The 361,243-nt window shown below is 66.4% G+C and carries 327 protein-coding genes, 2 tRNA genes, 3 pseudogenes and 1 riboswitch (1 of these 333 cut by a window edge); of the genes and pseudogenes, 144 read left to right on the top strand and 188 right to left on the bottom strand.

What is annotated here, in order from left to right; translation table 11 throughout:
• Positions 1-490 precede the first annotated feature (490 nt).
• The 4 genes from WFP78_RS02175 to WFP78_RS02160 are packed head-to-tail and all read right to left on the bottom strand — an operon-like array spanning position 491 to position 4,565.
• Complete coding sequence (locus WFP78_RS02175; RefSeq protein ID WP_336958178.1) at positions 491-1,378, bottom strand: amidohydrolase family protein; 888 nt, start codon at positions 1,376-1,378, stop codon at positions 491-493.
• A complete protein-coding gene (locus WFP78_RS02170; RefSeq protein WP_336958176.1) occupies positions 1,378-2,400 on the bottom strand; it encodes an amidohydrolase family protein in 1,023 nt (340 codons plus the stop codon). The genes WFP78_RS02175 and WFP78_RS02170 overlap by 1 nt, the downstream gene beginning before the upstream one ends.
• A complete protein-coding gene (locus WFP78_RS02165; protein ID WP_336958174.1) occupies positions 2,397-3,287 on the bottom strand; it encodes an NAD(P)-dependent oxidoreductase in 891 nt (296 codons plus the stop codon). Before WFP78_RS02165 ends, WFP78_RS02170 begins: the two co-directional genes overlap by 4 nt.
• Before the next feature lie 27 nt (positions 3,288-3,314).
• Positions 3,315-4,565, bottom strand: coding sequence for a LysR family transcriptional regulator (locus WFP78_RS02160; RefSeq protein WP_336958172.1), 1,251 nt, complete (start codon positions 4,563-4,565; stop codon positions 3,315-3,317).
• 109 nt (positions 4,566-4,674) lie between these two features.
• On the opposite strand from WFP78_RS02160, the gene WFP78_RS02155 reads away from it, so the two are divergent.
• The 4 genes from WFP78_RS02155 to WFP78_RS02140 all read left to right on the top strand — a co-directional run bounded on the left by WFP78_RS02155 (position 4,675) and on the right by WFP78_RS02140 (position 9,338).
• Positions 4,675-5,346, top strand: a complete 672-nt coding sequence (locus WFP78_RS02155) for a 4-carboxy-4-hydroxy-2-oxoadipate aldolase/oxaloacetate decarboxylase (protein ID WP_336958170.1) — start codon at positions 4,675-4,677, stop codon at positions 5,344-5,346.
• The gene (locus tag WFP78_RS02150) at positions 5,339-6,406 is read left to right on the top strand and encodes a 4-oxalomesaconate tautomerase (protein ID WP_336958168.1); all 1,068 of its coding nucleotides are present in this window, start codon (positions 5,339-5,341) and stop codon (positions 6,404-6,406) included. The genes WFP78_RS02155 and WFP78_RS02150 overlap by 8 nt, the downstream gene beginning before the upstream one ends.
• Positions 6,407-6,440: 34 nt before the next feature.
• A complete protein-coding gene (gene dctA, locus WFP78_RS02145) occupies positions 6,441-7,763 on the top strand; it encodes a C4-dicarboxylate transporter DctA (RefSeq protein ID WP_336958166.1) in 1,323 nt (440 codons plus the stop codon).
• Positions 7,764-7,826: 63 nt separating this feature from the next.
• On the top strand, positions 7,827-9,338 hold the full coding sequence (locus WFP78_RS02140) for a carbohydrate porin (RefSeq protein ID WP_336958164.1): 1,512 nt from the start codon (positions 7,827-7,829) through the stop codon (positions 9,336-9,338).
• Between the two features lie 226 nt (positions 9,339-9,564).
• On the opposite strand, the gene WFP78_RS02135 is transcribed toward WFP78_RS02140, so the two are convergent.
• The 3 genes from WFP78_RS02135 to WFP78_RS02125 all read right to left on the bottom strand — a co-directional run bounded on the left by WFP78_RS02135 (position 9,565) and on the right by WFP78_RS02125 (position 11,620).
• Positions 9,565-11,055 carry a GMC family oxidoreductase gene (locus tag WFP78_RS02135; protein WP_336958162.1) on the bottom strand — a complete coding sequence of 497 codons (1,491 nt, stop codon included), beginning with the start codon at positions 11,053-11,055 and terminating at the stop codon, positions 9,565-9,567.
• A gap of 189 nt (positions 11,056-11,244) precedes the next feature.
• Positions 11,245-11,442, bottom strand: a complete 198-nt coding sequence (locus tag WFP78_RS02130) for a DUF6538 domain-containing protein (RefSeq protein WP_336958160.1) — start codon at positions 11,440-11,442, stop codon at positions 11,245-11,247.
• A 91-nt stretch (positions 11,443-11,533) separates the two neighbouring features.
• A tRNA-Tyr gene (locus WFP78_RS02125) sits at positions 11,534-11,620 on the bottom strand.
• A 103-nt stretch (positions 11,621-11,723) separates the two neighbouring features.
• Between WFP78_RS02125 and rlmB the strand changes: the two genes are divergently transcribed.
• Both rlmB and WFP78_RS02115 read left to right on the top strand, forming a co-directional pair.
• Positions 11,724-12,464 (top strand): 23S rRNA (guanosine(2251)-2'-O)-methyltransferase RlmB, encoded by a 741-nt coding sequence (gene rlmB, locus WFP78_RS02120; protein ID WP_336958158.1) that lies wholly within the window; start codon positions 11,724-11,726, stop codon positions 12,462-12,464.
• Positions 12,465-12,594: 130 nt separating this feature from the next.
• On the top strand, positions 12,595-13,431 hold the full coding sequence (locus WFP78_RS02115; RefSeq protein WP_336958156.1) for a hypothetical protein: 837 nt from the start codon (positions 12,595-12,597) through the stop codon (positions 13,429-13,431).
• 198 nt (positions 13,432-13,629) lie between these two features.
• On the opposite strand, the gene WFP78_RS02110 is transcribed toward WFP78_RS02115, so the two are convergent.
• Complete coding sequence (locus WFP78_RS02110) at positions 13,630-13,947, bottom strand: 2Fe-2S iron-sulfur cluster-binding protein (RefSeq protein WP_336958153.1); 318 nt, start codon at positions 13,945-13,947, stop codon at positions 13,630-13,632.
• A gap of 72 nt (positions 13,948-14,019) precedes the next feature.
• Here WFP78_RS02110 and WFP78_RS02105 point away from each other — a divergent pair, with 72 nt between their 5' ends.
• On the top strand, positions 14,020-14,640 hold the full coding sequence (locus tag WFP78_RS02105) for a DNA-3-methyladenine glycosylase family protein (protein WP_336958151.1): 621 nt from the start codon (positions 14,020-14,022) through the stop codon (positions 14,638-14,640).
• Positions 14,641-14,665: 25 nt separating this feature from the next.
• Positions 14,666-14,896 carry a DUF2188 domain-containing protein gene (locus WFP78_RS02100; protein ID WP_336958149.1) on the top strand — a complete coding sequence of 77 codons (231 nt, stop codon included), beginning with the start codon at positions 14,666-14,668 and terminating at the stop codon, positions 14,894-14,896.
• 81 nt (positions 14,897-14,977) lie between these two features.
• Here WFP78_RS02100 and WFP78_RS02095 read toward each other — a convergent pair whose 3' ends face one another.
• From WFP78_RS02095 to WFP78_RS02075, 5 genes are all read right to left on the bottom strand, one after another.
• On the bottom strand, positions 14,978-17,470 hold the full coding sequence (locus WFP78_RS02095) for a glycoside hydrolase family 3 protein (RefSeq protein ID WP_336958147.1): 2,493 nt from the start codon (positions 17,468-17,470) through the stop codon (positions 14,978-14,980).
• A 129-nt stretch (positions 17,471-17,599) separates the two neighbouring features.
• The gene (locus WFP78_RS02090) at positions 17,600-18,922 is read right to left on the bottom strand and encodes a sugar MFS transporter (protein WP_336958145.1); all 1,323 of its coding nucleotides are present in this window, start codon (positions 18,920-18,922) and stop codon (positions 17,600-17,602) included.
• Between the two features lie 27 nt (positions 18,923-18,949).
• Positions 18,950-21,244, bottom strand: a complete 2,295-nt coding sequence (locus WFP78_RS02085) for a beta-glucosidase family protein (protein WP_336958143.1) — start codon at positions 21,242-21,244, stop codon at positions 18,950-18,952.
• Between the two features lie 8 nt (positions 21,245-21,252).
• A complete protein-coding gene (locus tag WFP78_RS02080; protein WP_336958141.1) occupies positions 21,253-21,672 on the bottom strand; it encodes a tryptophan 7-halogenase in 420 nt (139 codons plus the stop codon).
• Positions 21,673-21,696: 24 nt separating this feature from the next.
• On the bottom strand, positions 21,697-24,147 hold the full coding sequence (locus WFP78_RS02075) for a TonB-dependent receptor (protein ID WP_336958139.1): 2,451 nt from the start codon (positions 24,145-24,147) through the stop codon (positions 21,697-21,699).
• Between the two features lie 143 nt (positions 24,148-24,290).
• Between WFP78_RS02075 and WFP78_RS02070 the strand changes: the two genes are divergently transcribed.
• On the top strand, positions 24,291-25,547 hold the full coding sequence (locus tag WFP78_RS02070; protein ID WP_336958137.1) for an MFS transporter: 1,257 nt from the start codon (positions 24,291-24,293) through the stop codon (positions 25,545-25,547).
• Entirely contained in the window at positions 25,544-26,584 is a 1,041-nt protein-coding gene (locus tag WFP78_RS02065) for a LacI family DNA-binding transcriptional regulator (RefSeq protein WP_336958135.1), read from the top strand. Before WFP78_RS02070 ends, WFP78_RS02065 begins: the two co-directional genes overlap by 4 nt.
• A 59-nt stretch (positions 26,585-26,643) precedes the next feature.
• Here WFP78_RS02065 and WFP78_RS02060 read toward each other — a convergent pair.
• The 8 genes and pseudogenes from WFP78_RS02060 to WFP78_RS02025 all read right to left on the bottom strand — a co-directional run bounded on the left by WFP78_RS02060 (position 26,644) and on the right by WFP78_RS02025 (position 38,495).
• Positions 26,644-27,890 (bottom strand): annotated as a pseudogene (locus WFP78_RS02060) (SGNH/GDSL hydrolase family protein).
• Positions 27,891-27,919: 29 nt separating this feature from the next.
• Positions 27,920-28,246 (bottom strand): annotated as a pseudogene (locus WFP78_RS02055) (TonB-dependent receptor); the annotation flags it as partial.
• Positions 28,247-28,398: 152 nt separating this feature from the next.
• Entirely contained in the window at positions 28,399-29,871 is a 1,473-nt protein-coding gene (locus WFP78_RS02050) for a mannitol dehydrogenase family protein (protein WP_336958133.1), read from the bottom strand.
• Complete coding sequence (gene uxaC / locus WFP78_RS02045) at positions 29,868-31,283, bottom strand: glucuronate isomerase (RefSeq protein WP_336958131.1); 1,416 nt, start codon at positions 31,281-31,283, stop codon at positions 29,868-29,870. Before uxaC ends, WFP78_RS02050 begins: the two co-directional genes overlap by 4 nt.
• Positions 31,280-32,593: an MFS transporter gene (locus tag WFP78_RS02040; RefSeq protein ID WP_336958129.1), complete on the bottom strand. Its 1,314-nt coding sequence runs from the start codon at positions 32,591-32,593 to the stop codon at positions 31,280-31,282. Before WFP78_RS02040 ends, uxaC begins: the two co-directional genes overlap by 4 nt.
• Entirely contained in the window at positions 32,590-33,801 is a 1,212-nt protein-coding gene (gene manD / locus WFP78_RS02035; protein ID WP_336958127.1) for a D-mannonate dehydratase ManD, read from the bottom strand. The genes WFP78_RS02040 and manD overlap by 4 nt, the downstream gene beginning before the upstream one ends.
• A gap of 15 nt (positions 33,802-33,816) precedes the next feature.
• Positions 33,817-36,192, bottom strand: a complete 2,376-nt coding sequence (locus tag WFP78_RS02030) for a glycoside hydrolase family 3 N-terminal domain-containing protein (protein WP_336958125.1) — start codon at positions 36,190-36,192, stop codon at positions 33,817-33,819.
• Entirely contained in the window at positions 36,189-38,495 is a 2,307-nt protein-coding gene (locus WFP78_RS02025; protein ID WP_336958228.1) for a glycoside hydrolase family 3 N-terminal domain-containing protein, read from the bottom strand. Before WFP78_RS02025 ends, WFP78_RS02030 begins: the two co-directional genes overlap by 4 nt.
• Positions 38,496-38,697: 202 nt before the next feature.
• On the opposite strand from WFP78_RS02025, the pseudogene WFP78_RS02020 reads away from it, so the two are divergent.
• Positions 38,698-39,468: pseudogene (locus WFP78_RS02020) on the top strand (alpha-glucuronidase family glycosyl hydrolase); the annotation flags it as partial.
• 252 nt (positions 39,469-39,720) lie between these two features.
• On the top strand, positions 39,721-40,806 hold the full coding sequence (locus WFP78_RS02015; protein ID WP_336958121.1) for a LacI family DNA-binding transcriptional regulator: 1,086 nt from the start codon (positions 39,721-39,723) through the stop codon (positions 40,804-40,806).
• Between the two features lie 521 nt (positions 40,807-41,327).
• Here the strand turns inward: WFP78_RS02015 and WFP78_RS02010 are convergent.
• Genes WFP78_RS02010 through WFP78_RS01995 form a run of 4 tightly spaced genes read right to left on the bottom strand, consistent with a single transcriptional unit; the run spans position 41,328 to position 45,570 of the window.
• Positions 41,328-42,740 (bottom strand): sugar porter family MFS transporter, encoded by a 1,413-nt coding sequence (locus WFP78_RS02010; protein WP_336958118.1) that lies wholly within the window; start codon positions 42,738-42,740, stop codon positions 41,328-41,330.
• A gap of 34 nt (positions 42,741-42,774) precedes the next feature.
• Positions 42,775-43,623: an SMP-30/gluconolactonase/LRE family protein gene (locus tag WFP78_RS02005; RefSeq protein WP_336958226.1), complete on the bottom strand. Its 849-nt coding sequence runs from the start codon at positions 43,621-43,623 to the stop codon at positions 42,775-42,777.
• 43 nt (positions 43,624-43,666) lie between these two features.
• Positions 43,667-44,428: a D-xylose 1-dehydrogenase gene (xylB, locus tag WFP78_RS02000; protein ID WP_336958116.1), complete on the bottom strand. Its 762-nt coding sequence runs from the start codon at positions 44,426-44,428 to the stop codon at positions 43,667-43,669.
• A complete protein-coding gene (locus WFP78_RS01995; protein ID WP_419722892.1) occupies positions 44,425-45,570 on the bottom strand; it encodes a fumarylacetoacetate hydrolase family protein in 1,146 nt (381 codons plus the stop codon). The genes xylB and WFP78_RS01995 overlap by 4 nt, the downstream gene beginning before the upstream one ends.
• A 118-nt stretch (positions 45,571-45,688) precedes the next feature.
• On the opposite strand from WFP78_RS01995, the gene WFP78_RS01990 reads away from it, so the two are divergent.
• Genes WFP78_RS01990 through WFP78_RS01980 form a run of 3 tightly spaced genes read left to right on the top strand, consistent with a single transcriptional unit; the run spans position 45,689 to position 50,130 of the window.
• On the top strand, positions 45,689-46,705 hold the full coding sequence (locus WFP78_RS01990; protein WP_336958112.1) for a sugar kinase: 1,017 nt from the start codon (positions 45,689-45,691) through the stop codon (positions 46,703-46,705).
• A gap of 40 nt (positions 46,706-46,745) precedes the next feature.
• Entirely contained in the window at positions 46,746-48,323 is a 1,578-nt protein-coding gene (locus WFP78_RS01985) for an aldehyde dehydrogenase (NADP(+)) (protein ID WP_336958110.1), read from the top strand.
• Positions 48,324-48,351: 28 nt separating this feature from the next.
• The gene (locus tag WFP78_RS01980; protein ID WP_336958108.1) at positions 48,352-50,130 is read left to right on the top strand and encodes an IlvD/Edd family dehydratase; all 1,779 of its coding nucleotides are present in this window, start codon (positions 48,352-48,354) and stop codon (positions 50,128-50,130) included.
• 175 nt (positions 50,131-50,305) lie between these two features.
• Here WFP78_RS01980 and WFP78_RS01975 read toward each other — a convergent pair whose 3' ends face one another.
• On the bottom strand, positions 50,306-51,037 hold the full coding sequence (locus tag WFP78_RS01975) for a UTRA domain-containing protein (protein ID WP_336958106.1): 732 nt from the start codon (positions 51,035-51,037) through the stop codon (positions 50,306-50,308).
• Positions 51,034-52,023, bottom strand: coding sequence for a threonine ammonia-lyase (locus tag WFP78_RS01970; protein WP_336958104.1), 990 nt, complete (start codon positions 52,021-52,023; stop codon positions 51,034-51,036). Before WFP78_RS01970 ends, WFP78_RS01975 begins: the two co-directional genes overlap by 4 nt.
• Before the next feature lie 87 nt (positions 52,024-52,110).
• On the opposite strand from WFP78_RS01970, the gene WFP78_RS01965 reads away from it, so the two are divergent.
• Positions 52,111-52,500, top strand: a complete 390-nt coding sequence (locus WFP78_RS01965; RefSeq protein WP_336958102.1) for a RidA family protein — start codon at positions 52,111-52,113, stop codon at positions 52,498-52,500.
• A gap of 4 nt (positions 52,501-52,504) precedes the next feature.
• Here the strand turns inward: WFP78_RS01965 and WFP78_RS01960 are convergent, their stop codons facing one another.
• The gene (locus tag WFP78_RS01960; protein ID WP_336958100.1) at positions 52,505-52,933 is read right to left on the bottom strand and encodes an organic hydroperoxide resistance protein; all 429 of its coding nucleotides are present in this window, start codon (positions 52,931-52,933) and stop codon (positions 52,505-52,507) included.
• Positions 52,934-53,056: 123 nt separating this feature from the next.
• On the opposite strand from WFP78_RS01960, the gene WFP78_RS01955 reads away from it, so the two are divergent.
• From WFP78_RS01955 to WFP78_RS01945, 3 genes are all read left to right on the top strand, one after another.
• Entirely contained in the window at positions 53,057-53,536 is a 480-nt protein-coding gene (locus WFP78_RS01955; RefSeq protein WP_336958097.1) for a MarR family winged helix-turn-helix transcriptional regulator, read from the top strand.
• 265 nt (positions 53,537-53,801) lie between these two features.
• Positions 53,802-55,955, top strand: coding sequence for a TonB-dependent receptor (locus WFP78_RS01950; RefSeq protein ID WP_336958095.1), 2,154 nt, complete (start codon positions 53,802-53,804; stop codon positions 55,953-55,955).
• A complete protein-coding gene (locus WFP78_RS01945; RefSeq protein ID WP_336958093.1) occupies positions 55,952-57,043 on the top strand; it encodes a PepSY-associated TM helix domain-containing protein in 1,092 nt (363 codons plus the stop codon). The genes WFP78_RS01950 and WFP78_RS01945 overlap by 4 nt, the downstream gene beginning before the upstream one ends.
• 23 nt (positions 57,044-57,066) lie before the next feature.
• Here WFP78_RS01945 and WFP78_RS01940 read toward each other — a convergent pair whose 3' ends face one another.
• The 6 genes from WFP78_RS01940 to WFP78_RS01915 form a co-directional block, all read right to left on the bottom strand.
• Positions 57,067-58,005 carry a right-handed parallel beta-helix repeat-containing protein gene (locus tag WFP78_RS01940; RefSeq protein WP_336958091.1) on the bottom strand — a complete coding sequence of 313 codons (939 nt, stop codon included), beginning with the start codon at positions 58,003-58,005 and terminating at the stop codon, positions 57,067-57,069.
• 147 nt (positions 58,006-58,152) lie between these two features.
• Entirely contained in the window at positions 58,153-58,611 is a 459-nt protein-coding gene (locus WFP78_RS01935) for a lysozyme inhibitor LprI family protein (protein ID WP_336958089.1), read from the bottom strand.
• Positions 58,612-58,760: 149 nt separating this feature from the next.
• Complete coding sequence (gene metH, locus WFP78_RS01930) at positions 58,761-61,361, bottom strand: methionine synthase (RefSeq protein WP_336958086.1); 2,601 nt, start codon at positions 61,359-61,361, stop codon at positions 58,761-58,763.
• Between the two features lie 123 nt (positions 61,362-61,484).
• Entirely contained in the window at positions 61,485-62,531 is a 1,047-nt protein-coding gene (locus WFP78_RS01925; RefSeq protein ID WP_336958224.1) for a homocysteine S-methyltransferase family protein, read from the bottom strand.
• Positions 62,532-62,533: 2 nt separating this feature from the next.
• Positions 62,534-63,493 carry a methylenetetrahydrofolate reductase gene (gene metF / locus WFP78_RS01920; RefSeq protein WP_336958084.1) on the bottom strand — a complete coding sequence of 320 codons (960 nt, stop codon included), beginning with the start codon at positions 63,491-63,493 and terminating at the stop codon, positions 62,534-62,536.
• Entirely contained in the window at positions 63,490-64,461 is a 972-nt protein-coding gene (locus tag WFP78_RS01915) for an ArsR/SmtB family transcription factor (protein WP_336958083.1), read from the bottom strand. The genes metF and WFP78_RS01915 overlap by 4 nt, the downstream gene beginning before the upstream one ends.
• A gap of 226 nt (positions 64,462-64,687) precedes the next feature.
• Between WFP78_RS01915 and WFP78_RS01910 the strand changes: the two genes are divergently transcribed.
• Positions 64,688-64,906 carry a circumsporozoite protein gene (locus WFP78_RS01910; RefSeq protein WP_336958081.1) on the top strand — a complete coding sequence of 73 codons (219 nt, stop codon included), beginning with the start codon at positions 64,688-64,690 and terminating at the stop codon, positions 64,904-64,906.
• A 127-nt stretch (positions 64,907-65,033) separates the two neighbouring features.
• The gene (locus WFP78_RS01905; RefSeq protein ID WP_336958079.1) at positions 65,034-65,279 is read left to right on the top strand and encodes a hypothetical protein; all 246 of its coding nucleotides are present in this window, start codon (positions 65,034-65,036) and stop codon (positions 65,277-65,279) included.
• A gap of 92 nt (positions 65,280-65,371) precedes the next feature.
• Here the strand turns inward: WFP78_RS01905 and WFP78_RS01900 are convergent, their stop codons facing one another.
• Positions 65,372-65,779 (bottom strand): glycine zipper 2TM domain-containing protein, encoded by a 408-nt coding sequence (locus tag WFP78_RS01900; protein WP_336958078.1) that lies wholly within the window; start codon positions 65,777-65,779, stop codon positions 65,372-65,374.
• A gap of 206 nt (positions 65,780-65,985) precedes the next feature.
• On the opposite strand from WFP78_RS01900, the gene WFP78_RS01895 reads away from it, so the two are divergent.
• Complete coding sequence (locus WFP78_RS01895) at positions 65,986-66,966, top strand: esterase-like activity of phytase family protein (RefSeq protein ID WP_336958076.1); 981 nt, start codon at positions 65,986-65,988, stop codon at positions 66,964-66,966.
• A 148-nt stretch (positions 66,967-67,114) separates the two neighbouring features.
• Here the strand turns inward: WFP78_RS01895 and rpmB are convergent, their stop codons facing one another.
• Positions 67,115-67,408, bottom strand: coding sequence for a 50S ribosomal protein L28 (rpmB, locus tag WFP78_RS01890; RefSeq protein WP_336958074.1), 294 nt, complete (start codon positions 67,406-67,408; stop codon positions 67,115-67,117).
• A 210-nt stretch (positions 67,409-67,618) separates the two neighbouring features.
• Here rpmB and WFP78_RS01885 point away from each other — a divergent pair, with 210 nt between their 5' ends.
• Both WFP78_RS01885 and WFP78_RS01880 read left to right on the top strand, forming a co-directional pair.
• Positions 67,619-67,843 carry a hypothetical protein gene (locus tag WFP78_RS01885; protein ID WP_419722891.1) on the top strand — a complete coding sequence of 75 codons (225 nt, stop codon included), beginning with the start codon at positions 67,619-67,621 and terminating at the stop codon, positions 67,841-67,843.
• 68 nt (positions 67,844-67,911) lie between these two features.
• A complete protein-coding gene (locus tag WFP78_RS01880) occupies positions 67,912-68,370 on the top strand; it encodes a nucleoside deaminase (protein ID WP_336958222.1) in 459 nt (152 codons plus the stop codon).
• Here WFP78_RS01880 and WFP78_RS01875 read toward each other — a convergent pair.
• Positions 68,338-70,290 (bottom strand): hypothetical protein, encoded by a 1,953-nt coding sequence (locus tag WFP78_RS01875; RefSeq protein WP_336958070.1) that lies wholly within the window; start codon positions 70,288-70,290, stop codon positions 68,338-68,340. The genes WFP78_RS01880 and WFP78_RS01875 overlap by 33 nt on opposite strands.
• Before the next feature lie 51 nt (positions 70,291-70,341).
• On the opposite strand from WFP78_RS01875, the gene WFP78_RS01870 reads away from it, so the two are divergent.
• Positions 70,342-70,758, top strand: coding sequence for a GtrA family protein (locus tag WFP78_RS01870; RefSeq protein WP_336958068.1), 417 nt, complete (start codon positions 70,342-70,344; stop codon positions 70,756-70,758).
• Positions 70,759-70,890: 132 nt separating this feature from the next.
• On the opposite strand, the gene WFP78_RS01865 is transcribed toward WFP78_RS01870, so the two are convergent.
• The 3 genes from WFP78_RS01865 to WFP78_RS01855 are packed head-to-tail and all read right to left on the bottom strand — an operon-like array spanning position 70,891 to position 73,326.
• A complete protein-coding gene (locus tag WFP78_RS01865) occupies positions 70,891-71,697 on the bottom strand; it encodes a LytR/AlgR family response regulator transcription factor (RefSeq protein WP_336958066.1) in 807 nt (268 codons plus the stop codon).
• Positions 71,694-72,791, bottom strand: a complete 1,098-nt coding sequence (locus WFP78_RS01860) for a sensor histidine kinase (RefSeq protein WP_336958064.1) — start codon at positions 72,789-72,791, stop codon at positions 71,694-71,696. The genes WFP78_RS01865 and WFP78_RS01860 overlap by 4 nt, the downstream gene beginning before the upstream one ends.
• Before the next feature lie 40 nt (positions 72,792-72,831).
• Positions 72,832-73,326 carry a winged helix-turn-helix transcriptional regulator gene (locus WFP78_RS01855; protein ID WP_419722885.1) on the bottom strand — a complete coding sequence of 165 codons (495 nt, stop codon included), beginning with the start codon at positions 73,324-73,326 and terminating at the stop codon, positions 72,832-72,834.
• 200 nt (positions 73,327-73,526) lie between these two features.
• Between WFP78_RS01855 and WFP78_RS01850 the strand changes: the two genes are divergently transcribed.
• Entirely contained in the window at positions 73,527-75,620 is a 2,094-nt protein-coding gene (locus tag WFP78_RS01850) for a RelA/SpoT family protein (RefSeq protein WP_336958057.1), read from the top strand.
• A 10-nt stretch (positions 75,621-75,630) separates the two neighbouring features.
• Positions 75,631-76,260: an energy transducer TonB gene (locus tag WFP78_RS01845; RefSeq protein WP_336958055.1), complete on the top strand. Its 630-nt coding sequence runs from the start codon at positions 75,631-75,633 to the stop codon at positions 76,258-76,260.
• Positions 76,261-76,322: 62 nt separating this feature from the next.
• Here WFP78_RS01845 and gdhA read toward each other — a convergent pair whose 3' ends face one another.
• From gdhA to rpsL, 29 genes are all read right to left on the bottom strand, one after another.
• Positions 76,323-77,678, bottom strand: a complete 1,356-nt coding sequence (gene gdhA, locus WFP78_RS01840) for an NADP-specific glutamate dehydrogenase (protein ID WP_336958053.1) — start codon at positions 77,676-77,678, stop codon at positions 76,323-76,325.
• 116 nt (positions 77,679-77,794) lie between these two features.
• Positions 77,795-78,364: an SRPBCC family protein gene (locus WFP78_RS01835; RefSeq protein ID WP_336958051.1), complete on the bottom strand. Its 570-nt coding sequence runs from the start codon at positions 78,362-78,364 to the stop codon at positions 77,795-77,797.
• 44 nt (positions 78,365-78,408) lie between these two features.
• On the bottom strand, positions 78,409-79,059 hold the full coding sequence (locus WFP78_RS01830) for an adenylate kinase (protein WP_336958050.1): 651 nt from the start codon (positions 79,057-79,059) through the stop codon (positions 78,409-78,411).
• Between the two features lie 40 nt (positions 79,060-79,099).
• Positions 79,100-80,464, bottom strand: a complete 1,365-nt coding sequence (gene secY, locus WFP78_RS01825) for a preprotein translocase subunit SecY (protein WP_336958049.1) — start codon at positions 80,462-80,464, stop codon at positions 79,100-79,102.
• Positions 80,465-80,676: 212 nt separating this feature from the next.
• Positions 80,677-81,198, bottom strand: coding sequence for a 50S ribosomal protein L15 (gene rplO / locus WFP78_RS01820; protein WP_336958048.1), 522 nt, complete (start codon positions 81,196-81,198; stop codon positions 80,677-80,679).
• A gap of 135 nt (positions 81,199-81,333) precedes the next feature.
• On the bottom strand, positions 81,334-81,513 hold the full coding sequence (gene rpmD / locus WFP78_RS01815) for a 50S ribosomal protein L30 (protein ID WP_336958047.1): 180 nt from the start codon (positions 81,511-81,513) through the stop codon (positions 81,334-81,336).
• Between the two features lie 5 nt (positions 81,514-81,518).
• The gene (gene rpsE / locus WFP78_RS01810) at positions 81,519-82,232 is read right to left on the bottom strand and encodes a 30S ribosomal protein S5 (protein WP_336958046.1); all 714 of its coding nucleotides are present in this window, start codon (positions 82,230-82,232) and stop codon (positions 81,519-81,521) included.
• Positions 82,233-82,234: 2 nt separating this feature from the next.
• Positions 82,235-82,588, bottom strand: a complete 354-nt coding sequence (gene rplR / locus WFP78_RS01805; RefSeq protein ID WP_336958045.1) for a 50S ribosomal protein L18 — start codon at positions 82,586-82,588, stop codon at positions 82,235-82,237.
• A 3-nt stretch (positions 82,589-82,591) separates the two neighbouring features.
• The gene (gene rplF, locus WFP78_RS01800; protein WP_336958044.1) at positions 82,592-83,125 is read right to left on the bottom strand and encodes a 50S ribosomal protein L6; all 534 of its coding nucleotides are present in this window, start codon (positions 83,123-83,125) and stop codon (positions 82,592-82,594) included.
• Positions 83,125-83,520, bottom strand: a complete 396-nt coding sequence (gene rpsH / locus WFP78_RS01795; RefSeq protein ID WP_336958043.1) for a 30S ribosomal protein S8 — start codon at positions 83,518-83,520, stop codon at positions 83,125-83,127. Before rpsH ends, rplF begins: the two co-directional genes overlap by 1 nt.
• A 12-nt stretch (positions 83,521-83,532) precedes the next feature.
• Positions 83,533-83,838, bottom strand: coding sequence for a 30S ribosomal protein S14 (gene rpsN / locus WFP78_RS01790; protein WP_336958042.1), 306 nt, complete (start codon positions 83,836-83,838; stop codon positions 83,533-83,535).
• Between the two features lie 53 nt (positions 83,839-83,891).
• Positions 83,892-84,467, bottom strand: coding sequence for a 50S ribosomal protein L5 (rplE, locus tag WFP78_RS01785; RefSeq protein WP_336958041.1), 576 nt, complete (start codon positions 84,465-84,467; stop codon positions 83,892-83,894).
• Positions 84,467-84,778, bottom strand: a complete 312-nt coding sequence (gene rplX / locus WFP78_RS01780) for a 50S ribosomal protein L24 (protein ID WP_336958040.1) — start codon at positions 84,776-84,778, stop codon at positions 84,467-84,469. The genes rplE and rplX overlap by 1 nt, the downstream gene beginning before the upstream one ends.
• A complete protein-coding gene (gene rplN, locus WFP78_RS01775; protein ID WP_275485306.1) occupies positions 84,778-85,146 on the bottom strand; it encodes a 50S ribosomal protein L14 in 369 nt (122 codons plus the stop codon). The genes rplX and rplN overlap by 1 nt, the downstream gene beginning before the upstream one ends.
• A 76-nt stretch (positions 85,147-85,222) precedes the next feature.
• Positions 85,223-85,486, bottom strand: a complete 264-nt coding sequence (gene rpsQ / locus WFP78_RS01770) for a 30S ribosomal protein S17 (RefSeq protein WP_336958039.1) — start codon at positions 85,484-85,486, stop codon at positions 85,223-85,225.
• A gap of 13 nt (positions 85,487-85,499) precedes the next feature.
• Positions 85,500-85,700 carry a 50S ribosomal protein L29 gene (gene rpmC, locus WFP78_RS01765; RefSeq protein WP_336958038.1) on the bottom strand — a complete coding sequence of 67 codons (201 nt, stop codon included), beginning with the start codon at positions 85,698-85,700 and terminating at the stop codon, positions 85,500-85,502.
• Positions 85,701-85,704: 4 nt separating this feature from the next.
• Complete coding sequence (rplP, locus tag WFP78_RS01760; protein WP_336958037.1) at positions 85,705-86,136, bottom strand: 50S ribosomal protein L16; 432 nt, start codon at positions 86,134-86,136, stop codon at positions 85,705-85,707.
• 20 nt (positions 86,137-86,156) lie between these two features.
• Entirely contained in the window at positions 86,157-86,852 is a 696-nt protein-coding gene (gene rpsC / locus WFP78_RS01755) for a 30S ribosomal protein S3 (RefSeq protein WP_336958036.1), read from the bottom strand.
• A 4-nt stretch (positions 86,853-86,856) separates the two neighbouring features.
• Entirely contained in the window at positions 86,857-87,240 is a 384-nt protein-coding gene (gene rplV / locus WFP78_RS01750; protein ID WP_336958035.1) for a 50S ribosomal protein L22, read from the bottom strand.
• On the bottom strand, positions 87,240-87,515 hold the full coding sequence (gene rpsS, locus WFP78_RS01745; protein WP_336958034.1) for a 30S ribosomal protein S19: 276 nt from the start codon (positions 87,513-87,515) through the stop codon (positions 87,240-87,242). The genes rplV and rpsS overlap by 1 nt, the downstream gene beginning before the upstream one ends.
• Positions 87,516-87,521: 6 nt before the next feature.
• Entirely contained in the window at positions 87,522-88,358 is an 837-nt protein-coding gene (rplB, locus tag WFP78_RS01740) for a 50S ribosomal protein L2 (protein WP_336958033.1), read from the bottom strand.
• A 14-nt stretch (positions 88,359-88,372) separates the two neighbouring features.
• The gene (locus tag WFP78_RS01735; protein WP_275485314.1) at positions 88,373-88,687 is read right to left on the bottom strand and encodes a 50S ribosomal protein L23; all 315 of its coding nucleotides are present in this window, start codon (positions 88,685-88,687) and stop codon (positions 88,373-88,375) included.
• Positions 88,680-89,303 (bottom strand): 50S ribosomal protein L4, encoded by a 624-nt coding sequence (gene rplD / locus WFP78_RS01730; RefSeq protein WP_336958032.1) that lies wholly within the window; start codon positions 89,301-89,303, stop codon positions 88,680-88,682. The genes WFP78_RS01735 and rplD overlap by 8 nt, the downstream gene beginning before the upstream one ends.
• Positions 89,304-89,306: 3 nt before the next feature.
• Positions 89,307-90,065: a 50S ribosomal protein L3 gene (gene rplC, locus WFP78_RS01725; protein WP_336958031.1), complete on the bottom strand. Its 759-nt coding sequence runs from the start codon at positions 90,063-90,065 to the stop codon at positions 89,307-89,309.
• 246 nt (positions 90,066-90,311) lie between these two features.
• On the bottom strand, positions 90,312-90,623 hold the full coding sequence (rpsJ, locus tag WFP78_RS01720; protein ID WP_129403764.1) for a 30S ribosomal protein S10: 312 nt from the start codon (positions 90,621-90,623) through the stop codon (positions 90,312-90,314).
• Positions 90,624-90,765: 142 nt separating this feature from the next.
• Positions 90,766-91,956 carry an elongation factor Tu gene (gene tuf / locus WFP78_RS01715; RefSeq protein ID WP_336958030.1) on the bottom strand — a complete coding sequence of 397 codons (1,191 nt, stop codon included), beginning with the start codon at positions 91,954-91,956 and terminating at the stop codon, positions 90,766-90,768.
• Between the two features lie 134 nt (positions 91,957-92,090).
• Positions 92,091-94,166 (bottom strand): elongation factor G, encoded by a 2,076-nt coding sequence (gene fusA / locus WFP78_RS01710; RefSeq protein WP_336958029.1) that lies wholly within the window; start codon positions 94,164-94,166, stop codon positions 92,091-92,093.
• Positions 94,167-94,376: 210 nt separating this feature from the next.
• Positions 94,377-94,847 (bottom strand): 30S ribosomal protein S7, encoded by a 471-nt coding sequence (rpsG, locus tag WFP78_RS01705; protein ID WP_275485319.1) that lies wholly within the window; start codon positions 94,845-94,847, stop codon positions 94,377-94,379.
• A gap of 15 nt (positions 94,848-94,862) precedes the next feature.
• Positions 94,863-95,234, bottom strand: coding sequence for a 30S ribosomal protein S12 (gene rpsL / locus WFP78_RS01700; RefSeq protein WP_253339994.1), 372 nt, complete (start codon positions 95,232-95,234; stop codon positions 94,863-94,865).
• Positions 95,235-95,593: 359 nt separating this feature from the next.
• Between rpsL and WFP78_RS01695 the strand changes: the two genes are divergently transcribed.
• The 3 genes from WFP78_RS01695 (at position 95,594) to WFP78_RS01685 (ending at position 97,487) form a co-directional block, all read left to right on the top strand.
• Positions 95,594-95,740 carry a hypothetical protein gene (locus tag WFP78_RS01695; protein ID WP_336958028.1) on the top strand — a complete coding sequence of 49 codons (147 nt, stop codon included), beginning with the start codon at positions 95,594-95,596 and terminating at the stop codon, positions 95,738-95,740.
• A 204-nt stretch (positions 95,741-95,944) separates the two neighbouring features.
• Positions 95,945-97,126: a M23 family metallopeptidase gene (locus tag WFP78_RS01690; protein ID WP_336958027.1), complete on the top strand. Its 1,182-nt coding sequence runs from the start codon at positions 95,945-95,947 to the stop codon at positions 97,124-97,126.
• A complete protein-coding gene (locus tag WFP78_RS01685) occupies positions 97,065-97,487 on the top strand; it encodes a bactofilin family protein (RefSeq protein WP_336958026.1) in 423 nt (140 codons plus the stop codon). Before WFP78_RS01690 ends, WFP78_RS01685 begins: the two co-directional genes overlap by 62 nt.
• Positions 97,488-97,668: 181 nt before the next feature.
• Here the strand turns inward: WFP78_RS01685 and WFP78_RS01680 are convergent, their stop codons facing one another.
• From WFP78_RS01680 to WFP78_RS01635, 10 genes are all read right to left on the bottom strand, one after another.
• Entirely contained in the window at positions 97,669-98,460 is a 792-nt protein-coding gene (locus tag WFP78_RS01680) for a LysR family transcriptional regulator (protein WP_336958025.1), read from the bottom strand.
• Entirely contained in the window at positions 98,457-98,855 is a 399-nt protein-coding gene (apaG, locus tag WFP78_RS01675) for a Co2+/Mg2+ efflux protein ApaG (RefSeq protein ID WP_336958024.1), read from the bottom strand. Before apaG ends, WFP78_RS01680 begins: the two co-directional genes overlap by 4 nt.
• Positions 98,856-98,870: 15 nt before the next feature.
• A complete protein-coding gene (locus WFP78_RS01670; RefSeq protein WP_336958023.1) occupies positions 98,871-100,079 on the bottom strand; it encodes a trans-sulfuration enzyme family protein in 1,209 nt (402 codons plus the stop codon).
• The gene (locus WFP78_RS01665) at positions 100,076-101,095 is read right to left on the bottom strand and encodes a threonine dehydratase (RefSeq protein ID WP_336958022.1); all 1,020 of its coding nucleotides are present in this window, start codon (positions 101,093-101,095) and stop codon (positions 100,076-100,078) included. The genes WFP78_RS01670 and WFP78_RS01665 overlap by 4 nt, the downstream gene beginning before the upstream one ends.
• Positions 101,096-101,119: 24 nt before the next feature.
• Positions 101,120-102,166 carry a 3-isopropylmalate dehydrogenase gene (leuB, locus tag WFP78_RS01660; RefSeq protein WP_336958021.1) on the bottom strand — a complete coding sequence of 349 codons (1,047 nt, stop codon included), beginning with the start codon at positions 102,164-102,166 and terminating at the stop codon, positions 101,120-101,122.
• A 64-nt stretch (positions 102,167-102,230) separates the two neighbouring features.
• Entirely contained in the window at positions 102,231-102,968 is a 738-nt protein-coding gene (gene recO, locus WFP78_RS01655; RefSeq protein ID WP_336958020.1) for a DNA repair protein RecO, read from the bottom strand.
• Between the two features lie 87 nt (positions 102,969-103,055).
• Positions 103,056-104,567 (bottom strand): acetyl-CoA hydrolase/transferase family protein, encoded by a 1,512-nt coding sequence (locus WFP78_RS01650; protein ID WP_336958019.1) that lies wholly within the window; start codon positions 104,565-104,567, stop codon positions 103,056-103,058.
• 280 nt (positions 104,568-104,847) lie between these two features.
• On the bottom strand, positions 104,848-105,057 hold the full coding sequence (locus tag WFP78_RS01645) for a hypothetical protein (RefSeq protein WP_336958018.1): 210 nt from the start codon (positions 105,055-105,057) through the stop codon (positions 104,848-104,850).
• A 486-nt stretch (positions 105,058-105,543) separates the two neighbouring features.
• A complete protein-coding gene (gene uvrC, locus WFP78_RS01640) occupies positions 105,544-107,463 on the bottom strand; it encodes an excinuclease ABC subunit UvrC (RefSeq protein ID WP_336958017.1) in 1,920 nt (639 codons plus the stop codon).
• Positions 107,464-107,645: 182 nt separating this feature from the next.
• Positions 107,646-108,626 carry an L-threonylcarbamoyladenylate synthase gene (locus tag WFP78_RS01635; protein ID WP_336958015.1) on the bottom strand — a complete coding sequence of 327 codons (981 nt, stop codon included), beginning with the start codon at positions 108,624-108,626 and terminating at the stop codon, positions 107,646-107,648.
• A gap of 118 nt (positions 108,627-108,744) precedes the next feature.
• Between WFP78_RS01635 and WFP78_RS01630 the strand changes: the two genes are divergently transcribed.
• Positions 108,745-109,575 (top strand): ATP-binding protein, encoded by an 831-nt coding sequence (locus WFP78_RS01630; RefSeq protein WP_336958014.1) that lies wholly within the window; start codon positions 108,745-108,747, stop codon positions 109,573-109,575.
• 6 nt (positions 109,576-109,581) lie between these two features.
• Here WFP78_RS01630 and WFP78_RS01625 read toward each other — a convergent pair whose 3' ends face one another.
• Positions 109,582-110,094 (bottom strand): flavin reductase family protein, encoded by a 513-nt coding sequence (locus WFP78_RS01625; RefSeq protein WP_336958013.1) that lies wholly within the window; start codon positions 110,092-110,094, stop codon positions 109,582-109,584.
• A 159-nt stretch (positions 110,095-110,253) separates the two neighbouring features.
• On the opposite strand from WFP78_RS01625, the gene WFP78_RS01620 reads away from it, so the two are divergent.
• The 5 genes from WFP78_RS01620 to WFP78_RS01600 all read left to right on the top strand — a co-directional run bounded on the left by WFP78_RS01620 (position 110,254) and on the right by WFP78_RS01600 (position 117,113).
• Positions 110,254-111,012 carry an ATP-binding cassette domain-containing protein gene (locus WFP78_RS01620; RefSeq protein ID WP_336958012.1) on the top strand — a complete coding sequence of 253 codons (759 nt, stop codon included), beginning with the start codon at positions 110,254-110,256 and terminating at the stop codon, positions 111,010-111,012.
• Positions 111,009-112,523: an ABC transporter permease/substrate-binding protein gene (locus WFP78_RS01615; RefSeq protein WP_336958011.1), complete on the top strand. Its 1,515-nt coding sequence runs from the start codon at positions 111,009-111,011 to the stop codon at positions 112,521-112,523. Before WFP78_RS01620 ends, WFP78_RS01615 begins: the two co-directional genes overlap by 4 nt.
• Positions 112,524-112,643: 120 nt before the next feature.
• A complete protein-coding gene (locus WFP78_RS01610; protein ID WP_336958220.1) occupies positions 112,644-114,164 on the top strand; it encodes a fumarate hydratase in 1,521 nt (506 codons plus the stop codon).
• Between the two features lie 239 nt (positions 114,165-114,403).
• Positions 114,404-115,765: a methyl-accepting chemotaxis protein gene (locus WFP78_RS01605; RefSeq protein ID WP_336958218.1), complete on the top strand. Its 1,362-nt coding sequence runs from the start codon at positions 114,404-114,406 to the stop codon at positions 115,763-115,765.
• Positions 115,766-115,901: 136 nt separating this feature from the next.
• Positions 115,902-117,113 carry an MBL fold metallo-hydrolase gene (locus WFP78_RS01600; RefSeq protein WP_336958010.1) on the top strand — a complete coding sequence of 404 codons (1,212 nt, stop codon included), beginning with the start codon at positions 115,902-115,904 and terminating at the stop codon, positions 117,111-117,113.
• A 164-nt stretch (positions 117,114-117,277) separates the two neighbouring features.
• Here WFP78_RS01600 and WFP78_RS01595 read toward each other — a convergent pair whose 3' ends face one another.
• Entirely contained in the window at positions 117,278-117,787 is a 510-nt protein-coding gene (locus WFP78_RS01595) for a DUF3617 domain-containing protein (protein ID WP_336958009.1), read from the bottom strand.
• Between the two features lie 96 nt (positions 117,788-117,883).
• Positions 117,884-118,486 (bottom strand): DUF3617 domain-containing protein, encoded by a 603-nt coding sequence (locus WFP78_RS01590; protein WP_336958008.1) that lies wholly within the window; start codon positions 118,484-118,486, stop codon positions 117,884-117,886.
• A gap of 83 nt (positions 118,487-118,569) precedes the next feature.
• On the opposite strand from WFP78_RS01590, the gene uvrB reads away from it, so the two are divergent.
• From uvrB to WFP78_RS01560, 6 genes are all read left to right on the top strand, one after another.
• Complete coding sequence (uvrB, locus tag WFP78_RS01585) at positions 118,570-120,750, top strand: excinuclease ABC subunit UvrB (RefSeq protein WP_336958007.1); 2,181 nt, start codon at positions 118,570-118,572, stop codon at positions 120,748-120,750.
• A 68-nt stretch (positions 120,751-120,818) separates the two neighbouring features.
• Entirely contained in the window at positions 120,819-121,373 is a 555-nt protein-coding gene (locus WFP78_RS01580) for a hypothetical protein (protein ID WP_336958006.1), read from the top strand.
• A 10-nt stretch (positions 121,374-121,383) separates the two neighbouring features.
• Positions 121,384-121,671 (top strand): type II toxin-antitoxin system RelE/ParE family toxin, encoded by a 288-nt coding sequence (locus WFP78_RS01575; RefSeq protein ID WP_336958005.1) that lies wholly within the window; start codon positions 121,384-121,386, stop codon positions 121,669-121,671.
• Between the two features lie 7 nt (positions 121,672-121,678).
• Positions 121,679-121,960, top strand: coding sequence for a HigA family addiction module antitoxin (locus WFP78_RS01570; protein ID WP_336958004.1), 282 nt, complete (start codon positions 121,679-121,681; stop codon positions 121,958-121,960).
• A gap of 109 nt (positions 121,961-122,069) precedes the next feature.
• The gene (locus WFP78_RS01565; protein WP_336958003.1) at positions 122,070-122,738 is read left to right on the top strand and encodes a 2OG-Fe(II) oxygenase; all 669 of its coding nucleotides are present in this window, start codon (positions 122,070-122,072) and stop codon (positions 122,736-122,738) included.
• A gap of 72 nt (positions 122,739-122,810) precedes the next feature.
• A complete protein-coding gene (locus WFP78_RS01560) occupies positions 122,811-123,365 on the top strand; it encodes a hypothetical protein (RefSeq protein WP_336958002.1) in 555 nt (184 codons plus the stop codon).
• Between the two features lie 940 nt (positions 123,366-124,305).
• Here the strand turns inward: WFP78_RS01560 and WFP78_RS01555 are convergent.
• Positions 124,306-124,860 carry an opacity protein gene (locus WFP78_RS01555; protein WP_336958001.1) on the bottom strand — a complete coding sequence of 185 codons (555 nt, stop codon included), beginning with the start codon at positions 124,858-124,860 and terminating at the stop codon, positions 124,306-124,308.
• Between the two features lie 315 nt (positions 124,861-125,175).
• Here WFP78_RS01555 and WFP78_RS01550 point away from each other — a divergent pair, with 315 nt between their 5' ends.
• Together WFP78_RS01550 and WFP78_RS01545 are read left to right on the top strand one after the other, a co-directional pair.
• Positions 125,176-125,865: a peptidase gene (locus WFP78_RS01550; protein WP_336958000.1), complete on the top strand. Its 690-nt coding sequence runs from the start codon at positions 125,176-125,178 to the stop codon at positions 125,863-125,865.
• Positions 125,866-125,882: 17 nt separating this feature from the next.
• Positions 125,883-126,530 (top strand): hypothetical protein, encoded by a 648-nt coding sequence (locus WFP78_RS01545; protein WP_336957999.1) that lies wholly within the window; start codon positions 125,883-125,885, stop codon positions 126,528-126,530.
• Between the two features lie 95 nt (positions 126,531-126,625).
• On the opposite strand, the gene WFP78_RS01540 is transcribed toward WFP78_RS01545, so the two are convergent.
• Complete coding sequence (locus WFP78_RS01540; RefSeq protein WP_336957998.1) at positions 126,626-127,075, bottom strand: peptidylprolyl isomerase; 450 nt, start codon at positions 127,073-127,075, stop codon at positions 126,626-126,628.
• A gap of 157 nt (positions 127,076-127,232) precedes the next feature.
• Between WFP78_RS01540 and mgtE the strand changes: the two genes are divergently transcribed.
• On the top strand, positions 127,233-128,657 hold the full coding sequence (gene mgtE, locus WFP78_RS01535) for a magnesium transporter (RefSeq protein ID WP_336957997.1): 1,425 nt from the start codon (positions 127,233-127,235) through the stop codon (positions 128,655-128,657).
• A 56-nt stretch (positions 128,658-128,713) separates the two neighbouring features.
• Positions 128,714-129,124, top strand: coding sequence for a DUF1489 family protein (locus WFP78_RS01530; RefSeq protein ID WP_336957996.1), 411 nt, complete (start codon positions 128,714-128,716; stop codon positions 129,122-129,124).
• Between the two features lie 53 nt (positions 129,125-129,177).
• Here WFP78_RS01530 and WFP78_RS01525 read toward each other — a convergent pair whose 3' ends face one another.
• The 10 genes from WFP78_RS01525 to WFP78_RS01480 all read right to left on the bottom strand — a co-directional run bounded on the left by WFP78_RS01525 (position 129,178) and on the right by WFP78_RS01480 (position 136,408).
• On the bottom strand, positions 129,178-129,486 hold the full coding sequence (locus tag WFP78_RS01525; RefSeq protein WP_419722884.1) for a hypothetical protein: 309 nt from the start codon (positions 129,484-129,486) through the stop codon (positions 129,178-129,180).
• A gap of 225 nt (positions 129,487-129,711) precedes the next feature.
• Positions 129,712-130,137, bottom strand: coding sequence for a hypothetical protein (locus WFP78_RS01520; RefSeq protein WP_419722883.1), 426 nt, complete (start codon positions 130,135-130,137; stop codon positions 129,712-129,714).
• Between the two features lie 133 nt (positions 130,138-130,270).
• On the bottom strand, positions 130,271-130,873 hold the full coding sequence (locus WFP78_RS01515) for a hypothetical protein (RefSeq protein WP_419722890.1): 603 nt from the start codon (positions 130,871-130,873) through the stop codon (positions 130,271-130,273).
• Positions 130,874-130,930: 57 nt separating this feature from the next.
• On the bottom strand, positions 130,931-131,479 hold the full coding sequence (locus WFP78_RS01510; RefSeq protein WP_336957992.1) for a demethoxyubiquinone hydroxylase family protein: 549 nt from the start codon (positions 131,477-131,479) through the stop codon (positions 130,931-130,933).
• Positions 131,476-131,970 carry a disulfide bond formation protein B gene (locus tag WFP78_RS01505; protein WP_336957991.1) on the bottom strand — a complete coding sequence of 165 codons (495 nt, stop codon included), beginning with the start codon at positions 131,968-131,970 and terminating at the stop codon, positions 131,476-131,478. Before WFP78_RS01505 ends, WFP78_RS01510 begins: the two co-directional genes overlap by 4 nt.
• An 87-nt stretch (positions 131,971-132,057) precedes the next feature.
• Positions 132,058-133,413 (bottom strand): S41 family peptidase, encoded by a 1,356-nt coding sequence (locus WFP78_RS01500; RefSeq protein ID WP_336957990.1) that lies wholly within the window; start codon positions 133,411-133,413, stop codon positions 132,058-132,060.
• A 125-nt stretch (positions 133,414-133,538) separates the two neighbouring features.
• Entirely contained in the window at positions 133,539-134,813 is a 1,275-nt protein-coding gene (locus WFP78_RS01495) for a murein hydrolase activator EnvC family protein (protein WP_336957989.1), read from the bottom strand.
• Between the two features lie 5 nt (positions 134,814-134,818).
• The gene (locus WFP78_RS01490) at positions 134,819-135,241 is read right to left on the bottom strand and encodes a 23S rRNA (pseudouridine(1915)-N(3))-methyltransferase RlmH (RefSeq protein WP_336957988.1); all 423 of its coding nucleotides are present in this window, start codon (positions 135,239-135,241) and stop codon (positions 134,819-134,821) included.
• Positions 135,242-135,368: 127 nt separating this feature from the next.
• A complete protein-coding gene (gene rsfS, locus WFP78_RS01485; RefSeq protein WP_336957987.1) occupies positions 135,369-135,767 on the bottom strand; it encodes a ribosome silencing factor in 399 nt (132 codons plus the stop codon).
• Positions 135,764-136,408: a nicotinate-nucleotide adenylyltransferase gene (locus WFP78_RS01480; protein ID WP_336957986.1), complete on the bottom strand. Its 645-nt coding sequence runs from the start codon at positions 136,406-136,408 to the stop codon at positions 135,764-135,766. Before WFP78_RS01480 ends, rsfS begins: the two co-directional genes overlap by 4 nt.
• Before the next feature lie 90 nt (positions 136,409-136,498).
• Between WFP78_RS01480 and WFP78_RS01475 the strand changes: the two genes are divergently transcribed.
• Positions 136,499-137,734 carry an acyltransferase family protein gene (locus WFP78_RS01475; RefSeq protein ID WP_336957985.1) on the top strand — a complete coding sequence of 412 codons (1,236 nt, stop codon included), beginning with the start codon at positions 136,499-136,501 and terminating at the stop codon, positions 137,732-137,734.
• A 76-nt stretch (positions 137,735-137,810) separates the two neighbouring features.
• Here the strand turns inward: WFP78_RS01475 and WFP78_RS01470 are convergent, their stop codons facing one another.
• On the bottom strand, positions 137,811-138,854 hold the full coding sequence (locus WFP78_RS01470; RefSeq protein ID WP_336957984.1) for an aldo/keto reductase: 1,044 nt from the start codon (positions 138,852-138,854) through the stop codon (positions 137,811-137,813).
• Positions 138,855-138,973: 119 nt separating this feature from the next.
• Between WFP78_RS01470 and WFP78_RS01465 the strand changes: the two genes are divergently transcribed.
• Positions 138,974-140,098, top strand: coding sequence for a calcium:cation antiporter (locus WFP78_RS01465; RefSeq protein WP_336957983.1), 1,125 nt, complete (start codon positions 138,974-138,976; stop codon positions 140,096-140,098).
• A 166-nt stretch (positions 140,099-140,264) separates the two neighbouring features.
• On the opposite strand, the gene WFP78_RS01460 is transcribed toward WFP78_RS01465, so the two are convergent.
• Positions 140,265-141,530, bottom strand: a complete 1,266-nt coding sequence (locus tag WFP78_RS01460; protein ID WP_336957982.1) for a glutamate-5-semialdehyde dehydrogenase — start codon at positions 141,528-141,530, stop codon at positions 140,265-140,267.
• Positions 141,531-141,825: 295 nt separating this feature from the next.
• Here WFP78_RS01460 and WFP78_RS01455 point away from each other — a divergent pair, with 295 nt between their 5' ends.
• Together WFP78_RS01455 and rfbA are read left to right on the top strand one after the other, a co-directional pair.
• Positions 141,826-142,137 (top strand): alkylphosphonate utilization protein, encoded by a 312-nt coding sequence (locus tag WFP78_RS01455; RefSeq protein ID WP_336958214.1) that lies wholly within the window; start codon positions 141,826-141,828, stop codon positions 142,135-142,137.
• Positions 142,138-142,284: 147 nt separating this feature from the next.
• Positions 142,285-143,169 (top strand): glucose-1-phosphate thymidylyltransferase RfbA, encoded by an 885-nt coding sequence (rfbA, locus tag WFP78_RS01450; RefSeq protein ID WP_336957981.1) that lies wholly within the window; start codon positions 142,285-142,287, stop codon positions 143,167-143,169.
• A gap of 87 nt (positions 143,170-143,256) precedes the next feature.
• On the opposite strand, the gene polA is transcribed toward rfbA, so the two are convergent.
• The 3 genes from polA to WFP78_RS01435 form a co-directional block, all read right to left on the bottom strand.
• Positions 143,257-146,037: a DNA polymerase I gene (gene polA / locus WFP78_RS01445; protein WP_336957980.1), complete on the bottom strand. Its 2,781-nt coding sequence runs from the start codon at positions 146,035-146,037 to the stop codon at positions 143,257-143,259.
• A gap of 132 nt (positions 146,038-146,169) precedes the next feature.
• Positions 146,170-146,832, bottom strand: coding sequence for a hypothetical protein (locus WFP78_RS01440; protein WP_336957979.1), 663 nt, complete (start codon positions 146,830-146,832; stop codon positions 146,170-146,172).
• Positions 146,833-147,044: 212 nt separating this feature from the next.
• Positions 147,045-148,136: a serine hydrolase gene (locus tag WFP78_RS01435; protein ID WP_419722889.1), complete on the bottom strand. Its 1,092-nt coding sequence runs from the start codon at positions 148,134-148,136 to the stop codon at positions 147,045-147,047.
• 243 nt (positions 148,137-148,379) lie between these two features.
• Between WFP78_RS01435 and WFP78_RS01430 the strand changes: the two genes are divergently transcribed.
• Positions 148,380-149,237 carry an alpha/beta fold hydrolase gene (locus WFP78_RS01430; protein ID WP_336957977.1) on the top strand — a complete coding sequence of 286 codons (858 nt, stop codon included), beginning with the start codon at positions 148,380-148,382 and terminating at the stop codon, positions 149,235-149,237.
• A gap of 142 nt (positions 149,238-149,379) precedes the next feature.
• On the opposite strand, the gene nadB is transcribed toward WFP78_RS01430, so the two are convergent.
• From nadB to WFP78_RS01415, 3 genes are all read right to left on the bottom strand, one after another.
• Positions 149,380-150,984: an L-aspartate oxidase gene (gene nadB / locus WFP78_RS01425; RefSeq protein WP_336957976.1), complete on the bottom strand. Its 1,605-nt coding sequence runs from the start codon at positions 150,982-150,984 to the stop codon at positions 149,380-149,382.
• 53 nt (positions 150,985-151,037) lie between these two features.
• Positions 151,038-151,973: an ABC transporter ATP-binding protein gene (locus WFP78_RS01420; RefSeq protein ID WP_336957975.1), complete on the bottom strand. Its 936-nt coding sequence runs from the start codon at positions 151,971-151,973 to the stop codon at positions 151,038-151,040.
• A gap of 77 nt (positions 151,974-152,050) precedes the next feature.
• A complete protein-coding gene (locus WFP78_RS01415) occupies positions 152,051-152,491 on the bottom strand; it encodes a hemerythrin domain-containing protein (RefSeq protein WP_336957974.1) in 441 nt (146 codons plus the stop codon).
• A 177-nt stretch (positions 152,492-152,668) separates the two neighbouring features.
• Between WFP78_RS01415 and WFP78_RS01410 the strand changes: the two genes are divergently transcribed.
• From WFP78_RS01410 to WFP78_RS01390, 5 genes are all read left to right on the top strand, one after another.
• Complete coding sequence (locus tag WFP78_RS01410) at positions 152,669-152,896, top strand: zinc-finger domain-containing protein (protein ID WP_336957973.1); 228 nt, start codon at positions 152,669-152,671, stop codon at positions 152,894-152,896.
• Between the two features lie 96 nt (positions 152,897-152,992).
• Positions 152,993-154,450: a metalloprotease TldD gene (tldD, locus tag WFP78_RS01405; protein ID WP_336957972.1), complete on the top strand. Its 1,458-nt coding sequence runs from the start codon at positions 152,993-152,995 to the stop codon at positions 154,448-154,450.
• 68 nt (positions 154,451-154,518) lie between these two features.
• Entirely contained in the window at positions 154,519-155,094 is a 576-nt protein-coding gene (locus tag WFP78_RS01400) for a DUF924 family protein (protein WP_336957971.1), read from the top strand.
• Between the two features lie 184 nt (positions 155,095-155,278).
• Complete coding sequence (locus WFP78_RS01395; protein ID WP_070154342.1) at positions 155,279-155,617, top strand: P-II family nitrogen regulator; 339 nt, start codon at positions 155,279-155,281, stop codon at positions 155,615-155,617.
• Positions 155,618-155,630: 13 nt separating this feature from the next.
• Positions 155,631-156,968, top strand: a complete 1,338-nt coding sequence (locus WFP78_RS01390) for an ammonium transporter (RefSeq protein WP_336957970.1) — start codon at positions 155,631-155,633, stop codon at positions 156,966-156,968.
• A gap of 186 nt (positions 156,969-157,154) precedes the next feature.
• Here the strand turns inward: WFP78_RS01390 and WFP78_RS01385 are convergent, their stop codons facing one another.
• From WFP78_RS01385 to WFP78_RS01360, 6 genes are all read right to left on the bottom strand, one after another.
• Positions 157,155-158,108, bottom strand: coding sequence for a hypothetical protein (locus WFP78_RS01385; RefSeq protein WP_336957969.1), 954 nt, complete (start codon positions 158,106-158,108; stop codon positions 157,155-157,157).
• 129 nt (positions 158,109-158,237) lie between these two features.
• Positions 158,238-158,669 (bottom strand): protein tyrosine phosphatase family protein, encoded by a 432-nt coding sequence (locus tag WFP78_RS01380; RefSeq protein ID WP_336957968.1) that lies wholly within the window; start codon positions 158,667-158,669, stop codon positions 158,238-158,240.
• Between the two features lie 96 nt (positions 158,670-158,765).
• A complete protein-coding gene (gene recQ / locus WFP78_RS01375; RefSeq protein WP_336957967.1) occupies positions 158,766-160,541 on the bottom strand; it encodes a DNA helicase RecQ in 1,776 nt (591 codons plus the stop codon).
• A gap of 132 nt (positions 160,542-160,673) precedes the next feature.
• Positions 160,674-161,678, bottom strand: a complete 1,005-nt coding sequence (locus WFP78_RS01370) for an inorganic phosphate transporter (RefSeq protein WP_336957966.1) — start codon at positions 161,676-161,678, stop codon at positions 160,674-160,676.
• A 14-nt stretch (positions 161,679-161,692) separates the two neighbouring features.
• On the bottom strand, positions 161,693-162,808 hold the full coding sequence (locus tag WFP78_RS01365) for a DUF47 family protein (protein WP_336958212.1): 1,116 nt from the start codon (positions 162,806-162,808) through the stop codon (positions 161,693-161,695).
• 141 nt (positions 162,809-162,949) lie between these two features.
• The gene (locus tag WFP78_RS01360) at positions 162,950-164,794 is read right to left on the bottom strand and encodes an ABCB family ABC transporter ATP-binding protein/permease (protein ID WP_336957964.1); all 1,845 of its coding nucleotides are present in this window, start codon (positions 164,792-164,794) and stop codon (positions 162,950-162,952) included.
• A 132-nt stretch (positions 164,795-164,926) separates the two neighbouring features.
• Here WFP78_RS01360 and WFP78_RS01355 point away from each other — a divergent pair, with 132 nt between their 5' ends.
• The 12 genes from WFP78_RS01355 to WFP78_RS01300 all read left to right on the top strand — a co-directional run bounded on the left by WFP78_RS01355 (position 164,927) and on the right by WFP78_RS01300 (position 177,894).
• On the top strand, positions 164,927-165,508 hold the full coding sequence (locus WFP78_RS01355) for an ANTAR domain-containing response regulator (protein WP_336958210.1): 582 nt from the start codon (positions 164,927-164,929) through the stop codon (positions 165,506-165,508).
• Positions 165,505-166,710 carry an ABC transporter substrate-binding protein gene (locus WFP78_RS01350; protein ID WP_336957963.1) on the top strand — a complete coding sequence of 402 codons (1,206 nt, stop codon included), beginning with the start codon at positions 165,505-165,507 and terminating at the stop codon, positions 166,708-166,710. The genes WFP78_RS01355 and WFP78_RS01350 overlap by 4 nt, the downstream gene beginning before the upstream one ends.
• Positions 166,711-167,156: 446 nt before the next feature.
• The gene (locus WFP78_RS01345) at positions 167,157-168,365 is read left to right on the top strand and encodes a nitrate/nitrite transporter (RefSeq protein ID WP_336957962.1); all 1,209 of its coding nucleotides are present in this window, start codon (positions 167,157-167,159) and stop codon (positions 168,363-168,365) included.
• Complete coding sequence (locus tag WFP78_RS01340) at positions 168,365-169,564, top strand: alginate export family protein (RefSeq protein WP_336957961.1); 1,200 nt, start codon at positions 168,365-168,367, stop codon at positions 169,562-169,564. The genes WFP78_RS01345 and WFP78_RS01340 overlap by 1 nt, the downstream gene beginning before the upstream one ends.
• Before the next feature lie 14 nt (positions 169,565-169,578).
• Positions 169,579-172,059, top strand: a complete 2,481-nt coding sequence (gene nirB / locus WFP78_RS01335) for a nitrite reductase large subunit NirB (protein ID WP_336957960.1) — start codon at positions 169,579-169,581, stop codon at positions 172,057-172,059.
• The gene (gene nirD, locus WFP78_RS01330; RefSeq protein WP_336957959.1) at positions 172,056-172,424 is read left to right on the top strand and encodes a nitrite reductase small subunit NirD; all 369 of its coding nucleotides are present in this window, start codon (positions 172,056-172,058) and stop codon (positions 172,422-172,424) included. The genes nirB and nirD overlap by 4 nt, the downstream gene beginning before the upstream one ends.
• Before the next feature lies 1 nt (position 172,425).
• Positions 172,426-175,032 (top strand): molybdopterin-dependent oxidoreductase, encoded by a 2,607-nt coding sequence (locus WFP78_RS01325; protein WP_336957958.1) that lies wholly within the window; start codon positions 172,426-172,428, stop codon positions 175,030-175,032.
• On the top strand, positions 175,025-175,831 hold the full coding sequence (cobA, locus tag WFP78_RS01320) for a uroporphyrinogen-III C-methyltransferase (protein ID WP_336957957.1): 807 nt from the start codon (positions 175,025-175,027) through the stop codon (positions 175,829-175,831). Before WFP78_RS01325 ends, cobA begins: the two co-directional genes overlap by 8 nt.
• Positions 175,832-175,881: 50 nt before the next feature.
• Positions 175,882-176,067, top strand: coding sequence for a hypothetical protein (locus WFP78_RS01315; RefSeq protein ID WP_336957956.1), 186 nt, complete (start codon positions 175,882-175,884; stop codon positions 176,065-176,067).
• Positions 176,068-176,124: 57 nt separating this feature from the next.
• Positions 176,125-176,373 (top strand): HP1242/YdcH family protein, encoded by a 249-nt coding sequence (locus WFP78_RS01310; protein WP_336957955.1) that lies wholly within the window; start codon positions 176,125-176,127, stop codon positions 176,371-176,373.
• On the top strand, positions 176,373-176,693 hold the full coding sequence (locus WFP78_RS01305) for a TraR/DksA family transcriptional regulator (RefSeq protein ID WP_336957954.1): 321 nt from the start codon (positions 176,373-176,375) through the stop codon (positions 176,691-176,693). Before WFP78_RS01310 ends, WFP78_RS01305 begins: the two co-directional genes overlap by 1 nt.
• 133 nt (positions 176,694-176,826) lie before the next feature.
• Complete coding sequence (locus WFP78_RS01300; RefSeq protein ID WP_336957953.1) at positions 176,827-177,894, top strand: AI-2E family transporter; 1,068 nt, start codon at positions 176,827-176,829, stop codon at positions 177,892-177,894.
• Positions 177,895-177,898: 4 nt separating this feature from the next.
• Here WFP78_RS01300 and WFP78_RS01295 read toward each other — a convergent pair whose 3' ends face one another.
• Positions 177,899-180,469 (bottom strand): cation-translocating P-type ATPase, encoded by a 2,571-nt coding sequence (locus WFP78_RS01295; protein WP_336957952.1) that lies wholly within the window; start codon positions 180,467-180,469, stop codon positions 177,899-177,901.
• A gap of 204 nt (positions 180,470-180,673) precedes the next feature.
• Between WFP78_RS01295 and WFP78_RS01290 the strand changes: the two genes are divergently transcribed.
• A complete protein-coding gene (locus WFP78_RS01290; RefSeq protein WP_336957951.1) occupies positions 180,674-181,666 on the top strand; it encodes a hypothetical protein in 993 nt (330 codons plus the stop codon).
• A gap of 82 nt (positions 181,667-181,748) precedes the next feature.
• Here the strand turns inward: WFP78_RS01290 and WFP78_RS01285 are convergent, their stop codons facing one another.
• Positions 181,749-181,877 (bottom strand): hypothetical protein, encoded by a 129-nt coding sequence (locus tag WFP78_RS01285; protein WP_336957950.1) that lies wholly within the window; start codon positions 181,875-181,877, stop codon positions 181,749-181,751.
• 46 nt (positions 181,878-181,923) lie between these two features.
• Here WFP78_RS01285 and WFP78_RS01280 point away from each other — a divergent pair, with 46 nt between their 5' ends.
• The 6 genes from WFP78_RS01280 (at position 181,924) to WFP78_RS01255 (ending at position 189,704) form a co-directional block, all read left to right on the top strand.
• Positions 181,924-182,373, top strand: coding sequence for a MarR family transcriptional regulator (locus WFP78_RS01280; protein WP_336957949.1), 450 nt, complete (start codon positions 181,924-181,926; stop codon positions 182,371-182,373).
• Positions 182,370-184,418: an FUSC family protein gene (locus tag WFP78_RS01275; RefSeq protein ID WP_336957948.1), complete on the top strand. Its 2,049-nt coding sequence runs from the start codon at positions 182,370-182,372 to the stop codon at positions 184,416-184,418. The genes WFP78_RS01280 and WFP78_RS01275 overlap by 4 nt, the downstream gene beginning before the upstream one ends.
• Positions 184,415-184,630 carry a DUF1656 domain-containing protein gene (locus WFP78_RS01270; protein ID WP_336957947.1) on the top strand — a complete coding sequence of 72 codons (216 nt, stop codon included), beginning with the start codon at positions 184,415-184,417 and terminating at the stop codon, positions 184,628-184,630. Before WFP78_RS01275 ends, WFP78_RS01270 begins: the two co-directional genes overlap by 4 nt.
• Positions 184,627-185,535 (top strand): efflux RND transporter periplasmic adaptor subunit, encoded by a 909-nt coding sequence (locus tag WFP78_RS01265; RefSeq protein WP_336957946.1) that lies wholly within the window; start codon positions 184,627-184,629, stop codon positions 185,533-185,535. The genes WFP78_RS01270 and WFP78_RS01265 overlap by 4 nt, the downstream gene beginning before the upstream one ends.
• A complete protein-coding gene (locus WFP78_RS01260; protein WP_336957945.1) occupies positions 185,528-186,934 on the top strand; it encodes an efflux transporter outer membrane subunit in 1,407 nt (468 codons plus the stop codon). Before WFP78_RS01265 ends, WFP78_RS01260 begins: the two co-directional genes overlap by 8 nt.
• Before the next feature lie 364 nt (positions 186,935-187,298).
• Positions 187,299-189,704 (top strand): TonB-dependent receptor, encoded by a 2,406-nt coding sequence (locus tag WFP78_RS01255; protein WP_336957943.1) that lies wholly within the window; start codon positions 187,299-187,301, stop codon positions 189,702-189,704.
• An 84-nt stretch (positions 189,705-189,788) separates the two neighbouring features.
• Here WFP78_RS01255 and WFP78_RS01250 read toward each other — a convergent pair whose 3' ends face one another.
• The 4 genes from WFP78_RS01250 to WFP78_RS01235 form a co-directional block, all read right to left on the bottom strand.
• Entirely contained in the window at positions 189,789-191,126 is a 1,338-nt protein-coding gene (locus WFP78_RS01250; protein ID WP_336957942.1) for a sensor histidine kinase, read from the bottom strand.
• A 15-nt stretch (positions 191,127-191,141) separates the two neighbouring features.
• Positions 191,142-191,897 carry a response regulator transcription factor gene (locus WFP78_RS01245; protein ID WP_336957941.1) on the bottom strand — a complete coding sequence of 252 codons (756 nt, stop codon included), beginning with the start codon at positions 191,895-191,897 and terminating at the stop codon, positions 191,142-191,144.
• Between the two features lie 111 nt (positions 191,898-192,008).
• Positions 192,009-193,628, bottom strand: a complete 1,620-nt coding sequence (locus tag WFP78_RS01240) for an NAD(P)/FAD-dependent oxidoreductase (protein WP_336957940.1) — start codon at positions 193,626-193,628, stop codon at positions 192,009-192,011.
• Positions 193,629-193,679: 51 nt separating this feature from the next.
• Complete coding sequence (locus WFP78_RS01235) at positions 193,680-195,845, bottom strand: penicillin acylase family protein (RefSeq protein WP_419722882.1); 2,166 nt, start codon at positions 195,843-195,845, stop codon at positions 193,680-193,682.
• 456 nt (positions 195,846-196,301) lie between these two features.
• Here WFP78_RS01235 and WFP78_RS01230 point away from each other — a divergent pair, with 456 nt between their 5' ends.
• On the top strand, positions 196,302-197,366 hold the full coding sequence (locus WFP78_RS01230) for a LacI family DNA-binding transcriptional regulator (protein WP_336957939.1): 1,065 nt from the start codon (positions 196,302-196,304) through the stop codon (positions 197,364-197,366).
• 414 nt (positions 197,367-197,780) lie between these two features.
• Here the strand turns inward: WFP78_RS01230 and WFP78_RS01225 are convergent, their stop codons facing one another.
• The 16 genes from WFP78_RS01225 to hisG form a co-directional block, all read right to left on the bottom strand.
• A complete protein-coding gene (locus WFP78_RS01225; RefSeq protein WP_336957938.1) occupies positions 197,781-198,347 on the bottom strand; it encodes an OmpA family protein in 567 nt (188 codons plus the stop codon).
• A gap of 274 nt (positions 198,348-198,621) precedes the next feature.
• Positions 198,622-198,697, bottom strand: a tRNA-Phe gene (locus WFP78_RS01220).
• Positions 198,698-198,771: 74 nt separating this feature from the next.
• Positions 198,772-198,936 (bottom strand): DNA gyrase inhibitor YacG, encoded by a 165-nt coding sequence (locus WFP78_RS01215; protein WP_336957937.1) that lies wholly within the window; start codon positions 198,934-198,936, stop codon positions 198,772-198,774.
• A gap of 1 nt (position 198,937) precedes the next feature.
• Positions 198,938-199,948, bottom strand: coding sequence for a ribonuclease (locus WFP78_RS01210; protein WP_336957936.1), 1,011 nt, complete (start codon positions 199,946-199,948; stop codon positions 198,938-198,940).
• Positions 199,941-200,540 carry a Maf family protein gene (locus tag WFP78_RS01205; protein WP_336957935.1) on the bottom strand — a complete coding sequence of 200 codons (600 nt, stop codon included), beginning with the start codon at positions 200,538-200,540 and terminating at the stop codon, positions 199,941-199,943. Before WFP78_RS01205 ends, WFP78_RS01210 begins: the two co-directional genes overlap by 8 nt.
• 15 nt (positions 200,541-200,555) lie before the next feature.
• On the bottom strand, positions 200,556-200,774 hold the full coding sequence (infA, locus tag WFP78_RS01200) for a translation initiation factor IF-1 (RefSeq protein ID WP_010162480.1): 219 nt from the start codon (positions 200,772-200,774) through the stop codon (positions 200,556-200,558).
• Between the two features lie 71 nt (positions 200,775-200,845).
• Positions 200,846-202,099, bottom strand: a complete 1,254-nt coding sequence (locus WFP78_RS01195) for an adenosylmethionine--8-amino-7-oxononanoate transaminase (protein WP_336957934.1) — start codon at positions 202,097-202,099, stop codon at positions 200,846-200,848.
• Positions 202,096-202,731, bottom strand: coding sequence for a dethiobiotin synthase (gene bioD, locus WFP78_RS01190; RefSeq protein WP_336957933.1), 636 nt, complete (start codon positions 202,729-202,731; stop codon positions 202,096-202,098). Before bioD ends, WFP78_RS01195 begins: the two co-directional genes overlap by 4 nt.
• Positions 202,728-203,855, bottom strand: a complete 1,128-nt coding sequence (locus WFP78_RS01185; RefSeq protein WP_336957932.1) for an 8-amino-7-oxononanoate synthase — start codon at positions 203,853-203,855, stop codon at positions 202,728-202,730. The genes bioD and WFP78_RS01185 overlap by 4 nt, the downstream gene beginning before the upstream one ends.
• 48 nt (positions 203,856-203,903) lie before the next feature.
• On the bottom strand, positions 203,904-205,166 hold the full coding sequence (locus tag WFP78_RS01180; protein WP_419722888.1) for an aminotransferase class V-fold PLP-dependent enzyme: 1,263 nt from the start codon (positions 205,164-205,166) through the stop codon (positions 203,904-203,906).
• Between the two features lie 173 nt (positions 205,167-205,339).
• Entirely contained in the window at positions 205,340-207,463 is a 2,124-nt protein-coding gene (locus WFP78_RS01175; RefSeq protein ID WP_336957930.1) for a sodium-translocating pyrophosphatase, read from the bottom strand.
• Between the two features lie 294 nt (positions 207,464-207,757).
• Positions 207,758-208,108 carry a DUF3147 family protein gene (locus tag WFP78_RS01170; RefSeq protein WP_336958205.1) on the bottom strand — a complete coding sequence of 117 codons (351 nt, stop codon included), beginning with the start codon at positions 208,106-208,108 and terminating at the stop codon, positions 207,758-207,760.
• A gap of 259 nt (positions 208,109-208,367) precedes the next feature.
• Positions 208,368-209,291: a thiamine-phosphate kinase gene (thiL, locus tag WFP78_RS01165; protein ID WP_336957929.1), complete on the bottom strand. Its 924-nt coding sequence runs from the start codon at positions 209,289-209,291 to the stop codon at positions 208,368-208,370.
• A gap of 1 nt (position 209,292) precedes the next feature.
• On the bottom strand, positions 209,293-209,739 hold the full coding sequence (nusB, locus tag WFP78_RS01160; protein WP_336957928.1) for a transcription antitermination factor NusB: 447 nt from the start codon (positions 209,737-209,739) through the stop codon (positions 209,293-209,295).
• Positions 209,740-209,835: 96 nt separating this feature from the next.
• The gene (hisD, locus tag WFP78_RS01155) at positions 209,836-211,125 is read right to left on the bottom strand and encodes a histidinol dehydrogenase (protein ID WP_336957927.1); all 1,290 of its coding nucleotides are present in this window, start codon (positions 211,123-211,125) and stop codon (positions 209,836-209,838) included.
• A gap of 57 nt (positions 211,126-211,182) precedes the next feature.
• Entirely contained in the window at positions 211,183-211,845 is a 663-nt protein-coding gene (gene hisG / locus WFP78_RS01150; protein WP_336957926.1) for an ATP phosphoribosyltransferase, read from the bottom strand.
• A gap of 66 nt (positions 211,846-211,911) precedes the next feature.
• Between hisG and WFP78_RS01145 the strand changes: the two genes are divergently transcribed.
• On the top strand, positions 211,912-212,997 hold the full coding sequence (locus tag WFP78_RS01145; protein WP_336957925.1) for a DUF2332 domain-containing protein: 1,086 nt from the start codon (positions 211,912-211,914) through the stop codon (positions 212,995-212,997).
• 26 nt (positions 212,998-213,023) lie between these two features.
• Positions 213,024-213,728 carry a glutathione S-transferase N-terminal domain-containing protein gene (locus WFP78_RS01140; protein WP_336957924.1) on the top strand — a complete coding sequence of 235 codons (705 nt, stop codon included), beginning with the start codon at positions 213,024-213,026 and terminating at the stop codon, positions 213,726-213,728.
• Positions 213,729-213,842: 114 nt separating this feature from the next.
• Here WFP78_RS01140 and WFP78_RS01135 read toward each other — a convergent pair whose 3' ends face one another.
• Genes WFP78_RS01135 through WFP78_RS01125 form a run of 3 tightly spaced genes read right to left on the bottom strand, consistent with a single transcriptional unit; the run spans position 213,843 to position 215,812 of the window.
• Positions 213,843-214,745: a pirin family protein gene (locus tag WFP78_RS01135; protein ID WP_336957923.1), complete on the bottom strand. Its 903-nt coding sequence runs from the start codon at positions 214,743-214,745 to the stop codon at positions 213,843-213,845.
• A complete protein-coding gene (locus WFP78_RS01130) occupies positions 214,742-215,461 on the bottom strand; it encodes a glutathione S-transferase (RefSeq protein ID WP_336957922.1) in 720 nt (239 codons plus the stop codon). Before WFP78_RS01130 ends, WFP78_RS01135 begins: the two co-directional genes overlap by 4 nt.
• 51 nt (positions 215,462-215,512) lie before the next feature.
• The gene (locus WFP78_RS01125; RefSeq protein ID WP_336957921.1) at positions 215,513-215,812 is read right to left on the bottom strand and encodes a BolA family protein; all 300 of its coding nucleotides are present in this window, start codon (positions 215,810-215,812) and stop codon (positions 215,513-215,515) included.
• A 49-nt stretch (positions 215,813-215,861) separates the two neighbouring features.
• On the opposite strand from WFP78_RS01125, the gene WFP78_RS01120 reads away from it, so the two are divergent.
• Positions 215,862-216,491: a J domain-containing protein gene (locus tag WFP78_RS01120; RefSeq protein ID WP_336957920.1), complete on the top strand. Its 630-nt coding sequence runs from the start codon at positions 215,862-215,864 to the stop codon at positions 216,489-216,491.
• Between the two features lie 7 nt (positions 216,492-216,498).
• On the opposite strand, the gene WFP78_RS01115 is transcribed toward WFP78_RS01120, so the two are convergent.
• Complete coding sequence (locus tag WFP78_RS01115; protein ID WP_336957919.1) at positions 216,499-216,783, bottom strand: DUF1294 domain-containing protein; 285 nt, start codon at positions 216,781-216,783, stop codon at positions 216,499-216,501.
• Between the two features lie 124 nt (positions 216,784-216,907).
• On the opposite strand from WFP78_RS01115, the gene WFP78_RS01110 reads away from it, so the two are divergent.
• The 5 genes from WFP78_RS01110 to WFP78_RS01090 all read left to right on the top strand — a co-directional run bounded on the left by WFP78_RS01110 (position 216,908) and on the right by WFP78_RS01090 (position 222,506).
• A complete protein-coding gene (locus WFP78_RS01110) occupies positions 216,908-218,263 on the top strand; it encodes an Hsp70 family protein (protein ID WP_336957918.1) in 1,356 nt (451 codons plus the stop codon).
• Between the two features lie 84 nt (positions 218,264-218,347).
• Entirely contained in the window at positions 218,348-219,355 is a 1,008-nt protein-coding gene (gene cobS, locus WFP78_RS01105) for a cobaltochelatase subunit CobS (RefSeq protein WP_336957917.1), read from the top strand.
• Entirely contained in the window at positions 219,355-220,140 is a 786-nt protein-coding gene (locus tag WFP78_RS01100) for a tyrosine-protein phosphatase (protein ID WP_336957916.1), read from the top strand. Before cobS ends, WFP78_RS01100 begins: the two co-directional genes overlap by 1 nt.
• Positions 220,137-221,963: a cobaltochelatase subunit CobT gene (gene cobT / locus WFP78_RS01095; RefSeq protein ID WP_336957915.1), complete on the top strand. Its 1,827-nt coding sequence runs from the start codon at positions 220,137-220,139 to the stop codon at positions 221,961-221,963. The genes WFP78_RS01100 and cobT overlap by 4 nt, the downstream gene beginning before the upstream one ends.
• Before the next feature lie 60 nt (positions 221,964-222,023).
• A complete protein-coding gene (locus WFP78_RS01090; RefSeq protein ID WP_336957914.1) occupies positions 222,024-222,506 on the top strand; it encodes a GreA/GreB family elongation factor in 483 nt (160 codons plus the stop codon).
• An 84-nt stretch (positions 222,507-222,590) separates the two neighbouring features.
• On the opposite strand, the gene WFP78_RS01085 is transcribed toward WFP78_RS01090, so the two are convergent.
• Positions 222,591-223,208: a hypothetical protein gene (locus tag WFP78_RS01085; RefSeq protein ID WP_336957913.1), complete on the bottom strand. Its 618-nt coding sequence runs from the start codon at positions 223,206-223,208 to the stop codon at positions 222,591-222,593.
• 190 nt (positions 223,209-223,398) lie between these two features.
• On the opposite strand from WFP78_RS01085, the gene cysS reads away from it, so the two are divergent.
• The 3 genes from cysS to WFP78_RS01070 all read left to right on the top strand — a co-directional run bounded on the left by cysS (position 223,399) and on the right by WFP78_RS01070 (position 227,131).
• A complete protein-coding gene (gene cysS, locus WFP78_RS01080) occupies positions 223,399-224,901 on the top strand; it encodes a cysteine--tRNA ligase (protein ID WP_336957912.1) in 1,503 nt (500 codons plus the stop codon).
• Positions 224,902-224,958: 57 nt separating this feature from the next.
• Positions 224,959-225,606, top strand: a complete 648-nt coding sequence (locus tag WFP78_RS01075) for a YoaK family protein (protein ID WP_336957911.1) — start codon at positions 224,959-224,961, stop codon at positions 225,604-225,606.
• A gap of 151 nt (positions 225,607-225,757) precedes the next feature.
• Positions 225,758-227,131 carry a class II 3-deoxy-7-phosphoheptulonate synthase gene (locus WFP78_RS01070; RefSeq protein WP_336957910.1) on the top strand — a complete coding sequence of 458 codons (1,374 nt, stop codon included), beginning with the start codon at positions 225,758-225,760 and terminating at the stop codon, positions 227,129-227,131.
• A gap of 190 nt (positions 227,132-227,321) precedes the next feature.
• Here the strand turns inward: WFP78_RS01070 and WFP78_RS01065 are convergent, their stop codons facing one another.
• Positions 227,322-227,948: a hypothetical protein gene (locus WFP78_RS01065; RefSeq protein ID WP_336957909.1), complete on the bottom strand. Its 627-nt coding sequence runs from the start codon at positions 227,946-227,948 to the stop codon at positions 227,322-227,324.
• Between the two features lie 95 nt (positions 227,949-228,043).
• On the bottom strand, positions 228,044-229,297 hold the full coding sequence (locus WFP78_RS01060) for a S8 family serine peptidase (protein WP_336957908.1): 1,254 nt from the start codon (positions 229,295-229,297) through the stop codon (positions 228,044-228,046).
• A 117-nt stretch (positions 229,298-229,414) separates the two neighbouring features.
• On the opposite strand from WFP78_RS01060, the gene WFP78_RS01055 reads away from it, so the two are divergent.
• Both WFP78_RS01055 and WFP78_RS01050 read left to right on the top strand, forming a co-directional pair.
• On the top strand, positions 229,415-229,903 hold the full coding sequence (locus WFP78_RS01055) for a sigma-70 family RNA polymerase sigma factor (RefSeq protein WP_336957907.1): 489 nt from the start codon (positions 229,415-229,417) through the stop codon (positions 229,901-229,903).
• 20 nt (positions 229,904-229,923) lie between these two features.
• A complete protein-coding gene (locus WFP78_RS01050; protein ID WP_336957906.1) occupies positions 229,924-230,643 on the top strand; it encodes an anti-sigma factor in 720 nt (239 codons plus the stop codon).
• Positions 230,644-230,662: 19 nt separating this feature from the next.
• Here WFP78_RS01050 and aqpZ read toward each other — a convergent pair whose 3' ends face one another.
• Positions 230,663-231,358, bottom strand: coding sequence for an aquaporin Z (gene aqpZ, locus WFP78_RS01045; protein ID WP_336957905.1), 696 nt, complete (start codon positions 231,356-231,358; stop codon positions 230,663-230,665).
• 108 nt (positions 231,359-231,466) lie between these two features.
• On the opposite strand from aqpZ, the gene WFP78_RS01040 reads away from it, so the two are divergent.
• Positions 231,467-231,730, top strand: coding sequence for a hypothetical protein (locus WFP78_RS01040; protein ID WP_336957904.1), 264 nt, complete (start codon positions 231,467-231,469; stop codon positions 231,728-231,730).
• 78 nt (positions 231,731-231,808) lie between these two features.
• Here the strand turns inward: WFP78_RS01040 and WFP78_RS01035 are convergent, their stop codons facing one another.
• The 9 genes from WFP78_RS01035 to WFP78_RS00995 all read right to left on the bottom strand — a co-directional run bounded on the left by WFP78_RS01035 (position 231,809) and on the right by WFP78_RS00995 (position 240,343).
• The gene (locus WFP78_RS01035) at positions 231,809-232,321 is read right to left on the bottom strand and encodes a hypothetical protein (protein WP_336957903.1); all 513 of its coding nucleotides are present in this window, start codon (positions 232,319-232,321) and stop codon (positions 231,809-231,811) included.
• Positions 232,322-232,352: 31 nt separating this feature from the next.
• A complete protein-coding gene (locus WFP78_RS01030; protein ID WP_336957902.1) occupies positions 232,353-232,631 on the bottom strand; it encodes a hypothetical protein in 279 nt (92 codons plus the stop codon).
• An 89-nt stretch (positions 232,632-232,720) separates the two neighbouring features.
• On the bottom strand, positions 232,721-234,526 hold the full coding sequence (lepA, locus tag WFP78_RS01025) for a translation elongation factor 4 (protein WP_336957901.1): 1,806 nt from the start codon (positions 234,524-234,526) through the stop codon (positions 232,721-232,723).
• Positions 234,527-234,557: 31 nt separating this feature from the next.
• Entirely contained in the window at positions 234,558-235,085 is a 528-nt protein-coding gene (locus WFP78_RS01020) for an ATP-binding protein (RefSeq protein ID WP_336957900.1), read from the bottom strand.
• Positions 235,082-235,669, bottom strand: coding sequence for a nicotinamide riboside transporter PnuC (gene pnuC / locus WFP78_RS01015; protein WP_336957899.1), 588 nt, complete (start codon positions 235,667-235,669; stop codon positions 235,082-235,084). Before pnuC ends, WFP78_RS01020 begins: the two co-directional genes overlap by 4 nt.
• A gap of 207 nt (positions 235,670-235,876) precedes the next feature.
• Positions 235,877-236,149 carry a hypothetical protein gene (locus tag WFP78_RS01010; protein WP_336957898.1) on the bottom strand — a complete coding sequence of 91 codons (273 nt, stop codon included), beginning with the start codon at positions 236,147-236,149 and terminating at the stop codon, positions 235,877-235,879.
• Positions 236,150-236,329: 180 nt separating this feature from the next.
• On the bottom strand, positions 236,330-237,046 hold the full coding sequence (locus tag WFP78_RS01005; RefSeq protein WP_336957897.1) for a hypothetical protein: 717 nt from the start codon (positions 237,044-237,046) through the stop codon (positions 236,330-236,332).
• 3 nt (positions 237,047-237,049) lie between these two features.
• Complete coding sequence (locus tag WFP78_RS01000; RefSeq protein WP_336957896.1) at positions 237,050-237,607, bottom strand: hypothetical protein; 558 nt, start codon at positions 237,605-237,607, stop codon at positions 237,050-237,052.
• A 111-nt stretch (positions 237,608-237,718) separates the two neighbouring features.
• Positions 237,719-240,343, bottom strand: coding sequence for an EAL domain-containing protein (locus WFP78_RS00995; protein WP_336957895.1), 2,625 nt, complete (start codon positions 240,341-240,343; stop codon positions 237,719-237,721).
• Between the two features lie 103 nt (positions 240,344-240,446).
• Here WFP78_RS00995 and WFP78_RS00990 point away from each other — a divergent pair, with 103 nt between their 5' ends.
• A complete protein-coding gene (locus WFP78_RS00990; protein ID WP_336957894.1) occupies positions 240,447-241,745 on the top strand; it encodes an FAD-dependent oxidoreductase in 1,299 nt (432 codons plus the stop codon).
• 47 nt (positions 241,746-241,792) lie between these two features.
• Here WFP78_RS00990 and dnaN read toward each other — a convergent pair whose 3' ends face one another.
• On the bottom strand, positions 241,793-242,905 hold the full coding sequence (gene dnaN, locus WFP78_RS00985) for a DNA polymerase III subunit beta (RefSeq protein WP_336957893.1): 1,113 nt from the start codon (positions 242,903-242,905) through the stop codon (positions 241,793-241,795).
• A 196-nt stretch (positions 242,906-243,101) separates the two neighbouring features.
• On the opposite strand from dnaN, the gene WFP78_RS00980 reads away from it, so the two are divergent.
• The 3 genes from WFP78_RS00980 (at position 243,102) to WFP78_RS00970 (ending at position 245,728) form a co-directional block, all read left to right on the top strand.
• Complete coding sequence (locus tag WFP78_RS00980) at positions 243,102-243,626, top strand: hypothetical protein (protein ID WP_419722887.1); 525 nt, start codon at positions 243,102-243,104, stop codon at positions 243,624-243,626.
• An 80-nt stretch (positions 243,627-243,706) separates the two neighbouring features.
• Entirely contained in the window at positions 243,707-244,978 is a 1,272-nt protein-coding gene (rlmN, locus tag WFP78_RS00975) for a dual-specificity RNA methyltransferase RlmN (protein WP_336957891.1), read from the top strand.
• Between the two features lie 273 nt (positions 244,979-245,251).
• On the top strand, positions 245,252-245,728 hold the full coding sequence (locus WFP78_RS00970; RefSeq protein WP_336958203.1) for a hypothetical protein: 477 nt from the start codon (positions 245,252-245,254) through the stop codon (positions 245,726-245,728).
• An 86-nt stretch (positions 245,729-245,814) separates the two neighbouring features.
• On the opposite strand, the gene WFP78_RS00965 is transcribed toward WFP78_RS00970, so the two are convergent.
• Complete coding sequence (locus WFP78_RS00965) at positions 245,815-246,321, bottom strand: porin family protein (RefSeq protein ID WP_336957890.1); 507 nt, start codon at positions 246,319-246,321, stop codon at positions 245,815-245,817.
• Positions 246,322-246,659: 338 nt separating this feature from the next.
• Between WFP78_RS00965 and WFP78_RS00960 the strand changes: the two genes are divergently transcribed.
• The 3 genes from WFP78_RS00960 to WFP78_RS00950 are packed head-to-tail and all read left to right on the top strand — an operon-like array spanning position 246,660 to position 249,431.
• On the top strand, positions 246,660-247,388 hold the full coding sequence (locus WFP78_RS00960) for a cytochrome b/b6 domain-containing protein (RefSeq protein ID WP_336957889.1): 729 nt from the start codon (positions 246,660-246,662) through the stop codon (positions 247,386-247,388).
• Positions 247,385-248,149: a molybdopterin-dependent oxidoreductase gene (locus WFP78_RS00955; protein WP_336957888.1), complete on the top strand. Its 765-nt coding sequence runs from the start codon at positions 247,385-247,387 to the stop codon at positions 248,147-248,149. Before WFP78_RS00960 ends, WFP78_RS00955 begins: the two co-directional genes overlap by 4 nt.
• Before the next feature lie 31 nt (positions 248,150-248,180).
• The gene (locus WFP78_RS00950) at positions 248,181-249,431 is read left to right on the top strand and encodes a cyclopropane-fatty-acyl-phospholipid synthase family protein (RefSeq protein ID WP_336957887.1); all 1,251 of its coding nucleotides are present in this window, start codon (positions 248,181-248,183) and stop codon (positions 249,429-249,431) included.
• Between the two features lie 111 nt (positions 249,432-249,542).
• Here the strand turns inward: WFP78_RS00950 and WFP78_RS00945 are convergent, their stop codons facing one another.
• Both WFP78_RS00945 and WFP78_RS00940 read right to left on the bottom strand, forming a co-directional pair.
• Positions 249,543-250,478, bottom strand: a complete 936-nt coding sequence (locus WFP78_RS00945) for a DUF808 domain-containing protein (protein ID WP_336957886.1) — start codon at positions 250,476-250,478, stop codon at positions 249,543-249,545.
• A gap of 200 nt (positions 250,479-250,678) precedes the next feature.
• A complete protein-coding gene (locus tag WFP78_RS00940) occupies positions 250,679-252,178 on the bottom strand; it encodes a catalase (protein ID WP_336957885.1) in 1,500 nt (499 codons plus the stop codon).
• A gap of 148 nt (positions 252,179-252,326) precedes the next feature.
• A riboswitch (yybP-ykoY riboswitch) is annotated at positions 252,327-252,515 on the top strand.
• 13 nt (positions 252,516-252,528) lie between these two features.
• Between WFP78_RS00940 and WFP78_RS00935 the strand changes: the two genes are divergently transcribed.
• From WFP78_RS00935 to WFP78_RS00910, 6 genes are all read left to right on the top strand, one after another.
• Entirely contained in the window at positions 252,529-253,104 is a 576-nt protein-coding gene (locus WFP78_RS00935; protein ID WP_336957884.1) for a TMEM165/GDT1 family protein, read from the top strand.
• Positions 253,105-253,214: 110 nt separating this feature from the next.
• Complete coding sequence (locus WFP78_RS00930; protein WP_336957883.1) at positions 253,215-254,432, top strand: argininosuccinate synthase; 1,218 nt, start codon at positions 253,215-253,217, stop codon at positions 254,430-254,432.
• 76 nt (positions 254,433-254,508) lie between these two features.
• The gene (locus WFP78_RS00925) at positions 254,509-255,162 is read left to right on the top strand and encodes a methyl-accepting chemotaxis protein (RefSeq protein WP_336957882.1); all 654 of its coding nucleotides are present in this window, start codon (positions 254,509-254,511) and stop codon (positions 255,160-255,162) included.
• 90 nt (positions 255,163-255,252) lie between these two features.
• Positions 255,253-255,843, top strand: coding sequence for a DUF1345 domain-containing protein (locus tag WFP78_RS00920; protein WP_336957881.1), 591 nt, complete (start codon positions 255,253-255,255; stop codon positions 255,841-255,843).
• 128 nt (positions 255,844-255,971) lie between these two features.
• Positions 255,972-256,952: a CorA family divalent cation transporter gene (locus WFP78_RS00915; protein WP_336957880.1), complete on the top strand. Its 981-nt coding sequence runs from the start codon at positions 255,972-255,974 to the stop codon at positions 256,950-256,952.
• Positions 256,953-257,040: 88 nt separating this feature from the next.
• A complete protein-coding gene (locus tag WFP78_RS00910) occupies positions 257,041-258,339 on the top strand; it encodes a methyltransferase family protein (RefSeq protein ID WP_336957879.1) in 1,299 nt (432 codons plus the stop codon).
• Positions 258,340-258,369: 30 nt separating this feature from the next.
• On the opposite strand, the gene WFP78_RS00905 is transcribed toward WFP78_RS00910, so the two are convergent.
• Together WFP78_RS00905 and WFP78_RS00900 are read right to left on the bottom strand one after the other, a co-directional pair.
• Positions 258,370-259,743 carry a glutamate--cysteine ligase gene (locus tag WFP78_RS00905; RefSeq protein WP_336957878.1) on the bottom strand — a complete coding sequence of 458 codons (1,374 nt, stop codon included), beginning with the start codon at positions 259,741-259,743 and terminating at the stop codon, positions 258,370-258,372.
• Between the two features lie 104 nt (positions 259,744-259,847).
• Positions 259,848-260,603: a 16S rRNA (uracil(1498)-N(3))-methyltransferase gene (locus WFP78_RS00900; RefSeq protein WP_336957877.1), complete on the bottom strand. Its 756-nt coding sequence runs from the start codon at positions 260,601-260,603 to the stop codon at positions 259,848-259,850.
• Positions 260,604-260,704: 101 nt separating this feature from the next.
• Between WFP78_RS00900 and ubiA the strand changes: the two genes are divergently transcribed.
• Positions 260,705-261,610: a 4-hydroxybenzoate octaprenyltransferase gene (gene ubiA, locus WFP78_RS00895; RefSeq protein WP_336958201.1), complete on the top strand. Its 906-nt coding sequence runs from the start codon at positions 260,705-260,707 to the stop codon at positions 261,608-261,610.
• A gap of 60 nt (positions 261,611-261,670) precedes the next feature.
• Here ubiA and WFP78_RS00890 read toward each other — a convergent pair whose 3' ends face one another.
• The 4 genes from WFP78_RS00890 to WFP78_RS00875 form a co-directional block, all read right to left on the bottom strand.
• Positions 261,671-265,114 carry a chromosome segregation SMC family protein gene (locus WFP78_RS00890; RefSeq protein ID WP_336957876.1) on the bottom strand — a complete coding sequence of 1,148 codons (3,444 nt, stop codon included), beginning with the start codon at positions 265,112-265,114 and terminating at the stop codon, positions 261,671-261,673.
• A 95-nt stretch (positions 265,115-265,209) separates the two neighbouring features.
• Positions 265,210-265,956 carry a thioredoxin domain-containing protein gene (locus WFP78_RS00885; RefSeq protein WP_336957875.1) on the bottom strand — a complete coding sequence of 249 codons (747 nt, stop codon included), beginning with the start codon at positions 265,954-265,956 and terminating at the stop codon, positions 265,210-265,212.
• A gap of 86 nt (positions 265,957-266,042) precedes the next feature.
• Positions 266,043-266,744: a thioredoxin domain-containing protein gene (locus WFP78_RS00880; RefSeq protein ID WP_336957874.1), complete on the bottom strand. Its 702-nt coding sequence runs from the start codon at positions 266,742-266,744 to the stop codon at positions 266,043-266,045.
• A gap of 23 nt (positions 266,745-266,767) precedes the next feature.
• Positions 266,768-267,331 (bottom strand): DUF721 domain-containing protein, encoded by a 564-nt coding sequence (locus WFP78_RS00875; RefSeq protein ID WP_336957873.1) that lies wholly within the window; start codon positions 267,329-267,331, stop codon positions 266,768-266,770.
• A 26-nt stretch (positions 267,332-267,357) separates the two neighbouring features.
• On the opposite strand from WFP78_RS00875, the gene WFP78_RS00870 reads away from it, so the two are divergent.
• The 16 genes from WFP78_RS00870 (at position 267,358) to WFP78_RS00795 (ending at position 304,218) form a co-directional block, all read left to right on the top strand.
• Complete coding sequence (locus tag WFP78_RS00870; protein ID WP_336957872.1) at positions 267,358-268,431, top strand: A/G-specific adenine glycosylase; 1,074 nt, start codon at positions 267,358-267,360, stop codon at positions 268,429-268,431.
• A 13-nt stretch (positions 268,432-268,444) separates the two neighbouring features.
• Positions 268,445-269,353: an NAD(+) diphosphatase gene (nudC, locus tag WFP78_RS00865; RefSeq protein ID WP_336957871.1), complete on the top strand. Its 909-nt coding sequence runs from the start codon at positions 268,445-268,447 to the stop codon at positions 269,351-269,353.
• A gap of 88 nt (positions 269,354-269,441) precedes the next feature.
• Positions 269,442-270,791 (top strand): TldD/PmbA family protein, encoded by a 1,350-nt coding sequence (locus WFP78_RS00860; protein WP_336957870.1) that lies wholly within the window; start codon positions 269,442-269,444, stop codon positions 270,789-270,791.
• On the top strand, positions 270,778-271,575 hold the full coding sequence (locus tag WFP78_RS00855; protein ID WP_336957869.1) for a 3'(2'),5'-bisphosphate nucleotidase CysQ: 798 nt from the start codon (positions 270,778-270,780) through the stop codon (positions 271,573-271,575). The genes WFP78_RS00860 and WFP78_RS00855 overlap by 14 nt, the downstream gene beginning before the upstream one ends.
• A gap of 273 nt (positions 271,576-271,848) precedes the next feature.
• A complete protein-coding gene (locus WFP78_RS00850; protein WP_336957868.1) occupies positions 271,849-274,983 on the top strand; it encodes a CHAT domain-containing protein in 3,135 nt (1,044 codons plus the stop codon).
• An 8-nt stretch (positions 274,984-274,991) separates the two neighbouring features.
• On the top strand, positions 274,992-277,067 hold the full coding sequence (locus WFP78_RS00845; RefSeq protein WP_336957867.1) for an adenylate/guanylate cyclase domain-containing protein: 2,076 nt from the start codon (positions 274,992-274,994) through the stop codon (positions 277,065-277,067).
• Entirely contained in the window at positions 277,054-277,845 is a 792-nt protein-coding gene (locus WFP78_RS00840) for a hypothetical protein (protein ID WP_336957866.1), read from the top strand. Before WFP78_RS00845 ends, WFP78_RS00840 begins: the two co-directional genes overlap by 14 nt.
• 247 nt (positions 277,846-278,092) lie before the next feature.
• Positions 278,093-279,925: a ShlB/FhaC/HecB family hemolysin secretion/activation protein gene (locus WFP78_RS00835; protein WP_336957865.1), complete on the top strand. Its 1,833-nt coding sequence runs from the start codon at positions 278,093-278,095 to the stop codon at positions 279,923-279,925.
• A 5-nt stretch (positions 279,926-279,930) separates the two neighbouring features.
• Positions 279,931-289,458: a beta strand repeat-containing protein gene (locus WFP78_RS00830; protein WP_336957864.1), complete on the top strand. Its 9,528-nt coding sequence runs from the start codon at positions 279,931-279,933 to the stop codon at positions 289,456-289,458.
• Between the two features lie 68 nt (positions 289,459-289,526).
• Entirely contained in the window at positions 289,527-291,167 is a 1,641-nt protein-coding gene (locus tag WFP78_RS00825; RefSeq protein ID WP_336957863.1) for an acetolactate synthase large subunit, read from the top strand.
• Between the two features lie 86 nt (positions 291,168-291,253).
• The gene (locus tag WFP78_RS00820; RefSeq protein ID WP_336957862.1) at positions 291,254-292,687 is read left to right on the top strand and encodes an aldehyde dehydrogenase family protein; all 1,434 of its coding nucleotides are present in this window, start codon (positions 291,254-291,256) and stop codon (positions 292,685-292,687) included.
• A 262-nt stretch (positions 292,688-292,949) separates the two neighbouring features.
• Positions 292,950-294,293: a multiheme c-type cytochrome gene (locus tag WFP78_RS00815; protein WP_336957861.1), complete on the top strand. Its 1,344-nt coding sequence runs from the start codon at positions 292,950-292,952 to the stop codon at positions 294,291-294,293.
• Entirely contained in the window at positions 294,293-296,278 is a 1,986-nt protein-coding gene (locus tag WFP78_RS00810) for a heme-binding protein (RefSeq protein WP_336957860.1), read from the top strand. The genes WFP78_RS00815 and WFP78_RS00810 overlap by 1 nt, the downstream gene beginning before the upstream one ends.
• 3 nt (positions 296,279-296,281) lie before the next feature.
• Positions 296,282-298,141, top strand: coding sequence for a hypothetical protein (locus WFP78_RS00805; RefSeq protein WP_336957859.1), 1,860 nt, complete (start codon positions 296,282-296,284; stop codon positions 298,139-298,141).
• Positions 298,141-302,202 (top strand): LVIVD repeat-containing protein, encoded by a 4,062-nt coding sequence (locus WFP78_RS00800; RefSeq protein WP_336957858.1) that lies wholly within the window; start codon positions 298,141-298,143, stop codon positions 302,200-302,202. Before WFP78_RS00805 ends, WFP78_RS00800 begins: the two co-directional genes overlap by 1 nt.
• A 123-nt stretch (positions 302,203-302,325) precedes the next feature.
• Entirely contained in the window at positions 302,326-304,218 is a 1,893-nt protein-coding gene (locus tag WFP78_RS00795) for a CHASE3 domain-containing protein (RefSeq protein WP_336957857.1), read from the top strand.
• A 360-nt stretch (positions 304,219-304,578) separates the two neighbouring features.
• Here the strand turns inward: WFP78_RS00795 and WFP78_RS00790 are convergent, their stop codons facing one another.
• The 4 genes from WFP78_RS00790 to WFP78_RS00775 are packed head-to-tail and all read right to left on the bottom strand — an operon-like array spanning position 304,579 to position 310,734.
• Entirely contained in the window at positions 304,579-305,445 is an 867-nt protein-coding gene (locus WFP78_RS00790) for a phosphodiesterase (RefSeq protein ID WP_336957856.1), read from the bottom strand.
• 27 nt (positions 305,446-305,472) lie between these two features.
• Entirely contained in the window at positions 305,473-307,320 is a 1,848-nt protein-coding gene (locus WFP78_RS00785; protein ID WP_336957855.1) for a cytochrome c3 family protein, read from the bottom strand.
• 10 nt (positions 307,321-307,330) lie between these two features.
• Positions 307,331-308,212 carry a hypothetical protein gene (locus WFP78_RS00780; protein ID WP_336958199.1) on the bottom strand — a complete coding sequence of 294 codons (882 nt, stop codon included), beginning with the start codon at positions 308,210-308,212 and terminating at the stop codon, positions 307,331-307,333.
• Positions 308,212-310,734, bottom strand: a complete 2,523-nt coding sequence (locus tag WFP78_RS00775; protein WP_336957854.1) for a cyclic nucleotide-binding domain-containing protein — start codon at positions 310,732-310,734, stop codon at positions 308,212-308,214. The genes WFP78_RS00780 and WFP78_RS00775 overlap by 1 nt, the downstream gene beginning before the upstream one ends.
• Positions 310,735-310,989: 255 nt before the next feature.
• Here WFP78_RS00775 and WFP78_RS00770 point away from each other — a divergent pair, with 255 nt between their 5' ends.
• Entirely contained in the window at positions 310,990-311,964 is a 975-nt protein-coding gene (locus WFP78_RS00770) for a tetratricopeptide repeat protein (protein WP_336957853.1), read from the top strand.
• Between the two features lie 129 nt (positions 311,965-312,093).
• Here WFP78_RS00770 and WFP78_RS00765 read toward each other — a convergent pair whose 3' ends face one another.
• Entirely contained in the window at positions 312,094-313,116 is a 1,023-nt protein-coding gene (locus WFP78_RS00765) for a 2-oxoadipate dioxygenase/decarboxylase family protein (RefSeq protein WP_419722886.1), read from the bottom strand.
• A gap of 135 nt (positions 313,117-313,251) precedes the next feature.
• Here WFP78_RS00765 and WFP78_RS00760 point away from each other — a divergent pair, with 135 nt between their 5' ends.
• Positions 313,252-313,734: an Lrp/AsnC family transcriptional regulator gene (locus WFP78_RS00760; protein ID WP_336957851.1), complete on the top strand. Its 483-nt coding sequence runs from the start codon at positions 313,252-313,254 to the stop codon at positions 313,732-313,734.
• Here WFP78_RS00760 and WFP78_RS00755 read toward each other — a convergent pair.
• The 7 genes from WFP78_RS00755 to phhA are packed head-to-tail and all read right to left on the bottom strand — an operon-like array spanning position 313,731 to position 320,569.
• Complete coding sequence (locus WFP78_RS00755) at positions 313,731-314,075, bottom strand: Rieske (2Fe-2S) protein (protein WP_419722881.1); 345 nt, start codon at positions 314,073-314,075, stop codon at positions 313,731-313,733. The two genes, WFP78_RS00760 and WFP78_RS00755, sit on opposite strands and share 4 nt — an antisense overlap.
• Positions 314,076-314,085: 10 nt before the next feature.
• Positions 314,086-314,730: a maleylacetoacetate isomerase gene (gene maiA / locus WFP78_RS00750; protein WP_336957849.1), complete on the bottom strand. Its 645-nt coding sequence runs from the start codon at positions 314,728-314,730 to the stop codon at positions 314,086-314,088.
• Entirely contained in the window at positions 314,727-316,052 is a 1,326-nt protein-coding gene (fahA, locus tag WFP78_RS00745; protein ID WP_336957848.1) for a fumarylacetoacetase, read from the bottom strand. Before fahA ends, maiA begins: the two co-directional genes overlap by 4 nt.
• A gap of 5 nt (positions 316,053-316,057) precedes the next feature.
• A complete protein-coding gene (gene hmgA, locus WFP78_RS00740; RefSeq protein WP_336958197.1) occupies positions 316,058-317,410 on the bottom strand; it encodes a homogentisate 1,2-dioxygenase in 1,353 nt (450 codons plus the stop codon).
• Positions 317,411-317,427: 17 nt separating this feature from the next.
• Complete coding sequence (gene hppD / locus WFP78_RS00735) at positions 317,428-318,471, bottom strand: 4-hydroxyphenylpyruvate dioxygenase (protein ID WP_336957847.1); 1,044 nt, start codon at positions 318,469-318,471, stop codon at positions 317,428-317,430.
• 23 nt (positions 318,472-318,494) lie between these two features.
• Positions 318,495-319,709 (bottom strand): amino acid aminotransferase, encoded by a 1,215-nt coding sequence (locus WFP78_RS00730; protein ID WP_336957846.1) that lies wholly within the window; start codon positions 319,707-319,709, stop codon positions 318,495-318,497.
• Positions 319,706-320,569 carry a phenylalanine 4-monooxygenase gene (phhA, locus tag WFP78_RS00725; RefSeq protein WP_336957845.1) on the bottom strand — a complete coding sequence of 288 codons (864 nt, stop codon included), beginning with the start codon at positions 320,567-320,569 and terminating at the stop codon, positions 319,706-319,708. Before phhA ends, WFP78_RS00730 begins: the two co-directional genes overlap by 4 nt.
• Positions 320,570-320,967: 398 nt before the next feature.
• On the opposite strand from phhA, the gene WFP78_RS00720 reads away from it, so the two are divergent.
• The 5 genes from WFP78_RS00720 (at position 320,968) to WFP78_RS00700 (ending at position 325,667) form a co-directional block, all read left to right on the top strand.
• Positions 320,968-322,308, top strand: a complete 1,341-nt coding sequence (locus WFP78_RS00720) for a dicarboxylate/amino acid:cation symporter (RefSeq protein WP_336957844.1) — start codon at positions 320,968-320,970, stop codon at positions 322,306-322,308.
• A 58-nt stretch (positions 322,309-322,366) separates the two neighbouring features.
• Complete coding sequence (locus WFP78_RS00715) at positions 322,367-322,825, top strand: Fur family transcriptional regulator (RefSeq protein ID WP_336957843.1); 459 nt, start codon at positions 322,367-322,369, stop codon at positions 322,823-322,825.
• Positions 322,826-322,867: 42 nt separating this feature from the next.
• Positions 322,868-324,793: a 1-deoxy-D-xylulose-5-phosphate synthase gene (dxs, locus tag WFP78_RS00710; RefSeq protein WP_336957842.1), complete on the top strand. Its 1,926-nt coding sequence runs from the start codon at positions 322,868-322,870 to the stop codon at positions 324,791-324,793.
• Positions 324,794-324,856: 63 nt separating this feature from the next.
• Positions 324,857-325,315 (top strand): SRPBCC family protein, encoded by a 459-nt coding sequence (locus WFP78_RS00705; protein WP_336957841.1) that lies wholly within the window; start codon positions 324,857-324,859, stop codon positions 325,313-325,315.
• Positions 325,302-325,667: an ArsR/SmtB family transcription factor gene (locus WFP78_RS00700; protein WP_336957840.1), complete on the top strand. Its 366-nt coding sequence runs from the start codon at positions 325,302-325,304 to the stop codon at positions 325,665-325,667. The genes WFP78_RS00705 and WFP78_RS00700 overlap by 14 nt, the downstream gene beginning before the upstream one ends.
• Positions 325,668-325,838: 171 nt before the next feature.
• Here the strand turns inward: WFP78_RS00700 and WFP78_RS00695 are convergent, their stop codons facing one another.
• From WFP78_RS00695 to gpmA, 8 genes are all read right to left on the bottom strand, one after another.
• Positions 325,839-326,261, bottom strand: coding sequence for a DUF3035 domain-containing protein (locus tag WFP78_RS00695; protein WP_336957839.1), 423 nt, complete (start codon positions 326,259-326,261; stop codon positions 325,839-325,841).
• A 5-nt stretch (positions 326,262-326,266) separates the two neighbouring features.
• Complete coding sequence (gene lspA, locus WFP78_RS00690; protein WP_336957838.1) at positions 326,267-326,770, bottom strand: signal peptidase II; 504 nt, start codon at positions 326,768-326,770, stop codon at positions 326,267-326,269.
• A gap of 155 nt (positions 326,771-326,925) precedes the next feature.
• Positions 326,926-329,760, bottom strand: coding sequence for an isoleucine--tRNA ligase (gene ileS, locus WFP78_RS00685; RefSeq protein ID WP_336957837.1), 2,835 nt, complete (start codon positions 329,758-329,760; stop codon positions 326,926-326,928).
• 125 nt (positions 329,761-329,885) lie between these two features.
• Positions 329,886-330,827 (bottom strand): bifunctional riboflavin kinase/FAD synthetase, encoded by a 942-nt coding sequence (locus tag WFP78_RS00680; RefSeq protein ID WP_336957836.1) that lies wholly within the window; start codon positions 330,825-330,827, stop codon positions 329,886-329,888.
• A 73-nt stretch (positions 330,828-330,900) separates the two neighbouring features.
• Positions 330,901-331,392 carry a dihydrofolate reductase gene (locus WFP78_RS00675; RefSeq protein WP_336957835.1) on the bottom strand — a complete coding sequence of 164 codons (492 nt, stop codon included), beginning with the start codon at positions 331,390-331,392 and terminating at the stop codon, positions 330,901-330,903.
• 60 nt (positions 331,393-331,452) lie between these two features.
• Positions 331,453-332,523, bottom strand: a complete 1,071-nt coding sequence (locus tag WFP78_RS00670) for a 5-(carboxyamino)imidazole ribonucleotide synthase (RefSeq protein WP_336957834.1) — start codon at positions 332,521-332,523, stop codon at positions 331,453-331,455.
• On the bottom strand, positions 332,523-333,056 hold the full coding sequence (gene purE / locus WFP78_RS00665; RefSeq protein ID WP_336957833.1) for a 5-(carboxyamino)imidazole ribonucleotide mutase: 534 nt from the start codon (positions 333,054-333,056) through the stop codon (positions 332,523-332,525). Before purE ends, WFP78_RS00670 begins: the two co-directional genes overlap by 1 nt.
• Positions 333,057-333,135: 79 nt before the next feature.
• Positions 333,136-333,822 (bottom strand): 2,3-diphosphoglycerate-dependent phosphoglycerate mutase, encoded by a 687-nt coding sequence (gpmA, locus tag WFP78_RS00660; protein ID WP_336957832.1) that lies wholly within the window; start codon positions 333,820-333,822, stop codon positions 333,136-333,138.
• A gap of 103 nt (positions 333,823-333,925) precedes the next feature.
• On the opposite strand from gpmA, the gene WFP78_RS00655 reads away from it, so the two are divergent.
• The 3 genes from WFP78_RS00655 (at position 333,926) to WFP78_RS00645 (ending at position 336,067) form a co-directional block, all read left to right on the top strand.
• Complete coding sequence (locus WFP78_RS00655) at positions 333,926-334,645, top strand: dienelactone hydrolase family protein (RefSeq protein ID WP_336957831.1); 720 nt, start codon at positions 333,926-333,928, stop codon at positions 334,643-334,645.
• 91 nt (positions 334,646-334,736) lie between these two features.
• Positions 334,737-335,186, top strand: a complete 450-nt coding sequence (locus WFP78_RS00650; RefSeq protein WP_336957830.1) for a carboxymuconolactone decarboxylase family protein — start codon at positions 334,737-334,739, stop codon at positions 335,184-335,186.
• Complete coding sequence (locus WFP78_RS00645) at positions 335,183-336,067, top strand: sigma-70 family RNA polymerase sigma factor (RefSeq protein WP_336957829.1); 885 nt, start codon at positions 335,183-335,185, stop codon at positions 336,065-336,067. The genes WFP78_RS00650 and WFP78_RS00645 overlap by 4 nt, the downstream gene beginning before the upstream one ends.
• Positions 336,068-336,100: 33 nt before the next feature.
• On the opposite strand, the gene WFP78_RS00640 is transcribed toward WFP78_RS00645, so the two are convergent.
• Positions 336,101-337,219, bottom strand: coding sequence for a M14 family metallopeptidase (locus WFP78_RS00640; protein ID WP_336957828.1), 1,119 nt, complete (start codon positions 337,217-337,219; stop codon positions 336,101-336,103).
• On the bottom strand, positions 337,216-337,830 hold the full coding sequence (locus WFP78_RS00635) for a DUF4136 domain-containing protein (RefSeq protein ID WP_336957827.1): 615 nt from the start codon (positions 337,828-337,830) through the stop codon (positions 337,216-337,218). Before WFP78_RS00635 ends, WFP78_RS00640 begins: the two co-directional genes overlap by 4 nt.
• Positions 337,831-338,102: 272 nt before the next feature.
• On the opposite strand from WFP78_RS00635, the gene ykgO reads away from it, so the two are divergent.
• Positions 338,103-338,228, top strand: coding sequence for a type B 50S ribosomal protein L36 (gene ykgO, locus WFP78_RS00630; RefSeq protein ID WP_003046794.1), 126 nt, complete (start codon positions 338,103-338,105; stop codon positions 338,226-338,228).
• A 156-nt stretch (positions 338,229-338,384) separates the two neighbouring features.
• Here the strand turns inward: ykgO and WFP78_RS00625 are convergent, their stop codons facing one another.
• The gene (locus WFP78_RS00625; protein ID WP_336957826.1) at positions 338,385-339,137 is read right to left on the bottom strand and encodes a glutaminyl-peptide cyclotransferase; all 753 of its coding nucleotides are present in this window, start codon (positions 339,135-339,137) and stop codon (positions 338,385-338,387) included.
• Between the two features lie 5 nt (positions 339,138-339,142).
• Positions 339,143-339,919 (bottom strand): CAF17-like 4Fe-4S cluster assembly/insertion protein YgfZ, encoded by a 777-nt coding sequence (gene ygfZ / locus WFP78_RS00620; protein ID WP_336957825.1) that lies wholly within the window; start codon positions 339,917-339,919, stop codon positions 339,143-339,145.
• A gap of 81 nt (positions 339,920-340,000) precedes the next feature.
• On the opposite strand from ygfZ, the gene WFP78_RS00615 reads away from it, so the two are divergent.
• Positions 340,001-341,332 (top strand): dihydroorotase, encoded by a 1,332-nt coding sequence (locus tag WFP78_RS00615; protein ID WP_336957824.1) that lies wholly within the window; start codon positions 340,001-340,003, stop codon positions 341,330-341,332.
• A 77-nt stretch (positions 341,333-341,409) separates the two neighbouring features.
• Here the strand turns inward: WFP78_RS00615 and pyk are convergent, their stop codons facing one another.
• Complete coding sequence (pyk, locus tag WFP78_RS00610; protein ID WP_336957823.1) at positions 341,410-342,867, bottom strand: pyruvate kinase; 1,458 nt, start codon at positions 342,865-342,867, stop codon at positions 341,410-341,412.
• Positions 342,868-342,967: 100 nt separating this feature from the next.
• Here pyk and WFP78_RS00605 point away from each other — a divergent pair, with 100 nt between their 5' ends.
• The 8 genes from WFP78_RS00605 (at position 342,968) to ruvC (ending at position 347,784) form a co-directional block, all read left to right on the top strand.
• Positions 342,968-343,279: a DUF1244 domain-containing protein gene (locus WFP78_RS00605; RefSeq protein WP_336957822.1), complete on the top strand. Its 312-nt coding sequence runs from the start codon at positions 342,968-342,970 to the stop codon at positions 343,277-343,279.
• Positions 343,280-343,372: 93 nt separating this feature from the next.
• Positions 343,373-344,080 carry a ferritin-like domain-containing protein gene (locus WFP78_RS00600; RefSeq protein ID WP_336957821.1) on the top strand — a complete coding sequence of 236 codons (708 nt, stop codon included), beginning with the start codon at positions 343,373-343,375 and terminating at the stop codon, positions 344,078-344,080.
• Positions 344,081-344,557, top strand: coding sequence for a GtrA family protein (locus WFP78_RS00595; protein WP_336957820.1), 477 nt, complete (start codon positions 344,081-344,083; stop codon positions 344,555-344,557).
• A gap of 6 nt (positions 344,558-344,563) precedes the next feature.
• Entirely contained in the window at positions 344,564-345,709 is a 1,146-nt protein-coding gene (locus WFP78_RS00590; RefSeq protein WP_336957819.1) for a glycosyltransferase family 4 protein, read from the top strand.
• Positions 345,710-345,799: 90 nt separating this feature from the next.
• Positions 345,800-346,042, top strand: coding sequence for a DUF2312 domain-containing protein (locus tag WFP78_RS00585; RefSeq protein ID WP_336957818.1), 243 nt, complete (start codon positions 345,800-345,802; stop codon positions 346,040-346,042).
• A 28-nt stretch (positions 346,043-346,070) separates the two neighbouring features.
• Complete coding sequence (locus WFP78_RS00580; RefSeq protein ID WP_336957817.1) at positions 346,071-346,397, top strand: heavy metal-binding domain-containing protein; 327 nt, start codon at positions 346,071-346,073, stop codon at positions 346,395-346,397.
• A 158-nt stretch (positions 346,398-346,555) separates the two neighbouring features.
• The gene (locus WFP78_RS00575) at positions 346,556-347,299 is read left to right on the top strand and encodes a YebC/PmpR family DNA-binding transcriptional regulator (RefSeq protein WP_336957816.1); all 744 of its coding nucleotides are present in this window, start codon (positions 346,556-346,558) and stop codon (positions 347,297-347,299) included.
• Positions 347,296-347,784, top strand: a complete 489-nt coding sequence (gene ruvC, locus WFP78_RS00570; protein ID WP_336958195.1) for a crossover junction endodeoxyribonuclease RuvC — start codon at positions 347,296-347,298, stop codon at positions 347,782-347,784. The genes WFP78_RS00575 and ruvC overlap by 4 nt, the downstream gene beginning before the upstream one ends.
• A gap of 35 nt (positions 347,785-347,819) precedes the next feature.
• Here the strand turns inward: ruvC and WFP78_RS00565 are convergent, their stop codons facing one another.
• On the bottom strand, positions 347,820-348,155 hold the full coding sequence (locus WFP78_RS00565) for a DMT family protein (protein ID WP_336957815.1): 336 nt from the start codon (positions 348,153-348,155) through the stop codon (positions 347,820-347,822).
• 121 nt (positions 348,156-348,276) lie between these two features.
• On the opposite strand from WFP78_RS00565, the gene ruvA reads away from it, so the two are divergent.
• Entirely contained in the window at positions 348,277-348,882 is a 606-nt protein-coding gene (gene ruvA, locus WFP78_RS00560; protein WP_336957814.1) for a Holliday junction branch migration protein RuvA, read from the top strand.
• Positions 348,883-348,944: 62 nt separating this feature from the next.
• Here ruvA and WFP78_RS00555 read toward each other — a convergent pair whose 3' ends face one another.
• Complete coding sequence (locus WFP78_RS00555) at positions 348,945-349,256, bottom strand: GIY-YIG nuclease family protein (RefSeq protein ID WP_336957813.1); 312 nt, start codon at positions 349,254-349,256, stop codon at positions 348,945-348,947.
• Between the two features lie 122 nt (positions 349,257-349,378).
• Here WFP78_RS00555 and ruvB point away from each other — a divergent pair, with 122 nt between their 5' ends.
• Positions 349,379-350,401, top strand: a complete 1,023-nt coding sequence (gene ruvB / locus WFP78_RS00550) for a Holliday junction branch migration DNA helicase RuvB (RefSeq protein WP_336957812.1) — start codon at positions 349,379-349,381, stop codon at positions 350,399-350,401.
• Positions 350,402-351,410: 1,009 nt separating this feature from the next.
• Here the strand turns inward: ruvB and clpB are convergent.
• The gene (gene clpB, locus WFP78_RS00545; protein ID WP_336957811.1) at positions 351,411-353,990 is read right to left on the bottom strand and encodes an ATP-dependent chaperone ClpB; all 2,580 of its coding nucleotides are present in this window, start codon (positions 353,988-353,990) and stop codon (positions 351,411-351,413) included.
• 239 nt (positions 353,991-354,229) lie between these two features.
• The gene (locus tag WFP78_RS00540; protein ID WP_336957810.1) at positions 354,230-355,897 is read right to left on the bottom strand and encodes a M28 family metallopeptidase; all 1,668 of its coding nucleotides are present in this window, start codon (positions 355,895-355,897) and stop codon (positions 354,230-354,232) included.
• A gap of 163 nt (positions 355,898-356,060) precedes the next feature.
• Here WFP78_RS00540 and WFP78_RS00535 point away from each other — a divergent pair, with 163 nt between their 5' ends.
• Positions 356,061-358,949 carry a M16 family metallopeptidase gene (locus WFP78_RS00535; protein WP_419722880.1) on the top strand — a complete coding sequence of 963 codons (2,889 nt, stop codon included), beginning with the start codon at positions 356,061-356,063 and terminating at the stop codon, positions 358,947-358,949.
• A gap of 30 nt (positions 358,950-358,979) precedes the next feature.
• Positions 358,980-359,282 (top strand): hypothetical protein, encoded by a 303-nt coding sequence (locus WFP78_RS00530; RefSeq protein ID WP_336957808.1) that lies wholly within the window; start codon positions 358,980-358,982, stop codon positions 359,280-359,282.
• 116 nt (positions 359,283-359,398) lie between these two features.
• Here WFP78_RS00530 and pal read toward each other — a convergent pair whose 3' ends face one another.
• Positions 359,399-359,911 carry a peptidoglycan-associated lipoprotein Pal gene (gene pal / locus WFP78_RS00525; RefSeq protein ID WP_336957807.1) on the bottom strand — a complete coding sequence of 171 codons (513 nt, stop codon included), beginning with the start codon at positions 359,909-359,911 and terminating at the stop codon, positions 359,399-359,401.
• Positions 359,912-360,055: 144 nt separating this feature from the next.
• Positions 360,056-361,243, bottom strand: partial view of a Tol-Pal system beta propeller repeat protein TolB gene (gene tolB / locus WFP78_RS00520; protein WP_336957806.1) — the 3' portion only. The gene runs 141 nt beyond the window's last position; only the last 1,188 of its 1,329 coding nucleotides appear in the window; its start codon lies beyond the right edge, outside the window; it ends in the stop codon at positions 360,056-360,058.

The raw sequence follows: 361,243 nt of genomic DNA, 5'->3' as shown, positions 1-361,243 counted from the left end.
ACATCAACGTTCCGCCATCCTGACAGGGGGTCCCTTTTGCGCGCCGATAAGGGGTCCCGTTTGCACGCCGATTGACAGTCAGGAGAGTGAAGTGCCCGTTACTGCTCCTCGACAGCGGCGCAGCCGCGTCTTGCGCGCGAGGATGCCGGAAATCCCGCGCGGCAAACGGTATCTTGGGAACGGGCGGCAGGCCACTTGAGCGTTGCCGGAAGCCATTCATGCAAGCACCAGCGGCAGAGAAAAGGACATGAGCGCGCCGTCCGAAACATTGGCCGCCGTCAACATGCCGCCCATCTCGCTGATGATGCCATAGCTGGCTGCGATCCCGCAGCGCGGATCGAGCCGGAACGGATCGCTGTCGCGGCAGCCATGGCCATGCCCATCACCCGAAACCGGACTGGATGCGCATCGACAAAGAGGCACCGTCACGATCTCAGAGGCAGACCCGCCCCGTCGCACATTTCCGGCATGGTCGCATGTCCCGGAAACACTATGCCCAATAAAGACGCATCGGGTTGTCCACGAGCAGCTTGCGCTGCAGTTCCGACGTCGGTGCGATGTGCGGGATGATGTCCACGAGGGTGCCGTCATCGGGCATGTGGGTTTTCATGTTCGGGTGCGGCCAGTCCGTGCCCCACAGGACGCGGTCGGGAAAGCGCTCCACCAGAGTGCGGGCGAAGGGGATGACATCGCGATAGTCCGGCGGGCCCGACCGGGAGAGACGCTCCGGGCAGCTCACCTTGCTGACGATATTCTCATGCTCGGTCATGAGCTGGATGAACCGACCGAATTCGGGGCCGTCGACCGGCCGGGTGACATCGGGGCGCCCCATATGATCGACCACCACTGTCGTCGGGAGCGAGGTGAAGAAATCCCAGCGCTCTTCCAGGTCGGCAGCTTCGAAATAGACCACGACCTGCCAGCCCAGCGGCGCGATGCGATCGATGATTGCGCGGTAATAGGCGTCCGGCCTGGGGTCGACCAGGCGGCGGACGAAGTTGAAGCGCACCCCCCGCACCCCGGCCGCGTCGAGTTCGGCCAATGCCTCGTCCGTCACCGTGTCGCGCACCGTCGCGATCCCGCGGGCGCGGTCCCCGGCGGCGCGCAGCGCATCGAGCAGCGCCCGATTGTCGGCGCCGTGGCAGGTCGCCTGGACGATGACATTGCGTTCGAAGCCCAGGAAGTCGCGCAATGAGAACAGCTGCGCCTTGCCGGCATCGCACGGGGTATATTTGCGTTCGGGGGCATAGGGGAAAACATCGCCGGGCCCGAAGACATGGCAATGCGCATCCACAGCGCCCGCCGGCAGTGTGAAGCCCGGCCTGGTCGGGGCGGGATGATAGCAGAGCCAGTCGGCATCCATCTGAAAGTCCGTCATCACAGGCCCCGTGCCTTCAATTGCGCATCAAGGCGCGGATAGACGCGGCGGGCATTGCCTTCGAACACCTTGCGCTTGTCCGCCTCGGGGATTGCGAGCGCGTCGACATAGCGTTTGGTGTCATCGAAATACTGGCCCGTTTCCGGGTCGATGCCGCGCACCGCGCCGACCATTTCCGATCCGAAGAGGATGTTGTCCACGTCGATCACCTCGAACAGCAGGTCGATGCCCGGCTGATGATAGACGCAGGTGTCGAAGAACACATTCTTCATCACATGCTCGGCCAGCGGCGGCCGCTTCAACATGTCGGACAGGCCGCGATACCGGCCCCAATGATAGGGCACCGCGCCACCGCCATGGGGGATGATGAAACGCAATGTCGGAAAGTCGCGGAACAGGTCGCCTTCGATGAACTGCATGAAGGCGATCGTGTCGGCCGCGAGATAATAGGCGCCGGTCGCATGCATCGCCGGGTTGCAGCTCCCCGAGACGTGGATCATCGCCGGAACGTCCAGCTCCACCATCTTCTCGAAGAAGGGATACCAGGCACGATCGGTCAGCGGCGGGGAATCGAACCTGCCGCCCGACGGGTCCGGATTGAGGTTGCAACCGATAAAGCCCAGCTCGGTGACGCAGCGCTCCAGCTCGCCGATCGCATGGGCGATCACGATGCCGGGCGATTGCGGGAGCTGGCACACGCCGGCGAAGCTTTCGGGATAAAGGTCGATCACCCGCTTGATGAGATCGTTGGAGCGGCGGGCCCACACCTGCGCGACCGCTTCGTCGCCGATATGCGGCGCCATGGCGGAGGCGCGGGGCGAAAAGATCGTCATGTCCGCGCCCCGCTCGCGCAACAGGCGCAGCTGGTTCGCCTCGATCGTCTCGCGGATGTCGTCGTCGGAAATGGCGGGGTAGTGCGGATCGACATCGCCGCCAGCCTTGAAAGCCGCGACCTGCTGCTCGCGCCATGCGCTGTGGGGGGCGGGGGCTGTGGTATAATGGCCGTGGCAATCGATAATCATGGGCGTGAACTTTCTGCAATGGCAAGGATTGTGTCGGCCTTGGCGGCCAGGCCATCGGGAGGAGGAGAAAGGCCGAGCGCCCCGAGGCGCTGCTGCCAGTCGGCGGTGGCGCTCGCCATCGCACCGGTCTGGCCCAGGCTGGCGGCGGTGATGGCGGATTCGCGCATCTCCGCGGCACGGCGCTGGCCATGGACGAGCATGCGGTCGAGATTATAATTCCCGCGCGCACGCCAGTTCCAGCCGGGGAAGCTGGCGTCCAGCGAAGCGATCACCTCATCATCGACACCGGCCGCGCGTGCGGAGAGCAGGCATTCGGCGGTCAGCGCCTCCAGCCCCTTGATCATGATCGAGCGGATCATCTTGATCGCGCTGGCGGCACCGATGCCACCCGCGACGATCCGGCCGCCAAAGCCAAGTCGCGCCAGAAGCGCGAGGCCCTCGCCAGCAGATGGTCCTGCCAGCAATAACGGGACGGCCAGCAGCGCCGGCCTGACCGGGGCCATCACCGCGACATCGACATATCTTCCGCCGGCAGCGGCGATGGCTTCGGCCGCGACCTGCTTGGTGACGGGGGCGACGCTGTTGCAATCGAAGAAGAAGGCGCCGGGCGCCATGACCGCCGCCGCCGATTGCGCCGCCACGACCGCCTGATCGGCGGTCACGACACTGATGACGGCGCCTGCGTCCTGGATGGCCGCCCGAAGCGAGTCGCAGCCCGCAACTCCATGACGCCGATAGTCGGCGCGTTTGGCGTCGGCACTGGCCTCCGACTCCGTCTTCACGTCATAAGCCTTTATGGCAGCAGGCGGCGTGGCGCCCCATCCTTCGCAAAAGGCCTGCGCCGCCTCTCCGAAACCGATGAACGACAATATGGGGCAAGATGTCATGCGTTCCAGCTAGTGACGGCTTGCCGATCACGCATATCGGAACGGTTCACGCTCCATTGCTTTTCCTGAAGTCCAATCCGCGCATACGGAACGGAACGTCGCCACGAATGCCGCCTGCAGCTGCGTCGGCCGCCAGTCGTCGCGCATCGTGAGCCCGATCTGGCGCCGCAGGGAAGCGCCGGCGTCGGCGATCTCGGCGAGCAGGCCGGCACGCTGTTCGAAGAGGAACTGGTCGCGTGACATCAGCGTCAGCCAATCATCCTCGAGCATGAGCCCGCGGACGACAAGGACCGATCCGCATTCGATCCGCAGCCGCGGCGGCAATAGCCCATGCTCCTCGAACATCTGTTCCCAGCGGCGTCGCACCGGCGCCCCGGTCGCCGCGATAACCCATGGAAATTCCAATAGCCGCACAAAGGGAAAGCCGGGCTCGTCCAGCAAGGGGTGGCCCGCGCGCCCTACGATCACCGGGTCATCGAAGAACAGCGGTTCCTGCGCGACATCCCTGACCGGAAGCGGATCGCGCATGGCGCCGACCAGCAGGTCCAGCTCCCCTTCCCGCAGGCTGGCGAGCAATTCCATATACGGCCCCTCGACCACATTGACCGACGCGCCAGGATGCATGCGGGCAAAGCGGGCCAGGGCCTGGGGCAGCAGGATCGCCCGCGCCAGCGGCATGGTGCCGACGGTCAGCCGCCCCGCCCCTTCGTTGCGCAGCGCCTCAAGCTCATCCAGCCCGGCCTGCAATTCCGCATAGGCCAGGCGGGCGAAGCGCAGCAACCGGGTCGCCGCTGGCGTGGGTTGCACGGTGCGCCCCTGGCGCGTCAGCAGCGCAAGGCCGAGCAACTGCTCAAGATCGCGCGTGGCCCGGTGCAGCGCGGGTTCCGAAAGGCCGGTTTGCCGGGAGGCGAGCGCAAAGCTCCCGGCATGGTCGACCGCCATCAATGCCCGCAACTGCCCCAGGGTGATGCGGCGTTCGATATGCGGGAGGGGCGGCAAACGGGCGCCGCGCCGCACCCCCTGCCCGCCGCGCGCGACATAGGCCAGCGCGCGATCGATCCGCGCCGTCATCAACAGCCCGGCCTCCGTCGGCGCGACGCCGCCGGGCTGGCGATCGAACAGCTTATGGCCCAGCTGCGCCTCCACCTTCGCCACGGCCTGGGTCAGTGCGGGCTGGGAGAGGTTCATGGCCTGCGATGCGCCGCTGATGCTGCCCACACGGCCGGCGGTCGCGACCGCATCGAGATGGCGGAGATTGAGTTCGCGAATCTGATTCATGATCGACACTTCAGCACAGCTTATGGCCCGTGCGCAAATCCACCTTGCCTTGCCCGCCCCCCTCGGCCCTAGGAAGGCGCAGCAAAAGGACAGGATCAAGGATTGAAGGATGCATAGCGTCATCACGCATATCGAACGCGCGGACGCCGCCACCATCGCGGGGCTGGCGCAGGCGGGCGTCGCCACCATCCATGAAGCGCAGGGGCGGATCGGCCTGCTCGGCAGCCGGCTCCGGCCGATCTATGCCGGCGCCCGCATCGCCGGCACCGCAGTGACGGTATCGGTCCCGCCGGGCGACAACTGGATGATGCATGTCGCCATTGAACAATTGCAAGATGGCGACATCCTGGTGGTGGCACCGACATCGCCGTGCGAAGATGGCTATTTCGGCGATCTGCTCGCAACCTCGGCGATGGCGCGCGGCTGTCCCGGCCTGGTCATCGATGCCGGCGTGCGCGACGTGCGCGACCTGACGGCCATGGGCTTCCCGGTCTGGTCGAGGGCGATCTCCGCGCAGGGAACGGTGAAGGAAACGCTGGGATCGGTGAACGTCCCGATCGTGTGCGCGGGCGAACTGATCCAGGCCGGGGACGTCGTCGTCGCCGACGACGATGGCGTGTGCGTGGTCCGCCGGGCGGATGCCGCGCGCATCCTGGTCGAAGCGCAGGCGCGCGAAGCACGGGAAGCCGAGAAGCGCGCGCGGTTGGCCAAGGGCGAACTGGGCCTCGACATCTATGCCATGCGTGAGCGCCTGGCGGCCAAGGGGCTGCATTATGCCTGATGTCGGGCCTGATGCCGTGCGCGCCATGTGGATGCGCGGGGGGACGTCGAAGGGCGGGTTCTTCCTGGCGGACGATGTGCCCGCCGACACCGCCGCGCGCGATGCCTTCCTGCTCCGCGCGTTCGGTTCGCCCGACATCCGCCAGATCGACGGGATGGGCGGCGGCGACCCGCTGACGTCCAAGGTCGCCATCGTCTCCCGCTCCGCCCATGAAGGCGCGGATGTCGACTATCTGTTCCTTCAGGTCTTCGTCGACCGGGCGATCGTGACGGACGCCCAGAATTGCGGCAATATGCTGGCCGGCGTGGGGCCTTTCGCGATCGAAAGAGGATTGGTTGCAGCGCAGGATGGCGAAACCCGCGTCACCATATTCATGGTCAACACCGGCAAGATGGCGACGGCGACCGTTGCGACGCCCGGTGGCGCGGTGACTTATGAAGGCGACGCGCGGATCGATGGCGTGCCGGGCAGCGCGGCCGCGATCCCGCTCGCCTTTGCGGACATTGCGGGATCGAGCACCGGGGCGCTGCTGCCCACCGGCAATGCGGTGGACATCATCGAAGGCATCGAGACGACGCTGATCGACAATGGCATGCCCTGCGTGGTGCTGCGTGCCCGCGATGTCGGGATCAGCGGCTATGAGGATCGCGAGACGCTCGACGCCGACGACGCCTTGAAGACCCGGATCGAGGCGATCCGCCTCAAGGCCGGGCCGATGATGAACCTGGGCGACGTGGCCGGCCAATCGGTGCCCAAGATGATGCTGATCGCCGCGCCCAGAAATGGCGGCGCGATCAGCGTCCGTTCCTTCATCCCGCACCGGTGCCACGCCTCGGTCGGCGTGCTGGGCGCCATCAGCGTCGCCAGCGCCTGCCTCGTCCAGGGCTCGCCTGCGCAGGCACTGGCTGTCGTGCCCGAAGGACGTTCCCTGATGCTCGGCGTGGAACATCCCAGCGGCACCACCGGCTGCGTGATCGACCTGGACGAACAAGGGGCGATCGCAGGCGCGGCCATGCTGCGCACTGCACGCAAATTGTTCGACGGGACCTTGTTTGGCTGACGGCCGGTCGGGCCGCCACAATGAAAGATAAAAAATGACCGATCTAGGAGAAAAGCGCGCGCGCACGGGCCGGTTCGGCATCCTTGGGCAGCTCTGGTTCCAGGTGCTGGCAGGAACGCTGATCGGCATCCTGCTCGGCCACTTCGCGCCGTCGACAGCGGTAGCGATGAAGCCGCTTGGCGACGCGTTCATCAAGCTGATCCGCATGATGATCGGCCCGGTCGTCTTCGTGACCGTCGTGCATGGCATCGCCGGCATGAGCGACATGAAGAGCGTCGGCCGTGTCGCCCTGAAGTCGATCGTCTATTTCGAAATCATCACGATTCTTGCGCTGATCTTCGGGCTGGTCGCGGTCGACCTGTGGCAGCCGGGCGTGGGCATGAACATCGACGCCTCGGCCATCGACACGTCATCCATCGAGACCTATGTCGCCACGGCCCACGACCAGTCGATCTCCGGCTATTTCCTCAACATCATTCCGGACACGTTCGGCAGCGCATTGACCCAGGGACCCGTCCTGCAGGTGCTGTTCATCGCCGTGCTGTTCGGCATCGCCATCGCGGCGATCGGCCCGCGCGGCCGCCCGGTGGTGGAGGTGATCGAAAGCGCGTCGCAGGGCTTTTTCCGGATCATCGGCTACATCATGTATTTCGCCCCGCTGGGTGCCTTCGGCGCGATCGCCTTCACCGTCGGGCAGTTCGGCACGGCCTCGCTCCTGTCGCTGGGCGAGCTGGTCATCGAATTCTTCGTCGTCTGCGCCGTATTCACGGCCATCGTGCTGGGCGGTGTTGCCCATTGGTGCGGGGTCAGCCTGTGGCGTCTGCTGGGCTATCTGTGGGACGAGATCGTCATCGTTGCCGCCACGACATCCACGGAAACGGTCCTTCCGCGCCTCATCCAGAAGATGTGCAAGGCAGGCTGCGAGGAAAGCGTGGTCGGCTTCGTCATCCCGGCGGGCTATTCGTTCAACCTTGACGGGACATGCCTGTATCTCACCACCGTCACGGTGTTCCTGGCCCAGGCGACGAACACGCATCTGACGGTCTGGCACGAACTTGGCCTGATTGCCGTGCTGCTGCTCACATCCAAGGGGGCGGCCGGCGTTGCGGGCGCGGCCTTTGTCGTGCTCGCAGCGACACTCAACGCCACCGGCACGATACCGGTCGCGAGCATCGCGCTGATCCTGGGCATCCATCGTATCCTGGCCGAGGGCCTGACCTTCGTGAACCTGATCGGCAATGCACTCGCGACGTTCGTCATCGCGAAGTGGGAAGGCAAGCTGGACGAGAAGCTGATGGCGCAGGTGGTGGGCAATGCCCGCGTCCGCGCCAAGCATCAGGTCCTTTTGCCCGCCTGACCGCCGCCACATCCCAAAGCATAAGACCGGCCGCGCGCGCACGCGGCCGGAGAGGAGATCTTCATGTCTGCCGCCACCACCCTTGCCAGTTCCCTGATGCTGTTCACGGCCCAGACCCCGAGCCCGGCGCCCCTGCAACAGCCGCAACCACCGGCCGGATCGGCCGTGCGGCCGTTGGAAGGTGGCGTCGAAGCCGCCACGGACGCCGCCAGATTATCGGCGGACGGCAGCGGGAGCACCCCTGCCGCTTCGCCGCCAGCGCATGGGCCGACAGGCCCCGGCCAGCAGGAGGGCGCAACAGCACCGGGTGCGATCGCACGGTTCCAGCGCGACAACGCCGTCGGCAAGGTGCTGCGGCAATTGAAGCGGGGCGGGGTCGATCTGGCCCTGGACGTGGTCAGCAACATCGCCGCCAATCCGGTCGGCGGCGCGCGCCAGGGCAGCGCGGAATCCCACTGGGTCATGGGCGCGGCCGACCTCGATCTGGAAAAGCTTGTCGGCCTTGCCGATACGAAGGTCCATGTCCAGGCTGCCTGGTTCACCGGCACCAATCTGGGCCGCGAGTCGATCGGCAACTCGATCAGCTTCCAGCAGACCTGGCGCCCGGTCTCCGGGCCGCGCCTCACGCAATTGAACATCGAACATGATTTCGGCCGCGTGAACGTGATGGTTGGCCGGGCGGCCATGAACAGCTATTTCAACAGCTCCCCCTTCAACTGCGTTTTCATGAGCAATACCAGCTGCCTGACCGCCTATGGCGGCATCAGCAACATCGGCGTCACGGCCTATCCGAACTCCTCCTGGACCGCCAAGGTGCGCTATGCGCCCAGCGATCGCTGGTATGTGCAGGCCGGCCTGTTCGAATATAACAACGATCTCAACCTGAAGGGGAAAGGCGGGCTCGACTTCTCGCTCGGCAAGGGAACGGGCGCGCTCGTCGCCGGTGAAATCGGCTATCAGACGACCTTCGCCCAGGAGCGGTTGCCGCGTCGGTACAAGCTGGGCTTCTACCTCAACACAGATGGCGGGCAGAGCCTGTTCTACGATCGCAACGGCGACTCCGCGGCCCTCACCGGGCTTCCCCGGATCATGCAGGATGGCGACCGGACCGGCCTGTACGCGATGGTGGACCAGACGATCCAGCGCGCGCCCGGCAACAGCCGCCGCAATCTTGCGCTTTTCGGTCGTCTCTTCGTCAACACCGGCAATGCCGCCCAGCTCGACTGGTTCGCCTCGGGCGGGTTCGTGAAGACGGGCACCTTCAAGGGCCGGGACGACGACACGATCGGCTTCCTGATCACGGACACCCATTTGAGCGACCAGCAACTGGGCTATTTGCGAGACCTGCGCGCCAAGGCAGGCGGCACAGGCTCACCAAAGGCGGATGAGATCGTCGGCGAGATCAACTATGGCTTTGCCGCCATGCCGGGGGTCCGCATCCTCCCCAACATCCAGTGGGTGATCAATCCGGACCCGATTTACGTTCCCCAGCGCAAGACCAACGTCCCCAGCGCCCTGGTGCTCGGCCTGCGCATCGACGTGAAGTTCGCGCAACTGTTCGAGGGCGCATCCTGAAGCCATACTGGACGATGACCGATGTCGCCGGGATATCTATTGGGAGCATCCCGGTCATCGACGGCCTTGTCGGCGAGCCAGATGGTGGCCATCGGCATGCGGGACTTGTCGCTGCCCACTTCCGCCCGAATATCGCGACGGCGAGCATAATCCACTCACACAACAACTGACCCGTTCGGTGGGGGCGGATCGGCCGCCAGCGGGCTATGATGAGTGTCGATCCGCTCTAATATTGCGCCACCTCTTGCTCCACGCGTTCTGCAATCCGATGGGCCAGCGCGACGATCGTCATGGTCGGCATATCGTTGCCGCCACAGGGGAAGACGGAACTTCCCGCCACGAACACATTGGGAGCGTCGAAGAGGCGACAGTCGCTGTCCACGACACCCTGGCGCGCATTTTGCGCCATCCGGGTCGTCCCCATATGATGACGCACCCACCGGATGGGGCCTGACGGGGCGGCGTCGTCGCACGCATAGCCCAGCCGTCGCAGGTCCTGCATGATGAGTTGGCGCGTCTTGGCAAAACTGTCATGGACCAGCGAACTGAGCCGCCATTCCAGTCGGATCATCGGCAGCCCATGAAAATCATGCTGCTCATCCAGCCGGACACGGCTGTTGTAATCGGGTTCCTGCTCCATGATGGTGTCGAAGGAATAGCTGACGGGGCCGTGCCGGCCACGCTTGAGGCGATCGAAGAGCGTGGTGGCGGCTTCGGGAGCATGGCGCAGCAGAACGCGGATGTCGCGCCGGATGTGCGGCGGGCGGCGGCCCTTTCTAAGCCAGAAACTCAGATCGTTGAGCGCCCGCGCGCCTTCGCCATGACCGATCGCGGGGGTCCGCTTCAGCCAGCTGCGCGATTTGAGCAGGTGCAGCCGTTCTTCGAGCGCTGCATCAACGGTCAGTCCGGCGAAATTGGCGGTCGCGGGCGCGTTCTGTTGTACTTGGCCATTGGGGACGAGGCGGTGCAGCCGGTCGAGCGGTGCGTCGGCGGTCAGTCGACCCCATCGAATGCGCGGATGTTCCATGAAATAGCGTCCGACCAGGTCATGGCCATTGCCGATATCGGACAGCAAAAGCAGTCGTGGATTTTCAAGCCCACCCGCTGCCAGGATGAAAATGCGGGCGCGAACGCGGCGGCGCTGCCGATTTCCCGTAACGACCTCTGCACTGTCGATCCTTGCTGAACCTGGCACGCGGATCAGTCGCGCAACGGTGGCGTGGTGCAGCACATGAATATTCGGGCTGGCGCTCAAGGACGGCAGGGCGTTGCGGCCAAGATCGGGCGCGGGCGAAAGAGCGCACGGCTCAAGCCGCAAACTTTCTGCCTCCCCATGCAGCGCTTCGCTCTCCCAATCTATTCCGTCATCCAGAGCAAGGCTTTGCCGGGCCTTGTCATAATAAGGCGCCAATGCGGCGGGCGTGAGCGGCCAACCGCTCAGGGGCACCCAGGGGCGCGGTTCAAAGTCTCCGGTGGACAGGGGCTTGCACCATCCGCCCCAGCCGGCCTTTCCAGTGCTGCCCCCGAATTGCCGGACCCGCGACAGATCGAGAGGATCATAGGCTTCCCCGGCGATCACCCCACGCGACAGGCGTTGTGATCCATATTCGAAATGCAGCCCGCCGCTTTCGATCAGCAGCAGGCGGTGACGCGATCCCGTGAAATGGCGGGCAATCGTGATTCCGGCCGCACCCGCGCCGATGACGCAGATGTCCACATCCAGGGCGTCCCTTTCGGCAGACCTGCGCGCATCCTCTATCATCGTCCGGTATGACCACCCCAAGTCCGCACCCGAGCACAGGATATCCACGAGCACGGGCCGCCGAAACTGGCAAGGGAGACTAGTCCGGAATCGCAACGCTCCCGATTGGGCGGTTCATTCTGGAAAGTCGCCGGACAGGAAGGCTCAGACCCGCGTCCTGGTGCAGAACGTCTGGTCGCAAATCGTCATAACCGCCGCGTGGTGTAGTTCGCTAGCTTCGTCCCGATCCTTCGTCTCAAGCGAATAGGTGAACTCGGTCACGCCGACGAACGGCACCAGTTTTGCCGGTACGCGACGGCGGAATGCGTAGGTTGATCCGCGTTTTATGAGATAGGTACACATGGCCCTTGTCCTTGCTACTTGTGTAGCAAACACGGGTGAAAAAGCCTATAATTCCAGCATTTCGTAGCATTCCCAATAGGTTGCTACATGATGGTGGACAGGGCTGGATTCGAACCAGCGTACGGGAAACCCGGGCAGATTTACAGTCTGCTGCCTTTAACCACTCGGCCACCTGTCCACGTCCGCCGCCGCCGTCCCGAAGGACAAGGTCAGCGCCGGAGGGGGGCTCAATGACGAAAGGAGGCTTGCCTGTCAATGCTTCCCGTGAAAAGAGCGTCCTCATGAAAAGAGGTCATCGCACCGGCAAGCCCAAGGGCGGGTTTCCCCGCTTCTATGGGCGGCATGCCGTTACCGCCGCGCTCGCCAACCCCGACCGGGTCGTGCGCAAGATCTGGGGCACACGTGAGGCATTGGGGGCGCTCGATCTGCCGCCCGTTTTGCCGATCGTCTATGCCGATGGCGCGGATCTGGGCCGCATGGTGCCCGGTGACGCGCCGCATCAGGGCATCGTGGCGGAGGTCGAGCCATTGGACGACATCTGGCTGGACGACGTGCTGGAGGAGGGACGCGACGACCAGCGCCCGATCCTGGTCCTCGATCAGGTGACGGACCCGCATAATGTCGGCGCGATCCTCCGGTCCGCCGCCGCCTTCGATGCGCTCGCCATCGTCACGCAGGACAGGCACGCCCCACCCGAATCGGGCGTGCTTGCCCGTGCCGCCTCCGGCGCGCTGGAAATCGTGCCCTGGGTGCGGGTGGTGAACCTGGCCCGCGCGCTCGACGAGATCGCCGAGGCGGGATATTGGCGCATCGGCCTGGATGGCGAGGCGGACCAGACGCTGGCCGCGGCGATGGGCACCGCCCGCGTCGCGTTGGTGCTGGGCGCGGAGGGCGAAGGGCTGCGCCACAACAGCATGGCGCATTGCGACATCCTGGCCAAATTGCCGATCAGCGCGCGCATGGAATCGCTCAACGTCTCCAACGCGGCGGCGATCGCGCTTTATGCGGCGGCCTGCCGTTAGGATATTTTCCGGCCGGGCGCCTTTATCGGGCGGCCCGGACAGGGGAAAACAGCAGGGCGGAACGCAAAAGACAAACAGGGCCTGATCCGCGAACAGCCGCAGGGGTGCGGCGCAAAGGGGGGGGGGAAGAATGACGAAAGCTGGCATCGGGCGCATCGCACTGGCCCTGGGCGCAGTTCTGCTGCTGGCGGGCTGCCTCGTCACCCCCGGCAAGTTCGCCTCCACGCTGGATATCCGCGCCGACCGCAGCTTCACCTTCACCTATAAGGGGGAGGTGATCGCGCTCGACATGGACAAGGCGATGAAGGGCGGCGATGCGCCGGACGCGGGCCCGGACCTAGGCAATGACGCAGGGGCGAAGGACATGCCCAGCGCGCTCATGCAACCCATCGCCCTTGCCGGCGCGCAGGAGAGCAAAGGCGGGCAAGGCAAGCCGGAACCCAAGGGCGGATCGGATCAGGCCGCCGCCAATGCCCCCGCCGATAGCGACGCCGATTTCTCCGACATGCAGGACGAAACGACCAAGATGAACGCCATCGCCACGGCGCTTTCGAAGGAAAAGGGGTTCAAGCTCGCCCGCTATCTTGGCAACCACAAGTTCGAGATCGACTATGCCATCACCGGCACGCTCGACCACGGCTTCGTCTTTCCGTTCAATATCGACGCGCAGCTGGTCTTCCCGTTCATCGCGATCGAACTGCGCGGCGATGACAGGATAAGGGTGAAGGCGCCCGGCTATGCCAATGAAGCGAACAAGAGCCAAGGCGCGATGGCCGGCATGGGCAAGGCGCCGGACGCGGCCGCCCAGCTGGACGGCATCTTCACGCTGACCAGCGCCGCGCCGATCGTCAGCCAGAATCAGGAAGACGGCGCCAGGACGCTGCCCGATGGCCGGCGACAGATCGTCTGGAAGGTGAACAACCTGACCACGGACGCGCCGATGGCGGTCATCCGTTTCGGGCAATAGGGCATTTGCCAGTCAGCTGGGCTCACCCGACGGCCCGGAAAATGCGTCACATCAAAAGCATGGAGCGGCTGATCCGATGCGATCGGATCGCAAACCGCTCCAGCCGGCAGGCAAGGGATGTCCCGCCGGCATGTGGGCCATGCCATGGAACACACGTGCCATGAAAAGGGCAGGCGCGATCGGGCGCCTTCCCGGCGCTCAGTCTTCCGGTGCGATCTCGACCTTCAGGCCGTCCAGCGCATCGCTCATCACCAGTTGGCACGACAGGCGGCTGCGTTCATTCCGATGATCGGAACTGTCGAGCAGGTCGTTCTCATCCTCGCCGATCGCCGGCAGCGTGCCCGCAAAATCCGCGTCGACATAGACATGACAGGTCGCGCAGGAGCAGCAACCGCCACAGAGTGCCAGCAATTCGTCGAAACCGCTGTCGCGGATGGCCTCCATCACCGACAGCCCGTTTTCAGCGTCGACGGTCGTTTCCGCACCCGCACGGTTGACCACGATCAGCTTCGGCATATAGCAACTCTCCCTCTATCGCGGCCGGACATAGCCGGGCGACGCGAAAATGCAAGGATATGAGGCAATGCGGTGGTAGCAACGGCGGCGGCCCTGCGCGCAAGCCTGGATGCACTGGCGGCGATGGAACCGCGCTTTGCCGATGCGATCGGCCGGGTCGGCTATCCCGGCCCGCGCGTGCGCCAGCCGGGCTATGAGACATTGCTGCGGACGATCGTGGGGCAACAGGTCAGCATCGCGGCGGCCGCTTCGGTCTGGGCGAAGCTGGAGGCGCTGCTGGGCGCGGGCTGCGCGCCCGGTGCGTTGCTGGCGCAGGATTTCGATGCGTTGCGGGCCTGTGGCCTGTCCCGCCAGAAACAGGGCTATGCCCGCAGCCTCGCCGAACTGGTGATCTCCGGCGAACTCGACCTGCATGCCCTGCCCGCCGATGACGAGGACGCCATCGCCCATCTGGTCAGGGTGAAAGGCATCGGGCGCTGGTCGGCGGAGATCTACCTGCTGTTCGCCGAGGGGCGGCCGGATATCTGGCCCGCCGGCGACCTGGCCGTGCAGATCGAGGTCGGACGGATCATGGGCCTGTCCGATCGCCCGGACGAGAAGACCGTCCGCGCCATCGCCGATCCATGGCGCCCGCATCGCGGCGCGGCGGCGATCATGGCATGGCACCATTACAACGCGAAAATGCCGCTCTGAGGGGCGCGCCGGAGGACTTCATATCATGACCACCAAAGCCCCTGCCCGCTACATCGTCATCCATCATGGCGGCGAGTGGAAGATCAACCTCGACAACCGCTATTTCGGCCCCTTCGCAACGCAGGAGGCCGCCGTCGCCATGGCGACGGACACGGCTAGGCAGGCGGTCGAGGCCGGCCATCCCGCGTCCGTCCTGCTGATGGAGGGCGAACGCTTCACGCCGCTGTGGACCAGCACGGAACAAGACCCGCGATAGTCGGCAGGGCGATGATGGTGCGGTCGCCATCATCGCCCTCCCCCCGGATGGTTCCCGACGCGTTCAGGCGCGGGCGTCTCGTCAGCCGCCGCACGTCGTCATGGGCATGCTGACATAGTCCAGCTTCACATCGGAAATGGCGAGATCGAGGCTGCCCGCCGTTTCGATCACCAGCGGCGCCGTGATCGCCCGCATATCCGCACCGCGCGCGGCAAAGCATTGGAGCGGGATGGCGAGCTTCGTCCACTGCCCCTGCGGTGCGCGCGCCAGCACGCCGCCAATGGGCACCGTCGCCATCCTGCCCGCGCTTTCGATGCCGGCGGTGACAGTGCCCGTGACCGGCGCGGCTACCCGATATTCGATCACCAGGCTGATTTCGCCATTGCTCTCACGGGAAAGGTCGATGGCTTTGGGCGCCGCGATGGCGACGTGGCCAACACCGCCGCCGGACCATGTGAAGCGGCGCGAATCTTCCTGCGCCCGCCGGTCGACGCCCGACTGCCTGACCAGCTCGGTATCGATCGACCAGCCCGGCGGCACCCTGCCCTGCCCGTAGAAGATGCCCGGCGTGACCTCCGCCATGCCTGCCGGACGGCTCTCGTCCAGCGTGCCGACCGTGCCAGGCGCGGCATAGCTCAGGCCATAGCCGAAGGCGAACAGCGGATCATAGCCCGGATCGCGGCGATTGAGCACATATTGGTCCGGGCGGCGGGGCCATGAGAAGCTCAGCCTGCCGCGGAAATCATGATCGACCGAACCGTCGGCCCTGGCGAACAGCACGTCGGCAATGCCGCCGCCCTCGCTCCCCGGCAGGAAGGCGGCGACGAAGGCGTCCGATGCGTTCAGCTCCGCATTCACCCAGAGCGGACGGCCGGACAGGAATATCGCGACCACCGGGATGCCCGCCGCCTTCAATGCCCTGAGCATCGCCAGATCGCTCTTGTCGCCGGGACTATAGTCCAGATTGGGGATGTCGCCCTTGAATTCGGCATAGGGCTTTTCGCCGAACACGACGATGGCGGCATCGGGCCGGGTCGTGAACGTGCCATCGGGCGCATAGGTCGCGGTGCCCCCGCCCGCCTTCACGGTTTCCTCTATCCCCTTCCAGATCGACTGGGCATTGGGGAAGGCGCTGTTGGGCAGGTCGGCGCCCTGCCATGTGATCGACCAGCCGCCCGCCTGCTGGCCGATGCTGTCGGCGGCCGATCCCGCGACCAGGATATGCGCATCGGGTTTGAGCGGCAGCACGCCCTGGTTTTTGAGAAGCACCAGCGATTCCCGCACGGCCTGACGGGCGATCGCCCGGTGCGCGGGCGAGGCGATGACATCGAACTTGCCGGCAAAGGCGCGCGACGACGGACGCCCCCGATCGAAGGTGCCGGCCCGCAGCTTGACGCGCAGGATGCGGCGAACCGCATCGTCCAGCCGCGCCATGGGGATGACACCCGATTTCGCCTCGGCCAGCGTGTTGGCATAGAGCTGCTTCCAGCCCGGCCCGGAATACATGAACATATCCAGCCCGGCATTGATCGCCTGCGGGCAATCCTCGTTGGAACAGCCCTTCACCTGGCCGTGACTGTTCCAGTCGCCGATGACGAAGCCGTCAAAGCCCATGCGATCCTTCAGCACATCGGTCAGCAGGCTTTTGTTGCCGCTCATCTTCTCGCCATTCCAGCTGGAGAAGCTGGCCATGACCGATTGCGTGCCGGCCTCGATCGCGGCCGGATAGCCGCCCAGATGCACGTCGCGCAGCAGTTCTTCGGACAGGTGCGTATCGCCCTGGTCGCGGCCGCCGGTGCCGCCGTCGCCAAGGAAATGCTTGGTCGTCGCGATCAGATGGGCGGGCGCCAGGAAATCCCCGGTCCCGACCCTGCCCTGCACGCCCTCGATCATCGCGCCGGCATATTCGGCGGCGATCTGCGGCTCTTCGCCATAGCTTTCATAGGTCCGCCCCCAGCGGTCGTCCTGCACCACGGCCAGCGTCGGCGCGAAGGTCCAGTCGAGGCCGGCGGCGGCGGTTTCCAGCGCGGTCACTTCGCCGATCTTGCGGATGAGGTCGCGGTCGTGCGCCGCGCCCAGGCCGATATTGTGCGGAAACAGCGTGGCGCCGACGATGTTGTTGTTGCCATGCACCGAATCCGTGCCCCAGATGATCGGGATTTTCGGCCCGTTGTCGGCACGGCGCATCGATGCGTCATAATATTCGTCGGCCAGCTTGAGCCACTTCGCCGGGGACGCATATTCATCGTCATAGGGGCCGGAATTGCCGCCATTGAGCACCGATCCGATCTTGTAGGTGACGACGTCGGCCGGCGTAATGGAGCCGATATCCACCTGGATGATCTGGCCCACCTTGTCCTCAAGCGACATGGCCCGCATCAGCGCATCGATGCGCCGCTCCACCGCCGGGTCGCGCCCCGGCTGCGCCTTCACCTGCGGCCAGAGCGCCGGATGGGCGACCGCCGAAAGGGGCTGAGGTTCCGGCCGCGACTGGGGCTGGGACTGGGCGCCGAGCGGCCCGGCCATCAGCGTGACGATAGCGGCGATCGAGACGCGCGACAGGATGATCTTCATGTCTTCTCCCTTGCGCGTGAGGGCCTGTGCCCGGGCGCGCTTGATGGCCTGACGGCGAACGGATGCGAGAGGGGCCGCGCCGACGCCCCGGTCATGACCACCCGAAGGGAAGGCGCGGTCATGCGCGGATCACAGCATGGCGGGGGCCGCCTCGCTGCCCGACGCCGCGTCCACGCTGGCGACCGGCTTCGTGGCGAACAGGCCGAATAGCAGGATCAGGGCATAGGCGATGGCGGGCACGATCAACGCGGCCCGCAGCGACGTCAGGTCCGATATCCAGCCGGCAAGCGGCGGAAGGATGGCGCCACCGACGATCGCCATGCAGATGACGCCCGAGCCATCGGCCGCGCGGCGGCCAAGGCCCTCGCTCGCCAGCGTGAAGATCGTCGGGAACATGATCGAGTTGAACAGGCCGATGGCGATCAGCGACCAGCCGGACAGCGCGCCATGGGTGCTGGCGGACAGGGTGAGCAGCGCGATCGCCGTTCCCGCCACGACCGCCAGCACCTTGCCCGGCGCGAACATGCGCAGCACCGCCGAGCCGATGAACCGGCCGACCATCGCGCCGCCCCAATAATAGGCGACCAGCTTGCCCGCGGCCTCCTGGCTGATGCCCAGCGTGTCCGGCTGCACCAGATACAGCACCATCAGGCTGCCGATGGTCACTTCCGCCCCGACATACAGGAAGATGCCGAGCGTGCCGAAACCGAAACGGGCGCGCCTGAGCAGGCCGAAGGCCGCCGCGACGTTCATCGCTTCGGTCGGGGCTTCCTTCAGCTTGTTGCGTTGCGACCAGACAACCAGCGCGACGATGACCAGCGCGATGGCCAGGCCGATATAGGTGTGGACGACGACGCGCGATTCCGTGGCCCGGAACGCATCCAGCGCCGCGCCGGACAGCGTCGACGGATCGACCTTCGCCAGCGCGCCCAGGATCAGCATCGACCCGACATAGGGAAAGATCGTCGTGCCGAGCGAATTGAACGCCTGCGCGAAGGTGAGCCGGCTGGAGGCCGTTTCCGGCCTGCCCAGCATCGAGATCAGCGGATTGGCGACGACCTGCACGATGGTGATGCCGCTGGCCAGCACGAACAGCGCGAACAGGAAGGCCCCGAACAGGCTGGACGCGGCCGCCGGGATGAACAGCAGGCAGCCCGCCGTCATCGTCAGCAAGCCGACCACGGCGCTGCGCATGTAGCCAAGCCGGTGGACGATGGCGGAGGCCGGAATGGAGATGAGGAAATAGGCCGCGAAGAAGGCAGACTGAACCAGCAGCACCTGCGCATTCGACAGGATGAAGAGATCCTTGAGCTTGGGGATCAGCACATCGTTCAGGCTGGTGATGCCGCCAAAGACGAAGAAGAGCGCAAAGACGAAGCCGGTGAGGCCGCCGCCCGCCTGACTGCCGCCGGAAGAGGATGTCGCGCCGTTAGCGCCGGGTGCCAATGCCATGCCATGAACTCCGCTGAATGTTTCCGATCACGGCCTTATCGACAGTGCGTCGAGCGTGGCGGTGCCGCTGAGCACGGTATCGCCGGCAAAGCGGCCCACGACAATCGGATAGGCGCCCGCGTCGACCTTCCAGCCCGATGCGGCCCGGTCCGGGGCGGCATCCTCAAAACGGGCAATGATACGCGGATCGACGGTGATGGAGACGCGGCGGGTCTCGCCGGGCGCCAACTGCACCTTGTCGAAACCGGCGAGCCGATAGGCGCGGGTGCCGGCAGCGCTCTTCGCCTGCACATAGACCTGCGGCACATCGGCCCCGGCGCGCGCGCCGCTGTTGGTGACATCGAAACTGACCCTCAGCCCCGCGCCGCCGCTGATCGACAGGTTGGCGTAGCGGAAACTGGTGTAGGTCAGGCCGTGGCCGAAGGGGAAAAGCGGCTGCACTTTCCGGCCGGCATACCAGCGATAACCGACCTCCGCGCCCTCGGGATAATCGACGGGGAACGACGCGACGCCGCCGCTCATCCCGTAATTGGTCTTGTCGCCCGCATCCCGGCGGGCCTCGGCAGCGTGCAGTCTGTCGAGGCCCACCGGCTCCGGACGAGGCGCCTGTGCGGCGCTCGCGGGAAAGGTGATGGGAAGGCGGCCGGACGGCGCGACATCGCCGAAAAGGATACGCGCAATAGCCTCGCCCCCACGCTGGCCGGGATACCATGCCTGCAGCACGGCCGGCACCTTCTCCAGCCATGGCATCAGCACGGGGCCGCCAGTCTCCAGCACTAGGACCGTCCTGGCATTCGCCCGCGCCACCGCCGCGATCAGCCCGTCCTGATTGTCGGGCAGCGCCATGGTTTCGGGGTCCTGCGCCTCGGTCTGCCACTGCCAGGCGAACAGGATAGCGATGTCGGCATTGCGCGCGGCGGCCGCCGCCGCCTTCGGATCGCTGCCGTCGACATAGGTCACTTGCGCATCGGGGGCGAGCGCGCGGATCGCCTGCAACGGCGAAGAAGCATGCCATGTCATCCGGGCGAAGGATGCGGCCGCGCCCTTTGTCAGCGGGATTTCGACCGGCGCGCCGCCGACCGAACGGACCTGGGACGAGCCGCCGCCTGACAACACACCGACATCGGCATGGCCACCGATCAGCAGGATCTTGCGTGCCGTCTTCGCCAGCGGCAGCAGGTCGCCCTTGTTCTTGAGCAGGACGATGCCCTCTTCCGCCGCGCGCTGGGCGACATCGGCATGCGCGGCATAATCGATGGACGCAGCCGCGTCCGGCACCGGATCGTCCATCAGGCCGCTGGCGATCACGCCATGCAGGATGCGGCGCACCATGTCGTCGAGCCGCGCCATGGGAATGCGGCCGGCCTTGATCGCATCCGCGAACGGCGTGCCGAAATAGATGGCGTCGTCCAACTCCTGCCCGGATTCCTGGTCGAGGCCGTTGATCGCCGCCTTTTCCGTCGAATGGACCGCGCCCCAATCGGACATGACCCAGCCCTTATAGCCCCAGTCCTGCTTGAGGACGCTGTTGAGCAGCCAGTCATTCTCGCAGGCATAATCGCCATTGACCTTGTTATAGGCGCACATGACGGAGGCGGGCTGGCCGATTTCGGTCGCGATCTCGAAGGCGAGCAGATCGCTTTCCCGCAGGGCCGCCTTGTCGATGCGGGCATCGAGCACATTGCGCCCCGTTTCCTGCGCGTTGAGGGCGAAATGCTTGATCGTGGAGACGATGTGGTTGCTCTGGACGCCGCGGATATGCTCGCCCGCCATCACGCCGGCCAGCAGCGGGTCTTCGCCCAGATATTCGAAATTGCGGCCGTTCCAGGGATCGCGGGTCAGGTTGACGCCGCCGGCCAGCAGGATGTTGAAGGTCTTCGACCGCGCCTCCGCCCCGATCATCGCCCCGCCTTCATAGGCGATGCGCGGATTGAAGGTCGCGGCGGTGGCAAGGCTGGCGGGCAGCGCGGTGGCGACGTCGCCCTTGCGCTGCTCGACCTGGTTGGCCACGCCCAGGCTGGCGTCGCTTTCCCGCAGGGTCGGGATGCCAAGGCGCGGAATGCCGGGGAGATGCCCCGCCGAAGGGAGCATCGCGATCGGCTCCGCCGGTTTCGCCAGCGGCGGGAAATAGGCGTGGATGATCGCGAGCTTTTCCTGAAGCGTCATCGCGGACACCAGCGCGGCGGCGCGCGCCTCCACCGACAAGGCGCGATCGCTCGCCGCCGGCCTGACCGCGGCCTGCGGCGCTACATCCTGCGCCACCGTCACGGTCGGCAGGCAGACACCCATCATCAGGCTGGAGAGCAACAGGCGCTTGATCATGGGAGTCATCAGTTGACCTTCGTGGACAGGGATGGGGATGCCGCCGCAGCGCGGCAATGGGTCAGCGGCGCACGACGACCGGGCAGGTTGGCGAAGCCATCCCTTGCCACATGCGCTCCGGGGTAGCGCACCTGCTCCTTGGCAGTCACGGCGGCGGCCCATGACGGGCGCACCGGCCCCTCATCCTCGCCACCGATCGGCAGGTTGAAGGGCAGGACATCTCCTTCGCCGATACCCGGATCGGCAAGGAGCGAGCGGATGGGCGGGAAAGCTCCCTCCCCCACGCCGACGATGCCGATCTCACCGGATTCGGCCAGCGTCACCGACGGCAGCATCGACATGCGGGAGAGATAGGCGGCGGCCAGCCATCCGGCCGTGCCGCCGCCAGGGATGACGACACGACCGGGGGGGAGGGCGTCGGTCGTCATGGTCTTCTTCCTGTCAACCCGGCCCTAGAAATTGGCCCGGGCGCGGACGCCCCAGGTCCGGGGCGGCTGAAGGTTGGAGAGGAACACCGGATCGTAGCGCGGCGCGCCAAAGGCACCGGCGCCCGTGCGGATATGCCCGTTCTCGATATTCTGGACGAAAGCCTCGACCGAATATTTCTCATCCGCCGGTGTGAAGCGGATCGACGCATCCGACCGGAAATAGGCCTTCTGCTGGTCCCAGGCCGTGCCGTTGGTGCCGCGATCGGGCATATTGTCGGCCGGGTCGTTGACGTTCACGAACGGGTTGGCATCGCCGTTGAAATAGCTCAGCCAGCTCTTCGTCTCATAATGGGTGGTGACGCGCGGGGTGATCTTCGCCCCACTGGCCAGCTCGAAATCATGCTCATAGCTGGCCGTGGCGGAAAAGCGCGGCGCGTGCGCCAGTTCATTGCCCTGGAGCTGCGCGATCGAGGATGCCTTGCCCCCGTCATAAAGGCGGCCGTCCACGCTCTCCAGATCGTCCAGCTTGGTCTTCTGGACGGTAGCGGAGAATTGCAGCCGGTCGCTGTCGGTGATGTTGGCGTTCAGTTCCGCCTCCAGGCCGTAAGCCTTCGCGCCCTTGGCATTCTGGGTCACGATCTGGCTGCGCACGACATTGCCCTGGTCGTCGCGGAAGGTGACGGCCTGGTTGACCTGATAGCCCTTGAAGTCGGAATAATAGGCGGCGAGGTTCAAGGTCACACGGCGGTCGAGGAAGCGGGTCTTGAGGCCCACTTCATAGTTGGTCAGCGTTTCCGGATCGGTCAGGCCCGCATTGTCCTGGATATTGCCCGACTTGAAGCCGGTCGACAGGCTGGCATAGGCCAAGGTGTCGGGCGCGATGTCCGCATCGACGCGGGCGAGATAGGTCAGCTTGTCCCACTTGCCCTTCACGTCGTTGTTGGAGATCGCGAAACCCGGCAGCAGCGCCACCAGTTCCTCGGCCGTGGCGCCCGGATAGGCGCCGAAGATGCCGCCCTGGCAGGCGTCGGCGGGCAAGGTGGCGGGGCAGTGGTCGAAGGTGACGTTGCGGCCGCCGATATCCTCCTTCTTGTCGGATGTGTAGCGCAGGCCGCCGGTCACGCGCAGCCAGTCGGTGGCGTGCCACACGGCCTGGCCGAACACCGCCCGGCTGTCGATCTGGCGGTTCGCCTGGATGAAGCTGCCCGCCCAGCTGAACGTGCCGTCGCGATAGCCGTTGCGCTGGTCGATATCGAAGCGGATGCGGTTCTTCTCATGGCTGTAATAGGCGCCCAGAATCCAGTCGACCGCCTGGTCGCCGGTCGATTTCAGCTGGATTTCATGGCTCTGGAAATCATAGCGCGACGACAAGGTGCGGTTCTCGCCGAACGCGCCCAGCGGCAGGTCGTTGCCGTTGGCGTCGACCTGGCCGGTCGGCGGCAGCGCGCCCGCGTCGGCATCCGTCTGGGTGCTGCCGCCGATGCGCGACCAGCCGGCGATGTAGCTCAGCTGGATGCCGTCGGTGATATCATAGTTCATCGTGCTGCGCACCGCGACCGAGTAGCGGTCGGTATCGGGCGCGGTATCGCTGAGCGTCGACCAGCGCTTGGTGCCGGCGCGCGGCGTCTGGAGCAGGCCGATCACCGGCGCGCCATTGTCCAGGAAACCCTCGGCCGACAGGTTCCAGCTGAACCGGTCGCTGGGTTCCCACAGCATGGAAACGCGGCCCGACTGCTGGTCGGCGGCATAATATTTCTTGCCGGTGGTGACGAAGGCCGATTTGTTGATGCCCGCGATATCGGGCGCCGGCTGGTAGCTGGCATAGCCGTCATGCCGGTCCGAGACGAAGGCCACGCGGAAGGCCAGCGTGTCGGTGACGGGAATGTTGATCGCGCCGCGCACGCCCAGGCGATCGTAATTGCCGGCCGTCACCTCGACATTGCCGCTGAACACGCCCAGCTTCGGCTTGGCGGAGATGAGGCTCAGCGCGCCCACGGTTGCGTTGCGGCCGAACAGCGTGCCCTGCGGCCCGCGCAGCACCTCGACACGCTCCATGTCGTACATCAGCACCGAGGCGCCCTGCGAGCGCGGCGAATAGATGCCGTCGATGTAGATCGCGACCTCGGGGTCGGCGACCTCGGTATAGGCGCTGTCATTGCCGATGCCGCGCAGCGTCAGCAGCACGGCCGACTGGTCGCCCTGCTGGTTGAACTGGAGCGACGGCACGAACCGGGCAAGGTCGGTCACGTCCTTCACCTGATTCTTGTTCAGCGTATCCTGGCTGAAGGCCGAAACGGCGATCGGCGTGGATTGCAGGCTGGTTTCCCGCCGCGTCGCGGTGACGACGATGTCGCCCGGATCGCTTTGCGCGGATTCGGCCGATTGCGGGACGGCGGCGTCCTGCGCATGGGCCACGGAAACGGAAAATAGGCAGGCCGCGAGCGCTGTGCTCGCGACGAGTGCGTGCCTCGTCATCATCATCCTCCCGGAAGATTTGTTGCTTGTGTCGCGTTTATGACCAGAGTCTGACAACGATGTCAACACGAATTTGACATCGTTGTCAGACTCTGGTTTCGCGGCTGTTTTCCTGACCGGTAAGAGGCTATAGCCTGTCGGCAATGTCCGCTTCCGTGATTTCCCCCGCGTCACCGGGCCTTTCCAGCAAGGGCGAAACCCTGGCAAGGCGGCTGTTCTGGCTGTCGATCGGGGTGTTCTTCATCGGCGGATTCCTTACCTCCAGCGTCAGCCTGCTGGTGCCGCAGCTCAAGGCGATGCTGTCGCTCGACTACAAGGGCGCGCTGCTGATCCAGCTCGCCTTCCATTCAAGCTATCTGCTCTTCGCCCTGCCCGCCGCGCTGGCGGTCGTCAGGGCCGGCTATATGCGCGCGATCACCGCCGGGCTTTGCGTGATGGCCGCCGGCTGCATCGCGCTGGCGGTGGCGCAGGGCATGCGCGATTTCCTTGTCGTGCTGTGTGCGCTGCTGTTGCTCTCGGCGGGCCAGACGGTGCTGCAGATCGCATCGAACACGGTCGTCACCGTCATCGGCCCCTCGCGCGGGGCGGCGGCGCGCCTGACGCTGCTCCAGGGGTTCAACTCCCTGGGCACGGTGCTGGGACCATTGCTGAGCGCGCCGTTCCTGCTTGCCGATATCGCGCCGGGCGACAGGGCTTCGGTCACGGCATCGCTGCCCTTCATGGCATCGGGCGCCATCCTGTCCGCCCTCTCGATCGCCTATTTCACCCAGCGCGCCATGCTGAACGGGGGCGAGGACCGCGACGACGGGCCGGTCTTGACCACCAGGATCTTCGCGGTGATCGAGGATCGGCGCCTGCTCTGGGGCACCGCCGCCATATTCGTCTATGTGGGTGCGGAAGTCACCATCGGAACCTTGATGACGAACATCCTGATGCTGCCGGAAAGGCTGGCGGTCACGCCGGTCACGGCCGGGCGACTGGTCAGCCTGTATTGGGCCGGCGCGATGATCGGCCGCTTCGCCGGGGCATGGGCGATCCGCCATGTGCCCGAAACCCGGCTGCTGTTCCATGTCTCGCTGGCGGCCGTCATCCTGACGGGCGCGGCGATCGTCCTGCCGGGACCGGCGGGGGCATGCGCACTGATCGCCATCGGTCTGTGCAACGCCATCATGTACCCGACCATCTACGCCCTCGCGATGCCGCGGGATGCCCGGCTGGCGCCTTTGGCATCCATGTGGCTGTGCATGGCGGTGGTCGGCGGCGCCATCGTGCCGATGATGACGGGCGCGGCCGCCGATGCCATCGGGCTGCTGCCCTCCTTGCTGCTGCCGGCGCTGTGCTATGCCGGCATCGCGCTGTTTGCCAGGACATGCGGCACGCAGCGGGGGGCACAGGCATGAAGGCGGTCACGATCAAGGATGTGGCGGCGCGCGCGGGCGTATCGCCCAAGACCGTGTCGCGCGTGATCAACGGCGAGGATCATGTGCGCCCGGAAGTCCGCGATGCCGTGGAAAAGGTGGTCGCGGAACTGAACTACCGCCCCAATGCCTTTGCGCGCAGCCTGTCGGGTTCGCGTTCCTATCTGCTCGGGCTCTTCATCGACGATCCGGTTTCCGGCTATGCCGCGGACCTGCAGCATGGCGCGCTCTTGCGCTGCCGTGAACGCAGCTACCATCTTGTCGTTGAGCCGGTGGACCTCAGCAGCCCGAAATGGGCGCAACAGGTGCGGGACAGCATTGCGGCGCTGCGGTTTGACGGCGCGATCGTCGCGCCGCCGATCTGCGACGAAAAGGCGCTGACCGATCTGTTCGCCGAAGCGGCGCTGCCGACGGTGCTGGTCGCGCCCAGCACGCCCCGCGACATCGCGGGCGACATATGGGGCTCCGTGCGGATGGACGACCACCGGGCGGCGCGGGAGATGACGGAATATCTCATCGCCCTTGGCCATCGCCATATCGGCTTCGTGCGGGGGCCGCTGGCGCACAGCGCATCGGCGCGGCGCGAAGAGGGTTTTCTCGAAGCGATGGCGCAAACCCATATCGTGGTCGATGCGCAGGCGCTGACACGGGGCGACTTTTCCTTCCGCACCGGCCTGGAACAGGGGGAACGGATGCTCCGCCGGCCGGACCGGCCGACCGCGATCTTCGCGAGCAATGACGACATGGCGCTGGGCGTGCTGATCACGGCGATGAAGCTGGGCATTGCGGTGCCCGAGCAGCTTTCGATCTGCGGCTTCGACGACGCCGCATCCTCCCGCGCCGCCTGGCCGCAACTGACGACCATCCGCCAGCCCAAATCGGAAATGGCGGCGGCGGCCGTCGACATCCTGGTGAACCCGCATGTCCGCAAGGACATTGCCAGCCCCGACTCGCACCTGATGCTGGCGCATGCGCTGATCGTGCGGGGGAGCACGGGGCCTGCGCCCGAGGTGTCATAGACGTCCCGCGCGATTTCCAGGCGGTCGGGATTGATCGACTCACCCTCGCCGGCGCGGAATCAATCGAACAATGTCAGGGGAATGCTGTCCGCCATCGCCCGATAGCCTGCCGAGGAGGGGTGCAACGCGTCGCCCGAACATAGGCGGGCAGCAGCCGGTCCGGTTTTGCCGGATCGCGCACCGCCTTGTCGAAATCGACAATCGCGTCGAAATTGCCCTTCTCCCGAATCCAGCGATTCACGGCCTGCCGGTCCGCTTCATTCTTCGCGTCCGGATGGTAATAATCATTGCCCATGAACGGCAGGATCGTGGCGCCGATGGCCTTGACGCCCCGCGCCCGTGCCCGCGCGACGATCTGGCGATAGGCGCCGATGATCCGCGCCACCAGTTGCCGGTGCGCGGCATCCGTCGCCGGCGCTTCGCGGGTCAGCGTGCCGATGTCGTTGATGCCTTCCAGCAGGATCAGAGTGCGGACGCCCGGCTGGGCCAGGACATCGCGGTCCAACCGCGCCAGCGCATTGGGGCCGAGCCCGTCGTTCAGCAGCCGGTTGCCGCCGATCCCCTGATTGAGGACCGCGAGACGGCGATATGCCCCGCCCGCCTGGAACCGCTCGATCAGCCGGTCGGTCCAACGATCATTGCCATTGGTCGTGGCGCCGCGTCCATCGGTGATGGAATCACCCAGCGCGACCACCACGCCGGCCGACGTGCATGTCTCCACGTCCATCGCGGCAAGGGTGAACCAGTGATCGAAGCGGGTGGCCCCGGCCATGCTCGCGTCATCCAGATGATCGCCCGGCAGCAGATAGGATGTCGCGCGGGCGCCGGGATGCGACGTCTGCCGGGACGGTTCCTCGTCATAATGGATGCTGATGGAAAGGCTGCCCATGGCCTGCATGCCCAGCGCGACGGGATCGGACAGATAGTCCGCACCCGCCGGCACGATGACATCCGCCTGCCCGTCGAAGCGCACCGGCTGCAACGTCGCCTTGTCGATCGCGGAGGATGCGGGATCGGGCGCGCGGGCAATCGTCACGCCGGCGATATGCAGCGGCTGCGTGCCGGCAAGGTTGGACAGGCGCACCCGCACCCGCGTTCCGGCCAGCGACGCGCGCACCACCTGCCGCAAAGTCGTGCCGCCCAGCGTTCCGTCCGGCAGCGCATTCTCGCCCGTCGGCAGCATCTGGGACGAGGCCCATGCGGGCACCCAGGCCGGCGAACAGACGCGCGCCGAGGCGGGCATGGCGATACCCGACAGAAGGGGAAGAAGAAGGGAGCAGCAGGCAATCCGCATATGGCGCTTCATCGCTGGGACTTTCGATGCAGGGAGGCCGGAATGCCGAAGATATGGCTGGCGACAATGGCGCCGCGCGGGCTCACCCTTTCATTGCTGTCGGTATACTGGCCCTGGGCCACCGCCATGATGTGCGTGCCGGGCTTGTCGAACGGGCGGGCGTTGCGCAGGTTGACCGTGCCGGCGATGCCGCCCTCCACTGTCGAGGGGACGGGCGTCTTTGCCAGATCGAGCCGGGTGAACAGCGCCGACGGGAAGAAATCGAGATCGACCTCGCGGTTGGAACTGCCGCCGTTGGTGCCGCCATCGGAAGCGACCTGGATCTGCGAACCGTTCAGCAGTATCTTCGAGAAGCTGGGACCAAGCTCGCCGGCGATCAGCAGCATCGGCTTGCCCTGCACCTGCAATTGCATCGCCGTGCCCTGCTTCACGAGGCGCGGCGCCTCTGCAACGGCGGGGACGGCGGCAAGGAGCGTCAGCGCCGCCCCAAGCAGGCCGGCCGACTTGGCTGAAGCTCTCATCATTTCTCCGAAGCGAATGTCTCTAGCGCGCCCTGCGCACCCTTTTCGTCCAAGATGCGCAGCCAGCGCGTCAGCGACTGGCGCAGCCTTTCATCGTCCCGAAGCGCGACGGGGAACACCGCCTCAAGTCCCATGATGGCGTCCACCCGCGCTGCGGCATCGGACAGCCCCTCAAGCCGCGCCGCAATCGCGCCGGCAAGCGGATCGTCCACCACATAGGCTTCGCCCCGATCGTCGCGCGCGCCCTGCCAGCGGACCCAGGCAGCGACGGCAAGCGACAGCGCGTCGATGCTGCCGCCGGCCTGCAACCGCGCCGCAATCGGCGCGAGCAGCCGCTGGGGCAGCTTCTGCGATCCATCCATGGCGATCTGCCGCGTCCCGTGCTGCAATGCCGGATTGTCGAACCGCGCCATCAGCGCGCGGCGATAGGCGGCGACATCCAGTTCCGGGGGCGGAGACAGCGTCGCCTGCGCCTCGTCCCAAAGCTGCTCCACAAAGGCCCGCGCGGCGGGCAGCGCCAGCACCTCATGCACATAGTCGATCGCGGCGAGCCCGCCCAGATAGGCTATGCCGCTATGCGCGCCGTTGAGCAGGCGCAGCTTGGCTTCTTCCCATGGCGCGACCGATCGGGTGATCTGCACGGCATCGCCGAAATCGGGCCGGGGACCGCAGAAGCTGTCTTCGATCACCCATTGGCAGAAGGGTTCGGTCTTCACCATCGCCCGGTCTTCGACACCCAGGCTTTGCGCCATGGCGGCAATGTCCGCCTGGGTCGTCGCGGGGACGATCCTGTCCACCATGGTTTCGGGAAAACTGCCCCATGAGGCGATCCAGTCCGCAAGCGCGGCGTCATGCCGCCGCGCAAGGGCGATCACCGCCGCGCGCAGGCGCGAACCGTTATGCGGCAGGTTGTCGCAGGAAATCGCCGTGAACGGCGGCACGCCGGCCGCCCGGCGCATGGCCAGCGCCGCCACCAGAAAACCGGGCGCCGTCTGCGGCACGGCAAGGCCGGCGAGGTCGGCCGCCATCTGCGGATCGTCCTCGATCAGCGCGCCGGTCGCCGGATCGAGCTTGTAGCCCTTTTCGGTGATGGTCAGCGTCACGATATGCGTGTCGGGATGGGCCAGTGCGGCGAGCAGCGCCTGCGGCTGCTCGGGCGCCACCAGCACGTCGCGCACCGCGCCGACGATGCGGCAGCTCTCGCTCTGCCCATCGCGCACGAGCACGCTGTAGAGGCCATCCTGCGGCACCATCTGCTCGCGGACCGTGGGCGAGCGCAGCGATGCGGCGACGATGCCCCAGCGCGGGTCGCCCCGGTTCAGCACATCGTCGAAGATGACGGCCTGATGCGCGCGGTGAAAGGCGCCGATGCCAAGATGCACGACACCGCAGGTCATGGCGGCGCGATCGTAAAGCGGCTGTTCGACAGCGGCGGGCAACTGGCCCGATGTGGCGGCGGACAAGCGGCTCACAGCTTATACGCCTGCTTCACCAGATCATAGGAAAGCGCCTTTGCGACCGCGAAGGCTTCATCCTCCTCCAGCCGGTGCTCGGCGACCAGGCGGGCGAGGAAGGCGCAGTCCATGCGCCGCGCCACATCGTGCCGGGCGGGGATGGACAGGAAGGCGCGGGTGTCGTCGTTGAAGCCGACGGTATTGTAGAAGCCGCCCGTCTCCGTCACGCGCTCGCGGAAACGGCGCATCCCCTCCGGGCTGTCGTGGAACCACCAGGGCGGGCCAAGGCGCAGCGCCGGATAATGGCCGGCCAGCGGCGCCAACTCGCGCGAATAGACATCCTCGTCCAGGGTGAAGAGGATCAGCGTCAGGCGCGGATCATTGCCATGGCGGTCGAGCAGGGGCTTGAGGCACCGCACGAATTCGCCGGGGGTCGGGATGTCGCCGCCCTTGTCCCGGCCGAAGCGGGCGAGCACGGCGGCATTGTGGCTGCGATGGACGCCGGGATGCAGTTGCAGCACCATCCCGTCCTCGATCGACATGCGCGCCATTTCGACAAGCATATGGCCGCGGAACAGCTCGGCATCCTCCGGCGTCGCCGGCGCGGACAAGACCTTCCGGTACAGCGCCTCGATCTCCGCCGGCTCCAGCCATGCGGTAAAGGCGGAAGGGTGGCCATGGTCGGTCGAGGTCGCGCCCGCCTCCCGGAAATCCGCCCGGCGCTTTTCATGCGCGCGCAGATAGCCCGCGAAGCTGGACACATCCTCACCCGTCATTTCGCCAAAGCGCCGGACATTGTCGGCAAAGCCCGCCGCTTCGGGGTCCATCACGGGATCGGGCCGATAGGCCGTGACCACCCTGCCCTGCCAGCCGCTGGCCCGGATGGCGCGATGATGGTCGAGCGGATCGAGCGGCCCCTCGGTGGTCGCCAGCAGCTCGATGTTGAAGCGCTCGTAAAGGGCGCGCGGACGGAAGGCGGGGGTCTTCAGCGCCGCGTCGATCACATCGTAATAATGGTCGGCAGTCGCCGGCTCCAGCCGCACGTCCAGCCCGAACACCTCGGCGAAGACCCAGTCCAGCCACATGCGCGACGGCGTGCCGCGCAGCAGATAATAATGCGCGGCGAACAGGTGCCAGATCTTGCGCGGGTCCTGCTCCGTTGCACTGCCGTCCACCGTGGGGATGCCCAGCCGGTCCAGGGTCACGCCCTGGCTCATCAGCATGCGGAAGACATAATGATCCGGGATGATGAGCAATTCGGCCGGATTGGCGAAAGGCTGGTCATAGGCGAACCAGGCGGGATCGGTGTGGCCGTGCGGGCTGACGATCGGCAGGTCCTTGACCGTCGCATAAAGCGCGCGGGCAACGTCCCGTGTACGCGGATCGGAAGGAAACAGGCGGTCAGGGTGAAGGTGCAGAGGATATGTCATGACTGATTCCCATTGATACCGGTATCAACGCCTTCATAACGCGGCAGGATGAGATGAATAGTCATCAGCGCGACCAGATAGGCACAGGCGGCCACAGCGAAGATCGGGCCATAGCTGCCCACCGTCTCCAATATGGTGCCGGCAAATTTCGCCATCAGCATGCCGCCCAGCGCACCGGACAAGCCCCCCAGGCCGACGACCGATCCCGCCATCCAGCGCGGGAACACGTCGCCCGGCAGGGCATAGAGATTGGCGGAAAAGCCCTGATGCCCGGCGCAGGCAAGGCCGATGAGGCCAACCGCGATCCACATGCTGGGCGCATGGATCGCAAAGGCGATCGGCACGGCGCAGAGTGCGGACAGCAGCATCGCCGTCTTGCGCGCGCGATTGACGCTCCAGCCGCGCCCCATCAGGCGCGAAGACGTCCACCCGCCCGTGACCGACCCGATGTCGGCAAGCAGGTAGACGGCAACCAGCGGCGGGCCGAAATCCAGCATCTTCACGCCATATTGCTTGTTGAAGAAATCCGGCAGCCAGAACAGGAAGGTCCACCAGACCGGATCGATCAGGAAGCGCCCCAGCATATAGGCCCATGTCTGGCGATAGCGGAACAGCGTCGCCCATTTGACCGGGCGCTGCGGTTCGACCGGATCGGCCTCGATCCAGGTCAGTTCTTCCGCCGTAACCGTGCTTTTCTGGCGCGGGCTGCGATAGAAGCCGAGCCATGCCGCCAGCCAGACGACGGTGAGCAGGCCCGTGAGGATGAACGCCCAGCGCCACCCCAGGGTCACGGCGATGATCGGCACGACCAGCGGCGTGACGATGGCGCCGACATTCGACCCGGCGTTGAAGATGCCGATGGCCAGCGCCCGCTCCCGCTTGGGGAACCATTCGTTGGTCGCGGCGATCGCGGCGGGAAAGGTGCCCGCCTCGCCGATCGCCAGCGGGATGCGGGCCAGCAGCATGCCCGCCGTGGAAGTGAAGGCGATATGGGCGATATGCCCGATCGTCCACAGGGCGACGGCCAGCGCATAGCCCGCCCGCGCGCCGACCCGGTCGATGATCCGGCCGAAGACGACATAGGCGATGCCATAGCCCGCCTGGAACCAGATGGCGAGGCTGGCATAGCCGCTCTCGCTCCAACCGTAGCGCGCCTGGAGATCGGGCTTCAATGTGGGCAGCACCAGCCGGTCGATATAGCTGAGCACCACCGCCGCGAACAGCAGGCCGCAGACGATCCAGCGGACGCGTCCCGCAGGTTTTTTGGGCCCCGAGGGCTTGCCGGGTGCTGCGACCTCCACAGGGCTCACCAGTTGAACATGGTGCCGTCTTCCAGCCGGTTCACCGGCAGGAAGGCGCGTTTATAGTCATATGTCGCGGCGAGTGCTTCATCGATGTCGACGCCAAGGCCCGGCGCATCGCCCGGATGCATCATGCCGTCCGCAAAGCTGTAGGCATGGGGGAAGACCGCATCCGTCTCCGGCGTGTGGCGCATATATTCCTGGATGCCGAAATTGGGCAGGCTGAGGTCGAAATGCAGCGCCGCCGCCATGGACACGGGCGAAAGATCGGTGGCGCCATGGCAGCCGGTGCGGACATTGTGGATGTCGGCAAAGGAGGCCAGCCGCCGCAGATGGGTGATGCCGCCGGCATGGACCACGGTCGCGCGGATATAGTCGATCAGCTGCTCTTCGATCAGCTGCTTGGCGTCCCACAGCGAATTGAAGATCTCCCCCACGGCCAGCGGCGCGGTGGTGTGCTGGCGGATGAGGCGGAAATTCGCCTGGTTCTCGGCCGGGGTCGCATCCTCCAGCCAGAAGGGGCGATAGGGTTCCAGATCCTTGCCCAGCCGCCCGGCCTCGATCGGTGTCAGGCGATGGTGGATGTCGTGCAGCAGATGCACGTCCCAGCCCAGCGCCTCGCGCGCGGCCCTGAACAGCTCCGGCACGATGCGCATATATTTGGGCGTGTTCCAGACATTCTCGGTCGGCAGGTCGGCGTCGGCCGGCTCGTAGAAATAGCGGTCCTTCGACACGCCATAGGTCGATGCCATGCCGGGCACGCCGCACTGGATGCGGATCGCCTTGTAACCCTGTTTCTGATAGTCGAGCGCGGCCTCGATCGTGTCCTCGATGGTCGTGCCATTGGCATGGCCATAGACCATCACGCCCTCGCGGCTGGCGCCGCCCAGCAGCTGATAGAGCGGCAGGCCGGCGATCTTGCCCTTGATGTCCCACAGCGCCATGTCGACCGCGGCGATGGCCGTCATCGTCACCGGACCACGCCGCCAATAGGCGCCCTTGTAGAGATACTGCCAGATATCCTCGATCCGATGCGCGTCCCGCCCGATCAGGCAGGGGATGACATGGTCCTGGAGATAGCTCGCCACGGACAGTTCCCGGCCGTTGAGGGTCGCGTCGCCAAGGCCGTACACACCCTCATCGGTCTCTATCTTCAGCGTGATGAAATTGCGGCCAGGGCAGGTGACGATAACCTTGGCGCCGGTGATCCTGGGCATGGGCAGATCCTGTTTCTAGATGATTTCGAGCGTGACGGATTTAAGGTCGCGGCTGTTGGGCCCGGCCATGATGTCGAACAGGCCCGGTTCGACCACTTCCTCCATGTCGAGGTTCCACAGCGTGAAGGCGTCCGGGCCGAGGGCGATGCGCACCGTGCGGCTCTCCCCCGGCGCGAGCGTCACGCGCTCGAAACCCTTCAGCTCCTTGATCGGCCGGGTGACGGACGCGACTTGATCGTGGACATAGAGCTGGACGACCTCGTCCCCAGCCCTGTCGCCGACATTGCGGACGTCCACCTCCACGGTCACGTCGCCGCCGACACCGATCTTCGGCGCGGACAGGCGCGGCGCGCCCATCTCGAACCGGGTGTAGCTGAGGCCATAGCCGAAGGGGAAAAGCGGCTCGATCTCCTCGAACACATAACCGCGCCGGGCACTGGGCTTGCGGTTGTAGAAGACCGGGATCTGCCCAGCATCGCGCGCCACCGTCACGGGCAGCTTCGCGCCCGGATTGACATCACCGAACAGGATGTCGGCCATCGCCGTGCCGCCCTCCTGCCCCGGATACCAGCATTCCAGCAGCGCATTGGCCTGTGCCGCGACCGTGACATAGCTGGGCGGACGGCCGTTGATCGCGCAGACGACCACCGGCTTGCCCGTCGCCTTCATGGCCAGGAACAGGTCATTCTGCTCGCCGACCAGGTCCAGGCTGGTGCGGTCGCCCAGATGGTTGGCGGCAAAGCCTTCGCGGCTGGTCTGCTCGGTATCGCCGATGGCGAGGATGATGACATCCGCCCCCTTCGCGACCTCCACCGCCTCGGCGATCAGCTGGCGGTTCCTGGCGGGATCGGCGAGCAGCACCTCATCGACGGAGCGGTCCTCGCTCCGGGTGATGAACACGCCCTGCGCGTGCAGCACCTGCGCCTTGCCGGCAAGCTTCGCCTGGATGCCCTCAAGCAGCGACACGTCCTGCCGCGGGATGCTGGAATAGCCGCCCAGCCGCGCGATCGCCGCATTGGGGCCGATCACCGCGACCCTGGCATGGGCACCCGGCTTCAGCGGCAGGACGCCGTCATTGCCGAGCAGCGCAATGGATCTGTGCGCGGCCTTCAGCGCCAGCGCGCGCGCCTCCACATTGCCGGTCAGCCGGTCATAATCCTTTTGCGGCCACGGATTTTCGAACAGGCCCGCGCGGAACTTCAGCGTCAGCATCCGCGTGCAGGCGGTGTCGACGGCCTCGATCGGGACCGTGCCCGCGCGGACCTGTTCGACGAGCGTCCGATAGGCAAGGCCATCGGGCAGCTCGCAATCCACGCCGGCGCGCAGCGCGGCGCGGCCGGCGGCCTGCAGGTCGGGCTGGACATGATGGATGGTGTCGAGTTCGTTGACCGCGCCATAATCGCTGACGATGGCGCCATCGAAACCCCATTCGCCGCGCAGCACGTCGCCCAGCAGCCAGCGGTTCATATGGCTGGGAACGCCGTCGATCTCATTATAGGAGGGCATCACCGCGCCGATGCCGGTGCGCTTCACCACGGCGCGGAAGGGCGGGAAGAAATTCTCGCGCAGTTCGCGTTCGGAAATGGGCGCGGGGCCGATATTCTCGCCGCTCTGCGGCTGGCCGTGGCCGGTCATGTGCTTGAGCGTCGCAAAGACATGGCCGGGCGCCAGCGTCTTGCCCTCGCCCTGCAGGCCATGCACCGCCGCAACGCCCATCTCGCCGCACAGATAGGGGTCTTCGCCAAAGGTCTCCTCGATCCGGCCCCAGCGCGGATCGCGCGCGATGTCGACCACCGGGGAGAGCGCGAGATGCACGCCGCGCGCGCGCACTTCGCGGGCGATGACGGATTGCACCTCCTGCATCAGCGCCCGGTCGAAACTGCCGGCAAGGCCGATCGCCATCGGGAACATGGTGGCGTCGGTCGCCATATAGCCGTGCAGCGATTCCTCGTGGAACAGCACGGGAATGCCAAGGCGCGTCTCGTTCACCGCCCATGTCTGGACGGCGGCGATGAAGGCCACGGTATCGGCCGGGGTGCGCCAGCGCGCGCCCACGCCGCCCGCCTGGGTCGATCCGTTGGGCGCGCCGCGCCGGTCGGACGGGCGGGTGATCTGGCCGAAACTATTGGGATAGGCCTTGCTCGCCTTGGCGGCCGAGAAGGTCAGGTCGTCCATGATCTCCGCCTTGGTCGACCAGAGCGCGATGATCTGCCCGACCTTTTCCTCCAGCGTCATGCGGCCGAGAAGGTCGCGCACGCGCAGGTCAATCGGCGCGGTCGCATCCTTGTAGAGCGGGCCGCCGGCCTTCGCGAACGCCGGCGTCGTCGCCGCCAGCGACGTTGAGGCGAACAGGCCGAGCGCCTGCCGCCGCGCAAAGCGGGGGCCGGTCATTGCGACACCGTCAGCGTGACGGATTTGAGGTCGACCGAGTCCGGCCCGGTCATGATCTCGAAATCGCCCGGCTCGACCACGCGTTCCATATGGTCATTCCACATCTGCAGGCTTTCCGGGCCGACGGCGAACTGCACCGTGCGGCGCTCTCCCGGTTTCAGGCTGATCCGCTGAAACCCCTTCAACTCCTTGATCGGCCGGGTGACGGAACTCACCTTGTCGTGGATGTAGAGCTGTACCGTCTCGTCGCCCGCGCGCTGGCCGGTATTGCGCACATCGACCGACACTGTGACGCTGCCGCCCGTGCCGATCTTCGCGGCCGACAGGCGCGGCGCGCCCAGATCGAAGCTGGTGTAGCTCAGGCCATAGCCGAAGGGATAAAGCGGCGCCGCGGTGTCGAACAGATAGCCGCGCCGCGCGCTGGGCTTCATATTGTAGAACATCGGCAGCTGGCCGACCGAGCGCGGGATGGTGACGGGCAGCTTGCCGCCCGGATTGACGTCGCCGAACAGCACGTCCGCCATGGCGTTGCCGCCCTGCTCGCCCAGATACCAGCCTTCGACCAGCGCATCGGCCTGTTCGGAAATCCTGACCGTGGAGGCCGGGCGGCCGTTGATGAGGACAACGGTGATCGGCTTGCCCAATGCCTTGAGCGCATCGAACAGCTCCTGCTGCTCGCCGACCAGATCCAGGCTCGGCCGGTCGCCAAGATGATTGTTCGCCCAGCCCTCGCGGCTCGACTGCTCGGTATCGCCCAGGGTCAGGACGATGCGATCCACGCCCTTCGCAGCCTCCACCGCCTGCGCGATCAGCCTGCGGTTCTCCGCCGGGTCGGCCTTCACCACCTTGTCTTCCCACCAGTCGTCATTCTCGGTGATCTTGACGCCCTGGGCGAAGACGATGCTGGCGCGGTTGCCGACCTTCGCCTTGATGCCGTCGAGGATGGAGACCGTGTGCGGCGGCTGGCCATAATAGCCGCCCAGCCGCGCGACCGCCGCGCTGGGGCCGATCACCGCGATCGTGCCCTCGGGCTTGAGCGGCAGCATGCCGTCATTCTTGAGCAGGGTGATGGAGCGTTGCGCGGCTTTCAGCGCCAGCGCGCGCGCCTCCGCATTGTTGGTGATCGCTTCGGAGGCCGCTGCGTCGGCATAGGGATTTTCGAACAGGCCGGCGCGGAACTTGAGTTCGAGCATCCGGCGCACCGCCAGGTCGACCTTCGCCTGCGCGACCCGGCCCTCACGCACCGCCTTGGTCAGCGTCGCATAGGAAAGGCCGTCGGGCAGGTCCGCGTCCACGCCCGCATCCAGCGCGCGCACCGCCGCGCCTTCCAGGTCGCCGGCGATATGGTGGATGCTCATCAACTGGTCGACGGCCGAATAATCGCTGACGACCGCGCCACGGAAGCCCCATTCGCCGCGCAGCACATGGTCCAGCAGCCAGCGATTGGCGTGGCTCGGCACGCCGTCGATCTCATTATAGCTGGCCATCACCGCCTCGATGCCGGTGCGCTTCACCACCTGTTCGAAGGGCGGGAAGAAATTCTCGCGCAGTTCGCGTTCGGAGACGGGCGCGGGGCCGACATTGGTGCCGCTTTCGGGCTGGCCATGGCCGGTCAGATGCTTGAGCGTCGCAAACACATGGCCGGGCGTCAGCAGCCGGCTGCGCCCCTTGCCCTGCAGCCCCTCGACCGCCGCGACGCCCATTTCGCCGACCAGATAGGGGTCTTCGCCAAAGGTCTCCTCGATCCGGCCCCAGCGCGGGTCGCGCGCGATGTCGACCACCGGCGACAGGGCGAGGCTGACGCCGCGCGAGCGGATTTCCCGCGCGATGACCATGTTCACCTCCCGCAGCATGTCGGGATCGAAGGACGACGCCATGGCGATCGCCTGCGGGAAGCTGGTGGCGCCGACGGCGGCATAGCCGTGCAGCCCCTCTTCATGGAACAGGATGGGAATGCCCAGCCGCGTCTGCGTGGTCGCCCAGCGCTGCAGCGCGTTGACGAGGGCGACGGTCTGTTGGGGATTGCGTCCCGGTGCGACCCGAGGACTGACCGCGCCTTTGGCGTCGGACGGACGAGCGAAATGGCCAAGGCCATCGGGGAATTTCGCCTTCAGCTTGGCGGGATCGAGCTGCAGCCTGTCGTCGAAGATCGCGACCTTGCCTTCCCAGACCGTGGTGATCTGCGCGATCTTTTCCTCCAGCGTCATGCGCGAGAGGAGGTCTTCGACGCGCGCCTCGATCGGCTGGGAGGCATCCTTGTAGATCGGCTGCGCGCTGGCGGTCGCCGTGCGCGGCGCCGCCATTGCCGGCGCGCCCGCAACCAGCAGTGCCAGGATCGAAACCGCGCCGAGAATGTGACGAGATGGCAAAACAGGAACCCCCTCTTGGTGCCAGGCGACTTTTCAGTTGCTGCCGCTCAATTGATAGCGTTAACATTGCGCAGAGAAGATGAGGTTGTCAATGCCTTCCCAAAGCGGCGACGACATCACGAGGGAGAGGACGGAAATGCTCACGCGCCTGTTTTGCTGCATCATTGCCATGGTCTTTCTGACCCTGTCGCCACATGCACGGGCCGATGACGGCTATGCCCTCTGGCTGCATTATCCCAAGGCCGAGGGCACCCGGCTTTCCGCATTTTCGCAGCATGCCGGCACCATCCTGGCCCCCGGCACGTCCCCGACCGCTACGGTAGCCCGTGCCGAGCTGGCGCGCGGACTTCTGGGCATGACCGGCCGCACGCCCGCGGCTGTTACCACGCCGCAGGATGGCACGCTCTGGCTCGCGACGCCCGCCGAATCACCCGAACTGGCAAAGCTGCCGCTGGACCTCGGCGCGCTGGGGCAGGAAGGCTATGCGATCCGCAGCCTGCAGCTGGGCGGCAAGGCGGTGACGGTCATCGCCGCGAACAGCGACCAGGGGCTGCTCTACGGCGCGTTCCACTTCCTGCGGCTGGCGCAGACGGCCTCCTCCCTCGACACGCTCGACATCCGCAGCGCGCCGCGCACCGGCCTGCGCATGCTCAACCATTGGGACAATCTGGATGGATCGGTGGAGCGCGGCTATGCCGGGCAGTCCATCTGGGACTGGTGGCGCGGGGCCGACTGGAAGGGCCCGCGCTATACCGACTATGCCCGCGCCAACGCCTCCATCGGCATCAACGGCACCGTCCTCAACAATGTGAACGCCAAGGCCGACAGCCTGACCGCGCCCTATATCGCCAAGGCGGCGGCGCTGGCGGACGTGTTCCGCCCCTATGGCATCCGCGTCTATCTCTCCGCCTGCTGCATCGCCTATTTCCAGTCGATCACGAAACGCCCCCTGCCCGCCGGATCGCGCGCGCCCGAGCATCCGCTGGACTGGTACAAGACGCTGCGCTTTCCCTACGCCCCCGGCCACCCATGAGAAGGAGCGACCGGAAATGCCCGAAAATCAGTGCCTCGCTCTTTTTTCTCTAGTGTTCGTGGACGTTGTCGTTACCATTTCGGTGATGAAACATGACCTGACGATCGCGACTGTCGGTGCGGTCCAATGACGGAAGCCAGAACATCCCGCCGGCAACGCAATGTGCCGACCATCAACGATGTGGCCCGACAGGCCGGCGTTTCGCCGATGACGGTTTCGCGGGTCATCAACGGCGAGCAGATCGTGCGGCCCGCCACCAAGGAGAAGGTGGAGGCCGCCATCGCGGCGCTCAACTATGCGCCGAGCGCCGCGGCGCGCAGCCTTGCCGGGGGCGAGGAAATACGGATCGGGCTGCTCTACAGCAACCCGTCCTCCTCCTATCTCAGCGAATTTCTGGTCGGCAGCCTCGACCAGGCGAGCCGGACCAACGTGCATCTGGTGGTCGAGAAATGCGACGACGACATCGCCGTGCAGACCGTGGTCGATCATCTGCTGCGCGGCCGGATCGACGGCATCATCCTGCCGCCGCCGCTGTGCGATTCAGCCGAGATGATCGCGGCGCTGGCAGCGGCGAAAATCCCCGCCGTCGCCGTCGCCACGGGGCGCATGCCCAAGGACATGGCCGCCGTCAGCATCGACGATCTTCATGCAGCATATGAAATGACCCGTCACCTGATTGCACTGGGCCATAGCCGGATCGGCTTCATCAAGGGCAATCCCAACCAGAGCGCAAGCAGCCGAAGGTTCGAAGGCTATCGGCAAGCGCTGAACGAGGCCGGCATCCCGCTGGACGACACGCTGGTCGCGCAGGGCTTCTTCACCTATCGTTCGGGCCTCGATGCGGCCGACCATATCCTGGACCTGCCCTTGCCGCCGACGGCGATCTTTGCCAGCAACGACGATATGGCGGCGGCGGCTGTCGCCATTGCGCACCGGCGCGGGCTGGACGTGCCCGGCGACCTGACGGTCTGCGGCTTCGACGACACGCCGCTCGCCACGACGATCTGGCCCGAGCTGACCACGATAAGGCAACCCATCAGCGATATGTCGCGCGCGGCCGTCGACCTGCTCGTGCGGGAAATCAGGGCACGCAAGGCGCACAAACTTGGCAGCGCCAGCCATATCCTGCTGGACTACACCCTGATCCGGCGACAATCGGACGCGGCGCCACGCCGGCGTCCCCGCAATCGCTCGGAAGAGGCTGCGCGTTAGGGCGGATCGTCATTCAACTCTCTTGAATGATTGAGCTATGTTTATTCCAATTCGTCATGCTGAACGTGTTTCAGGATCTATCGCACCTCCTGAAGCCATCGCGCATGTGGAGGAATGGATGCTGAAACACGTTCAGGATGACGATGGTCCTGGCTGTAACCAACCTGCCCTCTTCTGAATGTCGATCCGCCCTAGAGCGGTGTGCGATCCGATGGCATCGGATCGGCCGCCTTATGCTTTCGATGTGACGCATTTTCCGAGCCATCGGATGATGCCATCCGGCTGAGAAATGCTGCGGGACAGTCGATGGTCCGGCCCTGTGCCTTGATGCGCGGACATCGCATCTTTTCCTACGGTCGTCCGCGGCGCCGAAGAGCGCTTGGCGCCGGATCACGTCCGGGGACAGGCTCTAAGCGTCCCGACCCGGTTCGGGATGCGGCCCGTCATCGCCCCGGCTGCATGAAAAAACGGCGCCCGGCGATGATGGTCGCGGGCGCCGTTCGATCTTCAGGAGAACAGGTTCAGCCGACCATGGCCTCAAGCTCGCGGCCCTTGGTCTCCCGCACCATGACGCGGACGAAGAAGAAGGAGATCGCCGCGAACAGGGCGTAGCCGGTGTAGGTGATGGCCAGGCCAGGCGACACGGCCAGCGCCGGAAAGCTGACCGAGATCGCCGCATTGGCGATCCATTGCGCAAAGCCCGATACCGCAAGGCCCGATCCGCGGATCTGGTTCGGGAACATCTCGCCCAGCATCACCCACATGATCGGCCCCCAGGAGAGGTTGAAGAAGACCACATAGAGATTGGCGGCGATCAGCGCGATCAGGCCATTGCTGCCCGGCAGGCTGACGGCGCCGTCCGCGCCGGTGATCGCGGTCGAGAAGGCATAGGCGACGGTGGCGAGCGTCACGGCCATGCCCGCCGATCCGATCAGCAGCAACGGCTTGCGGCCGATGCGGTCGACCAGCAGGATGGTGGCAAGGCAGGCGCCGATCGACAGCACCCCCGACAGGATGTTCGTCTGCAGCGCATAATCCTCCGAAAAGCCGACGGCTTCCCACAGGGTCGCGCCATAATAGAAGACCACATTGATGCCGACGAGCTGCTGGAAGACGGCAAGCCCGATCCCCGTCCAGACAATCGGGCGGATGCGGCCGCTGGCCTTGTCCAGCAGATCGGACAATTTGGGGCGATGATGGTCGGCGGCAAGGCTGTCGCGGATTTCCGCGACCTTGCGGCTGGCCTCTTGCGGCCCGAACAGCCGGGTCAGCACGACCTTCGCATCGGCATCGCGGCCACGCGCGACGAGGTAGCGGGGGCTTTCGGGAATCACGAGCAGGGCGAGGAAATAGACGGACGCCGGGATCGCCTGCAGCCAGAACATCCAGCGCCATGCCGGAAAGCCCAGCCAGAATTCCGCCGTCGAGCCGCCGGCATAGCGGGCAAGCGCGAAATTGGCGACGAAGGCGCCGGTGAGGCCGGAGATGATCATCACCTGCTGGATGCTGGCGAGCCGTCCGCGCACGGCCGCGGGCGTCACTTCGGAAATATAGACGGGCGAGATCACGCTGGCCGCGCCCACACCCAGGCCGCCGACGATGCGCGCAAAGATGAAGATGGCGGAAGAGCCCGCCGCGCCGGCCAGCAGGGCGCTGCCGAGGAAAAGGACGGCCGCGAGCATCATCACGCTGCGCCGGCCGATCCGGTCGGCCAGCCGCCCGGCCATGAAGGCCCCCATGGACGAGCCCACGAGAATGGCGCCGACATTGATGCCGATACCCAGCTTGCCAAGGGCAAAGGCGCTTTCCAGCCCCTTCTGCGTGCCGTTGATGACGCCGGAATCATAACCGAACATGAAACCGCCGATCGTCGCCACCACGACGATCGCGGCAATGAACCGCATGTTCACCCGCTCTGGGGAGGCATCTGTCATTGCTTGTCCTCTCTCTGCCCGATTATTCGCCCGATTATTCGGTTTTCGCCCCTATGGCGGCGACCGTTCCTGGAACGCCCCGCACGCCGGGATCAAATGCAAAAAGATCGCCCGCAAGCGGCTGCGCCTTCAACGCCGCCTCGCTCAACCCCTTGCGCGCGGTCGTCGCATAAGCCGTCGACAGATCGTCCCCGCCAAAGGCGATCTTGGTGACATTGGCCACCGGAAAGGCGACCTTGCCCATCAGCGCGCCGTCGGGATCATAGCGGCGCACGCCCCAGCCCGCGAACAGGCCGACCCACAGGCAGCCTTCCGCGTCGACGGTCGGCCCATCGGGATAGCCCGCGCCGTCCTCGATCTGCGCGAACAGCCTGGTCTCCACCACCTGCCCGTCGCCCTCCAGCCGGCTGCGCCAGATGCGGCGCCCAAGCGTGTCGTGATGATAGAGGGTGCCGCCATCGGGCGACACGGCCGGACCATTGGTGATCGGCACGGGCGCAAGCCCGGCATCGACACAGTGCCCGTGGAACAGGCGATAGATGCGGCCGCTGTCTTCCCTCTCGGCGTCGTCCATCGAGCCGAACCACAGCCGGCCCCGCGCATCGACGGTCGCATCGTTCAGCCGGTTGCCCGGCAGATGCGCTTCGGGCGCCTGCAACAGCGTGAAGAGCCCGCGATCGGGATCGAAACGGTGAACCCCGGTCTGCAGACCGACAGCGAACAGCCCGTCGTCGGTCGGGACGACCCAGCCCACCTGCGCCGGCGCGGTCCAGCTTTTCGCCACGCCCAGGGCAGGATCGAAGCGGTGGATCTTGTGCGCCTTGATATCGACGAACCACAGCGCCGCATCGCGCATCACCCACAACGGGCCTTCGCCCAGCATGGCGCCGACACCCAGGACATCTTCCGGCCGGATGTCCACGGGCTTAGCGCCAGCCGGCGTCGACGAAATAGTCGTGCCCGGTACACATGCGCGCATCGTCCGAGGCCAGGAACATCGTGAGCGCGGCGACATCCACCGGCTCGATCCGCCCGTCCAGGCATTGCGCCGCGACGATCTCCGCCTCGCCTTCGGGCGTGTACCATTTCAGCTGGCGCGGCGTCCGCACATTGCCCGGCACGATGGTGTTCACGCGAATATTCTCTCGCCCCAGATCGCGCGCGAGGCTGCGCGTCAGCCCCTCGATCGCGGCCTTCGCCGTCTGATAAAGGACGAGATCGGGCAGGGCCAGATGCCAGCTGATCGACCCGAAATTGACGATGACGCCGCCGCCCGCCCGGCGCATGGCCGGCGCGACCGCCTGTGCGGCGAAGAACTGATGGCGCAGGTTCACCGCCATGCGTTCGTCCCAATAGTCCGTCGTCACCTGTTCGATCGTGTGGCGATCGTCGCTCGCGGCATTGTTGATCAGGATATCGATGCCGCCGAAATCCGCTTCCACGCTGGCGAGGACCGTCTGGAGCGCCGGGATGTCGCGCAGGTCGCAGGCATGGAAGACGGGCGCCACCGGCGCACCGGCCAGGCGCTCCACAAGGGCGCGGCTACCCTCCTCAAGGATGTCGCAGAAGGCAACCCGGGCGCCCTGCGCCACAAAGCCTTCGACCAGCCCTTCGCCAATACCGCTCCCGCCGCCGGTGATGAAAATCTTTTTACCGGCAAGGCTGGGGTAGATTGCGCGCATGCTCATGCGGTCATTTCCTCCGCACGCGCGGCGAGCAGACCACGCGCGGCAAGGTTGGCCATCAATGCGCCGACACCGAAGGTCCAGGGCGTCGCCGCCTTCGACGTCACCACCCGGTTGACCAGACGGCCCAGCTTCGGGGTCGAGATCGCCACCACATCGCCGACCTTGTGGGTGAAGCCGCGGCCGGGCTCGTCACGGTCCTGGACGGGCGCGAACAGCGTGCCCAGGAACAGGGCGAAGCCGTCGGGATATTGATGCTCGCTCAGCGTCTGGCGGACGAGGTCGAGCGGATCGCGGCTGATCTGCGTCATGTTGCTGACGCCTTCCAGACGATAGCCTTCCGGCCCGTCGATGGTCAGCGCGACATCGGCGGCGCGCACGTCGTCCATGGTGAAACCGTCGCCGAACAGGCGGATCAGCGGCCCCAGCGCGCAGGAGGCGTTGTTGTCCTTCGCCTTGCCCAGCAGCAGCGCCGAGCGCCCTTCGAAATCGCGCAGGTTGACGTCATTGCCCAGGGTCGCGCCGACGGGGTTGCCGCGCGAATCGACGATCAGCACGATCTCCGGCTCTGGATTGTTCCAGGTCGAATCGGAGCGCACGCCGATGTCGGCGCCCGCGCCGACGGTCGAGAGCAGCGGCGACTTTGTGAACACCTCCGCATCCGGGCCGATCGCGACCTCCAGATATTGCGACCACAGGCCATCCTCGATCAGCGCCTGCTTGAGCGCCGCGGCTTCGGGAGAGCCGGGCACAACGGCCCGGATCGAGCCGCCCACGCGCTCTTCCAGCCGTGTGCGAATACCGGCGGCGGCAGCGGCGTCGCCGCGCGCGCGCTCTTCGATCACGCGCTCGATCGCCGAAAGGGCGAAGGTGACGCCGCAAGCCTTCACGCACTGAAGGTCCACCGGGCTGAGCAGCGGCAGGTCGAGAGCATCGAGCGCGCCAAGCGCCAGACCATCGGCCGGATCGACAGGCAGGCTGTCGATCAGGTGCGACACCGTGGGCGCCACACGGGCCATGTCATAGGCCATGCCGTTGCTGACCAGCACGGGGCTCGGCCCGTCCTTCGTCATGACACGGCCAACAAACTGCCCCGATCGCCAATCCACCGGCAGATTGTCGCGCAGGGAAAAATCCTCTGGCATCATCAACTCCCACTCGACACTTGTAATTGATAGCGCTACCAACATGGATACGCCCCAAGTGTCAAGGGGGTTCGGCAAAAGATCATCTACGCCGATAATGGAGGATGCAAGGACAATCATGGCCAATGCGCGCAAGGGCACAATCGTCTGCCTGGGCGAAATGTTGCTTCGCCTGTCGGGCGGCAAAGACGGCCGCCTGTTCGAATCCGCGTCGCTTCAAGCGCATTTCGGCGGGGCGGAGGCCAATGTCGCGATCACGCTGGCGCATCTTGGCCTGGACAGCCGGATGGCGACCGTGCTGCCGGAAGGCGTGGCGGGGGACGGCGCGATCGAGCATCTGCGTCGCCATGGCGTGGATGTGTCCCACATCGCGCGCGCTTCCGGCCGACTCGGCCTCTATTATCTGAGCCCCGGCGCCGGCATCCGTCCCTCCTCTATCCTCTACGACCGGGCCGGCTCCACCTTTGCCCATGCCCATGCCGATGCGTTCGACTGGCCCCGCCTGCTGGACGGGGCGGACTGGCTGCATCTGTCCGGCATCACCCCCGCGCTTGGCGCCGACAGCGCCCGGCTGGGGCTTGCGGCAGCGCAAGCCGCCAGGGCATTGGGCGTGCGCGTGTCGTTCGACGGCAATTATCGCGCGACGCTGTGGGAACAGTGGGATTGCGATCCGCGCGCCATCCTGAGCGACTATGTGGCGCTCGCCGACCTGTTCATCGGCAACCATCGCGACATCGGCCTGCTTCTGGGCAGCCATTTCGACGGCGAGGGCGCCGATCGTCGCCGCGCGGCGGCCGAAGCGCTGCTGGAAGCCTTCCCCAATATCACCCATATCGCCTCCACGGCACGCGAGACGCTGGACGCGGATCATTACCGCCTGTCCGCCCGCGTCGACGGGCGCGGCGCCGCGTTCCAGACGGAGGCGGTGCCGCTCAACGCGGTCATCGACAGGATCGGCACGGGCGACGCCTTTGCCGCCGGCGTGCTCGCCGCGCTGGACAAGGATGTGGAAGACGCCGCCCGAAATGGGTTAGCGCTCGCCTGTCTCAAACATTTCACCAGCGGCGATGCCAGCGTGGCCAGCGCCGCCGATATCGCGACTTTCCGGCAGGGCCATTTCGACGTCCGGCGCTGACGGTTCCCCCATTTCCCATTCGATCAATAAAGGTGACGACATGATCCACGGAACGATGCTCATCGGTGCTGCCGAAGAAACCGGCGAAACGACCTTCCTGGCCGTCAATCCGGCAACCGGGCAGATGCTGGAGCCGCCGTTCGGCAATGCCGGCCCGGCCGAAGTCGCGCGCGCCTGCGCCCTTGCCGACGCCGCCGCCATCCCCTTTGCCGACCTGGCGCCCACCGATCGCGCGACCTTCCTGGAGACGATCGCCGACGAGATCGTGGAGATCGGCGACCTGCTGATCAGCCGCGCCATGGAGGAAACCGGCCTGCCCCGCGCCCGGCTCGAAGGCGAGCGGGGCCGCACCACCGGCCAGTTGAAGCTGTTCGCCAGCATCCTGCGCGAAGGCAGCTGGGCGCAGCTGACCATCGACCCGGCCCTGCCCGATCGCCAGCCGCTGCCCCGCCCCGACCTGCGCCGCCGCCATATCGCGGTCGGCCCGGTCGCAGTGTTCGGCGCCAGCAACTTCCCGCTCGCTTTCTCGGTAGCCGGCGGCGACACCGCCTCCGCGCTCGCCGCCGGGTGCCCGGTGGTGGTGAAGGGCCACCCCGCCCATCCCGGCATCGGCGAACTGGTCGCCCGCGCCATCCAGAAGGCGGTCGCGGCCTGCGGCCTGCCCGAGGGTGTCTTCTCCTTCCTGCCCGGCGTCAGCAATGAACTGGGCGGCGCGCTGGTCGCCGATCCGCGGATCAAGGCGGTGGGCTTCACCGGATCGCGCGCCGGCGGCCTTGCCCTGCTGCGGATCGCCGCCGCGCGCGCCGAGCCGATCCCGGTCTATGCCGAGATGAGTTCGATCAATCCGGTCATCCTGTTCCCGCACGCGCTCAAGGCACGCGGGGCCGATCTGGCGCCGGCCTTCATCCAGTCGCTCACCATGGGCGCGGGCCAGTTCTGCACCAATCCCGGCCTCGTGATCGCCATCGACGGGCCGGATCTCGACGCGTTCCTGGCCGCCGCCGGCGAAGCCATGGCCGGCAGCCAGCCGCAGCAGATGCTGACACCCGGCATCCATGCCAGCTTCGAAAGCGGTGTCGACGCGCTGGCTTCGCATGAGGCGGTGACGTCCGTCGCGCGCGGCTGCGTGGGCGAAGGCGTGAACCAGGCGCGCGGCGCCCTGTTCCGCACCACCGCCGCCCAGTTCCTGTCGGACGTGGCGCTTTCGCACGAGGTGTTCGGATCATCCTCGATCGTCGTCACCGTCGCCGACATGGCAGAGGCCGCCAGCGTCATCACCGCGCTGGAAGGCCAGCTCACCGCCACGCTGATCCTCGACGCGGCGGACGAGCCGCTGGCCGCCCCGCTGATGCCGCTGCTGGAACGCAAGGTCGGCCGCATCCTCGTGAACGGCTGGCCGACCGGCGTGGAGGTGTGCCACGCGATGGTCCATGGCGGCCCCTTCCCCTCCACTTCCGACGGCCGCACCACATCGGTCGGCACGCTCGCCATCGACCGTTATCTGCGCCCGGTCTGCTACCAGAATCTGCCGGCATCCTTGATCCCCGGCGGCCTTGCGGACGGCAATCCCTGGGGTGTAGCACAGCGCATCGACGGCGTATTGACGCTGCCCGCCTGACACCCAAGACGCGCTCCAGGAGACATAAATGACAACTTCCGGCACCCCGCGCTTTCGGTCGCAGGACTGGTTTGCCGACCCCGCCCGGTCGGACATGGTAGCGCTCTATCTTGAGCGCTTCATGAACTATGGCATCACCCCGGCGGAGCTGCGGTCCGGGCGCCCGATCATCGGGATCGCCCAGACCGGCAGCGATCTCAGCCCCTGCAACCGCATCCATCTCGACCTCGCCAAGCGGGTGCGCGACGGCATCCGGGACGCGGGCGGCATTGCCATGGAATTTCCGGTCCACCCGATCTTCGAGAATTGCCGGCGGCCGACCGCCGCGCTGGACCGGAACCTGGCCTATCTGGGCCTGGTCGAGATCCTCTACGGCTATCCGATCGACGCGGTGGTGCTGACCACCGGCTGCGACAAGACGACGCCTTCGGGCATCATGGCCGCGAGCACGGTGGACATTCCCGCCATCGTGCTGTCGGGCGGGCCGATGCTGGACGGCTGGCATGAAGGCGAGCTGGTCGGCTCCGGCACGGTGATCTGGCGCAGCCGCCGCAAGCTCGCCGCGGGCGAGATCGACGAGGAGGAATTCCTGCAGCGCGCCTGCGACAGCGCGCCGTCCGCCGGCCATTGCAACACCATGGGCACGGCATCGACCATGAATGCGGTCGCCGAGGCGCTGGGGCTTTCGCTGCCCGGATGCGCCGCCATTCCCGCGCCCTATCGCGAGCGCGGGCAGATGGCCTATGAGACCGGCAAGCGCATCGTAGAGATGGCCTATGAAGAGCTGCGCCCCTCGCAGTTGCTCACCCGCGACAGCTTCCTCAACGCGATCCGCGTCGTCAGCGCACTCGGTGGCTCCAGCAATGCGCAGCCGCATGTGATGGCGATGGCGCGCCATGCCGGGGTAGAAATCCACCCCAGCGACTGGACCGAGCATGGCTATGACCTGCCGCTGCTGCTGGACATGCAGCCGGCCGGGCGCTTTCTGGGCGAGCGGTTCCATCGTGCCGGCGGTGTCCCCTCCGTCATGTGGGAGCTGATGCAGGCGGACAAGCTCGCCGCCGATTGCCTGACCGTGACGGGCCGCACGCTGCGCGACAATCTGGAGGGCCGCGAGGCGCGCGACCGCGAAGTCATCCGGCCCTTTGCCGAGCCGCTGCGCAAGAATGCCGGCTTCCTCGTGCTGTCGGGCAACCTGTTCGATTTCGGCATCATGAAGACCTCGGTCATCAGCGAGGAATTCCGCAAGCGCTACCTCTCGCAACCGGGCGCCGAGGGCCTGTTCGAGGCGCGCGCGATCGTGTTCGAGGGCGGCGAGGATTATCACCACCGGATCAACGATCCTTCGCTGGAGATCGACGAGAACTGCATCCTGGTGATGCGCGGCGCCGGGCCGCTGGGCTGGCCGGGCTCCGCCGAGGTCGTCAACATGCAACCGCCGGATGCGCTCATCCAGCGCGGCATCCAGTGGCTGCCGACCCTGGGCGACGGGCGGCAATCGGGCACGTCGGACAGCCCCTCCATCCTCAACGTCTCGCCTGAAAGCGCGGCGGGCGGCGGGCTGTCTTGGCTGCGCACCGGCGACATGCTGCGTATCGACGTCAACAAGGGCCAGTGCGACGCGCTGGTCGACGAAGCGGAAATCGCGCGCCGCCGCCAGGAAGCGCCGCCGCCGATCCCGGTCAGCAACACCCCCTGGGAAGAGCTGTTCCGGGAAAAGACCGGCCAGATGGCGACCGGCGCGGTGCTGGAAATGGCAGTGAAATATCGCGGCCTTGCCCGCAAGACCCCGCGCCACAATCACTGAGCGCCGCCGCGCGCGCATATTGCATGGCAGTCCGGCCCTGCGCTCCGAAGGATCCGGGGCCGGACATGCGGCGATCAGCGGACGATCCCGAAATCTGGGTTCGCGATGGCCAGGCCGGCGCGGCGCCCGCGCACAGCCCGACGATCCGGCTTTCGCCCTCTGGAGGCCATGCGGCTCACCCCGCCGCCTCGACAATAGTGCAGGCGATGCTGCCCTCCAGCCGGGCATGGGCGCCGATGCGCAACAGCCGCACCCATGTCACCGGCCCATCGGGCGACCCTGTCCTGCGGACGATGGCGAGCGCGGGTTCCCCGGCGTCGCACGCCAGCATGGTCTGCTCCTGCACCGTGCATCGGACCGGGCAGATGCTCTCGCTGCCTTCGCGACAGGGGCGGGAGAGCATCAGCGAGGAAAACAGCGTCGTCCTCGACAAATCGAGGTTCAGGAATTCGGGCAGGACGGCGGGGCTGACCAGCCTGTCCTCCAGCTCGACCGGGCGGTCATCCTCGCAATGGACGATCATGGCGTGGAAGAGCGCGTCCCCCGCCGCGCAGCCAAAGGCCCCGGCCATGCCCGCATCCGCCGTCACCTGCTCCTGCCGGACGACGCGGGCGGAATGCTGCCCGCCGCGCGCGCCGATGGCCTGCGCAATGTCCTGGTTGGGATATCGGCTGACATAGGATTGCGGCGACCCGACATAGGTGCCCGCGCCCTTGCGTCGCACCAGATAGCCACGGATCGTCAGGTCGCGCAGCGCGTGATGGACGGTCATGCGGCTCGCGCCGAATTGCGCCATGAACCGGCTTTCCGACGGCACCTGTTCCCTGCTCGCCCATGCGCCGGAGAGGATCTGCCGGATCACATGGCCGGTGATCCGCGCGCGCAGACCACCGCCCTCCCCGCTCACCGCCCATGTCCAAGGATGGCGGCGTAGATGTCCGGATCGACATTGCTGCCGGAGATGACGACAACGCTCGCACCCCCGGCATCGGGTGCAAGGCCGTGCAACATCGCCGCCAGCGCCACCGCGCCGCCCGGCTCCACCACCAGTTTCAGCGTGGTGAAGGCGAAGCGGACGGCTTCGCGCACCTGATCGTCGGTGACGACAAGGCCGCCAGACAGCAGCGCCTTGTTGATCGGGAAGGTCAGCGCTCCGGGGCTGGGCGCCATCAGCGCATCGCAGATCGAGCGTGCGTCCGGCGACACCTGCTCGCGATGGCCGCTGGCGAGCGAACGGGCGGTGTCGTCAAAGGCTGCCGGCTCGACGGCATAGATGCGGGTGTCGGGCGACCGCCCCTTGACCGCCGTCGCGATTCCCGCGGTGAGCCCGCCGCCGCCGCAACAGACGAGGATCTGGCCGACCAGCGCCCCAGCCTCTGCCGCCTGATCGAGGATTTCGAGGCCCGCCGTCCCCTGCCCCGCTATGACGAAGGGATCGTCATAGGACGGCACCAGCGTCGCGCCCCGGCTTTGCGACAGCGCGGCCCCGATCTCCTCCCGGCTTTCGCGATGCCGGTCATAGGTGACGATCTCCGCCCCCAGAGCACGGGTGTTGGCAAGCTTGATCGCGGGCGCATCGGCGGGCATCACGATGGTTGCCGGGATGCCGAGCAGGCGCGCGGCCGCCGCGATCCCTTGCGCATGATTGCCCGAGGACCAGGCGACGACACCGGCCGCGCGGGCGGCGCCATCCAGTCGGGCAAGCCGGTTATAGGCGCCGCGGAACTTGAAGGAGCCGGTGCGCTGCGCACCCTCGAACTTGATGAGCACCCGGCGCCCGCAACGCGCGTTCAGCACCTCATTCTCGATCAGCGGCGTGCGGACGGCGGCCGGCGCGATCACCCGCGCGGCATCCAGAATATCGGCAAGAACCACGGCAGGCAAATCGGACATGCGGCACACTCCCCGTCAACGGCCACCTGTATAGACAGGCCGGATTCAGCCTGTCTATACAGATTGCGCCGATGGAGGAACCACCCGATGCCACGCCCGATACAGCCGATCATGCCGGCGTCCCTGCCGCCCCCGCAGGGCCATTATGTCCCCGGCCTGCTTGCAGGAGACCTGCTGTTCATCTCGGGCCAGCTGCCCGGCCAGGGCAGCGAAGCAGAGGCGGGATCGGTATTTGCCGATCAGGCGCGACAGGCGATTGCCGCCCTGCTCGCGATATTGCGCGAAGCGGGCGGCACAGCGGGCGACCTGCTCAAGGTCACGGTCTATCTGGTCGGGGTCGAACATTGGGCGGCATTCAACGCCATCTATGCCCAGATGCTGGGCGCGGCAAAGCCGGCCCGGGCGATCGTGCCCGTGCCGGCCCTGCACCATGGCTATCTGGTGGAGATCGAAGCGATCGCGTCCATCTCCCGCTGATCGCTCAGGTGACGCGCAGCGTCACCTCGATATTCCCGCGGGTGGCGTGGGAATAGGGGCAGATGGTGTCGGCTTCGGCGACCAGCGCTTCGGCCGCGGCACGATCGACGCCGGGCAGGCTGATCTCCAGCGCGACCGCAAGGCCAAAGCCCTTGTCGGCGCGCGGACCGATGCCGACGGTCGCGGTCACGATGGTATCGGCCGGCACGCGGGGCAAATCCTTGTCCTGCGCGGCGGCGAACTTCATCGCGCCAAGGAAGCAGGCGGCATAGCCCGAGGCGAAAAGCTGTTCGGGATTATTGCCCTGGCCATTGCCGCCCAGTTCCCTGGGCGTGCCGAGCGTGACTTCGAAGCTGCCGTCGGTGGTGCGGGCCTTGCCGTCGCGGCCACCCGTGGCGGCGGCGCTGGTGCTGTAGAGAATCTTCTGGGACATGGGTCTTTCCTTTCGGTCGTCATATTGAATCTTGCACGATTACATCGTGTACGATCTATTTATGAGCACCAATTGCGATTGTCAATGCTTGCGATTCTATCGCACGCGATTTATACCGTCGCCATGAGCAAGATCGAAGATGCCCCCGGCGCCGCGACGCCCGATCCGAAGCCCGATGCGTTCGATGGCCTGCTGTGTTTCGCCGTCTATTCCACCGGTCTTGCGTTCAATCGGGTCTATAAACCGCTGCTCGACCGGCTGGGGCTCACCTATGTCCAATATCTGGTCATCCTGGCGCTCGACCATCGTGACGGGCAAGCGGTGAGCGAACTGGGCGAGCAGCTGTTCCTGGAAAGCAACACGCTCACCCCGCTCATCAAGCGGCTCGAAGCCGCCGGCATGGTGACGCGCAAGCGCGACAGCGCAGACGAACGGGTCGTGCGCGTGAGCCTGACCGACAAGGGACGAGCGGTCGCCAAGGACGCGGCCTGCGTGCCCGAACAGATCCTCGAAACGACCGGCATGACCCGCGCGCAACTGGGCGACATGCAGCGCGCCCTTGTCGGCCTGCGCGCGAACCTGCGCGGCGGCGCCTCGGCCTGAGGACGCCAGGGCAGGACCGGCCGGAGCGCGCCGCGATGCGCGCCAGCCATCGGGACCAGCGCTCGCCCAGGGCCGATCGTGCCGAACAGCGCCGGGCCGCCTTCCCCATCCGCACGGCTTGAGCCCATCATCAGGGCCGCCCCATAATCGCCCCGCAGGCGGCGATTCCGCGCCATGCCGAGCAAATATCGCCTCCCGATTATGCTAATGACTTGCAACAGCGGACTATCTTGGCTAGCGGCCCAGCATCTGTCTGGGGAAATCCATGCCTACATTCTCATCCTGCCTGCTCGCCACCTCCGCCCTCGCGCTGGGCACCGTCCCGGCCCTCGCCCAATCGCCGGCGCAGGCCGATGCGGAGACGACGGAGAATGTCGTCGTCACGGCGGCCCGCACGATCCTGCCCGCCAATGCCCTGCCGCTGACGGTCGACGTCATCGACAATGCGACCCTCACGCAGCAGGTGTCGATCGGCGGATCGGTGGTGGATGCGGTGTCGGCGCTGACCCCGTCCTTCTCCCCCACGCGCCAGAAGCTCTCCGGCGCGGGCGAAACGCTGCGTGGCCGTTCGCCGCTCTATGCCATCAACGGCATCCCGCAGACCGCGCCGCTGCGCGATGGCGCCCGCGACGGCTTCACGATCGATCCCTTCTTCATCGACCGGGTCGAAGTGATCTATGGCTCCAACGCATTGCAGGGGATTGGCGGCACCGGCGGCATCGTCAATCAGGTCACGGTTGCCCCGCCGAAGAATGACGGCCTGTCCGGCCGCGTCCTGGTGCAGGGCAATGCCGACACCGGCTTCCATGGCGATGGCCTTGGCGGCAAGGTCGCGGGGCTGCTCGCCTGGCGCGGCGGCCGGTGGGACGCGATGGTCGGCGCGGCCTTCGAGAAGCGCGGCGCCTTTTACGACGGTCATGGCAACCGGGTCGGCACCGACCTGACCCAGGGCGAGACGCAGGACAGCAAGAGCTGGTCGCTCTTCGGCCGCTTCGGCTATGCCCTGAGCGAGACCGCGCGGATCGACCTGACGATGAGCCGGTTCGAGCTGAAGGGCGATGGCGACTATGTCGCGGCCGACGGCAATTACAGGATCGACCTGCCCACCACCTCCGTTCGGGGCGATCCGCCCGGCGTGCCGGCGACCAACCGCACCGAGAGCGCGGCGCTGACCCTGAGCGACACGAACCTGATGGGCGGCAACCTGATCGCCCAGATCTTCTTCAACCGCTCGCGCGACACCTATGGCGGCGAGATCGCACCGATCGCGTCCTTCCAGGACCCCACGATCGCGCCGAACGGCACGCTGTTCGACCAGTCGCAGAACCGCAGCCGCAAATATGGCGGCAAGCTCAGCTATGAGCGAGCCATGCCGGGGTTCGAGGCGCTGACGGCAACACTGGGCGTGGACGCGCTGTACGACCTTACCGAACAGCGGCTGATCGCCACCGGCCGCAGTTGGGTGCCGCCGACCGACTATCGCAGCATCGCCCCCTTCGCCCAGCTCAACCTGGCGCTGTTCGACAAGAAACTGCGGATCGCGGGCGGCGTGCGCCATGAGGATGTGCGCGTCAGCATCGACGATTACACCACGCTGGCAAGCTATGGCGGCTTTGCCGTGTCGGGCGGCACGCCCCGCTTCAGCGACACGCTGTTCAACGGCGGCATCATCCTGGAGCCCGTGCCCGGCCTCCGCGCCTATGCCAGCTATGCCGAGGGCTATACCGTGCCCGATGTCGGCCGCATCGCGCGAGCCGTCGGCCGGGCGGGGGTCGATATCGACAATTATGTCAATATCAGCCCGATCGTCTCCAACAACCGCGAGGTCGGCATGGAGGTGAAGCGCGGGCCGATCGACATGAGCGCGGCCTATTTCTGGTCGACCAGCAAGAACGGATCGCTGCTGGTCCAGACCGGCGGCGTGTTCGAGGTCCAGCGCCAGCGGGTCGAGATCCAGGGGCTGGAACTCAACCTGTCGGCCAGGACGCCGGTGCCGGGGCTGACCCTGTCGACCGGCTATGCCCATCTGATCGGCCGCACCGATGGTTCCGACGACGATATCGACAGGGTGGACCGCGACCTTGACGGCGCGAACATCTCGCCGGACCGGCTGAACATCGCGGCCAGCTATGTCCACGGGCCGTTGTCCGCGCGCATCCAGACGCAATTCTTCCTGTCGCGCAATTTCGAGCGGGCGCCGGGCGACTATAACCGGCTCTACCGCATGGACGGTTATGACGTGACCGACGTCAGCCTGCGCTATCAGACCGGCTTCGGCGCGCTGACATTGTCCGCGCAGAATATCTTCGACACATTCTATATCGACTATTACAGCCAGACCGTCCGCCCGAACGACAATGCCCATTATTTCGCCGGGCGCGGCCGCAATGTCACGCTCTCCTGGGACTATCGCTTTTGACGCTGATCGACACGCTCCATCGCTGGACCGGTGGCATTATCGGGCTGCTGCTGGCCATCCTTGGCCTTACCGGCGCATTGCTGGTCCACAAGGATGCATGGGTGATGCTGCCCCATGCCGGCGACGTGCAGGTGCAGGACACCCGCCACCTGGCCGAGGTGACGCAGCGCCTCATGGCCGATCCGGCGGCGCGGCCGCAATCGATCACCTATGCGTCGGAGACGTTCGGGCTCCTGCGCCTTGGCTACAAGGGCGGCGCGGGCGCCTATGCCGACCAGAATGGCGGGACGGTGACCCAGTGGCAAAGCCAGTGGGAGCGGCCCGAAATCTGGCTGTTCGACCTGCATCACCACCTGTTCTTCGGCGATACGGGTGACGTGGTGATCGGTATCGCGGCGCTCTGCGGCCTGGGCTTCGTCATCACGGGCGTGCTGCTCTGGTGGCGGACCCGCAAGACCTTCGCATGGCGGCTGCTGCCCGCGCGCATGAGCCGGCCGGCCATCGTGCGGCATCACCGGGACCTGGGGATCGTGGTCGCACCGCTGCTGCTGCTCTCCTTCACGACCGGCGCCATCCTCGTCTTCCGGCCGATGGCGGCCATTCTGTTCGGCCCCGGCGCCCCGGCACAGATCGACCGTTCGCTCGCCGGTCCGCCGCCACGCGACGTCAGGCTGGCCGACCGGCTGGACTGGTCGCGGATGATCGTGACGGCACGCCGGCGCTTTCCGGACGCGGAACTGCGCAGCATCGGCCTGCCGCGCAAGGATAATGGCCTCATCACCCTTCGCATGCGCAGGCCGCAGGAATGGCTGCCCAATGGCCGCACGACGCTCTGGTTCGCGGCGGACAGCGGCGCGCTGGTCATGGCCCGCGATGCCGCGCAGCTGCCGATCGCGGTCAAGGGCTATAACCTGCTCTACCCGCTCCACGCGGCGAAGGTCGGCGGCCTTCCCTTCCGGCTGGTCATGACGATATCGGGGCTGGCGCTGACGATGCTGGGAACGCTTGCGGTCTGGACATTCTGGTTCAAGCGGCCAAAGCCGGCCCGCAGCCGCAACGCCCGGAACCGCAAGAGAGCCGCCGCTTAACCGCCCCACCCGATAGCCGGCGCTCAGCGCTGGTCGCTCATCTTCATGCTCGGCGCCAGCCGGTTGACGCCGATTGCCGGGCGCGCGCCGTTGAAGGTGGCGACGAAGGTGCTGCCCCGCTCCAGCCCCGGCACGAAGCCGGCGCGGTTGTTGGCGATCACCAGCCTGGCCGAATCCACCCGCAGCCCTTCGGCGCCCAGCGCGATGAAGGCGCTCCAATTGTCCTTGTCCTTGCCTTGCACCATTTCGTTGCCGGTGACGGCGCCGATGGCGCCCTCGGGCAGGTCGATCATGTAGTTGGTCAGGTGACCGGCGCTGTCGTCGAAACTGTTGGCGTTGATCGTGACATGGCTCGCGCGGCTCTTGAGATAATGGCCGCCGTCGCCCGCCTCGAAGCGGGTGCGGGTGACGGACAGGCTGCCATAGCGGCCGACATAGAGGCTGTGCGCGCAATCCAGGTCGCGGTCGCAGCGGCCCAGATGCTGAAAGGTCGTCATGTCGATGCGGATGCGGCCGGCATCGTCCTCGCCGGTCAGGATGCCCTGCTCGCTGCGGCGGAACAGGCTGTTCACCACGTCCAGATTGCCATGCTCCAGCCGGATGCCGGAACCATTGCCATCGGGCACATGCATATTCTGGAAGGTCACGCCATCCACCACCGCGCCGCGCCCGCGCAGCACCAGCGCCGCCTTGCCCTCGCAGGTCACGCCATCGAAGATCGCCGTCCCCTGCCCCTGCGCGCGATAGGTGATCGCGCCCGCGCCCTGCACCGCGCATTGCCGATAGGTGCCCGGCGCGATCAGGATGGTGCCCTGCCCGTCGCCGATCGCATCCACCGCATCGGACAGGCGCGCATAGCCCCGCCCGGTCTCCGCCACGGTAAAGGCCGCCGCCCCGCCCTGCGCGGCAGCGGTCGCGGCGATGGCGGCCGAAAGCATGACGAGCGTGGAGAACATGCGCATGGCAGGGCCATAGGCCGGGAGAACGACCAAGGCCAATGCCAAGAGAGGGTTAAGGGATCGGTGGCCCGCTATGGGACAGGGTCAGGCGCGTTGCTTAAGGCTGGCGCCGATGCATGACGGATGTTCGCTTTGGGCGAAGAGCTACAACTACCAACGATCCTTCAGATCGGCTCTCAGATATTCAGCACGCTGGCGGTTCATGTCAGCAGTGCATGCAATTATTGCAGCATCATGTCCTGTGCTACCAGGATTACCACCCGCCTCCCAAGCACATTGTGCATCGCGATTTGCGGCCCAAGCACGTTGCGCAATGGTCAGCGCCCTCTGGTGATCAACCGGAACCCGCGCACGAAGCTCGGCCAAAGCCTTGGCAAGCTCGCGCCCAGAACCTGCTATATCGGATGTACAATTCGCGACCTCCACCGATGATACGATGTCAGGTTGCAGACGAAAGCATTCATCTTCACTGCGTTCTTGTGCTTCACCCGGCGTTGCAAACAACGCGACAATAAAAGCCATCGATAGAAGCAAAATAAGCCGTATATTTTGAACATGCCAGCACATGGCTATGCTCGCAATGGGTTGTCTGGCGAAACCGGATGTCATCCAAATAGCCCACTTCCAAACTTGCAAAATCCGCCAAAAGTTCAGGAAGGAGAGCCCAGGAAACGGCGCCGCCCTCACCCATCCTTCGCCACGGCATCACGCAGCGGCGGGGAGGATAGCGGCACTCGGTCGCGCTACAAGACAGCCCCTCAGTCCAGATTCGGCCGCAGCCAGCGTTCCGCCGTCTCCAGATCGACGCCGCGCCGCGCCGCATAATCTTCCAGCTGGTCGCGGCCGACGCGCGCCACGCCGAAATATTCCGCCTGCGGGTGGCCGAAATAGAAGCCGCTGACCGCCGCCGTCGGCAGCATCGCGAAGCTTTCCGTCAGGGTGATGCCGGTGGCGTGATGGGCGTCCAGCATCTTGAACAGCATCGGTTTCAGGCTGTGGTCCGGGCAGGCGGGATAGCCGGGCGCGGGGCGGATGCCGCGATATTGCTCCTTGATGAGCGCCTCGTTGGTCAGCTGCTCACCCTCGGCATAACCCCAGAGCGCGGTGCGGACATAATGGTGCAGCCGCTCGGCAAAGGCTTCGGCCAGGCGGTCGGCCAGCGCTTTCAGCAGGATGTCCGAATAATCGTCGATCGCCGCCTTGAAGCGCGCCAGATGCGGCTCGATGCCGTGGATGCCGACGGCAAAGCCGCCGATCCAGTCGCCATCATGGCTGATGAAGTCGGCCAGGCACATATTCGCCCGGCCTTCACGCTTGGCGATCTGCTGGCGCAGCATCGGCAGGCGGACATGCTCTTCATCCTGCACATGGACGATGATGTCGTCGCTCTCGCGGCGGCAGGGCCACAGGCCGGCGACGCCGCGCGCCGTCAGCCACTTCTCCGCGACCACCTTGTCCAGCATCTTCTGCGCGTCGGCGAACAGGCTGGAGGCGCTTTCGCCCACCACCTTGTCGGTCAGGATCGCGGGATAATTGCCCGCCAGTTCCCAGGCGCGGAAGAAGGGGGTCCAGTCGATATAATCGCGCAGGTCGGCCAGATCCCAGTTGGGGAAGTCGTGGACACCGGGCAGGCGCGGACGCCCCGGCTTCAGGCTCTCGTCGATCTCGAAGCCATTGTCACGAGCGTCGGCGATCGGCACGAGCGCGCTCTGGCCCTTGTTGGCGCGGGCGACGCGGACATGTTCATAATCGTCCTTGGTCTTCTGGACGAAATCGGTCTTCTGCGTGTCGGAGACGAGCGCGGTGGCGACGCCCACGGCCCGGCTGGCGTCCAGCACATGCACGACGGGCCCGGTGAAGGCCGGGTCGATGCGCAGCGCGGTGTGGACCTTCGACGTGGTGGCGCCACCGATCAGCAGCGGCATCGTCATGGCGGCGCGCTGCATTTCCTGCGCCACCGTCACCATCTCGTCCAGCGAGGGCGTGATGAGGCCGGACAGGCCGATCATGTCCGCGTCATTCTCGTTCGCGGCCTTGATGATGTCCTGCCAGGGCACCATCACGCCCAGGTCGATCACCTCGAAGCCGTTGCACTGGAGGACGACGCCGACGATGTTCTTGCCGATGTCATGCACATCACCCTTCACGGTCGCCATGATGATCCTGCCCTTGCCCTTGGCGCCGGGCTCCTTGGCGGCCTCGATATAGGGGAGGAGGTGGGCGACCGCCTTCTTCATGACGCGGGCGGATTTCACCACCTGCGGCAGGAACATCTTGCCCGATCCGAACAAGTCGCCGACGACGTTCATGCCGTCCATCAGCGGGCCTTCGATCACCTCGATCGGGCGGGCGGCGACAAGGCGCGCTTCCTCGGTATCCTCGACCACATACATGTCGATGCCCTTGACGAGCGCATGTTCCAGCCGCTTGGCGACCGGCCAGCCGCGCCATTCCTCGGCCGCCTTTTCCGCCGCCGCGTCGGTGCCGCGATATTTCTCGGCCAGTGCCACCAGCCGCTCGCCCGCCTCGGGATCGCGGTTCAGCAGCACGTCCTCGCAGGCGGTGCGCAGCGCGGGGTCGATCGCGTCATAGACGTCGAGCTGCCCGGCATTGACGATCGCCATGTCGAGCCCGGCCGGGATCGCATGATAGAGGAACACCGAATGCATCGCCCGGCGCACCGGCTCATTGCCGCGGAAGGAGAAGCTGAAGTTCGACAGGCCGCCGGAGATATGGACATGCGGGCAGCGCGCCTTGATCTCCTTGCACGCCTCGATGAAGTCGACGCCGTAATTATTATGTTCCTCGATACCCGTCGCCACCGCGAAGATATTGGGATCGAAGATGATGTCTTCCGGCGGGAAGCCGATGCCCATCAGCAGATCATAGGCGCGGGCGCAGATTTCGACCTTGCGCTGCTTCGTATCCGCCTGCCCCGTCTCGTCAAAGGCCATGACGACCACCGCGGCGCCATAGGCCATGACCTTGCGGGCGTGGTAGAGGAAAGCCTCCACGCCTTCCTTCATGCTGATCGAATTGACGATCGGCTTGCCGGACACGCATTTCAGCCCCGCCTCGATCACTTCCCATTTGGAGCTGTCGATCATCACCGGCACGCGGCTGATGTCGGGCTCGGCGGTCATGAGCTTGAGGAAGGTGGTCATCGCCTCGACCGCGTCGAGCAGGCCCTCGTCCATGTTCACGTCGACGATCTGCGCGCCGCTCTCCACCTGCTCGCGCGCGACGTCGATGGCCGTGGCATAGTCGCCCGCCATGATCAGCTTCTTGAACTTGGCGGAACCCGTGACGTTGGTGCGCTCGCCGATGTTGACGAAATTGGCGGTGGTGGTCTTGGTCATCTGGCCTGTTTTTTCTCTGCTGCGTCATTCCCGCGAAGGCGGGAACCCATCTCCCCGACCTTGCGTCCAGGCCTTAGCGCCTGAGATGGGTCCCCGCCTGCGCGGGGATGACGATCTCTTTCATTACGCCGCGATATGCATCGGTTCCAGCCCGGCGAGGCGCGTCACCACCGGCAGTTCCGGCGCGACGCGCGGCGGATGCCCGGCCAGCGCCTTCGCCACCGCGCCGATATGCGCGGGCGTGGTGCCGCAGCAGCCGCCCACGATATTGACCAGTCCCTCGTCCACCCACTGGCGGATCAGCGACGCGGTCGTTTCGGGCAGCTCGTCATATTGGCCAAGCTCATTGGGCAGGCCGGCATTGGGATAGGCGAGGATCAGCGTGTCGGCATTTTTCGACAGCTCGGCCAGATAGGGGCGCAGCAAATCCGCGCCAAAGGCGCAGTTCACGCCGATGGTCAGCGGCTTCAGATGCCGCAGCGAATACCAGAAGGCGTTGATCGTGTGGCCCGACAGGTTGCGACCCGACATGTCGGTGATGGTGAAGCTGAGCATCAGCGGCACCGGGCGGCCCGCCAGTGCCTCCGCCTCGCGCGCGGCCATGCCCGCAGCCTTGGCGTTCAGCGTATCGAAGCAGGTTTCGACCAGCAGGAAGTCGACGCCACCCTCGATCAGCGCCTCGCACTGCTCGCGATAATGGGCCTTCAGCGTATCGTAATCGACCTCGCGATAGGCGGGATCGTTGACGTCGGGCGAGATCGACAGCGTCTTGTTCGTCGGGCCGATGGAGCCCGCAACGAAGCGGCGCTGGCCATCCCTCGCGGTCGCCGCGTCGCAAGCCTTGCGCGCGATATGGGCGGCGGCGATGTTCAGCTCGCGTACCAGATGCTCGCAGCCATAGTCCGCCATCGCAATCTGCGTGCTGCTGAACGTGTTGGTCTCGATCATGTCGGCGCCGGCATCGAGATAGGCGGTGTGGATCGCCTCCACGATGTCCGGGCGGGTGAGACAGAGAAGGTCGTTATTGCCCTTCTGGTCCTTCGCAAGGTCCAGGTCGCCGCGATAATCGGCCTCGGTCAGCCCATATTTCTGGATCGACGTGCCATAGCCGCCATCGAACACGAGGATCTTCTGCTTCGCGAGGTCGCAAAATGCCTGTTCAGCGCTGATGGTCATGCTGCCTTCTCCGCATTGCTCGATCCCGTCCTGGCCCCCGCCTTGGGCCGCAGCCCCAGCAGATGGCAGATGGCGTAACTCAGTTCCGCCCGGTTGAGCGTGTAGAAATGGAATTCGCGCACGCCGCCGGCATAGAGCTTGCGGCACATTTCGGCCGCGATGGTCGCGGCGACAAGCTGGCGCGCGGCGGGGTGTTCATCCAGCCCCTCGAACAGGCGGGCCATCCAGCTGGGCACCTGCGTGTTGCACATCGCCGACATGCGCTGGGTCGCGGCGAAGTTCGACACCGGCATGATGCCCGGCACCAGCTCCGTGGCGATACCGGCGGCGGCCACTTTGTCGCGGAAACGGAAGAAGGCGTCGGGCGAGAAGAAGAATTGCGTGATCGCACGGGTCGCGCCGGCGTCGATCTTGCGCTTGAGATTGTCGAGATCGCTCTGCGCGCTGACAGCCTCCGGATGCGTTTCGGGATAGGCGGCGACGGAAATCTCGAAAGGGTGCAGGGCCTTGAGGCCCGCGACCAGATCGGCGGCACCGGTGTAACCCTGCGGATGCGGCTCGAACCTGCCGCCCACCTCCTGCGGATCGCCGCGCAGCGCCACGATATGCCGCACGCCCGCCTCCCAATAGGCCTCCGCCACCTCGGCGATCTCCGCCTTGCTGGCCGCGACGCAGGTGAGGTGCGCGGCGGCGGCGATGTTCGTTTCCTTCGCGATGCGCGCGACGGTGTTGTGCGTGCGCTCCCGCGTCGATCCGCCCGCGCCATAGGTGACGGAGACGAAGCGCGGCCCCAGCGGCGCCAGCGTCTCGATGGCGGACCACAGCTGGACCTCCATCTTCTCCGTCTTGGGCGGGAAGAATTCGAAGCTGATGGCGGCGTCGCCGGCAAGGTCGGCGAACAGCGGCGCGTCAAGCGCGCGGCGGGCCTCTTCAAGCTGGCCAAGGGTCGGTTTCATGCGCGTAACTGTCCTTCGATCGGCAGGATCTGCGCCGTGTGGCGGCACCCCAGCCATAATTTCACCGTCAATTCGCCGCCGGGCAGCGTTTCCACCCGGTCCAGCCCCAGCCCTGCGGCCGCGAACCATTGCGATATCTGTTCATCCGAAAAGCCCAGCCGCGCATGTTGATCGCGGCTCCGCAATTCCTCGCGCTGGTGCGGCGCGAAATCGGCGACCAGCAACCGGCCGCCGGCGTCCAGCACCCGCGCGGCCTCCGCTATGGCGCCTTCGGGCGCCTGTGCATAGTGGAGAACCTGATGCAGGATGACGGTATCGACGCTGTGGGCATCGAGCGGCAGCGCCATGAAATCGCCCATCAGCACGGCATATTTGCCGCTGCCATCCTCGGGCAGCTTCGCACGGGCCAGACGCAGCATGTCGGGGCTGCGATCCACCGCCGTCACCTGTTCCGCCTGCGGCCCGAACAGCTGGATCATGCGGCCGGTGCCGGTGCCGATATCCAGCAGGCGGCCCAGCGTATCGCCGCCCAGCAGGCCCTGCATCGCCGCCTCGACATCGGTCTCCGGCAGGTGGAGCGAACGGATCGCATCCCATTCCTCGGCATGCTGGGCGAAATAATCCTCCGCCGCGCGGCTGCGGTCGTTGCGCACGGCGGCAAGCCGCGCGAGGTCCGCGCGCTGCCAGAGCAGTTCGTTTTCGGACGGCACGATACGGTCGAACATCTCCAGCAACGGCGCGCGCGCGCCATCGCCGCCGATGCGCAGGAACACCCAATTGCCTTCCTTGCGCCGCTCCACCAGCCCCGCCTCCACTAGGATGCGGACATGGCGGGAGACGCGCGGCTGGCTTTGCCCCACGACCTGCGCAATCTCCCCCACGGCAAGCTCCATCGCCCGCAACAGGTGGAAGATCCGCAGCCGGGTAGGGTCGCCCAGGGCCCGGAAAATGTCGAGGATCGCGGTCATTGCGACAGCATATAAAGATTTCTTTATATTGGTCAATCGCTATGTCGCCCGGGACGGGCCGTGCCCGACATCGCCCGACTGTCACACAGCCGTCATGGTGCACTGCACGAATAGCATTGCCTTGGGAGTCGCAAAGCATTAGGAATGAAGGCCGCAGGTTCAAGGGGGTGAGCTGTTTCTCCGAGACTGACCTGCGCGGTTTTTTATCTCTGAGAGGGGTTTGCCCATGTCCAAGACTATTGCTCTTTCGCTCGTTCTCGCCGCGTCGCTCGGCCTTGCCGCCTGCTCGGGTGGCCAGACCGCCAATGTTGCCAATGCCGCCAACAACACGGCCGATAACGCCATGAACGTTGCGGAAAACGCCATGAACGCCGCCGAGAACGCGACGGGCAATGCGGTGAACGCGACATCCAACGCTGTGGCGAACACCGCCAACGCGATGTAATCCCGTTCGGGACGACAGATGAGATCAGGGGCGCGCCGGCAACGGGGCGCCCCTTTTTCATGCTCGACGGTTTCGGGCCACTGACCCCCATGACGCGAAGGAGCGTTCACCCGGCATGAAGACATGCATGACAACCCTGCGGCTCGCAGGCGCACTTGCGAGCCTGCTTACCACGGCCGGTTGCGGTTCGGGCAATGGCGACGGCGTGGGCGGCGTGACCGCTAGCGAGGCGCGCGCGCTCAACGATGCGGCGGAGATGCTCGACAGCCGCCCCAGGGTGGCGCTGGACGCAGCACCGGATGCCGACAACAGGGCAGCACCTGCCCCCGGCAACGGTGCGACGGCCCCGCCCCCGGCCGCTTCGGGACAATGATCGGCCAAACCCCACGGGGCACGCCAAGAGGAACGGGGCTTGCCCCTTAAAGGAACAGCCCCGCCCGTCATCCCGTCATGCAGGGTGGATGTTCAGCAATCCCGGTCGATGGCCCGACCGGCCAGCGCGCCGACGCCGGCGCCGATGATCGCACCGGTGGTGCCATCGCCACGGCGATCATAGCGGCCGCCGCTGCCCTTGCCGACTTCATTGCCCAGCAGGCCGCCGGCGATCGCACCGATGATGGTGCCGCCCGTGCCGCTGTCCCGGCAGCGATAGCCGCCCCGGTAGCCGCGATAACCGCGATCGCCATAATTATAATTGCCGCCGCCGCGATAATAGCGGTCGCCGCGATAGCCACGATTCCCGCGATAATAATCGCCCCGGTCATAATGGCGATAATAGCCGTCGCGCGCGGCGGCCGGGGTTGCGGTGGCCGCGAAGGACGCAACGCCCATGGCGAGCGCCGCGCCTATGTTGATCAGAATGCTCTTCTTCATGGCGTTGCTCCAATGCCTCAATCCAGCGAATCGAAGGACGCTGTGCTCCTTTCGACTGCCCCCCTTCTGCATCGCCGGGCTTGAGCCCATGCTGAACATGGATGTCAGCGGTTGTTCATGAAAAGGGCGGCCGGAGCCGCACATCGCGCGCCGGGCAACAGATACGGGCTGGACGCCTCCGTCAAATCCCCTATCCCCTGGAGGATATGGCCCGCATCCTGATGATCCTGCTGCTCGCCGCCCTGCTGCTGCCCCCCGCCCATGAAACCAAGTCCGCGCCGGTCATAGCGGGCGCGCTGCTGGTGAGCGCGCGGGCCGTGCCGCTGGACAGCGGCGATCCGGCCGTCCGGCGGGCGGGCATGCTGCCATTCCTGGGCGGCTGGGTGCTGCACAGCCAGGACCCGCATTTCGGCGGCATCTCCTCCATGCTGATGCAGCCCGACGGGTCGATCCTGGGCTTGAACGATTCCGGCACGCTGATGGGCTTTTCCCTGACGCCGGGCAATCGCCGCCAGTTCATCGCCCCGCTCCCCACCCGCCCGGAGGAGCGCGACTGGCCGAGCTGGAAGTGGGATTCCGAATCCATGGTGCATGATCCGGAAACCGGGCGCTATTGGGTGGGGTTCGAGCTGATCCAGCGCATCTGCCGCTATGCGCCCGGCTTTGCCCGCGTGGAGGCGTGCCGCGAATGGCCCGAGGTGCAGGCCTGGCCCGAAACCGGCAGCATCGAGGCGATGGTGCGCCTGAAGGACGGGCGCTTCCTTGCCTTTTCCGAAATGGGTTTCGGGCCGCATGGCGGCAATGACGTGCTGCTCTTCGCCGGCGACCCGGCCGATCCGGCGACGCCGCACCCCCGGCATCTCGCTTATTACCCGCCGCAGGGCTATCACCCGACCGATGCAGTGCAGCTGCCCGATGGCAGCCTGATCGTGCTCAACCGCCGGGTGACGCTGCATGAGGGGTTTACGGCGGTGCCGATGCGGGTCGTGCTGCCGCCGCTCAAGGAAGGCGCGCAGCTTGTGGGACGCCCCCTGGCGCGCCTTGCCCCGCCGCTGCTCGCCGACAATTTCGAGGCGCTGGCGCTCTCGCAGGAACATGGGCGGACGGTGCTGTGGGTAATGTCGGACGACAATCACCAGTTCTTCGAGCGCACCCTGCTGCTGAAATTCGCGTTGCCGGCCTTTTAGCGGTTCCCGTTCCGTAATTCCGGCGGGCCTCAGGACGATAGCAGCGAAGATCGCGGCTAGCCTGGCCGAATCACCCGCGCCACCGCAGGCACGAAAAAAGGCGGCCGTTGCGGGCCGCCCTCTTCACGATCCGGTTCGCGTCAGCGAATCAGGCAGCTGCGACAACCACCTTCTTCTGCACTTCGCGCTTCAGGCGGCGGGCCTTGAGCGAAAGCTTGTCGTCGCCGGTCTTCAGCAGCCAGTTGTCGAGGCCGCCGACATGCTCCACCGAACGCAGGCCGTTGGTCGAAACGCGCAGCTTCACGCTCTTTTCCAGCGATTCGGAGATCAGCGTGACGTTCTGCAGGTTCGGCAGGAACACCCGCTTGGTCTTGTTGTTCGCATGGGACACATTGTGACCCACCTGACGGCCCTTGCCGGTCAGCTCGCAAATGCGCGACATAAGAATCAGCCCTATCGTTCGATTTTTCTGGTTCGGCCCTAGGCCGGGAAAGCGGCGCGGATAGCTGCAAACGTCTTTCCCGTCAACCCGCGCCAACGGCAATTTGCACAGACATCGTGGCGGAAGAGCAACCACCAGCCTGCCTGAGCGTTCCCAACAGCATATATTTCCGTGCTGCACAATGGGCAGCATAATGGGAGCGTTGCCATGATGAGGTTTCTGGCCGGACTGCTGCTTGTCGCCGTGATATTGATCGGCACCGCCTATGCCTTCGGCCTTTTCAGGATCGAACAGACGCGAAACGCCAGCCTGCCTTCGGTCGCGGTGAAGCCTGGCACCCTGCCCGCCTACAGGGCGGACGTGGCGAAGGTGGACGTCGGCACCCGCAACCAGACGGTGGAAGTGCCGACCGTGAATGTGACGAAGCCGCAATAGCGATGGCGATCGTCCGCGCGCGCCGCCTGCCCGTTGCGGCGGATCGTCGCCCCGCCTATGCGATTCGCATGGCCGATCTCTTCCCCCTGCCCGCCCCCATGCGCCGCGCGCTGGATCTGGCGCGGGCAGCGGCGGCGGCCGGCGAGGTGCCGGTCGGTGCCGTCGTCACCCATGACGGGCGGATCGTGGGCGAAGGCGAGAATCGCAACCGACGGGACAATGATCCCACGGCCCATGCCGAAATCGTCGCCCTGCGCGCGGCCGCGACGGCGCTGGGCGATTTCCGGCTGACGGACTGCGACCTGTGGGTGACGCTGGAGCCCTGCGCCATGTGCGCGGGCGCCATATCCCATGCGCGCATCGCCCGCGTCTATTATGCCGCCGCCGATCCCAAGGGCGGCGCCGTGGAACAGGGCGCGCGCGTCTTTGCCCAGCCGCAATGCCTGCACCGGCCGGAAGTCTATGGCGGGCTGGGCGAAGCGGAAGCCGCCGGCCTATTGCGCGGTTTTTTTGCCGGGCGGCGCTGAAGGCGCGGCGGCCACCGCCTTCTCCCCCGCCGCATAGTCGATGCGATAGAGGGCATAGGGCAGCGTCAGCGCCGTCTTCAGGTCCACCGGCCTCAGCCATGCCGGCACCTGCCCCCGCATCAGCTGCGCATAGAAGCCCCTGGGGCTGCGCGCCTGATAGACGGTGCCTTCGGGGAAATTCGGGCAGACGAGGAAATAGGTGGCGTGGTGGCGCGCCGCAATCTTCAGGAAATCGGCCGGCTGCCCGTCCATCGCATGGTGGATGTCGAGGATCGCCGGGCCGTTGCGGTGATAGGGGCCGGCAATGGCGCTGTGATGCGTGGTCGCGATCAGGCGCGGCCCCAGGTCCACCAGCGTGAAGATCAGCGCGGGCGGTAACTGGTCCAGCACCTGCAGCGCCGGCAGGGCCCGGCACCGCCCGCCCGCCTTGCGGACCGCCTCCCGCCGCGCCAGCACTGCCTTGCTCGGCGGCTTGGCCTGCGCGGTATTGTCGCCGGTCAGCCGCGCGACCAGCATGTTGGCTTCAGGATAGAGCTGATAGACCCAAACACCGCTGACCACGAGCAGGCCGGCAGCGATGCCCAGCGTGCGTTTCAGGCGGCTGCCGCGCAACACCGCCTCCACCGCGACCCAGCCGGCCCAGGCGATCGCCGGCAAGGCCAGGAGCTGCGCCGCCGGCCCCGCGCGGATCTGCCAGCACAGCAGGCCCAGCGCGAACAGCGTCATCAGCGTCACCGTGGCCCAGGCCCACAGCCGCTCGACATTGCGGCGCGACGCCCAGCAGGCCGCCAGCGCGGCGAACAGGCCGATCACCGGCAGCGCCAGCATCGGTATGGCGACATTGCGCGCCTGCGCGGTGATCGGCTTGGCCTCGCGGATGTTGGCGAGCCACAGCTTCTGCAGCTCGGGCGAGATCTGATAGGCGCTGCTCAGGCATTGCGGCCAGTTCGCCCAGGCAAAGGCGCCCAGCAGCACGCCCGCGACCATCCCCGCCGCCAGCCGCTGCGGCCAGCTCCTGAGCGGCAGCAGCGCCAGCACGACCATCAGGCCCGACGCCGCGCCGAGGATGGCGACCCAGACCGGCGAGATCGCATCGCACATGGGCTGGCGATTGGCATAGCTGGCGAACAGCACGAACAGGATGGAGGTGCCGCCGCCAAGGCTGAGCGCATAGGGGATCATCCGCCGCGCCGCGCCCTCCTTGAACACCCAGCGCAGCGCGATGATCGCGCCGGCGCCGGCCAGATAGGCGATCATCTCCATGCCGATGGCGATGGAAAGCGCGCTGGAAAGCCCCGCGACGATGCCGCCGCGCAGCCAGTCGCGATCCACCATCCCCGCCAGCATCGTCACCGTCAGCGCCAGCTGCCAGCCATGATGGTCGATCCGCATCGGCATGAACATGCCCAGGCCCATCTGCGCAGCAAGCGGCAGGAACACCGCCACGATCCATGCCGGCCCGGGCGCCAGCCGCCGCACGATGAAGCCCAGCGCGATCATCAGCGGCAGCAGCGGCAGCAGCGGCGCGATGCCGCAGGCCAGCCGATCGGCCAGCCCCTGATCCATGAAGGCGCGGAACAGCAGCATCAGCCCGGCCAGCGGCAGGTCCACCAGCCGCGACCAGTGGATGTTCGCGCCACCCGGCGGATCGAGCCGATATTGCCGCAGGTCGAACCAGCCCTGCCCCGCCAGCCAGTCCTTCACCTGCACATAGCGGATATTATCGTCGGTATCGCCCAACCCCAGCCAGTGGATCTGGTTCCAGCGGACGATGAGATAATAGGTGCAGATGCCGACCCAGAAGGCAAAGGTCAGGAATTTCCAGTTGGCGTCAGCCCAGCGCAGCGTTTCCGCGCCGCCGGCCACCAGCCGCCTGTTCCATCCGCCCCATCCGCTCCAGCGGCCCTTCGCGCTTTCCATCATAGCTCGTGGGGATTAGAGCAGCCGGCGCAAAGCGCAACGGGGGCTGACATGAATTTCGATCGCTGGCTCTCGCCGGAACGCCAGGCGCTGCTGTGGCAGGTGGCGCGCTATGGCCTGACGGGCGGCTTCGTGACGGCGGTGCAGGCCGCGATCTACTGGTGCCTTGCCGCGCTGGCCCATGTGCATCCGCAGGTTGCGAACGGCGCGGGCTATCTCGCGGCGGTGCTGCTTGGCTATGTGCTGCATGGCGCCTTCACCTTTCGCGGCCATGGCGAGCGCGACAATCATGCGGCGCGCGGCGTGCGCTTCTTCCTGGTGTCGCTGGTCAGCCTGGCGCTCAACGCGCTGTGGGTGTGGCTTACCGTCTCGGTCCTGAAATGGCCGGAATGGACGCCCATCCCGGCCATGATGTTCGTGACGCCCGCGCTGGTGTTCGTGCTGAACCGGCAATGGGTGTTCCGGTAAAGGCGTTCCGATAACACCCGCCGTGCTCCTGCGAAGGCAGGAGCCCAGGGCCGGATTGCGCGTCGCCACTCTGGGCTCCTGCCTTCGCAGGAGCACGGCGGCGGTTGGGGCAGGCTCCGTCTCCCTCCCCGATCAATGCACGAAGCGGGCCACCACGTCGCGATAGCTGCGGCTCACCTTCACCTGCGCGCCCGATTCCAGCACTAGGAAGCATTCGCCATTGGTATGCGGCTTCACCTGCCGCACCTGGGAGAGGTTGACGATGGTCGAGCGATGCACGCGCTGGAAGTTGCGCGGGTCCAGCCGCTTTTCCAGATCCTTCATCGTCTCGCGCAGGATCAGCGAATTGTCGGCGGTGTAGATGCACATATAGTCGCCCGCCGCGTCGATCCGCTCGATCGAATCGACGTCCACGCGGAAAATCTGCCCGCGATCCTTGATGTTGATGAGCTTTTCATAGCGGCTGGCGACATGGGTATCGCCCTCGCTGGAGGAGGCGAAGTCGCTCATCGCCTGTGGCGCGACCTCGGCCAGCACTTCACGCAGCCGTTCGGCTTCCTGCACCTGCTTCTTTTCGGCCAGCCGCTGACGCACCCGATCCAGCGCGTCGGCCAGCCGGTCCTCGTCCACCGGCTTCATCAGATAGTCCACCGCCTGCGCCTCGAACGCGCGGATCGCATGGTCGGAATAGGCGGTGACGAAGATGAACAGCGGCGGCTCGATCTCCATCATGCCCTGCACGACGGAAAAGCCGTCGAACCCCGGCATCTGGATGTCGAGGAAGACGAGGTCGGGCTTGTGGGTCTTGATGGACCGGATGGCCTCCCGCCCGTTCTGACAGGTGTCGATGATGTCGACGTCTTCATGCGCTTCAAGGCGCAGCTTCAACCCCTGGATGGCAAGGTTCTCGTCATCCACGAGGATCGTTCTGATGGTCATGCGGCCACTTTCGTTTGTTCTTCCGTCACGAGGGGCATTTCGATGGTGACAGCGAAGCCTCCTCCGGGCGTAGAACGCGCGTCGAAGCTCTGCCGTTCCCCAAAGGCTTGCACCAGCCGGTCGCGGATGTTCGCCAGCCCCACGCCGGTAGACAGATGTGGACGTACCTGTGTTTCGTTCAATCCCGGCCCGGTATCCGACACGACGATCCGGACGTTTTCACCGGCAGGCTGCGCCGTGACGGAGATTTCGGCCCCCTCTTCCTTGGGGGTGACGGCATATTTGATGGCGTTTTCGACCAGCGGCTGCAGCAGCAGGGAGGGCAGGCGCGCATGCGACACGGCCGGGTCGATGACAAAGACCGGCCGCAGGCGATCCTCGAACCGCATCTTCTCGATTTCCAGATAGAGTTTCAACGTCTCTACCTCCTGCTCCAGCGTGACCTGCGCCGTCGGCTCGTTGATGAGGGTATAGCGCAAAAAGGACGACAGGCGCGAGAGCATTGCATTCGCCCGGTCCGTCTGTTTCAGCAGCACCAGCGTCGAGATGCTGTTGAGCGTGTTGAACAGGAAATGCGGGTTCAGCTGATAGCGCAGCATGGCAAGCTGCGCCGCGCTCGCCTGCGCTTCCAGCCGCAGCAGCTCGTCCGCCTGCTCCTCGACCGTCAGGTAGAAGTTGATCGCATAATAAAGCGCCGACCATGCCCCCAGCAGCGTGCTCGACAGATAGAAGGCGCCCAGGAACAGCTGCAGCCCCGCGGTATCGCTGCCATGGTTCTGCGTGGCGAAGACCCAGGCGTCGATGAAGGCGCACAGGCCCGATGCCATCACCACCGCGACGATGGATGCGCCCCAGGTGACGATCGGCTTCTGCTTCAGCAGCATGCGGAAGATCACCGCCATCAGCAGCGTCACCGAATAGCCCGTCGCGGTGGAGATCAGCACCGGCACAAGGCTGGAAAGCGGCTGGCCGTTGGCGATGGTGGAGGACGCGCGGAGCAGGAACGCCCCGGCCCATCCCACCGACTGCAGGTTCCAGAAAGCGCGGTTCTTGTCCGCGAAAAACGGCTTGGGCTGAAGGGGGCTTACAGACATCGGAAGAAGCCTAGCCGCTTTTTCCCGCCGATAGAAGCTGTCAGCCGACAGCGGCCATCTCTTCGCCGACGGGTATGGCATCGTCGGAAAACACCCACATCAGGTCGCAGATGTCGAGCGCGCGCCCATCATGGGAATAGATGCGGATCTGCTGGATCGGCTTGCCGTCGCGACGGTCGGCCAGAACGGGCGAACAGGGGACGCCGCTGCCCCAGCGCTCGCCCCATTGGCGCAGGGCGATCATCACCGGCGCCAACTCCTCCCCCTTCTGGGTCAGCCGATATTCCACCTTGCGCCGATCGCAGCTCATCGGCTCGCGGATCATGATGCCATGCTCCACCATCCGGGCAAGCCGATTGGCCAGGATATTGCGGGCGATGCCGAGGCTGGACTGGAATTCCTCGAAATGGCGGATGCCGCTCAATGCGCCGCGCAGGATCAGGAAGGACCAGCGCTCACCCATCATCTCCAGGGCGGTGGGCAGAGCGCATTGCATCTGATCGTGAAGGGGTGGCAGCGTGTCGTTCATCTCCATAACCCGAAAGGATAGCCTAAAGGCGTGCCGGTTGCAAAATCCTGACCAATATAATCACAATCGTGCGATCTTCAAATTTCGCGCCGGCGCCGCGCCAGCGCCCGAAGAGACCGGAACGGCATATATCATTGGCATTCCTCGCTGGCGCGGCGCGGTTTTTTGTTGCACGGCAACGCACTTCTCCCACATCGTGATCTTCTATGCTGCGCCAGTACGAACTTGTCGAACGTGTAAAAAGCTACGATCCCGACGCGGACGAAGCGATGATCAACCGCGCCTATGTGTTTTCCGTGCAGAAGCATGGCAGCCAGAAACGGGCGAGCGGCGACCCCTATTTCAGCCATCCCATCGAGGTCGCGGGCATCCTGACCGACCTGTATCTGGACGACCAGACGATCGTCACCGCGCTGCTGCACGACACCATCGAGGATACGCTCGTCACCTATGAGGAGATCGAGGCGGCGTTCGGCAAGGATGTCGCCCGGCTGGTGGACGGCGTCACCAAGCTGAGCAAGATCGAGGCGCAGTCGGAGAACGAGCGCGCGGCGGAAAATCTGCGCAAGTTCCTGCTCGCCATGTCGGACGATATCCGCGTGCTGCTGGTGAAGCTGGCCGACCGCCTGCACAATATGCGCACGCTGCACTTCATCAAGAATGAGGAGAAGCGCCGCCGCATCGCCAAGGAGACGATGGACATCTATGCCCCGCTCGCCGAGCGGATCGGCATGTATGACTTCATGCGCGAGATGCAGCTGCTCGCCTTTCGCGAGCTGGAGCCGGAGGGCTATGACAGCATCACCCGGCGGCTGGAGCAGCTGAAGCAGGGCGGCGGCGACAAGGTGGCGCGCATCGCGTCCGGCCTGCAGCTGCTGCTGGGCCATGCCGGCATGAAGGTTTCGGTTTCGGGCCGCGAAAAGCACCCCTATTCCATCTGGAAGAAGATGCAGGAACGGCACATCAGCTTCGAACAGCTGACCGACGTCATGGCCTTCCGCGTCATCACCGAGACGACCGAGGATTGCTACAAGGCGCTCGGCATCATCCACCAGAAGTACAAGATGGTGCCCGGGCGGTTCAAGGATTACATCTCCACCCCCAAGCGCAACGGCTATCGCTCGCTGCACAGCACCGTCATCCATGGCGAGAATGCGCGCATCGAAGTGCAGATCCGCAGCCAGGAGATGCACCGGGACAGCGAATTCGGCCTTGCCGCGCACTGGGCCTACAAGCAGCATGAAGGCAAGCCGGACGGCCAGGCCGGCTGGCTGCGCGACCTTGTCGAAATCCTGGAGCAAAGCCAGGATGCCGAAGAGCTGCTCGAACATACCCGCATGGCGATGTACCAGGACCGGATCTTCGCCTTCAGCCCCAAGGGCGAGCTGCATCAGCTGCCCAAGGGATCGACCCCGGTCGATTTCGCCTATGCGGTGCATACCAGCCTGGGCAACCAGACGGTGGGCGCGAAGGTCAATGGCCGCGTCGTGCCGCTGCGCACGAACCTGGAAAATGGCGATCAGGTCGAAATCCTGAAGTCCGACGGGCAGGAGCCGCAGCCGGGCTGGCTGACCTTCGTCATCACCGGCAAGGCGCGCGCCGCCATCCGCCGCTATATCCGCAACAAGCAGCGCGACGAAATGGTGGCGCTGGGCGAAAAGCTGTTCGAGGAAATCATCGGCCGCCTGCCGGTGGAGGTGGGCGCCAAGGCGATCACCGCCGGGCTCAAGCGGCTGAAGCTGGAGGACAGGCCGGCGCTGATGATCGCCATCGCCACCCATCGCGTGACCGACGCCGAGGTGATGGAGGCCCTGATCCCCGGCTCGACCAGCGGCGAGGGCGAGGAGGAAGTCCATCCGCGCCAGCATGAACCCGTGTCGATCCGCGGCCTGACGCCGGGCATCGCCTACAGCCTGGGCGAATGCTGCCATCCCGTGCCCGGCGACCGCATCGTCGGCATCCGCCGCACCGGCGAACCGATCGAGGTCCACACGATCGACTGCAAGACGCTGGAAAGCGGCCTCGACGCCGACTGGGTCGACCTGGCCTGGGACAGCAAGTCCAAGGGCGGCACCGCGCGCCTCTCCGTCATCGTCAAGAACCAGCCGGGGGCGCTCGCCGCCGTCACCAACATCTTCGGCGCGAACAAGGCGAACATCCTCAACCTGCAGCTGGTGAACCGCGAAGGGCCGTTCCACACCGACATCATCGACATCGAGGTCGCCGACGCCGCGCATCTGGCGCGCATCGTGTCGGCGCTGAGGTCACTGGAATGCGTGGCGCAGGCGGATCGGGTTTAGAGGACTATTGATGATCGGTTGGCTACTTCCTCTCCTTCTTCTGGTACATCCCGAAAGCGACGGCGAACCGCCCAAGAAAATTAACGCGGGACGCGTCTTCAGCTTTCAGGATTATCCAACCGAAGCGCTGCAACGGAACGAATATGGCATTACTTCGGTACGATTACACATCACAGCCAAGGGTGTTATCGACGAATGTATCGTTACTGAAACAAGCGGTTTTCCGATACTCGACAGCAAGACTTGTTCTCTAATCAAGGCACGCGGCCGATTTAAACCGGCAACGGATGCGCGGGGCACCCCCATAGATGGGGACTATCATATGGCGACCAGTTGGGGCGTGGGTGCCAATCAGCCTCGAACGACGTCGACGGTCACACTCCTCGCGCAAAAAATCCCGACGTCTTATCAAACCCCGGCCGATACCATGGTCCTCTTTGGTGTTGATGGTCGTGTAGCGAAATGTACGGTACAGCAATCAAGTGGGTCGGAAGCGGCTGACAAGGCAGCCTGCGCTTATATCACTGCCCAGTTGGCGGTCTCCCCTCCGCAGAGCAAATCAGGCGAAGAGCCTGCCATTGCAGTGCGCTACGTCACTGTGTCTCTGACTATAGATGCCAACTCCACCAAGGTGCAGTAATTTTAGCAAATGCCTGAGGAAACTGAGGGCAGGCCACCGCCCGCCCCCGTCCCTCACATCCCTCACACCACGCCATAGGCCAGCATCGCGTCGGCGACCTTCTTGAAGCCGGCGATGTTGGCGCCCTTCACATAGTCGACATAGCCGTCGCTCACCCGGCCATAAGCGAGGCAGCTGTCGTGGATGCCCTCCATGATGTCGAGCAGCAGCTGTTGCAGCTCGGCTTCCTTCCATGAGCGGCGTTCGCTGTTCTGGCTCATTTCCAGGCCGGAGACGGCCACGCCCCCGGCATTGGCGGCCTTGCCCGGCGCGTAGAGGATCTTCGCGGCCTTGAAGACATGCACGCCGGCAAGATCGGTCGGCATGTTCGCGCCTTCGGACACGGCGATGCAGCCATTTTTCACGAGCGTTTTGGCGTCTTCGCCCAGCAGTTCGTTCTGCGTGGCGCAGGGATGCGCGATATCGCAGGGCACGCCCCAGGGCGTCTTCCCCTCATGAAAGGTCGCGTGCTTATATTCCGTCACATAGTCGGCGATGCGGCCGCGCCGCCGGGTCTTGTGCGCCTTCACCCACTGGATCTTCTCCAGGTCGATGCCGTCCGGATCGTGGATGAAGCCCTGGCTGTCGGACAGCGTCAGCACCTTGCCGCCCAGCTGCGTCACCTTCTCCGCCGCATGGGTCGCGACATTGCCGGAGCCGGAGATGACCGCGGTCTTGCCGGTCAGGTCCTGGCCGCGCGTCCTGAGCATGTTGGCGAGGAAATAGACCGCGCCATAGCCCGTCGCCTCCGGCCGGATCAACGATCCGCCATATTCCAGCCCCTTGCCGGTGAGGACGCCGGTGAACTGGTTGGTGATGCGTTTGTACTGCCCGAACATATAGCCGATCTCGCGCCCGCCCACGCCGATGTCGCCCGCCGGCACATCCACGTCCGCGCCGACATGGCGATAGAGTTCGGTCATGAAGCTCTGGCAGAAGCGCATGACTTCATGGTCGCTTTTCCCCTTGGGGTTGAAGTTCGCGCCACCCTTGCCGCCGCCCATGGGCAGGCCGGTCAGCGCGTTCTTGAAGGTCTGTTCGAAGGCCAGGAACTTCAGCACGCTTTCCGTCACCGAGGGGTGGAAGCGGATGCCGCCCTTATACGGGCCGATGGCGTTGTTGTTCTGCACGCGCCAGCCGCGATTGACGCGGATATGATTATTGTCGTCCTCCCAGCAGACGCGGAAGGAGATGATCCGGTCCGGCTCCGCGATGCGGCGCAGAATCTGGTAGTGGTGATATTCTTCCTTGTCGTCGATGAACCCGTAAATGTCCTCGGCGACTTCCTGGACGGCCTGCACGAATTCCGGCTGGCCCGGATTGCGCTTCTTCACGCCTTCGATGAAGGTCGGCAGGTCCACATGATCGGTAACAGCCATCACTCTCTCCCCCACGTCGTTGTTCCGCGACCCGATGGCGTGCCCCCGTTTCGAGTCGGGCGGCTGTTGTTGAGGGTGTTTGTATCAGCAATCCGGGCGCGGAGATGTGATTTTCATCACCGGGGCATGGGCATGCCGGCGACCCTGGAGAGCCCCTGCAACTGCTGCCCCAGCACCATGTCGACGGCCGGCGCCAGCTTTGCCGCGCCGCCCTCCACATAGCCGCCCACGACATAGCGCATGGTGACTTTCGTGCCCTTGCCCATGCCAGCAGCCGACGGCGCGAAACTGAAGGTCAGCGTGCCCACCACGGCCTGCCCCTGCAGCGGCCCCAGCCCGCCCGAAATGCGCAGCATGTCGCCCGGCATGGCGAGCAGCACGCGGCCATGCTCGACACTGCCGGCAGGCTTGCCATTCACGGCAGGGAGCGCTTCGCAAAAGCAGCCGCCCGCCCATGCCTCGATGGTCAGGTTCTTCGCGTCGCCGCTATAGCTGTGCGCGCCATTCCACCAGCGCGCCGGGGTTGCGACCAGCGCATAGGCCTCCACCGGAGACAAAGGCAGGTCGACGCTCGCCTCCGACACGAAGCCCGATTCGCTCGACGTCAGCACAGCCGCGAAAACAGGCGGGGCGGTGACCAGCATCGTCGCCAGCACCGCCCTGCGCGCAGAGATTGCAATCGTCATGATCCTCGCCCCCTCCGAACAGAGAGGGGGAGCATAGCGTGCCGTTACTGGCCGTCCAGCACCGCGGCGATGGCGACGGTCACGTCATCCATGTCGGCCATGCCATCGACGCGCGAAACGATGCCGCGCGCTTCGTAGATCGGCAGGATCGGCGCGGTCTTGGCGCGATATTCGGCCATGCGGGTGCGCACCGTTTCCTCATTGTCGTCGGGACGACGCTTGAATTCGGTGCCGCCGCATTTGTCGCACACGCCGGCGACCTTGGGCTGCTTGAAGCTATCGTGATAGCCCTCGCCACAGGTGGCGCAGGTGAAGCGGCCGGTGATGCGCTCGACCAGCGCATCCTCGTTCACGTCCAGCTCGATCACATGGTCGAGCGTGCGGCCGCGCGTGTCGAGCAGCGTATCGAGCGCATGCGCCTGCGCCTCGGTACGGGGATAGCCGTCGAAGATCACGCCGGTCTCCAGCGGCAACGCGTCCAGCGCCTCGCCGATGATGCCCGAGACGACCTCGTCAGGCACCAATGCGCCCGCTTCCATCAGCGCCTTGGCCTGCAGGCCGACAGGTGTGCCGGCCTTTACTGCCGCCCGCAGCATGTCGCCGGTCGAAAGCTGGACCATGGCGCGACTGTCGACCAGTCGCGTCGCCTGGGTGCCCTTGCCAGCGCCCGGAGGTCCAAGCAGGATGATGTTCACGCGCACGTCTCCCCTATATTGTGCAGGCCGCTGCTTGCCCTTAACGCATGCGGCCCTTGAGCTTCGCCTTCTTGATAAGATCGCCATATTGATGGGCGAGCAGGTGGCTCTGAATCTGCGTTACCGTGTCGACCGTTACGTTGACCACGATCAACAAGCTAGTCCCACCAAGGTAGAAGGGAATTCCAGCCCGGGCGATGGCATATTCCGGCACCAGACAGATGATGGCGAGATAGGCCGCGCCGATCACGGTGATGCGCGTCAGCACATAATCCAGATAATGTTCGGTGTTCTTGCCCGGACGGATGCCGGGAATGAAGCCGCCATTGCGCTTGAGGTTATCCGCCGTCTCTTCCGGGTTGAAGACAACCGCGGTGTAGAAGAAGCAGAAGAACACGATGCCCAGGCCATAAAGCCCCATATAGACCGGGCTGCCATGCGAGAGATACTGGTTGAGCGACAGGATGAAGTCGCCCCACTTGCTCTCGCCCTGCACGGCCTTGCCCGCGAATTGCGAGATGGTGAGCGGCATCAGCAGCAGCGAGCTGGCGAAGATCGGCGGGATGACGCCCGCGGTGTTGACCTTCAGCGGCAGATGGCTGCGGTCCGCCTGCATGATGCCCTGGCGCGTCTGGCGTTTGGGATATTGGATGAGCACGCGGCGCTGGGCCCGCTCCATGAAGCAGATGAAAAAGATGAGGCCAAGGGCCAGCGCCATCACGCCGAAGATCAGCAGGCCGGAAATCGCGCCGGTGCTGCCCGATTTGAACAGGTTGCTCAGCGTCACCGGCAGCTGAGCGACGATGCCCGCCATGATGATGAGCGAGACGCCGTTGCCGATCCCGCGCGAGGTGATCTGTTCGCCGATCCACATCAGGAACATCGTGCCGCCGACCATGGAGACGACCGCCGTCACGCGGAACAGCATGCCCGGGTCGACGACCGCCTGCATGCCGGCCGAGGCCCCGAAATTCTCAAGGCCGGTCGCGATGAAATAGGCCTGCACAGCGGCCAGGCCGACCGTGCCGTAGCGGGTATACTGGTTCAGCTTCTTGCGGCCGCTTTCGCCTTCCTTCTTGATCGCCGCCAGCGTGGGCGAGAGGGAGGCGGCCAGCTGCACCACGATCGATGCGGTGATATAGGGCATGACGCCCAGCGCGATCAGGCTCATGCGCTGGAGCGAGCCGCCCGAGAAGGTGTTGAAGATGTCGAGGATGCCGCCCTGCGTCTGCTTGTAGAGCTGCGAGAGCACCGTCGGATCGACGCCCGGCAGCGGCACGAAGCTGAGGAAGCGGAACACGATCAGCGCGCCGATGGTGAACCACAGGCGCTTCTTGAGGTCAGTCGCCTGACTGAACTTGGCGAAGTTGATGCTGGAGGCCAGCTGGTCGGCTCTCGATGCCATTACCTTACCTTCAAAAACGCGTGGACGCACAGGAGCGTCGCTTCAAACCGAATCCCCTTAACGAGGGACGGCATGTGTGTCACGGCCTATGCGATGCCCTCGATCACGCCATTATGGCGCGGCGGCCAAAGCGGCGCGCGACCGGCAGACACGGACGACCCCGCCGGCCCATATCGGGCAGCGGGGTCGACGTTACAAGCGGTGCGAAAGGCTCAGCCCTTCTTCGCAGCCTTGGCAGAGCCCTTCTTGGCGGCGGCCTTGTCCGCGGCGGAGACGGTTTCGATCACCGAAACGCTGCCACCAGCCTTTTCGACCGCCTCGATCGCGCCCTTCGATGCGCCGGCGACAGTGAAGCTGACCTTCGCGGTCAGTTCGCCCTTGCCGAGCAGGCGCACGCCGTCCTTGCCACCGCGCGAGATACCGGCGGCACGCAGCGCTGCCTGATCGACCGCAGCGCTGGCGTCCAGCTTGCCGGCGTCGATCGCCTTCTGCACCATGCCCAGGTTCACTTCGGCATAGTCCTTGGCGAAGATGTTGTTGAAGCCGCGCTTCGGCAAACGCATGTGGAGCGGCATCTGGCCACCCTCGAAGCCGTTGATGGCGACGCCCGAGCGTGCCTTGGCACCCTTCTGGCCGCGGCCGGCGGTCTTGCCCTTGCCCGAACCGATGCCGCGTCCCACGCGCATGCGGCCCTTGCGGCTGCCTTCATTGTCCCGGAGTTCGTTGATCTTCATGATAATGCACTCGCTTTCGCTTTTGTCGCGCTGTTCCCGAGGGAACCGATGAGGAAGCGCCGATAGCGCCTCATTACAAAAAACAAAAGAGGGGTTTCCCCCTCTTTCGCCTTTATGTCTTCCGGTCAGGGGGCGTTAACCCTCCACGACCTCCACCATGTGGGGCAGCTTCTTGATCATGCCACGGATTTCCGGGCTGTCCTCAAGCTCCACCACGCGGTGCATCTTGCCAAGGCCCAGGCCGATCAGAATCTTCTTCTGGTCGGCAGGGCGGCGGATCGGCGAACCGATCTGCTTAATCTTGATCTTCGCCATGTCTGTTACTCCGCAATCGCTTCGGCGTCGGCCGCAGCGACCTCGGCAGAGGCACCACCACGACGGAGCAGGTCAGCAACCTTTTTGCCGCGACGCTGCGCAACCGACTTGGGGCTGGTCTGTTCGCCAAGCGCCTCGAAGGTCGCACGGATCATGTTGTAGGGGTTGGACGTCCCGTTGGACTTGGTCACGACGTCCGCAACGCCCAGGCTCTCGAAGACGGCGCGCATCGGGCCGCCCGCGATGATGCCCGTACCGGCCGGAGCCGAACGCACAGTCACCTTGCCGGCACCGAAATGGCCCAGGCCATCATGGTGCAGGGTGCGGCCTTCCTTCAGCGGCACGCGGACCATCGCCTTCTTGGCAGCGGCGGTCGCCTTGCTGATCGCCTCGGGCACTTCGCGAGCCTTGCCATGGCCGAAGCCCGCACGACCCTTGCCGTCGCCGACCACGACGAGCGCTGCGAAGCCGAAGCGCTTGCCGCCCTTCACGGTCTTGGAAACGCGGTTGATGTGGACGAGCTTCTCGATCAGCTCTTCGCCGCCGTCCTCGTCACGGTTGCCGCCGCGGCGGTCGTCGCGACGGCCACGGCCGCCACGCTCGCCACGGTTGCGGTCGCCGCCGCCGCCCCGGCCGCGACGCGGACCACGGTTCTCGGTCTGGACCTCGGCGACAGCCTCTACGGGTGCGCCGGCTTCGATGGTGTTTTCGTCAGCCATGCTCAGAACTCCAGCCCGCCTTCACGGGCGGCATCGGCCAGCGCCTTGACGCGGCCATGGAAAAGAAAGCCTCCGCGGTCGAAAACGACCTTGGTGACGCCGGCCTTGGTGGCGGCTTCCGCCACGCGCTTGCCAACGTCAGCCGCAGCTGCCGAGGTAGCGCCGGTCTTGCCACGCACGTCCTTGTCCAGGGTCGAAGCTGCCGCAACGGTCTTGCCGGCGACGTCGTCGATGACCTGGGCATAGATATGCCGGCCCGAACGATGGATGGACAAGCGGGGCTTGTCGCCCGAGCGTGCCTTGAGGGCGGTACGGACGCGACGACGGCGCCGTTCGAAGAGAGAGAGTTTCGCCATGGCTTACTTCTTCTTTCCTTCCTTGCGGAAGATAAACTCGCCGTCATACTTGATGCCCTTGCCCTTATAGGGCTCCGGCTTCCTCCAGCGACGGATCTCGGCGGCCACCTGGCCGACCTTCTGCTTGTCGATGCCGGTGATCTCGACCGTGGTGTTATCCGGGGTCTTGATCTCGATGCCCTCGGGCACCGCGTAATCGACGTCGTGGCTGTAGCCCAGCTGCAGCTTCAGGGTCTTGCCCTGCGCATTCGCACGATAGCCGACGCCGGTGATGAGCAGCTTCTTGGAGAAGCCCTCGGTCACGCCCGTCACCAGGTTCTGCACCAGGGTCCGCTGCATGCCCCAGAAGGCGCGTGCCTGCTTGGTGCCGTTGGCCGGCTGAACGGAAATGCCGTCGCCTTCCACCGTGTAGCTGATCTCGTCGCGCATCTGCAGGGCCAGCGAGCCCTTGGGGCCCTTGACCGAAAGCTGCCCGCCTTCGATGGTCGCCGTCACCCCAGCGGGGATCGCGACCGGTTTCTTACCGATGCGGCTCATCAGAACACCTCCGCCAGCACTTCGCCGCCGACATTCTGCTCACGCGCTTCCGCGTCGGACAGAACACCCTTGGGCGTCGATACGATGGTGATGCCAAGGCCGTTGCGCACCACCGGCAGCTCCTTGGAGCCCGAATAGACGCGGCGGCCCGGCTTGGACACGCGGGCGACATGCTTGATCGCCGGCTGGCCCTCGAAATATTTCAGCTCGATGCGCAGGCCGGGGTGCTTGCCGAGGGTCTCCTCGGAATAACCACGGATATAGCCTTCGCGCTGGAGCACGTCGAGCACGCGGGCGCGCAGCTTGGACGCGGGGGAAACCACGCTGTCCTTGCGGGCCTGCTGGCCGTTGCGGATGCGGGTGAGCATATCACCCAGGGGATCGGTCAATGCCATGAGATGATATCCTTACCAGCTCGACTTGGTGACGCCGGGGATCAGGCCCTTGTTGGCCAGATCGCGCAGCTGAATACGGCAGAGCCGGAACTTGCGGTAATAAGCGCGGGGACGGCCAGTCACCTCGCAGCGGTTCCGAATGCGGGTCGGATTACCGTTGCGGGGAATTTCGGCCATCTTCAGGCGCGCCATCAGGCGGTCCGTGTCGTCAGCCGATTTGTCGGCGGCAATCGCCTTCAGCTTCGCATATTGGCCGGCATATTTCTTCACCAGCTTCTTGCGACGCTCATTCTTGTTGATGGAACTCAGTTTCGCCATGACTTAAGTTCTCTTCCTTAGCTTAGCGTTGGGGAGAGAAGCGGGGCCCTGTTTCAGGCCGCCTGCTTCTCTTCTTCCTGCGGGAACGGGAAACCGAACAGGCGCAGCAGCTCGCGCGCCTCGTCGTCCGTCTTCGCAGTGGTGGTCACGATGATGTCCATGCCGCGCACCTTGTCGATGCGGTCATAGTTGATCTCGGGGAAGATGATCTGCTCCTTGATGCCGAAGGCATAGTTGCCACGGCCGTCGAAGCTCTTCGGGTTGAGACCACGGAAGTCGCGCACGCGCGGCAGGGCGATGTTCACCAGACGGTCGAGGAATTCGTACATGCGCTCGCGGCGAAGCGTGACCTTCGCACCGATGGGCATGCCTTCACGCAGCTTGAACTGCGCGATCGACTTCTTCGCCTTGGTGATCACGGCCTTCTGGCCTGCGATCAACGCCATTTCCTCGGCCGCCGAAGTGACCTTCTTCTTGTCCTGCGTCGCTTCGCCCACGCCCATGTTGAGCGTGATCTTGTCGATCTTGGGGACTTCCATGACGTTCCTGTAACCGAATTTCTCGGTCATCGCCTTGGCGATCTCGGCGTCATAGAGCGCCTTCGAGCGCGGGATATATTTGTCAGCCATTACAGCGTCTCCCCGGACTTCACGGCCACGCGGACCTTCTTGCCGTCCTTCTCCTCGAAGCGGACGCGGGTCGGCTTGCCGTCCTTGTCGGCGACCGCCACGTTGGAGATGTGCAGCGGCGCGGGCTTGCGATCGATGCCGCCCTGCGGGTTCGCCTGGTCGGGCTTGCGGTGGCGGGCATGCACGTTGATGCCTTCAACGAGGACCTTGTCCTCCTTGGGGAACATCTGCAGCACGGTGCCGGTGCGGCCCTTGTCCTTGCCGGCGAGCACGACGACCTTGTCGCCCTTCTTGATCCTTGCAGCGCTCATTACAGCACCTCGGGCGCAAGAGAGATGATCTTCATGTGCTTCTTGGCGCGCAGCTCGCGCACCACGGGGCCAAAGATACGGGTGCCGATCGGCTCCTCGTTCTTGTTGACCAGCACGGCGGCATTGCCGTCGAAGCGGATGACGCTGCCGTCGGGACGACGCACGTCCTTGGCGGTGCGCACGATGACGGCACGATGCACGTCACCCTTCTTCACGCGGCCGCGGGGCGTGGCTTCCTTGACGGAGACGACGATGATGTCGCCCACGCCAGCGAAGCGACGCTTCGACCCGCCCAGCACCTTGATGCACTGGACGCGCTTGGCGCCGCTGTTGTCGGCGACGTCAAGATTTGACTGCATCTGGATCATTGATCCGGTTCCTTCTCAATTGGCTTGCCGGAATATTCCGGTAGTTCCGAAACTGATGTCTTCGCCCTGGGGCCGCTTAGGCGGCGACTTCCGGCGACTTGTGCGTGTCCACCCGCTCGATGACCTTCCAGGTCTTGAGCTTGGAAACCGGTGCGGTCTCCTCGATGCGGACGGTCTCGCCCTCATGATAGGCATTCGCCTCGTCATGAGCGTGATACTTCTTCGAACGGCGGATGATCTTGCCGTAGAGCGGGTGCTTCACCTTGCGCTCTACGCGGACCACCACCGTCTTGTCACCCTTGTCGGAAACAACCGTTCCCGTCAGCACGCGCTTGGGCATGGTATTTCCTTCCTTACTTCGCCGCGCGGGCGCGTTCGCCCTGCAGCGTTTTGATCTGGGCGATCGAGCGGCGCACTTCGCGAACCCGGCTCGGCTTTTCGAGCTGGTTGGTCGCAGCCTGGAAGCGCAGGTTGAACTGCTCGCGCTTCAGGTTGGACAGTTCGGTCGACAGTTCGTCGTCGCTCTTCGTCTTGATGTCGGCAATCTTCGCCATCGCCTTACGCTCCCAGATGCGAGGTGTCGCCCAGACGGGCAACGACCTTGGTCTTGATGGGCAGCTTCATCGCCGCACGCTCGAAAGCGACAGCAGCGAGCGGACCCGGAACACCGTCCAGCTCGAACAGGATGCGGCCGGGCTTCACGCGCGCCGCCCAATATTCGACCGAACCCTTGCCCTTGCCCTGACGGACTTCAGCGGGCTTCTTCGACACCGGCACGTCGGGGAACACGCGAATCCACAAGCGGCCCTGACGGCGGATGTGGCGGGTGATCGCGCGGCGGGCCGCTTCGATCTGACGCGCGGTAAGCCGGTCGGGCTCCATCGCCTTGAGGCCATAGGAGCCGAAATTCAGGTCGGTGCCACCCTTGGCATCGCCCTTGATCCGGCCCTTGAAGGCCTTGCGATACTTCATCTTCTTCGGTTGCAGCATGACGCTATACCTTATTCAAATCAGCGCGCCGGGCGCACGCCGGAGGTCTGAGCCTCCAGCATGAGCCGGTCGGTAGCCATCGGGTCGTGACCCAGGATCTCGCCCTTGAAGATCCAGACCTTGACGCCGCACACGCCATAGGCGGTGTGCGCCTCGGCTTCGGCATAGTCCACGTTACCGCGCAGCGTGTGCAGCGGCACGCGACCTTCGCGATACCATTCGACGCGGGCGATCTCGGCGCCGCCAAGACGGCCGCCGCAGGTGATCTTGATGCCCTCGGCGCCAAGACGCAGGGCCGACTGCACCGCGCGCTTCATCGCACGGCGGAAGGCCACGCGGCGCTCGAGCTGATCGGCAACGCCCTGGGCAACCAGCTTGCTGTCGATTTCCGGCTTGCGGATCTCGACGATGTTCAGGCTCACATCCGAAGAGGTGAACTCGCCCAGCTTGCGGCGCAGCTTTTCGATGTCCGCACCCTTCTTGCCGATGATGACACCGGGACGGGCAGCGTAGATCGACACGCGGCACAGCTTGGCCGGACGCTCGATGACGACCTTGGAGATCGCGGCCTGCGGCAGCGCCTTCATGACGTACTTGCGGATCTTGATGTCTTCCATCAGCAGACGGCCGTAGTCCTGGCCTTCCGCGAACCAGCGGCTGTCCCAGGTACGGTTGATCTGAAGACGCAGACCGATCGGATTGCTCTTGTGACCCATGTTCTTACGCCTCCGCTTCCGCAGCTTCACGAACGACGATGCGCACGCGGCTGAAGGGCTTCAGGATCCGGGTCGACTTGCCACGGCCGCGGGTGTGGAAGCGCTTCATGGTGATGCTCTTGCCCACCGATGCTTCCGCCACGACGAGCGCGTCGACGTCCAGATTGTGGTTGTTCTCTGCATTCGCGACGGCCGAAGCCAGCACCTTGCGCACGTCGACGGCCATCGCCTTCTTCGAGAAAGCGAGGATGTTCATCGCGTCCTCGACCTTGCGACCACGGATCAGCGTGGCGACCAGGTTCAGCTTCTGCGCCGAACCACGGATCGAGGTGCCGACGGCCAGCGCCTCATTGTCGGCGACCCGACGGGGAGACTTTTCCTTGCCCATTACCGCTTGCCCTTCTTGTCGGCGGCGTGACCGGGGAAGTAGCGCGTGGGCGCGAACTCGCCGAGCTTATGGCCGACCATATCCTCGTTCACCGACACGGGAACGTGCTTGCGGCCGTTATAGACGCTGAACGTCAGGCCGACGAACTGGGGCAGGATGGTGGAGCGGCGCGACCAAGTCTTGATCGGCGCACGGCCACCGGCGTCCTGCGCCGCTTCTGCCTTCTTCAGAAGGCTGAGGTCCACGAAAGGACCTTTCCAGACGGAACGAGCCATCGCGGATTACCTCTTCTTCTTGGCGTGACGCGAACGGATGATCATCTTGTCCGTCGCCTTGTTGTGGCGGGTGCGCGCACCCTTGGTCGGCTTGCCCCAAGGCGTGACCGGATGACGGCCGCCCGAGGTCCGGCCTTCACCACCGCCATGCGGGTGATCGACCGGGTTCTTCGCGACACCGCGGGTCAGCGGGCGCTTGCCCAGCCAGCGGTTACGGCCGGCCTTGGCAAGATTAGTGTTGGCGTTGTCGGGGTTCGACACGGCGCCAACGGTGCCCATGCATTCCGCACGGATATAACGCTGCTCGCCCGAGTTCAGGCGCACCATCACCATGCCACGGTCACGACCGACCAGCTGGGCATAGGTGCCGGCGGAACGGGCCAGCTGGCCGCCCTTGCCCGGCTTCATCTCCACATTGTGGATGATGGTGCCGACCGGCATCTGGCCCAGTTCCATGGCGTTGCCCGGCTTCACGTCGGTCTTCTTGCCGGCGACGATCTTGTCACCGGGCGCAAGGCGCTGCGGTGCCAGGATATACGCCTGCTCGCCATCGGGATAGCTGACCAGCGCGATGAACGCCGTGCGGTTGGGGTCATACTCCAGACGCTCGACCGTCGCTTCCACGTCCCACTTGCGACGCTTGAAGTCGATGATGCGATACTTCTGCTTGTGACCGCCGGCGATGCCGCGCGAGGTCACATGACCCTTGTTGTTACGGCCACCGGTCTTGCGCTTGCCTTCGGTCAGCGCCTTGACCGGCTTGCCCTTGTGCAGGGCAGAACGGTCGACGAGAATAAGGCCGCGGCGTGCGGGGCTCGTCGGATTATAATGCTTGAGTGCCATTATCCTGTCTCGCCTCAGATGCCGGTGGTGACGTCGATCGACTGGCCTTCGGCCAGCGTCACAATCGCCTTCTTGAAATCCGACCGCGTGTAGGGCTTGCCCTTCCAGCGCTTCACCTTGCCCTTCTGGACGATGGTGTTGACCGCTTTCACGGTCACGCCGAACAGCGCCTCGACGGCAGCCTTGATTTCCGGCTTGGTCGCGTCGTTCGCCACCTTGAAGACGACGGCGTTGTTCTCGGAGAGCAACGTCGCCTTCTCGGTGATGTGCGGGGCGACAACCACGTCGTAATGACGGTTGTCGATGCTCGTGGCTGGCTTCTTAGCCATTGAACCGTGCCTCCAGCTTCTCGACCGCAGCGCGGGTCAGGACCAGCGTGTCAGCCTTCAGGATGTCGTAGACGTTCGCGCCGACAGCCGGCAGCAGGTCCACACCGATGAGGTTGGCCGAAGCCTTGGCGAAGCTGATGTTGACGGCGTCGCCATCAATGAACAGCGCCTTGCCCAGGTTCAGCTTGGCGAGATGCGCGACCAGCTCCTTGGTCTTGCCGTCCTTAACGTCAAGATTGTCGAGCACGGTCAGCGCGCCGCCCTTGGCCTTCGCCGAGAGCGCCATCTTGAGGCCCAGCGCACGCACCTTCTTGTTGAGGTCGTGACCAAAGGTGCGGGCGCGGGCGCCATGCGCCTTACCACCACCAATGAAGATCGGCGCTGCACGATCACCGTGACGAGCCGTACCGCCGCCCTTCTGGCGACCGAACTTCTTGCCGGTGCGGGCAACATCGCTGCGCTCGCGGGTCGCACGTGCCGGGGCACGGCGCTTTTCGAGCTGCCAGGTGACGACGCGGTGAAGAATGTCGGTGCGCGGCTCGATGCCGAACACGGCGTCGTTCAGCTCGACGTCACCAGACGCCTGCGCGTCGAGGGTCTGTACCTTGACCTTCATGGTTTAGCCCTCCTGGCCTTCGGTCGCTTCGATCGCCACCGGCTCTTCAGCCGGGGTATCGGCAGCGGCGCTGTCGTTGCTGTTGGCGGCCGCCTTGAGGCTGGCCGGATAGGGCACTTCCGCCGGGCGGGGCACCTTGACGGCGTCGCTGACGGTCAGCCAGGTGCCCTTGGCACCCGGAACGCTGCCCTTGACGAACAACAGACCGCGCTCGACGTCCGTGCGGACGATCTCGAGATTCTGCTGGGTCCGCTCACGGTCGCCCATGTGGCCGGCCATCTTCTTGTTCTTGAAGACGCGGCCCGGGTCCTGGCGGTTACCGGTCGAACCATGCGCACGGTGGCTGATGGACACGCCGTGGGTGGCGCGCATACCGCCGAAGCCCCAGCGCTTCATCGCACCGGCAAAACCCTTGCCCTGCGTGTGGCCGGCAACGTCGACCAGCTGGCCGGCGATGAAATGATCGGCGGCGATTTCCGCCCCGACGTCCAGCAGCGCATCTTCGGCAACGCGGAATTCCACCAGACGCGCCTTGGGCTCCACTTCCGCCTTGGCGAAGTGGCCGCGCTGCGGCTTGGCGACATTCTTGGCCTTGGCAACGCCGGCGCCGAGCTGGACGGCCACATAGCCATCACGATCGACTTCCTTGCGAGCCACGACCTGGTTGCCCTCGAGCGCGAGGACGGTGACGGGGACATGACGTCCATCGTCCTGAAACAGGCGGGTCATCCCGACCTTCTTTGCGATCACGCCAGTGCGCATGATCCTTACTCCCAATAGAGGCCCCGTTCCGCGCCGGGAAAAATTCCCTTTGCCGTCGGGGGCGTATCCAACGAAAAAACCCCTCGGGAAAATCCCTCGGGGCCAACCCAATGTGTGATCACCCCGTCCGGGTTGGATGCCCTTCAAGATTGAAGAGCGACGGGGGACCAGGACCACAGATTTCTGTGCGGTATCCCTTGTCTCTTGCCACCATCCCCGCCTGCGCGGGGACTGCGGCATATTGGCTTAGGCCAATTTGATCTCGACGTTCACGCCGGCAGCCAGATCCAGCTTCATCAGCGCGTCGACCGTCTGCGGCGTCGGCTGCACAATGTCAAGCATGCGCTTGTAGGTGCGGACCTCGAACTGCTCCCGCGACTTCTTGTCGACGTGCGGGCCGCGGTTCACGGTGAACTTCTCGATACGCGTAGGCAGCGGAATGGGGCCGCGAATGAGCGCGCCGGTGCGGCGGGCGGTATCTGCGATGTCGCCGGTCGCCTGATCGAGCACGCGGTGATCAAAGGCTTTAAGGCGAATGCGGATGTTCTGCGTTTCCATGTCCAACTTACCGATGCGAAAGAGCTAAAAACAAAACCGCCTCTTGTGACCCTCTAGCTCTAGCAAGCCGGCGAGGGGCGGTCCGAGGCGGTGAAAAACAGGGCCGCGCGAATCACCCGATTCGCGCGGCTCGCTGCCTATATTACTTCGTGATCGTGCCGACAACCCCTGCGCCGACGGTACGACCGCCTTCACGGATTGCGAAGCGAAGACCAGCGTCCATCGCGATCGGCGCGATGAGCTTCACGCCCAGCTTCACATTGTCGCCCGGCATCACCATCTCGGTGCCCTCGGGGAGAACGACCTCACCGGTGACGTCGGTGGTGCGGAAGTAGAACTGCGGACGATAGTTGGCGAAGAACGGCGTGTGACGGCCACCTTCGTCCTTCGACAGCACATACACTTCTGCGTCGAACTCGGTGTGCGGCGTAACCGAACCCGGCTTCGCGAGCACCTGGCCACGCTCAACGTCTTCACGGCCAACGCCGCGCACCAGCGCGCCGATGTTGTCGCCCGCACGACCTTCGTCGAGCAGCTTGCGGAACATTTCAACGCCCGTGACGGTGGTCTTGCGGGTGTCCTTGATGCCGACGATCTCGACTTCCTCGCCAACCTTGACGATGCCGGTCTCGACGCGGCCGGTCACAACCGTACCACGACCCGAGATCGAGAACACGTCTTCGATCGGCATCAGGAAGGGCTTGTCGACCGGGCGCTCGGGCTGCGGAATCCAGCTGTCGACGGCGGCCATCAGCGCCAGAACGGCGTCATGACCAAGCTCGGGACGCTCGTCCTTGAGGGCCATGACGGCCGAACCGGGGATGATGGGGATGTTGTCGCCGTCGAAGTCGTAGGACGACAGCAGCTCGCGGATTTCCAGCTCGACCAACTCGAGGATCTCGGCGTCGTCAACCAGGTCGACCTTGTTCATGAACACGACGAGCTGGGGAACGCCGACCTGCTTGGCGAGCAGGATGTGCTCGCGGGTCTGCGGCATCGGGCCGTCGGTGGCGGACACGACCAGGATCGCGCCGTCCATCTGGGCGGCACCGGTGATCATGTTCTTCACATAGTCGGCGTGACCCGGGCAGTCGACATGCGCATAGTGGCGGGCTTCGGTCTCATACTCGACGTGCGCGGTCGAGATGGTGATGCCGCGCTCGCGCTCTTCGGGCGCCTTGTCGATGTTGTCGTAGCTGGTGAACGTGGCGCCACCAGTTTCGGCCAGCACCTTGGTGATCGCTGCGGTCAGCGAGGTCTTGCCATGGTCGACGTGACCGATGGTGCCGATGTTGCAGTGCGGCTTCGTCCGCTCAAACTTAGCTTTCGCCATTTCTCTCTACCTTCTAGTCCAAATAGCTTGGGTCTGACCGCCAAGGCCGCGCCTCCGCGAAGGCGCGTCCATAGCAGCAAATTTGCATAATGAAAGTCCTAACCGACCCACCGGAGCGGGCCGGTTCAGGATTTTCAGGCCATCTTGGCCTTCACCTCGTCGGCAACGTTCTGCGGCACTTCGTCATAGTGCGAGAACTGCATGCTGTACTGCGCGCGGCCCTGGGTGAACGAGCGGAGCTGGTTCACATAACCGAACATGTTGGCCAGCGGCACCATCGCCTCGACCACCTGGGCGTTGCCCCGGCTGTCGGTGCCCTGAATCTGGCCGCGACGGCTGTTCATGTCGCCGATGACGTCGCCCAGATAATCCTCCGGGGTGACGACCTCGACCTTCATGATCGGCTCGAGCAGCTTGATGCCCGACTTCTGGGCCGCTTCGCGCATCGCGCCGCGGGCACAGATTTCGAACGCCAGCGCCGACGAGTCGACGTCATGATAGGCGCCGTCGGTCAGGTGGACTTCGAAGTCGATGATCGGGAAGCCGATCAGCGAACCCGATTCGGCGGTCTCGCGCATGCCCTTCTCGACCGAGGGGATATATTCCTTGGGAATATTGCCGCCCTTGATCTCGTCGAAGAACTGGAAGCCCGAGCCACGCTCGCCGGGGATGACGGTCAGCTTGACGCGACCGAACTGGCCCGAACCGCCCGACTGCTTCTTGTGGGTATAGTCGATGTCGACCTTCTTCGCGAGATATTCGCGATAGGCGACCTGCGGCGCGCCGACATTCGCCTCGACCTTGAACTCGCGCTTCATGCGGTCGACAAGGATTTCGAGGTGAAGCTCGCCCATGCCCTTGATGATCGTCTGGCCGCTTTCGGCGTCGGACGACACGCGGAAGGACGGATCTTCGCGGGCGAGACGGTTGAGCGCGATGCCCATCTTTTCTTGGTCGGCCTTGGTCTTGGGTTCCACCGACAGCTCGATGACGGGCTCGGGGAATTCCATGCGCTCAAGGATGATCGGCGCGTTGGAGGCGCACAGCGTGTCGCCCGTGGTGGTTTCCTTCAGGCCCGCCAGCGCAACGATGTCGCCCGCGAACGCTTCCTGGATGTCCTCACGGCTGTTCGCATGCATCAGCAGCATGCGGCCGACCTTCTCCTTCTTGTCCTTCACCGAGTTGGTGACGGACGAGGCGGCTTCCAGCTTGCCCGAATAGATGCGGGCGAAGGTCAGCGTACCGACAAAGGGGTCGTTCATGATCTTGAACGCAAGCGCGCTGAACGGCGCGTCGTCGGCCGGCGGACGGGTGTCCGGGGTGACGCCGTCAAGCTTGAGACCCTGAACGTCGGGAATGTCGAGCGGCGAAGGCAGATAGTCCACGACCGCGTCGAGCAGGGGCTGGACGCCCTTGTTCTTGAACGCGGAACCGCACAGCACCGGCACGAACGAGAAGTTCAGCGTACCCTTGCGGATCAGCGCCTTGAGCTGGGCCGTGGTCGGCTCATTGCCTTCCAGATAGGCTTCCATCAGGTCGTCGTCCTGCTCGACAGCCATCTCGATCAGTTCCGAGCGGGCGGTGGCGGCAGCGTCCTTCAGGTCGTCGGGAATCTCGCCATAGGAGAACTCGGCGCCCAGCGCTTCGTTCTTCCAGATGATCGAACGATCATGGACGAGGTCGACCAGGCCGATGAAATCGCCCTCGATGCCGATGGGCAGATACAGCACGGCGGGACGCGCACCCAGGCGGTCCTTGATCATGCTGACGCAACGCTCGAAGCTGGCGCCGGTGCGGTCCAGCTTGTTGACGAAGCACATGCGGGGCACGTGATATTTCTCGGCCTGGCGCCACACGGTTTCGGACTGCGGCTCAACGCCGGCAACACCGTCGAAGCACGCGACCGCGCCATCGAGCACGCGCAGCGAACGCTCGACTTCGATGGTGAAGTCGACGTGCCCGGGGGTGTCGATGATGTTGATCCGGTGATCGTCCCAGAAACAGGTCGTGGCGGCCGACGTGATCGTGATGCCGCGCTCCTGCTCCTGCTCCATCCAGTCCATCGTGGCGGCGCCGTCATGGACTTCGCCGATCTTGTAGGACTTGCCGGTGTAGTAAAGGATACGCTCGGTCGTGGTCGTCTTGCCGGCGTCGATGTGCGCCATGATGCCGATATTGCGATATTTCTCGAGCGGATGGCTGCGGGCCATGGTCGTTACTCCGTTGCCGTCATGCGGCGGTCAAACCTGAGGACTGAATTCTCATGTCCGTTCGGGCCGAACTTGTCGAAGCCCTGCTTTTTTTCTTCCGGGGAAGAAACGCAGCCATTGGGCTTCGCCCGCCCTTCGGGTCAACAAGCTCAGGGCGAACGGTATTCGGGAGGGAGGACCGATTCCGGCCCTCGCCTCCCTATATGGTATTTACCAGCGGTAATGCGAGAAGGCGCGGTTGGCTTCCGCCATCCGGTGCGTGTCTTCACGCTTCTTCACTGCGTTGCCGCGGTTGTTGGCAGCGTCCAGCAGCTCGCCGGAAAGGCGGGCGGCCATGGTGGTCTCGCTGCGGTTGCGCGCGGCGGTGATCAGCCAGCGGATGGCCAGCGCCTGGGCACGCTCGGGGCGCACTTCGACGGGGACCTGGTAGGTCGCACCACCGACGCGGCGGCTGCGGACCTCGATACCGGGCTTCACATTGTTGAGCGCGTCATGGAACATCGCGACCGGGTCCTTCTTGGACTTGGTCTCGACGGTTTCGAGCGCACCGTAGACGATGGACTCGGCGACGGCCTTCTTGCCGTCCTCCATGATGCTGTTCATGAACTTGGACAGAACCTGATCACCGAATTTGGGATCGGGCAGGATGACCCGCTTTTCGGGGCGACGACGACGTGACATGCTATTTGTCTCCCCTTATTTCGGACGCTTGGCGCCGTACTTCGAACGGCTCTGCTTGCGATCCTTGACGCCCTGGGTATCCAGAACGCCGCGAAGTACGTGGTAACGCACGCCGGGAAGATCGCGGACGCGGCCGCCACGGATCAGAACAACGGAGTGCTCCTGCAGGTTGTGGCCTTCACCCGGAATATAGGTGATGACTTCGCGCTGGTTGACCAGGCGAACCTTGGCCACTTTACGGAGCGCCGAGTTCGGCTTCTTCGGGGTCGTCGTATAGACGCGGGTGCAAACGCCGCGCTTCTGCGGGTTCGCCTCCATCGCAGGGACCTTTGACTTGGCCTTCTGCGGTTCGCGGCCCTTGCGGACCAGCTGGTTGATCGTTGGCATGAAGCCCTTCACCTTTTTCAGTTACTTTGACAGCTACTCATCCGCGTCACTGCCGTTCGTTCCAACGGCAATGGCCCCGGAGGTCGCGAAAGACCCCTGGAGCCGCATGAGCACCGGCAATGTTCAGCTCTGCTTTGACCGACGGATGATCCGGGAAAACGAGTCCCCGGTCCGGTCGCCGATCAGCCGCGCGCTATAGCGATGGCCCGACAGCCGGTCAAGCGGCGCGATTTTCCCGCCCCCGCCGGGCCGATCGCTCGGGAACCGCGCCGCCCCTGCGCCGTTATTCTCCGAAAGGGAAAGGCCAGGCGGCGACCGCGGCGGATATCGCGGCCCGGCATGGGACAATGGAGGATGCCATGAGGAATCCTTATCCACAATCCGACCGGCTCGTGCCCAGACAGGTGCCGAAGATATGCCGGGGGCTGAAGCTGGCGGGCCTGCTCTCGCTTGGCCTATGGGCGGCCATCGCGCTGGTCGTGGCGGTTTCGACTCGACTCTTCTGAACGCGCGCAGGCGACATTTTGATTTACGTTTTTTTGACGATACGCCGGAACCAACAGGCGATCTGATCGTTTCGTCGCGCCCCTTGTTCGACTCGCCCCGAGTCCGCGGAGTCCGATTCGCGCGCCGCGCGTTCCTTTGTTAGCGCCCCGACTCAAGACAACCATAAATCGGGCTCGCAGGTGCTTCATAAAATTGGAACGGCGATGGCCGGCCTCAGGACCGGTGCCGTCGCCTTGTTTGCGGAACGGGAAATCTTCCTGCGGAGCGAAGGGCGCGTGCGCTTCATCCGCATCGGTGCCCGGACCCAGATCATCGCGGCTGCGCTGGTGACGACACTGCTGGTCGGTTCGGCCGGCGCGACAGCCGCGATGCTGCTCGGCAAGGCGGACATCGCCGCCCAGCAGGCCGCCCTCGCCCGGCAGGGCGCCGCCATCGCGGGCAAGGCGCGGCGCGTGAACGCCTATGGCGCTTCGGTCGACGATATCGCGCAGGACCTGAAATCCCGCCAGGATTTCCTGGAAGAATTGTACAAGAGCAACTTCGGGTCGCAACCGGATGCTCAAGCGGTGGTGGGGCGACCCGCCGCCGGAACGCAGGACGGCGCGAAGCAATCCGATGGCACATCCAAGAAAATCAGCGCCATCGGCCCCGAAGCACGCGGCCTGCTCACCGTCGAGCAGCGCCAGCTTCGCTTCGCCCGCCTGCTCAAGACCGCCGTCGCGCACCGGACGCAGGACGCAGAGGCCGCCATCCGCAGCTTCGGCCTCAACCCCAGCCAGATCGCGCGGCGCAGCGGGGCACGGGGCAGCGCGGCTCAGGGCGGCCCCTTCATTCCCTGGAATGGCGACCGCGACGCGCTGACCGAGGAGTTCACCCAGCTGGCCAGCGCCATCAGCCGCCTCAACGCGCTTGAAAACGGGCTGGTCGCCATTCCTTCGGGCAAGCCGACCGCCACGCCGATGCTGTCCAGCTCCTATGGCTATCGCCGCGATCCGTTCAACGGCGCGGCGGCCTTCCATGCCGGGCTCGATTTTCCCGGCGCCTACGGCCAGCCGATCCTCGCGGCCGCCGGCGGCCGGGTCAGCTATGTCGGCCAGCGCCAGGGCTATGGCAATGTCGTGGAGGTCGATCATGGCAACGGCCTGATGACCCGGTACGCCCATCTCTCCCGCTTCACCACCCGCATCGGCCAGACGGTCGCGCGCGGCGACCAGATCGCGCGCATGGGCTCCACCGGCCGCTCGACGGGCACCCATCTCCATTTCGAAGTGCGCATGAACGGCGCACCCATCAATCCCCGCCGCTTCCTGGAGGCCGACCGCGATGTTCTCGAAGCCCAGAAAATCGCCAAGCAGCGCTTCGCCGAAATCGGCAACCGGGGCTAGGCACACACCCTTCTCGCTGATCGGCGGCGATGTGTCCGTGACGGGCGACATCGCTGCCTCCGTGGACCTGCATATCGACGGCATGGTGGAAGGCGACATCGCCTGCGCCGCGCTGGTGCAGGGGCCGGACAGCAGGATCGTCGGCCATGTCACCGCCAGGAGCGCCCGCCTCGCCGGCCTGATCGACGGGTCGATCGAGGCCGAGGAGCTGGTGGTGGAAGCAACGGCGAGGATCACCGGAGATGTGCGCTACGAACGCATCACCATCGCCGCCGGTGGCCGGATCGACGGCCGCTTCACCCACAAGGGCAGCGCACCCGCCGGCGAGTTGAAGCTCATCACCAATGAAAGCGCGGCCTGAGCCAGCGCAGGTTGGGATTGGAACCTCCAGCCCAATCCGTCATTCCCGCGCAGGCGGGAACCCATCTCCAAACCGTTGTTCCTGATACTTCTTACCGGAAAATGGATTCCCGCCTGCGCGGGAATGACAACCTGCGGATGGAAGGTGTTTCAGTGAGACGGCACTGGCCCAAAGGTCAGTCCTAAGCCGTCAGCGCCTCGACCAATGCCTTGACCTTCTTCTGCCGCCATTGCGGCAAGGGCGCGATCAGCCAGTAGCCGCGCGTGGCGTCGCAGCCGTCGCCGACCTGCCGCACCCGCCCATCGGCCAAGTCGCGCGCGGCCAGCAGCACCGGCACGCATGCCTGGCCAAAGCCGTTCGCCGCCGCCTCGATCGCCAGGCCGCCATCGGCCACGCGCATGATCACGGGCAGTTCGCCCGTCGGGCAGCCCGGCCATTCGATCCGCGCCTGCGGCCCGCCGCTCGCCGCCTCGACCGTCACGAAATGCGCCTCGCCCACGCGCACGCCTTCATGTTCGCCGGGGCCATCGGTCAGGCGCAGGGCGATGTCGAGATTGGCCTCGGTGAAGTCCAGCGCCTCGTCCGCCGCGATCAGCGAGAAATGCAGGTCGGGCTTGTCCTTCGCATAGTCGGCAAGGCGCGGCTGCAGCCAGCGCGCGGAAATGTCGCGCGGCGCGGCGATGGTCAGCGACAGGCTGGATTGCCCCGCCTGCATCGCCCGCACCGCTTCCTCGAACTGCAGGAAGCCGGACCGCAGCGCGTCCAGCCCCGCCTCGGTCTCCGGCGTCAGTTCCAGCCCCCTGGGCGTGCGGCGGAAGAGCACCACGCCCAGCATGTCCTCCAGCGCGCGAATCTGTTGCCCCACGGCCGCCGGCGTCACCGCCAGTTCGTCCGCCGCGCGGGTGAAGCTCAGGTGGCGCGCGGCGGCATCCAGCACGCGCAGGCCGTTGAGCGGCAAATGGGTCCGCTTCATTCGGCCACCGCCGGCGCGATCAGCGCGAAACGGGGAATGGCGACCTCGAACGTGCGGCCATCGCTCGCCAGCATATGATAGCTTCCCTCCATGGCACCGGTCGGCGTGGCCAGCGGACATCCCGACACATAATCATAGGATTTGCCGGGCTGCACCACCGGCTGTTCGCCGACGACGCCCTCGCCCTCGACCTTGTGCTGCGCGCCCCGGCCATCGGTGATCAGCCAGCGCCGGGTCAAAAGCTGCGCCGGCTGATCGCCATGATTTTCGATGCGGATATGATAGGCCCAGAACCAGCGCCCCCGGTCCGGCTCCGATTGCTCGGGCAGAAAACTCACGGCGACCCGCACGGTGATGTCGCGCGTGGTCGCGGCCAGGGGGAAAAACGCGTTCACCCTCTCCGCATGCGCCTAGAGACCGATTCCAGTCAATGCCCGATCCAGATCCTCGATCAGGTCCTGCGGGTCTTCCAGCCCGACATTGAGGCGCAGCATGTCCTCGGTGATGCCCACTTCCAGCCGCGCGGCCTCCGCCATGCCATAATGGGTGGTCGAGGACGGGTGCGTCATCAGCGAGCGCGAGTCGCCGATATTGTTGCTGATGTCGATCAGGTTCAGGCCGTTGAGCAGCCCATGCGCCTCCTTGCGCCCACCGCCCACATGGATGGCGAAGATCGGCCCGGCGGCCTTCATCTGCTTCATCGCCAGGGCGTGCTGCGGATGGCTGGGCAGGCCCGGATACAGCACCTTGGCCACGCGGCCTTCCAGGAACTGCGCCACCTTCAGCGCATTCTCGCTCTGCCGCTGCACGCGCAGGTCCAGCGTCTCCAGCCCCTTGAGCACCACCCAGGCGTTGAAGGCGGACAGCGTCGGCCCGGTGTTGCGGTGGAAGGGCAGCAGCGTGTTGATGATCCAGTCCTCGGTGCCGCAGATCGCGCCGGCCAGCACCCTTCCCTGCCCGTCCATCATCTTGGTCGCGCTATAGGCGACGACATCGGCGCCGAAGTCCATCGGCCGCTGCAGCGCGGGCGAGGCAAAGGCATTGTCGACCACGCTGGTGATGCCATGGTCGCGCGCGATGCCGCACACCGCTTCCAGGTCGACGATATCCATCGTCGGGTTCGCCGGGGTCTCGAAGAAGAAGACCTTGGTGTTCGGGCGGATCGCCGCCTTCCATGCGTCGATATCGGGGGCGTGGATCGTCGTCGTCTCGATGCCGAATTTGGGCAGCAGCGTGTCGGTCAGCCAGCGGCACGATCCGAACGCCGCCTTGGCCGCGACGACATGGTCGCCCTGCTGCAGCTGGCACAGCAGCGCGGCGGTCATCGCCGCCATGCCGGTCGCCGTCGCGCGGCAGGCTTCGGCGCCTTCCAGCAGGGCGATGCGCTGTTCCAGCATCTCGACCGTCGGGTTCTGCAGGCGCGAATAGGTCATGCCCTGCTGCTCGCCGGCAAAGCGCGCCGCCGCGTCTTCCGCCCGCTCATAGCTGTAGCCGGATGTCAGGAAGAGCGCTTCCGACGTCTCGCCCCATTCAGACCGCGCCGTGCCGCCACGCACGGCCAGCGTTGCCGGGCGCCAGTTGGCGGTGATGCTGCGGTCCTGCCCTGAATGTCTTTTCATGATGCCTTTGCCCGTCGTTCCTGTGCCTGCAATGCCGGCGGACGAACGTCCGGGGTGCCCCCGGCCAGAATCTCCGCCGCCTGTGTCATGTCGCAATTACCGCCAGACAGGATCACCGCAACCTTCTTGCCGGCCATGACGTGCTTTTCCTGAAGCAGAGCCGCCAGCGCGACCGCGCCCGCGCCCTCCGCCAGGTTGTGCGTATCCTGCCAGTAGATGCGGATCGCCTCCGCCACCTCGTCGTCGTCCACCGCCACGAAGCGGTCCGCCCGCGACCCGTAATAGTCGAGCGCCGCCTGGACCGGCGTACACACCGCAACGCCATCGGCAAAGGTATAGGCGGTGGGGCTGGGCAGCAGCCGGCCCGCCTCGAACGATCGCTTCGCCGCGTCGACATGGGCGGAAACGACGCCGACCACCTTCGTCTTCAACCCCAGCGCGTCGCGCGCGGCGATCGTGCCGCACAGGCCCGATCCGCAGCCGACGGGCACATAGACGGTGTCGAGATCGGGCACCGCGTCGAACAATTCCAGCCCATAGCTCGCCACGCCGCGTACCAGCTGGTCATGATAGGCCGGCACCATGAACAGGCCATATTGCTGCGCCCGCGCCATGGCCTCCGCCTTGGCGCTGTCGAAATCATGGCCATGCTCGATCAGTTCCGCGCCGAATGCGCGCATCGCGGCGTTCTTTTCCAGCGCATTGCCATGCGGCACGACGATGGTGGCGGAAAGCCCCGCGGCCGTCGCCGCGCGCACCTGCGCCTGCCCATGATTGCCGCGCGTCGCGGTGATGATGCCCGTCACCTCCGGATGGGTGCGCCGCAGCCAGTCGATATAGGTGATCGCCCCACGCACCTTGAAGGCGCCGGTGGGCGTGTGATTCTCATGCTTCACCCACACCTCGCAGCCCGCGCGGCGGGCAAGCAGCGGCCAGGCATATTGCGGCGTCGGCGGCACTTGCGCATGCACCATCTGCGCGGCCTGCCGCAGCGAAGCGAGAGAGAAGTCGTCCATCCTGTTCCTGACTTGGGGGCGATCCTATGCCAGCGCGGCCAGCACGGCGTCGCCCATCTGCGCGGTGGTCATCGAGCCGCCAAGGTCGGGTCCGCGCGCACCGGCCTCAAGCGCCCCGGCAACGGCCGCTTCGATACGGTCCGCAGCCTCGGGAAGCCCAAGCGAATAACGCAGCATCATCGCCGCCGACAGGACCGTTGCCAAAGGATTGGCCTTGCCCTGCCCGGCGATGTCCGGGGCGCTGCCGTGGATCGGCTCATACAGCCCCTTGCCGTTCGCATCGAGCGAGGCAGAGGCCAGCATGCCGATGGAGCCCACGCACATGCTCGCCTGATCGGACAGGATGTCGCCGAACAGGTTGCCGGTCACGATCACGTCGAACTGGCCGGGGTTGCGCACCAGCTGCATCGCGGCGTTGTCGACATACATATGGGTCAGCGCGACGTCGGGATAGTCCTTCGAAACCTCGATCACTACGTCGCGCCACAGCTGCGAGGTTTCGAGCACATTGGCCTTGTCGACGGAGCACAGCTTGCCGCGCCGCGCCTGCGCCGCCTTGAACGCGCTATGGGCGATCCGGCGCACCTCGGCCTCATTATAGGACATGACGTCATAGCCCTCGCGCAGGCCGGTGGCGGTCGTGCGCATGCCCTTTTCACCGAAATAGACGTCGCCATTCAGCTCGCGCACGATCAGCAGGTCGATGGCGGAGGCGACCTCGGGTCGCAGCGCCGACGCATCGGCAAGGCAGGGAAAGACCTTGGCCGGGCGCAGGTTGGAGAAGAGCACCAGCTCCTTGCGCAGGCCCAATATCGCCTGTTCCGGGCGCAGATGACGTTCCAGATTGTCGCAATCGGGATCGCCCACCGCACCGAACAGGATGGCGTCGGCACGCCGGGCAATATCCAGCGTCTCGGGCGGCAGCGGATGCCCCTTCGCCTTGTAGGCGACGCCCCCGACCAGTGCTTCCTCATAGGTGAGGCCATCGATGCGAAGGGCGTCGAGCACGCGGCGCGCCTGCGCAATCACTTCGGGACCGATCCCGTCACCGGGCAGCAGCGCAACCAGCATGTGTCTTTTCCTCGCAAAGCTCTGGGCAGAATATAGCGCGGCCGCCTTATGATCGGGGGCCGTTTTACGCAACCGCCCTTTTCAGCCGGTCCACCAGCCGCTCGCGCGCCGCAAGCACCTCCGCCCGCCAGTCGGTCAGCACCGACCGCGCGAGGAAATGGCCGGTCAGCGCCAGCCCGTCGAAGATCGCGCCCCAATCCTCCGCCTGCCCGCCCCCGACCAGGAATGCCGGCAGCGGCAGCAGGCGCGACTCATAGCCGACAGCCGCCGCGCGACTGACGGCGGCAGCGCTTTTCGGGCTGACGAACGCCAGATCGTCCCGCCCCCCGGTGACGGTGCAATCCGACAGATCGAGGCCGAAGCCCAGCTCGGCGAGCAGCAGCAGCTCATAGCGGATCAGCGCCACCGCCCATCCGCGCGCCGCCGGCGCCGCCTCCACCGCGCCCAGCACGCCGTCCAGCGCCTGGTACAGCGCAGGATAGGCATTGGCCTCCGGCAAAGCAGAGGCCGTCAGCGCGCAGGTCCAGTCGATCGCGGCGGCGGGCAAGGGCTCGGCCAGCAAGGGCGCGCGGCTGTGCGCCAGCTCCACGCCCAGCCCGGCCAGCTGCTCCTCCGTCCGCCAGCGATACTCCGCCTGCACCGCATTGCCCGGCTGCAGCACCGGCCGCATCGTCCGCGAACGGCCGCCCCGCACATAGCCGGGCAACAGCCCATGGTCCGGCGTCATCAACCGCGCGATCGCGCCATGCTCGCCATGATGGCGCACGGCACAGACGATCGCGATGGTGGAGAGGCCGGACATGCGGCGCTCATAGCCGCTCTAGGCGGCCATCGCCATATAGCCGCTCTGCGGCCACCGCCATATAGCCGCTCCACGCGGCGGCCGCCATCAGGCGCGCATCGTCCCCGTATCCATGAAGCGCTGGTGCCATGCCAGCGCCTCGCCCGGCAGCATCGGCGTCTGCTGGCCATAGGCGCCTTCGCGGGCGCGCTTGTAATAATCGCGCAGCTGCGGGCGATAGTCGGGATGAGCGCAGCGTTCGATCACCACTTCGGCGCGCTGGCGCGGGGCCAGGCCACGCAGGTCCGCCAGCCCCTGCTCGGTCACGATCACCTGCACGTCCTGGGTGATATGGTCGACATGGCTGACATGCGGCACGATGGCGGAAATCGCGCCGCCCTTGGCCGTGGACGGCGTCACGAAGACGGAAAGATAGGCGTTGCGCGCGAAATCGCCCGATCCGCCGATCCCGTTCTGGATGCGCGATCCCATGACATGGGTGGAGTTCACATTGCCGTAGATGTCCGCCTCGATCAGGCCGTTCATCGCGATGCAGCCCAGCCGCCGCACCAGCTCGGGATGGTTGCTGATCTCCTGCGGGCGCAGGATCATCTTGTCGCGGAACTTGTGCATGTCCGCATTGAGCGCGGCCGACGCCTCCGGGCTCAGCGAGAAGGCGGTGGCCGACGCCATGCGCAGCTTACCCGACGAGAGCAGGTCCAGCATCCCGTCCTGGATCACCTCGGTATAGGCGACCATGTCCTCGAACGGGCTGTCGAGCAGGCCGGCGAGCACGGCATTGGCGATATTGCCGACGCCCGATTGCAGCGGCAGCAGCGAGGGGGGCAGGCGGCCCCTGCCCACTTCATGTCGCAGGAATTCCAGCAAATGCCCGGCAATGGCGTGTGCCGACGCGTCCGGCGGGGAGAAGGGCGCATTGCGGTCCGGCGCGTCGGTTTCCACGATGCCCAGGATCTTGTCGGGATCGCAGCGCAGATAGGGCTGGCCGATCCGGTCGTCGGCGCGCACCAGCGGGATCGGCACGCGATGCGGCGGCAGCGCGGTGCCGTAATAGATGTCGTGCATCCCCTCCAGCGCGGCATTCTGCCAGCTGTTGACCTCCAGGATCACGCGGCTCGCCCGGTCCAGCCAGGTCTTGTTGTTGCCGATCGAGGAAGAGGGGATCAGCGACCCGTCCTCGCGGATGCCCGATACCTCGACCACCGCGATGTCCAGCTCGCCCAGGAAACCCTGCCACGCCATCGGCGCGACCTGGGACAGGTGCATGTCGAGATAATTCATCTCGCCCCGGTTGATCCGCTCGCGGGCGATGGGGTCGCTATTATAGGGCAGGCGCAGCTCGATGCCGTCCGCCCGCGCCAGCGCGCCGTCCAGCTCCGGCCCGGTCGACGCGCCGGTCCACACCTTCATCCGCAGCGGCCGCCCGGCGGCATGCTCCTGCTCGATCCGCTGGGCGAGCGCCATCGGCACCACCTTGGGATAGCCCGATCCGGTGAAGCCGCTCATCCCCACGGTCATGCCATCGCTGATGAAGCTGGCGGCATCCTCTGCGCTGATGACGCGCGCGGCAAGGGTCGGGTTGGCGATGCGACTGGACACGGAAGGCTCTCCTTGACGGGTAAGGCTGGCATCCGCTCTTCCGGCCTCTGCGGACCGCTGGCGGCTCGATAGGCAATTCGCCCCATTTCGCCCCCCTCGACTTTAGTCGAAAAGGGCATCGGAATGCCACTGCTTACGCCACCGCCATCGCCCATCCCATAGGGCCCGTTCCATAAGGAATGCCCCGCAACCGCCGTCGCCACAGGGGCATCCGGCAGGTGCGGGGCACGATATTGATGGCAATGGTCCGGGACGCATGTGCGCACCCGCAACGCCAGCCTTATTTGGTCGCGTATTGGCCCGGCTCGGCACCGAAATGCTCGCGGGCAAAGGCCTTCGCGGCAGAGGCGGTCTTGAACAGCTCTTCCTGCAGCGTGGCCTTCACGATCGGATAGCCCTGCGAATTGAAGCGCGTGTCGCGCACGGTCAGCCGATAGCTGCCCCCCTCGTCCTTGTTGACCAGGAATGGCTTGACGATTTCTCTACTCATATTGTGTGCTCCCGTGCCGAGATGGAAATGAAAACACCAGGCGGAGCGGATGCCCTGCCTGGTGTGGTGGTCAGCCGAGGATGTCGGCCACGATCTTTTGAAGCTCTCTGCTCGACAATGTCGCGACGGGCCTGCTCTTGGCGGCTGCGCGGGGCAACGAACGGTCGAAGGGGAGAGTCAGAATGGTACGAACTGATTGATTTGAATTATGCATGAAATCCCTGGCGGGTCATACCGCCATATAAAATTGCAGAGCCCATCGCCCCATGACGATGATGCCTCCGGTCAAGCGACTGTTTGAGAACCATGATCTGAAGGAAGCTTCACGCTTCAAGCCAGACCTTCCCTCTCTTCGCGCCTTGATGCGCACATATCCGGGAAGGATCACAGATCGTCATAAACGACGTCAACAAACGCTATATAGGGCAGGATCGCGACTTTTGCAATTGCCGCGTGATGTGCATGGCGCGCGCCCCCGCCGCCGCTTCACCCATGGAAATAATCATAGACCTGCTGCGCCACCGCCGTCGACACACCGGGCGCGCGCTGCAGGTCTTCCAGCGCGGCATTCTTCACCGCCTTGGCCGTGCCGAAATGCATCAGCAGCGCCTTCTTGCGGGCGGGGCCGATGCCCGGCACCTCGTCCAGCGAACTCACGGTGATCGCCTTGCTGCGCTTGTCGCGATGCGCGCCGATGGCATAGCGATGCACTTCGTCGCGCAGCCGCTGCAGATAGAACAGCACCGGGTCGTTGAGCGGGAACGTCACTTCGCGCCCGTCCATCAGGTGGAACACTTCCCGCCCCTCGCGGCCATGATGCGGCCCCTTGGCGATGCCGACCATGCAGACATCCTCGATGCCCATTTCCTCCAGCATTGCGCGCGCGGCCGACAGCTGGCCCTTGCCGCCGTCGATCAGCACCAGATCGGGCCATTCGCCGCTCTCCCGATCAGGGTCTTCCCTCTGGGCCCGGCCAAAACGCCGCTCGAACACCTCGCGCATCATCGCGAAGTCGTCGCCCGGCGCAGTATCGGGGTTCTTGATGTTGAACTTGCGATAGGCGCTCTTGCGGAAGCCCTCCGGCCCCGCGACCACCATCGCGCCCAGCGCATGACTGCCCTGGATATGGCTGTTGTCGTAAATCTCGATGCGGTCCGGCACGCCCTCCAGCCCGAAGGCGTCGACCATGCCGTCCAACACCTTCGCCTGCGTCGTCGTCTCGGCGAGCCGCCGGTCCAGCGCCTCCACCGCATTGCGCTGCGCCTGCCGGATCAGCTTCATGCGATCGCCGCGCTGGGGCGTCTCGATCCGCACCCGGCTGCCGATCCGCTCGGTCAGCGCCTGCGCGATCAGGTCGGACTCCGCCGGCGCGCGATCGGCCAGCACCAGTTTCGGCGGCGGCACTTCCTCGTAAAATTGCGCCATGAAGCTTGCCAGCACCTCGTCCTCTGCCACTTCCGCGGTGTGGATGGGGAAGAAGCTGCGATGCCCCCAATTCTGCCCGCCGCGGATGAAAAAGGCCTGGATGCACATCGCCCCGCCCTTGGACGCCAGCGCGAAGATGTCGGCATCGCCCAGCCCCTCGGCGTTGATCGCCTGGCTGCCCTGGATGAAGGTCAGCGCCTTTAGCCGGTCGCGCAGCACGGCGGCCTGCTCGAAATCCAGCGCCTCGGCCGCCCGTTCCATCGCCACACCCAGCTTCTGCTGCACCTTGGTCGACTTGCCGCCCAGGAAATCCTGCGCATCCTGCACCAGCTCGGCATAGGCCGCATCGTCGATCCGCCCGACGCAGGGCGCGGAGCAGCGCTTGATCTGGTAGAGCAGGCAGGGCCGCGAGCGGTTGGCGAAGAAGCTGTCGGTGCAGCTGCGCAGCAGGAACAGCTTCTGCAGCGCGTTGATCGTGCGCGTCACCGATCCGGCGCTGGCGAAGGGGCCATAATAGCGCCCCTTCGCCTTGCGCGCGCCGCGATGCTTCTGGATGCGCGGAAAATCATGATCCTCGCGCAGCAGGATGAAGGGGAAGCTTTTGTCGTCGCGCAGCAGCACATTATAGGGCGGACGAAAGCGCTTGATCAGCTGCGCCTCCAGCAGCAGTGCCTCTGCCTCGTTATTGGTGGTGACGATGGTCATGGAGCGCGTCTGCGACACCATGCGCTGCAGCCGCCGCGACAGCCGGTCGACCTGGGTATAATTGGTCACGCGGTTCCGCAGCGCTCGCGCCTTGCCCACATACAGCACGTCCCCGCGCGCATCCTGCATGCGATAGACGCCGGGCCGCGTCGGCAGCGTCTTCAACACGTTGCGGATCGCCTCCACCCCCGCATCCAGATCGGGCATGCCGGCGCCACGGACGGTGAAGGTGGCGCTATCCTCATTGAAACGGTCGGGGGACTGGGGACGGGACATGCCGCCTATCTAGGCGGAGTGGGACGGCAGGGCTAGGACCGATCGACATCCAGCCCATGCGGGCCTGCAAAGAGCGATTTCCTGTGCTCCGGTGCTCACCTACTGAAAGTAGGCTGCGCTCCGGTGCTCGAAAATCACCCTTTTCGGCTCCACCTGAGCTGAATGTCGAGCGGCCCTGGGGGCTAAGCCGCCGCGCGGCGCAGGCGATCGTTGATGGCGATGCCGATGCCTTCGTTCGGGATCGGCGCGATGGCGATGCTGGGAGCGGCGCTCTCATCGGCCAGGTGCAGGGCCGCGAACAGATTGGCCGCCGCTTCCGCCAGGTCCGCTTCGGGGCTGAGGTTGAGCGTGCAGGGCATCAGGCCGAAACCGATCAGATATTCGTCGCGCGCGGCCCGCAGCGCGTTGAGGCGCAACGGCTTGCCCGGCGCATAATGGCTGGCGAGCTGACCCGGCGCCTCCACCGTGCCGCCATCGGCAACGCCGGCCGCGCCCGATCCCGCCATGCCCGACACTGGCAGGCCAGTCGCCGCCTCCAGCATCGCCGGCGTTACCGGGCCGGGGCGCAGCAGGCGCAGCACGCCGTCTCCGGGCGCGACAATCGTGGATTCCAGCCCCTCGCTGGTCGGCCCGGCATCCAGCACCAGCGCCACCTGCCCCCCCAGGCTGGCGACGACATGCTCCGCGCGCGTCGGGCTGATCCCGCCGCTGCGATTGGCCGACGGCGCGGCCAGCGGGCGGCCGCTCTCCCGGATCAGCCCCTGCATGGCGGGATGGGCGGGCATGCGCAGCGCGATGGTCGGCAGCCCCGCCGTCACCAGCGGCGAAATACCCGCGCCGGCGCGCAGCGGCAGCACCAGGGTCAGCGGTCCGGGCCAGAAGGTCGTCGCCAGCGCTCTGGCGACATCGGAAAAGGCGGCGATCCCTTCCGCCATGGCCATGTCCGCCACATGCACGATCAGCGGGTTGAAGCTGGGCCGCCCCTTGGCCGCATAGATCGCCGCCACCGCGCGGCTGTCGGTCGCGTCGGCGGCAAGGCCGTAGACCGTCTCGGTGGGCACGGCGACGGGCTCGCCCGCGCGGATCAGCAGGGCGCCCTCGCGCAGCGCGGCAGTGTCATAGCGCCTGATCCGCGTCGATTGAACCTGATTGGAAATGGTCACGCCCTGCCTATAGCTCCACGCAAATCCGGGTAAAAGCGCAAAGCGTCATTCCCGTGACAGAACGACCGGCCCTTTTCAGCGGGTTGCGGCCCGCCCGCGCGGGCGATAGACCGCCCGCATGACAGACAGCATCATGCTCCGCATCGCCGAGGCGCTGGAACGCCTCGCGCCCCCGCCCGCCCCGCCGGTCGATCTCGGCGCGCACCCGGCCTATGGCTGGGATGGCGAGGCGCTGGCCCCGGTCGCCCGCTTCGCGCCGGTCGACTATCCGCTGCTGAGCGGCATCGACGCGCAGAAGAGCGTGCTGCTGGAAAATACCCGCCGCCATGCCGCCGGCCATGCCGCCCATGACGTGCTGCTCTGGGGCGCGCGCGGCACCGGCAAGTCGGCCAGCGTCGGCGCGGTCGTCGGCCAGTTGCAGGAGGAAGGCGCGGACATCGCGCTGGTGCAGTGCGCGGGCGACAGCCTGTCCAGCCTGCCGCGCCTGTTCGCGCTGCTGGGCGCGTCCTCACGGCCATTCGTCCTGTTCGTCGACGATCTGGGCTTCGACGGTGGCGACGCCGCGGGCCATGGCGGCGACGCCCGCACGCTGCGGTCCCTGCTGCAGGGCGGCGCGGCGGCGCGGCCCGCCAATGTGCGGCTCTATGTGACATCCAACCGCCGCCACATCGTGCCGCGCCAGATGAGCGAGCAGGACGATCCGATCAACCCACGCGACACGGTGGACGACAAGATGGCGCTTTCCGACCGTTTCGGGCTCAGCCTGGGCTTCCACGCCATCGATCAGGATGCCTATGTCGCCATCGTCAGCGGCTATGCGCGGGATCTGGGCCTGAGCTTCGATCCGCTGGAGGCGATCCAGTGGGCCACGCAACGCGGCAGCCGCTCGGGCCGCGTCGCCTGGCAATATGTGGTGGAACTTGCCGGACGCGCCGGGCGGACGCTTTAGGGCCGGTCAGCCCGCGTCCACCGGCGGGAAGGGCGAGAACTGGCCATAGCCGCCACGCACGAACAGCAACGGATGGCTGCCCCGCTCGATATCCAGCGCGTCCACCCGGCCCAGCACGATGAAATGGTCGCCCGCCTCATGCACCGCATGCAGCGTGCATTCGATCCAGGCGACGACATCGCCCAATATCGGCAGGCCGCTGTCCGAAAGGCGATAATCCAGCCCTTCGAACTTGTTTTCGATCCGCGCGGCAAAGCGGCGGCACAGATGTTCCTGATCCTCCGCCAGCACATTGACGCAGAAGCGCCCGGCCTTCTCGATCTTCGGCCAGCTCGACGATCCCCGGTCGGGGAAGAACGCCACCAACGGCGGGTCCAGCGAAACGGAGGTGAAAGACCCCACCGCCATGCCCACCGGCACGCCATCCTCCCCCAGCGCGCTGATCACGCAGACGCCCGTCGGATAATGACCCAGGATGTGGCGGAAGGTCGCCGGTTCGATGATCATGGCCGTGCTCATAACCTGGAAATGCCAGTGCCGCCGCCCGCTGTCCAGCCCGGCACGTCTTGTAAGCGATGAAGAAATCCTCATAGGATCGCCCGACCGGCCCGCCGGTATCGCGCACATGCCGGCAGAAAAGGAGCCGTATTGGCCGCATCCCCGCCTTGCCAAGGGTCCATGGCCGATCCGGCGATCGCCTTGTCCGGCGTCGGCGTGCGGTTCGGGGCGGTGGAAGCGCTCGCCTCGGTCGATCTCACCATTGCCCGTGGCGGCTTCGTCGCGCTGGTGGGCGCCTCGGGATCGGGCAAGTCGACCCTGCTCAAGACCATCAACCGCCTTGTGCAACCCGATCAGGGCAGCGTGCGGGTCCATGGGGTGCGGGTGGAGGCGCAGCCGGTCAGGGCGCTGCGCCGCTCCATCGGCTATGTGTTCCAGAATATCGGGCTGTTCCCGCATATGACGGTCGCGGAAAATATCGCCATCGGCCCCCGGATCGCGGGCGAGACCTGCAGCGATACACAGATTGCCGCCCTCCTCGCGCTGGTCGACCTGCCCGGCGGGATGGCGGGCCGCATGCCCGATGCGCTGTCCGGCGGGCAGCGCCAGCGTGTCGGCGTCGCCCGCGCGCTTGCGACCCGGCCCGCGATCCTGTTGATGGACGAACCCTTCGGCGCGCTCGATCCAGTGACGCGCGACGCGCTGGGAAAAGAGGTGCGCGCGCTGCACGACCGACTGGGGCTCACGACCATCATGGTCACGCATGACATGGCCGAGGCGCTGCTGCTGGCCGACCGCATCGTCGTGATGCACCATGGCGGGATCGTCGCGGACGGCACGCCGACCGACCTGCTGGCGGGCAAAGGCGGCGCGATTGCCGACGCGCTGGTCGCCGTGCCGCGCGATCAGGCCCGCCGGATCGCGGACCTCGCCGGATGAGCGATCTGCTCGCCCCCCTCTCCGCCCATATCCTGCTTTCCGCCGCCGCGCTGGTGCTGGGCCTGCTGATCGCCCTGCCGCTGACGCTGCTTTCCGCGCGCAACGCCCATGTCGCGCGCGTGGCGCTCGGCACGGCCAGCCTGATCCAGACGGTGCCGGCGCTCGCGCTGCTGGCGCTCTTCTATCCGGTGCTGCTGTGGCTTTCCGCGCTGGTCGGCGGCGGCATTCCGGCGCTGGGCTTCCTGCCCGCGCTGCTGGCGCTCGGCCTCTATGCGGTGCTGCCGATCCTGCGCAACGGCGTCACCGGCCTTGCCGGGCTCGATCCCGCCGTCATCGAGGCGGCCGAGGCCATCGGCATGAGCCCGGCCCAGCGGCTGCGTCTGGTCGAAATCCCGCTGGTGATGCCGGTGCTGATGGCCGGCATCCGTACCGCGGCGGTCTGGACGATCGGCGCGGCCACCCTTTCCACCACCGTCGGGCAACCCAGCCTTGGCGATCCGATCTTCGCGGGCCTGCAGACCCAGAACTGGGCGCTGGTGCTGCGGGGCTGCATCGCCGCCGCGCTGCTCGCCCTGCTGGTCGACGGGCTGCTGGGGCTGATCGAGGCAGGCGTCAGGCGGAGGCGGAGGCTTTGGGTCTGGACCGGCCTTGCGCTGCTCTGCACGGGCCTTGCGCTCGCGCTTGCCCCCCGCCTGTGGAACAGCCCGGTCAGGACCGTCACCATCGGCGCCAAGAATTTCTCCGAACAATATATCCTCGCCCAGCTGATCGGCAACCGGCTGGAACGCGCCGGCTATGCGGTGCGCTATCGCGAGGGGCTTGGTTCCGCCGTGATCTTCCGCGCGCTGGAGAGCGGCGATATCGACGTCTATGTCGACTATGCCGGCACGCTGTGGACCAATGAGATGAAGCGGACGGACGTGCCCCCGCGCGCCACGATGATCGCCGCGCTCGACCGCTGGATGCAGCGCCCGGGCGGCGCCCGGCTGCTGGGCCCGCTGGGGTTCGAGAATGCCTATGCCTTCGCCATGCGCGGGGACGAGGCAAGGGCCAGGGGCATCGCCACGCTGGACGACCTTGCCCGCGCCTCGCCCGGGCTGACCCTGGGTTCGGACCTGGAATTTCTGGAGCGCCCCGAATGGCGGGCGGTGAAGGCCGCCTACCCCATGCGCTTCGCCGCGACCCGCGCCTATGCGCCCAGCTTCATGTATCGCGCGCTGGGCAGCGGCACGGTGGACGTGATCTCCGCCTTTTCCTCCGACGGGCGGATCGCCGCCGACCGGCTGACCGTGCTCACCGATCCGCGTGGCGCGATCCCCGGCTATGACGCGCTGCTGCTGGTCGCGGGCAGGCGCATGAAAGATCGCCATTTCGTGCGGACGCTCACGCCCCTGCTCGGCCGGATCGGCGTGGAACCCATGCGGCAGGCCAATTACCGCGTGGACCGCGACAGCGCCAAACAGAGCCCGGAAGCGGCCGCGATATGGCTCGCCCGGCGCATCGGGAAATGATCGGCGTCGCGCCCGGCGGGCATCTGGACAGCCCCGGACAAAGGCGTATAGCGACCCCGCAATACGCACATGCAGCAAGACATGCGAGGGACTCATGCAAGCTATTGGGGCACCACGGCCATGACCATCATCAAGGAAGCCGACCTGATCGAGAGCGTCGCCGACGCCCTTCAGTTCATCAGCTATTATCACCCGATGGATTATATCCGCGCGCTGGGCGAAGCCTATGAGGCAGAACAGTCGCCCGCCGCCAAGGACGCCATTGCGCAGATCCTGACCAACAGCCGCATGTGCGCGGAGGGGCATCGCCCGATCTGCCAGGATACCGGCATCGTCAACGTCTTCGTCAAATGGGGCATGGACTGCCGCCTGGACGACACATCGAAGTCGCTGCAGGAGGTCGTGGACGAAGGCGTGCGCCGCGCCTATCTCCACCCGGAGAACAAGCTGCGCGCCTCGGTCCTCGCCGATCCCGCCTTCACCCGCCGCAATACCAAGGACAACACGCCCTGCGTGCTCCATGTCGAGATGGTGCCGGGATCGAAGGTCAGCGTCGATGTCGCGGCCAAGGGCGGCGGCAGCGAGAACAAGTCGAAGTTCAAGATGATGAACCCCAGCGATTCCATCGTCGACTGGGTGCTGGAGATGATCCCGCAAATGGGCGCCGGCTGGTGCCCGCCCGGCATGCTGGGCATCGGCATCGGCGGCACGGCGGAACATTGCGTGCTGCTGGCCAAGAAGGCGCTGATGGACCCGATCGACATGGGTCAGCTGAAACTGCGCGGACCCCAGAACGATATCGAGGCGCTGCGCATCGAGATTTTCGACAAGGTCAACGCGCTGGGCATCGGCGCGCAGGGGCTTGGCGGCCTCTCGACCATCCTCGACGTGAAGATCATGGACGCGCCCTGCCACGCCGCGGGCAAACCGGTCGCGATGATCCCCAACTGCGCCGCCACCCGCCACGCGCATTTCACGCTGGACGGCTCCGGCCCCGCCTATCTGGAACAGCCCAAGCTCAGCGAATGGCCCGACGTCAACTGGGCGCCGGACAAGGCGGCGATCCGCGTCGACCTCGACACGCTGACGCCGGACGTCGTGCAGAGCTGGAAACAGGGCGACCGCCTGCTGCTGAACGGCAAGATGCTCACCGGCCGCGACGCCGCACACAAGCGGATCAAGGACATGCTGGACGCCGGCGAGGCGCTGCCGGTCGAGTTCAAGGGTCGCGTGATCTATTATGTCGGCCCGGTCGATCCGGTAGGCGAGGAAGTGGTCGGCCCCGCCGGCCCCACCACCGCCACCCGCATGGACAGTTTCACCCGCATGATGCTGGAACAGGGCCTGCTCGCCATGGTCGGCAAGGCCGAGCGCGGCGGACAAGCCATCGACGCGATCAAGGACCACAAGTCCGCCTATCTGATGGCGGTCGGCGGCGCGGCCTATCTGGTGGCGAAGGCGATCAAGGGTAGCAAGGTCGTGGGCTTCCACGATCTGGGCATGGAAGCGATCTACGAGTTCGAGGTGCAGGACATGCCCGTCACCGTCGCCGTGGACAGCGACGGCCAGAGCGTCCACCACCTCGCCCCGCTGGTCTGGCGCGAGAAGATCGCCCGGGAAAAGCTGCTCGAAAAGGCATGATCCGGGCGGGGGCACAGCATCCCCGCCGCGCATATCCTGCGCCGATAGCATCGGCGGCCAACAATGGGCGCTTGGGAAGACATGCGAAATGCGGTCATCCCCGGGCGCCCATTGTCTTCGCATGGATGCTGCCGACCATGTCCCCGATCCCCGCGCCCTAAAGCTTCCTTAACTCTCTTCGCTTACGCCCGACCCTGTTTGGCATTCAGGGGATGAGCGTGGATCTGTCTCAGACAGTGATGAAGGCGGCGAAGCTGTCAGGCGACCTGGGGATTCGCACGCTCGATCTGCAGGCGGATATCACCGAGCTGGCCGAGCGCGTCACCGATCAGGCCGGCACGATCGAGGCGATCGGCGGCAATGCCGTGCGCCTTGCCAGCGACAGCGAGGATGTCGCTGCCGCCGCGCTCGAAGCGCGCGAAAAGGCGATCACCGCCAAGGCCGTGATCGAGGACAGCAGCCGCCAGCTTTCCGGCGCGACCGTCGATGTCGTGGACCTGATCGACGAGGTCAGCCGCATCCACGCCAGCCTGGGCGCCTTCAATGAAGCGCTTTCGACCGTCGGCCATGTCACCGGCGTCATCAGCGGCATTGCCAGCCAGACCAATCTGCTGGCCCTCAACGCCACCATCGAGGCGGCGCGCGCGGGCGATGCCGGTCGCGGGTTCGCCGTGGTCGCCAGCGAGGTGAAGAAGCTGGCGCAGGAAACCGCCGCCGCCACCCAGACCATCGAGGAATCGATCCGCGCGCTCACCGGCGAGGCGGTCGGCATGCTCGACAGCATCGGCCATGGCGTGGAAAAGGCGAAGTCCGCGCATAAGGGCGCCAAGGATATCGAGGCGCTGGTCGACCGGCTGGGCGCGCTGATGCGCGGGCTTTCCGACGACAGCGATTCCGTCGCCGACCGCATCGGTTCGATGGTGACGGCGGTGGGCAGCATCCGCTCGGGCCTGGGCGCGCTGGCCAACACGTCCGCCGACAATGCCTCCGGCCTCCAGCGCCTGTCCGGCCGGGTGACGACGGCCAGCGACGACACCAACACGCTGCTGCAATATTTCGCCGAGAGCGGCGTGGAAATCCCCGATTCGCCCTATATCCGCTTCGGCCTCGCGACGGCGCAGGGCACGTCGGAAATGCTGGAACAGGCGCTTGCCGATGGCCTAGTGACCGAAGCCGAGCTGTTCAGCGATCATTACCAACCGATCCCCGGCACCAACCCGCCGCAATTCGCCCACCCCGCCCAGCCCTTCATCACCCCCGCGGCCCGTCCGCATCAGGAGGCCGCACGCGCCCTGACCGGCTTTTTCGGCATGACCTTCACCGACCGCAACGCCTTTGGCGCGGTCGCGATGCCGGAACGCTCGCAAACCCAGCGGCCGGGCGAGGATGCCTGGAACGCCGAGCATTCGCGCGCGGGGCTGGTCTTCGACGACGCGACCACGCGGGAACAGTGCCGCACCATGCGGCCCTTCATGCTCAAGGCCTATCGCCGCCCATTGGCCGGCGGCGGCGTCGTGCTGCTGAAGCAGGTCATCGCCTCCGTCCATGTGCGCGGGCGGCATTGGGGCATCCTGCAGCTGGCCTATGAGGATCAGGGCTGAAGGCCCCGTCCGCCGATAGCGGCCCCATCCTCCACTCGTCGCCTCGACCGCTCGTCCCCCCTTGCCCCCGCAGGGCGTAACGCTATGGCAAGCGGACGGATCGCGCGGAGAAGGCATGCACCTCGTTGGCAAAGTGATGAGGGGCGCGGGGGCCGGGCTGCTGTGGATCGTCATCCTGCTGTGCCTCGCCGTCGTCATCGTCCCCACGTTCTTGGATCGCCGCTATCATGCCGGCCCGATGAGCAGCCATTATGACGGCGCACGGTTCTTCAATCCCGATGGCGAGATTCGCTTCAACGGGCCGGGCGGCAATCAGCAGAGCAGCCCGGTCGGCTATCTCGCGCGCTGGCTGACGGGATCGGACGGGCGGCCGCGCTGGCCCGATGCGGTGGCGGTGAAGCCGGGCAAGCCCATGCCCTTCGCCGCGCCGCGCGGGATGAAGGCGACCTGGGTCGGCCATGCGACGGTGCTGGTGCAGGCCGCCGGGCTCAACATCCTGACCGACCCGACCTGGTCCGACTATGCCAGCCCCTTCCCGCCGCTCGGCCCGAAGCGCGTCGCGCAGCCCGGCATCCGGTTCGCGGACCTGCCGAAGATCGACCTCATCCTCATCAGCCATAATCATTACGACCATCTCGACATTCCGACGCTGAAAAAGCTGTGGGAGCGGGACAGGCCGGTGATCGTGACGGCGCTGGGCAATGAAAGCCTGCTCGCCGCCAACGGCATAACCGCGCGCGGGATGGACTGGGGCCAGTCGGCGACCGGCGCGGAGCTGACCGGCAAGGGCCCCGAATGGGCGGTCGTGCAATGCGGGCAATATGAACATTGCCCCGATTATCGCGTCCGCGCGATCCGCAGCCATCACTGGAGCAGCCGCTGGGGCGTGGACCGCAACCGCGCGCTCTGGTCCGCCTTCCTTGTCGAGACGCGCGCCGGCCGCATCTTCTTTACCGGGGACACGGGCGCAGGCGACCTGCGCTGGGCCGATCAGGCGCGGGCCGATGGGCCGATCCGCCTCGCCATCATCCCCATCGGCGCCTTCCGCTTCGCGCCGGGGCAGATGGAGGCCGATTCGCACATCGGGCCGCGCACGGCGGTCGCGCTATTCCAGCGGCTGGGCGCGACCACGGCCATCCCCATCCACTGGGGCACCTTCCGCCTGTCATGGGAAGCGTGGGACACGCCGCCGCGCATGCTGGCACTGGAGCTGGCATGCGCCGGCATCGCCCGCAAGCGCTTCGCCCCATTGCGCTTTGGCCAGACCATCATGGTCCCCGGCACGGGCGAGATCGCCCCCAACGTGCCGCGCCGCTGCGACCGGAAGGCGATTGCCGCCCTGCCCTGAAAGCATGTGCGGGCAGGCGGAAGCACCGACGGCCAGCCTGGAGCATTTTCAGGATGCCCGTGAAACGATCATCCGGTTCGAAAATGCGGCGACAAAGACCGGAGCGTTTTCGCGCAATGTGAAAACGCTCCGGGCTGCACGCCGCCGGTCCTCCTTATCCTGGTTCAGCCGCCGGTTTTCGCGGCCTCCGGGGCGCAATCCCCCGTCCGCTGGCCTGTCAGGTCATGCGTCGTCCGCAACACCGGATGGCCATCCACCGATTTCGTCATGCTGACGCCCATGGTCATGCTGTCGGGCTTGTAATTGCCCTCCAGCAGCAGTTCCGACGTGCCCGATCCCGCCTTGCATTCAAGCGTGGCGATGAAGCGGCCCTTGCGGATCGTCTTCTCCTTGTAGGTGCAGTCGCTGCCATCCTTGCCCGCCAGCCCATCGGGGTCCGGCACGCCGGCCGCATCGACGGCAAGGCAGATCTTGTCCTCGCTCTTGATGCCGACCTTGGCCGCATATTCCTGCGCCGTGACGGTCGCGGTATTATAGCCTGTCTGCGTGCGCGACAGCGTCCACTGCCCCGCCTTCAGCAGCACCGGCGGGTCTTCCGCCGGCGCCTGCGCCGCCGGTTCCGACCCGCAGGCCGAAAGCCCCGTCAATGCCGCCATCATCAGAAATCCGCGCATGGTTCCTCTCCCCTGTTTTGTTGCGTCGAACGGGGGCAAGGTGTCATGCATTGCCGGCCGGATGCAAGCCGCCTTGCCGACGACCGCGCAAAGGGCTCATTCACTGCCCGCCGCGCACTGGGCACCGACCCATTTGCCCGCGCTTTTCGCCTTCATGGTCATGGTCATGCCCCTGGGACCGCCGGCCATCGTCATGTCCATCACCATGTCATAGCGTTCCGGCGCATAATGCCCCGTCATGGAGGCATTGGTGATCGTGCCCTCCCGGTCGCACCGCACATTGCCCTTCACCATGCCGCCGCTCATGTCGAAGCCGGTATAGGTGCAGTTCCTGTCCTGATTGGCGAACAGCGAGCCATCGGGTTTCGCGGCCTCTTCCGGGGTCACGCAGTGGCGGATGGCGCGCTTGCTCATCGCCGCCTTCATCTGATCCTTCATCGCATCCTGCGGCACGCCCTGGGGCAGGCCGGCCATGGTCAGGTCGGCAATCTCGAAGGTCGATTCCCACTGGCCGGGCTTCAGCCTGACCTGCGCCGCCTGGCCGGCGACGTCCGCGGCGGATTGCGGCGCACCGGCGGCGGGCGCCGCGCCATTGCCGCCGGCGCCACTGCCACCACCGCTGGCGGTCTTGTCGGACGTGCCGCAGCCCGAAAGGGCAAGCAGCGAACAGGTGAAGGCCAGCATGGTCAAGCGCATCATAATCCCTCCATCGCCGGGAGCATCTGTCGCCATGAGTCTTCCCATGTTGCGTCCGCCCCCATGGCGAACCATATCAATCGGCGATGGCGATTCAAATCAGAACCACCCTGGACGAACCGGACACCGGCGAAGCCTTCATTCCCCACCGCCCCGCGCGCCCGGAGAAGACCGAGGGCGGGCGGCCGTTCACGCTGGTCAGCGAATATGAACCCTCGGGCGACCAGCCGACCGCCATCGCCGAACTGGTGGAAACCGCGCTGACGGGCGAGAAGGATCAGGTGCTGCTGGGCGTCACCGGCTCCGGCAAGACCTTCACCATGGCGAAGGTGATCGAGGCATTGCAACGCCCGGCGCTCATCCTTGCGCCGAACAAGATCCTCGCCGCCCAGCTTTATGGCGAGTTCAAGAGCTTCTTCCCGGAAAACGCGGTCGAATATTTCGTCAGCTATTACGACTATTACCAGCCCGAAGCCTATGTCGCCCGGTCCGACACCTATATCGAGAAGGAAAGCTCGGTAAACGAGAGCATCGACCGGATGCGCCACTCGGCCACCCGCGCGTTGCTGGAACGGGACGATGTCATCATCGTCGCGTCCGTCTCCTGCCTCTACGGCATCGGCTCGGTCGAGACCTATTCGGCCATGACCTTTGCGATGAAGAAGGGCGGGGTCGAGGACCAGCGCGAGATCATCCGCAAGCTGGTCGCGCTGCAGTATAAGCGCAACGACGCCGGTTTCGCGCGCGGCAACTTCCGCGTGAAGGGTGACAATCTCGAAATCTTCCCCAGCCACTATGAGGACACCGCCTGGCGGATCAGCTTCTTTGGCGACGAGATCGAGGACATTGTCGAATTCGATCCGCTGAGCGGCAAGAAGATCGCGACCCTGGACTATGTGAAGGTCTTCCCCAACAGCCACCATGTCACCCCCGGCCCGACGCTGAAGCAGGCGATGGAGGCGATCCGCCACGAACTGACCGAACGGCTGAAAGAACTGGTGGCCGAGGGCAAGCTGCTGGAGGCCCAGCGCCTGGAACAACGCACCAATTTCGACCTGGAGATGATCGCAGCGACCGGCAGCTGCGCGGGGATCGAGAATTATTCCCGCTTCCTCACCGGCCGCATGCCCGGCGAGCCGCCGCCGACGCTGTTCGAATATCTGCCCGAAAACGCCCTACTGTTCGTGGACGAAAGCCACCAGACCGTGCCGCAGATCGGCGCGATGGCGCGCGGCGACCATCGCCGCAAGATCACGCTCGCCGAATATGGCTTCCGCCTGCCCAGCTGCATCGACAACCGCCCGCTGCGCTTCAACGAGTGGGACGTGATGCGCCCGCAGACCGTCAGCGTCTCCGCCACGCCCGGCCATTGGGAGATGGAGCAGACCGGCGGCGTGTTCAGCGAGCAGGTGATCCGCCCCACCGGCCTCATCGACCCGCCGGTCGAGATCAAGCCGGTGGAGGATCAGGTGGACGACCTGATCAACGAAGCACGGAAGGTCGCCGCGCAGGGCTATCGCACCCTCGTCACCACGCTGACCAAGCGCATGGCCGAGGACCTGACCGAGTTCATGCACGAGGCGGGCATCAAGGTCCGCTACATGCACTCGGATGTCGAGACGCTGGAGCGTATCGAGTTGATCCGCGACCTGCGGCTAGGCGTCTATGACGTGCTGGTCGGCATCAACCTGCTGCGCGAGGGGCTGGACATTCCCGAATGCGGGCTGGTCGCGATATTGGATGCCGACAAGGAAGGCTTCCTGCGTAGCGAGACCTCGCTGATCCAGACGATCGGCCGCGCCGCGCGCAATGTCGACGGCCGCGTGATCCTCTATGCCGACCGGATCACCGGCAGCATGGAGCGCGCGCTCAACGAAACCAGCCGCCGGCGCGAGAAGCAGGAAGCCTATAATGCCGAGCACGGCATCACCCCCACCACGATCAAGCGCAACATCGGCGACATCATCGCCCATGTCGCGAGCAAGGATCAGGTGACGATCGACACGGGGATCGAAGACAAGCCCCACCTCGTCGGCCACAATCTGCGCGCCTATATCGAGGACCTGGAAAAGAAGATGCGCGCCGCCGCCGCCGACCTGGAATTCGAGGAAGCCGGCCGCATCAGGGACGAAATCCGCAAGCTGGAAGCCGAAGAACTCGGCCTGCCCCACGAGCAGCAGGTCGCCGCGCCACGGGGACGGGCGACCGAAGGCAAACCGGGCACGCGGAAGATGCGATACGGGAAGACGACGCGGAAATTTTCTTAGACAGATTAAATTTCATATTTGCAATTGCATAAATTTATATTATCTATGGCTTGAGAAAGGATCAAGCCATGACCTCAAATCGTTCACGTGAAGATTTTTTCAGGTTTCTGGATTGGCTCAACGATAAAGGAATGATCGCGCCTGGAACGGCTGCATCTCGGCGAGCCTCGGCAAATCAAGTACTGGCGATCCTCGATGAAACCGAATCTCATGATGTAACGATAGTGGATCTCGACCAACTAATGCTCAGGTTCCACAATTTGAACCGTGACAAATATACGACTGAGAGCTTGCAGACCTACAAAAGCCGAATCAAATCGGCGCTAGATGATTTTCGTGTGTATGTAGAGAATCCGTTGGGATTCAAACCCAGCATTCAACAGCGCACCCGAACGAAAAAGGCAGTCGAAGCCACCCAGAATAGGCCACAAGTGCCGCCTTTAGAAAAATCTCCTGCCTTAGAACCCCACTATCCAACCACTCCTCCGCCGGGGATTTCTGTACTCCCAATACCTTTGAGGGCCGACTTGACGATTCAAATTGCAGGCTTGCCATTTGATCTGTCACAGCAAGAAGCCAGAAAAATTGCAAACATCATCCTTGCTCATGCAATAGCTGAATAAGATCAAGCACATGATCCGTTCCTTCGCCAATCCTGAAACGGAGACAGTCTGGGTCGGCCAGCGCAGCCGTAAGCTGCCAACGGACATCCAGCAGACAGCGCGACGGAAATTGCGGCAGCTCCACAACTGTCTCAGCCTCTACGATCTGCGCATTCCGTTGGGAAATCGGTTCGAGCAGTTGAAAGGCTTCACGCCTTTACGATATAGTCTCCGGATCAACGACCAGTGGCACATCACGTTCAACTGGTCTGACGGAGGCGCAGAGAATGTCCGGATCGAGGACTATCACAAGGGATGACGACCTGTTGGACAATGTCCATCCGGGCGCGATTCTGCGTGAGGATTTCCTGATCGGCAGCGATATTCCGCTTCAGGAAGTAATCGAAGGCGCGGGCATCGCGCATGACCAGCTGACGGCCATTCTCGCCGAGAAAGCGCCGGTCGACGCCAATATCGACCTTCGCTTGGCCCGCTATTTCGGCATGAGCGAGGGCTTTTTCATGGGTCTCCAGATCGACTATGATCTGGAAGAAGAGCGCCGCGCCCATGGCGACGAACTGGCGCGGATCACCCGGCGAGCGGCTTGAGCCAAGATTGCTCGGGCGGAAAATGCGTCCGGCATTCGCGCTGTTACGGCAGCCTTTTGAACGCAAGCAGCAGGAGGCAGGCACAGCGCTTGCTGCTATGGTCGCGCCCATGGACCTTTCCGCCCTCGACACCCGTGGCGCCGCGCATGTCCCCGCGCTGCTTTCCCCAGACCAATGCGCCGCGACGATCGCGCTGTGGGACGACCCCTCCACCTTCCGCAAGGCGGTGGTGATGGAGCGCCATGGCTATGGCCGGGGCAGCTATCGCTATTTCCGCTATCCCCTGCCCGCGACCGTGGCGGCGCTGCGCGACGCGCTGTATGCGCCGCTGGCGGGTGTCGCCAATCGCTGGGCCGCGGCGCTTGGCAGCGCCGACATCTATCCCGCCACCCACGCCGCCTTTCTCGACCGTTGCGCGCTGGCCGGGCAGGACAAGGCGACACCGCTGCTGCTGCGCTACCATGCCGGGGACTGGAACGCGCTGCATCAGGATGTCTATGGCCCCGCCATCTTCCCGCTGCAGGCCGCCATATTGCTATCGCAGCCGGAGCGGGATTTCACCGGCGGCGCCTTCGTGCTCACCGAACAGCGCCCGCGCATGCAGTCCCGCGCGGAAATCGTGCCGTTGCGTCAGGGCGACGCCGCCATCTTCCCGGTGCGCGAGCGGCCGGTGCAGGGCGCGAAAGGCTATCATCGCGTCCAGATGCGCCACGGCGTCGCGCGGGTGGAAAGCGGCGAGCGCTTCGTGCTGGGCCTGATCTTCCACGACGCGCCCTGATCGCCGCCCGGCAGCCGCGGCTGGACGGATTAGCGGTTGAGCGGCGCATGGGGGCGGGCCATAGAGGACGCCATGTCCATCCGTCCGTCACTTCGCGCCCGAAAGCCGCTGGCCATGCTGACGCTGGCCCTGCTCTCCTCCTGCGTCGCGCCGCCGCGTGAGGCGCCCCGTCCCGCGCCGGCGCCCGCCCCCGTACCGGCACCAACACCACCGGCACCGGCGCTTTCGTCGGACTGGACGCAATGGCCGATGACACCGGGCGGCTGGACCTATCGCCTGCAGGCGAGCGGCGGGGTCGCGCTCTTCGGCACGGCGCAGGGCGAGACGCTCGCGACCTTCCGCTGCGAGCTGTCGACCCGGCGCATCATGGTGTCGCGCGGCGGCATGGCGGCGCAGACAGGCGCGACGATGAGCATCCGCACCAGCTTCGGTTCGGCGCAATGGCCCGCCGCCACGCAGGCCGCGCCCGTGCCGCAAGTGATCGCCGCCCGCGGCGCGAGCGACCAGACACTGGACCAGATCGCCTACAGCCGGGGCCGCTTCACCATCGAAGTGCCGGGCATGACGCCGCTCGTGCTGCCGCCATGGGCGGAAATCGCGCGGGTGATCGAGGATTGCCGGGGCTGATGGAATCCGCAACGGCCGGCGGCTTCACGCTTCAGGTTCCGGCGCGGACGCAGAAGTATGATTCGAAAAAAGAAAATTACAAGCCTTGATCAGCGAATCATAATAGCACACATTCGCTACGTGGCCGGGTGAAGGGCACACTCGAAATCCAGGCCACGCCGGTTTTCAACAACGCGAAAGGAGGTGATCCGATGTCTCATGGTTCAGCAATGGGGTCGGTCAAGTCCATTCGGGGAACGCGCCGCTGAGCGACGCCAGAGCGTCGATCTCCCGGAAATCATCATGGTGCGGGTGCTTCCGCAGTCTCACCTGAACATTTCGGGCAGATAGCGCGACCAACGTTCTCCTTGGGCGGCACTTCCGGCCGCTGACCATGCAAATGATGGGCCGTCGGGGCATCATGCGCCCGGCGGCCCCTCTCATATTTGCAACAGATGCGGCGCGCGCCGATCGATGGCCGATGCGTCGCCACATCATCCTCGCATAGAACGATTTCCAAGCGATCGCTGGTTAGAGCATCGTGCGGAAAAGTGGGAACCGGTTTTAGCTGCGCTGAACTCCGTTTCCGCAAAAAACGATGCGGCAACAAAAGAAGAGCGCGCGCGACCTGCGTCCGATCAAACGCAGCGCGTTCTAGAGCATTTTCAAATTGACCGTTTACGGTCAATGGCTCGGAAAATGCGACAACAAAGGACGAGAGCGTTTTCGCTTATAGTGAAAACGCTCTAAGAAATCGCGCTCAATCAATGCTCCAGCCGAACGGCCGGACCGGGATTGTCCCGATCCGGCCGTCTTTGGTCCGAAGGCCATTGGAGCGTCGTGCGTTTGATCCGGCCTGTTCAGGCTGGGCCCGCCCCGAAGATGCTCCGGGGACGAATGGGAACAGGCGAACCGCACAGGTCGCATGACACCCCAAAGCCCGTCGGCACCATCATCCGAATCAGAATTTGGCGACGACGCCCGCCATTGGACGGATGCTGTTGAAATGACCGAATGTATCGGCCTGCAGCCTCAGGCGGATATTGCTGCTGTCGCCCTTGCCAAGGCCCAGATCGACCGGCGACACTTCCACGCCCGCGCCATAGGTCATGCAGTCATAGTCGCGGCTGTCCTTGCCCAACGCGTCGAAATTGACCCATTGATAGCCGACCTTGCCGAAGAACATGCTGTCCTTGCCGGCCTTCACGCCCACGCGGCCAGCAGCGCCATATTCCCAGTCGATATCGCCGGAAACGCCCTTGCTGGCATTGCCTTCCACGCCCAGCATGATCGGCCCGGCGACGTTCACATTCACGCCGGCCACGCCCTCCACCAGGCGGCCATCATAGCCGACCGGGGGAATGCCGGCCTTGTTGCCCTCGCTGTCGAAATTATGGATGCCGCCCATCACGCCGACATAGGGTTCGATGCGGCGGGTGGTCCCTTCGCCCTGCGCATGCGCGGCAACGGGAAGGATGGTCGCAGCGCCAAGCGCTGCCAGAAGCAGTGTCTTCATGTCTTTCGACCCTTTTTTCATCGATGTCAGAAAAATGCGCACGGTGTGGACCCGGCGCGACGCCTCTCGAACGGCGCGAAAGGACAATGGCCGAGGGGCCGCTCCGGTTTCCCCGACGATGGGAAAAACCGCCCGGCACGCCAAAAAGCGGCCTTTTTGCAACGGTTTCTGCATCCCCGATGAACAGGAGCTCCGCTTTCCTGAACCCCCGATAAACCGCCGCTGTCGTGAAGGGATGCCGCCATCCATTCACAACCAATTCAACCGGCGGGGGTTATTCTCTCCACCATTGTCCTTGCGCACTGGAGAGCATCCATGCCCCGCCTTCCCTTTACGGCAGCCGCCTGCGGCCTGCTTCTGTCCCTTGGCCTTGGTGGCTGCGCCTATGACGACGGCTATGGCTATGGCGGCGTCGATGTCGGCTATGGCAGCTATTATGGCCCGGATTATTATGGGCCGGGGGGCTATGGCTATGGTGGTTATGGCGGCTGGTATGACGGCTTCTACTATCCCGGCAGCGGCTATTATGTCTATGACCGCGGCGGATCGCGCCACCGCTGGAACGATCGCCAGCGCAGCTATTGGCAAGGCCGCCACCGCGAATGGCGCGGCGATCGGGATGGCCGCCCCAATGACGGCGTCCCCGGCAATAATGGCTGGCGCGGCCGCCCCGGCGACGGCAACCATGATCGCAATAGCCCCCGCCCCGGCTGGAACGGGCAAGCTGGCGCCAACCAATCCGGAAATGGCCAATCCGGAAATGGGCAACCCGGAACCGGCGCCATCCGGTCCCGGCAGGATTGGGAGGCGAACCGCCAGCGCCAGTGGCGCCAGCAGGGTCAGGGCGCCGTCCAGCAACCCGCCCCCTCCGCCAATCGCCAGGGCTGGGATGCCACGCGCGGCGCCGTGATCAATCGCCCCACGCCCAACCTCCGCTCGGAAGGCCAGGGGGATCGTCCGCGTGGCGATGGCGGTCGCGGCACGCGCAGGGGGCACGGCAATTGAGGCTGGGCGCCAGGCGCATGGCCCTGCCTTCGCTGCACATCGCCGGCCTGTCGGTGCTGGCCTTGCTGTCCGGATGCAACCGGGCGGAACGCACCACGATCAATGAGGTCGCCAATGGCGGCAACATCGTGGATGTGGATGAAGCCGTCCGCACCCAGGCACAGGATGTCATGGCGCCGCTGGCCCCGCCCGCACCGGGCACGCCCGGCGGCCTGCCCGTCTCGCCGCCGGTGCTGGAAGAGGATGCCATCGCGCCGGACAGCGCGCAGGGCGCCGCCCAGGTCGTCCAGGGCTATTATGGCCTGCTGGAGGAGCAACGCTTCGCCGACGCGCAGAAATTGTGGAACGAGACCCTGGCGCCCGCCCGCGAAGATGCCCGCGCCTTCGCGCACCGGTTCAATGGCTTTTCCGAAATCCACGCCAATATCGGCGCGCCGGGCGAGCCGGAGGGTGCGGCGGGATCGAACTTCGTCACCGTGCCGGTGCAGACCTATGCCCGGGTGAAGCCCACGGGCCAGCCCGCTTATGCGCTGCGCACCGTGACGCTGCGTCGCGTCAACGATGTGCCGGGTTCGACCGAAGCCCAGCGGCGCTGGCATATCGAAAGCATCGGCCCCTATGTGCCGCCGGCGATCGCTTCGTCCGCCGCGTCCCCGGCGCCCTGATCCACGCCCGGCATGAAAAGGGGGCTCCCGCACAGGCGGAAGCCCCCTTTTTTTCATCTTACTACCGCGCCGCCCGGTCCGGGCCGCGCCGGAAATCAGGCGACGGTCGCCTTGACGATCTTGCCCGGCGCCTTCGGCGGCTCGCCCTTGGGCAGCGCGTCGACATGCTCCATGCCTTCGGTCACTTCGCCCCAGACGGTGTACTGGCCATCGAGGAAGGTCGCGTCGTCGAAGCAGATGAAGAACTGGCTGTTGGCGCTGTTCGGGTTCGACGAACGCGCCATCGAGCAGACGCCGCGCACATGCGGCTCCCTGCTGAATTCCGCCTTGATGTCGGGCAGCTTGGAGCCGCCCATGCCGGTGCCCGTCGGGTCGCCGCCCTGCGCCATGAAGCCGGGAATGACGCGGTGGAACACCACGCCGTCATAAAAGCCGTCCTTGGCGAGCGTGGCGATGCGCTCGACATGGCCGGGCGCCAGATCGGGACGCAGCTTGATGACCACATCCCCGGTCTCAAGCGTCAAAGTCAGCGTTTCGTCGGCCATGAATGATCCTCTTTTCTCGTCGCGCGCCGTAAAGGCACGGATATGGGGGTGAAAGCGCCCATATAGGCACTCAGGCCAGCGATGCCATTGCTTTTCCATTGTGCATGAGCGAAAGGACGGGTCATGCAAAAGGAACCGGACAGTTGGAGGGGCAGCGATGAGCGAAAGCAGCGCTGCGCCGCAGGAAGAGATCAAGCGCCTCGACACGGTTGAGGACGATGCCTCGTCGCGCCATGACGAGGATGACCGGCTGAAGCATGAATTCGTCACCGCCGTGCTCGACGCGGTGGAAGACGACGATAACGAGGAAGCGCGCAAGCTCGTCTCGCCGCTCCACCCCGCCGACATCGCCGACCTTCTGGAACTGACGCCGTCGGAAAAGCGCGGCAAGGTTGCCGCCGCGCTGGGCGATCTGGTGGGCGCGGAAGTGCTCTCCGAACTCAACGATTATGTCCGCGACGACATCATCGACGCGCTGGCGCCGGAGCAGGTCGCGACCTTCGCCTCCGAACTGGATACCGACGACGCCGTCGCCATCATCGAGGACATGGAGGCCGCCGACCAGCAGGCGGTGCTCGACGCGCTCGACCCGGAAGACCGCGCCGCGATCGAAAGCGCGCTCTCCTACCCTGAGGAATCCGCCGGTCGCCTGATGCAGCGCGATCTGGTCGCGGTGCCCGCCCATATGAGCGTGGGGCAGGTCATCGACTATCTGCGCGACAATGGCGACCTGACCCGGGATTTCTGGGAAATCTTCGTGGTGGACGAGGCGCACAAGCCCATCGGCACCTGTCATCTCAGCTGGATACTCACCTGCCCGCGCAGCATCGCCATGGCCGATGTGATGAAGCGCGAGCAGACGCTGATCCCGGTCGACATGGATCAGGAAGAGGTGGCGCTGCGCTTCCAGAAATATGCGCTGATCTCCGCCGCCGTCGTCGACACCAATGGCCGGCTGGTCGGCATGATCACGGTGGACGATATCGTCCACATCATTTCCGAGGAAGCGGGCGAGGACATCCTGCGCCTGTCGGGCGCGGGCGATGGCGACATCAACCAGCCGATCCTGGAAACCGTGCGCACGCGCCTGTCCTGGCTGATCGTCAACCTCGGCACCGCCGTGCTCGCGGCGTCGGTTGTCGGCCTGTTCCAGGGCACGATCTCCCGCTATGTCGTGCTGGCCGTGCTGATGCCGATCGTATCGGGCATGGGCGGCAATGCGGGGACGCAGACGATGGCGGTCGCGGTGCGCGCGCTCGCGACCAATCAGCTCACCAGTTCGAACACCATCCGCCAGATCACGCGCGAATTCCGCATCGCCAGCGCCAATGGCACGGCGCTGGGCATCTTGATCGGCATTGCGGTGGGACTGATCTATGGCAATCACGACCTGGGCATCGTGATCGCGCTGGCCATGCTCATCAACAATCTGGTCGCCGGGCTGGCGGGCATCCTCGTGCCCGTGACGCTGGAAAGGCTGAATGTCGACCCGGCGGTGTCTTCTGCCGTGTTCGTCACCACCATGACGGATGTGATGGGCTTCTTCTCCTTCCTGGGCCTCGCGACGCTCTGGGGCCTGTAGACCGAAGCCTGTAGACCGCTCTTGATTGAACCGGCAGGGCGCGCCATCTGGCTGTCATGCCCTTGCACCTGACGAAGATCGCTTTCGGAAGCGAAAGCCCCGCCACCCTGCGCGCCTGGCTCGAATCGCACGATGTGGCGCAGGGCGGGCGGGGCGAGGCGCGGCTGACGACCCGCTACCTGCCCAAGCGGGACGCGGAACTGGCCGGCGGATCGCTCTACTGGATTCATGCGCATATGCTGGTCGGCCGCAGCCCCATATTGGGCTTCGCGCCGACGCCGGAAGGCAAATATTGGATTCGCCTCGAACCCCGGCTGATCCCCGTTGCCGCCCGGCCGCGCCGCGCCCATCAGGGCTGGCGCTATCTGGAGGACAAGGACGCCCCACCCGACCTCGATGGATCGGCAACCGGGGAAGAGATACCGACGGCATTGTTGAGCGAGCTGTCGCGCCTCGGGCTGGTCTGAGCCCTTTCAGCGCGCCTGTGGGGCGCGCGCGCCGAGCCTTCCGAGCATAAAGCTCAAGGCGCGATGACGCGCCAGACGATCGCGACGGGAATCCAGCACAGGGGCGACAGCAGGCTTGCGGCCCACAGCTGCAGCACATCGCCACGAAAGCGCGCCGCGAGGGTCGATGCCTGGGCCGATGCCGGGGCAGCGCCCCGTTCCAGCGCCTGCCAGCGATGCTCCAGCTGACGCGCGGCCAGCGCGAAGCCGGCAATGGCAATGATGATCCCGAGGTGCAGCAGCAGCGATCCGCCGGTCATGGCCACGACGACAATCTGCAGGATCGCGAAGACGACGAGCGCATAAGCAAGATGGGCACTCATCCGCTTTGCAAATTGTCCGTCCCCGGCCCCACCTGACCCGAGCGGAAACAAGGTCGCCATCATCTACTCCCACCTGCCCGACAATGGCAGGATTCCACGACTTTCCCGGCGGATCAACAAAAAATCACCGGCCAGGGCAAAAGCCGGTCCCACGGCATCCGATCACAGGCACCGGGCCGAAGGGAAGCCCCGCAACCTTACAGCAGCCCCGGGGCCGCACTCCCGTCAGGGCACGCCCTTGGATTCCTCCATCCGGCGCTCGGCAAACCATTGTTTCAGCATCGCGCTGGTGCAGCCGGTAAAGCCGTTGCTGCCAACCGGCGAACAGCTGCCCGGCAGCAATTGACGCCCGGCAGCCTCCATGTTCGCGACCTGGCTGGCCCAGCCCGGTCCGCCCATCGGTTCGGGCTTTTCGCGCAGCGTCTTGGGGATGCGATAGCGTTCGGATTCCGGTTTGCGCGCGCACACGACGACTTCGTCCTCCTTGCCCTTGGGGCAGGGATCGTCGCCATAGACCACTGCGGCAAAGATGCGCTGGGGCGGCTCCTCAGCATGAGCGGGCGGGGTCGCGGCCATGGCCAGCGCCAGCAACAGGCCGCCGGCAAGGAACGGCAGGGGAGCAGGGGCAAGCGGGGGTCGGCAACGGGTCATTCAAACATCCTTCCGTCAGGGCACTGGCGGTATGCCATCCCCTTTCGCCCCATCTGTGTCGCGCGCATGTCGGCACCCGACATGAAGACGCTACAATGCCCCCGAAACCGTATCCGCGATCGGGCGCAGCCCCCTATTTCACCTCTTTGCCAGTACCGGTGCCAGTAGCGGTGCCGCCAGCGACGCCAGCCTTCGCGGCCGCCTCCGCGGCTTCCTCGGCCTTGGCGGCGGCCTCGATCTTGTCGGATTCGGCATCGATCGTGGACAGGCGGCGGGCGCGCTCGGCCGCAACCAGATCGCCCCAGCTGGCATTGTCATTCTGCTGCTTTTCCGCCTTGGCCCGCTGCGCCAGCTGCTGGAAGCAACCGGTAAAGCCGCCACCGCCCACCGGCGAGCAGCTGTCCGTGCCCGAACGGCCGACATATTCCAGCGCCTTGAACTGCTGCCCCCAGGCCTGGTTGGCCGGCGCGTTGGGATCGCCGCGCAGGGGCTCGGGAATGCGGTAGCGCTCCTTCTCTTCCTTGCGCCCGCATACCACGATGTCGCCGGAATCGCTCTTCGGGCAGGGATCGTCGCCATAGACGATGACAAGGTTCACCTTCTCCGATCCCGCCACCACCGTCTGAACAGGGGACGGCGCCGGCGGCGGCACCGCAGGTCCGGTCTGGGCCAGGGCGGCTCCAGGAACCGCAGCCCCGGAAACAGCGGCAAAGGCGATTGCCAGGGCGGTCATCAGCTTGGTCATATCATCGTCTCCCGGTCAGGCGCTTCGACAGGAAGCCCCGAGCCATTTTCAGATTCGCTTCGACAGCGCGATGGCGGCACGACAACCCAATCTGATCGCCCCGGACAATAGGGGATAGACCGGGGCATCGCGCGCGCCATGGGCAAAGGCCGCGTCGCGATGCTCGACCTCCTCCGCCTGAAAATCCGCAATGGCCTCCGACAGTTCCGGGTCGCTTTCGCCCAATGCGGTAAGCTGCTCGGCATAGTGCAGGTCGATCTCCGTCTCGATGGCGGCGGTGCAGGCCATCGCCGCTTCCGGGCCCATGGCGGCGGTGACGGCGCCCAGCGCAAAGCCGGCGACCTTCCAGAAGGGTTGCAGCAATGTCGGCCGCACGCCGCGCTCGGCAAGCATGCGGTCGAAATGCGCGCGGTGCCGCTCTTCCTGCGCCGCCATGCCGGCGATGATGCGGCTGTGCGGATGGCGATCGCCCATCACCGCCAGCTGGCCGCCATAGATGCGGGTCGCGCCATATTCCCCCGCCTGATCGACGCGCAGCATCGAAGCGGTGTCGCGCCTGCGTGCGGTCGGCCGGGGAAAATCCTGCGATGCGCTCATGCCGCGTTCCTCCAGCGTGCGAGAAGCAGGACGCTCAAAAGCGCGGCGCCCAGCGAGAAGAGCGCATTATAGCCCGCCAGCGAGATGCCGAACAGGGTCCATGCCGCGACATCGCAACGGGTCAGCGGCGCGGCGAGGATAGTATTGAGCACGTCCTGCGCGCTGCCGCCCGAGGGGCTGCTGGAACAGGTGGTAAGCCCCTCCCACCAGCCATATTCCACCCCGGCGTGGAAGGCGCCGATCGCCCCGCTGGTCGCGATCGCCAGCGCAGCGAGCACCACCATCAGCGCGCTGATCGGCGGGCGGCCGCGCAGGGCGATGGCATCGAGCGCGAAAAAGATCGCCACCAGATGCGGCCAGCGCTGCCACATGCACATTTCGCACGGATACAGGCCGAACCCATATTGGGAGACGAGCGCCCCGCCCAGCAGCAGCACCGGCGTCATGATCGCCACCAGGCGGGCGTTGGAAAGGGCCTTGGCGGCGGTCATAGGTGTCTGTTGTCCTGTGCGGGCGCGAAGGATGCCGCGCCGGTTTGGGGTCGATTTGGGGCCGGTTTCGGAAAGGACGCCGCCCGGTCAGCGCGCCGCCGTCCGCTTCGGCCTGGCGGGCACGGCCTGGGCGACGACCGCACCGGGCCTGGACGCGACACGACCGATGGTCTGCAGCGCATAATAGAGCTGGAAGTCGTCGATACCCTTTTTCTTCAGGTCGTCGGCGGACATCGCGAAGCGCGGATCGTCCTTGGTATCTTCCTCCAGCGCGCCATTATCCACCTTGATCTCGTTGATCAGGTGGCGGCGCAGGTCGCTCTCGCGGAACTTGGGCCGGTTCTTGTAATCGGGGTCGGAGATCTGGGGCACGCGGATGTCGGGCTGGATGCCGCCTTCCTGCACCGAGCGGCCCGATGGCGTATAATAGCGCGCCGTCGTCAGCCGCAGCGCCGTGGTGTTGCTGAGCGGCAGCAAGGTCTGCACGCTGCCCTTGCCGAAGCTGCGCTCGCCCATCACCAGCGCGCGATGCTGGTCCTGCAGCGCGCCCGCGACGATCTCCGACGCGGAAGCGGAGCCGCTATCCACCAGCACGACGACCGGCAGGCCCTTCGCATCATCGCCCGGCTTGGCATAATAGCGCTCGACATCGCCCTTGTTGCGGCCACGCTGCGACACGATCTCGCCGCGCTCCAGGAACACGTCGGAGGTCGAGACCGCCTCGTCCAGCAGGCCGCCGGGGTTGGAGCGCAGGTCGAGGATATAGCCGGTCGGCTTGTGGCCCAGCGACTTGTCGATGCTGCGGATCGCCATCTTCACGTCGGCGCCGGTATTGGCCGAGAAGCTGACGATGTTGATGACGCCGACATTGTCCTTCACTTCCCATTTCACCGGCTTCAGCTCGATGATTTCGCGGGTCACGGACAATTCGATGGGCTTGTCGCGGCCGGGCCGGACGACGGTGAGCTTCACCGCCGTCCCCGGCGCGCCCTTCATCCGGTCGACGGCATCGTCCAGCGTGCCGCCATAGATCAGCTCGCCATTGATATGGGTGATATAATCGCCAGCCTTGATGCCCGCGCGCCAGGCCGGAGTATCCTCCATGGGCGCGATCACCTTCACCGCGCCGTCCTCCTGCGTCACCGACAGGCCAAGGCCGCCATAGCTGCCCTCCGTCTGGGTCCGCAGCGTCGCGAAATCGCGCGCGTCGAGGAAACTGCTGTGCGGATCGAGGCTGGAGAGCATGCCCTGGATCGCGCCCTTGATCAGCGTTTCGTCATCGACCTTCTCGACATAGTCGGCGCGCACGCGCTGGAACACGTCCATGAACTCGTCGAGCGCCTTGTAACTGCTCCCTTCCGCCTCCGCGAGCGCGGCGGTCGTGGCGGGGATCAGCGCGAGGGCGCCCAGGGCGATGGCGCTTCTCAAAAGGGTCGATGTCATCGGTGTTCGTGAGTCCTGCTTGGGCATGTAACCGGAATATAGGCGCAATCGCCGCGCCACGCAAAGCGCCGAACCTGAAACCTGCCACAGGGCGGATGAGCGCCCGGTTAACGGCTCGTCGCGGCTCAAAGGCTGATCAACGGAATAATGTCCACCGGGCGACCATTGCGACGCAGTTCGACGGTGATGGTCGGCGTCTTGGGGCCGGCATTGCCCAGCGGATCGCCCTGCCGCACCTGCGCGCCGACGCCCACGGAAAGGCGCTGCAGGCTGGTGATCAGGCTGGTCCAGCCGCCGCCATGGTCGATGATGACGATCTGCCCGAACCCGCGATAATGGCCAGCAAAGGCGACTCGGCCCGCCGTCGGGGCCACCACCAGCGCGCCCGGCTGGGTCGCAAGGGTCAGGCCGCGCGCCCGCACACCGCTTTCCGATGTTTCGCCCATGCCCGTCACCAATGTTCCCACGACGGGCAGGCGATAGGCCGGCGGGCCGTTGTTTGCGGCCAGACCCTGCTCCGCCGGCAAAGCCTGCACATCGCCCGGCCGCGTCGGGCGCAGCAGCGGCCCCGGCAAAGCCTCAAGCCGCTGACGCACCGCCCCCGCATCGTCCAGCTTGTCCATCAGGTCGACAATGTCGCGCGCACGCTCCCCCAGCGCGATGGCGCGGTCGCCCTCCAGCCCTGCATCCTCGCGAAAATTGGTCGACGCCAGCCGCTGCTCGGTTTCGGCCCGGCGCAGCGCCGCCTGCCGCTCGGCCAGCGCGCGCCGGCCGGTGGCGAGCGAGGCGGCGGCGCGCTCCGCATCCATCCGCAGCGCCCTGCTGCGGGCCAGTTCCGCCCGCAGGCCGGCTGTCCGTTCGCGAATGACCGGCAGCACCGTTTCGAACACCGCGCGCATATGCACGGCGTCGGCGATCGATCCGGGCTGCACCAGCGCCAACGCCGGCGGGCGGCGGGCAAAGGTCTGCAGCGCGCCGGTGAGGCGGGCGATCGGCTGCTGCCGCTGCGCCAGCCGCGCCGCCTGCACCCGCTGGAGCCGGGCGATGATGGCGATGCGGGCCTGCGCCGCTTGGATATCCGCCTCCGATTCCTGAATGCGGGCGGCAAGGGCGGCGGCGTGGCGGCGGGCGCGCTCGGCCTCCTGCGTCGCCTGTTTCGCCTGCGCGTCGAGTTGGGCGGACCGGGCGCGGGCGGCATCGGCCTGCAGCCGCGCCGTCTTCAGCGCCGCGCGTTCCTCCGCCAGGCTGGTCGGCCCCATGCCCGGCAGCACGACGGCATTATCGATCGTGCTCCTGATCGTCGCGGTGGTCGCCAATGCCGTAGCGATCGCCGCGCACAGCAGCACCGGCGTTGCCGCCAGCAGCGCGCCACGCCGCGCCCAATTCGCTCCCCCCATCATCGGGATCATCCTTCACGATGATAGGGGTGGTTGGCAAGGATGCTGGTGGCGCGCCACAGCTGTTCGGCCAGCATCGCGCGGGCCATCATATGCGGCCAGGTCATCGTGCCGAAGGCCATCAGCAGGTCGGCGCCAGCGCGCTCCTCGTCGCCGAAGCCGTCCGCCGCGCCGATCAGGAAGCGGCATTCGCGCACGCCCCGGTCGCGCCAGCCCTCGATCCGGCGGGCGAAATCCATGGAGGAAAGCTGCTGGCCCTTTTCGTCCAGCATCACGGTGACGGCACCGGCGGGCGCAGCGGGCGCGCGGCCGCCCCGGTCGGGCAGTTCCGTCACCTTGTGCGGCATGGCCAGGCGCTTCAGATAACGGTCGACCAGCTCCGCTTCGGGAGACCGGCCGATCTTGCCGCGCGCAATGATGTGCAGAAGCATCGAGCAGCCCCATCGCCGGGGCCGATCCCCGTCGCTCCCGGCACGGCAAGCGCCGCGCCGCATCTGGCCGCGCCATCGGGCCGCCCGAAACGGGCAGCGCCCTCAGGCGCGGCGAATCACTGTACCGTCAGGCCGTGCCCGCGACAGGCGCGTCGACGAACCCCCACATCCGTTCCAGATTGTAGAAGCTGCGCACTTCCGGCCGGAACAGATGGACGATCACGTCGCCGGCGTCGATCAGCACCCAGTCGGCGACCGGCAAGCCTTCGACACGGGCGATGCGCCCGGTCTGCTGCTTGATCCGTTCGGCGAGTTTCTGCGCCATGGAGGCGACCTGTCGGGACGAACGCCCCGATGCGATCACCATATGGTCGGCGATGCTGCTCTTGCCTTCGAGCGGGATGGAGACGGTTTCCTGCGCCTGGTCGTCGTCAAGCGACTGCATGACAAGGGCGTGCAGGGCTGCCACGGATTCGGCGCCAGGGGTCCTGGGTGCCGTATCGTTGGCGGGTTGCGGGTTGGTCAATCGGGCTCCTTTGAGGTGATGAGGTGACGCGTCAACGGATCGCGCACGCACGCTTTTTCATATTCGCGATGCCAGAGGGGTTCCGCCTGCCGAAGCAGGGTTGCCGATCGTGGATCAGGGCGGAAGCGCAAAAGCACGAGCGCCGGCGGTCTCCAGTCCGTCCATTGTCTGCACTGGCGCGCGGGCCGGACGTAGTGCCGCAGCCATCCCATGGCCGGTGAACCCTGGGCCACGCTATCATAGCCCGGACGGGCGACGACGGCAATGGGCATCGTGCGGGCGATGCCGCGCCAATTCTGCCAGCGGTCGAACTGCGCCAGATTATCCGCCCCCATGATCCACATGAAGCGGTGATTGGGGTAGCGGCGGCCGATCGCCTGCAAGGTCTCGAACGTGTAGCGCGTGCGCAGTTCCGCCTCGATCGCCGTCGCGCGGATCGGCGCACGGCGGGCCATCGCCTGCGCGCTCGCCAGCCGCGCGGGCAACGGCGCCATGCCCTTGGCGGGCTTCAACGGATTGCCCGGCGACACCAGCCACCAGACCTCGTCCAGCCCCAGCGCATCGCGCATGAACAGGGAAATGCGGCGATGCCCGCCATGGGCCGGGTTGAACGAGCCGCCGAGCAGACCGATGCGCTTCATTTACCGGGTCTTGGCAGTATCCGTGCCATGGAGCAATCCACGACATCGAGAAAGCGAGGGCGCGGCATGCCAGGGACGATGGCAAGAACGATGACAGCGACGATGATGGGGACGAACGGCGAAAGGCGCAGCTTTCACACGCTGGACGCGCTGCGCGGCATCGCCGCCATTGCCGTCATCGGGCTCCACGCGCATGACCAGACGCTGGCGCGGTTGCTGCCGCGATCCTATCTGGCGGTGGACCTGTTCTTCATGTTGAGCGGCTTTGTGCTGGCGCTCGCCTATGGCGCGCGGCTGGCCGATGGCCTGTCCGCAGGGCGTTTCATGCTGATGCGGGCCATCCGCCTCTACCCGCTCTACATGGCGTCCATCCTGTTCGGCATCACCGCGCTTCTCACCCATCTGCTGGTGCCCGATCCGCATTATTCGCCCATGCGCATCCTGGCGACGGCGGGGGCGGCATTGCTGCTGGTGCCCGTGCCGCCCGCCGTTTCCGTCGGGCCGGGGACGCTGTTCCCGATCAATCATCCAAGCTGGTCGCTGTTCTTCGAGCTTGCGGCCAATCTCCTGTTCGCCCTGCTCGCGCGCCGGCTCGGCAATCGCGTGCTGGCCATGCTCATCCTTGCCGGCGTGGCAGCGAATATCGCGGCGGTGATCGCCTTTGGCAGCCTTGAGGCGGGTTATAACTGGGGTTCGATCTGGGCCGGCGCCGGGCGAACGCTGTTCGGCTTTTTCGGGGGCGTCGCGCTGGCACGGATATGGCAGACGACGGATCGCCGCATTGTCCTGCCCCCGCTGCTGATTCTGGCGGCGCCGGTCGCGATGTTCGCGATCCCCACCAAAGGCCCGCTGGATGGCGTCATCGACCTTGCGCTCACCATCGTCGCCTTCCCGCTGCTGCTCCTTGTCGCCGCGGCTTCGGCACCGGACAAACGCTGGAGCGCGGCCTTCGACGAACTCGGCACGGCTTCCTACGGCATCTATATCCTGCAGATGCCGGCGATCTTCCTTGTCGCATGGATGGCGGAGCATCTGTTCGGGATCGACGATCATCGCCTGGGCGTCGCCGGCACCATCGCCGTGATCCTGCTGGCATGGGGCGCCGCGCGCACCCTGCATCGCCATTACGACCTGCCGATGCGCGCACGCCTGCGGGCCCGATTGCTGGCGGGCGAGAGCCACCGGCAACCGTCCCACAGGAACGACGGCCCAAGCGCCGCGCGCTTCCAGAGCGATTTCGCGCCGGATGGACTCATCCGGCAACTTGAACATCATGGAAAACAAAGAAATGCCGGACTCATCCCGGTTCAATCGGAACCGGGATGAGTCCAAAGCGGCATCCACCGCGATAGCCAGATCATCGGACCGGCCTTGCCGAACGGCGTTTCCATCCGGTTGGAGCTTATAGCGCGCGCGGTTCCGAAACGATCCCCACGCGATATCCGCCCTGCCGTTCGATCATCCAGCCGGGATATTCCGACGGCAGCGCGCTCAGGCCATCCAGCACCGCCAGATCCTCGGCAGACAGGTCCACGCTGGTCGCCGCGATATTGTCGGCCAGCTGATCGGGCCGTTTCGCGCCGATGATGACGCTGGTGACATGGCGCTGGTGCAGCAGCCATGCGAGCGCGATCTGGGCCACGGACACGCCGCGCGCCTCCGCCATCGGCCGCATCGCGTCGATCAGGTCGAAGGCGCGATCACGGTCGACGGGCGGGGAATCGAAACTGGCGCGACGGCCCTCGCCTTCGCCTTCACGCGTATATTTGCCCGACAAAAGCCCACCGGCCAGCGGGCTCCAGACCATCAGGCCCAGGCCCTCGGAGCGCATCATCGGCACCAGTTCGCGCTCCAGATCGCGCCCGGCAACGGTGTAATAGGCCTGCAGGCTTTCAAAACGCGCCAGCCCCTTCGCGGCGGAAATGCCCAGCGCCTTGGTGATCTGCCACGCGGCCCAGTTGGATACGCCGATATAGCGGACATGCCCCTGCCGCACGAGATCGTCGAGCGCGCCCAGCGTTTCCTCGATCGGGGTCAGCGGGTCCCAGCCATGGATCTGGTAGAGATCGACATGGTCGGTGCCCAGCCGCGTCAGGCTGGCCTTGATCTGGTCCATGATGTGATAGCGCGACGTGCCCTTGGCATTGGGCCCTTCGCCCATCGTGCCCATCACCTTGGTCGCGATCACCAGGTCGTTGCGCGACACGCCCAGCGCCTTGATCGCCTGGCCAAGGATCGCCTCCGACGCGCCGAAGCCATAGACATTGGCGGTGTCGACAAAGTTGATGCCGGCGTCCAGCGCATCCTTGAGCAGCCCCTTGGCGGCATCGACATCCAGCTGACCGATCTTGCCCCACATCGTCCCCTCGGTGCCGCCGAAGGTCATGGTGCCAAGACAAAGTTCCGAAACGACCAAGCCGGTGCGGCCAAGCAGGTTGTAGCGCATGAAATGCTCCGATGCTGAGGGACGGCCGGGGGCGGCCATGCGGGAGATGGGAACGCAAGGACGCCCGCGCCAGCCCCCGGGGGAGACAAATTTCGCTTCACAGGTTAAGGGCTTAGGCCATGTCCTCACCCATTCCCCGCCTCGCCCTGTCCTGGGCGACCGTCGCCCTGTTCCTGCTGTTTGGCAAATCCATGCTGGCGGGCGCCGCGTCTCCCGCCATGGGCGCGGCGCTGTTCGCCTGGCTGCTGGGGGTCATCCTGTGGAGCGCCTTCGGCGTGGTGCATGAGGCGGAGGAACTGGCCGAGCGGCTGGGCGAGCCCTATGGCACGCTGGTCCTCACCCTTGCCATCGTCATCATCGAGGTCGCGCTGATCGCCGCGGTGATGCTGGGCGGGTCCGCCGTGCCGACGCTGGGCCGCGACACGATGTTCGCGGTGCTGATGATCGTGCTGAACGGCGTGGTCGGGCTGGGCCTGCTGATCGGCGGGGTGCGGCACCATCAGCAGCGCTTCAACCTGCAGGGGGCGAGCGCCTATCTGGCCGTCATCATCCCGCTGACCGTGATCGCGCTGGTGCTGCCCAATTTCACCACGTCGACCCGGGGCGGCACATTGTCACCCTTTCAGGCCGGCGCCTTCTCGCTGTTCACGGTGGCGCTCTACGGGCTGTTCCTGTGGTTGCAGACCGGGCGGCACAGCGGCTTCTTCCAGGCGGTGGACCATGGCGCGCGCGATGGCGCCGTCGTCGTGGAGGCCGATGCCAGCCCCCTGCCCCATGCCGATGCGGCAAGCGGCACCACAGGCCGGCATTTCATGCTGCTGCTCGCCAATATCCTGCCCATCGTGATCCTGTCGAAAAGCCTGGCCAGGCTGCTGGACCTCGGCATCGCCGCGCTCGGCGCGCCGAGCGCGATGGGCGGCATCGTGATCGCCATGATCGTCTTCACGCCGGAGGGAATCTCCGCCCTGCGCGCGGTTGCCGCGAACCAGCTGACCCGGGCGATCAACCTGTGCCTTGGCGCGGCGACCTCCACGCTGGGGCTTACCGTTCCCGCCGTGCTGCTGATCGGCCTGCTGGCGGGGCAGCCCGTGGTGCTGGGCCTGTCTTCCGCCAATATGGTGCTGCTGTCGGTGACGCTGATCCTCAACACCCTCACCTTTTCCGGCGCGCGCACGACGATGCTGGAAGGCGCGGTCCACCTGTCGCTGTTCTTCGTCTTCCTGGTGCTGGTGTTCAGCCCTTGATGATCAAGGCCGATATGGATTCAGTTCCGACCGAGCCGGAGTCACAGACGGCCACAGGCAAATGGCGATGGCCAGGAACCGGCGCGCAACATATGTCCAGTCCGTGAGCATCAAAGCGCAGATAGGCGCGCCTTGCAGCCCGGCATCAGCCGAATAACGGCAATTGTCAGGGCCTGATCTGGCCCTTGCCGCGCACCAGCCACTTATAGGTGGTGAGCCCTTCCAGCGCCACCGGCCCGCGGGCATGCAGCCGCCCGGTCGAAATGCCGATCTCCGCGCCCAGGCCGAATTCGCCGCCATCGGCGAACTGGGTGGAGGCGTTCCACATCACGATGGCACTGTCGACCGCGTTCAGGAACTGCTCGGCAGCGGCGGCATCCTCGGTGATGATCGCATCGGTATGGTGGCTGCCATGGGCGGCGATATGGGCCAGCGCATCGTCGATGCCGTCCACGAAGCGCGCGGACACGATGGCGTCGAGATATTCGGTATCCCAATCCTCTTCGGTCGCCGGCGTCACGCGGCTGTCGAGCGCCGCGACATCGGCATCGCCGCGCACCGCGCATTTCGCGTCGAGCAGCGCCCTGATGACGCTATCCGCCCTGGGAAAGCCGCGATCGATCAGCACCGTCTCGGTCGCGCCGCAAATGCCGGTGCGGCGCATCTTGGCGTTCACCACCAGCGACTTCGCCATGGCGGGGTCGGCAGCGGCGTGGATATAGCTGTGGTTGATGCCGTCCAGATGGGCGAGCACGGGCACCCGCGCCTCTTCCTGCACGCGCGCGACCAGGCTCTTGCCCCCGCGCGGCACGATGAGGTCGATGAGGCCCGCCGCCTTGAGCAGCGCGCCCACCGCCGCACGATCCGTCGTCGGCACGAGCTGGACGACGTCGGCGGGCAGCCCGGCCGCGACGATGCCCTCGACCATCGCGGACTGGATGGCACGATTGCTTTCCTTCGCCTCGCTGCCACCGCGCAGGATGACGGCATTGCCCGCGCGCAGGCACAGCGCCGCCGCATCCGCCGTCACATTGGGGCGGCTTTCATAGATGATGCCGATCACGCCCAGCGGCACGCGCACGCGGCTCAGCTGCAGGCCGTTGGGCCGCTCCACCGCCTCGATCACGCGGCCCAGCGGATTGTCGAGCCCCGCCACCTGATCCACGCCGGCCGCCGTCGCGGCGATCCGGTCGCCATCCAGCCGCAGCCGGTCCAGCATGGCGGGCGACAGGCCGTTGGCGGCGGCATTTTCCATGTCGCGCGCATTGGCGGCGGCGATGTCCGTCGCATGATCGCGCAGCGCCTGCGCGGCGTTGCGCAATGCCTGCGCCTTCTGCGCATCGCTCGCCTGCGCCAGAATGGCAGCCGCCGCCCGCGCCCGTGCGCCCATGGCGGCAATCAGCATCTCGGGGGTCTGGGTCATGTCATTCATTGCGGCACCTTGTTCCTTGCAGCGGCCCCTAGCATGAAATGCCATGCCGCGAAACGGGCCGATCAAACGCATGGTCATGGCCGATGCGGGGACGGCCTTGCAGCCATTGATTGCGCCGCTGGATATGTACAAGCCGCCGCGCAGCGCCTACGGGCCTTCTTCGCGTGCCATGACCGTGCCGCGGCCGGGCTTCCCGCTCGGCTCGTCGGTGATCGTGATGGCGTATTCATGCCCATCCTCCCCGCGCCGGGCGCGCTGCACCTTGGGGGATAGGCCTCGGGAAGGAAGAGGCATCATGGCCGACGAAGATTATGTCTATGACGAAGAGAGCGGCGAGTGGATCAGCGCTGCCGACGCAGCGGCAAAGCAGGATGTCTCCGCGCAGGGCGACGCCGTGGAAGTGCGCGACGCGGTCGGCAACCTGCTGGCCGATGGCGACCAGGTGACGCTCATCAAGGATCTGACGGTCAAGGGTGCCGGCCAGACCTTGCGGCGCGGCACGCTCATCAAGTCGATCCGGCTGACCGGCGATCCGCAGGAAATCGATTGCCGTTATGATGGTATCAAGGGCCTGGTGCTGCGTGCGGAGTTCGTGAAAAAGCGCTGAGCGCGGCGGCGTTCCGCCAGCCATTGCCGATTTTGCCCCATTATGGATCGAACGGCGATGGTGCGTTGCACAATGCATGGCCAGCGGGCATAGCTTGACGCCGCATTCGGAGCGTCCAGGCCGGGCGCGATGTATCAGGGAGCAATCATGCGCAAAGGGATTATTCTGGCTGGTGGATCGGGCACGCGGCTTTACCCGTTGACCAGGGCTGTCTCGAAACAGCTGATGCCTGTCTATGACAAGCCGATGATCTATTACCCGCTCTCCACGCTAATGCTGGCGGGCATCCGCGAAGTCCTCATCATTACGACGCCGCATGACCAGGCCGCGTTCAAGGCGCTGCTGGGCGACGGCAGCGACCTGGGCATCGAGATCCAATATGCGGTGCAGCCCGATCCGGGCGGGCTGGCGCAGGCCTATCATATCGGCGCGGATTTCGTGGGCGACAATCCCTCCGCGCTCGTGCTGGGCGACAATATCTTCTACGGCCACGGCCTGTCCGAGCTGCTCGCCGCCGCGAACCAGCGGGACGCCGGCGCCACCGTCTTCGGCTATTATGTCAACGACGCGCGCGCCTATGGCGTCGTCTCCTTCGATGCGGACGGCAAGGCGGAGACGATCGAGGAAAAGCCGGACGTGCCCAAGTCCAACTATGCCGTCACCGGCCTCTATTTCTACGATGGCGAAGCGGTGCGGCTTGCCCGCGACCTCGCCCCCTCGCCGCGCGGCGAGCTGGAGATCACCGACCTCAACCGCCTCTATCTGGAAGCGGGCACGCTGTCGGTGGAGATCATGGGGCGCGGCTATGCCTGGCTCGATACCGGCACCCACGCCTCGCTGCTCGACGCGGGCCTGTATGTGCGCGTGACCGAGGAACGGCAGGGCCTCAAGATCTGCTGCCCGGAAGAAATCGCCTGGCGGCAGGGTTTCATCGACGCAGCCCATCTGGAAAAGATCGCCGCGCCGCTGCGCAAGAGCGGCTATGGCGATTATCTGATGGGCCTGCTGGAAGGCCGCGCCGCCTTCGGTTGAGGCGCGACTGACGGGCTACCCCGTCCGCCCATATCCGGGTTCAAACGATCGACAGGGCGCCCGAACCATCGGGCGCCCTGTTGGCGTTCAGTGCGCTGCGCCCCAGCTTGGTCCGGTGCCGATTTCCACGCCCAACGGCACGCTCAACTTCACCAACGGTTCGGCCGCGCCCGCCATCACCCGGCGGATGACTTCGCTGGCCGCCGCCACGTCGCCCTCGGGCAGTTCGAACACCAGTTCGTCATGCACCTGCAGCAGCATCCGGACATCGGGCAGGCCAGCTTCGACTAGCGCCGGGCCCATGCGCGCCATCGCCCGCTTGATGATGTCGGCGCTGGTGCCCTGGATCGGGGCGTTGATCGCCGCGCGCTCGGCGCCCTGGCGTTCATGCTGCACCGACGCCTTGATGCGCGGGAACCATGTCTTCCGCCCGAAGAGGGTTTCGGTGTGGCCGCACGCGCGCGCCTTCTCCAGCGTCTCGCTGATGTAGATGCTGATGCCGGGGAAGCGCTCATAATATTTGGCGATCATGTCCTGCGCCTCGTCCGCGCTGATCTCCAGCCGCCCGGCCAGCCCCCAGCGGCTGATGCCGTAGAGGATGGCGAAGTTGATCGTCTTCGCCCGCCCGCGCGTGTCGCGATTGACCTCCCCGAACAATTCCATCGCCGTGCGCGCGTGGATGTCCTCGCCATTGGCGAAGGCCTGCTTCAGCGCCGGGACATCGGCCATGTGGGCAGCAAGCCGCAGTTCGATCTGGCTGTAGTCGGCGGCAAGGATGACATTGCCGGGCTCGGCGACGAAGGCATGGCGGATCTGCCGGCCGATCTCGGTGCGGATCGGGATGTTCTGCAGATTGGGGTCGGTGGAAGAGAGGCGCCCGGTCTGCGCGCCCGACAGGCTGTAGCTGGTGTGGACGCGGCCGCTATCCTTGTTGATCTGCTGCTGCAGCGCATCGGTATAGGTGGACTTGAGCTTCGCCAGCTGCCGCCAGTCGAGCACCTTGCCGGCAATCCCCACCCCCTGCGCCTTCAACTGTTCCAGCACGGTGACGTCGGTGGAATAGGCGCCGGACTTGCCCTTCTTGCCGCCCTTCAGGCCCATTTTGTCGAACAGGATGGCGCCCAGCTGCTGGGTGGAACCGATGGCGAAGGGCTGCCCCGCCAGCGCGTGGATTTCGCCCTCCAGCGCCGCGATGCCGGCGGTGAATTCGGCGGAGAGGCGGGCAAGATGCTCGCGGTCCACCTTGACCCCGGCATGTTCCATGCCCGCGATCACGGAGACCAGCGGCCGGTCGACCAGCTCATAGACCCGCGTCGCCCCCTCTTCCGCCAGGCGCGGCTTGAACAGCTTCCACAGGCGCAGGGTCACGTCCGCATCCTCGGCGGCATATTCGGTGGCCTTGTCCAGCGGCACCTCGGCAAAGCTGAGCTGGCTCTTGCCGGTCCCGACCACATCCTTGAACGCGATGCAGATGTGATTGAGATGGACCTTCGCCGCCTCGTCCATGCCGTGGCCGGCAAGGCTCTGCCCCGCGAACAGGTCGAAGCTCATGACGATGGTGTCGTCGAACGGCGCGACGACGATGCCGTGGCGCTTGAGCACCGTCAGATCATATTTGATGTTCTGCCCGATCTTGAGGACGCTGTCGTCCTCCAGCAGCGGCTTGAGCTTCGCCAGCACCAGGTCGAGCGGCAGCTGCGGCGGCTTTTCGGCGAACATGTCGCGTCCGCCATGGCCGACCGGGATGTAGCAGGCCGCGCCCGGCGCGGTCGCAAGGCTGACGCCCACCAGCGCGCAGGAGACGCAATCGAGCATGTCCGTCTCGGTATCGACCGCAACGATCCCTTCCGCATAGGCAGCGGCGATCCAGCGATCCAGCGCCGCTTCGTCCACCACCGTCTCATAGGTCGAGCGGTCGATGGGCGGCATCTCCTCCACCCGCCTCTCCGGCGGTGCATCGGGCGTCGCGGCCGAGGCGGCGGCCACCGCGACCGCGGCGGCAGGGGCGCCCAGACGGTTCAGCAATGTCTTGAAGCCATGATGTTCAAGAAACGCCTGCAACGGCGCCTTGGGGATGCCCTTGAGCGTCAGCTCGTCCAGCGGCTCGGGCAGGTCCATCGCATCGTGCAACGCGACGAGCCGGCGGGACAGGCGAGCCATCTCCTGATGTTCCAGCAGGTTTTCCTGCATCTTCGATTTCTTCATCGTCGGCGCGGCGGCCAGCACCGATTCCAGATCGCCATATTCGGTGATGAGCTTCGACGCGGTCTTGGGGCCGATGCCCGGCACGCCCGGCACATTGTCCACGCTGTCGCCCATCAGCGCCAGCACGTCGCCCAGCTGCTCCGGCTTCACGCCGAACTTGCCCATCACATAATCGGCGCCGCGCCGCTCATTCTTCATCGTGTCGTACATGTCGACGCCGGGCTGGATGAGCTGCATCAGGTCCTTGTCGGAACTGACGATGGTGACATGCCAGCCCGCCGCCACCGCCGCCTTCGTATAGGTCGCGATGATATCGTCCGCCTCGAACCCCGCTTCCTCGATACAGGGTAAGGAGAAGGCGCGGGTCGCATCGCGGATCATCGGGAATTGCGGCACCAAGCCTTCGGGCGCGGGCGGGCGGTTCGCCTTGTACTTGTCGTACATGTCGTTGCGGAAGGTGTGGCTGCCCTTGTCCAGCACCACGGCCAGGTGCGTCGGCCCCTCCGCCTTGCCCAGCTCTTCGGCCAGCTTCCAGAGCATGGTCGTATAGCCATAGACCGCGCCGACGGGCTGGCCATGCATGTTCGTGAGCGGCGGAAGCTGGTGATAGGCGCGGAAGATATAGCCGCTGCCATCGACAAGATAGAGATGATTCTGGGTCATGGCGAAGGGGGATAGCGTGCAGGCGGCCTACCGATAAGCCCTAATGCCATGCCGAGCCCGAATGAGCGATAATAACGAGGATGGGTGGGAAGCGGAACGGCAGGTTTCAACACCTCAATATGCGAAAGCGGACTATCCGGCGTAAGCAAAATAAACCTTTCCTCGCGCAGGATCGACAATAGTTACACTTCCGCCACGCCCATATGAATAGAACGATCCCGCCTCCCGAATTGCGCGATTGGCCTCATCATCTCGCCCCGTCTCAACTGGGATGGAAAATCCATACGTATCGAGGTATTCCCGGATAGTGACCGGGTGGCGATGTCGTTCTGCTTCGCTGTCATAATGGTGCCAGCGGTTTCGTGACCCGGTCTCGTCAACCGGCGTGGCATGCCAACTCGTTCTTCCGCCCGGTAACGCCTCACCCAGACGCGATCCCTTACTGCGCGCCCACTGAGCAGTGCCCTCAGTAAGACGATAGACAACAAAGCCCGTTTCGTTGTCTCCCGGCATGCCAATCCCACCGAACGAGTCTTCTAGGCGATATTCGATCCACGCGACATGCAAAGGGCTTGGAACCCTCGCTAGAACAAAGTGGAGTTCGTAGGCTTTGGACATCAGATAAGGCGACGCTATGACCGCTATACCGGCCAAAACTATCGCTATCCGCTTCGCGCGGTCTTCGTGTTGCGTGGCACGGAACTTCCTACGGAGCAGAACCAAAAGTGCGCCAATTAAAATAAGTGGCGTCAACAGGATCAAAATAATCCCGAGAAAAATGGCGAAACCGGTCATAGATCGACTGTAGCTTTATACTCTTACCGAATTATTCCATTGAAAAATGATGTTTTAATCGATGCTCAATATGTCACCGAACATAATCAGCCTACAGGACGTTCAATCTGGGGTGGCAGCTATGAACGGCCGCTTCTGAGTTCGTCCGAAAAGGCCTCGTATGTCAGAAAATGGTCGTCACCAGACATCGCCCTTACAGGCTCACACCCCGATCAGCTTCTGTCGTGGTTTGCCGCGACGGCGCGCGCCACCGCCTGCATCAGCTGCCAGCGCTCGGGGATCGACACCGTCGTGCTGCCGATCATCACCGCCACCGCATAGCTGGTGCCGTCCGGCGCGGTCATGATGCCGATGTCGTTGAAGCCGGTGGAGCGCGGCGGCAGGTCCTGCCCGGTGCCGGTCTTGTGGACATAATGCCAGCCCGGCGGCACCCCGCCCTTCACCCGCTGCGGCCCGGTCTTCGCCTGCCCCATGGTGGTGAGCAGCAACTGGGTGGAACCGGGCGAGAGCATCTGCCCCTGCTTCAGCTTGGCCAGCGCGGTGACGATGCTGGCCGGCGCCGCGCCATCGGGCGGGCTGGCGAGATAATTGTCCAGCGCCCGGTTGCGCGCCGACATCGGCAGCTTCGCGCGGGCGGCGTAGAAATTGCGGCCGATCGCATAATCCTGCCGCCATTCGAGGCCGGCGGTGGTCGATTGCAGCAGCCGCTCGCCGGGGCCGAAGCGGATATTGCTGATGAAGCGCCGCGCCAGGAAGCCGCGCACGACCTCCGGCCCGCCGACCGCGCGCAGCAAGGCATCGTTGGCGGTATTGTCGCTCTGCGTCATCGCGCGGTTGAGCAGGTCGCCATAGTTGGTGGTCCAGCCCGCATTGCCGACGAGCGCGGCGCTCGGCTGGTGGAACAGCGTCAGGTCGCGCGGGGTGATCGTCGTCGTGCTGGCCAGCGTCAGCTTGCCGCGATCGACCGTGTCGAGGAAGGTCATCGCCACCCACAGCTTCGACACGCTCTGCTGCGGGAACAGGTCATTGCCGTTATGCGCGACGACCCAGTCCGCGCCGACGCGCTTCACCGCGATGCCGACATGGCCGTTGAAGTTGCGCCCCAGCGAGGAGATGATGCTGACCAGCGCGGGCGAAGGCCGGGACCGGGGATCATAATCGGGAATGGCGACCGGCGGATTGGCCACCGGGCGCGCCGGGCCGACGGCGGTCGTCGCCTTTGGCGCGATGGCGACGGGGCGCGGCGTCGTGCTCGCGTCCCCCACGCAGGCGGCCAGCCCGCACATCAGCGCGATGGCCGCCATGCGAATGCGCCGCGCGCGCCCTCTGGTGGGGTCTGTGCGGACCAGCCGCACCGTCACCGATGATTGTTCTTTTGCCCGCATATCCTGTTCTGCAATGGTCGCTTTTTGCTTCCTTCACCCGCAAGTTTTTTGCGACGAGACGAGTCTCACGCCCGATATAAGGATGGCATGATCCCCTTACCAATTCGCTCTATCCTTATACGCTCATTCCCGGTTCACGCCCAGCCATGCAGAACGCCCCCGATGTCGATGCCCAGAGACCTTTCGCAGCTTGACCGGCGCACGCTGATCGCGGGGGCCGCCGCGGCCCTTGGCGGCTTGCTGCCCCTGCCCGCGCTCGCCGCCCCCTTTGCCTCGCGCCGCATCGCCGTGACGGTGCGCGGGCAGGGGCCGGACGTGATCCTGATCCCCGGCCTTGCCAGCGGCCCCGGCATCTGGAACGGCGCCGTCGCCGCCAGTCCGGGCTATCGCTATCATCTGGTCCAGGTACGCGGATTTGCCGGGCTGCCCGCCGACCTCAACCGCAGCGGCCCGCTGATCGGCCCGCTCACCGCAGAGATCGCGCGCTACATCGCCACCGGCGGCGTGCGCCGCCCGGCGATCGTCGGCCATTCCATGGGCGGCACGCTGGCGATGATGCTGGGGCTGCAGGGCGTGGCGGGCCGGATCATGGTGGTCGACATGCTGCCGGACGGCGCCGGCATGGTCGGGGGCACGGCCGGCGGCGTGGGCTATCTTGCCGGGCAGCTCTCGCAATGGTTCACCGGCACGAAGGCCGGACGGCAGATGTTGGCGGACATGCTCGCCAGCACCCCCGGCGCGCAGGGCAGCGACCCCGATGTCATCGCCAACGCGCTGGGCGAGCTGGCGCAGACGGATCTGGGGCCGCGCCTCCCCTCCCTCCGCATTCCGCTGCAGGTGGTCTATGCCCAGCCCGCCGATGCCGAATTGCGCAAGACGGCGACCCAGCGGTTCCAGGCAGCCTATGCGCATCTGAGGATGGCGCAGCTGCTGCCGATCGGGCCGAGCGGCCATGTGATCATGGAGGACCAGCCGGCGCGCTTCGCCGCCGCGCTCAGGAATTTTCTCAGGAGCGGATAAAAAATCGCGCTTTTGACCTGGGTCAATGGCCGGGCCGGCGCCTCCGGCTAGGCAGATGGGGCTGGTTGATCCCCGATCATCCACTCCTCCAACTTTACGGCGCGCCGCTTACCCGGCGCGCCTTTTTTTGCCGGCTCTCCTTTCAGGGCACCAGCACGGTGTCGATCGCCTCGGGCAGCATCTCTGGATAGTCGAGCGTATAGTGCAGCCCGCGGCTTTCCTTGCGGTGCAGCGCCGATCGCACGATCAGCCGCGCCACTTCCAGCAGGTTGCGCAGCTCGATCAGGTCGGGCGTCACGCGGAAATTGCCATAATATTCGTCCACCTCCTGCGCGAGCAGGTTGACGCGATGCTGCGCCCGTTCCAGCCGCTTGGTGGTGCGGACGATGCCCACATAATCCCACATGAAACGGCGGATTTCCTTCCAGTTATGCTGGACGATCACTTCCTCGTCGGAATCGGTGACGCGGCTTTCGTCCCATGGCCGGATGGCCGGCGGCGCGGGCATCTCGCCCCAGTGCGCGCGGATATGCTGGGCGGACGCCTCGCCGAAGACGAAGCATTCCAGCAGCGAGTTGGAGGCCAGGCGATTGGCGCCGTGCAGGCCGCTTTCCGTCACTTCGCCCGCCGCATAGAGGCCGGGCAGGTCGGTGCGGCCATCCAGGTCGATGACGACCCCGCCGCAGGTATAATGCTGCGCCGGCACCACCGGGACCGGCTCCTTGGTGATGTCGATGTCCAGATCGAGCAGCCGCGCATAGATGGTCGGGAAATGCTCCTTGATGAATTCCGGCGGCTTGTGGCTGATGTCGAGATGGACATAATCGAGGCCGAGCCGCTTGATCTCATGGTCGATGGCGCGCGCCACCACGTCGCGCGGGGCCAGTTCGCCGCGTGGGTCGAAACGGTCCATGAAGCGCTTGCCGCCGCCCGGCACCCCCGGCGGCAGCTTGAGCAGGCCGCCCTCGCCGCGCATCGCCTCGGTAATCAGGAAATTCTTGACCTCCAGATTGTAGAGGCAGGTCGGGTGGAACTGGTTCATCTCCATGTTGGAGACGCGGCAGCCCGCGCGCCAGGCCATGGCGATACCGTCACCGGTCGCCCCGCGCGGCGCGGTGGAGAAAAGATAGGTGCGCCCCGCCCCGCCCGTCGCCAGCACCGTCGCCCGGCCGACAAAGGCGTCGACATGCTTGGTCTTGCGGTTGAGCGCATAGGCACCCCAGACATGGCCGTCGCCCGAATATTTCTCGCCATGGCGCGAGGTGATGAGGTCGATGACGACCATGTCGGTGAACAGCGTGATATTGGGGTTGGCTTCCGCCGCCTTCACCAGCGCGCGCTGCACGGCGGCGCCGGTCGCATCGTCCACATGCACGATCCGGCGATGGCTGTGCCCGCCCTCGCGCGTCAGGTGCCAGCGCTCGCCGAAGCTCTCGCCGACATTGAACGGCACGCCCAGGCCCGCCAACCGCTCGATCGCGGCGGGCGCATTGCCGACGACGAACTCCACCGTCTCGCGATTGTTGAGGCCGGCGCCCGCGATCATCGTGTCTTCGACATGGCTTTCGAAACTGTCGCCCGCGTCCAGCACCGCGGCGATCCCGCCCTGCGCCCAGTTGGTGGAGCCGCCGTCCAGCGGCCCCTTGGCCAGCACGGCCACCTTCTTGTCCTGCGCCAGCGTGATCGCGGCGGAAAGCCCCGCTGCGCCGGAGCCGATGATGACGACGTCGAATTGGTGAAGGCCCATGGGATTCCGCTTCTTCCACCCCCCGGCAAAGGGAGGGAGGCATTATGGAGTGATCAGGCGACGGCGCGCGTCAGGTTGAGGAACACGTCTTCCAGATCCGGCTCGCGGGTGACGACATCGACGATGGACAGGCCGCGCGCCTGCACCGCGCTCAGCACTTCGCCGGCATTCGCCTTGTCCTTCATATAGGTGATGGTGAGCACGCGGCCGGCGGTCAGCTCCACCTTCTCGAACTTGGGATGCATCGGCGGTTCGTCCAGATCGGTATCGACCGTGACCTGCACGACCTTTTCCTGCGCCATGCCCACCAGTTCGCGAGTCGGCTTGTCCGCGATCACCTGGCCATGGTTGATGATGGCGATGCGGTCGCACAGCTCCTCGGCCTCTTCCAGATAATGCGTCGTCAGCACCACGGTCACGCCCTGGTCGTTCAGCTGCCGCACATAGGCCCATAGCTGCTGGCGCAGCTCCACGTCGACGCCGGCGGTCGGTTCGTCCAGCACCAGGATCGGCGGCGCATGCACCATCGCCTTGGCCACCAGCAGACGCCGCTTCATGCCGCCGGAGAGCGAGCGGGCATAGGCGTTCGCCTTGTCCTCCAGATGCACCGCGCGCAGCAGTTCGTCGGTCATCCGCAGATGTTTGGGCACGCCATAGAAACCGGCCTGGTTCTCCAGCGTCTCGCGCGGCGTGAAAAAGGGGTCGAAGACGATTTCCTGCGGCACGATGCCGATCGAATTCTTGGCGTTGCGCGGATTGACGTCGATATCGAAGCCCCAGATGCGCACGCTGCCCGACGTCTTGTTGACCATGCCGGACAGGATGTTGATCAGCGTCGACTTGCCCGCGCCATTGGGGCCGAGCAGGCCGAAAATCTGCCCGCGCGGCACGCTGAGCGTCACATTCGTCAGCGCCTGTTTGCCACCCTTGTAGAGCTTGCTCAGCCCTTCGATTGCGATGGCTGGCTGGCTGGGGTCGGTCTCTGTCATGGCGCCCTCATAGCGCGGCGGTTCTGCAGACGCAAAGACGACGACGGCATTTTGCAGAAGAAGGAAATGACCGGCGGCTACCCCGCCTTGCGCATCTGTTGCGTGCCCTGCTGCTGCCAGCGCGCGGGCGCCAGCGGATAGAGCCGTTCATTCTCCCGCATGATTCGCGCGGCGAGCGTTTCCATCATGGCCCTGGTTTCCTGACGGAACAGTCCCCATTCCCTGACGATGCGCTCATCGGTCCAGCGCGCCATATAATCGGTGAACCGCCCGGCCAGATCGCCCATTTCGCACTGGAAATCCAGCGCGACCCTGCGCGCCTCCGCGTCCGCCGCGCTGAGCATGTCGGGATAGAAATAGCCGTCCTCGACGGCGAGATGGGCAATCAGCGCCCGCGCCAGCTTCCAGCGCAGCGCGCCCACGGGGCGCGGCTTTTCCGAACCGTTCACCTGCTGCAGAAGCTCGACCGCTATGCCCGACAATGCGTCATGCTGCGCCCGCAATACCGAGATATCCATGCAGCCTGCTCCCGTCCTTCACCAGCGCGCCGACCTTGAACGGCTTTTCTTGCCGGACCGTTAAGAGCGTGTTCGAGAAAGCGCGGGGAGCGGGCTGGAACCGGCTTTCTCAAACACACTCCAAGACGATCAGCGCCATATTGCGGTGCAACCGGCACGATGATAGATGTCGTTGCGATGATGCAGCCTCCCGAAATCCTCCGAGTCCACGGCACCCGCGTTTCCTGCGACGGGTCGGGCGACATTCCCGCAGCCCTCGGCCATCCGCGCGTGTTCCTTGAGATCGACGAGCATGGCTATGTCGATTGTGGCTATTGCGACCGCCGCTTCGTGCTGGCCGGCGGCCCCGCCGACGGCGCCGACATGAGCGACAAGCCCGACATCGCATCGGGCGCCAGCCTGTAATTTTCGGCCTGTAATTTCCAGAAGGCCGCCTGTCATGGGCGACCATCCGTGAATTAGCTGTTGGTAGCAGGCGTGCCGCATCCTTATATGCAGGGCATGACCGATATCGCTTCCCAGTTCACCCCAAATGCCCATGGCGCCCGTGGCCTCCTCTATCGCCCCGGCCTGCTCGATCCCGATGGCGCACGCAGCCTCACCGCGCAGGCGCTCGCGCGCTGCGACGATGGCGAGCTTTACCTGCAATATCGCGCGTCGGAGAGCTTCGGTTTCGATGACGGGCGGCTGAAGACCGCCGATTATTCGACCGATGCGGGCTTCGGCCTGCGCGGCGTCTCCGGCGAGATGACCGGCTTTGCCCATGCCAACGACATCAGCGAGGCGGCGATTCGCCGGGCGGCCGAAACCCTGGCCCTGCTCGATCCGGCCAAGGCGCCCCCGGCCGCGCCGCCCGCGCGCACCAACCGCCATCTTTATACCGACGCCAATCCGATGGAGATCGTGCCCTTCGCCGAAAAGGTGACGCTGTGCGCCGCGATCGACGCCGCCGCCCGCGCCCGCGATCCGCGCGTCGCGCAGGTCTCCGTCAGCCTCTCGGGCAGCTGGTCGGTGATCGAGATCGTGCGCCCGGACGGCTTCACCGCCACCGACATCCGCCCGCTGGTGCGCCTCAACGTCTCCGTCATCATGGAGGAGAATGGCCGGCGCGAAAGCGGCACCTTCGGCATCGGCGGCCGCTATCTCTACGACGAGGTCATGGCGCCGCATGTGTGGAACCGCGCCATCGACGAGGCGCTGGCCCAGGCCCAGGTCAACCTGCGCTCCGTCGCCGCACCCGCTGGCGAGATGACCGTGCTGCTCGGCCCCGGCTGGCCCGGCGTGCTGGTGCATGAAGCCATCGGCCATGGCCTGGAGGGCGATTTCAACCGCAAGGGCACGTCGGCCTTCTCCGGCCGCATCGGCCAGCAGGTCGCCGCGCGCGGCGTGACCGTGGTGGACGACGGCGCCATCGCCAACCGCCGCGGATCGCTCAGCATAGACGATGAGGGCACGCCGACGCGCGAAACCGTGCTGATCGAGGACGGCATCCTTAAGGGCTATATGCAGGATCGCCTGAACGCCCGGCTGATGGGCGTCGAGCCCACCGGCAACGGCCGCCGCGAAAGCTATGCCCACGCCCCCATGCCGCGCATGACCAACACCTTCATCAAAGGCGGCAACGACGATCCCGCAGAGCTGCTCTCCCGCGTGAAGAAGGGCATCTACGCCAAGAGCTTCGGCGGCGGGCAGGTGGATATCGTGTCGGGCAAGTTCGTCTTCACCTGCACCGAAGCCTACAGGGTCGAGGATGGCAGGCTGGGCGAACCGATCAAGGGCGCGACCCTGATCGGCGACGGGCCCACCGCGCTCACGAAGGTTGTCGGCATCGGCAATGACTGGGCGTTGGACGAAGGCGTGGGCATGTGCGGCAAGGGCGGGCAGAGCGTGCCGGCCGGCGTCGGCCAGCCGACCCTGCTGATCGAAGGGCTGACGGTCGGCGGCACGGCGGCTGGCTGAGCGCGGCCGGCTGAGCAATGCTGAAACCGCCCAAGGGAACCTGAAACGGGGAGTCGCGTTTTTCCGACATGGTCGGCCCGGCAAAAGATCAGGATGAAGTGACAGCCCCCTGGGCTGGCGAAATTCTCGATTTCTGGTTCAAGGAACTGGGCGAAGAGCGCTGGTGGGCCAAGTCCGACCGTACGGACGCGATGTGCATGGACCGTTTCGGCGGCGTCTGGGACGAGTTGCGCCGCGCGCCGGCCGACACATTCCTGCAACGCGCGGACGAAGCGCTGGCCGCGGTGATCCTGTTCGACCAGATGCCGCGCAACATGTTCCGCCACCAGGCCAGGGCATTCGACACCGACCCGCTGGCGCGCGCCATCGCGCATGGCGCAGTGGCCAAGGGCTATGACGTGCAGATCGGCGGCGTGGGCCGCATGCTCTTGTACATGCCGTTGCAGCACAGCGAGCTGCTGGCGGATCAGGAACTGTCGCTGACCCTGTTCGAAGGCTTTGGCGATCCGCAGGCGCTGGATTTCGCCCGCAAGCATCACGACATCGTCAAGCGCTTCGGCCGCTTCCCCCATCGCGACGCCGCCCTCGGCCGCGCCACCGCCCCGGACGAGGTGGAAGCCGCCCGGATCGGCGCGCAATGGTAGGCACTGGCGCCCGCCACCGCGCATGCCGGATTATGCCTATTTTTTGAGCGATAGGCCGTCTCTGCACAAATTTTCGGCACCGAACCGGCCTCAGCCTCATAAAAATACCGCTTTAACCCTCGCTTAAGCTTTTGGCACGGGTCTTGCTATCCTTTCAGGTCGCACACCAGCAACAGGGGGCGACATGAAACTAGTCATGGCTATCATCAAGCCGTTCAAGCTTGACGATGTCCGCGAGGCACTGTCCTCGCTGGGGATCGCCGGCATGACGGTCAGCGAGGTGAAGGGCTTCGGACGCCAGAAGGGTCAGACCGAAATCTACCGCGGCGCTGAATATTCCACCAACATGGTTCCGAAGATCAAGATCGAGGTCGTTTGCGACGACGATCTGGCGCCCCGGGTCGTGGAAGCCGCGCAGCAGGCTGCCAACAGCGGCGCCATCGGCGACGGCAAGATCTTCGTTCTCGATGTCGGTCAGGCTGTACGCATCCGCACCGGCGAAACCGGCGAAACCGCGCTGTAAGAAGGGGGGAATGATGACGTTTTCCAAGAAACTCTGCGGCGTGATGGGGGCGGCGACACTTTCGCTCTTCACCGCTCTGCCCGCCTGGGCCGCAGCGCCCGCCGCCACTGTCGACAAGGGCGATACCGCCTGGATGATGACAGCCACCGTGTTGGTGCTCGCGATGATCCTGCCGGGCCTTGCCCTGTTCTATGGCGGCCTCGTCCGCACCAAGAACATGCTGTCAGTCATGACGCAGATCGGCGCCGTGGCATGCCTCGCCATGCTGATCTGGGTCATCTACGGCTATTCGATGGCGTTCGGCCCTGACTATACCAGCGGTCTCAGCAACATCATCTCCACCTTCGACAAGGCATTCCTGAAGGGCATCACGCCTGCATCGCAGGCCGCGACCTTCACAGCCGGTGTCGAAATCCCCGAATATGTGTTTGTCTGCTTCCAGATGACCTTTGCCGCGATCACCGTGGCGCTGGTGCTGGGTTCGGTGGTCGAACGCATCAAGTTCTCGGCCGTAATGGTGTTCGCCGCCGTCTGGCTCACCATCGTTTATTTCCCGATCGCGCACATGGTGTGGGCAGCCAGCGGCTATTTCTTCAAGCTTGGCGCGCTCGACTTCGCCGGCGGTACGGTGGTGCATATCAACGCGGGCGTTTCCGCGCTGGTGGCCTGCCTTATCCTTGGCAAGCGCATCGGCTATCCCAAGGAACCGATGGCACCCCATTCGCTGACGCTGACCGGCGTCGGCACCGGCCTGCTGTGGGTTGGTTGGTTCGGCTTCAATGCCGGCTCCGCTCTGGAAGCCAATGGCTCGGCTGCCCTTGCGATGATCAACACCTTCGTTGCCACCGCTTCGGCTGCCCTGTTCTGGATGCTTGCCGAAAAGCTGAATGGCCATAAGGGCTCCGCCCTGGGCTTCTGCTCGGGCATTATCGCCGGCCTCGTGGCGGTCACGCCGGCGGCGGGCAATTCCGGCCCGTTCGGCGCGATCGTCCTTGGCGGCGTCGCATCGATCATCTGCTTCTATGCCGTCACCGTCATCAAGCCCAAGCTCGGCTATGACGACTCGCTGGACGCCTTCGGCATCCACGGCATCGGCGGCATGATCGGCGCCATCGGCACCGCCGTCGTCTATGCCCCCAGCCTGGGCGGCCCCGGTGCCGCTGACTATGTAATCGGCGCAAAGCTGCTGGTGCAGATCGAGGCCGTCGTGGTCACGATCATCTGGGCCAGCGTCGGCACCGCCATCGCCATGTTCATCGCCAAGGCTGTCACCGGCCTGCGGGTGAGCCAGGAAGTCGAGCAGGAAGGCCTCGACCTCGGCGAGCATGGCGAGCGCGCTTACAACAACTAATTCGGCAGGGCGGGCCGCAAAGACACGGCCCGCCCGCCACAAGAGGTTCCTCCTGCGAACACGCCTGGGCCGACATGCAAATGTCGGCCCTATTTTTTTGGCTGTATGTTGAACTGCGGACTCGTTCCGGTTCCGGGTTGCCGGATGAGTCCATCCGGCGCGAAATCACTCTGCGGCAGCCACCGATCAGGGCCGGGCGATGAGCGCGCGGATGGCCGCCAATGCGGCTTCCGGCTCCGGCATGCCGACAAGATCACGGTCGATCGCATCGTCATCCGTTGCTCCCTTCAGGCTCAGCGACAGCCAACCGCGCTTGCCCTGTAGCGCGACGAGATCGACCGATCCGATGTCCCGTGCCGCAATCTCCCGATAGACACGCCCGGTTAACGGCGCGCGCCAGATGATCCGGCGATCCGTCACCATGACCTGCCCCAGCATGTCGTAGAGCCACGCCATGGCGACGACAGATGCGGCGGCCAGGATAGCGATGACGGTCGCCCCCAGGACGCCGAAGGCGACCAGTGTCCAGAACAGCGCCAGCGGCACGGACCGCGGCACATCCCAGATCGCCCAGAGCCACAACGCAAGCAGCAAGGCCGGGACGATGGCCATCATGGCGCACAATCCGCGCATTCCGTCGAAGGTGGCCAGCCCCGGCCGCCCTTGCCACAACGCCCGCTCACCCGGCGCCAGCGCTCCGGCCGGCAGCAAGCCCGGTGGCCGCTCGCAGGGAACACCCACCCTGTCCAGAATGGCGAGCACATGCCGCGCATCGTCTCCACCGATCAGGCAGGCACGCCGTGCCGGGCCTTCGGCGGCGAAAGAGAGCCGATACCAGATGAAGAAGGGGGACAGGGCAACGTCCGTCAATGACGCATGGGGCCAGACCACGACCGCCTGCCCCATATGGCAGATCAGCGCTTCATCCGTCAGGCGCCAGCGCATGGCCCGCAGCCTCACCATGGGAAGGATGATCGCGGTGACACTAAGCCCCAGCAACCCGGCCCAGATGGCCCGTGCGAGGGCGGGCGTCACCGGGAAAGCACCGTTCCCCGCCAGCCCCCTTAAGCGCAGGACATAATGGGCGTTCCATCCGCCCCAAAGGAAGAAGACCGCCCAGAACAGGGTGACGAATATCAAAATAGGCAGGCCGGATGCGAACGCCGCACCCAAGGGGGCGTGCCCTTCCCAGCGCGCCGGGGCCGCGGCGAGCCTTGCCGCCCTGTCGTCATCGCATGGCGGGCCGGGCCGATCCGGCACAGCCGACCCTCAATCCCCGCCGGCGAGCGCGTCCATGATCTGCCGTACCGGGCTCACATCATAGCCCGCCTGCGCGGCCTGCGCCGAAATCGCCTCCACATCGTCTCCCGCCCGCGCGCGGGTCAGCGCCCAAAGCAACGTGCTGCGCGTGCCGGAGCGGCAATAGGCCAGGATCTTGCCCTCGCCCGCCTGCTCCAGCGCCTGCGCCATGCCGTCCAGCTGCCAGGGCGCGAAGCCGGCATGGGTCACGGGCACGGCGACATAGGCCATGCCCGCCGCGCGCGCGGCCGCCTCGATCGCCTCGCCGGGCGTCTGGCCGGGCTCTTCACCCTCAGGGCGATTGTTGACGACCATCGTCACGCCCAGCGCCTTCGCCGCCTCGACATCGGCGAGCGAAATCTGCGGCGAAACCAGAATCTGGTCGGTGAGCGTGCGGAACATGGCCTTCTCCGTCTAAGCAATACACCGGCAAGGGTGCGTCAATCCGGCGGCCTTATCGATCAACGCTCCGCCGCGCGCAACCCGTGCGGGGGCCACTCAGCCATGATCGCGGATCACCTGCAGGAACGCCTCGCCCCAGGACTCCAGCTTGCGGGTGCCGACGCCGCTCACATTGCCCAGCGCCGCCATGCTGGCCGGCCGCCGCTCGGCCATTTCGCGCAGGGTGCTGTCGTGGAAGATCACATAGGGCGGCACGCCGGCCTCCTTCGCCAGATCGCGGCGGCAGGCGCGCAGAGCCTCGAACAGCGGATCGTCGACCGGATTGGCATCGGCACCGATCCCGCTCGCGCGCCGGGTGCGCTTCTCGCGGCGCGGCGGCAGGATCAGGCTGACGCTTTCCTCGCCGCGCAGGATCGGCCGCGCCTCCGGCCCCAGCGCCAAGCCGCCATGCTCCGTCAGCTCCAGCGCGTCGCGGACCAGCAGCGCCCGCTGGACAGGCCGCAGCAGCGCCGCATCCTCGCCACTGACGATGCCGAAGACGGACAGCCGATCATGCCCGCGCTGCGTCACCTTGTCATTGGCGGCGCCCGTCAGCACCGCCTCCACATGGCCGGCGCCAAAGCTCTGCCCGGTGCGATAGACGGCGGAGAGATATTTGCGCGCCACCTCCGTCGCGTCGACCCCGGCGGGGGGATTGAGGCAGTTGTCGCAATTGCCGCAGGTCGCCGCCGGCTGCTCGCCGAAATGCCGCAGCAGCACGGCGCGTCGGCACCCGGCCGTCTCCACCAGCCCGCCGAGCGCCGCGATCCGCGTCCGCTCGCCCTGCTGGCGCGCCGCCTCGATCTCGCCGATGCGCTGGCGGGCACGGGCGAAGTCCTCCGCGCCCCAGAACAGCGTTGCCCGCGCCGGCTCGCCATCGCGCCCGGCCCGGCCGCTTTCCTGATAATAGCCCTCGATGGATTTGGGCAGCCCGGCATGGGCGACGAAGCGCACGTCCGGCTTGTCGATGCCCATGCCGAAGGCGACGGTCGCCACCATCACCATGTCTTCGCTGGCGATGAAGGCGGCCTGATTGGCGCGCCGCACGCCAGGGTCGAGCCCGGCATGATAGGCGCGCACCGCGCGTCCACCCATGCCGAGCGTGGCGGCGATCTTCTCGGTCGCGGCGCGGGTCTGTGCATAGACGATGCCGGGGCCGGGCTCCGCCGCGACGATATCCTGCAGCTGCCGGGTCAACCCGTCGCGCGGCCTGATCGTGTAGCGGATATTGGGCCGGTCGAAGCCGGAGATGACAAGGCCATCGTCCGGTATGCCGAGCTGGCGCAGGATGTCGGCGCGGGTATGCGCATCGGCCGTGGCGGTGAGCGCCAGGCGAGGCACATCGGCAAACTCGTCCAGCAGCGGGCGGAGCAGGCGATAGTCGGGGCGGAAATCATGCCCCCATTCGCTGACGCAATGCGCTTCGTCGATGGCGAACAGGGTGATGCGGGCGGAGCGCAGCAGCGCCAGGAAGCCCTCGTTCGTCGCCCGTTCCGGCGCGACATAGAGCAGGTCGAGGTCGCCGCCGCGCAGCCGGTCCTGCGTCTCGCGCCAGTCCGCGTCCACCGATGTCAGGCTCGCCGCGCGGATGCCCACCGCCTGCGCCGCGCGCAACTGGTCATGCATCAGCGCGATCAGCGGCGAGACGACGACGCAGCATCCGTCCAGCGCCACCGCTGGCAGCTGATAGCAGAGCGACTTGCCCGCGCCCGTGGGCATGATCGCAAGGGTCGGCTGCCCGGCCAGCACGCGCTCCACCACCTGCGCCTGCACCCCGCGAAAGGCGGAGAAGCCGAAGATATCGTGCAGCAGGGTCAGGGGATCACGGGACATGGTGCCTTCCCCCTAGAGCATTCCGAAGTCGGCTGGAACAGCTGGCAGCGCGCAGAATGCGGAAAATAAAAGACAATCGGAGCGGTTCCATCGCGCATGAAACCCCTGCGCAACAGCGCGATCCGAGCCCGATCAGGCGAAGAGACCGGCAAGCAGATAGAACAGCGCCCCGATCGCGGCGGCGGCGGGCAGGGTCACGACCCAGGCGACGATGATGCTGGAGGCGACGTTCCAGCGCACGGCCGACAGGCGCCGCGATGCGCCCACGCCCACGATCGCGCCGGTGATCGTATGGGTGGTCGACACCGGCACGCCCAGATGCGTCGCCATGAACAGGGTGATCGCGCCGCCGGTCTCCGCGCAGAACCCCTGGGCGGGGGTCAGCCGGGTGATCTTCGACCCCATGGTATGCACGATCTTCCAGCCACCCAGCAGCGTGCCCATGCCCATCGCCGCCTGACAGGAAAGCACGACCCACAGCGGCACATGGAAGCCGCCATGGAGCAGCCCCTGCGAATACAGCAGCACCGCGATGATCCCCATCGTCTTCTGCGCGTCATTGCCGCCATGGCCGAGGGAATAGAGCGAGGCGGAGGCGAGTTGCAGCTTGCGGAACCATGTGTCGGCGCGCTGCGGCGTGAAACCGCGGAACAGCCACGAAATAACCAGCACCAGGAACAGCGCCAGCACAAGGCCAAGGGCGGGCGACAGCACGATGGCCGCGCTGGTCTTGAACACGCCGCTCCATACGATGGACGACAGCCCCGCCTTGGCCGTGCCCGCGCCCAGCAGCCCGCCGATCAGCGCATGGCTGCTGCTCGACGGGATGCCGAGCACCCAGGTGATGATGTTCCAGCTGATCGCCCCCATCAGCGCGCCGAAGATCACCTGCGCGGTGATGATGTCCGCCTGCACGATGCCCTTGCCCACGGTTTCGGCGACATGCAGCCCGAAGAAGAGGAAGGCGATGAAATTGAAGAAGGCCGCCCATGCCACCGCATATTGCGGCTTGAGGACGCGGGTGGAAACGATGGTGGCGATCGAGTTGGCGGCATCGTGCAGGCCGTTCAGGAAATCGAACAGCAGGGCGATGCCGATCAGCGCGACCAGCAGCGGAAAGGCGATATGGGCGTCCATCGATCTGCGCCGGTTCAGGCGTGGTCGATCACGAGACCCTGGATCTCGTTTGCGACATCCTCGAAGCGGTCCGTCACCTTCTCCAGATGACTGTAGATTTCCCGGCCGACGATGAAGTCCATGGGATTGCCGGTGCGCGCCTGCTCATACAGCGCGCGCAGGCCCTGTTCGTGCAGCTCGTCCGCATGGCCTTCCAGCTTCACCAGCCGCTCGGTCAGGTCGTGCAGGCGCGACGCGTTGATGTTGAGCGAGCGCAGCAGCGGCATGGTTTCCGCCGTGATGCGCGCAGCCTCTACGATCAGGGCGCTCATGTCCTGCATCTGCGGGGGAAATTCCGTGACCCGATAGATCGCCACGGCCTTTGCCGTCTGGTTCATCTGGTCGATCGCATCGTCCATCACCCCGATCAGGCCGGTGATGGCGCTGCGGTCGAACGGCGTCACGAAGATGCGGCGGACATCGTGCAGTACCGCGCGGATGACGTCGTCCGCCTCATGCTCGCGGTCGGCGATTTCCTTGATATGCATGGCCATGTCCGGCCCGCCCTTCAGCAGCCGGGCCAGCGCGTCGGCGCCGGCGACCAGCGTCGTGGCGTGATCCTCGAACTGTTCGAAAAAGCGACCCTGCTTGGGCATGAGAGCCTGGAACCAGCGCAGCATCGGTATCTTTTCTCCTGATCGTTCGCGCAGCCATATAATCATCCGAAAGAAGCGACTTGGCGCCTTTGGTGGCTTGCGAAAAGCGGCAATGATGGATTTGAGGTCGGGCTCGACAACGGCGTCCGCCGCCTCCGGCACCGAAAACCAGCGCAGGTCGCGTTCCCCGCGTTCGGGCCATTCGGGCAATTGCCCGATCACCGCCAGCGGGAAGACATCGACCTTGGCGGAACGCGACGAACCGTCGCTGCGATATTTGAGATAGCGATAGCGCCCGAGCTTTGCGGGGCAGGCAATGCCGTGGATGCCCGCCTCCTCGAACGCTTCCAGCTCCGCCGCACGATGCCCCGCCATGCCGGAAATCCGGTTGCCCTTGGGGATCACCCAGCGCCCGGTGCCGCGCGACGTGATCAGCAATATCTGCATATGGCCGTCGGCGGTCATGGTATAGGGCAAGGCGGCAATCTGGCGGATGCTATTCACTCCTTCCCGCCGCCATTAGCTATGTGACAGAAAAATGACAAAGCAAATGCTGTCGGGCCAGCGCGCGCGCCATACCCATCATCGTGCCCATCATAGCGCCTTTGCCGAAACGCGCCCTCCGGTCTTTCCGAATCAGGCGACGATCGCCACGCCCTCTTCCTCGGCCGTCTCGACCTCCGCGCTGCGTTCCGCCGCCTGCCGCGCCCACATGGTGGCGTAGAGGCCGCCCGCCGTCACCAGCTGCGCATGGGTGCCGCGTTCCACGACGCGCCCCGCCTCCAGCACGACGATCTCGTCCGCCTCCACCACCGTCGACAGGCGATGCGCGACGATGACGGTCGTGCGCCGGCGGGATATTTCGCCCAGCACCTGCTGGATCGCCGCCTCGGTGCGGCTGTCGAGCGCGCTGGTCGCTTCGTCCAGGATCAGGATCGGCGGGTCTTTCAGCAGGGTGCGGGCAATCGCCACCCGCTGCTTTTCGCCGCCCGACAGCTTGAGCCCGCGTTCGCCCACCCGCGTGTCATAGCCCTGCGGCAGGGAGACGATGAAATCATGGATCGCCGCGCCCCGCGCCGCCGCCTCGATCTCCGCCCGGCCCGCGCCTTCGCGGCCATAGGCGATGTTGTAGCCGATAGTGTCGTTGAAGAGCACCATGTCCTGCGGCACGATGCCGATGGCCGCGCGCAGGCTGTCCTGCGTCACCGCCTTTACATCCTGCCCGTCGATGGCGATCCGCCCGCCGCTCGCGTCATAGAAGCGGAAGAGCAGCCGGGCGATGGTGGACTTGCCCGCGCCCGAAGGCCCGACGATCGCCAGGGTGCGGCCGGACGGGATCGTGAAACTGACATCGTGCAGGATCGCGCGCTCTGGATCGTAGCTGAAGTCGACATGGTCGAAACGCACCTCGCCCGCTTCGACATGCAGCGCGGGCGCGCCGGGCACGTCGACGATCTCGGCGGGCGCGTCGATCAGCTCGAACATCGCCTCCATGTCGATCAAACCCTGCCGGATCGTGCGATAGACCATGCCGAGCAGGTCGAGCGGACGGAACAGCTGGGACAGCAGCGTGTTCACCAGCACGACATCGCCTGTGGTGAATATCCCCCGCGACCAGCCCCAGACGGTATAGGCCATCGCCCCGCCCATCATCAGGTTGGTGATGAACGATTGGCCGATGTTGAGCAGGGCAAGGCTGTTTTCGGACTTCACCGCCGCAACGGCATAGCTGCGCATGGCCGAGCCGTAACGTTTGGCCTCGCGCTTCTCCGCGCCGAAATATTTGACCGTCTCGAAATTCAGCAGGCTGTCGACGGCATGGGCGACGGCGCCGGTGTCGAGGTCCACCATGTCGCGGCGCAGCTGGTTGCGCCATTCCGTCACCTGCCGCGTATAGGCGATGTAGAGCACCACCATCACCAGCGTCGCCGCCACCAGCCCCGGGCCGAAGGCGAACTGGAAATAGATGCAGACCGCGAGCAGCTCCAGGATGGTCGGCGCGATGTTGAACAGCAGGAAATAGAGCATCGTGTCGATGCTCTTCGTGCCGCGCTCCACGATCTTGGTGACGGCACCGGTACGACGATTGAGGTGGAAGCGCAGCGACAGGCGGTGGAGATGCGCGAACATATGTTCGGCCAGCCGCCGGGTCGCCTCCTGCCCCACCCGCTCGAACACGATGTTGCGCAGATTGTCGAACACCACGCTGCCGAAGCGCGCCAGCGCATAGGTCGCGACCAGCGCCATGGCGAGCCCGACCGCCGGCTGCATGCCCGGCACCATCCGGTCGATCGCCGCCTTATAGGCAAAGGGCATGGCGAAGGACGTCGCCTTGGCCACGACCACCAGCAGCATCGCCAACACCACCCGGCGGCGCAGCGACGGCGCGTCGGCGGGCCACAGATAGGGCAGGAAACGCCGCATCGTCGCCCACATGGGCGGCGTGGCGCGGGTGACGGGCGATGGCTGATCTGGCGGCATGATCTGCGCATGTAGGGTGCGAGCGGGGGAAAGCCAACTCGCCGGCGCGCGATCCGTGCCCGCGCCAATCGGTTTACGCCCCCGGCACGACCTGTTAGGCGCGGCGATGGGCAAGAGCACCGGAGGCATGATCTGCGAATCGCGGTGGTGGATGAAAGCGCGGCACGCGCCGCAGTGATCGAGGAGGGCCTGCGCGAAGCGGGCTTTTCCGACATTGCCGTGCTGGTGGAGCGTGCCGGCCTGGCGCGGCGGCTGCACGAGCTTGCGCCCGACGTCGTGCTCATCAACCTGGAAAATCCCGGCCGCGACGTGCTGGAGGAGAGCTTTGCCCTTTCCCGCGCGCTGGCGCGGCCGATCGCGATGTTCGTGGACCAGAGCGACGACCGGTCGATCGCCGAAGCCGTGGATGCAGGCATTTCCGCCTATATCGTGGACGGCATGCGCAAGGAGCGGATCAAGCCGATCCTGGAACTGGCCGTCCGCCGCTTCAACGCCTTTGCACGCCTGCAGACCGAACTGCATGAAGCGCAGTCGGCGCTGGCGGAGCGGCGCGCGGTAGATCGCGCCAAGCTGGTGCTGATGAAGCGGCGCGGGCTGGACGAAGCGGCGGCCTATGCGCTGCTGCGCAAGCAGGCGATGGACAGCGGCCGGCGGCTGGTCGACGTCGCCGATGCGCTGATAACGGCGCAAGCGCTGCTGGGAGGAGATCAATGAGCGTGTTCCGCATCGGTTTCCTGCCGCTGGTCGACGCCGTGCTGCCCATCGTGGCCCATGAATTCGGCCTCGCCGCCAAAGAGGGCGTCGCGATCGACCTGCATCGCGACCGCACCTGGGCGGCGGTGCGCGACCGGCTGTCCTATGGCCAGACGGACGCCGCGCATCTGCTGGCGCCGCTCGCCATCGCGACGTCGCTGGGGCTGAACCGGCCAGCCGTGCCGCTGGGCGCGCCGTTCATGCTGGGGCTCAACGGCAACACCATCACCGTTTCCACCCGGCTTGCCGCCCGGCTCGAAGTCAACGGCATCGGCGAGGTCGCCGACATCGGGCGCCGGCTGGCCCTGCTGGCGCAGGCCGAGGCGGCGGGCGGGCAGAAGCTGCGCTTCGCGGTCGTCCATCGCTATTCCAGCCATAATTACATGCTGCGCTACTGGCTGGCAGCATCGGGCTGCGACCCCGACCGCGATGTCGAGATCGTCGTCGTGCCGCCGCCCGCCGTCGCGCAGGCCTTTGCCGATGGCGAGATCGATGCCTCCTGCGTGGGCGAGCCGTGGAACAGCGCGGCGGTGGAACAGGGCAATGGCGTCATCATCGCATCGACCAGCGCCATCTGGAACCGGGGCGTGGAAAAGCTGCTCGCCTTCCGCAGCAGCATCCTGGACGAGCGGCGGGCGGAGGTGGAAGCGCTGATCCGCGCGCTGCACGCCGCCGGCAAGGTCGCGACCGATCCGGCGCAGCGGGAGGCGGTGACGGCGCTGCTGTCGCGCGACGACTATATCGGCCAGCCGGCGGCGCTGATCGGTCGGGCGCTGTCGGGCCAGCTGGTGCCCGCACAGGGCGCGCCGGCGCAGAACGTGCCGGACTTTCTGGTGCTCCATCGCGAGGCCGCGAACTTCCCGTGGCGCAGCCAGTCCATGTGGCTTTATTCGCAGATGGCGCGCTGGGGCCATGCCCCTGCGACCGAACAGGGATTCCGGGACGCGGCCAATGTGTTCCGCCCGGATATCTACCGATCGGCGCTGGCCGGCACGGACGCGATCATGCCCGGCGCCAGCGCCAAGGTGGAGGGCGCGATCGCCACGCCGCTGGGCGCGGGCAGCCATAGCGGCCGACTCGTGATGGGGCCGGATCGCTTCTTTGACGGCCGCCTGTTCGACCCTGACCTGGCGCTTGCCTATCTGGCGCAGACAACACCCTGAAATCCCGCCATTTCTTCCGCAGGGCAAATGTGCTGCACCGCCGCAAAATTGCGCTTGCCACTTGCCTGCAAGAATGTCATTTTGATGACCATCAAGGCAATGATGTTTTGATGACATAATCGGTCCGGTTCAACGAAGAACCCGACCGACGCTGGCTTCGATTGACGCCAGACAGGCAATGACGCCGCCCGAACCGATCATGACGATCGATGTTCGTGGCGGCTTTTTCGTGTTCGAAAGGATCGCAGCGTGTCGCAACGGATGGTCGGACGGAAGGATGGAAAGGCGGGGCCGCTGGCCGCTGCTGCGCCCCGTCGCCGCCCCATGCCCGCGGATACGCCCATCATTCTTCGCCGGCCGTCACGCCCGCTTCCCCCTGCGTCCCTGGACGTATGCGATGCGCGCGGCCTCCTCATACAACCCGCGCTCTTTCACTGGGGGTATCCATGAACAAGGGATTCTGGTCCGCCGGCCATCGGCCGACGCTTTTCGCCGCCTTTCTGTATTTCGACCTCGCCTTCATGGTGTGGGTGCTGCTTGGCCCGCTGGCGCCCAGCATCTCCGCCGATCTTGGCCTGAATGCCGCGCAAAAGGGCTTCATGGTGGCCGTGCCGACGCTGGCCGGCGCGGTGCTGCGGCTGGTGAACGGCCTGCTGGTCGATCGCATCGGCCCCAAGCTGACCGGCGCCATCGGCCAGATCATCGTGATCGCGGGCCTTGCCACCGCATGGATGGCCGGGGTCCACAGCTTTGCCGCGACGATCGCGCTGGGCGTGGTGCTGGGCTTTGCCGGGGCGAGCTTCGCGGTCGCGCTGCCGCTCGCCAGCCGCTGGTATCCCGCCGAGCATCAGGGGACCGCGCTGGGCATTGCCGGCATGGGCAATTCGGGCACGGTGCTTGCTTCCCTGTTCGCGCCGCTGCTCGCCAAGGCGTTCGGCTGGAACGCGGTGCTGGGCCTGGCGGTGATCCCGCTCGCCATCGTCTTCGTCATCTACATGGCGCTGGCCAAGGATGCGCCCAACCCGCCCGCGCCCAGGAGCTTCGCCTCCTACCTCGCCGTGCTCAACAAGGCGGACGCCTGGTGGTTCATGCTGTTCTACAGCGTCACCTTCGGCGGCTTCGTCGGCCTTGCCGCCTCGCTCAGCATCTACTTCACCGACCAGTTCGGCCTGACCCCGGTGGTCGCGGGCTATTGCACCGCCGCCTGCGTCTTTGCCGGATCGCTCGTCCGCCCCATGGGCGGCGCGCTGGCCGACCGGATCGGCGGCACCAAGACGCTGATGGGCGTCTATCTGGTGGCCGCCGCCGCGCTGGTCGCGATCAGCACCGGCCCCACCACGGTCGCCATGGCGCTCGCCCTGTTCGTGCTCGCCATGCTGGCGCTGGGGTGCGGCAATGGCGCGGTGTTCCAGCTGGTGCCGCAGCGCTTCAAGGAAGAGATCGGCGTGATGACCGGCCTGGTCGGCTTTGCCGGCGGCGTCGGCGGCTTCTATCTCGCCTCGTCGCTGGGCCTTGCCAAGCAGTGGACGGGCAGCCCGCAATATGGCTTCCTGATCTTCGCCGGGCTGGCGCTGATCGCCTTCGCCAGCATCGCCGGGGTCAAGACCCGCTGGCGCGCCACCTGGTCGACGGCGCTGGAAGGCGCGCGAATCTGATGCGCGCCCTCCCCCTCCTGCTCGCAACCGGGGTGGCGCTGGCCGCCACCCCCGCCGCCGCCCAGACCATCACGCTCAAACCCATTGTCGACGCGCGCCTGCGCTATGAAGGCGTCGACCAGGACGGCATCGCCCGGAATGCCGACGCGCTGACCGCCCGTATCCGCAGCGGCATCGAGGCGACGAGCGGCCCCTGGGCCTTCCTCGCCGAAGCGCAGGCGACGCTGGCGATCAGCGAGAACTATAACAGCACCGTCAACGGCAAGACGCTGTATCCGACCGTCCCCGATCCAGAGAATATCGCGCTCAGCCGCATCCAGCTGCAATATAAGGGGCTGCCCAGGACGGTCGTCACGCTCGGCCGCCAGCGCATCAATCTGGACGACCAGCGCTTCGTCGGCAGCGTCGCATGGCGTCAGAACGAGCAGACGTTCGACGCGGTGCGCGTGGAAAGCGCCGCGCTCGGCCCGCTCAGCGTCGACCTGACCTATAGCTGGTCGGACCGCACGATCTTCGGCATCGACAGCCCGATCCAGGCGATCGGCGGCGACAATCTGTTTGCGGGCGTCGGCCTGAAGCTCGGCCCGATCAGCGCCAAGGGCTTTGCCTATCTGGTCGATCAGGACATATCGACCCGCCGCCAGTTCTCCAGCCAGACCTATGGCCTGCGCGCCGTCGGCACCTTTCCGTTGGGCAAGGGCGCGAAGCTGTCCGTGACCGGCAGCTATGCCCGCCAGTCGGACTATGCCGGCAACCCGAACGACTATGCCGCCGACTATTATCTGGGCGAGGCCGCGCTGGCGGCAAAGGGGCTGACGCTCACCGGCGGCTATGAAGTGCTGGGCGCATCCACGGGCGCGGCCAACAGCAGCTTCCAGACGCCGCTCGCCACGCTGCACAAGTTTCAGGGCTGGGCCGACAAATTCCTGGTGACGCCGGCCAACGGCATTCGCGACCTTTATGCAAGCGCGGGCTACGCCCTGCCCAAGACGCCGGCCGGCCCCGTCAGCCTGCTCGTCGCCTGGCACCGGTTCGACAGCGACCGGCTGTCGATCGACTATGGCCATGAATGGGATGCGCAGGTCGGGTTCAAGCCCGCCAGGCACGTCGCCCTGCTCGTCAAGTTCGCCGATTATCAGGCGGACCGCTTCGCCACCGACACGCAGAAGCTCTGGCTTCAGCTCGACTATACGCTCTGAAGGAGACAGATACGATGTCCCCCAGCATCACCAACATCGTCCAGCGCGAACATCTGGTCGTCATCGGCAACGGCATGGCCGGCTGCCGCGCGGTCGAGGAAATCCTGGCGCGCGATCCCCATCGGTTCAAGGTCACGATCTTCGGCGCCGAACCGCATGTGAACTATAACCGCATCATGCTCTCGCCGGTGCTGGCGGGGGAAAAGACGTTCGATGAAATCGTCATCAACGACCGCAGCTGGTATGCCGACCATGGCATAGAGCTGATCGTCAGCGATCCCGTTGTCGCCATCGACAGGGACGCAAGGACGGTTACTGCCCGCTCGGGTCGCACCACGGGCTATGACCGGCTGCTGATCGCCACCGGGTCCGACCCCTTCATCATCCCGGTGCCGGGGCATGACCTGCCCGGCGTCATCAGCTTTCGCGACATGCACGATGTCGACACCATGGTTCACGCGGCCGCCCTGGGGGGGGATGCCGTGGTGATCGGCGGTGGCCTTCTTGGCCTGGAGGCGGCCCATGGGCTGTCCTTGCGGGGCATGAAAGTCACCGTCATTCACCTGATGGATACGCTGATGGAGCGGCAGCTGGACGAAAGCGCCGGCTGGCTGCTCAAGACCGCCCTGGAAGCGCGGGGTCAGACGATCCTGACCGGCGCCAACACGGCGGAAGTTTATGGAGAGGGCAAGGTCGAGGGTGTCCGCCTGAAAGATGGTAGAGACATCCCGGCCAGCCTGGTCATCATGTCGGCGGGCATCCGCCCCAATGTCGCGCTGGGCCGCGCGGCGGGGCTGGAGGTGAACCGCGCGATCATCGTCGACGATCATATGGTGACGTCAGACCCGGCCATCATGGCGGTGGGCGAATGCGTGGAGCATGACGGCAATGTCTACGGCCTTGTCGCGCCGATCTGGGACATGTGCCGCAGCCTGGCCGACGCGCTGGTCGCGCAGCCTTCGGGCTATCGCGGGTCCGTGACCTCGACCAAGCTCAAGGTCGCCGGGCTGGACGTGTTTTCCGCCGGCGATTTCTCGGGCGGCAACGGCTGCGAGGACATCGTGCTGCGCGATGCGGCACGCGGCGTCTACAAGCGGGTGATCGTGAAGGACGACCGGGTGATCGGCGCCGTCCTCTATGGCGATACCGCCGACGGCAGCTGGTATTTCGACCTGCTCAAGAAAGGCGAGGATATTTCCGATGTCCGCGACGCCCTGATCTTCGGCCAGGCCTTCGCCTCCGGAGGGGGGCAGGCGGACCCTAGGGCGGCCGTTGCGGCACTTTCCGACGATGCGGAAATCTGCGGCTGCAACGGCGTCAGCAAGGGCAAGGTCGTTTCCTGCATCGAAGGCGGCGCGACGACGCTGGACGCGGTGCGTGCAGGCTGCAAGGCATCGGCCAGCTGTGGTTCCTGCACGGGGCTTGTCGAAAGCCTCCTCGCGCTCACCATGGGCGACGATTATGCCGGCGAGCGCGCGACGAAGACGATGTGCAAATGCACCAGCTTCGGCCATGACGAGGTGCGCGCGCTGATCCTGGAGAAGGGCCTGAAGGAAATTCCGCAGGTGATGCAGGAACTGCACTGGGCGACGCCCGATGGCTGTTCCTCCTGCCGCCCGGCGCTCAATTACTATCTGCTGTGCGCATGGCCCGGCGATTATGTCGACGACCAGCAGAGCCGCTTCGTCAACGAGCGGATGCACGCCAATATCCAGAAGGACGGCACCTATTCGGTCGTGCCGCGCATGTGGGGCGGGCTCACCAACCCCAAGGAGCTGCGCGCCATCGCCGACGTGGTGGAAAAGTTCAACGCGCCGATGGTGAAGGTGACGGGCGGCCAGCGCCTCGACATCTTCGGCATCAGGAAGGAAGACCTGCCCGCCGTCTGGGCGGACCTCAACGCCGCCGGCATGGTTTCGGGCCATGCCTATGGCAAGGCGCTGCGCACGGTGAAGACCTGCGTCGGCAGCGAATGGTGCCGCTTCGGCACGCAGGATTCGACCGGCCTTGGCGTCAAGCTGGAGCGGAAATTCTGGGGATCGTGGATGCCCCACAAGTTCAAGATGGCGGTCAGCGGCTGCCCCCGCAACTGCGCGGAGGCGACGATCAAGGATTTCGGCGTGATCTGCGTCGACAGCGGTTATGAACTGCATGTCGGTGGCAATGGCGGCATCCACCTGCGCGGCACGGAGCTGCTGTGCAAGGTGACGACGGAGGGGGAGGCGATCCACATGGCCGCCGCCTTCGTCCAGCTCTACCGCGAGGAAGCCCGCTATCTGGAGCGCACCGCGCCATGGATCGAGCGCGTCGGCCTTGCCTCTGTGCAGCGCCGCATCATCGACGACATCGAAGGCCGCGACGCGTTGGCCGCCCGCTTCTGGCACGCCCAGAGCTTTTCGCAGGACGACCCCTGGGCCGAACGCGCCGAGGGTGCCGCCGCCGAACTGCACCAGCCCCTTGCCCAGATCCGTCCGCTTGCAGGAGTGCTCGCATGACCATCGACAGCCTCACCGCCCCGTCCCTCACTGCCCAGTGGCTCGACGTCGGCCCGCTGACCGACATTCCCCGGCGCGGCGCGCGCACGGTCTCCGTCGCGGGGGGCGAGGATATCGCCATATTCCGCACCAGCGCCGACCGGGTCTATGCCCTCGTCAACAGCTGCCCCCACAAGAAGGGGCCGCTCAGCCAGGGCATCGTCCATGGCAATGCCGTCGCCTGCCCGCTGCACAACTGGGTCATCAACCTGGAGGATGGCGAGGCGCAGGGGCCGGACAAGGGCTGCACGCCCACCATCCCGGTGAAGATCAGCTCCGGCCATGTCCTCATCTGCCGCGAAACGGCGATGCGGCTAGCGGCCTGAAATGACGGCGATCCGCACCACCTGCGCCTATTGCGGCGTCGGCTGCGGGATCAGCGCGACGCTGACCGGCCCGCGCGCCGTCACGATCAAGGGCGATGTCGCCCACCCCGCCAATGAAGGCCGGCTCTGTTCCAAGGGCACGCATCTGGGCGAGACCGTAGGGCTGGAAGGCCGCCTGCTCCACCCGGAAATCGGCGGCAAGCGGGTGTCGTGGGATCGCGCCATCGGCCATGTGGCGAAACGCTTTGCCGACACGATCGCGCGCCATGGGCCGGACAGCGTCGCCTTCTATGTCTCCGGCCAGTTGCTGACCGAAGATTATTATGTCGCCAACAAGCTGATGAAGGGCTTCATCGGATCGGCCAATATCGACACCAATTCGCGCCTGTGCATGTCCAGCGCGGTCGCCGGCCACAGCCGCGCCTTTGGCGAGGATGTGGTGCCCGCCACCTATGCCGATCTGGATGAGGCGGACCTTATTATATTGGTCGGTTCCAACACCGCCTGGTGCCATCCGGTCGTCTATCAGCGGATCATGGCCGCGCGCGAGAAGCGCGGCACGAAGCTGGTCGTCATCGACCCGCGCCGCACCGAAACCAGCGAGGGCGCGGACCTGCACCTGCCGCTGCGGCCGGGCAGCGACGTCGCGCTGATGAACGGCCTGCTCGCCCATTGCGTGGCGGCGGGCCTGCTCGACTTTTCCTTCCTCAAGAACAGCGTGTCGATGCCCGACGGCTTCTGGGAGACGCTGGCCGCACCCGGCAACGATCTCTGGTCGGTCGCCCGCACCTGCGATCTGCAACCCGCCGATCTGCAGCGCTTCTACGATCTGTTCGCGGCGCATCCGCGCACCGTCACCCTGTTCAGCCAGGGCATCAACCAGTCGATCCGCGGCACCGATCAGGTGAACGCGATCATCAACGTCCATCTCGCCACCGGCCGCATCGGCAAGCCGGGCGCCGCCCCCTTCTCCATCACCGGCCAGCCCAATGCCATGGGCGGGCGCGAGGTGGGCGGCCTTGCCTCCACCCTCGCCGCGCACATGGATTTCGCGGCCGGGAATGTCGCGCGCGTCGGCCGCTTCTGGGCCGCGCCGCGCATGGCGACGAAGCCGGGCCTGAAAGCCGTCGACCTGTTCCGCTCCATCCGCGAGGGTCGGGTGAAAGCGCTGTGGGTGATGGCGACCAACCCCGCCGTCTCCCTGCCGGACGCGAACATGGTGCGCGAGGCGCTGGACATGTGCCCCTTCGTCGTCGTGTCGGACTGCATCGCCGATACCGACACCGGCCGCTTCGCCCATGTGAAGCTGCCCGCCACCGGATGGGGCGAGAAGGACGGCACCGTCACCAATTCCGAACGCCTTGTCAGCCGCCAGCGCGCCCTCTTCCCGCCCGCCGGCGAGGCGCGCGGCGACTGGTGGATTGTGACGCAGGTGGCCCGCGCCATGGGCTGGCGCGAAGCCTTCGCCTATGATCGCCCGGCCGACATCTTCCGCGAACATGCCCGCCTTTCCGCCTATCAGAATGACGGCGAGCGACTGTTCAACCTGCGCGGCCATGCGACCCTTTCCAACCCCGGCTATGACGCGCTGGAGCCGTTCCGCTGGGGCGGCGTGCCCTTTGCCGATGGACGCTTTCCCACGCCGGACGGCAAGGCGCGGCTGGTGCCCGTCGTGCAGATGGAGTTGCAGGCGCCGCTCGCCGACTGGCCGATGACGCTCAACACCGGGCGCTACCGCGACCAGTGGCACACGATGACCCGCACCGGCCTGTCGCCCAAGCTGTCGGCGCACCGGCAGGAGCCGTTGGTGGAAATCCATCCGGCGGACGCCGAACGGCTTGGCATAACCGAGGGCGCTCTCGCCCGCGTCGCGACGCCGCAAGGGACAAGCATCTTCCGCGCGACGATCAGCGAGGGGCAGCGGCCCGGCGACATCTTCACGCCCATCCACTGGACCGATCGGCAGTCGACGGGTGGCCGCACCGGCCTGCTCCCGCGGCCGCTGGTCGATCCGCATTCGGGCCAGCCCGGTTTCAAATCGACCCCGGCGCGGCTTGAAAAGGTGGCGGTGGAATGGCGCGGTTTCCTGATCGCGCGCAGCCTGCCCGACCGGATCGACGCGCTCTACGCCACCAAGGTCCGCGTGCCGCAGGGCTGGCTGGTGGAATTTGCCGGGGAAGGCGATCCCGCCATGCTCGCCAAGGCGCTGCTGCCCAAGGGCGAGCGGGTGGAAACCAGTGACCCGGCGCGCGGCCAGATGCGGATTGCCGTGCTGGACCAGGGCCAGGTGAGCGCCGCCTTCTATGTGTCGCGCACCGGCAGCCTGCCCAGGCGCGAATGGCTGGTCGCGCAACTGACCGCCGCCAGCGCCGCGCCCTCGCTGGAACTGCTCGCCGGGCGCCCGGCGGCGCCACAGGTCGATCGCGGCCCCATCATCTGCGTCTGCTTCGATGTCGGCATGAAGACGATCGTGCAGGCCATTTCCGGCCAGCAGCTCACCACGGTCGAGGCGGTGGGCGCCGCCCTTTCCGCCGGCACCAATTGCGGCTCCTGTCGCCCGGCGATCCAGCGCCTGATCGGCGAAACACGGGAGGCTGCCCATGCGTGATACCGACCTCATCACCCCCGGCGACGTGTGGCTGGTCGGCGCCGGCCCCGGCGACCCGGACCTGTTGACCCGCAAGGCAGAAAAGCTGATCCGCGCGGCGAGCGTCGTCTTCTACGATGCACTGGTCGGGCCGGGCGTGCTTGCCCTCATCCCCGCCCATGTCCGCCGCGTGCCGGTGGGCAAGCGCTCCGGCCGCCATTCGAAGGATCAGGGCACGATCAACGACCTGCTGGTCGCCGCGGCGCGCGCCGGTGAGCGGATCGTCCGGCTGAAGGGCGGCGATCCGTCGATCTTCGGGCGGTCGAGCGAGGAGATGCAGGCGCTGGCCGAGCATGGCATCGTGGCCCACATCTGCCCCGGCATCACCACCGCCAGCGCGGCGGTCGCATCGGCGGGCCTGTCGCTGTCGCTGCGCGGCGCCGCGCGGCGGGTGCAGTTCGTCACCGCCCATGCCCGCGCCAACGATCCGCTCGATCTCGACTGGCGGGCGCTAGCCGACCCCGATTGCACGCTGGCCTTCTACATGGGCCGCACCGCCGCCGGGGACATCAGCCGCCAGCTTGCCGCCGCCGGCCTCCCTTCCGATACGCCGGTGCTGGTCGCCTGCGACGTCAGCCTGCCGAGCGAGCAGCTGCTGCGCACCCGCCTAGACCTGCTGCCGCTCGCCACGCAGGCCATTGCGGATGACCGGCCGACGCTCATCATCGTCGGTCGCGCCGTGGAGAAACCAGCCGCGCACATGGCCGCCGCCGTGGCGGCACGCGCGCCATTTTCCCGTCCATTGCGGGAAATCCCCTAGAGACAGCGCCTGCCCGAGGCGCCACCTTCCCAATGAAGGAAGGCCGTTCGATGGAGGGACAAGACATCGCCTATTATCTGGCGCGCGCTCGCTATCATCGCATGCTGGCACGCAAGGCCACCTGCCAGGAAGCGCGGCTCATACACCAACAGCTGCTGCGGCAGTACCAGACCCTTCTGCTGAGCCTGCGCAGAAGCCGCCCGCCCGTGCATCGCCCGGCAACAGCCTGCTTCTGACCGGCAATATAGCCGCAAACCTTATCCCCATCATCATCCACACAATAGGAGAAGACCATGAGTGAAACCGGTCATGACCTGCACGCGGAATTTCCGGCGGATCGCGACGCGTTGCATCGGCTGAAGCTGGAGAACGAGCATTTCCGCACGCTGGCCGATCATTATCATGACGTGACGAACGACATCTCCCGCATCGAGAGCGGCCTTGCCCCGGCATCGGACGAGCGCCTGGAAGGCCTGAAGAAGCAGCGTCTCAGCCTGCTCGATGACGTCGCCGGGCTGATCGCGGCGACGAAGGCCGCATAATGCGCCCATTCGACGATGTCCGTCAGCAACTCCTCGGTCGGCTCGCGGCGCTCAATGCGCAGGTCGCGCGGATCGAGGAGGATCAAGGCGAGCCGCTGGACGATGATTTCGCCGAACAGGCCATCGCCCGGGAGGATGACGAACCCCTCGACGCGGTCGAACGCGCGGCGCTGACCGAAGCGCGGCAGATACGGGCGGCGCTGGCGCGACTGGATGCCGGCACCTATGGCATCTGCAGCAGTTGCGGTCAGGCCATCGACGCGGCGCGCATCAGGGCGATGCCGTCCGCGACGCAGTGCATCGGCTGCGCCGGCGGATAGGCAGGCCCCGATTGCCGGAAGGGCCGCTGCCGCGCCGGCGGCATCGGATCGACGGCTCCAGATTTTTGTTCTAACGCGTTGTCCGGGTCAGCGGATGCTTTCCCCCGTGTCGCAATCGCTCTAAAGGACGATCATGGAGCGCCGAAGTGAAAATGCGGGTTTTCTGGCGCTCATCATCATCGTCAGCCTGGCTTTTGCCTGGGTCATCCAGCCGCTGTTCGGCGCGACTCTGTGGGGCGTGATCGCGGCGATCCTGTTCGCGCCGCTCTATGATCGCCTGCTGGCCGCGATGCCGGGGCGGCGCAATGCGGCCGCATCGCTGACGCTGCTCATCGTCGTCGCGCTGGCGGTCATCCCCGCGCTGGTGCTGCTGGCCCTGCTCCTGCAGGAAGCGGCCCTGCTCTACGCCCATCTGCAGGATGGCACGATCGACCTCAACGCCATGTTCGTGGAGGTCCAGAGCCATCTGCCGACATGGCTGGGCAGCCTGCTGGAGCGGGCGGGCCTGACGGACCTGGAGGCGATCCGCATCCGCCTGGGCACCGGCATCGCCTCCAGCTTCCGCACATTGACGGCGCAGGCGTTGAGCGCCGGGCAGAGCGCCTTCGGCTTCATCGTGGCGCTGGGCGTCATGCTGTATCTCACCTTCTTCCTGCTGCGCGACGGCCGGGTGCTCGCCGACCGGGTGGAACGCGCCATTCCCCTGCGGCCGGACCTGCGTTCGGCGCTGCTGTTCCAGTTCATCACCGTGATCCGCGCGACCATCAAGGGCAGCCTTGTGGTGGCCATCGCCCAGGGTTTCATCGGCGGCATCGTCTTCTGGGCGCTGGACATCAGCGGCGCCCTGCTCTGGGGCGTGGCGATGGGCCTGTTCTCGCTGCTGCCCGCCGTCGGCACGGGCATCGTCTGGGTGCCTGTCGCCATCTACCTGCTGGCCACGGGCGCGATGTGGCAGGGGATCGTCCTTGTCCTTTGCGGGCTGTTCGTCATCGGCATGGTCGACAATCTGCTGCGGCCGATCCTCGTCGGGCGGGATGCGCGCATCCCCGATTATGTGGTGCTGGTCTCGACCCTTGGCGGGCTGGAGGTGATGGGGTTCAACGGCCTGATCGTCGGCCCGGTGATCGCCGCGCTTTTCCTTGCGACATGGGAGATCTTCAGCCGCCCGGCCGTGCAGGAAGAGCTGGGCGGCACGGCATAGCGATTCAGCGCAGGGCGCGGCGCATGTCCAGCGCCTTGCCGCCTTCCAGCACCAGCATCAGCGCGATGGCGGACGCCAGAACCATCGCAAGGTCATGGATATGGAGCGGCCCGAATTTCAGCAGCGCCCGGACAGGCGGCACCGCCAGGATGAGCGCGGCAATGGCCACAACCGCGCCCAGCACATAGCGCAGGGCAAGATTGCCCCGCACCAGCGCATGGCGCAGCGACGTGTCGAAGGACCGGTTGACCAGGATCAGCACCAGGATCGCACCGACAAGGCAGAAGAAGGTCAGCCCGCGCACATCCGCCTCCGCCATGCCGGCATCGCTGGCCCACAGGAAGATGCCGGCCAGCATCGCCAGGGCCAGCCCACCCTGCGCCAGCGCCCAGCCGACCATGGGCAGCGAAAACAGCCGCTCCTCGGGACGACGCGGCTTGCGCTGCATCAGGTCGCCTTCTTCCGGTTCGGCCTCGAACACCAGCGCGCAGACCGGGTCGATGATCATTTCCAGCAGCGCGATGTGGATCGGGCCGAACATGATCGGCAGGCCCGTCAGCAGCGGCAGCAGCGCGAGCCCCGCAATCGGCACATGCACCGCGAAGATGAAGGCCATGGCCTTGCGGATATTGTCGTAGATGCGCCGGCCAAGCCGCACCGCCTTCACGATGGACCCGAAATCATCGTCCAGCAGCACGATGGCGGCCGCCTCCCGCGCGACATCGGTGCCGCGCTGGCCCATGGCGATGCCGATATGCGCCGCCTTCAGCGAGGGTGCGTCGTTCACCCCGTCGCCGGTCATCGCCACCACTTCGCCCTGCGCCTTGAAGGCGGAGACGATCCGCAGCTTCTGTTCGGGCATGATCCGGGCAAAGATGCTGACCGTCCGCAACCGCGCGGCCAGCGCGGCATCGTCCAGCAGATCAAGGTCCGCGCCGGTCAGCACGTCTTCCCCGACGATCCCGACCTGTATCGCGATCGCGCGGGCCGTTGCGGCATAGTCGCCGGTGATCATCACCACCCGGATGCCCGCGCTGCGGCACTGGGCAACGGCATCCGGCACGCTCGCCCGCACAGGGTCGGCAAGGCCGATCAGCCCGGCCAGCGCGAAATCATGATCCCTCTGCGATCCGGGCCAGCCATCCCCCGCCCGCGTCGCCATGGCCGTCGCCACGCCCAGCACCCGCATGCCGCGGCTGGCCATCGCATCGACCGCCGCCGTCATCCGCGCATGCTCCGCCGGAGACAGGCGGCACAGCATCGCAATCGCCTCGGGCGCGCCCTTGGCGGCGACCCGGCCATGCGCCGCCGGGTCCGCCGGTTGCCAGATGTTGGACATCGCCAGCAATTCCGGCCGCAATCCATAGGCATGGACCAGCGACAGCCCGGCCCGGCGCGCGGCAAGGCCGGGCAGGCCGGCGCCCGCTTCGTGGAACGCCACCTCCATCGGATCGACCGGCACGGGCGCGCTGGCAAGGATGCTGGCGTCGATCAGCGCATGGAATTGCGGCGGCGGCGTTGCCGCATCATTGGCGATGCTTTCCCCCGATGCCAGCCACAGCTCTGCCACTGCCATGCGGTTCTCGGTCAGCGTGCCGGTCTTGTCGGTACACAGGACCGTTGCGGACCCCAGCGTCTCGATCGCCGCGGCCCGGCGCGTCAGCACCCCGGTCTGGGCGATGCGCCACGCACCCATGGCCAGGAAGATGGTGAGGACGACCGGAAACTCTTCCGGCAGCATCGACATGCCGATGGCGATGCCGGCCAGCAGCGCATCGACCCAGCCGCCGCGCAGCCATCCGTAGAGCAGGATGACGAGCAGCGCGACACTCCCGCCGCCAAGGCCGCACAGCCGCACGATCCGCGCCGTTTCCCGCCGCAGGCGCGGCGGTTCATTGTCCAGCGCGGCGAGCGACTGGCCGATGCGGCCGATCTCGCTGTTCGCCCCCGTGGCGGTCACGCTGGCCAGGCCCGACCCGCGCGTGATGAGCGACCCCGAATAGACGAAGGGTTGATCCTCGCCCCCCGGCCGGCTTCGGGCAGCGGCGGCAGCGCCATCCACCGCGACGCATTTGCGCACGGGCACCGATTCGCCGGTCAGCAGCGACTCGTCGGCCTGGATATCCTCCGCGACGACGAGCAGCGCGTCCGCCGCGACACGATCCCCCTGCTCCAGCACGATCAGGTCGCCGGACACGACCTCCCGCCCCGCGATCCGCACGCGCACGCCATCACGCACCACCAGCGCGCGCGGCGCCGACAGGTCGCGCAGCGCTTCCAGCACATGCTCGGTCCGGCTTTCCTGGATGACGGTGACGGCAATCGAGAAGGTCGCGAAGACGAGCAGGATCAGCGCCTCGCCCAGGCTGCCCAGCAGCATATAGGCAAAGCCGCCGGCCAGCAGCAGCGCCAGCATCGGCTCCCGCACGACCTCGCCCAGGATATGCAGCATGGACCGCCGACCCGCACGCGGAAGCGCATTGGGGCCGTCCACCATCAGGCGACGCTGCGCTTCGGCGGCGGAGAGCCCCCGGTGCCGCGCCGCAGGATCATGAAGCTGGTCCGTCTCCGTCACCTTGCGCGTCCCCCTGCCTCTTGCCGGACGGCGATGGCGCAAAGCATGCCACGCACGAATCCGGAATAATACGCATCTGCCCCTGTCCGGCGCCCCTATCCAGCGCCCCTGGCCAGGCATAATCGCGCGGAAACGGCGCAAACCCTTGCTGCGCCGCAACAGGAACCATGGTAGGAAGCTGCAACGCTTCTGGGGAGAACCATCATGGCTCTGGGCGACAACAAACCTCCGCAAGATGACGATCCGCTGCTGGACCTCTTCAACCTGCCTGCGGAGATGGTGAAGCCCGCCGTCATGGCATGCCGGCTGTTCAACACCGCCGTCGATGCGATCTTCTACGACGTGCCGAGCCTGCGCGCCGATTTCCAGGCCCATGACGAAGCGATGAAGGACAAGGGCGAGAAGCCGCCCTCCCGCGTCATCGCCTTCGATGCGATCAGCGACCCGGAAGGATCGCTGCTGCTGATCGACGCGACCACCGCGCCCTATGTCCATCGCTATCAGGATGTGCAGGCCTATCTCGATTCCCCCTATCCCGAGACCCGCGCCGTCAGGATCGTGACCATCACCGGCGTTGGCAGCTCCGCACTGGGCAGCGCGGCGCTGGCCTGGAATATTTCGACCGCGCTGGAGCGCCCCGTGCTGGCGATCGTGCCTGGCTATGGCGTTGCCGACATGATCCTGCAGGGCATGGGCGGCTGGTTCGGCTTCGGCATGTTCGACTATCTTCGTGCCAAGAGCATCACCCAGAACATGCTGGCCAATATCGTGCCCCATGCCGCCAGGATCGGCCGGCAGCTTTCCGCATCCGTCCCCGACGCGAAGACGCTGCACGGTGCGCCGATCTATCGCCGGGGATCGGGATCGTCCGACGTGCTGCATGCGCTGCTGCAGGAATTGCCCTCGCAGTTCCAGATCCTTGTCGGCCACAGCAAGGGCGCGCTGCAGATCGGCAACGCGATGCATTCGCTGCCACCGGACAGGACGCAGGGCGTGCATGTGGTCACGCTGGGGTGCCCCATCGCACAGGACATTCCGGGCGCCAGCTATTACCAGTATCTGGGCCTGTATGACGCGCTGGGGCAGATGAACATGTGGGGCCACTGGCCCGACCATTGGGTGCAAAGCTGGCACAGCACCAATCCCTGGCTGCCGCCCGCCATGGCGGCGGGCGAACTGGCGCAGAGCGCCGCATAGAAGGGAAATGCGTCGCCTGAGGATCGTCATGCCGAATGTGGTTCGGTGACGTGCCTCGCTGCCCATTGCGCCTCCGGATGCCTCAAAATGTGGGGAGAAATGGACCCTGAACCAGGTTCAGGGTGACGCGCCTTTCAGCGGCATGCCCTTCTGGCATGGCCTTCATGTCCATCATATCAGGTCCACTGCCCATGCCGACCATGGCTGACATGCATCCGCACTCTTGACGGATAACATTAGTTAGCTATCTAAGCATAATGAGTCGCAACGATCTTGCGCGGGCCCTGGCGACCCGCCTTCCGCCCGTGTCGCAGGCCTGGCGGCAGCTTGCCGACCGGGTCCTGGCGGAGCTGGGCGTCTCCAATTCCACCGGCTGGTGCATGATCTTCCTCGACCGGCTGGGAGCGGACGTGCGGCAGATCGACCTTGCCCGTGAGATCGGGATCAGCCAGCCCTCGCTCGTCCGCACGCTCGACCAGCTGGAGGCGAGCGGGCTGGTCGAGCGCCATACCGACCCCGAGGATCGCCGGACAAACAAGCTGAACCTGACCGACGCCGGCAAGGCGCTTGCCGCCAAGATCGAGACGCGGCTGGCGCAGATCCGCAGCGTGCTGCTGGACGGCGTTCCCGATGGCGATATCGAGACCATGCTGCGCGTCTGCAACCTGCTGAGCGAGCGCATCGCGCTCTGGCGTGCGCATTTATGAGCGAGCGGATCGGGTGGCCGGCGGCGCTGTTTTCCATCAAATGCTTCATCGCCGCGATGCTCGCCCTCTATATCTCCTTCAGCATCGGGCTGGAGCGGCCCTACTGGTCGTTCCTGACATCCTATATCGTCGCGCAGCCGCTGGCCGGCGCGGTGATCTCCAAGGCGGTCTTCCGCGTCATCGGCACGATCGTCGGCGCCGCGGCCACGGTGCTGATGGTGCCGCCGCTGGCCAATGCGCCGGAACTGCTGTCGCTCGCCTTTGCCAGCTGGCTGGCGCTGTGCGTCTTCATCTCGCTTCTCGATCGCACCCCGCGCGCCTATATGTTCGTGCTGGCCGGCTACAGCGCCTGCCTGATCGGCTTTCCCAGCGTCGACATGCCGGGGCAGATCTTCACCGTCGCGGTGCTGCGCGTGCAGGAGATCAGCGTGGGTATCCTGTGCGGCAGCCTGGTCCATGCCGTCATCTTCCCCGGATCGGTGACGCAGCTGCTGCTGCGCCGGGTGGACGACATCCTGCGCGATGCCGAACGCTGGTCGCGCGACGCCATCGCGACCGTGCCCGTCCCGGGGCTTGAGGCGGAACGGCGGCGGCTGGCGCAGGATGTGACGGAGCTGCACCAGCTGTCGATCCACCTGCCCTTCGACATTTCCCGCCTGTCCCCCCGCGTGCGGACCGTGCGGGCGCTGCAGGACCAGCTGTCCCTGCTGCTGCCGCTGGGCGCGGCGGTGGAGGATCGGCTGGCGACCTTCCGCGGCGAACCGGGCGCGATCCAGCCGGCCATGGAAGCGCTGATCGCCGATACGCGCGCCTGGCTGGCGGCGCCCGGCGAAGACCGCGACCTACGGCAGGCCGCGGCAGAAGCGCTGCGGACTCGCTGCGCCGCGCTGGAACCGGCGACCGGCCCGGAGATGACATGGCAGGACATGCTGCGGCTCAGCCTTGTCGCGCGCCTCTCGACCCTGATCGCGGCGCATCGCGACTGCCGCGACCTGCGCGATCAGATGATCACCCATAGCCGCCAGCCGGTGACGCCGCGCATCGCCGACCTGCTGGAAGGGCGACGGGACCGGGAGCTGCACCGCGACTATGCCGGCGCCCTGCGCGGCGCGGCGACCGCCTTCCTCACCGTGCTTGTCGGCTGCCTGCTGTGGATCGGCAGCGGATGGCAGGACGGCGGCACCGGCGTGATGCTGGCAGGCGTGTTCCTGGCGCTGTTTTCCGCCATGGACAACCCGCTCGGCCCGCTCAAGCGCTTCATCCTGGGCACGATCATCGCGACCGTCATCGGCGCCGTCTATGGCTTTGTCATCCTGCCGCGCATCGATGGCTTTTTCATGCTGGCGGCGGCCATGGCGCCAATGCTGCTGACGCTGGGCGCCTTCCTCGCTTCCCCGCGCTTTGCCGGTGTCGCACTGCCGACGATGCTGGGCCTGGGCAGCCCGGCGCTGATCTCGTCGCGCTACGTCAATGAATTTCCTGTCTTCATCAACGCCGCGATCGCGCAGATCGTCGGCCTGTGGTTTGCCATCGTCATGGCCGGACTGCTGCAGTCCGCCGGCGTGCATGGTGCCATCCGCCGCACCGTGCGCGCGGGCTGGGCCGACATCGCCGCGCGCAGCACTTCCATGAATCCCCCCGATGTGCGCGCCTGGATCAACCGGATGCTGGACCGCATCGCCCTGCTCGCGCCGCGCATCGCGGCCATCGGCGCCAGCGGCGGCAAGCCGCTGTACAACGCCATGCAAGACCTGCGCACCGGCGTCGCCATCGGCGAATTGCGCCAGCTACGGATCGACCTGCCGCAGAGGGAGAGCGCCCCGCTGGAGCCGGTGTTGCGCGATGTCGGCGCCCATTATGCCGAGCTGGACCCCGATGCGCCCGCGCCCGCCGGCCCCGCTTTGCTGGGCGGCATAGACAGCGCCATCGCCCAGTTCGCCGGCCACCCGCTCGCCGCCGTCCGTCGGCAGGCGATGCTGGCGCTGGTCAGCCTGCGCCGCAATCTCTTCCCCGATGTCCCCGCATATAGGAGCCCCGCCCGATGATCGGCGAAATCGCCCTGGGCGGCGTCTTCGTGCCGACGCTGCTCCTGCTCGGGGGGGTGGCGACGGTGCTCAGCTTCCTGCTGATGCGGCTGCTGGCCTATTTCGGACTCTACCGTTTCCTTGCCTATCGTGCGCTCGTGGATGTCAGCCTGTATGTCCTCGTCCTTGGGCTTCTCGTCCTTCTTGTCCCCCTGGTCGATATCCACCTATGAACCGTCTTGCCGCCACGCTGATCCGCAGCGCCGCCACCATCGTCATCGTCCTTGCCGCGCTCGCCGTCGCGCTGTGGATGTGGAACCATTATGAACGCAGCCCCTGGACGCGCGACGGGCGGGTGCGGGCCGATGTGGTGCGGGTGACGCCCGATATCGGCGGCCTCGTCACCTCCGTCCAGGTGCATGACAATCAGCAGGTGCATGCTGGCGACCTGCTGTTCGTCATCGATCAGCCCCGCTATGCACTGGCGCTGAGGCAGGCCGAGGCGCGCGTCGCCAGCGCCCGCGCCACGCTGGGCCAGGCCCGGCGCGAGACGCAACGCGACCTTGCCCTTGGCGATCTGGTCGCGGCCGAGCTGCACGAGCAGAATGTCGCGCGCGTCGCCACGGCGGAGGCGGCGCTGGCCGAGGCGATCACCGCACAGGACGGCGCCGCGCTCGACCTGCGGCGGACGCGCGTCATGGCATCGGTCAACGGCGTCGTCACCAATCTCGATCTGCATCCGGGCGACTATCTTGGCGCCGGCACTCAGGCGATGGCGCTGATCGACAGCGACAGCCTGCGCGTGGAGGGCTATTTCGAGGAGACGAAGCTGCCGCTTATCCGCATCGGCGCGCCCGTGACCGTGCGCCTGATGGGCGAGGAACGGGATCTGCAGGGCCGGGTGGAAAGCGTCGCCTATGGCATCAACGATGCCAGCCGGAGCGATTCGGGCAATCTGCTGCCGACGGTCGAGCCGACCTTTTCCTGGGTGCGGCTGGCCCAGCGCATTCCGGTGCGCGTGAAGCTGTTGCAGGTGCCAGGGGACATCCGGCTGATCGCCGGCCGGACGGCAACCGTCAGCATCCAGCCCACGCCGGTCAGGCAGCCCGCCACCGCCGGAGGCCGTCGCCATGGCTAAGCGCGCGCCGCTGCTGGCCCCGCTGCTGTCGCTGGCGCTCGCCGCCTGCGCGACGGCCGGCCCGGACTATCATCCGCCCGAACATGCGGCCGCCACCCGGCCGTCGGCGCAGGGCGCCTTCCGGTCCGCGCAGGGGGCAGGCTTTGCGCAGGCGCCGCTGCCCGACCATTGGTGGCGGCTCTATAACGATCCCCGACTGGACGCGCTGGTGGAACAGGCGCTTGCAGCCAATGCCGACCTGCGCGTCGCTGCCGCCAATCTGAAGCGCGCCGACGCGGTGGTCCGCGAAAGCATGGCAGGCCGCAGCGTCAGCACCACGGCCAGCGGCGGCGGATCGCTGGCCCGCGCATCCGGCACGGGCTACAGCCTGCCCGGCATCGCCAGCTATGATCTGGGCCTGTCGGCCTCCTATCCGCTGGACCTCAACGGCCGCATCCGCCGCGCAATCGAGGCCAGCGAGGCGGACCGCGAAGCCGTGGCCGCCGCGCGGGACTTCACCGCGATGAGCGTCGCGGCCGCCACCGCCAAAGCCTATGCGGAGGTGTGCGCCGCCAATTACAGCCTGTCGGTCAACAAACATGTCGTCGCCCTACAGCAGCAGACGCTGGACGCCACCCGCCGGCTCTACAGGGGCGGGCGCAACACCGCCTTCGACGTCAGCCGGGCGCAGGCCGCGGTGGACAGCAGCGCGGCGGCCCTGCCGACCTATGAGGGACAGCGGCAGGCGGCGCTCTATCTGCTCGCGACATTGCTGGGCCGGCCGCCGGCCGATTATCCCGCCGATGTCGCGGACTGTGCCGCGCTGCCCGGCCTTGGCCAGCCGCTGCCCGTTGGCGACGGCGCGGCGCTGATCCGCCGGCGCCCGGATATCCGGCAGGCGGAACGCGGGATCGCCGCCGATACCGCGCGGCTGGGCGTCGCGACGGCCGATCTGTATCCGCAGGTGAGCATCGGCGGATCGCTGGGGCTTGCCGGGCCGTTCAGCGGCCTTGGCTCGCCCTCGTCCTTCGGGTTCAGCCTGGGGCCGCTGATCAGCTGGTCCTTCCCCAATCGCCCCGTGGTGCGCGCCCGGATCGCGCAGGCCGACGCGCAGGTGGAAGCCGACCTTGCCGGTTTCGACGCGACCGTGCTGGAAGCCCTGCGGCAGACGGAGACGGCGCTGGAAACCTATCGGCGCGACCGCGAGCGCGCCGATGCGCTGGATCGCGCGCGGAGCAGCGCCGCCCTGTCCGCCACCCAGGCCGACCGCCTCTTCCGCTTCGGCCGGGGCGATTTCCTCTCGCTGCTGGAGGCACAGCGCAACCTTGCCACCGCCGAAGTCCAGAGTGCGGCCGCAAAGACACAGTTGCTGCAAGATCAGATCGCGATCTTCCTCTCCCTGGGCGGCGGATGGTCGTAGCGGCCCGTGCGACACGCCGCTCACCGGCACAGCGCACGAAACAAAAAGCCCCCTTGCCGGATTTGCGGGACATTACTTGATTATTCAAAATATCTATCGAATTATGTCTGCGATTATATTTCACATCCCAAAGATGATTTTAAGTTAAATTTTCCCGTTTACTGAAATATATTTGGAATATTACATGAAATATTCGCGATAAAAACAATCTTAAATCGCAGTTCATTTTATGAAAACTTCAATATGAAACGAAAATGAAATCTTCAATACTGTTTATGTTACAATCCATGTAACATTTCAGACTTTCTTCTCCTGTAGCCGCCCCTCGAAGCAACGAATCAATTTGCACAAAGGGGCACGACACATGCGATATCCTTCCACCCTGCGCCGGCAGCTGCTGATCGGCAGCGCGCTCATGGCCGGTCTCGCCTCGCCTGCGTTCGCCCAGGGCGCATCGGCAGGCAACGCAGCCGCCACGCCGGCCGTCGCCGACCCGACGATGGATATGGACGCCGGCCTTGGCGACATCGTCGTCACCGCGACCAAGCGTGAGACGAACCTCCAGAAAACGCCGATCTCGATGAACGTGCTGAGCACGGCCGCGCTCGCCGACCGCCATGTGCAGAGCGTGATCGACCTTGCCGACGGCGCCGTGCCGTCCCTGCGCGTCGCGACCTTCGAAGCCCGCCAGTCGGCGCTGACCATCGGCATCCGCGGCATCGTGCCGCTCGACGCCAACCAGCCCGCCCGCGAACAGGGCGTCGGCGTCTATATCGACGGCGTCTATCTCGGCCGCCAGCATGGCCTGAACGCCGGCCTGTTCGACATCGAGCGCGTCGAAGTGCTGAAGGGTCCGCAAGGCACGCTGTTCGGCCGCAACACCGAAGGCGGCGCGCTGAGCCTCGTCACCAAGGCGCCCACCGGTAAATTCGGCGGCACCCTGTCGGCCGGTTTCGGCAATTTTGGCAGCTACACCGCCGGTCTGCACCTGAACCTGCCGGAATATCACAACATCGCCGTCAAGGTCGATGGCGTGCTGCAGCATCAGGACCCGACGACGACGAACCCGCTGGCCGGCCAGGCCGGCTTCAACCAGTATCACCGCTATGGCGGCCGCATCGCCGCGCGCTGGACGCCGGCGCCCAATTTCACCGCCGATTTCGCCTTCGACAAGAGCCGTGACGAGAACACGCCCTTCTACAGCCAGCTGATCAACTTCAATCCGAACGGCCTGCCCGTCGCCACGCTGGCGCAGATTGCCGCCGCCGGCAACAAGGTGCCCGCGGGCATGATCGCGCCGCTGCCGCCGGTCGTTCAGGTCCAGCCCGACCGCTCCTCCAGCGCCGATGTCGGCGTGCCGCAGCAGCCCAGCATCGACAAGACACAGGGTTTCCTTGCGAACCTGAAATGGGAATTCGCCCCCAATGCCGAGTTGCGCTCCATCACCGCATGGCGCACCGTGAGCGACGAGCAGTGGGACAATTCGGGCGGCGCCCACCGCACCCCGCAGTTCCTGCCCAATATCGGCTTCAGCCGCTACAGCCTGTCGAACCTGGACCAGCGCCAGTTCAGCCAGGAACTGCAGCTGGTCGGCAGCCTGCCGCAGATCGACTATGTGTTCGGCCTCTATTATTTCAACGAGCGCGCCAATGACGCCGCCCGCACGCCCAACAGCAACAAGTGGAATGCCGACGGCACCGGCTATTCCATCGCGGACATCGCCACCTTCGCCACGTCGACCATCGCCCGCGCCAGCATCGCCTATTCCAAGAGCTATGCGGCCTATGGCCAGGTCACATACACCCCGGCGGGCATCGATACCGTCCACCTGACCGCCGGCGGCCGCTACACGCATGACAAGAAGAACGGCCAGCTCTTCATCGTCAACGGCGCGGCGACCAACTTCACCTTCGACCAGAAGAACGATCGCTTCGACCCGATGGTGACGCTGGCCTGGGATGCGACGGCCAACGCGCATCTCTACGCCAAATATGCGACCGGCTATCGCGCCGGCGGCGCCAGCTCGCGCTCCACGAACTACCGCTCCTTCGGCCCGGAAACGGTCAAGTCCTATGAAATCGGCGCCAAGACCGAATTTCTCGACAAGCGGGTGCGCCTGAACCTCGCAGCCTACATCATGGACCGCAACAACAGCCAGGTCGATTTCAACTTCTTCGTGCCGCAGACCGACGGCACGATCCGCAACACGCTGGAAACGGTGAATGCGGCCGGCACCACCAAGATCCGCGGCGTCGAGGCCGACCTGACGGTGCAGCCGATCGACAATCTGACGCTTGGCGCATCCTATGCCTATACCTACACGAAGATGCCGCCGGCCGAGAACACCGTGCAGGAACAGCTCAACCGACAGGTCAATCCGGCAAATACCGCTGCGGTGTTCCAGAATGTGTTCATCGTGTTCACCCCGCGCAACGCCGCGTCCGGCACGATCGACTATGCCCTGCCGGTGGGCGGCGACGACACCACCGTGCGCTTCCACCTGGACGGCAATTATTCTTCGTCGGCCTACACCTTCGACAATGAATCGGTGAAGGCGGACCCCAGCTTCATCGTCAACGGTCGCCTCTCGCTGGCAGACATCAGGATGACCGATGCCGGCCAGAAGTTCACCCTGTCGGTCTGGGCGCGCAACCTGTTTAACGAATCGCACATCTATCGCCGGTCGAACGCGAACCGCGCGGTGCTGGGCGACTATGCGAACTTCAACGCGCCGCGCACCTATGGCGTGGAACTTTCCGCCAACTTCTAAGACAAGCCTTCGGGCATGTTCCAGAGAGCCGGGTCGCCCATCGCGACCCGGCTCTTTTTTCGCCCTGTCAGGTCAGCGGTATCTTCAGGTCAGCGGCAGGGCGATCGCCACGCGCAGGCCCGGCGCGGCATCCTCCAGCATCATCCTGCCCCGGTGCAGCCGCACGATCGCGTCGATCAGCGGCAGGCCAAGGCCATAGCCCGCGCTGCCGCGCTCCGGGTCCACCCGGCCGAAGCGGGTAAGCGCGCGTTCGCGCTGTGCCGGCGCGATGCCGGGGCCATTGTCCGCGACCTCAAGTCTCGCTTCATAATCCCCCCGCATCAGCCGCAGCGTGATCCGCGATCCGGCAGGCGTATATCGCAGGCCGTTTTCGATCAGGTTGATCAGCATCTGGCCCAGAAGCTGGCGGTCGCCGCGTATCTCCACCGCGTCGCAGCGCTCCACCGCCAGCACATGCCCGCTTTCGGCGGCCACCGCTTCCATCGTCGCAACCGTTTCCTCGCACAGCGCGCCAAGCGCGACGGGCGCAAAGCCGGCCCGCCGCGCCCCGCCCTCCACTTCCGCAATGCGCAGCATCGCCCCGAACATCGCAAGCAGCCGGTTCGCATCCGCCATCGCTTCGTCCAGCTCGGTGCGCAGCGGCTGTGCATCCGGCCGCGCCGCCAGCAGGGCCAGCCGCTGGTGCAGGCGCGTCAGCGGCGTGCGCAGCTCATGGGCGATGTCGTTCGACACATTGCTGATCTGACCCATCAGCGTGCCGATGCGGTCCAGCATCCGGTTGAAGGCGCCCGCCTGCTGATCGAACGCACTGCCCGAGCCATCCAGCGGCACGCGCCGGCGCATGTCGCCGTCGATGATCGCCTCGACCGTCCGGCGCATCTCCACGATCCGCCGCCGGATCGTGCGCGCGAACAGGAAGGTCGCGCCCACCACCAGCGCGACGATCGCGCCGAAGCCGGCCAGATAGATGCGCAGGCGGGCGGCATTATAATGATCGAACGGCTCGGTTTCCGCCGCGACCGTCAGGCGCATGTCGCCGCCGATATCCCGCACCAGCGCCCGGCCATGGCTGAGCCCGGCAATGCCGTCGCTGCGGGCAAGGCCGGAATAGCCCAGCGGCAGCAGCCGCGCGATCGCGACATTGCCGGCGATCCGCCCGCCCCGTGCATCGGTGAGCAGGATCGCAAGGTCGCCGGTGTCGCGATCGCGCGCAAGGTCGCCGATCCTTTCGGCCAGCCGGGCGCGGTCGGCCGGCATCCCTTCGGGCGCCAACGCGCTGCTTTCGCCCGCGATCCGCTGGTCGACAAGATGATTGATGGTCGTGCTGGTCGCCATGAAGATGCCGACGCCCGTCAGGATCGTGGTCGTCAGGAAGGCCAGCAGGAAGGCCAGCGTCAACCCGCGCAACGATCGCAGCCTCATGCCCGGCCGGCCACGCTATTCGCGCAATCTGTAGCCAACGCCGCGCATCGTCACGATCGGGTCGTCGCCGCCATGCTCGGTCAGCTTCATCCGCAGGCGGCGGATATAGGCTTCCACGATGTTCGTCGTCGGCTCGAAATCATATTGCCACACCCGCTCCAGCAGCATCGGGCGGGTCAGCACCGCGCCGGCATTGCGCACGAATTCGGTCAGCAGCCTGAATTCGATATTGGGCAGGTCGAGCGGCTTGCCCGCCCGCCAGGCGCGGACCTTCTGCGGGCTGATGACGATATCGCCGGCGCGCAGCATGTCGCCCTCGTCGCTCTTCCAGTGCCGCGCCCGGTAGAGCGCATGGAGGCGGGCGTTGAGTTCGTTGGCGTCGACGGGCTTGACCAGATAATCGTCCGCCCCGGCATTCAGCCCCTCCACCTTGTTGGCGGACTGGCCCAGCGCGGTCAGCATCAGGATCGGCACGGTCACACCGGCATCGCGCAGGCGCTCCAGCACGGCAACGCCGTCCAGCCCCGGCAGGATACGGTCGAGAATGATCGCGTCGTACACCTGATCCGTCACCGCGGTAATCGCCGCGCGGCCATCGCCGACAACCGTCGTGCGGTGGCCGAAAGCCGCCAGCTGCTTTGCGAGCAGGGCCGCCAGCGCCTCGTCATCCTCCACGATCAGCAGGTCGAAACCGGGCGATGGCGCGGGCCCGGCCTGCGGCTGGTGGCGCGTGGCGGTGTCGGGAGCGTCGGAGGTGTGAGCGACATGCATTGCGGACGACCTGAACATTATACAGAGGGCCGAAAAATGCTGATCGGCCGATCTCCGCTATAGAGCAACCGGCACCGCCGGTCACTCATAATGGCGGGAAATCGTGGGCGATCAGCCGATCATGCTCAGCGCGAGGGCTTCCGCGACCTTGATGCCGTCGACCCCCGCGGACAGGATGCCGCCGGCATAGCCCGCGCCCTCGCCCGCCGGGAACAGCCCCTGCGTGTTGAGGCTCTGGAAATCCTTGCCGCGGGTGATCCGCACCGGGGATGACGTGCGCGTTTCCACGCCGGTCATCATCGCATCGGGATGATCGTAATTGGCGATCTGGCGGCCGAAGACCGGCAAAGCCTCCCGCATCGCCGCCACCACGAAATCGGGAAGCACCCCGGCAAGGTCGGTGGGATTCACGCCCGGCTTGTAGGATGGCTGCACCGCGCCGATCGCGGTGGAGGGCCGGCCGGCAAGGAAATCCTCTACCCGCTGGCCCGGCGCATGATAGTTGGAACCGCCGGCGATATAGGCCGCATCCTCCAACCGGCGCTGCAGGTCGATGCCCGCCAGCGGATGGCCGGGATAGTCGCGCTGCGGATCGATGCCGACGACGAGCCCCGAATTGGCGTTGAATTCCTGCCGCGAATATTGGCTCATGCCGTTGGTGACGACCCGCCCTTCCTCCGATGTGGCGGCGACCACGCGCCCGCCGGGGCACATGCAGAAGCTGTAGACGGTGCGGCCATTGGCGCAATGATGCGACAGGCTGTAGGCCGCCGCGCCCAGATCGGGATGGCCCGCGCATGGGCCGAAGCGGGCGCGGTCGATCCAGCTTTGCGGATGCTCGATCCGCACGCCGATGGAGAAGGGCTTGGCCTCCATATGCACGCCGCGGTCGTAAAGCGTCTGGAAGGTGCCGCGCGCGCTGTGCCCCACCGCCAGTACGACATGGTTCGCCGCCAGATATTCGCCGCCGTGCAGGTGCAGCCCTTTCAGCCTGCGGCTGCCATCGGCCATGGTTTCGATGTCGAAATCCTCGACCCGATGTTCGAAGCGATATTCGCCGCCCAGTGCCTCGATGGTGCGGCGCATCGCCTCCACCATCGTCACCAGCCGGAAGGTGCCGATATGCGGATGCGCCTCGGTCAGAATGTCCTCCGGCGCGCCGGCCTTCACGAATTCGGTCAGCACCTTGCGGCCCAGAAAGCGGGGGTCCTTGATCTGGCTGTAGAGCTTGCCGTCGGAAAAGGTGCCGGCCCCGCCCTCGCCGAACTGCACGTTGGATTCAGGGTTCAGCACCGCGCGGCGCCACAGCCCCCAGGTGTCCTTCGTCCGCTCGCGCACGACCTTGCCGCGCTCAAGGATGATCGGCCGGAACCCCATCTGCGCCAGGATCAGGCCGGCGAACAGGCCGCAGGGGCCAGCGCCGATGACGACCGGGCGCGGATGGGGCAGGCCGGAGGGCGCCTGCGCCACGAACCGATAGCCCGTGTCCGGCGTCGGGCGGACATGATTGTCCCCGGCCAGGCGCGCCAGCACGGCCGCCTCGTCGCGCAGCAGCACATCGACCGAATAGACCATCAGGATCGCCGACTTGCGACGCGCATCATTGGCGCGCCGGGCAATGCTGAACGACAGCAGATCCTCCGGCGCGATGCCCAGCCGCGCGAGGACGGCTTCTCTCAGCGCCTCTTCGGCATGGTCGAGGGGGAGCTTGATTTCGGAAAGACGCAACATGCCACGCGCTTATGCCAGTTCGGCCGGCAATGCCATGGGCGTGAACGCGCCCTACTCGCCGGGATGATAGGTCCGCTCGCGATGTTGCGCGACATCTTCGGGGTAGAAATAGACGTCGCGCAGCTTGCCCGCGGCATAGAGCGGCGACTGGTCGGCGAAATGCGGCGAGGCAGGGTCGCCACTCTCGCCACCGACACTCACCGCCCTGGCCTTGAGGCGCGGACCGAATTCCACCGCCGCGACAAAGCTGTTCCCCGACGTGCCGTAATAATGCTTGGCGCCGGGAAAGCGCTTGGGCGCGAAGGAGGCGAGCGAGCCCCATTGCGCGGAGGTGAAGGGCACCGGCAGGCTGGGCTTGCTGTCATCGAACGTCTGGGCGATGGCCCCGTCATTGCGCTGCAGCCGGTTGATCTGCCCCCAGGGCACGTCGATGCCGCCGAAATCGGCGGTGAGCCGGTCGATCGCCTTGTCCAGCGCGTCCAGCTTCTGCGCGTCGGTGCTGCGCGTGGCGATATAGTCCCAGGCGGAAAGCTTCGCCGCGCGGGCCGCATCGCTCACCACCGGCCACATCGCCTCGCCCCAGAACACGGCCACCGACGTGGCCCTGGAATCGATCGCCCAGCGATAGTCCCATGCCTTCAGCATGGCGATGGCCGGGGCCAGCTTCGCCCGGCGGGCGTCGCCTTCGGCCAGGCGGTCCCATGCGCCGGTCAGCGGCGGCAGCAACCGGGCAAAGGCCGGCAGATAGGGATCGTAGGCCGCCGCGACCAGCCCATCCAGCGTGAAATCCCGCCGGTCGGAGAGCACGCGGATCGCATGGTCGCCGCGCGGATTATCCCCCACCTGATCCATATAGCGGGGGAATAGTTCGCGCTTCGGGCTGTCCTTGCCCGCCGCCGTCCAGGGCCAGTTGTTGACGTTCATCACCCAGCCATTGGCCGGCGAAATCACCTGCGGCAGCGTGGCCATCGCATGCATCCCCTGCCATGCGGTGCGCGGGTCGCTGCCGTCCACCGGTTGCCGGTAATCGAACCGGTCGTCGCGCTTCGCGACGAATTGCGGATGCAGATAGGCGATCGCGCCCTTGCTGTCGGCAAACAGCGTGTTGTTCGATGAATTGCCCTGCAGTGCGGCGACCTTCATGAACCCGGCCAAGTCCCGCGCCTTGGTGCGCAGGAAGCTCTGCTCGATCGCCTGGACCGGCCGGTTCATCAGCGATGTCGCGATCCAGCGCCCGTCCTGCGCGCGGGTGATCGGGCCATTATGGGTGGCATAGGTGGCGAAGCTGCGGGTCGCCTGGCCACCGTCGGGCGTGCGGTAGTTGAGCGTGATCGTCTTCGTCGTCACCGGCCGCCACGCGGTGCCATGACGGTAGCGCAGCGTGCCGTCCGGCCCCTTTTCGACGGTCTCGGCAAATTCATCGACCCGGTCGACGCCGCTGGTCGTGTGCATCCAGCCGGCGTTCGCGTTGAAGCCCTGATAGATGAAGAACTGGCCCCAGGTCGCCGCGCCATAGGCGTTCAGCCCCTCGTCGCTGGTCATCTGCAGTTCGGAGCGGAAGAAGAAGGTGGTGTGCGGGTTGATCAGCAACAGGGCGTGACCATCCTTCGTGTGGGAGGGCGCGATGGCGATGCCGTTGGAGCCCGCCGGTTCCCTGAACACAAGGCCCAGTTCCATCGCCGTCATCGCCAGCGGCTGCTTGCCGTAAAAGGCTTCCAGCTGGCTCAGCGGCACCGCCTCGATATCGCCGCCGATGCTGCCTTCTGGGAAGCTCAGCGCCATCCACGGTTCGAAATGGGTGAGCACGCGCGGCTTCACCTGCGGATACGTGGCGAGATAATGGTTGAGGCCCGCCGCCCATGCCTGCATCAGCTTTTTCAGCCAGAGCGGACTGGCCGCATAATCGGCCTGCAATGTCACCGGGTCGACAAACAGCCGTTGCCGCAGGTCCTGCCAGATCGCCTTTTCCCCCTCCGCCTCGGCCATGCGGCCAAGGCTGGTGAGGAAGTTCGCCTCGATCCGGGGGAAATCGTCCTCGGCCTGCGCATAGACCATGCCGAACACCGCATCGGCATCCGTATGCCCCTTCACATGGGCGATACCCCATGTGTCGCGGGTGATGGTGATCCGTTTCGCATAGTCGGTCCCCGGCTCCGCGCCCGGCGATGACGCAGCCATGGCCGGTGAAGCAAGCAGGCCGACGGCGAGCGTCGCCATGGCGCAGCCGCGCGTAAATGCCGAAACCGTGCGCAAGACAGAATGATGGGAAGGATACACCCGGATCTCCAGCAAATCATGACGGACGAACCCGTCCAGGACATGCAGCGATGATGGAGCAAGCCTGGACGGCGCCCCGCACCCCCGCACGGAAGGGCGAACCTAGTCGGATCGCGCGGCGATGTTCAAGATGGCGCCCGCCATGCCCCGACCAAATGTTGACATGGCCGCTGCCAAGCTGCCCCGGCCGGCGACGGGGGCCGGCTTGACAAGAGCATGACCCTCAATCACCTGTCGAACATATCATCCCGCCTTCCGTTTTCCACAGGGGAGCCCTCCAGGCCAAATGTTACGTGGCATCTTCGCCTTCATCGACGGCTTCGTGGAGCCTGGTCTCCCTCCATCGGGCCATCCACGCCCGGCCCGCTGCATTCCCCACGCCTGCCAGTCGCTTCGATGAGCGACGGAAAGCTGCCGACCATCCGCGATGTCGCGGCGCGCGCGGGCGTGTCCGTCATGACGGTTTCGCGGGTCATCAATCACAAGAGCTGGGTCCGGCCGGAAACCCGCGCCCGTGTCGAAAAGGCCGTGGCCGAGTTGAACTATGCGCCCAGCGCCATCGCGCGCGCGCTGGCCGGCAGCGATGACCGCCGCGTCGCCCTGCTCTATCGCAACACCACGACCTCCGCCTATCTGGGCGAATTGTTGCTGGGCGGGCTGGACGAGGCATCCAACCACCATCTTCACGTGCTGGTGGAGCAATGCCCGGTGGAAGCTTCGGCCCAGGACATCGTCGCACGGATTTCCCGTGCGCGCGTGTCCGGCGCCATCCTGCCGCCGCCGCTGTGCGACAATGTCGAACTCATCGCCGCGCTGGCGCTCAACAATATTCCGGCGGTGGCCATCGCGCCGGACAATGCGGACCCCGCGCTGACGGCCGTCGCCATCGACAATCGCCTTGCAGCGCATGAGATGACCCGCCACCTCATCGACCTGGGCCATCGCCGCATCGCCTTCATCAAGGGGCATGTGCAGCACAAGGCCAGCGCGCGACGGCTGGAGGGATATCGCCAGGCGATGACGGAGCATGACCTGCCGGCGGACGGGGCATGGGTGGTCGAGGGGGACTTCACCTACCGATCGGGCCTGGAGGCGACCGAACGCCTGCTGACGCTGCCTTCCAGGCCGACGGCGATCTTCGCATGCAATGACGACATGGCGGCGGCCGCCATCACCATCGCCCATCAGCACCAGATCAATGTGCCCGCCGAGCTGACGGTCTGCGGCTTCGACGACACGCCGCTGGCCAGCACGATCTGGCCGGCGCTCACGACGATCCGCCAGCCGATCCGGGACATGGGCCGGGAAGCGATGGCCCTGCTGGCCCTGGAGATACGCCGCAACAAGGGCGCGACCGGCCACGCCGCCCAGAAACAGGCGAAAATGCACTATACGCTCATCCGCCGCCAATCGGACGCGGTGCCGCAGCTTCATCACCGCAAGGGGTGGGAACAGGCATGATGCGCCGATGCCGGTGTCACCAGATGCCGGTTCCGGACGCCACTCTCTTGGTTGCGATACCAAATATCCATTCGGCATCCCGCCCTTCACATCCTTGATGCGGTGAGAGCCGATATCGCCGTTGCGCGTGCGGTCAGGCATGGATGATTGCGGCCATGACACGGTCCGCAGATGGCGCAATCGCAGACCGCATGCAGGCGAGCGGGGTGGAGCATGACGAGGCCGGCAACAGCCCTCCTTCATGCCCGGCGGGCGCGATAGGCCCCTTGAGGAAATCGGCGGAAAGCCCCCCGCGACCATGGCTGTCAGCGCGGGCGGCCTGCGCATCGGGACATATTGCAGCGAACCGCCGGCCACTACCCATCACACCTGCCCCATCACCCCATGGCCAGCGTGCAACCACGGCCGCCGGTCTCAGCGCTCGCGGGTCAGCACCAGGCTCACCCGCCGATTACGGGCGCGACCTTCGGGCAGGGCGTTGTCGGCGATCGGCACGGTCGCGCCCACGCCTTCGAAACTCAGGCGCGATCGCGATATGCCGCCGCCGATCAAAAGCTCTGCCAGGGCCTTGGCACGCGCCTGGGACAGAGCCCGGTCCGCCGCCACATCGCCCGACGGATCGGTATGGCCGATCACATGCACCGTCACATCGGGGTTGGCCTTGAGCATCGCGATCAACCGCGGCAACCGCCCCTTCGATTCGATGGTGAGTTCCGACGATGTCCCAAGGAATTCCTGCCCGCCAAGCTCGAAGGATCGCGGCGAGGCGTCGTCGGACGCGAACCAGTCGACCAGCGCACGGCCGACCGTGCCCTTTTGCGCAACCAGCGTCGCGCCGTCGCGCAGGGCGACGATGCCGCTATCGCCCTTGGCGACGACAGGCGCCTGGATATCTGGCGCCGTCGACTGGCAGGATTTGAGCGCCACGCCGATCGACAGGATGAACACCATCAGGAAACCGAGCAGGATAAGGCGCGTCATCTCTTCAGTCTTCCTTCGACATGCCCCGCCACCGAGGCACCGCCAGCCCCCCTCAACCGGAACAGGCGAGCCACACCCATATCCGGCATCGCAAAATGCGGCGTTTCCCCAACCATGCGAGCAGGCTAACGCCGGAACCCCAAGAGCGCCACATTCTTCGATCAAGGGCATGAGGATGGGCATAATAGCTGGTCAGCCAGCCCCTTCACGCGCCCGCTTGCCGGCCCGTAAAACAGACACGGCTTGGCGAGGAAGGCAGGTTATTGGAAAATAATGGTGCCCGGGGACGGAGTCGAACCGCCGACACTGCGATTTTCAGTCGCATGCTCTACCAACTGAGCTACCCGGGCAGGCCGCAGGCGTGAAGTCGCCTTGCGGTTGGGAGCGCTGCCTATAGTCGCGGCCGCGGCGCTCTGTCCAGCCCTTATTCTTCGTCTTTTTGCATGTCCGGGTCGGCGGGCGGGCCGGGTACGGCATAGCCTTCGCCGAGCCATTTCAATAGATCGCGGTCGCGGCAGGCGCGGCTGCAGAAGGGCCGGAATTCGGCCTGTTGCGGCGCCTTGCACACGGGGCATCGGGCGGGGTTCATCCTATTGCGCATAGCCTGCGGATATGGCGAGCGATGCGTCCGCGCGCAAGGTGACGGGGCCGCCGCGGCGGCGTTCCAGCCGCTGCGTCCAGTCCGGCGTGCGGTGGACGATGTCGATGACGGCGGGGGCCGCGACCAGCGTCACGGCGCCGCCCTGGCTGTCGCCCGCCCCGCCGCTGTGCCGTTCCGCCCGGCGCAGCAGCGCCATCGCCGCCGTCATCGCCGGATCTTCGCGCAGCACTTCCATCAGCGAGCGGCGCTCGCGGCGGCGCACGATCTGGATGAAGCCGAAGCCGTTCACCGCCGTCCGCTCGAAGGGCAGCGGCAGATATTTGTCGATCTGCGCGGCGGCAACCAGCCGCTCGTCCTTGTTGTTGAGCGTCGGCAGGTCGATGCCGATCGAGCCGCCTATCCCCATGCGGCGGATCGCCTGCGCGGCAAGCTTTGCGCCCTTGGGGCCAAGCTGGGCGGGCGGCAGGCTGCCGTCCACGTCGATCAGCACCATCGCCGGCGTCAGGAAGATGCGCAGCGCGGCGTCTTCCGCGCCCACCTCGCCGCTCATCGCCTCTTCCATCAGCTCGCTCCAGCCATGCGCCTCCAGCCGGTCTTCCTCATGCGCGGGGCACGGGATGACGGGGATGTCGGTGGCGCGGATGCGCTGGAGCAGGCTGGGGCCGGGATGCGGCTTGCCGCCCGGCTGGGCGACACGGCCCTTGGCGAGCTTGGCCCGGCCTTCTTCGGCAATCGCTTCGCGCTGGATGTCGAGCATCAGCAGGCCGCCTTCGGCCGTGCGCGGCGGGATGGGTTCCAGCAGCACTTCCTCGCCGGTCTCCACCAGCCGCACGATGCCGCGCCGTTTGGGGATCAGCGTGTGGGTGAGCCGCCCCTGCGCCACTGCGCCGGGCAGCACGCCACGCCCCTCGCGCTCCACCTGCGCCTCCACGATGCGGCCGCGCTCGATCAGTGCGGCGCGGCTTTCGCCGATGCCTTCCTCGTACAACCACTCAGCCAAGGGGATATCCTGCCGCGATCAGCAATGCGCGTACCTCATAAACCGGCAGACCCACGATGGCGGCATGGCTGCCCTGGATGGAACGGATGAGCCCGGCGGCACGCCCCTGAATGGCGTAGCCGCCCGCCTTGCCATGCCATTCGCCACTGTCGATATAAGCGTTTATCTCATCGTCGTGCAGCCGCTTGAAGGTGACGATGCTGGTCGAAAGGCGATGGCGCGCGCGGCCTTCCCCGTCGATCAACGTCACCGCGCTCAGCACGCGATGGCGGCGACCCGAGAGCAGCGAAAGGCATGTGCGCCCTTCCTCCTCGCTCTCCGCCTTGGGCAGGATGCGGCGGCCGACAGCGACCACCGTGTCGCCCGCAAGGATCAGCGATCCAGGATGGCGCGCGGCCACAGCCACGGCCTTTTCTGCTGCCATGCGTTGCGCATAGGGCGCGGCCAGTTCGCCGGCATGGGGCGTTTCGTCGATATCGGCCGGGTCGATGGCGTCGGGCGTCACGCCGATCATGCCGAGCAGGTCGACGCGCCGGGGCGAGGACGAGGCCAGCACAAGTCGGGGCGCCGGCGGGGGAATCAAGCGCGTCATGCGCGGCACCCCCGCTTATTTGAAGCGATAGGTAATCCGACCCTTGGTCAGATCATAAGGGGTCAGTTCGACCAGCACTTCGTCACCCACCAGCACGCGGATGCGGTTCTTGCGCATCTTGCCGGCGGTGTGCCCGAGAATTTCGTGATCATTCTCAAGCTTCACACGGAACATCGCGTTGGGGAGCAACTCCACAACCTGTCCGCGCATTTCAAGCAGTTCTTCTTTCGCCATATATATCCGACAGACTCAAAAAATTCGCGCCGCCATAGCGCCAAATGGTGGGAATGGAAAGCTGTGCCGAGTCAAAGCGCCCGGCGGCCTGCCTCTGCGATGGCGTCAAAGACACGGGAAAGCTGATCCGCGTCGATGCAGTAAGGCGGCATCACATAGATGCTGTTGCCCAGCGGACGCAACAAGATAGCGCGATCGAGGAAGAAAGCACGCAATCGCGGCGCGATATCGGAGAGATAGCCGGCGTCGGCCACCTTCATGTCGATGGCGGCGACCGCGCCGATCCGACGGGGATTTTCGAAGGCGGGGTGGCCCGCGATCCGCACCAGCCCCTGCTCCAGCATCGCGCCCACGGCCTGCACCTTGCCCAGCACATCCTCGTCCCGCCAGATGGCAAGGTTCGCCGCGGCCGCCGCGCAGGCGATGGGGTTCGCGGTGTAGCTGCTGCTATGGTAGAAGGCGCGCGCGCGATCGGTGCTGCGATGGCTTTCGAAGATCGCCTCGCGCGCCAGCGTAACCGCCAGCGGCAGCGCGCCGCCGGTGATCCCCTTCGAGACGCACATGATGTCGGGCGAAATCCCCGCCTGTTCGCAGGCGAAGAGCGTGCCCGTACGGCCCCATCCGGTCATCACCTCGTCCGCGATCAGCAACACGCCATGGCGGGCGCAGATCGCTGCCATCTCCCGCAATACCCACGGCGGATAGATCAGCATGCCCCCCGCCCCCAGCAGCAGCGGCTCGACGATGAAGGCGGCGACATCGCCAACGGCGCAGGCGGCGTCCAGCGCGTCGAGGCTTTGCTGCTCTGTCCCGGCATGGGGAAAGGGGATAGTGCCGACATCGAATAGCAGCGGCGCATAGGGGCGGTTGAACACCCCCCGCTCGCCCACCGACATCGCGCCGATGGTGTCGCCATGATAGCTGTGCTGCAGCACGAGGATGCGGTGCCGCGCGACACCCAGATTATGCCAATGCCCCAGCGCCATCTTCAGCGCCACCTCCACCGATGTCGATCCGCTGTCGGAGAAGAAGGCACGGGTCAGCCCCTCCGGCGCCAGCGCGATCAGGCCCCGCGCCACCGCTTCGGCGGGGTCGTGGGTATAGCCGGCGAAGATCACCTGATCGAGCGTTGCGGCCTGCGCGGCGATGGCGGCGGCGATGCGCGGCTCGCAATGGCCATGGGTCGTCACCCACCAGCTGGAAATGCCGTCGATCAGCGTGCCGCCATCGGCCAGATGCAGCAGCGCCCCCTGCGCGCCGACGACATGGGGGATCGCTTCGCCAAGGCCATGTTGGGTGAAGGGATGCCAGACCGGCGAACTCATGCGAGCGCCGCCCTGATCGCGGCCAGATCGACATGGTCCCGCATCGCGGCAGCCAGCGTGCCGGCGTCCAGCGGATCGAGCCGCGGCAGCCGCCCGAGCGAGGGCACCCCGGCCATCAGCGGAATGATGCGCTCATTCTCCGCATGCGCCTCCCCGATGAAGGCGATGCCCAGCACCGGCACCTGCCGCGCGCGCAACGCCTCCATGCTCAGCAGGCTGTGGTTGATCGTGCCCAGCCCGGTTCGCGCGCACAGGATCACCGGCGCGCGCCAGCGGGCGAACAGGTCCGCCATGGTCAAGGTTTCACTGATCGGCACCAGCACGCCGCCTGCGCCCTCGACCACCAGCAGCCCGTCGACGGCCGGCAGCGCGAGGCGTTCCACTGCGATCTCCACCCCGTCGATCCGCGCCGCCAGATGCGGGGAAGCCGGCGTGGACAGCCGATAGGCTTCGGGCAACATATGCCCGGCGGGCAGGCCGGAAAGGCGCGCGACCGTCTGCCTGTCCCCCTCCGGCGCGACGCCCGCCTGCACCGGCTTCCAGTAATGCGCGCCCAGTGCGCCTGCGAGCCCGGCGGCGAACACCGTCTTGCCGATGTCGGTATCCGTGCCGGTGACGACCAGCGCGCTCATGCGATGAGGTCCACCAGCGTGCGCCCCAGCGCCCGCACATCGCCCTCATCCACATTCAGCGTCAGCGAAATGCGCAGGCGCGATGTGCCCGGCGGCACCGTGGGCGGGCGGATGCCGCGCACGTCGAACCCCGCCTCCTGCAGCGCCGCCGCCACGGCCATGGTGCGCTTGTCCTCGCCCAGGATGACGGGCAGGATCTGGCTGCGCGGCGCGGGCAGCCCCAGCGGTACACAGATCGCGTCCGCCGCCACGGCGCGCAGATGGGCAAGCTGTGCCCGCCGGTCATCCCCCACCGCCACCCGGTCCAGTGCCGTCGCCACCGCCACCGCGATCAACGGCGAGGGCGCGGTCGAGAAGATGAAGGGCCGCGCCCGGTTCACGAGGTAGTCGATCATCAGCCGGGGTCCGCAGACCAGCGCGCCTTCCACCCCCATCGCCTTGCCGCAGGTGTGGAGCGAGACGACATCCCCCGCCCCCTCCAGATGCGCCGCGATGCCGCGCCCGCCGGGACCGAACACGCCCGTCCCATGCGCCTCGTCCACCATCAGCACGCCGCCATGGCGCCGCGCCACTGCCAGCAGGGCATCGACCGGCGCGATGTCGCCATCCATGCTGTAGAGCGTCTCGCACAGCAGCCATGGCCGCCCCTTGCCGCCGCCCGTGCGCCAGGCGACGATCCGATCCTCGAACGCCTGCGGATCATTATGCGTGGCAAAGCCATGCGCGGCGCGCGACTGCCGGATGCCATCATGCGCGCTCGCATGGATCAGTTCGTCTGCGACAATCAGGTCGCCGCGCTGCGGCAGCGCCCCCACCAGCGCGACATTCGCGGCAAAGCCATTGGCCATGAACAGCGCCGCCTCCGCCCCGAAAAAGGCCGCCGCCTTGTCCTCCAGCGCTTCATGCTCGGGCGCATTGCCGCGCAGCAGCCGCGACCCGCCCGACCCCGCCGGCACCCCGCGCAGCGCCGCATCGGCCACCGCCCGCGCGATCGCCATGTCGCCCGAAAGCCCGAGATAATCGTTGGAGGCAAAATCCCGCCCCGCTCTTGGGATGAGCCGGCGCAACCGGCCGCGCACGTCCAGGGAGGCCAGTTGCCGGGCAAGGGGATCGGTCTCTTTCATTGCCCGTCCTGATAGTCCGGTTGCAGCGGGCAGCAACAGAAAATCCCGTCAGACAGGTTTCGCCAGCTTCGGCACCAACCGCTTCAGCGCCACGACCAACGCATCGACATCGGCGGGCGAAGTGAACAGCGCCGGCGTCACGCGAACGCACGCCCCCTTGGCAACGCCGGTGCGATGGACGGTGAAGATGCGATGCTCGTCCAGCAGCGCCTTCGCCACCAGTCGATTGTCGTCGGCGGAGGTCAGCCCGCGCAGGCGGAAGGATGTGATGGCCCCCGACAGGCGCGGATCGGCCGGGGTCAGGATTTCCAGCCCGTCCATCCCGCGCAGCGCTTCGGCCCAGCGATCGCGCAGATGGCGCAACCGCGCGGCGCGCGGCCCCGCCCCGATCGCCTGCTGGAAATCCAGCGCGACAGGCACGGTCAGTTGGGCCGCATAATCCGGCGTCCCGGTATGCGCGCGCGACTGGATGCTGTCGGCGCGGCCGCCTTCCTCACCGGGATCGGCATCGATATCGGCGATCCGCTCCTTTCGGATGACCATGGCACCCACTCCCAGCGGCGCGCCCATCCATTTATGCAGGTTCACGCCCACGAAATCGGCGGCGATATCCGGCAGCGCGAAGTCCAGCTGCCCCCAACTGTGCGCCGCGTCGACAATCGCGTCGATGCCCCGCGCCCGCGCCAGTTCCACAATTTCCCTCACCGGGATGACGAGCCCCGTGCGATGGCTGAGGTGCGTGAGCAGCACCAGCCGCACCTTCGGATGCGCATCGAAAGCCGCTGCATAGGCGTCGATCAGTGACTGGTGGGTCGCTGGCTCCGGCAGCGCGATCGTCACCACATCCACGCCGCGCCGGCCCTTCAGCCAGTCCATGCTTGCCTGCATCGAATCATAATCGAGATCGGCGTAGAGGATCGCGTCGCCCGGCCGCAGCCGGTTATAGCCGGTGATCAGTCCCTTCAGCGCCTCGGTCGCGTTGCGCGTGAGCACGACGTCCTGCGGCGTGACGCCCAGCGCCTGCGCCACCCGCGCCTGCACCGCCATCAAATCCTTGCCCATGCCGCGCCGGGCATAATAGCTGCTATCCCGGTTCACCCGCGCGACCGCCTGCTGATAGGCCGCCAGCACGGGCCTGGCCATCATGCCCCAATTGCCGTTTTCCAGCTGGACGACCTCACGCGTCACATCATATTGCGCCGCGATGTCCGCCCAATAGGCTTCATCCATGGCGATGGAAGGAACGGCCGCCAGCGCGCGCCCGGCGAGCGGGGCCGCCGCGCTTGTAGCCAGCAGCATCCGGCGTGTCATGTCCACGAAAGCGCTCCCCGATCAGCAAATCCGCCTCAGGGTGGCCGCAATGGTGGCCGCATGGCAAGAGCCGCATCCCGGCAAATGACACAGAATGCAAGAAAAGCCAGGAAGCACGAAAAAAGTGGGACGGCCCTGTGCGGGACCGCCCCTCTGTCTCCTGCGCCGTCCGATCAGGCACCGTGCGCCAGCGCCGCCAGCAGCAGCAGCGCGACGATGTTGGTGATCTTGATCATCGGGTTCACGGCCGGCCCGGCCGTGTCCTTATAGGGGTCGCCCACCGTGTCGCCGGTCACGGCCGCCTTGTGGGCGTCCGATCCCTTGCCGCCATGATGGCCGTCCTCGATATATTTCTTCGCATTGTCCCACGCGCCGCCGCCCGATGTCATCGAGATCGCGACGAACAGGCCGGAGACGATGACGCCCAGCAGCAACGCGCCAAGCGCCGCAAAGCCGTTGGCGACACCCGCGACCGCCTTTATCACGAAATACACCAGGATCGGCGCCAGCACCGGCAGCAGGCTGGGCACGACCATCTCCTTGATCGCCGCCTTGGTGACAAGGTCGACGGTGCGGGCGTAATCGGGCTTCGACGTGCCGGCCATGATGCCGCTGTTGGTGGCGAACTGCTCGCGCACATCCTTCACCACGTCGCCCGCCGCGCGGCCGACCGCCGTCATCCCCATCGCGCCGAACAGATAGGGCAGCAATGCGCCCAGCAGCAGGCCGACGATGACATAGGGGTTGGACAGGCTGAAATCGACCGGCGTGGTCAGGCCCAGCGCCGCATTGTAGAATTTCAGGTCCTCCGTATAAGCGCCGAACAGCACCAGCGCGGCAAGCCCCGCAGAGCCGATGGCATAGCCCTTCGTCACCGCCTTGGTCGTGTTGCCCACCGCGTCGAGCGCGTCGGTCTTCACCCGCACGCTGTCTTCCATGCCGGCCATTTCGGCGATGCCGCCGGCATTGTCCGTCACCGGGCCATAGGCGTCCAGCGCCACCACCATGCCGGCCAGCGCCAGCATCGCCGTCGCGGCGAAGGCAATGCCGATCAGGCCGGCGAACTGGTGCGCCACGATAATGCCGATGCAGATCACCAGCGTCGGCAGCGCCGTCGATTCAAGGCTGATCGCCAGCCCCTGGATGACATTGGTGCCATGGCCGGTCTCGCTCGCCCTGGCGATGGAGCGGACGGGGCGATAGCCCGTGCCGGTATAATATTCGGTGATGACGACCAGCAGCGCGGTGACGCCCAGCCCCACCATCATCGACCAGAACAGCTGCATGCCGGTATAGCCGCCGCTGCCGTCCAGATCGGTGCCGAAGGGCGTGTGCATGTCGCCCAGCGTGCGCCAGGTGACATAGAAGATCGCGGGAATCGACAGCAGCGCCGTCGTCCAGAACCCCTTGTAGAGCGCGCCCATGATCGACTGGCCAGCGCCCAGCCGCACCATGTAGGTGCCGATGATCGAGGTGATGATGCACACCCCGCCGACGATCAGCGGCAGCGACATCAGCTGCATCTTGAAGGCGTTGTCGACACCGCTCACCAGCAGCGCGATCAGCACCATGGTCGCGCCCACCGTCACCACATAGGTTTCGAACAGGTCGGCGGCCATGCCGGCGCAGTCGCCCACATTGTCGCCCACATTGTCCGCGATGACGGCCGGGTTGCGCGGGTCGTCCTCCGGGATGCCGGCTTCCACCTTGCCCACAAGGTCCGCGCCGACATCGGCCGCCTTGGTGAAGATGCCGCCGCCAAGCCGCGCGAAGATGGAGATGAGGCTCGCCCCGAAGGCCAGCGCCACCAGGCTGTCCACCACGGCGCGGTCATCGGGCGCGTAACCGGCGGGGCCGGTCAGATACCAGAAGAAGGTCGCGATCGCGAGCAGCGCCAGCCCCGCCACCAGCATGCCGGTGATCGCGCCGGCGCGGAAGGCGACCGTCAGGCCGCTCTGCAGCGATGCGCGCGCGGCCTGCGCCGTCCGCACATTGGCGCGCACGGAGATGTTCATGCCGATGAACCCCGCCGAGCCCGAAAGCAGCGCCCCGATCAGGAACCCCGCGGCCGAAAGCCCGCCCAGGAAGATGAAGACCAGCACGGCCACGGCAATGCCGACAAAGGCGATGGTGCGATATTGCCGGGCCAGATAGGCCTTCGCCCCTTCCTGGATGGCGGCGGCGATCGCCTGCATCTTCTCGTCGCCGGCGGACATGGCCAGCACCTGGCGGCTGGTAAACAGGCCATAGAGCACAGCCAGCAGGCCGCACCCTATGGCAATATGAACAACTGACATGGGCTATCCTCTCCCCCTTTTGTGGATTGTCATAGACGCCGCTCCGCAGGGAATGACGGGCGGTGAATGGCATGGCTCCGCCATCGGCCGGGAATGGAGCATCCGGTCGCGCGGCACGGCGGGCAGGTCAGCGTCACATGGATCGCATGGGGTCACAGGCATATGCATCCCGACCAAAGCTGAAAATCCGTTCAGGAAAGAGCCTATATGCCGAACCGCTCACGTCAAGCCGGTTGGTGGACGAGGCGGAGCGAGAGGGTGAGCGCAGAGGACGGCCGGCGCGGCAATTTCGCGCTAAAGGCGCAGTCCGAAACGGGCGCCAAGCACGGTCATGAGGACATAGAGCATCACGGTCAGGACACAGCCCGCCAGCAACGCCGCCCAGAATGGCGTGCCATGCCGCAGCAGCACGGGGATCAGCAGGAACATCGGCAGGGACGGCAACACATACCAGAATGTCGCCTGGGCATGCGCCGCCATGTTCTGCGCATCCGGCTTGTCCGACCAGAGCCAGATCATGCCCAGCACGGAAACCAGCGGCAGGGACGCGATCAGCGCGCCAACGCCCGGCAAACGCTTCGCCACCTCGGAAGCGACCGCCACGAGAATACCGGAAACCAGCGCCTTGATCGCAAGATACAGCATCGCGCCATAAAGCCCGAGCGCGCGATATTGGCAATGGCTAGGATGGGTGGAAATCATCCTTTCGTTATCCCTGTGCAGGCGGGGAGGCAGCTCCCATCAGAAGGCGCTGGGTGTCAGGTCAGGAGATGGATTCCCGCCTCCGCGGGAATGACGGTTTTGGGGTGAGAATTGGACTTCCTTCCGACGTCATGCTGAACTTGTTTCAGCATCCATTCGCCGTCGATAGAATTCTGCCCACCACAGGCAGAAGCCTGTCTTCTCAGGTGCAGCCATGTTCGTAACCCAGCCGCTCGGGTAGCGGCATGGCCTTGCCGTCGATTTCCAGCGTCAACCCCGGCGTCGGCACCAATTCTCCCACCGCGATCATGGGAAATCCGCAGTCCGGCAACATCGGCGCGGCGCAGAGCAGTTGATAGTCATCGCCTGCACAGGCAGCCATGAGCGCGGCGGCGCGGAGGTCGGCGGACATATCTGCCAGCGCCGGTGACAGCGGCACATGGGTGATCCGCGCGCCCAGCCCGCTCGCCCCGGCCATCCGGCCCGCGTCGATCAGCAGGCCGTCGGAGATATCCATCATCGCGTGGACATGCGGCGCCAAGGCACACCCTTCGGCAAGGCGCGGTTGCGGGCGGCGATAGGCGGCGATGAGCGATGCGGGCGCACTCTCCCCCTGTTGCAGCAGCGTGAGCCCGGCCCCCGCGTCGCCGATCGACCCGGTGACGAACAGCCGGTCGCCCGCCTTCGCCCCACCCCGCGCCGGCACGATATCGCTGGTCGCCAGTCCCATCGCGGTCAGGGTGAAGACGCGCGGCGCGCCCGAAGGCATAGCCACCGTGTCCCCGCCGACCAGCGGCATCGCATAAGCCTCCAGCGCTTCGCGCAGCCCGCCAAGGAACGCCGCGTCCCAGCCAGCATCGCCGGACAGCGCATAGTTCATCAGGCAGGCGACGGGCCGGGCACCCTTGGCCGCCAGGTCGGACAGGTTCACCGCCGCCAGCTTCCAGCCGATGTCGGCGGGCGGATCGGCGGGCAGGAAATGCACCCCTTCGACAATCATATCGCTGGTCAGGATCAACCGCTCGCCGCCCACGGGCAGCACCGCCGCATCGTCCATCAGCCCCCGCGCGGCGGGATCGCGCGCAAGCCCGCGCAACAGGTCGATGAAGGCGGCCTCGCCGCTCACATCAGGTGCGCACGACCTTCGCCACGCCATCCAGCAGGCCGTTGACGAAGCCCGTCTCGCGCTTTTCGTAAAAGGCGTGGGCGACGTCGACATATTCGCTGATGACGGTGGGGGTCGCCACGTCCTTGCGGGCGAGCAGTTCGTAGACGCCCGCGCGCAGGATCTGCCGCATCGGCTTGTCCAGCCGATCGAGGCTCCAGCCCGAGGACAGCTTGCCGGAAATCAGCCCGTCAATCTCGTCCTGCCGCGCATCGACGCCGGCCACCAGATCGTCGAAGAAGCTTTCCTCGGCATGGGCGTATGTCACGTCCTCGATAGTCGCGCCAAGGCGATGCTGGTGGAATTCGGTGAGCAGCACCGTGATCGGCGTGCCCTCCATTTCCTTCTGGTACAGGGCCTGCACCGCGGCAAGGCGGGCGGCGGAGCGGGATTTGGCGCGTTGGTTCATTTCGATATCCTTATCCGTTCGCCCTGAACTTGTCGAAGGGCCGTTCTTCTTTGGAGGAGGACAGGGCTTCGACGGGCTCAGCCCGAACGGCTGTTTTCAACTCAGGCGCTGCGCCACCGATGCGGCGTGCGCGGGAAGTCCTTCTGCATGGGCCAGCGCGACGGCGGCCGGCCCGATGGCTTCGAGCGCCGCCTTGTCGAGCGCCAGAAAGCTGGTGCGCTTCATGAAATCGAGCACCGAAAGCCCGGAGGAGAAGCGCGCGCGGCGGCCGGTGGGCAGCACATGATTCGGCCCGGCGACATAATCGCCCACGGCTTCCGGCGTCATGCGACCCATGAAGACGGAGCCGGCATGGCGCACCTGCGCGAACAGCGCGTCGGGATCATCGACGGCCAGTTCCAGATGCTCGGGCGCAAGCCGGTCGACCAGCGGCAGCGATGCCTCCAGCGTATCGACGGTGATGATCGCGCCATTGGCGTTCCAGCTGGCCCGCGCGGTCTCGCGCGTCTGCAGCCGCTCGATCTGCGCCTCGATGGCCGCGCCGACGGCATCGGCAAAGGCGGGGTCGTCGGTGAACAGGATCGACTGGCTGGTCGGATCATGCTCGGCCTGGCTCAGCAGGTCGGCGGCGATCCATTCCGGGTCGTTGCGGCCGTCGGCGACGACCACGATCTCGGACGGCCCGGCCACCATGTCGATGCCGACGACGCCGTAAAGCTGCCGCTTGGCCTCCGCGACCCAGGCGTTGCCGGGGCCGACGATGACATCGACCGGCGCGATTCTTTTCGTGCCATAGGCGAGCGCGGCAATCGCCTGCGCCCCGCCCACGCGCCAGATCTCCTCGATCCCGGCGATGCGGGCGGCGGCCAGCACCATGGGGTTGATCTGACCGCCCGGCGTCGGCGTCACCATCGCTATGCGTTCGACGCCCGCGACCCTTGCCGGAATGACGTTCATCAGCAGCGAACTGGGATAGGCCGCGCGCCCGCCCGGCACATAGAGGCCCGCCGCATCCACCGCGCTCCACCGCGCGCCCAGACGCACACCGGCGCTGTCCACGCTGTCGCTGTCCTGCGGCCTCTGCTTCTCATGATAGGCGGCGATCCGCGCAGCGGCGAGTTCCAACGCGTCGCGCAACTCCGTGGAGATGCCGGCCAGCGCCGCATCCATCTCCGCGCGGGTTACGGACCAGCCGCTGGTCTCCAGATCATGCCGGTCGAACCGCTGGGTATAATCGGCCAGCGCCACATCGCCCTCGGCGCGGATGCGCTTGAGGATCGCGGTCACGTCGCGCGAGACATCCTCGTCCGCCTCGCGCCGGGCATCGACCAGCGCGGTGAAGGCGTCGGCAAAGCCCGCGTCATTGCTGTCAAGGCGAAGGGGCATCAGCGCATGCCCTCATTTGCCGTCATTCCTGCGAAGGCGGGAATGACGGTGGTGGGATTAAGCGGCATCGGGCACCTCAACGGCGCGGCGGAAGGCGTCGACCAGCGGCACCAGTTGCGCCGAGCGCATCTTGAAGGCGGCGCGGTTGACGATCAGCCGCGCGGAAATCTGCATGATGACGCTGGTTTCAACGAGACCATTGGCCTTCAGCGTCGCGCCCGAGGAGACAAGATCGACAATGCGCCGCGAAAGCCCGAGCGACGGCGCCAGCTCCATCGCGCCATTGAGCTTCACGCATTCGGCCTGAATGCCCTGCGCCTCATAATGGCGGCGGGTCAGGTGCGGATATTTGGTCGCGACACGCACATGGCTGAGCGCCGCCTCATCCTCCGCCGCCAGCCCCTCGGGCTCCGCGACGGACAGGCGGCAATGGCCGATGTTCAGATCGACGGGGGCATAAAGCTCCGAATAATCGAACTCCTCGACCACGTCGGAGCCGACGATGCCGATCTGCGCCGCGCCATGCGCAACGAAGGTCGCGACGTCGAATGCGCGGACCCGAATGATCGACACGCCCGGCTGATTGGTGGCGAAGCGCAGCGCCCGGCTTTTGCTGTTATGGAAGTCCGCCTCCGGCTCGATTCCGACCTTGCCGAGCAAGGGCAGGGCTTCGTCCAGGATACGTCCCTTGGGGATGGCGATGATGAGCGGCGGCGTCATGATGGGCGCGCTTTACTTGGCGTACCGGAAAAGGGCAACCGGAGAGGACGGCGCACGGGCAGGCTTATGACGAACAGCATGATCGACAATGGCGGGATCGAGAACGGCGGGATCGAGGATGGCGGCGAACTGCTGCGGCAGGCACGCATCTGCCGCGCGATGGATTCGCCCTTCACCGCATCCATGCTGGAAGCGGCCAAGCGCCAGTTGCGGGAAACATCGCGCACCGGGCGCAGGATCGCCGACTGGCCAGGCAATCGCGGCCATGCGGCGGTCGCCCTGCGCCTGGCGGGCGGCTTTCACGCGCTGGCAAGGGCTGGCGCGTCGGATGCCCTGACGGCGCTCTACCAAAACCGGACCGGCGATTTCGACCGGGTGGTGGCCGATATATTGAGCGCGCAGGATGCATTCCTTGCCGGCTGGCTGAATGCCCCGCCCCAGACCAATGAGGTCGGCCGCGCCGCCGCGATCATGGCGGCGCTGCTGATGGCCTCCGCCCGCTTCGGCCAGCCCTTCGAACTGCTGGAGCTGGGCTCAAGCGCCGGGCTGAACCTCAACCTGCATCGCTATGCCTATGATCTGGGCGGCGTGGCGGCGGGCGATCCCGCGTCGGCCCTGCGCATCCGGCCGGAATGGCGCGGGCCGCCGCCGCCGAACGCTAAGGTCGAGATCCTGCGCACGCGTGGCGTCGATATCGCGCCCATCGCCCTGGCCGATCCGGCGCAGGGTGAGCGGCTGATGGCCTATGTCTGGGCGGATCGGGACGATCGCATGGCGCGACTGGAACAGGCGATCGCCATCGCCCGCGCCCATCCGCCGGCGCTGGACCGGGGCAACGCCGCGGCATGGATCGCCGACCGCCTGCGCGAACCGCAGGCCGAAGGCGTCACCCGCGCCATCTTCCACAGCATCGTGCTGCAATATATCCCGGCCGAGGGGCAGGCGAAGATCAGGGCGGCGATACTGGAAGCGGGCCAGCGCGCGACCGCCGCCCGCCCGCTCGCCTGGATCAGCTTCGAATGGGACGAGGCGCGCAACGCCATCCACCTGAAGCTCAGCTGCTGGCCAGGCGATGGCGAACGGGATATCGCAACCTGTCACCCCCATGCCCAATGGATCGAGTGGCATGAACCCCGGCACATCCCTACATGACGACATCCCCTCTTTCGGAGCGCTCCATGACCGATCTTTCCGCCTTCCCGATCACCAGCCGCTGGCCGGCGCAGCATCCCGACCGCATCCAGCTGTATTCGCTGCCCACACCCAATGGCGTGAAGGTGTCGATCATGCTGGAGGAAACCGGCCTGCCCTATGAGCCGCATGGCATCGACATCGGCAAGAACGAGACCTGGACGCCGGAATATCTCTCGCTCAACCCCAATGGGAAAATCCCCGCGATCATCGATCCCGACGGGCCGGACGGCAAGCCCTTCGCCCTGTTCGAATCGGGCGCGATCCTCGTCTACCTCGCCGACAAGACCGGACTGATGCTGCCCGCCGACACCGCCGGCCGCTACGAGACGCTGCAATGGGTGTTCTTCCAGATGGCGGCAATCGGCCCGATGTTCGGCCAGCTCGGCTTCTTCCACAAATTCGCCGGCCGCGACTATGAGGACAAGCGCCCGCTGGAACGCTACCGCGCCGAAAGCCAGCGCCTGCTGGGCGTGCTGGAAACGCGGCTGGAGGGGCGCACATGGATCATGGGCGACGACTATACCATCGCCGACATCGCGACGCTCGGCTGGGTGCGCAACCTGATCGGCTTCTACGAGGCACGCGACCTTGTGGACTATGATTCGCTGAAGAATGTGCCGGCATGGCTGGAACGCGGCCTCGCCCGCCCCGCCGTGCAGCGCGGGCTGGAAATCCCGGCGCGGCCGTGAATTTACGTCATTCCCGCGGAGGCGGGGACCCATCTCCCAATAGTCGCGCCTGGTGAAACGTCGGGAGATAGGTTCCCGCCTCCGCGGGAATGACAGCATGACAGAGCACGGGCCCTATGGATAACTCACCGTCTTGGGCCGTCCCTGCGGGATCGGGATATATTCCTGATCGTCGCCGGGGATCAGCGGGAAGCGCATCGCTTCCCAGTCCTCGCGCGCCTGCATCAGCCGGTCGTGGGTGGAGGCGACGAAATTCCACCACACATGGCGGGGCGTCCTGAACGCCTCGCCACCGCACAGCATCACCCGGCCGCCATCCACGCTCATCAGCATCGCGCGCGTGCCGGGGCGCAGCACATAGAGCGTCTGCGGCGCCAGTGGCACGCCGTCCAGCGCCGCGTCGCCGCCCGAGACATAGATCGCCCGCTCGTCCGCCTCCGGCAGGATCGGGATCATCCCGCCGGGCCGCAGCATGATGTCGGCATAGACGGTATGGGCATAGGTCGTGACCATCGATTCCGCGCCCCAGAGCGACCCCATGATGACACGCGCCCGCACGCCGCCATCCTCGATCACCGGCAACGCCTCTTCCGGCACATGCTCGAAGGCGGGGTCCATTTCCTCATTGCGGTCGGGCAGCGCCAGCCAGGTCTGGATCGCCGACAGCTTCGACGCCTTCGCGCGCTCGTCATCGGGCGAGCGTTCGGAATGGACGATGCCCCTGCCCGCCGTCATCAGGTTGACCGCGCCCGGCTGGATCAACTGCGCCGACCCCAGCGAATCGCGATGCATGAAGGCGCCCTCATACATATAGGTGACGGTGGCGAGGTTGATGTGCGGGTGCGGGCGCACGTCCGTCCCCTGCCCCGGCGCGAAACTGGCCGGCCCCGCCTGGTCGAAGAAGATGAACGGGCCGACCATCGTCCGCTCCTTTGCCGGAAGCGCGCGATGCACGCGGAAATCGCCCAGGCTGTGGGTCGTGGGCGTGATCGTCTGGATGATCGGGCTATCGGTCATGCGGCGTCCAGTTCGGGATAATGACGAAAAATGCCATTGCGGTTGAAGGCGATCCGGCGGCTGCTGTTCAGATATGCCTGCAGCGCGTCCAGCGTCGCGACCCGGCCGCACAGCGCCCGCATCAGCGGATACTCCCCCGCGATCGTCGCCATCCGGCGCGGAAAGGCATGATGCAGACCCTCGACCAGATGCCACAGCGACAGGTCGGCATAGCTCCAGCGCTCGCCGGCCAGCCAGTCGCCATGCCGGGCGCCCAGCGCGCGCTCGAACCAGGCGAAATAGCCCGGCATCCGCTCCGTGCGGAACGGCGCGGCGGCGCGCGCCGCTTCGGCCTTCTGGTCCTCATAATAGAGGGTCGCCGACAGGGGATGATGCACATCATGCGCCTCCGCCACCATGTCCATGATCGTCAGCTGCACCTGGTTCAGCCAGTAGCGGGCCTCCATCGTCGCCGGGCCACAATCATGCCGTTCGGCAAGGAACATCAGGATATTGGCGGTCTGCGAGACGGTATGCCCATCCATCGCCAGATAGGGCGGGGCATAGGCCGGGCCGGCGCCATGCCGTTGCATGTCGGCGACCAACGCCTGCGCGCCGTCTTCGCGTGCGCGGTCGCGATAGGGAATGCGGCATGCCTCCAGCGTCAGCCGGACGAATTCGCCCCGCCCGGGAATATCGGGCCAGTACCAGAAATCATATGCCGCCTGATCGACCATCGCCCCACCTTTTCGCTGCCGCCCTTCCGCTGCCGCGCACGGCGATTCACCTCATGCCGCCGGCTTGAGATCCCCGGGCGCCAGCGCCTTGATCGCCAGCGCATGCACCTTGTCGCGCAGCAGGTCGGCCAGCGCCGCGTTCACCATCCGCTGGCGGGCGACGCGGGTCTTGCCGGTGAAGGCATCCGACACCACTTCCACGGTGAAATGGCTCTCCCCCGAACCGTCGTGGCCGGCATGGCCGCGATGCTTCTCGCTGTCGTCGATGACGGCGAGCCGTTCGGGGATCAGGGCGGCGCGCAGCCGATTTTCAATTTCGCTGGCCACCGGGCCTTTCGATTTCTGTTCCATCGCCCTTATATAGACTTGCCCGTTTGGCTTTGCATCAGGACTTCTCTTCTTGGCGACCGACCCTTTTTCGACCCGGCGTTTCAACCGTTTCCACGGGCGCGTGGAAACTGGCCATGAATGCGCGGTCGCAGGGTGCCCGGAGGCCGGCGAGTTTCGCGCGCCCGCGGCCGGCGGCCATGGCGACGGCAGCGAAGGGCCGCGCTGGCGCTGGCTGTGCCTGGAGCATGTCCGTGCCTTCAACCAGGGCTATAATTATTTCAGCGGCATGAGCCCGGACGAGATCGCCGCGGCCCAGCGCCCCTATGCCGGATGGGAGCGGGAAACGCGGGCCTTTTCGTCCAATGCCACCAGCCCGCCGCCGCGCTGGGACGATTTCGCCGATCCGCTCGACGCCATCGGCGCCAGCTTCCGCAACAGCGTGCGCGATCGCATGGCCAAGGCCGCGCGCGACCGGGCCGAGCGTGTCGATGGGAAGTTTCTGTCGCCCGAGGACCGCAAGGCGCTGGACGTCATGGGGCTATCGCTGGACGCCGACCGCAAGATGCTGCGCCAGCGCTATACCGAGCTGGTCCGCCGCTATCATCCCGACCATAATGGCGGCGACCGCACCCATGAAAGCGCGTTGCAGGGCGTGATCCAGGCCTATGGCCAGCTGCGCAAGGCCGCCGCCTTCGCCTGATCCCCGATCATGCCGGGCGCAGCCAGAACCATCCGGCAAGTCCGGCAATGACGCCGGCCTGCAGCAGCGTGATCAGCGCAAGCTGCATCGAGAAGGGCTGCTTGCGGGTCTTGTGGCGAAACAGTTGCCGCGCCAGCCATGCGCCGGGCGATCCGCCGATCAGGGCAAGGCGCAGCAGCTCGGCTTCGGGAACGCGCCGCCGGCCGGCACGGGCCCGCGCCTTGTCCTGCCCGAAGCGCAGCATCGTCCAGGCGTTGAGCAGGAGCAGCGCCGGCAGAATGATCGTCCACATGGCGCGATCCTTAGGGGAGATGGCGGGGAAAAGCACGCCACCGTCCCCATCGCCCACGCCATCCATCCTTGCGATAAGGGCCGGTCGCTGCCATAGCGCCCGCCCCCCATATTGGAGACCGTCCATGTCGAGCAGCGCCCCTGCCCGAGACTCTTCCCATGCGATTGCTGGCCATGCGATCGATGGCCATGCGATCGATGGCCGCGCGCTCGGCCTCGATTTCGGCACGACCAACAGCGTGGCGGCCATCGCCACCGGCCAGGCATCCGATCTTGTGACCTTCACGGGCGCGCAGGCGACTGGCGCCGTCTTCCGCTCGGCGCTGTGCTTCTGGCACGACAATGACGTGAAGGGCGGGCTCGCGCATGAGGCGGGGCCATGGGCGATCGCGGAATATCTGGAATATCCGCAGGACAGCCGCTTCCTCCAGTCGTTCAAGTCGGTCGCCGCCAGCCCGATCTTCGAGCAGGCGAGCGTATTCGACAAGCGCTATAAATTCGAGGATCTGGGCCAGCGCTTCCTTGAGCGGATGATCGCCCATGCCGGCGGCGGGCTGGACGACCGGCCCGAACGCATCGTCATCGGCCGCCCGGTGGAATATGCCGGCGCGCGACCGGACGAGGCGCTGGCCCGAAAGCGCTATGACGCGATGTTCCGGGGCTTCGGCATCGACCTCCATTATGTCTATGAGCCATTGGGCGCGGCGTTCAGCTATGCCTCCGGCCTCACCCGGCCGGCGACGATATTGGTGGCGGATTTCGGTGGCGGAACCAGCGATTTTTCGATCGTGCGGGTGGCGGAACCGGGCGCCGCGCGGCGATGCACGCCGCTGGGCTCGGCAGGCATCGGCATTGCCGGCGACCGGTTCGACTATCGCATCGTCGACCGGCTGGTGCTGCCGATGCTCGGCAAGGGCGGGCTCTACCGCTCCTTCGGCAAGGAGCTGGAGATTCCGCGCAGCTATTTCGCCGATTTCGCCGACTGGTCCCGCCTCGCCCTGATGCGCAACCGGCGGACGATGGACGAGCTGGCCCAGCTGCAGCGCAACGCCATCGATCCCGACGCCATCGGCCGGATGATCGCCGTGATCGAGCATGAGCTGGGCTATCCGCTCTACGATGCCGTCGGCCGCCTGAAACGCGCATTGTCGCAGGCGCAGACCGCCCATTTCCACTTCGGCGCGCAGGGGCTGGAGATCGAGGCGGACGTCGACCGCGCCGATTTCGAAGGCTGGATCGCCGACGACATCGCCCGGATCGAGGCGACGGTGGACAAGGCGCTGGCCAGGGCCGGCACCGCGCCCGAGGCGATCGACCGGGTGTTCCTGACCGGCGGCTCCTCCCTCATCCCCGCGATCCGTGCCATTTTCGACCGGCGATTCGGCGCGGACCGGATCGCCACCGGCAATGAGCTGACCTCCATCGCCCATGGCCTTGCATTGATCGGGCAGGAACCCGATCTCGCCAGCTGGGCGGCCTGATCGTCCTTCTCATGGTCGCCTCTCTATCGACAGCCGCTTGCTGCTTGGGTTAGGGGCAATATGACTCGCAGGAAGACAAGAGACATGACCGACATTTCCAACGTCCAGCCCGACACCCGCAGCGAAACGCTGCTGGATGCGCCCGACCGGGAAGTGGATGCGCGCGACGTCTTCGGTGTCGACGTCGACATGAAGATTCCGGCTTTTTCCGAAGCCGACGAGCGCGTACCCGATCTCGACCCCGCCTATGTGTTCGATCCGGACACGACCTTGGCGATCCTGGCGGGCTTTGCCTTCAACCGCCGCGTGATGGTGCAGGGCTATCACGGCACCGGCAAGTCGACCCATATCGAACAGGTCGCCGCCCGCCTCAACTGGCCGTGCATCCGCATCAACCTGGATGCGCATATCAGCCGCATCGACCTGGTCGGCCGCGACGCCATCGTCCTCAAGGACGGGCAGCAGGTGACGGAATTCAAGGAAGGCCTGCTCCCCTGGGCGCTGCAGCGCCCGGTCGCGCTGGTCTTCGACGAATATGATGCCGGCCGCCCGGACGTGATGTTCGTCATCCAGCGCGTGCTGGAAACCGACGGCAAGATGACCCTGCTGGACCAGAACCGGGTGATCCGCCCGAACCCCTGGTTCCGCCTGTTCGCCACCGCCAACACCGTGGGCCTGGGCGACACGACCGGCCTCTACCATGGCACGCAGCAGATCAACCAGGGCCAGATGGACCGCTGGAACCTGGTCGTCACCTTGAACTATCTGCCCGCCGCGACGGAAGCCCAGATCGTGCTCGCCAAGTCCGGTGAGTATGACCATGAGGGCGGCCGCAAGGAAGTGGAGAACATGATCAAGGTGGCGGAACTGACCCGCCAGGGCTTCATCAACGGCGATATCTCGACCGTGATGAGCCCGCGCACCGTGATCAGCTGGGCACAGAACGCGCTCATCTTCAAGGATGTCGGCTTCGCCTTCCGCCTGAGCTTCCTCAACAAGTGCGACGAGGCGGAGCGCCCGCTGGTCGCCGAATATTATCAGCGCGTGTTCGGCAAAGACCTGCCCGAAAGCATCGTGGGCAAGGCGGGATGATGTCGAGCGTAGCGCAGGACGTGCGCCGCCTTCCTCTGGAGGGTGCGTTCAACCTGCGCGATTTCGGCGGCTATGCGACGGCGGACGGCCGTGTCGTGAAGCGCGGCATGCTCTTCCGCTCGGGCACGATGACCCTGCTGACCGGCGCCGACGCCGCCCATCTACGCGCGCTGGGCATCCGCGCCATCTGCGATTTCCGCCGGGGCAATGAGCGCGCGGCGGAGCCAACGCTGTGGCATGGCGAGGCCGATGTCGACTATTTCTGCCGGGACTATGGGGAAAGCAGCGGCATCCTTGGCGAGATGCTCAAGAGCCCCGCGCTGACCGCCGCCGACATGCGCGCCGCCATGATCGCGCTTTACCGCGAGATTCCGGTGGACCATGCCGCATCCTATCGTGCCATGTTCGCGCAGATGCTCTCGGGGCGCCTGCCGCTGCTCATCAACTGCTCGGCGGGCAAGGACCGCACCGGCATTGGCGCGGCGCTGATCCTGGCGGCGCTGGGCGTGCCGCGCGCGACCATCGTCGAAGACTATCTGGCGACCAACGACCATGCCGACTGGGATTGGCTGCTGTCGCATCGCGATGGCACCGCCGTCGCGCGCAGGCGCCGCGCCAGCCCGGACGCGATGGCGCCGCTGCTGACCGCCGACGCGGCCTATCTCGAAAGCGGCTTTGCCGCGCTGGACGAACGCCATGGCGGGCTGGACGCCTATCTGTCCGACGCGCTGGGCGTGGACGCCGCCGCCCGCCGCGCCCTGCGGACGGTCCTGCTCGACGGATGACCACCCGCTCCCCCCTCGACGCCTTCAAGGATGTGCTGTCCGGCGCCGCCCGGTCGATGGCGCGCGACGCGGAAGTGGAGGTCGCCTTCACCGCCGACGCGCCGCATATGGTGGGCAAGCAGATCAAGGTGCCGACACCGGGCCGCAACCTGCCGGTGGATCAGGTGGCGCTGGCCCGCGGCGTTGCCGATGCCAATGCGCTGAAGCTGCGCCATCACAATATGCGCATCCACGCCGCCGCCGCGCCTGCCGAGACCGTCGCCCGCGCCGTTTACGACGCGATCGAGCAAGCCCGCGTGGAGGCCATCGGCGCGCGGGCGATGGCGGGCGTGCGCGACAATCTCAACCATGCGCTCGACATGCGGATCAAGTCCGATCCCATCCGCCGCGCCCGGCGGCAGGATGAGGTGCCCCTGTCCACCGCCCTTGCCCTCAAGGTACGCGAGCGGCTGACCGGCCAGACGCCACCGCCCGAAGCGCGCGAGGGCATGGCGATGGTCGACCGGTGGATCGAGGACAAGGCCGGCGGCGATCTCGACGCGCTCGGCCTTGCCCTTGACGACCAGCGCGCCTTTCAGAAGCTGACGACCAGCCTGCTCGAACATCTCGACCTGATCGAGGCCGACGCCCCACCCGAGGCCACGGACGAGGAGTCCGAGGAAGAGGGCGAGGATCAGGAGCAGGAACAGGACGAAGGCGACCAGGGCGAAGAGCAGACAGGCGACAGCGACGCCCGGACGGAAGCCCGCCCGCAGGACAGCAGCAGCGACGGCGAGGACGGCGACAGCGAATATAACGACGATTTCGACGCCGATAGCGACCAGGGCGCCGACGACATGGGCGAAGAGGGCATGATGCCCGTGCGCCCCAATCGCCCGATGTCCGACCTGCCGCCCGGCTTCGACTACAAGAGCTACACCACCCGCCATGACGAGATCGTGACGGCGGACGATCTGTGCGACGAGGATGAGCTGAACCGTCTGCGCGGCTTCCTCGACCAGCAGCTGGTCAGCCTGCAGGGCGCCGTCACCAAGCTCGCCAACCGGCTGCAGCGGCGGCTGATGGCGCAGCAGTCGCGCAGCTGGGATTTCGATCAGGAAGAGGGGATGCTGGACGCCGCGCGCCTTGCCCGCATCGTCATCGACCCCACCCGCTCGCTCTCCTACAAGATCGAGCGCGACACCGAATTCCGCGACACCGTCGTCACCCTGCTGATCGACAATTCGGGCTCCATGCGCGGACGGCCGATCAGCATCGCGGCGATCAGCGCCGACATCATGGCGCGCACCCTGGAACGCTGCGGCGTGAAGACGGAGATATTGGGCTTCACCACCCGCGCGTGGAAGGGCGGGCAGAGCCGCGAGGACTGGCTGGCCGCCGGCCGTCCCGCCATGCCCGGCCGCCTCAACGACCTGCGCCACATCATCTACAAGAAGGCCGACGAGCCGTGGCGCCGGGCGCGCCGCAACCTTGGCCTGATGATGCGCGAGGGGTTGCTGAAGGAGAATATCGACGGCGAAGCGCTGCTGTGGGCGCATAGCCGCCTGATCGCCCGCAACGAGGAACGCCGCATCCTGATGGTGATTTCGGACGGTGCGCCGGTGGACGACAGCACCCTGTCGGTCAACAGCGGCACCTATCTGGAACGCCATCTGCGGCAGGTGATCGACTGGATCGAGAACCGGTCGCCGGTGCAGCTGGTTGCCATCGGCATCGGCCATGACGTGACCCGCTATTACCGCCGCGCCGTGACGATCATGGATGCCGAGCAGCTTGGCGGCACGATGGTGGAACAGCTCGCCGGCCTGTTCGACGAGGATTGAACCGGCAGCCAGAGCCGTTCGCCTTCTACAGGCTCAGCAAAAGATAATCAGGAGAGTGCCATGAGCGTAGCCTTTCGCCGGGAGAGCGACGAGGAGCATCTGGAGCCCAAGGTCGATCTGCCGATCCCGCCCGGCCCCAATCTGGTGACGGCGCGCGGCCTGGCGCTGACGCAGGCAAAGGTCGCCGCGCTGGAGGCGGCGCTTGCCGCGACAACAGATGAAGCGGCTCTGGAAAAGGTCAAACGCCCGCTCAAATATTGGCGCACGCGCCTCGCCACCGCGCAGCCGATGCCGGTGCCCGATGGCGATGCCGTCACCTTCGGCTGCACCGTCAGCTTTCGCCTGAACGGGGCAGAGCGGACCATCCACATCGTCGGCGATGACGAGGCGGACCCCGCCGCCGGCTACATCGCCTTTTCCGCCCCGCTCGCCCGCGCGATGATGGCGGCGGAAGCAGGCGAGGCCGTGGACTTCGCCGGCAAGGTCGACGCTATCGAGATCGTCGCGATCCGGCCGATCGAGGACAGCAGCGCGAACGGCTGAACCCGCCCGCGCCGCGCATCCCCATAATATCCGGCCGTCACACGCCGGGCTTATCGGGCAAGCCCTACGCCCACCCCGTCGACATCACGCCAGACTGTCGACCACCAGGCCGCTGTTCGCGCTGTCGGTGCTCGACGTGCTAGCGCCATAGGTCGATGACGCCATGGTCTGACGCAGATTTTCGAGGAAAGCGATGATCGCATCCAGCTTGTCGGCCGCGCTGCTTTCGCTCGTGGTCGTGCTGTCATCGCTGTCGCTATCGTCGGAAGCCGGCGGCGGTGGTGGCGGGCCGCGCATCCCCTGTGGACCGCCGGCGCATCCCGCGCCCTCGACCCCGTCCGCGCTGGCCGTTTCACTGCTCCCTTCCATTGCCCCCGCCGGCTGCGGTCCGCCCTGGGCGAAGAAGGATTGTAGGGCTGTGGCCTGATCTTCGGTCAGCGTGCCGGCGCTCACCTGATCGTCGATCAGCGAGTCGATCCGGCTCTTCATCTCCGAAGGGTCGAGCCTGGTGGTTTCGGTGCCAGAGGCAGATGACGCACCGGCACCCAGCACGGCGTCGATCGCGTCCAGCGCGGTTTCCAGCGCCGTCTCGTCCGTTTCGGAAAGCTTGCCCGCCTGCACGGCGGAATCGATGCGCTTGTCCATCATTGCGCGCGGCGAAAAGCCCGACGCGCTCGACATGATCCCGGAAATATTTGACATATAGCGTCCCCCGTTGTTATCGGTGACGAACAGATCGGATATTTATTTTAAAATTTACCGTATTTCATCGATGAAATACTTTGAAATATCCTGAAATACTTCATAGAAAACAGTTAACAGGCTGACGTTGGATATTGCGTCCACCCCCACCTTGACCTTCCCCGCGGCTTGCCCCATCGCTCGGCCCGCCATGACCGAGACAGCCCCCCTGCGCCTGTTCAACAGCCTGACCCGCACGATCGCGCCCTTCGCGCCGCTCGACCCGAAGGAAGTGCGCGTCTACAGCTGCGGGCCGACGGTCTATAATTACGCGCATCTGGGCAATCTGCGCGCCTATGTGTTCACCGACACGCTGCGCCGCACGCTGTTGTGGAAGGGCTATGCCGTCCGCCACGTCATCAACATCACCGATGTCGGCCATCTGACCAGCGACGCGGACGCGGGCGATGACAAGATGGAGGCCGCCGCCCGCGCGCAGGCGAAGAGCATCTGGGATATCGCCGCCCATTATACCGAGGCGTTCAAGAGCAATATTCGCGATCTCAACATCATCGAACCGACCGAATGGACGGTGGCGACCCAATATGTGCCGCAGATGATCGCCTTCGCCGAAAAGATCGCCGACCGGCATTGCTACGAGCTGGCAAGCGGCCTTTATTTCGATTCGACCACCGTGCCGAATTATGGCGCGCTGGCCGGCGGGCGCGATGACGCCGCCAATGCCCGTATCGACCCGGTGGAGGGCAAGCGCCACCCGTCCGACTTCGCCATCTGGCGCAAGTCGCCGCCGGGCGAGCAGCGCCAGATGGAATGGGACAGCCCCTGGGGCAAGGGCGCACCGGGCTGGCACCTGGAATGCTCGGTGATGAGCCTCGACCGGCTCGGCCAGCCTTTCGACATCCACACCGGCGGCATCGACCATCGCGAGATCCATCACCCCAATGAGATCGCGCAGAACCAGGCCTATTGCGGCTGCACGCCCGTCGACGGCGGCGTGCCGACCGGCTTCACCGGCGCGCGCTGGTGGATGCACAACAACTTCCTTGTTGATCGCGGCGGCAAGATGAGCAAGTCGAGGGGCGGCTTCACGACGCTCTTCTCGCTGATCGACGCCGGCGTGCATCCGCTCGCCTATCGCCTGCTGTGCCTTGGCGCGCATTATCGCAGCGAGTTGGAGTTCGGCGCGGAGAGCCTGGGCGGCGCGCTGACCCGGCTCAAGCGCCTCGTCATGGCGGTGGAAGGGCTGAAGGCCCGCGCCGAAGCCGTCACCTGGCAATCACCCGACCTCGATGTCCTGCGCGGCAACCTGCACCCGCAGCTGGTGCCGCTGCTGCAAGCGTTCGACGCGGCGTTGTCCGACGACCTGATGGTCCCCCGCGCCCTGCCGCTGCTGGAAGAGGTGATCGGCCGCAAGAAGGTGCCGGTGGACGAACGGCTGCGCCTGATCGCGGCGATGGACCAAGCGCTGGGCCTCAACCTGCTCACCCTGACCCGCGCCGACCTGCGCATCCGCCCCAAGGCGGCGGAGATCGGGGAAGCGGAGATCGAGGCGGAGCTGGACCGCCGGCAACAGGCGCGCGCGGACAAGGATTTCGCCGCCTCGGACGCCATCCGCGACGCGCTGATCGCGCGCGGCGTGGAGGTGATGGACGGCGATCCGCTGCGGTGGGAATGGAAGGTCTCGCTGGGTTGAACGCGGACGAGTGCCCTTTCCACCCCTGCCCCGCCGGCGGGGCGACGGGAGGCATCCATGATCCGCTATGACCGGCGCACCCGCGCGCTGGCCTATGGGCTTTCGGCCCTGTCCGGCTTTGTCGACGCCAATGCCTTCATGATGATCGGCGGCTTCTTCGTGTCCTTCATGAGCGGCAATACCACGCGGCTGGCGGTCGGCCTTGCGCTCCATGGCCGGGATGCCGCCATTGCCGGCACGCTGATCGCGCTGTTCGTCCTTGGCGTGATGACGGGGTCGCTGATCGGCGACACGGTCCGCCGGCGGCGGCGTGCCGCTGTCCTCGCCCTGCTGACCTTGCTCATCACCAGTGCCGCGACCGTTGCCTCGCTCGGCTATTATTGGGGCGCGGCGCTGATCCTTGCCAGCGCCATGGGGGCGGAAAACGCCATCTTCCAGCGCGACGGCGAAGTCAGCATCGGCCTCACCTACATGACCGGCACGCTGGTCAAATGCGGGCAGCGGATCGCGGGCGCGCTGCGCGGGGGCGATCCGCTGGCATGGCTGCCCTATCTGTCGCTGTGGATGGCGCTGGCCTCCGGCGCCATCGCCGGCGCGCTTTCCTGGCGGCAATGGCATCTGGGCGGGCTCTGGATCGCGGCGGCGCTCGCGGCGCTGCTGGCGCTGGCCTCGCTCGCCACGGAAGACGACCGGACATGGGCTTAGAGCAGGTATTTCCGATCACAGTGACCGACGCAATCCTGTTCCGCCAAAGCCGCGTTTGGCGTAAGGAAAGAAGCCCTGTCGCGCCCCGGCCTTGCCTTCGCATCGCCTTGCGCGCATAGGAACGGACCTTTTTTTGGCAGGAGACAAGACGGTGGCGGCGAATTGGACGCCCGACGGCTGGCGGAATTTCAAGGGGCTGCAAATGCCCACCTATCGCGATGGGCAAGCGCTTGCGCAGGCCGAGGCGCAGCTTGGAACCTATCCGCCGCTGGTGTTTGCGGGCGAGGCACGCAACCTGAAGGCAGAACTCGCCAAGGTGACGCGTGGCGAAGCCTTCCTGCTGCAGGGTGGCGATTGCGCCGAGAGCTTTGCCGAATTCCACCCGAACAACATCCGCGACACGTTCCGCGTGCTGCTGCAGATGGCGGTGGTGCTGACCTTTGCCAGCAAGCTGCCGATCGTGAAGGTCGGCCGCATGGCGGGCCAGTTCGCCAAGCCGCGCTCGGCGGACATGGAAACGATCAACGGCGTGGAGCTGCCCAGCTACCGCGGCGACATCATCAACGACATCGCCTTCACGCCCGAGTCGCGGGAGCCCGATCCGCAACGCATGGTGCGCGCCTACAACCAGTCGGCCGCGACGCTGAACCTTGTCCGCGCCTTCTCGGCCGGCGGCTATGCGACGCTGGACCGCGTGCATCAGTGGACGCTGGATTTCATGGGCCGCAGCCCGTGGTCCAAGAAGTTCGAGGAGATGGCGGATCGCATCGGCGAGGCGCTGGACTTCATGCGTGCCTGCGGCATCGATGCGACCAGCGTGCCGCAGTTGCAGGGCACCAGCTTCTACACCAGCCACGAGGCACTGCTGCTCCCCTATGAGCAGGCGCTGACCCGGCTGGATAGCACGTCGGGCGACTGGTACGACACCGCCGCCCATATGCTGTGGATCGGCGACCGCACTCGCTTCGAGGGGTCGGCCCATGTCGAGTTCCTGCGCGGCATCGGCAACCCGATCGGCATGAAATGCGGGCCGAGCCTTGAGCCCGACGCGCTCCTGCGCCTGCTGGATGTGTTGAACCCGGCGCGCGAGGCGGGGCGGATCACGCTCATCACCCGCTATGGCTATGACAAGATCGAGGCGGGCCTGCCCAGGCTGGTGCGCGCGGTGCTGCGCGAGGGCCATCCCGTCGTCTGGTCCTGCGACCCGATGCACGGCAATGTCGTGAAGGCCGCCAATGGCTACAAGACGCGCCCGTTCGAGCGCATCCTTGCCGAAGTGCGCGGCTTCTTCGCCGTACACCGCGCCGAGGGCAGCTTCGGCGGCGGCATCCATGCGGAGATGACCGGGCAGAATGTGACGGAATGCACCGGCGGCGCCATCGCCATTACCGACGATGGCCTGGCCGATCGCTACCACACCCATTGCGACCCGCGCCTGAACGCCGCGCAGAGCCTTGAACTGGCCTTCCTGCTAGCCGAGATGCTGAACGACGAGCTGGCGGAACGGCGCAAGGCTGCCGCCTGAGGCCATTGCGACCCGGTGCGAACCGCGCACGGGCCGACCGAAGCATAGAAAAGCCTGCCAGCCCGGAACGGGGTTGGCAGGCTTTTCCGTCCATGCGCGGGTCGGGTCCATCCGCACGCATGGAATGCCGGGGTCGGCCGAACGCGTCCTGACGGGCCGCCCGTCCTTTTCCCCCTATGGCTGGTTTCCCTTATGGCTGGCTGGGCGATGTCGCCCCGGACCCTGCGGCATTGCCGCTGGCGGATGCCGATCCCGTGACGCTCGCGGCACCGTTCGCGCTGTCCGCAGCATTGCTGGCCACATCCCGCGCGCGTCCGGCAACGGCGCCGGCCCGGTCGCGCGTTGCGCCGACCGCGCCGGCCGTCGTGTCGCGTGCCCGGCCTGCGGCATTGGCGGAGGTATCGCGCGCCCGGCCCGCAGCGCCTGTCGCCGTGTCGCGAGTCGTGCCGACGGCGTTGCGCACGTCATTGGTGCCGACGGTATCGACATTCAGGCCGGCATTGCCCGATCCCGACGCGCCGCCGCTGGCCGAAGCGCTGCGATGACGCTCGCCGCGGCTGGCCGATCCGGTCAGGCCACCATCGGCGCTGCCGCCGCCCGATCCGTTCGCGCCGGCCCGACCATTGCGCAGGTCGATGCTGCGGTCGAGCGATCCGCCCCCCGATCCGGCCCATGTCCCGCCGAGCGATCCACCCAGCGACCCGGCGCCGCCACCCAGCGCGCCACCCAGACCGCCGCCGCCCAGAAGCTGCGCCTGCGCCGGGGCCGCTGCCAGCCCCATGAGGCAGGTCGCGATCATCCATGTCTTGCGGTTCATCGATCTTCTCCTTCAACGATGTGATGGAGAGAGAACGTGGAGCGCCGTGATTTTAATCCCGGGCGCAATGAAAAGACGATCCAAACGGCTGAATATCAACGGCTATTTCTACAGTCCCCGCAGACCAGGCCACGCCCGTAGACCTTGTCCGGCCCGCGCGCGCCCAGGTCGCGGGCCTGCGCGGCCAGGGCATCGACGCTGCCCGCTGCCAGCAACCGGCCTGCGACCAGGGGTGCGGCAAAGGATGTCCCGCGCACATGGATCGCGCCGCCATCGCCGCCCGCCGCCATCATGTCCGCACCGGGCGCGGCGAAATCGAGATGACGGGCCCGGCCCGCCTCGATCAGCACCCTGTCGCGCCGATCCACCCCGGTCACGGCCACCACCGCCGGATAGGATGCGGGGAAGACCGGCGGCGCTGCCGGCCCGTCATTGCCCACGGCGGCGACCACGATCGTGCCGCGCGCGCGCGCGATGCGGATCGCGCCGGCAAGCAGCGGATTGTCCGGCCCGACAAGGCTGATCGTCACCACCGGCACGCGGCGGGACACCATCCAGCCCAGGGCCCGCGCAATCGCCAGCGCGCCACCGCCCGCCGGATCGGCCCCATAGACATCGGCCACCAGCAGCGACGTTCCCGCCGCCGCGCCCCGGATCGGACCAGCCCCCGCGATCAGCGATGCGACCGCCGTGCCATGGCCGCTCGCCATGGGCGCGCCTTTCGCAAAGCCGCGCTGCTCCACCGGCGCCGTCAGAGCGGGGTGCCGCGCGACCCCGCCATCGATCAGGCCGGCGACCTTGCCACCGGAGACCACACCGCCGGCAAGCGCCGTGCCCGGCCCGACAGCAGGCGCTGGCCCACTGGCGAAATATAGCGTGTCGCCCGCCACCTCGGCCGCCGGCGCCAGCTTCCGGACCTTCCGGATCGCCCCCGCCAGCCCCTCCGTTTCCGGCACGATGACGTGCAGCACGGCGATATCCAGCCCCTCGATCCGCTCCTCCGCCACGACATAGCCGGCCTTGGCAATCGCGGCCCGGGCGGCGGCATCCGCCCCCGTCACCAGGATGCTGCTGCGCACCGCCGGATTACCGCGATCATCGGGCGCCATGCTGTCCCGATTGCCACGCAACAAGGCGGCGATCCGATCCGCACGCACGGCAAGCAGGCGATCGGCCACCCGTGTCGGCGAAAGCTGCTCCAGTTCGTCCAGCCGCAAGGCTCCGCCCAGATCGTCCAGCAGGCCGGGCACCGCCCTGCCGACCGCCTCCCGCCCCGGCAGCAGTTGCGCGGCCGCCATCGCCGGCAAAAGCGCTGCGGCGGCGATAGCGATGATGAACGGGCGGGCCATGGCAATCTGTTCCTTACGCGGGCAAAACGGTCGCGTGAAAAAATATATCCGCGTCCGGGATGAAACGTGCGTCGATGGTCGTTTCATCCCCAGGAAAATGGATCGGTCGGAGCCGCAATGGCGTTTGAACAGCAGTTGCTGGCACTGGTGCCACGCCTTCGCCGCTTCGCGGCCAGCCTGTCGCGCAATACAGCGGACGGCGACGATCTGCTTCAGGCGGCGCTGGAGCGGGCGCTGCGATCACGCGGCCAATGGCAGGAGGGCACCCGGCTGGACAGCTGGATGTACAGGATCATGCGAAACCTATGGATCGATGAAGCACGAGCGCGGGAGCGGGCGGCACAGACCTTCGCGCCGGAGGAAGCCGGCGCTGCCGTCGGCCATGCGGGGGACAGGGATATCGAGACAGCGGTGATGCTGTCGGACATCGACCGGGCGATGGCGCAGCTGCCCGACGAACAGCGCGAGGCCATCGCGCTCGTGCTGGTGGAGGGGCTGTCCTACAAGGAAGCGGCGGCCATCCTCGCCATCCCCATGGGCACGCTGACATCGCGGCTGGTGCGCGGGCGCGGCGCCTTGATCGCGCTGATGGGAGAGGCGGCATGAGCGGGAACAGGAACGGGGGCATGAACGGATTGGGCGAGGATATGCTGATCGCCTATGCCGATGGCGAGCTGGACGAACTCAACCGCCGCCGGGTCGACCAGGCGGCGGCCGCCGACCCCGCGCTGGCCGAACGGCTCGCCCAGCATATCGCCCTGCGCGACCGGCTGGCCCGCCATTATGCGCCGCTTGCCCAAGCCCCCGTGCCGGACCGGTTCGCGGCCCTGCTCACTGCGCATGAGGGGAGCGATGAGGCGGTTGTCGATCTGGCGACCGAACGCGCGAAGCGCCGCCCGGTGGCGCGCCATTGGATGATGGGCGGCGCGCTCGCGGCGTCGCTGGTCATCGGCCTGATGCTGGGCCGGGGGATGGGCGGCGATGCCGGCCCGGTCGGCATGGCGGACGGGCGGATGACGGCACAGGGGCCGCTCGCCGATGCGCTCGACAGCCAGCTTGCCTCCGCGCAGCAGGGCGGCGCGCCCTATCGCATGGGCATCAGCTTCCGCGCGAAGGACGGCGCATGGTGCCGCAGCTTCGACGGCGCAGCGCTCGCCGGGGTCGCCTGCCGCGATGGCGCGGCATGGCGGCTGGAGCAGGCCGTGCCCGGCAGGAGCCAGGCGACGGACTATCGTCAGGCCGCGTCCGGCGACCCGCGCGTCATGGCAACGGTGGAGGCGCTGATCGCCGGAGACGCCGCCGATGCCGCGGCGGAACGGCAGGCCCGGGACGCCGGCTGGAAATAGCCGCCGTCCCGGCGCAATGTCATTCCTTCGCCATCATCCGATAGGCAAAGCCGCCGAGCAGTCCGCCGATCACCGGCGCGACCCAGAACAGCCACAGCTGCTGCAGGGCAAGGCCACCCTCGACGATCGCCGGCCCGGTCGCGCGCGCCGGATTGACCGACGTGTTGGTGATCGGGATGGAAATCAGGTGGATGAGCGTCAGCGCCAGACCGATCGCCAGCGGCGCGATGCCCACCGGCGCCTTCACGCTGGTCGCCCCCATGATGATGAACAGGAAGAAGAAGGTCAGCAGCACTTCGGCCAGGAAGCAGGAGGCCAGATCATAGCCCCCTGGAGACCCTGCGCCAAAGCCGTTGGCGGCCAGCCCGGACGTGGCCAGCGCATAATCGGGTGCGCCCCGCGCGATGGTGTAAAGCGCAAAGGCCGCCGCGATGGCGCCAAGCAGCTGGGCGATGATGTAGAGCGGAATGTCCTTGCCGGAAAAACGCCCGCCGGCCCAAAGCCCCAGCGTGACCGCCGGGTTGAAATGCCCGCCGGAAATATGGCCGACGGCATAGGCCATGGTGACGACGGTCAGACCAAAGGCCAGCGCCACGCCGAGCAAGCCGATGCCGACATCAGGAAAGGCCGCGGCGATGACGGCGCTGCCGCAACCGCCGAATACCAGCCAGAATGTGCCCAGAAATTCCGCTATGGCGCGGTTCATGCTGTTCATGGCAATATCTCCCCGAACGATGCGTCGATGATAACCGTGACGTTTGCGACGCGGTCGTAACGTCTACCCTGCGATCCCTTTGATTACAACGCGCTGAGAGGCATTTCCATGACACCCAAATTCCTGATCGTCCCTCTGGGCGCAGTGCTGCTGCAAGGCTGCATTGCAAAAACGGCGGTCGATGTCGTGACCCTGCCCGTGCGCGCCGGGGCGCAGGCGGCCGACTGGGCGACGACCAGCCAGGAGGAATCCGACCGCAATTACGGCAGGAAGATGCGCAAGCAGGAAGCCCGCGAGGCCCGCGAAGCGAAGGAAGCGGCGAAAGAACGCCGTCGCCAGTGCCACGCCCAGGGCCATGACGAGGACTGCTGAAGGCAGGGCGCCCACACCCCTGCATGATCGGCGATCCCGCCGCATATCCGCCCTGCGATCGGTCATCCGTCCGCAGCTCTAGCCTTTCCAGTGGAACCCGGCGGTGTTGAAGGTGAAGCTGTGCGTCTCCTTCGGCCCGGTGACGAGGTCGACCTTCAGCGTGCGGCTGTCCATGATCGCGTCGGCGGCCTTGCGGGCGGGCGGAATCTCGATGCCGTCCTTTGCATCGGTCACGCGGCCCTTCCATGTTTCGGCGGGCTTCCCGTCCACGCTGGCCGCAATCGCGCAATCGGACAGGTCGCAGCTGAACGGCGCGCCCACCAGCTTCACCGTCAGCTCCGCTTCGCCATTGCTCAGCTTCTGCAGCAGCAGGACGGCGAAGGTATCGGGCGCCGTCATCGTCGCGACGCTGTTCGCACTGCCGATATAGGCGAGTTGCACCGGCGTGCCGCCGCCCTGGGGCTGCTTGGTTTCATATTTCCAGCTCTGGCCGATCTGCTGGCGCTGGGTCGGCCCTTCCTCCCCCTGGCTGCACGCACCCAGCAGCGCGATGGCGGCAAGGGAAAAAGCGGCGGGAGCGAGCTTTCGCATCATCTGATCCTTTGATTGAAGAATGCGCGGTTCAGCCGAACAGGGCCGGCCATCTGGCCGCTTCCGGTTCGGGCGGCATACGCAATGGGGGTGGCGGGCCATCCGATTCGCCCGTCTCGCATGCGCCCGCCCGGGCTCTGGGGACCGACGGCGGCTGGATTGCCATGGCCGCCATGGTCGCCGCCATCATCTCCCAGGGGAGCATCCACAAGGCCAGCGCCACGGAAAACGGCCCCGCACCGGGCACCATGCCCGGCAGCAACAGTGTCGGGCTCTCGACATGGGCATGGGGTTCCCTGTGCTCGGCCATGGAAGGGTAACGCTTCAGGCGCCATCCGGCTCCATGGCAATCATGCGACAGCCACCAGGCCGGCGAAACCGGCTCCGATCAGGCCCGGATCACGCCTCGTCGCCCATGCGCAGCGCCGCGATGAAGGCTTCCTGCGGAATCTGGACGCTGCCATATTCGCGCATCCGCTTCTTGCCTTCCTTCTGCTTCTCCAGCAGCTTCTTCTTGCGGGTGATGTCGCCGCCATAGCATTTGGCGGTCACGTCCTTGCGCATCGCCGCGATGGTCTCGCGCGCGATCACCTTGCCGCCGATCGCCGCCTGGATCGGGATCTTGAACAGATGGCGGGGGATCAGGTCCTTCAGCCGCTCGCACATATGGCGCCCACGCGCCTCGGCGGCGCTGCGATGGACAATCATGCTCAGCGCATCGACCGGCTCGTTGTTGACGAGGATGCCCATCTTGACGAGGTCGCCCTCACGCGTGCCGATCTGGTGATAGTCGAAGCTGGCATAGCCACGGCTGATCGACTTCAGCCGGTCGTAAAAGTCGAACACCACTTCGTTGAGCGGCAGTTCATAGGTGATCTGCGCGCGGCCACCGACATAGGTCAGGTTCTTCTGGATGCCGCGACGGTCCTGGCAGAGCTTGAGGATCGAGCCCAGATATTCGTCCGGGCAATAGATCACCGCCTCGATCCACGGCTCCTCGATATAGTCGATATAGTTCGCCTCCGGCATGTCGGCCGGATTGTGCAGCTGCTGGATCGACCCGTCGTTCATGTGGATGTCGTACACCACCGACGGCGCGGTGGTGATGAGGTCGAGGTCATATTCCCGGCTTAGCCGCTCCTGGATGATCTCCAGATGCAGCAGCCCGAGGAAGCCGCAGCGGAAGCCGAAGCCGAGCGCGGCGGAGGTCTCCATCTCGAACGAGAAGCTGGCATCGTTCAGGCGCAGCTTGCTGATCGAATCGCGCAGCTTCTCGAAATCGGCAGCGTCGACCGGGAAGAGGCCGCAGAACACCACCGGTTGCACTTCCTTGAAGCCGGGCAGCGGCGTGCTCGCCGGGTTCTTGACCGTGGTGATAGTGTCGCCGACGCGGGTCTGGCTGATGTCCTTGATCTGCGCGGTGATGAAGCCGATCTCGCCGGGGCCAAGCTCCGGCAGGGTCTCGATCTTGGGCCGCATGCAACCGACACGGTCGATCAGATGCTCGGTGCCGCCGACCATGAACTTGATGTTCTGGCCCTTCTTGATGACGCCGTTCATCACGCGCACGAGGATGACGACGCCCAGATAGGGATCGTACCAGCTGTCCACCAGCATCGCTTCCAGCGGCTTGTCGCGGTCGCCCTTGGGCGGCGGGATCTTCTTGACGATGGCTTCGAGCACCTCGTCGATGCCAATGCCGGACTTGGCGCTGGCCAGCACCGCTTCCGACGCGTCGAGGCCGATCACTTCCTCGATCTCCGCCTTCACCTTTTCGGGTTCTGCGGCGGGCAGGTCGATCTTGTTGATGACGGGCACGATCTCATGATCATGCTCGATCGACTGGTAGACATTGGCGAGCGTCTGCGCTTCCACGCCCTGCGCCGCGTCCACCACCAGCAGCGCGCCCTCGCAGGCGGCCAGGCTGCGGCTCACCTCATAGGCGAAGTCGACATGGCCCGGCGTGTCCATCAGGTTCAGCTCATAGAGCAACCCGTCCTTCGCGGTGTAGTTCAGGCGCACGGTCTGCGCCTTGATGGTGATGCCGCGCTCCTTCTCGATGTCCATGTTGTCGAGCACCTGCGCCGACATCTCACGGTCGGTCAGGCCGCCGGTGCGCTGGATCAGGCGGTCGGCCAGGGTCGACTTGCCATGGTCGATATGGGCGATGATGGAGAAATTGCGGATACGCGAAAGTTCGGTCATGCCGCGCCGATAGCAGGCGCGAAGGGCTGTGTCAGCAGGCGGGCATCAGGCCGGCCTGCGCAATCGCATCGAGCGCATGGGCAAAGCGCTGTTCGCCGTCGCCGCCGATGCGGACATAGGGCAGCGCGCGGCGCTTGAGTTCATCCTCGCACAGGGCGAAGAACCGCTCCTGCTCCGCCCGCTGCGGGAACATGCGCACCGCGTCGCCCACCCATGGCAGGTCGATGTCCATCAGCAGATAGAGCGCGCCGACATCGGCAAAGGCGTCCAGTTCCGCCATGCGATGGCCAAACAGCATCATGCTCCACGCCGCCGTCATCAGCGGATCGGTATCCTGGATCAGGAGGCCATGCGCCTGCGTCGACAGCGATCCGGCGCTGCGGATATGCCCCCGCATGATGCGGACGAGGTCGCCGGGGACAAGCTCCGTCCCATGCACCTCGCAATAGGCACGGCCATATTCGGGCACCCAGACCGTGCCGAAATGCGCGGCAAGGCGGGCGGCCAGCGTCGACTTGCCGGTGCTTTCCGGCCCGTGCAGCACGACGGAGGGGATCATGCGGCGGCGGGTTCCAGCCGGCGCTGCGCCGAAATCCAGCTGAACAGCCCGGTCGTGGACAGCAGCAGATAGACGACATACAGCCCGGCGGTCAGGTGCAGCCCCTTGGCCCAGTAGAGCGGCACCGCGACCAGATCGACCGCGATCCACCAGGCCCAATTGTCGATATAGCGCCGCGCGAGCAGATATTGGGCAAGCACGCTCATCATCGCGACCGACGCATCCCAATAAGGCATGGCCGCATCGGTATAGCGATGCATGATCGTGCCCCAGGCCAGCGTCGCCCCCGCCGCGCCGAGCGCGCACAGCCCCACGCCCGCGCCGGGCATCCGCTGCACCGGCACGCGCCCTTCCGCATCGTCGGCGGTGTCGCTCGCCCGCACCCAGTTGGCCCAGCCATAGATGTTGAGCGCCAGGAACAGCCCCTGCAGCAGCGCATCGCTGTACAGCCGCTCGCGAAAGAAGATGAGGCCGTAGAGCGAGACCGTGGCGATGCCGAACGGATAGTTCCAGATGCTCCGCCGCACGAGCAGCACGATATTGGCAAGGCCAAGCAGCACGGCAATCGCTTCAAGGGGGCTCATCCGCCGGACTTAGGGCGCGGGGCGCGGGCGGGCAAGAGGGGGAGCGGATGAGATCATGGGCATCGCTGGAAACGCCCCGGACGGACGCTCCCGATCCTTCCTGATCGTCACGCGCCAGCCATTCACCCCGGCGTCGGGGCGTCGGGACGATCGATCAGACGGAAGCCCTCATATGCCGACGGGCCTCCAAGGCCGCGTCGCCCGGCATCACCGCGAAGGGCCCGCTGGCGGCACATCGCGTCCCGCGGTCGGCCCGCTGGATGCGCCAGCCCGGTTCTTCGACCGCCTGTTCTCTTCCACGTCGATATAATCTTCCAGATCCATGTTGCGCGCGAGCTTGCGCGCTTCATGGATGACATGCCGGTCGACAAAGACACGCGCGCTCGTGGCGCGACTTTCGACATGCTCGGCAACGGATTTCAGCGCGCGCGCAATCTGCGCCCACGCAACACCGGACAAATCAAGGATGATACGCGACATGAAACCCCAGGGCCCGCTCTATGGAACAATATTTTCGATTGTCATTATATGCGGCCGCGACTCGCCGGAATCAGGATATAGCGGCTCGGGATCGAAGGGCACAGGGCATTAACCGCAACGGATATCCCAGGGCTTTCCAAAGCGATTCGGATCAGGACTGCGGGGCGGGCGGACATCCCCTCAACCGTCCGACGCGTTCGCCACATTATATTTGAACAGCTCCTCCTGCGTCAGGCAGCGGCGGGTGGACTTGTCGTCCCCGGCCCCCTCGATCGCCTTCTGCTGGTACATCACCTCGGTCAGCAGCTTGCGGGAAACGCCCATGCGGATCAGGAAATCATTGTCGTCGCTGGCGAGCAGGGCGGAGCTTTGTTCGATATCGCCGATCATGTCGACGGCACCGTCGGCATCCTGCTTGATCTCGTCGCGCACCGCCGCGCGGTCGGCGACATGGGTGAACATATGGACGATATAGAGCCCGCCCGGGTCCACCATGCGCACGGTGCCGCCCATGAACATGAAGTTGCACGCCGAAAAACAGGCCCACCCCTTGGGAATGCGCGTGACGATATTGGGATAATTCTTGCGGATCAGCCGCCCCGCCTCATTGCCCACCGAAGCCACGCCGCCGGGCGAGCGGAACCAGATTTCGCCGAGGTCCGGATTGGCTTTGAGCACCTGGTAGAGGCGCGGCATCAGCCCCTTGTCGATCGCCCCCTCGGCCAGCAGCACCTTCATGCCGTTCATGGACCTGACCGTCAGCTGCATGGTCTTGTTGGTCGACCAGTCGGGCTGCAACGGGCAACTGGGGTTCTTGGGGTCCATCGCCACCGGCGGACTGGCGGCCCCTGTGAGCGCGCAGGCGGCAAGGATGAGAAGCAGGCCGCGCGAGACCATGGATCAGGCCTGGCGCACGTAGCGCGGCTGGCCGGGGCCGCGGCACATGCGCTTCTGCACGCGGGTCTCCTCGCCCTCCACGATCACCACATCTGTCACCATCATGCATTTGGAGCCATCGGCGAGCTTCGTGGTCGAATCCACGGTCGACGTGCCCGACACATTGGCCCGCGTGCCGCTTTCCCAGGCCGCCGACTGGCCCGCGCCCGAACGCTCGGCCTCCTCGACAGCCTTGGTCGTGGCGCCCGCCGCCTGCTCCTGCTCCTGCGGGTCGAGCTTGCAGGCGATCGCTTCGGACAGGGTGTCGCTGAACTTGTCCACCGGCAGGAAGCTGGCGCCCGCGCGGCTGGCGGTGCGGCTGGCAACGCCGCCCAGCACGCTGCCCAGCAGCGCCTTGCCGCGCTTGCCGCCCTGGGTCTTGCAACCGGTATCGCTGCTTGTGCTGCTCTGCGCCCCGCGGGTCACATCGCTAAACAGGCTGCCGAACTGCGCCGCCGCCGGATGCGGCATCGCGATGGCCGGGACAAGGGCGAGGGTCAGGCAGGACATGCGCTTGCGCATCGGAAACTCCACGAACCGAATGGGAATAGTCTTATTCGCTTAGCCCGGCACGCGCCAGCCTGTCGTGACGCCCGTCACACGAGGCCATAAGAGCCCCTACGGAAAAGCCGGTCAGGCGACGTTGCGGATGCCCAGCGGCGCCTGCAGCTTTTCCAGGTTGATGCCGGTCATGAACTCGACCCCCATGCGGTCTTCGACCGACCAGCGCGCCCGCGCTTCCACCACATAATGATCCGTCAGCTCGATATGGAAGAGCGTGCCTTCGGGCACATTCCACAGCCCCTCGATCAGCGCGCCGGTGGAAGAGATGTTGCGGATGCGGCCGTTATAGCGATGCCCGTCATGGCGCACCGTAACCGAGCGCAACATGCTCTTGCGGGTCGGCCGGCTGGCGCGAAAGCCGCTGGCCGCCGCCGCCGTGCCCGATTCGATCAGGCTGCGCGTCACGACATCGGCGGGCTGGGGCTTGCCGTAGATATAGCCCTGCACATGGCTGCACCCCAGCATGCGGATGAGTTCCAGCTCGTCATGGGTTTCGGCCCCTTCGGCGGTCGTGTCCATCGACAGCGCTTCGGCCAGCCCCACGATCATCTTGATGATGGCGCCGTTGCGGCTGCCCTGGATCGCGGCGCCCCGCACGAAGCTCTGGTCGATCTTGATCTTGTCGAACGGCGCCGTCTTCAGATAGCCGAGCGAGGAATAGCCGGTGCCGAAATCGTCGAGCGCCAGCCGCACGCCCAGATTCTTCAGGCGGGAGAACATGGAGTCCGTGTCGGCATCATCGTTCAGGAAGACGCTTTCGGTGATTTCCAGCTCCAGCCGCCCCGCATCCAGGCCGGCGCCGATCAGCGCGCTCATCACGGTATTGGGCAGTGAGGGGTTGGCGAACTGGATGGGCGACACGTTCACCGCGACGCGGATATCTTCCGGCCAGGTCGCGGCATCGCGACAGGCGGTGCGCAGCACCCAATCGCCGATGCGCGCGATCAGGCCGGTGTCCTCCGCGATCGGCACGAACACCGCCGGCGAGATGAAGCCGCGCGTGGGATGATCCCAGCGCAGCAGCGCTTCATAGCCCGTCACCTGTTCCGTCGCGGCGCTGACCACCGGCTGATAGAAGACCTGCAGCGCATCCTCGTTGAGCGCCACGCGCAGATCCTCCTCCAGCTGGCGGCGATCCTCGGCATCGGCATGCATTTCAGAGGTGTAGAAGCGGAACGTCCCCCGCCCGTCGCCCTTGGCCGCATACAGGGCAAGATCGGCGTTGCGGATCAGCGCGTCCGCCGTGACGCCATGTTCGGGGCACAGGGCGATGCCGATGGAGGCGCCGATCACCACCTGGCTGCCTTCGATCACATAGGGCTGCGACACGGAGTCGATCACGGCAAGGGCGATGTCGGCCAGCAGCGCCCGGTCATGCCGGCCGGGCATCACGATCTTGAACTCGTCGCCGCCCAGCCGCCCGACCCGCCCGCGCTCGCCGATCACCCGCGACAGCCGCTGGCTGACCATGCGCAACAGGCTGTCGCCCGCCGGATGGCCCATGGTGTCGTTGACGCTCTTGAAACGGTCGAGGTCGAGCAGGAAGAGCGCGCAGTCATTGGGCACACCCCGTGGCCCGATGACGGCCTGTTCCAACGTGCGCAGCATCTGCACGCGATTGGCCAGGCCGGTCAGCGAATCATATTGGGCCAGGCGCGTGACCTCCGCCTGGCTGCGGCGCATTTCGGTAAGGTCGGTGCCGCTGCCCCGAAAGCCCTTGAACTGGCCATAATCGTTGATGATCGGCTGGCCGGATATCGCCCAGCTGCGCTCTTCGTCAGAGGTGGCGACGTGTACCGGGATTTCGGAAAAGGCGGTGCGGGCCGACAGGTGGAAACCCAATGTCCGTTCGCCATCGCCCTGTTGCCGGTCGCTGGGGCTCACCAGTTCCGTCAGCGGCTTGCCGATGAAGTCCGCGCTGTCCGCCCCCAGGGTCGCCGCCAGCGTTTCGGACAGGTAGATGATCCGCCCATGCCGGTCGGTCTCCCAGAACCAGCCGCGCCCGGAACGCTCATGCTCGACCAGCAGCCGCTGCGCCCTGCGGCCGCCCTGCTCGGCAACCTGGCGCCGGATCAGCCGGCGCTGGTCGACAACCGCCTGCCGCACCGCCGCGATACCCATGGCCATGAGGTAGAAGACTGTGAGCGCCAGATAGGCCGGCTCCTCCCGCATCATCGCCAGCACGCCGCCCAGGCCGACGGCAAAGGCCAGGCCCAGGATGCGGCGGCTGCCGAAAATGCTGGCCACCAGCAGGGTGACGGCGGCCAGCGGCAGACCCGCGGGCACCATGCCGGCGCCCCGCCCGTCGGCAAAGCCGCCCAGCGTCGCCCCGAACATCATGCCGGACAGGAAGACCAGCGGCATCATCACCCACATCTGCACGTGCGGCAGGCTGTTGCGGAACCGGCGCTGGCTCGGGGCGAGCCAGATGGCGACATCGACCAGCAGCGCCGCCGCCGCCATGGCGGCGAGCGGGCCGGCGCGCCCATCCGCCCACAGCAAGGGGAAATCGATGGCCAGCATCGTGCCGGCCAGCTTGCACAGGATAACGAGCGGCCAGAGCACGCAGATCGAACGCATGGCGTTCACCAGCCAGTCCGGGGCGGTATCGACACCCCCGTCGGCAAGGCCCAGGGAAACCGCCAGGGGCGTGGCGCGATGGGAATGGTCCTGTGATGCTGATGGCCGAAGCATGGATAGCCCATGCACCCGAACGACTTACCATCGCGTTACCCCCGCGCTTGGCGATGGCGTGGAAAGAGCCTAAACTGGCAAAAATATCATGGGAGAGGCGGCAATGCGGCATATCGCGATCATCGGGTCCGGACCGGCCGGCTATTACACGGCCGAGGCGTGCGGCGTCATGTTCGGGGAGGACGCGCATGTCGACATCATCGACCGGATGCCCGCCCCCTTCGGCCTGATCCGCAGCGGCGTCGCGCCCGACCACCAGAGCATCAAATCCGTGTCCAGACGCTATGAATCGGTGGCGCTGAGCGAGAGCGTGCGCTTTGTCGGCAATGTCGCGGTGGGCCGCGACGTCTCCGTGGCGGAGCTGATCGACCTGTACGACGCGGTCGTCCTGGCGACGGGCGCGCCGCTGGACAGGGCGCTGGACATTCCGGGCGCCGATCTGCCTGGCGTGGTCGGCAGCGCCGCCTTTGTCGGCTGGTATAACGGCCATCCCGATCATGCCGCGCTGGCGCCGCCGCTGTCGGGCAGCCATGTCGCGATCATCGGCAACGGCAATGTCGCGCTGGACGTCGCGCGCCTCCTGGCGAAGAGCGACGCGGAATTCGCCGGCAGCGACATCGTGCCCCATGCGCGCGCGGCGCTGAGCGGATCGGGCGTCCGGCATATCACCATCATCGGCCGCCGCGGCCCGCATCAGGCGACGATGTCGGCCAGCGAACTGGGCGAGTTGGCGCGGCTGGAACGCGCCACCCCCCATGTCGATGCCGCCGACCTGCCCGCGCCCGCCACCGACGAACGGCTGGAACCGGCACAGCGGCGGGCGATGGAGCAATTGCGCGCCTTTGCAAAGGCTCCGGCGGCCAAACCCGTCACCATCGACTTCGCCTTCTTCTCGATGCCGGTCGCGATCGAAGGCGATGACCGTGCCGAGCGGCTGATCGTGGAGCGCACGGTGGTCGATCCGGCGGGGCACTATGTCGGCACGGGCGAGCGGCACGTCATCGACGCATCGCTGATCGTCAGCTGCATCGGCTATCGTTCGCCGCCGATTGCGGGCGTCCCCTATGACGAGGCGCTGGGGCGCTTCGCCAATCGGGACGGGCGCATCGCACCGGGCCTGTATTGCGTGGGCTGGGCGCGACGGGGACCGACCGGCACGATCGGCACCAACCGGCCCGATGGCTATCGCATGATGGAGCTGGTGGCCGCCGATATCGGCGCTGGGGCCGGCAAGGAAGGGCGGGAAGGGCTGGATCGCCTGCTCGCCGCCCGCAACATCGCCCCGGTGACGTTTCGCGACTGGCAGAAGATCGAACAGGCGGAAGCCGCGCGCGCCCATGGCAACGCCCCGCGCGAGAAGTTCACCTCGATCGCGGATATGCTGGCGGCCGTAGGCCGATAAAGGCAAGGGCCGCCGGGCGCATCATCCGCGCCCGGCAACCCGATCCATCAGACGCGCATCGGCATCAGCACATAGAGCGCGGCGCTCTTGTCATTCTCGCGAATCAGCGTCGGCGCGGCGGCGTCGGCCAGGTGCAGCTCGATCGTTTCGCCATCCAGCTGCCCCAGAATGTCGAGCAGGTAGCGGGCGTTGAAGCCGATGTCGAAATTGCTGCCGCTATAGTCGCCGGACACCTCTTCCGCCGCCGTGCCGTTTTCCGGGCTGGTGACGGACAGGGTGATCTTATCCTTGTCCAGCGCCATCTTGACCGCGCGGGTCTTTTCCGTGGCGATGGTGGCGACGCGGTCCACGCCTTCCTCGAAGCTGCGCGGATCGATCTTCAGCAATTTGTCGTTCGCGGTCGGGATCACCCGGCTATAGTCGGGGAAAGTGCCGTCGATCAGCTTGCTGGTCAGGATCGCGCTGCCGATGCCGAAGCGGATCTTGCTGGCGGAGAGCGACACGGCAACGCTGCCGTCAACCTCGTCCAGCAGCTTGCGCAACTCGGCGACGCATTTGCGCGGGATGATGATGTCGGGCATGCCCTCCGCGCCGTCCGGCCGGGGCACGGTGACGCGCGCGAGGCGGTGGCCGTCGGTCGCCGCGGCCTTCAGCACAGGCTGCGGGTCTTCCGACACATGGAAGAAGATGCCGTTCAGATAGTAACGCGTCTCTTCGGTCGAGATCGCAAAGCGCGTCTTGTCGATGATCTGGATCAGGGTGGTCGCCGGCAGCTCGAAGCTGGTCGGCAGGTCGCCCTCGGCAATCACCGGGAAATCGTCCCGCGGCAGGGTGGAGAGGTTGAAGCGGGCGCGGCCCGCCTGGATCAGCATCTTGCCTTCCGATGCCTGCAGCGACACCTGACTGCCTTCGGGCAGCTTGCGGGCGATGTCGAACAGCGTGTGCGCCGACACGGTGGTCGCGCCGGCCTGTTCCACCTGCGCGGACACGCTTTCCACGATCTGCAGGTCAAGGTCGGTCGCCATCAGGCGGATGGCGCCATTCGCCGTCGCCTCGATCAGCACGTTCGAGAGAATCGGAATCGTGTTGCGCCGTTCTACGACGGACTGGACGTGGCTGAGGCTCTTGAGGAGCGTCGCGCGTTCGATGGTGGCCTTCATTCCGGTTCCCGCTGTTTTCTTGATGCCCCCGTCCCTCGACTCCCCTGCCCGAGTCCGGTCCGTGGATAAGGACGTCTTCCTTCATTAGCGACAATGTTCGGTTGAGCAAGTCTGGCGCAATGATGTTGCGGCCGGCATGTACCTGAACGGCCGCTTCGGGCTTGCAAATGGCGGCTGGCTGGGCTTTGCCCTTGCCATGTCCGGCGCGCGCTTCCTTCCCCTTGTCAGCCTGCTTGTGCTGTTCGCACAGCTGTTCGTGCCGGCCGATTCGGCGCACGCGCGCGATTCCCTGGGGATTTTCGAAAGCTGGGGGGCATTTCGCGATCCGGCCGTGCCGCGTTGCTATGCGATTGCCGAGCCGGTGGAGCATGGACGCAACGGCGCATCCACCACCTGGCGCCCCTTTGCCGCGATCGGCACATGGCCACGGCAGGCCGTGCGCGGGCAGGTGCATGTCCGCCTGTCCGCCCAGCGCGCGCCGCCGGCGCGGGTCATCCTCTCGGTCGGCGACCGGCGCTTTGCCCTGTCGGCCGGCACCGCCGACGCATGGGCGCCCGACCGGCAGACCGACGCCGCCATCGTCGCGGCAATGCGGTCCGGCACGAGCATGAGCGTGGAGACGACGGGCAAGGACGGCCGCCCCTTCGCCGATGTCTATGCCCTGCGCGGCGCCGCGACGGCCATCGACGCGGCGGCGCTGGGCTGCGCGCGCGGGCGGTGAGCCGGTGGCGAGCGGGAGATAGGCAGGCGTTTCCGGGCCGCATCTGGTAAAAGCCGGCAAAATCGCCTATGTGCGCGGCCATGCAATCAGCCGCCAATCCCCTGATGCCCATTGCCGGGCATATCGACCCCGTGCCCGTACCGCGCGCCATCACGCCGCGCGCGGATGGGCGTGCCGACCTGATGGGGCTTTCGCGCCCGCAGATTCGCGATGTGCTGTCCGAAGCCGGGCTGGACGACAAGCAGGCGAAGCTGCGCGCCAAGCAACTGTTCCACTGGCTCTATCATCGCGGCGAGACCGATTTCGCGCAGATGACCGACCTTGCCAAGCCGATGCGCGGCTGGATGGCGGAGCGATTCGTCGTGGGCCGGCCGGAGGTCGTGGAAGCCCAGGTCTCCAGCGACGGCACCCGCAAATGGCTGCTCCGCTCGGACGACGGGCAGGATTATGAGATGGTGTTCATCCCGGACGCCGACCGGGGCACGCTCTGCGTCTCCAGCCAGGTCGGCTGTACGCTCAACTGCCGCTTCTGCCACACCGGCACGATGCGCCTTGTCCGCAACCTGACGCCGGGCGAGATCGTCGGGCAGGTGATGCTGGCACGCGATGCGCTGGGCGAATGGCCCAAGGGTTCCATGGCGTCTGCCGTCGATATCGACGCCGACGACGAGGATGAGGACGCCCCGCAATATTCACCCGACGGCCGGATGCTGACCAACATCGTGATGATGGGCATGGGCGAGCCGCTGTACAATTTCGAGCATGTCCGCGACGCGCTGAAGCTGGTGATGGATGGCGACGGGCTTGCCCTCTCGAAGCGCCGCATCACCCTGTCGACCAGCGGCGTGGTGCCGATGATGGCGCGCGCCGCCGAAGAGATCGGCGTCAACCTTGCCGTCTCGCTGCACGCTGTGACCAAGGAGGTGCGCGACGAGATCGTGCCGCTCAACCGCAAATATGGGATCGAGGAGCTGCTGCAGGCCTGCGCCGACTATCCCAAGGCCAACAATGCCCGCCGCATCACCTTCGAATATGTGATGCTGAAGGACAAGAATGACAGCGACGACGATGCGCGCGAGCTTGTCCGCCTGATCCGCAAATATAAGCTGCCGGCGAAGGTCAACCTGATCCCGTTCAACCCATGGCCGGGCGCGGGCTATGAATGCTCGACGCCCGAGCGCATCCGCGCGTTCAGCAACCTGGTGTTCGAAGCCGGAATTTCCGCGCCGATCCGCACCCCGCGCGGGCGCGACATCATGGCGGCATGCGGCCAGCTCAAATCCGCATCGGAAAAGAAGAGCCGTGCCGAGATGGACCGGCTGGCCGAGGAGAAGCAGGCGGCGGCGGGCTGACGTTCGAACGCGATTCGTTGCGATCGCGGCCCCGATGGATTATGAGCCGCGCCATGATCAGCCCGTTCACCCTGCCTGCTCGCACGCGACAACTCCGCCACGACGCGGGGCATGCCCGGATGCATGGCGAGCGAGGAGCGGACTGAACGACAGCCGCCCCTCAAGCCGACCATGACCCGACCAGCCCCGCCGCACCGGCGGGGTTTTTCTTTGCGCGTCGCGCCCCCTCTCCCCGGCGCGCCATCAACGAAGGAGACAGACAGCATGATCCCGATGAGCTGCGCCGAGATGGCGCGCATCGCCACCGGCTTTGCCGACCTCAGCCTGCCCAAGGCGGAATGGACGCACCAGGCGCATTTCGCCACGGCGCTGTGGCTGTTGATGCGGCGGCCGGACATCCTGCCGGAACGCGACATGCCGGGCATGATCCGCCGCTATAATGAGTCGGTGGGCGGCGTGAACAGCGACACTTCGGGCTATCATGAAACGATCACCCAGGCATCGATCCGGGTGGCGCGGCACCTGCTCGCCGGCCTTTGGGCGGAGGTCTCGCCGCAGGACGCGCTTGCCGCGCTGATGGCCTCCCCGCTTGGCGACAAGGACTGGCTGTTCGTCCATTGGTCGCGCGACCGGCTGATGTCGGTGGAAGCAAGGCGCAGCTGGGTGGAACCCGACCTGACGGCCCTGCCAGACTCGGACGAGGGCCGGGTGACACCGAAAAGCCGGAGCACGCCGCCTGCGTCGGATTGAGCGCCGCACGCCCTGAATTGGCCCGATATGAAAAAGGGCGGCCATCGCTGGCCGCCCTTCCCCATTCTTACGCCTCGGCGCTTCGCTTAGAAGCGATAGCCGATGGTGACGACGCCAGCGTCGCGGCCGCCGATGTTCTGCTCATATTCCGAGCGCTGATATTCAGCCGAAATATAGGTGTGCGGGGTCACGCCATATTCCAGGCCGCCGCCGTAGCGCACGCCCTCAAGCGCGGCGCCGACGCCGCCAACCTCGAAGCGCGACGAAGCATAGCCGACCTTGCCGAACGCGAGGATGCGCGGGGTCACAACATAGCCGAGACGCAGCGAAGCGGCGAGATCGCGGCTGACCTTGGTGCTGGCGCCATCGACGGTGGAGTCGCCCAGCGCCACATCGACGCCGCCAACGACGCGCGGTGCGAGTGCGATGTCATAGCCGGCGGTGACGCCATAGGAGACGCCGTCTTCGCCCTGGAACTTGTCATAGCCCACAGTGACGCCTGCGCGAGGACCAGTAAAAGGCGCCTCATCCTGAGCAAAAGCAGGAACAGAAACACAAGCAGCAGCAATGGCTGCGAAAATCGCAGTTTTCATAATAAACCTCATTCAATAATCGATACCCGTCGCCAGGTGAAGGCGATGTAGGTTTCGAAATGCTATTTAAAAGGGGTGACGTTCAGAGAATTTTTAACTCGATACCTCTTGAATTGATCGACTGGCGATCTTGTAACCCCTTGCATTTCTACGTCATGTTGCGACGCAGGAGGGCCTTATGGAACTGTAACCTTTCTGTCACATGAATGGCGCCGTCAGGGTCGGGAGATTTGGACAAAGGTGATGCAGGAAGGATACAGTCGCGCCGATCGGGTCTAAGCTGCTGTAACCAAAGCATCGATGGACCCAAGCAGACGCATCGGGAACGGGAGCGCGCCATGGCTGCGGAGACGATGAAGGGCGAGGCGGTAAGGCGGCACCGGCTGCCCACGCGGCTGTGGCACTGGCTGAATGTCGTCGCCTTCTTCACCCTGTTCATGAGCGGCCTGGGCATCTTCAACGCCCATCCCCGGCTCTATTGGGGGCAATATGGCGCGAATTTCGACTATGCCTGGCTGGCGTTGCCGCGCTTCCCCGGCTGGATCACGCTGCCGGGGCATTATAACCTCGCCATGTCGCGCCACTGGCATTTCACCTTCGCGCCGGTCCTTGCCTTCGGGCTGCTGTTCTACATGCTGTGGAGCGTGGCCGGCCGGCATTTCAGCCGCGATCTCGCCTTTCGCCGGGCGGAGCTGTCGCCCCGCCATATCCTGCGCGACATTGCCGATCATGCGCGGCTGCGCTTCCCCACCGGCGCCGCGGCGCTGCGCTACAATATCCTGCAGAAGGCGAGCTACAACGGCGTGCTGTTCATCCTGCTGCCGGTGCTGATCGGGACCGGGCTCACCATGTCGCCGGGCATCGATGCGGCATGGCCATGGCTGCTGGACCTGTTCGGCGGGCGGCAGTCGGCCCGGTCGCTGCATTTCATCGCCGCCTGGGCGACCGTCGCCTTCTTCATCGTGCATATCCTGATGGTACTGCTGGCCGGCCCGGTCAATGAGCTGCGCGCGATGATCACCGGCTGGTACAGGCCGCGCCCGGCGCGCGTGGAGGAGGCGGCATGAGCCCGTTCATCACCCGCCGCGCGCTCGTTTCCGGCATGGCGCTGGGCGCGGGCGGATTGCTGACCGGCTGCGACTGGCTGGCGGAGCAAAAACCCGTCCAGCAGGTGCTGTTCAACGCCGAGAATTTCCATCGCTGGACGCAGCGCACGCTGACCGATCGCCATGCGCTGGCCCGCGAGTTCGATCCGGCCGAGCGCTCCCGCATCTTCCGCTCCAACGGCACGCGCGACCCCGGCACGCCCGAATATCATGCCTGGATGGCCCGGCGCTTCGTCGACTGGCGGCTGCGGCTGACGGGGCTGTTCGCACGGCCCATCGCCCTTTCCCTCGCCGATCTCCAGGCCATGCCCCATCGCGAGCAGATCACCCGGCATGACTGCGTGGAGGGGTGGAGCGCCATCGGCAAATGGCGGGGCGCGCCGCTTGGCCCCCTGCTGCGCGCGGCGGGGCTGCGGCCTGACGCCAACTATCTGGTCTTCCATTGCGCCGACACCAATGGCGGGGCGCGGCCCTATTATGAGAGCATCGACATGATCGACGCCTTCCACCCCCAGACTATGCTTGCCTATGCGCTGAACGACCGGCCGCTGCCCATCGCCAATGGCGCGCCGCTGCGCCTGCGGGTGGAACGACAGCTTGGCTATAAACAGGCGAAATATCTGGTCGGGATCGAAGCCGTCGCCTCGCTCAGGGGCATCCATGGCGGCAAAGGGGGCTATTGGGAGGATGTTGCGGGCTATGAATGGTATGCGGGGCTTTGAACTTCGCGTAATCAGTGTCTAAAGAAGACCTATGTGGTTGTTCGAACGCTATCTCGACCGGTTGATCCGCAAGGGCCAACTCACCCTCATCCGCCATGATGGCAAAAGCCGGGTTTTCGGCACCGCCGATCCCGCCTTCCCCGACCTGACGCTGCGCTTCACCGACGCGAAGGTCGGGCGGGACATCATCCGCAGCCCGCGCCTTGGCCTGGCCGAAGCCTATATGGACGGCCGCGCGATCATCGGCGGCGGCGACATCATGGATTTCGTCAAGCTGGTGCGCGGCAACAATAATTGGGAAAGCAAGCGCTCGATCGAGAACCAGTCGCCGCTCAAGCGATTCGCCAAGGGGATCGGCCGCCGCGCCGGCCGCGCCAATGCCCGCTGGCGCTCCCGCCAGAATGTCGCCCATCATTACGACCTGTCCGCCGCGCTCTACGACCTGTTCCTCGACAAGGACCGGCAATATAGCTGCGCCTATTGGCCCGAAGGCACGGCGATCGGCGCACACCCGATCTCGCTCGACCAGTCGCAGGTGGACAAGAAAGCGCATATCGCCGCCAAGCTGGCGCTGAAGCCGGGCATGAAAGTGCTGGATATCGGCTGCGGCTGGGGCGGCATGGCGCTGTACCTGCACCGCGCCTGCGGCGTCGACGTGCTGGGCGTCACCCTTTCGGAGGAACAGCTCAAGATCGCGCAGCAGCGGGCGAAGGATGCGGGCGTTGCCGACCATGTCCGCTTCGAACTGATCGACTATCGCGACGTTGCCGGCCCCTTCGACCGGATCGTGTCGGTCGGCATGTTCGAGCATGTCGGCACCGCGCATTTTCGCGAATTCTTCGCCAAATGCCATGACCTGCTGACGCCGGACGGCGTGATGCTGCTGCACACCATCGGGCGCATGGGCGGGCCGGGCAGCACCGACGCCTTCACCGACAAATATATCTTCCCCGGCGGCTACATCCCCGCCCTGTCGGAAATCGTGAGCGCCTCCGAGCCCGCCCGGCTGATGGTGACGGACGTCGAATCGCTGCGCCTGCATTATGCCTTCACCCTGCGCGAATGGTATGCGCGCACCGTGGCGCACCGCGCGGAGATCGAGGTGCTGTATGACGAGCGCTTCTTCCGCATGTGGACGCTCTATCTGGCCGGGGCGACATCCGCCTTCGAGGATGGCGGCATGCTGAACTACCAGATTCAATATGCGCGCAACCGGCATACGCTGCCGATCACCCGCGACTATATCGCACGGACGGAAGCCGAAATCCGGGCGAAGGGATAGTCATGAGATGCGGTGTTCCTGCGTAGGCAGGAACCCAGGGTCTCTACAGAGGTGAGCTTGATGCGTCGCACTCTGGGCTCCTGCCCTACGCAGGAGCACGGCGGAAATGGCTCAGTGCTTCTTGCGCGGGACGAGGTACAGCACCGCAACGATGATCGCGCCGACGGCAAGGCCCAGCATGCCCGAGGCCGCCGCCGTCACCAGCCATTCGACAAAGCCGGCGGCCGGCCCCGCCACATGGCCCACGGCAGCCGCCGCGCCATGGACGGCATGGGGCAGCGCATCCCAGCCGAATGTCTCGATCCCGTGGAGCAGGATGCCCCCGCCGACCCACAGCATCGCCGCCGTGCCGACATAGGCGAGGATGTGCATCAGCACCGGCATGGCATGCACCAGCCCGCGCCCCAGCCCACGCCCGAAGCCGGTCGACCCCTTGGCCAGGTGCAGCCCCATGTCGTCCATCTTCACGATGAAGCCGACCGCGCCATAAACGCCCACGGTGATGAAGATGGCGACGGCCACCAGCACGATCGCCTGTTCCCAGAGCGGCGACCCGGCGACGCTGGCCAGCGAGATGGCGATGATCTCCCCCGACAGGATGAAATCCGTGCGGACGGCGCCGCTGACCTTCTCGTCCTCCAGTTCCTTCGAACTCAGCGTGGCGGCGGCATCGGCCGCTTCGTCATGCCCGCCCTGGATCGCCTCGATGATCTTCTCCGCGCCTTCGAAGCAGAGGAAGGCCCCGCCCAGCATCAGCAGCGGCGTCAATGCCCAGGGCGCAAACGCGCTGAGTGCGAGCGCCAGCGGCAGCAGGAAGACCAGCTTGTTCTTCAGGCTGCCCTTGGCGATCTTGTAGATGATCGGCAGCTCGCGGTCCGGGGTCAGCCCGGTCACATAGCGCGGCGTCACCGCCGCATCGTCGATGACGACACCCGCCGCCTTCGTCCCCGCCTTGCCGGCGGCGCCGGCGACATCGTCCAGCGAGGAGGCGGCCAGCTTGGCGATGCCCGCCACATCGTCGAGCAGTGCGATCAATCCCGAAGGCATGCAAAAGAAACTCCCTGTTGCCCGCTGCCTACCGGGCCGCGCGCCATGCTGCAACGCCGCATATGCACATGAGGCGGCACGTCACGGGGATTGCAGCCGCGGGATACAGGCGGGAAACAAATGCCGCCGGCCCAGGGGAGAGGCCAGCGGCATTCGGAGCCCTGCCGCCGCGCACAGCGGCAGGGTGTCAGGGCATGCGATCAGGCGGAAGCGTCGGCCAGCGTCTGGTCGGTCGGCGCGGAGATCGACGGGTTACGACCTTTGGCCGTCGCCCGCGCCGCCCGCACGCCCGCGCCATAGTCCGGGTGGACCTGATCGAAAAGCCTGCACTGGCGTTCCACGATCTCATCCGGCGTATCGCCCATGGCCGCCGCGATATTGGCGAACAGCCGCGCTTTCTGCGCATCATCGAACAGGGTGAACAATGCGCGGGGCTGGCCGAAATCGTCATTGCCCTCGCGATGGTTCCACCGGTCCGCATCGCCCGAAATCTTCAGCGGCGGCTCGCGGAAGCGATCCTCCTGCACCGGCCCGCCAAAGCTGTTGGGCTCATAATAGGCCGCCGGGTTCGGATTGTTCGGGAAGAAGCGCATCGCTCCGTCCTTGTGATAATGATGCACCGGGCATTTGGGCGCGTTGATCGGCAGCGCTTCATAATGGGTGCCGATGCGGTGGCGATGCGCGTCGGCATAGCTGAAGATGCGGGCCTGCAACATCTTGTCGGGCGAAAAGCCGATGCCCGGCACGATGTTGGACGGGCTGAACGCCGCCTGCTCGATCTCCGCGAAATAATTGTCCGCGTTCCGGTTGAGTATGAACTCGCCGATGTCGATCACCGGATAGTCGGCATGCGGCCACACCTTGGTCAGGTCGAACGGATTATAGGACGTCTTTTCCGCGTCCAGCTCCGGCATGATCTGCACCTGCATCTTCCATTTGGGGAAATTGCCGGTCTCGATCGCCTCGAACAGGTCTTCCTGCGTCGATTCGCGGGTGCGGCCCACGACGCCTGCGGCTTCTTCGTTCGTCCAGTGCCTGTGGCCCTGAAGCGTCTTGAAGTGGAACTTCACCCAGAAACGCTCGCCCGCTTCGTTGATCAGGCTGTAGGTGTGGCTGCCATAGCCGTTGATGTGGCGCACGTCCGTCGGCAGGCCGCGGTCGGACATCAGGATCGTCACCTGATGCAACGATTCGGGGCTGAGCGACCAGAAATCCCACATCGCGGTCGGCGAGCGCAGGTTGGTGCGCGGGTGGCGCTTCTGCGTGTGGATGAAATCGGGGAATTTCAGCGGATCGCGCACGAAGAAGACCGGCGTGTTGTTGCCGACCAGATCCCAATTGCCTTCGGGCGTGTAGAATTTCATCGCAAAGCCGCGCACGTCGCGCTCGGCATCGGCCGCGCCCAGCTCGCCCGCGACGGTGGAAAAGCGGATGATCATCGGCGTTTCGGCGCCCGGCTGCAGCGCCTTCGCCTTGGTATATTGCGAAATATCGCCGGTGATCGTCAGCGTGCCATGCGCGCCCCAGCCCTTGGCATGCACGGCGCGTTCGGGAATGCGCTCGCGATTCTGGTGGGCCAGCTTCTCGATCAGCTGGTAATCCTGCAGCAGCAGGGGGCCGCGCGGCCCGGCGGAGAGGCTGTTCTGATTATCGGCGATCGGCGCGCCGGCGCTGGTGGTCATCGTCGGTCTATCGGTCATCGCGCATCTCCTTCTTGGTTGTGCGAACCGTATTAAAGCCCCCACCTCTTCCAATGAAATTGATTAGTGACAAGACACTGATCGGATAAGTCGATTTATGCGCCAGCCTTTCCCACGCTTGCGCCATCCCTGCGACTCGCCTACAGCCTAGCCCGTCATCTGGGGAGTAGCCAACCACCGAAGAATCGGTGGGCCGCGCGTCAACATATTTGGTGGAGACACCATGGCGCGCGGGACGGGATGCAGGGCATCGCGTCTGTCGAGACCAATGGCATCGCACCTCCGTCCGGCCGGGCGGGAGGCGCGGTGGCATTGTGTCCGTTTCGCGCCCGGCCCGGAAGAACGCCCCGATGGAAGCCCTCCTCACCTCTACCGCGCTCGTCGCCCTCGCCGAAATGGGCGACAAGACGCAATTGCTCGCCATGCTGCTCGCCACCCGCTTTCGAAAGCCGGTGCCGATCATCATGGGCATATTGTTCGCGACGATCGCCAACCATTTCCTCGCCGCGCTGGTCGGCCATGAAGCGGCCGGGCTGCTGCAAAGCCCATGGTTCCGCTATGCCGTAGCCCTGAGTTTCGTCGCCATGGCCATCTGGACGCTCGTGCCCGACAAGATCGACGAGGATGCCCCACTCAAGGCACCATCGAAAGCCGGCGTGTTCGTGACGACGCTGGTCGCCTTCTTCCTGGTCGAGATGGGCGACAAGACGCAGGTCGCAACGGTGGCGCTGGGCGCCCGCTTCGAGAATGTCTTTGCCGTCACCGCCGGCACGACATTGGGCATGATGATCGCCAATGTGCCCGCCGTGGTCTTTGGCGAAGCGCTGGCCAAACGGGTGCCGATGCGCGCGCTGCAGATCGGCGCGGCGCTGCTGTTCCTGGCACTGGGCCTGTGGATGCTCGCAGGGCTCGCCGGCTGGCTCTGATCGCCCCGGTGCCGATGGCCCGATGCCGCGCGAAATCCGGCTTTGCGGTTGCGCTTCGCGGTTGCGCCTGTTACCCGCGCGCCCGTATTTCGCCGCCCTGAGGGAACCCCATGTCCGAGTCCATCAATCGCATCGTCCTCGCCTTTTCCGGCGGCCTCGACACCAGCGTCATCCTGAAATGGCTGCAGCAGACCTATCAGTGCGAGGTCGTGACCTTCACGGCGGACCTCGGCCAGGGCGAGGAACTGGAACCGGCCCGCAAGAAGGCGGAGCTGATGGGCGTGAAGCCCGAGCATATCTTCATCGACGACCTGCGCGAGGAGTTCGTGAAGGATTATGTCTTTCCGATGATGCGCTCCAATGCGCTCTATGAGGGGCTGTACCTGCTCGGCACCTCGATCGCCCGGCCGCTGATCGCCAAGCGCCAGATCGAGATCGCCAGACAAGTCGGCGCCGATGCCGTCAGCCATGGCGCGACCGGCAAGGGCAATGACCAGGTCCGCTTCGAGCTGGGCTATTACGCGCTCCAGCCGGACATCAAGGTGATCGCACCCTGGCGCGAATGGGACCTGACCAGCCGCACCCGCCTGATCGAGTTCGCCGAACAGAACCAGATCCCCATCGCCAAGGACAAGCGCGGCGAAAGCCCCTTCTCGACCGACGCGAACATGCTGCACACCTCTTCGGAGGGCAAGGTGCTGGAAGATCCGTGGCAGGAAGTGCCCGACTATGTCTATTCGCGCACGGTGAACCCCGAGGACGCGCCTGACGCGCCGGAGATCATCACCATCGATTTCGAGCGTGGCGACGGCGTCGCCATCAACGGCGTGGGCATGAGCCCCGCGACCCTGCTGGAAACGCTGAACGACTATGGCCGCAAGCATGGCATCGGCCGGCTCGACCTGGTCGAGAACCGTTTCGTGGGCATGAAGTCGCGCGGCATGTACGAGACGCCGGGCGGCACCATCTATCACCTCGCCCATCGCGGCATCGAGCAGCTGACGCTCGACCGGGGCGCCGCGCATCTGAAGGACGAGCTGGCCCCACGCTATGCCGAGCTGATCTACAACGGCTTCTGGTTCTCGCCCGAGCGCGAGATGCTGCAGGCCGCCATCGACCACAGCCAGGAGAAGGTGACGGGCACCGTCCGCCTGAAGCTGTACAAGGGCAACGTCTCCGTCATCGGCCGCAAGTCGCCCTATTCGCTCTACAGCGAAAAGGTCGTGACCTTCGAGGACGATGCCGGCGCCTATGACCAGCGCGACGCGGAAGGCTTCATCAAGCTGAACGCATTGCGCCTGCGTCTGCTGGGCCGCCGCAACGGCTGATCGCAAAAACCTGTCGACGTTCCCGTCATATCCGCTACGCACAGGGGAGTGCCCTCAAGAAAAATGAGGTGGTCCAGTGCGTGGAGTGGATATCGAGTCCGAGGCGATGTGGCAGGCGATGGACCGGTCGTCCGCCATCGCCAGCTTCGATGTGGCCGGGAACGTCACGGGCGCCAACGAGAATTTCCTGAAGCTGTTCGATTATCGCTTCGAGGATCTTGTCGGCCGTCATCACCAGCTGTTGTGCGATCCGGACTATATTGAAACGCCGGCATATCGGCAATTCTGGGCGCGGCTGCGCTCCGGCCAGTTCGACACCGGCGCCTATTGCCGGCGCGACCGCAATGGCGCGCAAATCTGGATACGCGGCAGCTATAATCCGGTTTTCAACGCCGACGGCATCCAGACCGGCGTCGTCAAATTCGTCCACGACATCAGCGCCGAGCAACGGGCCATCACCGCGCGCGAGGACGCGGAACGGATGCTCCGCGCGCAGGAAAGCAACCGGCGGGCCGTTGTGGAAACGGTGCTGGCGCAGGTGGCGGAGATTGTCGATTCCATCGACAGCATCGCCCGACAGACCGACCTGCTCGCGCTCAATGCATCGATAGAGGCGGCCCGGGCGGGCGATGCGGGGCGCGGCTTTGCCGTCGTCGCGGCCGAGATCAAGGCGCTCGCGGTCCATACCCAATCGGCGACCAGCAGGGCGCGAAGCCTGATCGCGCATTGATTCCCCTTGCGTCCCGCAGGGGATGCGGGCCTATTCCCGGGCATGCGTCCCCGCCCATCGCTCGCCCCTCTTTTCCCCTGGCGCTACGGCATGTTCCTTGCGCTGTTGGCGCTTTCCCTGCCGCTCGCCTTCTGGCTGCCATGGCATGAAGCGATGATGGCGGGCTTCGATATCGCCGCCCTCGCCTTCCTCGTCACGGTCGCGCCGCTGATCAGCAACGACGCTGGCACGATGCGGCGCAATGCCGAGCGCAACGACGCCAATCGCGAACTGATGCTGCTGCTGACCGGCATTGTCAGCGTCATCATCCTGATCGCGGTCGGGGTCGCCGTGTCTGCGCGCGGAGGCCCAAAGCCGGTGGAGATCGCGCTGCTGCTCAGCACTCTGGCGCTGGCCTGGCTGTTCACCAACATGGTCTATGCGCTGCACTATGCCCATATCTTCTATGTGAAGGGCGTAACGGGCAAGGATAGCGGCGGCATCGCCTTTCCCGCCACCAGGGAGCCGCGCTACTGGGACTTCATCTATTTCGCCTTCACCCTGGGCATGACGTTCCAGACATCGGATGTCGCCATCCGGACGTCGGCGATCCGCAAGATCGTGACCTATCACTGCCTGGCGGCGTTCGTCTTCAACCTCGGCATCATCGCCTTCACCATCAACGTGCTGGGCGGGGGCTGAGGGACTGTTTGAGAAAGCGTGGGCGCGCGGGCTGGAACCGGCTTTCTCACACACTCTCGGCGCCATGGATGCGGTGTCCGCTGCCCATGCTATAGAGGCCATGCGATCCCGACTCCGTGGAGACAGGCATGGATATTACCCCCTCTGTCATCTGGGCGATCGATTTCGCGGGCGGCCTTGCCCTTTCCTGTCCGGAGGGCACGATCGGCTGCACGGCCGAGCGCGGGGAGTTCCGCTGGCTGCACCTGAGCCTTGCCGACCAGCCGACACGCAACTGGATTCGCACGGCGGACACGCTGCCCGAAGAACTGCGCGCGCTGCTGCTCGACAATGACGGGCACCAGCGCGCGCTGGTGACGGACGGATGGATCGGATGCGTGCTGCACGATGTCGAGCGGGATTTCGACCGGCTCGATACCGATCGCACCGGCACGCTGCGGATCGCATTGGGGCCTGGGCTGATTATCACGGCGCGGCATCATCCGCTGCGCTCGGCGGACATCATCCGCCGCCATATCGAGCGCGACGGGCGGCTCGTGCGCCATGCCGCCGACGCGCTGGACCTCGCCGTCTCCGCGATCGTGGAGAATATCGGCAGCGTCGCATCCGCGCAGGCGCAGCAGATCGAACGGTTCGAGGATGAGCTGCTGGACATGCCGGCGGGCTTCGATCACCGCCGGCTCGTGGGCATCAGGCGGCGGATCGTGCAGTTCCACCGCCAGCTTTCCGGCATGCGGGCCGCGTTCAGGCGCCTGGAACAGGATGAAGAGCTGCCGCCCGACCTGCGCCCCACCATCGAAAAGCTGGCGCAGCAGCTTTCCGCCATCGACGATGAGATGATGGCGATCCAGAGCCAGTTGCGGCTGCTGCGCGAAGAGGCGGACTTGCAGGCGGCACAGCGCACCAACCAGAATCTCTATGTGCTCTCGATCCTCTCCGCGCTGCTGCTGCCCGCGACGCTCGTCACCGGCTTTTTCGGGATGAACACCGGCGGGCTTCCCTTTGCGCAGGGTACGGCCGGCACCGTGATGGCCGCCGCGCTGGGGATCATCGCGTCAGGCGGGGTCTATGCCATGCTGGTGATGATGGGGCTGGTCCACCGCAACTGAGCCGGGCCGCCGCCGCCCGGGGGAAGGGGGGCCGACCGATCTCCGGCCCCTTCATCGCTTGCTTACCAATTTCGCCTAGAGCGGCGGGATGAGCGATGCACGCGATCCCTGCCCCCCGTCGGCCGTCGGCCATGCCGTCGGCATCGCCGGCCTGTGCGGGCTGGCGCTGTGGACGGCGGTCGCCTGGCATTATGGCATGGATGGCCCCTATGCGGGGATGACGGCAGTGGTCGCCTGCGGCCTGCCGATGCTGCTGTGGTCGCTGCTGGTCGACAAGGTGCATCGCAATCCCTCGACCGGCATCGACTGGCAGGCAGCGCCCCGGCCATGGCGCGCGGTGATCGACACCGGCCTCGTCAAGATCGCCGGGCTGTGGGCGACATGGGGGGCGATCGCCGTCTGCTATTGCATCGCCCGCTGGTATTGGGACGGCGGCTATCGCTTTGCCATGCAGATGCTGGGCATGGCGGCCCCATGGCTGCTGGCCTTCTCCATTCCCTATGTGCTGTGGCTTGAGCGGCGGCTGCAGGAACCGCGCGATGCGACCTATGCTTTCGGCCAGTGGGTGATCGGCGGCGCGGCGGGGGCGCCCGACATGGCGCAAGTGGCCAATCATGCCCGGGCATGGCTGGTGAAGGGCTTTTTCCTCGCCTTCATGCTCTCCATCGTGCCGGCGAATTTCGCCAACCTCGTCCACTGGAAACCGGCGGACGCGATCGCAGGCCCGGTCAGCCTCGCCAATTTCCTCATCACGCTGATGTTCCTGATCGACGTCGCCTTTGCGACCGTGGGCTATATGCTGACCTGCAGGCCGCTGGACGCCCATATCCGCAGCGCCAATCCCTATCTGGCAGGCTGGGCGGCGGCGCTGATCTGTTACCCGCCCTTCGTGCTGATGGGCCCCGGAGGCCCGCTGGACTATCATCACAATACGGCGGAATGGGACATATGGCTGGGCGCATATCCCGCCGCGCTATGGGCAATGGGGGGGCTGCTGGTGCTGCTGACGGGCGTCTATGCCTGGGCGACGGTGGCCTTCGGGCTCCGCTTTTCCAACCTCACCCATCGCGGCATCCTGACCCATGGGCCCTATCGCTGGAGCCGCCACCCGGCCTATCTGTCGAAGAATCTCTTCTGGTGGTGCTCCACCCTGCCCTTCCTCGCGACCAGCGGCAGCATGGTCGACATGATACGCAACTGCGCGATCATGGGGATCGTCAGCGCCATCTATTACTGGCGCGCGCGGACGGAGGAGAAGCACCTGCTCGCCGACTCCGCCTATGCGGCCTATCATGCATGGATGGAACGCAACGGGCCGGTGCCGCGCCTGGTGACGCTGATCACCGGCGGGCGGCGACCGGACCCCACGCTCCAGCCGGCGGAATAACCCGCCGCGCGCCGCTTTCACGGGCGTGGATCAGAAGCTTTCCTCGGCATAGACGCGGCTGACATCGCCGTTCCATGCGCCATGATAGCGGTCCAGCAGGCTTTCGGCGGGCGTCTTGCCGCTGGCGATGACGGCGTCGAGCGCAGCGAGATAGCCCGTCTCATTATTGCCCGAGGAATCGAGCCGCGCCCGCGCCGCAAGGCCGCTGCGCGCGATGTCCACCACTTCGCCGGCAATGGCGCGCAGCGTGCGGCCGCCGCCGATCGGCGCATCGAGACCGAGTTTCGGCACGGAATCGCGCAGCAGCTGCCGCTCGTCCATCGACCAATCCTTGACCACGTCCCAAGCCGCGTCGAGCGCCGTGCCGTCATAAAGCAGCCCGACCCACAGCGCCGGCAGCGCGCAGATGCGGCTCCACGGACCGCCATCGGCCCCGCGCATCTCCAGAAAGCTCTTCAGCCGCACTTCGGGGAAGGCGGTGGAGAGATGGTCTTCCCAGTCCTTCTCCGTCGGCTTCTCGCCCGGCAGGACGCTCAGCTTGCCCTCAAGGAAATCGCGGAAGGACAGCCCCGACGCGTCGATATAGCGCCCCTCGCGGAACACGAAATACATCGGCACGTCCAGCGCATAGTCGGCATAGCGCTCATAACCGAAGCCATCCTCGAACACGAAGGGCAGCATGCCGGTGCGCGCCGGATCGGTATCCGACCAGATGTGGCTGCGATAGGACAGGAAGCCGTTGGGCTTGCCTTCCGTAAAGGGCGAGTTGGCGAACAGCGCCGTCGCCAGCGGCTGCAGCGCAAGCGAGGTACGGAACATCTTGGCCATCCCCGCCTCGCTCGCATAGTCGAGATTGGTCTGGACGGTGCAGGTGCGCAGCATCATGTCGAGGCCCATGGAGCCCACGCGCGGCATATGCCGCAGCATGATCTCATAGCGCCCCTTGGGCATGATCGGCAGCTCGGCGCGGGTCTTGTCCGGCCACATGCCAAGGCCCAGGAAGCCCAGGCCCAGCATGTCGCCGACATATTTCACCTGCTCCAGATGGCGGCCGGTCTCGGCGCAGGTCTGGTGCAGATTGTCGAGCGGCGCGCCGGAAAGTTCCAGCTGGCCGGCGGGCTCCAGGCTGATCGTGCCGTCGGCGCCCGACAGGGCGATGATGTTCTCACCCTCGAACACCGGGCTCCAGCCATAGCGGGTCAGGCCGATCAGCAGGGTGTGGATGCCGCCCTTTTCCTCATAGGAGGGGGCATGATGATCCTTCACCGAGTAGACGAACTTCTCATGCTCGGTGCCGATGCGCCAGCGCTCGGGCGGCTTTTCCCCCTTGGCGAAGGCCGCGATCAGCTGGTCGCGGCTTTCGATGATCGGGTCGTCGCCGTCTGAATCGGTTCTGGTGCTCATCCCCGCCCCTTATCCTTTACCCAACGCACGTCAAATGAAGTGCGCGGCCCGCACATAAGTTGCGTCTATGACGGGTGCAATCCAATTTCGAATGAAAACCGATATCATGCCGCCGGCGCCCAGTCGCCGTTGAGCGTCATCCACGCGGCGGTGGCCGCAATCGCGGCGGTTTCCGCGCGCAGGATGCGGGGTCCGAGCGAGACCGGCACCGCGCCCGGCACCGCACGGATCGCCGCGCGCTCCTGCGGGTCGAAGCCGCCCTCCGGCCCCACGAGCAGGGCGGCGGGGCCGGGATGCGCGGCAAAGGCCGATGCCAGCGGTGCGCCGCCCGTTTCATCGGCGAAGAACAGGTGGCGTTCGGCCGGCCAGCTTTTGAGCAACGCGTCCAGCTTCACCATCTCGTCCAGCGCGGGGATGGCCGTGCGGCCGCATTGCTCGGCGGCTTCCACCAGATGCGCGTGCAGCCGGTCGAGATTGAGCTTGTCCACCACCGACCGCCGGGTCAGCACCGGCCGCAGCCGCGCGACCCCCAGTTCGCAGGCTTTTTCGGCGATCAGGTCGATCCGCCCTTTCTTCACCGGCGCGACGCACAGCCAGAAATCGGGCACCGCCTCTGGCGGTTTGGTATTGGCGACGCAGTCCAGCACCAGATCGCGCTTGCGGATGTCGCGCGCGGTCGCGGCCCATTCGCCCGATGTCCCGTCGAACAGCAGCACGGTGTCGCCCGCCTTCACCCGCATGACGGCGATCAGATAATGGGCGGCATTGCCATCGACCGGCACCGCGACGCCCTGCGCCAGAGGCGTATCGACATAGAGGCGCGGCGCACTTTGCGGGGGCCAGGCGGGGGTCGCGGTCATCTTCAGTCACCATCTTGTCCGGGCGGAGCCTTGTCGCCGCCCTGCACTTCTCTAAAGAGCATGAGCCGCCTTTGGACAAGTACGGGGTGAACCAGGACATGATGACCGAGCAGATCGTTCCCGACAGCGAAGCCCGGGGGCTGGTGGCGCGGCTGCCCGGAAAAGTGCGGGCCTTTGCGCTGCTGGCGCGGTTCGACCGGCCGATCGGCTGGTGGCTGCTGTTCTGGCCCGGCGCCTGGGCGGTGGCACTGGCGGGGCAGGCGATGGCGCGCTGGCCGCTGGTGCTGTGGCTGCTGCTGGGCAGCATCGCCATGCGCGGCGCAGGCTGCGTCTATAACGACATCGTCGACCGCGACCTCGATGCACAGGTGGAGCGCACGCGCAGCCGCCCGCTAGCCAGCGGCGCGGTCTCGCTGAAGGCGGCGTGGGCCTGGCTGCTGGCGCTGTGCCTGGCGGGGCTGATCGTGTGGGTGCAGTTGCGGCCGCTGGCGATGCTGGTCGCCCTCCTCAGCCTCGCGCTGGTCGCCGCCTATCCCTTCATGAAGCGGATCACATGGTGGCCGCAGCTCTGGCTGGGGCTGGTCTTTTCCTGGGCGGCGCCGGTCGCCTGGACGGAAGCCGCCGGGCAACTGACCCTGCCGGGGATCTTGCTCTATGCCGGCTGCATTTTCTGGGTCGTGGGGTACGACACTATCTACGCCGTGCAGGACCGGGAGGACGACGCGCTGGTCGGCATCAAGTCCAGCGCGCGCGCCATGGGTGCCCATGTGCGTGGCGGCGTCACCCTCTGCTATGCGCTGGCCATCGCGCTGTGGACCATGGCCATCTGGCAGGTCCGGCCGCAGGCGCTGGCGTTGCTCGCCCTGCTGCCGATGGCGGGCCAGTTGCTCTGGCAAGTGACCACCCTGCGCCAGGATGACGGCGCCGATCCACTCGCGAAATTCCGCTCCAACCGGTTTGCCGGGCTGCTGATGTTCCTTGGCTGCCTCGTCGTCGGCAGCGCATGAGCCTCACTCCTCCTTTCCTGTCATTCCCGCGCAGGCGGGAATGACAAATATTGGCGCGCCCTATTCCGCCGCCAGCAGCTGCTCCGCGCCGCCCAGATCGACCGACACCAGCCGGCTGACGCCGCGCTCGACCATCGTCACGCCGAACAGGCGGTGCATGCGGCTCATGGTGACGGCATTGTGGGTGACGATCAGATAGCGGGTCTTCGTATCCGTCACCATCCGGTCGAGCAGGTCGCAGAAACGCTCGACATTGGCGTCGTCCAGCGGCGCGTCGACCTCGTCCAGCACGCAGATCGGCGCCGGATTGGTGAGGAACAGGCCGAAGATCAACGCCACGGCGGTCAGCGCCTGCTCCCCGCCGGACAGCAGCGTGAGCGCCGACAGCTTCTTGCCGGGCGGCTGCGCCATGATCTCCAGCCCCGCCTCCAGCGGATCATCGCTGTCGACCAGTTCAAGATGCGCCTGCCCGCCATTGAACAGCGTGGTGAACAGCCGACGAAAATGCCCGTCCACCGCCTCGAACGCGGCGAGCAGGCGCTGTCGCCCCTCGCGGTTGAGACTGCCGATGGAGCCGCGCAGGCGGTTGATCGCCTGGGTCAACTCTTCGCTTTCGGCGCGGCTGGTCGCCTGCGCGCTTTCCAGCTCCTCCAGTTCCTGCGCTGCGACGAGGTTGACCGGGCCGATCCGCTCCCGCTCCGCCGACAGCCGCTCCATGGCCGCCTGTTCCTCGGCGGCGGCACGCACTTCGGCACTGGCGAAACCCAGCTTCTGCGGCAGCACCGGCGGCGGGCATTCGAAGCGCTCGCCGGAGAGGCGGCCTGCCTCAAGCCGGCGTTCGTCGGCGGCCTCGGCGCGGGCGGCGGCGGTAGCCCGCGCTTCACGCGCGGAGGCGAGCGCTTCGGCCGCCTGCGCGGCGCTCGCCTCCGCTGTCCGCAGGGCCTGTTCGGCGGCGCGCTCGGCATCGGCCGCCGCTTTCGCCTCGTCGTTCAGCGCCCCGCTGCTGGCGACAAGCGCGGCGATGGCATCTTCCAACTGCTGCGGCGTGTCGGCCATGGCGGCGCGCTCGGCGGTGATCGCCTCCGCCCGGCCCGCCATGGCGGCGATGCGCTTCGCCGCCTCACCCGCGCGTGAAGCCCAGCTGCGCTTGTCCGCCTCCGCCGCGGCCAGCCGCTCACGGTCGCTCGCCAAGGCACGGTCCGCCAGCGCGCGGTCGGCGCGAAGCTGCCCCACCAGCGCCCGCGCCCTGTCGCTCGCGGCGCTCAGTTCCGTGACCAGCGCGCGTGTCTCCGCCCCATCGGACATGCCGGCGCGCGCCGCTTCCGCCTCCTGATATTCGGTGCGGGCAGTCTCGAAATCGCGGCCTGTCTCGACCAGACGGCTGTCCAGTTCGGCGCTGCGGCCGCCGAGCCGCTCCAGCATGGCCGACGCCTCGTCCGCCACCCGCAGGGCGGTGCGCAACCGCTGGTCCGCATCGGACAGGGCCGCGCGCGATTGTGCCAGCAGCGATTGCGCCGCCGTTCCCGCCTCGCTGGCCCCCGCCATCGCCGTCTGCGCCCGTTCCACCGCCTGCACCAGTGCCGGGCGCGCGGCGGCCAGCGCCTCGATGCGGTTCAGCCGGATGAGCCGTTCGGCCGCCGCCGCGCCGCCCTCCCGCGCGACATAACCGTCCCACCGGCGCAGTTGCCCGTCCAGCGTCACCAGCCGCTGCCCCACGGCGAGCGCCTGCCCGCCATCCTCGGCGGCGACGGCGACCTGCGCCAGCCGGCGCGCAAGCGCGTCGGGCGCCGCCACATGCTCCGCCAGCGGCGTGCAACCGGCGGGCAAGGCGGGGTCGCCCGGCAATGGCTGCGCCCCGGCCCAGCCGCGCTTGCCCTCTGCGCCCAACGGCGCTTCCAGATCATCGCCCAGCGCGGCGGCGAGCGCATGTTCATAGCCAGGCGCGGCCTTCATCCGGTCGAGGGCACGCGCATCGCCGCGCGCGCCGGCCTCCACCGCGCGGGTGAGCGCGGCCGCCTCGCTGTCATGCGCGGCCAGCGCGGCGCGGGCGGAGGACAGCGCCGATTCCGCCACCCCACGCGCTTCCGCCGCTGCCTGCCGCTGTATCTCGGCGGTCGCGATCGCGGTTTCAGCCGCCGCGCGATCGGCCTGCGCAGTCTGTTGCGCCCGTTGTGCCTCGGCCAGCCGTGCCTCCACCGGTGCACTGTCGGGCAAGGCATCGCGCTCGGCCGACAACCGCTGAACGTCGCGCTCGGCCCGTTCCAGCCGGCTGCGGGCGGCGACCAGCGCAGCGTCGGCCACGCGCAGTTCCGCCTGCTCGCCCGCCTGCGTCGCCATCGCCCTGGCAAGGTCCAGCTCGGCATCGCGCGCCGCATGTTCCGCCCCGGATATGCGTTCGGCGGCGCCCGGCAGCCCGGCTTCGGTGAGGGCGATGCGGTCCTTGAGCGCCTTTGCCTCGTCCGTCAGGCGGGCGATGGCGTCGGCGGCGTCATTGGCCAGCGATCCCTCGCGCGCCCGGTCTTCCTCCAGCCGGTCGGCCTGCGCGATCAGATCGGCAAGGCGCTGGGTCGCCGCCACCAGTTCACTGCGCAGCGCGGACAGGCGGTGGCCGGCCTCGTTCGCGGCATCGCGCGCCGCCTGCGCCGCTGTGCGCCGGTCGGCCAGCATCTCCACGGCGGCACCGGCATGGGCGGCGGCGGCCATCTGCGCTTCCTGCCGTTCGGCAACGGTCGCTTCCGCCGCCTTAGCCTCGGCGCGGGCCGCATCGGCGGCGGCGGCGGCATCGCGCCAGCGGGCATAGACGGCGCGGCCTTCGGCCAGCCTGATCTGTTCGGAGAGCGCGATATAGCGTTCCGCCTGCCGCGCCTGCCGCCGCAGCGCATTGGCGCGCGTTTCCATATCGGCAAGGATATCGTCCAGCCGGGCGAGATTGCCCTCCGCCGCGCGCAGCTTCTGCTCGGCATCCTTGCGGCGGACGTGGAGCCCGGCAATGCCCGCCGCCTCTTCCAGCATCGCGCGGCGTTCCTGCGGGCGGGCGGCGATGACGGCGGCGATCTTGCCCTGGCTGACCAGCGCCGGGCTGTGCGCGCCGGTGGCGGCATCGGCGAAGATCAGCGCCACGTCCTTTGCGCGCACGTCGCGGCCATTGGCGCGATAGGCGCTGCCCGCGCCGCGCTCGATCCGGCGGATCACCTCCACCTCGCCATCCGGCCCGGCATCGACGGCGGGATAATGTTCGCCCGCATCCTGCACCGTCTGCAGCGAGACTTCGGCGAAGTCGCGCTGCGGGCGGGTGGCGGTGCCGGCGAAGATCACATCCTCCATGCCGCCGCCGCGCATGGATTTGGCGCTGGATTCGCCCATCACCCAGCGGATCGCCTCCAGCAGGTTGGACTTGCCGCAGCCATTGGGGCCGACAATGCCGGTCAGCCCGGTTTCGATCCGCAGTTCAGCCGGATCGACGAAGCTCTTGAAGCCGGAAAGCTTGAGCCGCCTTATCTCCATGGCGCATGCTCCGGCACGGCCGGGCATCGCCGGCACGCAAGCCTCCGGCAAGGGAGCGCGGCATCAGGCCAATGCTGTGTGCCCCCCCAGGTCAATCAGACCCCTGCTTCCTTGAGCTTCGCCTTGAGCGTTTCCCAATTGGCCGAATTTTCCACGACCTTGCCGTTGATGAGGAAGGTCGGCGTGCCGGAAATGGCATAGCTGTCCGTCGCCTTCTTCACGCCGTCGGCCAGCGTTTCGGCGGCCTTGGTGTCGGCCAGGCACTGCTTGGCCTGATCCTCGGCAATGCCGCGCTGCTTGGCGAAGTCGATCAGCCCCATGGATTCGCCCAGCAGCACGAAGCGCTTGTCGGCAGGGGCGGCCATCGCGGCCTGATAGGCGGCCTGCTGCGCCTGCGCCTTTTCGAACATCGCCGCCTGATTGGTGAAGAACTGTTCGGACAGCGGGTAATAGGGGTCCTTGCCGCCGCAGCGGGCGAGCAGCGCCACCGCCATGTCGAGCGGATCGCGCAGGAAGTTGCGCAGTTCGTAGCTGACCTTGCCGCTGTTCACCATCGCGCGCAGCGGCTCTGCCGATTCCGCCGAGAAATCGCGGCAGTGGCTGCAGGTGTAGGAGGCGAACTCGACCAGCTTGATCGGTGCATTGGGGTTGCCCATCATGAAGCTGCCCTCGGGCGAAGGTGCGACCGTCTCCGCCCAGGTCGTGCCGGCGGGCGCGGCAGCCCCGGCCACCGGCGCGGCGGGCGCGGCGCTGCTGTTGCCGCTGTCCTTGGACCCGCAGGCGCCAAGAGCGAAGGCGAGCGAAACGGCGGCGATGGAAGCGAAGGCAGAAAGGCTTTTCATATGTGGTCCGGGCTCCGGCGAGGAAATCATCTGGCTGGCCGGCACCGGCCACCGGGCCGGCGTGCCGCCAATGTTGCGGCTTTAATTCACTTGGAACCGCCGGGCAATGCAGCGCGCAGTCCATCCCAGCTTGAGGTGTTGGCGAGCAGCGATCCGTTGACCGTAAAGCCGGGCGTGCCGGGAATCTTCACCTTGTTCCAGGCTTCGTCCGTCATCGCCGTCACCGTGGCGAGCGATGCCTTGTCGGCAAGGCAGGCGTTAAGCTGCGCCGGGGTGTAGCCCCGCTTCGTCATCAGCGCGATCAGGCCGGTACTGGCGGCGATATCCTGGAACATCGCGGCGGGCGTCTGATTGGGCACGGGCTGGCGGTGGGCCGCCTCATAGGTCTGGAGCTGTTCCATCCACGCGTCCTGATTGGCGAACAGCGCCTCGTGATTGCCGAAGAACCGCGCCGGGCCACCGCAGCGCGCGAGCAGCGCGGCGGTCATGTCATAGCGGTCGCGCACGGCGTTGCGCACTTCCACGCTGACCTTGCCGCCCCTGACCCAGCCGGTCTTCAGCGGCTGCGTGCCTTCCGCGACGAAATGGGCGCAATGGCTGCAGGTGTAGCTGACATATTCCACCACCTTGGTCGGGGCGGCGGGATTGCCCATCACATGCCCGCCCGAGCGGGCGAGCGCGACCTTCGTCGTCCAGTCGGCGGCCGTCGCGGCAAGCGCCGCCGCCGCGGGAATGGCCAGCACCGCAAGGAGGGAAAGGAAAGCGGCGCGGAACATGCGTTTCGTCATCAGGTGAAGTCCGTTCTGAGTGGTCAGCCGATCTTGGGAATACCGGCGGAATTGGCAAGCCCCTGCGCCAGCGATTCCAGCACGGCGCGCAGTTCCGGGTCGCCGATGTCGCGCAGCGAATCGCCCAGCTCCACCGGCAGGGGCTTCAGGTTGCGGGGCGGCGGCCGGCGATCGGGCTCCTGCGCGATCACCTCGCCCTGCCGCATCGCCACCCTGGCCACCGCTTCATAGCCGAAAAAGCGGTTCACCCGCTCGACAATTTCCGGCAGCACATGCTGCATCATCGGGGCATGCCCGCTCATGACGACAAGGCTGAGCGTGCCGCCGGCCTTCTTGCCGACGGGAAAGCGGATCGATTCGGGGGCCGAGATGCCGGCATAGCGCGGCCCGACGATATCGGCCCAGCGCGACACCACGCTGGACTGCACGAACCCGAATCGGCGGAAGGCCGCGCGGCCGATTTCCGGCATCAGATCGGCAATGGCGCGCGGGCCGTTGACGCGCGGGCGCTCGCTTCCGGCAGCGCCGCCGCCGGGTTTGCGGCCTGCGCCGCTCTTTTTCACCTTGTCGCTGGGGCGTTCCGTCATGGCCCACTTAATGGCATAGGGCGGCCATGCCCGTCGATAGCCCATGCGCCGCCGTTCCCGACAAACTGCTGCGCCATTATGATCTGCACGCCCGCACCCTGCCCTGGCGCGCGCCGCCCGGCGCCAACCGGACGGACCCTTATCGCGTCTGGCTGTCGGAAATCATGCTGCAGCAGACGACGGTGGCGGCGGTCATCCCCTATTTCGATCGCTTCACCAGCCGCTGGCCCACGGTGGAGACGCTTGCCGCCGCGCCCGATGCCGACCTGATGGCCGCATGGGCGGGGCTTGGCTATTATGCCCGGGCGCGCAACCTGCTCGCCTGCGCCCGCGCCGTGGTGCGCGACCATGGCGGCCAGTTTCCGCCGGACGAGGCGACATTGCGGACCTTGCCCGGCGTCGGCGCCTATACGGCGGCGGCGGTGAGCGCCATTGCCTTCGGCCTTCGCGCCGTCGCCATCGACGCCAATGTGGAGCGCGTCACCGCCCGCCTGTTCGCCATCGCCACGCCCCTGCCCGCCGGCCGGATCGAGATCGCGCGGGCCGCCGACACGATCACCCCCGACGCCCGCGCCGGCGATTTCGCGCAGGCGATGATGGATCTGGGATCGAGCATCTGCACGTCGCGCAACCCGGCCTGCATGGCCTGTCCGCTCAATGCCGAGTGCGCGGGCTTCCGATCGGGCGATCCCGCCGCCTATCCAGTCAAGGCGCCCAAAAAGGCGCGGCCACAACGCCATGGCCATATCTGGTGGATCGAACAGGGCGATCATGTCTGGCTGGAACAGCGCCCGGCCAGGGGCCTGCTGGGCGGCATGCGCGGCCTGCCGACGTCGGACTGGAGCGAGGCGCCCGATCCCGCCCCGCCCATCGCCGCGCGCTGGAGCACGGCCGCCGAGCCGGTCGAGCATGTGTTCACCCATTTCGCGCTGTCGCTGACCGTCCACCGCGCACGCATCGCGGGCGGCCGGACGGAAAGCGATTGCATGGCCGGCCGCTCCGGTGAATGGTGGCCCCACGCACGCATCGCCGAAGCGGGCCTCCCCGGCGTGTTCGCCAAGGCCGCCCGGCGCGCGGCCAGCATCAGGATCGAGGAGTGAGGATGGCGCAGGAATGACCAGGGCAGCAAGACCCGGCTTCGTTGGCGGCACGCTGGATCGTGCCGATCAGGTCCGCAGCGATCCCGCCCGGCTGGGCTATGCCTTTGCCGATGCGCGGGCGCGGCTGTTGCTGATGGACGGCCTCAATCCCGTGACGGTCGATGGCCTGGCGCTGGCGATGACGCCGCTGCCGGCCGACACCCGGCTGGAGGACCATGTGCTGCTGGGCATCGACGCGCAGGGGCCGCTGTTCGTGGCGCTGAACGACGATATCCCCAATGGCGCCACCCCCACGCCCGAACTGTGGCAGCTAGCGTCGCAATTGCCGCCCGAGGAACTGGCGCTGTTCGGCGGCGCGCGCAGCCTGGTGGACTGGCACAAGCGGCACCGTTTCTGCGCCAATTGCGGACAGCCCACGCAGCCACATAAGGCCGGCTGGGCCCGCCGCTGCGAGATCGAGACCGGCGGCTGCGGGGCGGAGCATTTCCCCCGCGTCGATCCGGTGACGATCATGCTGGCCGAATATGGCGACCGCATCCTTGTCGGCCGGCAGCATCGCTGGCCGCAGGGCCGTTATTCCGCGCTCGCCGGCTTCATCGAACCGGGCGAAACCGTGGAGGAGGCGGTCGCGCGCGAACTGTTCGAGGAAGCGGGCATCCATGTCGACAGGGTCGATTATGTGATGAGCCAGCCCTGGCCCTTCCCCTCCTCGCTGATGATCGCCTGCATCGCGCAGGCGACCGGCGACGCGCTGACGCTGGACGAGACCGAGATCGAACATGCGATGTGGGTGGACGAGGCAGGCGTGCGCGCCGCGATGGAGGGATCGCCCGATGCCCCCTTCCTCGCGCCGCCAAAGCTTGCCGTGGCCTGGCACCTGTTCGCGCACTGGCTGGACCGCCGGGCGGAGCAGCGCCTGTAACAAAGCCGCTTGTTCCACGACGCATTGCACCCATCTTGTGGGAACGTTAAGGCCCCACCCCAGCCCATAGACCGAGTAACCACCCATCATGTTGACCCTGGAAGACGCACAGAGCCATGCGGAGGACCTTGTTGCCGCCGCTCGCAAGGCCGGCGCCGATGCCGCCGACGCGCTCTATGTCTGCACCGCCGCGACGCAGGTATCGGTGCGGCTGGGCGCGCTGGAGGATGTGGAGCGGTCCGAAGGCGAGGAGATCGGCCTGCGGCTGTTCGTCGGCCGCCGCTCCGCCACCATCTCCGCTTCGGACATGAACCCGGCGACCTTGGGCAGCCTGGTGGAACGCTGCATCGCCATGGCGCGCGAGGCACCGGAAGACCCCTATGCCGGCCTTGCCCCCGAAGAGCTGCTGATCCGCAAGCGTCCGCCCGCGCTGGACCTGACCGACGACGAGAGCGAGCCCAGCCCCGAAGCGCTGCGCGAACGCGCGCTGGAGGCGGAGGATGCCGCACGCGGCGTGCCCGGCGTCAGCAACAGCGAGGGCGCGGGTGCCAGCAACGGCCGCAGCCAGGTGGCGCTTGTCACCAGCCATGGCTTTGCCGGCAGCTATGCCGCGACCTCGCACGGCACCTGGGCGAGCGTACTGGCCGGCGCCGGCGCCACCATGCAGCGCGACCATGCCAGCCATAGCGTGCGCCATCTGGAAGACCTGGATGAGGCCGAGACGATCGGCACGCGCGCGGGCCAGCGCGCCGTCGCCCGGCTCAATCCGATGAAGATCGAAAGCGGCGCGATGCCGGTGATCTTCGATCCCCGCGTCAGCGGCGGCCTGATCGGTCATCTGATCGGCGGCATTGTCGGCCCCGCCATCGCGCGACGGTCCAGCTTCCTGCTCGACAGTCTGGGCGAACAGCTGTTCGCGCCGGGCATCGCTATCGTGGACGATCCGTTGCGCCTGCGCGGCCTGCGCTCCAAGCCTTTCGATGCCGAAGGCCTGCCAACCCAGCGCCGGTTGCTGGTGGAGGACGGGCGCCTGACCGGCTGGCTGCTCGACAGCGCCTCCGCCCGCCAGCTGGGCGCAGCGCCCACCGGCCATGCCAGCCGCAGCGGCGCGGGCGCGCCGGGCGCCGGGGCGAGCAATGTGCATCTGGAGCCCGGCAGGGTGTCGCCCGGCGAGTTGATGGCGGATGTGAAACGCGGGCTTTACGTCACCGAACTGATCGGCATGGGCGTCAACGGCATCACCGGCGACTACAGCCGTGGCGCATCCGGCTTCCTGATCGAGAATGGCGCCGTGGTGCAGGCGGTTGCGGAAATCACCATCGCGGGTAATCTCAAGGATATGTTCCGATCGCTCGTGCCAGCCAACGACCTGCATTTCCGCTACGCGACCAACGCGCCGACCGTGCGGGTGGACGGGATGACCGTTGCCGGGGGATGAGGCAAGGGATCGGCGCGTCGTCGACGCTGTGTCGCAGGTGGCCGACCACGCCCTGACCCTTTGGGCGGGCGGCAAGACGCAGGTGCGCCGGTGGGAGAAGGAACCCAACCAGCCGGTCTGCGATGCCGACATCGAATCGAACGCCATGCTGCGCGACGCGCTCGCCGCGATCGACCCGCATGCCGGCTGGCTTTCGGAAGAAACCGCCGACAGCGCCCACCGGCTGGGCACGGACCGCGTCTGGGTGGTGGACCCCATCGACGGCACGCGCGACTATCTGCGCGGGCGGCCCGGCTGGGCGGTGTCGGTGGCACTGGTGGAAGGCGGGATGCCGCGCCTCGGCATCCTGGCCGCGCCCGCCCGGAATGAATTATGGGTCGCTCGGCTGGGGCAGGGCGCGACATTGAACGGCAAGGCAGTGCGGGCCGGCAACCGCACAATGTTGCCGGGCGCGCGCGTACCGGCGGACGTGCTGCCAAAGGTCGACCGCGATCTTGTCGCCGTGGCCCGGCCCAACAGCATCGCGCTGCGCATGGCGATGGTCGCGGCGGACCAGGCCGATCTGGTCGCGACCGTGCGCTGGGGCAATGAATGGGACATCGCCGCCGCCGCACTGATCGCGCAGGAGGCCGGCGCCATCGTCAGCGACGCACTGGGCCAGCCCATTTCCTTCAACCGCGAGAACCCGACCGCCTTTGGCGTGCTGTGCTGCACGGCGGGCATCCATGCGGCCGCGGTGGAACGGCTCGCGCCGCGCGCGCGGGAACTGCTGGGCACGGGCTGACCGCGCTTCAACCTGTCGCCCATCGGCAGGCCCTGTGCTGTCCGACACAATGCCGGCCAGCCGCACGATCTAACAGGCCCGGAACGCAAGGGCCGTGGTTAACCTCCATTTGACCTTGCGAGCGACCATTGGCCGGGTCTAATGTCCCGGCCGTTCAAGCAAGGCACCCGGCAGTGGGGCTGTGTATCCAATGGTCGCAAGGGGAATTGCTCGCGCGTTGGCCACAGGCCGGGCGTGCGTTGCTGGTTGGGGGACCATTTTGTGCTGGACGCGATGTTGACGACCTTCGCTCGCCGGGCGGCCATTGGCGCGGCCCTTGTCGCGTGCGCGCTGCCCCCGGCCACGCCCCTGCGTGCCCAGGATGCCGCCCCGCTGCTGGCGGACAGCTTCCGCATCGGCACGGGCGGCGGCGCGCTGTGCCAGGCGCAGAGCGCGGGCGCGGACAAGGCGCTCACTGGCATGTTCGATCGCGCCTGGACCATGGTATGCCGCGATTCCGCGCGCTCCGTGGGCCAGCTTTACGCCCTGCGCAAGGCCAAAGGCGAAACCGCCGACAGCCTGCTCGCCCGGATCGCGGCGGCACAGCCCATGGCGGTGGAATGCAGCGCCGCCGGCGCCGCCGCCCTGCCGGACATCGGCCCGGTCATGACGCGCAATTGCAGCATCGCCGGCAATGGCGCCACCTATCGCATCAGCTGGCTGCAGGATTCCCGCTTCGTCTATGTGGCGCAGGGCCTCGCGAGCTATAACAGCGCGCTCGACCTTGGCCTGCGCAGCATCGTCACCGACAGGATCGCCGAGGGCAAGGTGGAGATCGCCACGCTGGGTTCGCGCGATGCCGCCGCCTATGCGCGGTTGCAGGCCGCATCGCTCGATCCGCAGACGGTGCTTGCCGAAGGCTATCGCCGCAATAATTCGGGCAATTATGCCGAAGCCGCCGAATTTTTCGACAGCCTGCAGGACCGGCTGGCCGACGAGAAGGACAGCGCCGGGCTGAGCGCGGCGGAGCGGACCGCGCGCGCGCATGAATATGCGGTCAACCGGGCGCTGCAACTCTCCAACCTTGGCCAGTTCGCGCAGGCCGACGCCCTGTTCGCGCAGGCCGCCGGGCTGCCGGCGATCGATCCGGTGCAGCTGCGCCTGCGCCGCAACTTCATGGCGATGCACCAGCTCAATCAGGGCAATATCGGTCGCGCGCAGGCGATCCTCGACCGCCCCTTGGTCAGCCCCGGCCTCACCGTGCTGGAGGCGGGCGAAGGCGTGGAGCTGAGCCCGGCGCTGACGGCGGAGATCAACGGCAACCAGCCGGGCGCGAGCGCCATCGGCATCGGCCAGGCGACGCGGCTGACCGTGGCCGAGCGGGTGGCGATCATCGACGCGCAGGCGCTGCAGCTGCGCGGCACCATCCTGCGCCTGCAGGGCAAGCCCAGGGAGGCGCGCGCGGTGCTGGAACAGGCGATGGCGAACGCCACCGCCATCCGCGAAGGCCGCGTCACCTCCATCACCCGGCTGCGCGTGCAGTTGCTGGACGAAACCGCGCTCACTTACGAAGCGGAAGGCAATCATGGTGAGGCGGAGGCGCTGCTGAACCAGGGGCTGGCGCTCATTTCCGCGCAATATCCCGAAACCGTGGCGATGAACGGCGCGCGCGGGCGGCTGGCGGCCTTTCTCGCCCGGCGCGGGCGCAATGAGGAAGCCATCGCGCTGTACCGCAGGATCATCGCCTCGACCGTGGAAAACGGCAATGCGCTGACCGGCCTTTCCAACCAGCTCCAGCCCTATCTGACCCTGCTGACCGACCAGATCCCGGCAAGGCCGGAACTGACCGCCGACCTTTTTCTTGCTACCCAGACATTGGTGCGGCCGGGTGCCGCCGACACGCTGGAAGTGCTCAGCCGGTCGCTTTCGGCGGGCGACGACGAGGCGGCACGGCTGTTCCGCCAGTCCGTCTCCCTCTCCCGCGATATCGAGCGGGCGCGGATCGCGCTGGCGCAACTGACCCAGGCGCAGACCCGCGATCCATCGACCGCAGCGCTGATCGCCGCCCAGCAGAAGGATATCGACACGCTGGCGACGCAGCAGACGCAAACGCTGGCCGCGCTTTCCGCCTTTCCGCAATATCGCGCCGTCTCCAAATCGACGCTGACGCTGGCGGACATGCAATCGGTGCTGAAGCCGGGCGAAGCCTATCTGAAGATGGCGATGCTGGGCGACAGCCTCTATGCCGTCTATATCGACGGCGCCGGCGCCACCGGATACCGCATGCCCATCAGCGCGCGGCAGCTGGCCGCCAAGGTCGCGGCGCTGCGCGAGACCATCTCCACCACGGTCAACGGCGTGCAGGCGACCTATCCGCTGGATGTGACCATCGCCCGCGCGCTGTATCTCGACCTGTTCGCGCCGGTCGAGGCCCGCCTCGCCACGGCCCGGCATCTGATCTTCGAACCCGATGGCGCGATGCTGCAATTGCCGGTCAACCTGCTGATCGCCAGCCAGCCGGGCGTCGACGCCTATGAACAGCGCATCGCCACGCCCGGCAGCGACGAATTCGACTTCCGGGGCATCGACTGGCTGGGCCGCACCCATGCGATCAGCACCGCCCTGTCCGCCCGCGCCTTCCGCGATGCGCGGCAGGCAGCGCCCTCCACCGCGTCGCGCGACTATATCGGCTTTGGCGAGAACATGCCGCTTGCGGCGGGGATGCGGCAGGCGGCGTTCACCCGTTCCCCCATTCCCGGCCCCAATGTCGATTGCAGCTGGTCGCCGGCGACATGGAACCACCCCATCCCCGCGACCGAGTTGCGCGAGGCGGCGGGAGCCGTCGGTCCCCGGGGCGCGGAAGTGGTGACGGGCGCCGCCTTCACCGACAATGCCATCCTTGCCCGCAACGACCTGTCGAGCTTCCGCATCCTGCACTTCGCCACCCATGGGCTGGTGACGGCGCCGCATTCGGGCTGCCCCGCGCGCCCGGCGCTGCTCACCTCCTTCGGCCCGGCTTCGGTTTCCGACGGCCTGCTGCAGTTCGGCGAGATTTTCGACATGAAGCTGGACGCGGATCTTGTCATCCTTTCCGCCTGCGACACGGCCGGCCGGGCCAGCGAGGAAGCGACACGGGCGGCAGGGCTGGGCGCGGGCGGCGGCGGCGCGCTCGACGGGCTGGTGCGCGCTTTCATCGGCGCGGGCGGGCGTTCCGTCATCGCCAGCCACTGGCCCGCGCCCGAGGAATATCAGGCGACCGAGCGGCTGATCGGCGGCCTCTTCACCGCGGCACAGGGGCAATCCATCGCCGAAGCCATGCGCCAGGCGGAAATCGGCCTGATGGACCGGGCGGAAACATCCCATCCCTTCTACTGGTCGGGCTTTGCCATCATCGGCGACGGCGCGCGGCCGATGATCGCCCGGCGCTGACACAGGACATGGCCGAACCGGCGACGGACGCGACCGCGGCGCTGCCCGAGGCGCCGCCCAAAAGAGAGGCATGGTGGCTGCGGCGCGGCGCCCGCATCATCGCCGACGCGGGCAAGTGGCGGCTGCTCGCCACCGCCCTCGTCATCGCCATCGCCCTGATCGTGGCGCTGACGAGCTGGCGCATCCCGCTGCTCGCGACGGCCGAGCGCAATCTCTATGACCTGCGTATGACCTCCCTCGCCCCGGTGGTGGATCAGGACGACCGCGTCACCATGGTCGTCTATAACGACCAGACGCTGATCGCGGCGCGCAAGCGGTCCCCGCTCGACCGGGGGTTGCTGGCCAGGGCGCTGCGCAATCTGGATGCGATGGGCGCGAAATCCATCGGCATCGATATCCTGTTCGACCAGCCGCAGGACGAGGATGCGGCACTGATCGCGGCCCTGCGCGCGATGAAGACGCCGACCTATCTGGGCTATGCCGATGTCGCCGAGAATGAAGACCAGATCGGCTATGAGCAGCAGAAATTCCTGGACGATTTCGTCGCCCGCGCACGTACCGACAAGGTTAAGCCGGCGAGCATCCGGCTGGTGACGGATGCGGACGATGTCGCCCGCAGCTGGCCGGAGCGGATCGGCCGCCTGCCTGCCCTGCTGGTGGAGGCGATGAACCCCGATCCCGCCTTCCGCAACTATACCGGCAGCATCCGCTACCGCATGCCGAAGGAAGCCGACCGGCCGATCTTCCCCTCCTTCCAGATCGACCTGTTCGCCGATCCCGCGCTCGCGCCCGCCTTTGCCGAACAGGTGCGCGGGCGGCACATCCTGATCGGCGGCGATATCCTGGACATCGACCAGTATCTGACGCCGATGACCGGCCTGCCCAACACGCCCTATGAAGGCAAGACGATGATCGGGCTGGAGGTGCATGCGAACATGCTCGCCCAGATGCTGGATGGCGCGCGGCTGCGGGCGGTGCCCGGCTGGGTCATCTGGTCGGTCGCCATCCTCGCCATCGCCGCCGCCGCGCTCACCAGCCTGGCCGAGCTGCGGCTGTGGCAGCTCATCCCCTATATGGTCGTGCAGGCGGGGCTGTTCGGCGGGCTACCCTTCTGGCTGCAGGACAGGGGCTGGGACACGCAGGGGCTCCCGGCGGTCGGATGGATCATGGGCTGGGGCATCGCCTTTGCCGCCATGGGATCGGCGGCGCGGGCCGTGGGATCGCAGCAACGGCGGTTCGCCCAGTCGGCGCTGGGCAAATATCTGCCGCGCGACATTGCCGCGCAGATCCTGGACGAGCCGGAAAAGCTGGCCCTGCATGGCGAGAAGCGGGAGATCTTCGTCGTCTTCACCGACCTGGAGGGCTTCACGAAGCTGAGCCACGCCATCCCCGCCGAAACCGTGGCGCAATTGCTCAACAGCTATCTGGATGCGCTGTCGGACATCGTGCTCGCCCATGGCGGCACCATCGACAAGTTCGTGGGCGACGCCATCGTCGCCTTCTGGGGCGCCCCCATTTCCCGCCCCGACGATGGCACCAACGCCGCCAAGGCCGCCCATGCGCTGTGGCAGGCGGGCGAGGCGTTTCGCGAGGATGTCCACGCGACGCTGCACGCCAGCGTGCCGGGCGGCCTGCCGCCGATCGGCAAGACCCGCGTCGGCCTGCATTTCGGCACCGCGATCGTGGGCAATTTCGGCGGCGAGGGGCGCATCCAATATACCGCGCTGGGCGACAGCATGAACACCGCCTCGCGCCTGGAATCGGCGAACAAGGAGCTGAAATCCAGCGTCATGGCGAGCCGCGAGGCGATGGAGCGATCCGGCCTCGACTGGTGGCGGCCGATGGGCCGGGTGGTGCTGCGCGGCCGCGCGACGCCGGTCGACCTGTTCGAGCCCGCGCCCGATTTCCCCGCCAGTGACCGGGATCACTTACGGCGCGCCCTCGCCACGCTAGAGCATGATCGCGCGGCGGGACTGGCCGGGTTGAAGATGCTGGTGGCACGACATCCCGAAGACACCGCCCTGGCGCATCTGTTATACAGAATGGAAAACAGCGATGATGGAGAAGCATATGTCCTGGGTTAGCGAACAGCGGGGAACCGCGCGGCTCATGATCGCCGCGGCGCTCCTCTCTCCCCTTGCACTGGCGGCTGTGCCCGCGGCGGCGGAAACGATCGTCGTGCGTGCCTCCGGCCCCTCGGCCAAGGGCTATCCCGCCGGCCGCAAGCTGGCCGACGGCGGATCGCTGACCCTGAAGGCCGGCGACGTCGTCACCCTGCTCGACGGGCGCGGCACCCGCACCCTGCGCGGGCCGGGCACGTTCAACAGCAGCGCGCAGGCAGCGGCGGGCAGCGATACCCGCACCAGCCTTGCCTCCCTGCTGGAAACCAAGCGCGTGCTGCGGGCACGCACCGGGGCCGTGCGCGGCCCGGGCACGGAAGACGCGCCGCCGCCGCGCAGCCCGAACCTGTGGTATGTCGACATCAGCCAGCCTTCGACGGCCTGCGTGCCCGACCCCGCCAATGTCCGCCTGTGGCGGCCCGACATCAGCAAGCCGGCCAGCATCACCGCGACGGGCATGGGGGCGAACGGCGGCGCGGGCGCCGCCAGCGGCACGATCAGCTTTGCCCAGGGCGAAGCGGTAGCCAGCTGGCCCGCCGGCCTGCCCATCGCCAACGGCGCGCGCTATCGCCTGAGCTGGGCGGGCCTGGCCCAGCCGGTCGAGATCAGCTTCGCGGTGCTGGGCAACGGCGCGGGCGGGCTGGAAAGCATGGCCGCGACCCTGATCGAACGGAAGTGCGACGCCCAGCTCAACCTGCTGGTCGAGACGGTCGCCCTGCCCGATCCGGCGCCGGATCTATGATGCGGCGCAGGGCCGGCGTGACAGCCTGACACAATCGGGCAACGCGCCTTGTAACCCCCATATTTGGCTGGTAGCGTCTGCGCCGTCACGCCAATTGAGTCCGAAATGGGGGAGGCTCGCCGGCGCATGCCCTGAGGTCGCGCATTGCCGAAAGATCCGCCAAAGCGGACAGCGGTGCAGCATCTGCGTTTGAACGCGGGACGTCGGGGGAGAACACCACCCCCCGGCGCCACGCCCTGGGGGAAATATGTCATCGTATCGATCGCGCGAAACGGCTGCTGAAGGGCGCGTCCGTCTCACCCTGCCGGGGGTCTTGGGGCATCGTGCCGGTTCCGCGCTGGCGGCGATCGCCATGACCCTTCCCGTCGCCGCCCATGCCCAGACCGTTCCCGGCGCACCCACACGCGAGGAAATCGACCGCGCCCGCGCGCCCGGCGCCGTGCCCGCCGACCGGTCCCGGCTGACGGTGACGGGCGGCGTCGAGCGCGCGCCCTGCGCGCTGGCCGATCCGCGCTATGCCAATGTGACGGTGAACTTCGCCGACGTCCGCTTCACCATGCCCGCCATTGTCGATCCCGCCGCACTGCGGGACAGCTGGGCCGACATGGCCGGGCATGACGTGCCGATCGCGTCGCTGTGCGAAATCCGCGACCGCGCCGCCACGGCGCTGCGCCAGATGGGCTATCTGGCCGCCGTGCAGGTGCCGCCGCAGCGCATCGAAAAGGGCGGCACGGTCGTCTTCGACGTGCTGATGGCGAAGCTGGTCGGCATCCAGGTGCGCGGCAATGCCGGCAATTCGGAAAAGCTGATCGCGGCGCATCTGGAAGCGCTGAAGGACGAGCCGGTGTTCAACATCCGCGAGGCGGAGCGTCATTTGCTGCTCGCCCGCGACCTGCCCGGCTATGATGTGCGGCTGGCGCTGCGCCCGGCCGGCACCACGCCGGGCGAAGTGATCGGCGACGTGCAGGTGACGCGCCAGCGCGTCCGCATCGACGCCAATATCCAGAATATGGGGTCGCAATCGGCCGGCCGCTATGGCGGGCTGCTGCGCGTGCAAGTGAACGACATCACCGGCATGGGCGACAGCACCGTGCTCTCCATCTTCAACACCGCCCAGACCCGCGAGCAGACGGTGCTGCAGGCGCAGCACAGCTTCGCCATCGGCGCCAACGGCCTGCGCCTGACCGGCGATTTCACCTATGCGTGGAGCAAGCCGGGGCTGGTGAACGGCCAGCTCTCCTCCACCACGCTGATCGGATCGCTGGCGCTCAGCTATCCGCTGATCCGCCGCCAGACATCCAATCTGCTCGGCACCGCCGGGATCGACATTGTCGATCAGGATGTGAAATTCGGCGGCAATCCGCTGACCACCGACAAGTTGCGCGTGCTGTTCGCGCGGGTCGAGGCCGAAGCCATCGACCCGGAAAGCCTGGTGAGCACGCAGGGCTATTCGGCCGCCGAGCCGCGCTGGCGGATCGGGGGCGCGATCGAGGCGCGGCAGGGCCTGAGCGCCCTTGGCGCGAGCGATGGTTGCGGCGCGGGCTTCGTCCGCTGCCTGCCGCCGCGTACCCCGATCAGCCGGGTGGAGGGCGACCCCACGGCGCTGGTGCTGCGCGCCAGCGCCCAGGCGGAATTCCGCCCGGCGCCCATCCTCACGATCAGCGTCGCGCCCCGCGCCCAATATGCCCCGCATGCGCTGCTCTCCTATGAGGAGATGAGCGCGGGCAATTATACGGTCGGGCGCGGTTACGACCCCGGCACGCTGATCGGCGACAGCGGCGTCGGCTTTGCCACCGAAGTGCGGCTGGGATCGCTGATGCCCAAGGGGCTGCAGGACCTCTCGCTTCAGCCCTACGCCTTTTTCGATGCCGCCTGGATGTGGAACAGGGACAGCAGCTTCAACGGGCTGGACCCGCAGAAACTCACCTCGGCGGGCGGCGGCGTGCGCGGCATGTGGGGCAACCGGGCGCGCTTCGACCTGACGGTCGCCGCTCCGCTGCGCCGCGCCGGCTTCCAGACGGAGCGCGGCGACGTGCGCGTGCTGTTTTCGATCACCGCCCAGCTGGTTCCCTGGAGATAATGGCCATGACCGCGAACCGCCGCTCCACGCGCCTGCGCCTCTCCCTGCTGCAATCGGGCTGCGCCAGCGCGCTCGCGCTGATGGGCGGCCTCCATGCCGCCGGCGCCATGGCACAGACCTATGACGGCGTCGGCTTTGCCGGGCAGGCGAATGTGCAATCGGGCACCGTCACCTTTTCGAACAGCGGCGCGACCGGCGACACGATCCAGGTGGACAGCAGCACCGCCATCATCAACTGGCGGCCGACCGACACCAACGGCACCGGCAATATCGACTTCCTGCCCTCCGGCCATACGGCGCAGTTCACCAACAACCCGTCCGCGCAGCAGGATTTCACCGTCCTCAACCGCATCCTGCCGGTCGATACATTAGGCGCGCCGGTGCTCGACCGCACGGTGGCGCTGAACGGCGGCATCACGAGCACCCAATTCAGTGCCTCCGGGGCAGTGACCGGCGGCAGCGTCTATTTCTACACGCCCGGCGGCTTCATCCTTGGCCCCACCGGCGCGATCAACGCCGGGTCGGTGATCCTCACGACGAACGACATCACCGCCGGCCTTGGCACCAACAGCCTGAGCTTCCGGGGCATCGCGAACAGCACCTCCGCTATCACCATCACCGGACAAGCCCAGATCAACGCGGCGACGCAGGGCGGCTATGTCGCGCTGGTGGCGCCGCGCATCGTGCAGAACGGCACCGTCTCGTCCAACGGCTCCATCGCCTATGTCGCCGCCGAGCAGGCGGACATCACGATCAACAACGGCCTGTTCGACATCGCGATCCTTGCCGGCACGACCGACGGCAACGGCATCGTCCACACCGGCACCAGCGGCGGCCCCGCCTCCACGCCGACGCCGACCGTGCCCGATCCGCAGCGCGTCTACATGGTCGGCATCGCCAAGAACGATGCGCTCACCATGCTGCTCTCCGGCTCCGTGGGCTATGCCGCCGCCGCGAGCGTGGCGGAGGAGCAGAGCGCCGTAGTGCTGTCCGCCGGCTATAATGTGACGAACGGCGACGCCGATGTCTTCAGCGCGACCGGCGGCACCGGCACGTCCAACATCGCGCTGGGCGCGACCAGCTTCACATCCGCCATGACCGCGCTGGCCGCCGGATCGATCAGCGCCGATCCGGGCCTGTTCGGCACGCTCGCCTTCCAGGCGGCAGCTTCGCTGACCGCAGCCAGCAGCATCTCCATGCGGGTCGACGATTCCGGCACGATCAGCGCGGCGCAATCGCTGAACCTGACGACCGGCATCGGAACCGCGGGCGGATCGATCACCCTGGTGGCGACCGGCAGCGATGCGGTGAGCGCTATTCCGGGCCAGATCAGAGTCACCGATGCGCTCTCCATCAACGCCAACGCCAGTGCCGAAGCCGGGCTTTCGCCGCTGGACGGTGCGGATGCGACGGGCGGCACGATCAGCGTCATCGCGGACCTCGGGTCGATCACCGCCGGCAGCTTTTCCGCAAACGCCACCAGCTTCAGCGAGATCGGCACCAATTCCTCGGGCGACGCGCGCGGCGGGTCCGTCGCGCTCGCCGCCACCCGCAGCGGCACGCTCGCGCTGGGCAATGTCACCATCGACACCTCCGCCGCCGTCCAGTTCGACGCGGTCTCCTCCCCCGTCAACGGCGGCAATGCCTTTGGCGGTTCGGTGGATATCAGCGCCGGCAGCGGCGGCATCCTGGCGTTCGGCGATGTCGTCGCATCGGCGCAGGCGACGGCAGGCACCGCCACCACCGGCCAGGCGGGCAGCGCCACCGGCGGCGACGTGCGCATCGCTATCACCGATGGCGACCAGCAATGGACGAGCTTCCGGGGCGATGTGACGACGGCGGCCGGCTTCGCCAGCAATGGCGGCGGCTTTGGCGGCGCGACGCCGGGCGCGGACGGCGTGCTGATCGATGTGAGCGGCACCGGCAGCCTGACGCTCAGCCAGTCGATGTCGCTTTATGGCGACGCCTATGCCTATGGCGGCGGCGCGGCGGGGACCGGCACGGTCAGGGCCAGCGACATCACCGTGCGGGCGCGCGACGGCGGCCGCATCCAGATCGCCAATGATCTGTTCGCGTCCGCCATGGGCGAAGGGCGCGGATCGTTCAGCGCGACGATCTTCGACCGGACAGCGGCGATGGCCGGCGGCAACATCACCCTCGCGGCCAGCGGCGGGACGTTCAGCGCCCAGGGGCTGACGCTGGATGTTTCGGCCTATGCGAAGGACGGCAATCTGGTGGCCGGCGACGTGACGGCAGGCAGCATTTCCATCCTCGCCGACACCCCCGCCGCGACGCGCGGCGTCATGGATCTGGGCAGCTGCAGCTTTGGCTGTTCCATCAGCGCCGACGCCAGGGGCGAAACCGGCCTGACCGGATCGAACGCGACAGGCGGCACCATCCAGATCTCCGCCAGCGATGCCGACCTGACGATGAACGGCTTTGCCTATATCAGCGCGACCGGACAGGCGGGGGTATCGACCGCCGACGCCGGCGGCACGGGCGGCAACGGCACCGGCGGCAGCGTGACCATCGCCAGCCTTCAGGGCACGCAGGGGACCGCGGCGCTGACATTCGGCACGGTGCAGAGCTATCTCGACGGCAGCGGCGATCCGGGCGTGGAAGGGCCCCTTTTCAACAGCGGCAATGGCGGCATCGGCCAGGGCGGCACCTTCACCCTGACGATGGACGCCGGCACATTGTCGGCGACCGACCTGTCTCTGCGGGCAAGGGGCACCGGCGGGGCGGTCGGCGTTTCGGCGGGCGCGCCCTATGTCGCGGGCGACGGGATCGGCGGCGCCGTGAATGTCGATCTGCGCGGCGGCACCATGACCCTCGTCACGCTGGCCATCGACGCCAGCGGTATAGGCGGTGGCGTTGCGAGCAGCTTTTCCGGCGGCACGCTGGGCACTGCGGGCAATGGCACGGGCGGATCGGCCAGCTTCACCGCATCGGGCGGAACGCTGAACGCCGACACGATCCAGATCGTCGCGGACGGCACCGGCGGGCTGGCCGAGGACGGGTTCGAATCCGATGCCGGCAATGGCGGCAACGGCACCGGCGGCACCGCGACCTTCACCATGGCGGCCGGCGGCGCCGCAACTGTCGGCGCGAACGCGATCACGGTTTCGGCGGCGGGCATCGGGGGCAATGGCGGCGGCGTCTTCATCTCGTCCTCGCCCGACAGCTTCATCGCCGGCAATGGCGGCAACGGCGCCGGCGGGCAGGCAAGGCTGGACCTTTCGGGCGGCGCGCTGACCGCGGGGCAGATCACCGTCACGGCAGGGAGCGCGGGCGGTGCGGGCGGCGACAATGGCAGCGCCGGCAATGGCGGCAATGCCGGCAGCGGATCGGGCGGCGGCGCCACGATCGCCTATCTGAGCGAAGGCCACAGCATCGGCACGATGGTCGTGTCGGCAACGGGCAGCGGCGGGCGCGCGGGTCTCGCCGGCACGATCATCGGCTATGACGCGCAGGACAACCCGATATACGGCTTCGGCCCCGGCAATGGCGGCAATGGCGGCAATGGCACGGGCGGATCGGCGGCGCTGACGGTCGATGTCGATCCCAGCTTCGCCAACCTGACCATCACCGCCAGCGGCACCGGATCGGCGGGCGCCAATGGCGCCATCGGCGGTACGGGCGGCACAGGCAGCGGTGGCACGGGCGGCGGCGGCGCGATATTGACCCACAGCTTCGGCCTACTGGACGTTTCGGGCACGCTGCTCGTCCAGTCCGAAGGCACCGGCGGCGCGGGCGGCAATGGGTCGGCGGGCGTGGGCGGCCGTGGCGGCGACGGCATCGGCGGCGACGCGACCCTGTCGATCGACGGCACCAGCGCGACACTGCAATCGACGGTTCTTTCGGTATCGTCCAATGGATCGGGCGGTCTGGGCGGGTTTGGCACGGGCGTCACCCTGCCCGGCACGCGCGGCGGCGACGGCACGGGCGGCACGGCGCTCTTCTCGGCCAGCAATGGCGCGACGGTGCTGTTCCGGGATGCGACCAGCGTGACCGCGCAGGGCCTTGCCGCGCCCGGCACCTATGGCACCGGCGGCACGGCCGGACAGGGCGGCAATGCGACCGGCGGCAGCGCCACGATGCAGCTGACGGACGCCCTCGCCTCCATGGTGACGAGCAATCCGCAGGCGCTGATCCTGCTGAGCGCCAGCGCGCTGGGTGGCGACAGCATCGGCACGGCCCCTTCCGGCAGCCCGGGCGCAACGGCGGCCAATGGCGGCGACGCGCTGGGCGGGTCCGCCCGGTTCAGCGCCACGGGATCGCAGGCACAGTTCCTGTCCGTCCGCGTCGATGCCCATGCGACCGGCGGCCAGGGTGCGAGCGCCCTGGCCGATGGCGGCAATGGCGGAAGCGCGACCGGCGGGTCCGCATCCTTCCTCGGCACCGGCAGCACGCTCCAGTTGGCCGGGCCGCTCGATCTCGACGGCAGCGGCGTGGGCGGCAATGGCGGCTTCAGCCCGGCGGCGAACGGGGGCCGGGGCGGCACGGGCAATGGCGGCGCGGCGGCGATCACGCTCAGCGGCGGCAGCCTGGCGGTCGACAGCATCACCGCCTGCGCCTGTGGCACGGGCGGCGCGGGCGGGCTCGCATCCATCGGCAGCGGCGGTGCCGGTGGCGCGGCCATGGGCGGCGCGGCGGCGATAACCGGCGATGGCGGCGGCGCACTGCTCCAGCTCGCGCTGGTCGACCTTGGCGCCAATGCGACAGGCGGACAGGGCGGCGATGGATCGGCGGCCTTGCTCGCCGCTGGCGCGGGCGGCGGTGCGCTGGCCGGCACGACGCTGTTCGGGCTGTCCAACGGCGCGGCGGCAACGCTCGACAGCCTTGGCGTCTCGGCGCAGGCGGTCGGCGGCAATGGCGGCCGGGGCGGCGACGGCACATCCACCGTCGCGGGCGGCCAGGGTGGCGATGGCGGCGCGGGCGGCAGCGCCACCGGCGGCGACGCGCGGTTCAGCATCGACGGCGCCACCGCCCTCGTCACGACATTCTTCGCCTCGGGCGATGGCTATGGCGGGCTCGGCGGACAGGGCGGCACCGGCAGCAGCACCGGCGTCGCCGGGACAGGCGGCAGCGGCGGCGCAGGGGGCGCGGCGACGGGCGGCGGCGCGGCGCTGGCCGTCACCAATGGCAGCCTGCAGCTTGGCGCGGGGGTCTCCGATACCTTCGGCATCCATGCGATCGGCACCGGCGGCCAGGGCGGCGCTGGCGGCACAGGCGGCAGTTTCTCGACCCTGATCGGCGCCACCGGTATCGGCGGCAATGGCGGCAATGGCACGGGCGGCACCGCGATGCTGACGGCGATCACCGCCAGCCTGCTGCTGCCCGAAACCCGTATCGAGGCCATGGGTTATGGCGGCACGGGCGGCATCGGCAGCACTGGCGGCCTGGGTGGCATCGCGCTGGGCGGCACCGCTTCGGCCGATTTCTCCACGGCAACCACGGCGATCTTCACCGGGCCGCTTGCGGTGTCGGCGGATGCGACAGGCGGCATGTCCGGCGACGCGCTGTCGGGGCCCGGCCTGTCGGGCGGCGACGGACAGGCCGGCACCGCCGCCTTCAGCGCATCGGGCGCGGGCACCGTCATCACGCTGGTCGACACGCTCGTGAGCGCGACCGGCGCCGGCGGCAATGGCGGCGCGGGTGGCGCAGGCGGCAGCGGCACTGGCGGCGATGCGGGCTTCTCCATCCTCAACGGCGCGGCACTCTCGATGACCGGCGGCGGCATCGCTGCCGATGGCGCGGGCGGGGTCGGCGGCCTTGGCCCGAGCGGCGCGAACGGGGGCGATGGCGGCGCCGGCGGCAACGGGACGGGCGGCACCGTCACCTATCGCATCGGCAATGCCCGCGCGACGATCGGCACGACCAGCGCCGACCTCTACAGCCTGTCCGCGCGCGGGATCGGCGCGCTGGGCGGCCAGGGCGGCGACAGCCTGTCGTCGGGGACCGGCGGCAATGGCGGCGGGGGCGGCAACGGCCAGGGCGGGTTTGTCGATTTCGCGGCGAACACCGGCGACTTCGCCTTCCAGACGACAAGCATCAGCACCATCGGCACGGGCGGCCTGCCCGGCCTGGGCGGCAATGGATCGACCACAGGCGCGCCCGGCACCGCCGGCCTCGACCTTGGCGGCAATATCTCCATCGCCAACAGCGATAATGGCACCATGGCGAGCGGCGCCGTCCGCCAGTTCGACAGCCTCTCCGTCACCGCAGCCAACACCGGCGGCAATGGCAGCCTGCAACTGACCGACAGCAGCACGGCGACCGGCGGCGGCCTGGTCGTCACCAACCAGCTTTCGCTCATCAACACCGGCGGTCTCGCCAGCAGCAACCCGACACCGGCGATCACAGTCGGCAGCATCGCCAATGCGATCCGCGTCGGCAGCCTGTCCAGCATCAGCGGCCGCGCCACGCAGATGAGCTTTGCCGGCAGCGGATCGCTGACAGCCACCGGCGCCATGAACATCACCTCCAGCGACAGCATCACCATCAGCCATGGCGGCCAGCCGGCCACACCGGTCGATACGCTCGCCGCGAGCAACCTCTCCATCTTCGCGGCCGGGCCGATCACCGCCGGGCCGGGCACGCGCCTGCGCGCCGGCAACCTGCTCGACATGTTGAGCGGCACCAGCACGATCAGCGCGGCGGATATCGCGGCCGTCAACGGCCTGACCGCACAGTCGGCGGGCGACATGACGATCGGCAATGCCGCGACGACGGGCGTCACCAGCTATCTGCCGGGCAATCCCTTCACCAGCGGCGCCCTGCTGACCCTGCAGGCCGGCGCCGGCGCTTCATTCCCCAGCGGGCCAGCCCTGCTCAACATCACCGGCACGGTCGCGTCGACCGGCGGCGTGCTGGCGCAGGCGCTGGGCAGCATCGACATCGCGAGCGGCGCCACCGTCCGCGCGGACAACCGCATCCAGATCGAGGCCGGCAACAACATCGTCGTCCACAGCGGCGCGCAGATAGCGGCGGCCCAAAACCCCGCCGGCCCGACCGGCTTTGCCAATGCCGTGGACGACCCGGCCGCGCTCTATCTCTCGGCGGGCAATGCCATCCGCGACCTGACGACACCGGGCTATGCTTCCATCCTGATCGACGGCACGCTGGCCGCGCCGAACCGCCCCGTCATCCTGGAGGGCGAGGCGATCCAGGCGAACGCCAGCAGCATCCAGTCGGGCAGCCTCTACGTCGCCATCCTGCGCGCGCCGGCACCCGGCGCGGTGGACCCGGGCGACGACATCGCCCTCTCGCCCGAATGCGGACAGGGCAATATCTGCCTTGGCGCGATCACGGCGAGCGACGTGGTCCGCATCGGGCCAGTCACCGGCACCACCGACATGCCCAACCGCGTCAGCATCGCCGGCACCCTGGCGGCGCGCGATATCGTCATCCGCGCCCGCGATACGCTGACCTTCACCACCGCCGCCGCCACCGCCGCGAGTGCCAGCGCGATCGACCGGCTGTTCCTTGCCAGCCTGACCGGGCCCGTCACCCTGGGCAATGGCGCCGTGCTTTCCAGCACCGGCAGCCTGACGCTGTTCTCGGCCGGCAGCCTGCTGGGCAACGGATCGCTGATCGGCAGTGGATCTGTCGGCCTTTCGGTCAATGGCGACCTGTCGCTGGGCACGCTGTCGGCGGGCACCACGGTCGACAGCGTCGATGCGAACGGCATAGTGACGCAAGCGGGGTTGCTCGGCATATCGGGCGCGCTTTCGCTGGGGCGCCTTTCCGTTGGGCAAGGCCAGACGATCAGCGCGGCCAGCATCGCCATCGGGCAGGTGGATGCCCTCGCCAGCCTCACCCTCATTTCGGGCGGTCCAGTCGGGCTCACCCAGGGGACGATCGGCGGCAATCTGGACATCACGGCGCTGGGCGCGACCTTCGGCACGCTTGCGGTCGGCGGCGCGGTGGACATTCTGGCGAACGGAACGGTCAGCGGCGACCGCCTGTCGGCTGGTGGCGCGGTGACGTTGGCCGGGGCTCAGGGCATCATGCTCACCAACCTCGCCTCGGGCGGGGCAACGACCCTGACCGCAGGCAATGGCGCAATCGCGGTCACGGGCAATATCGCTTCTGCGAGCGCGGTGACGGCAAGCGGGCGATCGCTGGCGCTGAATGCCGCCGGTCCGCTCATCGTCGCGCAGCTCAATGCGACCGCAGGCAATGCCGCTGTTACGACGGCAGGCGCATTGGTCGTCGGAAGCGGCACGGCCACAGGCGATCTTGCCCTGAGCGGCGCGACCAGCCTGCAGGCGGCCAATCTGTCGGCGACCAATATCGACATTACATCCAGCGGCGGCGCCACGGCGCTGACCGGCCCCGTCACCGCCGGCAATGCGCTGCGCATCGCTGCGCGCGGCACGGCCAGCTTTGCCGGGCAGGTGGCTGGGCAGACCATCATCGTGGGATCGGGCGACATCACCATCGCCACCGGCGCAAGCCTGTCCTCGGCCGGCGTGCTGACGCTCAACGCCACGGACAGCCAGCGCGCGACCTATATCGGCGGCGCGGACACGACCCTGGGCTACAGCCTGTCGGGCAATGAGATCGCGCGGCTCTTTGCCGGATCGATCGCCGTTGCCGCGCCGCGCGTGGCCGCATTGTCGGGCGCGTCGCTCGGCTCCACCCGCGCGCCGGATGTCGTGATCGGCAGCTTCACGCTGAACGCGGGGAGCGGCGGCGCGATCGGCCAGAACGGCACGCTGACCATCGCGACGCCGGGCAAGCTGCGGGTCAATGGCGATGTCCGCATCACCGGCCTGGGCGCGCAGGGCGGGCTGACGCTGGCCGCCGACGAGGCGCTGGAGGTGATCGCGGGCAGCGGCACCATCGACCTGCGCGATGGCAATGGCGGCCTTGCCGGGCTGCTCTCGCTGCGCAGCGCCGACATCATCGCCGCGACCGCCGCCGCCATCGCTGACGTGGCCGCCGCGACATCGCTGACAGCCCGCAGCAACCGGCTGGGCATCAACGACGGCATCATGATCGACGAGGGGATGCTGCGCGCCGACGCCATCAGCCTTGCGGCGACCGGTGGCGTCTACATCCAGAATGTCGGCGCGACCAATGCCTTTGCCGACCGGCGCGGCTTCACCGCCAACAGCATCGCCATCGCCACGCAGAATGCGGCCACCGGCGGCGGCCGGGCGCAGATCGTCATCAACGGTCGCCTGTCGGGCGCGGCCGGCTTCGTCACCGGGCTGGACGTCATCCCGCTGGTGTCGATCAACGGCGCGTCCGGTCGCGTGGCCAGCGGTTTCGACCTGTTGTCGACGGTGAACGGTTGCCTGATCGTCAGCACCGGCGGCTGCACGTTGCAGCCGGTCACGGTCGACAACAAGGACACGCTGGACAGCGAATTCGACACCGATCCGCGCCAGATTTTCCAGCCGGTGTTCCCGACCACCTTTGTCGAGCTGCGGTCGCTGCCGCAATATGGCTATCCGCCGCTGATCGACGAGCCGGTGACGGGCGCGGGCAATGACGATCTGTGGGAAACGCCGATGCCATGATGCCGGCCGATGAATAATATCGGGGCGTGCGGCAATGGCGCCGCATGCCCGCTTTGGGGGGAACTGCGATGAAGGCTTCCGACCTGTTTGTGCGCTGCCTCGAGGAAGAAGGCGTCGACTATATTTTCGGCGTTCCCGGCGAGGAAAATCTCGACATGCTGGACAGCCTCAGCCGCTCCAGCATCAAGCTCATCCTGACACGGCATGAACAGGGGGCGGGCTTCATGGCCGCCACCTATGGCCGGCATACCGGCAAGACCGGCGTCTGCATGGCGACGCTGGGGCCGGGCGCCACCAACCTCGTCACCGCCGCCGCCTATGCCCAGCTGGGCGGCATGCCGATCCTGATGGTGACGGGCCAGAAGCCGATCAAGAAATCGAAGCAGGGCCGTTTCCAGATCCTCGACGTCGTCGCGATGATGGGGCCGATCACCAAATATACCCACCAGCTCGCCAGCGCCGACAATATCCCCAGCCGCGTGCGCGAGGCGTTTCGCCTAGCCGAAGAGGAAAAGCCCGGCGCCACCCATCTGGAATTTCCCGAGGATGTGGCCGACGAGCAGACCGACAGCCTGCCGCTGAAGGCCAGCATCTCCCGCCGCCCCTCGGCCGATCCCAAGGCGGTGCGCGCCGCTGTCCACATGCTGGAAAAGGCGAAATCGCCGGTGCTGGTGATCGGCGCGGGTGCCAATCGCAAGATGACCGGGCGGATGCTGCTGCAGTTCGTGGAAAAGACCGGTATCCCCTTCCTCACGACCCAGCTGGGCAAGGGCGTGATCGACGAGATGCACCCCAAATTCCTGGGCTGCGCGGCGCTCTCCGCCGGCGATTTCGTCCACCGCGCGATCGAGAGCGCGGACCTTATCGTCAATATCGGCCATGATGTGATCGAAAAGCCGCCATTCTTCATGAAGAATGGCGGATGTCCGGTCATCCATGTCTCCACCCGCTCGGCGGAGGTGGACCCGGTCTATTTCCCCAATGTCGAGGTGATCGGCGATATCGCCAACGCCATCTGGCAGATGAAGGAGGATATCGTCCCCTCCGCCGGCTGGAATTTCGACACGATGCTGGACTATCGCAAGGCGGAAGTCGCGCATACGCAGACGCTGGAAAGCGACGCCCGCTTCCCGATCTTCCCGCCCTTTCTGGTGCGCAAGGTCCGCGAGGCGATGCCCAGCGACGGCATCATCTGCCTGGACAATGGCGTCTACAAGATCTGGTTCGCCCGCAACTATCCCGCGCGGCAGCAGAACACGGTGCTGCTGGACAATGCGCTGGCCACCATGGGCGCGGGCCTGCCCTCCGCCATGGCGAGCGCGATGGTCTATCCCGACCGCAAGGTGATGGCGATCTGCGGCGATGGCGGCTTCATGATGAACAGCCAGGAGATGGAGACGGCCGTGCGCCTTGGCCTCAACATCACCGTGCTGATCCTCAACGACGGCAGCTATGGCATGATCCGCTGGAAGCAGGCGAATATGGGGTTCAAGGATTTCGGCCTGACCTATGGCAATCCCGATTTCGTCAAATATGCGCAAAGCTATGGCGCCAATGGCTATCGGGTGGAAAGCGCCGAGCATCTGGTCGAACTGCTCAAGCACACGCGCGACACGCCCGGCGTCCACCTGATCGACTGCCCGGTGGACTATTCGGAGAACGACCAGATATTGAACAAGGATATCAAGGAACTGAGTGCCAAGTTATAGCGTCTTCCCATCCGCACCTCCTGCCCGCGCGCGCAGCCGGGCAGGGGCAAGGACTTCGACAGGCTCAGCCCGAACGGGACATCGTCATGACCATGCTGAAAGACATCTACCCCCTCTACCTCAACAACCGGGCCGCCCAGCCCAATGCCGACCTGGAGGTGACGGACAAGTTCACCGGAGAGGTCGCCTTCCGCGTGGCGCAGGCCGATGCGGCGACCATCCTGGAGGGCATAGCCGGCGCCGTGCGCGCGACCGAGCCGATGGCGAGGATGGCGAGCTATGAACGGCAGGCGGTGCTCGACCATTGCGTGACGCGCTTTCGCGAGCGGTTCGACGAACTTGCCTATGCGCTGTGCGTCGAGGCGGGCAAGCCGATCAAGGACAGCGAGGGCGAGGTCGGGCGGCTGATCGACACCTTCCGCATCGCCGCCGAGGAATCGACGCGGATGACCGGCGAGGTCCAGCCGCTGGACATCTCGCCACGCGCCAAGGGCTATCAGGGCATCTGGAAACGCGTGCCGATCGGCCCGTGCAGCTTCATCTCGCCCTTCAACTTCCCGCTGAATCTCGCCGCGCACAAGGTCGCGCCGGCCATCGCCGTGGGCTGCCCCTTCGTCATGAAGCCGGCCAGCCGCACGCCGCTGGGCGCGATCATCATGGGCGAGGTGCTGGCGGAGACCGACCTGCCCGAGGGCGCCTTCTCCATCCTGCCCGCCCATCGCGACGGCGCGGACCTGTTCACGCAGGACGACCGGCTGAAACTGCTCTCCTTCACCGGATCGCCCGGCGTCGGCTGGGATCTGAAGGCCAAGGCCGGCAAGAAGAAGGTGGTGCTGGAACTGGGCGGCAATGCGGCCGTCATCATCGACCATGACGCCGATCTTGAGGACGCTCTGGAGCGAGTGGTCTTCGGCGCCTTCTACCAGTCCGGGCAGAGCTGCATCGGGGTGCAGCGCATCCTGATCCACGAGAAGGTCTATGACCGCTTCCGCGACATGCTGGTCGCGAGGACGAAGACGCTGGTCGCAGGCGATCCCAAGGACCGCAACACCTTTGTCGGCCCGATGATTTCCGAGGGCGAGGCCAGGCGGCTGGACGGCTGGATACAGGAGGCGGTCGCCAAGGGCGCGACGCTGCTCTGTGGCGGCAGGCGCGAGGGCGCGATGCTGGAGGCAACCTTGCTGGAAAAGGTGGCGCACGACACCAATCTCAATATCGAGGAAGCCTTTGGTCCGGTCGCGTTCCTGATGCCGTTCAGCAGCTTCGACCAGGCGCTGGAGATCGTCAACGACAGCAAATTCGGGCTGCAGGCCGGCATCTTCACCCGCGACCTGTTCCAGATGTTCGATGCGTGGGACAGGCTGGACGTGGGCGGCGTCGTCATCAACGACGTGCCCAGCTATCGGGTCGACAACATGCCCTATGGCGGCGTCAAGGACAGCGGGCTGGGCCGCGAGGGCATCCGCTTCGCTATGGAGGACATGACGGAGATACGCAATCTCGTCATTCGCCGCCGATAAGGATTGAAAGGCGCGGTGCCACGCGCATAAGATGGCGCAACAAGACAGAAAATATGGTCGCTCGCAAGGGACTACCATCCGGGACACGGCATGTGTCTCGAACGGGGGCGAGAGCATGGGGTTCGGGGGGGTACAGGCGGGGGGCCGTGTCGCTGCGCGTGAAGGCAATTCACATGCAGCACCAGGCATCGCTTCAGGAAGCAGGCTGGCGAGGTTCCGGCCTTCACGGTCGCTGGCGGCATCCCTGCTGCTGGCGGCACTGTTGCTGTGCGCGTTGTCGATCGCCCTGCCCGGCCGCATCGACGGCAGGGCGGATGCGGCGGCGGGCGGCGGCGTGGGCAGCTTCCTGGGCGTGGCCTCCTGCGCCGGCACCACATGCCATGGCCGCATGGAAGGCGACGGCAAGGTCGTGCGGCAGGACGAGCTTCGCCGCTGGCAGGAACCCTCGACCCCCGGTGGCGCGCACAGCCGCGCCTTTGCCGTGCTTTCGGGCAGCCGCAGCAGGCAGATCGCCGCGACACTGGGCATTGGCGACCCCACCGGTGCGGGCGAATGCCTTGGCTGCCATTCCACCCCGGCGGCCTCGGCACGCGGCGCGCGCTTCCTGACGCAGGACGGCGTCGGCTGCGAGGCATGCCATGGCCCGGCGGGCGGCTGGATAGCCTCGCATTATGCCGTGGGCGCCACCCATGCCGCCAATGTCGCGCAGGGCATGGTGCCGCTGGAACGGCCCGCCGCGCGTGCTGCCATGTGCCTCGACTGCCATTTCGGCAGCGCGAAGTCGGGCCAGTTCGTCACCCACCGGCTGATGGCGGCAGGGCATCCGCGCATCTCCTTCGAGCTTGACCTCTTCTCCTCGCTGCAGGCGCATCATGATGAGGATGCCGACTATGCCCAGCGCAAGGGGCGGATGGACGGCGTTGCCATGTGGGCGGTGGGACAGGCGATGGCGGTGGAGCGCGCGACCAGCCTCTATGCCAGCGCCAGGGGCACGGAAGGCGCCTTCCCCGAATTTTATTTCTTCGATTGCCACAGCTGCCACCGCCGCATCTACGATCAGGACGAGCGGGTGAAGACATGGGAAGCCAATCCCGCCCGGCCCATCCCGGCCGGCATGCCGCCCTTCAACGACGAGAATATGATCATGCTGTCCGCCGCGGCCAAGGTCGCCGCGCCCGCGCTCGCCGGGCGGCTCGACAGCGACAGCCGCGCCTTCCATGCGGCGATTGCGAAGGATCGGGGGGCCGCCATCGCGGCAGCCGGGCGGCTTTCGCAGACGGCCGGCGCACTGGCATCGGCGCTGTCTTCGGCCAGCTCGTCTTCGGCCGGCGGCGACATGGGTTTCGCCATCGTGCAGCAGATCGGCGGCACGGCGCTCAGCCCACGCTTCACCGATTATGAAGGCGCGGTGCAGGCGGTGATGGGGGTCGACACCATGCTGAACGCCATGGTCCGCTCGGGCCGGGTGACGCAAGGCGCGGCGGCGGGCATCCGGGCCAGCATCAACCGCGCCTATGCCGCCGTGAGGGAGCCCAACAGCTTCCACCCCGCCGCGTTCCGCAACGCGCTGGGCAGCGCCGTATCGAGCATCGGGGCGCTGCGCTGATGTCGCTTCGAACCACGAAGATCGCGCGGACGGCGACCCTGCTGGCAGCCTCTACCCTCATCCTCTCCTCCTGCGGCGGCGGAGGCGGGAGCAGTGGCGGCGGCACGCCCACGCCATCGCCCACCCCCACGCCGACACCCACGGGCGTCTTCGCCGTGCCCGCGCAGGAATCGCTGAGTGTCGCCGATGTCGAGACGATCGTCGCGCGCGCGGCGGCGGAGGCCAAGGCGCGCAACCTGCCCGCCACCATCGCCGTCACCGACCGGGTCGGCAATGTGCTCGCCATCTTCGCCATGACCGGCGCGCGCGCCAACGCCGTCATCTCCGCCGCGCCCAATGGCGATAATATCGACGTGCAGGACCTGACGATCCCGGCGGCGGGCGGCGCCATCGCCAAGGCGATCACCGGCGCCTATCTCTCCAGCGGCGGCAATGCCTTTTCCACCCGCACGGCGAGCCAGATCGTGCAGCCGCATTTCCCGCCCGCGCCGACCACCGTCGGCCTTGAAAGCGGCCCGCTGTTCGGCGTGCAGTTCAGCCAGTTGCCCTGTTCCGATCTCAACGCCCGCTTCGCCGCATCGGGCAGCGGCGCGCTGATCGGCCCCAAGCGCTCGCCGCTGGGCCTCGCCGCCGATCCGGGCGGCTTCCCGCTGTACAAGAACGGGGTGGTCGTCGGCGGCATCGGCGTGATGGCGGACGGGGTCTATGGCTTCGATCCCAATATCCTCGATGTGGACGATGACGCGGAGGAATATATCGCGCTCGCCGGCACCGTCGGTTTCGAAGCGCCCGAAGCGATCCGCGCCAACCAGATCAGCGTCGACGGCACGCAGCTGCGCTATGCCGACGCCAGCTATGCCAGCCTGCTCGCCACCGGCACGCCCAGCTATGCGGCGACCGTGGGCGTGTTGGGCCAGCTGGTCGCGGTGCGCGGCTATTATGGCGATCCCGTGCCCGCGATCCTGGCGGGCACCGCCTATGGCACAGAGGCGTCGGGCATCCGCCCCGCCCGCATCGCCGAATTCTCCAATGTCGACGCCTTCATCCTGACCGATGGCGCGGGCAATGACCGCTTCCCGATCCGCGCCGCGACCGACGGCGCCGACATCACCCAGCCGCTGACCGCCGCCGAAGTGACGGCGATGCTGGAGGAAGCGTTCAAGGTGATGAGCCGCGCCCGCGCCCAGATCCGCAAGCCGCTGGACAGCCGGGCGCAGGTCTCCATCTCCGTGGTCGATACGCGCGGGCAGGTGCTGGGCGTCGTCCGTTCGCCCGATGCGCCGATTTTCGGCACCGATGTCTCGCTGCAGAAGGCGCGCACCGCCGCCTTCTTCTCCAACGCGAAGGCCGGCGACCAGCTGCTGGGCGATCCCAGCGCGGATGTGCGGCATTTCGTCGCCGCCGCGCGCACTTTCTTCAACGACCAAGGCGCGCTCACCGGCAAATACGCCTTTTCCGACCGCGCCAACGGCAATATCTCGCGCCCCTATTTCCCCGATGGCGAGGTCTCTCGCCCCAACGGCCCGTTCTCCCGCCCGATCGCGCAGTTCAACCCCTTCTCCACCGGGCTGCAATCGGCGCTGGTGCTGGGCAATCTGGGCGCGCATCTCGCCTTCGTCACCGGCGCATCGGCCAGCGACACGCCGCAACGCTGCACTGCCATTCCCGATGCCGCGACCGGCCAGAACCGGCTGCAGAACGGCATCCAGATTTTCCCCGGCTCCGTCCCCATCTATCGCGGCAATGTATTGGTCGGCGGCATCGGCGTGTCGGGCGACGGCATCGATCAGGACGACATGATCAGCTTCCTTGGCCTGCATAATGGCGGGCAGCGGGTGGGCGGCATCGGCAATGCGCCCGCCGCCATCCGTTCCGACCAGATCGTGGTCGATCTGGGCAACGCCACGGTGCGGCTGCGTTTTGTCGGCTGCCCCTTCGCGCCGTTCCTCGACACCAGCAACCAGAATGTGTGCGAGGGGCTGTAGGCGATGGCGATAGCCTCCCTCCTGCCGATGGTCGCGGCGATGGCGGCGCAGGGCGCCCTGCAACAGGGCGCCCCCGTGCCCCCGCCGCCGCCCGAAAACTGGCAGGAGATCGTCAATCCGCCGGCTGAAGACCCCGCGCAGGACCAGTTGATCGACGGCCGCCGCCGCCCCGGCTTCGAGAAAGAGCTGCCGGACGCCGTCACCCAGACCAATACCGGCGCCATCACCGCGCCGCCGCCCGAAGCCTTCCCGACCGATCAGGTGCCGATCCCGGATCGCTGGCGACTGATCGAGAGCCTGGGCGTCGTCAAGGAACGCTGGTTCGATCCCTATAATCAGAACACGCTGAAGGGCGACCGGCCCATCGACCGGGCCAAGGTGCCGTGGCTGCCGATCAAGGGCGACGACTGGTTCCTCGTCGTCAATGCCGTCAGCGACACGGTACTGGAGCCGCGCACCTTCCCCATCCCCGTTGGCGTGCAGACCACCGAGCGGCCCGGCAGCCTGGACGTGTTCGGCAAGGATGCCAGCTATGTGCTGAGCCAGACCTTCATCGGCGGCGTCGCGCTCATCAAAGGATCGACCGCGTTCAAGCCGCCGGAGATCGAATATCGCCTGACGCTGGCCTTCAACGTCAACCATGTGAATGTGCCCGAGCGGCGCGTGCTGTTCGTGGAGCCCAGCAAACGCAGCCGCCGCACCGACCATTTCCTGGGCGTGCAGGAAGCCTTCGTCGACTATCACCTCGCCAACACGTCTGATCGTTATGACTTCCGCTCGATCCGGGTCGGCATCCAGCCGTTCCAGAGCGATTTTCGCGGCTTCCTGTTCAACGACCAGCAGCTAGGCGTGCGCCTGTTCGGCAATCGCGACAACAACCGCTTCCAGTTCAACCTCGCGGCCTTCTGGCGGCTGGAGAAGGATACCAATTCCGGGCTGAACAACGTCACCCGCAAGCCGCGCGACGATTTCGTCTTCGTCGCCAATGTCTATCGGCAGGATTTCCTGCTGCCCGGCCTCACCAGCCAGATCACTGCCGTCTACAATATGAACCGGGAGAAGAACGACGTCGAGATCGACGACAATGGCTTCCCGGTGCGCCCCGCGCTGCTCGGCACCTTGCGGGGCCGAGACTATGATGTCGTGTATCTGGGCTATAGTGTCGATGGACGGATCGGGCGGCTGAACCTCACCGGATCGCTCTATGGCGCGCTGGGCGAGGACCGGAACAGCTTCTTCACCGACCGCAAGGCGGAAATCCGCGCCTTCTTCGCGGCGGCGGAGCTGAGCTACGACATCGACTGGATGCGCTTCCGCCTGTCCGGCCTTTATGCGAGCGGCGATGGCGATCCCAATGACGATACCGAAAACGGCTTCGACGCGATCTTCGAGAACCCGGTCTTTGCGGGCGCCGACACCAGCTACTGGATCAGGCAGACCATCCCCTTTGCGGGCGGCGGGCGTGTCATCTCCATCAACGGCCGCAACGGCATCCTCAATTCGCTGCGCTCGTCCAAGGAACAGGGCCAGTCGAACTTCAACAATCCCGGCACGATGCTGGTCGGCGCGGGCGCGGATTTCGACCTGACGCCGCAGGTCCGCCTGTCCGCCAACGCCAATCATCTGTGGTTCGAGAATAGCGCGACGCTGCAGCAGCTGCGCGTCGAGGGCAGCATTCCGAAATCCATCGGCTGGGACCTGTCGACTGCCGCGATCTGGCGGCCCAAGGCGACGCAGAACATCGTGTTCCGCCTCTCGGCCGCGACGCTGCTGCCCGGTGACGGCTTCAAGGATCTCTTCACCAATCGCGACCGGAACAAGGCCTATTATTCCGTGCTCGCCAACCTGATCGTGAGCTATTGATGGCGCGCGCCCGCTTCCTTCCCGCCATCCCGCTGCGGACATGGGCTGTTTTGCTGCTCGCCGCGCTGCTGATCCCGGTCGCGATGCTCAAGGCCAGCGACGACGAGAAGCCGGTGAAGCGCATCTATGTCACCGCCCCGTCCGCGCCGATGAGCCAGACGGATGCGCAGGTCGCGGAAAAGACCGACGGCTGCGTCAGCTGCCACACCGCCAGCGACGAACCCTCGATGCACGCCACGCCCGCCGTGAAGCTGGGCTGCGCGGATTGCCATGGCGGCAATGCGGCGGTGCGCGGCGATCCCTCGCATGGGTTTGACGACCCCGCCTATGTCGCCGCGCGGGAGAAGGCGCATGTGCTGCCGACCTATCCCGAAAGCTGGCACTATCCCTCCTCCGCCAATCCCAAGCGCAGCTACGCGCTGCTGAACCGGGAAGCGCCGGAATTCGTCCGCTTCGTGAACCCCAGCGACTATCGCGTGGCGCGCGAGGCCTGCGGCGCCTGCCATCTGCAGACGATCGAGGCAGCCGAGCGATCGCTGATGGCCTCTGGCGCGATGCTGTGGGGCGGGGCGGCGTATAATAACGGCATCGTCCCCTTCAAGAACTATATCTTCGGCGAAGCCTATACCCGCGACGGCAAGCCGGCGAAGATTGTCTCCCCCGGATCGCCGCCCGGCACGCTGACCGCCGAGCAGAAGGCGCGCGGGGCGCTTGCCGAAATGTATCCGCTGCCGACATGGCATGTCATCCCACCGGGCGACATCTTCCGCGTGTTCGAGCGCGGCGGGCGCAATATCGCGACCCAGTTCCCAGAAATCGGCCTGCCCAACCCCACCGGTTCCATCCAGCGGCTGGAGGAGCCGGGCCGGCCCGACCTCAAGCAGTCGAGCCGTGGCCCGGCCACCGGCATCCGCGTCGCCATCCCCGTGCTCAACATCCACAAGACCCGCCTCAACGATCCGTTCATGTGGTTCATGGGCACCAACGACCAGCCGGGCGACTATCGCCATTCGGGCTGCTCGGGCTGTCATGTCGTCTATGCCAATGACCGCGAGCCGCGCCACAGCCTGATCTACGCCCAATATGGCCGGGACGGGCAGACGGCGACGGTCGATCCCACCATCGCGAACAAGATGGCGAGCGCTGAGGGCGAACATGGCGGCGGCCATGGTGCCCTGAAGGGGACGGAAGAGCCCCATGGCGACACCGGGCATGATGCCGCGCCGCCTGCCGATCATCCCATCGGCGCGGTCAAGGAAAGCGGCCACCCGATCCGCCATGCCTTCACCCGCGCCATTCCGACGGCGCAGTGCATGAACTGCCACATGCACCAGCCCAACATCTTCCTGAACAGCTATCTTGGCTACACCATGTGGGACTATGAGTCCGACGCGCCGCTGATGTGGCCGGAAAAGCAGAAATATCCCACGGCTGCGGAAGTGCATGAGACGCTGGAACGCAACCCGGAGGGTGCCGCGCCGCGCGGGCGCTGGTCCGATCTCGATTTTCTGCGCAACGTCTATGACGATGTGAACCCCAAGGCGAAGGACACCCAGTTCGCCGACTATCATGGCCATGGCTGGAACTTCCGTGCGATCTTCAAGCGCGACCGCGAGGGCAATCTGCTCGATGCGGACGGCAAGGTCGTGGCGAATGACGACCCGGAGAAATTCCGCAAGGCCGGAGCACCCGAGTTCGTCCAGCCGGGAGAACAGAAGGGCAAGGCCGTCCACATGATGGACATCCATGCGGAAAAGGGCTTGCAATGCGCCGACTGCCATTTCGCGCAGGACAGCCACGGCAATGGCTATATCTATGGCGAGGTAGCGAACGCCATCGAGATCGGCTGCAAGGATTGCCACGGCACGGCGGACGCATGGCCGACCCTGCTCACCTCCGGTCCGGCGGCGCCTCCGGGCGGCACCAACCTCACCCTGCTGCGCAACCCGGACGGCAAGCGCCGCTTCGAATGGTATTATGACGCTGGCGGCCGCCGCAAGCTGATCCAGCGCTCCATCGTCGATCCGAAGCTGGAATGGGAGGTCAGCCTGGTCAAGGATGCGGTCGACGCCACCAGCCCGCATTTCAACGCCCGCGCCGCCCGCGCGAAGCTGATGAGCAAGTCCGGCGCGGAGGATGGCAGCTTCGCCTTCGGCCCCGGCGTGCCCAAGGAAGACCGGGCGCATAACCCGGACGAGATGGCCTGCTTCACCTGTCACCTCAGCTGGACGACCAGTTGCGGCGGCTGTCACCTGCCGATCGAGGCGAACTGGAAAACCAAGATCCAGCATTTCGAGGGTGAGGAAACGCGCAACTTCGCGACCTACAACCCGCAGGTCGCGCGCGACGAGATGTTCCAGTTGGGCCGCCACATGACGACCAAGGGTAATGAGATCACCCCGGTCCGCTCCACCTCCGCGCTGGTGCTGTCCTCCACGAACATCAACCGCGAGCGCATCTACATCCAGCAGCCGCCGATTTCCGGCATCGGCTTCTCGTCGCAAGCTTTCGCCCCGCATTTCCCGCATACGGTGCGCAAGACCGAGACGAAGACCTGCTCGGACTGCCACCTGTCGGTGAAGGACGACAACAACGCGATCATGGCGCAGTTGCTGCTGCTCGGCACCAATTTCGTGAACTTCATGGGCATGAACGCCTGGACCGGGCTGCAGGACGGGTTCGAGGCGATCCGCGTCACCGAATGGGACGAGCCGCAGGCGGTGATCGGCTCTTATCTGCAGAAATATGCCTATCCCGATTATTGGCGGATGCATGTGGAGAAGAATGGCCGGGAACTCATCAACTGGGTGCGCGGCAAGACCTTCGACAGCAAGGCTTCGGGCGAAACGCAGCCGATGGAGGAGTTCCGCAACGTCACGCAGGGCACGAAGGGTCGCGTGGGCTGCCTGCAACTGCGCGGTGAATATATGTTCGTGGCGGAAGGCAGCGGGGGTTTCCGCGCCTATGATGTGGCGTCGGTCGCCAATAAGGGCTTTTCCGAGCGCATCGTCTCCGGCCCCTTCTCCGCGCTCGGCCATGATACCGGCGTCAGGTCGAAAAACGCCACCTGCGTCGCGCTGCCCACCAACCAGCCGATCAACCCGCTGCGCTCCACTCCGGAACTGCGCAGGATCAATCAGGAACAGCCCTTCCTGCCGATCTATTCCTATGCCGCCGTCACCGACAGCGTCGAAGGGCTGATCATGGTCAATATCGAGACTTTGGCCGATGGCGAGTTCCGCAACAATTTCCTGAAACGCGCCGTCACCTGGAACCCGGACGGCGTGCTGAACGGTGCGCGGCATATCCAGCTGGCCGGGCAGATCGCCTATATCGCTGCGGACGCGGGGCTGGTGGTGGTGGACCTTGCCGATCCGCTGCATCCCCGTCTTGCGGCCGTCCGCCCGCTGAAGGATGCGCGGGCCAGCGCCATCCAGTTCCGCTACCTCTGGGTGACGGATGCCGACGGGCTCAAGCTGTTCGACGTCACCAGGCTGACCGATCCGGTCGCAGTCCCCTCCGCCACGGTGCCGCTGGCCGATGCGCGCCGCGTCTACCTCGCGCGGACCTATGCCTATGTCGCGGCGAAGGCGGACGGGCTCGTCATCGTCAACATCACCAATCCGACCAAGCCCGTCATCTACCGCAAGGAGACCTTCGGCGGCGCCATGAACGATGCGGAGGATGTCGTCGTCGCCACCACCAACGCCTCGCTCTTCGCCTATGTGGCGGACGGGAAGAACGGCATGAAGGTGGTCCAGCTCACCAGCCCGGCGAGCCAGCCCAATTTTTACGGCTTCTCGCCCGCCCCCATGCCGGAACTGATCGCCTGGGCGCGCACGCCCTCGCCCGCGCTGGCGCTCTCCAAGGGGCTGGACCGCGACCGGGCGGTGGACGAGACCGGCGGGCAGATCGCGGTTTTCGGCCGCCTTGGCGCGCGGCCCTTCACCCGGAGCGAAATGGAGCGGCTGTTCCTGACCGGCAAGGGCATCCCCTACAAGGTCAGCGACGATGTGGACATGGCGGGTTGGCGCCCGCCGATGAAGGCGGTGGCGCGCTGAATGGAAGCGAAGCGCGCAACATAGTTCCATCAACTCCATATCGGGGCAAATTTCTCCATGAAATCAGGGCCAAAGGGCTGCTTCCGCGATTGCCCCTTCGCTGCCCTGCCCGCATAAAGGCCCATGCCTTCGGTCCATCCCGATAGATCGCTGATTGCGCTGGTCCTTGGCTTCATTGTCCTGATCGGCGTGGTCGGCGCGACCATCTGGCTATACACCAGCCAGCAGCGCAGCGTGGAATGGGTGAACCACACGCTGCGCGTCGAATCCCAGCTGTCGACCATATTGTCGCGCGTGCAGGATGCGGAAACCGGGCAGCGCGGTTTCATGCTGACGGGCCTCGACGATTTCCTGGCACCGCATCGTCTCGCCGTCGCGCATATCAAGGGCGATCTGGATACGCTGATGCAGGTCGTCGCCGACAATCCGGAACAACGCAAGGCGGCGGTGGTGCTGCGCCAGAAGGTCAATCGTCGCATCGCCTCCCTCGACATCGGCATCACGCGCAAGCGCAGGGGCGTGATCATCGCGCCTGAGGGATTTCGACCCGGCCTGGTTCTCATGGGCGACATCCGTCAGCACATCGCCGCGATGAAAGCGCGGGAGCAGGAGCTTCTGGCGGTGCGGACACGCAATGCCCAGCGGCTGAACGTGCTGGTCAGCGCTGCGCTCACGACCAGCACGGCACTCATCATCCTGTTCGGGCTTGCCGCGCTGCTGAATGCGCGGCGGCGGCTGGAAGATACGGTCGCCACGGGAGAAGCGCTCGCGCACAGCAACCGCCGGTTGCGGACGGAGGCGGAGGAACGGCAGACCGCCGAAGCCCAGCTGCGCCAGATTCAGAAGATGGAGACCATCGGCCAGCTCACCGGCGGCATCGCCCATGACTTCAACAACATGCTCGCCATCGTCATCGGTTCGCTGGAGATCGCCAGACGGCGGCTGGGCGCCAATGTGGAACCGCGAGCCGCGCAAAATCTGGACAATGCGCTGGATGGCGCGCAGCGGGCCGCGCAGCTCACCTCCCGCCTGCTCGCCTTTTCGCGCCAGCAGCCGCTGGACCCGCAATCGCTCGACGCCAACAGGCTGGTGGGCGGCATGTCGGAAATGCTGCGGCGGACGATGGGCGATCAGCTGCGCATGGAAACGGTGCTGGCCGGCGGGCTCTGGCACTGTTTCGCGGACCCGGGCCAGCTTGAAAATGCCATCGTCAATCTATGCGTCAACGCGCGCGACGCCATGCCGGACGGCGGCCGCCTGACGATCGAGACGACCAATGCGTTTCTGGACGATGCCTATGCCGCCGCCCATGCGGAAGTGGCGGCGGGCCAATATGTGATGATTTCCGTCAGCGATACCGGCACGGGCATGCCGCGCGACATCGCCGAACGGGCCTTCGACCCCTTTTTCACGACCAAGGGTGTGGGCAAGGGCACGGGCCTTGGCCTCAGCCAGGTGTTCGGTTTCGTCAAGCAATCGCACGGCCATGTCAAAATCTATTCCGAACCCGGCGAGGGCACGACGATCAAGCTCTATCTGCCCCGACATTATGGCGCCACGGCGGAGAATGACGACAGCGCCGCGGAACTGGTGATCTTCGGAAGCGACCTGCCCCACGCCATCGACAAGGAGATCATCCTGGTGGTGGAAGACGAGGAACGGGTGCGCCATGTCTCCGTGGATGCGCTGCGCGACCTTGGCTATATCGTCGTGCAGGCATCGGATGCGCAGCATGCGCTGGAGGTGCTGGCGTTGCAGCCGCGCATCGACCTGCTGTTCACCGACATCGTCATGCCCGACATGAACGGCCGCAAACTGGCCGATCTCGCGCGTGTCGACCGGCCGGAACTCAAGGTGCTGTACACTACCGGCTATACCCGCAACGCGATCGTCCATAACGGCATGCTGGACCCTGGCGTCGCCTTTCTGGCCAAGCCGTTCACACTCAGCCAGCTGGCCCACAAGATACGGCAGGTCCTGGACAATCCGCAGGAAGAACTGGTGGCGCAGGGCTGACCCCACCCGCCGCAGCGGCAGGCCGGGCATGATCGGGGACGCCGGATGAAAGCATCCGGCCGGCAAATCCCTTACAGCATCATGCCCTTGATCTGACCCGTTCGGCCCCGGATCATGCCCGGGGCAGGCCCTGAGCCTGTCGAAGGGGCCGTCCTTCGCTGTCGAAGAAAAGCACAAGGGTTGACCTCCGGTCGACTGCGTCTCGACAGGCTCAGCCCGAACGGGGATAAGTGATCCGCATGTGTTGCACGATGCGCTACAGCAGTTTGCGCTCCGATGGCATCGGATCAACCGCTCCATGCTTTTGATTTAACGCATTTTCCGAGCCAGAAGGTAAACCCACCTGACTGGAAAAATGCGCTAATCCGATGGGCGTTCGGCGAGCAGGCTGCGGACCAGGGGCTGCAGGCCCTCATCGAATTTGGCCAGCATCACATGATCGCCGGCGGTTTCGAAATGCGACACCAGCCCTTCCCCGGTCCATCGGTGCAGCGCATAGGCTGGCGGATCGGCGATGATCATCGGGCGGCCATCCGGCTTTTCCGGGTCGATGGGGGAGAGGTCCAGCGCCACCTGCGGCGCGGTGGAGGGGCAGATGGCGACGGTCGTCCCCTTCCACGGGGCAACGATCGCGCGATGGAGATGGCCGCAGATCAGCGCCTGGATCTGCGTGCGCCCGGCGATGGCCTGGGCGAAGCGGGCGACCCAGGGTTCCTGCGGCGACGTGTTCATCCATGCGATGCCGACCTCGACCGGCGGATGGTGCATGACGATGATGACCGGAACCTCCGGCGCCTCATCCAGCCGCGCGCTGAGCCATGCCGCCCGCGCCGCGCAAAAGGCGCCGCCATGGCGGCCCGGGTCGAGCGTGTCGATGACGATCAGCCGCACGCCGGCCAGGGGCACGACATAATGGACGAACCCGTCGCCACCCGCGCTGCGATCATGGGGGATATGCGGGAAATGCCGGGCGAAACTGGCGCGATCGTCATGATTGCCCATGCATGGCCAGACCGGGAAAGGGCATTGGCTGAAGGCATTGGCAAGGCGGCGATAGCTGTCGGCATCGCCCCTGTCGGTCAGGTCGCCGGTGGCCAGCAGCAGGTCCGGGCGGTTCGGCCCGTCGATCAGCGCACGCAGCACCTGGTCCAGCCGCTTGCGATTATACTCGGCCGGATTGTCGGGCTCGAAACCCAGATGAACGTCGGTGATCTGTGCGATCAGCATCCGGCTTCCCCCTTTGCCTCCGCCCCGTCAGCCGTCCGGCCGCGCCTGTCGGTCGCGCGCCAGCGCCCCGATCTGCGCCCGCGCGGCCGGTGCGAGTCGCCGTGCAGGCAGCCATGGTGCGCCGTCATCGGCATGATAGCTGTGACATAGAGCACAGCCGGAGGGAACATCGGCATGCGACGATTCCCCGCCATGGCAGGTGCGGCAGGAGGCAAGGTTGGGCAGCATCAGGTCGCTCGCCTTGCTGGATCTGGGCGCGGCATGGCAGCTTTCGCAGCGTTCGGTGCGATGCGCGGCATGATCGAACCAGCCGTTCATCATATAACGCATGGGCTGGCGCACCGGCGCGATCCGCCATCCCTTGCCGCCGTCGGGCGGGACGACGCTGTGGCAGTCATAACAGGCGCCGCCCTTTGAGAAGACCGCGCGGATCGCCGCATCGGCGCTGCCCGCACGGGTCGCAGCCGCGCCGGAATAGGCGTGATAGACCTGCCCCTGCGCATAGTCGCCGGGCCGCCGCCGGGCCATGCCGCCCAGCTGGAGCGGCCGGGCGGGGCCGGTGGAACGATAATAGGCGGTAAGGTCCGCCACCACCTGATCGGGTTCGCCATGGCGCAGCGTGCGGACGGTGCCGCCCAGCGTCTCGAAGGCAAGGCTGTGGCACATCTGGCAGTCGCGCTCCATCTGTACCGGCAGGAAGCGCACGCCGTCCGCGGTGGGCTTGTGGCAATCCTTGCAGGCGAGCGCATCGCCAAAGCCGGTTTGCGCCTTCATGCTCCCCGCCATGCGGGCGACGCCGCCGGTCTTCGACAGATGCAGGTCGTGCGGGAATTTAAGGCCGCTGTCCTCGCTGGGACGGTCGGCAAGCGACACCCGCTCGAAATGCGGCACCGGGTAGGCAAGGCTGGGCGCATCGGCCATGATCGTCGGGCGGAATTCGGGATGCGCGGTGCCGAAATCGGCGGCATTGCCCAGCTTCGTATCCTTCAGCCGGCTGTTCAATGAACCATGGCAATCGGTGCAGAAGGCCTGCGGCGTCGCCGGAATCGGTCCCGCGCCTTCATGTTCGCGATGACAATCGACACAGGCGCCTTCGGGCGGCTTGCCAAAGGCGTGGGCGACGCTGGCCAGGATCGCCCCGCCAACCCCCGGCGCCTCCCGTGCGCCGGCGATGCGGGCGGGCGGCGCATGGTCGTGGATATCTTGATGGCAGGTCTTGCAGGCGCTGTCGCGGACGGAGACGAACGCCTTCTGGTGGCAGGTCTCGCACTTGCCCTCCAGCGCATGATGCGCCTTGCTGAGCGGGCCGGGGGTCCATGCCCCGTCGCCCTTCACCAGATCCTGCTTCACGTCATGGATGTTGCGCACATCCTCGGCCGGGCGCGTCGCATAGCTGATGACCGGCACGGCAAGGAAGCCGATGAGGATGGCGATCGCCATGCCCCATGCGGACATCCGCTTGCCCGGCAACAGCCCGCGCAGCGAGAAGACGCGCGCCTCCTCCTTGTCCTCCGAAGCCTCCGACAGCGCATCCACGCGCAGGACGGACAGCACAGCCTCCCCCGCCTCGCCGCGCGACACGGTGATGCGATGGCCGCCAAGGCGCAGCTCCGCGCCCTCGGCCAGGTCGATTTCCGCCCTGTCGACGCTGCGCCCGTCGACGGTGAAGCCCAGCGTCCCCGTCGCCTTCACGCCCAGAGAGCGATCGTTGAGCCGGGTCACGCGCGCATGATCGGGCAGCACCGCCAGATCGGCCAGATGGATATCGCAGGCCGCATCGCGGCCGATGGCGATCTGCGGCTTTTCGATGCTGGTCGGGCGAACGATCTCCCGCCCGTCGGCGGTGAAGCTGATCTGCCGGATGAGGAAGGTCATGCGTCCGGCCTTACCAGTAGAAGAAGACGGAAACGATGTGCGCGGTCAGCGCGGCGAGCAGCGCGAAGGTGGCGGGCACATGGACATAGAGCCACACCTCCAGCAGCGCCTTGAGCTTGAGGTGGCGACGCAGGCGGGCCAGCATCGCTTCCTTGCGCTCCAGCAGCGCGTCCACCTTTTCCAGCGGATCATTGCCCAGGTCCGCCTGGCTGCCGGTATGCGCGCGCAGCGCGGCATGGGCGCGCGCCGTCGCGCAGTTGCGATAAGTGCCGGTCAGCCGCCGCCAGATGCCGCCGCCAAAAGGGTCCTGCACCAGCGACCGGCGCACCAGTTCCGCCTTGTCATGGGGCAGCGGCTGGGCGGCATCATGCAGCTGGCGGTCGATCGAGCGGATGGAATCGAGCAGCTGCGCCTGCGTCATCTCGTCGCGGTTGTTGCTGAGCGCGGCGGGCAGGGCGGCATAGACGGTGATGCCGAACAGGCCCGACAGGATCACCAGCATCATCAGCGCCCAGGCCAGCGTATGGACGTTCCAGCCCAGCTGGAAGCCGGTGTGCAGCGTGCCGATGACGATGAGGCTGAGGCCCAGATAGACATGGGCGGAGGTCCAAGCCTTGAGCGACCAGCGCCCGCGCGTCATCGCCCGCTTGCGCACGCCCAATATGCTCAGCCACAGGATCAACAGCACGCCGACGGTGCCCAGCGTATAGCCATACCAGCTGCCACCATTGTGGCGCGGCTTCACGTCGATCAGCAGATAGCTGGCGATGACGACAAGGCAGAGCGCGGTCGCGACCTTCGCCCAGCGGAACCCTGCATGAGCCAGGAAGCCTTCGTGCAGCGTGTCGCCGCTGCGGCGCCGGGGCGCCGGGTTTGCCGCCCGTGTCGCCATCATGCGTCTCCGCGTTCGAGGCGCGCGACGGTCAGGAAATCCTCCGGCGCGACGCGGATGGCGGCACCCGTCGGGCAGGCCCGCACACAGGCGGGGCCGCCCTCAATCCCCGAGCACATGTCGCATTTGATCGCCTTCTTGGGCTTTTCGACGTCCGGCTCGGCATGTTTGTAGCGCCATTTCTTCGACGGCTCGCCCGGCCCCGGCCCGGCGCCGAAGAACATCCAGCTGAGCAGCGAGGGCTTTTTCGGCGGCACGCTGTCCATGCGGATCACGCCATAGGGGCAGTTGCGCTGGCAGTTGCCGCAACCGATGCAGGTGTCGTTGATGAACACCTCGCCATCCGGCCCGCGATGGATGGCGTTGGGCGGGCAATCGGCCATGCAGTGCGGATGCTCGCAATGGCGGCAGCTGGTCGGCACATGCAGATGCGCGAAGGTGCGCCCGGCCTCCCGGTCCAGCCGCGAAAGCCCCTCATGGCTGTCCGCGCACGCCTTTTCGCAATTGTCGCAGCCCACGCACAGATGCTCGTCGATCAGCAGCACGTCGGTCGCTTCGCCGATGCCGTTGTCGACCAGGAACTTCGCGGTTTCCGAATACATGTCGACAACGCTGGAGAAGCTGTCCTTGCGGCCTTCGATGAAGCTGTTGATGTCCTGCCGCGCCGCCATGTCGCGCTTGGCGCGTTCCAGCAGCGCCGGCTTCCTGTCCATCAGGCGGCGGAAGGCATCGCCGCGCAACCGGATGACTTCCGACTTCACCGTCGCCTTGACCGTGGCGGTGCGGCGGCCGCCCGCGATCAGCGCCATCTCGCCGACATAGGAACCGGCGGGGAGGTAGGAGAGGAACACCTGTTTCCCGCCGATCTTCTTTTCCACCACCATGGAACCGACGCGGATGACGAAGATGTCATCCCCCTCCTCGCCTTCGGTGATGATCGCCTGCCCGGCGCGGACCTGCATGATCTCGGACGTGTCCATCACCTCGGCGACATCGGCGGAGGTCAGCCCCTCGCCAAAAAGCTGCAGCAGCTGCCGTTCGGTGGAGATGCGAGTGACAGCCCGGCGCGCGGCGGGGACGGAGGACATGAGCTTGAGCGCCGCCGTGCGCGACACCTCGACCATGACCGAATCCGCGCCCGCCCGGATGGTGGCGCCGCGACGCCGCCCGGAAATCAGGCCGACCTCGCCGAAGATCGAGCCGGCTTCGACCGGCACGGTGACGGAGGCATCCTCCTTGTCCACCTCCACCAGCGCCTGCCCGGAGGCGATGGCGAAGAGCGAGGAGCCCGGCGCCGCCCGCTCGAAAATCACCTCCCTCTTGCGATAGAAGCGCGCCGTGCTGTCCAGCATGAACTCGCGCATCTGCAGCGGCGACATGCCTTCGAGGATGGAGATGTTGGTGCGCAGGAATTCCAGCCATTCGTCGACGCTGCGACTGCCCGGCAAGTCCTTGAACTTCGCGGCGAGAATGGGTTCGTCCGCAGGCTTCAATCCGGTATTGCCGTTGACGAACTCGACCACGTCATGGCCCTGGTTCATGCAATGCTTGATGAGCGGATAGCCCGCCAGCGCGCCGATGACGAAGATGCCCGGCGCCGTCGTCTCGAACACCGGCGACAGCTTGGGAAAGGCCAGCCGGTCGCCGCTGGTGAATTCGATCCCGCATGCCTCGACAAAGGCGCGCGGCGGGGCGGAGCCCATGCGGGCGATGATCCGGTCGCACCGGATCTTCTGCTCGCCATCGCGCGTGTCGAGCGTGATCCAGCCGGTCTCGACCAGCGAGGTCGTGCTTTCGGTCAGGATGTTGACGCGCCCGGAAGCCCCCGCCGCCATCAGCGCCTTCACATTGGCGTCCTTGGCGGTGGAAAATTCCGCCGACCGGTTGACCAGGCTCACGACATTGCCCTGCGCCTCGTCGGCGGCCAGGCCCAGCGCATTCTCGATGCCAGCGTCGCCGCCGCCGATGACGAAGATATGCTCGTCATTATATTCGGCCGGGTCGTCCAGCTGATATTGCACATGCGGCAGGTCGCCGCCCGGCACCCGCATCAGATTGGGGTTGCCCTGCGTGCCGATGGCCATCACCACGGTCTCCGCGACGATCTCCTCCCCATTGGTCAGCGTCAGCCGATAGGGCGGCGCCCTGCGCTGGATTTCGCGGGTCTGGCTGCTGCCGTCGCGGGCGCGGGTGACGATCTGCTGCACGCTGCCGGGGATGGGATCGCCCATGCCCTCGATCGCCTTCACCTCGCTGCGATAGGCGACATTGACACCCAATGCCTTCGCCTGATCGTTCCAGGTGCCAAGAATGGCTTCACGCTTGCCGGCATCGAAATCGCAGTCCGAGCGCAGCACCAGCTGGCTCGGCGTCGCCATCACATGCTTGCCCTTCTGATATTTGAAGATGGTGTCGGAAAGGTGATTCGTCTTTTCCAGCAGCACATGGCTGAGCCCAAGCTGCGCCGCGCGTGCGGCGGCGCTCAGCCCAGCCGGCCCCGATCCGACAATAGCGATACGCACGCGGTCACCCAACGCCTGTCCCCCAACAATGCCCTCGCCCCGGCCTTTCCCCCAACCGGTTATGCGTACAACGGGTGCGAACCGTGGCGGGCACTCTATCATTTCCTTCGCGGCGCGCTAGAGCGCGCTGCGTTAAATCTGACACAGGGCGCGCGCTCATTCTTTGTCGGCATGTCCTTTTTGCGCAAAACCGGTTCCCACTTTTGCGCACGATGCTCTAGAGGTGACTGCGCTTTGGGCGGGGGGAAAATCGGCATGGCCGGGCAGGCAGGTTCAGCAGGCGAAAAGGGCGGGGATGGGACATGGGGCATCGGGCGGCTCCTGCTGATCGTCGCCATCGTCATTGCCTGCATTTCCATCGGCTATGCAGTGACGCGCGGCACATCCCCCGCGCCCGCCCCCACCACGCCACCGCCATCCGTCGCGCAGCCATCGATGGACCCGGACAGCGCGATCCGCGCGTTGCAGGAGCGGGTCGGCGCCAACCCCGACGATGCCGGGGCGTGGCAGCAGCTGGGCTGGGCCTATTTCGACGACCGGCGCTATGCCGACGCCGCCCGCGCCTATCGCCGGGCGACCGCCATCGCGCCGGACAACGCCACCTTCTGGTCCTCGCTGGGCGAAGCGATCGTGATGGGCAGCGAGAAGGACCCGATGCCGTCCGAAGCGGCCAGGGCCTTTGAAACGGCGATCGGCATCGACGCGAAAGACCCGCGCGCGCGCTATTTCATGGCGGTGCGGCGCGACCTTCGCGGCGAGCATGACGGCGCGATCGGGGACTGGCTGGCGCTGCTGGCCGACACCCCGCCCGGCGCGCCATGGGAGCAGGACCTGCGCCGCACGATCGAACAGGTCGGCCGGATCAACAGGATCGACGTCGCGCCCCGCCTCGCCGCGATCAGGCAGGCGCCGCCCCATCCCGACATCGCAGCGCCCTCCGTGGCCGCCGCCGCCATTCCGGGGCCGACGCGCGAACAGATGCAGGCAGCTTCAGGTCTGCCCAAGGGCGCGCAGGACCAGATGATCGAGGGCATGGTCTCCGGCCTCGAAGCGAAACTGAAGGCCAATCCCGGCAATGTCGACGGCTGGATCATGCTGATGCGCAGCCGCATGACCCTGGGCGAAACGGGTAAGGCGACCGCCGCCTATCGGAGCGCCGCCGCCGCCAACCCCGCGCAGGCGGGACGGCTGAAGGACGAGGCCAGCGTGCTGGGTGTGCCGGGGGTCTAGGCTGGTGGGCCGCAAGACATCACGCGCGTTTGTGTGAGCAGTGCGTGGACGTGCCTTTACCCGTCATGCTCAACTCGTTTCAGCATGACGAGCCAGAAGACGAAAGCGGGAGTCCGCCCAGCCGCCCCCTCAGGCGTCGAGCGAAGCCGTCATCTTGAAGATGCCCTGCGCATTGCCGCTGTCGAATCGCAGATCGAGCGCGCCTGTCGCCGGGTCCACATCGCGCGAGATGAATTCGTAGAAGGAGCCCGGCACCGCGCACGTCACCAGCGCGCCGGCGCCGTCCACGAACTGCCGCTCCACCTGATCGGCGCGAAAGGCGGTCTGGCGCACGCGACCGCTGCCCGACACCTCTACCTTGTCCTTCATCGCCCGGCCGAGCGCCCGCTGCGCGGCGGCCACCGCCTCCACATCCGCCACGCGATCCGTGCCATGGTTGAAGGCATTGCCCTCCGTCGCGATCCACGCGGCTTCGGCGCTCGCATTTTTGAGCACGGCATAGTCGGCTAGGCCGGGCACGTCATGATGCCGATCGAACGCCGCGACGATGGCCGGCATGGCGGCGGCGGCAAGCGCCAGCGGCGCCGCGCCGTCGCGCGCAAACACCTCCAGCGCCGCGCGCGCGGCATCGTCCAGCGCATCGCGTGTCGTGCCGAAGACGCGTGCGGCGGCAGCGGCGAAATCGGCGCCGAAGCGATCCACATGCAGCTCGCTGACGAAGAATTGCGCGATGTCGGCAGGATGATCCCGATGCGCAAAGGCAAAGCCGGTCATCCGCAGCCGATCGAGCGGATAGAGATCCGCCACCCGATAACCCAGCGGCTCCAGGATGCGGGCAAAGGCCGCGACGCCGCCCGGAATGGCGCCGGTCGGCGCGCCATCGGGCAAGGCGATGGTGCGCAGCGCGCCATGATCGAGCAGGATCGGGCGGCCGGCGGCGCGGCTGTCGGCCACATAGGCGGCGCCGGTCGGCACGCGCGCGATCAGGCCGTGGTGGAGCGCCACCGTCATCGCCAGCGCGCATTCGGCGCGGCTGACGATATCGGGCGCATCATGCACGATGTCCCGAGGGATGACGATATCGGCGATCGCGGCATCCGTTTGCGAACCGAGGACGGGCGCGATCAGCGCGTGCAGCTTTTGCATGGTCATGGAGCGGATATAATCCCTTGCGGCGCGCTTCGCCAGCACCTGCCCGCACAGGCGGGGAGGAAGGATTATGGCCGCATGGCGCTTCATGCACATTGCTGTTGCGCATCCGGCGCCAGAAATTGCATAATCATGCCCATGGCAGAGGAACTTTCGACCACCGACATCCGCATCCTTGAACAGGTGCAGCGCGACTCAACCCTGTCCACCAGCGAACTGGCGGAAAAGGTGGGCCTGTCGCAATCGCCCTGCTGGCGGCGGCTGCAGAAATTGCGCGAGGATGGCTATATCCGCGGCGAGGTGGCGCTGGTCGACCGATCCAAGCTGGGGCCGAGCCTGGTGATCTTCGCAACGCTCAAGACCAGCGCCATCACCGGCGACATGCGGGCCGAATTCCTGCGCAAGATCGAGACCATTCCCGAAGTGCTGGAATGCTATTCCGTCTTCGGCGAGCGCGACCTGCTGATGAAGGTCATGGCGCAATCCATGGAATGGTATCATAATTTCGTCTTCAACATCATCATGAAGCTGCCCGGCGTGGTGGACATCCAGTCGACGGTCACCATGGCCGAGATGAAATATACGACCGCACTGCCGGTCCGCGGCAATAAGGCGCTCTAACCGGCGGTCACGATCCAGCCGTCCACCAGGGCCACCGGCCATGGCCGCAGATGCTGGCCGGTGCATGGCCCGCCGACACACCGCCCATCGGCGATCCGGAACAGCGCGCCATGCCAGCTGCAGGCGATCAGCCGTCCATCGGGCGTCAGATAATCGTCCAGTATCCGCGCCAGCGGCAGGCCCGCATGGGGGCACTGGTCGACATAGCCGGCAAGCCGATCGCCCTTTCGCACGACAAAACCATGGAAGCGCCCGGCGCGAAGCTGCAGCACGAAATTGCGGGCCGCGCCGTCGGCAATCTCCTCCAGCGGGCAGAGGCGCACCCCCGCGGGCGTCGCCATCACCCGTTCTTCAGACATCGGCGCCGGGCTGGCGATCGGGATGGGCAGCGGCGACCGCCGGCACGGCACGCGCGCTCGCCGCGGCGGCGACCAGATACGGGAAGGGCGTGAGGTCGACGCCGAAGCGGTCGGCATTGTACATCTGCGGCACCAGGCAGCAATCGGCCACGGTCGGGCTGCCGCCAAAGGCAAAGCCGCCGCCATGACGCGCGACCAATGTTTCGAGCGCGCCGAAGCCCTCCGCGATCCAGCGCGCGGCCCAGGCATTGGCCTGGTCCACGGTCGCGCCAAAATCGGCCCGCAGGGCCTTGAGCACCCGCAAATTGCCCAACGGGTGGATATCGCAGCAGATGATCGCCGCCATCGCCCGCACCACCGCCGCATCGTCACTATCCCGCGGCATCAGGGCAGGCGCCGGCCATCTTGCCTCGATCCATTCCAGGATCGCCGGGCTTTCGATCACCGCCCGATCGCCCTGTTCCAGCGCCGGCACCAGCCCGTGCGGGGCGATGCGCAGATAATCCGGGTCACGCTGCGCGCCGGTGCGCAGGTCGTGGGAGACCTGCCCATAAGCCAGCCCCTTGAGATTGAGCGCGATCCGCACGCGATAGGCGGCACTCGACCGCCAATAGCCATGCAGGATGAGGCCGCTCATCCCCCTGACTCCATGGCCGACTCCAGGGCGGGCTCCACTATGGCACGGCATTCGCCAAAGCCGATGGAGACATATCCCCGCGCGGCAGTGGACGCGCGCAATATCACTTCGTCGCCATCCTCCAGGAAGGTCCGGGTCTCGCCCGAGGGCAGCGTGATCGGCGCCTTGCCCGCGCCGGTCAGCTCCATCAGGCTGCCATAGCCATCGGCCGTGGGCGCGGAGATCGTGCCCGTGCCCAGCAGATCGCCGGGGTTGAGGTTACAGCCATTGGAGGCATGGTGCGTCACGATCTGGTGGACGGTCCAGTACATGTTGCTGGCCGGCCCCCGGCTCAGGCGATGGGGCGCAAGGCCCTGTTCGCGCATGGCGGCCGTGGACAGATACACCTCCAGCGACACCGCCAGCGCGCCATGCGCCTGATCGTCGGCATTTGTCAGATAGGACAGCGGCGCGGGGTCGCCCTCCGGCCGCTTCGGCTGGGCGATACGAAACGGCGCCATCGCCTCCGCCGTCACCACCCAGGGCGAGATGGTGGAGTGGAAATTCTTGGCCAGGAACGGCCCGAGCGGCTGATATTCCCACGCCTGAAAATCGCGCGCCGACCAGTCGTTGAGCAGGCAGAAGCCGGCAATATGACGCGGGGCTTCCGCAATCGGGATGGGCGTGCCCAGCGCATTGCCCTGCCCAATCCACACGCCCAGTTCCAGCTCATAGTCGAGCCGGGCGCTTGGACCCACGGTGGGCGCATCGGCATCGGGCGCCTTGCGCTGGCCATGGGGGCGCACCACCGGCACGCCACTCGGGCGGATCGAGGAGGCCCGGCCATGATAGCCGATGGGCACATATTTATAATTGGGCAGCAGCGGATTATCGGGCCGGAGCAGCATGCCGATGTTGGTCGCGTGATGGATGCCGACATAGAAGTCGGTATAGTCCCCGATCTGTGCCGGCAGATGCAGCGTGCAATCCGACGCGGGGTGGAGATGTCCTTCGACATGCGCGCGGAAACCGGCGTCGGAGAGCATGATGCTCAGCCGCCAGCGCAGGGCGACCCGATCCTCCACCGGCAGGGCGAAGAGCGCATTGAGCGTCGCCCCGCCGGCAGCATCCACAACGGCGGTGGGCAACAGCCCTTCATCCGCGCAGGCGGCCAGATCGAGGATCATGTCGCCGATCGCCACGCCAATGCGTGCATGCCCTCCCGCCGGCGAGAAGATGCCGAAGGGCAGGTTCTGGACCGGAAAATCGCGATGCCCCTGCGCGCTGTCCACCCAGCTGGTCAGCGCGGGGTCGTGGGTTTCGTCTATGTCCCAATAATGCATCCGGTTTACGCCTTGCCTCCGGGGAGTTGCGCCTTGCGGAAGCCCGACCAGCAGGCGTCATAATCACCCTGCAGCAGCGGGATTTCCATCGCCCAGCCGGTGGGACGGATGACATGGCGGCTTTCGAACATGAAGGCCATGGTGTCGGCCATCCTCTGGGGGGCAAGCTCTGCCGCCACCGCCGTCTCATAGCTTGCATGATCGGGGCCATGGGCGGACATGCAGTTGTGCAGCGACGCACCGCCGGGCGCGAACCCGCTGGCCTTGGCATCATAGGCGCCCTGGATCAGCCCCATATATTCGCTCATCACGTTGCGATGGAACCATGGCGGGCGGAACGTGTCCTCCGCCACCATCCAGCGCGGCGGAAAGATCACGAAGTCGATATTCGCGGTGCCCGGGGTGTCGCCGGGCGATGTGAGCACGGTGAAGATCGACGGATCGGGATGGTCGAAGCTGACGCTGTTGATCGTGTTGAAGCGGTTGAGATCATAGCGGACGGGCGCGAGCGTGCCGTGCCAGGCCACGACATCGAAGGGGCTGTGCCCCAGGGTCGTCGTCCACAACGCGCCCTGGAATTTCTGGACGATCTGCACCGGCCGCTCGACATCCTCGAACGCGGCGACCGGCGCTTCGAAATCGCGGGCATTGGCAAGGCCGTTGGACCCGATCGGCCCCAGTTCCGGCAGGCGGAAGGGCGCGCCGTAATTTTCGCAGACATAGCCGCGCGCCGGCCCGTCGATCAGTTCGACCCGGAAACGCATGCCACGGGGCACAAGGACCATCTGCAAGGGCGCGACGGTGAGCACGCCCATTTCCGTGACCACCCGCAAGCCCCCCTGCTGCGGCAGGATCAGCATCTCGCCATCCGCATTGAAGAAGGCGCGATCGACCATCGACTGGCTGGCCGCATAATGATGGATGGCGCAGCCATGGCCGCCGCCTACATCGCCATTGCCGGCATAGGTGACGAGGCCATCGACAAAATCGACCGGCGCTTGCGGCAGCGGCAGCGGGTTCCAGCGCAGCCGGTTGGGCGAAACCGCGCCGTCGGCAAAGGGCGCCGATCGCAGCAAGGTGGCCCCGCCATAGGGCGCATAGGCGGCATGGGCGGCGCTGGGCCGCAGGCGATAGAGCCAGCTGCGCCGGTTCTCCCCGCGCGGCGCGGTGAAGGCGGTGCCGGACAACTGCTCGGCATAGAGGCCGAAGGGCACATGCTGGGGCGAATTGCGGCCGATGGGCAGCGCGCCGGGCACCGCTTCGCTCGCGAAATGATTGCCGAAGCCGGACTGGACGGACTCACCGGCGGCGGCGTGCGGCCCGCCTGCAACCTCGTCCCTGGGCGGATGCGATACCATGGTCATGCCGCCTCTCCTCAACTCTCGACCGTGATCACGCCCCTGCGGATCTGGTCCAGCTCGATGGATTCATACAGCGCCTGGAAATTGCCGTTGCCGAAGCCCTCATTGCCCTTGCGCTGGATGATCTCGAAGAAGATAGGCCCGATCATCGTCTCGGTGAAGATCTGCAGCAAAATGCCTTCCTGCTCGACATCGCCGTCGATGAGGATGCGGTTTCTCTTCAGCCGCTCCAGATCCTCGCCATGGCCGGGCACGCGCTTGTCCACCAGCTCATAATAGGTCTCGATCGTGTCCTGCAGGCGCACGCCGCGCGCGCGCAGCCTTTCCACCGTGTCGTAGATATTGTCGGTGGTGAGCGCGATATGCTGGATACCCTCGCCATTATATTCGCGGATGAACTCCTCGATCTGGCTCTGGTCGTCCTGGCTTTCGTTGAGCGGGATGCGGATCGCCTTGTCCGGCGCGATCATCGCCTGGCTGAACAGGCCCGTCGCCTTGCCCTTGATATCGAAATATTTCTGCTCCTCGAAGCCGAAGAGCGTGCGGTAGAATTGCGACCACACCCGCATCTGCCCGCGCCGGACATTATGGGTCAGGTGATCGAGCAGGTCGAGACCGACCGTGTTGCGTGCCTCCGCCTCCCGCCAGCCGGGGAATTCCGCCCAGTCGGCATAGGCATCGACGCCATCGGCCATGAAATAGAGATAGGAACCGCCAATCCCCTTGATGACGGTATCGTCCTCCTCCGTCGGCTGCGCGCCATGGTCGAGCGCCCATGCGAGCGCCGCCTGCGGATCGGCCACGCGAAAGGCCATGGCGCTGGCCGAGGGACCATGCTCGCCCCGGAACGCCGCCACCCGCCCATCGGCATCGCGGTTGAGCATCAGGTTGATGCGCCCCTGCTTGTAGCGGGTGATGTTCTTCGTCGGGTGCCGGTGGGACGGCACGAAACCCAGCTGTTCGAACTGCGCCGCGATCTTCTCCGGCTCGGGCGAGGTGAACTCGACAAATTCAAAGCCGTTGAGACCCAGCGGGTTCTGCATGTCGGGGTTGGTCATGGTCAGGCTCCTCGGATGTTCTGTTATGTCAGATGCGGCGCGACGCCCGCGATGAAGGCCGGGATCGTGTCGTGGCGCAGCCCGGCGATGTTGATGCGGCCATTGCCGGCCATGTAGATGCCGTGCGCCTCCCGCATCGCGATCACCGCCTGGGGCGTGACCGGCAGCAGGGCGAACATACCGCGCTGCGCGCCGATGGCGGACAAAGCAGGATGCGCCTCCGCCAACGCCAGCCGCAGGCCGTTGATCCGCAGGCGCATGGCGGCCAGTTCGGCTTCCCAGTCGGCCGTCAGCGCGGCGTCCTCCAGGATGAGGCGGACGATGGCGGCGCCATGATCGGGCGGCATCGACCAGATGGCGCGGGCCAGCGACAGGACATTGCCCTGCGTGACCGCGGCTGCCTGCCGCGATGCGGACTGCACCCAGAAGGCGCCGACACGATCACGATAGAGGCCGAAATTCTTGTCGCAGCTATAGGCGACCAGCGCTTCGGGGCAACGGTCCAGCAGCATGCGAGTGGCGGCGGCATCGTCTTCCAGACCGTCGCCCAGCCCCTGATAGGCAAGGTCGATGAACGGCACGAGACCGCGATCCTCGATCATGTCGGCCAGCGCCGCCCATTGCGCGGCGGTCAGCGTCGCGCCGGTCGGGTTATGGCAGCAGCCATGGACAAGGATGATGTCGCCGGGCCGCGCCTCCGCTAGGTCAACCATCATGCCGTCGAAATCGACCGCCCCGCGGGCCGGATCGTAAAAGCGATGGCTGCGCACCCGCAGCCCGGCCGCGCGAAAGATCGGGCCGTGATTGGGCCAGGTCGGCGCGCCGACCCAGATCGTCGCATCGCCATTGGCCCGCGCGACCAACTCCGCCCCCAGCCGCAGCGCGCCAGTGCCACCAGCCGTCTGCACACCGGACAGGCGATCCGACCCGGCCAGCGCCCCACCGAACACGCGATCAGCCAGAAGCCGCGTAAAATGCTCGTCCCCCTCAGGCCCGAGATAAGCCTTGCTCTCCTGCCCCGCGAGCAGCCGCGCCTCAGCCGCCTTCACCGCCCGCATCACGGGTGTCGCCCCCCGATCGTCACGGAACACGCCGACGCCAAGGTCCAGCTTCTCCGCGCGGGGATCGGCGCGGTACAGGCCGATCAGCCCCAGCAGGCCATCGGCCGGCTGCGGTTCCAGCGCCGAAAACAGCGGCGGGCGCACGGTCAGTTGTTCGATCACGTCCAGAGAGTTCATGCATCGGCCCTTTTGCGTGCATAAGCCTGCGTGCCGCGGGTAAAGACCCGGTCGGTGGGCAGGATATCGGCGATCTCCACATCCGGCTCACCCGCCAGTGCGGCGTAGAGCGGCCCGAAATCCGTCTCCACCGTCTGGCGCAGCAGATCCTCGAAGCTGTCGATCACGAAATAGGTCTGTTGATAGTCGTCGATGCGATAGGGGGTGCGCATCAGCCGCTTGAGATCGAAGCCGAGGCGGTTGGGCGAGGGATCGTCGAGCGCGAAGATCGATTCGCCATGGGACGAGACGATACCCGCGCCATAGAGCTTCAAGTCCTGCCCCTGCCGGATCAGCCCGAATTCGACCGTGTACCAGTAGAGCCGCGCCAGCGAGGACAGGTGATCGAGGCTCGCTGCGCGCAGCCCCCCTTCCCCGTAGGCCTGCATATAATCGGCAAAGGCCGGGTGCGCGAGCAGCGGGACATGGCCGAAGACATCGTGGAAGACATCCGGCTCCTCCAGATAGTCGATCTGCTCTGGCGTGCGGATGAAGCGCCCGGCGACGAAACGGCGATTGGCGAGATGTTCGAAGAAGACCTTGTCCGGCACCAGCCCCGGCACGGCGACCACCTGCCACCCGGTCGCCTTCATCAGCCGTTCCGACAGTTCCTCGAAATGGGGGATGCCGGGGTGGGTCATGCGCAGGATGTCGAGGCCATCGAGAAATTCGGGAACGACGCGGGACGGCAGCATCGCCGCCTGGCGCGCGAACAGCCGGTCCCACATCGCATGCTCGGACGGGCTGTACCGATCCCACCCCTGCGGGATCGTCCAGTCTGCGGCGGCCTCTTCGGGCCGAATCATATTTTCCTCTGCCATGAGATGAATCTCTCACCCGACGCGGCGAAATGCTTTTCGAAGTTGCGCCTTCCACAGGAGAAAGGGAAAGATAATTCCGGGAAATGCGCAAAAGCGGGAATCATAATCCAGCCACCCTCTTTTCCCGCCGGCCGGCTTGCCCAGCGCGTCCGCTTCATCGTAGAAAGCATGCCATCGCGGATCGTTCGCGGGCCTCGCCGATGCAGTGCCGAAAGCGCAGCAGACGACGACGCAGCGCCCCCGCGCCAACAGGCAGTACTCGACCGCGAGCCCGCCCCCACCGCAATCCGCGCTTTCGCATCGGCTAGAAAAGCTTGGGCGACAGGCGTGCGATCAGCACCAATATGGCATCGTCGGCCGTCCCGCGTGGGGCAAGGCCACGCACAAAGGGTTCGCGCATGGCAAAGACCACATCCTTCCGCAATTTCGGGCTGCTGGTGCTGGCCGGCATGGTCGTGGGCCTGATCCTGGGCTTTGTCGCCCGCAACATGGGCACGGATGCCGTCGGCGACCCCAACGGGCTGACCGTCGCGCTCAAAACGACCGGATCGATCTTCGTCCAGTTGCTCAAGGCCATCGTGCCGCCGCTGGTCTTTGCCGCCATCGTCGCCAGCATCGCCAATCTGCGCGCGCTGGACAATGCCGCACGGCTGGCCGGGCAGACCATCCTGTGGTTCGCGATCACCGCGCTGATCGCCGTGGTCGTTGGCCTCGCCGTGGGCCTCATCATCCAGCCCGGCCTTGGCGTGAACGCCGCCGCGCTCACCGGCGGGCGGCCCGATTCGGTGGGCGGCTGGCTGGATTTCCTCAAAGGGCTGGTGCCCGCCAACAGCCTTGGCCTGTCCAGCAGCACCAAATTGTCGGAAGACGGCGCCAGCGCCAGCACCACGATCGGCTTCAACGTGCTGCAGTTGCTGGTGATCTCCATCGCCGTCGGCCTTGCCGCGATCAGGGCGGGGGAAAAGGCGGAGCCTTTCCTGGCCTTCGTCGCCTCCTTCCTCGCCATCGTGCGCACCATCCTCGGCTGGATCATCAAGCTGACGCCCATCGGTTCCGCCGCGCTGATCGGATCGGCCGTCGCGACCTATGGCTGGGATGCACTCTCCTCGCTCGGCTGGTTCGCCGCCGCCATCTATATCGGCCTCGCGATCGTGCTGCTGGTCGTCTACCCCCTGCTGCTCGCGATCAACGGCCTCAACCCGCTGCGCTTCTTCGCGGCGGCATGGCCGGCGATCCAGCTCGGCTTCGTCTCCCGCTCGTCGGTCGGCACGCTGCCGGTGACGGAATGGGTGACGGAAAGCCGGCTGGGCGTGGCGCGGGCCTATGCCTCCTTCGCGATTCCCCTGGCCTCCACCACCAAGATGGACGGCTGCGCCTCGATCTATCCCGCCATTTCGGCGATCTTCGTCGCGGGCTTCTTCGGCCTGCACCTTGGCCCGGCGGACTATGCGCTGATCGCCTTCGTCTCCGTGATCGGATCGGCGGCGACGGCGGGGCTCACCGGCGCGACGGTGATGCTGACGCTGACCCTCTCCACCCTTGGCCTGCCATTGGAGGGCGCCGGCCTGCTGCTCGCCATCGACCCCATCCTGGACATGGGCCGGACAGGCGTGAACGTGGCCGGGCAGGCGCTGGTCGCGACCATCGTCGCGAAGCGCGAGGGGGTGCTGGATGAGGCCATATATAATGGCGACGTGACCCCGGTGGACCCGGTATCGCAGGAACTGGCGACCGCATGACCATCGCGCTGGCCCGGCACCCCTTGTCCCGGCCCCCTGCGCGGCATAAATAGGGGCCATGGGCCAGCACCATCATCACGAGCCGACCGGCGTATCGCTGGCAAGTGCCGCACAGTCCACGCTTGAGGGCAAGGGCGAACAATGGACGCCGATGCGCGCCGCGATCTTCGAGGCGCTGGCGACGAAGGACAAGCCGACCTCCGCCTATGACATCGCCGATGCGGTGTCGAAGGCGCGCGGCAAGCGGGTGGCGCCCAACAGCGTCTATCGCATTCTCGACCTGTTCGTGCAGTCCAACCTCGCCATGCGGGTGGAGAGCGCCAACGCCTATATCGCCAATGCCCATCCCGGCTGCCTGCACGACTGCATCTTCCTGGTCTGCCGCCAGTGCGGGGAAGCAACGCATGTCGATGACGATGCCGTGACCGGCGAAGTGCGGCAGGTCGCCGCGCATGAGGGCTTCACCACCGAACGGCCCGTCATCGAAGTGCTGGGCACCTGCGCCAAGTGCGCCTGAAACGCGTTCGACACACAGGCGCAAACAGGCTAGGCACGAGCGATGTCCGATCGACCGCAGACCCCGTTGCTGGATCAGGTGAAGCTGCCCGCTGACCTGAGGCGACTCGAACCAGCACAGCTCCGCCGGCTTGCCGACGAGCTTCGGCAGGAAGTGATCTCCGCCGTGGGCGTGACCGGCGGCCATCTGGGGTCCGGCCTTGGTGTCGTGGAACTGACGACCGCGATCCATTATGTGTTCAACACCCCCGACGACCGGCTGGTGTGGGACGTGGGCCACCAATGCTACCCGCACAAGGTGCTGACCGGCCGGCGCGATCGCATCCGCACCCTGCGCCAGGGCGGCGGCCTCTCGGGCTTCACCAAGCGGTCGGAGAGCGAATACGACCCCTTCGGCGCGGCGCACAGCTCGACATCGATCAGCGCGGCGCTGGGCTTTGCCATCGCCAACAAGCTCGCCGGCACGCCAGGCAAGGGCATTGCCGTGATCGGCGATGGCGCGATGTCCGCCGGCATGGCCTATGAGGCGATGAACAATGCGCGCGACGCGGGCAATCGCCTGGTCGTGATCCTCAACGACAATGACATGTCGATCGCGCCGCCGGTCGGTGGCCTGTCCGCCTATCTCGCCCGCATCGTCTCCAGCCGCGAATTCCTCTCCGTGCGCGACGCGTTCAAGCGCCTCGCCCGCAAGCTGCCCTCCCCACTGCACAAGGCGGCGCGCAAGACCGACGAGTTCGCCCGCGGCATGGCCATGGGCGGCACGCTGTTCGAGGAACTGGGCTTCTACTATGTCGGCCCGGTCGACGGCCATAATCTCGACCAGCTGATCCCGGTGCTGGAAAATGTGCGGGACGCGGCCGAGGGTCCGTGCCTCGTCCATGTCGTGACGCAGAAGGGCAAGGGCTATGCCCCGGCCGAGAATGCCGCCGACAAATATCATGGGGTGCAGAAATTCGACGTGGTGACGGGCGCGCAGGCGAAGGCGCCTCCAGGCCCGCCCAGCTACACCAGCGTCTTTGCAAAAGCCCTGATCGCCGAGGGGCATCGCGACCCGACGATCTGCGCGATCACCGCCGCCATGCCGTCTGGCACCGGCCTCGACATGTTTCAGCAGGCCTTCCCGGATCGCTGCTTCGACGTCGGCATTGCCGAGCAGCATGCCGTGACCTTTGCCGCCGGCCTAGCGGCGCAGGGGATGCGGCCCTTCTGCGCGATCTATTCCACCTTCCTGCAGCGTGCCTATGACCAGGTGGTGCATGATGTCGCGATCCAGAACCTGCCGGTGCGCTTCGGCATCGACCGCGCCGGGCTGGTGGGCGCGGACGGCAGCACCCATGCGGGCAGCTTCGACATCACCTATCTCGCATCCTTGCCCAATTTCGTCGTGATGGCGGCGGCGGACGAGGCGGAGCTGGTCCATATGGTCCACACTTGCGCGGTGCATGACCGCGGGCCGATCGCGGTCCGCTATCCGCGCGGCAACGGCACGGGCGTCGCCCTGCCCGAAACGCCCGAGCGGCTGGAGATCGGCAAGGGCCGCATCGTGCGCGAGGGCAAAACCGTGGCGATCCTTTCGCTCGGCACGCGGCTTGAGGAAGCGCTAAAGGCGGCCGACGCGCTGGAGGCCAAGGGGCTGTCGGCGACCGTCGCCGACCTGCGCTTTGCCAAGCCGCTGGACGAAGTGCTGATCCGCCGCCTGCTCACCACCCATGAAGTGGCGGTGACGGTGGAGGAAGGCGCCATCGGCGGCCTGGGCGCCCATGTGCTGACGCTCGCCAGCGACCTTGGCCTGACCGACACCGGCCTCAAGATCCGCACGCTGCGCCTGCCCGACATCTTCCAGGATCAGGACAAGCCCGAAGTGCAATATGCGCAGGCCCGGCTGGACGCCGACGCCATTGTGGACACGGTGCTGACGGCCCTGCGACATAATAGCGCAGGTGTCAGCGAGGGCGCGCGGGCATAGGGCAACCAAAGGGTTGCGTATTTCTACAGGCTGGACCATATAGGCAACCAGGAGGTTACCTATATGACCGATTCGATCATCAAGACCATCGAGATCGCCGCACCCGTCGCCAGGGTATGGGACGCGCTGACCGACCATCGGAAATTCGGCACATGGTTCCGCGTCGCGCTGGACCAGCCCTTTGCCGTCGGCCAGCCCTCCACCGGGCAGATGACCTATCCGGGCTATGAGGATTATCGCTGGGAAGCGCGCGTCGTCGCCATCGAGCCGATGACCCGCTTCGCCTATGAATGGCCCGCGACCGGCGGGGACAAGGCGCTGATGGAGAGCGGCGTGCCGGTGCCCGAATGGACGCTGTGCGAATTCCTGCTGGAGCCGCTGCCGGGCGAGCGCACCCGCCTGACCGTCACCGAAAGCGGTTTCGACAAGGTGCCGGAGCCACGCCGCACGCATGTGATGCGCAGCAATGACGGCGGCTGGGCGCAGCAGGTGAAGAATATCCGCGATTATGCCGAAGGCTGAATCCGGGCCGCACCCGGCGCCCAGCCCCGCCGAATTGTTCGCGGCGCTGGGCGATCCGACACGCATGGCGATGGTCGGGCGGCTCAGCCATGGCACGGCGCAGTCGATCGTGCAGATGGGGGCGGGCCTGCCGATCAGCCGGCAGGCGGTGGCCAAGCATCTGGACGTGCTGCTGCGCGCGGGGCTGGTCCAGCGCCACAAGAGCGGGCGCGAGGTGCATTTCGCCCTGCGCCGTCAGGCGATCGAGGACGCACGCTCATGGCTGGCCCAGGTCGGCGCGCAATGGGATGGCGCGCTGGCCCGGCTCAAGGCCTTTGTCGAAGAAGTGGATGGGGGCAGCGGGGGCGCCTAGAGCATCGTGCGGAAAAAGCGGAAAGTCGTTTTCCGCAAAAAAACCGATGCGGCAACAAAGGATTGGAGCGCGCTGCATCCGATCAGACGCGGCCCGCTCCTATGCATTCGCCAGGAAAAGCGCCTTTCCATCCAATGGGGAAAGGCGCCGCCCCTTTGCTCTCAATCATTATTACTGCTGTTGCGGGATGGCCGCCTTCGCATTCTGGCCGTCGCCTTCCGGCGCGGCGATGATGTCGCGGGTGGCCGCCCCCTTGTCGACAACGGTCGTGCCGGGATCGGCCACGTCGGAGCGGATGCCCGGCGCGGCATCGCTGCGGCCGGCGGCGCGCAGGGCGGATGTTTCCGTGGCGCTGCGGGCAGCGGGGCCACCGAACATCGCTTCCATCGCCTGACGGCCGGCATCGGTGCCGGCAGCGGGCGCTGCGCCCGGCGCGGGCGGCACAAGCGCGAAATCGGGCGGGATGACCAGCGGCGCCTGACGCGACACGGCAAATTCATCCGGCCGGGCGCGGTTGAACAGGCCCGACGATCCACAGCCGCTCAACGTGGCAGCGGCAATCAGCAGGCCGGACATCAGGGGAAATTTACGCATTATGGTCATGACTCCGTCTTTGCGCCCTTCTCGCGCAGCAGCAACGCCCGCGCAAGCAGGATCAGCACACCGATGGTGATCGCCGCGTCGGCCAGGTTGAAAATCAGGAAGGGCCGCCATTCGCCGATATGCAGATCGGCATAATCGACCACGAAGCCCAGCCGCACGCGATCGGCGATATTGCCCAGCGCGCCGCCCAGCACCAGGCCGAGCGCCATCGCATCGACCCGCGCCTTTTCCCGCCACATCCACACCGCGACGACCGTGGCGATCAGCGCCGTCATGCCGACGAGCAGCCAGCGCATGGTGCTGTTGTCCGCATGCAAGAAGCCCATCGAGACCCCCCTGTTCTCCAGCCAATGCAGGCGGAAGAAGGGCAGGATGTCGATGCCGTCTTCCCCACGCGACTGCAGCTGCAGCGGCCAGGTGACGACATATTTGACAAGCTGGTCGAGCAGCAGCGTGACAGCGGCGGCGGCAAGGCCGAGTGGGCGATTGGTGAGGGCCATGAAGCGTCCTTAGCCGGCTTTTCTATCGTCATGCTGAACTTGTTTCAGTGCGGCCGAGGCACATGACTCGGCTGCACATCCCGCACCACGCGCGGCGGTGACCAAAGGCACAATGGCCCCTGAAACGAGTTCAGGATGACGGAAGGAGGAGATCATCATGCCTTCAGCACATCCTCGCAGCGGTCGCAGAGCGCGCCGTCTTCGCCGACTTCGGGCAGCAGGCGCCAGCAGCGGCCGCATTTGTGCCAGTCGGAGGGCGTGACGCTGATGCCCTCGCCTGCGTCCTCCACCTTCGCCACGATGCAGATTTCGGCGAAATCGACGTCGGCGGGCACGCCGGCCATCTTCACGTCCGCTTCCAGGCTGGAACGGACGATCTTCTCGCGGCGCAGCGGCTCGATCGCCTCGTTCACCTGATCGCGGGTGGCGCGGATATCGGCCCACTTCTCGCCCAGCGCCGCGTCGCGCCAGCCGGCATCCACCGTCGGCCATTCAAGGAAATGCACGCTCTCCGCCTCGTTGGGGAAGCGGCTCTGCCACACTTCTTCCGCGGTGAAGGGGATGATCGGCGCGGCATAGCGGACCAGCGCATGGAACAGCGTGTCCAGCACGGTGCGATAGGCGCGACGCTTGAGGTCGCCCTTCGCATCGCAATAGAGGCAATCCTTGCGGATATCGAAGAAGAAGGCAGACAGGTCACTATTGGCGAAGTCCATCAGCGCGCGGGTGTAGCGGCTGAATTCCAGCCAGCTTTCCGATCCCGCGCCCTTGTCGACCACACCGCGCAGCTCCGCATCCAGCTCCGCCACGCGGTGGAGCATGTAGCGCTCCAGCTCCGGCATGTCGGCGGGGGCTAGCCTTTCGTCCTCGGTGAAATCGCTCAGCGCGCCCAGCAGATAGCGGAAGGTGTTGCGCAGCTTGCGATAGGCGTCGCTTGCCCCGGCCAGCACTTCCTTGCCGATGCGCACATCATCGAAATAGTCGGTACTCGCCACCCACACGCGCAGGATGTCGGCGCCGCTCTCGCTCATGATCTTGAGCGGATCGACGACATTGCCCAGGCTCTTCGACATCTTGCGACCATTGCCGTCCAGCGCGAAGCCATGGGTCAGCACCGCCGCATAGGGCGCGCGGCCACGGGTGCCGCAGCTTTCCAGCAGCGAGGACTGGAACCAGCCGCGATGCTGGTCCGACCCTTCCAGATACAGGTCCGCGCGCGTGCCCGCGCCGTAGCGCGCCTCGACAGTGAAGGCGTGGGTCGATCCGCTGTCGAACCACACGTCGAGAATGTCGTTCACCACCTCATAATCGGCCAGCGCATAATCGGGGCCGAGCAGCGCCTGATGATCCGCGCCGAACCACGCGTCCGCGCCGCCGGCCTTGAAGGCATCGACGATGCGCGCATTGACGGCGGGGTCGTTCAGATAATGGCTGCTCTGGCGATGCACATAGAGCGCGATCGGCACGCCCCAGGCGCGCTGGCGGCTGATCACCCAGTCCGGGCGCCCCTCCACCATCGAGCGGATGCGGTTGATCGAGCGCTCCGGCACCCAGCGGGTGTTCTGGATCGCGTCCAGCGCGACGCCGCGCAGGGTGGAGGCATTGCCGGCAGCAGCAGCCAGCTCCGCTGCATTCTCCGCGCTCGTATGGCGATCGTCCATGGGGATGAACCATTGCGGCGTGCAACGGAAGATGATGCGCGCCTTCGACCGCCAACTATGCGGATAGCTGTGCTTGAAGTCGCTGGCCGAGAGCAGCGCGCCCACGGCGCGCAGGTCGGTCAGGATCGGACCTTCCGGGCCGTTGAACTTGGTGTTGATGACGCTGCCCTGGCCGGGCAGCCATTCCCAGTCGGCGCGGTAGAAACCCGCATCATCCACCGCGAACACCGGATCGATGCCCAGCTTCTTGCAGGCGAGGAAATCCTCCTCGCCATGGTCGGGCGCCATGTGGACAAGGCCGGTGCCGGCATCGGTGGTGACATGATCGGCCGGCAGCAGCGGACGCGGCCGCGCGAAGAAGCCGCCCAGATGGTGCATCGGGTGACGGGCGATGACGCCGGCGAGGTCTGTGCCTTTGCCGCGCCAATGAACATCAACCAGCCGCGCGCCCTCAGTACCCAAACGCTGAGCAAATGACTCAACCAGTTGCTCAGCGAGCAAGAAACGTCCTTGGCCGTTAATTGTGACAAGCCAATAGGAAATCTCTTCCCCATAAGCGATCGCCTGGTTCACCGGGATCGTCCACGGAGTCGTCGTCCAGATCACCGCATGGGCGCCGACCAGTTCCGGCGCATTCGGCGCTTCCACGATCTCGAACGCCACGTCGATCTGCGTCGACGTCACATCCTCATATTCCACTTCGGCCTCGGCCAGCGCGGTCTTTTCGACCGGGGACCACATCACGGGCTTCGCGCCGCGATACAGCTGGCCGCTTTCCGCGAACTTCAGCAGCTCGCCGACGATGGCGGCCTCCGCCTCATATTTCATGGTCAGATAAGGATCGTTCCAGTCGCCCATCACGCCCAGGCGCTTGAACTGCTCCTTCTGCACGCCCACCCATTTGTCGGCATAGGCGCGGCACTGGGCGCGGAATTCCTGCGCCGGCACCTCGTCCTTGTTCAGCTTCTTCTTGCGATATTCCTCCTCGATCTTCCATTCGATCGGCAGGCCGTGGCAGTCCCAGCCGGGCACATAGGGCGCGTCCTTGCCCAGCAGGGTCTGCGCGCGCACGATGATGTCCTTGAGCACCTTGTTCAGCGCATGGCCCATGTGGATGTCGCCATTGGCATAGGGCGGGCCGTCATGCAGGATGAAACGCTCACGCCCGGCGCGGCGGGCGCGCAACTGGCCGTAAAGGTCCATCGCTTCCCAGCGCGCGGCAATCGCCGGCTCCTTCTGCGCCAGGCCCGCCTTCATCGGAAAGTCGGTGACGGGGAGGAAGACGGTGGATTTATAATCCTGGGTTTCTTTGGCAGGCTGGTCGGTCATACGGGTCCGGTCAAAACAAAGGTCCGTTTGCCCTCAGCCTGTCGAAGGGCCGTCCTTTTCCTGCAAGACAGGTGCGGGGCTTCGGCAGGTTCAGGGCAAACGGACGAAAAATCGTGCCCGGTGCATTAGGCGAGGTGGGGCGTCGCCGCAAGGATTTGCCGGGCGCGATCGCAATCGGCCTCCATCTGGGCGACGAGCGCATCCAGACCGTCGAACTTCGCCTCGGCACGCAACCATTCGATCAGCTGCACTTCGATCAGCTGATCGTAAAGGCTTTCGGCAAAGTCGAAGAAATAGGGTTCCAGCAGTTCCTTGGGCGGATCGAAGGTCGGGCGGATGCCCAGGTTCGCCGCGCCGTCCAGCACCCGGCCGTCGGGCAGCAGCCCGCGCACGGCATAGATGCCATAGGCGGGGCGCAGATATTTGCCCATGTCGATATTGGCGGTGGGGAAACCGATGGTGCGGCCCAGCTTGTCGCCATGCTGCACCTTGCCCTCGATGGCGAAGGGGCGGGTGAGCAGGCCGGTCGCGGTCGCGCAATCCCCCGCCTGCAGCGCCTCGCGGATACGGCTGGAGGAGACGACCTCGCCATGCGCATCCGTCACCGGCGCAACCGCTTCCGCGATGAAGCCCCGGCGCGCGCCGGCCTCCATCAGGCGGGCGACATTGCCGCTGCGCCCCGATCCATAGGTGAAATCCTGTCCGGTCACGACGCCTGCGGCCCCGATCTTGCCGATCAGCAGGTCTACGAACGCCTCCGCGCCAAGGGCGGCAAAGGCGCGATCGAAGGTGAAGACCAGCATCGCATCGGCCCCGGCCCGCGCGAACAGCCGCGCGCGCTGGTCGAGCGTGGTCAGGCGGAAGGGCGCGGCATCCGGGCGGAACAGGCGGACGGGATGCGGATCGAAGGTCGCGACGATGAGCGGCCGCCCCTGCGCCCGGGCCAGCGCCAGGGCGCGCGCCACCACCGCCTGGTGGCCCAGGTGAAAGCCATCGAAATTGCCCAGCGCCAGGATCGCGCCGCGCAGATGCGCGGGGACCGGGGCGCCGCTGTCCAGCCGCTCCATCGGCCGCGCTATAGGGGGCGCTGCGGCAGCACGCAATGCGGCGCAATGTCCACAATCGCGGCCAGCGACACGCTCAGGGCCGCCGCCTCAGGGTGACGAAGCTGTAGGCCGGGCGCCCGGCATCGGCCCCATGGTCTTCCCGCGCCACCTCTTCCCAGATGGCGGGATCGAAAGGCGGCATGACGACATCGCCGATGGCGTCGGCATGGATCTGCGTCACTTCCACCCGGTCCGCGCGGTCGGCAAAGAGGTGGAAGATATCCGCGCCACCGATGACGGCGATCACCGGCGCGTTGGCCACGCGAATCGCGGCCTCCACGTCATGGACGACCTCGGCGCCTTCCTCCTGCCAGTCGCGATCGCGGGTCAGGACGATATGCCGCCGCCCGTCCAGCAGGCCCGGCAGGCTTTCGAAGGTCTTGCGCCCCATCACCATCGGGCGGCCCTGGGTCAGCATCTTGAAGCGGCGCAGGTCGGCGGGCAGGTGCCAGGGCAGCTTGCCCTCGCGCCCGATCACGCCATTGTCGGCGCGGGCCAGCATCAACACGATTTCAGGACGGTTCATGCGGCAATGTTTCCCGGGATCATCGCTGCTGCATCCTCATTCTTTGATTATATCCGTCCGTCAGCGGACAAGGCGCGTGACATGCCCCATCTTGCGCCCCGGCCGCGCCTCCCCCTTGCCATAAAGGTGCAGGTGATTGCTAGGGTCGGAAAGGATCTCCAGCCATTGCCCGGCCTCGTCGCCCAGAAGGTTGCGCATCTCGACCCGCGGCGCGGTGAGCGCGGTGGCGCCCAGCGGCAGGCCGCAAATGGCGCGGACGTGATTTTCGAACTGGCTGGTGAGCGCGCCCTCGATCGTCCAGTGCCCGCTATTGTGGACGCGCGGCGCCATTTCGTTGAACACCGGGCCTTCGGGCGAGGCGAAGAATTCCAGCGCCAGCACGCCGACATAATCCAGCGCATCGGCGACATTGCGGGCCATGGCGCGCGCGGCATCCACCTGCGCCAGCACGACATCGGGCGCCGGCGCGATGGAGGTGGCGAGAATGCCGTCGCGATGGACGTTCACCGCGCTGTCCCAGAAGCGGATGTCGCCATCCGCCCCGCGCGCCAGGATCACGGAGAATTCGGCCTCGAAGGTGACGAAGCCCTCAAGGATCGCGGGCACCCGGCCGATGGCGTTCCATGCGCCCACGGCATCGCCGGGCACCATGATCCGCGCCTGCCCCTTGCCGTCATAGCCCATGCGGTTGGTCTTGAGGATCGCCGGGCTGCCGATCCCGTCCAGCGCGATCTCCAGATCGTCCAGGCTGTCGACCGCCGCGAAGGGCGCGGTGACGCCGCCCAGATCGTTGACGAAGCGCTTTTCGGCGAGCCTGTCCTGCGCAATGCGCAGGCCCTTGACGCCCGGCCGCACCAGCCCGTGGGCGGCGAGCACGTCGACCGCGCCCGCGTCGATATTCTCGAATTCATAGGTGACGACATCGACGCCATCGGCAAAGGCGGCGAGCGCGGCGGCATCCTCATAGGGCGCATGCGTCCAGCGGGGCGACACGTCGGCGGCGGGGCCGCTGGTCTCCGGCGCGTAGATATGGGTGCGATAGCCAAGCTGCGCCGCCGCCATCGCCAGCATCCGGCCCAGCTGGCCGCCGCCCAATATGCCGATGGTGCCGCCCGGCGCGATCGTCCGCATCAGGCGCCTTCGCCGTCCCGGTCGACCGGGCTTTCATCGACCGCCGCCGTCTGCCGCGCGCGCCATGCGTCCAGCCGCTGCGCCAGCGCCTCGTCGGTCGTCGCCAGCATCGCTGCGGCCAGCAGCGCCGCGTTCACCGCGCCCGCCCGGCCGATGGCCAGCGTGCCGACGGGAATGCCGGCGGGCATCTGGACGATGGAGAGCAGGCTGTCCATGCCCTTCAACGCCTTCGATTCGACCGGAACGCCCAGCACCGGCAGGCGCGTCATCGCCGCCGCCATGCCGGGCAGATGCGCCGCGCCGCCAGCGCCCGCGATGATGACCTTCAGCCCGCGGCCCGCGGCGCTCTTGGCATAATCATAGAGCCGGTCCGGCGTGCGGTGGGCGGAAACGACCTTGCACTCATGAGGCACGCCCAGCGCTTCCAGCGTCTCGGCCGCGTGGCGCATGGTTTCCCAATCCGAGCGGCTGCCCATGATGATGCCGACGTCCACCGCGCCCGCCCGACCACTTGTTGCTGCTTCGCCCATCATCCGCCCCTTCAGGAGAAGCACAGCGCATTAGGGACGAAGGCTGCGAACGGCAAGCCCTCACGCCCGACCTGCCCTTTGCTCAACGCTCCGAGAGATAATAGCGGTCGCGCGCCGCCAGATTGTCGTCCAGATCATAGACGATGGGCTGGCCGGTCGGGATTTCCAGCTCGGTGATCTCGTCGTCGGGGATGCCCGACAGATGCTTCACCAGCGCGCGCAGCGAATTGCCATGGGCGGAGATCAGCACGCGCTTGCCGGCCTTCAGCTCCGGCGCGATCCGGCTTTCCCAATAGGGCAGCACGCGGGCGATCGTGTCCTTCAGGCTCTCGGTCGCCGGGATGGCGATGCCGGCATAGCGGCGATCCTGGCTCAGGTCGAATGCGCTGCCCGCTTCCAGCGGCGGCGGCGGCACGTCGAAGCTGCGGCGCCAGATCTTCACCTGCGCGTCGCCATGCTTGGCCGCCGTCTCCGCCTTGTCGAGGCCGGTGAGGCCACCATAATGGCGTTCGTTGAGGCGCCAGTCCTTCTCGACCGGCAGCCAGAGGCGACCCATGGCTTCAAGGGCAAGGTTCAGCGTCTTGATCGCGCGGGTCTGGACACTGGTGAAGCAGCTGTCGAAATCCAGCCCCTTCTCCTTCATCAGTGCGCCGGCGGCCTTTGCCTCGGCCGCGCCCTTTTCCGTCACGTCGACATCCCACCAGCCGGTGAAACGGTTTTCCAGGTTCCAGGCGGACTGGCCATGGCGGATGAGAACGAGCGTGGGCATGGGCATTTTCTCCTGCACGAGGGCATGTCGCGGCTTTCCATAACGGCTGTTGTCGGCCATGCAAGCGGCCGGGGCCGGGAGCGACCAAAGCGGAGATGAAGACATGACGATCAAGCGCACTGTGACCCTGTATGACGGTCCAGGCGGCCCCTTCGAAGGCATGGCGGCAGGCGACGATTCGGCGGGCGTGCAGCCGGGCGTGCTGCTGATCCCCAATGTACTGGGCACGAAGGAAGCGGATTTCGTGCGGGCGGAGCGGCTGGCGGCGCTCGGCTACCGGGTGCTGGTGGCGGACATCTACGGCCAGGGCAAGCGCACCCGGCGCGGCGAACCGGACACGGGCCGCTACATGGCGGAACTCAATGCCGACCGGAACCTGCTCAAGGCCCGGCTCGACGCGTCGCTGGCGGCGCTCAAGGCGTTGCCGGGCGTGGACGCGGACCGCTGCGCGGCGATCGGTTTCTGCTTCGGCGGCAAATGCGTGCTCGACATGGCCCGCGCGGGCCTGGGCGTGAAGGGCGTGGTGAGCTTCCACGGCGTCTATGATCCCGCGCCCTATGCCAGCGCCACGCCGATCGCCGCGAAGATCCTGGTCTGCCATGGCTGGGACGATCCCGTCGCCCCGCAAGAGGCCACCGTGGCGCTGGCAAGGGAACTGACGGACGGCGGCGCCGACTGGCAGATCCACGCCTATGGCCATACCAGCCACGCCTTCACCGACGAGGCGGTGGACTTGGCGACCCACGGCATGGGCTATCAGCCCGACGCCGATCGCCGCAGCTGGAAGGCGATGATGGATTTTCTGGAGGAAATCCTCGACTGAATGACATAAATTAAAAAGGTGGGCGCATGTCACACCATGCGCCGCTGCCCCGTCTTGTCGGCATCCAAACATGAAATGAAAGGATGATCCGATGGAAACCCGACTGAACTATGCCAAGGCCAGGCCGGACGCGTTCAAGGCGATGATGGCGCTGGAAAACGCCGCGCGCGCCACCAGCATCGAAGCGGCGCTCGCCGAACTGATCCGCATGCGCGTGTCGCAGATGAATGGCTGCGCCTTCTGCATGGACATGCACGCCCATGACATGATCCAGGCCGGCGAGCGGCCGCAGCGCATCTTCGTGCTGAACGGCTGGCATGATTCGCCCCTGTTCACCCCGCGCGAACGGGCCGCCCTCGCCTGGGCCGAAGCGTTGACGACGCTGCCCTCCGGTCACCCGGACGATGCATTGTACGACGCGCTCGATCCGCATTTCACCGATGCGGAAAAGGTCGACCTGACCCTGCTGATCGTCGCCATCAACGGTTGGAACCGTTTCGGCGTCGGCTTCCGCATGGTCCACCCGGCCCGCGACCGGTGACAGGCGAGGCAGCCACCTTCCAGCGCCACCGTTCGCACCTGCTCGGCCTTGCCTATCGCATGCTGGGCGCGCTGAGCGAGGCGGAGGACATGGTGCAGGAAGCGTGGCTGCGCTGGCAGGGCGAGGACCGCGCGGACATCGCCAACCCGCGCGCCTTCCTCTCCCGCATCGTCACCAATCTGTGCCTCGACCAGCTGCGGTCGGCGCGGGCGCGGCGGGAGACCTATGTCGGGCCGTGGCTGCCCGAGCCGCTGGTGGCCGGCGTCGGCCCGGATGTCGCGCTGGAACAGGCCGAATCGCTCTCCGTCGCGCTGCTGCTGGCATTGGAGCGCCTGTCCCCGCTGGAGCGCGCGGCCTATCTGCTGCACGACATCTTCGACATGGATTTCGCCGAGGTCGCGGGCCAGCTTGGCCGATCCGAAGCAAGCTGCCGCCAGCTCGCCACGCGCGCGCGGACCCATGTGCAGGCCGGGCGCCCGCGCTTCCCGCTGGACGCCGGCGAAGGCGACCGGCTGGTCGACGCCTTCATGGCGGCGACGCGCAGCGGCGATGTCGCGGCGCTCGGCCAGCTGCTCGCGGGCGACATCACCGTCCATGCCGATGGCGGCGGCATCGTCCGCGCGACGATGAACATCCTGCACGATCCGGACAAGGTGGCGCGCTTCTTCGCCGGCATCGAGCGCAAGGCCGATGGCTATCCGCGCCGCATCCTGCATCGCGGGCTCATCAACGGGCTGCCCGGCTATGTCAGCCTGGAAAAGGGCGACATCCTGCAATCGACCGCCTTCGACATCGCCGACGGTGTGATCCGGGCGATCTACATCATGCGCAACCCGGAAAAGCTGCGCCACCTGCTGCCGCTGGTCGAAGGGCCGCAATGACCCGCGCCCGCAGGGGCTGAACGGCGACTGGTTCTAAAGGTCGCCGATGATCTCCGCCAGCACCGCCATGCAATCGCGGCCAAGCTGGGCCGAGCGCGCGGGCGACCAGCCGAAATCGGGATCGGGCAGGTCGTCATTGTCCTTGAACGGCATTTCCAGCGTCATGCTGACCGCGCCGAAGCGTTCGGCCAGCTGGTTGGTCGACATGGTGAGGTTCGCCCGCCCCGCCGATGCCACCGGATAGCCCACCTTCGTCTGGAAATCGGGCGTGCGCGCCGCCAGCGTATCGCGATAGCGATGGTAGAGCGCGAGCTGGCCGTCCTTCATCGACGGGATGCCTTCGAAGCCGGCGATGAAGACATGGGGGATCGCCTCGTCGCCATGCACGTCCATGGCGAAATCGACGCCGGTCTTGTCCATCGCGCCGCGTACCAGGAAGACTTCCGGGCTGCGCTCCATGCTGGGTTCATGCCATTCGCGGTTAAGGTTCACCCCCGCGGCATTGGTGCGCAGATGGCCGCGCCTGCTGCCGTCCGGGTTCATGTTCGGCACGATATGGAAGGTCGCCTCGCGCCGCAGCAGGCGGGCGACCGAATCCTCCATGTCGCACAGGCGCTCCAACGCCCCCTCCATCCACCATTCGGCCATGCTCTCGCCCGGATGCTGGCGGGCATAGAGCCACACCTGTTTCGGCCCCTCGCCCAGCGTCAGCAGGTCGAGCGGCTGGCCGTCCAGCGTCAACCCCAGTTCGCGATGCGCCACGCCCGGCTGGTTGATCGCCCAAGCGATCAGGTCATGGTGCCGCTCCATCGCATAGGGCGCGAAATAGGCGACCCACAGCGCATTGCCGTCCGGCTCGACGCGGATCGTCAGCGTGCCGTCGGCATAGTCGGTATCGGCGAGGAACCAGTTCTCGCGATCCTCGCTCACCCGCGCCTTGTAGCCGGGCCAGCCGTCAGGATAGGCGGAGCCGGCGCAATTGGTGATCCTGAGCGTCAATTCCCTGCCTGCGCCGCCCGACACCCGGAAATGGAACCACTGATAGAAGTCGCTCTGGTGATCCTTCACGATCTCCAGCTGTGCGGTGGTGTCCGTGGCGGCGATGACGCGGATATTGCCTGCGTCGAAGGCACTGGAAATGCTGAGTGTCATTTCACCCGTATAGTCTGGCCCGACTGACCCGGATAGTCCTTGAACAATGCCTGGGCGAGCTTGCCGGCGACAAGGCCGGGCTGGGATGCGGGCGTGCCCTCCTTCGCTTCGGTCAGCGCGCGGCCTTCCCAGATCACGGCGCCGTCCGACCGGCGCTTGATGCGGACGGACATTTCGGTGCTCACGATATCCTTGGGCTTGCCCGACAGGTTGATGCCGATCCCGATGCCCAGCCCGCTGCCATAGCTGCCGGTCGATCCGCCCACACCGACGCTCACCGGCTTGCCCGAACGATCGATGCCGCTGGGGCGGAATCCCCGGCGGAAGGCGACCGAGGCGATGACATCGCTGCTTTTCGCATCGCCCGCGCTGAAGCCCACGGCCTGCAACTGCTGGCTGACGGCGGCGGCATAGGTGCGGAATTCCAGGCTGACGTCGGGATTGCCGATCATCTCCTCCACGGTGAACGTGCCCGATGTCGCCGGCGCGCCGGTGTGGAATCGCGTCACCTCGACCGGCGGCACCGCCGTCGCGCAGCCGGCAAGCGGAAGCGCCAGCGCCGCAAGGGCGACCAGAAGGGGGCGGTGGGAAGAAAGGGAAGAAACAGACATCATATCGACTCCGCGGCGGAGGGTTCGTCAGGGGACTCACATCGGCAGGACGCCGCCGTCACGCATTCTCCGTAGCGCGCCCGGACAGGATGCGCCATGGCATGATCGGGTGCGCCCATGGGGATGCACCCGCGATGAACGGAGGCAACCGGCAAGACCCGGACGGAAAACCCGGACGGAAAGCCGCGACCGACCCTTGACTTTGCCCCCGTCCCCCCATAGGGGCTGCGCTTCGTTTTTCCGACACACAGAATCAATCGAAAGCTGCGCTCATGAAGATCCGCAACTCGCTGAAGTCGCTCAAGGACCGTCACCGGGATAACCGCGTGATCCGTCGCCGCGGCCGCACCTATGTCATCAACAAGACCAACCGTCGCTTCAAGGCCCGCCAGGGCTGAAGCCACGATGGGCGGCGCCTGACGGCATCGCCCATGGTTTCCGGGACGGCACGTCCCCCGCGAGGCGCCTGATCCACGATCGGGCGCCTTGTTGCGTGTGTGCGGTTGTTGTCAGACGTGCTCCTGCGAAGGCAGGAGCGCAGGCGCGGCGCGCATTCAACGCGCCAGCTTGATCTCGAACAGCTGCGACCAGTATTTCCCGGTCACGAACAGCCGGTCGGCCTTCGCATCATAGGCAATGCCGTTCAGCACCGCCCCCTGATCGGCGGCCTGCGCATTCATCTTCGAGGCAATGGAGGAGAGGTCGATCCAGTCGATCACCGCGCCGGTCGCCGGATCGATGCGGGCGATGCGGTTGCTGTACCAGATATTCGCCAGGATCTCGCCCTTCACATACTCCAGCTCGTTGAGCAGCGAGACCGGCTTGCCGTTCCATGTCACGGTGATTCGCCGCGTTTCGGCCAGCGTCTCCGGATCGAGGAAGCGCAACTGCGCGGTGCCGTCGCTCATGATGATGTGGCGGCCATCCTGCGTCAGCGCCCAGCCCTCGCCTTCATAGCGGAAATCGGACAATCGGGTGAAATCCCCGCGCTTCCACACAAAGCCCCGGCGATGGCGCCAGGTGAGGCTGACCAGCCTGTCGCCCCAGTCGACGATGCCCTCGCCGAAATATTGCGGCTCCAACCGCACCCGACGCAGTATCTTGCCATCCTTCAGCCGCACCTCGCGAATGTCGGAAACGCCCGGCTGGCCGGTGCTTTCGTAGAGATGGCCATCCACATAGATCAGCCCTTCGGTGAAGGCCGTGCGGTCATGCGGATAGCTGTTGACCAGCGTCCAGCGGGTCTCGGCGGCGGCCGGCGCAACGGCGAGCAGGAGCGCGCCAAGCAGCGCAGCGATGATCCGCATCGGGCCTACTCCGCCCCCTGCGCGATGGCGGCGGCGAGCCATGGCGGCAGGTCGGCCGCCGCCAGATCCTCCACCCGGCGCAGTTCCACCGACAGGCCAAGATCGGCCAGCGCCGCGCGCTGCCGCTTCTCGTCGGCCTGCGCCAGCGGCACGGCGACCAGACGGCGGTTCACCTTGCTGCGATAATGCATGCGCGCGGTATTCTCCTGCCCCACATAACAGCCCTTGGTGAAATCGACGCCGTTCAGCTCCCCGGCATTGGCCTCCAGCCACAGCGTCTGGTCCTGCCCCAGTTCAGCCGCGCCCTCCAGCACGCCCAGCGACAGCCGATGGCTGCGCCAGAGCGCCGACGCGTCGCCATCCGATTCGGGCGACAGCCAGCGATGGCCGAGGGCGGGCAGGCGCGGGTCCAGCGGCGCGGCGGCTGATTCGGACGCCGATTCGGGCGACCAGTGGACGAACAGCGCCAGGTCGCGGGCGATCTCCACCTTGCGGCGCAGGCGATAGAGGGAAAGGCGGCGGGCCAGTGCATCGGCCTGCGCGGCCTCGCAGTCGATCAGCACATCGTCGCCATCGGCCCACAGGATGAAGTCGAAGAGTACCTTGCCCTGTGGCGACAGCAGCGCCGACCAGCGCGGCGCGCCATCGGCCAGGGCCAGCACATCCTGGGTGACAAGGCCCTGAAGGAAGGGGCCGGCCTCTTCCCCGGACAGGCGAATGACAGAGCGGTCGGCCAAGGTGGTGACGACAGGGGTGGTGGCGGCAAGGGTGGTGTTGGGCATCGGCTTTAGGTAGGGCAGAAGCGATCCCCTTCCAAGTCGTTCGCGGGCGATTCCGCGCGAACCCATGCCGGAGCAGGCCCCATGCCGCAGACTTTCGACCTCGTCCTTCGCAACGGCACCGTCCATACGCCCGGCGGCCCGGCCAGTGCCGATGTCGGCGTCATCGGCGGGCGGATCGCGGCCATCGGCGCCGGCCTTGGCGATGCGGGCGAAAGCATCGACTGCACCGGGCTGGATATTCTCCCCGGCGTCATCGACAGCCAGGTGCATTTTCGCGAGCCGGGCCTCGAATATAAGGAAGACCTCGAATCGGGCAGCCGCGCGGCGGTGCTGGGCGGGGTGACCGCCGTGTTCGAAATGCCCAACACCAATCCCAACACCGACAGCGCGGACCGCGTCACCGACAAGCTAGCCCGCGCCCATCATCGCATGTGGTGCGACCATGCCTTTTATGTCGGCGCGACGGCGGACAATGCCGAACAGCTCAAGGAACTGGAGCGCATTCCGGGCACGGCCGGGGTCAAGATCTTCATGGGCGCGTCGACCGGCAGCCTGCTGGTGGACGATGACAGCGCGCTCGCCCGCGTGCTGGCGTCGGGCTATCGCCGCGTCGCCATCCATGCCGAGGACGAGGCGCGGATGAACGCGCGCAAGGACCTGCGGGTGGAGGGCGACGCCTCGTCCCACCCCGTCTGGCGCGACGATGAAAGCGCGATGATCGCGACGAAGCGGATCATCGCGCTGGCCCGCGCCGCGCGCCGCCGCATCCACATCCTGCACGTCACCACCCCCGCCGAGCTGGAATATATCAGCGCGCACAAGGATATCGCGACCTGCGAGGTGACGCCGCAGCACCTGACCCTGGCCGGCGAAGAGGCCTATCCCCGCCTTGGCTCCTATGCGCAGATGAACCCGCCGATCCGCAGCGGCGCGCATCGCGACGGCCTGTGGCACTGGCTCAACCAGGGCGTGCCCGACGTGCTGGGATCGGACCATGCGCCCCACACGATCGAGGAAAAGGCGAAGACCTACCCTGCCTCGCCCAGCGGCATGCCGGGCGTGCAGACGCTGGTGCCGCTGCTGCTCGACCATGTGGCGAACGGCCGCACGACGCTCGCCCGCTTCATCGAACTGACGAGCGCCGGGCCGCAGCGTGTCTTCGGGCTGGTGGGCAAGGGCCGGATCGCGGCGGGTTACGACGCCGACTTCACCATCGTCGATCTCAAGAAGCGCTGGACGGTGGGGCCGGACTGGCTCGCCTCACGCTGCAACTGGTCGCCCTTCGAGGGCATGGACCTGACCGGCAAGGCCGTGGGCACCATCATCCGCGGCAACCGCGTGATGTGGGAAGACAGCCTCGCCAATGATGCGGTGGGCGAACCCGTGCGCTTCGAAACGACCGAATTCGCCTGAAGATTCACCCCCCGTTCGGCCTCGGACCTGATCCGGGGCCGAACGGAGAGCGGGGCGTCAATGACGACGCCTCTCCTCTATTCCTCGCGCCCCTTCAACTCGTCGCCCCGCATCGTCGCGACATGGATCACATTGGTCGACCCCGCGATGCCGAAGGGCACGCCGGCCAGCACGATCACCTTCTGCCCCGCCGCCGCCATGCCGTGGCGCAGCGCCATGCGGCGGGCCTTGCCGATCATCTCCTCGAAACTGCCGATATCCTTGGTGCGCACCGCATGGACGCCCCAAATCAGGCCGATGCGCCGTGCCGTGTCCTGCCGGGGGGTCAGCGCCAGGATCGGCGCGGCGGGGCGCTCCCGCGCCACCCGGCGGACCGTGCTGCCCGTGGAGGTGAAGCAGCAGATCGCGCTCGCCCCCAGGGTCGAAACGATGGTGCTGCTCGCTTCGGCCAGCGCGTCGGCGGTGGTCGGGTCCGGCTTGGTCTCGGTAAAGTGCAGGCGGGCCAGATAGCCCGGATCGCGCTCCACCGAATGGGCGATGGCGTCCATCATCGCCACGGCCTCCTCCGGCCAGGCGCCGGCCGCCGTTTCCGCCGACAACATGATCGCATCCGCGCCATCATAGACCGCGGTGGCCACGTCCGACACTTCCGCACGGGTCGGCGTAGGCGCGACGATCATCGATTCGAGCATCTGCGTCGCGACGACCACCGGCTTGCCCCAGCGGCGCGCGCTTTCCACGATCTGCTTCTGCATCGGCGGCACCGCATAGGGCGGCAGTTCCACGCCCAGGTCGCCGCGCGCCACCATCACCGCATCGGCCAGTTCCAGCAGTTCGTCCAGCCGCTGCACCGCCGCCGGCTTCTCGATCTTGGCAAGCAGCGCGCCATAGCCGCCCATCAGCTTGCGCGCCTCGGCCAGGTCCTCGGGCCGCTGCACAAAGCTGAGCGCGATCCAGTCGCAGCCCTGCTGCATGGCGAAGCTGAGGTCGCGCCGGTCCTTGTCCGTCATCGCCGCCATCGGCACCACCACGTCGGGCACGTTCACGCCCTTGCGGTTCGACAGCGGCCCGCCGACCTCGACCACCGTGTCGATCCGCTCCGGGCTCACCGCCTTCACCCGCAGCACCAGCTTGCCGTCGTCGATCAACAGCCGCGTGCCGGGGATCAGCGCGGCATAGATTTCCGGATGCGGCAGGTTGACGCGCGTCGCATCGCCCGGCGTCTCGTCGCGGTCGAGGATGAAGGGCGCGCCGATCTCCAGCGTCACCGCCTTGTCGTCGGCAAAGGTGCCCACGCGCAGCTTGGGGCCCTGCAGATCGGCGAGGATCGTCGTCGGCCGGCCATATTCCCTTTCCAGCGCGCGGATTGCGGCGATCCGCTCGGCATGGTCGGCATGGGCGCCGTGGCTCATGTTGATGCGGAAGGCGTCGGCGCCGGCAAGGAAGAGCCGCCGGATCATCTCCGGGCTGTTGCTGGCGGGACCAAGAGTAGCGAGAATGCGCACCTTGCGCGTGCGGGGCAAAAACTTCTTCACGGATACTCCTGTTGCAATGCTGCGCCTGTATCGCCCCCCGCACGATGGGCTATGGCACCGGTATAAGATGTCGATGACACGAAATGATGGAGATTAGTCAATGGCCGACAGCATAATGGATGACGCGGTCGCCGCAACCGCCTTCCGCCGCCTGCTGGCGCATCTGCGCCACCGCACGGATGTCCAGAATATCGACCTGATGGGGGAGGCGGGCTTTTGCCGCAACTGCCTGGCCGACTGGATTGCCGATGCGTCCGCCGAACAGGGCCGGCCGATGGACAAGGCGCAGGCGCGCGCGATCGTCTACGGCATGCCCTTCGACGCATGGAAAGCCCGCCACCAGGGCGAGGCGACGCCGCAGCAGCTTGCCCGGATGAAGGAAAGCGTGGCGAAAAACGCACCGGGGCATTAGGATATCCGCGCGCCGCCGAGGCGGTGCCGGAAACGGCATGCGACGCAACAGACATAAAAGGGCAATCTTATTGGCTTGAAGGGTTCCGTCCTGATGCTTGCCTGGTTTCGCCGTCGCTATCTCGATCTGCTGGGGTCGATCTATATCTACAACGAACATCGCGGTTATACCGCAATCGACCGCGTGCTGGCCGCCGTGCGCGTGCGTGCGCCCGGCGACCATATATTCATCGCCGCGATCGAGAAGCATCGCATGGACGAGCGGAAACATTATATGATGTTCCGCCGCTGGTTCGCGCTGCGCGGCGTCATGCCCTTTGCGGTGGATCGCACCTGCGGCCATATCGACCGCTTCGTGGAGATCATGTTCCGCACCCGGATCGACACGCTCGACACGCAGGCGGTGATCGACAGCGACGCATTGTTCGAAAGGCTGGCCCGCGTCATCGCGCTGACCGAGCGGCGCGGCTATCGGCAGGTCGACATCCTGCTGCGCCATCCGGTCGTGCGGCGGGATGCCGCGCTCATCAAGATCTTCCGCATCATCGAACGGGACGAACCGAGCCACTGGCAGCCCTATGAAGGCTGGCTCGCCACCCATGGCCGGCGTCCGCCCGCCTGGTGGGAGCGGATGATCGACGGCTTCATCCATTCCGAGCTGCTGTTCCTGAAGCTGCCGCTGCTGTTCCTTTCCCCGCGCCTGCCCCGCCGTGCCGACTGGCCCGATGCGAGCGACCCGACCCCGCTGCCTGCGCCGGAGGGCGAGGCCAAACCGCCGCACCCCATGGCGCTGACCCACTGAATGCCGGATCATCCGGCCATCGACGCGGTCGACATGCCTTCCCGTCATGCCGCGCCCGCAGGGGGCCGGGGCATCCGTGCGCGCTTTTTCTCGCGCCGCGCCGCCGGCATGCTGATGCGCAACAGCATCGTCAGTGCGTTCGTCTTCGCGCTGGACATGGCGATCCTGTGGGCGATGGTGCAGATGGCCGGATCGAACAGGCTGTGGGCGGCCGCTCTTGGCCTGCTGGTCGCGAACACGCTGCATTATGCGCTTGGGCGCCGCTGGATCTTTCCGGGCACCGACCGCCATGTCGCCTCGGGCTATCTCTATTTCCTCGTCAACGCCGCCATCGGCATGGCCATCACCATGCTGCTCTATGCCGCGATGCTGCGATGGACATCGATCCACTATCTGGTGGCGCGCGTCCTGGTGTCGGTCCTTGCCGGCCTCACCGCCTTCCTGCTCAACGCCACGTTCAATTTCCGCAGGCTGTAGGGCGGCATGACGATGCGGATAGCGCTGTTTTCCGGCAATTATAATTACCTCAAGGAGGGCGCCAATCAGGCGCTCAACCGGCTGGTGCGCTATCTGGAGGAAGAGCGCGGCCATCGCGTGCGCGTCTATTCGCCGGTGACGGATACGCCCGCCTTCATTCCCGCGGGCACGCTGGTGCCGGTGCCGTCGGTCGCCCTGCCGGTCCGCAGCGAATTTCGCCTGGCGATGGGCCTTCCCCGCGCGATCCGGCAGGATATCGCCGGTTTCCGCCCCGACATCATCCATGTCTCGACGCCCGATATTCTGGACACAAGGGCGCAGAGTTTCGCCATCGGCCGCAACATCCCGGTCGTCGCCAGCCAGCATAGCCGGTTCGAAGCCTATCTCGACTATTACAGGCTTGGCTGGGCGCGCGGGCTGATCGAAGCGCATCTGCGCCGCTTCTATCGCCGCAGCGACCATGTGCTCGCCCCCACGCCCGCGCTGATGGCGCAGATGGCGGCGCTGCGCGGCGACGACCGGGTCAGCCTCTGGGGGCGCGGCGTCGACAGCCTGATGTTCGATCCTGCACGGCGCGACATGGCGTGGCGCCGGGCGCAGGGCCTTGCCGACGACGACATCGCCATCCTGTTCTTCGGGCGGCTGGTGCTGGAAAAGGGCATCGCCATGTTCGTGGAGAGCGTGCGCGCGTTGCAGGACCGGAACCCGCATGTGCGCCCGCTCATCGTCGGGGCGGGGCCGGCGGCGGACGCCTTCGCGCCCCTCGACCGCGTCCTCTTCGCCGGCCATCTGCAGGACGAAGCCCTCGCCCGCGCCGTCGCCAGCGCCGACATCCTGCTACACCCCAGCCTGACCGAAGCCTTCGGCAATGTCGTGCTGGAAGCGATGGCAAGCGGCCTTGCGGTGGTGAGCACCGATTCGCCCAGCTCCGCCATGCTGATCCGCGACGGGAAGAGCGGCATCCTCTGCCCGCCACAGGACGCGGCCGCCATGGCCGCCGCCGTGGAAGCGCTCATCGCGGACCCCGGACGCAGGCGGGCGCTCGGCATGTCCGCCCGGCGCGCAAGCCGCGCCCATGGCTGGAACGCCGCGTCGCAAAGCGTCGAGCATGCCTATCGCAGCGTGCTGGACCGCCGCGCCCATGCGGCATGATGGCGCGCCCGCATGCACCGAACCTCGACAGCGCCGGACTTGCCCCCTAGAGCACGGCCAACCGATTCACAGTCACTGGAGTTATGATATATGAGCGAAGACAATGTCGCCGCCGAACAGCTACGCCTCTTCATCGAGCGCATCGAGCGCCTGGAAGAGGAAAAGAAGGGCATCGCCGACGATATCAAGGACGTCTATCTGGAAGCCAAGTCCACCGGCTATGACGTGAAGACGATGCGGTCGATCGTGCGCCTGCGCAAGCTGGAAAGCCATGTGCGCCAGGAAGCCGAAGCGCTGCTGGAAACCTATAAAAACGCGCTCGGCATCGAATAAGCCGGCGCGCACCCAGGGAGACGAAGCGATGTCCGAAATGATCGTGACCACGACCAACAATGTCGAGGGGCGCCCGGCGCAGCATTATTTCGGCATCGTCACCGGCGAGGTGATCGTGGGCGCCAACCTGTTCCGCGATCTCTTCGCCAGCGTGCGCGACATCGTGGGCGGGCGCTCGGGCGCCTATGAGGATGTGCTGCAGCGCGCCCGCGAACAGGCGCTGCAGGAAATGCGCACCCGCGCCGCATCGCTGGGCGCCAATGCGGTGATCGGCGTCGACCTCGACTATGAAGTGCTGGGCGCCAACGGATCGATGCTGATGGTCTCCGCCACCGGCACGGCGGTGCTTGTTTGAGAGACTCGGGACGTGCGCGGGGCGATCCGCTCCATGTCCTGTCCGTCTGCTACCAAAGCGCCGCCCGGCTTGCCCTTTCAAGCACTCCTGATGTAAGGCCGCCGCCACTCTTCATCGCAAACACGTTCATCACAACCATAGGGCACGGATAGGCAGACATGGCCGGCCATAGCAAATTCAAGAACATCATGCATCGCAAGGGCGCGCAGGACAAGAAGCGCTCCGCCATGTTCTCCAAGCTCAGCCGCGAAATCACCGTGGCGGCGAAGATGGGCATGCCCGATGCCGACATGAACCCACGCCTGCGCGCCGCCGTGAACGCGGCCAAGGCGCAGTCGATGCCCAAGGACAATATCCAGCGCGCCATCGACAAGGCGACCAAGGGCGAAGGCGATAATTACGAGGAAATCCGCTATGAGGGCTATGGCCCCGGCGGCGTCGCGCTGATCGTGGAGGCGCTGACCGACAATCGCAACCGCACCGCCACCAACGTCCGCACCGCCTTTGCCAAAAATGGCGGCAACCTGGGCGCGTCCGGCGCGGTGAGCCATGGTTTCGAGCGGCTCGGCCTAATCGAATATCCCGCCACCGTCGGCGACGAGGAGAAAGTCCTCGAAGCCGCGATCGAGGCCGGCGCCGACGATGTCGAGAGCGACGAGGACAGCCACTCGATCTGGACCAGCATGGATTCGCTCCATGAAGTCGCCCGCGAGCTGGAAAAGGCGCTGGGCGAGGCCGAGGCGGTGAAGCTCGCCTGGAAGCCCAATATCAAGAGCGACGTCGGCGAAGACGATGCCCGCACGCTGATCAAGCTGATCGACGTGCTGGACGATGACGACGATGTGCAGACCGTCTGGGGCAATTACGAAATCTCCGACGACGTGATGGAGAAGCTGGGATAGTCATCCTGGGCCTCGACCCCGGCCTGGGCACGACCGGCTGGGGCGTCATCGCGGCGGACGGCAATCGCCTGACGCACATCGCCAACGGGCAGATCAAGACTGACAGCACGATGTCGCTGGCAACGCGCCTGCTGGCGCTCGACCTCGCGCTGACCGACCTGATCCTGGAGCATCGGCCAGACAGCGCGGCGGTGGAGGAGGTGTTCGTCAACGTGAACCCGCAATCCACGCTGAAGCTGGGGCAGGCGCGCGGCGTGGTGCTGCTGGGCGCCTCCCGCTCCGGCATGGACGTAGGCGAATATGCCGCCCGGCTCGTGAAGAAATCCGTGGTCGGCGTAGGCAATGCCAGCAAGGAACAGGTGCATGCCATGGTCAGTCGCCTGCTGCCCGGCGTGAAGATCGCCGGCGCCGATGCGGCCGATGCGCTCGCCGTCGCCATCACCCATGCCCATCATCTGGCGACGGCCCGGCGCCTCCCACGCTGAGCCGAGCAGCGCCGAACGAAGAGAAACAGGGCGCGCTATTTCCCGCTGAAGATAAACCCCACCGCCGCCATCAGGCAGGCAAAGGCCGCCAGATGCCGCCAGTGCAGCGGCTCCTTCAGCACGACGACCATGAAGCCGCCGAACACCAGCAGCGCGATCGCCTCCTGCACCACTTTCAGCTGCCCCGCGCTCCAGCCGCCGGCATAGCCGATGCGGTTGGCGGGCACGGCCAGGCAATATTCGAAAAAGGCGATGCCCCAGCTGATCAGGATGACCAGCATCAGCGGCTTTCCCATCCCCCCTTTCAGATGCCAGTACCAGGCAATGGTCATGAACAGGTTGGAAAAGACGAGCAGGGCGACGGTCGGCATGGTCGCCTCATCCTGCGCGTGGGTGGCGATCCTGTCACGCAGGATCTTGCACGGCGCGCAAAAAGCTGGCGCTCCGGCGGCGATCCGCTAAAGAACATAACATGATCGCGGGGCTGGATAGATGATCGCCAAACTCAGGGGCATATTGGACAGCACCGGGCTGGACCATGCGGTGATCGACGTGGGCGGCGTGGGCTATCTGGTCGGCGCGTCGGCGCGCACGCTGGCCGCGCTGGGCAATGTGGGCGAAGCCGTGACCATCCACACCGAAATGCTGGTGAGCGAGGATTCGATCCGCCTCGTCGGCTTCGCCCGCGGCGAGGAGCGCGACTGGTTCCGCCTGCTCACGGGCGTGCAGGGTGTGGGATCGCGCGTAGCCCTCGCCATCCTCTCCGCGCTGGAGCCGGCCGAGCTGCACCGCGCGGTGGCGATGGGCGACAAGGCCATGGTGGCGCGCGCCAACGGCGTGGGGCCAAAGCTCGCCATGCGCATCGTCAACGAGCTGAAGGACAAGATCGGCGTCGCGCCGGTGGGCAGCGCCATCGCGGCGGGTGGCGCGCCCCTGCCCAGCGGCAGCAATGGCGCCGACGCGGTGTCGGCACTCCAAAATCTCGGCTTCAAGCCGCATGAAGCCAGCGCCGCCGTCGCGGCGGCCGAAGCGGATATCGGCGAAGGCGCAACCCTCGACGCCCTGGTGCGCCTCGCGCTGCGGAAGGCGGCGAAGTGAGCCTCCAAACTTGCCCCTTTCCCGCTCGTCATGCTGAACTTGTTTCAGCATCCATCAAGCCTTCAACGCCGCGCAAAGGGCGGCAGCCCTATCCCCACCGCAAGATCAATCCATTGAGGGTTTTCACTCTCGATCAGGTTGATCTTCCATTGCCGATGCCAGCGCTTGAGCTGCTTCTCACGCAAGATTGCGCTTTCCATAGTTCCGCAATACTCAAAGCGCACCAGACTGTGGATGGCATGGCGGGAGGTAAAGCCCGGTACGGCATCGCTGCGGCGCTGGTGCAGGCGCACAAGCAGATTGGACGTCACGCCGATATACAGCGTGCCATAGGGTTGGCTGGCGAGAATATAGACGCAGGGTTGCCGGATCATTCAGTACAGAATGTTACGGAACCGACAGTACGACAAGACCACTCAGTGCCCAAGGCACCATGGATGCTGAAACAGGTTCAGCATGACGGTTTGAGGCGAACGGAAGCATCGGTAACGAGATCATGACCGACGCCGACCGCATCATCACCCCCGCCCGCCGCGCCGAGGATGTCGACGCCGCGCTGCGCCCGAAAACCCTGGACGAATTTGTCGGGCAGAAGGGCGCACGGGAGAATCTGCGCATCTTCATCCAGGCGGCAAAGGCGCGGGGCGAGGCGCTGGACCATGTGCTGTTCTTCGGCCCGCCCGGCCTTGGCAAGACGACGCTGGCGCAGATCGTTGCCAAGGAAATGGGCGTGGGCTTTCGCGCCACCTCCGGCCCGGTGATCGCCAAATCGGGCGATCTGGCCGCGCTGCTCACCAATCTGGACGAGGGCGACGTACTGTTCGTGGACGAGATCCACCGGCTGAACCCCGCGGTCGAGGAAATCCTCTACCCCGCGATGGAGGATCGCGCGCTCGACCTGATGATCGGCGAGGGGCCGTCCGCCCGCTCCGTGCGCATCGACCTGCCCCATTTCACGCTGGTCGGCGCGACGACGCGGCAGGGCCTGCTGACCAACCCGCTGCGCGACCGCTTCGGCATTCCCGTGCGGCTCAATTTCTACACGGTGGACGAGCTGGAACTGGTGATCCGCCGCGCCGCCGGCCTGCTCGGCCTGCCCATCGCCCCGGATGGCGCGAAGGAAATCGCCCGCCGGTCCCGCGGCACCCCGCGCATCGCCGGCCGCCTGCTGCGCCGCGTGCGCGACTTCGCCCATGCGGCGGGGCACGAGGTGGTGGACGCCAAGGCTGCGGATTCCGCCCTCACCCGGCTCGATGTCGATCATCTCGGCCTCGACCTGATGGACCGCCGCTACCTGATGATGATCGCGGATATCTATCGGGGCGGCCCGGTGGGTGTGGAAACCCTGGCCGCCGGCCTCTCCGAACCGCGCGACACGATCGAGGAAGTGATCGAACCCTATCTCATCCAGCTCGGCCTCGTCGCCCGCACGGCGCGCGGGCGCTGTTTGAACGCGGGTGGATGGAAGCATCTTGGGCTGAACCCGCCGGAAGGCGCGCAGGACGGGTTGTTCGATTGAGGGGTGAAGGGGATCTGGAAGCGACCATTAGCGGACATGCCATGGGCGGCGTGCGTCATGCCTTCTCCTCAACCTAATTCCCTGTGCAGTTGCCAGAACAAGCAACTTCGTCAACTTCTGAGGCATTTGGAATCCGCTGAACCACCTCATGCGGAGGTGCAAAAATCACCACAGGTTCGGATGGTGCTGCGAGTTGTGCCGCCTTACTGTCGCTCTGAGCGTTCGTAACCGTTGTTGAAGCTTCAGTTTCAACAGGTTCTACCACTGCTGCGCCAGTCTGTTCCCCCGCGTCGGAGGCTTCGGTTTGAGATGTTCGTGCCTCTGTCCCCTTTTGATGCGTAAAGGAACTTATCGCCCACCAGCCCAACGCACCGGCAATTGCAATCTTGGATACCAAACTGCCAAACCACCCATCTGAACGCGGAGCACGACAACCAAGACACACCCACACTCTTTCAACCCTAGTGCGAGTGTTGGACCTTGAGCTATGGCCTGAACTAGACGACGTGCCGGAGCCAAAGCGTATTCTGCCTGAACTGCTAAAAGAATTGTATTGCCTACGACCTGATCGCGCAGTGTTGGAGCCACCATATGATCTACCGATCACCCGCTCGACCTTTACCTCTCGCATTTCGTTCTTGGGACGAATTGCATGACAGGTTGCACATTCTTCTTCCGCAAACTTAGCCATTAAACTGCCTCCCGGCCTTCCTACGACTGTATAATATCTCTACTCAGTGTCCACATTAGAATTTCGGGATTTCTGGCGATCTTTCGGTTTACACGCTTGGCGATCTCAGCGTGCCTGACTCGGACGTGCTCTAGATGTCCGCTTTCCACCAACTCGTCATTCCCGCGCAGGCGGGAACCCATCTCCTGACCTGACATCAAGCGCCTTCTGATGGGAGATGGGTCCCCGCCTGCGCGGGGATGACGTTAGGAAAGAAAATATTGAAGGGGCCGGGCAACCATCGCCGCCCGGCCCCTTCATTCACGCATCCAATCTGCTTCAGCCGACCATCAGCTTCAACGCCCCATCGCCGTCATCCACATGCACGGTCGACCCATCGGGCACCTCGCCGCGCAGGATGAGGTCGGCCAGCGGGTCCTGCAGATAGCGCTGCACCGCGCGTTTCAGCGGCCTTGCGCCATAGACGGGATCGTAGCCGACCCGCCCCAGCCATGCCCGCGCCGCGTCGGTCAGGTCCAGCGTCACCTTGCGGTCCTTCAGCAGCGTCTGCACGCGGCCGATCTGGATATCCACGATCGGCCCCATATGCTCGGCGCCCAGGCGGTGGAACAGGATGATCTCGTCCAGACGGTTGAGGAATTCCGGGCGGAAATGGGCGCGGACGATTTCCATCACCTGCGGCTCCACATCCTCCACCTTCTGCCCGTCCGCCATGCTTGACAGGAACTGGCTGCCAAGGTTGCTGGTCAGCACGATGATGGTGTTGGTGAAGTCCACCGTGCGGCCCTGCCCGTCGGTCAGGCGGCCGTCGTCCAGCACCTGCAGCAGCACGTTGAACACGTCGCCATGCGCCTTTTCCACCTCGTCGAACAGGATCACCTGATAGGGCCGGCGGCGGACCGCCTCGGTCAGCACGCCGCCTTCCTCATAGCCGACATAGCCCGGAGGGGCGCCGATCAGCCGGGCGACCGAGTGCTTCTCCATGAACTCGCTCATGTCGATGCGCACCATCGCATGCTCGTCATCGAACAGGAAGCCGGCGAGCGCCTTGGTCAGCTCCGTCTTGCCGACGCCCGTGGGGCCAAGGAAGAGGAAGCTGCCCAGCGGCCGGTTCGGGTCCTGCAGGCCCGCGCGGCTGCGGCGCACGGCGGTCGCTACCGCCTTCACCGCATCGGCCTGCCCGATGACGCGCTTGCCAAGCTCCGCTTCCATGGCGAGCAGCTTCTCGCGCTCGCCCTCCAGCATCTTGTCGACCGGAATGCCAGTCCAGCGGCTGACGATACCGGCGATATCCTCGCTCGTCACTTCCTCGCGCAGCATCGCACCCTGCGAGACGCTCTGCGCTTCGGCCAGTTGCCGCTCCAGTTCGGGGATGCGACCATAGGCAAGCTCCCCCGCCTTGGCGAGGTCGCCGGCGCGCTGGGCCTGCTCCAGCTCAAGGCGCGCGCCATCCAGCTGCTCCTTGATCCGGCTCTCGCCCGCGATCTTGTCCTTCTCCGCCTGCCAGCGCTGCGTCAGCCCGGCCGACTGCTGCTCCAGATTGGCGAGGTCTTCCTCCAGCGCGGCCAGCCGATCCTGCGATGCCTTGTCGGTTTCCTTCTTCAGCGCCTCGCGCTCGATCTTGAGCTGGATGATGCGGCGGTCGAGATTTTCGATCTCCTCCGGCTTGCTCTCCACCTCCATGCGCAGGCGCGACGCGGCCTCGTCCATCAGGTCGATGGCCTTGTCCGGCAGGAAGCGGTCGGTGATGTAGCGGTTGGAGAGGGTCGCGGCCGACACGATCGCGCTATCGGTGATCCGCACGCCATGGTGCAGCTCATATTTCTCCTTGAGGCCGCGCAGGATGGAGATGGTGTCCTCCACCGTCGGCTCGCCCACGAAGACGGGCTGGAACCGCCGCTGCAGGGCCGGGTCCTTCTCCACATATTTGCGATATTCGTCCAGCGTGGTCGCGCCGATGCAGTGCAGTTCGCCGCGCGCCAAGGCAGGCTTGAGCAGGTTGCCCGCGTCCATCGCGCCTTCGCTCTTACCCGCGCCGATCAGCGTGTGCATCTCATCGATGAAGAGGATGATCTGGCCCTCGGCGCCCTTCACCTCATCGAGCACGCCCTTCAGCCGCTCCTCGAACTCGCCGCGATATTTGGCGCCCGCGATCAGGCTGCCCATGTCGAGCGCCATCAGCGCGCGGTCCTTCAGCGTGTCGGGCACGTCGCCATTGGCGATGCGCAACGCCAGCCCCTCGGCAATGGCGGTCTTGCCGACGCCGGGTTCGCCGATGAGGACGGGATTGTTCTTGGTGCGGCGCGCCAGGATCTGGATGGTGCGGCGGATTTCCTCGTCGCGGCCGATCACCGGATCGAGCTTACCCGCCCTCGCTGCATCGGTCAGGTCGCGGGCGAATTTCTTGAGCGCGTCATAGCGGTCTTCCGCGCCCGACGTGTCGGCGGTGCGGCCGCCGCGCAGCTGGTTGATCGCGGCGTTGAGCGCCTCGGCCTTCACGCCCGCGGCCGCCAGCGCCTTGCCGGCGGTCGTGGTGGAGGAGAGCAGCAGCGCGAGCAACAGCCGCTCGACGGTAACGAAACTGTCGCCCGCCTTCTGCGCCACCTGTTCCGCCTGGTCGAGCACGCGCACGGCGTCATTGTCCAACCCCGGCGTCTGCTGCGCCCCGCCGCCCGAGACGACCGGCACCTTGGCCAGCGCGGCATCCGTCTCGCGCAGCGCCGTCGCGGCATCGCCACCGGCCGCCTTGATGAGGCCGGAGGCCATGCCCTGCTCGTCTTCCAGCAGGGCTTTGAGCAGATGCTCGGGGCTGATCCGCTGATGGCTCATGCGGATCGCGACGGTCTGCGCCGACTGCAGGAAGCCCTTGGCGCGGTCAGTGAATTTTTCGAGGTTCATGGGGTCAACACAGCTCCGGTAACAGGAACGAACGTCGGCGATATAATGTTGCAAAAAAGCAACACAAGGGGTTGCAGTCTATCCGCAATGCTACGGGGTAGGGGGGAAGGACCGATGACAGGCAACAGACCCACGCTCCGTTATCCTTCCATCGTCATGCTGAACTTGTTTCAGCATGACGATGGCGGAGGGGCGAAGAATAAGGGCCGGGAAGCATCCTGCCCCCCGGCCCTTCATCGTCACTTCCCGGCCTTGTCCGCCTTGGGCGCGTTCGGCGCGAAGGTATCGCCGAAGAAATCGCCCTTGAACCACATGGGCGGGGCATCGTCGTCGGCCATGGCGCGGGTGATGCGGTAATTGGCCTCGGCAAAGCGTGCGCCCGATTCCCAATCGATCGCCTGCTTCATGTCATCGCCCGGATGGTGATAATTGCCGCTGAGGAACTCGCCCCAGGCCTTTTCCCCACCATTGGCATAGCCGGTCGCCAGGAACACGGCGGGCACGCCCTGCTTCACGAACATATAATGGTCCGAGCGGGTGAAAATGCCCTCCTGCGGCATCGGATCGGGCGAGAGCGTCACGCCCATCGGCGTCACCGCCTTTGCCACGATCGGCCCCAGGGTCGAATGATCGGCGCCAAAGGCGATGAGGTCCGTGAAGCGATAGAGCAGCAGCGGCATGTCGAGATCGACATTGCCGACGATGGACGCGATCGGCACGGAGGGATGGCGGGCAAAATAGTCGGCGCCCAGCAGGCCCTTCTCCTCGCCGGTCGAAGCGACGAAGATGATCGAGCGGCGCGGCGTCACCGGCGCCTGCGCCATCGCCCGGGCGACCTCCAGCATGGTCGCGATGCCGGCGGCATTATCCAGCGCGCCATTGTTGATATAATCGGTGCCGGGCTTGTCGCCCGCCTTCGCCTTGCTGATGCCGATATGGTCGAGATGCGCGGAGAGCGCGACATATTGCGCCGCCAGCGTCGGGTCGGAACCGGGCAGGATGCCCACGACATTGGGGCTGGTCACGCGCTGTCCATGCCCTTCCACCATGATATGCGCGCTGGTCTTGAGCGCGAAGCCCTTGGGCCGCCCACCCGCCTTGTCCGCCACAGCGCGGATCGCGGCGATCGACTTGGGGGCGCCCGCAAAGACGGCGGCCACGGCCGGATCGTTCAGCGATGCCGACACGCGAATGCCCGGCGCTTCGTCAAAGGGCTTGTCGTCCTTGTCCACCCAGGAAAAATCGGGTTCGTCGGCGAACTGCACCATCCGCGCCCAGGGCCGCGTCTTCATCGACAGGTTCGTGCCCACGCTCAGCATGCCGATGGCGCCATGCGCCTGCGCGGCCTTCGCCTTGGTCGCGGAGACATGCGCGCCCTCCTCGCTCGGCAGCCCCTTGGGATAGCCGCGCAGGGCGACGACGATCTTCCCCTTCACATCCAGCCCGGCATAGTCGTTGATGCCAAGCCGCGCATCCTCGATGCCATAGCCCACGAAGATTAGCGGCGCCGACACATCTTCCTTCGTCCCGTTGGCGGGCAGGCTGACCAGCACGTCGCTGCCATGGGCCCAGCTCTTCTCGCCGCCCGGCCCGGCGATGGAGACGGAGCCGGGGGTCGCGGTGCGATCGGTCTGCTGGAAGGTGATGGTCTGGAACCAGCCGCCATTGTCGCCGCCGGGCTTCAGCCCCAGCGCCTCGAACCGGCTGGCGACATAGCGCGCGGCGATCTCATGCCCGCGGCTGCCGGTGTCGCGCCCTTCCAGCAGGTCGTCGGCCAGGAAATCGACATGCGCGCGCACCTGCGCGGCGGTGAACACCGGCTCGACCGAAGGGGCCGTCGGCGCGGTGGTCTGGGCGGAGGCAGCCGCGGCAAGGCACAGCGCCATCGCGGCAAAAGGCAGTTTCATCTCTTGGAGGTTCCCTCTTTTTTTGAGCTTATGGCGCGGGAGCCTATCGCGGGCAGCGGCGCTGTCCAGCGGAAAGCGTGTTGCGCCGCTATTACGCCTCGCTATGCTATGGCGCATGTCTGCGCGGGCCTCCCACCCTGCCGATCCTGTCCAGAGGATGTTCATGTCTATACATCTCGCCCGTTTCGGCCTTGCGCTGGTCCTTGCCACCTCCCCCGTCGCGCTCATGCTGCCGACCGTGCCCGCCCTTGCCCAGGCACGGCAGGCCGCGCCCGCGCCGGTCTCCCAGCTCGCGGCGAAGGTGAACATTCCCTATGAACAATTCACTCTGCCCAACGGCCTGCGCGTCATCGTCCATACCGACCGCAAGGCGCCGATCGTGGCCGTTTCCGTCTGGTATCATGTCGGTTCCCGGTTCGAGCCGGCGGGCAAGACCGGCTTTGCCCATCTGTTCGAACATCTGATGTTCTACGGTTCGGAAAATGCCGACGGCCCCTTCTTCGCCCGGCTGGAGGATATCGGCGCGACCGACTGGAACGGCACGACCTGGTTCGACCGCACCAATTATTTCGAAACGGTGCCGACCGGCGCGCTGGACCGTGCGCTGTTCCTCGAATCCGACCGCATGGGCCATCTGCTCGGCGCCGTCACCCAGACGAAGCTGGATGCCCAGCGCGGCGTCGTCCAGAATGAAAAGCGGATGGGCGAGAACGAGCCCTTCGGGCTGGTCGAATATGCGCAGCTCGACGCGCTGCTGCCCGCCGGACACCCCTATCGGCACTCGACCATCGGCTCGATGGCCGATCTGAACGCCGCCAGCCTGGCGGACGTCCAGACATGGTTCAAGACCCATTATGGCCCGAACAACGCCGTGCTGGTGCTGGCGGGCGATATCGACATGGCGACCGCCAAGGCCAAGGCTGCCCGCTGGTTCGGCGCGATCCCCGCCGGCCCCGCGCCGGTCGATGTCGATGCGAGCGTGCCCTCGCTCGCCAGCGACGTGACCAAGGTGATGAAGGACCATGTCGCCACGGTGCGCCTGTACCGCAACTGGATCGTCCCCGGCGTCAACGCGGCCGACCTGCCTTCGCTGGACCTGGCCATGTCCATCCTGGGCGGCCTGTCCTCCTCCCGCCTCGACACGGTGCTGGTACGCAATGAAAAGCTGGCGGTGGCCGTGAAGGCGGAAATCCAGCCCTTCGAGAAGCTGAGCATGGCGGAAATCACCGTCGACGTGAAGCCGGGCACCGATCCGGTGCTGGTCGGCAAAAGGCTGGACCAGCTGCTGGCCGATTATCTTGCCAAGGGCCCCACGGCCGACGAGGTGACGCGGGCCGCAACCCGGCAGCTGGCGGGCACGATCTCCGGGCTCGAACAGGTCGGCGGCACCGGCGGCAAGGCCGTGACCCTGGCCGAAGGCGCGGTCTATTCGAACGATCCGGGCAAATATGCCACGGACCTGGCGGCCTATGCCGCGGCGACGCCCCGGTCCGTCGGCGATGCCGCGCGCGCATGGCTTGGCCGCCCCGTCTTCCGCCTGACCGTGGAGCCCGGCGACCGGTCCGCGCAGGACAATGCCCTTGCCGGCAATGCGACGATGCATCCCGCCTATTTCCACAATCCGCAGGACGCGTCGGCACCGGCCACGACATCGGCCACGACATCGGCCGCCGCGCCGCCTCCCCCCACGAAGATCGCCCAGCCGCCGATCGAGCCGGTCGCCGACCTGCAGTTCCCCACGGTCGAACATGCCAAACTCTCGAACGGCATCCCCGTCGTCTTTGCCCGGCGCGACGCCGTGCCCACCGTGCGGGTCTCGGTCAGCTTCGACGCGGGCAACGCCGCCGACGACAAGGCCAAGCTGGGCACCGCCGCGCTGATGACGTCGCTGATGGACGAAGGCACCACGACCCGCACGTCGCTCCAGATCGCGGAGGAGCAGGAACGCCTGGGCGCATCCATTTCCGCCGGCAGTTCGATGGACAGCACCAATGTCGGCATGTTCGCGCTCAAGCCCAATCTGGCGGCGTCGCTGGACCTGCTGGCCGACATCGTCCGCAACCCCGCCTTCGCCCCGGCCGAGGTCGAGCGCCTGCGCGGCCAGTTGCTGGCCCGCATCGCATCGGAAAAGACCCAGCCCATCCCCACCGCCCAGCGCCTGCTGCCACCGCTGCTGTACGGCGCGGCGCACCCCTATGGCGTGCCGTTCACGGGATCGGGCGACGAAAAAGGCGTCAACGCGGCGACCCGCGACGATCTGGTCGCGTTCCATGGCGCCTGGATCAGGCCGGACAATGCGACCATCTTCGCGACCGGCGACACCAGCCTGGCAGAGCTGATGCCGCTGCTCGAGGCCCGCTTCGGCAAGTGGCAGGCACCCGCGACCCCCAAGGGCAGCAAGCTGTTCCGCATGGACCGCATGATGCGCACCGCCCGCATCGTGCTGGTGGACAAGCCGCAAAGCCCGCAATCGATGATCCTGGCCGGCATGCTGACGAACAAGAGCGGCACCGACAGTCCGGTCGACCTGATCGCCGCCAATGACGTGCTGGGGGGCAGCTCGACCTCGCGGCTGACGATGGACCTGCGGGAGACCAAGGGCTGGGCCTATTTCGCCGGATCGCAGCTGGCCGGCGTCAAGGAAACCATCCCCCTGTTCGTCTATGCCCCGGTGCAGACCGACAAGACCGGCGAATCGATCATCGCCGCGCGGGCCGACATCCGGGCGTTCCTGACGGCCAAGGGCACCACCGACGCCGAACGCAACCAGACGATCAACAGCCAGATCCTCTCGCTGCCGGGCAGCTTCGAAACCTCGGCGGACCTGCTGGGCGCCATGATGCGCAACACCATGCTCGGCCGGCCGGACGATTATTATGCAAAGCTGCCCGCGATCTACCGGGCGCTGACCCCGGCCGACCTCGACAAGGCGGCGCGCGGCGCGATCGACGCGGACCGGCTGATCTGGGTGGTCATCGGCGACGCGAAGCTGGTCAAGCCGCAGCTTGACGCCGTCGGCCTGCCGGTCGAGATGGGCAGCGTGGGCGAATGAGGTTCGCCGGAGACACGGGAGACGAATGACATGGCTGAAGTAGACGGCGCCTATGATTGCGTGACCAAGACCCCGATGGGCGACCAGTCCAGCGTGTTCACCGTCATCAGCAACGGCACGACCTTCCACGGCACCAATGCCGGCCCGCTGGGGTCGCTGGACGTGAAGGATGGCACGGTGGACGGCAATCGCCTGACCTGGACGATGGAGATGACCATCCCCATGCCGATGACGTTGTCGGCGGAAGCCGTGGTGGAAGGCGACACGCTGACCGGCACGATCCAGCTGGGCGCCTTCGGCAGCGCCGCGATGACAGGCAAGCGCCGGGCCTGAAGCTGTACGCGCTATAGGCCGCGCGCCTGTAAAAAAGACCCGCCAGTGGATCTCCACCGGCGGGTCTTTTTGCGTCTGGCGGGCCCGCGGGGTCGCCCCCGCAGGCTCCGTTGCGATCAATATTGGACCGTCACCGTCACCGCACGGCGGTTCTGCGCCCAGGCGGCTTCGTCGGAGCCCAGGGCGGCCGGGCGTTCCTTGCCATAGCTGACCGTCGTGATTCGGCTGGAATCGATGCCCAGCGAAGCCAGATAGTTCTTCGCGGCATTGGCGCGACGCTCGCCCAGCGCCAGATTGTAGTCGCGGGTGCCGCGTTCGTCGGCATGGCCCTCGATCGTCACGCGCACATTGGGGTTCGCCTGCAGCCAGGTCGCCTGGCTGCGCAGCGTCCCCTGATCGTCGGCATCGACATCATATTTGTCGGTGTCGAAATAGATGCGGTCGGAGGAGACGCTGGCGATGAAGTCCTCCTGGCTGCCCTTGACCGGGCCGGAGGGCGCGGGCGCGGTGGTCTGCTCGGTAGTCGAGCCGGCCGGTGCGGGCGGCAGTTCCTGCGGCGGTTTCTTCGAACAGGCGGCAAGTGCGATGACGGCGCAGGCCGCGAGCATGGTCCGGGACATCTGTGTCATGTGATTCTCCTTGGAATATCCTTGGGGGCTACCGCCCGATGATGAATGCGTATCGACAGCTTGACCAGATTGTTACGCTGTCAGGACGATTGAGTTCCATGAGCGGGCGATTGCAGTGCGAATATGATGCAAATAGCCTGTCCCTCAGGGCAGCAACGGTCCCCAGGCCGGGTCGGAGCCGTTGAGCGGTGTCGGGATGCGACGTTCGTTCACGCCGGTCAGGTCGACCTGCCAGACCTGGCTGGTGCCCTGACGACCCGGCGTGGTGCGGAAGAATTGCAGCACCCGGCCATTGGGCGACCAGCTGGGCTGCTCGTCCTGCCAGCCATTGGTCAGAATGCGCTCATTGTCCCCGCCGGGCGTCATCACCGCGATCTTGAAGTCGCCGCTGATCTTGGTGAAGGCGATCAGGTCGCCGCGCGGGCTCCATTCGGGCGTCGCATAGCGGCCGCCGCCATGGCTGATGCGCTGCTGGTTGGAACCGTCGGCGTTCATCACATAGATTTGCTGCCCGCCCGAACGATCGCTTTCGAACACGATCTTCGTGCCGTCGGGCGAATAGCTGCCGCCCACGTCGATGGATGGCGAGGTGGTGAGGCGTACCGGCGCGCCGCCGGTGCTCGACACGCGATAGATGTCGGTATTGCCCGCCACCGCCATCGAGAAGAGGATGAAGCGCCCATCGGGCGACCAGCGCGGCGCAAAGGTCGGGTTGTTGCTTTCCGTCACCAGCCGCTGCTTGCCGGTGCCGATATCGTAGATGTAGATGCGCACCCGGCTGCCCAGATAGCTCACATAGACGATCGACTTATAGTCGGGCGAGAAGCGCGGGGTCAGCGCAAGCGACTGGCCGTTGGTGATGAAGCGATGATTGGCGCCATCGGAATCCATGATCGCCAGGCGCTTGACCCGGTTATCTTTGGGGCCGCTTTCGGCGATATAGGCGATGCGGCTGTCGAAGAAGGGGCTTTCGCCCGACAGGCGCGCATAGATGGCGTCGGCGCACTTATGCGCGGCCCGGCGCCAGTCGCGCGGCGAGACGACATAGCCCTGCCGCGTCAGTTCCTGCTTGAGCGCCACATCGTAGAGATAGCAGCCGACGGTAATGTCGTTGTCGCCCCCGGCCGAGCGCACGAACCCCTGCACCAGCGCCTGCGCGCCCGTGCCCGCCCAGTGATCGAACGCCGGGAAGGTGACTTCGGGCACGGTGATGGCCTTGAGCCCCGCGGGGCCCATGGGATCGAACAGGCCCGACCCGCGCAGGTCGGCGGCGACCACTTCGGCGATCTTGCGGCCAAGCTCGTCGGTGGTGCCGGCCGGGGTCGTCACCTG

This window comes from Sphingobium aquiterrae, assembly GCF_037154135.1.
In the GTDB taxonomy this organism is placed as follows: domain Bacteria; phylum Pseudomonadota; class Alphaproteobacteria; order Sphingomonadales; family Sphingomonadaceae; genus Sphingobium; species Sphingobium aquiterrae.
This window is presented reverse-complemented; position numbering and strand designations above follow the sequence as displayed.

Bases quoted from the DNA above. Each gene is read 5' to 3' on its own strand.
- WFP78_RS01415 (WP_336957974.1), bottom strand. From the start codon at position 152,491: ATGGATATCTCGGTATTGCGGGCGCAGCATGACGCATTGTCGGGCATA.
- WFP78_RS00605 (WP_336957822.1), top strand. From the start codon at position 342,968: ATGGCCGACAGCATAATGGATGACGCGGTCGCCGCAACCGCCTTCCGC.
- WFP78_RS01940 (WP_336958091.1), bottom strand. From the start codon at position 58,005: ATGCGCATGTTCTCCACGCTCGTCATGCTTTCGGCCGCCATCGCCGCG.
- WFP78_RS00705 (WP_336957841.1), top strand. From the start codon at position 324,857: ATGACCGATTCGATCATCAAGACCATCGAGATCGCCGCACCCGTCGCC.
- WFP78_RS02025 (WP_336958228.1), bottom strand. From the start codon at position 38,495: ATGGCGGCGCCGCGCACGGCGACCGCCAGCGCGCAGCCGATCTACAAG.
- WFP78_RS01050 (WP_336957906.1), top strand. From the start codon at position 229,924: ATGAACGGATTGGGCGAGGATATGCTGATCGCCTATGCCGATGGCGAG.
- WFP78_RS02100 (WP_336958149.1), top strand. From the start codon at position 14,666: ATGACCACCAAAGCCCCTGCCCGCTACATCGTCATCCATCATGGCGGC.
- WFP78_RS01115 (WP_336957919.1), bottom strand. From the start codon at position 216,783: ATGTGGACGATCATTCTGCCGGCGCTGCTCCTGCTCAACGCCTGGACG.
- WFP78_RS01315 (WP_336957956.1), top strand. From the start codon at position 175,882: ATGGAGGGACAAGACATCGCCTATTATCTGGCGCGCGCTCGCTATCAT.
- rlmB (WP_336958158.1), top strand. From the start codon at position 11,724: ATGAAAAGAGGTCATCGCACCGGCAAGCCCAAGGGCGGGTTTCCCCGC.
- WFP78_RS00830 (WP_336957864.1), top strand. From the start codon at position 279,931: ATGACCGCGAACCGCCGCTCCACGCGCCTGCGCCTCTCCCTGCTGCAA.
- aqpZ (WP_336957905.1), bottom strand. From the start codon at position 231,358: ATGAACAGCATGAACCGCGCCATAGCGGAATTTCTGGGCACATTCTGG.
- ruvB (WP_336957812.1), top strand. From the start codon at position 349,379: ATGACCGACGCCGACCGCATCATCACCCCCGCCCGCCGCGCCGAGGAT.
- WFP78_RS01680 (WP_336958025.1), bottom strand. From the start codon at position 98,460: ATGAAGCGGACCCATTTGCCGCTCAACGGCCTGCGCGTGCTGGATGCC.
- WFP78_RS00805 (WP_336957859.1), top strand. From the start codon at position 296,282: ATGGCGATAGCCTCCCTCCTGCCGATGGTCGCGGCGATGGCGGCGCAG.
- WFP78_RS01060 (WP_336957908.1), bottom strand. From the start codon at position 229,297: ATGGCCCGCCCGTTCATCATCGCTATCGCCGCCGCAGCGCTTTTGCCG.
- nusB (WP_336957928.1), bottom strand. From the start codon at position 209,739: ATGAACCAACGCGCCAAATCCCGCTCCGCCGCCCGCCTTGCCGCGGTG.
- WFP78_RS01600 (WP_336958010.1), top strand. From the start codon at position 115,902: ATGAGGGGCGCGGGGGCCGGGCTGCTGTGGATCGTCATCCTGCTGTGC.
- WFP78_RS00875 (WP_336957873.1), bottom strand. From the start codon at position 267,331: ATGACGGAACGCCCCAGCGACAAGGTGAAAAAGAGCGGCGCAGGCCGC.
- WFP78_RS00650 (WP_336957830.1), top strand. From the start codon at position 334,737: ATGGAAACCCGACTGAACTATGCCAAGGCCAGGCCGGACGCGTTCAAG.
- WFP78_RS01055 (WP_336957907.1), top strand. From the start codon at position 229,415: ATGGCGTTTGAACAGCAGTTGCTGGCACTGGTGCCACGCCTTCGCCGC.
- WFP78_RS01110 (WP_336957918.1), top strand. From the start codon at position 216,908: ATGTCGAGCAGCGCCCCTGCCCGAGACTCTTCCCATGCGATTGCTGGC.
- WFP78_RS01195 (WP_336957934.1), bottom strand. From the start codon at position 202,099: ATGAGTTCGCCGGTCTGGCATCCCTTCACCCAACATGGCCTTGGCGAA.
- WFP78_RS01580 (WP_336958006.1), top strand. From the start codon at position 120,819: ATGACCTCAAATCGTTCACGTGAAGATTTTTTCAGGTTTCTGGATTGG.
- WFP78_RS00930 (WP_336957883.1), top strand. From the start codon at position 253,215: ATGTCCGAGTCCATCAATCGCATCGTCCTCGCCTTTTCCGGCGGCCTC.
- WFP78_RS01290 (WP_336957951.1), top strand. From the start codon at position 180,674: ATGGCTCTGGGCGACAACAAACCTCCGCAAGATGACGATCCGCTGCTG.
- nadB (WP_336957976.1), bottom strand. From the start codon at position 150,984: ATGGGCCTTCACCAATTCGACGTCGTCATCATCGGCTCCGGCGCAGCG.
- WFP78_RS01205 (WP_336957935.1), bottom strand. From the start codon at position 200,540: ATGACGCGCTTGATTCCCCCGCCGGCGCCCCGACTTGTGCTGGCCTCG.
- gdhA (WP_336958053.1), bottom strand. From the start codon at position 77,678: ATGGCTGTTACCGATCATGTGGACCTGCCGACCTTCATCGAAGGCGTG.
- WFP78_RS01360 (WP_336957964.1), bottom strand. From the start codon at position 164,794: ATGCCGCCAGATCAGCCATCGCCCGTCACCCGCGCCACGCCGCCCATG.
- metH (WP_336958086.1), bottom strand. From the start codon at position 61,361: ATGACCAAGACCACCACCGCCAATTTCGTCAACATCGGCGAGCGCACC.
- cobS (WP_336957917.1), top strand. From the start codon at position 218,348: ATGACCGACATTTCCAACGTCCAGCCCGACACCCGCAGCGAAACGCTG.
- rplX (WP_336958040.1), bottom strand. From the start codon at position 84,778: ATGAGCGCTGCAAGGATCAAGAAGGGCGACAAGGTCGTCGTGCTCGCC.
- WFP78_RS02155 (WP_336958170.1), top strand. From the start codon at position 4,675: ATGCATAGCGTCATCACGCATATCGAACGCGCGGACGCCGCCACCATC.
- WFP78_RS01090 (WP_336957914.1), top strand. From the start codon at position 222,024: ATGAGCGTAGCCTTTCGCCGGGAGAGCGACGAGGAGCATCTGGAGCCC.
- WFP78_RS01340 (WP_336957961.1), top strand. From the start codon at position 168,365: ATGCGCGCCCTCCCCCTCCTGCTCGCAACCGGGGTGGCGCTGGCCGCC.
- WFP78_RS00915 (WP_336957880.1), top strand. From the start codon at position 255,972: ATGGATATTACCCCCTCTGTCATCTGGGCGATCGATTTCGCGGGCGGC.
- dctA (WP_336958166.1), top strand. From the start codon at position 6,441: ATGACCGATCTAGGAGAAAAGCGCGCGCGCACGGGCCGGTTCGGCATC.
- WFP78_RS01490 (WP_336957988.1), bottom strand. From the start codon at position 135,241: ATGCTTCTGCACATCATTGCGCGCGGCAAGATCGGCCGGTCTCCCGAA.
- recQ (WP_336957967.1), bottom strand. From the start codon at position 160,541: ATGTCCCGTGATCCCCTGACCCTGCTGCACGATATCTTCGGCTTCTCC.
- WFP78_RS01615 (WP_336958011.1), top strand. From the start codon at position 111,009: ATGAGCGATCTGCTCGCCCCCCTCTCCGCCCATATCCTGCTTTCCGCC.
- WFP78_RS01865 (WP_336958066.1), bottom strand. From the start codon at position 71,697: ATGACCATCAGAACGATCCTCGTGGATGACGAGAACCTTGCCATCCAG.
- WFP78_RS01470 (WP_336957984.1), bottom strand. From the start codon at position 138,854: ATGCGCTACAACCTGCTTGGCCGCACCGGCTTGGTCGTTTCGGAACTT.
- WFP78_RS01560 (WP_336958002.1), top strand. From the start codon at position 122,811: ATGTCCATCCGTCCGTCACTTCGCGCCCGAAAGCCGCTGGCCATGCTG.
- rpmC (WP_336958038.1), bottom strand. From the start codon at position 85,700: ATGGCGAAGATTGCCGACATCAAGACGAAGAGCGACGACGAACTGTCG.
- mgtE (WP_336957997.1), top strand. From the start codon at position 127,233: ATGAGCGAAAGCAGCGCTGCGCCGCAGGAAGAGATCAAGCGCCTCGAC.
- rfbA (WP_336957981.1), top strand. From the start codon at position 142,285: ATGCGCAAAGGGATTATTCTGGCTGGTGGATCGGGCACGCGGCTTTAC.
- tuf (WP_336958030.1), bottom strand. From the start codon at position 91,956: ATGGCGAAAGCTAAGTTTGAGCGGACGAAGCCGCACTGCAACATCGGC.
- WFP78_RS02160 (WP_336958172.1), bottom strand. From the start codon at position 4,565: ATGAATCAGATTCGCGAACTCAATCTCCGCCATCTCGATGCGGTCGCG.
- maiA (WP_336957849.1), bottom strand. From the start codon at position 314,730: ATGAGCGGCCTCATCCTGCATGGCTATTGGCGGTCGAGTGCCGCCTAT.
- rplR (WP_336958045.1), bottom strand. From the start codon at position 82,588: ATGGCGAAACTCTCTCTCTTCGAACGGCGCCGTCGTCGCGTCCGTACC.
- WFP78_RS00945 (WP_336957886.1), bottom strand. From the start codon at position 250,478: ATGCCTTCGGGATTGATCGCACTGCTCGACGATGTGGCGGGCATCGCC.
- WFP78_RS02005 (WP_336958226.1), bottom strand. From the start codon at position 43,623: ATGCTGGGCGAAGGCCCGTTGTGGGTGATGCGCGATGCGGCGCTGTGG.
- polA (WP_336957980.1), bottom strand. From the start codon at position 146,037: ATGACCCAGAATCATCTCTATCTTGTCGATGGCAGCGGCTATATCTTC.
- phhA (WP_336957845.1), bottom strand. From the start codon at position 320,569: ATGGCAGAGGAAAATATGATTCGGCCCGAAGAGGCCGCCGCAGACTGG.
- WFP78_RS01075 (WP_336957911.1), top strand. From the start codon at position 224,959: ATGATCCGCTATGACCGGCGCACCCGCGCGCTGGCCTATGGGCTTTCG.
- WFP78_RS00790 (WP_336957856.1), bottom strand. From the start codon at position 305,445: ATGCTGATCGCACAGATCACCGACGTTCATCTGGGTTTCGAGCCCGAC.
- uvrB (WP_336958007.1), top strand. From the start codon at position 118,570: ATGGCGATTCAAATCAGAACCACCCTGGACGAACCGGACACCGGCGAA.
- WFP78_RS01935 (WP_336958089.1), bottom strand. From the start codon at position 58,611: ATGACATCCGGTTTCGCCAGACAACCCATTGCGAGCATAGCCATGTGC.
- WFP78_RS01350 (WP_336957963.1), top strand. From the start codon at position 165,505: ATGAGCGTGTTCCGCATCGGTTTCCTGCCGCTGGTCGACGCCGTGCTG.
- WFP78_RS01030 (WP_336957902.1), bottom strand. From the start codon at position 232,631: ATGGCCGAGCACAGGGAACCCCATGCCCATGTCGAGAGCCCGACACTG.
- rpsJ (WP_129403764.1), bottom strand. From the start codon at position 90,623: ATGGAAACGCAGAACATCCGCATTCGCCTTAAAGCCTTTGATCACCGC.
- nudC (WP_336957871.1), top strand. From the start codon at position 268,445: ATGACCAGGGCAGCAAGACCCGGCTTCGTTGGCGGCACGCTGGATCGT.
- WFP78_RS00950 (WP_336957887.1), top strand. From the start codon at position 248,181: ATGTGGTTGTTCGAACGCTATCTCGACCGGTTGATCCGCAAGGGCCAA.
- WFP78_RS01695 (WP_336958028.1), top strand. From the start codon at position 95,594: ATGAGGAATCCTTATCCACAATCCGACCGGCTCGTGCCCAGACAGGTG.
- WFP78_RS01010 (WP_336957898.1), bottom strand. From the start codon at position 236,149: ATGTCGCGTATCATCCTTGATTTGTCCGGTGTTGCGTGGGCGCAGATT.
- WFP78_RS01845 (WP_336958055.1), top strand. From the start codon at position 75,631: ATGATCGGTTGGCTACTTCCTCTCCTTCTTCTGGTACATCCCGAAAGC.
- WFP78_RS02170 (WP_336958176.1), bottom strand. From the start codon at position 2,400: ATGATTATCGATTGCCACGGCCATTATACCACAGCCCCCGCCCCCCAC.
- WFP78_RS02150 (WP_336958168.1), top strand. From the start codon at position 5,339: ATGCCTGATGTCGGGCCTGATGCCGTGCGCGCCATGTGGATGCGCGGG.
- WFP78_RS01620 (WP_336958012.1), top strand. From the start codon at position 110,254: ATGGCCGATCCGGCGATCGCCTTGTCCGGCGTCGGCGTGCGGTTCGGG.
- rpsE (WP_336958046.1), bottom strand. From the start codon at position 82,232: ATGGCTGACGAAAACACCATCGAAGCCGGCGCACCCGTAGAGGCTGTC.
- WFP78_RS01850 (WP_336958057.1), top strand. From the start codon at position 73,527: ATGCTGCGCCAGTACGAACTTGTCGAACGTGTAAAAAGCTACGATCCC.
- rpsG (WP_275485319.1), bottom strand. From the start codon at position 94,847: ATGTCACGTCGTCGTCGCCCCGAAAAGCGGGTCATCCTGCCCGATCCC.
- WFP78_RS01235 (WP_419722882.1), bottom strand. From the start codon at position 195,845: ATGGCGACGCTCGCCGTCGGCCTGCTTGCTTCACCGGCCATGGCTGCG.
- WFP78_RS00680 (WP_336957836.1), bottom strand. From the start codon at position 330,827: ATGGAGCGGCTGGACAGCGGCGCCCCGGTCCCCGCGCATCTGCGCGGC.
- WFP78_RS02070 (WP_336958137.1), top strand. From the start codon at position 24,291: ATGTCCGCTTCCGTGATTTCCCCCGCGTCACCGGGCCTTTCCAGCAAG.
- WFP78_RS00670 (WP_336957834.1), bottom strand. From the start codon at position 332,523: ATGCGGACGATCGCGCCGGGCGGCACCATCGGCATATTGGGCGGCGGC.
- WFP78_RS01460 (WP_336957982.1), bottom strand. From the start codon at position 141,530: ATGAATGACATGACCCAGACCCCCGAGATGCTGATTGCCGCCATGGGC.
- WFP78_RS00765 (WP_419722886.1), bottom strand. From the start codon at position 313,116: ATGACCATGCAAAAGCTGCACGCGCTGATCGCGCCCGTCCTCGGTTCG.
- WFP78_RS00530 (WP_336957808.1), top strand. From the start codon at position 358,980: ATGGCTGAAGTAGACGGCGCCTATGATTGCGTGACCAAGACCCCGATG.
- WFP78_RS01860 (WP_336958064.1), bottom strand. From the start codon at position 72,791: ATGTCTGTAAGCCCCCTTCAGCCCAAGCCGTTTTTCGCGGACAAGAAC.
- rplV (WP_336958035.1), bottom strand. From the start codon at position 87,240: ATGGGCAAGGAAAAGTCTCCCCGTCGGGTCGCCGACAATGAGGCGCTG.
- WFP78_RS00920 (WP_336957881.1), top strand. From the start codon at position 255,253: ATGTTCCTTGCGCTGTTGGCGCTTTCCCTGCCGCTCGCCTTCTGGCTG.
- WFP78_RS00675 (WP_336957835.1), bottom strand. From the start codon at position 331,392: ATGAACCGTCCTGAAATCGTGTTGATGCTGGCCCGCGCCGACAATGGC.
- recO (WP_336958020.1), bottom strand. From the start codon at position 102,968: ATGTCCGGCCTCTCCACCATCGCGATCGTCTGTGCCGTGCGCCATCAT.
- hisG (WP_336957926.1), bottom strand. From the start codon at position 211,845: ATGACGCCGCCGCTCATCATCGCCATCCCCAAGGGACGTATCCTGGAC.
- WFP78_RS00535 (WP_419722880.1), top strand. From the start codon at position 356,061: ATGTCTATACATCTCGCCCGTTTCGGCCTTGCGCTGGTCCTTGCCACC.
- rplB (WP_336958033.1), bottom strand. From the start codon at position 88,358: ATGGCACTCAAGCATTATAATCCGACGAGCCCCGCACGCCGCGGCCTT.
- WFP78_RS01255 (WP_336957943.1), top strand. From the start codon at position 187,299: ATGCGATATCCTTCCACCCTGCGCCGGCAGCTGCTGATCGGCAGCGCG.
- WFP78_RS01345 (WP_336957962.1), top strand. From the start codon at position 167,157: ATGAACAAGGGATTCTGGTCCGCCGGCCATCGGCCGACGCTTTTCGCC.
- WFP78_RS00840 (WP_336957866.1), top strand. From the start codon at position 277,054: ATGTCCTGGGTTAGCGAACAGCGGGGAACCGCGCGGCTCATGATCGCC.
- ubiA (WP_336958201.1), top strand. From the start codon at position 260,705: ATGACCGAGCAGATCGTTCCCGACAGCGAAGCCCGGGGGCTGGTGGCG.
- WFP78_RS00625 (WP_336957826.1), bottom strand. From the start codon at position 339,137: ATGCGGATCATCGCTGCGCTGCTTGGCGCGCTCCTGCTCGCCGTTGCG.
- WFP78_RS01510 (WP_336957992.1), bottom strand. From the start codon at position 131,479: ATGAGCGCATCGCAGGATTTTCCCCGGCCGACCGCACGCAGGCGCGAC.
- WFP78_RS01495 (WP_336957989.1), bottom strand. From the start codon at position 134,813: ATGATGGGGGGAGCGAATTGGGCGCGGCGTGGCGCGCTGCTGGCGGCA.
- rpsL (WP_253339994.1), bottom strand. From the start codon at position 95,234: ATGCCAACGATCAACCAGCTGGTCCGCAAGGGCCGCGAACCGCAGAAG.
- WFP78_RS01020 (WP_336957900.1), bottom strand. From the start codon at position 235,085: ATGATCCCCTCCGTCGTGCTGCACGGGCCGGAAAGCACCGGCAAGTCG.
- WFP78_RS01260 (WP_336957945.1), top strand. From the start codon at position 185,528: ATGGCTAAGCGCGCGCCGCTGCTGGCCCCGCTGCTGTCGCTGGCGCTC.
- fahA (WP_336957848.1), bottom strand. From the start codon at position 316,052: ATGCATTATTGGGACATAGACGAAACCCACGACCCCGCGCTGACCAGC.
- WFP78_RS00585 (WP_336957818.1), top strand. From the start codon at position 345,800: ATGAGCGAAGACAATGTCGCCGCCGAACAGCTACGCCTCTTCATCGAG.
- WFP78_RS01630 (WP_336958014.1), top strand. From the start codon at position 108,745: ATGACAGACAGCATCATGCTCCGCATCGCCGAGGCGCTGGAACGCCTC.
- clpB (WP_336957811.1), bottom strand. From the start codon at position 353,990: ATGAACCTCGAAAAATTCACTGACCGCGCCAAGGGCTTCCTGCAGTCG.
- WFP78_RS01670 (WP_336958023.1), bottom strand. From the start codon at position 100,079: ATGAAAAGACATTCAGGGCAGGACCGCAGCATCACCGCCAACTGGCGC.
- WFP78_RS02080 (WP_336958141.1), bottom strand. From the start codon at position 21,672: ATGACGACCGACGCCCTCCCCCCCGGTCGTGTCGTCATCCCTGGCGGC.
- WFP78_RS01325 (WP_336957958.1), top strand. From the start codon at position 172,426: ATGACGGCGATCCGCACCACCTGCGCCTATTGCGGCGTCGGCTGCGGG.
- WFP78_RS00995 (WP_336957895.1), bottom strand. From the start codon at position 240,343: ATGCTTCGGCCATCAGCATCACAGGACCATTCCCATCGCGCCACGCCC.
- WFP78_RS01275 (WP_336957948.1), top strand. From the start codon at position 182,370: ATGAGCGAGCGGATCGGGTGGCCGGCGGCGCTGTTTTCCATCAAATGC.
- WFP78_RS00940 (WP_336957885.1), bottom strand. From the start codon at position 252,178: ATGACCGATAGACCGACGATGACCACCAGCGCCGGCGCGCCGATCGCC.
- WFP78_RS01625 (WP_336958013.1), bottom strand. From the start codon at position 110,094: ATGAGCACGGCCATGATCATCGAACCGGCGACCTTCCGCCACATCCTG.
- gpmA (WP_336957832.1), bottom strand. From the start codon at position 333,822: ATGCCCACGCTCGTTCTCATCCGCCATGGCCAGTCCGCCTGGAACCTG.
- cobA (WP_336957957.1), top strand. From the start codon at position 175,025: ATGCGTGATACCGACCTCATCACCCCCGGCGACGTGTGGCTGGTCGGC.
- purE (WP_336957833.1), bottom strand. From the start codon at position 333,056: ATGATGGGCGAAGCAGCAACAAGTGGTCGGGCGGGCGCGGTGGACGTC.
- WFP78_RS00730 (WP_336957846.1), bottom strand. From the start codon at position 319,709: ATGAACTCTCTGGACGTGATCGAACAACTGACCGTGCGCCCGCCGCTG.
- nirB (WP_336957960.1), top strand. From the start codon at position 169,579: ATGTCCCCCAGCATCACCAACATCGTCCAGCGCGAACATCTGGTCGTC.
- WFP78_RS01590 (WP_336958008.1), bottom strand. From the start codon at position 118,486: ATGATGCGCTTGACCATGCTGGCCTTCACCTGTTCGCTGCTTGCCCTT.
- WFP78_RS01565 (WP_336958003.1), top strand. From the start codon at position 122,070: ATGGACCTTTCCGCCCTCGACACCCGTGGCGCCGCGCATGTCCCCGCG.
- WFP78_RS01610 (WP_336958220.1), top strand. From the start codon at position 112,644: ATGACCATCATCAAGGAAGCCGACCTGATCGAGAGCGTCGCCGACGCC.
- WFP78_RS01970 (WP_336958104.1), bottom strand. From the start codon at position 52,023: ATGTCCGATTTGCCTGCCGTGGTTCTTGCCGATATTCTGGATGCCGCG.
- WFP78_RS01175 (WP_336957930.1), bottom strand. From the start codon at position 207,463: ATGTCAGTTGTTCATATTGCCATAGGGTGCGGCCTGCTGGCTGTGCTC.
- WFP78_RS01595 (WP_336958009.1), bottom strand. From the start codon at position 117,787: ATGCGCGGATTTCTGATGATGGCGGCATTGACGGGGCTTTCGGCCTGC.
- rpmB (WP_336958074.1), bottom strand. From the start codon at position 67,408: ATGTCGCGCATTTGCGAGCTGACCGGCAAGGGCCGTCAGGTGGGTCAC.
- WFP78_RS02090 (WP_336958145.1), bottom strand. From the start codon at position 18,922: ATGGCATTGGCACCCGGCGCTAACGGCGCGACATCCTCTTCCGGCGGC.
- WFP78_RS02110 (WP_336958153.1), bottom strand. From the start codon at position 13,947: ATGCCGAAGCTGATCGTGGTCAACCGTGCGGGTGCGGAAACGACCGTC.
- WFP78_RS00905 (WP_336957878.1), bottom strand. From the start codon at position 259,743: ATGAGCACCAGAACCGATTCAGACGGCGACGACCCGATCATCGAAAGC.
- WFP78_RS01390 (WP_336957970.1), top strand. From the start codon at position 155,631: ATGACGTTTTCCAAGAAACTCTGCGGCGTGATGGGGGCGGCGACACTT.
- lspA (WP_336957838.1), bottom strand. From the start codon at position 326,770: ATGGCCCTCACCAATCGCCCACTCGGCCTTGCCGCCGCCGCTGTCACG.
- hmgA (WP_336958197.1), bottom strand. From the start codon at position 317,410: ATGGTATCGCATCCGCCCAGGGACGAGGTTGCAGGCGGGCCGCACGCC.
- WFP78_RS00590 (WP_336957819.1), top strand. From the start codon at position 344,564: ATGACGATGCGGATAGCGCTGTTTTCCGGCAATTATAATTACCTCAAG.
- WFP78_RS00980 (WP_419722887.1), top strand. From the start codon at position 243,102: ATGTCCGGCGCGCGCTTCCTTCCCCTTGTCAGCCTGCTTGTGCTGTTC.
- rpsN (WP_336958042.1), bottom strand. From the start codon at position 83,838: ATGGCGAAACTGAGTTCCATCAACAAGAATGAGCGTCGCAAGAAGCTG.
- WFP78_RS00885 (WP_336957875.1), bottom strand. From the start codon at position 265,956: ATGAAAAGCCTTTCTGCCTTCGCTTCCATCGCCGCCGTTTCGCTCGCC.
- WFP78_RS01370 (WP_336957966.1), bottom strand. From the start codon at position 161,678: ATGGACGCCCATATCGCCTTTCCGCTGCTGGTCGCGCTGATCGGCATC.
- WFP78_RS02175 (WP_336958178.1), bottom strand. From the start codon at position 1,378: ATGACGGACTTTCAGATGGATGCCGACTGGCTCTGCTATCATCCCGCC.
- WFP78_RS01900 (WP_336958078.1), bottom strand. From the start codon at position 65,779: ATGAAGAAGAGCATTCTGATCAACATAGGCGCGGCGCTCGCCATGGGC.
- WFP78_RS00965 (WP_336957890.1), bottom strand. From the start codon at position 246,321: ATGAAAACTGCGATTTTCGCAGCCATTGCTGCTGCTTGTGTTTCTGTT.
- ruvA (WP_336957814.1), top strand. From the start codon at position 348,277: ATGATCGCCAAACTCAGGGGCATATTGGACAGCACCGGGCTGGACCAT.
- WFP78_RS01230 (WP_336957939.1), top strand. From the start codon at position 196,302: ATGAGCGACGGAAAGCTGCCGACCATCCGCGATGTCGCGGCGCGCGCG.
- WFP78_RS01665 (WP_336958022.1), bottom strand. From the start codon at position 101,095: ATGGACGACTTCTCTCTCGCTTCGCTGCGGCAGGCCGCGCAGATGGTG.
- WFP78_RS01455 (WP_336958214.1), top strand. From the start codon at position 141,826: ATGGCCGACGAAGATTATGTCTATGACGAAGAGAGCGGCGAGTGGATC.
- WFP78_RS01950 (WP_336958095.1), top strand. From the start codon at position 53,802: ATGCCTACATTCTCATCCTGCCTGCTCGCCACCTCCGCCCTCGCGCTG.
- WFP78_RS01905 (WP_336958079.1), top strand. From the start codon at position 65,034: ATGACAACCCTGCGGCTCGCAGGCGCACTTGCGAGCCTGCTTACCACG.
- WFP78_RS01435 (WP_419722889.1), bottom strand. From the start codon at position 148,136: ATGGCGGCCATCGCGCTGATGTGCGGGCTGGCCGCCTGCGTGGGGGAC.
- dxs (WP_336957842.1), top strand. From the start codon at position 322,868: ATGTCCGATCGACCGCAGACCCCGTTGCTGGATCAGGTGAAGCTGCCC.
- rplN (WP_275485306.1), bottom strand. From the start codon at position 85,146: ATGATCCAGATGCAGTCAAATCTTGACGTCGCCGACAACAGCGGCGCC.
- WFP78_RS01685 (WP_336958026.1), top strand. From the start codon at position 97,065: ATGTTCTCGAAGCCCAGAAAATCGCCAAGCAGCGCTTCGCCGAAATCG.
- WFP78_RS01005 (WP_336957897.1), bottom strand. From the start codon at position 237,046: ATGGTCTCGCGCGGCCTGCTTCTCATCCTTGCCGCCTGCGCGCTCACA.
- WFP78_RS01955 (WP_336958097.1), top strand. From the start codon at position 53,057: ATGAGCAAGATCGAAGATGCCCCCGGCGCCGCGACGCCCGATCCGAAG.
- WFP78_RS00635 (WP_336957827.1), bottom strand. From the start codon at position 337,830: ATGTCTGTTTCTTCCCTTTCTTCCCACCGCCCCCTTCTGGTCGCCCTT.
- secY (WP_336958049.1), bottom strand. From the start codon at position 80,464: ATGGCATCGAGAGCCGACCAGCTGGCCTCCAGCATCAACTTCGCCAAG.
- lepA (WP_336957901.1), bottom strand. From the start codon at position 234,526: ATGACCGAACTTTCGCGTATCCGCAATTTCTCCATCATCGCCCATATC.
- WFP78_RS00770 (WP_336957853.1), top strand. From the start codon at position 310,990: ATGGCCGGGCAGGCAGGTTCAGCAGGCGAAAAGGGCGGGGATGGGACA.
- WFP78_RS01185 (WP_336957932.1), bottom strand. From the start codon at position 203,855: ATGAAAGAGACCGATCCCCTTGCCCGGCAACTGGCCTCCCTGGACGTG.
- WFP78_RS01215 (WP_336957937.1), bottom strand. From the start codon at position 198,936: ATGAACCCCGCCCGATGCCCCGTGTGCAAGGCGCCGCAACAGGCCGAA.
- rplF (WP_336958044.1), bottom strand. From the start codon at position 83,125: ATGAGCCGCATCGGTAAGAAACCGGTCGCGATCCCCGCTGGGGTGACG.
- WFP78_RS02085 (WP_336958143.1), bottom strand. From the start codon at position 21,244: ATGATCAAGCGCCTGTTGCTCTCCAGCCTGATGATGGGTGTCTGCCTG.
- WFP78_RS01575 (WP_336958005.1), top strand. From the start codon at position 121,384: ATGATCCGTTCCTTCGCCAATCCTGAAACGGAGACAGTCTGGGTCGGC.
- WFP78_RS01550 (WP_336958000.1), top strand. From the start codon at position 125,176: ATGCCCCGCCTTCCCTTTACGGCAGCCGCCTGCGGCCTGCTTCTGTCC.
- WFP78_RS01240 (WP_336957940.1), bottom strand. From the start codon at position 193,628: ATGTTGCGTCTTTCCGAAATCAAGCTCCCCCTCGACCATGCCGAAGAG.
- rlmN (WP_336957891.1), top strand. From the start codon at position 243,707: ATGCAATCAGCCGCCAATCCCCTGATGCCCATTGCCGGGCATATCGAC.
- WFP78_RS01040 (WP_336957904.1), top strand. From the start codon at position 231,467: ATGACACCCAAATTCCTGATCGTCCCTCTGGGCGCAGTGCTGCTGCAA.
- WFP78_RS01085 (WP_336957913.1), bottom strand. From the start codon at position 223,208: ATGTCAAATATTTCCGGGATCATGTCGAGCGCGTCGGGCTTTTCGCCG.
- WFP78_RS01100 (WP_336957916.1), top strand. From the start codon at position 219,355: ATGTCGAGCGTAGCGCAGGACGTGCGCCGCCTTCCTCTGGAGGGTGCG.
- WFP78_RS00655 (WP_336957831.1), top strand. From the start codon at position 333,926: ATGACGATCAAGCGCACTGTGACCCTGTATGACGGTCCAGGCGGCCCC.
- xylB (WP_336958116.1), bottom strand. From the start codon at position 44,428: ATGAGCATGCGCGCAATCTACCCCAGCCTTGCCGGTAAAAAGATTTTC.
- rpsH (WP_336958043.1), bottom strand. From the start codon at position 83,520: ATGGCATTGACCGATCCCCTGGGTGATATGCTCACCCGCATCCGCAAC.
- ykgO (WP_003046794.1), top strand. From the start codon at position 338,103: ATGAAGATCCGCAACTCGCTGAAGTCGCTCAAGGACCGTCACCGGGAT.
- WFP78_RS00810 (WP_336957860.1), top strand. From the start codon at position 294,293: ATGTCGCTTCGAACCACGAAGATCGCGCGGACGGCGACCCTGCTGGCA.
- WFP78_RS01125 (WP_336957921.1), bottom strand. From the start codon at position 215,812: ATGGAACAGAAATCGAAAGGCCCGGTGGCCAGCGAAATTGAAAATCGG.
- WFP78_RS00760 (WP_336957851.1), top strand. From the start codon at position 313,252: ATGGCAGAGGAACTTTCGACCACCGACATCCGCATCCTTGAACAGGTG.
- WFP78_RS01065 (WP_336957909.1), bottom strand. From the start codon at position 227,948: ATGAACCGCAAGACATGGATGATCGCGACCTGCCTCATGGGGCTGGCA.
- WFP78_RS01430 (WP_336957977.1), top strand. From the start codon at position 148,380: ATGTCGATGCCCAGAGACCTTTCGCAGCTTGACCGGCGCACGCTGATC.
- WFP78_RS01875 (WP_336958070.1), bottom strand. From the start codon at position 70,290: ATGGAAAGCGCGAAGGGCCGCTGGAGCGGATGGGGCGGATGGAACAGG.
- WFP78_RS01130 (WP_336957922.1), bottom strand. From the start codon at position 215,461: ATGGTCGATCAGGCGGCATATGATTTCTGGTACTGGCCCGATATTCCC.
- WFP78_RS00820 (WP_336957862.1), top strand. From the start codon at position 291,254: ATGACCATGCTGAAAGACATCTACCCCCTCTACCTCAACAACCGGGCC.
- leuB (WP_336958021.1), bottom strand. From the start codon at position 102,166: ATGCTGGTTGCGCTGCTGCCCGGTGACGGGATCGGTCCCGAAGTGATT.
- WFP78_RS00720 (WP_336957844.1), top strand. From the start codon at position 320,968: ATGGCAAAGACCACATCCTTCCGCAATTTCGGGCTGCTGGTGCTGGCC.
- rplC (WP_336958031.1), bottom strand. From the start codon at position 90,065: ATGCGCACTGGCGTGATCGCAAAGAAGGTCGGGATGACCCGCCTGTTT.
- WFP78_RS01480 (WP_336957986.1), bottom strand. From the start codon at position 136,408: ATGAAGCGCATCGGTCTGCTCGGCGGCTCGTTCAACCCGGCCCATGGC.
- nirD (WP_336957959.1), top strand. From the start codon at position 172,056: ATGACCATCGACAGCCTCACCGCCCCGTCCCTCACTGCCCAGTGGCTC.
- uxaC (WP_336958131.1), bottom strand. From the start codon at position 31,283: ATGACATATCCTCTGCACCTTCACCCTGACCGCCTGTTTCCTTCCGAT.
- WFP78_RS01960 (WP_336958100.1), bottom strand. From the start codon at position 52,933: ATGTCCCAGAAGATTCTCTACAGCACCAGCGCCGCCGCCACGGGTGGC.
- WFP78_RS01995 (WP_419722892.1), bottom strand. From the start codon at position 45,570: ATGCCAGAGGATTTTTCCCTGCGCGACAATCTGCCGGTGGATTGGCGA.
- cysS (WP_336957912.1), top strand. From the start codon at position 223,399: ATGACCGAGACAGCCCCCCTGCGCCTGTTCAACAGCCTGACCCGCACG.
- pal (WP_336957807.1), bottom strand. From the start codon at position 359,911: ATGACACAGATGTCCCGGACCATGCTCGCGGCCTGCGCCGTCATCGCA.
- WFP78_RS01000 (WP_336957896.1), bottom strand. From the start codon at position 237,607: ATGCGCAAGCGCATGTCCTGCCTGACCCTCGCCCTTGTCCCGGCCATC.
- WFP78_RS01895 (WP_336958076.1), top strand. From the start codon at position 65,986: ATGGCCCGCATCCTGATGATCCTGCTGCTCGCCGCCCTGCTGCTGCCC.
- WFP78_RS00695 (WP_336957839.1), bottom strand. From the start codon at position 326,261: ATGCGTAAATTTCCCCTGATGTCCGGCCTGCTGATTGCCGCTGCCACG.
- WFP78_RS00850 (WP_336957868.1), top strand. From the start codon at position 271,849: ATGTTGACGACCTTCGCTCGCCGGGCGGCCATTGGCGCGGCCCTTGTC.
- WFP78_RS02015 (WP_336958121.1), top strand. From the start codon at position 39,721: ATGACGGAAGCCAGAACATCCCGCCGGCAACGCAATGTGCCGACCATC.
- WFP78_RS01280 (WP_336957949.1), top strand. From the start codon at position 181,924: ATGAGTCGCAACGATCTTGCGCGGGCCCTGGCGACCCGCCTTCCGCCC.
- WFP78_RS00870 (WP_336957872.1), top strand. From the start codon at position 267,358: ATGCCCGTCGATAGCCCATGCGCCGCCGTTCCCGACAAACTGCTGCGC.
- WFP78_RS00755 (WP_419722881.1), bottom strand. From the start codon at position 314,075: ATGGCGACGCCCGCGGGGGTGCGCCTCTGCCCGCTGGAGGAGATTGCC.
- WFP78_RS02165 (WP_336958174.1), bottom strand. From the start codon at position 3,287: ATGACATCTTGCCCCATATTGTCGTTCATCGGTTTCGGAGAGGCGGCG.
- WFP78_RS01525 (WP_419722884.1), bottom strand. From the start codon at position 129,486: ATGAGTGCCCATCTTGCTTATGCGCTCGTCGTCTTCGCGATCCTGCAG.
- rplE (WP_336958041.1), bottom strand. From the start codon at position 84,467: ATGGCTGACAAATATATCCCGCGCTCGAAGGCGCTCTATGACGCCGAG.
- WFP78_RS01180 (WP_419722888.1), bottom strand. From the start codon at position 205,166: ATGACACGCCGGATGCTGCTGGCTACAAGCGCGGCGGCCCCGCTCGCC.
- WFP78_RS01300 (WP_336957953.1), top strand. From the start codon at position 176,827: ATGGAGCGCCGAAGTGAAAATGCGGGTTTTCTGGCGCTCATCATCATC.
- WFP78_RS01395 (WP_070154342.1), top strand. From the start codon at position 155,279: ATGAAACTAGTCATGGCTATCATCAAGCCGTTCAAGCTTGACGATGTC.
- WFP78_RS01965 (WP_336958102.1), top strand. From the start codon at position 52,111: ATGCCACGCCCGATACAGCCGATCATGCCGGCGTCCCTGCCGCCCCCG.
- WFP78_RS00600 (WP_336957821.1), top strand. From the start codon at position 343,373: ATGCTTGCCTGGTTTCGCCGTCGCTATCTCGATCTGCTGGGGTCGATC.
- WFP78_RS00785 (WP_336957855.1), bottom strand. From the start codon at position 307,320: ATGACCTTCCTCATCCGGCAGATCAGCTTCACCGCCGACGGGCGGGAG.
- WFP78_RS01265 (WP_336957946.1), top strand. From the start codon at position 184,627: ATGAACCGTCTTGCCGCCACGCTGATCCGCAGCGCCGCCACCATCGTC.
- WFP78_RS01910 (WP_336958081.1), top strand. From the start codon at position 64,688: ATGTCCAAGACTATTGCTCTTTCGCTCGTTCTCGCCGCGTCGCTCGGC.
- WFP78_RS02030 (WP_336958125.1), bottom strand. From the start codon at position 36,192: ATGACCGGCCCCCGCTTTGCGCGGCGGCAGGCGCTCGGCCTGTTCGCC.
- WFP78_RS01880 (WP_336958222.1), top strand. From the start codon at position 67,912: ATGGCCGATCTCTTCCCCCTGCCCGCCCCCATGCGCCGCGCGCTGGAT.
- WFP78_RS01135 (WP_336957923.1), bottom strand. From the start codon at position 214,745: ATGACCGATAGCCCGATCATCCAGACGATCACGCCCACGACCCACAGC.
- WFP78_RS01170 (WP_336958205.1), bottom strand. From the start codon at position 208,108: ATGCTGTATCTTGCGATCAAGGCGCTGGTTTCCGGTATTCTCGTGGCG.
- WFP78_RS01855 (WP_419722885.1), bottom strand. From the start codon at position 73,326: ATGGAGATGAACGACACGCTGCCACCCCTTCACGATCAGATGCAATGC.
- bioD (WP_336957933.1), bottom strand. From the start codon at position 202,731: ATGAGCGCGCTGGTCGTCACCGGCACGGATACCGACATCGGCAAGACG.
- WFP78_RS02065 (WP_336958135.1), top strand. From the start codon at position 25,544: ATGAAGGCGGTCACGATCAAGGATGTGGCGGCGCGCGCGGGCGTATCG.
- WFP78_RS00580 (WP_336957817.1), top strand. From the start codon at position 346,071: ATGTCCGAAATGATCGTGACCACGACCAACAATGTCGAGGGGCGCCCG.
- WFP78_RS00800 (WP_336957858.1), top strand. From the start codon at position 298,141: ATGGCGCGCGCCCGCTTCCTTCCCGCCATCCCGCTGCGGACATGGGCT.
- WFP78_RS01145 (WP_336957925.1), top strand. From the start codon at position 211,912: ATGACGAACAGCATGATCGACAATGGCGGGATCGAGAACGGCGGGATC.
- WFP78_RS00845 (WP_336957867.1), top strand. From the start codon at position 274,992: ATGGCCGAACCGGCGACGGACGCGACCGCGGCGCTGCCCGAGGCGCCG.
- hisD (WP_336957927.1), bottom strand. From the start codon at position 211,125: ATGCCCCTTCGCCTTGACAGCAATGACGCGGGCTTTGCCGACGCCTTC.
- WFP78_RS01735 (WP_275485314.1), bottom strand. From the start codon at position 88,687: ATGGCTAAGAAGCCAGCCACGAGCATCGACAACCGTCATTACGACGTG.
- WFP78_RS01540 (WP_336957998.1), bottom strand. From the start codon at position 127,075: ATGGCCGACGAAACGCTGACTTTGACGCTTGAGACCGGGGATGTGGTC.
- pnuC (WP_336957899.1), bottom strand. From the start codon at position 235,669: ATGAGCCCCCTTGAAGCGATTGCCGTGCTGCTTGGCCTTGCCAATATC.
- hppD (WP_336957847.1), bottom strand. From the start codon at position 318,471: ATGACCAACCCCGACATGCAGAACCCGCTGGGTCTCAACGGCTTTGAA.
- WFP78_RS01225 (WP_336957938.1), bottom strand. From the start codon at position 198,347: ATGACGCGCCTTATCCTGCTCGGTTTCCTGATGGTGTTCATCCTGTCG.
- WFP78_RS01475 (WP_336957985.1), top strand. From the start codon at position 136,499: ATGACAGCGACGATGATGGGGACGAACGGCGAAAGGCGCAGCTTTCAC.
- WFP78_RS01990 (WP_336958112.1), top strand. From the start codon at position 45,689: ATGGCCAATGCGCGCAAGGGCACAATCGTCTGCCTGGGCGAAATGTTG.
- WFP78_RS02010 (WP_336958118.1), bottom strand. From the start codon at position 42,740: ATGACAGATGCCTCCCCAGAGCGGGTGAACATGCGGTTCATTGCCGCG.
- cobT (WP_336957915.1), top strand. From the start codon at position 220,137: ATGACCACCCGCTCCCCCCTCGACGCCTTCAAGGATGTGCTGTCCGGC.
- ygfZ (WP_336957825.1), bottom strand. From the start codon at position 339,919: ATGCCCAACACCACCCTTGCCGCCACCACCCCTGTCGTCACCACCTTG.
- fusA (WP_336958029.1), bottom strand. From the start codon at position 94,166: ATGGCCCGCAGCCATCCGCTCGAGAAATATCGCAATATCGGCATCATG.
- WFP78_RS00935 (WP_336957884.1), top strand. From the start codon at position 252,529: ATGGAAGCCCTCCTCACCTCTACCGCGCTCGTCGCCCTCGCCGAAATG.
- WFP78_RS01985 (WP_336958110.1), top strand. From the start codon at position 46,746: ATGATCCACGGAACGATGCTCATCGGTGCTGCCGAAGAAACCGGCGAA.
- WFP78_RS00900 (WP_336957877.1), bottom strand. From the start codon at position 260,603: ATGACCGCGACCCCCGCCTGGCCCCCGCAAAGTGCGCCGCGCCTCTAT.
- rplO (WP_336958048.1), bottom strand. From the start codon at position 81,198: ATGAAGATCAACGAACTCCGGGACAATGAAGGCAGCCGCAAGGGCCGC.
- WFP78_RS01310 (WP_336957955.1), top strand. From the start codon at position 176,125: ATGAGTGAAACCGGTCATGACCTGCACGCGGAATTTCCGGCGGATCGC.
- WFP78_RS01245 (WP_336957941.1), bottom strand. From the start codon at position 191,897: ATGCATGTCGCTCACACCTCCGACGCTCCCGACACCGCCACGCGCCAC.
- WFP78_RS01870 (WP_336958068.1), top strand. From the start codon at position 70,342: ATGAATTTCGATCGCTGGCTCTCGCCGGAACGCCAGGCGCTGCTGTGG.
- WFP78_RS01440 (WP_336957979.1), bottom strand. From the start codon at position 146,832: ATGACCGGTTTCGCCATTTTTCTCGGGATTATTTTGATCCTGTTGACG.
- WFP78_RS00540 (WP_336957810.1), bottom strand. From the start codon at position 355,897: ATGAAACTGCCTTTTGCCGCGATGGCGCTGTGCCTTGCCGCGGCTGCC.
- WFP78_RS01530 (WP_336957996.1), top strand. From the start codon at position 128,714: ATGCCCTTGCACCTGACGAAGATCGCTTTCGGAAGCGAAAGCCCCGCC.
- WFP78_RS01885 (WP_419722891.1), top strand. From the start codon at position 67,619: ATGAGGTTTCTGGCCGGACTGCTGCTTGTCGCCGTGATATTGATCGGC.
- WFP78_RS01555 (WP_336958001.1), bottom strand. From the start codon at position 124,860: ATGAAGACACTGCTTCTGGCAGCGCTTGGCGCTGCGACCATCCTTCCC.
- WFP78_RS01270 (WP_336957947.1), top strand. From the start codon at position 184,415: ATGATCGGCGAAATCGCCCTGGGCGGCGTCTTCGTGCCGACGCTGCTC.
- WFP78_RS01420 (WP_336957975.1), bottom strand. From the start codon at position 151,973: ATGACAGAGACCGACCCCAGCCAGCCAGCCATCGCAATCGAAGGGCTG.
- WFP78_RS00780 (WP_336958199.1), bottom strand. From the start codon at position 308,212: ATGGCGACACGGGCGGCAAACCCGGCGCCCCGGCGCCGCAGCGGCGAC.
- WFP78_RS00970 (WP_336958203.1), top strand. From the start codon at position 245,252: ATGAGCTGCGCCGAGATGGCGCGCATCGCCACCGGCTTTGCCGACCTC.
- WFP78_RS01500 (WP_336957990.1), bottom strand. From the start codon at position 133,413: ATGACATCGACCCTTTTGAGAAGCGCCATCGCCCTGGGCGCCCTCGCG.
- metF (WP_336958084.1), bottom strand. From the start codon at position 63,493: ATGAAACCGACCCTTGGCCAGCTTGAAGAGGCCCGCCGCGCGCTTGAC.
- WFP78_RS00880 (WP_336957874.1), bottom strand. From the start codon at position 266,744: ATGACGAAACGCATGTTCCGCGCCGCTTTCCTTTCCCTCCTTGCGGTG.
- tldD (WP_336957972.1), top strand. From the start codon at position 152,993: ATGACCGATATCGCTTCCCAGTTCACCCCAAATGCCCATGGCGCCCGT.
- WFP78_RS02115 (WP_336958156.1), top strand. From the start codon at position 12,595: ATGACGAAAGCTGGCATCGGGCGCATCGCACTGGCCCTGGGCGCAGTT.
- WFP78_RS01035 (WP_336957903.1), bottom strand. From the start codon at position 232,321: ATGCGAAAGCTCGCTCCCGCCGCTTTTTCCCTTGCCGCCATCGCGCTG.
- rplD (WP_336958032.1), bottom strand. From the start codon at position 89,303: ATGAAGGTCAAGGTACAGACCCTCGACGCGCAGGCGTCTGGTGACGTC.
- WFP78_RS01520 (WP_419722883.1), bottom strand. From the start codon at position 130,137: ATGACCCGTTGCCGACCCCCGCTTGCCCCTGCTCCCCTGCCGTTCCTT.
- WFP78_RS01980 (WP_336958108.1), top strand. From the start codon at position 48,352: ATGACAACTTCCGGCACCCCGCGCTTTCGGTCGCAGGACTGGTTTGCC.
- WFP78_RS01250 (WP_336957942.1), bottom strand. From the start codon at position 191,126: ATGAGGCTGCGATCGTTGCGCGGGTTGACGCTGGCCTTCCTGCTGGCC.
- WFP78_RS01465 (WP_336957983.1), top strand. From the start codon at position 138,974: ATGTCCTCACCCATTCCCCGCCTCGCCCTGTCCTGGGCGACCGTCGCC.
- WFP78_RS01835 (WP_336958051.1), bottom strand. From the start codon at position 78,364: ATGACGATTGCAATCTCTGCGCGCAGGGCGGTGCTGGCGACGATGCTG.
- WFP78_RS00955 (WP_336957888.1), top strand. From the start codon at position 247,385: ATGAGCCCGTTCATCACCCGCCGCGCGCTCGTTTCCGGCATGGCGCTG.
- WFP78_RS00565 (WP_336957815.1), bottom strand. From the start codon at position 348,155: ATGCCGACCGTCGCCCTGCTCGTCTTTTCCAACCTGTTCATGACCATT.
- WFP78_RS01380 (WP_336957968.1), bottom strand. From the start codon at position 158,669: ATGTTCCGCACGCTCACCGACCAGATTCTGGTTTCGCCGCAGATTTCG.
- WFP78_RS00795 (WP_336957857.1), top strand. From the start codon at position 302,326: ATGCCTTCGGTCCATCCCGATAGATCGCTGATTGCGCTGGTCCTTGGC.
- WFP78_RS01505 (WP_336957991.1), bottom strand. From the start codon at position 131,970: ATGACCGCCGCCAAGGCCCTTTCCAACGCCCGCCTGGTGGCGATCATG.
- WFP78_RS00715 (WP_336957843.1), top strand. From the start codon at position 322,367: ATGGGCCAGCACCATCATCACGAGCCGACCGGCGTATCGCTGGCAAGT.
- WFP78_RS00555 (WP_336957813.1), bottom strand. From the start codon at position 349,256: ATGATCCGGCAACCCTGCGTCTATATTCTCGCCAGCCAACCCTATGGC.
- WFP78_RS01410 (WP_336957973.1), top strand. From the start codon at position 152,669: ATGATGCAGCCTCCCGAAATCCTCCGAGTCCACGGCACCCGCGTTTCC.
- WFP78_RS00960 (WP_336957889.1), top strand. From the start codon at position 246,660: ATGGCTGCGGAGACGATGAAGGGCGAGGCGGTAAGGCGGCACCGGCTG.
- WFP78_RS00700 (WP_336957840.1), top strand. From the start codon at position 325,302: ATGCCGAAGGCTGAATCCGGGCCGCACCCGGCGCCCAGCCCCGCCGAA.
- WFP78_RS00575 (WP_336957816.1), top strand. From the start codon at position 346,556: ATGGCCGGCCATAGCAAATTCAAGAACATCATGCATCGCAAGGGCGCG.
- WFP78_RS00835 (WP_336957865.1), top strand. From the start codon at position 278,093: ATGTCATCGTATCGATCGCGCGAAACGGCTGCTGAAGGGCGCGTCCGT.
- WFP78_RS01545 (WP_336957999.1), top strand. From the start codon at position 125,883: ATGGCCCTGCCTTCGCTGCACATCGCCGGCCTGTCGGTGCTGGCCTTG.
- manD (WP_336958127.1), bottom strand. From the start codon at position 33,801: ATGCCCAGGATCACCGGCGCCAAGGTTATCGTCACCTGCCCTGGCCGC.
- WFP78_RS00640 (WP_336957828.1), bottom strand. From the start codon at position 337,219: ATGACACTCAGCATTTCCAGTGCCTTCGACGCAGGCAATATCCGCGTC.
- WFP78_RS01605 (WP_336958218.1), top strand. From the start codon at position 114,404: ATGAAGGCGGCGAAGCTGTCAGGCGACCTGGGGATTCGCACGCTCGAT.
- WFP78_RS00890 (WP_336957876.1), bottom strand. From the start codon at position 265,114: ATGGAGATAAGGCGGCTCAAGCTTTCCGGCTTCAAGAGCTTCGTCGAT.
- WFP78_RS01645 (WP_336958018.1), bottom strand. From the start codon at position 105,057: ATGAGTAGAGAAATCGTCAAGCCATTCCTGGTCAACAAGGACGAGGGG.
- WFP78_RS02140 (WP_336958164.1), top strand. From the start codon at position 7,827: ATGTCTGCCGCCACCACCCTTGCCAGTTCCCTGATGCTGTTCACGGCC.
- rpsQ (WP_336958039.1), bottom strand. From the start codon at position 85,486: ATGCCCAAGCGCGTGCTGACGGGAACGGTTGTTTCCGACAAGGGTGAC.
- ileS (WP_336957837.1), bottom strand. From the start codon at position 329,760: ATGACCGACCAGCCTGCCAAAGAAACCCAGGATTATAAATCCACCGTC.
- WFP78_RS01140 (WP_336957924.1), top strand. From the start codon at position 213,024: ATGACCGATCTTTCCGCCTTCCCGATCACCAGCCGCTGGCCGGCGCAG.
- infA (WP_010162480.1), bottom strand. From the start codon at position 200,774: ATGGCGAAAGAAGAACTGCTTGAAATGCGCGGACAGGTTGTGGAGTTG.
- WFP78_RS00860 (WP_336957870.1), top strand. From the start codon at position 269,442: ATGTTGACCCTGGAAGACGCACAGAGCCATGCGGAGGACCTTGTTGCC.
- WFP78_RS02130 (WP_336958160.1), bottom strand. From the start codon at position 11,442: ATGTGTACCTATCTCATAAAACGCGGATCAACCTACGCATTCCGCCGT.
- WFP78_RS02095 (WP_336958147.1), bottom strand. From the start codon at position 17,470: ATGAAGATCATCCTGTCGCGCGTCTCGATCGCCGCTATCGTCACGCTG.
- rplP (WP_336958037.1), bottom strand. From the start codon at position 86,136: ATGCTGCAACCGAAGAAGATGAAGTATCGCAAGGCCTTCAAGGGCCGG.
- WFP78_RS02075 (WP_336958139.1), bottom strand. From the start codon at position 24,147: ATGACGAGGCACGCACTCGTCGCGAGCACAGCGCTCGCGGCCTGCCTA.
- dnaN (WP_336957893.1), bottom strand. From the start codon at position 242,905: ATGAAGGCCACCATCGAACGCGCGACGCTCCTCAAGAGCCTCAGCCAC.
- WFP78_RS01285 (WP_336957950.1), bottom strand. From the start codon at position 181,877: ATGTCAGCCATGGTCGGCATGGGCAGTGGACCTGATATGATGGACATG.
- WFP78_RS00615 (WP_336957824.1), top strand. From the start codon at position 340,001: ATGCCGCAGACTTTCGACCTCGTCCTTCGCAACGGCACCGTCCATACG.
- WFP78_RS01690 (WP_336958027.1), top strand. From the start codon at position 95,945: ATGGCCGGCCTCAGGACCGGTGCCGTCGCCTTGTTTGCGGAACGGGAA.
- WFP78_RS00990 (WP_336957894.1), top strand. From the start codon at position 240,447: ATGCGGCATATCGCGATCATCGGGTCCGGACCGGCCGGCTATTACACG.
- rpsC (WP_336958036.1), bottom strand. From the start codon at position 86,852: ATGGGTCACAAGAGCAATCCGATCGGTCTGCGTCTTCAGATCAACCGT.
- WFP78_RS01305 (WP_336957954.1), top strand. From the start codon at position 176,373: ATGCGCCCATTCGACGATGTCCGTCAGCAACTCCTCGGTCGGCTCGCG.
- WFP78_RS01400 (WP_336957971.1), top strand. From the start codon at position 154,519: ATGGTCGGCCCGGCAAAAGATCAGGATGAAGTGACAGCCCCCTGGGCT.
- WFP78_RS00825 (WP_336957863.1), top strand. From the start codon at position 289,527: ATGAAGGCTTCCGACCTGTTTGTGCGCTGCCTCGAGGAAGAAGGCGTC.
- WFP78_RS01915 (WP_336958083.1), bottom strand. From the start codon at position 64,461: ATGACCGCGATCCTCGACATTTTCCGGGCCCTGGGCGACCCTACCCGG.
- WFP78_RS00910 (WP_336957879.1), top strand. From the start codon at position 257,041: ATGAGCGATGCACGCGATCCCTGCCCCCCGTCGGCCGTCGGCCATGCC.
- rpsS (WP_336958034.1), bottom strand. From the start codon at position 87,515: ATGGCTCGTTCCGTCTGGAAAGGTCCTTTCGTGGACCTCAGCCTTCTG.
- WFP78_RS00595 (WP_336957820.1), top strand. From the start codon at position 344,081: ATGCCGGATCATCCGGCCATCGACGCGGTCGACATGCCTTCCCGTCAT.
- rpmD (WP_336958047.1), bottom strand. From the start codon at position 81,513: ATGGCGAAGATCAAGATTAAGCAGATCGGTTCGCCGATCCGCCGCCCT.
- uvrC (WP_336958017.1), bottom strand. From the start codon at position 107,463: ATGTCCCGTCCCCAGTCCCCCGACCGTTTCAATGAGGATAGCGCCACC.